The 382740-nt window shown below is 41.7% G+C and carries 391 protein-coding genes, 14 tRNA genes, 1 pseudogene, 4 riboswitches and 3 other annotated features; of the genes and pseudogenes, 309 read left to right on the top strand and 97 right to left on the bottom strand.

The window, feature by feature from the left end; genetic code table 11:
- Positions 1–510: 510 nt before the first annotated feature.
- From CSV60_RS02605 to dnaA, 7 genes are all read right to left on the bottom strand, one after another.
- Positions 511–1632: an HD-GYP domain-containing protein gene (locus tag CSV60_RS02605; RefSeq protein ID WP_099635890.1), complete on the bottom strand. Its 1122-nt coding sequence runs from the start codon at positions 1630–1632 to the stop codon at positions 511–513.
- A gap of 131 nt (positions 1633–1763) precedes the next feature.
- Complete coding sequence (gyrA, locus tag CSV60_RS02600; RefSeq protein WP_099635889.1) at positions 1764–4280, bottom strand: DNA gyrase subunit A; 2517 nt, start codon at positions 4278–4280, stop codon at positions 1764–1766.
- 69 nt (positions 4281–4349) lie between these two features.
- Complete coding sequence (gene gyrB, locus CSV60_RS02595) at positions 4350–6272, bottom strand: DNA topoisomerase (ATP-hydrolyzing) subunit B (RefSeq protein ID WP_233189518.1); 1923 nt, start codon at positions 6270–6272, stop codon at positions 4350–4352.
- Between the two features lie 48 nt (positions 6273–6320).
- On the bottom strand, positions 6321–7439 hold the full coding sequence (recF, locus tag CSV60_RS02590) for a DNA replication/repair protein RecF (RefSeq protein WP_099635887.1): 1119 nt from the start codon (positions 7437–7439) through the stop codon (positions 6321–6323).
- Positions 7429–7668: a S4 domain-containing protein YaaA gene (gene yaaA / locus CSV60_RS02585; RefSeq protein WP_099632556.1), complete on the bottom strand. Its 240-nt coding sequence runs from the start codon at positions 7666–7668 to the stop codon at positions 7429–7431. Before yaaA ends, recF begins: the two co-directional genes overlap by 11 nt.
- Positions 7669–7788: 120 nt before the next feature.
- Entirely contained in the window at positions 7789–8925 is a 1137-nt protein-coding gene (gene dnaN, locus CSV60_RS02580; protein ID WP_099632557.1) for a DNA polymerase III subunit beta, read from the bottom strand.
- Positions 8926–9096: 171 nt separating this feature from the next.
- Positions 9097–10446, bottom strand: a complete 1350-nt coding sequence (dnaA, locus tag CSV60_RS02575) for a chromosomal replication initiator protein DnaA (protein WP_099635886.1) — start codon at positions 10444–10446, stop codon at positions 9097–9099.
- A 505-nt stretch (positions 10447–10951) separates the two neighbouring features.
- Here dnaA and rpmH point away from each other — a divergent pair.
- The 11 genes from rpmH to CSV60_RS02520 all read left to right on the top strand — a co-directional run bounded on the left by rpmH (position 10952) and on the right by CSV60_RS02520 (position 21227).
- Positions 10952–11086 carry a 50S ribosomal protein L34 gene (rpmH, locus tag CSV60_RS02570; RefSeq protein ID WP_029054388.1) on the top strand — a complete coding sequence of 45 codons (135 nt, stop codon included), beginning with the start codon at positions 10952–10954 and terminating at the stop codon, positions 11084–11086.
- 120 nt (positions 11087–11206) lie between these two features.
- On the top strand, positions 11207–11545 hold the full coding sequence (gene rnpA, locus CSV60_RS02565) for a ribonuclease P protein component (RefSeq protein WP_099632559.1): 339 nt from the start codon (positions 11207–11209) through the stop codon (positions 11543–11545).
- 97 nt (positions 11546–11642) lie between these two features.
- Positions 11643–12416, top strand: a complete 774-nt coding sequence (gene yidC, locus CSV60_RS02560) for a membrane protein insertase YidC (RefSeq protein WP_099635885.1) — start codon at positions 11643–11645, stop codon at positions 12414–12416.
- The gene (jag, locus tag CSV60_RS02555) at positions 12413–13237 is read left to right on the top strand and encodes an RNA-binding cell elongation regulator Jag/EloR (RefSeq protein WP_099635884.1); all 825 of its coding nucleotides are present in this window, start codon (positions 12413–12415) and stop codon (positions 13235–13237) included. The genes yidC (CSV60_RS02560) and jag overlap by 4 nt, the downstream gene beginning before the upstream one ends.
- Positions 13238–13641: 404 nt before the next feature.
- Positions 13642–15027 carry a tRNA uridine-5-carboxymethylaminomethyl(34) synthesis GTPase MnmE gene (gene mnmE / locus CSV60_RS02550; protein WP_099632562.1) on the top strand — a complete coding sequence of 462 codons (1386 nt, stop codon included), beginning with the start codon at positions 13642–13644 and terminating at the stop codon, positions 15025–15027.
- Positions 15028–15057: 30 nt separating this feature from the next.
- Positions 15058–16947 carry a tRNA uridine-5-carboxymethylaminomethyl(34) synthesis enzyme MnmG gene (gene mnmG / locus CSV60_RS02545; protein WP_099632563.1) on the top strand — a complete coding sequence of 630 codons (1890 nt, stop codon included), beginning with the start codon at positions 15058–15060 and terminating at the stop codon, positions 16945–16947.
- Positions 16948–16998: 51 nt separating this feature from the next.
- Positions 16999–17721 carry a 16S rRNA (guanine(527)-N(7))-methyltransferase RsmG gene (gene rsmG, locus CSV60_RS02540; protein ID WP_099635883.1) on the top strand — a complete coding sequence of 241 codons (723 nt, stop codon included), beginning with the start codon at positions 16999–17001 and terminating at the stop codon, positions 17719–17721.
- A gap of 75 nt (positions 17722–17796) precedes the next feature.
- Positions 17797–18669: a nucleoid occlusion protein gene (noc, locus tag CSV60_RS02535; RefSeq protein WP_099635882.1), complete on the top strand. Its 873-nt coding sequence runs from the start codon at positions 17797–17799 to the stop codon at positions 18667–18669.
- A 194-nt stretch (positions 18670–18863) separates the two neighbouring features.
- Positions 18864–19625: a ParA family protein gene (locus CSV60_RS02530; RefSeq protein ID WP_099632566.1), complete on the top strand. Its 762-nt coding sequence runs from the start codon at positions 18864–18866 to the stop codon at positions 19623–19625.
- Positions 19618–20451 carry a ParB/RepB/Spo0J family partition protein gene (locus CSV60_RS02525; protein ID WP_099632567.1) on the top strand — a complete coding sequence of 278 codons (834 nt, stop codon included), beginning with the start codon at positions 19618–19620 and terminating at the stop codon, positions 20449–20451. The genes CSV60_RS02530 and CSV60_RS02525 overlap by 8 nt, the downstream gene beginning before the upstream one ends.
- A gap of 71 nt (positions 20452–20522) precedes the next feature.
- A complete protein-coding gene (locus CSV60_RS02520) occupies positions 20523–21227 on the top strand; it encodes a DUF554 domain-containing protein (RefSeq protein ID WP_099632568.1) in 705 nt (234 codons plus the stop codon).
- Here CSV60_RS02520 and yyaC read toward each other — a convergent pair.
- On the bottom strand, positions 21138–21779 hold the full coding sequence (yyaC, locus tag CSV60_RS02515) for a spore protease YyaC (RefSeq protein ID WP_099632569.1): 642 nt from the start codon (positions 21777–21779) through the stop codon (positions 21138–21140). The genes CSV60_RS02520 and yyaC overlap by 90 nt on opposite strands.
- Before the next feature lie 113 nt (positions 21780–21892).
- Between yyaC and CSV60_RS02510 the strand changes: the two genes are divergently transcribed.
- The 3 genes from CSV60_RS02510 to ychF all read left to right on the top strand — a co-directional run bounded on the left by CSV60_RS02510 (position 21893) and on the right by ychF (position 24204).
- Positions 21893–22831: a mechanosensitive ion channel family protein gene (locus CSV60_RS02510; RefSeq protein ID WP_233189516.1), complete on the top strand. Its 939-nt coding sequence runs from the start codon at positions 21893–21895 to the stop codon at positions 22829–22831.
- Positions 22812–23009, top strand: a complete 198-nt coding sequence (locus CSV60_RS02505) for a DUF951 domain-containing protein (protein WP_099632570.1) — start codon at positions 22812–22814, stop codon at positions 23007–23009. Before CSV60_RS02510 ends, CSV60_RS02505 begins: the two co-directional genes overlap by 20 nt.
- 94 nt (positions 23010–23103) lie before the next feature.
- Entirely contained in the window at positions 23104–24204 is a 1101-nt protein-coding gene (gene ychF, locus CSV60_RS02500) for a redox-regulated ATPase YchF (protein ID WP_099632571.1), read from the top strand.
- A 133-nt stretch (positions 24205–24337) separates the two neighbouring features.
- Here ychF and CSV60_RS02495 read toward each other — a convergent pair whose 3' ends face one another.
- Positions 24338–24880 carry a DUF3267 domain-containing protein gene (locus CSV60_RS02495; protein ID WP_099635881.1) on the bottom strand — a complete coding sequence of 181 codons (543 nt, stop codon included), beginning with the start codon at positions 24878–24880 and terminating at the stop codon, positions 24338–24340.
- 156 nt (positions 24881–25036) lie between these two features.
- On the opposite strand from CSV60_RS02495, the gene rpsF reads away from it, so the two are divergent.
- From rpsF to CSV60_RS02420, 15 genes and pseudogenes are all read left to right on the top strand, one after another.
- On the top strand, positions 25037–25324 hold the full coding sequence (gene rpsF, locus CSV60_RS02490; protein ID WP_085132250.1) for a 30S ribosomal protein S6: 288 nt from the start codon (positions 25037–25039) through the stop codon (positions 25322–25324).
- A 47-nt stretch (positions 25325–25371) separates the two neighbouring features.
- A complete protein-coding gene (ssb, locus tag CSV60_RS02485) occupies positions 25372–25893 on the top strand; it encodes a single-stranded DNA-binding protein (protein WP_099630353.1) in 522 nt (173 codons plus the stop codon).
- Positions 25894–25938: 45 nt separating this feature from the next.
- Positions 25939–26175, top strand: coding sequence for a 30S ribosomal protein S18 (rpsR, locus tag CSV60_RS02480; RefSeq protein WP_099635880.1), 237 nt, complete (start codon positions 25939–25941; stop codon positions 26173–26175).
- A 234-nt stretch (positions 26176–26409) separates the two neighbouring features.
- Entirely contained in the window at positions 26410–27366 is a 957-nt protein-coding gene (locus tag CSV60_RS02475; RefSeq protein ID WP_158232883.1) for a DUF2232 domain-containing protein, read from the top strand.
- Positions 27367–27377: 11 nt separating this feature from the next.
- Positions 27378–29351: a DHH family phosphoesterase gene (locus CSV60_RS02470; protein ID WP_099630356.1), complete on the top strand. Its 1974-nt coding sequence runs from the start codon at positions 27378–27380 to the stop codon at positions 29349–29351.
- On the top strand, positions 29351–29797 hold the full coding sequence (rplI, locus tag CSV60_RS02465) for a 50S ribosomal protein L9 (RefSeq protein WP_099630357.1): 447 nt from the start codon (positions 29351–29353) through the stop codon (positions 29795–29797). The genes CSV60_RS02470 and rplI overlap by 1 nt, the downstream gene beginning before the upstream one ends.
- Before the next feature lie 24 nt (positions 29798–29821).
- Positions 29822–31171, top strand: coding sequence for a replicative DNA helicase (gene dnaB / locus CSV60_RS02460; protein ID WP_369803139.1), 1350 nt, complete (start codon positions 29822–29824; stop codon positions 31169–31171).
- Positions 31172–31449: 278 nt separating this feature from the next.
- Complete coding sequence (gene yycF / locus CSV60_RS02455; protein WP_099630359.1) at positions 31450–32160, top strand: response regulator YycF; 711 nt, start codon at positions 31450–31452, stop codon at positions 32158–32160.
- Positions 32161–32166: 6 nt separating this feature from the next.
- Positions 32167–33990 (top strand): cell wall metabolism sensor histidine kinase WalK, encoded by a 1824-nt coding sequence (gene walK / locus CSV60_RS02450; RefSeq protein WP_099635878.1) that lies wholly within the window; start codon positions 32167–32169, stop codon positions 33988–33990.
- On the top strand, positions 33981–35309 hold the full coding sequence (locus CSV60_RS02445) for a YycH family regulatory protein (RefSeq protein WP_099630361.1): 1329 nt from the start codon (positions 33981–33983) through the stop codon (positions 35307–35309). Before walK ends, CSV60_RS02445 begins: the two co-directional genes overlap by 10 nt.
- A complete protein-coding gene (locus tag CSV60_RS02440) occupies positions 35296–36108 on the top strand; it encodes a two-component system regulatory protein YycI (protein WP_099630362.1) in 813 nt (270 codons plus the stop codon). Before CSV60_RS02445 ends, CSV60_RS02440 begins: the two co-directional genes overlap by 14 nt.
- 11 nt (positions 36109–36119) lie before the next feature.
- Positions 36120–36908, top strand: coding sequence for an MBL fold metallo-hydrolase (locus tag CSV60_RS02435; RefSeq protein ID WP_099635877.1), 789 nt, complete (start codon positions 36120–36122; stop codon positions 36906–36908).
- Positions 36909–37014: 106 nt separating this feature from the next.
- Complete coding sequence (locus CSV60_RS02430; protein WP_099630363.1) at positions 37015–38244, top strand: S1C family serine protease; 1230 nt, start codon at positions 37015–37017, stop codon at positions 38242–38244.
- Between the two features lie 423 nt (positions 38245–38667).
- Positions 38668–39147 (top strand): 23S rRNA (pseudouridine(1915)-N(3))-methyltransferase RlmH, encoded by a 480-nt coding sequence (rlmH, locus tag CSV60_RS02425; RefSeq protein WP_099635876.1) that lies wholly within the window; start codon positions 38668–38670, stop codon positions 39145–39147.
- Positions 39148–39249: 102 nt separating this feature from the next.
- A pseudogene (locus CSV60_RS02420) lies at positions 39250–39951 on the top strand (3-ketoacyl-ACP reductase).
- Positions 39952–40093: 142 nt separating this feature from the next.
- Here CSV60_RS02420 and gshAB read toward each other — a convergent pair.
- From gshAB to CSV60_RS02405, 3 genes are all read right to left on the bottom strand, one after another.
- Positions 40094–42352: a bifunctional glutamate--cysteine ligase GshA/glutathione synthetase GshB gene (gene gshAB / locus CSV60_RS02415; RefSeq protein WP_099635875.1), complete on the bottom strand. Its 2259-nt coding sequence runs from the start codon at positions 42350–42352 to the stop codon at positions 40094–40096.
- 221 nt (positions 42353–42573) lie between these two features.
- Positions 42574–43407, bottom strand: coding sequence for an S-formylglutathione hydrolase (gene fghA / locus CSV60_RS02410; RefSeq protein WP_099635874.1), 834 nt, complete (start codon positions 43405–43407; stop codon positions 42574–42576).
- Between the two features lie 4 nt (positions 43408–43411).
- Positions 43412–44530: an S-(hydroxymethyl)glutathione dehydrogenase/class III alcohol dehydrogenase gene (locus CSV60_RS02405; RefSeq protein ID WP_099635873.1), complete on the bottom strand. Its 1119-nt coding sequence runs from the start codon at positions 44528–44530 to the stop codon at positions 43412–43414.
- 125 nt (positions 44531–44655) lie between these two features.
- Between CSV60_RS02405 and CSV60_RS02400 the strand changes: the two genes are divergently transcribed.
- From CSV60_RS02400 to CSV60_RS02390, 3 genes are all read left to right on the top strand, one after another.
- Positions 44656–45018, top strand: coding sequence for a winged helix-turn-helix transcriptional regulator (locus tag CSV60_RS02400; RefSeq protein ID WP_099630368.1), 363 nt, complete (start codon positions 44656–44658; stop codon positions 45016–45018).
- A gap of 74 nt (positions 45019–45092) precedes the next feature.
- Complete coding sequence (locus CSV60_RS02395; protein WP_099630369.1) at positions 45093–45605, top strand: YehS family protein; 513 nt, start codon at positions 45093–45095, stop codon at positions 45603–45605.
- A 58-nt stretch (positions 45606–45663) separates the two neighbouring features.
- Positions 45664–46347 (top strand): peptidylprolyl isomerase, encoded by a 684-nt coding sequence (locus CSV60_RS02390; RefSeq protein ID WP_099630370.1) that lies wholly within the window; start codon positions 45664–45666, stop codon positions 46345–46347.
- A gap of 131 nt (positions 46348–46478) precedes the next feature.
- Here CSV60_RS02390 and CSV60_RS02385 read toward each other — a convergent pair whose 3' ends face one another.
- The gene (locus tag CSV60_RS02385; protein WP_099635908.1) at positions 46479–47237 is read right to left on the bottom strand and encodes a DUF817 domain-containing protein; all 759 of its coding nucleotides are present in this window, start codon (positions 47235–47237) and stop codon (positions 46479–46481) included.
- Positions 47238–47388: 151 nt separating this feature from the next.
- On the opposite strand from CSV60_RS02385, the gene CSV60_RS02380 reads away from it, so the two are divergent.
- The gene (locus tag CSV60_RS02380; RefSeq protein ID WP_233189515.1) at positions 47389–48165 is read left to right on the top strand and encodes a TatD family hydrolase; all 777 of its coding nucleotides are present in this window, start codon (positions 47389–47391) and stop codon (positions 48163–48165) included.
- A gap of 51 nt (positions 48166–48216) precedes the next feature.
- On the opposite strand, the gene CSV60_RS02375 is transcribed toward CSV60_RS02380, so the two are convergent.
- Entirely contained in the window at positions 48217–48726 is a 510-nt protein-coding gene (locus CSV60_RS02375; protein WP_233189514.1) for a hypothetical protein, read from the bottom strand.
- A gap of 315 nt (positions 48727–49041) precedes the next feature.
- Between CSV60_RS02375 and isdC the strand changes: the two genes are divergently transcribed.
- The 9 genes from isdC to CSV60_RS02330 all read left to right on the top strand — a co-directional run bounded on the left by isdC (position 49042) and on the right by CSV60_RS02330 (position 57372).
- Entirely contained in the window at positions 49042–49692 is a 651-nt protein-coding gene (gene isdC, locus CSV60_RS02370) for a heme uptake protein IsdC (protein WP_233189513.1), read from the top strand.
- A gap of 2 nt (positions 49693–49694) precedes the next feature.
- Positions 49695–51104 (top strand): NEAT domain-containing protein, encoded by a 1410-nt coding sequence (locus CSV60_RS02365; protein WP_099635872.1) that lies wholly within the window; start codon positions 49695–49697, stop codon positions 51102–51104.
- Positions 51105–51194: 90 nt separating this feature from the next.
- Positions 51195–52385, top strand: coding sequence for an NEAT domain-containing protein (locus CSV60_RS02360; RefSeq protein ID WP_099630374.1), 1191 nt, complete (start codon positions 51195–51197; stop codon positions 52383–52385).
- 48 nt (positions 52386–52433) lie between these two features.
- Entirely contained in the window at positions 52434–53312 is an 879-nt protein-coding gene (gene isdE, locus CSV60_RS02355; RefSeq protein WP_143560684.1) for a heme ABC transporter substrate-binding protein IsdE, read from the top strand.
- Between the two features lie 33 nt (positions 53313–53345).
- Complete coding sequence (locus tag CSV60_RS02350) at positions 53346–54311, top strand: FecCD family ABC transporter permease (RefSeq protein ID WP_099635871.1); 966 nt, start codon at positions 53346–53348, stop codon at positions 54309–54311.
- Positions 54312–54317: 6 nt separating this feature from the next.
- A complete protein-coding gene (locus tag CSV60_RS02345) occupies positions 54318–55088 on the top strand; it encodes an ABC transporter ATP-binding protein (protein WP_099635870.1) in 771 nt (256 codons plus the stop codon).
- A gap of 11 nt (positions 55089–55099) precedes the next feature.
- On the top strand, positions 55100–55873 hold the full coding sequence (gene srtB, locus CSV60_RS02340; protein WP_099630378.1) for a class B sortase: 774 nt from the start codon (positions 55100–55102) through the stop codon (positions 55871–55873).
- 109 nt (positions 55874–55982) lie between these two features.
- A complete protein-coding gene (locus CSV60_RS02335; protein ID WP_099630379.1) occupies positions 55983–56603 on the top strand; it encodes an NUDIX hydrolase in 621 nt (206 codons plus the stop codon).
- Positions 56604–56622: 19 nt separating this feature from the next.
- Positions 56623–57372, top strand: a complete 750-nt coding sequence (locus CSV60_RS02330; RefSeq protein ID WP_099635869.1) for an alpha/beta hydrolase — start codon at positions 56623–56625, stop codon at positions 57370–57372.
- A gap of 90 nt (positions 57373–57462) precedes the next feature.
- On the opposite strand, the gene CSV60_RS02325 is transcribed toward CSV60_RS02330, so the two are convergent.
- Positions 57463–57885 (bottom strand): organic hydroperoxide resistance protein, encoded by a 423-nt coding sequence (locus CSV60_RS02325; RefSeq protein WP_099635868.1) that lies wholly within the window; start codon positions 57883–57885, stop codon positions 57463–57465.
- A 161-nt stretch (positions 57886–58046) separates the two neighbouring features.
- Here CSV60_RS02325 and CSV60_RS02320 point away from each other — a divergent pair, with 161 nt between their 5' ends.
- Together CSV60_RS02320 and CSV60_RS02315 are read left to right on the top strand one after the other, a co-directional pair.
- Positions 58047–59240 (top strand): DUF4317 domain-containing protein, encoded by a 1194-nt coding sequence (locus CSV60_RS02320; protein WP_099630382.1) that lies wholly within the window; start codon positions 58047–58049, stop codon positions 59238–59240.
- Between the two features lie 246 nt (positions 59241–59486).
- Positions 59487–60998: a malate:quinone oxidoreductase gene (locus tag CSV60_RS02315; RefSeq protein ID WP_099635867.1), complete on the top strand. Its 1512-nt coding sequence runs from the start codon at positions 59487–59489 to the stop codon at positions 60996–60998.
- 65 nt (positions 60999–61063) lie between these two features.
- Here the strand turns inward: CSV60_RS02315 and CSV60_RS02310 are convergent, their stop codons facing one another.
- The 4 genes from CSV60_RS02310 to CSV60_RS02295 form a co-directional block, all read right to left on the bottom strand.
- Complete coding sequence (locus CSV60_RS02310) at positions 61064–62281, bottom strand: NAD(P)/FAD-dependent oxidoreductase (RefSeq protein ID WP_099635866.1); 1218 nt, start codon at positions 62279–62281, stop codon at positions 61064–61066.
- The gene (locus CSV60_RS02305) at positions 62271–62612 is read right to left on the bottom strand and encodes a (2Fe-2S)-binding protein (RefSeq protein WP_099635865.1); all 342 of its coding nucleotides are present in this window, start codon (positions 62610–62612) and stop codon (positions 62271–62273) included. Before CSV60_RS02305 ends, CSV60_RS02310 begins: the two co-directional genes overlap by 11 nt.
- Positions 62609–62878, bottom strand: a complete 270-nt coding sequence (locus CSV60_RS02300; RefSeq protein ID WP_099635864.1) for a (2Fe-2S)-binding protein — start codon at positions 62876–62878, stop codon at positions 62609–62611. Before CSV60_RS02300 ends, CSV60_RS02305 begins: the two co-directional genes overlap by 4 nt.
- Before the next feature lie 67 nt (positions 62879–62945).
- On the bottom strand, positions 62946–64667 hold the full coding sequence (locus tag CSV60_RS02295; RefSeq protein WP_233189511.1) for a sigma-54 interaction domain-containing protein: 1722 nt from the start codon (positions 64665–64667) through the stop codon (positions 62946–62948).
- Positions 64668–64964: 297 nt separating this feature from the next.
- On the opposite strand from CSV60_RS02295, the gene CSV60_RS02290 reads away from it, so the two are divergent.
- Genes CSV60_RS02290 through CSV60_RS02265 form a run of 6 tightly spaced genes read left to right on the top strand, consistent with a single transcriptional unit; the run spans position 64965 to position 71943 of the window.
- Positions 64965–66101, top strand: coding sequence for an NAD(P)/FAD-dependent oxidoreductase (locus tag CSV60_RS02290; RefSeq protein ID WP_369823565.1), 1137 nt, complete (start codon positions 64965–64967; stop codon positions 66099–66101).
- Positions 66098–67117 carry a proline racemase family protein gene (locus tag CSV60_RS02285; RefSeq protein ID WP_099635863.1) on the top strand — a complete coding sequence of 340 codons (1020 nt, stop codon included), beginning with the start codon at positions 66098–66100 and terminating at the stop codon, positions 67115–67117. Before CSV60_RS02290 ends, CSV60_RS02285 begins: the two co-directional genes overlap by 4 nt.
- A gap of 15 nt (positions 67118–67132) precedes the next feature.
- On the top strand, positions 67133–68038 hold the full coding sequence (locus CSV60_RS02280) for a proline racemase family protein (RefSeq protein ID WP_099635862.1): 906 nt from the start codon (positions 67133–67135) through the stop codon (positions 68036–68038).
- A gap of 35 nt (positions 68039–68073) precedes the next feature.
- Positions 68074–69519 (top strand): Na+/H+ antiporter NhaC, encoded by a 1446-nt coding sequence (gene nhaC / locus CSV60_RS02275; RefSeq protein WP_099635861.1) that lies wholly within the window; start codon positions 68074–68076, stop codon positions 69517–69519.
- A gap of 23 nt (positions 69520–69542) precedes the next feature.
- Positions 69543–70472, top strand: a complete 930-nt coding sequence (gene dapA, locus CSV60_RS02270; protein WP_099635860.1) for a 4-hydroxy-tetrahydrodipicolinate synthase — start codon at positions 69543–69545, stop codon at positions 70470–70472.
- Positions 70453–71943, top strand: coding sequence for an aldehyde dehydrogenase family protein (locus CSV60_RS02265; RefSeq protein WP_099635859.1), 1491 nt, complete (start codon positions 70453–70455; stop codon positions 71941–71943). Before dapA ends, CSV60_RS02265 begins: the two co-directional genes overlap by 20 nt.
- 176 nt (positions 71944–72119) lie before the next feature.
- Here the strand turns inward: CSV60_RS02265 and CSV60_RS02260 are convergent, their stop codons facing one another.
- Both CSV60_RS02260 and CSV60_RS02255 read right to left on the bottom strand, forming a co-directional pair.
- Positions 72120–72656, bottom strand: a complete 537-nt coding sequence (locus tag CSV60_RS02260; RefSeq protein ID WP_099635858.1) for an ECF transporter S component — start codon at positions 72654–72656, stop codon at positions 72120–72122.
- A gap of 497 nt (positions 72657–73153) precedes the next feature.
- On the bottom strand, positions 73154–73987 hold the full coding sequence (locus tag CSV60_RS02255; protein ID WP_099635905.1) for a TspO/MBR family protein: 834 nt from the start codon (positions 73985–73987) through the stop codon (positions 73154–73156).
- 155 nt (positions 73988–74142) lie between these two features.
- On the opposite strand from CSV60_RS02255, the gene mutT reads away from it, so the two are divergent.
- The gene (gene mutT / locus CSV60_RS02250; RefSeq protein WP_099635857.1) at positions 74143–74535 is read left to right on the top strand and encodes an 8-oxo-dGTP diphosphatase MutT; all 393 of its coding nucleotides are present in this window, start codon (positions 74143–74145) and stop codon (positions 74533–74535) included.
- A gap of 24 nt (positions 74536–74559) precedes the next feature.
- A complete protein-coding gene (locus CSV60_RS02245; RefSeq protein WP_099635856.1) occupies positions 74560–77463 on the top strand; it encodes a DEAD/DEAH box helicase in 2904 nt (967 codons plus the stop codon).
- 42 nt (positions 77464–77505) lie between these two features.
- Here CSV60_RS02245 and CSV60_RS02240 read toward each other — a convergent pair whose 3' ends face one another.
- Complete coding sequence (locus tag CSV60_RS02240) at positions 77506–79293, bottom strand: multicopper oxidase family protein (protein WP_099635855.1); 1788 nt, start codon at positions 79291–79293, stop codon at positions 77506–77508.
- Positions 79294–79451: 158 nt separating this feature from the next.
- Between CSV60_RS02240 and CSV60_RS02235 the strand changes: the two genes are divergently transcribed.
- Together CSV60_RS02235 and CSV60_RS02230 are read left to right on the top strand one after the other, a co-directional pair.
- Entirely contained in the window at positions 79452–80309 is an 858-nt protein-coding gene (locus CSV60_RS02235; protein ID WP_099635854.1) for a YitT family protein, read from the top strand.
- A gap of 269 nt (positions 80310–80578) precedes the next feature.
- Complete coding sequence (locus CSV60_RS02230) at positions 80579–82033, top strand: protein adenylyltransferase SelO (protein ID WP_099635853.1); 1455 nt, start codon at positions 80579–80581, stop codon at positions 82031–82033.
- A 117-nt stretch (positions 82034–82150) separates the two neighbouring features.
- Here the strand turns inward: CSV60_RS02230 and CSV60_RS02225 are convergent, their stop codons facing one another.
- The 3 genes from CSV60_RS02225 to CSV60_RS02215 are packed head-to-tail and all read right to left on the bottom strand — an operon-like array spanning position 82151 to position 84056.
- A complete protein-coding gene (locus CSV60_RS02225) occupies positions 82151–82822 on the bottom strand; it encodes an ABC-2 transporter permease (RefSeq protein ID WP_099635852.1) in 672 nt (223 codons plus the stop codon).
- A complete protein-coding gene (locus CSV60_RS02220) occupies positions 82819–83679 on the bottom strand; it encodes an ABC transporter ATP-binding protein (RefSeq protein WP_099635851.1) in 861 nt (286 codons plus the stop codon). Before CSV60_RS02220 ends, CSV60_RS02225 begins: the two co-directional genes overlap by 4 nt.
- Before the next feature lie 5 nt (positions 83680–83684).
- The gene (locus tag CSV60_RS02215) at positions 83685–84056 is read right to left on the bottom strand and encodes a GntR family transcriptional regulator (RefSeq protein ID WP_099630583.1); all 372 of its coding nucleotides are present in this window, start codon (positions 84054–84056) and stop codon (positions 83685–83687) included.
- Between the two features lie 287 nt (positions 84057–84343).
- Here CSV60_RS02215 and CSV60_RS02210 point away from each other — a divergent pair, with 287 nt between their 5' ends.
- The gene (locus CSV60_RS02210) at positions 84344–84571 is read left to right on the top strand and encodes a group-specific protein (RefSeq protein ID WP_099630393.1); all 228 of its coding nucleotides are present in this window, start codon (positions 84344–84346) and stop codon (positions 84569–84571) included.
- A gap of 34 nt (positions 84572–84605) precedes the next feature.
- Here CSV60_RS02210 and CSV60_RS15815 read toward each other — a convergent pair whose 3' ends face one another.
- A complete protein-coding gene (locus CSV60_RS15815) occupies positions 84606–84761 on the bottom strand; it encodes a hypothetical protein (RefSeq protein ID WP_155979523.1) in 156 nt (51 codons plus the stop codon).
- 75 nt (positions 84762–84836) lie between these two features.
- Positions 84837–85754: a patatin-like phospholipase family protein gene (locus CSV60_RS02205; RefSeq protein ID WP_099635850.1), complete on the bottom strand. Its 918-nt coding sequence runs from the start codon at positions 85752–85754 to the stop codon at positions 84837–84839.
- 170 nt (positions 85755–85924) lie between these two features.
- Between CSV60_RS02205 and CSV60_RS02200 the strand changes: the two genes are divergently transcribed.
- From CSV60_RS02200 to CSV60_RS02190, 3 genes are all read left to right on the top strand, one after another.
- Entirely contained in the window at positions 85925–86272 is a 348-nt protein-coding gene (locus CSV60_RS02200) for a DUF378 domain-containing protein (RefSeq protein WP_099635849.1), read from the top strand.
- A 326-nt stretch (positions 86273–86598) separates the two neighbouring features.
- Positions 86599–87123 (top strand): RNA polymerase sigma factor, encoded by a 525-nt coding sequence (locus CSV60_RS02195; RefSeq protein ID WP_233189510.1) that lies wholly within the window; start codon positions 86599–86601, stop codon positions 87121–87123.
- Positions 87116–88432, top strand: a complete 1317-nt coding sequence (locus CSV60_RS02190; protein ID WP_099635848.1) for a DUF4179 domain-containing protein — start codon at positions 87116–87118, stop codon at positions 88430–88432. Before CSV60_RS02195 ends, CSV60_RS02190 begins: the two co-directional genes overlap by 8 nt.
- A gap of 23 nt (positions 88433–88455) precedes the next feature.
- Here the strand turns inward: CSV60_RS02190 and pgeF are convergent, their stop codons facing one another.
- Positions 88456–89229: a peptidoglycan editing factor PgeF gene (gene pgeF, locus CSV60_RS02185; RefSeq protein WP_099630397.1), complete on the bottom strand. Its 774-nt coding sequence runs from the start codon at positions 89227–89229 to the stop codon at positions 88456–88458.
- On the bottom strand, positions 89226–90359 hold the full coding sequence (locus tag CSV60_RS02180; protein ID WP_099635847.1) for an amidohydrolase: 1134 nt from the start codon (positions 90357–90359) through the stop codon (positions 89226–89228). Before CSV60_RS02180 ends, pgeF begins: the two co-directional genes overlap by 4 nt.
- A 258-nt stretch (positions 90360–90617) precedes the next feature.
- On the opposite strand from CSV60_RS02180, the gene CSV60_RS02175 reads away from it, so the two are divergent.
- Positions 90618–92174, top strand: a complete 1557-nt coding sequence (locus tag CSV60_RS02175) for an ABC-F family ATP-binding cassette domain-containing protein (RefSeq protein WP_099630399.1) — start codon at positions 90618–90620, stop codon at positions 92172–92174.
- A 120-nt stretch (positions 92175–92294) separates the two neighbouring features.
- Here CSV60_RS02175 and CSV60_RS02170 read toward each other — a convergent pair whose 3' ends face one another.
- Positions 92295–93161 (bottom strand): LysR family transcriptional regulator, encoded by an 867-nt coding sequence (locus tag CSV60_RS02170; protein ID WP_099630585.1) that lies wholly within the window; start codon positions 93159–93161, stop codon positions 92295–92297.
- 115 nt (positions 93162–93276) lie between these two features.
- Here CSV60_RS02170 and CSV60_RS02165 point away from each other — a divergent pair, with 115 nt between their 5' ends.
- From CSV60_RS02165 to CSV60_RS02155, 3 genes are all read left to right on the top strand, one after another.
- Entirely contained in the window at positions 93277–93972 is a 696-nt protein-coding gene (locus CSV60_RS02165; protein WP_099630400.1) for a CoA transferase subunit A, read from the top strand.
- Positions 93973–93986: 14 nt separating this feature from the next.
- Positions 93987–94637, top strand: a complete 651-nt coding sequence (locus tag CSV60_RS02160) for a 3-oxoacid CoA-transferase subunit B (protein WP_099635846.1) — start codon at positions 93987–93989, stop codon at positions 94635–94637.
- A gap of 61 nt (positions 94638–94698) precedes the next feature.
- A complete protein-coding gene (locus CSV60_RS02155; protein WP_099635845.1) occupies positions 94699–95631 on the top strand; it encodes a 3-hydroxyacyl-CoA dehydrogenase family protein in 933 nt (310 codons plus the stop codon).
- A 42-nt stretch (positions 95632–95673) separates the two neighbouring features.
- Here the strand turns inward: CSV60_RS02155 and CSV60_RS02150 are convergent, their stop codons facing one another.
- The 4 genes from CSV60_RS02150 to CSV60_RS02135 all read right to left on the bottom strand — a co-directional run bounded on the left by CSV60_RS02150 (position 95674) and on the right by CSV60_RS02135 (position 99487).
- Positions 95674–96681, bottom strand: coding sequence for a FecCD family ABC transporter permease (locus tag CSV60_RS02150; RefSeq protein ID WP_099635844.1), 1008 nt, complete (start codon positions 96679–96681; stop codon positions 95674–95676).
- Positions 96678–97685, bottom strand: coding sequence for a FecCD family ABC transporter permease (locus tag CSV60_RS02145; RefSeq protein ID WP_099630404.1), 1008 nt, complete (start codon positions 97683–97685; stop codon positions 96678–96680). Before CSV60_RS02145 ends, CSV60_RS02150 begins: the two co-directional genes overlap by 4 nt.
- Positions 97686–97756: 71 nt before the next feature.
- Positions 97757–98689: an iron-hydroxamate ABC transporter substrate-binding protein gene (locus tag CSV60_RS02140; protein WP_099630405.1), complete on the bottom strand. Its 933-nt coding sequence runs from the start codon at positions 98687–98689 to the stop codon at positions 97757–97759.
- 3 nt (positions 98690–98692) lie between these two features.
- Positions 98693–99487: an ABC transporter ATP-binding protein gene (locus CSV60_RS02135; protein ID WP_099630406.1), complete on the bottom strand. Its 795-nt coding sequence runs from the start codon at positions 99485–99487 to the stop codon at positions 98693–98695.
- 122 nt (positions 99488–99609) lie between these two features.
- Here CSV60_RS02135 and CSV60_RS02130 point away from each other — a divergent pair, with 122 nt between their 5' ends.
- On the top strand, positions 99610–100656 hold the full coding sequence (locus CSV60_RS02130) for an NAD(P)/FAD-dependent oxidoreductase (protein ID WP_099635843.1): 1047 nt from the start codon (positions 99610–99612) through the stop codon (positions 100654–100656).
- Positions 100657–100705: 49 nt separating this feature from the next.
- Here the strand turns inward: CSV60_RS02130 and CSV60_RS02125 are convergent, their stop codons facing one another.
- Both CSV60_RS02125 and CSV60_RS02120 read right to left on the bottom strand, forming a co-directional pair.
- Complete coding sequence (locus CSV60_RS02125; RefSeq protein ID WP_099635903.1) at positions 100706–101326, bottom strand: MOSC domain-containing protein; 621 nt, start codon at positions 101324–101326, stop codon at positions 100706–100708.
- 119 nt (positions 101327–101445) lie between these two features.
- Positions 101446–101778 carry a DUF5658 family protein gene (locus CSV60_RS02120; protein ID WP_099630408.1) on the bottom strand — a complete coding sequence of 111 codons (333 nt, stop codon included), beginning with the start codon at positions 101776–101778 and terminating at the stop codon, positions 101446–101448.
- Positions 101779–101958: 180 nt separating this feature from the next.
- Here CSV60_RS02120 and CSV60_RS02115 point away from each other — a divergent pair, with 180 nt between their 5' ends.
- The 4 genes from CSV60_RS02115 to CSV60_RS02100 are packed head-to-tail and all read left to right on the top strand — an operon-like array spanning position 101959 to position 104663.
- Complete coding sequence (locus tag CSV60_RS02115) at positions 101959–102321, top strand: GntR family transcriptional regulator (protein WP_233189522.1); 363 nt, start codon at positions 101959–101961, stop codon at positions 102319–102321.
- On the top strand, positions 102321–103229 hold the full coding sequence (locus CSV60_RS02110) for an ATP-binding cassette domain-containing protein (protein WP_233189508.1): 909 nt from the start codon (positions 102321–102323) through the stop codon (positions 103227–103229). The genes CSV60_RS02115 and CSV60_RS02110 overlap by 1 nt, the downstream gene beginning before the upstream one ends.
- The gene (locus CSV60_RS02105; protein ID WP_099635842.1) at positions 103201–103950 is read left to right on the top strand and encodes a hypothetical protein; all 750 of its coding nucleotides are present in this window, start codon (positions 103201–103203) and stop codon (positions 103948–103950) included. Before CSV60_RS02110 ends, CSV60_RS02105 begins: the two co-directional genes overlap by 29 nt.
- Positions 103947–104663 carry a hypothetical protein gene (locus CSV60_RS02100; protein WP_099635841.1) on the top strand — a complete coding sequence of 239 codons (717 nt, stop codon included), beginning with the start codon at positions 103947–103949 and terminating at the stop codon, positions 104661–104663. The genes CSV60_RS02105 and CSV60_RS02100 overlap by 4 nt, the downstream gene beginning before the upstream one ends.
- 54 nt (positions 104664–104717) lie before the next feature.
- Here the strand turns inward: CSV60_RS02100 and CSV60_RS02095 are convergent, their stop codons facing one another.
- Entirely contained in the window at positions 104718–105569 is an 852-nt protein-coding gene (locus CSV60_RS02095; RefSeq protein ID WP_233189507.1) for a dimethylarginine dimethylaminohydrolase family protein, read from the bottom strand.
- A 352-nt stretch (positions 105570–105921) separates the two neighbouring features.
- Here CSV60_RS02095 and nhaC (CSV60_RS02090) point away from each other — a divergent pair, with 352 nt between their 5' ends.
- Positions 105922–107307: a Na+/H+ antiporter NhaC gene (gene nhaC, locus CSV60_RS02090; RefSeq protein ID WP_369823563.1), complete on the top strand. Its 1386-nt coding sequence runs from the start codon at positions 105922–105924 to the stop codon at positions 107305–107307.
- A gap of 41 nt (positions 107308–107348) precedes the next feature.
- On the opposite strand, the gene CSV60_RS02085 is transcribed toward nhaC (CSV60_RS02090), so the two are convergent.
- Positions 107349–108596 (bottom strand): HTH domain-containing protein, encoded by a 1248-nt coding sequence (locus tag CSV60_RS02085; RefSeq protein ID WP_099630414.1) that lies wholly within the window; start codon positions 108594–108596, stop codon positions 107349–107351.
- A gap of 88 nt (positions 108597–108684) precedes the next feature.
- Here CSV60_RS02085 and CSV60_RS02080 point away from each other — a divergent pair, with 88 nt between their 5' ends.
- From CSV60_RS02080 to CSV60_RS02050, 7 genes are all read left to right on the top strand, one after another.
- Positions 108685–109797 (top strand): mandelate racemase/muconate lactonizing enzyme family protein, encoded by a 1113-nt coding sequence (locus tag CSV60_RS02080; RefSeq protein ID WP_099630415.1) that lies wholly within the window; start codon positions 108685–108687, stop codon positions 109795–109797.
- Positions 109794–110450: a GNAT family N-acetyltransferase gene (locus CSV60_RS02075; RefSeq protein ID WP_099635839.1), complete on the top strand. Its 657-nt coding sequence runs from the start codon at positions 109794–109796 to the stop codon at positions 110448–110450. The genes CSV60_RS02080 and CSV60_RS02075 overlap by 4 nt, the downstream gene beginning before the upstream one ends.
- A 141-nt stretch (positions 110451–110591) precedes the next feature.
- Positions 110592–111638, top strand: coding sequence for a selenide, water dikinase SelD (gene selD / locus CSV60_RS02070; protein WP_099630417.1), 1047 nt, complete (start codon positions 110592–110594; stop codon positions 111636–111638).
- A gap of 21 nt (positions 111639–111659) precedes the next feature.
- Positions 111660–112694: a tRNA 2-selenouridine(34) synthase MnmH gene (mnmH, locus tag CSV60_RS02065; protein WP_099635838.1), complete on the top strand. Its 1035-nt coding sequence runs from the start codon at positions 111660–111662 to the stop codon at positions 112692–112694.
- Positions 112695–112934: 240 nt separating this feature from the next.
- The gene (locus CSV60_RS02060; RefSeq protein ID WP_099630419.1) at positions 112935–114227 is read left to right on the top strand and encodes an MFS transporter; all 1293 of its coding nucleotides are present in this window, start codon (positions 112935–112937) and stop codon (positions 114225–114227) included.
- A 126-nt stretch (positions 114228–114353) separates the two neighbouring features.
- On the top strand, positions 114354–114596 hold the full coding sequence (locus CSV60_RS02055; protein WP_199171348.1) for a PepSY domain-containing protein: 243 nt from the start codon (positions 114354–114356) through the stop codon (positions 114594–114596).
- Between the two features lie 93 nt (positions 114597–114689).
- Positions 114690–115169: a GAF domain-containing protein gene (locus CSV60_RS02050; protein WP_099630420.1), complete on the top strand. Its 480-nt coding sequence runs from the start codon at positions 114690–114692 to the stop codon at positions 115167–115169.
- A gap of 256 nt (positions 115170–115425) precedes the next feature.
- Here CSV60_RS02050 and CSV60_RS02045 read toward each other — a convergent pair whose 3' ends face one another.
- Positions 115426–116748: a sodium-dependent transporter gene (locus tag CSV60_RS02045; RefSeq protein ID WP_099635837.1), complete on the bottom strand. Its 1323-nt coding sequence runs from the start codon at positions 116746–116748 to the stop codon at positions 115426–115428.
- Between the two features lie 172 nt (positions 116749–116920).
- Between CSV60_RS02045 and CSV60_RS02040 the strand changes: the two genes are divergently transcribed.
- From CSV60_RS02040 to CSV60_RS02025, 4 genes are all read left to right on the top strand, one after another.
- Positions 116921–117373 (top strand): helix-turn-helix transcriptional regulator, encoded by a 453-nt coding sequence (locus CSV60_RS02040; protein ID WP_099635836.1) that lies wholly within the window; start codon positions 116921–116923, stop codon positions 117371–117373.
- Positions 117374–117389: 16 nt separating this feature from the next.
- Entirely contained in the window at positions 117390–118547 is a 1158-nt protein-coding gene (locus tag CSV60_RS02035) for a PstS family phosphate ABC transporter substrate-binding protein (protein WP_099635835.1), read from the top strand.
- A gap of 40 nt (positions 118548–118587) precedes the next feature.
- Positions 118588–118911, top strand: a complete 324-nt coding sequence (locus CSV60_RS02030) for a hypothetical protein (RefSeq protein WP_099630424.1) — start codon at positions 118588–118590, stop codon at positions 118909–118911.
- Positions 118912–118977: 66 nt separating this feature from the next.
- Positions 118978–119343 (top strand): hypothetical protein, encoded by a 366-nt coding sequence (locus CSV60_RS02025; RefSeq protein WP_099635834.1) that lies wholly within the window; start codon positions 118978–118980, stop codon positions 119341–119343.
- Between the two features lie 41 nt (positions 119344–119384).
- Here the strand turns inward: CSV60_RS02025 and CSV60_RS02020 are convergent, their stop codons facing one another.
- Together CSV60_RS02020 and CSV60_RS02015 are read right to left on the bottom strand one after the other, a co-directional pair.
- Entirely contained in the window at positions 119385–120740 is a 1356-nt protein-coding gene (locus tag CSV60_RS02020) for an S-layer homology domain-containing protein (protein ID WP_099635833.1), read from the bottom strand.
- Positions 120741–120858: 118 nt separating this feature from the next.
- Positions 120859–121248, bottom strand: a complete 390-nt coding sequence (locus tag CSV60_RS02015) for an OsmC family protein (RefSeq protein WP_099635832.1) — start codon at positions 121246–121248, stop codon at positions 120859–120861.
- A gap of 132 nt (positions 121249–121380) precedes the next feature.
- On the opposite strand from CSV60_RS02015, the gene CSV60_RS02010 reads away from it, so the two are divergent.
- From CSV60_RS02010 to CSV60_RS01905, 23 genes are all read left to right on the top strand, one after another.
- Positions 121381–121515, top strand: a complete 135-nt coding sequence (locus CSV60_RS02010; protein WP_099635831.1) for a YfhE family protein — start codon at positions 121381–121383, stop codon at positions 121513–121515.
- A 199-nt stretch (positions 121516–121714) separates the two neighbouring features.
- On the top strand, positions 121715–122701 hold the full coding sequence (locus tag CSV60_RS02005) for an alpha/beta hydrolase (RefSeq protein ID WP_199175226.1): 987 nt from the start codon (positions 121715–121717) through the stop codon (positions 122699–122701).
- A 63-nt stretch (positions 122702–122764) separates the two neighbouring features.
- Positions 122765–124195 carry a sensor histidine kinase gene (locus CSV60_RS02000; RefSeq protein WP_099635829.1) on the top strand — a complete coding sequence of 477 codons (1431 nt, stop codon included), beginning with the start codon at positions 122765–122767 and terminating at the stop codon, positions 124193–124195.
- On the top strand, positions 124188–124757 hold the full coding sequence (locus CSV60_RS01995) for an ANTAR domain-containing response regulator (RefSeq protein ID WP_099635828.1): 570 nt from the start codon (positions 124188–124190) through the stop codon (positions 124755–124757). The genes CSV60_RS02000 and CSV60_RS01995 overlap by 8 nt, the downstream gene beginning before the upstream one ends.
- A 155-nt stretch (positions 124758–124912) precedes the next feature.
- Positions 124913–126175, top strand: coding sequence for an ethanolamine utilization protein EutH (gene eutH, locus CSV60_RS01990; RefSeq protein ID WP_099635827.1), 1263 nt, complete (start codon positions 124913–124915; stop codon positions 126173–126175).
- A gap of 24 nt (positions 126176–126199) precedes the next feature.
- Complete coding sequence (eutS, locus tag CSV60_RS01985; RefSeq protein WP_099630432.1) at positions 126200–126541, top strand: ethanolamine utilization microcompartment protein EutS; 342 nt, start codon at positions 126200–126202, stop codon at positions 126539–126541.
- Between the two features lie 12 nt (positions 126542–126553).
- The gene (locus CSV60_RS01980) at positions 126554–127051 is read left to right on the top strand and encodes a EutP/PduV family microcompartment system protein (RefSeq protein WP_099630433.1); all 498 of its coding nucleotides are present in this window, start codon (positions 126554–126556) and stop codon (positions 127049–127051) included.
- Positions 127052–127337: 286 nt separating this feature from the next.
- Positions 127338–128783 (top strand): ethanolamine ammonia-lyase reactivating factor EutA, encoded by a 1446-nt coding sequence (locus CSV60_RS01975; RefSeq protein ID WP_099635826.1) that lies wholly within the window; start codon positions 127338–127340, stop codon positions 128781–128783.
- Positions 128784–128797: 14 nt separating this feature from the next.
- Positions 128798–130162: an ethanolamine ammonia-lyase subunit EutB gene (locus CSV60_RS01970; protein WP_099630435.1), complete on the top strand. Its 1365-nt coding sequence runs from the start codon at positions 128798–128800 to the stop codon at positions 130160–130162.
- A 7-nt stretch (positions 130163–130169) separates the two neighbouring features.
- Positions 130170–131168 (top strand): ethanolamine ammonia-lyase subunit EutC, encoded by a 999-nt coding sequence (eutC, locus tag CSV60_RS01965; RefSeq protein ID WP_369823560.1) that lies wholly within the window; start codon positions 130170–130172, stop codon positions 131166–131168.
- Entirely contained in the window at positions 131128–131829 is a 702-nt protein-coding gene (gene eutL / locus CSV60_RS01960) for an ethanolamine utilization microcompartment protein EutL (protein ID WP_099630436.1), read from the top strand. The genes eutC and eutL overlap by 41 nt, the downstream gene beginning before the upstream one ends.
- A 43-nt stretch (positions 131830–131872) precedes the next feature.
- A complete protein-coding gene (locus tag CSV60_RS01955; protein ID WP_199173131.1) occupies positions 131873–133372 on the top strand; it encodes an aldehyde dehydrogenase family protein in 1500 nt (499 codons plus the stop codon).
- Positions 133373–133395: 23 nt separating this feature from the next.
- The gene (locus CSV60_RS01950) at positions 133396–133680 is read left to right on the top strand and encodes a BMC domain-containing protein (RefSeq protein ID WP_029053414.1); all 285 of its coding nucleotides are present in this window, start codon (positions 133396–133398) and stop codon (positions 133678–133680) included.
- 33 nt (positions 133681–133713) lie between these two features.
- Positions 133714–134583: a phosphate propanoyltransferase gene (pduL, locus tag CSV60_RS01945; protein ID WP_099630438.1), complete on the top strand. Its 870-nt coding sequence runs from the start codon at positions 133714–133716 to the stop codon at positions 134581–134583.
- A gap of 16 nt (positions 134584–134599) precedes the next feature.
- Complete coding sequence (locus CSV60_RS01940; protein ID WP_099630439.1) at positions 134600–134905, top strand: EutN/CcmL family microcompartment protein; 306 nt, start codon at positions 134600–134602, stop codon at positions 134903–134905.
- On the top strand, positions 134880–135221 hold the full coding sequence (locus CSV60_RS01935; protein ID WP_099630440.1) for a BMC domain-containing protein: 342 nt from the start codon (positions 134880–134882) through the stop codon (positions 135219–135221). The genes CSV60_RS01940 and CSV60_RS01935 overlap by 26 nt, the downstream gene beginning before the upstream one ends.
- A gap of 60 nt (positions 135222–135281) precedes the next feature.
- Positions 135282–136232 (top strand): malate dehydrogenase, encoded by a 951-nt coding sequence (gene mdh, locus CSV60_RS01930; RefSeq protein WP_099630441.1) that lies wholly within the window; start codon positions 135282–135284, stop codon positions 136230–136232.
- Positions 136233–136608: 376 nt separating this feature from the next.
- Positions 136609–136779 carry a hypothetical protein gene (locus tag CSV60_RS15810; RefSeq protein WP_157111241.1) on the top strand — a complete coding sequence of 57 codons (171 nt, stop codon included), beginning with the start codon at positions 136609–136611 and terminating at the stop codon, positions 136777–136779.
- Positions 136780–136949: 170 nt separating this feature from the next.
- Positions 136950–137126: riboswitch (cobalamin riboswitch) on the top strand.
- Between the two features lie 173 nt (positions 137127–137299).
- Positions 137300–138562 (top strand): hypothetical protein, encoded by a 1263-nt coding sequence (locus tag CSV60_RS01925; protein WP_099630442.1) that lies wholly within the window; start codon positions 137300–137302, stop codon positions 138560–138562.
- 25 nt (positions 138563–138587) lie between these two features.
- A complete protein-coding gene (locus CSV60_RS01920) occupies positions 138588–138920 on the top strand; it encodes a hypothetical protein (RefSeq protein ID WP_099630443.1) in 333 nt (110 codons plus the stop codon).
- A gap of 26 nt (positions 138921–138946) precedes the next feature.
- Positions 138947–140068, top strand: coding sequence for a YibE/F family protein (locus CSV60_RS01915; protein WP_369803141.1), 1122 nt, complete (start codon positions 138947–138949; stop codon positions 140066–140068).
- Positions 140065–140853, top strand: coding sequence for a YibE/F family protein (locus tag CSV60_RS01910; protein WP_099630445.1), 789 nt, complete (start codon positions 140065–140067; stop codon positions 140851–140853). Before CSV60_RS01915 ends, CSV60_RS01910 begins: the two co-directional genes overlap by 4 nt.
- 149 nt (positions 140854–141002) lie before the next feature.
- Positions 141003–141953: a bile acid:sodium symporter family protein gene (locus CSV60_RS01905; RefSeq protein ID WP_099630446.1), complete on the top strand. Its 951-nt coding sequence runs from the start codon at positions 141003–141005 to the stop codon at positions 141951–141953.
- Between the two features lie 61 nt (positions 141954–142014).
- On the opposite strand, the gene ahpF is transcribed toward CSV60_RS01905, so the two are convergent.
- Both ahpF and ahpC read right to left on the bottom strand, forming a co-directional pair.
- Positions 142015–143553 (bottom strand): alkyl hydroperoxide reductase subunit F, encoded by a 1539-nt coding sequence (gene ahpF, locus CSV60_RS01900; protein WP_099630447.1) that lies wholly within the window; start codon positions 143551–143553, stop codon positions 142015–142017.
- Between the two features lie 13 nt (positions 143554–143566).
- Positions 143567–144136, bottom strand: a complete 570-nt coding sequence (ahpC, locus tag CSV60_RS01895) for an alkyl hydroperoxide reductase subunit C (RefSeq protein WP_099630448.1) — start codon at positions 144134–144136, stop codon at positions 143567–143569.
- Positions 144137–144767: 631 nt separating this feature from the next.
- On the opposite strand from ahpC, the gene CSV60_RS01890 reads away from it, so the two are divergent.
- Positions 144768–144983: a hypothetical protein gene (locus CSV60_RS01890; RefSeq protein ID WP_099635824.1), complete on the top strand. Its 216-nt coding sequence runs from the start codon at positions 144768–144770 to the stop codon at positions 144981–144983.
- 251 nt (positions 144984–145234) lie between these two features.
- Here the strand turns inward: CSV60_RS01890 and CSV60_RS01880 are convergent, their stop codons facing one another.
- From CSV60_RS01880 to CSV60_RS01855, 6 genes are all read right to left on the bottom strand, one after another.
- A complete protein-coding gene (locus CSV60_RS01880) occupies positions 145235–145999 on the bottom strand; it encodes an ABC transporter permease (RefSeq protein WP_099630450.1) in 765 nt (254 codons plus the stop codon).
- Positions 145996–146898 (bottom strand): ABC transporter ATP-binding protein, encoded by a 903-nt coding sequence (locus CSV60_RS01875; protein WP_233189506.1) that lies wholly within the window; start codon positions 146896–146898, stop codon positions 145996–145998. Before CSV60_RS01875 ends, CSV60_RS01880 begins: the two co-directional genes overlap by 4 nt.
- Entirely contained in the window at positions 146876–147103 is a 228-nt protein-coding gene (locus CSV60_RS01870) for a PLD nuclease N-terminal domain-containing protein (RefSeq protein ID WP_099630451.1), read from the bottom strand. The genes CSV60_RS01875 and CSV60_RS01870 overlap by 23 nt, the downstream gene beginning before the upstream one ends.
- Positions 147100–148200, bottom strand: a complete 1101-nt coding sequence (locus CSV60_RS01865) for a helix-turn-helix domain-containing protein (protein WP_099635822.1) — start codon at positions 148198–148200, stop codon at positions 147100–147102. The genes CSV60_RS01870 and CSV60_RS01865 overlap by 4 nt, the downstream gene beginning before the upstream one ends.
- A gap of 149 nt (positions 148201–148349) precedes the next feature.
- The gene (locus CSV60_RS01860; protein WP_099630453.1) at positions 148350–148946 is read right to left on the bottom strand and encodes an N-acetyltransferase; all 597 of its coding nucleotides are present in this window, start codon (positions 148944–148946) and stop codon (positions 148350–148352) included.
- A gap of 407 nt (positions 148947–149353) precedes the next feature.
- Entirely contained in the window at positions 149354–149968 is a 615-nt protein-coding gene (locus tag CSV60_RS01855; protein ID WP_233189505.1) for a DUF421 domain-containing protein, read from the bottom strand.
- A 118-nt stretch (positions 149969–150086) separates the two neighbouring features.
- Between CSV60_RS01855 and CSV60_RS01850 the strand changes: the two genes are divergently transcribed.
- Positions 150087–151037, top strand: coding sequence for a hypothetical protein (locus CSV60_RS01850; RefSeq protein ID WP_099635821.1), 951 nt, complete (start codon positions 150087–150089; stop codon positions 151035–151037).
- A gap of 6 nt (positions 151038–151043) precedes the next feature.
- On the opposite strand, the gene nhaC (CSV60_RS01845) is transcribed toward CSV60_RS01850, so the two are convergent.
- Positions 151044–152423, bottom strand: a complete 1380-nt coding sequence (nhaC, locus tag CSV60_RS01845) for a Na+/H+ antiporter NhaC (RefSeq protein ID WP_233189504.1) — start codon at positions 152421–152423, stop codon at positions 151044–151046.
- Positions 152424–152688: 265 nt separating this feature from the next.
- On the opposite strand from nhaC (CSV60_RS01845), the gene CSV60_RS01840 reads away from it, so the two are divergent.
- Both CSV60_RS01840 and CSV60_RS01835 read left to right on the top strand, forming a co-directional pair.
- Positions 152689–153951, top strand: coding sequence for a cytochrome P450 (locus CSV60_RS01840; RefSeq protein WP_099635819.1), 1263 nt, complete (start codon positions 152689–152691; stop codon positions 153949–153951).
- 153 nt (positions 153952–154104) lie between these two features.
- The gene (locus CSV60_RS01835) at positions 154105–155601 is read left to right on the top strand and encodes a DASS family sodium-coupled anion symporter (protein WP_199175225.1); all 1497 of its coding nucleotides are present in this window, start codon (positions 154105–154107) and stop codon (positions 155599–155601) included.
- A 187-nt stretch (positions 155602–155788) separates the two neighbouring features.
- On the opposite strand, the gene CSV60_RS01830 is transcribed toward CSV60_RS01835, so the two are convergent.
- On the bottom strand, positions 155789–157300 hold the full coding sequence (locus CSV60_RS01830; RefSeq protein ID WP_099630459.1) for an APC family permease: 1512 nt from the start codon (positions 157298–157300) through the stop codon (positions 155789–155791).
- A 235-nt stretch (positions 157301–157535) separates the two neighbouring features.
- Here CSV60_RS01830 and CSV60_RS01825 point away from each other — a divergent pair, with 235 nt between their 5' ends.
- Genes CSV60_RS01825 through CSV60_RS01815 form a run of 3 tightly spaced genes read left to right on the top strand, consistent with a single transcriptional unit; the run spans position 157536 to position 159797 of the window.
- Positions 157536–158357: an amino acid ABC transporter substrate-binding protein gene (locus CSV60_RS01825; protein ID WP_099635818.1), complete on the top strand. Its 822-nt coding sequence runs from the start codon at positions 157536–157538 to the stop codon at positions 158355–158357.
- Positions 158347–159063, top strand: a complete 717-nt coding sequence (locus CSV60_RS01820) for an amino acid ABC transporter permease (protein WP_099630461.1) — start codon at positions 158347–158349, stop codon at positions 159061–159063. The genes CSV60_RS01825 and CSV60_RS01820 overlap by 11 nt, the downstream gene beginning before the upstream one ends.
- Positions 159060–159797: an amino acid ABC transporter ATP-binding protein gene (locus CSV60_RS01815; RefSeq protein WP_099630462.1), complete on the top strand. Its 738-nt coding sequence runs from the start codon at positions 159060–159062 to the stop codon at positions 159795–159797. Before CSV60_RS01820 ends, CSV60_RS01815 begins: the two co-directional genes overlap by 4 nt.
- Positions 159798–160014: 217 nt before the next feature.
- Here the strand turns inward: CSV60_RS01815 and CSV60_RS01810 are convergent, their stop codons facing one another.
- Positions 160015–160329, bottom strand: coding sequence for an MGMT family protein (locus CSV60_RS01810; protein WP_099630463.1), 315 nt, complete (start codon positions 160327–160329; stop codon positions 160015–160017).
- A 124-nt stretch (positions 160330–160453) separates the two neighbouring features.
- Between CSV60_RS01810 and kynU the strand changes: the two genes are divergently transcribed.
- The 5 genes from kynU (at position 160454) to CSV60_RS01785 (ending at position 166393) form a co-directional block, all read left to right on the top strand.
- Entirely contained in the window at positions 160454–161725 is a 1272-nt protein-coding gene (kynU, locus tag CSV60_RS01805; RefSeq protein WP_099635817.1) for a kynureninase, read from the top strand.
- A complete protein-coding gene (kynB, locus tag CSV60_RS01800) occupies positions 161722–162354 on the top strand; it encodes an arylformamidase (RefSeq protein WP_099635816.1) in 633 nt (210 codons plus the stop codon). Before kynU ends, kynB begins: the two co-directional genes overlap by 4 nt.
- Complete coding sequence (kynA, locus tag CSV60_RS01795) at positions 162351–163169, top strand: tryptophan 2,3-dioxygenase (protein ID WP_099630466.1); 819 nt, start codon at positions 162351–162353, stop codon at positions 163167–163169. The genes kynB and kynA overlap by 4 nt, the downstream gene beginning before the upstream one ends.
- A gap of 67 nt (positions 163170–163236) precedes the next feature.
- The gene (locus tag CSV60_RS01790; protein ID WP_099635815.1) at positions 163237–164868 is read left to right on the top strand and encodes an S-layer homology domain-containing protein; all 1632 of its coding nucleotides are present in this window, start codon (positions 163237–163239) and stop codon (positions 164866–164868) included.
- Between the two features lie 340 nt (positions 164869–165208).
- Positions 165209–166393 (top strand): MFS transporter, encoded by a 1185-nt coding sequence (locus CSV60_RS01785; RefSeq protein ID WP_099635814.1) that lies wholly within the window; start codon positions 165209–165211, stop codon positions 166391–166393.
- 156 nt (positions 166394–166549) lie between these two features.
- On the opposite strand, the gene CSV60_RS01780 is transcribed toward CSV60_RS01785, so the two are convergent.
- Entirely contained in the window at positions 166550–167740 is a 1191-nt protein-coding gene (locus CSV60_RS01780; RefSeq protein WP_099630469.1) for a coenzyme F420-0:L-glutamate ligase, read from the bottom strand.
- Between the two features lie 112 nt (positions 167741–167852).
- Between CSV60_RS01780 and CSV60_RS01775 the strand changes: the two genes are divergently transcribed.
- Positions 167853–168737, top strand: coding sequence for a LysR family transcriptional regulator (locus CSV60_RS01775; protein ID WP_099630470.1), 885 nt, complete (start codon positions 167853–167855; stop codon positions 168735–168737).
- A gap of 92 nt (positions 168738–168829) precedes the next feature.
- Here CSV60_RS01775 and CSV60_RS01770 read toward each other — a convergent pair whose 3' ends face one another.
- From CSV60_RS01770 to CSV60_RS01750, 5 genes are all read right to left on the bottom strand, one after another.
- Entirely contained in the window at positions 168830–170887 is a 2058-nt protein-coding gene (locus CSV60_RS01770; protein WP_099630471.1) for a catalase, read from the bottom strand.
- Between the two features lie 71 nt (positions 170888–170958).
- The gene (locus CSV60_RS01765; RefSeq protein WP_233189521.1) at positions 170959–172635 is read right to left on the bottom strand and encodes an ABC1 kinase family protein; all 1677 of its coding nucleotides are present in this window, start codon (positions 172633–172635) and stop codon (positions 170959–170961) included.
- 106 nt (positions 172636–172741) lie between these two features.
- Positions 172742–173311 (bottom strand): manganese catalase family protein, encoded by a 570-nt coding sequence (locus CSV60_RS01760; protein WP_099630473.1) that lies wholly within the window; start codon positions 173309–173311, stop codon positions 172742–172744.
- Between the two features lie 36 nt (positions 173312–173347).
- The gene (locus tag CSV60_RS01755; RefSeq protein ID WP_099635812.1) at positions 173348–173611 is read right to left on the bottom strand and encodes a spore coat protein CotJB; all 264 of its coding nucleotides are present in this window, start codon (positions 173609–173611) and stop codon (positions 173348–173350) included.
- Positions 173611–173826 (bottom strand): spore coat associated protein CotJA, encoded by a 216-nt coding sequence (locus CSV60_RS01750; RefSeq protein WP_099635811.1) that lies wholly within the window; start codon positions 173824–173826, stop codon positions 173611–173613. Before CSV60_RS01750 ends, CSV60_RS01755 begins: the two co-directional genes overlap by 1 nt.
- Positions 173827–174104: 278 nt before the next feature.
- Between CSV60_RS01750 and CSV60_RS01745 the strand changes: the two genes are divergently transcribed.
- The 7 genes from CSV60_RS01745 (at position 174105) to CSV60_RS01715 (ending at position 182732) form a co-directional block, all read left to right on the top strand.
- Positions 174105–175352: an EAL and HDOD domain-containing protein gene (locus CSV60_RS01745; RefSeq protein WP_099635810.1), complete on the top strand. Its 1248-nt coding sequence runs from the start codon at positions 174105–174107 to the stop codon at positions 175350–175352.
- Between the two features lie 185 nt (positions 175353–175537).
- Positions 175538–177223: a BCCT family transporter gene (locus tag CSV60_RS01740; protein ID WP_099635809.1), complete on the top strand. Its 1686-nt coding sequence runs from the start codon at positions 175538–175540 to the stop codon at positions 177221–177223.
- Positions 177224–177284: 61 nt separating this feature from the next.
- Positions 177285–178061, top strand: a complete 777-nt coding sequence (locus CSV60_RS01735; RefSeq protein WP_099630478.1) for an ABC transporter ATP-binding protein — start codon at positions 177285–177287, stop codon at positions 178059–178061.
- A 120-nt stretch (positions 178062–178181) separates the two neighbouring features.
- Positions 178182–179630 carry a phospholipase D family protein gene (locus CSV60_RS01730; protein WP_233189503.1) on the top strand — a complete coding sequence of 483 codons (1449 nt, stop codon included), beginning with the start codon at positions 178182–178184 and terminating at the stop codon, positions 179628–179630.
- A 112-nt stretch (positions 179631–179742) separates the two neighbouring features.
- On the top strand, positions 179743–180360 hold the full coding sequence (locus tag CSV60_RS01725) for an NAD(P)-dependent oxidoreductase (RefSeq protein WP_099630479.1): 618 nt from the start codon (positions 179743–179745) through the stop codon (positions 180358–180360).
- 139 nt (positions 180361–180499) lie between these two features.
- Positions 180500–182071, top strand: a complete 1572-nt coding sequence (locus CSV60_RS01720) for a sensor domain-containing diguanylate cyclase (protein ID WP_099635808.1) — start codon at positions 180500–180502, stop codon at positions 182069–182071.
- A 49-nt stretch (positions 182072–182120) separates the two neighbouring features.
- A complete protein-coding gene (locus CSV60_RS01715; protein WP_099635807.1) occupies positions 182121–182732 on the top strand; it encodes an SAM-dependent methyltransferase in 612 nt (203 codons plus the stop codon).
- 26 nt (positions 182733–182758) lie between these two features.
- Here CSV60_RS01715 and CSV60_RS01710 read toward each other — a convergent pair whose 3' ends face one another.
- The 3 genes from CSV60_RS01710 to CSV60_RS01700 all read right to left on the bottom strand — a co-directional run bounded on the left by CSV60_RS01710 (position 182759) and on the right by CSV60_RS01700 (position 187613).
- Positions 182759–184060, bottom strand: coding sequence for a uracil/xanthine transporter (locus CSV60_RS01710; RefSeq protein WP_233189502.1), 1302 nt, complete (start codon positions 184058–184060; stop codon positions 182759–182761).
- 176 nt (positions 184061–184236) lie between these two features.
- Positions 184237–186654 (bottom strand): sensor domain-containing protein, encoded by a 2418-nt coding sequence (locus CSV60_RS01705; RefSeq protein ID WP_099635806.1) that lies wholly within the window; start codon positions 186652–186654, stop codon positions 184237–184239.
- Positions 186655–186908: 254 nt separating this feature from the next.
- Positions 186909–187613, bottom strand: a complete 705-nt coding sequence (locus CSV60_RS01700; RefSeq protein ID WP_099635805.1) for a pseudouridine synthase — start codon at positions 187611–187613, stop codon at positions 186909–186911.
- A gap of 174 nt (positions 187614–187787) precedes the next feature.
- Positions 187788–188007 (top strand) — a binding site (T-box leader).
- Between the two features lie 88 nt (positions 188008–188095).
- Between CSV60_RS01700 and CSV60_RS01695 the strand changes: the two genes are divergently transcribed.
- The 10 genes from CSV60_RS01695 (at position 188096) to CSV60_RS01650 (ending at position 197692) form a co-directional block, all read left to right on the top strand.
- Positions 188096–189478, top strand: a complete 1383-nt coding sequence (locus tag CSV60_RS01695; RefSeq protein WP_233189501.1) for an anthranilate synthase component I family protein — start codon at positions 188096–188098, stop codon at positions 189476–189478.
- A gap of 65 nt (positions 189479–189543) precedes the next feature.
- Positions 189544–190575, top strand: coding sequence for an anthranilate phosphoribosyltransferase (gene trpD / locus CSV60_RS01690; RefSeq protein ID WP_369823559.1), 1032 nt, complete (start codon positions 189544–189546; stop codon positions 190573–190575).
- Positions 190572–191360, top strand: coding sequence for an indole-3-glycerol phosphate synthase TrpC (trpC, locus tag CSV60_RS01685; RefSeq protein ID WP_099630486.1), 789 nt, complete (start codon positions 190572–190574; stop codon positions 191358–191360). The genes trpD and trpC overlap by 4 nt, the downstream gene beginning before the upstream one ends.
- Complete coding sequence (locus tag CSV60_RS01680; protein ID WP_099635802.1) at positions 191357–191989, top strand: phosphoribosylanthranilate isomerase; 633 nt, start codon at positions 191357–191359, stop codon at positions 191987–191989. Before trpC ends, CSV60_RS01680 begins: the two co-directional genes overlap by 4 nt.
- Positions 191973–193163: a tryptophan synthase subunit beta gene (gene trpB / locus CSV60_RS01675; protein ID WP_099630488.1), complete on the top strand. Its 1191-nt coding sequence runs from the start codon at positions 191973–191975 to the stop codon at positions 193161–193163. The genes CSV60_RS01680 and trpB overlap by 17 nt, the downstream gene beginning before the upstream one ends.
- Positions 193160–193951 carry a tryptophan synthase subunit alpha gene (gene trpA, locus CSV60_RS01670; RefSeq protein ID WP_099635801.1) on the top strand — a complete coding sequence of 264 codons (792 nt, stop codon included), beginning with the start codon at positions 193160–193162 and terminating at the stop codon, positions 193949–193951. Before trpB ends, trpA begins: the two co-directional genes overlap by 4 nt.
- Before the next feature lie 254 nt (positions 193952–194205).
- Positions 194206–195135 (top strand): S66 peptidase family protein, encoded by a 930-nt coding sequence (locus tag CSV60_RS01665; protein WP_099635800.1) that lies wholly within the window; start codon positions 194206–194208, stop codon positions 195133–195135.
- On the top strand, positions 195136–196245 hold the full coding sequence (locus tag CSV60_RS01660) for a mandelate racemase/muconate lactonizing enzyme family protein (protein WP_099635799.1): 1110 nt from the start codon (positions 195136–195138) through the stop codon (positions 196243–196245).
- Positions 196238–197122: a C40 family peptidase gene (locus tag CSV60_RS01655; protein ID WP_158233144.1), complete on the top strand. Its 885-nt coding sequence runs from the start codon at positions 196238–196240 to the stop codon at positions 197120–197122. The genes CSV60_RS01660 and CSV60_RS01655 overlap by 8 nt, the downstream gene beginning before the upstream one ends.
- Before the next feature lie 90 nt (positions 197123–197212).
- Positions 197213–197692: an acyl-CoA thioesterase gene (locus CSV60_RS01650; RefSeq protein ID WP_099630492.1), complete on the top strand. Its 480-nt coding sequence runs from the start codon at positions 197213–197215 to the stop codon at positions 197690–197692.
- Positions 197693–198098: 406 nt separating this feature from the next.
- On the opposite strand, the gene mscL is transcribed toward CSV60_RS01650, so the two are convergent.
- Both mscL and CSV60_RS01640 read right to left on the bottom strand, forming a co-directional pair.
- Positions 198099–198485, bottom strand: a complete 387-nt coding sequence (gene mscL, locus CSV60_RS01645; RefSeq protein ID WP_099630493.1) for a large conductance mechanosensitive channel protein MscL — start codon at positions 198483–198485, stop codon at positions 198099–198101.
- Positions 198486–198539: 54 nt separating this feature from the next.
- Entirely contained in the window at positions 198540–199175 is a 636-nt protein-coding gene (locus CSV60_RS01640; protein ID WP_158233143.1) for a phosphatase PAP2 family protein, read from the bottom strand.
- A gap of 295 nt (positions 199176–199470) precedes the next feature.
- On the opposite strand from CSV60_RS01640, the gene desA reads away from it, so the two are divergent.
- From desA to CSV60_RS01620, 4 genes are all read left to right on the top strand, one after another.
- Positions 199471–200517, top strand: a complete 1047-nt coding sequence (gene desA, locus CSV60_RS01635) for a Delta(5) desaturase DesA (RefSeq protein WP_099630495.1) — start codon at positions 199471–199473, stop codon at positions 200515–200517.
- Positions 200518–200632: 115 nt separating this feature from the next.
- Entirely contained in the window at positions 200633–201760 is a 1128-nt protein-coding gene (locus tag CSV60_RS01630; protein WP_099630496.1) for a sensor histidine kinase, read from the top strand.
- Positions 201761–201763: 3 nt separating this feature from the next.
- Positions 201764–202375, top strand: coding sequence for a response regulator transcription factor (locus CSV60_RS01625; RefSeq protein WP_099635796.1), 612 nt, complete (start codon positions 201764–201766; stop codon positions 202373–202375).
- Between the two features lie 43 nt (positions 202376–202418).
- Positions 202419–203723: a D-serine ammonia-lyase gene (locus tag CSV60_RS01620; RefSeq protein WP_099635795.1), complete on the top strand. Its 1305-nt coding sequence runs from the start codon at positions 202419–202421 to the stop codon at positions 203721–203723.
- A 169-nt stretch (positions 203724–203892) separates the two neighbouring features.
- On the opposite strand, the gene thiW is transcribed toward CSV60_RS01620, so the two are convergent.
- From thiW to thiM, 4 genes are read right to left on the bottom strand one after another with little or no spacing between them, the layout of a single operon-like run.
- Positions 203893–204381, bottom strand: a complete 489-nt coding sequence (thiW, locus tag CSV60_RS01615; RefSeq protein WP_099630499.1) for an energy coupling factor transporter S component ThiW — start codon at positions 204379–204381, stop codon at positions 203893–203895.
- Between the two features lie 11 nt (positions 204382–204392).
- Positions 204393–205052: a thiamine phosphate synthase gene (gene thiE, locus CSV60_RS01610; protein WP_099630500.1), complete on the bottom strand. Its 660-nt coding sequence runs from the start codon at positions 205050–205052 to the stop codon at positions 204393–204395.
- A complete protein-coding gene (gene thiD, locus CSV60_RS01605) occupies positions 205052–205867 on the bottom strand; it encodes a bifunctional hydroxymethylpyrimidine kinase/phosphomethylpyrimidine kinase (protein ID WP_099630501.1) in 816 nt (271 codons plus the stop codon). Before thiD ends, thiE begins: the two co-directional genes overlap by 1 nt.
- 16 nt (positions 205868–205883) lie before the next feature.
- Positions 205884–206657, bottom strand: coding sequence for a hydroxyethylthiazole kinase (thiM, locus tag CSV60_RS01600; RefSeq protein WP_099635794.1), 774 nt, complete (start codon positions 206655–206657; stop codon positions 205884–205886).
- A 62-nt stretch (positions 206658–206719) separates the two neighbouring features.
- Positions 206720–206821: riboswitch (TPP riboswitch) on the bottom strand.
- A gap of 192 nt (positions 206822–207013) precedes the next feature.
- On the opposite strand from thiM, the gene CSV60_RS01595 reads away from it, so the two are divergent.
- From CSV60_RS01595 to CSV60_RS01585, 3 genes are all read left to right on the top strand, one after another.
- Complete coding sequence (locus CSV60_RS01595) at positions 207014–208210, top strand: DUF3238 domain-containing protein (RefSeq protein ID WP_099635793.1); 1197 nt, start codon at positions 207014–207016, stop codon at positions 208208–208210.
- A gap of 420 nt (positions 208211–208630) precedes the next feature.
- Positions 208631–210172 carry an aldehyde dehydrogenase gene (gene adh / locus CSV60_RS01590; protein ID WP_099635792.1) on the top strand — a complete coding sequence of 514 codons (1542 nt, stop codon included), beginning with the start codon at positions 208631–208633 and terminating at the stop codon, positions 210170–210172.
- Positions 210173–210214: 42 nt separating this feature from the next.
- Positions 210215–210571: a DUF779 domain-containing protein gene (locus tag CSV60_RS01585; RefSeq protein ID WP_099635900.1), complete on the top strand. Its 357-nt coding sequence runs from the start codon at positions 210215–210217 to the stop codon at positions 210569–210571.
- A 111-nt stretch (positions 210572–210682) separates the two neighbouring features.
- Here the strand turns inward: CSV60_RS01585 and CSV60_RS01580 are convergent, their stop codons facing one another.
- Positions 210683–211084: a thiol-disulfide oxidoreductase DCC family protein gene (locus tag CSV60_RS01580; RefSeq protein ID WP_099635791.1), complete on the bottom strand. Its 402-nt coding sequence runs from the start codon at positions 211082–211084 to the stop codon at positions 210683–210685.
- 175 nt (positions 211085–211259) lie between these two features.
- Between CSV60_RS01580 and CSV60_RS01575 the strand changes: the two genes are divergently transcribed.
- On the top strand, positions 211260–211460 hold the full coding sequence (locus tag CSV60_RS01575) for a hypothetical protein (RefSeq protein WP_099635790.1): 201 nt from the start codon (positions 211260–211262) through the stop codon (positions 211458–211460).
- Between the two features lie 137 nt (positions 211461–211597).
- A complete protein-coding gene (locus CSV60_RS15930; protein WP_199175224.1) occupies positions 211598–211951 on the top strand; it encodes a hypothetical protein in 354 nt (117 codons plus the stop codon).
- Positions 211952–212126: 175 nt separating this feature from the next.
- Here the strand turns inward: CSV60_RS15930 and metH are convergent, their stop codons facing one another.
- Both metH and CSV60_RS01560 read right to left on the bottom strand, forming a co-directional pair.
- Positions 212127–215564 (bottom strand): methionine synthase, encoded by a 3438-nt coding sequence (gene metH, locus CSV60_RS01565; RefSeq protein WP_099635789.1) that lies wholly within the window; start codon positions 215562–215564, stop codon positions 212127–212129.
- Positions 215545–217404 (bottom strand): bifunctional homocysteine S-methyltransferase/methylenetetrahydrofolate reductase, encoded by a 1860-nt coding sequence (locus tag CSV60_RS01560; RefSeq protein ID WP_099630508.1) that lies wholly within the window; start codon positions 217402–217404, stop codon positions 215545–215547. Before CSV60_RS01560 ends, metH begins: the two co-directional genes overlap by 20 nt.
- 84 nt (positions 217405–217488) lie before the next feature.
- A riboswitch (SAM riboswitch) is annotated at positions 217489–217600 on the bottom strand.
- Positions 217601–217764: 164 nt separating this feature from the next.
- Between CSV60_RS01560 and CSV60_RS01555 the strand changes: the two genes are divergently transcribed.
- The 77 genes from CSV60_RS01555 (at position 217765) to CSV60_RS01175 (ending at position 279306) form a co-directional block, all read left to right on the top strand.
- Entirely contained in the window at positions 217765–217962 is a 198-nt protein-coding gene (locus CSV60_RS01555; RefSeq protein WP_099630509.1) for a hypothetical protein, read from the top strand.
- 129 nt (positions 217963–218091) lie between these two features.
- The gene (locus CSV60_RS01550; RefSeq protein ID WP_099630510.1) at positions 218092–218691 is read left to right on the top strand and encodes a biotin transporter BioY; all 600 of its coding nucleotides are present in this window, start codon (positions 218092–218094) and stop codon (positions 218689–218691) included.
- Positions 218691–219692: a biotin synthase BioB gene (bioB, locus tag CSV60_RS01545; RefSeq protein WP_143565312.1), complete on the top strand. Its 1002-nt coding sequence runs from the start codon at positions 218691–218693 to the stop codon at positions 219690–219692. The genes CSV60_RS01550 and bioB overlap by 1 nt, the downstream gene beginning before the upstream one ends.
- Before the next feature lie 627 nt (positions 219693–220319).
- Entirely contained in the window at positions 220320–220790 is a 471-nt protein-coding gene (locus tag CSV60_RS01540; protein ID WP_099630512.1) for a CtsR family transcriptional regulator, read from the top strand.
- 11 nt (positions 220791–220801) lie between these two features.
- On the top strand, positions 220802–221353 hold the full coding sequence (locus CSV60_RS01535; RefSeq protein ID WP_099635787.1) for a UvrB/UvrC motif-containing protein: 552 nt from the start codon (positions 220802–220804) through the stop codon (positions 221351–221353).
- Positions 221343–222431, top strand: a complete 1089-nt coding sequence (mcsB, locus tag CSV60_RS01530; protein WP_099635786.1) for a protein-arginine kinase McsB — start codon at positions 221343–221345, stop codon at positions 222429–222431. The genes CSV60_RS01535 and mcsB overlap by 11 nt, the downstream gene beginning before the upstream one ends.
- A 185-nt stretch (positions 222432–222616) precedes the next feature.
- Complete coding sequence (locus CSV60_RS01525) at positions 222617–225064, top strand: ATP-dependent Clp protease ATP-binding subunit (protein WP_099635785.1); 2448 nt, start codon at positions 222617–222619, stop codon at positions 225062–225064.
- 89 nt (positions 225065–225153) lie between these two features.
- Positions 225154–226524: a DNA repair protein RadA gene (gene radA, locus CSV60_RS01520; protein ID WP_099630516.1), complete on the top strand. Its 1371-nt coding sequence runs from the start codon at positions 225154–225156 to the stop codon at positions 226522–226524.
- A 163-nt stretch (positions 226525–226687) separates the two neighbouring features.
- Positions 226688–227776 carry a PIN/TRAM domain-containing protein gene (locus tag CSV60_RS01515; RefSeq protein ID WP_099635784.1) on the top strand — a complete coding sequence of 363 codons (1089 nt, stop codon included), beginning with the start codon at positions 226688–226690 and terminating at the stop codon, positions 227774–227776.
- 26 nt (positions 227777–227802) lie between these two features.
- Positions 227803–228483 carry a 2-C-methyl-D-erythritol 4-phosphate cytidylyltransferase gene (gene ispD, locus CSV60_RS01510; RefSeq protein WP_099630518.1) on the top strand — a complete coding sequence of 227 codons (681 nt, stop codon included), beginning with the start codon at positions 227803–227805 and terminating at the stop codon, positions 228481–228483.
- Between the two features lie 13 nt (positions 228484–228496).
- Positions 228497–228976, top strand: a complete 480-nt coding sequence (gene ispF, locus CSV60_RS01505; protein WP_099630519.1) for a 2-C-methyl-D-erythritol 2,4-cyclodiphosphate synthase — start codon at positions 228497–228499, stop codon at positions 228974–228976.
- An 83-nt stretch (positions 228977–229059) separates the two neighbouring features.
- Complete coding sequence (gltX, locus tag CSV60_RS01500) at positions 229060–230520, top strand: glutamate--tRNA ligase (protein WP_099635783.1); 1461 nt, start codon at positions 229060–229062, stop codon at positions 230518–230520.
- A gap of 57 nt (positions 230521–230577) precedes the next feature.
- Positions 230578–230792 (top strand) — a binding site (T-box leader).
- Between the two features lie 90 nt (positions 230793–230882).
- Positions 230883–231557: a serine O-acetyltransferase gene (gene cysE, locus CSV60_RS01495; protein WP_099630521.1), complete on the top strand. Its 675-nt coding sequence runs from the start codon at positions 230883–230885 to the stop codon at positions 231555–231557.
- A complete protein-coding gene (gene cysS, locus CSV60_RS01490) occupies positions 231538–232938 on the top strand; it encodes a cysteine--tRNA ligase (protein WP_099635782.1) in 1401 nt (466 codons plus the stop codon). The genes cysE and cysS overlap by 20 nt, the downstream gene beginning before the upstream one ends.
- Positions 232939–232942: 4 nt before the next feature.
- The gene (locus CSV60_RS01485; protein ID WP_099635781.1) at positions 232943–233362 is read left to right on the top strand and encodes a Mini-ribonuclease 3; all 420 of its coding nucleotides are present in this window, start codon (positions 232943–232945) and stop codon (positions 233360–233362) included.
- Positions 233359–234117, top strand: a complete 759-nt coding sequence (gene rlmB / locus CSV60_RS01480; protein WP_099630524.1) for a 23S rRNA (guanosine(2251)-2'-O)-methyltransferase RlmB — start codon at positions 233359–233361, stop codon at positions 234115–234117. The genes CSV60_RS01485 and rlmB overlap by 4 nt, the downstream gene beginning before the upstream one ends.
- Positions 234114–234629, top strand: coding sequence for an NYN domain-containing protein (locus CSV60_RS01475; RefSeq protein ID WP_099630525.1), 516 nt, complete (start codon positions 234114–234116; stop codon positions 234627–234629). The genes rlmB and CSV60_RS01475 overlap by 4 nt, the downstream gene beginning before the upstream one ends.
- Positions 234630–234711: 82 nt before the next feature.
- Positions 234712–235350 (top strand): RNA polymerase sporulation sigma factor SigH, encoded by a 639-nt coding sequence (gene sigH / locus CSV60_RS01470; RefSeq protein WP_099630596.1) that lies wholly within the window; start codon positions 234712–234714, stop codon positions 235348–235350.
- An 81-nt stretch (positions 235351–235431) separates the two neighbouring features.
- Positions 235432–235581, top strand: coding sequence for a 50S ribosomal protein L33 (rpmG, locus tag CSV60_RS01465; RefSeq protein WP_099630526.1), 150 nt, complete (start codon positions 235432–235434; stop codon positions 235579–235581).
- Positions 235582–235637: 56 nt separating this feature from the next.
- The gene (gene secE, locus CSV60_RS01460) at positions 235638–235823 is read left to right on the top strand and encodes a preprotein translocase subunit SecE (RefSeq protein ID WP_099630527.1); all 186 of its coding nucleotides are present in this window, start codon (positions 235638–235640) and stop codon (positions 235821–235823) included.
- 107 nt (positions 235824–235930) lie between these two features.
- A complete protein-coding gene (nusG, locus tag CSV60_RS01455; protein ID WP_099630597.1) occupies positions 235931–236467 on the top strand; it encodes a transcription termination/antitermination protein NusG in 537 nt (178 codons plus the stop codon).
- Positions 236468–236637: 170 nt separating this feature from the next.
- On the top strand, positions 236638–237063 hold the full coding sequence (gene rplK / locus CSV60_RS01450; protein WP_029053289.1) for a 50S ribosomal protein L11: 426 nt from the start codon (positions 236638–236640) through the stop codon (positions 237061–237063).
- 121 nt (positions 237064–237184) lie between these two features.
- Positions 237185–237886, top strand: a complete 702-nt coding sequence (rplA, locus tag CSV60_RS01445; RefSeq protein ID WP_099630528.1) for a 50S ribosomal protein L1 — start codon at positions 237185–237187, stop codon at positions 237884–237886.
- Between the two features lie 40 nt (positions 237887–237926).
- Positions 237927–238065 (top strand) — a sequence feature (ribosomal protein L10 leader region).
- Positions 238066–238095: 30 nt separating this feature from the next.
- Positions 238096–238596, top strand: coding sequence for a 50S ribosomal protein L10 (gene rplJ / locus CSV60_RS01440; protein WP_099630529.1), 501 nt, complete (start codon positions 238096–238098; stop codon positions 238594–238596).
- 67 nt (positions 238597–238663) lie between these two features.
- Entirely contained in the window at positions 238664–239023 is a 360-nt protein-coding gene (gene rplL, locus CSV60_RS01435) for a 50S ribosomal protein L7/L12 (protein WP_099630530.1), read from the top strand.
- A gap of 89 nt (positions 239024–239112) precedes the next feature.
- Positions 239113–239715: a class I SAM-dependent methyltransferase gene (locus CSV60_RS01430; RefSeq protein WP_099630531.1), complete on the top strand. Its 603-nt coding sequence runs from the start codon at positions 239113–239115 to the stop codon at positions 239713–239715.
- A gap of 220 nt (positions 239716–239935) precedes the next feature.
- Positions 239936–243481 (top strand): DNA-directed RNA polymerase subunit beta, encoded by a 3546-nt coding sequence (gene rpoB / locus CSV60_RS01425; protein ID WP_199171344.1) that lies wholly within the window; start codon positions 239936–239938, stop codon positions 243479–243481.
- A 175-nt stretch (positions 243482–243656) separates the two neighbouring features.
- Positions 243657–247250 (top strand): DNA-directed RNA polymerase subunit beta', encoded by a 3594-nt coding sequence (gene rpoC, locus CSV60_RS01420; protein WP_099630533.1) that lies wholly within the window; start codon positions 243657–243659, stop codon positions 247248–247250.
- A 296-nt stretch (positions 247251–247546) separates the two neighbouring features.
- Complete coding sequence (gene rpsL / locus CSV60_RS01415) at positions 247547–247966, top strand: 30S ribosomal protein S12 (RefSeq protein ID WP_085132019.1); 420 nt, start codon at positions 247547–247549, stop codon at positions 247964–247966.
- A 35-nt stretch (positions 247967–248001) separates the two neighbouring features.
- Positions 248002–248472 carry a 30S ribosomal protein S7 gene (rpsG, locus tag CSV60_RS01410; RefSeq protein WP_099630534.1) on the top strand — a complete coding sequence of 157 codons (471 nt, stop codon included), beginning with the start codon at positions 248002–248004 and terminating at the stop codon, positions 248470–248472.
- Positions 248473–248519: 47 nt separating this feature from the next.
- Entirely contained in the window at positions 248520–250598 is a 2079-nt protein-coding gene (gene fusA / locus CSV60_RS01405; protein WP_099635779.1) for an elongation factor G, read from the top strand.
- Between the two features lie 115 nt (positions 250599–250713).
- Positions 250714–251901, top strand: a complete 1188-nt coding sequence (gene tuf, locus CSV60_RS01400) for an elongation factor Tu (protein WP_085132017.1) — start codon at positions 250714–250716, stop codon at positions 251899–251901.
- A gap of 366 nt (positions 251902–252267) precedes the next feature.
- On the top strand, positions 252268–252576 hold the full coding sequence (gene rpsJ / locus CSV60_RS01395) for a 30S ribosomal protein S10 (protein WP_085427465.1): 309 nt from the start codon (positions 252268–252270) through the stop codon (positions 252574–252576).
- A gap of 37 nt (positions 252577–252613) precedes the next feature.
- Entirely contained in the window at positions 252614–253243 is a 630-nt protein-coding gene (gene rplC / locus CSV60_RS01390; protein WP_099630537.1) for a 50S ribosomal protein L3, read from the top strand.
- Positions 253244–253268: 25 nt separating this feature from the next.
- Positions 253269–253892 carry a 50S ribosomal protein L4 gene (gene rplD, locus CSV60_RS01385; protein WP_099635778.1) on the top strand — a complete coding sequence of 208 codons (624 nt, stop codon included), beginning with the start codon at positions 253269–253271 and terminating at the stop codon, positions 253890–253892.
- Positions 253892–254179, top strand: coding sequence for a 50S ribosomal protein L23 (gene rplW, locus CSV60_RS01380; protein ID WP_085132013.1), 288 nt, complete (start codon positions 253892–253894; stop codon positions 254177–254179). Before rplD ends, rplW begins: the two co-directional genes overlap by 1 nt.
- Positions 254180–254212: 33 nt before the next feature.
- Positions 254213–255043, top strand: coding sequence for a 50S ribosomal protein L2 (gene rplB / locus CSV60_RS01375; protein WP_099630539.1), 831 nt, complete (start codon positions 254213–254215; stop codon positions 255041–255043).
- Positions 255044–255103: 60 nt separating this feature from the next.
- Positions 255104–255382: a 30S ribosomal protein S19 gene (gene rpsS / locus CSV60_RS01370; protein ID WP_099630540.1), complete on the top strand. Its 279-nt coding sequence runs from the start codon at positions 255104–255106 to the stop codon at positions 255380–255382.
- A 20-nt stretch (positions 255383–255402) separates the two neighbouring features.
- A complete protein-coding gene (rplV, locus tag CSV60_RS01365) occupies positions 255403–255747 on the top strand; it encodes a 50S ribosomal protein L22 (RefSeq protein ID WP_037561627.1) in 345 nt (114 codons plus the stop codon).
- 3 nt (positions 255748–255750) lie between these two features.
- On the top strand, positions 255751–256413 hold the full coding sequence (rpsC, locus tag CSV60_RS01360) for a 30S ribosomal protein S3 (protein ID WP_085132010.1): 663 nt from the start codon (positions 255751–255753) through the stop codon (positions 256411–256413).
- A gap of 1 nt (position 256414) precedes the next feature.
- Complete coding sequence (gene rplP, locus CSV60_RS01355; protein WP_029053270.1) at positions 256415–256849, top strand: 50S ribosomal protein L16; 435 nt, start codon at positions 256415–256417, stop codon at positions 256847–256849.
- Entirely contained in the window at positions 256839–257039 is a 201-nt protein-coding gene (gene rpmC, locus CSV60_RS01350; RefSeq protein ID WP_025783856.1) for a 50S ribosomal protein L29, read from the top strand. The genes rplP and rpmC overlap by 11 nt, the downstream gene beginning before the upstream one ends.
- Positions 257040–257056: 17 nt before the next feature.
- Complete coding sequence (gene rpsQ / locus CSV60_RS01345; protein WP_099630541.1) at positions 257057–257320, top strand: 30S ribosomal protein S17; 264 nt, start codon at positions 257057–257059, stop codon at positions 257318–257320.
- 38 nt (positions 257321–257358) lie between these two features.
- On the top strand, positions 257359–257727 hold the full coding sequence (rplN, locus tag CSV60_RS01340) for a 50S ribosomal protein L14 (protein WP_081243203.1): 369 nt from the start codon (positions 257359–257361) through the stop codon (positions 257725–257727).
- A gap of 35 nt (positions 257728–257762) precedes the next feature.
- Positions 257763–258074: a 50S ribosomal protein L24 gene (gene rplX / locus CSV60_RS01335; RefSeq protein ID WP_029053267.1), complete on the top strand. Its 312-nt coding sequence runs from the start codon at positions 257763–257765 to the stop codon at positions 258072–258074.
- A 26-nt stretch (positions 258075–258100) separates the two neighbouring features.
- Positions 258101–258640: a 50S ribosomal protein L5 gene (rplE, locus tag CSV60_RS01330; protein WP_085132008.1), complete on the top strand. Its 540-nt coding sequence runs from the start codon at positions 258101–258103 to the stop codon at positions 258638–258640.
- Positions 258641–258660: 20 nt separating this feature from the next.
- A complete protein-coding gene (locus CSV60_RS01325; RefSeq protein ID WP_008298870.1) occupies positions 258661–258846 on the top strand; it encodes a type Z 30S ribosomal protein S14 in 186 nt (61 codons plus the stop codon).
- A 30-nt stretch (positions 258847–258876) separates the two neighbouring features.
- Positions 258877–259275 carry a 30S ribosomal protein S8 gene (gene rpsH, locus CSV60_RS01320; RefSeq protein WP_029053265.1) on the top strand — a complete coding sequence of 133 codons (399 nt, stop codon included), beginning with the start codon at positions 258877–258879 and terminating at the stop codon, positions 259273–259275.
- Between the two features lie 30 nt (positions 259276–259305).
- Entirely contained in the window at positions 259306–259845 is a 540-nt protein-coding gene (rplF, locus tag CSV60_RS01315; protein WP_099630542.1) for a 50S ribosomal protein L6, read from the top strand.
- 33 nt (positions 259846–259878) lie between these two features.
- A complete protein-coding gene (gene rplR / locus CSV60_RS01310; RefSeq protein ID WP_029053263.1) occupies positions 259879–260241 on the top strand; it encodes a 50S ribosomal protein L18 in 363 nt (120 codons plus the stop codon).
- Positions 260242–260263: 22 nt separating this feature from the next.
- Positions 260264–260764 (top strand): 30S ribosomal protein S5, encoded by a 501-nt coding sequence (rpsE, locus tag CSV60_RS01305; RefSeq protein ID WP_083034251.1) that lies wholly within the window; start codon positions 260264–260266, stop codon positions 260762–260764.
- 13 nt (positions 260765–260777) lie between these two features.
- Positions 260778–260960 carry a 50S ribosomal protein L30 gene (gene rpmD / locus CSV60_RS01300; protein WP_099635777.1) on the top strand — a complete coding sequence of 61 codons (183 nt, stop codon included), beginning with the start codon at positions 260778–260780 and terminating at the stop codon, positions 260958–260960.
- A 32-nt stretch (positions 260961–260992) separates the two neighbouring features.
- Positions 260993–261433, top strand: coding sequence for a 50S ribosomal protein L15 (gene rplO, locus CSV60_RS01295; protein WP_029053260.1), 441 nt, complete (start codon positions 260993–260995; stop codon positions 261431–261433).
- Complete coding sequence (gene secY / locus CSV60_RS01290) at positions 261433–262725, top strand: preprotein translocase subunit SecY (protein WP_099630544.1); 1293 nt, start codon at positions 261433–261435, stop codon at positions 262723–262725. Before rplO ends, secY begins: the two co-directional genes overlap by 1 nt.
- Before the next feature lie 46 nt (positions 262726–262771).
- The gene (locus CSV60_RS01285; RefSeq protein ID WP_099630545.1) at positions 262772–263425 is read left to right on the top strand and encodes an adenylate kinase; all 654 of its coding nucleotides are present in this window, start codon (positions 262772–262774) and stop codon (positions 263423–263425) included.
- 345 nt (positions 263426–263770) lie between these two features.
- On the top strand, positions 263771–263989 hold the full coding sequence (gene infA, locus CSV60_RS01280; RefSeq protein WP_029053257.1) for a translation initiation factor IF-1: 219 nt from the start codon (positions 263771–263773) through the stop codon (positions 263987–263989).
- A 39-nt stretch (positions 263990–264028) separates the two neighbouring features.
- Positions 264029–264142: a 50S ribosomal protein L36 gene (gene rpmJ, locus CSV60_RS01275; RefSeq protein ID WP_076758849.1), complete on the top strand. Its 114-nt coding sequence runs from the start codon at positions 264029–264031 to the stop codon at positions 264140–264142.
- A 24-nt stretch (positions 264143–264166) separates the two neighbouring features.
- Positions 264167–264532, top strand: coding sequence for a 30S ribosomal protein S13 (gene rpsM / locus CSV60_RS01270; RefSeq protein ID WP_085132003.1), 366 nt, complete (start codon positions 264167–264169; stop codon positions 264530–264532).
- 25 nt (positions 264533–264557) lie between these two features.
- Positions 264558–264947 carry a 30S ribosomal protein S11 gene (gene rpsK, locus CSV60_RS01265; protein ID WP_009499031.1) on the top strand — a complete coding sequence of 130 codons (390 nt, stop codon included), beginning with the start codon at positions 264558–264560 and terminating at the stop codon, positions 264945–264947.
- 123 nt (positions 264948–265070) lie between these two features.
- Positions 265071–266015 carry a DNA-directed RNA polymerase subunit alpha gene (locus CSV60_RS01260; protein WP_029053255.1) on the top strand — a complete coding sequence of 315 codons (945 nt, stop codon included), beginning with the start codon at positions 265071–265073 and terminating at the stop codon, positions 266013–266015.
- A gap of 30 nt (positions 266016–266045) precedes the next feature.
- On the top strand, positions 266046–266426 hold the full coding sequence (gene rplQ / locus CSV60_RS01255; protein ID WP_099630546.1) for a 50S ribosomal protein L17: 381 nt from the start codon (positions 266046–266048) through the stop codon (positions 266424–266426).
- A gap of 276 nt (positions 266427–266702) precedes the next feature.
- A complete protein-coding gene (locus CSV60_RS01250; protein WP_099635776.1) occupies positions 266703–267560 on the top strand; it encodes an energy-coupling factor ABC transporter ATP-binding protein in 858 nt (285 codons plus the stop codon).
- Positions 267536–268411 carry an energy-coupling factor ABC transporter ATP-binding protein gene (locus tag CSV60_RS01245; RefSeq protein WP_099630548.1) on the top strand — a complete coding sequence of 292 codons (876 nt, stop codon included), beginning with the start codon at positions 267536–267538 and terminating at the stop codon, positions 268409–268411. The genes CSV60_RS01250 and CSV60_RS01245 overlap by 25 nt, the downstream gene beginning before the upstream one ends.
- Entirely contained in the window at positions 268405–269202 is a 798-nt protein-coding gene (locus tag CSV60_RS01240; RefSeq protein ID WP_099635775.1) for an energy-coupling factor transporter transmembrane component T family protein, read from the top strand. Before CSV60_RS01245 ends, CSV60_RS01240 begins: the two co-directional genes overlap by 7 nt.
- 5 nt (positions 269203–269207) lie before the next feature.
- The gene (gene truA / locus CSV60_RS01235) at positions 269208–269945 is read left to right on the top strand and encodes a tRNA pseudouridine(38-40) synthase TruA (protein WP_099630598.1); all 738 of its coding nucleotides are present in this window, start codon (positions 269208–269210) and stop codon (positions 269943–269945) included.
- Between the two features lie 174 nt (positions 269946–270119).
- Positions 270120–270557, top strand: a complete 438-nt coding sequence (gene rplM, locus CSV60_RS01230; protein ID WP_099630550.1) for a 50S ribosomal protein L13 — start codon at positions 270120–270122, stop codon at positions 270555–270557.
- A 19-nt stretch (positions 270558–270576) separates the two neighbouring features.
- Positions 270577–270969: a 30S ribosomal protein S9 gene (rpsI, locus tag CSV60_RS01225; RefSeq protein ID WP_029053248.1), complete on the top strand. Its 393-nt coding sequence runs from the start codon at positions 270577–270579 to the stop codon at positions 270967–270969.
- Positions 270970–271771: 802 nt separating this feature from the next.
- Positions 271772–272074 carry an urease subunit gamma gene (locus CSV60_RS01220; protein ID WP_099630551.1) on the top strand — a complete coding sequence of 101 codons (303 nt, stop codon included), beginning with the start codon at positions 271772–271774 and terminating at the stop codon, positions 272072–272074.
- A gap of 30 nt (positions 272075–272104) precedes the next feature.
- The gene (locus tag CSV60_RS01215) at positions 272105–272428 is read left to right on the top strand and encodes an urease subunit beta (RefSeq protein ID WP_099630552.1); all 324 of its coding nucleotides are present in this window, start codon (positions 272105–272107) and stop codon (positions 272426–272428) included.
- A complete protein-coding gene (gene ureC / locus CSV60_RS01210; RefSeq protein ID WP_099630553.1) occupies positions 272425–274143 on the top strand; it encodes an urease subunit alpha in 1719 nt (572 codons plus the stop codon). Before CSV60_RS01215 ends, ureC begins: the two co-directional genes overlap by 4 nt.
- 10 nt (positions 274144–274153) lie before the next feature.
- Complete coding sequence (ureE, locus tag CSV60_RS01205; RefSeq protein WP_099630554.1) at positions 274154–274609, top strand: urease accessory protein UreE; 456 nt, start codon at positions 274154–274156, stop codon at positions 274607–274609.
- On the top strand, positions 274602–275288 hold the full coding sequence (locus tag CSV60_RS01200) for an urease accessory protein UreF (RefSeq protein ID WP_099630599.1): 687 nt from the start codon (positions 274602–274604) through the stop codon (positions 275286–275288). Before ureE ends, CSV60_RS01200 begins: the two co-directional genes overlap by 8 nt.
- A gap of 37 nt (positions 275289–275325) precedes the next feature.
- Positions 275326–275946, top strand: a complete 621-nt coding sequence (gene ureG / locus CSV60_RS01195) for an urease accessory protein UreG (protein ID WP_099630555.1) — start codon at positions 275326–275328, stop codon at positions 275944–275946.
- Positions 275939–276763, top strand: a complete 825-nt coding sequence (locus CSV60_RS01190) for an urease accessory protein UreD (RefSeq protein ID WP_099635774.1) — start codon at positions 275939–275941, stop codon at positions 276761–276763. The genes ureG and CSV60_RS01190 overlap by 8 nt, the downstream gene beginning before the upstream one ends.
- A gap of 621 nt (positions 276764–277384) precedes the next feature.
- Positions 277385–277822 (top strand): YheE family protein, encoded by a 438-nt coding sequence (locus CSV60_RS01185; RefSeq protein WP_233189500.1) that lies wholly within the window; start codon positions 277385–277387, stop codon positions 277820–277822.
- A 164-nt stretch (positions 277823–277986) separates the two neighbouring features.
- A riboswitch (TPP riboswitch) is annotated at positions 277987–278088 on the top strand.
- Between the two features lie 90 nt (positions 278089–278178).
- A complete protein-coding gene (gene tenA / locus CSV60_RS01180; protein ID WP_099630558.1) occupies positions 278179–278874 on the top strand; it encodes a thiaminase II in 696 nt (231 codons plus the stop codon).
- Between the two features lie 48 nt (positions 278875–278922).
- The gene (locus CSV60_RS01175; protein WP_233189499.1) at positions 278923–279306 is read left to right on the top strand and encodes a DUF3889 domain-containing protein; all 384 of its coding nucleotides are present in this window, start codon (positions 278923–278925) and stop codon (positions 279304–279306) included.
- Between the two features lie 43 nt (positions 279307–279349).
- Here CSV60_RS01175 and CSV60_RS01170 read toward each other — a convergent pair whose 3' ends face one another.
- Together CSV60_RS01170 and hpaB are read right to left on the bottom strand one after the other, a co-directional pair.
- Positions 279350–280111 (bottom strand): nitric oxide synthase oxygenase, encoded by a 762-nt coding sequence (locus CSV60_RS01170; RefSeq protein ID WP_369823558.1) that lies wholly within the window; start codon positions 280109–280111, stop codon positions 279350–279352.
- A gap of 82 nt (positions 280112–280193) precedes the next feature.
- Positions 280194–281633, bottom strand: a complete 1440-nt coding sequence (hpaB, locus tag CSV60_RS01165) for a 4-hydroxyphenylacetate 3-monooxygenase, oxygenase component (protein WP_099635773.1) — start codon at positions 281631–281633, stop codon at positions 280194–280196.
- Positions 281634–281695: 62 nt separating this feature from the next.
- Here hpaB and CSV60_RS01160 point away from each other — a divergent pair, with 62 nt between their 5' ends.
- The 4 genes from CSV60_RS01160 (at position 281696) to CSV60_RS01145 (ending at position 285000) form a co-directional block, all read left to right on the top strand.
- Complete coding sequence (locus CSV60_RS01160) at positions 281696–282379, top strand: hypothetical protein (RefSeq protein ID WP_099635772.1); 684 nt, start codon at positions 281696–281698, stop codon at positions 282377–282379.
- A gap of 78 nt (positions 282380–282457) precedes the next feature.
- Positions 282458–282760: a rhodanese-like domain-containing protein gene (locus tag CSV60_RS01155; protein ID WP_099630562.1), complete on the top strand. Its 303-nt coding sequence runs from the start codon at positions 282458–282460 to the stop codon at positions 282758–282760.
- A gap of 391 nt (positions 282761–283151) precedes the next feature.
- Positions 283152–283865, top strand: a complete 714-nt coding sequence (locus CSV60_RS01150; protein ID WP_099630563.1) for an N-acetylmuramoyl-L-alanine amidase — start codon at positions 283152–283154, stop codon at positions 283863–283865.
- A gap of 76 nt (positions 283866–283941) precedes the next feature.
- Positions 283942–285000 carry an Mrp/NBP35 family ATP-binding protein gene (locus CSV60_RS01145; RefSeq protein WP_099630564.1) on the top strand — a complete coding sequence of 353 codons (1059 nt, stop codon included), beginning with the start codon at positions 283942–283944 and terminating at the stop codon, positions 284998–285000.
- Between the two features lie 22 nt (positions 285001–285022).
- Here CSV60_RS01145 and gerD read toward each other — a convergent pair whose 3' ends face one another.
- On the bottom strand, positions 285023–285610 hold the full coding sequence (gene gerD, locus CSV60_RS01140; protein WP_099630565.1) for a spore germination lipoprotein GerD: 588 nt from the start codon (positions 285608–285610) through the stop codon (positions 285023–285025).
- Between the two features lie 138 nt (positions 285611–285748).
- Here gerD and CSV60_RS01135 point away from each other — a divergent pair, with 138 nt between their 5' ends.
- Complete coding sequence (locus CSV60_RS01135) at positions 285749–286438, top strand: KinB-signaling pathway activation protein (protein WP_099630566.1); 690 nt, start codon at positions 285749–285751, stop codon at positions 286436–286438.
- Positions 286439–286463: 25 nt separating this feature from the next.
- Here the strand turns inward: CSV60_RS01135 and CSV60_RS01130 are convergent, their stop codons facing one another.
- Complete coding sequence (locus tag CSV60_RS01130) at positions 286464–287129, bottom strand: polysaccharide deacetylase family protein (RefSeq protein WP_099635771.1); 666 nt, start codon at positions 287127–287129, stop codon at positions 286464–286466.
- A 173-nt stretch (positions 287130–287302) separates the two neighbouring features.
- Between CSV60_RS01130 and CSV60_RS01125 the strand changes: the two genes are divergently transcribed.
- The 14 genes from CSV60_RS01125 (at position 287303) to CSV60_RS01060 (ending at position 297912) form a co-directional block, all read left to right on the top strand.
- Positions 287303–287377: transfer RNA gene (locus CSV60_RS01125), tRNA-Asn, on the top strand.
- A gap of 8 nt (positions 287378–287385) precedes the next feature.
- Positions 287386–287461, top strand: a tRNA-Thr gene (locus tag CSV60_RS01120).
- Between the two features lie 13 nt (positions 287462–287474).
- Positions 287475–287549, top strand: a tRNA-Glu gene (locus tag CSV60_RS01115).
- Between the two features lie 39 nt (positions 287550–287588).
- A tRNA-Tyr gene (locus CSV60_RS01110) sits at positions 287589–287673 on the top strand.
- A gap of 37 nt (positions 287674–287710) precedes the next feature.
- A tRNA-Gln gene (locus tag CSV60_RS01105) sits at positions 287711–287785 on the top strand.
- A 201-nt stretch (positions 287786–287986) separates the two neighbouring features.
- The gene (locus tag CSV60_RS01100; RefSeq protein ID WP_158233142.1) at positions 287987–290077 is read left to right on the top strand and encodes a sensor domain-containing protein; all 2091 of its coding nucleotides are present in this window, start codon (positions 287987–287989) and stop codon (positions 290075–290077) included.
- A gap of 45 nt (positions 290078–290122) precedes the next feature.
- The gene (rocF, locus tag CSV60_RS01095; protein WP_099630569.1) at positions 290123–291028 is read left to right on the top strand and encodes an arginase; all 906 of its coding nucleotides are present in this window, start codon (positions 290123–290125) and stop codon (positions 291026–291028) included.
- A gap of 181 nt (positions 291029–291209) precedes the next feature.
- Positions 291210–291773 carry an RNA polymerase sigma factor SigW gene (gene sigW, locus CSV60_RS01090; RefSeq protein ID WP_099630570.1) on the top strand — a complete coding sequence of 188 codons (564 nt, stop codon included), beginning with the start codon at positions 291210–291212 and terminating at the stop codon, positions 291771–291773.
- Between the two features lie 12 nt (positions 291774–291785).
- On the top strand, positions 291786–292421 hold the full coding sequence (locus tag CSV60_RS01085) for an anti-sigma factor family protein (protein WP_099630571.1): 636 nt from the start codon (positions 291786–291788) through the stop codon (positions 292419–292421).
- A 153-nt stretch (positions 292422–292574) separates the two neighbouring features.
- Positions 292575–293411 carry a diadenylate cyclase CdaA gene (gene cdaA / locus CSV60_RS01080; protein WP_099635769.1) on the top strand — a complete coding sequence of 279 codons (837 nt, stop codon included), beginning with the start codon at positions 292575–292577 and terminating at the stop codon, positions 293409–293411.
- On the top strand, positions 293404–294384 hold the full coding sequence (locus CSV60_RS01075; protein ID WP_099635768.1) for a CdaR family protein: 981 nt from the start codon (positions 293404–293406) through the stop codon (positions 294382–294384). Before cdaA ends, CSV60_RS01075 begins: the two co-directional genes overlap by 8 nt.
- 52 nt (positions 294385–294436) lie before the next feature.
- Positions 294437–295786: a phosphoglucosamine mutase gene (gene glmM / locus CSV60_RS01070; protein ID WP_099635767.1), complete on the top strand. Its 1350-nt coding sequence runs from the start codon at positions 294437–294439 to the stop codon at positions 295784–295786.
- A gap of 125 nt (positions 295787–295911) precedes the next feature.
- On the top strand, positions 295912–297531 hold the full coding sequence (locus tag CSV60_RS01065) for a diguanylate cyclase (RefSeq protein ID WP_099635766.1): 1620 nt from the start codon (positions 295912–295914) through the stop codon (positions 297529–297531).
- A gap of 15 nt (positions 297532–297546) precedes the next feature.
- Positions 297547–297912 carry a response regulator transcription factor gene (locus CSV60_RS01060; protein WP_099635765.1) on the top strand — a complete coding sequence of 122 codons (366 nt, stop codon included), beginning with the start codon at positions 297547–297549 and terminating at the stop codon, positions 297910–297912.
- A gap of 59 nt (positions 297913–297971) precedes the next feature.
- On the opposite strand, the gene CSV60_RS01055 is transcribed toward CSV60_RS01060, so the two are convergent.
- Together CSV60_RS01055 and CSV60_RS01050 are read right to left on the bottom strand one after the other, a co-directional pair.
- A complete protein-coding gene (locus CSV60_RS01055) occupies positions 297972–300803 on the bottom strand; it encodes an ATP-binding protein (protein ID WP_099635764.1) in 2832 nt (943 codons plus the stop codon).
- 236 nt (positions 300804–301039) lie between these two features.
- Entirely contained in the window at positions 301040–301480 is a 441-nt protein-coding gene (locus CSV60_RS01050) for a YtoQ family protein (RefSeq protein ID WP_099635763.1), read from the bottom strand.
- 125 nt (positions 301481–301605) lie between these two features.
- On the opposite strand from CSV60_RS01050, the gene CSV60_RS01045 reads away from it, so the two are divergent.
- Entirely contained in the window at positions 301606–301800 is a 195-nt protein-coding gene (locus CSV60_RS01045) for a YwbE family protein (RefSeq protein WP_099633838.1), read from the top strand.
- A 42-nt stretch (positions 301801–301842) separates the two neighbouring features.
- Here the strand turns inward: CSV60_RS01045 and CSV60_RS01040 are convergent, their stop codons facing one another.
- Positions 301843–302166 (bottom strand): YbjQ family protein, encoded by a 324-nt coding sequence (locus CSV60_RS01040; protein WP_099635762.1) that lies wholly within the window; start codon positions 302164–302166, stop codon positions 301843–301845.
- 227 nt (positions 302167–302393) lie between these two features.
- Between CSV60_RS01040 and putP the strand changes: the two genes are divergently transcribed.
- Entirely contained in the window at positions 302394–303875 is a 1482-nt protein-coding gene (putP, locus tag CSV60_RS01035) for a sodium/proline symporter PutP (protein WP_099635761.1), read from the top strand.
- A 60-nt stretch (positions 303876–303935) separates the two neighbouring features.
- Here putP and CSV60_RS01030 read toward each other — a convergent pair whose 3' ends face one another.
- Entirely contained in the window at positions 303936–306164 is a 2229-nt protein-coding gene (locus tag CSV60_RS01030; RefSeq protein WP_158233141.1) for an S-layer homology domain-containing protein, read from the bottom strand.
- Positions 306165–306310: 146 nt separating this feature from the next.
- On the opposite strand from CSV60_RS01030, the gene CSV60_RS01025 reads away from it, so the two are divergent.
- Complete coding sequence (locus tag CSV60_RS01025) at positions 306311–307495, top strand: MalY/PatB family protein (RefSeq protein ID WP_099635759.1); 1185 nt, start codon at positions 306311–306313, stop codon at positions 307493–307495.
- A gap of 56 nt (positions 307496–307551) precedes the next feature.
- Here CSV60_RS01025 and CSV60_RS01020 read toward each other — a convergent pair whose 3' ends face one another.
- Together CSV60_RS01020 and nfsA are read right to left on the bottom strand one after the other, a co-directional pair.
- Positions 307552–308748 carry a class I SAM-dependent methyltransferase gene (locus tag CSV60_RS01020; protein ID WP_099635758.1) on the bottom strand — a complete coding sequence of 399 codons (1197 nt, stop codon included), beginning with the start codon at positions 308746–308748 and terminating at the stop codon, positions 307552–307554.
- 22 nt (positions 308749–308770) lie between these two features.
- A complete protein-coding gene (gene nfsA / locus CSV60_RS01015) occupies positions 308771–309502 on the bottom strand; it encodes an oxygen-insensitive NADPH nitroreductase (protein WP_099635757.1) in 732 nt (243 codons plus the stop codon).
- A gap of 487 nt (positions 309503–309989) precedes the next feature.
- Here nfsA and hflX point away from each other — a divergent pair, with 487 nt between their 5' ends.
- The 11 genes from hflX to CSV60_RS00960 all read left to right on the top strand — a co-directional run bounded on the left by hflX (position 309990) and on the right by CSV60_RS00960 (position 322064).
- A complete protein-coding gene (hflX, locus tag CSV60_RS01010) occupies positions 309990–311258 on the top strand; it encodes a GTPase HflX (RefSeq protein ID WP_099635756.1) in 1269 nt (422 codons plus the stop codon).
- A 262-nt stretch (positions 311259–311520) separates the two neighbouring features.
- Entirely contained in the window at positions 311521–312384 is an 864-nt protein-coding gene (locus CSV60_RS01005; RefSeq protein ID WP_099635755.1) for a DUF6612 family protein, read from the top strand.
- 228 nt (positions 312385–312612) lie between these two features.
- Positions 312613–313563: an ABC transporter permease gene (locus CSV60_RS01000; RefSeq protein WP_099635754.1), complete on the top strand. Its 951-nt coding sequence runs from the start codon at positions 312613–312615 to the stop codon at positions 313561–313563.
- Positions 313556–314506: an iron chelate uptake ABC transporter family permease subunit gene (locus CSV60_RS00995; protein WP_099635753.1), complete on the top strand. Its 951-nt coding sequence runs from the start codon at positions 313556–313558 to the stop codon at positions 314504–314506. The genes CSV60_RS01000 and CSV60_RS00995 overlap by 8 nt, the downstream gene beginning before the upstream one ends.
- Entirely contained in the window at positions 314503–315264 is a 762-nt protein-coding gene (locus CSV60_RS00990) for an iron ABC transporter ATP-binding protein (protein WP_099635752.1), read from the top strand. The genes CSV60_RS00995 and CSV60_RS00990 overlap by 4 nt, the downstream gene beginning before the upstream one ends.
- Before the next feature lie 33 nt (positions 315265–315297).
- Positions 315298–316260, top strand: coding sequence for a siderophore ABC transporter substrate-binding protein (locus tag CSV60_RS00985; RefSeq protein ID WP_099635751.1), 963 nt, complete (start codon positions 315298–315300; stop codon positions 316258–316260).
- Between the two features lie 414 nt (positions 316261–316674).
- Positions 316675–317817 carry an MFS transporter gene (locus CSV60_RS00980; RefSeq protein WP_199175227.1) on the top strand — a complete coding sequence of 381 codons (1143 nt, stop codon included), beginning with the start codon at positions 316675–316677 and terminating at the stop codon, positions 317815–317817.
- 108 nt (positions 317818–317925) lie between these two features.
- Positions 317926–318588, top strand: coding sequence for a uracil-DNA glycosylase (locus CSV60_RS00975; RefSeq protein ID WP_099635749.1), 663 nt, complete (start codon positions 317926–317928; stop codon positions 318586–318588).
- A 20-nt stretch (positions 318589–318608) separates the two neighbouring features.
- Positions 318609–320345 carry an ABC transporter ATP-binding protein gene (locus tag CSV60_RS00970; RefSeq protein WP_099635748.1) on the top strand — a complete coding sequence of 579 codons (1737 nt, stop codon included), beginning with the start codon at positions 318609–318611 and terminating at the stop codon, positions 320343–320345.
- Between the two features lie 21 nt (positions 320346–320366).
- Positions 320367–320963 (top strand): DNA-3-methyladenine glycosylase, encoded by a 597-nt coding sequence (locus tag CSV60_RS00965; RefSeq protein ID WP_099635747.1) that lies wholly within the window; start codon positions 320367–320369, stop codon positions 320961–320963.
- Between the two features lie 51 nt (positions 320964–321014).
- Positions 321015–322064 (top strand): YkvI family membrane protein, encoded by a 1050-nt coding sequence (locus tag CSV60_RS00960; RefSeq protein ID WP_099635746.1) that lies wholly within the window; start codon positions 321015–321017, stop codon positions 322062–322064.
- 39 nt (positions 322065–322103) lie between these two features.
- On the opposite strand, the gene hmpA is transcribed toward CSV60_RS00960, so the two are convergent.
- Complete coding sequence (gene hmpA / locus CSV60_RS00955; RefSeq protein ID WP_099635745.1) at positions 322104–323291, bottom strand: NO-inducible flavohemoprotein; 1188 nt, start codon at positions 323289–323291, stop codon at positions 322104–322106.
- A gap of 214 nt (positions 323292–323505) precedes the next feature.
- Here hmpA and CSV60_RS00950 point away from each other — a divergent pair, with 214 nt between their 5' ends.
- Positions 323506–323952: an RrF2 family transcriptional regulator gene (locus CSV60_RS00950; RefSeq protein WP_099635744.1), complete on the top strand. Its 447-nt coding sequence runs from the start codon at positions 323506–323508 to the stop codon at positions 323950–323952.
- 52 nt (positions 323953–324004) lie between these two features.
- Entirely contained in the window at positions 324005–324931 is a 927-nt protein-coding gene (locus tag CSV60_RS00945) for a manganese-dependent inorganic pyrophosphatase (protein WP_099635743.1), read from the top strand.
- Between the two features lie 50 nt (positions 324932–324981).
- Here CSV60_RS00945 and CSV60_RS00940 read toward each other — a convergent pair whose 3' ends face one another.
- Complete coding sequence (locus CSV60_RS00940) at positions 324982–326361, bottom strand: FAD-dependent oxidoreductase (RefSeq protein WP_099635742.1); 1380 nt, start codon at positions 326359–326361, stop codon at positions 324982–324984.
- A 99-nt stretch (positions 326362–326460) separates the two neighbouring features.
- Here CSV60_RS00940 and CSV60_RS00935 point away from each other — a divergent pair, with 99 nt between their 5' ends.
- Complete coding sequence (locus CSV60_RS00935) at positions 326461–327171, top strand: DsbA family oxidoreductase (protein ID WP_099635741.1); 711 nt, start codon at positions 326461–326463, stop codon at positions 327169–327171.
- A 170-nt stretch (positions 327172–327341) separates the two neighbouring features.
- Here the strand turns inward: CSV60_RS00935 and CSV60_RS00930 are convergent, their stop codons facing one another.
- The gene (locus CSV60_RS00930) at positions 327342–327857 is read right to left on the bottom strand and encodes a YceI family protein (protein WP_233189498.1); all 516 of its coding nucleotides are present in this window, start codon (positions 327855–327857) and stop codon (positions 327342–327344) included.
- A 166-nt stretch (positions 327858–328023) separates the two neighbouring features.
- Between CSV60_RS00930 and murB the strand changes: the two genes are divergently transcribed.
- Positions 328024–328944: a UDP-N-acetylmuramate dehydrogenase gene (gene murB, locus CSV60_RS00925; RefSeq protein WP_099635739.1), complete on the top strand. Its 921-nt coding sequence runs from the start codon at positions 328024–328026 to the stop codon at positions 328942–328944.
- A gap of 257 nt (positions 328945–329201) precedes the next feature.
- Here murB and CSV60_RS00920 read toward each other — a convergent pair whose 3' ends face one another.
- Positions 329202–329876, bottom strand: coding sequence for an adenine nucleotide alpha hydrolase family protein (locus CSV60_RS00920; protein ID WP_099635738.1), 675 nt, complete (start codon positions 329874–329876; stop codon positions 329202–329204).
- A gap of 295 nt (positions 329877–330171) precedes the next feature.
- On the opposite strand from CSV60_RS00920, the gene CSV60_RS00915 reads away from it, so the two are divergent.
- From CSV60_RS00915 to CSV60_RS00875, 9 genes are all read left to right on the top strand, one after another.
- Positions 330172–332586 (top strand): Na+/H+ antiporter subunit A, encoded by a 2415-nt coding sequence (locus CSV60_RS00915; RefSeq protein ID WP_199175223.1) that lies wholly within the window; start codon positions 330172–330174, stop codon positions 332584–332586.
- Complete coding sequence (locus CSV60_RS00910; protein ID WP_099635737.1) at positions 332573–332998, top strand: Na(+)/H(+) antiporter subunit B; 426 nt, start codon at positions 332573–332575, stop codon at positions 332996–332998. Before CSV60_RS00915 ends, CSV60_RS00910 begins: the two co-directional genes overlap by 14 nt.
- The gene (locus CSV60_RS00905; RefSeq protein WP_099632448.1) at positions 332998–333324 is read left to right on the top strand and encodes a Na(+)/H(+) antiporter subunit C; all 327 of its coding nucleotides are present in this window, start codon (positions 332998–333000) and stop codon (positions 333322–333324) included. The genes CSV60_RS00910 and CSV60_RS00905 overlap by 1 nt, the downstream gene beginning before the upstream one ends.
- Entirely contained in the window at positions 333317–334801 is a 1485-nt protein-coding gene (locus tag CSV60_RS00900) for a Na+/H+ antiporter subunit D (protein ID WP_099635736.1), read from the top strand. Before CSV60_RS00905 ends, CSV60_RS00900 begins: the two co-directional genes overlap by 8 nt.
- Before the next feature lie 15 nt (positions 334802–334816).
- On the top strand, positions 334817–335299 hold the full coding sequence (locus tag CSV60_RS00895) for a Na+/H+ antiporter subunit E (protein WP_099635735.1): 483 nt from the start codon (positions 334817–334819) through the stop codon (positions 335297–335299).
- Positions 335296–335580, top strand: coding sequence for a Na(+)/H(+) antiporter subunit F1 (locus CSV60_RS00890; RefSeq protein ID WP_099632451.1), 285 nt, complete (start codon positions 335296–335298; stop codon positions 335578–335580). Before CSV60_RS00895 ends, CSV60_RS00890 begins: the two co-directional genes overlap by 4 nt.
- Positions 335558–335932: a Na+/H+ antiporter subunit G gene (locus CSV60_RS00885; RefSeq protein WP_099632452.1), complete on the top strand. Its 375-nt coding sequence runs from the start codon at positions 335558–335560 to the stop codon at positions 335930–335932. The genes CSV60_RS00890 and CSV60_RS00885 overlap by 23 nt, the downstream gene beginning before the upstream one ends.
- A 91-nt stretch (positions 335933–336023) precedes the next feature.
- Positions 336024–336386 (top strand): ArsR/SmtB family transcription factor, encoded by a 363-nt coding sequence (locus CSV60_RS00880; protein WP_099632453.1) that lies wholly within the window; start codon positions 336024–336026, stop codon positions 336384–336386.
- A 40-nt stretch (positions 336387–336426) separates the two neighbouring features.
- On the top strand, positions 336427–337524 hold the full coding sequence (locus CSV60_RS00875) for a GNAT family N-acetyltransferase (RefSeq protein WP_099632454.1): 1098 nt from the start codon (positions 336427–336429) through the stop codon (positions 337522–337524).
- 31 nt (positions 337525–337555) lie between these two features.
- On the opposite strand, the gene CSV60_RS15735 is transcribed toward CSV60_RS00875, so the two are convergent.
- Positions 337556–337711 carry a lmo0937 family membrane protein gene (locus tag CSV60_RS15735; protein WP_143560718.1) on the bottom strand — a complete coding sequence of 52 codons (156 nt, stop codon included), beginning with the start codon at positions 337709–337711 and terminating at the stop codon, positions 337556–337558.
- 119 nt (positions 337712–337830) lie between these two features.
- Here CSV60_RS15735 and mntR point away from each other — a divergent pair, with 119 nt between their 5' ends.
- From mntR to CSV60_RS00850, 5 genes are all read left to right on the top strand, one after another.
- Entirely contained in the window at positions 337831–338238 is a 408-nt protein-coding gene (mntR, locus tag CSV60_RS00870) for a transcriptional regulator MntR (protein ID WP_099632455.1), read from the top strand.
- Between the two features lie 15 nt (positions 338239–338253).
- Complete coding sequence (locus CSV60_RS00865; protein WP_099635734.1) at positions 338254–339105, top strand: CvfB family protein; 852 nt, start codon at positions 338254–338256, stop codon at positions 339103–339105.
- Positions 339106–339171: 66 nt separating this feature from the next.
- Positions 339172–340059 carry a DUF1002 domain-containing protein gene (locus tag CSV60_RS00860; protein ID WP_099635733.1) on the top strand — a complete coding sequence of 296 codons (888 nt, stop codon included), beginning with the start codon at positions 339172–339174 and terminating at the stop codon, positions 340057–340059.
- A 55-nt stretch (positions 340060–340114) separates the two neighbouring features.
- Entirely contained in the window at positions 340115–340432 is a 318-nt protein-coding gene (locus CSV60_RS00855) for a GNAT family N-acetyltransferase (RefSeq protein ID WP_233189497.1), read from the top strand.
- A gap of 113 nt (positions 340433–340545) precedes the next feature.
- Positions 340546–341019 (top strand): DUF4064 domain-containing protein, encoded by a 474-nt coding sequence (locus CSV60_RS00850; protein WP_099635732.1) that lies wholly within the window; start codon positions 340546–340548, stop codon positions 341017–341019.
- A 183-nt stretch (positions 341020–341202) separates the two neighbouring features.
- Here CSV60_RS00850 and CSV60_RS00845 read toward each other — a convergent pair whose 3' ends face one another.
- Entirely contained in the window at positions 341203–341700 is a 498-nt protein-coding gene (locus tag CSV60_RS00845) for a GNAT family N-acetyltransferase (protein WP_099632459.1), read from the bottom strand.
- A gap of 273 nt (positions 341701–341973) precedes the next feature.
- Between CSV60_RS00845 and CSV60_RS00840 the strand changes: the two genes are divergently transcribed.
- The 4 genes from CSV60_RS00840 (at position 341974) to CSV60_RS00825 (ending at position 344470) form a co-directional block, all read left to right on the top strand.
- A complete protein-coding gene (locus CSV60_RS00840; RefSeq protein ID WP_233189496.1) occupies positions 341974–342366 on the top strand; it encodes a hypothetical protein in 393 nt (130 codons plus the stop codon).
- Between the two features lie 169 nt (positions 342367–342535).
- On the top strand, positions 342536–343318 hold the full coding sequence (locus CSV60_RS00835) for a helix-turn-helix domain-containing protein (protein WP_158232962.1): 783 nt from the start codon (positions 342536–342538) through the stop codon (positions 343316–343318).
- 57 nt (positions 343319–343375) lie between these two features.
- Positions 343376–344158 carry a membrane protein insertase YidC gene (gene yidC / locus CSV60_RS00830; protein ID WP_099635730.1) on the top strand — a complete coding sequence of 261 codons (783 nt, stop codon included), beginning with the start codon at positions 343376–343378 and terminating at the stop codon, positions 344156–344158.
- A 63-nt stretch (positions 344159–344221) separates the two neighbouring features.
- Positions 344222–344470: a hypothetical protein gene (locus CSV60_RS00825; protein WP_099632463.1), complete on the top strand. Its 249-nt coding sequence runs from the start codon at positions 344222–344224 to the stop codon at positions 344468–344470.
- A 39-nt stretch (positions 344471–344509) separates the two neighbouring features.
- On the opposite strand, the gene CSV60_RS00820 is transcribed toward CSV60_RS00825, so the two are convergent.
- Positions 344510–345670 carry an MFS transporter gene (locus CSV60_RS00820; protein ID WP_099632464.1) on the bottom strand — a complete coding sequence of 387 codons (1161 nt, stop codon included), beginning with the start codon at positions 345668–345670 and terminating at the stop codon, positions 344510–344512.
- Between the two features lie 172 nt (positions 345671–345842).
- Between CSV60_RS00820 and CSV60_RS00815 the strand changes: the two genes are divergently transcribed.
- Positions 345843–346778, top strand: a complete 936-nt coding sequence (locus CSV60_RS00815; protein ID WP_099635729.1) for a M15 family metallopeptidase — start codon at positions 345843–345845, stop codon at positions 346776–346778.
- A gap of 43 nt (positions 346779–346821) precedes the next feature.
- Here CSV60_RS00815 and cls read toward each other — a convergent pair whose 3' ends face one another.
- The 5 genes from cls to CSV60_RS00790 form a co-directional block, all read right to left on the bottom strand.
- Positions 346822–348273 carry a cardiolipin synthase gene (cls, locus tag CSV60_RS00810; protein ID WP_099632466.1) on the bottom strand — a complete coding sequence of 484 codons (1452 nt, stop codon included), beginning with the start codon at positions 348271–348273 and terminating at the stop codon, positions 346822–346824.
- Between the two features lie 99 nt (positions 348274–348372).
- On the bottom strand, positions 348373–349548 hold the full coding sequence (locus CSV60_RS00805; RefSeq protein WP_099635728.1) for an MFS transporter: 1176 nt from the start codon (positions 349546–349548) through the stop codon (positions 348373–348375).
- A gap of 319 nt (positions 349549–349867) precedes the next feature.
- The gene (locus CSV60_RS00800; RefSeq protein ID WP_099635727.1) at positions 349868–352273 is read right to left on the bottom strand and encodes a heavy metal translocating P-type ATPase; all 2406 of its coding nucleotides are present in this window, start codon (positions 352271–352273) and stop codon (positions 349868–349870) included.
- A gap of 26 nt (positions 352274–352299) precedes the next feature.
- The gene (copZ, locus tag CSV60_RS00795) at positions 352300–352503 is read right to left on the bottom strand and encodes a copper chaperone CopZ (protein WP_099632469.1); all 204 of its coding nucleotides are present in this window, start codon (positions 352501–352503) and stop codon (positions 352300–352302) included.
- A 12-nt stretch (positions 352504–352515) separates the two neighbouring features.
- On the bottom strand, positions 352516–352845 hold the full coding sequence (locus CSV60_RS00790; protein WP_233189495.1) for a metal-sensitive transcriptional regulator: 330 nt from the start codon (positions 352843–352845) through the stop codon (positions 352516–352518).
- Positions 352846–353076: 231 nt separating this feature from the next.
- Between CSV60_RS00790 and CSV60_RS15805 the strand changes: the two genes are divergently transcribed.
- On the top strand, positions 353077–353226 hold the full coding sequence (locus CSV60_RS15805) for an Lmo0850 family protein (RefSeq protein WP_156890545.1): 150 nt from the start codon (positions 353077–353079) through the stop codon (positions 353224–353226).
- Between the two features lie 69 nt (positions 353227–353295).
- Here the strand turns inward: CSV60_RS15805 and CSV60_RS00785 are convergent, their stop codons facing one another.
- Positions 353296–353640, bottom strand: a complete 345-nt coding sequence (locus tag CSV60_RS00785) for a zinc ribbon domain-containing protein YjdM (RefSeq protein WP_099635726.1) — start codon at positions 353638–353640, stop codon at positions 353296–353298.
- Between the two features lie 73 nt (positions 353641–353713).
- Complete coding sequence (locus CSV60_RS00780) at positions 353714–354898, bottom strand: FtsW/RodA/SpoVE family cell cycle protein (RefSeq protein WP_099632471.1); 1185 nt, start codon at positions 354896–354898, stop codon at positions 353714–353716.
- A gap of 217 nt (positions 354899–355115) precedes the next feature.
- Between CSV60_RS00780 and CSV60_RS00775 the strand changes: the two genes are divergently transcribed.
- The 6 genes from CSV60_RS00775 to CSV60_RS00750 all read left to right on the top strand — a co-directional run bounded on the left by CSV60_RS00775 (position 355116) and on the right by CSV60_RS00750 (position 362338).
- Positions 355116–356177 carry a D-alanine--D-alanine ligase gene (locus tag CSV60_RS00775; protein WP_099635725.1) on the top strand — a complete coding sequence of 354 codons (1062 nt, stop codon included), beginning with the start codon at positions 355116–355118 and terminating at the stop codon, positions 356175–356177.
- 14 nt (positions 356178–356191) lie between these two features.
- Complete coding sequence (locus CSV60_RS00770) at positions 356192–357562, top strand: UDP-N-acetylmuramoyl-tripeptide--D-alanyl-D-alanine ligase (RefSeq protein WP_099632473.1); 1371 nt, start codon at positions 356192–356194, stop codon at positions 357560–357562.
- The gene (locus CSV60_RS00765; RefSeq protein ID WP_099635724.1) at positions 357559–358251 is read left to right on the top strand and encodes an alpha/beta hydrolase; all 693 of its coding nucleotides are present in this window, start codon (positions 357559–357561) and stop codon (positions 358249–358251) included. Before CSV60_RS00770 ends, CSV60_RS00765 begins: the two co-directional genes overlap by 4 nt.
- Positions 358252–358680: 429 nt before the next feature.
- A complete protein-coding gene (gene cshA, locus CSV60_RS00760; protein WP_099632475.1) occupies positions 358681–360195 on the top strand; it encodes a degradosome RNA helicase CshA in 1515 nt (504 codons plus the stop codon).
- Between the two features lie 138 nt (positions 360196–360333).
- A complete protein-coding gene (locus tag CSV60_RS00755) occupies positions 360334–360813 on the top strand; it encodes a PH domain-containing protein (RefSeq protein WP_099632476.1) in 480 nt (159 codons plus the stop codon).
- Positions 360803–362338 (top strand): PH domain-containing protein, encoded by a 1536-nt coding sequence (locus tag CSV60_RS00750; protein ID WP_099632477.1) that lies wholly within the window; start codon positions 360803–360805, stop codon positions 362336–362338. Before CSV60_RS00755 ends, CSV60_RS00750 begins: the two co-directional genes overlap by 11 nt.
- Before the next feature lie 144 nt (positions 362339–362482).
- Here the strand turns inward: CSV60_RS00750 and CSV60_RS00745 are convergent, their stop codons facing one another.
- Positions 362483–363088, bottom strand: coding sequence for a rhomboid family intramembrane serine protease (locus CSV60_RS00745; protein ID WP_099632478.1), 606 nt, complete (start codon positions 363086–363088; stop codon positions 362483–362485).
- Positions 363089–363156: 68 nt separating this feature from the next.
- Between CSV60_RS00745 and acpS the strand changes: the two genes are divergently transcribed.
- From acpS to CSV60_RS00625, 24 genes are all read left to right on the top strand, one after another.
- The gene (gene acpS / locus CSV60_RS00740; protein WP_099635723.1) at positions 363157–363513 is read left to right on the top strand and encodes a holo-ACP synthase; all 357 of its coding nucleotides are present in this window, start codon (positions 363157–363159) and stop codon (positions 363511–363513) included.
- A gap of 95 nt (positions 363514–363608) precedes the next feature.
- Positions 363609–364643, top strand: coding sequence for a LolA family protein (locus tag CSV60_RS00735; protein WP_099632480.1), 1035 nt, complete (start codon positions 363609–363611; stop codon positions 364641–364643).
- Positions 364644–364729: 86 nt separating this feature from the next.
- Positions 364730–365842: an alanine racemase gene (gene alr, locus CSV60_RS00730; protein WP_099635722.1), complete on the top strand. Its 1113-nt coding sequence runs from the start codon at positions 364730–364732 to the stop codon at positions 365840–365842.
- Positions 365843–365998: 156 nt separating this feature from the next.
- Positions 365999–366304 (top strand): transcriptional regulator, encoded by a 306-nt coding sequence (locus CSV60_RS16190; protein WP_099628036.1) that lies wholly within the window; start codon positions 365999–366001, stop codon positions 366302–366304.
- 4 nt (positions 366305–366308) lie between these two features.
- A complete protein-coding gene (locus tag CSV60_RS00720; protein WP_029054722.1) occupies positions 366309–366659 on the top strand; it encodes a type II toxin-antitoxin system PemK/MazF family toxin in 351 nt (116 codons plus the stop codon).
- A 186-nt stretch (positions 366660–366845) separates the two neighbouring features.
- On the top strand, positions 366846–367673 hold the full coding sequence (locus CSV60_RS00715) for an RsbT co-antagonist protein RsbRA (protein ID WP_099632482.1): 828 nt from the start codon (positions 366846–366848) through the stop codon (positions 367671–367673).
- A gap of 1 nt (position 367674) precedes the next feature.
- Positions 367675–368037: an STAS domain-containing protein gene (locus CSV60_RS00710; RefSeq protein ID WP_083034138.1), complete on the top strand. Its 363-nt coding sequence runs from the start codon at positions 367675–367677 to the stop codon at positions 368035–368037.
- Positions 368038–368039: 2 nt separating this feature from the next.
- On the top strand, positions 368040–368441 hold the full coding sequence (locus tag CSV60_RS00705; RefSeq protein ID WP_099632483.1) for an anti-sigma regulatory factor: 402 nt from the start codon (positions 368040–368042) through the stop codon (positions 368439–368441).
- Positions 368442–368454: 13 nt separating this feature from the next.
- Positions 368455–369459: a PP2C family protein-serine/threonine phosphatase gene (locus CSV60_RS00700; protein ID WP_199173199.1), complete on the top strand. Its 1005-nt coding sequence runs from the start codon at positions 368455–368457 to the stop codon at positions 369457–369459.
- A 101-nt stretch (positions 369460–369560) separates the two neighbouring features.
- Entirely contained in the window at positions 369561–369902 is a 342-nt protein-coding gene (locus CSV60_RS00695; RefSeq protein ID WP_099632484.1) for an STAS domain-containing protein, read from the top strand.
- The gene (gene rsbW / locus CSV60_RS00690; protein WP_099632485.1) at positions 369889–370362 is read left to right on the top strand and encodes an anti-sigma B factor RsbW; all 474 of its coding nucleotides are present in this window, start codon (positions 369889–369891) and stop codon (positions 370360–370362) included. The genes CSV60_RS00695 and rsbW overlap by 14 nt, the downstream gene beginning before the upstream one ends.
- Positions 370337–371122, top strand: a complete 786-nt coding sequence (sigB, locus tag CSV60_RS00685; RefSeq protein ID WP_099632486.1) for an RNA polymerase sigma factor SigB — start codon at positions 370337–370339, stop codon at positions 371120–371122. The genes rsbW and sigB overlap by 26 nt, the downstream gene beginning before the upstream one ends.
- A complete protein-coding gene (locus CSV60_RS00680) occupies positions 371122–371718 on the top strand; it encodes a PP2C family serine/threonine-protein phosphatase (protein ID WP_099635721.1) in 597 nt (198 codons plus the stop codon). Before sigB ends, CSV60_RS00680 begins: the two co-directional genes overlap by 1 nt.
- Before the next feature lie 112 nt (positions 371719–371830).
- Positions 371831–373972, top strand: a complete 2142-nt coding sequence (locus CSV60_RS00675; RefSeq protein ID WP_099635897.1) for a Tex family protein — start codon at positions 371831–371833, stop codon at positions 373970–373972.
- Positions 373973–373986: 14 nt separating this feature from the next.
- Positions 373987–374439 carry a SprT family protein gene (locus CSV60_RS00670; protein ID WP_099635720.1) on the top strand — a complete coding sequence of 151 codons (453 nt, stop codon included), beginning with the start codon at positions 373987–373989 and terminating at the stop codon, positions 374437–374439.
- A gap of 257 nt (positions 374440–374696) precedes the next feature.
- A tRNA-Glu gene (locus tag CSV60_RS00665) sits at positions 374697–374768 on the top strand.
- A gap of 52 nt (positions 374769–374820) precedes the next feature.
- Positions 374821–374895 (top strand) — tRNA-Gln (locus tag CSV60_RS00660).
- A gap of 72 nt (positions 374896–374967) precedes the next feature.
- Positions 374968–375043 (top strand) — tRNA-Lys (locus tag CSV60_RS00655).
- 87 nt (positions 375044–375130) lie between these two features.
- A tRNA-Leu gene (locus CSV60_RS00650) sits at positions 375131–375217 on the top strand.
- A 37-nt stretch (positions 375218–375254) separates the two neighbouring features.
- Positions 375255–375328: transfer RNA gene (locus CSV60_RS00645), tRNA-Gly, on the top strand.
- 5 nt (positions 375329–375333) lie between these two features.
- A tRNA-Ile gene (locus tag CSV60_RS00640) sits at positions 375334–375410 on the top strand.
- A 1-nt stretch (position 375411) separates the two neighbouring features.
- Positions 375412–375486 (top strand) — tRNA-Asn (locus tag CSV60_RS00635).
- A 7-nt stretch (positions 375487–375493) separates the two neighbouring features.
- Positions 375494–375584, top strand: a tRNA-Ser gene (locus CSV60_RS00630).
- A 7-nt stretch (positions 375585–375591) separates the two neighbouring features.
- A tRNA-Glu gene (locus CSV60_RS00625) sits at positions 375592–375663 on the top strand.
- A gap of 247 nt (positions 375664–375910) precedes the next feature.
- Here the strand turns inward: CSV60_RS00625 and CSV60_RS00620 are convergent.
- Positions 375911–376660 carry a TraR/DksA C4-type zinc finger protein gene (locus tag CSV60_RS00620; RefSeq protein ID WP_233189494.1) on the bottom strand — a complete coding sequence of 250 codons (750 nt, stop codon included), beginning with the start codon at positions 376658–376660 and terminating at the stop codon, positions 375911–375913.
- A 148-nt stretch (positions 376661–376808) separates the two neighbouring features.
- The gene (locus CSV60_RS00615) at positions 376809–377720 is read right to left on the bottom strand and encodes a 1,4-dihydroxy-2-naphthoate polyprenyltransferase (protein WP_099635718.1); all 912 of its coding nucleotides are present in this window, start codon (positions 377718–377720) and stop codon (positions 376809–376811) included.
- A 243-nt stretch (positions 377721–377963) separates the two neighbouring features.
- On the opposite strand from CSV60_RS00615, the gene CSV60_RS00610 reads away from it, so the two are divergent.
- The 4 genes from CSV60_RS00610 to menB are packed head-to-tail and all read left to right on the top strand — an operon-like array spanning position 377964 to position 382707.
- A complete protein-coding gene (locus CSV60_RS00610; protein ID WP_099635717.1) occupies positions 377964–379340 on the top strand; it encodes an isochorismate synthase in 1377 nt (458 codons plus the stop codon).
- A complete protein-coding gene (gene menD, locus CSV60_RS00605) occupies positions 379333–381054 on the top strand; it encodes a 2-succinyl-5-enolpyruvyl-6-hydroxy-3-cyclohexene-1-carboxylic-acid synthase (RefSeq protein ID WP_099635716.1) in 1722 nt (573 codons plus the stop codon). Before CSV60_RS00610 ends, menD begins: the two co-directional genes overlap by 8 nt.
- Positions 381044–381868, top strand: a complete 825-nt coding sequence (gene menH, locus CSV60_RS00600; RefSeq protein ID WP_233189493.1) for a 2-succinyl-6-hydroxy-2,4-cyclohexadiene-1-carboxylate synthase — start codon at positions 381044–381046, stop codon at positions 381866–381868. Before menD ends, menH begins: the two co-directional genes overlap by 11 nt.
- Positions 381869–381888: 20 nt before the next feature.
- A complete protein-coding gene (gene menB, locus CSV60_RS00595) occupies positions 381889–382707 on the top strand; it encodes a 1,4-dihydroxy-2-naphthoyl-CoA synthase (RefSeq protein WP_029055123.1) in 819 nt (272 codons plus the stop codon).
- The last annotated feature ends 33 nt before the right edge of the window (positions 382708–382740 follow it).

The raw sequence follows: 382740 nt of genomic DNA, 5'->3' as shown, positions 1-382740 counted from the left end.
CGGTCACGTACCTGAGTACGCTCCCTCCTTCTCTCCTTCATCTCCTAGTACTTCACTACATCTTGTCAGTCAGTAAAATGAAAATTCGATTAGCTCGAGTTTCATTTGCTGGCATCAATTAAGATACTCATTTTTTGTTTGTGTCACCGTTAGGTGCACAAACTGTATTTCGTTAACGTTTTGCTGTTCAGTTTTCAAGGTTCATTCGGTTGGCCTCTCGTAAGAGACAACTTTCTAATATTAACATCTCATCAATTTGTTGTCAACACTTTTACTTAAAAAGTTTTTCTTGTTAAGTTTGATGTTTTCGCGACTGCTTGATACGACGCTTATAAATATACCACCGCGTTTATAGGAATGCAAGCCTTTTTATTAATTCTTTTAAATAGATATTGAAAACCGCGTACCTACAACGATACGCGGATATGAAGTTACTGTATTACCGTAGTGTAATAGCCCCGTACCCGCTCGATCTTCTTCATTTCCCATATCATTTACTAAGTTATTATATTAAAAAGTCTTAACAATAGAGATTTTTCTATTAGATGATAGATCAACATGTGTGCCTGTATCTAGTATCTTAACAATGGGACGTAAGGGGAAATCACGGTGCAAATAAATGACCTCCGCTATTTCGTCAGTCGTCAGTTTTACTTTTGTTCCAATGGACAGCTTGTTGATCAATTCATGGAGTACTTCAATTACCTTCATATCAAACTTGCCAAACTCTTCTTCCCTCATTAACTCGATTACTTTAAATGAACTCTCCTTCTGTCTGTATGGCCGCTCGGATGCCATAGCGTGGTACACATCTGCCACTGACAGTATTTGAGAGATTTCTGTTATCTCCTGTCCTTTTAGTCCCCTCGGATAACCACTACCGTCAAAACGCTCATGATGCTGCAGGATTGCTACTTTCATTTCCTGACGTACCAATGGAGAGTCGTTGACCATTTGAAAACTGTGAATGACATGTTTTTTTACTTCACTTAACTCTTCACTTGTCAGGAAAGCCACTTTATCAATAATCTTCTCATCAATTTTCGCCATACCACTGTCTGCCAGTACGCCTGCTATACCAATTTGTAGCACTTGCCCTCTTGGATACCCCATTGCTTCACTTATCAAGGCCGCTAGAATGCCCACACTGATGGAGTGATGTGCACGATAGTTTTGCAATGTAGCAAACCCATTTAGTCTTCTGACATATTCCTTATTCTCCAAAAATGCTTGAATCAAAGGTAAAACAATTGTACGAACTGCCGCAACATCTAATTTTTTGCCAGATCTATAGCTGACAAATTCTTTTCTGTATGATTCTACCGCTTCATCGTATAGCGCTTCCAAAGATCTAAATTTTTTGGGGGCGCTTTGGCTCATCAACTTTTCTACCTCTGGAGTTAGTTTTACATCAGTCACTTGCTCTACCGATTCTTGTTCTATCTTACTGAGTGCCTTTGACTCGACCAGCACGCGTGTAATGTCAAATGAATGGAGAATTTCAAAATGCTCTAGCATTAACTTAGTGCCTTTCGCCATTATTGGATTTCTTGTATTAACGTAGAGATCCTCTTTTAGAAAACTACCCGGTCTTAATTCACTAACCTCTTTGTAAACATCCAATGTTTTCACCTATTTTCCTCTTCGCTCTATCTATTATCATATAATATTCTCAATTATATGGATAGATATCTGAGTAAATCTCCTACCAAAAGCAAAAAAGTTATTGAAGTGACGTATAACGCCCCTTCAATAACTTTTCTTTAGTCCTCTGTGTCTGTCTCTGGTTGTTGTTCTTCAGTTACTTCCAAGTGGTCTTCTAGTTCATCGTCCAACTCATCTTCAAGGTCATCATCCTTTTCTACCTTTGCGACCGTTGCTACACGTTCATCATCAGCCAATCGAATGAGTCGTACGCCTTGTGTAGATCGACCAAATATAGAGATATCGCCAATTGACATACGGATTAAGATTCCGTGAATCGTTATTAACATCAAGTCCTCTTCTCCGTTAACCGATTTCATCGCAACAATAGCACCATTTCGATCCGTCATATGCATTGTTTTCAATCCATAACCGCCACGTGATTGGGAGCGGTATTCACTTTCAGGTGTGCGCTTACCGTATCCTTTTTCCGTAACTACAAGAATATCGTCTCCTGCTTCTACGATATCCATGCCAATTACTTCATCCTCTTGACGCAATCTAATACCACGTACACCGGCGGCGGTTCTGCCGAGCGGACGGATACTTTCTTCATCAAAGCGAATCATCATGCCGTGTTTGGTACAGATCGCAATATCTGACGTGCCATCAGTTGATCTAACGGAGATCAGTTCGTCATCTTCACGCAATCCTAAAGCTATCAGGCCGTTTGCACGAATATTGGCATAATCCATTATCGACGTACGTTTAATAACACCTTGTCTTGTTGAGAAGAATAAATAATGATCTTCAGTAAACTCGTCAATCGGAATCATTGCTGTAACCTTTTCACCTTTTTGGAAGTCAAGTAGGTTAATGATCGGCAATCCCTTGGCAGTTCGGCTGTATTCAGGAACTTCATAGCCTTTTTTACGGAATACACGGCCTCTGCTCGTAAACAGTAAAATTGTGTCATGCGTGGAGGTATTTAGTAGATGCTCTACAAAGTCATCTTCATTCGTGCCCATGCCTTGGATTCCACGACCACCACGTCTCTGACTGCGATACGTATTGGCTGGTAGACGCTTAATATACCCTTGGTGAGTTAATGTCACAATGGAGTTTTCCACTGGAATCAAATCTTCATCTTCGAGCATTTCGGAACCGCCAAGCATAATCTCCGTTCGACGTTCGTCGGCAAAACGCTCTTTAATTTCATTCAATTCTTCACGGATTATCTCAATCAGTTTTAGCTCATCCGCTAAAATTGCACGTAATTCAGCAATAAGTGTCAGCAACTCTTGATATTCGGACTCAATTTTGTCTCGTTCTAGTCCAGTCAAACGTTGCAAACGCATATCAAGAATAGCTTGGGACTGGCGATCAGATAACTCGAATGTCTCCATTAAGTTCGCTTTCGCTTCAGCCGTTGTTTTGGATGCACGGATTAGTGCAATGATCTGATCGATATGATCAAGCGCTATACGTAATCCTTCCAAGATATGTGCACGGTCCTCCGCTTTGTTCAAATCAAATTGTGTACGACGGCGAATGACTACCTTCTGGTGTTCTAAGTAATGGTATAGAATTTCTTTCAATGACAATACTTTTGGTTGCTTGTCTACCAGTGCTAGCATATTGATCCCAAAACTAGTCTGCAAGGCAGTTTGTTTATACAGATTGTTCAACAATACGTTGGCATTGGCATCCCGCCGTACTTCAATAACAATACGCATACCTGTACGGTCTGATTCATCTGCTAAGTGTGTGATACCGTCAATCTTCTTATCACGCACAAGCTCTGCAATTTTTTCAATTAACTTAGCCTTATTCACTTGGAAAGGAATTTCATTGACAATAATTGTTTCACGACCATTTGCAGCCGTCTCTATTTCCGCCCTACCGCGGATGATCAGTGAACCACGACCTGTTTCATAAGCGCGACGAATGCCACTACGGCCGAGAATTATACCGCCAGTTGGGAAATCGGGGCCTGGAATGATTTCCATTAATTCTTCGGTTGTGATTGCGCTATTCTCTGCCAAAGCAAGTACAGCGTCAATCGTTTCACCAAGGTGATGAGGTGGGATGTTTGTTGCCATACCTACGGCAATTCCCGATGTACCATTTACCAACAAATTCGGATAACGACCTGGCAAGACAGCAGGTTCTTTTTCCTGCTCATCATAGTTTGCTTGGAAGTCGATCGTATTTTTATTGATATCACGCAACAATTCCATCGCGATACGCGACATACGTGACTCTGTATAACGCATTGCAGCTGCTCCGTCACCATCAACAGAACCAAAGTTACCGTGTCCATCTACTAGCATGTAGCGATAACTGAAATCTTGAGCCATCCGTACCATCGTGTCATATACCGCACTATCACCATGCGGGTGGTACTTACCAATAACGTCCCCTACGATACGTGCTGACTTTTTATGCGGTTTTTCCGCAGTGATACCCAAATCATGCATAGCATACAAAATGCGGCGATGTACGGGCTTTAAACCATCTCGAACATCTGGAAGGGCACGAGAAACGATTACGCTCATCGCATAGTTTAGAAATGAGGTCTTCATTTCTGTATTGATATTTATTTCCTGCACTCCGCCTTTTGGCAAATCTGCCATGTTGTCATGCTCCTTTCACCACTTACATCTATAAGTTCAGTCATTGCTTTATAAGCCGTTTACGATTCATCAAGTATCAATGTTTTGCACGTAAACTGCATTATCTTCAATGAACTTTCTGCGTGGCTCTACTTCATCGCCCATTAATTCTTCAAACGTTTCATTTGCTTCCACTGCATCATCCATACGGACCTGCAAGAATGTGCGTTTATCAGGATCCATTGTTGTTTCCCATAGTTGCTCGGGATTCATCTCACCTAAACCTTTGTATCGCGTGATATCTGGTTTCGGCGAGGCGGGCATACTGCTCAGGATCTCCTGCAATGCTTCTTCATCATAACAATACTCTTCTCTTTTTCCTGAGCGCACACGATAAAGTGGCGGCTGAGCAATATATACGTAACCTGCTTCAATTAGCGGACGCATGAAACGGAAGAAGAAGGTTAATAATAACGTACGAATATGGGCACCATCAACGTCGGCATCTGTCATGATGACAAGCTTATGGTAACGAGCTTTATCCAAGTTAAATTCGGGACCAATCCCTGTACCGAGTGCCGTAATGATCATACGAATCTCTGCGTTTCCAAGAATACGGTCCAAACGTGCTTTTTCGACATTGAGAATTTTTCCTCGTAATGGCAAGATCGCCTGAAAGTGACGATCACGACCATTCTTCGCCGATCCTCCGGCAGAATCACCCTCAACAATATACAACTCACTGATAGCTGGATCCCTTGAAGAGCAATCTGATAGTTTCCCTGGTAAACTCGAGATTTCCAACGCTGATTTTCGACGTGTCAATTCACGGGCGTTCTTCGCAGCCATACGTGCTCTTGCCGCCATCGTACTCTTGCCAACTACCTGACGCGCTACTACTGGATTTTCAATTAAGAAACGTTGCAGCGCTTCGGAAAACAATGAATTCGTAATGGTGCTGACTTCTGAGTTACCCAATTTCGTTTTTGTTTGGCCTTCAAATTGAGGATCAGGGTGCTTGATTGAGACGATAGCCGTCAGTCCTTCACGCACGTCGTCTCCCGTCAGATTGTCTTCTGACTCTTTCAATAAGCCATTTTTACGTGCATAGTCGTTAATCACGCGAGTTAATGCAGTTTTGAAGCCTTGCTCGTGTGTTCCACCTTCATACGTATGAATATTATTAGCAAATGACAATAAGTTTTCACCGTAGCCGCTGTTGTATTGCATAGCGACCTCAACGGTAATACCATCGCGTTCGCCTTCAATGTAAATGGGGTCTTCAAAAATCGGCTCTTTTTTTTCATTCAAATGCTGGACATAGGATTTAATCCCACCTTCATAGTGAAACACTTCGGATACAGGTTCTTCGCCACGTTCATCGGTAATGGTAATACGCAGACCACGGTTCAAGTAGGCAAGTTCACGCAAACGTGTTGCTAATATGTCGTACTCGTATACCGTTGTTTCGGTAAAGATCTCGGGATCCGCCTTGAAACGAATTGTAGTGCCGGTCTCATCCGATTCACCAATGACTTCAAGCTCCTTTGAGACAGGGCCTCTAGAAAACTCAATTGCATATAATTTTTTATCCACTTTAACGTAGACTTCTGTCTTCTCTGACAAAGCATTGACGACTGAAGATCCTACGCCGTGCAAACCGCCAGAAACTTTATATCCACCACCGCCGAACTTACCCCCTGCGTGGAGTACAGTCATGATGACTTCAACAGCTGGTCTACCCGTTGATTCCTGAATGCCTACTGGAATTCCACGACCATTATCGGATACCTTAATCCAGTTATCTTTCTCTATCGTTACTTCAATATGGTCACAATAACCTGCGAGAGCTTCGTCGATACTATTGTCTACAATTTCCCATACGAGATGATGAAGCCCTTTTGCACTCGTTGTCCCAATATACATACCAGGACGTTTACGGACAGCTTCAAGGCCTTCCAACACTTGTATCTGACTCGCATCATAAGCTGTCTGCATATCCTTTTCTTCCATTGCCAAGGTTTTCACCTTTCCTTTCCAAAACTATCAAACCACAACCAATTATTCTCTCTGCGAAACGTATCCGTCATGCACTTCAAAAATGGCTGCTTCCTGGATCGTATTATGATCTATTCCCGCGATATTGGTTGTCGTCACAAATGTTTGTACTTGTCCCTGCATAGTACTGAGCAAATGTGACTGTCGGTAATCATCCAATTCCGATAACACATCATCAAGCAATAAAATTGGAGTCTCGCCCACTTCTTGTTTTACTAACTCGATTTCCGCGAGTTTCAAAGAAAGGGCGGTCGTCCGTTGCTGCCCCTGCGAACCGAATGTCTGAATATCGTACCCATTGACAAAAAACTGCAAATCATCACGATGTGGACCTATCAATGTAAGTCCTCGTTCTAATTCGCGTCTTCGCACACTTTTTAACTGATCGGCAAAAATTGTCTCCATCTCTTCAGCAGTCTGCCCAGAATGTAGGTCTTTTAAAGTCCCATATGAAACTTCTAGTGTTTCAAGACCACGTGAAATTCCTTGATGGATCGGATTTGCCCACTTTTGTAGCAATTCCATAAAATAAAAACGCTTTCGAATAATTTGAACCGCCACTTGAATATACTGTTCCGTGTAAATATCGAACATAACATCTTGAAGATCCAATTTACCTCGATTTGCCTTTAACAAGGCATTCCGTTGCTTTAATATCTTTTGGAAATTGACCAAGTCGTGCAAATAGACTCTTGAGATCTGTCCAATTTCCATATCTAAAAAACGCCTGCGCAGCTGAGGGCTGCCCTTTACGATATTTAAATCTTCAGGCGCAAACATGACTACATTCATCTGGCCGACGTACATACTCAAACGGTTTTGTTCTAAATGATTGACTCTAGCCTTTTTTCCCTTTTTGGAAATCGTCAGCTCTAACGGCATATATCCAAATTTACGTTGGACATCCCCTTCTATTTTACCACACTCTTGTTCCCAACGTATAAGTTCACGATCATTAGATGTGCGATGAGATTTTGCCATCGCCAATACATAAATGGCCTCCATGACATTGGTTTTTCCCTGTGCGTTTTCACCGATCAATACATTCATCGTAGGCGAGAATTTTAATTCCAGGGACTCATAATTTCGATAGTTCGTTAGTTTAAGCCGATCAATATGCATCCGACTGTCCAGATTCATCCGCTGACAGTTTGAATTTTCCTGCACCCGGAATATTTACTACATCTCCGTCATATAATTTCTTACCTCGTCGTTGTTCTGGCTCACCGTTTACGTAAACAATGTTTTCACCTAAAAACCATTTAGCCATTCCGCCTGAGCTAATAACATTCGTCATTTTTAATAATTGGCCTAGCGTTATATATTCTGTATCAAACTGTACTGTCTCCATTTTTAATTCAATCCCTCATAAAATATTCTGTCCCTCTAGTTTACCTAACTTTTTGCAATAAGTAAAAAGGTAGCCAACATGTTGACTACCTTATTGCGAGATATTTTCTTTAGTTACGGATTAAAACGTTCTAACCGGTAAAATTAATTGTAGAATGGCTTCGCTATCAATTGACTTCAAGATGAACGGACGCATGCTGCCAGTGAAGTGAATCTTTAGATCTTGGCCATCAATTGCTTTCAAGGCATCCATCATATATTTCGCGCTGAAAGAGATTTTCAAAGGTTCACCTTCGATATGCACAGCTTCTACCAACTCTTCTACATTTCCGACGTCTGGCGAGTTAGAAGAGATTTGCACATGTGGACTACCGTCTGTTGAGAAGTGCACGATATTATTCCGATCTTCACGAGCTAATAAAGATGCACGATCAATCGCTTGCAATAAATTACGTCCATTTATCGTAATGGATGTTTTGTATTCAGTGGGAATTAGACGTGATGTGTCAGGGTAATTCCCCTCCAATAGTCTTGAATAGAACAAGACATTATGGAGCTTGAATAATACTTGTTGATTCGCAATAAAAATTTCTACTGTCGTAGCGTCGTCAGGCAATATTTTGCTTAGTTCCTGAAGACTTTTTCCTGGAATAACTGCATTAAATGGCGAGCTTGCTTGAATCTCGGGTGTCACGATCCTTCTGGCCAATCTATGACTATCCGTTGCGATACAGTAAAGCTCTTGCTCTTTCATAATCCATTGAACACCTGTCAGAACTGGACGGGTCTCTTGTTGGGATACTGCAAATACCGTCTCTCTAATAAGTGATTTCATCAAGTCAGCAGGCATTTCAAAACGCTCCGCATCTTTTACATCGGGCAATATAGGATATTCATCAGCACTTTGGGCAATAATATGAAATTCGGACTGTCCAGAACGAATATGTGTTTTCATTCCGTCACGTAACTCAACCATCACTTCATTCGTTGGTAGTTTGCGAATAATCTCGTTAAAGACCTTTGCTTGTAACACTAAAGTGCCTGGTTGGATCATTTGAATAATCTGTGTGCCGTCTTCTTCTGCTGGTATGAAAGTGGATATCGTAATATCTGAATCACTTCCAGTCATCGTCAATCCCTTTTCAGTAATTTCTAATTTGATACCTGTCAAAATAGGCGTTGTCACTTTTGAACTGATTGCTTTGACAACATCGCTTAATCCATCCAATAATCTATCTCTCATAATTTCAAACTGCATATCGATACCTCGCTTATATAATAAGAATTAAGTAATTAAATATAGTAGTAATAGTAGTAGGGCCTGTGGATATGTGGAAAAGCCTTTCAAATGTATGAGAGTCATAGTTTCCCACATGTGCATAACAAGTGGATGAGCTTGCACTACTTGTCCACAGTTATCCACAGTTCATTAGGCTCTTCCTAAAACCTTTTTAATATCCTGGACGTCTTGTAGCAATGCTTTGTCTTCGTCGAGCTGTTTGGAAATCTTCTCATGCGCATGAATAACAGTTGAATGATCACGACCGCCAAACTCTGAACCAATCTTCGGTAAAGAGGAGTCTGTCAGTTCTCTTGATAAATACATTGCAACTTGACGTGGGAATGCTATAGCTCGGGTCCTTTTTTTCGCTACAAAGTCTTCCAACCTAATGTTAAAGTGCTCTCCGACAGCCTTTTGGATGTCTAGAATGGATATAATACGCGGACGGGAATTTGGAATAATATCTTTTAATGCCTCGGCCGCCAAATCAGTAGTGACATCTGCATTTACTAGTGAAGAGTAAGCGACGACACGGATCAGCGCCCCTTCAAGTTCTCTAATATTGGTGTCAATTTGGTTAGCAATGTACAACATGACGTCGTTTGAAATGTCGATTAAACCATCTGCCTTCGCCTTTTTACGTAGTATTGCAATTCTCGTTTCAAGATCAGGCGGTGCAATGTCTGTAATCAGTCCCCATTCAAAGCGGGAACGTAAACGATCTTCCAGTGTAGGGATCTCTTTTGGTGGACGATCACTGGAAATGATAATTTGCTTTGATTCTTCATGCAAAGTATTAAATGTATGGAAGAACTCTTCCTGCGTTTGTTCTTTTCCAGCTATGAATTGAATATCGTCAATTAACAGGACGTCTACACTGCGGTAACGGTCTCTGAAATCCCCGGCTTTATTGTCTCGTATGGAGTTAATAAATTCATTCGTGAATTTTTCAGATGATAAATACACAACTTTCAATGCAGGATTTTGCTCCAGTACATAATGACCGATTGCATGCATTAAGTGTGTCTTTCCCAACCCGACTCCTCCATATATAAAGAGCGGATTATAGGCTTTGGCAGGTGCTTCAGCAACTGCTAATGAAGCTGCATGCGCAAAGCGATTACCGGACCCAATAACGAACGTGTCAAAGGTATACTTCGGATTTAGCATTCCAGCCGAGTTGGCCATTGGTGTTTTTTCTACTGGTTTTGGCTGTGTTTTTGGCAATTTAATATCGTTCTCTGCCACGTCTTGCGGAACAATAAACTCAACGATTCGATCTTCACCTGTCAGTTCGGATAAAATCCCCGTGATTAAATGGACGTAATGCGTTTCAAGCCAATCTTTGGCGAATGAGTTTGGAACAGAAATAGTTGCGTGTTCTGCTTCATACGTTAGCAATTTAGTCGACTTTAACCACGTTTCAAAACTAGGCTTCGAAACCCTAGCTTCAATATTCTTTAATACTTGCTCCCATAAACCTGATAGATTTTCCAATCGTGCGCCTCCTTTACAATGAAATATTAAAAAGCCCGGAATCCGCTTATGCACAGTATCCAGGGCTGTGGATAAAAATTATCGAAAAGTGTTGAAAAAACTATCCACACTGTATTCACATATGTGGATAAGATTTTAGTTATAAAATGTATACACAACAAAAGCTTTTTAATTGTAACAGGGAAACTGATTATTGACAAGGAGTCTGATGATTTATGCACAATCCCATTAACTGTGCATAAAGTGGTTATCCACAGGCCTGAATATGTGAAAAACTTGTCGACAATTGCCGGATTAAAAAATCCACAATTTTAGTCGTGAACAATTCATCCAGAATAAAACATTCTACTTCTGTGGATAAGTTTTTAGTGAAAGTGAAAGTTATTACAAGTGGATCCCAAACGAAGGAATAGAAAAGCTTTGACATTCTTTTACTGAATCGCTATACTATTCAAGACTGTCACAGTAGGAAAAGAGACAATCAAAGCAGGAGGTGTCTTACGAAATGAAACGTACATTCCAACCAAATAAACGTAAACGCGCTAAAGTCCACGGCTTCCGCCAAAGAATGAGTTCGAAAAACGGCCGTAGAATCTTAGCAGCTCGTCGTCGTAAAGGAAGAAAAGTTCTTTCAGCATAAGGCCACTGACATCAGTGGTCTTTTTTTTAGCTATTCGTGCGATTCGAAAAGAATAGTGGGTCTCTTCCATAATAGCTGATCAGTAGATTACGACGGTAGAAAATTAAAGCAGGTGTTATTGTGAAAAAAAGCCAGCGAATAAAAAAAAATAAAGAATTTCAAACGGTATTTAAAAAAGGAAAGTCCTTTGCTAACCGACAGTTTATTGTCTATACCTATAAGAAGGAAGACCAGCAAGAGTTCAGAATTGGCCTATCCGTCAGCAAAAAGGTCGGTAATGCTGTCACGCGTAACAGGATTAAGCGCTATATTCGACAGTCGTTTCTGGAAATGAATGATGAGATCAAGCCTGATCTAGATTATGTTATTATCGCAAGAAATCAAGCCGCCACGCTTGATTTCCATACGGCCAAAAAAAATCTGAGACATGTTCTAAAAATTGCAAAAGTCTTTAAGTGAAATCAAAGCTCTACCTAGATATAGAACGATTAAAGACATCATGTTACACTGAAAAAAACTTTTATAATGATCTTGCGACTGTTTGGGGGAAAAAACATTGAAAAAGAAATTAGTGTTCCTTTCACTACTTGTTGTAGTTGCCGTCTTTATGGCAGGTTGTTCGGAATTCCAAAAGCCAATTACGGCAGAGAGTACGGGAATTTGGAACGAATATATTGTTTGGCCACTTGTTACATTGATTATGAAATTCAAATCCTGGCTCGGAACTTATGGACTAGCCATTATCGTCGTTACAGCAATTATTCGTACTGCATTGCTTCCATTGATTATTCAACAAACGAAAAGTTCGAAGCGTATGCAGGAATTACAGCCAAAACTAAAAGCATTGAAAGAGAAATATAAATCAAAAGATGCTGTCACACAGAAAAAGTACCAAGAGGAAATGCAACAGATTATGATCAACGAAAAGATCAATCCCGTTGCAGGATGTCTACCAGTTATCATTCAGATGCCAATATTTATTGGTTTCTACCACGCCATCAGCCGGATGAATGCCACACCAACGATTGAGTTAGGTAACTTCCTAGGCGTTGCACTTGGTTCACCAAGTATTTTATTTGCTATCATCGCTGGATTGTTCCAATTAACGGTTCTACGTACAGGACCTGCAATGGATAACCCACAAATGAAGATGATGATGTACATCATGCCATTTATGATCATGGTATTCGGTTCATTCTTACCGGCAGCTCTTGCTTTATACTGGATCGTCGGAAATATCATTTCACTGCTCCAAAACATTTTCATTTACAAGCCGTTCGATAAACCAAAAAACGTCGAAGTAGTGAAAGCAGGAGGGAAAAAGAAATGAAACAACTTACACAAAGGGCAGCAACCGTTGAGCTAGCTATAGAATCAGCTTTACAGGACCTAGGTGTAACAAAAGATCAAGTAGAGGTACAGGTAGTGGAAAACGGCAGGAAAGGTTTTCTTGGTTTTGGCGTAAAACAAGCAGAAGTCCTGGTAACCGTCCTAGAGAAATCAGAGCCAGAGCCTAAACTTCATGTCACACGAGTAACTGAACCAGCACAGACGCTTACAGATGAAAGTGAAATATTAGCCTCCGTTACTGAAACACAGGAAGTGGTTCAGCAGCCTGAAACTAAAGCTGAGCAATCGGAACACGTCGTGGATACAAAGGAAATTACAAGAGTACAGGAAACCAACATCCACAATGAAAAAGATGCTATTGAAGAAACGAAGCAGTACATTGAGGACATGGCCAAAGAAATGGGCATTGAAGACTTGGTGATTACGTGCGAAACCAAAGGGAAGTACATCAACTTCCAGCTTGAAAGTAATAAAGCCGCATTCTTAATAGGTAAAAGAGGGCAAACGCTTAATGCAATCCAGCAATTAGCGCAACTCGTAGCCAATAAAGCAACAAAACAATTCAAAATTGTTAGAGTAAATGTTGCAGATTACCGTGAGCGCCGCGAGCAATCGCTCGAGCAACTGGCAGATCGGATGGCGGACCGTGCAGTACGTACAAAACGTCAGGTTGCGCTTGAACCTATGCCTTCCTACGAGAGAAAAGTCATCCATAATGCGTTGTTACTCAGACTCGATATTGAGACATTCTCGGAAGGAAAGGACCCATACCGACACATCGTCATTAAAGGAATCGAATAAGACTAATCCCGCAGAGGTTTTCTGCGGGTTTTTTTATTGTCATCGAAAATATGGAAAACTATTTAGTAAGTATAATGCGTTACGCGTCTAACTAAGGTACACCTTATGGTACTTCAAATTCCAACCTAAAATCACATCCATTTCCCGGATTATTTTCCCCATCCCACATTTTTCTTTAAGAAACTTTCTACACTAGAAAGCTTGAAACGACAGTGTTCTTTGTCGACTGCTAGCACATGATAAATTACCATGACGCTTAGTTCAAAATTCCTGAATTTATCCACACGTTTTAAATTCGCGTGCTAGGAGATTCCGACGATTTATGATAATATAGGTTGTTAGAAAGTAGTATTCGCTATAAAAGATATGCACATGTGCACAACAAAGCCAGGAAGGTGAAAAACTTGCATTTTGATACGATAGCCGCCATTTCCACTCCCATGGGAGAAGGAGCGATTGCCATCGTTCGTCTGAGCGGCGATGAAGCATGGAAGATTGCAGACCGTATATTTCAGTCACCGGCAGCCAAACCACTCTGCGAACAACCATCGCACACAATTCATTATGGACATTTGCACGATCCCGCCACTGAAGAGTTAGTGGAAGAAGTCATGGTGTCAATCATGAAAGCACCAAAGACTTTCACGCGCGAAGACATAGTGGAGATTAACTGTCACGGAGGCATCACTTCCGTCAATAGGGTTCTCCAATTAGTATTGACGGAGGGGGCTAGATTAGCAGAACCCGGCGAGTTCACTAAACGAGCATTTCTTAATGGTCGAATTGATTTATCCCAGGCTGAAGCCGTTATGGATTTGATCAGGGCCAAAACAGATAAGGCCATGAACGTTGCGCTCAATCAAATGGAGGGGAAACTATCTCATTTGATCGGTGAATTACGACAGGCGCTACTCGAGACACTTGCACAAGTGGAAGTTAATATAGATTACCCAGAGTATGATGATGTAGAAGAAGTGACGATTCCTTTGATGGTTGAAAAAGGAACGTGGGTAATGAATCAAATTGATGATTTATTGCGTACATCACAGCAAGGAAAGATCTTACGTGAAGGATTATCTACCGTAATTGTTGGACGTCCGAACGTTGGAAAGTCATCGTTACTCAACAGCTTAGTGCAAGAAAACAAAGCGATCGTTACTGATGTCGCGGGTACTACCCGTGATATTATAGAAGAGTATGTCAACGTTCGTGGAGTTCCTTTGCGTCTTGTCGATACTGCAGGAATCCGGGAGACGGAAGACATTGTCGAGCGGATTGGTGTGGAACGTTCAAGGAAGGTATTGAAAGAAGCGGATCTCATTCTATTGATGGTTAATAATTCTGAGGCGTTAACAGACGAAGATGAACGGTTATTTGAAGCCGTTGCCGGTATGGATATGCTTGTCATCGTCAATAAAACAGATTTACCAGCAAAGATTGATCTAGAGCGAGTCTATGAAGTCGCAGGAAGAGATCGCGTGATTACTACTTCTATATTGCAAGAGCAAGGTATTAATGAGTTGGAAGAAGCGATAGCTGCACTGTTCTTCGAAGGTTCATTGGAATCCAATGACCTGACGTATGTATCCAATGCCCGTCATATTTCGTTACTAAAACAAGCACGCAATACGATTGACGATGCGGTACAAGCAGCGCAGGTAGGTGTTCCTATTGACATGATTCAAATAGACGTAACACGTACATGGGAAATTCTCGGTGAAATCATCGGAGATACCGTTCAAGATAGTTTAATTAAAGAGTTGTTCTCGAAGTTCTGCCTCGGAAAATAATGATTTTATAAATGGGAAGGATGAACGAACATGCCACAATTTGAAGCAGGCACGTTCGATTGTATCGTCATTGGAGCTGGACACGCAGGCGCAGAAGCAGCCTACGCATCAGCCAAGATGGGCGCATCGACATTAGTTTTAACAATGAATTTAGACATGATTGCTTTCATGCCATGTAATCCTTCATTAGGAGGGCCTGCAAAAGGTATCGTAGTGCGTGAAATAGATGCACTTGGCGGCTTGATGGCAAAGGTCATAGATAAAACGCATATTCAAATGCGTTTATTGAACACAGGGAAAGGCCCGGCAGTGCGTGCTTTGCGTGCACAAGCGGATAAAGTACTATATCAACAAGAAATGAAGCGGATACTGGAAGAGGAACCGAATTTGACAATTCGTCAAGCGGTTGTCGAGCAGTTAATCGTCGAAGAAGATGAAATAAAAGGCGTAGTGACACAGATCGGTGCAATTTTCCGTGCAAAGACTGTCATTATTACAACAGGTACATTTTTACGCGGTGAGGTTATCATTGGAGATCTAAAATACTCTAGTGGGCCGAATAATCAAATGCCATCCATCAAACTGGCGGAACATCTGCAGGAACTTGGTCTACAGACGGTTCGATTTAAAACAGGAACCCCTCCACGTATCAACAGCAATACAATTGATTACAGCAAGACAGAGATTCAGCCGGGAGACGACGTGCCGCGTTCGTTCAGTTATGAAACAACGGAATACATTATGGATCAACTACCGTGTTGGTTAACGTATACCACTCCGGAAACACATGAAATCATCAATGAAAATCTTCATTTATCTCCGATGTATTCGGGTATGATTAAAGGAAAAGGACCAAGTTACTGTCCGTCTATTGAAGATAAAATTGTACGTTTTGCGGACAAGTCGCGTCACCAGATTTTTCTAGAGCCTGAAGGTCGTAATACAAGAGAAGTATATGTGCAGGGATTGTCGACAAGTCTTCCAGAGCATATACAGCATCGCCTAATTGCGAGCGTACCGGGACTTGAGAAGGCTGAAATGATGCGTGCTGGTTATGCAATTGAGTACGATTCTATAATTGCGACACAACTATGGCCAACGTTGGAAACGAAAAAAATTAAGAATTTGTACACGGCTGGCCAAATTAACGGAACTTCGGGATATGAAGAAGCCGCGGCACAAGGATTGATGGCCGGAATTAATGCAGCGTGCAACGTACTTGGCAAGGAAGAAGTCGTTCTTGGACGTAGTGATGCGTATATTGGCGTACTAATTGATGACTTGGTCACTAAAGGTACGAGTGAACCGTATCGTCTTCTGACGTCACGAGCGGAATATCGCCTCTTGCTTCGTCATGATAATGCCGATATGCGTCTGACGGAAATTGGTTACCAAAATGGAATGATTAGTGAAGAGCGCCACACGAAATTTTTGGCAAAGAAAGCACAAATCGAAGCGGAAATTAATCATTTACGCAAGGTAACTGTGAAACCAACCGAAGAAATCCAAGAAATTATTGCTGAAGTCAATGGAACGGCACTTCGTGAACCTATGAAAGCGGCTGATTTACTGAAGCGGCCGGAAATGAGGTATAGCGAATTGTGTAAAGTAGTCCCACCTCTTGAAAAAATTAACGAAGAAGTGGCGGAACAAGTGGAAATTTTCATTAAGTATGAAGGATACATCGAAAAGTCCATGCAGCAAGTAGCAAGGATGAAAAAGATGGAGAATAAACGGATTCCAGAGAACATTGATTATGATGCAATTTCAGGCATTGCGAAAGAAGCAAAGGCAAACCTTAAAGAGGTACAGCCATTGTCGATTGCGCAGGCATCACGTATTTCGGGTGTCAATCCAGCAGATATCTCCATCTTGCTTGTCTATATTGAACAAGGAAAAATTGCGAAAGTATCCGGTTGAGTCTTTGACTGGCGCTTTGTAGCGTCAGTCTTTTTGAAAAGGAATGAGAACATGACAGAAGAACAATTTTACGAGGCTCTGCAAGAGAAAGGCTTTCTGTTGTCGGATGCACAGAAGCAACAATTCAAACGCTATTTTGAAGTACTGGTTGAGTGGAATGAAAAAATGAACTTGACGGCAATTACGGATGCACCTTCCGTATATCTAAAGCATTTCTATGATTCCATTACAAGTGCATTTTACGTGGACTTCATAAAATATGAATCTGTTTGCGACGTAGGTGCCGGCGCGGGGTTTCCAAGTATCCCGTTGAAGATTATCTATCCACACTTACACGTGACGATTGTAGATTCATTGAATAAACGTATTACATTTTTAAATCACTTGGCGGGGGAGTTAAAGCTTGAAAATGTGGCATTCGTCCATGCAAGAGCAGAAGAATTTGGTCGTAACCCAAAGTACCGTGAACAGTTTGATGTGGTGACTGCACGCGCAGTAGCACGGTTATCGGTATTATCAGAACTTTGTATTCCGCTCGTCAAACAAGGAGGACTTTTTGTTTCTATGAAAGGTGCAGCCGCATCTGAAGAAATGAAAGATGCTACTCGAGCTGTAAAATTACTTGGGGCAGTTTTACAGAATGAACATGAATTTCTATTACCGGAAGAGGATAGTGAACGTCATATCTTTGTATTTGAAAAGAAAAAGCAGACACCTAAGAAATATCCTAGAAAACCAGGCGTGCCTAATAAAACACCGATTACAGCAAACTAACTGTGGGAAATGTTTCACGTGAAACAATTTTATAGAAGAGTAAAAGGGAATAGTTTCGAAAAGGTGGTGTAGAGGTTGAAAAGTACTTTTTCGCGTTTTTTTGGTGGGGGAGAAAAGATGACTACAATAGAAGAAGTAAAAGTTCATCATCTGGAGAAGGTAGCACAAATTGCAATTGATTTAATTACACCGAATCAATACCAGCCGCGGGCAATTTTTAATGAAGAAAAAATTGAAGAACTTGCTAGAACCATTCATACACATGGCGTTATTCAACCCATTGTTATTCGAACAAAAGAAGATGGATCATACGAAATCATCGCAGGGGAACGAAGATTTCGGGCAATGCGTAAGCTTGGTTGGACGGAAGTACCGGCAATTGTGCGTGACTTAGATGATAAAGAAACAGCCTCGATTGCATTAATTGAGAACTTGCAACGTGAAGAACTAACGGCAATTGAAGAAGCGCATGCCTATGAACGTTTGCTAGAGTTACATGAATTAACACAAGAAGCATTGGCGCAACGTCTTGGTAAAGGACAGTCTACAATTGCAAATAAGATGCGTTTGTTGAAGTTACCTGAACCTGTTCAAACAGCAATTTTACAAAAAAAGATATCTGAACGTCATGCACGTGCATTATTACCGTTAAAAGAACCCACTCTTCAGATGGAAGTGCTGGAAGAAATTAAAATAAATCAATATAATGTTAAGGATTTGGAAGCTAGGATTAAAGAAATATTATTTCCAACGGAATCGGTTGAGAAAGTGCAGCCTGCGAGAAGACGTGGGCCTCGACAAAAAGCTGTGAGTAGGGATATTCGTATTGCAGTGAACACCTTGCGAGAATCTCTTGCACTGATATCCAAGAGCGGGATTGAAGTAGCCGCCGAGGAAGTGGATTCTGAAGAATACTACACGATTACGGTGAAAATATGTAAAAAGTGACGAATGGAAACTCTTGCTGACTAACTAGCAAGAGTTTTCTTATATATCAATAGAGTTCATCCAGTGAAGATGATAAACTGAAATAGACCACATAGAACATATTCTTTGTCAGGAATTTCAAACATAGGTAACCACGAGTAAAACTTTGGTATACTAGTAAGACAAACGAAATAGGAAAGAAAGCAGGTGCAAGAGTGGGTAAGATTATTGCTATAGCAAATCAAAAAGGCGGAGTCGGAAAAACGACGACTTCTGTAAACTTAAGTGCATGCCTTGCCCATTTAGGCAAAAAAGTGCTCTTAATTGATTCCGATCCACAAGGAAATGCGACGAGCGGGGTCGGTGTGAATAAAGGTGATGTACAGGACTGTATTTATAATATGTTAATTGATGATGTGCCAGTACGTGAAGTTATTCTACCAACGGAAATTGAAAATCTTGAAATTGTACCTGCTACCATTTCACTTGCGGGAGCTGAAATTGAGCTAGTCTCTACGATATCACGTGAGGTTCGTATGAAACACGCAATTCAAGACATTAAAGATGACTACGACTATGTCATTATTGACTGTCCTCCATCTCTTGGCCTTTTAACGTTGAACGCATTGACGGCTTCGGATTCAATCATAATTCCTGTACAGTGTGAATACTATGCGCTCGAAGGACTTAGTCAACTGCTTAGTACGATCCGCCTGGTTCAAAAACATCTAAATGAAGCACTTTATATTGACGGGGTACTATTGACGATGTTTGATGCCCGGACCAATTTAGGCATACAAGTTATTGAGGAAGTAAAGAAATACTTCCAAGACAAAGTGTATACAACAATCATTCCCCGTAACGTTCGGTTAAGTGAAGCGCCAAGTCATGGTAAGCCGATTATATTATATGATCCACGATCCAAAGGTGCGGAAGTTTATTCAGAGCTGGCAAAGGAAGTGGTGGAGAATGAGTAAAGGTCTAGGTAAGGGTCTTAATGCATTATTTCCTCGTGAGACATTGGAAAAAGTAGAGCTTTTACGTCTAAAGAGCATTAAAGTCAATCCATATCAGCCACGTAAAGAATTCAATGAAGTGGCGTTGAATGAATTAAGTGAGTCAATTAAGGAACACGGTGTACTACAACCAATCATCGTGCGAAGTGTAGGGACGCAGTATGAAATTGTTGTAGGGGAAAGAAGATTCCGTGCTTCTGAACTGGCAGGAAAAAAAGAGATTCCGGCAGTCGTACGAGATCTAACAGATGAACAGTCTATGGAAATGGCCATTCTTGAAAACTTGCAGCGTGAAGACTTATCTCCAATTGAAGTAGCGGAAGCATACCAAAGTTTAATGGAAAGTCTGAAGCTAACACAAGAGCAACTAGCCTTTAGACTTGGCAAGAGTAGACCGCACATTGCCAACCACATTCGTTTACTCGCGTTACCAGAGAAAGTTTTGAAAGACATTTCCCACGGAATACTTTCAATGGGACATGGTCGTACACTTCTCGGGTTGCGTAAAAAGGAGCAAATCTTAGCTATTGCCGAAAAAACCAAGACGGAAGGGTTGAATGTCCGTCAATTGGAAAAATTGGTTCAACAATTAAATGAAGATGTTCCACGTGAAACTAAGAAAGAAAAGAAAAAAGATATATTTATTGAAGCACAGGAAAACACATTGCGTGAACAATTCGGTACAAATGTAACGATCAAGAAAACGAAGAAAAAAGGTAAAATTGAAATCGAGTTTCACTCGGATGAAGACTTTGAACGTATTCTTGAATTATTGAACGCCGAGTGATGACACACAAACCTATTTTGCTTTCATTGCAAAATAGGTTTTATTCTTGAAAAGAACTTGGACGTGACTATATGATATTGTTTGGTTCGCTATTTAATGTATTTACGATTATTATCGGTACATTAATCGGTAGGTTTTTATACGGAATACCGGAACGTATGAAAGAAACCATCATGTACGGAATAGGAATGGCCGTAGTGGCAATTGGTTTACAAATGTCATTTGAAACGACACAAATTGTCATTGTCATTCTTAGTATTGTGATCGGCGCAATCCTCGGTGAATGGATTGATCTCGATCAAAAAGTTAATCAATTGGGACGATGGATTGAAGGAAAGTTACCGGCTAAAAGGGAAGGACAGGGAATTGCACAAGGATTCGTTACGGCTACGTTGTTTTTTTGTGTAGGTTCCATGGCAATCATTGGAGCTATTGATAGTGGTCTCCGTAATGATCACAACGTTTTAATCATGAAAGGCATATTAGACGGATTCACTTCCATCATCTTTAGTTCTACATTAGGTATTGGTGTAGCGTTTGCTACCGTCCCTCTATTGATTTACCAAGGAAGTATAACCTTTCTTGCTACCATCCTCAGTCGATTTGTCCCAGATGAATTAATGCAGTTATTCATTTCTGAAATGACAGCTACAGGTGGCTTGATGATTGCAGCAATCGGATTAAATCTAATCGGCTTGACTAAAATCCGAGTAGCTAATTTTATCCCAGGTATTGCGGTAGTTGCGGTCATCGTAACGATTGTATATGCTTTTTGACGGCTGCCGATGATGTGCTAATTGTAAGGCTCGACCAATCATACGACTCATTTCAAATGGCAGATGAAGACGAGTACTTTGTAAAACGGCTTGCTCCATGAAACCACTAACATTGACAATTCCTTTAACTGACACATCACCCACTAAGGGAAGTTCTTTACCCACGGCTTTCCCTGGTGCAATAGGACCGCTATGAAACAATAGGTCTCCAACCGCGTCCTTCTTACTTAGGCAGGCATCGATCGCTACTACAAAAGCATCGGGGTATAATGACTTTGTGAGCTCAATGCGTTGTTGTAGATTAAGGGCGTGCAATGGCTCTTGTAACGTGCCAACTACTGTATATGGGAATAGGCTTAGCTCTGATAAGTAGGAGCCTGTCAAAGGACCGAGAGAGTCGCCAGTGGAACGATCAGTTCCGATACAATAAAAAATGATGGGTTGTTGTTTAAAAGGGATATGTTGCATGAAATAAGAACTTAATTTCCACACGACACCGGTTTCTTTACTAGAAAGACGGTAATGATAAGAAGAGGGTTCAGCTGTATACATAGGGCGACACCTATCCTTTGTGTTGTATTTACGCTGAAATGTATTCTGCGCAGGTATTGCTGTGCAGTATATCCTCAGGGGTAAGGGTTTATACGAAAGGAGGATTTCTTTCAATGGCATCAACTTCTACTACACAAGAAGAAGTGAAAGAAAACCTGGAAGTTTTAGACGAAGCAGTTCGACAGGTAAAAGGAACTTTATTTGACGCAGATTTCTGGCTCGGCACTGGATTCTTTGCTATTCGCATTTTTTTAATTATTGTCGTAGCAAGTATCGTGGTAAAAGTTGGACAAGTATTAATTCGTCGATTTTTCGCCATTAAGCTAAAAAGTCCTATGCGTAAGACAGAGCGACGTGAGAAAACTATGATTAAACTGTTGGAAAATGCATTGAAATACATTGTCTATTTTTCTGCTATATTGGCCGTTTTGACGGAATTTAAAATAGACGTAAAAGGCCTTCTTGCGGGTGCGGGTGTGCTAGGTCTTGCCGTCGGTTTTGGAGCCCAGAGTTTAGTAAAGGATGTCATATCTGGATTCTTCATCATTTTTGAAGATCAATTTGGAGTAGGAGATTATGTGCGTATTAATTCAGGTGAAGGAACCGTCATGGAAATCGGGCTTCGCACAACGAAGATTGCATTGTACGGCGGTGAATTATATACAGTACCTAACGGTCAAATAGGCGAAGTCATTAATTACTCTGTCACGAATTCAATGGTCTTACTTGATCTGGCGTTATCTTATGAAACGGATATTGATCATGCAGAAGAATTAATCAAAGAATTCCTTAAAAAGTTACCAAAAGAACGTTATTCAGAAGTTATCGGAGTACCAGAGGTGTTAGGCGTACAAAGTATGGAACCCTCAAGAATCTTGTTACGTATTGCCGCAGAAACAGAGCCAGTTGCTAATTTTGGAGTAGGTCGTAAACTTCGACAGGACTTAAAGAAATTTATGGATTTGAATGGAATTGAAATGCCTTATCCACGAATGGTGATACGTGAAGAACAGAGGGAAGGAGATTCACACAATGGCGACCAAAGAATTTAACTTACATGATGTGGTAGAGATGAAGAAACAGCACCCGTGTGGAACAAATGCTTGGAAAATCATCCGAATGGGCGCGGATATTCGCATTAAATGTGAAGGCTGTGGACACAGCGTTATGATTCCGCGTAATGAGTTTGCTAAGAAGATGAAAAAGATTCTACTGAAGAACGAGTCTTGAGAACACATGGACAATTTAGCGTATTGTCCTTATAATGAAGTGGTTGACTAACGAATAATGTAAGCTTTGGATAGATAAGAAAGGTGTGGGAATAATGGCGTTAACGGCTGGGATTGTAGGTCTTCCGAACGTGGGAAAATCAACTTTATTTAATGCAATAACAAAAGCAGGAGCAGAGGCGGCGAACTATCCGTTCTGTACGATTGACCCAAACGTAGGAATAGTTGAGGTGCCAGATGAGCGTTTGGACAAATTGACTGAGCTCGTCACACCGAAAAAGACAGTTCCAACTGCATTCGAATTTACTGATATTGCGGGAATTGTAGAAGGTGCAAGTAAAGGCGAAGGTCTTGGTAACAAGTTCCTTTCACATATTCGAGAAGTAGATGCGATTTGTCAGGTAGTCCGTTGTTTTGTAGATGAAAACATTACACACGTGTCAGGGAAAGTAAATCCAATTGATGATATCGAAGTCATTAACTTGGAATTGATCTTGGCAGATATGGAAAGTGTAGATAAGCGTTTAGCGCGTGTTTCCAAGATGGCGAAACAAAAAGACAAAGAGGCAATGGTCGAAGAGCCAATTTTACTGAAGTTACGTGATGCATTTGAAAATTCAATGGCAGCTCGTTCAGTTGATTTGACGGATGATGAGCTACAAGTCGTTAAAGGTATGCATCTATTAACGATTAAACCAATGTTATATGTAGCGAACGTTTCAGAAGATGAAATTGCAGATGCAGACAATAATCCCTACGTACAACAGGTTCGTGACTTTGCAGAGAAGGACAATGCGGAAGTAATCGTAGTTTGTGCGAAGATCGAAGAAGAGATGGCTGAGCTTGAAGATGATGAGAAGGAAATGTTCCTTGAAGAGCTAGGCATCAAAGAATCCGGTCTTGATCAGTTGATTAAAGCAACTTACAATTTACTTGGATTTGCTACGTACTTCACAGCGGGTGTGCAAGAAGTTCGTGCATGGACATTCCGCAAGGGCATGAAAGCACCACAATGTGCTGGAGTAATTCATACCGACTTCGAACGTGGATTTATCCGTGCAGAAACAGTAGCATACGACGACTTAGTCGAGCATGGTTCCATGACAGCAGCAAAAGAGGCTGGCAAGGTTCGTTTGGAAGGTAAAGAATATGTCGTTAAAGACGGAGACGTCATGTTGTTCCGTTTCAACGTATAATACAAAAGGCTGATTCTCCATGTGAGAATCAGCCTTTTTTGATTTGAAGTTGGTTGAGTTCAAGAACGACTTAGACCCTCAGTGGAAAGTTAAGTAGGGGATACGAGGAGATGGCAACTCCAGCCTCCTTATTTCATTCAACAGGGTACACATACAACTTTGGTAGCTCTGGATCATCCCTCACCATTGCATCATCTGGAAACTTCTTCAATTCCTTGTACATCGCGAAATCTCCAGCTGCTCCGCCAATTAGCATCGCGCCTAACAGCAACAGCACACCGTCATTGAAATACAATGCACTAATGGCAGGCAACACACCCGTCATCCAAAAGGGCAGTAACAACGCTTTGCGAATGCCTTTGTTGTCCATTAACTGATCTGCGGTAGCATACGCAACCCCCATCTTCAAATTGACGCCATACGCCATGTTCTTCCAAGGCACATTACAAAAAATGCGGAAACCGAGCAAATGAAAAAACTCATGTATAACGATCAATAAAATATATCCGGCCAAAGCATAGACAAAATACCACACTGAAAAAGACAGAGATAGTCCACCTTGTAACAGACCACGGATTATTAAAAGTGCTATGAGCGGTAGGAGAGTGAGCCAAAGACTTTGCTTCGCTATTTTCTGTAAATCAAGCTCGACAATGACAGGCTGTTGTTCTTCCATGCGAGATCACTCCTTATATTCATTTAGTATAGTATATTGGTGGTTGATATTCCAATTGCAATGTGGTAACATGTACTGATGTGAGTAATATTAAATTTACTTACTCCTTGCCCACTTGTAAAAGTAGGGCCCAAGTCCATAAGGAGGTGACTATTGATGAGAAAGTACGAAATTATGTACATTATGCGCCCAACTCTTGAAGAGGATGCGAAAAAAGCGTTGATTGAACGCTTTGATACTGTTCTAACTTCAAACGGAGCGGAAATCATCGAGTCGAAAGAGTGGGGCAAGCGTCGTCTTGCTTACGAAATCGACGACTTACGTGAAGGTTACTACCAATTAGTAACTGCTAACGCTGGTGCAGAAGCAATCGATGAATTTACACGTCTAGCGAACATCAACGAAGGTATCATTCGTCATATGACAATTCGTGTAGATGCGTAATCTGATATAAAGTTTAAAAATTTATGATGAGGGAGGTTTGATTCTGAATGATAAACCGTGTCGTTTTAGTTGGCCGATTAACAAAAGATCCTGAGCTGAAATACACACAGACTGGAATTGCTGTAACACGTTTTACATTGGCAGTGAACCGTGCGTTCGCTAATGCCCAAGGAGAACGGGAAGCAGATTTCATCACATGTGTAGCTTGGCGTAAACAGGCTGAGAATATCGCGAATTACTTACGAAAAGGAAGTCTAGCCGGAGTAGATGGTCGTATACAGACGGGCAGCTTCGAAGGTCAAGACGGTAAGCGTGTTTACACGACAGAAGTTGTTGCGGATAGTACTCAATTCCTGGAACCAAGAGGAGCCAATACAGAACGTCAGCAAACGCCATCTTATGGTGGGGGAGCGCCTTCTTATAACGCACCCTCTCAAGACCAGGGACAAGGATACAATAACCAGCAATCCTACCAACCGAATCAGCAAAATATGACACGTGTCGATAATGATCCATTCCAACCAGGCGGCGGTCCGATTGAAGTAACAGATGACGACTTGCCATTCTGATAGAACGGTTCACTTGATACGTAAATAGGAAGGAGGACAACAATTATGGCACCACGTCGTGGAGGTCGCAAACGCCGTAAGGTTTGCTATTTTACTTCTAACCACATTACGCACATCGACTATAAAGATGTAGATTTGTTGAAGAAGTTTATCTCTGAGCGCGGAAAGATGTTGCCTCGTCGAGTTACTGGTACAAGCGCTAAATACCAACGTAAATTGACGATTGCAATTAAACGTGCACGCATCATGGCACTACTTCCGTTTGTATCTGAAGAGCGGTAATATATAAACCGCCACTGACTGAGTTATTCAGTCAGTGGCGGTTTTTTATTTATCACGAAAGTCTTATATCCCAAAGTGCTTTATGCATCCATTTTACTGGAAACTGCAACTGCCTGTACTTTTGATTTCACATCGAATCATGATACAATTAGAAGGATGATTGTCACTTTATATGAATTTAGGAATGTAACACTTTGTCCTCTTATTATTGACAGGCGGCAAAAGAAGCAAAGAATGAATTGGGGCGTAGATATGCAAGATCAAGCAAGTAGAATTACGTACGGTGCGATGATGGTAGCACTCTTTGCCATATTACTGGCAATGACTTTATACGTACCATTACTCGGCTTATTGACAATATTGCTCGTTCCATTGCCCATTACGATTTATCGTTTACGTTATGGCCGGACATCTACACTGATGATGGCGATGTGTACATGGCTTATCACATTATTGATTGGCGGTTTGCTTTCCATTCCAGCAGCAGTTGTATTAAGTGCTGTTGGATTCGTTATCGGTGATACCGTGCGGACGGGCAAGACGAAACTTTACGTATATATGGCAACAGGTGTCACATTGCTCATTTCATTGAGCCTATTGTATCTTGGTACTGTGTGGTTCATGAAAATTAATCCGATTGAACAGCTGATGCAACAATTTTCAACTATTCAGCAAGAAGCGCTTGTGATCATGTCGGGAATGGGAAATTCAACTAGAGATATAGAAAGAACCGTGGCAGAGGCATTCACGTATTATCAAACTATTGTGCCCTCATTGTTCATCTTATCTGTTTTTGTAACAGCTTATCTGTTCGTTATGCCAATTTTGGCGGTTGCAACACGTTTGCGTTTTGAAGTTCCTAAATTTGCTTCTTTCCTTACTATGCGCCTTCCACTTGCAACGTTATTGGTTTATCTAGCACTGCTGTTGATTTCCGTTTTGTCGCAGCCGGAACAAGGAACGACATTTTATCTACTGGAGGCAAATGCCATTCTCATCTTTAGATTCTTATTCTTCTTACAAGGTTTGGCGTTAATTTACTATGCATTGCGCAAGATGAAGCTTCCAATGATCGTCAATGTGCTAGCTACATTATTCGCCATGTTCCTCAGTCCCTTCACCGTAATGTTGGGTGTTTTGGATATCGCCATTAACATTCGTACATGGATAGATAAAGACAAGAGAGCGTAGGAGATGAGATAGTGAATTTAATTTATAAAAAACGCGGGATACGAATTCCATTAGCATTCTTGTCTCTACTCGGTGCGGTAGGTTCCGTACTACTAATGCTATTGAATTTTTGGGTTGGACTATTTTTTGCCATCGCTTATGCACTCGCACTAGGCATCGCTTGGAAAGTAGAGAATGATAATTACCTGGAAACTGAGAAATATATTGAAACCTTGTCCTATCGAATGAAAAGGGTAGGAGAAGAAGCGTTGCTGGAATTACCAATCGGTATTATTTTGCTGAATGATAAGCAATTAATCGAATGGGTCAATCCATTTATTAACTCCATTTATCCTGACAAGACTTGGGTTGGGTCACAGCTTTACGAAATGAATGAAGCATTCCGTCAGGTGATCAGAGAAGACAGTGAGCAAGATGTCATTGTATTAAATGATCGCTCTTACCGTGTCTATTACAAACCAGAAGAGAAACTGATCTATCTATTTGACGTAACAGAACGTATGAAGATGCAATCCCTTTACTATGCTGATCGAACAACGATTGGGATTTTGTTGGTTGATAACTATGATGAATTGTCTCAGACGATGGACGACCAGACACGAAGCCAGATGAACTCCCTCGTTACTTCATTGGTCAATCAATGGGCAGATGAATATGGGATCTTCGTAAAACGAATTTCTTCTGAGCGCTTCTTGGCTGTTTTCAATGAAGGTACTTTAGAATTATTGGAGAAGACGAAGTTTTCATTGCTCGATACGATTCGTGAGAACACGTCTAAACACAGCGTATCTCTTACATTGAGTATTGGGGTAGGGACAGGTACTACGTCGCTTACAGAACTTGGTGAACTGGCACAGTCGAGTTTAGATTTAGTTCTCGGACGTGGCGGTGACCAAGTAGCTATTAAACACCATGATGGGAAACTTAAATTCTATGGCGGTAAGACAAACCCTGTTGAAAAGCGTACGCGGGTGCGTGCAAGAGTTATTTCACATGCACTACGTGATTTAATCCAAGATAGTGACCGCGTGTTCGTCATGGGTCACAAAATGCCTGACATGGATGCGATTGGTGCGTCGATTGGTGTACGCAAGATGGCAAAAATGAACGGTGTCGAAGGCTATGTCGTCGTTAATTTCGACCAGCTTGATGCTAGTGTCAGCCGTTTGATGGATGAAGTGCAGCAAGACGAAGAATTATATGATCACATGTTGATGCCTGAAGAGGCATTGGAATTGATGACGGAGCGTTCGTTGGTCGTTATCGTTGATACGCATAGGCCAAGTATGGTTATTGATGAGCGCGTACTGGACAAGGCACAGAAGGTTGTATTAATCGACCATCATCGACGTGGAGAAGAGTTTATCAATAACACTGTGCTCGTTTATATGGAACCATATGCATCTTCGACAGCGGAACTTGTAACGGAATTGCTGGAGTATCAGCCAAAGAACGAAAAGTTGACGATGTTGGAATCGACAGTGATGCTGGCGGGTATTGTTGTTGATACGAAAAGCTTTACACTTAGGACAGGTTCTCGGACATTTGAAGCCGCTTCCTACTTGCGGACGAATGGTGCCGATACCGTGCTAGTACAGCGTTTATTGAAAGAAGATATTGAGACATATATTGAACGATCAAAACTAATTGAGACTGTGGAATTTGTGGGCAATGGCGATATTGCGATTGCGCGAGGGCAAGAGGAAGTGGTGCACAGCTCTGTACTAATCGCACAGACAGCCGACATTTTGCTGACAATGCAGGGCATTTCTGCTTCATTCGTCGTCGCAAAGCGTGATGATGGAAAAATTGGTATTAGCGCCCGCTCATTGGGCGAATTGAATGTTCAAGTCATTATGGAAGAATTGGGTGGTGGCGGTCATTTAACGAATTCTGCTTGCCAATTAAGCGTAGATACGATGGATGAAGCAATCACTATGTTAAAGGACGTACTAGATCAATACGTTGAAAGGGGAAATGAATGATGAAAGTTATTTTTTTAAAAGACGTTAAAGGAAAAGGTAAAAAAGGTGAAGTGAAAGAGGTTTCAACTGGATATGCACAAAACTTTTTATTGAAAAATAATGTAGCAGTTGAGGCAACTCCAGGTAATTTAAGTAAGTTGCAAGGTCAGAAGGATCGCCAAATGAAAGATGCGGCTGCGGAATTGGCAGAAGCTAAAGAATTAAAAGAGCAAGTCGAAAAGTTGACTGTAGAGCTACAGGCGAAAACTGGTGAAGATGGGCGTCTATTTGGTTCTATCACATCAAAGCAAATCGCCCAAGCGTTAGAAAAGCAAAATAAAATTAAAGTAGACCGCCGCAAAATGGAATTACCTGAGCCAATTCGTGCACTAGGTTTTACAAATATTCCGATCAAATTACACCCTGATGTAACAGCGACACTTAAAGTGCATGTTACGGAAGAATGACAAGGAGATAATAGCTTGAACCAGATGATCGAGCGCACACCTCCGCATAACAACGAAGCAGAGCAGTCGGTCCTTGGGGCGATATTTTTAGAACCACAAGCACTGATTACCGCGTCTGAAATATTGTTGCCGGAAGATTTCTATCGAATCGCACATAAAAAGATTTTTGAAACCATGCTTATACTAAATGACCGTGGCCAACCAGTCGATTTGGTGACAATCGCCGAAGAGCTTAAAGTAAAAAATGAGCTTGAAGACGTTGGAGGTATTTCATATATCACAGAGCTTGCCAACGCGGTTCCGACTGCTGCAAATATTGTCTATTATGCTAATATCGTAGATGAAAAAGCATTACTACGCAGATTAATCCGCGTTGCAACGGACATTGTAGAAGACGGTTATACAAGGGAAGATGAAGTAGAAGCTTTACTTGGTGAAGCCGAGAAGAAAATGATGGAAGTGTCCAATCGGAAAAACGCCGGCGACTTCCGCCATATCAAAGATGTATTAGTGGAGACGTATGACAATATTGAGTTATTGCATACCCGTAAAGGGGACGTAACAGGTATTCCAACCGGTTTCCGTGATTTGGATAAGATTACGGCAGGCTTCCAACGCAATGATTTGATTATCGTGGCGGCTCGTCCGTCTGTCGGTAAGACTGCGTTTGCGTTGAACGTAGCACAAAACGTGGCAACGAAGACAGAAGAAAATGTCGCGATCTTCAGTCTCGAGATGGGTGCTGAACAGCTGGTCATGCGTATGTTATGTGCAGAAGGAAACATTGACGCGCAAGTACTGCGTACAGGTACCCTTGAAGCAGACGATTGGCGCAAGCTGACAATGGCTATGGGGTCATTATCAAATGCAGGTATCTTCATTGATGACACTCCAGGTCTGAGAGTCAATGAAATCCGTTCAAAATGTAGACGGCTACAACAAGAACACGGTCTCGGCATGGTGATGATTGACTATATGCAACTAATCATGGGAAGCGGTCGTGGTAGTGACAACCGTCAACAGGAAGTATCTGAGATCTCCCGCTCATTAAAAGGACTAGCACGTGAACTGAAAATTCCAGTCATTGCACTATCACAGCTTTCACGGGGTGTTGAACAACGCCAAGACAAGCGCCCTATGATGTCCGATCTTCGAGAGTCAGGGAGTATTGAGCAAGATGCCGACATCGTTTCCTTCCTTTACCGGGAAGATTACTATGACAAAGAAACTGAAATGCAAAACATGATCGAAATCATTATTGCCAAACAACGTAACGGCCCAACCGGTACTGTGACGCTGGCATTTGCAAAGGAATACAACAAATTCCTCAATATCGATTGGAGCCAGCATGAATCACCACCGTCTTACGAATAAAACAGCGCATCCTTCTTCTATGACCATAGAAAAGGATGCGCTGTTTTTCATCGTTTCAAGCAAGCTGTCCCTACCTGAAAAAGTGCGATTTTGCACAAATCGTGATAGAGTTAGAGGATATGGAATTATATATTTCAGCTGTAGAATAAGGTTGTAACCATAGAAAAAATAGATACGTGTTCGCTGTGCCACACAAGTGTATATCGTATAACTTTGTCGTGGAACAAAAACGTAGCAAAAAAATTTGATCGCCTAGTAGGGCGAGAAAGGAACAAATCATGCAAAATAAAACTATATTTATCGTAGACGATGAGAAACCCATCGCAGACATCATAGAATTTAACTTGAAAAAGGAGGGCTTCAACGTCTTTTGCGCATACGACGGTGAAGATGCGATCAACCGAGTAGAAGAAATTCAGCCGGACCTTATGCTTCTTGATATTATGCTTCCTAAACGTGATGGCATGGAAGTCTGTAGGGAAGTACGAAAAAAGCATGATTTCCCGATCATCATGCTGACAGCAAAAGACTCAGAAATTGATAAAGTCTTAGGGCTTGAACTAGGCGCAGATGATTATGTCACGAAGCCCTTTGGTACAAGGGAGTTAATTGCCCGGGTCAAAGCCAACTTGCGTCGTCATGCAAGAACTATAGCGGAAGATCAAGAAGAAGAAACGAACGATATTACGGTGGGTCAACTTGTCATCCAACCGGATGCGTACTACGTTCAAAAGCGTGGAGTGACAATTGAACTGACACATCGTGAATTTGAATTGTTGTATTACCTGGCAAAACATATCGGTCAGGTGATGACACGTGAGCATCTACTACAAACGGTATGGGGTTATGATTATTTCGGCGATGTACGAACAGTTGATGTAACGATTCGACGTCTTCGGGAAAAGATTGAAGATACACCGAGCCATCCAAATTGGATCGTCACAAGACGTGGGGTAGGTTATTACTTGCGTGACCCGGAACAGGAGTAAGCCATTATGCATAAAGTAGGTTTTTTCCGGTCCATTCAAGTCAAATTTGTCTTGATTTACGTCCTGCTTATACTTGTATCCATGCAGATTATCGGGCTGTATTTTGCTCGTGAATTGGAACAAACATTAAAGGATAACTTTACGAATTCAATTGTAGACCGGATGAATTTAGTCGAGTTCAGTGTGCGAGAGGAAATTACAAAAAAACGTAAAGACAATGATCCTACACTAGAACAAAGCTTAAAAAATGTCTTGGTCGAGTTCACATCAGATGACATTATTGAAATACGGGTTATAAATCCAAAGTATCGTATTCTAGCGACATCTTCATTCGAAAATCAGATGAGGGTAGGGCAACATTCGACCAATGATAATGTGCGAAAGTCCATAACGTCAGAGACCATGAAAGATGTTGTGACGATTGATCCGCAATCTCATAATCGCGTGCTTTCCTTAGCTAAACCAATCTTTAACGGCAATGAAATTGTTGGCTCGCTCTATGTAGAAGCCAATATTGAATCCGTTTTTCAACAAATTGAAGAAATCAATAGGATATTGGCGGGGGCAGCAGCCGTCTCCCTTACCATTACAATACTAGTTGGGATCTTCATTGCCAGGGCATTTACCCGGCCAATATCAGACATGCGAAGACAAGCGCAGGCGATGGCAAAAGGGAACTTCACCCGAAAGGTTAAAGTATATGGTTCGGATGAGATGGGTCAGCTAGCCATCGCATTCAATCACTTAACTAACCAGCTGCAAGAATCACAGTCGACTACTGAGAGCGAAAGGCGAAAGTTAGCCTCAGTTCTGGAAAATATGACGGACGGCGTCATTTCTACCGACCGTAAAGGACGAGTTAGCCTAATTAATGACTCCGCCCTGCAGATGCTTGGAGTAACGAACGATCTTGTCATAAATCGCCCCATCGCCAGTATTCTCGGTATAGACGATGAGTTTACGTTTGAAGAGCTAATTCAGATGAAAGAATCAATTCCACTGGATTTTAGTACAGAAGATCAGGCATATATTTTACGTGCGACAATTTCCGTTACCCAGCGTGAAACAGGATTTGTAAACGGCTTGATTGTCGTATTGCACGATAATACCGAGCAAGAAAAAATTGATATGGAACGTCGGGAGTTCGTGTCAAATGTTTCACATGAACTGCGAACTCCACTCACTACAATGCGCAGTTATCTAGATGCATTGGCAGAAGGGGCTTGGCGTAATGAGGAAATCGCTCCGAACTTCTTACATGTTACGCAAAATGAAACTGAGCGAATGATCCGTCTCGTGAATGACTTACTGAAACTTTCACGTATGGATAGTAAAGAATATGAATTGAATAAAGAATGGGTGGAATTTAACCGATTCTTTAATGCGGTTATCGAGCGTTTTGAATTTTCCAAGTCGCAAAATGTACGATTCACACGGAATTTGTATTCAAGCAGTCTATTTGTGGAGATCGATACCGATAAACTAACGCAAGTACTAGACAATATTATTTCAAATGCCTTGAAGTATTCGCCAGATGGTGGGGAAGTTCGCTTCGGTGTAACGATATCAGGTGATTATATTAAAGTGATGATTTCAGACGATGGAATGGGTATACCAAAGTCCAATGTCAATCGAATTTTCGATCGTTTCTATCGCGCAGATAGAGCTCGTTCCCGTGCACTTGGCGGAACCGGTCTGGGCCTCGCAATCGCTAAAGAAATGATCGTGGCGCATAAAGGAGATATTTGGGCACAGAGTGAGGAAGGAAAAGGAACGACAATTTTCTTCAAGCTACCATTTGAACAACAAGAGGATGGTGAGTGGGATTGAAATACATCGAAATAATTAAATCCATTGTATTGTTGTTGCTCGTCTCACTGAGTGTCCTGTTTACCTTTGAGGTTTGGAACTATTCACCGAATTATGAACCAATGGAACAACTACAGACTGTGGATATATCCATTTCTGAGAAGAAAACAATCGATGAAATCATCAAGCCATATAAAATAATTACCACTTTAAAAGATCAGGTACTAGGTTCTACAGATACCGAAAAAATCGACAGAATCCTGAGAGAAATGAATACATGGGAATTATCTAATCTACAGCTAGTTAGACAGGACATGAATAAGTTTAATATTGCACAAACCTTGCGGCAACCGAGTCAAATGGCGCTCTACTTCACTGGGGAAGTGCCCATGTTGGTCTATGACAATGTATTACCAGTCGACGACGTGAATATTCCCGAAGCTACCTTTAATCGTCTGGTCATTGACTGGAGTCAATCTACACAAGCGCCAGTTATTCATTTACTGAGTGAAGTGAGCGGCTTGCATTATCAGGTGCAGGTGACGCTGCCGAATAAAACAAGCTTTTTGCGTAACGTAGTGGATGTTGGTCAGTCATTCGATGAATATGCAGAAATTGATCGTGGCAATGCACCATTTCTTGCGGTGCCAAAAGATCCAATAACCATTATGCGTAATACGTATTACCAGGAAGAAATCAATCCATTACGTTTCCGTGATGCATTGTTCAGTGACCCTAACGCCGTACGACGTAATCAAGTGAATCCAACCAATGAAGAATACGGAGACGATCACGCGTTCATGAATGTCGATACCGAGATTAAAAGGTTGAGTTATGTCATGCCTGCAGTAGAGAGTCAGGAGTTCGCGCTACCTTCGGAGTTATTGCTGAATACTATCGATTTTATCAATGAACATGGTGGCTGGACGGATGAGTTCCGCTATGCCTATATGAATCCCTATTCCCGTTATGTCCGGTTCCAACTATATATTGATGGTTTGCCAGTCTTTAGTGATCAACCAGGCATAAGCGAAATCACGGAGACATGGGGAGATATGCGTGTATTCAAATATATACGTCCTTATTACACATTAGATGTGAACATCGAACCGGTACAAGAGAAACTACCTTCAGGAGTGGAAGTGGCGGAGTCTTTACGTGAATCGGAAGAGCTAAACTTTGATTTGATTGAGGAAATCACTCCCGGTTATTATATGATCCATGATATAGAACGCAAATTAATTATTTTACAACCTTGCTGGTATTACCTTATCAAGGATAACTGGTTTCGCCACGCTCCAGAAGAATTGCAAGGAGGTGGCGTAATTGGATTGGAATAGAACCAAAACCATCTTTATTATCGTCTTTTCCATTCTAAATGTCTTCTTGTATTGGCTCTATTTAGACAGACAAATGAGTGTCGGAAGTATGCAGAGTCTCGGGAAAACATCGATTGAAGAAACATTGGCGCTAGAGAATATTACGTATGAACCCATTCCTTTCACTAAAAAAGATGTTTCGTATTTATCAGCTCATATTGCCACCTTTTCCAATGAAAAGTTAAAAGGGTTAAGTAACCAATCATTTGTCTTGATTGAAAAATCACGATTACTGTCCCATATGAAAAAAGCAGTAAAAGTAACCGAAGGAAAAGGCGAATATTACTTTGACGAGTTCTTAAGGAAGTATGTGCTCCACGGCGAAGATTACGTGCTATGGGATGTAGACGAAGAGGAGCAGAGCGCTGTATTTTTCCAACGGGTAAAGAACGAAACTATCTTCTACAGTCCGAATGCCATGCTCATCATGCACTGGGGTAAAGATGGCGAAGTGACGCATTACGAACAAAGTATGCTCGACGAATTCTTAAGTTTTAATCATAAAAAGGATTTACTATCGCAAGACGATGCGGTCTCTTCGCTTGTTACACGTGGCTATTTAAAACCCGATTCCACTGTTATGCAAGTCAAGTCAGGTTATTCAACACTTGTTCAACTAACGGAAACTCAAGTATTTGCACCGACGTGGAATGTTCAGGTAAAATTGAAAGATGGGACGATAGAAAATTACTTCATCAATGCGATTGAAGGAAAGGTCATCGAGTTCCAATCGGATATAGTAGAAGAATCGACAGAATAGGAGTTTTCCACATGCGATTTAGCATTTTGGCGAGTGGCAGTACAGGCAACTCGATATATATAGAGACAGATGAGCATGCTTTTCTAGTAGATGCCGGCATGAGCGGTAAGAAAATTGAAGGTTTGCTCAGATCGATCAATCGCTCGATGAAACAAATTGACGGCATTTTCGTCACACATGAACACAGTGATCATATTAAAGGAATCGGCGTACTTGCCCGGAAGTATAAAACGCCAATCTATGCCAATGCCAAAACGTGGCAGGCGATGGACGGACTTGTAGGGGAGATTCCCGTTGATCAGCGTTTTCACTTCGACATGGAAACGGTGAAAACATTTGGCTCACTGGATATCCAGTCATTTGCGGTATCCCATGACGCAGCGGACCCAATGTTCTATACGTTCAATGAAGGTAATCGTAAACTTGCGATTATTACTGACACAGGCTATGTTAGTGATCGTATGAAAGGTCATATCCAAGGAGCTGACAGCTTTGTATTTGAAAGCAATCATGACGTCAGCATGCTACAGATGGGCCGTTATCCGTGGTCCATTAAACGTCGTATACTAAGTGACGTGGGCCACGTATCGAATGAGGATGCAGCTGTTGCAATGAGTGAAGTAGTAGCTCAAAAAGAAGCGCATATTTATTTAGCCCATCTTAGCTTAGATAATAATATGAAAGACTTGGCGCGCATGAGCGTAGCACAGACCCTTGAAGACTGCGGTATTCGTGCAGGGGAATTTGTCCACTTGCATGACACGGATGCATCAGAATCTACAGAGCTTGTGCTAGTCTGAAGTAAATGCGAAAAGCCTTGCTAAATTAGTGAGGCTTTTTGCATTTTCAAAGAGTTAATGGGGTACAGTACATGTAGGAATACTTTCTGACAAGGAGGAAATGTGAATGGATGATGAAAGAAGAGAAGAGATCGAACGGCAACAACCGTTTCCGCCGGTGGAGCCAAAACGCAACCCAAAACGCCGAGGTAGTTTTTGGCCAGGTTTACTTGGTGCATTATTGGGTGGGTTAATTGTATTTTTAACTATGATGTATGCGGGAGGATCGAGTCATGAAGATACAACAAGGATTGAAAAAAAAGAGAGTAAAACTGCATCCGAGCACGCACAAGTATCGATCGATATCTCATCGGAAGTGACAGACGTCGTAGATGATGTCGCAAACGCTGTCGTCGGTATTACGAATATCCAGACGGTCCAGGATTTTTGGTCTTCTACAACGTCTACTCAAGAAGCCGGTTCGGGTTCTGGTGTCTTGTATAAAAAAGAGGGCGACAAAGCATATATTGTTACCAACCACCATGTCGTAGAGAATTCCGAACAACTCGAAGTCAGTTTCGATGATGGTACTAAGGTTGAAGGAAAATTAATCGGCAGTGATCTATGGACAGACTTGGCTGTAGTAGAAATTGATGCGGAACACGTCGATACAGTGGTAGAATTCGGAGATTCAGACGCATTAAAACGTGGAGAAACAGTCATTGCTATCGGTAACCCATTGGGACTTGGCTTTGCAGGATCAGTTACAGTGGGTGTAATTTCAGGTAAAGACCGCTCCATTCCAATGGATTTAAACAAAGATGGACACATCGATTGGCAGGCAGACGTCTTGCAGACAGATGCAGCCATCAACCCCGGGAACTCCGGTGGTGCTCTAATCAACATGGCGGGTCAATTGATCGGAATCAACTCTATGAAGATTTCTGAAGCAACAGTAGAGGGGATTGGACTAGCTATTCCAATCAATATTGCATTACCAATTATTGAGCACTTGGAAGAAACGGGGCAAGTAAACCGTCCGACAATGGGTGTATCGTTACTTGATCTTCGACAAATTCCCATTCAGCAACAGCAACAGACGTTGAACTTGCCTAAAGAAGTAACGGATGGCGTTGTTGTAACAGATGTCATACCGAATTCATCCGCAGTAGAAGCAGGTGTGAAGAAGTATGATACAATTGTTCAGTTGGATGATGAGATAGTGACAGATATGGTCAGTCTACGTAAGTATTTGTATAATAAAAAAGAAATTGGCGATCCATTGAAAATTACAGTCTATCGTGATGGAAAGAAACTGGATTTGGAAATGGTGTTGAAAGACGGAAATACATTCTAAGAGATTGTACATTGTCCACAAAGTGAACAACTTCCCGTCCACATCAGGTATCTAGCGAAACTACGCTACGATGCCTGATTTTTTTATGAAGTTATCCAATTGTGGATAAAGTCTAAATAATGTGTACAACATTGTGTACAACATTGTGTAAAAGAAAGTGTTCGGAAAATAATAAATTAAATCAAAGCGACAAGCGTTAATCCCTTACAGGTCAATAGGTTGAGGTATTTTCATTTTTTATGGTAAAAAGATCAATCTATTCAAAATGAAAAAAGAATGAAAAGTTATCCACATTGATGTGATACAATAATCAGTAAGATTTACATGTAGTACGGAACAAATAATCGGACACAATATGTAGATAGGGCTGTGGATATGTGCATAAGTATTGTGTATAACATTTGGAGAGCGAGTGGATAAACTGTGAATATATCAATTGTGACCGTGGGTAAGTTAAAAGAGAAGTATTTGAAACAAGGAATAGAAGAGTATATTAAACGTCTGAATAGCTATGCAAAAATGCAATTAATCGAAGTGGCGGACGAAAAAGCACCTGAAACACTAAGCGAAGCCGACATGGAAATCGTGAAAAAGAAAGAAGCTGATCGAATTCTAGCGAAAATTGCACCAGACGCGCATGTCATTGCACTAGCAATCGACGGGAAAATGAAAACTTCTGAGGAATTCGCAGCTAGTATTGATTCGTTGATGACATACGGTAAAAGCAAGATTGTCTTTGTGATTGGCGGATCTCTTGGTTTACATAGTAGTGTATTGCAGCGTTCGAATGAGAAGTTATCCTTTTCCAAGATGACGTTTCCGCATCAGCTCATGAAGTTGGTGTTGGTGGAGCAGATTTACCGTGGGTTTCGGATTATTAAGGGAGAGCCTTATCATAAGTAAATATGGTTTAAAGATAATAAACTGTGTTTATTAAAAATGACTAAAGGAACGATGAATAGAACAGTAGTTAACTTTACAAAGTAGCTATACAAGCTTCCGTTCATGCCAAGGATCTTTTCAGCAGTTATACTAAAAGGGAAAGTGGCGACACTTCACTTAGCAAAAGAGGGAGTCCATATTGGATTGCTTGCAAGAACGGAGTCTGTTTTAAATGAAGTGGCTGCAGAAATTGAAAGTCATGGTGTGAAAGTCGCTTATGCAACAGCCGATGTTTCATCTAAAGAGCAAGTTGAAGAAGCTATTGTATCATTAACTACTGATTTAGGAACGGCCGATATTCTAATAAATAATGCGGGCATTGCAACATTTGGTACTGTCTTGGAGATGGACTCAGAGAAATGGAAGAACATAGTAGATGTAAATTTAATGGACACGTATTATGTTACACTTGCTATATTACCGCAATTAATTGAAAAAAATGCAGGCGACATCATTAATATTTCATCGACAAGTGGTTTAAATGGAGCATCTACTTCAAGTGCATACAGTGCATCCAAATTTGCGTTAATTGGCTTCACAGAATCAATAGCACAAGAGGTACGACGAAATAATATTCGTGTTTCGGCTTAAACGCCAAGTACTGTCGCAACGGATTTGGCACTAGATTTAAACTTCATTAAAGAAAACGATGATTCCAAATTGATTCAATCAGAAGACATGGCTGAAGTGAGTGTAAATCAATTGAAATTAAAACGACGTGTATATGTAAAAACAGCCAGTTTCATTGCTACGAATCTACTTTAATCTATTTATTCACTTGATAAAACATGAATGGGCCTATCCAGTTTATCTGGATAGGCCCATTTTAGTGGTTCAACTAAGGTTTTTATTATTCATACGTAGTTACTATGCGAACATTTTCATTCGACAAGTCAAAAATATTTTATTACAGTTCCGGGAATAAGTAATGTAAAATATCCGTCGTTACTCGACGTGATTTGCCTTTATAAGGGTAAATATGCATATACATCGAAGGGTTAAAGTTCGCTTCAATGATGCCATACGCGCCTGGATTCGCTGCTGGAACATCGAGGTCTTCAATAATCAAATCGATGCCGCTAATTTTTGCTCCAAGTGCGGCTACTGCATCTACTGCAATCTTCTTATAATCTTCGGAAACTTGATCGGTTACATCAATCGAGTCTCCACCAGTACTGACGTTGGAGTTCTCACGCAAGTAGACGATCTCGCTGTCTTCGGGAATGGAATCAATTTGATAACCTTGACCTTTCAGCATAAGAACTTCTAGTTCGCCCAGTTGAATAAGCTCTAGTGGTGTACGGTGGTCTGTACCCCTTAGTAGATCACGGTTCTTCTCTTCAACGAGTTCCTGAATTGTGTGTGTACCGTCACCCGTGACGTTTGCAGGCACGCGCAGCATGACGGCGAGTACTTTATCGTGTAGCACAAAGAAACGGTACTCTGTGCCAGCAAGGAACTCTTCTATTAAAACTGACGAGTCTTCATCGAATGCGAGAGTGATCGCTTTCTCATAGTCCTCATAACTGGCACCGTCTTTAAAGATGGAAATTCCAAGTCCGTAATTAGTAGTTTTCGGCTTCACGACAAATGGCGTCTTGGCAAACATCTTATAGGCATGCAAAGCCTCTTCCTTATTACTGAACTCATCGCCACCCGGGACATGATAGCCCGCTTGATGAAGAATTTTCTTCGTCACTGTTTTATTTTCCATAATCAACGTAGAGACATACGTATCTTTGCTCGTCATATTACCGTTTTTCACGTATTCAATATGATCTCGCAGTTTTAGCTTTAAGAATTGATCATGGCGGTCCAGAACCTCTACCTTGATGCCTTTCTGTATCGCATCATACATCATGATCTGCGTGGATAGCTCCATATCCGTAAAGCCTGTCAGTTCGTATGGCTTTTCCCATAGCTGACTATAGGTTTTTCTCGCAATTTCTGTTGCCACTTGACTTTGACTCGTCTTTTGACTCTCTGAGTAAAGTCTTCCCGCCAAGGTTTTAGAAGGATCAGCAAGCATCTCTCTCAGGTTCGCAAATAATGATTCAGAAACGGGGAAGTCCAGATCTTTTGACAACTGCTCCATTTCGTCAACAAGTTCATATGCTTCGGCTTCAAACTGTGTATGTGATAATGGGTGTTCAAGTGCGACAACATCATTGCGCGCATCACCTACATTACCCCATTCATCGCTCTCGGGATTTTCTTCTTTTTGTAGTAGATATAGCAGGAATATATGTAGGAATTCCGCTTGCTCATAGCTAATGCCATTTGTTTCAAATGGGTTCAAGTCGATATTCCGTAACTCCACATAACGCACACCGGTATGCTCGAATTCTGCCACTCGATCACTCCCACGTAAACGCATAGCCGTGTAGAACTCTTTTTCTTCTACTAGCAAACCTCGATTAACTACGGAAGATAAATCCGAAATATATTTTTGAATCGTGCTGAACGACACATTTACATCGTCATGATTCGTATAGCCGAATCGGCTACTACGAATACTTCTAACCGGTTCGTCTGGTTTATCGTCGCATCCGTAGAAGTTTTCTTCACTTGTAGGGGACGCACCGTAGAAATACGTGACGAGCCAGCGATAGTACAAATAGTTTCTAGTCAATTTCAAATAAATATCAGTTTTGAATTGCTGATAATTATCGATATCCGATTGTAGTTCAAATAACATGCGGAGCAGTTCGTCTCTGAATTCAAAGTTGAAATGAATTCCACAAATCATTTGCTTGCGACGGCCGTATGAATTGGCGAGTGAACGACGATACAGAACATTTTCAAAACTGTTCAGCTTCGCAATCATGATATCTTCCTCTTTTTTAGGAAGAGCAGGGGGCATACTTAACGGCCAGAGCATTTCATTCTTGCCCATCGAACGATAGGCAACGTCATGAATGCCTGATAGGTAATCAAATAGTTCGTCCAGTGTGTTCAGGACAGGCGTGATCAATTCCATTTGAGTTTCTGAGAAGTCGCGTTGAATATACGGATGCTCATCACCCATTCCGATATTTGCGGGGTGGTCGGTTGTTGCCAAGTGCCCATCGAGATCCACGCGTTGTCCTTCTTTTTCAATACCATACCGAGCTTTCAGAACATACGGCTTCACACGTTCATTGGCTAACAATTTCTTTAGATCCATCGTAAATATCCCTCCTATGTAATATATTTTTCACTTCGTTCTTCTATCTTAGTTCATATACCCTTAAAAACAAAAACATCCACACTGCGTGGCAATGTGAATGTTTTGGACTGTTAATGGGTGAGCGTAAGACACCTTTAATCTAGACTGCAAGACACACCCTCCCGAAGGCGTCACCCTTTGGAAGCAGTAGCTACTTCAACTATCAAAATGTATTCATGTTACCCTAAGTTCTTCATGTGAAAATCAAAGTGTTCTTCCAAGAAGGAAGAGATGAAGAAGTAGCTATGGTCATATCCGTCTACTTTGTTATATTCTACTGCTTGGTCATACTGCTTTGTATTTTCAAGGAACGGTTTTTCATTCAATTGCTCAGGATAAAATCCATCTGCAGTTCCTTGCGTAATAAGGATGGGTGGAATACCTGCTTCCTTCACTAGCTCAGCAGTGTCCCATTCTCTCCACGTCGCCTTATCTTCCCCTAGGTAAGTCGTAAACGCCTTAATTCCCCAAGGAACCTCGCTCGGACTTGAAATAGGAGAAAATGCAGAAATTGCTTTGAAACGATTTGTATTCTTCATTCCAATCATCAATGCACCATAACCACCCATTGAGTGACCCATGATACTTTCGTTACCAGAGAAATTAGGCACTAGAGTAGCGGCAATTTCACGTAGCTCCTCTGTTATATAGGAATACATTTGGTAATGTTTAGCCCATGGCTCTTCTGTTGCGTTTAGATAAAAGCTCGCACCTTGTCCAAGGTCAAATGCCTGGTCGTCCGCTATATCTTCTCCGCGTGGAGATGTATCCGGAATGATAACAGCTACTTGATGTTTTTCAGCCAAGCTTTGGAAACCACTTTTTTGACTGAAGTTATCATCCGTACATGTTAATCCCGACAAAAACCAAATAAGTGGTATTTCTTTTTGTTCTTTATTTGACGGTAAGAAGATACTAAATGTCATATCGCACTTGAGGACTTCTGAATAATGGTTGTATTTGTTTTGTTCCCCACCAAAAGAGCGTCTTTGCTCAACGCGTTCTAGACTCATGATCTCACTCTCCATATGTTAGTATTGATCGAATTGATTCACCTTTATGCAGTAAATCAAAGGCTTCATTAATATCCGTGAAGTTTAATTGGTGTGTAATGAACGAATCCAAATCAATTTCACCATCCATGTAGTCATCAATCATTCCCGGCAATTCCGTTCTACCTTTTACTCCGCCAAATGCGGAACCGCGCCATACGCGACCCGTAACTAGTTGGAATGGACGGGTATGAATTTCTTTACCAGCACCTGCGACACCAATGATGATGCTCTCACCCCAACCTTTATGGCAGCATTCAAGAGCAGCTTTCATCACTTCGACATTACCAATACACTCGAAGCTGTAATCAACACCGCCATCTGTCATGTCTACAATGACTTCCTGGATTGGTTTATCAAATGACGAAGGATTAACGAAGTCTGTTGCACCCATCTTCTTCGCCAATTCAAATTTATCTTCATTCAAGTCAATTGCAATGATGCGGCTTGCTTTTGCTTGCTTCAATCCTTGAATAACAGCCAAACCAATAGCTCCAAGACCGAAGACTGCCGTAACCGCACCTTCTTCTACCTTCGCTGTATTATGAACAGCTCCGATACCAGTAGTGACGCCACACCCGAATAGACAAACTTTATCAAGTGGTACGTTATGATCTTCCACTTTAACTAGAGAGATCTCAGACACGACAGTATACTCACTGAAAGTGCTCGTGCCCATGTAGTGATAAATCGGTTCGCCATTATAAGAGAAGCGAGTCGTACCGTCAGGCATTAATCCTTTACCTTGTGTTTCGCGAATTGCCCCACATAGGTTAGTTTTACCGGATAAACAGAATTTACATTTCCCACATTCAGGTGTATAAAGTGGAATAACGTGATCGCCAGGTTTAACGGAAGTGACTCCTTCACCTACTGAAACAACGACACCAGCGCCTTCATGACCTAAAACGGCAGGAAATACTCCTTCTGCGTCATCGCCTGATAATGTATATGCGTCTGTGTGACAGACAGAAGTGTAAAGAATTTTGACTAATACCTCATGAGCTTTTGGTTCTTCTACATCGATTTCTACAATTTTAAGTGGTTCTCCAGGTTTGAATGCTACAGCTGCTCTACTTTTCAAATGAAGCCCTTCTTTCTTTTACTGTATTGTGTTTACTTTTCTATCATTACATATTATAATTCACCATGCAATACTGACTCTTTTGTCACTATGAACATGAATGGTATAGAAAGAAGTGAAGCAATATGGTCATTCAGTATAAAGATAAGCAGTACTTTACAAGCAAGGATTTGGCTTTGTCTGTCATAGGAGGTCGTTGGAAAATTGCGATCATCTGGTGCTTACTGCACGAAACACCGTTAAGGTTGAGCGAAATACAGAAAAAACTTCCGGATGCCAATCAACGTATGTTGATCAGACAGTTACGAGAATTAGAAGAGGATAAAATCATTACGCGCTATGTCTATCCCGTCGTGCCGCCAAAAGTGGAGTACAAATTAAGTGAAGTGGGTTTATTATTGGAACCAGTCGTTACCTCGATTTGTAATTTTGGTGATCAGTTTATGCAAACAATTGAACAAGAGGCAGATTCAACGTTAGTTGACTGAATGAAGACAAATTGTAACGAATCAAGCTATACTAAGAATTACAGCAATATAGTAGAGAGGGTACAGGTGATTACATGAATAATAATGATATTTTAAGCAGGTTACGCTACGCGTTGGATCTAAAAGATTCCACAGTTGTAGAAATGTTTGCGTTAGGCGGACTGAAGACAAACAGAGCGGAAGTAAAAGAGATGCTGACAAAAACGAATGAAGATAGTGCGGATGAAATGCAGATGAATGAATATGCAAAGGAAATCGACAACATAACATTGGAGTCATTTCTAAATGGCTTAATCAGCTCAAAAAGAGGAGTACCGGAAAATACCGGTAATGCTCCACAACCATTTCTTATGTCAGAAGAAGGCCATCGTAATGTCAATAATATTTTGCTGAAGAAAGTGAAAATAGCATTATCTCTTACAAGTGAAGATATGCTGGAGATTTTAGAAAATGCAGGTGTTACGATATCTAAAAACGAATTAAGTGCTGTTCTTCGTAAAGAAGGTCATCGAAACTATAAACCGTGTGGTGATCGATACGCTCGAAACTTCCTAAAGGGATTAGCATTACGTTACCGTGATGAGTAAAAACATAACTGGGAGTAGGTCGTAGAAGATATAAAATAATAGGGAGTGTTAGACGGATATGTTTAAGCGTAATAAAGCATGGTATTTCATAATGAGTTTGATGGCGTTGACCGTTCTTTTAGTTGGGTGTGGGGGAGCAACTGAAGAAAAAACAGTGGAGACACCGAAAGAAGAAACCACAGAACAACCTAAAGGAGAAGCGGTTGACTACTCGAAAGATGTAAAAGAGAACCCTGTCGTGACGATCACGATGGAAAATGATGAGCAGATTGTAGTGGAACTAGAGCCGACTGTTGCACCAAATACGGTAGCGAATTTCATTTCTTTAATTGAAGATGGCTATTACGATGGCTTGATTTTCCACCGTGTGATTCCGGGCTTTATGATTCAAGGTGGAGATTCATCCGGTGACGGGTCAGGCGGACCGGGATATGCAATTGATGGAGAATTCTCTTCGAATGGTTTTGAAAATACTATGAAACATGAGCGCGGTGTGATTTCGACTGCACGTACGCAAGATCCGAACTCCGCAGGGTCACAATTCTTCATCATGACAGACGACAACTCTTCACTTGACGGCGAGTATGCGGCTTTCGGTAAAGTGAGGGAAGGCATGGAGATAGTGGATGCTATCGTAGCTAATGAAACAGACGCTATGGATAAGCCCATCAAAGAGCAGAAGATGAAGACAGTGGAAGTAGATACAAAAGGCTTCGATTACCCTGAACCAGTTACACACTAATCATCATAAAAACGCAGTAGGCTATTGAGCTTGCTGCGTTTTTAATATAGCAAGTTCATTTATTTCCCATGCAATGGAATTTTCCAAGGATAAACTGTATAGTAAATTATTACCCGTTACCTTATACTTAACTATTCCTTTTTAATATGTTTTAAGACCGCTACGATGAGGAAACTGACGATGACTAGTAGTAACCAAGAACTTAATTTGCCGATGCCAACGAGATGCCATGTCTCGCTTTGATTGGGATAGGTCCAAGCACCAAAGAAAGTAGCAATATTTTCAGCTACCCAAACGAAAAAGCCAATCAATACGAATGAAAGAGTTAATGGCATAACGTAGTGTGTCTCGCTTACCCGAAAACTAACCGATGCACGCCAAAAAACAACTAGTACTAATGCGGATAACCACCATCTTATATCAAACCAATAATGATGAGTGAAAAAGTTTCCATATATCGCCATGGCAAGCGGAATAACTGCCCAGAGCGGTGGCCATTCAATCAGGTTTACGTGCAATCTTCTCCAAGCCTGACACAAGTAGCTTGCTACACTCGCATACATGAAACCGCTGTACAAAGGGACGCCTAGAATTTTGAAATAGCCTTCTTCAGGATAAGACCAAGAACCCATATGTACTTTAAATATTTCCAAAGTAAGGCCAACTATATGAAATAACGTAATTACTTTAAGTTCATCACGTGTTTCGAGTCCTGATCGTACCATCCACCACTGAGTTCCGATAAAAATGATGAGTAGCCAGTCGTATCGTGGCAAGAAAGGGAGATATATGATTTGCGTAAGCGCGAGTGAACTGAAGATTATAACAGGAAAAGTGCAAGCTAAAGCTTGTTGCCATCCGAAAATAAAGAGTTGTCGTGTTGTATTCATTGTTTTCATACGTAATGCATGCATATTCATACGTCACCGCCTACTTTTTCATAATGGAAATTAGTATGACGCTCAGATAATAGTTTAGGTTCATTCACGCGGAAACGTTTCACGTGAAACATAGCGTATTCATGAAAGAGGGGGGTATTTTTTGAGCAGACGCGTAATCGATGCGCATATTCATTTAGATATGTATGAAGAAGAAGAACGACTTCAAATTTTGGGCGAGTTAGATGTGAATGATATAACCGCAATAGTGGCGGTTTCAAATGACTTCGCATCTTCCGTTAAGCAAATTGAACTTTCGAAAATGGATAGACGCATCAAACCAGCAATAGGTTATCACCCGGAACAAGCGTTACCAAGTGAAATGGAACTTTTGGCTATTCTACAATTGATCGATGAACATGCAAATTACCTCACTGCAATTGGAGAGGTGGGGTTACCTTATTACTTGCGACAACAGCAGTCTGATTTAGACCTAACACTATATAAGTATGTGTTGGAATGTTTTGTTCGGAAGGCAGCCGAATATAACTTGCCAATTGCCTTACATGCCGTTTATGAAGATGCAGCTATTGTTTGTGAGATGTTGGAACGTTATTCAATATCGAAAGCGCAATTTCACTGGTTTAAAGGCGACGACATTATATTGGAGCAAATTATCTCGAACGGTTATATGATTTCTGTGACACCAGAAGTTACGTATCGGGAAAAGATTCAACATCTAGTCAAACAAGTTCCGTTCACTCAGCTAATGGTAGAAACTGATGGACCGTGGCCTTTTGAATATTCTTTTAAAGATAAATTAACACATCCTTCTATGATGCATGAGAGTATTCACAGTATCGCTAAAATTAAAGGTGTAACGGTTGATGAGGCATATAGAGAAATCTATAAGACGACACAACGATTCTTTCGCATATAAAACAGAGACACGCTCATTGATGCGTGTCTCTACTTTATCTAAGTAAACTATTCATGAACAAATCACAATGATTTTATGTGGTGTTGTTTGAGGAGGGATACTCTTTGTAGTTGCACCATATATAACGATCAAATTTCGCTCTGCTATATTACCTGTGAAATACTGGCCATTTGTCGAAAGTATTTCAGTTTGCGGAGACAGATTAAGCTGAAGCGTTCCATCACTACTTTGCAGGCGACGATTGAAGTAGTCGACTTTGACGTTTTCACGTTTAGAATCTTTGGCCATAACCACCGCTCCAAATTGTGGAGGATAGATCATAGGTGTGGCAGCGTCGGCGTCATAAAATCCTGTAACGCGATCACCTACATGAATTTTCACATGATTGACGAAATAAGTTGTCGGCCCTACTACAAAGTTTACAACATTTCCTCTACCATTATCGACTGTCATCAACATGTAGCAACCAGCGTCATTATTTTGCCCCGTATAAAATTCATTTATAACCATTACGACACCACTGAAAGACTGAATATTCATCGCAGTACCCCTCTCATCCATAAATCGTATCGTTCTAGCCTATGCGAAGTTTTGGATTTAGTGACTAGTGGAGAATTTAACGAGTCAAATTGAAATAATTTTCCAGATAGCAATTGACATTACTGGCAAAACGGGCTATATTAAATGATAACCATTCTCATTTGTCGTTGTAAATGTCACATATTCGTCATAAGTCACTAGACGATAAAGTTGCAATGATTTATGTATGGGGTAATTTATGAGATAATTTAAAAGTGGAAATATACCCAGTGAATGGAAGTTGATCGGTGAATTTATGTAGCGTGAAAATGGACAATGAAAGGGGATGATGTCAAAGTGAGAAAAGCATTTTTATACTTTTTAGTTGTAAGTTTTTTCGTGTTGACGGTAGGTCTGCCGCAAGCATCTGCTAAAATAGCAGACGGTACCCAGCAATTAAATTATCAAGTGAATCAGCCAGACAGCACTAACGCATCTATTGCGAATGATTACTTCCAAAAACCGGCACTCGTCACTGTAACGAATGGGTCTGCTATTGTACAGCTAACGCTTAAAAACAGTTCATGGATTACGAAGTTCGAGCCAGCAGGCGGAGCGGAAGTAGTCAATGAAGATCTTAAGGCTGATACGCGTGTTGTAGAGTTTAGCGTAAGTGATATATCAAAACCAGTGAAGATCCCGATGAAAGTGGATGTAGAACATATTAATTACCACCACGAGTATACAGTTGATTTAGTGTTTGAGGACAAAAGCGCCGTGACACCACCGGCAGTAAAACAACCTGCAACTACTACCACCCCACCACCTAACACGAACATAAATACCAACACTAGTACCAGTACAGTGACAAAAAAACCAACTACCCAAGTACCAGTTAAGAATCCACAAACCAGTGATTCAACGCCGTACCTATTAATTATTGTATTAGCAGGTTCAGCATTTTTATTGTATAAAACTAGATTCCAAAGAAAACAGGGGGAACAATAATTATGAAGAAAAAAACATCATCTCGCGCAACGAAAGTAGTACTTGCTTCATTACTTGCAGCTTCCATCGCTATTCCAACAGCGGCATCCGCTAACCCGATCAGCACAAGCGATCAAGCAACGTCGGCTTTGAAACAAGCGGCAGCAGTGGATCAAGTGATTGATTTAAATATATATAAATCTGGAACCACGACACCTGAACCTGCAATTAGTGGTCATCTCCTGCCACAAGGAACATTGGTGGAAAAAGACGGAGTGTCTTATGCGAAGGTAACGGTTGCGGCTAGATCAGCTTCTATGATTGCTAACTTCCAAACAAAGCAAGGGGAAGAATATGTGGATGCAACGGCAGTGAAAAATGCTGATGGTACAACAACATATACCGTGCCGGTTGTAGCAGATAAAGTATACCCTGCCAAACTTCATGTAGTGGCACCTTCTTTCAACATGGACACATGGTATGAATTCGATATGAGTGCAACAGTCGCTAAAGCGGACAAGGAAACAATAAGCAACGTGAACGTAAAAGTATATAAAGATGGAACGAATGAAGAATCCATCATGAATGATTACATGTTGCCAGTTGCATCTGTAAAGAAAGTAACGAACGGTAATGAAGTAACCGTAACGTTCCCTAAAGGCGGTTATATTCAAGGATTCAAAATTGCCGGTAAGGACGTGCCTGTAGCAACAGATGATAAATCAACAGGCGTACGCACATATACATTCAACGTAGCGGATTTAACAAAGTTAGTGAATGCTGAAATTCACGTTATTGTCAATGAAGGTCCTATTAAATATGATTCTAACCACAAAGTACAAATTGCTCTTGACGGTGCTAAACCAACTGTGAACCCATTTAAGGACATTGATAAAGACGGCAACAAAGAAGCGATTCTTGCACTTCTTGACAAAGGTATTGTAAAAAGTGCGGACAAGTTCAATCCACGTAACAACATCACACGTTCACAGTTCGCATTGATGGTTGCACGTGCGTTGAAATTAGAAGAGGCTCCATCCGCTGGGTTCCAGGATTTAGGCAAAATCACAGACAAAGAGCGTATCAACGCAATTAATGCTCTCGCGAAAGCAGGTATTGTTCAATCGAATGCAAAGTTCAACCCGAACAACACACTGACTCGTCAGCAAGGGGCATTGATGCTATACCGTGCAATTCAATTTGCTGAAGGTAAGGAAATCAAAAAAGGTGATACAACACTTCCATTCTACGCGGATGGAAAAGCCATTACAGATCCTGAAGCGAAGCAAGCATTTGCATTGTTGTATGCAGAAAAAATCATGACAGGCGCAAAACAACCGAATGGTAAAGTTTTGATCAACTCTGGCGATTCATTACAACGCACACAAATGGCTAAAATCCTAAACGGTTCATTAAACTTCATGGAAAAATAAGAATCAACACAGATACTTCCTTTCGCTTTTTCAAAAGCGGAGGGAAGTTCCTGTCGTTTTACGTAAGGTGTAAAGGAGTGTACGTCTGAAATGAAAAAAATGGTTTTGTTGCCCCTACTTTTGCTACTCATCTCCGCGTGGCTTCCTTTTCATTCTGTACACGCAAATGATATATATCATGTTGAACTAAGTTTTCTATCAGATGAAGCCGAGGGTGCAAACTTTTTATTTACTAAGCAGGCCACGTTAACTGTTAAGGAAGATCGCTATACATTATCCATTTCGGCAAAGAAAGATCATATCCTTACACAAATCACTGCCATGCAGCAAGGAAACAAAACGAGCACGCGACTGGATCGGGCAGAAAACTTAGTTCAGTTTGATATACAGGATATGCATCAAAAGATTGAACTCACAGGTACATATCGTTTAGGAAAGGAAAATACACAGCAATCCTTTTCATATGAAGTATTGATCCGGGGGCAGTCATTACCGAAGATTGACCAAAATCAACCAGCTAAGTCCATTCAGTCAGGTGATGATACGGTACACTACCGATTGCTTTCAGACGGTAAACCTTCGGCAATGAATGAATACGTCAATCCAGTACTGCGCATTGTAACACGTGACAATCGATACTATGCACAGTTAGAGATTCTTCAACCGAGTAAGGTCAAAGGCTTCACAGTAGAGCAACATGGCGATTTAGTGGAACCAAAAGTGGTATCGCAAAACAAGACGCGTATTGTGCAGTTTGAAATTGAAGATTTCCACAAGTGGACTCGTGTCTGGATGAAAGTCGAGGACTCTGAGAACTTGCATGTAGGGGAAGCGTTTTTACAAATTGCTATCGATCCACAACAAACAGCGAAGTTTTTGAGCAAGGTACCTTCAAACAACAAAGCAGTTTCTTCATTAACTAAACGAACTGAGCAACCTAGAGAAACCACTACTCCACCTAAACAAACCATGACCGAAAAAGAAAAGAAGATAGAGAAGCCGTCCGAAGAAAAAGAACAAAAGCAAGACGAGTTACCACCTCTTCTTCCGGAAGCGCAATTGGAATTTGATCGCACGGGGGACGATGTGGAGGAAGAACCAGCCAAGGTCGTTGCACAGGTAGCAAATGAACCGGAAGAGCTGGCCATTCATGTACAGGATGAACAAACGATTCCCTTTGATACAATGAAGATCGGTGTATTGTTCACATTATGTATTCTGTCGGGCGTCTTATTAATACGTCGACTGACAAAGAAAAATAACGTTACGAGTAATGAATAACGAGTGGAGGATTACATCGTGCAAAAAAAGTGGAGATATGCATGGCTGATGTTAGCAGTCATGACAGTGACTATTATCGCAGGCTGCGGAAATGATAAAGAAGAGAAAGCTGCTTCGACAGATAAAGTCGAGAAAAGTGAAAAAGCTGATACAAGTGATCAACGTATTATTGCGGGTACTGTAGTCATCGCAGATATTCTAGATAAGTTAGATATAGATGCCATCGCTGTTCCTGAAACGGAAAAAAATATGGCGAGTCGGTTTGATGGGCTTCCAACCATCGGTAATGCGATGACACCCGATATGGAAATTGTGAAATCAATGAATCCAACAGATTTTTTATCCGTTTCTACATTGGAGTATGACCTAGAAGCGGGCTTTGAACAATTGAATATTCCGACGACGTTTTTAAACTTCCAAAGTGTTGATTCATTGATACAAGAAATCCAAGGTCTTGGAGAACGCTATGACCGTAAAGCGCAAGCAGATAAATTAGTAGGGGACTTACAGAAAAAGATTGAAGCCGTGGAAGTGGTAGCGGCCAATCGCAAAGGTCCGAGTGTACTAATATTATTGGGAATTCCAGGCAGTTACTTAGTCGCGACGGAAAACTCCTACGCGGGTGATCTCGTGAAACGTGCAGGTGGAACGAATGTAATGGAAGGTCAAGATCCTGAATACTTATCGTCTAATACAGAGTATCTTCATAATAGTAATCCAGATATTATCTTGCGTTTATCACATGGTATGCCAGACGAAGTCGTGGAAATGTTCAACGAAGAGTTCCAAACGAATGATGTATGGAAGCATTTTGATGCAGTGAAAAATGGCAAAGTCTATGATTTGGAAGAAGAGTTATTTGGCACAACGGCTTCATTACAAGTACCTGAAGCATTAAGTGAGCTAATGAAGATATTCTATCGATAACTCGATGAATTTCGTTTGAAAAGGAAGGCCATCATGAGAAAAAGAATTGCTAGTTATGTAATCGTATCCCTGCTGCTTGTTGTAACCATCGTATATTCGGCTACGACAGGCAGTATTAAAATGGGGTTTTTCGAGTTTTTTAGCGCGCTCTTTGAACAAGGCAACAGTCAAATGGAAGCCATTCGTGATTTGCGTTTTCCACGGATGACTGTGGCGATATTTGCAGGCGCGGCATTGTCGGTTTCGGGTGTCTTGCTGCAGTCCGTTATGCGTAACCCCCTTGCGGATGCAGGGATTATCGGGATATCTTCCGGTGCGGCATTCGTGCAGTTATTCATTATTTCGCTCTTTCCGACACTTTTCTTCATGACGCCTTTATTTGCATTCATGGGTGGGGCGTTCGCTTGTTTTCTCGTCTTTGCACTATCGTGGAAATCCGGTCTTAGCCCGTTGAAATTAATTCTTGTAGGAATTGCAATTAATGCGATGTTTACGGGTGTTACCGAAGCATTTATCAGCTTTGGCGGTTCGTTAAACGTCTCAGCCTCAAGTGTGATCGGTTCGAATTTAACGATGCGTACGTGGAGTGATGTTTCCACTATTGCAACATACGGAACCATCGGACTAATTCTAGCGTTTGCCCTGTATAGCTGGTGTAATTTATTAGTACTACAGGATAAGACAGCAAAGAGTATTGGCTTCCATGTCGCGCGTGCCCGTTTAATCATTGCGGCAGTAGCTGTTTTACTAGCAGCCATTTCGGTCGTAGTGGCGGGTGTGATATCATTCGTTGGATTACTTGTACCGCATATTGCCCGCAGATTAGTTGGCTATGACCATAAGGTGCTCATACCGTTTACTGCACTTTTAGGGGCATTGATTATCTTGTTAGCTGACACGCTCGGTAGAACGATCGTGGCACCGCTTGAAATACCTGCTTCGACGCTAATGGCGATCATCGGCGGACCTTTCTTAATATTCTTACTGCGAAAAGAGTGACCTATTGTGGAAATAAAACGCATTATTGTATCGCATGATAATATAACGAATCATTTGGATGATGTCTCGACGTCCATTTCTAAAGGGAAAGTTACGACGATCATTGGGCCAAATGGTTGTGGAAAATCGACATTACTAAGTGTACTTTCTCGAAGTACTATGCCAACTTCAGGAACAGCTTCACTGGAAAATCGTGATTTAGTGATGTTTAAGCCGAAAGAGTTTGCGAAGAAGTTAGCGATTGTTTATCAGCAGAATGAAGTGCCAAAGGATTTGACGATTGAAAAATTAATTGGCTTTGGTCGGTTGCCTCATAAAACGTTATTGCAGAGAAACCAAGAAGAGGATTGCAAGGCTATAGATTGGGCATTAACCGTAACGAACCTGACCTACAAACGCCATAAAGACTTAGAAGCATTGTCGGGTGGAGAGCGTCAGCGTGTATGGATTGCGATGGCGTTGGCACAGCAATCAGAAATACTTTGCTTGGATGAGCCAACAACATATTTGGATATTTATTATCAAATTGAATTATTGGAGCTCGTGAAATCACTGAATGAAGACTATGGATTGACGATTGTCATGGTATTGCATGATATCAATCAGGCAATTCGGTACAGTGATGAGATCATTATGATGAAGAATGGTCGCATCATTGCAGAAGGACGGCCACGTGACATCATTACAAAGGATGTCATTAAAGAAGTGTATGGAGTCAACGCCGTCTTTAAGGAAGATGACGAATTAGGTCTTTATATGATGTCTCTTGGTATTTAGGAGGTAAGCGGATGAAGAAACGCCTGTCGAAACTTATGCCTTTCATTTATCTGGCAATCTTTCTCTACTCGGGTTATTTACTCTTGCAGTATTTGTATACTTACGTGGAATCAGCCAGTTCGTTGAAGGAAACGCAACAGATGTATGAAGTGGCATTAGAAAACACGGCCCAGGTTGCTGTAACAGGAGACGCCAAAGAAGAACTCTTGGAAGAGGATTCGATACGTCCACAGTTTGAAGAGTTACATGAAGTAAATTCAGATATCGTGGGCTGGATTTCAGTAGAAGGTACCAATTTGCATAACCCCATCTTGCAGGCTGAAGATAACGACTTTTATTTGAATCGTAACTTCACCCGGGAAAATAGTCGCGCAGGCAGTGTTTTCATGGATTACAGGAATGACATTAAGGATATGAGCCGCAACACGGTCCTCTATGGCCATGCGATGAGAAATGATACGATGTTCGGTAGCTTGAAGAAGTTTGGGGAGCAAGACTATGCAGACAAACACCCCATTATTTTCGTCGATACATTGTATGAAGGGTACGATATTGAAGTGTTTGCAGCATACGAAACGACGATTGACTTTTATTATATCGAAACCGATTTTCAGACGGATGAACAATTCTCGGAGTTTCTCGAGGAAATCGAATCACGTTCTCTGATTAATATGCCTGTTGAAGTAGGACTGGATGATCGGATTGTTACGCTATCGACTTGCAATAACTCTGTGAATAGTAAAGATAAACGCTATGTAGTGCAGGGGAAATTAGTGAAGCGCTAATGTATATGGATGAAATGAGGAGTTGCTCTGACAGGGTAGCTCCTTTAATTTCTTTAACGATTCGTCTGGAAATGATACGATAGAGTAAAACGATGAGGTGGGGGACTTCATGGACTTGGAACAACTACAAAATAAATTGTATGAAAATAAATCTTTATTCATTGGGGAGGAGACTGCGTTCCGTTCCGCTGTTATTATTCCGTTAGTAGAAGTGAAAGGGGAATGGCATGTACTATTTGAGGTGCGTGCTTTCACGATGAGGAAACAGCCGGGCGACATCAGTTTTCCCGGTGGCAAAATTGATATAACGGATGCATCGCCTATGGAAGCAGCTTTACGGGAGACGCACGAAGAGCTCGGGATTGATCCGAAGACGGTACAGATGATAGAAGAGTTAAGCCCGTATATTGCATCGCCTTCATTCGTCGTCTATCCGTTCGTTGCGGTCATTGATTATCAAGAAATCATTCGAAGTTATAATATAGAAGAAGTGGAAGAGGTATTTACTATTCCGCTTAAATGGCTGATGGAACATGAACCGTATATGCATTTGGTATCGATTGAAATAGCTCCGCCGGATAATTTCCCATTTGAAAAGATTATGAACGGAGACCAGTATAAATTCAGAAGTCATTCGCTTGAAGAATGGTTTTATGAATATGGTAATTATACAGTCTGGGGGCTGACGGCTAGAGTGTTAAAACATTTCATCGATATCGTGAAGAAATAAACTGGAATGAGGATCAAGTATGAAACAAAAGAGGACATGGAAATTTAAGTTATTTATTGGGCTAGCTATTTTCCTGTTAATGATTGCGGTGGGTTTCTTCCTATTCGCTAGCTCTTATTATAAAGCGCAATCTTACGCTAAAGAAAATTTGCACTCAGATACAGATGTACTAGTTACGAATGGAAAAGAGCTAGTGTTTGAACCTATCTTAAATAAGAAAAACATAGGTTTTATTTTTTATCAGGGAGCAAAAGTAGAAGCTGAAGCATACGCGCCCATGGCTAAGGAGATTGCTAAACAAGGCTATACGGTAATCATTCCCCATTTGCCGCTCAAGATAGCGATCTTCTCACCTGACCGGGCAGATAAGGTGATACGTAATCACCCTGAAATAGACACATGGTTAATAGGAGGTCATTCCCTAGGCGGTGTGACGGCATCGGATTATGCATTCCGCCATGAAAGGATTTCTGCGCTTGTGTTACTAGCTTCTTATCCCGGAAGTCACACGGATTTGAGTGAAGCATCGGTGGATGTACTGTCAATTTGGGCCAGTCATGATGAGGTGGCGGACGCGAAAAAGATTAAGGCGGCTAAGTCTAGTATGCCGAATGATGCGAGGTTCATTGAGATAGTAGGGGGGAATCACGCAGGCTTTGGTGATTATGGCATGCAGAAGGGTGACGGTAAAGCAGCTATATCGAATGAAGAGCAGATTATGAAGACATCTGCTACGATTGTGAAATTAATTGAAGGCTTGGAAAAATAGAAAGTATCTTCTGCTGAATTAAAAGGCTGTGCTTGAGGTCGTGTCTTCACGATTTTCAGCACAGCCTATAGCGTTTTTTAGAATATAGAATTAAAGTACTGTTGGTGTCACTTCAATATTGCCCCTAGTGGCTTTGGAATACGGACAGACTTGGTGCGCTTTCTCTACTAGTTGTTCAAGCTGTGCCTTTTCAATGTCTGTACCTGTTACTTGTAATTCAACTTCTAGATGGAAACCGCCATCTGTTTCGTCTTTGCACAGGCTAACGTTTGCAGTGACTTCCGATGAAAATTGAACGCGTTCTTTGCTTGCGACAAGTTGAAGCGCACCGTCGAAACAAGCTGCGTAACCCGCAGCAAATAATTGCTCAGGGTTAGTAGAGTTCTCTAATTCTTTTGCTCTTTTCGTTCCAGGCATTGCTGTATCAAACTCTACTACTTTGTCGGAGGATACCACATGTCCTTCTCTCCCCCCACTAGCTGTTGCTGTGGATGTAAATAATTTTTCTGACATGAAATCACTACCCCTTGTCTGATTTTTAGTCTCACTCCATTGTGTACCCGAATATTGGATAATTATGTGTGAAAACTTTAATCTTTTATGCACGTGTATAGTGACGTCATCCAACGTAGTGAAAAAGTGTATGTAAATCAGTTAGGAAGTGGGAACACGAAATGAATAAAAATGATATTGCAGATATCCGTAAACGATTTAAATTAGATACCGATCTTTTGACGATCACTGACATTTACCATGTCTATATTAGGCAGGAAAGTAGTGAGATTTACCATGAAGAAAGTCAGGCATTTGCTTTGCTTGACCGCGAGCAACAGGAACTGTTCATGACCAATTTTAAAAAGGTGCTTGGCGGTAAACTAGGTGTGAAGTTGTTTGAAGTGAAGTTTGAACGTCAGGATGAAGAGAGTCATGAAGATCACGCACAAAAACTATTGTATGAAGGATTGCAGGCGGAAGAAGCTGAAGAATGGAAAGAAGAGATGCAACATCTAGCACTAAAGATGGTGAAAGATGTCCAATATGAAAAAGATCTGGTCGTGACGTTTATTCGTGGTAACTACTTTAAGAAGACCAAGCGTAACAGTGAAGAATCTGAAATTGATATGCGAGATGAAGTGTTTACCACACCGTTTATCTTGTGCAGTATGAATCATACAGACTTGCCGAAGCGCTCCATTATATTTGACTTTCAAGAGCGTGAATTCAAATCGAATACGATGCTCGATCCAATCATTAATCTTGCTTCACCAATAGGTGGCTTTTTATTCCCTTGCTTTACAGACAATTCAGCTGATGTCAATCATGTACTATATGCCGCGGGTAAAGCGAATAAACCCGATTATACGTTCATAGAGAATGTCCTGAATGGCGAAGAAGTGGTTACCGCTGCCGATGATAAAGCCGTTTTCGAGGAAATTGTAAAACAAGTAGTCGGTGGTGAAGTAGATACGGAAACACTAGGAAATGTATATGAAGCAATCTATCGATTAACTGTAGCGGATGAAGAAGAGGAAGAACCGGAAGAACCACCAGCAATTGATGCGAAGCAAGTAGAACGTGTGTTGAAAATGAGTGGTGTCGACTACGTCAATACAGAAGCAGTAGAAACGGCTTTTCAGACTGTAGTGGATGACACCTCTTATGAAATGAAAGCAACTCACATCGTACCAAGCTATACGTCGAAATCGATTAAAATCGAAACCAAAGTAGCAAACATTTCAATCAGTCCACAAGACTTGAAATATGTGAAACAAGTGAACTATGATGGCAAGCAATGTATTTTAATTGAGGTAGAAGAGGATACAATCATTGAAGGATTCAAAGTGATTTCGGAAGACTTATTGACATGAAACCAACCATTAATCTAATAAAAGTCATAAAATGGTTCAAAATTCCGACATATTCCTAGCTTTATCCTGACAAATAAACAAGTCCCTTTAAACCTCGTTATATTTGATGTATAATAGAACAGATAGTAGTAGATGTATGGTTAAACTGAGACAGAATAAATGCTCCTAGTACGCGCCATGTAGGCTGTGACGCCTTATTTAGGAACATTTACGTTTCTGTAAATTTCACATATAAGGAAGGTCAAAATGAGTAATAGACAAACTAAATCAGATGTTATATTAATTGGTGCCGGAATTATGAGTGCAACGCTAGGAACGATGCTAAAAGAATTAGCGCCTGACTGGAAAATCTCGGTATTTGAGAAATTAGATAAAGCAGGGGAAGAGAGCTCGCATGAGATGAATAATGCGGGAACAGGGCACGCAGCATTGTGTGAACTGAACTATACTTCCGAAAAGTCGGACGGGACTGTAGATATCACCAAAGCGGTTAAAGTAAATGAACAGTTTCAATTATCCATGCAGTTTTGGTCACATCTAGTAGAGAAAAATTTGATTAAAGACCCTGAGCAATTTATTATGCCACTGCCACACATGAGTCTTGTACAAGGTGAAGACAATGTGACGTATTTGAAGAAACGCTTTGAGGCTATGACAGCAAATCCACTATTCGAAGGAATGGAGTTTTCCGAAGATCCGGAAAAACTAAAAGAATGGATTCCGTTGATCATGAAAGACCGTGCTGTCGATGAAGCAATTGCTGCAACGAAAATTGACACAGGTACAGACGTAAACTTTGGTGCATTGACTCGTATGTTAATCGAGCATATGCAAAAAGTGGGCGTTGATGTAAACTACGGTCATCAAGTAGAAGATATCAAACGTACAAGTGATGGCGAATGGGAATTAAAAATAAAGAATAACAAAGATGGCAAGCTTGAATTCCATAAAACTAAATTTGTTTTCATTGGTGGCGGAGGCGGAAGTCTTCCATTGCTACAGAAAACAGGTATTCCTGAAAGTAAGCATATCGGTGGATTCCCGATCAGTGGTGTCTTCATGGTCTGTAAAAATCCAGACGTAATTGCAAAACATCACGCGAAAGTATACGGAAAAGCAAAAGTTGGTGCACCACCAATGTCTGTCCCACACTTGGATACTCGCTATATTGATGGAGAAAAGTCCTTACTATTCGGACCGTTCGCGGGCTTCTCACCGAAGTTCTTGAAAGAAGGATCCATGATGGACCTTATTGGTTCCGTGAAACCAAATAACCTTACGACAATGCTTGCATGTGGTGCAAAAAATCTGTCGTTGACTAAATACTTGGTAGAACAAGTAGTACAAACAAAAGAACAACGTATCAATGAACTGCGCGAGTTTATTCCTGACGCGAAAAGCGAAGATTGGGATCTATGGACTGCAGGTCAACGCGTGCAAGTCATCAAAGATACTCCAGATGGCAAAGGTACGCTTCAATTTGGTACAGAGCTTGTAACGGATCAGGATGGTTCCATTGCAGCATTGCTTGGAGCTTCTCCAGGAGCATCAACTGCAGTAGCAGTTATGCTGGATCTGATTAACAAGTGCTTCCCGGAACAAGTAAGCGATTGGGAGCCAAAGTTGAAAGAAATGATTCCTTCATACGGAAAAGCATTAGCAGAGCATCCTGAATTATTGAAGGACATGCATGCTTCTACTTCCAAGATATTGAAGCTAACAGAAAATGAGCTGGAGAAAGAAACCGTTCATAGTTAATAGTGAAGATAGTGAAAAGCTCTACTGCGATGTATTTCGCAGTAGAGCTTTTTCGTTTATAGAAATTATGTTGTTACTACAGCATGGTATTCATCCCAATACCTCTTCAGCTTATTCTTACCTTGACCGATTTCAGGATGAAATTGAATGTAAGCATTCTCTCTCGTATGCTCGGTATCCCGTATCGAGGAAATTAAGTCATTTTCCAGTATGCCGTTCTCCAAGTCGTTGGAAATAGAGAGACCAGCAGTTTGTCCTTGGCTCATAGCAACTTTAGCTCCTTCAATACCCGTGATGTTCCCGGCTACATAAAGCCCGGGAAGGGTGGATTCCATGCGTTCGTTATGCAACGGGACATATCCGCCAAGTTCTTCTATGTGATAGAAAGGACAGCCAGCGACTGCCGCCAATTCCGCTAATGGATACAATCCACCGGCAATGCACACGAAATCTGCTCTAATGACCTCTTCAGTTCCAGGGATTACTTCGCCAGCTACATTAATCGTAGAAATTTTCACGCCTTCGACCTGTCCGTCACCAATGATTTCTGTGACTGCTTTTCGTAACATGATCGGTATATCCCACATTTTTACACCGTTCTTTGGAAAGAATGTAATGCCAAGTTGTTTGAAGAAGTCATTTTTCATCAGCTTACTACCCATTTTAATAAATGCAGAAGGCGCCATATGTGAAACATGCAGAAGTGAGTTCATCACTTCCAATGGCTGACCGAATCTTTCATTAACGGTATTGGATTCGGGCAATGTAATACAAGCGATATCAATATCTGCCATTTTTAGTTCCATTGCAATTGCCGATGATAAAACATTCACTCCGATAATGACCCCACGTTCCCCGGGCTTGACACGATGAACATTCGCCATGACTTGTGCAGCACCGACCGACATGACGCCTGGAAGTGTCCAACCCTTGATGGGAAGTGGATTCTCTGCTGCGCCTGTCGCTAGCAGTAAATGAGTAGTTTCATGAATGTCTACATCTGTATGAACACTCCAAATTCCGTCCTGGAACTCGATGTTAGAGACGGGTGTGTGAAGATTGATATTTACACCCAGTTCCTTAGCTCGTTGATGCAGTTTATTGGATTCTACGATACCGTTCCACCAATTGCCGTTAGGTTCCTCGTATAGTTGGCCAAGTAATCGTCCACCGGGTTTCATGTATTCGTCGATAACCAATACACTGTGACCGCGTGACGCGATTGTGATGGCCGCAGTTAATCCGGCTGGTCCCGCGCCGATGATGATAGTTTTATTTTCCATGATTGGCCCTCCAATCACGCACATCAGTCAGTAGCTTACCACCGCTTGAAACTTTCATCCCTTGTGTAATAGGCGTTAGACAAGCTCGTTGGCCTTGTACGCCATCCACGGTTACTCGGCATTCAAAGCAGTGACCAATATTGCAGTAAATCCCTCTAGGGGAACCGCTTTCTTCGTGATGGCGCAACGTTCTAATCCCGTTGGCTAGCAGGGCAGCGGCAATAGATTCGTCTTGAAGCGCTTTGTATTCTATATCATTGAATGTAAATGTGATGCTTTGTGATTCGTCTAAAGTTCCGAGTACCGGGTGGTTGAGGATACGCTGACTCATTCAAACACCTCCCCTAATTTTCCAAAACTTACGGGTCTGATTGGTGGTTGATATTTTAAGGTGATTTGGGATTCATCCCGTTCTGTACTTTCTAGTGCTATGCTGTCTACGGCGTTGCGGCAAGTTCTTCCTCCGCAATAGCCCATGCCTGCGCGCGTGCGTAATTTAAGTTCTCTCGGTGTGCATTGAAATCTTTTTGCCGTTTCTTTTAAATCGGAGTAAGTAACTTCTTCGCATCTACAAATAATTATATCTTTTTCGGACATATATGTTCACTCCTTGCTAGTTTACTGCTTAACTAATATGCAAGAATCATGCCAATGAAAGAAGCTCTTAGAAAGGTATGTCTAATTTGTGCATTTTATTGTATAGAGTGGCACGGGTGATTTCTAGATTTTTTGCACACTGTAGTTTATTACCGTTTGCCTTTTCCAACTCCTGCACAATCAACTTGCGTTCAAAGTTCTGCATCTGTTCCGTAAGTGGTGCGCTTTCTGCTTGAACAGGTTTTGTCATATGGATTGAAGGTAGCGAGTTGGTATTTTCAATGACTTCAGAAGGGAGGTCATGAACATTGACGAGACCTTTGTCAGAGAATACGACTAGGCGCTCAATAGCATTGCGGAGTTCCCGAATATTTCCCGGCCAATTATGTTGTAAAAGAGCTTGCATGACTACTTGCGAAATACTATTGATCTGCCGGTTGTACTTAATGGAGAATTCATAAAGGAAGTAATGTGTCAATTCTATGATATCCTCTGCCCTTTCGCGTAATGCAGGGATTTTCACGTTGACAACATTCAGTCGATAATACAAGTCTTCCCTGAAAGAACCTTCGCTTACAAGCTCCCTTAAGTCACGATTGGTTGCGGCAACAATGCGGAAGTCTGCCTCAATCTCTTTTGTACCGCCCACTGAATAGTATCTCCGCTCTTGAAGGACCCGTAGGAATTTCACCTGCATATCGAGCGGCATTTCTCCTACTTCATCTAATAGAAGAGTACCGCCCCTGGCTAATTCGATCTTTCCCTTTTTCCCTCGCTGGTCAGCGCCTGAAAATGCTCCCTTTTCATAACCAAATATTTCACTTTCAAATAGGCTCTCGGGAATTGCCCCGCAGTTTATAGCGACGAATGGTGCGTTCTGCGATTCTCTTAGATTATGGATAGCTTTTGCGAACAGTTCCTTCCCCACACCGCTCTCTCCGTATAGCAATATGCTGGCATCCGTAGTAGCCGCCTTTTTGGTCATATCAATTGTCTGCTTTAGCTTATCGCTGTTTCCTTTTATATAATCGAAAGGACTGTGGCTGGATGCGCTTTTCCGCATCTCTTCCTCAAGCAGGAACAGTTTTTCGGAAGTCGCGTACAACTCTTCATTCATCCGAATCTGGCTCGTTATATCGGTTTCTGATACGACAGCACCGATGATACGATCCCTATGATAAATAGGGTTGGAGTTGATTAGCACTACGAGATCCTTGCGTGCATGATGCTGCGAATGACGCACTGAAGAACCATTTTGTAGTGTATGTAGTATCTCTAGGTGCTTCGTATCAAAAAAGTCTGTAATGGGTTTACCTATTACGTCTTGTTCTTTGAGAGAGAATAAAGACTCCGCTCCTTTGGTCCAGTACAATACATTGGCGTCTTGATCAATTACGGTACAAGATTCGTCGATAGTCTGAAGGACGGTCTGCAAATACGCCAACGTCTTTTCATGTTGTTCTATTAACTTATCAATAAATTGTTCAGCTTTTATATATCCTGTGATTTCACCGTACGTGTCACGACATACTAAGAATTCACCATGGGAAAGTTTCACGGATACTTCGCTGATTGGAATATCTATAGATAAGATTGGTGTGTTTGCGTAGCGGAGTTGATTTTTGTGCAAACGTACATGCCAGTAGTCTTGTGCTTGTTTAATAAACAGCTGTGTAGATGGAAAGCTTATCAAATGTTTTTCAATAGTTTCTTCATTTGTATGTCCGTTCATGATAAGAAAGTCTTTTTTCATAATGTCTGTAATAAAGTCCTGAATATATTTCAACATTTTGGTCACTCCAGTGTCAGTTTTTTTTACAGTGTATAAAATACTTTACGCGACTTGTCTGACAATTCAATAGTTACAGCGAACCGCCTTCTAAAAGTATAGTAGTTATAGAAGATTCCGTAAATAGAGAGCGCTACCATTCCATAAGGTTTCTATCGGTAATGAACTGTCACGTAATTGTTGAATTATAAATTTGGCATGGTTCTTGCATTATATAATAGTGAATAGGCAATCGAGAGGAGGAATCCTGTGAAGGGAATACAACATAGCGATATCGTTGTGATTGGTGGGGGAATTATGGGAGCCGCCATTGCGTACTACGGTTCTAAAGCGGGCTTAGAAATTACGGTGCTTGAAAAGAATGAACTGGCGAGTGGTACTTCCTCAAAATGTGATGGAAACATACTGGCGATTGATAAAGATCCCGGTTTCGACAGTCAAATGTCTTTAAAGAGTCAGGAACTGGTTCATCAATTAGATAAAGACTTGGAGCTTTCATTTGAATATCGAAATCCAGGAAGTATTTTAGTTTGTGAGAATGATGCAGAGATGGAAGCCGCAAATCAATGGGTATCAAAGCAAGTAGAAGCGGGCTTGAGCTTCAAGATGCTGGACCGTCAAGATTTACGAAATGAATCAAAGTATTTTGCAGATGACTTATACGGCGGATTGGAATGTAAGACGGATTCTACCGTTAATCCCTATATGATGACATTTTCCATGTTTCACAGTGCTGAAAAGCAAGGGGCAATCATTCATAAAAACACGGAAGTAACGAGTATGTCACGCAATGTTTCAGGTGAGTTTTTAATAGAGACGACTAGAGGGCAATTTACTGCCAAGCGTGTAGTGAATGCGGCGGGTGTCTGGGCACCGGTGATTGGTCATATGCTAGATTTGTCTATACCCATTGTACCTAGAAAAGGGCAACTAATTGTCGCATCTAGACAACAGCCTGTCGGATTACGAAAAGTCATGGAGTTCGGTTACTTAATCTCAAAGTTTGGTGGTGAACGTTCTGTAGATCCATTGACGGAAAAGTATGGCGTGGCATTGGTCTTTGAACCAACGGAAGCACAGAACTTTTTAATTGGTAGCAGTCGTGAATTTGTTGGATTCAATACAAAAGTAGATTATAAAGTGATTCGGCAAATCGCCAAACGTGCATTGCGCTTCTATCCTCAGATGGCCGATATGACTGTCATTCGCACGTATGCAGGCTTACGTCCGTGGACAGAAGATCATTTGCCGATTATCTCGAGAGTCGATCATATCCCTGGTTATTATATTGCGGCGGGTCATGAAGGTGATGGAATCAGCCTAGCAGCAGTTACAGGTAAGTTAATAGAAGAAATGTTGAACGATAAGGAAACTTGCATACCTATTGAACAGTTAAGTCTCGATCGTTTTCGACAGGGGGTTGTGCATGCATGAAGTATCAACGAGTATTTACGACACTAGATACGCACACCGGGGGTAATCCAACCCGTACGTTAATTAGTGGCATGCCTCCACTACAGGGCAATACGATGTCTGAAAAAATGCTTTACATGCAGAAAGAGTATGACTGGATACGAAGGTTCCTAATGAATGAACCGCGTGGACATGGTGTTATGTCGGGAGCAATTATGACGGATCCCTGTCATCCCGATGCAGATGTGGGTGTCATTTATATTGAAACGGGAGGCTATTTGCCGATGTGCGGGCATGACACGATTGGTTTTTGCACTGCACTGATTGAAACCGGCATGATAGAAGTGAGAGAGCCTTACACAATGATCAAAGTAGATACACCGGCTGGTTTAGTGGATGTTACGGTAAAAGTGGAAAAAGGTGTGGCGAAGGAAGTTACGTTCGTCAATGTCCCTTCTTTCTTATTGAAAACAGTAGAGTTGGATGTAGAGGATGTGGGTCATGTCGTTTGTGAAATTGCTTACGGCGGTAACTTCTATGGCATTGTTGATGCCCGGAAGCTAGATCTTCAGCTGACGGAAGAAAATGGAGCATCGCTCATTAGTAAAGGAATCAAGATTCGTAACGCAATCAATGCAACAGAGGAAATTATTCATCCCGAGTTTCCTTTCATTAATGGGTTGACACATATCGAATTTTATACTGATCCCACTCATCCAGAAGCGGATTTAAAAAATACGGTCATCGTACCACCTGGCGGCATCGACCGTTCACCATGCGGCACGGGAACGTCTGCAAAACTTGCGACATTGCATAGTAAAAATGAGTTAAAAGTTCATGAACGTTTTGTCTATGAAAGTATCGTCGGAACACTCTTTACAGCGCGTATTCTAGAAGAGGTAACGGTAGGTGGTGTTGCCGGAGTCATTCCTGAGGTAACCGGTTCTGCATGGATCATGGGCATGCACCGCTTTTACTACAACGAAAAAGATCCTTTGCGGGAAGGGTACCTTCTCATTCCGCCAATGGATCATTGAAGGTGGGAAAACAGAATGATTCTACAAAAGATGTTCCGTACGATGGACACACAGGTATTTGGAGAGGCGTACCGTATCATTGTGCATTCACCTTTTTACTTTGAAGGCCTGGATACGCAGAGTAATCAAAAGAAGTTAGAAAGTCACTTTAATGCCGAAAAGAATTTACTGTTAAATGAACCCCGCGGACACCGTGGAATGAACGGTTGTATCGTAGGTCCTTCAGCCAAAGCAGATTATCAGTTGTTGTTTCTTCATCATCAGAAAGCAATCGGTTTTAAATACGAATCACTTCTTGCCACTACGGCGGCACTGCTTGAAATAGGACATTTGCAACAGAAGGATGATGGACAATATACTGTGGAAACCGTTTATGGTGTATGGCATGTAAAAGTGGCGGTAGAGCAACAGGAAGTAATCGATGTGAAGATGGAAGTAGCAGAAGGAAAAATGCTGGTGAGTGATTCCGAAGCTTCTTGCGTGGAGCTATCAAGTGGTCACAGGTTCTATGTGTATCCGTTGCCCATTACTATTGAATCTCTTCAATTGGGACAACTGTCAGAGATTATGGAGTGGGGAGCAATACAGGTAAAAGAGCTGAAGTCACAACAGAAAGCTTTTGATGGCATTATCTTGCAGGAGCAACTTGGAGATTATGAGTATCGATCAGTTACGTTTGAACAGGACGGCTATATCCTACGCTCGCCAGGTATAGAAAGTACCATCGCTTTAGCAGTAAAAGAGCAGCGCACTATAAATACATTAAGCAATCAGAGTATTTTCGAAAGCAAAATTGAGATTCAATCTGTGCCAGGCGACAGGGAAATTTTCTCGGTGAAGGGCGTGCCTTACATAACAGGTTCGCATGAATTCATTCTTGACCCTGAAGACCCATTACCAAAAGGATTTATCTTAGCTTAAAAGCCACGTCTAGTAAAACCACAGGGGGTTTTAAAATGGAGAAGAGATTACCCAGCTTGGCCGAAGTATTGTTTGTGCTAATCGGATTTGGAGCAATTATGGTGACATTTATTGTCGTATTCGGCATTTCCATTCATCTGGCGCTCTTGACGACTTGGTTCCTGATTATAGGCTTAGGATTAAAGATTGGTTATAGCTATAAGCAAATGCAAGATGGTTTATTGAGTGGTGTCAATGACGGTCTGGAAGCTATCATCGTTCTGACTTCGGTGGGTGCGTTAATTGGTACCTGGATTGCGGGCGGTATTGTTCCTTCGATTATCTATTACGGATTGTCAGTCATTAACCCAAGTATTTTCTTATTGGCTGCTTTCATTATTTGTACGGTAACATCGATTGCTACAGGGACTTCATTCGGATCTGCAGGTACTGCCGGTATTGCCATGATGGCAATAGGTGCAAGTTTCGGATTCCCATTACCACTCGTTGCAGGTGCAGTTATTTCGGGTTGCTATGTAGGGGATAAAATGTCACCGCTTTCTGACACAACGGTTATGACCGCCTCACTGTCAAAGGTTGATCTCATCGATCATATTAAATCGATGTTCACAGTCGCACTGCCAGCGTGGATTCTTTCAGCTGTCTTGTTCCTAGTTGTTGGACTCTTCTACAAAGGGAGCGGAGATCTATCAGCGGCATTGAACACAATGGGTTCATTAGAAGAGTATTTCAATATTAGTTGGTATATGTTGATCCCGGCAGCAGTAGTCATTTTGTTGTTAATATTCAAAATGCCTTCAATTCCTGTCATTTTGTTTGGTGCATTTTTAGGAACGATCTGGGCATTTTTGTTCCAGGGTGCGACGTTCCTCGAGGCATTCAATATTATGTATGCAGGTAACACGATTGAATCAGGCGTACCATTTATCGATAATTTATTAAATCGTGGTGGGATTGTCTTTATGTTAGATGTAATTGCATTGATTATTTTTGCTTTAGGTGTAGGTGGATTGATGGAGCGAATTGGTGTATTGCGTGCAGTAGGAAATTATCTTGGTAAATGGGCAAACAATCCTGGTAAAGCAACGGTAACGACATTGTTGGCAGGTCTTCTTGGTAACGCATTCGGTGGAGCATATGTTTCTTTGATTACGGCTACTAAAATTACTGGAGATAACTATGATAAATTGCATATGGATCGCCGGGTGCTGTCGAGAAACTCAGAAGCCGGTGGAACAGTCACTACGGCTATGGTTCCCTGGTCGGATGGCGGTGTATTTATGGCCGCAGCACTCGGAGTATCCACAATGAGTTATCTGCCATTCTTATGGTTTAACTTTTTAGTCCTCATCATCTCGCTTATTTACGGGTTTACAGGTAAATTTATTTGGCGGACCCAGCCTGGCGAGCAAACGCAAGAGCTTGAAGGTGAAACAAGTAGCGTAAGCAGTATAAGTGAAATAGGAAATGTAACTAACTAAAACACTAATTGGAGGAATTTAAAATGACAGAAGTAAAAGGTATCTTTCCAGTATTGGTAACACCGATGTTAAATCAGAAAGAGATTGATTGGGACGGGTTCCGTAACAATATTGAGCATTTTATCGGAGAAGGCGTTAATGGAATTGCGATTAATGGAAGTACAGGAGAATTCGTAAGTTTAACGAAAGAAGAGCGTTTCAAAGCAGTAGAAGTAGCAGTGGAACAAGTCAATGGTCGCGTTCCGTTGATCGTGGGCACAGCAGCAGAAACAACGGCGGATGCAATTGAATACACACAACAGGCAGAAAAAGCAGGTGCACATACAGCACTATTAATTAACTCTTATTACGCTCATCCAAAAGAAGACGAAATCTACGAGCATTTCAAAGCGGTAGCTGAATCCGTTAAAATACCGGTTATGATTTATAACAACCCGTTCACGTCTGGCGTAGACATCAGCACAGAAACGATTCTGCGTGTGGGTCGCGACGTGGAAAATATTACACACATCAAAGAGTCTAGCGGTGGAATCGGTAAAGCGCGCGATATTGCGCGTCAAGGTGAAGGATTCCTAAAAGTATTCTGCGGTTCAGAAGACTTGGCGATTGAATCATTCTTGGTTGGCGCAACAGGATGGATTTCCGTTTCAGGAAACATCGTACCGGGTCATGTTATGAAATTGTACAATGCATTACAGGATGGAAAAATGGATGAAGCGTGGAAGTTATATGATGAATTACTGCCTCTGTGTGAGTTCCTTGAAGGTTCGGGTAAATATGTACAAATCACAAAACGTGCAATGGAGCTTAAAGGCTGTGCAGGAGGACCTTGCCGTCTGCCGCGTCTGCCATTAAACGAAGAAGAAGATCAAAAGCTAAAAGATTTGATGGATGGACTTGGCGTACTGAAGAAAGAATTGGAGGTAGCGACGAATGCTGAAAGTAAATTATGAACTAAAACCTAAAGTACAGGAATTTTTACACAATACAAAAGGTCTTTATATTAATGGAAAGTATGTAGAGGCGAAGAGCGGGAAAATATTTGACGTAATCGATCCTGCAACGGAAGAAATCATTGCCAAAGTAAGTGAAGCACAGCCAGAAGATGTCGATGTTGCGGTGGAAGCTGCTCGTAAAGCATTCGATGAAGGTGAATGGACAAAGATGGACGCGGCAACCCGTTCACACTTGATCTACAAGTTTGCAGATTTACTTGACGAGAACCGCGAAGAACTGGCACAGCTTGAAGCGTTAGACAACGGGAAACCATACGAAGTGGCATTGGCTGACGATATAGACGGTACTGTACAGCATTTCCGTTACTATGCAGGCTGGGCAACTAAGATCACTGGACAAACTGTTCAAGTATCTCCTGATTACCTCAACTATATCGTGCATGAGCCGGTTGGCGTGGTAGGGCAAGTAATTCCTTGGAACTTCCCTCTAGCGATGGCAGCGTGGAAGCTTGGATCTGCACTCTCAGTAGGTTGTACAGTAGTCATCAAACCGGCAAGTGAAACACCATTATCGTTACTTTATGCGGCTCGCCTGTTTAAAGAAGCCGGTTTCCCCGACGGTGTTGTTAACGTATTGCCAGGCGCTGGAAGTGTAGCAGGTAATGCTTTAATCACACATGAAAAGGTAGACAAGGTGGCATTTACAGGATCTACTGCAGTAGGGAAACAAGTAATGAAATCTGCTGCAGATCAGATGAAAGGTATTACCCTTGAGCTGGGTGGAAAATCACCTTCTATCGTATTGGAAGATGCGGATGTAGAAGAAGCTATCGAAGGCGTATTTGCAGGAACTATGTATAACCATGGTCAAAACTGTAGTGCGTGTACTCGTGCGTATATCCATCGTAGCCTGTATGATCAATTCGTTGAAGCATTAGCTGACAAAGCGAAAGCGTTGAAAGTTGGACCTGGAATGGACCTATCTACCGAAATGGGCCCGCTCGTATCTGCTAAGCAACAGAAAACGGTCTTAGAGTATATCCAAAAAGGGAAAGAAGAAGGCGCACGTCTAGTAGCTGGAGGCGGGAAAGCGCATGAAAGAGGTTTCTTCGTACAACCAACAGTGTTTGCGGATGTAGAAGATCATATGACAATCGCTCGTGAGGAGATCTTTGGGCCTGTTTTATCACTATTCGTCTTTGATACAATAGAAGAAGTAATCCAGCGTGCGAATGATAGTGAATATGGCTTGGCGGCAAGTGTTTGGACAGAGAATGTCAAAAAAGCACATTATATTGCAAGTAAGTTGCAGTCTGGTACTGTATGGATTAATGACTTCGGTCTTGAGTGGGAGACTATGCCATTCGGTGGTTATAAGCAATCGGGCATTGGCCGCGAAATGGGCGGAGAATATGGCTTAGCGAATTACACGGAAGTGAAAAGTGTATTTGTAAATATGAAGCAGTAATAGAAATAACCTGTCGGGGAGAAAAATCTCTCGGACAGGTTATTTTTTGTCATGAACTACTGTTTCCATACTCATGCATGTAAATAGTCTATGACACTAAACGATTAATCAAGTGGACTTTGGGGAATTTTGAATTAATGGCAGCGTGTGAGATACCATGGATTTCAACTGTATATTTACTTGAACATTGAAACCTTTTTTAACATGGCACAGACAGGAACGGCAATGGCGATTCCCACTGCACATTGGACCAAATCACCAGGAATGGAAGCAAGCGGGATGATCAAACTGTGATATAGAATACTCTCTCCGATATAATAGCCAGCAATAGTGAATGGTATGGAAGCTAGCATGGCGAGTAGATTGAACTTGAAGCTCGTTCCTTTACGACCGTTTGACCAAGCGATTTTACCTACGATATAACCTTGCAAGCCGCGTGTTAGGATAGTAATAGGTGCCCATAGAGCCCACCCGCTAACCAAGTCGAACAAGCCCATTCCGACAGCTCCAGCAATCATACCTTTCTTCGGTCCGAATAAAATGGAGACAATGAACAACATGGAGGTTCCAAGGTGAATTAGTCCGCCGTTTCCAAGAGGTAGTTTAATATTAAGTAAAAGAGTAGCGACGAATACGAGTGATGCAAGCATGGATGTCAGTATTAGATCAAACGTCTTCGTTCGTTGTGCCGGATAGCTATGTGTTTTTTGCATGGCCTAAACCTTCCTCACCTAAAAAGTAGTAAATTTAGAATAAAGGAAATCTGATACTTTAAAAAGAGTCAATTTATAATAAATTTAAGTGGTCAGGGCAAAGACTTTTCACATAATTTTAAAAAACACTGGCTCTTTAGTTGTGGAATTTTTTATTGGATATATCTTCTCGAACTATATGTTATTTGACAATAGAAGTGGGGAGATAAAGAAAATGATAAAAGTACACGTAATTGGTGCAGGCAGGACAAGGTTAGACAACACCAATTAACTCTGACGCGCAGAGGGTTTAATAGAGTTTTCTAAAGGGGATTTATGGTCGGAAGCATGGTTGATGTCATAACTTGAATCAATTGTTCCCTAGCAAAGTATATCGGTTGACGTGTGCAACGTTTTAATTATCCCCGATTGGACAGGCTGTTAAAAACATCACGATAAGTTTTTGTAGTAGTATGTAAGTATTGGGTATTGTATGATAACACGACCTGATGGCATGATTATTTGACGCAAAGGAAGAGGCAATTGCCTACTCCTTTGCGCTTTTTTATTTGCGTAGCTTTTTTTACTGCAACGAGTACAATAGTCAAAACTATGAGCGCCAAACAGATTAAGATAGATAAGATAATAGAAGGATACTCTCCATTAAATCCACTTTCTGAAGTGTGCTTAGAATATATCCCGTAATATGCCCAAATCAATACAAGTGCGTAGGCTATATCCTGGCGTCGAATCGTTGTAAGAATTCCGATAGCAGCTCCGAAGAATAAAATGATAATTGTCCATGTGGCGTCAGATAAACCCAATCCGTCCCACTCAATAGAAACGAGAAAAGCGGTAATGTTTGCAATCGTAGCGATAGTAATCCATCCGAAATAGATGCTGAACGGGAGCTTTATGAAGAACGCTTCTCTTCTAGTCAGTGAAGCATTAAATGTGAGGGTATTGATTCTTATTAATGTCAGCAACATGAGTAACATGACTATAACGGAAAGTAACAGATATTCATAATGCCATAAGAAAATCCACGATGCATTCAATACAGAAGAGATACAGAACCATATGCCTACTTGACTTAGAAGTTGTGTATTTTTTTTCTTTTGGAAATAGCCTAGTTGATAGATGACATGAAATAATAACAGTAAGTAGATCAGACTCCAAATAGAAAACGTAAATCCTGCTGGCGCAAATAGATTTCCGTATTTATCCGATAGCTCACCAGTCGTTTGTCCATTTAGAGGAAGGATATTGGCCAATGCGTTAGCTGTGATCATGATTGCGTAGGTGATAACAATAGCTATGCGTAACAGCGCAGAAGGTTTCTTTTGTTTCATTTCCACACCTCCACTTTGTTTCATTATAGTGTAGTCCATAGTTAAGTATTCCTGATTTAATGCAGAGTGAAACATGGGAAGCCTTCTTCAATTTATAATGGTTGATGGTATAATGGATCCCAAATGGGTGGGTAATAAACTGGAGGTCGGAACGCATGAAGAAAAATGTGCATGTAGTGGGAGCGGTGATTGAAAACGAGAAAGGTGAAGTATTAGCCGCACTTCGTAGTCCTACGATGACACTGTCGAATTATTGGGAGTTCCCTGGAGGCAAAATTGAAAAGGGGGAAACACATCAGCAAGCCTTGCGACGTGAAATTCAAGAGGAACTCGGTTGCACCATTACTGTAGGAGAAGCAGTAGAAGACACTACATATGAGTACGAAAAAGTCATTGTTCGATTAGAAACATTCATGTCGAAGATCGTAGAAGGAAAGCCTGTGGCGACAGAACATGCGGAATTACGTTGGATTGCAAAAGATCAGTTACATACGCTGGAGTGGGCACCTGCGGATATACCGGCGATTGAAAAATTGGAAAATCAATAGCATGAAGAGAGAGGTGTCTGTGGGATGGGAGATTTTATTCGGCAGCTGGAAGCGTCTTTGCACAAGGGGTTTGTGAATAAAGAACATAAGCAGAGTGACAGTTATAAACCGGAGCTATTGGTGAATAATTCAATAAAGAATACGACGGTGCTATCCTCGATTCGGGATGAACTTCGACACTGTGACCAATTCTTATTTTCAGTGGCATTTATCACGGAAAGCGGATTGGCTACACTTAAATCTTTATTTTACGATTTACATAAACGGGGCGTAAACGGCCGAATCATTACGTCTACTTACTTATATTTCAATCAGCCAAAAGTATTTCGTGAGCTTCTAAACATTCCGAATGTAGAAGTACGTCTTACTGAAAAGGAAGGCTTTCATTCAAAGGGTTATATTTTTCAACAAGGTGATCAATATTCATTAATCGTAGGTAGTTCAAACTTAACGGCCCATGCGCTACAAGTGAATTATGAGTGGAATGTGAAACTGACGTCACATCGTGATGGGGAGATCGTCTATCATTTTAAAGATCAGTTTGAGGATGTATGGTCAGATGCCAATGTATTAACTGTAGAGTGGATTGAACAATATGAAACGGTTTATCAAGAACATGCAGATCGGACAAGCGCGGCTCAAGTATTTGAGCATCCATCGGCCTATCAAACCAATGCAATTGAACAGGCGTTAGAGATTACGCCAAATAAAATGCAACAGGCGGCTCTGGCGAATATTGAAGCGGTGCGTGCGAACGGTCAGGATAAAGGGCTGGTCATTTCGGCAACGGGTACAGGAAAGACGTATCTATCCGCTTTTGATGTTCGTAAATTTGCACCGAAACGTATGCTGTTTATTGTGCATAGAGAGCAAATCTTGATGAAAGCTATGCAAGACTTTAAGCGAGTACTCGGGGGAATCGACGAAGATTTTGGATTGTATGTCGGAGCGAATCGGCAATCGGGTAAGAAGTATGTGTTTGCGAGTATCCAAACATTGTCTAAGCCTGAAAATCTTCGGGACTTTAATCCGGAAGACTTTGATTATATTTTGATTGATGAAGTACACAAAGCGGGTGCGACGAGCTATTTACGTGTGATCAACTACTTCACACCCAAGTTTCTAATGGGGATGACCGCGACACCTGAACGAACAGACGATTTCAACATATACGAGCTCTTCGATTATAATATTGCGTATGAAATCCGTCTTCAGGAAGCACTAGAAGAAGATATGTTGTGTCCGTTCCATTATTTCGGCGTAACAGATTTTGAAATAGACGGTGAGTTAATTGGTGACCACACGGTTCTATCTAAATTGGTAACGAATGAACGTGTAGAGCATGTCATTGAAAAAATTTCCTATTATAGTCATGCAGGTGATCAAGTGAGGGGCTTGATGTTTTGTAGCCGAAAAGAAGAGGCACTTGAATTATCAAGAGAACTAAATTTGCGTGGCTATAGAACCGTAGCATTAACGGGTGATGATTCGTATGATGAGCGCATGCGCAGAGTCGTTCAGCTAGAAAAAGGAGAACTCGATTATATACTGACTGTGGATATTTTCAATGAAGGTATCGATATCCCAAGTATCAATCAGGTGGTCATGCTTAGACAAACACAGTCCAGTATCATTTTTATTCAACAACTAGGGCGAGGACTGCGTAAAGATGAAGATAAGCCATTTGTTACGGTCATTGATTTTATCGGAAACTATGCGAATAACTATTTGATTCCAATTGCGTTGTCTGGTGACCGTTCGATGAATAAAGATAATGTTCGACGAAATATGAAAGATACTAGTTATATCAAGGGTGTCTCGACAATCAATTTTGAGGAAGTTGCACAGAAGCGTATTTTCAACGCAATCAATAGCAGTAATTTAACGTCTATGAAAATCTTGAAAGATGCGTATCAGGATCTGAGGAATAAAATTGGTAAAGTGCCTTATCTATATGATTTTATCGAACAGCACTCTATCGATCCAGTCGTTATTATAAGCAAACACAATAATTACTTTGATTTTCTAATGAAAGTTAAATCTACAGAAGATCCTATTCCAACGATCACACCATATGAAAGTCAGATATTAACGATGTTCTCTCTGGAATTGATCAATGGCAAACGGATTCATGAAGTAGTGCTAGCCGAGATGTTGCTCAATAAGGGCAAAGTTCGTTTGGACGAATTCATCTACGAGCTGAAGTCTACAGGCTGTCAAGTTGATGATGATACGATCGAATCCGTCACGCGAATCTATGACTTATCGTTTTTCACACTAAATGCCCAAAAGAAATACGGAAATCAAGCGATTATTACGATGGATCATAACCAAGTGTTCACATTTAACGAAAAAATCCAACAGAGTATTGAACAGGATTCGTACGTAGTATCTCTAATTGCAGACGTGTTGCGCAGTGCGAAGGAAAAGTCGAGAGTATACGATTGCGCTCACAAGTTAACGCTGCATGCCAAATACTCACGTAAAGATGTATGTAAATTATTGAATTGGCAGGCGGACGAAAGCTCGACGATGTATGGTTATAAAACGAAACATGGAACTTGTCCTATATTCGTAACGTATCATAAGCATGGAGAAGTAGAAGCAAGTGTGGATTACGGTGATGAATTCATCAATCCTGAGTTATTCAAATGGTATACACGCAGTAACCGAACGTTGCGATCGAATGAAGTACAAACTATTATTCAGGCTAAGGAAAAGGATATAGATATTCATCTATTCGTGAAGAAAGATGACGACGAGGGAACAGACTTCTATTATTTGGGTAAAGGCCTACCTGACCAGCAAAGTGTTGCGGAAGACTATATGATAGACGGTAAAGGAAAGCGTTTGCCAGTAGTCCATATGAACATGGTAATGGAACATCCAGTAGAAAATAAACTCTATGATTATTTGATAGAAGCCTAAAAATCCCCGCGAGATTAAAATATCTCGCGGGGCTCATTTTCATTATTCACATTCACAACGATACGTCTCAGAACAAGGAGGACACGTAGGACACTTTTTATGACGACGTTCTTCTTTCGATGGGTGATTTGATTTCTTTTTCCTGCAAGTACAGGTTTTTTTACATGTACACTTGCCGTGACATCTGCAATTCTTCTTGCACTCACATTTACGTTTTGGTTTATGTTCCTTGCATATGCAGTTATTTTTGCAACCACATTTGCGCTCCACTACTTCGAAAGAACGCATCATATCATGATCTTCGTGCTCTAAAATATGACAATGATACATATAGCGACCGGTGAATGGAGCAAAACGCATAATGACTCGTGTCACAAATCCAGGCGGAGATTGAACGACGTCTTTCCAGCCTCGTTCATTAACGTCAGGTTGTACAGGAGGACCCGTGAAACTAAGTAAGCCATTCGCCGTGAAGCCTTGGGCGTCAAAGGGAATACGGTCGAGAATCTGGAATTGAATCAAGTGGATGTGTATAGGATGCGTTGCGCCCGCCGTATTGATGATGCGCCAGATCTCTGTATCATTCAGTTTAGGCTTGAAATCGATTCGTTCCATGAAACCTTTATTATTAAACAAGAACTTTAAACGACCATATTCATCGATGTCTGCATCCAATGTAATGTCACGTGTTTGGGCGGCGTCACATTCCCGTAGTTTAGGTATGTTGCTGAGTATAGCGGGAACTTTGCTTGTATCTGGCCCTGTTAATTCAACCACTCTAAACTGCATAATCTGTCCATCGGTTTCAGGGTCAGGGAGAGTGCCTATTGGCGGTGGGAAATCAAATGGTGTGGCTGCAGTATTCTCTAATACGACCGTATCGTCGGGTGCCAGTTTAGAAAAATCAATAATTACATCCATCCGTTCAGCGGGTGCAATCGTTAACGCATCCATATATACAGGCGTTTCCAATAACCCACCATCTGAGCCGATTTGTATAATTTTTTGTCCGTTTGATAAGTTCATTTTGTAAAAGCGTTCATTTGAGGCGTTCAATATGCGGAATCGGTACTTTCTTGGCTCTACTTCTAGGTAGGGCCAGACCTTACCGTTAACTGTGATGTTTTCAAACGCTTCACCAGGTGTGACGGATGGATGCGGGAATGTCAATCCAGGCTGTACAGGTCCTGGTCTTACAGTAGTTGTGTCTGAATAGAAAAGGGAGCCGTCTTCGTTAAAGCCGCGATCAGCGATAATTAATGGAATTTCATACGCCCCGGAAGGAAGTTTTAGTTTGCGTTCTTCTTCATCGCGAATAATATACATGCCAACGAGACCCGCATAGACATTTAAACGGGTAATGCCGACTGCGTGATCATGGTACCAAAGTGTAGCGGCACGCTGATTATTATTATATTTATAAACGGTAGAGTCAAATACTGGACCCACTGTATGATAGTTATTCGTAAACCATGCTTCAGGATGTCCGTCACTTTCGGGCTCTACTTCCGCTCCGTGTAAATGCACCACTGTACGAACATCTGGCATATGTTCGCTTGAACCGTGGAGTGTTCTATCAATCGGTAGGAAATGTTTATCGGGTAGTTCGTTCTTCCACTTGATATGTGCACACTCGCCGCTGTTTACATTTACTAAAGGACCGGGGAATTGCCCCTCATATCCCCAAATCTTTGTTGGGGTCAGCTCTGAATGAAATTCGTGGAAGAACTCCTTCATCCCAATTTCATAGTACGAGAAGCATTTATGCCTCTCGAGTGGAGTTAGATATTGTGGAATAGGTAGTGGATCAATAAACGGTGTTAATTTCAATACATCGCTTCCTTCCAAGTGAATTTACTATCGAAACTAGTAGATGCATAGAAGGGATCACTTATGCCTATAAACTACGGATAGGCTATTCACCGCTTACAATATGATGTAAAATAGCAAAAGTGCTTTTAGCTCATCAAGATAGGGAGGTTTTATAAATGAAGACCCGTTCACCGAGAAAAAAGCTACTGATTGAATATGTTTGGATTATGATCGGATCCATGTTAGTCGGTTTGGCTTTCAATATATTTTTCTTACCAGCAAGACTCGCAGCAGGGGGGGTGTCTGGAATTAGTACCATTCTGTATGAGATGTATGGATTTGAACCCGCCTTTGTGCAGTGGCTTATTAATATCCCGATATTTTTTATAGGTCTTGTGCTTCTAGGTAAGGATTTTAGTCTAAAAACATTAGTGGGAACATTTTTTGTACCGCTAACCATTTGGCTGACTGCCGATATTCCTTCAACGATTGATAATCCTTTATTGTCAGCAATCTATGGGGGAATTATGTTAGGAGTAGGGCTTGGCATAGTCTACCGGGGAAATGGATCAACTGGAGGACTTGCGACAGTGGCTCAGGTTGTTAAGAAGTACACGGGTCTGTCTAGTGGGTATGCGCAATTATTCGTGGATGGATTGGTTGTGATTGCGTCCGCTATCGTATTCAATCTGGAGTTGGCATTATTTGCGATGATGGCGATTTTTGTGACGAGTAAGGTGATTGACTTTGTACAGTTACAAACATCTCAATCTAAACTAGTATTGATTATTACGGATCATGAAGAACATATCCAGACGATTATCAAGGAGAAGATTGATCGTGGATTGACTAAAGTTCGTTCGGTAGGTGGCTTTTCCAATCAGGAAAAGACCATGATCCTATGTGTGGTTGAGCAATCGGAAGCAATTTACTTGAAGAAGATCTTAAGAGAGGAAGAACCTCAGGCATTTGTCGTCTTTCTAAATGCTTCGGAAATTCTCGGTAGAGGATTTTCACTCTCAAAAGTATCATAAAAAAGCTATCCTCGACACCAAGTGATGTCTAGGATAGCTTTTTTATGATCATACTGGCAAGTAGTTTGCTCTGCCACACCTCCAAATAGGATGGTTGATCAATAGTACGGGCTGTTTGGAGGGATGTCAGTGATTCGATTGCTTTGGCTGACCTCTAACCGAAATGATACAATACATGCATCTGATATAGAAAGTAAATTAAGTAAAATAGTGAACGAAAATCAAAATTGATTCATACTAGAGTAGCATATGGAAAGGAAGAAGAACAGATGAAACGTAACCCGAACATCGGCTGGAATGTTGAATGCAGTTACCGTGAATTACCGGAAACATTTTACACAGTAGTGGAACCAAATACCGTCAGCTCACCGCAACTGGTTCTGACTAATGATGAACTGGCGTTATCGCTGGGACTCGATGAAAAACAATTGCATTCGGAAAAAGCGATCGCTGTTTTTTCTGGAAATGAAAAACTAGAAGGAATAGAACCAATTGCTCAGGCCTACGCGGGTCATCAATTTGGTAATTTCACCATGCTAGGTGACGGGCGTGCCATGCTGTTGGGCGAGCAGTTGACGCCAGAAGGACAACGGATGGATATTCAATTGAAGGGATCAGGAAGGACACCTTATTCGCGCGGTGGGGACGGACGTGCGGCCCTCGGACCCATGTTACGTGAGTATTTGATTAGCGAAGCGATGCATGGTCTGAATATCCCCACAACACGCAGTTTAGCCGTCACGGTAACGGGGGAGCCTGTTTTACGTGAAACGGCTTTGACAGGTGCCGTGTTGACAAGAGTTGCTTCGAGTCACTTACGTGTCGGTACATTCCAATATGCGGCAGCCAGACAAGTAGTCGAAGATTTACGTGCTCTTGCAGATTACACAATTCAACGCCATTATCCTGAAGTGGAATCAGAGCCACAACCATATGTAGCATTACTTGAAAACGTCATAAAGCGTCAGGCATCTTTGATCGCGAACTGGCAGCTTACCGGCTTTATTCATGGTGTGATGAATACGGACAATATGACAATTAGCGGCGAGACGATTGACTATGGACCGTGTGCGTTTATGGATAGCTATGACCCGCAAACCGTCTTTAGTTCAATTGACGTGCGAGGACGCTACTCTTATCGCAATCAACCCGGTATAGCAGAGTGGAATCTGACTCGTTTTGCCGAAACACTGTTGCCATTGCTTCACGAAGAACAAGCGGAAGCAGTGAAGCTGGCGGAGAATGAACTTTCCAATTTCGCCATGATTTACGGCTCGGCATGGTTAACGGGTATGAGGTCTAAATTAGGTTTGTTCAATAAAGAGGAAGCCGATGAAACATTGGTAAAAGATTTGCTGACTATCATGAAAGAATATCAAGCTGACTATACAAATACGTTCCGTTCGTTGACGCTTGGACAGCAAGAAGAATGGTTCGACGAGCCCGATTTTCTTGAGTGGAAAAAGCGTTGGGTTGATAGACTGCAACGTCAGTCAGAAGACGCGCAAGCAGTAGAGTTATTGATGAAGCAACATAATCCATCGGTCATTCCGAGGAACCATAGGGTAGAAGAGGCGTTACAGGCAGCTGAAACTGGAGATATGCATCCGTTTATGAAGCTACTTGAAGTTCTAGAAAACCCTTATGCATATACGGTCGAACAAGAAGAATACGTGAATCCGCCTGAAGACGGAACTACTTTTCAAACGTATTGCGGAACTTAAAAAGAGATGCCCTATTGAAAGTGACTACACTTCAATGGGGCATCTCTTTTGCATGGAAGTGAGGTCAAAATCCATTAAATGACGATTTTTAATTGCAAAGGCTATTTGATAAATAAATTACCCATGATCAAAATCTGTTTTACGCACGATTCGTATCGATAACAGAATAGATAACCATGTCAGTAGGGCGCTGACTAGTAGAACTGAGAGTGCGATTGTCCATTGATTGGTAGTTATAAGATCTGCGGTATGCAGAAAGAATTGTTGTTCTGCAACCATTCTGGGATTTTCCATGATATTTAATATGATTCTAAACGACATCATGCTCAATAACGGCAAGGCAATCGTTAAAGAAGTCGCCAGTACATGGCCCGCCTTAAATTGTAGCGGATAAAAGAGCGAAATGATGACGTAAAAACATCCAAGCGAGATGAGTACTTCAGGGATAGTCATCATCCGGGTAGGAAAAGGAGCGAACGTATCGAACAAGAAGATATAAAATAACACAGCGGCTGCTGACAAACCGAACCAGATGAAACCAGATGCATACTTCGCTAGTACGAATTGTTTTCTTGTAACCGGAAGGCTGTTTATTAAGACTGATTCTTTCTCAAATGCCTTATTACTTGTTGAAATAGCTATGAAATAAGCGACGAAGATTAGAAGTAAAACATGACGGACAGGCTGACCGTCTGTGAAAAAGTTTGTGAAAATAATGAACCATAATGCTGTAAGTAAGAGAGTACTCGCCTTTTGTGTGTATAAGTCTTTTCGGATCAAGGCATTCATTCGAATCCTCTCCTTCCGGTGTAGTACATAATATCTTCGAGTGTCGGTTTTTCAATAAGCAATGATGATAGGTACTTTAAAGGAATCTCCGCAGTATCTGCCAGACATTCAAAGCCCACGTCTGTAGTCCGTAGTCCAATCGTAGGTAATCCAGCGAGCAAAGTACGCTGATCGGTTGTACCTTTGACTAATACATAACGTTCGGTGAATTCGTCTTTCTCACCTTGAAAGATAATCTCTCCCTGATGAATGAAAACAATGAAATCCGCTATTTTCTCTAAGTCAGTCGTAATGTGCGTTGAAAAGAAGATAGCCTTTTCTTCGTCTTGTATGAGATCCTGCATCATGTCGAGCAGTTCACGTCGGACAATGGGATCCAGACCGGCCGTTGGTTCATCCATAATGATAAAGTCAGGATGGTGTGAAAGAGCCATTATAAGTGAAAATTTCATTCGCATCCCTTTTGATAAATGTTTTACTCGTTGTGCTGTATTCAACTGAAACTTTTTTAGATAGTAATAGAATAGTTCATCGTCCCACTCTGAATAAAAGGGGGCAAGAATGCGCTTGTTTTTCTCGATAGTCAGATCTTCGTAATAGAAGTCAGCATCGTAAACGAAACCGATGCGCTCCTTGATATCTACAGTGTGATTTTTATGTGACGTGCCAAACACACGTACTTCTCCTTGATCAGCACAAATTAAATCCATTAGACAGCGGATTGTTGTGGTTTTCCCAGCGCCATTTGCGCCGATAAATCCTGTAATGAATCCTTTTTTAATATCAAAGTTCAGGTTGTTCAGTGCAAATCCCTTAAACTGTTTCGTCAGATTTCGTACTTCCGCAATATTTTCCATTCTTTTCACTCCTCGTATAGCAATGTCAGCATATGGATTAACTCTTCCAATCCCACGTCAAATGCTCGCCCGTCTTGAATAACATTCAGCAGCTGGTCTTCAATTTTCTTTAACTGCTCTTCTTTCAATAGCTCGTGATTCTGCGCGGCAACAAATGATCCTTTTCCTGGGAATGTCTCAATAAGTCCATCCCGTTCCAGTTCTTCATAAGCTTTTTTCGTTGTGATGACACTGATCTGCAGATCTTTCGCCAATTTGCGTATGGAAGGTAGTGCTTCTTTCTCTTTCAGCGCCCCCAATAAAATCTGTTCTTTCAGTTGATTTTTAATTTGTACATAAATCGGTTGGTTCACCGAATTGGAGATGACAATATTCAATACATCACCACTTTTCATTTTAAATACTGTATATAAACAGTATATACAGTTGTGGTAATTAAGTCAACAATAAAAAACCTCCAGAGTAAATTCTGCAAGGTTTACGATATAGATTAGTTACTATCAACTAGTTGTAAAAGCAAGGACTATCTCAAATAATAGAGGAATAAATAGTACTTTTCTGTAACCATAATAAAAAGACTCGAAGCTCTTACGAAATGAGCGACAAGTCTTCGTTTTATACTCACAGAAAATTGTGATACAGTGTTACTAAGGGAGTGAATGAAATGAGTAATTGTGCAATTGATCATACGCAACAAGACGTTGTAGAAAAATTAGCAGAACAGAGAGCGTTCATGCCAGAAAAGTTGGTGAAAAGTTGTGAGTTGTTTTTAAGCAAATCATTGAGTCAAGAGACATTGAATGAGGTATTTCATTTGTTGAAAAAATATGACTTAGCAACAGAAACAGAGCGTGCAGAACGTGATAATAAGATGCAACAGTTATTTATATGAGCTGAACTATATGTCTACTCTATGTGATGAGTCATTACTGTACATCACTTTGTAAAAGAGAAATCGCAGACTCAAGTAACTGAATATCTTGTAGGATAAAAGTTTTGATATCGGCGGGCGCAGTATGATACTCATCGCTGAGTAGTTCGAGCTCTCGGATGAAGATAGAACTTTCGTTTTGGTTGGTCATGATTGCAACCCTCCTTATAAGACAATTTACCCGCCAGGATAGTGTTTTAAACGGAATTGAAATCAAATATTTCAATCACATGACATTTTGATTGCTGACTAACTTGGGTTTCGTCGGCGACCAAGTGAGCAAGAATTCCTTAGTACGACTACTTCCGATTGATAGCAAGTCCTCAATTTGCTCTTCGTTTAGATCAAATTGTGTTGCACTATAATTTTCCACAGGAATGAAAACTATGTTTTGTACATGTTGCTTTGAGATATATTTTTCATCATGCGCGTTTCTCATTGTGGAGAATAGCGCTTCGAATAATTGCAAGGCATTTCGAATGGTACGTCCGGGTACTTCATCTTGATTGCGACTTAGTTTGAGCCCGATTACAGGTCGTTTACATGGCGATGTATCTTCATCAAAAATCCACATCGGGAAATTACTTAATACACCGCCGTCTACTACTATAGTTTCTTTTGGTGCATCGAGACGTATGGGTTCAAAAAAGTAGGGAATACCACAACTCATACGCAGTGCTTTAGCAATTGAAAATCGGTCAGAATCATATCCGTATTTCTCCAAGTCATCAGGTAATACTATCATCTTGCCGTTTGTTAAGTCAGATGCCACTAATTTTAATGATCCTTTCGGAAGATCGCCAAATGCATAACAACCTTTACGTGCGAGTTTATCAAAAAACCACTCTTCCAGCGCCTTACCTTGATACAATCCCATTCTCCAATAAAGCGATATCCATTTCATAAAGGGAAATGGCAATAGTGTCTTTCTCGGATCCAGTAGTGCTTGGAAATCTTCTTCAGCCAACATGACTCCGATTTCATCCGCTGTATAGCCGGCCGCCAAAAAACTTGCAACAATAGCTCCTGCACTTGTACCAGCTACGTTTTCAAAACGATAACCTTGTTTCTCCAACTCCAGAACCGCTCCAACTAGCGCAAAACCTTTCAATCCTCCGCCTGAAAATACGCCATTGATCCGCACTGTATCCCTGCTTTCATTTTTATTGGTCTACTACTGTAAGGTCTCCGCAACAGAAATAGAACAATATTCATGTGGAAATGTATGAAAATTCCCTTTCGGTGAACTATAATAAAGAATCCATACAAACATGTACAGGATTCGATTATAGATTGTTGGAGGAGGTGTGCAACATGAGCATATTTATGCGAATTGCACTGACATTAGTCATTATTGGTGCACTAAACTGGGGATTGATCGGATTTTTCAATTTTGATTTGGTTGCCAGTGTATTTGGAGGACAAAACACGATTCTTGCCAAGATTGTCTATGCCATTGTGGGACTGAGCGGATTGGCAGCGATTGGACTTTTAGTTAAATCGAATGATGAGATTATTGAGGATGTGGATGAAAGGGTAGAGCCCCATAAGCATTTTGATCGAATTCGGAATGTGAATTACAACACCGAGTTTGGGGAAGACCTGGATATGATGGGGAAGAATAAAAAAGTGGATCGGTCACGTAAAGAACCAAAAGAATGATCAAAAGGGTGTTCTCGTATAAAAGCGAGAACGCCCTTTCTCGTGAGTTTATGATATTTGTTGCGTCTCAATGTAACAATGCAACGGTAGGAGACGTAGCTTACGTACAGAAGGGGGGGAATTTCATTATTGTTGTAGGGCTAAAGCGTATGATGATAGCTTAGTTGTCTATACAGAATATATTGATGGAACAGAATAAGTGAAGTAAGGTGCCTTGCGGGAGTAGGCATCTTTTTTGTGCGTAAAAATAAATAAAAATGGATGTAAACTTTTTAGCCAGTGTAGAGTCTAATGTATAAGAGGGCAGAGAATGGGGTGACCGTCCAATGGAGATAAAGGAAAAAGAGTTGCATGTGAAAGCAATAGCTGGGGATGATGAAGCATTTCTGGCCGTGATGCAATTGCATAAGCAATCGCTTCTGCGGACAGCCTTGGCGTTTTTGCGAAACGAGGAGGATGCGATTGAAGCACTTCAAGAAATAACGTATCGTGCCTATAAAAAAGTTCGGACAGTAAAAGAACCTAGCTATCTCAAAACCTGGCTCATCCGTATCATGATAAATTATTGCCAAGATCAGTTGAAACTACGTAAGCGATACACAGTAGACGATAGTGGTTTGGAAACAGTATCAGCAGAAGACATTTCGTATATTGAATTGAGAGATGCACTGGCAACTTTATCTGACCAGGAGCAACGTTTAATTTATTTGAAATACTTTCAGGAATCAAAAATTAAAGATATAGCACAATCTGAAAATATACCAGAAAGCACTGTGAAATCAAGGCTTTACAAAACGATGCGTACGTTGAGGTCATACTTTGAAGATAAAGGGGGCAGTGATCATGTATGAGACAGAAGAAGCACGATTAAAGCAGTTGAAAGAACATTTAGATCAACAGTCGCTGCCTTTGTCTGAAGCTGATCAGGCGATTCGTCAAGGCATGGAAAGGGTACGTCGGGAAAAAAAGCAAGCGAGAAAAAGACGTAAGAGAATCTTTGGAAGTGTAGCGGTTGTGGCATTGTTGCTACTGACATTCATTACGTCTATTCGCGTATCCCCTGTATTCGCCCAGGCGGTAGCTTCCATTCCGGGTCTAGAGAAGTTCGTGGAATTGATTGCGATGGATAAAGGACTCGATGCGGTAATTCAGAACGACTATTATCAAGAAATCGGAGTGACTCAAACGATTGACGATAAAACGTTGACAGTAGATGGTGTCATTTTGGATGAGACGGGGATTAATATTTTCTACACAATTGAATCGAAGCGTTCGTTGAAAGGCTTACAAGTGGACTATATCCATTTGAAAGCGGAAGGCATTCCAGAGGGTAGCTTTTCTTATGGGAATATAATGGATGAAGAAGAGATCCATACGTATAAAGACCGTATAGACTACCAGTTTGGAGAATTGTATACTTCACAAAATCAGTCGTTTGATTTGAGCGTAGCTATCAAGTTAAAAGATCAAGAGACTGTGTTTTCTGTACCATTTACTGTACTTGAACAAGTAAAGGCAAGTGAAGTCTATACAATAGACAAAAAAGTCGATATACAAGGGCAGCAGTTCACGATTGAAAAGGTTACGGTATCCCCATTACGGGTGGGTGTAAAAATTACTATTGACCCTACTAACACGATGAAGATATTGCAATTCGAGGATATGCGGTTAGAAGATGAAAAAGGCGAGTTGTGGGGATCTATTCGAAACGGTACGACCGCGTTCGGCGGGGAAGACGGTAAATATACTTTCTTCCTGCAGAGTAATTACTTCTCGCAACCTAAAAAACTTTATTTGCGAATCAACAAAGTGCAGGCGTTAAACGTAGAAGAGGCCTTTGCAGAAGTGAATACGGAAACGGGGGAATGGCTTAATCAGCCAAATGACCAAAAAATCCAGTTACTACAATCCAATAAACATCATGCCGAATTCATAATGAAAAATACGGATGAGGAGGAATTTCCATTTTACTTTCTTGGTTCCGCTATTGATGCAAAAGGGGAAGAAGTGGAAACCCCTACGACAGGAAAGTATGGAGATGAAGAAGCGACACATTGGGACTTGAACTTCGGTCGGACCGATTATGCAAATCCATTAAGGCTTGAATTATTCGCTTATCCGAATTACCTTGAAGGCAACATTAAAATAAAGATAAAATAAAAATGCAGTGAAGGATCTTTTCCTCACTGCATTTTTTGCGTTGTTCGTTTGATAAAGCTGACATGACGTCCTGCTTGCCGGTCTTGCCGATAAGAAAAGCCCTCTGGACTTAGAAATGTACAAGTACGGTCGATTGTAATATTTGCTTCGGGTATTCCTGCCAGCTCACATTGCTTCTTCACTGTCAGTTGATTATCAATATGGTACTTTTTTGTCATCGCGTTATAGAGGATGAATTCGTCAGCGTAGCCAAGGTTATGAAATTTCGTATAAACGTCTTCATCCACTTCAAACTTTTCTTGACTGAGTGCGGCACCGATTTGGACATGAATTCGGCTCAGATCACTATGTTCGTATTGCTGTAGGTGGTGGAATAGCTTCCTTGTGATTTCTTTCACAGTGCCTTGCCAACCGGAATGAATTGCCCCAATTAATGTACTGTCGTCGCTGTGAAATAATACAGGAACGCAGTCAGCTGTTAAACTGCACAGCACGATGCCTGGTTCAAATGTATACAGTGCATCCGTGTCGGCAATTGCCGTTTCTTGTCGCAATGCTCCTTTTCCACGGTCTCGTGCAGTCACTTTATGAAAGTTCGCGCTATGTGTTTGGTTGGCAAACACGAAATCTTCCAACTCGCATTGTAAAAAGTCCGCCAATTGTCGGCGATTGTTCGTCACATCAACTGCTGACACACATGCATGCAAAGCAGTATTATTGCACTCCGGTTCATTGCAATCTTTCATGGTCATACCCTTTAGAATATGGTTGTGGTCTTGATAGATCGTGGTTTTCATAATTCTTGATCTGCATTCAGTAATAGTTGTGTCAAAACTTGTGCACCGTAAATTAAGGCATCGGTATTAAAGGACATTTGTGGGTGATGCAACCCGGGCTTCAAATCACACCCTAATCCGATCATTGTCGCAGGAATAGAAGGTGTTTTCCACGTGTAGAAATGAAAATCTTCCGCGCCTTGAGAAATACATGGTACATCCACGTTTCCTTCCCCTAATACAGAGCCGATCGCCTGTTGTGCAAGTCGTATTGCTGTGGCATTTTCCGTAGCAGCAGGTGAATAACCTTCTTCATTGTATACAATTTCCGTCTCTGTCAAAGCGGCAGTGTGTTGGATCATGTGGGTGGCTTTTGCTAACAGAGCATCCATTGTTTCATTCGTTTCCGCACGAACATCCAATGTGAATCGTGCACTAGCTGGAATAGAGTTGCTCGTTTCGCCGCCATGTAATTCGGTGATTTTAATGGAGAATTTTTTATTGCCCGTCAAACGAATTTGACGCAGTGACTGGATTAAGAAACTTGCTGCTTCGATTGGGTTATTACCTTCTTCAGGTCTTGCTGCGTGCGCAGGTGTTCCCGTGATTGTACCCGTAATAGTCGCGGACGAGCCGTGTAAAATCGCTGGTGCAGATTTACCGAACGGAACTTCTGTATGCGGGCGTACGTGCAGACCACCTAGGAATAGAACATCTTCTAGCACGCCTTCTTTCATCATTTGTAACGCACCTTCCGCCAACTCTTCCGCAGGTTGGAAAATGAATCGAATGGTATGATGCAAATCCATTTCGCAGTTCTTTAAAGCAAGTGCCGTATATAGCGCCATCGTACTATGCGCGTCATGTCCACAAGAATGGTTTGCCATTACTTCACCATTGACTTCCTGTACCAATGCATCCATATCCGCGCGTAACGCAATGACACCCTGGTTTCGCCCTGCGATTTCTGCAATGAATCCGTGATGACCGGCATAGCCAGTTATACTCAATCCGGCAGCTGAAAGCTTCTCTTGTAAATACCGTGAAGTCTGCTGTTCTTGCCAGCTAGGCTCGGCAATAGCATGCAGTTCTTGATAGGTCTCTAGTATTTCCTTTTTATGACGTTCTATATAGTTTAGTGGGTCAGTCATTAAGGATTGCCTCCATTTCATGAAGTAGATGATCTTAAAAGTAAAACATATTGACTAGTAAACAGCAAAGATCGGGACGAATCATCATAAACTACTTTACCTTACAAAACCGTTACTCAACAATAGTAATGTAACTGCTTGAATCATTAATAGAAGTATCGATTGTTTTTTTCTTTTCCGAAGTAATTATAAGTGGAGGATGTTAAAATGACTTATATCAGTTTAATTGAAACAATTGAAAAGGAATAGGTGTACAACATGAGTTTATTGACAGTAAAAAATATTTGCCACGGTTTCGGTGACCGTGTAATTTTCGAAGACGTATCATTCCGTCTATTGGCGGGTGAACATATAGGATTAGTAGGTGCAAATGGGGAAGGAAAATCCACGTTTATGAATATCATTACACATAAGCTGGAGCCCGATGCAGGGACTGTCACTTGGTCAAAGCGTGTACGGATCGGATATTTAGATCAGCATGCAGCTTTGAAGCAGGGGATGTCTATCCGTGATGTGTTGCGCACTGCGTTTCAATATTTATATGATAGGGAAACTGAAATGAATAGTCTCTTTGCGAAGATGGGTGAAGTAGGGCCGGATGAACTGGAAGGTTTACTAGAAGAAACTGGACAAATCCAAGAATCCCTAGAGCAAAGTGATTTTTACATGATTGACGCAAAAGTAGAAGAAGTCGCAAACGGTCTAGGTCTTGATGAATTTGGATTGGATACTGACGTGAATGATTTAAGTGGTGGCCAGCGTACAAAAGTATTATTGGCCAAATTATTACTTGAAAAGCCCGATATTTTATTGCTTGATGAGCCGACGAACTACTTGGATGTCGAGCATATTGAATGGTTGCGTACGTATTTGCAAGAGTATCCAGGAGCATTCATTTTGATCTCGCATGATATCCCATTCTTGAACAGTGTCATTAACCTGATTTATCATATGGAAAACCAACAGGTCAATCGTTACCCTGGCGATTATAACGAGTTTTTGCGTGTGCATGAAATGAGACAGCAACAGGTCGAAGCAGCTTATAAAAAGCAACAGAAAGAGATTTCTCATTTGAAGGACTTTGTTGCGCGTAATAAAGCGAATGCAGCAACGAGTCGAATGGCAATGTCCCGACAGAAGAAACTAGATAAGATGGACATTATTGAGTTAGATTCTGAAAAACCGAAACCACATTTCGATTTCAAGACGGCAAGAACGCCTGGGAAGTATTTGTTTGAAACGACCGATCTAGTCATCGGATACGATGAACCCCTATCGAAGCCTTTGAATCTTTCAATGGAACGTGGACAGAAGATTGCTCTTGCAGGAGCAAACGGAATTGGAAAAACAACATTGTTAAAAAGTATTCTCGGGGAAATAACCGCTCTTTCAGGTAAAGTTGAGCAAGGTGAGCACCTATCAATCGGTTACTTCGAACAGGAAACGAAAACAGATACAGATCATACGTGCTTGGAAGAGATTTGGAGTGAGTTTCCGCACTTAGCGCAGTATGAAGTACGGGCGGCTCTAGCGCGTGTCGGATTAACGACGAAACATATTGAAAGTAAAGTAAAGGTATTAAGTGGAGGAGAGCGTGCGAAAGTCCGTCTATGTAAACTGGTAAATAGTGAAACAAATTTATTAGTATTAGATGAACCGACAAATCACTTGGATTATGATGCAAAAGAAGAACTAAAGCGTGCTTTGAAAGAGTATAAGGGAAGTATCTTACTTATTTCACATGAACCGGACTTTTATGAAGATGTAGTATCCACTATTTGGAACGGGGAAACGTGGACTACGAAGATGTTCTGAAAAATGATCCTGTTCCACGTGAAACAAAAAATCCAACCGGCGGCGGTTGGATTTTTTGTTCAAAAATTTATAATGCCTGCTCTGATTGACTATATTTTAAACAGCTTTATTACATCTGTCTCAAAACATCTGCATAAACTTTTTTAATGCAAATGAATGATAGCTGTTCTTCTTCGTAACAATACCGAGCTTCCAAAGTAAAGGCGGCCCTTCTATAGGAATCATCTTAATATTTTCGTTAGTAAACTTCGTCGATATGGATTGGGGAAGAAGCGTGATACCCAGTTTCGCAGCGACTAGTTCAATGATCAAATCCCACTGAGAGCTTTCATACGATATAGTCGGATTAAACCCGACCTCTTTACAGGCGCTTATGATATAGCGATGTAAGGCAAAACTTTTAGAAAATAGGATGAGTTGTTCTTCTTTTAGTTCAGTTAATGCAACGGCATCTTGTTTTGCAAATGGATGTTCATGATGGACGAACAGAAAGAATTTATCTGAGATGAAAGGCTGAACATGGAAAACGTCTTGATCTGTCGGCAACACAATAATGCCAACATCGATCTGGCCTTTATCGACAAGCTCTTCCACGACTTTGGCGCCCAACTCATGCAACTCGATTTTAATTTGGGGATAATTCCTCGATAGGTTTTTGGCGATCTGTGGAAAGAACAGTGTCCCAATCAAAGGTGGCATGCCGATTTTAATTTCTCCCGACACGCCCTCGGCCAGATCTTCAAGTAAGACGGGAAGTTCACCGAGTAATTGAAGGATTTGTTTTCCTTGCTCATACACAATGTCTCCTGCATCTGTCAATCGAAGGCTACGTGTAGAACGGTTGAAAAGTCTAACATTCAAATCATTTTCAAGTCTTTTCACGGATTTACTTAAAGAGGGCTGCGAAATAAAAGAATGTTCAGCGGCCTTTGTAAAACTTAAATGATTGGCTACTTGTATAAAGGCCTGAAAGTCTTTAAGTTCGATGATCATCCAACCTTTCATTTATTCCGATTTAGAATACACTTGATTCATAATATTCATTTTACATATAAGTCAGAAATCTGTACACTATTATTAAAGAGTTGGAGGAGGTTACAGTATGAGTAAAGTGATGGATTCATTTATGGAAGCGGTTTCAGACGTTCAAGATGGTGCTACGTTAATTGTAGGAGGCTTCGGGTTATGTGGTATTCCGGAAAAATCCATACAGGCGTTACAAGATAGTGGCGTGAAGGATTTAACGGTCGCTAGCAATAATTGTGGAATAGATGATGCAGGCCTTGGCAAGTTGCTTGTCAATAAACAGATTAAAAAGATGATCGCTTCTTATGTGGGGGAAAACAAAACGTTTGAAAAGCAGTTCCTAAATGGAGAGTTAGAAGTAGAACTGAGTCCGCAAGGGACGCTCGCAGAGAGAATCAGAGCGGGCGGTGCAGGGATTCCTGGATTCTACACAGCGACAGGGGTAGGTACACCAATCGCAGAAGGTAAAGAGACAAAAGAGTTTAACGGCAAGATGTATCTACTCGAAGAAGGGATCGTTGGGGACTTTGCACTTGTGAAAGCTTGGAAGGCGGATACACTTGGAAACCTAGTCTATCGCAAGACAGCCATGAACTTTAATCCATTAGCTGCAACAGCAGGCAAAATTACGATTGCGGAAGTTGAAGAAATCGTTGAAGCCGGAGAGCTCAGTCCGGAGGAAATTGATACACCAGGTATTTATGTACAGCGAGTACTACTCGGAACAGATTATGAAAAGCGCATTGAACGCTTAACGGTGAAAAAAGCGTAAAAGGAGAGATGACCATGACGGAAACACGAAATACAATCGTAAAACGTGCGGTAGAAGAAATTCAGGACGGTATGAACGTCAACCTCGGTATCGGCATGCCCACCCTTGTTGCTAACGATATTCCAGATGGTATGACAGTTTTATTGCAATCGGAAAATGGCCTGCTTGGCATAGGGCCTTATCCAGTAGAAGGGCAAGAGGATGCAGATTTGATCAATGCTGGAAAAGAAACGATTACGACAGTTCCAGGTTCATCTTTCTTTGACAGTGCGGAATCGTTTGCGATGATTCGCGGTGGACACATTGACTTGGCGATTCTTGGCGGTATGGAAGTTTCGGAAAGTGGAGACTTGGCCAACTGGATGATACCAGGAAAAGTGGTGAAAGGAATGGGCGGCGCGATGGACTTGGTTGTCGGTGCAAAACGTGTCGTAATCATCATGGATCATGTCAATAAACACGGCGAATCGAAAGTGAAAAAAACGTGTTCATTACCGTTGACGGGCCTGGGTGTCGTTGATCGACTCATCACGGATTTGGCTGTGTTTGATTTCACAGAGGACGGTATGAAGCTTGTGGAAACTGCTGCAGGTATCTCTGTGGACGAAGTAAAAGAAAAAACCGAAGCAATTTTTACAATATCTCCAAACTTTACGGCTAGATAATTCGATTGACGATACCCACTAACGAAGGTGTCGTCTTTTTAATTGGAATGGGGGCAGGTTCATGGAAAGAATAGCTATCATAGGGTGCGGTACAATGGGCCACTCCATTGCACTGAGTGCTGCGTGGGCGGGATACGATGTGACGATGCATGGCATAAACGTCGAAGAACTCGAGCGCGCACTGGTAAGCATTGCGAGTAAGTTACAAGTATTAACGGACAATGACTTGTTGGAGATTGAAGAAGTGGAGTCAGTAAAAGATAGGATTACTACAGTAACAACAATTGATGATGCTGTAAAGGATGCGACGTTCATTATCGAAGTAGTGCCTGAACGTCTGAAGTTGAAGCAACAAATCTTCAAACAACTGGATAAGCTTTGTGATCCTTCCGTGATTCTGGCAAGTAACACTTCGGCAATCAGTCCGACTGACATCGCTGCGAAAACTACACATCCTGAACGCACGGTCATCACACATTTTTGGCATCCGGCGCATTTGATTCCATTAGTTGAAGTAGTTCGCGGATCAAAAACAAATGACGAAACGGTTAAACGTTCGATGGCATTAATGAATGGTATGAATAAAAAGCCGATCGAAGTGAAAAAGGAAGTACGGGGTTTTGTAGGGAATCGTCTACAATTCGCCTTGTTGCGCGAAGCACAGCATATTTTACAAGAAGGAATCGCGACAAAGGAAGACATAGACGCTGCAGTTCTTTACAGTATCGGTAGAAGATTACCTGTCACGGGTCCTTTTTTATCGGCAGATATGGGTGGCCTAGATGTATATACGGACATATCGAATTATTTATATAAAGATTTATCGAATGCAAACCAATCCGCAGCTAGTTTGCAGGAATTAGTGGAAGCGGGAGAGCTCGGTAGTAAAACAGGCAAGGGATATTATGAATGGGATCCTTCATTTACTAAGGAGATACATTCTGCGCGGGAAAAAGAACTGATCCGCTATGTAAAGCAAGATAGAGGAGGATAAATAAAAATGCCAGAACACCCAAAGCGGGCAGTTCTGGCATTTTTATTTCTTCATGAGTAAATAGCAAAAGTACGGTGCACCTATCAATGAAACAATAATACCTGCTGGAATACCACTCGGTTCCAAGATATTTCGCCCAATTGTGTCCGCTAGCAATAGAAGGAAACTACCGAGCAAGATCGCAATAGGTAAATTCATTTGATGGCGTGGGCCGATTAGAGACTTGGCGATATGAGGCGCCATCAGACCGATGAACGCGATACCACCTGTAACCGACACAGCGGATGCAGCTAGGGCCACAGCAGTCAGCAATAACACTACACGCTCTCGTTCAATCGTGACACCGATACCCGTCGCCACAGCTTCATTCAAGCTGAGCATGTCGAGCCGGTGTGCTTTAAATAATGCGAAAGGAATTAATATGAGCAACCAAGGGGTCAGTGCCCAAATGTAAGGCCAATCCGTTCCCCAAATATTCCCTGCTATCCATCTTGAAATGAAATCGACTTTCTCTTGCTTAGCGGAAGAAGTCAATACGACCATCACACCTGAAAGAGCCATTGAAAAGCCAATACCCACCAATACAAGGCGCATAGGCTGCAGTCCACTTTTTCTACTGTAAGCAAATAGGTAAATTAAAACCGAAGTGATGAGAGCTCCAGCAAGCCCAACTAACGGTAATAAGTAAGTGAACGCACCGGACTCAATCGGCACAAACAAGAAAAATAGTGCAATAGCGACTCCAGCCCCAGAATTTATTCCGATGATGCCGGGATCCGCAAGGTCATTACGTGTGATCCCTTGTAAAATAGCACCTGATAAGGCAAGCGCAGCACCGGCCAACAACGTAATGATGATTCGCGGGAGGCGAATAGAAAACAGTACAAATTCTTCTTTGAAAGTGCCTTGACCGAGAAGAGTAGGGATTAGCCGGCTCCATTCAATAGAAGCAGATCCTAAACCAAGCGCAAGAATAGTTAGGAAGAGAATCAGTACAAGGAAGCATGCTCCAAGAATTCTTTGTTTTCTTCGTATATGTGGAAGTATCATGAGAATGCCTGACCTCCTTTGCGTACGATTAAAAGAAAGAACGGTAAGCCGATGATTGCAATCAATGCAGCAACAGGCGTTTCAAACGGTGCTTGTAGCATTCGTCCAACCGTATCTGCTAGCAGCATGAAAGTTGCACCTAAAATGGCGGAAGTCGGGATGATGAATCGGTAATCTGTACCGACGATCGACCGAACAATATGTGGGATCATTAACCCGACAAATGCTAGGTTACCCGCTAATGCCACAGCAGCTCCCGCTAATAAGATAATCACAATAAACAACAGAACTTTTATTTTCAATGTATTTTGTCCAAGTCCAATCGCTACTTCTTCATTTAGGCTCAATAATGTCAATTGACGTGAAAGTACAAGTGCGACGAAAATCCCTATAATGATGACTGGCGCAATGGTCTGCAACTGTCCCCATGAAGTGCCGATCAATCCGCCAGCTGTCCACATTGCCACATCCTTTGAAATCTTAAAATACAAACCAACGCCCTGTGCGATGGCGAATAAAAATGTAGAGACGGCTGCGCCTGCCAATACAAGCCGAATGGGTGCAAAGCCGCCTCGCTTCGCAGAGGCAATACCGAAGACGATCAGCGCACCGACAGCAGAGCCGATGAAGCAAGCTGTCATGATGCCGAAATAGTTGATAGTTGGAATGCATGCAAGCGCAATGGCTAATGCGGCATTCGCCCCGGCAGTCAGTCCAAGCAACCCAGGATCTGCCAATGGGTTTCGCGTCATGCCTTGCATAATCGCCCCGGAAACGGCCAAAGCCGCACCCACAAACACGGCACCTATTTCACGTGGAAAGCGTATTTCTCGCAGGATCAGAATGTTATCCTTTTGATTTGTCGTGAATGAAAGTAAAATATCTTGCCATGTAGTGTGAGCGGCACCAAGCTTCATGGCAAATAGGAAACTGATTAGTAACAGCATCGTGCTAGCAAATAATTTAAGACTAAATGGTATAGCTTTTCTAACGGGTTTGTCCATTTTATTCATCCGCTCCTTTCTTGTCATAAAAAAATGGGTTCTTCAATGAAGAAGAGCCCCATCTTGTTTGATTACTTAGTTCCTAAAAAGCTTTTGATGAAGAAATCAAGCTGATTTTCAAGTGTATAGGCATCATTGAAAGAGAATTCTGCTGTGTTTACCTGATAGACTTGATCATTTTTGACGGCAGGAATATTTTTGTACGTTTCTGTTTCTAGGAATGAATTATCTCCTGTATCACTTTTACTCAAGATGACATAGTCCCCGGCAAATTCAGGCAAAACTTCTGCAGATAGCGCATAATATCCGTCTTTCTTAGTCATTTCCTTTACCTTTTCAGGCATAGCCAGTTTCATTTCCTGATAGAGGATTTCCGTTCCTCTTCCCCAGTTATCGCCGAAGACGTAAATTTGTTTGTCAAACTCTTCGATGACGGAAACTGTCGTATCTTCTCCAATTTTGGCTTTAATGTCTTTTCCTGCCTGCTGCGCACGTGCCTTAAATGCATCTACCCACTCAGTTGCTTCTTTTTCTTTATTCAATAACTTTCCAATTTCGATTTGCTGTGTTAAATAATCTACTTTTCCATACGTATAGGTAACAGTAGGAGCAATTTCTTTCAGTTTATCAATATTTTTAATAGTGCTAAGTCCAATAATTAAATCGGGCTCCAGTTCAATGATTTTTTCAATATTTTCATCTGAAACTTCTTCTACATCTTTCAAAAATGAATCAAAGCTTGGATTATCTTTTGACCAAGATTCAGCTCCTACCAAATTCACGCCAAATTCATGTACAGTACCGGCAAAACTAGATAACACCACAACACGCTGCGGATCTGCGGGAACCTCCACTGGACCTTCTTCAGATTGATAAGTAATCGTGTCGCTTGCTCCTTGTTCCTTTGCAGGTATATCTTCTTTCGCGGGTTCTTCCTGTTTAGTGCCACACGCTGCTAACGCAAGTACGATAAGCAAAAGGGCAGGTAATAGAATTTTCTTCAACAGTTATTCGTCTCCTTTTAGTAGATCATATGTGATACATAACGGTTTGCCCGTTCTTGGATCCGTTCCAATTTCGGCGTCAATTCGAAATACTTCTCGCAGTATATCTGGCCGTATTACTTCCTCGCACATACCCGCGCGTACAATTTCCCCATCTTTCATCGCAATGATGAAATCGGCAAAACGTGCTGCTTGGTTCAAATCATGAAGTACCATGACGATGGTGCGTTGTTGCTCTTCGTTGAGCCTTTGCAATAGCTCTAGCACCTCTAATTGATGTGCCATATCCAAATAGGTAGTCGGCTCATCCAGGAAGATAATATCTGTTTCCTGGGCAAGTGCCATCGCAATCCAAACACGCTGGCGTTGACCACCGGATAATGCATCAACTTGGCGATATTTGAAAGCAGTCGTATTGGTGACTTCAAGCGCCCAATTGATAACATCCATATCATGCGCTGTCAAACGTCCCATTGCATTCTGGTAAGGAAATCTACCGTAGGATACCAATTCACCAACTGTTAAACCACTGGCAGCTTCCTGTGTCTGTGGAAGAATAGCCATCGTTTGCGCGAGCTGCTTCGTCCTTTGTTTAATAATATTTCTGCCATCTACTATCACTTCTCCTGATTGATGCGGAATTAAGCGCGTGACAGCTTTTAGAAATGTGGATTTGCCACACCCGTTTGCTCCGATAATAGCAGTCACTTTCTTGTCGGGTATTTGAACCGATAACCCATTAACGATCAGGTGATCATCATATGAAACTTGTAGATTTTCTGTATACAAGCGAACCATTTCGTGAAATCAAACCTTTCCTACTAAGTAATCATTGATAATGATTATCAATATCGGTACAATGAAAACTATAAATTGAAATGCAAGCGATGTCAATAATTATTTGTAAGGGAGAAGATGGAATGGAACAAGATCAGCTACTGGACGTAACGATTATCGGCGGAGGACCTGCGGGGTTATATGCTGCTTTTTATAGTGGATTGCGTGAAATGAAGACGAAAATCATTGAATACCAGCAGCAGCTTGGAGGAAAGATCCATGTCTATCCAGAAAAGATGATTTGGGATATTGGCGGCATGACACCTGCACCGGGAGCACAAGTGATTGAACGGCTTGTGACCCAAGGGTTAACCTTTGATCCGGAAGTCGTGCTCAATGAGAAAATTGCGAAGATTGAAAAGATAGCTGACAAGTACTTTGCATTACATGGCTCGTCAGGTATCGTTCATTACAGCAAAACCGTAATACTCGCAACAGGTACAGGTATTTTGAATCCACAGAAGATTGAAGTGGAAGGCGCAGAACGCTTTGAAGTGTCAAATTTAAACTATACGGTAAAATCTTTGGGACGTTTCAAAGGAAAGACTGTCCTGATTTCAGGCGGTGGCAACGCGGCAGTCGACTGGGCCAATGAACTGCAACCCATCGCTAAAAAAGTGTACCTAACTTATCGAAAAGAGAATTTAAACGGCCATGAAGCGCAAGTGCGACAACTCTTAGAGAGTGGTGTGGTCTGTCACTTTAATACAAATATATCTCGATTCATTGCATCTGAAGATCATAGCTCAATTGAGAGAGTGGAGCTACGACACAATGAAGAAGAAACAGTTACCACGATAGCTGTAGATGAAGTAATTATTAATCACGGTTACGAGCGTGATACTTCGTTAATTGGTGATCAGCAATTGGGTGTTGAACTAACGGAACATAAACAGATTGCCGGAACGTGCACAAGTGCTACGTCTATAGAAGGGATGTATGCGGCAGGGGATGTACTGAGCCACAAAGGCAAACTACATTTAATAGCAGGGGCATTTCAGGATGCAGCGAATGCTGTGAACTGCGCCAAAATCTATATCGACCCCGAAGCAAATGAAAATGGTATGGTATCTTCTCATAATGAACTCTTCAAGGAACGAAATCGTGAATTAGTGAAACAGCTCGTATAAAAAAGAACTGACCAACGATTTTTTATTATCGTAGCGTCAGTTCTTTTATTTAGATATTCCCTAGCTTCTCCAGCCGTTTCATCAGCATGCCCCGCCACTCTTCAGCCAGTGCATCGACTCCCAGAATTCGTTTCAATCCTTCCACGTCTTTAGGACGCTGAAAATACACTTCATTTGCATAAAGAATGGAAACTTGGTTTGGATCTTGTTGAAGCGAAGTAATTGTTGAATCTGAACGAACAATTCCTTCTTCCACCACACGGCATAAATAGCCTGTGAATCCAGTGTTGACCATTCCTATCATCAAATCGGGTAAGCCAGTTCGCTTACTAATTGTGCTGCAAGGGACTCGACCTTGTGTTACTTGAATAACTGCGTCTCCCACTGCAAACACATCTCCAATACATATATCTTTCTCAAGCATTCCATCCACTGTCAGATTTTCTCCGAAAGTAGAAGAGGGCAACGTGCAGGAAAATTTCTTTTCCCAGAAAGTATAGTGCTCACTCGGATAGACACAGACCGCTCGGTCAGGACCGCCATGATGTTTCGTATCCGCAATCCCGTCTCCTTGAAAACCATCTACAGAAAGAAATGCTTCTTCGACAGACTGTTTACAAATAGCACTGGAAAATTCTCCACCAGTAGTAGATTGCACTATACGCGGCATCCCAATAGATAGCGTCCGCAATGAAGGTTCACTGTTCAATAAAAATCCCTACTTTCCGCGTGTTTATACATGTAGTATACAATAAATGCGATTTATAGAAGGGATGATTATAGCGCATGTCAGATTGCGACCATGATTAACCAAAAGATATGCATGAATAATACTGCAATATAAATAAATAATGCAGTGGTCAAAGAAATACGGACGACGATTCCTGACGAACTAACCGTTACGATATATAAAAGCAGTAAAGGTAACCCTAGTTTTACTACGTAGAACAAAGGAATACTTTGTTCATATAAAAATGATACTAGCAAATTGGCTTCTTCTATAAGACCAAACCGCAAACCATAATCCGTGAAAATGGCATCTAATAAACATAAGCAAGCCAATAGAAAGCCTGCATTGATTAATCTGTTTTGCTGAATAGGAAAATCCTTAACTGTATTCATTTTATCGGCTCCTTACATACAGTGTAGTTACCTAGGGTGTGTAATTAGTGACGATTTTATTCATCGATTCACCATAATTTTTATATGATTAGTTATTTGCATTATGTTATGAAAATGCGTATAGTACATTACAACAGTAATGTGCTAGGTAACCTTGAGGTGGTGAAATTCTTGCTTGAGATGGATGGAGAAAAGCCGATTTATATACAAATTGCAGAATGGTTAGAGACAGAAATTATTGATGGTACGTTACAAGCGGACGATAAAGTGTACTCGCAGTATCAATTGGCAGATCTTTTCAATATCAATCCTGCGACTGCCGGGAAGGGACTGACGATTTTACTAGATGCGGAACTTATTTATAAAAAACGTGGCCTTGGCACATTTGTAACAGCTGACGCACGTGAGAAACTGCTGACGAAGCGTAAAGGCGGTAGGTTAAGTCGTCTGGTGCAGGAGCTGCTTAATGAAGCGGTATTACTTGGGCTGGAAGAAGATCAGCTAATTAAATTAATCCAGGCAGGGCGAAAGGAGAGGTCATAATGTCAGCAATTACGTTGAAAAACGTGTCAAAAAGTTATCGATCTATTACAATACTGGACCAGTTGAATTTAGAAATCCGTAAGAATGTCATTACGGGATTGGTAGGACGTAATGGTGTGGGAAAGACGACGTTGATGAAGATGATTGCGGGATTCATAAAAGAGTCGGATGGAGAACTTCGTGTGTTTGGTGAGCATCCCTTTAATAGTCTCAAGGTTTCCGCCAACATGATGTTCATTGACGATATGATGGGCTTCCCGGATGCACTAACATTGGATGATTTGCTAACAGAATGTGATCGCTTCTATGAAAATTGGAATCAAGATCTAGCTGTGCGTCTGCTTGAATACTTTAAATTACCGCTGTCGCTGAATCATCGCGTACTGTCAAAAGGGAAGCGTAGTACATTCAATGCAATTATTGGTATTGCCACACGTTGTCCACTCACGATGTTTGATGAGCCAATTACAGGAATGGATGCTGGGGCGCGTAGGGATTTTTACAGGGCGCTGCTGAAAGATTATATCGCTTATCCCCGCACTATTTTGTTGTCGAGTCATCACATGGAAGAAATGGAGGATTTGCTGGAGGATATTTTGGTGATTGACGGCAAGAGCATCTCGTTTCATGGACCGATAACTGAACTGCAGGAAAAATTCCTGTCACTTCAAGCGCGAGAGAGTGTGCTGAAATCCTATGCGATTCGCTATGCGGTTGTTCATCGTGCAAACGCGGGGCCAATGACGGAATGGATTGTTGACAATCAGTATACCGAAGCGGAAGTGGAAGAGTTGAAGCAGGCGGGCATCCGCGTATCGTCGGTTTCTGCAAGCCAAGCGTACTTGGCGATGACGGGCCAGGCGACGGGAGGTGTAGACGATGTTTTCAACGCAATGGAGCGTCAATGAACTGGCGAAGCGTCAGTATTTATTTAAATTGAGTACCAATGGCGCGGTATTTACTACGCTGATAGTGCTACAGATTATTGGGACTATATTTATAAGTGGAGCGGGGTCCTCATCCATGAACGAATGGGAAGAGATGATTTCTGTTAACTACACGTCCATATCAAATGATAGTCAGGTAGGCTTGACATTATTCTGGGCACTCATTGTTGGATTCTTGCTGACATCGGCTGCACAGCGTAATGAATCCTTTTCATTCGTGACGAATCGTCTGACCTTTCAGCTGGCAAACTTTTATTTCATTTGCACAGCGTCATTACTTGGGGGTGTAACGACCGTGTTGATCGGGTCGGTCATGAAGATTGTTGCGCTGTTTGGCGATAATGTCATTATAGAAACGACAGGCCTTCTGTCGTCGCCGCTTGATTTCTTCTCCCGGATTCTCGTAATGACCGCGTACACATTGCTGCTTATGATGATTGGGTATTTACTTGGAACTTTAATACAGTTTAGCAAGTTGTTCATTGCCTTGTTTGGATTAATCTGGTTTGTGTATTTCACGTTCGGTATCAGTTTGTCAGTTGGCGAAGGTGATGGCGTATTGTACTTTTACTACGGAGAGACATCTATTCTGGTATTTGTTTTGAAAGTAGTAGTATCGGTTGCTGTACTGTTTGGTATCAGCCTCTTTGTGACAAATCGTTTGGAGGTGAGAAATCCATGATGTTTTTTATGGTGTTGATACCGATAGTCCTACTTCTTGGTCTGGTTCCTATTGTGATATTTACGAAAAACATGAAACGTACACGATTGAAGAAATCATTTCATCGCCATATTATTGTAGGTTATCTTGTGTTATTGTTACTCGGCGTTGTCGTGGCGGAATTTATGGAGCGTAAGGTAGAATCTCATATTCCACCAAAAGTAACGGATAAAGATATTGAATTTGATTTGCAATCTGCGATTGTAGAAAGGGCCACGATTCCTGAACATCTCGTTCTAGCGAAGCGGTCACATGAGGTGAAAGATGAACTATCGATATCCCCCTTCACTGGTGCTTATATGTTGATTGAACGTACATCCGATAACAGTAATATGGTCGGGGAAACCGTCTACACCCCTGAGTTATTGGCAAATATCGGTGATGGTGATGGGGATGATGTGTATTATGACTTTACGGATCAGCTCGAAATTGCATTACCAATTTGGGAAAACAATTGGATGACTGTTCCTAAACAGCCTCGGAATAATATTCAGTATACATTTTATCATGATTCAAATATATTGAATCAGTTCACCGGTGAAAAAACGCATGGCTATTCCTCTGGCTCAGTGTCGGCAGCCATGATGATTCACTTGGTCATACCCGAATCGATTGAGTTGAATCTTCCTGAGATTGAAAGTGAACGTGGAACCTATATAGAAATTCTTGAATAGAAAAAGACCGAAGTATAAACGCTGCATTGTGCGTTTATGCTTCGGTCTTTTGTATTATCCGCGTTCTACGGGCATTGAGCAACATCTAAAAGAGCCGCCGGATTTGATAATTTCCGAGAAGTCGACTTCAATGACCTCAAACCCATGTGCGCGTAAGTTTTTATTCACTTGTTTATTTTGTGGAAGGCTGAATACTTTGTTGTTACCAATTGAAAGAACATTGGTACCAAGCGAAAACTGTTCATCTTCGGCCACTTCAATCAGTTCATACGAATCGGCCAGTTGATGCAGTGTTTCCTGATCAAATGCCGCTGGAAATACGAGCGCTTTTTCGGGTGAAAGAATATTAAAAACGCAGTCGAGATGTAAGTACTGCCCGTCAAATGGAATCCGCTTGAGTTGATAATCAGGAAGCTTTTCCTCCAGTTTATTTACAGCTTCCCTGGACGTACGACTACTGATGCCGATGTAGATGGTATCCCTGTCAACGATAATGTCGCCGCCTTCCATTCGATCGGTGGCGGACTGATAGGGGATGTCATGTGCAATCAGCCATTCTTTTAGTGTGATTTCTTCACCTTTTCGAATATTTGCAGCCAAGTCGGCTATGAATACGTCATTGCCGATTGTGAAGCCAATATCTCGTGTGAAAACTTGCTCGGGGTATTTTTCAGAAGGAGGAAGCGTGATGACTTCCACTCCGTTTTCCTTCAAGAGTTTTTCAAATTCTGCGTGCTGACTCATTGCACGTTGTATATCAATATTATCATCTTCATACTTTTTTTGTACTTCGTTAATGACTTCATCAATCGCCATAAATTCCGGCTGGCATAATATGACTCGGCGCAGTGTATCGTATTCTGTTACGCACTTTATCGTATCTATTCTTTGGTTAGTATTTGTCACTGGCAGTGTGCCCCCATTCATGAAAGTACTTTGTATTATTCCCGTTGCCTAGGTTTATAAACTACTTTGGCCATTGTTTCCACTACTTCGGAAAGATGTTAATTTGTAGTGGTTGGTAAATGTACATATTAACAAAACAGCTCTCTCATAGGGACAGACTAGTCAATAGGAAAAAACATAGTAAACGCTTACATATTTATATTGACAAATAATTTAGAAAATGTATAAAATAGATTAACCGACTATATAACGACATATCCTAATTGGCTGAATTTGAATGGAGGGTTGCGTAGTGGATCAGAGGAAAAAAAGAGAAATTGGGTTCTGGTGGTCTATTCTACCGTTAGTCTTAATGATACTGGTTATGATCATAACTGTAGTTAAGCTTAAAGAGGGACCGCACATGCCGCTAATTGTAGGGACTGCCATTGCGTCACTCGTAGCCTGGCGTCATGGTTTCTCGTGGAAAGAAATTGAGGAAATGATGTACAAAGGAATTCGTTTGGCCCTTCCAGCAGTCGTCATCATTATGCTTGTCGGTTTGGTTATTGGCTCGTGGATGGGCGGAGGGATAGTTGCCACAATGATCTTCTACGGATTGAAAATCATTACACCCTCTTGGTTCCTAGTAGCCATTGCGCTGATTTGTGCAATCGTTTCATTGGCAATAGGTAGCTCATGGTCGACAATGGCTACGATAGGTGTAGCTGGGATGGGTATTGGACTCAGTATGGGGATTCCAGCCGGAATGGTAGCAGGGGCTGTCATTTCTGGCGCATACTTTGGAGACAAGATGTCACCGTTATCCGATACAACCAATTTAGCCGCAGGACTTACTGGAACGGATTTATTTGATCATATTAAGCATATGTTGTATACGACGATTCCTGGATTAATAATTGCTCTTGGGGTATTCACATTCCTCGGAAGAAGATTCGGGTCAGGTGAATCTGAATTAACATCGATTGCCAACACATCCCAGGTTATGCAAGAGAGCTTCGTTATCTCACCCTGGTTATTGCTAGTTCCTTTGGCAGTCATTGTGATGGTTGCCATGAAGATTCCTGCAGTACCGGCATTGATTATCGGGATTATAATGGGTTTTTTATCACATGTAACGCTTCAGTCGGGGACATTTGCAGATGCGCTCGGTGCTCTGCAAAGTGGTTTTGCAATCGAGACGGGCAATCAGCTAGTAGATAAACTATTTAATGGCGGTGGTCTTGATAGTATGATGTATACCGTCTCTATGACTATTGTGGCCATGACTTTCGGTGGTATTCTTGAGTATTCAGGTATGTTGCGGGCCATTATGAAGCAATTGCTGAAAGTCGTGAAGTCTACATCTACATTAATTATTTCAACGATCGGTGCGTGTGTCATGACCAATGCAACTTGTTCTGAACAATACGTTTCGATTGTTGTACCTTCTAGAATGTTTAGTAAAACATATAAGGATATGGGTTTGAACTCGAAGAACCTGTCGCGTGCACTGGAAGACGGTGGAACACTGACATCCGTATTTATTCCTTGGAATACTTGTGGTGTGTTTATATTCGGTACGCTTGGTGTAAGTGTAGTAGAATACGGCCCGTACGCTATTCTAAATTTCGCTGTTCCTCTCATTTCGATTCTCTATGCTTTAACTGGTTTTTCTGTTGTCAAAATGACATCTGAGGAAATTGTGGAAATGAGTGGGCAAGAAGCGAAGTTGGAACTCGAAGCGCAACTTGAATAATTAAAAAGCAAAGCCGAGTTATTAACGGCTTTGCTTTTTTACTAGATGGTAAGCTTCATTTTGTACAATGCGCGTGGTCTGCCTTGGCTGTAGGTCATTTCTTCACCAACTGAAACGACAAATTGTTGATCCATTAGTTTTTTAATTGTTCGTTCAGCGGTTCTTCTAGAGACAGCTAAATATCCAGCTAAATCATTAGCAGTGAATGGTGTGGATTGTCTAAATTCATCAAACAGCGTTAGCTTAGAAATGACTGCAGGGCTCAATGTCGTCTTTTCACTGATCTTAAGCAAATTTGGGTCGTCCAACCTCATCGCAACTGCCGGTTTTATAGCAGGCATAGGACCATGAAGTTTCTTATATTCATCTAGCATAAAGACTCCTATGTCGTCCGCTTGTTTGCTGAGTTGCAGTGCGCTCATCGCATTGTCGCTGGCCTCCAGGGTTGTGAGTCCTAATCCAAAAGACAATGTGGATGCTGATTGAAGCGATTCACAGAACTGGACGAAGGCTTTTAAAGCGAAAACAAATTCTATAGTGCCTAGAGTAGTGTAGAAAAAGAAGTTGCCCTCTTTTTCTTTCCACTGCGCCTGCAAGTAGTTCGCTAACTTTTCAATAGTGTCCTGCGGAAGTTTCTCAGGTCGGTGAACTTGTAGTACTCCTACAGCGATTTTAGTTGCTTCACTTCTTGCAAAATCTGCTTGTTGGACTGCATGTTCCATTGCACGTAAAATATTGCTTGTGGGATCCAGCATCCGGAATGATGGGATGCCTGCCGCTTGTAATTGATCGTATACGGCATGCACACTAGTTACTGCTAATTTCGACTTCCCGCTTTTAACATGATCCATATGAAAATTCACAACCGCTTGTAAATCCGTATTGGCTTGTAATTCATGTATAGCGGGCTTCTGAACGGAAGAAAGAGGACCGAGATCCTGTAAAATCTGTTCAATATGTGTTAGCTCTTTTATATCTATAGAAATATCATGAATCGCCATATTTTTTTCTGAAGCAAGGTATAATAAAGTGACGGCGATTGTATGTTCATTTTGTTGGACATGGAATGCTGGAATTGAGATGGTCTGTAGAACTTGTTTGGACGCTTCATAAGGCAGGGAGCCAGAGAACAAAATGGCATGACAAGGCTTCATTGTCTTTAGTAGCCGAGGAGCATCGGACGGCCTGTCGTATTGATAGCAATCAATACGCATATTATGTGGTAATACAATACTCCTTGCTTGCCGACAAAATTCTTGTGAGCCGATCAATGCAATGGTAACCTTCATAATGGGATCCCCTCTTTTTATTAACGACTATTTAACGACAATCATACAACACAGATGAAAAGCTGCCAATAGGAAAGGAAGAAAAATAATGAAAATAACTGAAATAGAAATTTTTGCGATTCGATTACCGCTCTATGAACCCTTTGTAATTAGCTATGCATCTTATGCTGACATGCCATCTATTATTGTGAAATTAACAACAGATACAGGTTATGTAGGTTACGGTGAAGCGGTAGCGGATGACCATGTCACGGGGGAAAGCTGGGAAGGTACATTTGCCGTACTACGTCATACACTCGCTCCCGTTTTACTTGGTGAAAATCCAAGTTGCTTTGGGAAAATTCATGAACTGATGGATCAGGCGATTTACGGTGTGCCTACGGCGAAAGCGGCGCTAGACATTGCTTGCTTTGACGCAGTAGGGAAGGCATATGGTATCCCTGCCTACAATTTACTTGGTGGACGTTATCATGAGAGTTTTCCGATTACACATGTTCTAAGTATCGCTTCACCCGAACATATGGCACAAGAGGCTGCTGACCGTGTGGCAGCGGGTTATAGTTCATTAAAGATGAAAGTCGGTATCAACGCAGCGGAAGACGTCAAGCGAATTCAAGCTGTGCGCGAACGCGTGGGTAAAGAAATTGCAATTCGAGTAGACGTTAACCAAGGTTGGGTCAACAGTGCGACGACATTGCAGGCGATGAAACAATTGGAGTGCTGTGATCTGGATTGGCTCGAGCAGCCAGTAAAAGCAGATGACATCGATGCAATGGTAGAAATCAAATCGAAAATCGCAACACCTCTAATGGCAGATGAGGGATTGCGTGGAGTGCGCGAAATGCGTGAAATCATCGCAAAGCGTGCAGCGGATAAAGTGAATATCAAGCTCATGAAATGTGGAGGTATGTATCCTGCAATGAAGCTTGCACATATGGCTGAGATGGCCGGCATTGAATGCCAGGTTGGATCAATGGTGGAGTCGTCTATTGGATCTGCGGCAGGATTCCATGTAGCTTTCTCACAAAAAGCGATGACGAGTGTAGAACTAACTGGGCCGTTGAAATTCAGTAAAGACGTCGGTAATCTGCACTATGAAGTACCGTTTATTAAACTCAATGAAAAACCTGGACTGGGTATCGATGTAGATGAGCAAACGCTAGAAGAATTAACAGTGCGTAGAGAAAAGGTGACATTATGACATTGCAAGCATCCCTTTCATTGCTAACAGAAGACCAGCTACCGAAAGTTCTAGCGTTACAAGAGCGGATCATAGCGGTTCTCGAGCAGCCTGAATTTCTTCAACCGCTTACACATGAAGAGTTTGAGTATATTCTACGTGGCAACGGCATGATGGTGGGGGCTTTCGTAGACGATCGTCTCGTCGCGTTTCGTGCCATGTTGGATCCTGGTGAAGACGATGAGCATTTGGGAATCGATGTTGGGGTATTACAAAACGAATTATCCAGTGTGCTATACTCGGAGATTTCAGGTGTGGATCCAGACTATAGAGGGCATGGACTGCAAACGACATTAGGTAAATGGCTGATGGAACATGTAGAGAGAGACCGCTACCGCTATATTTGTACAACTGTTGCACCATTTAATATTCCGAGCTTGAAAGATAAATTTTCACTTGGTTTACGAATTAAAGGACTCAAAGTTAAATATGGCAATAAACTTCGTTATATTTTATTCATGGATTTGCAAAAGCCTTTTCCTAAAACCACTTCACAGCAAAAATTCGTTCTAATGGGGAACACTGAACAGCAACAAAAATTGCTGAAAGAAGGTTGGATTGGGGAATCTATCGAGAAAAAAGAGGGCCATTGGTATGTACTATACGTAAAATAATAGCTTTGTAACATGTAAGACTATGCCTAAAAGCGTAGTCTTTTTTTCATCCTTCAGTAAAATTTTAAGTGCCCAACAGATCTAGAATGCAAACTCTATGGTAAAATATAGGGACTACAAATTGAAAGGTTGATATCCACAATGCAAAAGTCTTCTGTAAAACTCACTTCATTATCTTCAAAAGGAGGCTGTGGTTGTAAAATTGGACCTGCTGATTTAGCTGAAGTTCTTCGCACATTGCCTCCCGGTCTCACTGATCCTAATTTGCTGGTAGGATTGGATACAGGCGACGACGCAGGTGTATATAAGATAAATGATACGACTGCCATCGTGCAGACACTAGATTTCTTCACACCCATTGTCAATGATCCATATGACTTTGGACAAGTGGCGGCGGCGAATGCAATCAGCGATGTCTATGCAATGGGCGGTAAACCCATTACAGCATTGAACATCGTCGCATTCCCGATACATACACTTGACCGCAGTATCTTGACGGAGATCTTGCGGGGAGCTGCTGACAAATTGAAAGAAGCTGGTGCCGTTCTTGTCGGTGGCCACTCCATTGATGATCAGGAACCAAAGTTTGGTATGCAAGTAACTGGAACGGTACATCCTGACAAGATCCGTACGAATGCAGGAGCAGAACCTGGCGATCGTTTGATACTGACAAAACCGATTGGCGTAGGTATCATGACCACTTCGTTAAAAAACGGATTATTGTCTAAAGAAGAAGAAATTGACGTGACAAAAGTGATGACCACACTCAATAAAACGGCGGCTGAAGTGATGGATGATTACAACATTCATGCTTCAACAGACGTAACAGGCTTCGGCTTGCTTGGACATGCCTCCGAAATGGCAACAGGTAGTGGCGTGTGCTTGCGAATTGATAACGACAAAGTTCCTGTTTTACCTCGTACACGAACACTTGCAGAAGCGGGTTCGGTTCCAGGCGGTACGAAAAATAACTTTGCACATATAGAGGATATGGTTGAATATCCGGAATCATTGGATCAAGTTGGCAGATGGATTTTATGTGACGCAGTAACTTCTGGCGGTTTGCTTGTAGCAGTTGCTGGAGATGAAGCGGATCGTTTGCAAGAGCATCTGCGTGAAGCGGGAGTCGATGCGCATATTATTGGAGAAGTAACTGATGAACATAATGGTCGAATTATCGTTCAGTAAATCAAGGAGATGGGAAATTACATGGTACGGGACATTACATTGACGGAAGCGCTCGAGTTACAGGAAAAGCATTCACATACATTAGTCGATGTACGCTCTCCGAAAGAGTTTAAGGAAGCAACTATTCCGGGCAGTATGAACATTCCGATTTTCACGAATGAAGAACGTGCGGAAGTGGGTATGCTATATAAGCAAGTAGGAAAACAAGCAGCAATGGATCATGGTCTAGTTATTTTCTCTAAAAAATTACCCGAATTCATTGCAGAGTTCAGGAAAATAGACACACCAATCACTGTGTTTTGTTGGCGTGGCGGCATGCGAAGTAAAACGGCAGCGACCGTACTGGAATTGATGGGAATCCGCTCAAGCCGAATCAGTGGCGGGATTCATACATATCGCCAGCGGGTTATTGCACGACTGCAAGAAACGATCAAACCTAAATTGCTTGTACTAAACGGGTATACAGGAAGTGGCAAGACGAAGATTCTTCATAAGCTGATGGAAGACGGCTATCCGGTCATTGATCTAGAAGGTATGGCGGGACATAGAGGTTCGATATTTGGACAAATCGGTGTCGAGCCGAACAACCAGAAGAAATTCGAATTGCTACTTGCAAATAAACTAGAGAGGTATGAAAATGAGCCATATATTTTCATAGAAGGCGAAAGCAAACGCATAGGACAAGTACATATGCCGGAACTACTGTTTGAGAAAAAAGGACAAAGCCCTCAATGGATTATTCAACTACCGTTCGAAGTACGTGTCAAAGAAATCCTTTCCGTGTACGAACCGGAAAAACAACCAGATCTGTTTCTAGAAGCTTTTACAAGAATTCGCAAACGCATCTATCAACCAATTGCAGTACAAATTCAGGAGGACCTGGAGAGCGGGCGGTTCACAGAAGCCGTAGAACAGTTGTTGACTCACTACTACGACCCACAATACGAACACTCTGTAGCCCGCTTTGCTACAATTGGCCAAGATATCATCCAGGCTGCAACTATACAAGAAGCGTATGAGGAATGCTTAAAGAGATATAAAGAGCTAATGAAATAAGTGAAGGTAGACTATCTTTTGGATAGTCTTTTCTTTTGCGTAAAAAAACACTAGTTGACTGATAGTATAAAACGCCATACTTTTAAGGAAACGAGCAGTCATGGAAATTCGGGATTGCTTGTTTTTGCGTATGGAAAAGGCCCCTCTTTCCATTTGTTAATATGTGATAAGATAAATAAAGTGTAAAAGTTCATTAACATATAGATCTATTGTACGGTAATAGAAAAGGTGGGGAATTTCATGTCAAAACGGCAAGATTATTCATTCTATACAAAATCAAAAGAAGCGCAGAAGCAATTGTATAAGCGCTCTTTACTTGTCGTGATCATTTCCCAAATATTTAGTGGTGCCGGACTTGCAGCTGGAATTACAGTAGGGGCGCTATTAATTCAAGATATGACAGGGAACGAAAGCTTAGCCGGTATGCCCATTGCGCTATCTACTTTTGGTTCAGCATTCTCAGCCTATCTTGTCGGTAGGTTGTCCCAACGTTATGGTCGTCGCCTCGGCCTTGGCGCAGGCTTTATTACCGGTGGTGTAGGTGCGTTCGGTGTGATTTTAGCCGTGATGACCGGAAGTCTTGCTGTGTTATTCCTTTTTCTGTTTATCTATGGAGCAGGTACATCCTCCAATCTACAAGCCCGCTATGCCGGAACAGATCTAGCGAATGAAAAGCAACGGGCTACTGCGGTTAGTGTCGCTCTTGTTTCAACCACAATTGGTGCGGTAGCCGGACCCAATCTCGTCTTGCCAATGGGATATGTAGCAGATTTCATCGGTATACCTTCGTTAACGGGTGTATTTCTACTAGCAGGGGTCGCCTACGTATTATCCGGGCTGACATTCTTACTGTTTTTACGACCGGATCCTTTACTCGTTGCACGTGAGATTGAATTGGCGGAACAAAAAGAACGTGGAGAGTCTGATGAAGGACGTGTTGCTCGTCAACATACGGTCAAGAGGATGGGAATTTGGGTGGGTAGCATTGTTCTTGTACTATCGCATGGCGTCATGGTTGCTATTATGACAATGACCCCTGTCCATATGCAGCATCACGGCGCTTCCATATCAGGAATTGGTTTAGTCATCGGTTTACATATCGCAGGTATGTATGTACCATCCATTTTTACTGGTGTATTAGTAGACCGTATTGGACGACCGATTATGGTAATTGCGTCCGGGATGACACTTGCGCTAGCAGGTATTCTTGCAGCCTATGTAGCGGGCGAATCGATATTCTGGATGTCCGTATCGCTCATATTGCTGGGGGTTGGCTGGAACTTTGGATTAATCAGCGGAACAGCTATTGTTATCGATTCAACTGACGTGTTAAGTCGTGCGAAGATCCAAGGAAGCATTGACGTGTTTGTCGCACTGGCGGGGACAGTAGGTGGACTTGCATCAGGAATTGTCATGGCATTTTTCGGTTTTTCCATGTTAAGTTTTCTTGGAACGTATATTTCGTTACTACTTATTCCGCTCATTATTTGGATGCGTTATAAAGAAAAGAAAGTTCCAGCACAAACTGCCTGACAAAAACGGATTATTTCCTTGGAAATAATCCGTTTTTCTTTCGTAAACGACATGCTTGGCTGTGTAGCATCTTTCCTCTCCTTCACATAGATTAACAGCGTAGAAGGAAATGGGAGGGGTCATATATTGAATCAGCAAAGTGAGTACTGGATGAATCACTGGCAACATCCGCAATATCGCAGGATTTCAATGGAGCAGGCAAATGAAATCGCACGACAAAGAGTACCGGGTGAAGTGGTGAAATCAGAACTGGAACTTGATGACGGCATGTTGATATATGAAGTGGATATTCGCACAGTAGAAGGACAGAAGTATGAAATCAAAATTGATGCCGTGACCGGTGAGGTGCTAAGGGTGAAATTAGATTGATTTAAAACAACGAATGGAGTTCGTTTACTTTTCCAATTCTATTATTCTGTGTATGATTAACATAAGAACTGTCACAGAAAGTAGGGAATTAGTATGTATACACCCATTGATTATTCCAATGACTTACAAGAGAAGTACGCACAACTAATCACACAGTTGGATGCACTCATGTCGGGAGAGCCGAACGTCTACGCAAACTTAAGCAACGCATCCGCGTTACTCAATCAATTCTTCGACCGCATCAATTGGGTAGGTTTTTACTTGATGGACGGCGATGAGCTCGTGCTCGGACCATTCCAGGGATTACCGGCATGTATCCGTATTCCGCTCGGCAGAGGTGTTTGCGGAACAGTTGCGAAGACGAAAGAAGGCTTAGTTGTACCAGACGTTAATGCGTTCCCAGGCCATATCGCATGCGACGTAGCATCCCGTTCCGAAGTTGTTGTACCGCTGATTAAAGATGGAGAAGTATTTGGTGTACTCGACATCGATAGCCCTGAATTAGATCGCTTTACAGAAGACGATTTGGCGGGATTGACGCAAGTAGTAAAAACGCTTATGAAACATATCTAGTGGAAAAGTAAGGTAACGGGAAGGCATAGTTGCTCGACGTTCCAGGCGGACGCTCTTCTTGTGGACCCGCGGTGAGCCAACTAGCATTTCTTTCTCGATTTGGAGATCTTCATGATACATTGAGAAATAGTAATGTACATTATGCAGTGGAACCTGGACTTACTAAGTAAGAAATCAGTACTTGTCATTTACAGATTCCAAACGCTTTCCCTATTAAAAATAAAAAGCACGCCGGAGAAAATCCCCGGCGTGCTTTTTACATGCCTAAAATCCAAGTAAAGAAAATGACAATGATTGCAATAGGTGCGAAATAGCGTACAATTACTTTCCACAAAGAGTGAAGAGCTGGGTGCATCCTTAACTCCTCTGCTGTATCTTCTTTCGTCAGTACAAAGCCGGCAAATAAAGACACAGCCAATGCTCCGAGTGGCATTGCAATTCTACTCGTCAGTATATCCGCAAAATCGAAAATAGAGTTGCCGAAAATACTAATGCCGGATAATAAACCGAATGATAATGCACTAGGAATTCCGACCAAAAAGATTAATCCGCCAAACACCCACGAAGCGCGCTTTCTTCTATCATGCTTTTTACGGATGCCTGTAGAAACAACGATTTCGAGCATCGCTATAGCAGAAGTCAATGTAGCAAATAGCATCAAGAAAAAGAAAATAATTAAAAATACGCTGCCAAATGGAATTTCATTGAAAATAGCTGGCAGGATAACGAAAATTAGTCCTGGCCCCGCTTCCGGTGAATGTCCTAACGCGAAAACTGCCGGGAAAATGACAAGTCCCGCTAGGATTGAAATCCCTATGTTCAGCATAGAGACATTAAACGCGGACTGTCCGAGCTTCTCTTCTTTCGAAAGGTAGGATGCGTAAGTCATCATCGCGGTCACACCGACACTTAGTGAGAAGAATGCCTGTCCTAACGCAACTAGAAAAGTAGTTCCGTTAAAATAACTCCAATCCGGTACGAATAGGAAACGCACACCTTCCATCGCGCCGTCTAGTGTCAGCGAACGAATGGCTAATACAATGAATGACAAGAATAATAAAGGCATGATCCAGCGGCTGGCCCGTTCAATCCCTCCGCGAATCCCGCTTTGAACGATAAAGATCGTTAACGCCATAAATAACGCTTGTGCCAATAATACTTCCCATGGATTCGCAATCGTCGTATTGAATAGCTCTCCATAATCCAGCCCACCTAGTGTAAACGTAAAGGCACGCGCTAAATACGATAAAATCCATCCGCCGACGACACTATAAAAAGATAAGATGATGAAAGAAGAGGCAAGTCCCATCCATCCAACCCATCCCCACTTGCGTCCCAATGATAATTTTTTCAAAGAAGTCACTGCATCTGCCTGTCCTCTACGGCCAATGACAAACTCAGCCAATAAAATTGGCAAACCAATCAATAATGTACAAATAATAAATAACAGCACAAACACGCTGCCACCGTTCGTTCCGGCCATATAAGGGAACTTCCAGATTGCACCTAGGCCGATGGCACTGCCAGCAGCTGCTAAAACAAAGCCAATCTTGGATGTCCATTGTTCACGCTGTTTCATAAGAATCCTCGTTTCTTTTTCTAAATCACAAAGTCAATAAATCGTATCATAATTTTGAGAAAGAATCGATAGTTGTATGGTTAACGGAAAGTTTTGAAAATGCCTTGATTACTTAATGACATTGGTGTAATATTACACCAATTAATATGAAATGTAACTATGAGGTGATCTAGTGAATCAACAACAATTAATAGAACTGATTTCATTGAAGTTACGGGTGATTCGATTAGAGAAAGAATATTCCCAACAAAAAATGGCGGATGTACTAGGACTTTCTAAAAAGACGTTGATTCAAATTGAAAAAGCAAGAGCCATGGCCAGTTGGACAGCCGTTATAGCTGTCTGTGCTTTATTTCGCGATAGTGACGTATTGCAAGCTACCGTCGGTGGTGATCCGTTAGAAGTACTGGAAACTATTGCGCATGACGGTATTGACCGCCGAAAGGATCAATCGATGGGTGGTAAAGTGTGGTGGCGCGAATTGGAGGCAAAAGGAATTTTTCGTTTACAGCAAAATGTAATTAGTCAGCATTTCCGTATTTTAGATGAGGAGCATTATCGTTGGTACAGTTCATTTGATGAAGACGAGGCACGTCACCGGTTGGAGGAATTGAGCGGAAAATGAAAAGGGAGGAACGCGTATGGTTGCACCCATAGCATTTGCGGTACTTTTATTAATAGCGTTACTATTTTTCACGGGAATTGGATTATTGTATTTATTGCTAATGGGATGGATCCACTATATACCATTAGCGCTAAGTGCAATGATCATTTTATATGTGTGGATCGTCATGATGATCTTTCATTTCTTTAACACGCAGCAACGAAAGCGATTGTTCGGCATTATTGCAGGGGTAGTTCTACTAGGGGCGGCAGTTTGGCCGATAATGCATATATACAAGGAAAGTATTGCAACAGTGGATGCCGAAGTGGAAGTGCGTGATTATGAACCGTTTACGATTGGACAGGAATCAAAGCTTGCCGTGCTTGACGAGGCGGCTACACTCGAACTGAAGGATGATTTACCGAGAATTGACGGCGCTACCGCGCTATATCCACTGTATGCAGCTTTTGTTCAAGCAGTCTATCCAAGTAAAGAATACAATCCGTATGATAGTGAAGTAATGGTCAATACAACACCTATCGCTTATGAAAATCTGTTTTCTGGCGAGGTAGATATAATTTTTGCAGCAGGACCTTCAGACGCCCAAATGAAAGTAGCGGAGCAACTAGGTCTTGAGTTGAAATTAACACCGATTGGTCGAGAAGCATTTGTCTTTTTTGTTAATCAAAAAAACCCTATTGATAATCTAGAATTAAAACAAATTCAAGATATCTATGCGGGGAAAATCACCAATTGGAAAGAGGTAGGAGGTAAAAACGAGTCGATTCGCGCATTCCAACGACCAGCGGACAGTGGTAGTCAGACAGGTTTGGAACGACTGATGGGGAATATTCCGATCATGGATGCTCCAAAAGAGAATGTGCCCGAAGGAATGGGTGGTATAATTTCAGAAGTCTCAAAGTATCGAAATTATAAAAATGCCATTGGCTATACATTCCGCTATTACTCAACGGAAATGGTAGGAAATGATGAGATTAAACTGCTCGCAATCGACGGCGTCAAGCCGACGAAAGAAACAATCCATAATGATGATTATCCAATTGCATCTGAGTTTTATGTCATCACAGCAGGGACAGAAAATCCGAATACTGAGAAATTCATTGAATGGATGGTTTCACCGCAAGGACAGGAATTGGTGGAGAAAGTAGGGTACGTAACAGTGAAGAAGCCGTGAATAAACGGTAATCTAGTAGAATGAAAAGAGGATACACGTTATGCAAGGAGAAAAGAAACAACTAGTATGTATACTGCTCGCTTTTGTATGCGCAGCGGGTGTATTTTTCCTAAGTGATTTATTTCAAAGTATGGCGTACTGGGGTAACGGATTGATCTGGTATTGGATAGGGGTTGTACTCACTTTCGTAACCGGAATAGTAGGAACCGCATTAATTCTTCTATCGTTAAAAGTTGAAGGGCCTACAGAAAAAAGTTGGCTTACCGTTTTACTTATTTCATTAAGGGCGGTCGCAGTTTTAGCTATTGGACTGGGCTTTTTGTGGACTACTTTTGTAGTCGTTGCTGGTATGTCAGGTATGTGAAGGTTTACTAATCATGTTGAATAAACAGTACAAGTTTTATCCTTAGCGAATTGGAGTGATGAAGCAATGGTAAGACGATATTTGAACATGGCATGGCTTGTCATGATTCTAATTCCAGCACCATTCTTATTTCACTTCTATGAATTCGCCCAGTATATGAAGCGAGAAGATGCAAAGTATTTATTGGTCGTGTCTGTTTTATATATTGTGATAACAGGTATTTTATCTTGCGCTATAAAAATTCGTTATATTTTACTTATGAATATACTTACCGGCATAGTGTCTCTAGTATTGGCTATGAATTTCATCTCAGATGATGGTGGATGGTTCAAGCCATTTGGTCGAGATATTGTCATTTTGCTAACAGCTATACCGTTTTTCATTGGACAATTAGTAATTCGAATGGTTGCTAAACTTGTTATAGACCGATAGAAAAAATGGCATGCCACTAGGTTAGAGGCATGCCATTTTTCTTATTTCTTAAGTGTATGTTTCTTACCTGCTTGATCCGTCACGATTAACTGTGTAGCGGTAACATCCATATCCCTCGCAAGAATAGTAGAAATTTTGCTGATCTTTTTATCTAACAGATTATATTTATACAAACCTGTTTTGTTGAAGTAATACATCGTAGAAAGGTCGAACGCTACGGATTTATTGTTTTGACTTACTTGATTGGTTTTCGAAGTAGCTTCTACTTCATCAAAAATGACACGGGCATCAAAGTTTAATAATGTTTTTTTGTTTTCGCCATCCATCGCTACTGAATACAGCGTCAATGGATCATCTATTGGAGTAGTAGGATCGAATGTGGAATCGAAAACTCGTTCCTTGTTTTTTTCAAGTGTATAGTAGATTCGATCGTTCCAAATGAACATATTACGGAACTTTTGATCGATTGGAATACTACCAATCGTGTAACTCCAGTCATTTACATTCAATTTCACCAGATTATATCCTACAGGCATTTTATTTCCTGCATTGATCAAGTTCCAATACGGAATGAAGAGATCATCATTGTATAGGACCATTTGATAACCGGACATGAGCAGTATTCGGTTGATTCCGTTATCCGGCATAGTCGCGCTATCTAAAAGTGTTGAACGTGTTCCAGCCTTTTTATTCTCTTTAAATAGCTTAGTGGAGTTTTTGTCTGTTGCGATCGTATAAGTAAAACCATTTTGTTCAATTGTCTTTCCTTTAACGCCTACATAGGAATGGTAATCTTTTAACTTCATAGAGTCGTCCAGTGCACGTACTAAAAATGCAGCGAACTGAGAACGTGTAACGGAATCTGCCGGCATATATTTACCTTCAGAACCACCCGTAATGCCCTTTTTCGCAATCCCATTAATATCGGGGAATGACCAATGTGTCGGGGATACATCTACAAACGTTGCCTGATGGTCGACAGGTATGTTAAATGAACGACGAATGATCGCAGCCATATGTGCACGTGAAGTATCCTCACCAGGACGCATGAAACCATTGTCTCCACGCATGATGCCTTTTTCGTTTACTGTTGCGAGTATTGGATAATAGGAAGACTTTTTCGAGACGTCCTTGAACTGTATTGTGGGATCCTTTACCAACGGAATTTTCAATGCTTTAATGAGCATAGAAGATGCCTGCGCCCGTGTAATGGGATCGTTTGGCTTAAAGGTACCGTCTGGGAAACCGCCGATAATATTACGGTCAGCTAAATACATAATTTCTTTCTTCGCCCAATGCTTGTCTACGTCAGAAAATTGTGTGGCTGCCTGTGCTTGAAATGGCGTTGCTGAAAAAATCAATAAAACTGCTAACAACCCGACTAGTTTATTCTTCATATAGGTAGACCTCCTTTAGGTATTCTATTCAGTATACAGGATTTTTAATGGAAAAATAAGGACCTGCAAACGTAAAAAACCGACAAATGGGAGAACTCTCATTGTCGGTCATTGAAACTTATTTTGTACTCATCTCATAGGTTTTCACAACATGTATACAACCCATGACGGATTGTAACATGGAACAATTCTTCTCTGTTAGTTCCATGACTCGTGGCATTTTTTCTACTGTAATATCTGAGCCAATGACTGTGAAGTGGAGGTGGATTTCCATCAGACGACTTGCATCATCCTGTGAACGTATCACTTCTTTCACTTCCACTGTGATATCATCTGCAGGCATACGCATTTTATCTAGAATCTTCCGCATGACGCCACCACCGCAAGCAGCAATTGACGCGACCATCAATTGAAAGGGGCGAAACCCTTTTTCTTCATTAGATGAAATGTGTAAGGTACCAAACTCAACTTCAGTGTCAAAACCGTGTTCTGTCATGTACAACTTCATAGTGAACAACCCCTTTTTCTGTTAGTATACGTGGTTTTGGAAAAAGAACCAAATAACGTTAACTGAATGGTTCATGTTTAATTTCATCTATGCGTGGAACACTGACAGCTAGACGGAAAGGAGTGTTTAGACTTGAGTGAAAACAAACAGCCACATAAAACATTGACTGATAAGAATAATGGTCTTTCATCGACACAGGAAGTATTGTACGACAAAGAGTTTAAACGAGCAGATCAGGCTACCGAGCAAGACAATAAGAAGAAGTAAGAAGTAAGAAGTAAGAAGTAAGAAGTAAGAAGTAAGAAGTAAGAAGTAAGAAGTAAGAAGTAAAAATAGTGAATGAAGTCCGCCCCAGTAGTCGTTATCCAACTACTGGGGTTTTTCTCATGAAATCCTCCTAACGAATTCTTCGTTTTCACTGTATAATAAAAGTAAATACTAAGACAAAGAGAACGAGGATATAGAAATGAAAAAAATAAGATGGAAAAAGGTTGTCGTTTTACTCGTTGCTATCTTTATTATTTTCCAGATAGCAGGAAGCTTTTTCTTCTATAACTTGGCCATCAAACGTGGTCCCAAAGACTTCCTGACAGGCAATGCTGACTTGAAAGTATCAGCTGAAACCATGGATGTGTTTTTAAATGGAGACTGGCTAGATTGGGTGGATAAACAGGAGTTTGAAGAAATGCACATGACGTCAAGGGATGGTATAGAGTTAATGGGGTATTACTTGCCTGCCAAACAGCCGACTAACAAATTAGTGATTCTGACACATGGTTATTTAGGACACGCAAAACAGATGGGCTTGTACGGTCAATTTTATTATGAAGGACTGGGATATAATCTCTTCATGCCAAACGCTAGAGGACATGGAAAAAGTGGTGGAGACTATTATGGTTTTGGATGGCCGGATCGTTTGGATTTGATTGATTGGACGAAGTTACTTAGCGAAAATATGGATCCTGCTACAGAAGTGGTCTACCATGGGTTGTCAATGGGGGCCGCTACAGTTTTGATGGCAAGTGGTGAGAAGCTTCCCGATCAAGTGAAGGCAGTCATTGCAGATAGTCCGTATCAATCCGTTTATCAGCTTTTTGCCTATCAATTAAATCGAATGTTTCATTTGCCGGCATTTCCGTTACTTGATAATATGAACTTATTGACGAACGCAAAAGCGGGATATTCATTGAAGGAAGCAGATGCGCTGAGTGCTGTACAGCGTGCAACTATACCAATCCTGTACATACACGGCAACGCCGATACATTTGTACCGACAGATATGACAAAGGAACTGTACGAAGTAACGGAGAGTGACGCGGAACTGTTTTTAGTAGATGATGCGAATCACGGGGAAGCATTCGTGATGGATCAGAAAGCGTATAAGAGAAAGGTGGAAGATTTCCTTAATGCCCATTTATCGACATCGAACTTGTCAATTGACCTCTTTCGCTAACCAATCTATACTAATTTTAAAGGGTAGGGGTAGCAGTACTCCTGATCGTAGGGTCGTGGCGTATTGGTAAAATCAACAGTAGAGAAACTTTGTAAATTACATACGGAATTGACTAATCAAGATGTGCAGATTTTGCAAGAGATGGCGTTTAGCTTACAAACCTATGCAGATCTGTCCAATTCGTATATGTTCATCGATTGTAAATTAAAACCGAGTAATCAAGCAATTGTCGTTGCAGAGGCTTTTCCAGTGGGGTGTACTCCACTGTATACTAATTCTGTCATTGGAAAGATTGTATTTGAGTCTTTTGAACCGGGCGTTTTTTATTCTTATCGTAACGGAAAGAAATCTATCATACAGCAGGCGATGACACAAGAAGGTATCGTGGTGCATCAAACCGTGGTACCCATTAAGAACACCTATCATCAAGTGATCGGTGTGTTGGTTTCTGAGAAACAAGTCACCTCACCGCTACCGGCTGACGATATAAAAAGGTTTTCGGTAGTTACAGAAACAGCGGAAGATCAACTGACGAATTCGGGTCTTGGAGTAGTCTCGGATTTATTGATGGAGATGCTTATTTTGACTGATGCTAGTAATCGATTAGTTTATGCAAATCCCTCGGGGTTAAAGCTTATTTCTGAAATGAGCGGACGGGATGACGTATTGTATCGAGATTTATTGGAAATGCTACCGTTTTTGCGGACAGTTTATGAGCAGGAAGAGGATGTATTTGTCTTTGAGTTGACGATTCAGGACAAAAACTTAATTGTAAAAAAAATAAAAATGCGTGAAAAAAATAAGTCTCAAGAAACGTTGTTGATCGTCCAAGATATTACTGAACTTCGGACAAAGGAAAAAGAATTGATGATGAAATCTGTCGTCATTAAAGAAATACATCATCGGGTTAAAAATAATTTGCAAACTGTCGCAAGCTTGATAAGATTGCAAATGCGTAATGGCATATCAGCTAATAACCGATCTGCTTTTGAGGAAACACTTAACCGGATATATAGCATTTCCTCCGTGTATGAAATTATCCTTACGAAGGAAGATGCAGACGACGATGATGTAAATATTATAGATTTGACAAGAAAAATTTGTTCCACGATGGTACTAAACGATTACAACTTAAAAGTAGACTTGATTATTGAGCCGAATGGCAATAAAATAATAACAACCTCTAAGAAAGCGGTTTCAATAGCATTGATTATTAATGAGCTCATACAAAACTCCCTTAAGCATGCATTTCGAGGCAAAGAAGAAGGAATTATTAATGTGGAATTTATTGTGGATCATGACTTTGTAGAACTTCACGTTTCCGACAACGGCGTTGGAATGAAGAATCCGCAAACGTCACTCGGCACGGAAATTATCCACAACTTAGTAACCAATGACTTAAATGGTGAGTTCCTATATGTGCCTAGGGAAATCGGGACACATGCAGTAATCAATTTTCCAGTGGGTGCGGAGGTGGAGATTTTTCATGAGTAAACGAATCTTGATAGCGGAAGACGAATCAATTATTCGTATGGATCTAAAAATGACTTTGCAAGACCATGGCTATGAAGTCGTTGGGGAAGCAGGCGATGGTGATCGAGCGATCGAGCTAGCCTTTTTGCATAAACCTGATTTGATTTTAATGGATATTAAAATGCCGAAGATGAATGGACTAAAAGCCAGTCGAATCATCGGAGAACAACTGGATATACCGATTTTAATCATTACCGCGTACAGTCAAAAGGAATTTGTGGAAAAGGCGCAGCAAGACAGTGTGGTCGGCTATTTAGTCAAGCCCATTTCTGAAGCCAATTTAATTCCTGCAATTGAAGTTGCACTGCATCAATCCAGTAAAGTGCACCGGCTAAAAGACGGTATTCAGCAGGCAAAACAGGAAGTGGAAAAGCGGAAAGTCATCGAACGGGCAAAAGGTATTCTGATGAATTCAGAGAACTTAACCGAGCAACAGGCATTTAAAAAAATGCGTGATACAAGTATGTCAAGGCAAATGACAATGGAGTCACTTGCAGTGGAGATTATAGATTCGCACAAGTAAATAGACCTAAGCAAAGACGCTTAAAGAGATACCTTCTTTAAGCGTCATTTTTGTCTTCTTTTTTCAGAATTTGTCATTAGATTTAAAGGTGGTGGCAAGTGTATTAATACAAGGTTGACGGTAACACTATAAGAAAGTAATAGGGGGAAACTCAAATGGAAATGATCGGTACGGTAATTGTCTACATTATCATGGCCTGTGCAGTTGCAGGGGCATTTGCTTCAATAAAAAATCCGGAAGTGGGATTAGGTAAGGAATTCATGTCTGGATTACACGCTGTTGGGCATATCTTCGTTCCTGCGGCAGGAATCATGGCGTCTATACCCTACTTGACCTGGTTTATCAGTAAATTCATTGGTCCTGTATTTAATTCAATCGGGGCAGATCCGGCACTTGCTGCAACTACTATTCTGGCTTCAGATATGGGTGGTTATCAGTTAGCGGAAGCGCTAAAGGTAACAAATGAAGGATGGATCATGGCGCTGATCGTTGGTTTCATGTCCGGAGCAACAATCGTCTTCTCTATTCCAATGGGACTTGCCATGCTAGATAAACGAGACCATAAGTACATGGCGCTTGGCATCATGTCAGGTGTATTGACGATTCCAATCGGTGCATTTATTGCATCGGTATTAGTTGTTTTGTTCAACACGGACGTGCGTGATGTAATCAGCACGACGGCTACATCCAATTATGAGTTTGCGATTAGTTATTTACAAATCTTCATAAATTTATTGCCATTATTATTATTTGTTGTATTGATTGCGGTCGGACTGAAGTTCGTTCCACGTATTATGATTAACGGATTTATGATGTTTGGCCGTGTGATGGACGCAGCCATTAAACTTGTATTAGTGTTCTCTATTGTAGAAGTATTTACGGGTATCTTTACTAAGATCTTTGGTGTTTGGGGCTTTGATCCAATCATGGCGGATAAAGCAGACCAGTTCCGTGCACTTGAAACAGCCGGATATATTGGTATTATGTTAGCGGGTGCATTCCCAATGATTTACTTGATTCGAAAGTACATGGGGACACCTTTGGAAGCCGCGGGAAAGAAAATTGGGCTTTCGCCTGAAGGTAGCGCGGGTCTACTTGCGACTGTCGCGAATATCTTGGCGATGTTCTCATTAGTTCGTTACATGAAACCAAAAGATAAAGTTATCAATATCGCATTCGCAGTGTGTGCTGCATTCTTGCTAGGTGATCATTTATCTTTCACAGCGAATTTCCAACCCAATATAATTTTACCGGTTATACTAGGTAAATTAAGTGCGGGTATCATCGCGGTTATCATTGCATACAAGCTGTCTGTACCAACAGCATTAAGGTTGGAAAAGCAAGACCGTGAAGCGGGAATTATTCGCGAAGGCGAGTATGAAGATGCTGAAACGAAAGCTCCCGCCGCTAAAGCATAAAAATATAAACGAGGAGTGTGTATAATGAGCGAAGACAAGAAACGATTTATACAGGAATTCGTTCCAGGAAAACAGATTACACTCAGTCATTTGATCGCTAATCCCGATCCAGACATGTTTCAGAAGTTAGGCATCCAGGAAGCTGGAGCTTTAGGTATTCTCACTTGTACACCGAGTGAGACGGTAATTATCGCGGGGGACTTAGCTACGAAAGCAGCAAATGTTCAAATTGGATTCCTCGATCGATTTACAGGAAGTCTTGTCATCGTAGGGAGCGTCTCCGAAGTAGAGATGGCTATGCTGGAGATTAATCGTTTTTTATCGGAGAAGTTAAAGTATACGCCAGCTGAAATCACAAAATCATAAGGAGTGAGGACGATGCGAAACAAGGCAATGCTGATCGGTGCGGTACGGGCGGGAAAGTCTACATTGACGAATGCTTTATTGGGCCGAAAAGTAGAAGCTTTCAAAACGCAAACGCTCAGTTATTATGATTGGATTGTCGATACGCCGGGCGAGTACACGGAAAATCCAATGTTCTACAAAAATATTATGGCCACCGCGCTTGAAGTAACGCACGTACTGTATTTGCAAGACGCAACGAGTGAAAAGCTTATTTTTCCACCAGGTTTCAGCATGGGAATCCCGAAACTACCCATCGGGGTCATAACCAAATGCGATCTTCCGGAAGCGGATATTGATCGCTCACTTGGCATGTTAAAGACTGTAATGAACGTTGGGCCCATTGTCATGATTTCTTCCAAAACGGGTATGGGGATCAAGCATATAAAGGAATTGACAAAGCTGAACGACATTCATGCGATGCGGCATTACGTAGAGTCAGAAGCCGACAAGCACTTGATCTTCCACGGCTGATTTTCTTTACAGCCAGATAGGAATTTGATATAGTAAATTTCATACAAGTGAATAAAAACGGCAATGGCGCCTTTACATCCCATGGGAAAATCCATGGGTTTGTAAAGGCGTCTTTTTTATATCAAAAGCGCAAGACGCCGTCTAGCTCCGACAGGCGTTTGTAATCTTCCCGACAAAGTGCATATTTTGTACGTTATTGGGAAGATTGAAATGACCCGGAAGCTGGTGTCTAAGCTAGATATAACTAAAAGTACAGGGCAGTAAGTAATCAGAAAGGAGTGTGGGCGTGAGCAATTTCAATAAGCACGAAACAATTATTAGTGCAGGAATTGATATTGGCACAAGCACGACAAAACTGATTATCAGTCGTTTTTCTCTACGTAATGTAGCGGGTGCAACACATGTGCCACGAATAGAAATTACAGATAAAGAAATACTCTACAAGAGCCCAGTATTTCGAACACCATTGCAAGACGCAGTGACGATTGATGTAGCGGGTGTCCAACAGATTATCCGCACGGAATACGAAAAGGCAGGAATCCAGCCTTCGCAGATAGAAACAGGCGCTGTCATTATTACAGGTGAAACCGCAACCAAACGAAACGCCAGTGAAATGTTGCATCAGTTGTCTGATGAAGCAGGCGATTTCCTCGTCGCAACGGCAGGCCCTGACTTAGAAGGAATTATCGCAGCAAAAGGGTCAGGCAGCTATGAATTATCTGGAAAAAATGGCCAGGTAATTGCCAATATAGACATTGGTGGTGGGACAGCAAATATTGCAGTATTCAAAGACAAGCAACTTCTTGGTACATGCACGATGCATATCGGGGGTCGCTTGATCGAATTTGAACACGGAAAAGTCCGTACCATTTCACCGTCAGTCGAACGGTTATTACAAGACCAAGGCTATACGTTACAAGTCGGTGACCCCAAAAATGCATCAGCTGTATCATTCGTAACGACTTATATGGCAGAAGCGATGGCGCGTATTTTGAAGAAGGAAGTTCAGGCACAAGATCGAGTGCTTTTGCTAGGTCATGAACCGAACTGGTTGCAACCAATCGATACCATCGTCTTTTCAGGTGGTATTTCCGAATGTATGTATCATCATACTTCCGGTGAAGTCCAAATAGCACGGTACGACGATATCGGCATGCAACTTGCGGAGGCACTGCTACAAAACACATCATTACAACACTTTACTTGGCAAGAGCCAGTAGAAACTGTACGGGCTACTGTATTGGGAGCTGGAACACAGACTACTGAAATTAGCGGGGCTACCATACAGATTGCGCCACATGAGTTGCCTTTAAAAAACATTCCGATTTACCAATATGATTTTGGAGAAAATCTCGAGATAGGATTATCCCGATTTGAAGACGCGGTTCAGCAGGCGGTTACTTTATACGACTCTGCGAAAGAAGGACAAAACTTCGCTCTCTATCTGTCCAATCTTCCCTATCTCGGATTTCGCGATGTGCAGAGATTGGCCAAGGCAATTGTTCAGATCATGAACGAGAGGCCGCGCCCTGAACAACCGATTATATTGGTCATTCAATCAGATCACGCTAAAGTGATTGGCCAAACATTGGCGGCATTACAAGTGAAACAAAGCATTATTTGTATAGATCAAATTAATGTGGAAACAGGCGATTACATCGATATCGGCAATGCGCTCACTTCAGGCGTCGTACCGGTCGTTGTGAAAACCTTAACATTCCATACAACGTAAAGGAGGTCTTGTACGTGAATTTATCCACTACATTAGGCGGCGAACGATATGTGTTCCATGACCTAAAAGAAGTGTTAGCAAAAGCGAATGAAGAGAAATCTGGAGATCGTCTCGCAGGAATTGCGGCGGAAACCGTGCAAGAACGAATCGCTGCCAAAACAGTCGTTAGTGAGTTGCTTATAAGTGACATTCGTAACAATCCACTGATCCCAATCGAAGATGATGAAGTCTCACTGATTATTGAAAATGATATTAACGAGAAGGTCTACAGTGGAATCCAGAACTGGAGTATCGCAGAACTGCGCGAATACATTTTGAGTAATGAAGTAGGGGACCGCGAATTAAAACGTCTCAGTCGCGGATTGACTTCAGAAGTCATTGCGGCTGTAACGAAGCTGATGTCCAATCTGGATTTAGTACACGCGGCGAATAAAATCGAAATCTTATCAACGTGTAATATTACAATCGGTCAAAAGGGTACTTTGTCTTCCCGCCTGCAACCGAATCACCCGACGGACAATATTGATGGGATCATCACTTCGTTAAAAGAAGGCTTGTCTTACGGTATCGGTGATGCGGTAATTGGGATCAATCCTGTAGATGATTCCGTAGAAAGCGTAAAGCGTGTGTTGAATGCGACGAAAGACTTTATTGATGAATGGGAAATCCCAACACAAAACTGTGTACTTGCACACGTTACGACACAGATGAAAGCAATCGAACAGGGAGCTCCTGCGGATATGATTTTCCAAAGTATCGCAGGAACGGAAAAAGCCCATCGTTCATTTGGTATTTCAGCAGAATTAATTGCGGAAGCTAAAGATCTATCGCTGAAAATGGGTACGGGTACTGGTCCTCAAACATTGTATTTTGAAACAGGACAAGGATCCGAACTGTCGGCTGAAGCGCACTATGGCGTAGATCAAGTAACCATGGAAGCGCGGAACTACGGTTTTGCACGACATTATGATCCATACATTGTCAACACAGTTGTCGGATTTATTGGTCCGGAATATTTATATAACAGTAAGCAAGTGATCCGAGCAGGCCTTGAAGATCACTTCATGGGCAAGCTACATGGACTGCCGATGGGTGTAGACATTTGCTATACGAACCATATTAAAGCAGACCAAAATGACATTGAAGATTTAAGTATCTTATTATCAGCGGCAGGTGTGAATTTCATCATCGCAGCCCCTATGGGTGATGACGTTATGCTGAATTACCAGTCCATGAGCTACCATGACGTGGCGACCGTTCTTCAGACGATGGGTAAAACACCAGCACCTGAATACTTGAAATGGCTTGAAAAGATGGGGATTTACGAAAATGGCATGTTGAGTAAACATGCTGGAGATCTCACACTCTTCAATCGATAGGAGGTGGATGGACTTGAATGAGGATTTAATTCAGCAAATCACAAAAATGGTTGTAGAAAAACTAGAGGCTGCGAGTAGCGGTCAAACCATACAACAACAGCCAACGAACGAACAGAAAGTAGAGTTGTTTTCACGGCGACCTATTGGGCAGTTGGAAGTGGAAACTGTGAAAAAATCGCCTAGCGGAGCGGTGGTGTTCCATAGTACGACAGAAGGGCCGAAGCGGAATATTTCCACCGTAAAACCAAAACCGACGACGGCGTATGGTAATTTGAAATCAAAACCACAAGAAGATCTTGAGGAAGACAAGATGGCAGAATATCGTAAGAAAACACCAGCTAGAATAGGGGTCGGGCGCGCAGGCTCACGTCCGAAAACGAAGACGTGGTTACAGTTCCGACTGGATCACGCTGCAGCAGTTGACGCAGTCTACGGTGAAGTACGAGATGACTTGCTCGAACAGCTAGGATTGTTCCAAGTGCAATCCAAAGTGTCAGATAAAGAAGAATACATTCGACGCCCGGATCTTGGTAGAAAGCTTTCAGACGAAGCAAGGGCTTTGATTCAAGAGCGTTGTAAAAAATCACCTGTCGTACAAATTGTAGCGTCAAATGGACTGAGTGCGAAAGCAATCGAAGAAAATTTGGAAGACGTCTACTTATCGTTACAACAATCACTTAACAACTTGAATATTGATATGGGAACAACGTTTTATGTTGATAAGGGGCGAGTTGCCGTGATGGACGATATCGGAGAGCTGTTGCAGCCTGACGTTGTCGTCATGCTGATCGGTGAACGTCCCGGTCTTGTGTCTGCAGAGTCGCTAAGTGCTTATATATGCTACAAGCCTAGACATGGCACGATTGAAGCGGATCGTATGGTCATCTCCAATATTCATAAAGGCGGAATCCCTCCTGTTGAAGCGGGTGCATTTCTTGGAACGGTTATTCAGAAAATCTTGAAGTATGAAGCGAGCGGTGTATCGCTTGTTCAAAAGGAAGGATAAGGAAGGAGGAGGGCAAGTGAAAATCTATGCAGACATATTGTCAATGCAAGTCATTTCGAATGTCAGTCCGGAACTTGCTGAGAAGTTCCGATTGAAGTCTCACCAGCGTAGTCTTGGGTTGATAACGACGACAATTGACGACGTCGGCTATACAGCAATTGATGCAGCAACGAAGCATAGCGATGTGGAAGTGGTCTATGCAAAAAGTTTTTACGCGGGCTCAGCTCATTCTTCTGGTCCGTTATCGGGAGAGTTTATAGGAGTCATAGCTGGCTCGTCGCCGGAAGAAGTAAAAAGTGGTCTTGATTCGATTCGTATAACGATAGAGCACGAAGCGTATTTTGAGGCGATTAACGGAAATCGTGATCATGCGTTATATGCGCATACCATTTCCAGTTGTGGGAGTTACTTAGCTGACATGGCTAACGTAGCCGATGGACAGTCATTGGCATACTTGATTGCACCGCCTGTTGAGGCCGTTGTCGGTTTGGATGCTGCACTAAAAGCTGCAGACGTTACACTTTGTGTACTCTATGCACCTCCTTCCGAAACCAACTTTGGCGGTGGTCTACTGACAGGCAGCCAGTCTTCTTGCAAGGCAGCAGCCGACGCATTCCGAGAAGCGATACAGAAGATGGCGAAAGATCCGTTAAGTTACTGATAGATAAGTATCTAGAAAGGAGTGTTTTAATTTGGTCCAATTAATGGATAAAGATTTATTGGCTTTACAACAAATGCGTACAGCCGTCCAAACTGCAAAAGAAGCACAAGAGAAATTCATGGGCTATACTCAGCAACAAGTTGACAAGATTGTCAAAGCCGTTGCTGATGCCGCTTTTGAACAATCCGGTCGCCTCGCACAACTTGCGGTAGATGAAACAGGTATGGGGGTAGCAGCTCATAAGAAAATTAAGAACGAAGTGGGCTCCCGTGATGTATACGAAAGTATTAAAGATATGAAAACGGTCGGTGTCATAAAAGAGGACCATATGAATAAGGTCGTGGAAATCGCTGCTCCGTTCGGTGTAGTTGCCGCAATCATCCCAACGACCAACCCAACATCGACGGCGTTCTTCAAAACGTTGATTTCATTGAAGACACGAAATTCCATTGTAGTTAGCCCTCACCCTTACGCAGTGGAATGTACACACGAAGCATTAAAAGTATGTGATGCAGCAGCGGTTGCAGCTGGAGCCCCTGAAGGTTTAATTCAATGTCTCACACTGGCTTCAATGGAAGCTACACAGCAATTAATGTCGCATAAAGACGTGAATCTTATCATTGCAACAGGCGGTAGTGCGCTCGTCAAAGCGGCATATAGCTCCGGTAAACCAGCTTACGGTGTAGGTCCTGGTAATGTACCAGTTTATATCGAACGTTCCGCAAAGATTGAAAAAGCGGTAAAAGATATCGTAGACAGCAAGTCATTCGATTACGGTACGATTTGTGCAACCGAGCAAGCCATCGTGGTTGATAAGCACGTCGTGGACCTGGTTACGCGTGAGCTGAAGAAAAATGGCGCGTATATTTTATCGGATGAAGAGAAAAAAGTTATGGAAGGTGTCATCTCGCCGGTACCCGGTAAGGTGAATCCGAAAGTGGTCGGTAAGAGCCCACAGTTCATCGCGAAAATGGCAGGCATTTCTTTACCAGAAGGTACGCGCCTGATTGTCGGGATGGAAACAAAAGTCGGTAAAGACGTACCGTTTTCATTGGAGAAACTATCACCTATTTTCGCTATGTATGTCGTCGACGGTGTGAAGCACTCGAAAGAAGTGTGCCTCGACTTACTGAACCTTGGCGGACGTGGACACAGCTTGGCACTACATACCGAAATCGATGCAGTAGCTCGTGAATTCGCTATGGAAATGCCAGTATCACGTATTTTGGTCAACACGATGTCCTCTGTTGGAGCAGTTGGTGGTACGACAGGCTTAATGCCATCATTCACATTAGGTTGCGGAACATTTGGCGGCAATATTACATCAGACAATGTCACAGCTACGCATTTGCTGAACATTAAGCGGATGGCATATGGCACGAAGGAAGTACAATTGCCGAAGCATTCAGAGTCGGTAGAAAGCTCAAATGATCAGCTCGTATCCAGTGTGATGAACAATGTATCAGCCGCAACAAACAACAACATTGATCCAGCATTAGTACAGAACTTAGTCAGTGAAATCGTTAAACAACTTACAAAATAAAACACTATTAGGAGGAAACAATTATGAACAGAGAAGGTACAGCATTAGGAATGGTAGAAACTAAAGGATTAATCGGTGCAATTGAGGCAGCAGACGCAATGGTGAAAGCAGCAAGCGTAAACTTAGTAGGTAAAGTACATGTTGGCGGTGGAATCGTAACAGTTATGGTACGCGGTGATGTAGGCGCAGTAAAAGCAGCAACAGATGCAGGTGCTGCTTCAGCACAACGTGTGGGCGAATTGCTTTCTGTTCACGTAATCCCAAGACCACATAACGAATTAGAATTGATGTTACCAAAAAGCGAATAATCACTGCTGACATAGTAGAAAGGCGTGAACTAGATGAATCAGCAATTGATTGAACAAATTGTCGGAGAAATTCTTGGACAACTGGGCAAAAGTCCCGTTCAATTGCCGGAACGAGCGGTTCCCATTGCGGTTTCCGCCCGTCACGTACATTTACAGCCTGAACATGTGGAAGTATTGTTTGGCGCAGGGTATGAGTTGACACAGCGGTCCGAGCTTTCCCAGCCGGGCCAATTCGCCGCCAATGAAACGGTGATGATTGCAGGACCTAAAAGTAGTATTGAACGTGTGCGTATTTTAGGCCCTGTCCGAAAAGCTACCCAAGTCGAGGTCAGCTTTACGGATGCCATGAAACTCGGCGTCAAGCCCCCACTTCGGGAATCCGGTAATATTGAGGGATCAGCACCGATTACATTAATCGGACCAAAAGGTAGTGTGCATATAGACCAAGGACTTATTATCGCGCAGGCACATATCCATATGGCACCTGCAGATGCTACGCGCTTTGGTGTGGAAGATGGAGAGTATGTCACGGTGGAAGCAGACGGAGTCCGAGCCATTTCATTCCGCAATGTCCGTATTCGGGTGAATGAGCGTTATCGTCTCGAAATGCATATTGATACCGATGAAGCAAATGCAGGTTTCATTACACAAGGATCAATTGGTCGTCTAGTGAAATCGGGTGACGCGAAAGAAGTGGCATCTGTACAAGCGACGACGGAAGCGGTTAAGGCTATTCCAGTAAATGTTCCAGAGGCATATGAATTCACAAAAAAACTTTTGTCGGCTGAAGACGTGTCCGAGATTTCAGAAAAGGAAATCGTTATTAATAAAGGCACAATTGTTACGGCACTAGCAAGAGATACAGCACGGGAACTCGGTAAAACGATATCGAGTAGAAAGTAGAAAAAGGTGATTACGCATGCGAATGGGTAGAGTGATTGGTAACGTATGGGCAACCCGTAAAGAGGATGGATTAGCAGGGCTTAAACTGTTAATCATCCAGCCGATTGATGCATACGGCAATAGTATACAGTCGCATATGGTCGCGGCAGATCGGATTGGAGCAGGGGTTGGTGACGAGGTACTCATTACGAGTGGCGGTTCTTCACGCTTTATTTTACCGAAAGAAAACCCGATCCCAATCGACGCGGTCATTATTGGTATTATCGATTCCACAGAAGTGAAAAGAGGTGATATACATGAGTCAAGCGATCGGAATGATTGAGACAAAAGGATTGATTGGATCAATTGAGGCAGCAGACGCAATGGTGAAAGCATCCAACGTGGAGTTGGTATCACAGGAGATGGTCGATGGTGGAATTGTTACGGTCATCGTTCAAGGTGATGTTGGAGCAGTTCAGGCAGCTGTTGACGCAGGTCGCGACGCAGCAGCGCGTGTAGGTGAATTACTAGGTGCGCATGTTATACCGCGTCCCGATGATTCAGTGTATGGCATGGTGAAACCCCTAGTGTCGACTACTCCAGAAATTCCGCAAGTTAAGAAACTGGCAGAAGCGAAGAAGGCACCGAAGAAAGACTGAGGAATAGGTGTGCTATAAGTGCATTCCTCATATTGAAGTCTATATAAAGGAGTGTTTTTCATGGCTTTCAAACGACATAAAATTGCAGTCATCGGAGCTGGTCACACGGGCTCTACGGCTGCATTGATGGCTGCACAGAAAGAATTAGGTGACATTGTCTTGGTTGATATCCCGGATCTTTCCAATCCGACTAAAGGGAAAGCACTGGATCTTCTTCAGACGAGTCCTGTACAACAATTTAATTCCCGTATTACAGGTACATCCAATTACGAGGATATTGAAGGCGCCGCAATGGTTATCATTACAGCAGGTGTTGCACGTAAACCAGGTATGAGTCGAGATGATTTAGTTGCAACCAATGCAAAGATTATGCGTTCTGTTTCCGAACAAGTGAAACGTTACGCGCCAGACAGTACCGTGCTGATTTTAAGTAATCCAGTTGATGCGATGACATATGTATGTTATAAAACAACTGGCTTTCCTAAAAACCGCGTAATTGGACAATCAGGCGTGCTTGATACTGCGCGTTTCACTACGTTCATCTCGGAAGAACTAAATATATCCGTAGAGGATATTTCGGGCTTTGTACTTGGTGGACACGGAGATGATATGGTTCCACTTGTACGTTATTCGTACGCCGGCGGCATTCCATTGGATAAGATTATCTCGAACGAACGCCTAGAAGCAATTGTGGAGCGCACTCGAAAAGGCGGTGGTGAGATCGTCTCACTACTAGGTAACGGTAGCGCTTATTACGCACCGGCAGCGGCTTTGGTTGAGATGGCTGAAGCAATTATTAAAGATAAGAAACGAATTATGCCGTCCATTGCTTATTTAGAGGGCGAGTATGGATATCAAAACATTTATTTAGGCGTACCCACTGTTCTGGGAGGCAATGGTATCGAGAGTGTGATTGAACTTCCGTTAACAAAGGAAGAACAAATAGCACTCGACAAGTCAGCTGACTCTGTCAGAGCAGTCATCGATATTTGCGAAAAGCAAATGTCCTAATCACTACGGATCTCTCTAAGTCGTACAGAGGACTTAGGGAGATTTTTTTGTGTAAAAAGTTATAAGGTCGTGTTTTAGTCATTAAATGATAGAGAAGTCATAGGTTTTTCTCGAAAATCTACAAATGTTAACAGGGAATTACAACTTTTATATTTACAATTATTTATTGGGGTGGTACAATAAACAGAATTCACTGAATTATAAAGTATGTCTGTAGTATATTTACTCGGGGATATATATAAAGAATTTCTTCCTTTTGACTTCGTAATGTAAGCGCTGTCAAATGGCCGATTATCATTAAATGCCGAAAAAACGTTCTTTTATTCCCCGGCAAGGCATATACTACGAAAAATACAAAATCCAGGAGGTAATTCTTATGAAAAACAACGACTATCAGAACAATTCATCACTACCCGAGCAGAACGAAACATTCTATTTGATCACAGGTTACTCGGAGAATGGTTTCATCCATGGAATCACATGGCAAGAGGCATATGTTCAAGGATTGGCGGATTGCGGTTGTCTATGCGAACAACAACTAATGTAAGTAATGAAGAACACTCTACACGACGGGGTGCCTAGCACAAAACGATTGTGGACGTACTCACAATGTTTTTTGCATAGGCACCCTATTTAGTTATCTCATGATTCTTCTGATGCATACAAACGCTACCACCCACTATGTTATCCATGATAAAATGATAGCAATAAAATAAATGAGTTTGCACGATGCGCTGGTACCTATCAAGGTATAAAAGGGAATCCGTCAACCGGAGCTGTCCCCGCAACTGTATACACGGACGACCGCTAGAATTAGCCACTATGGAGACATGGGAAGGCACTTGCGGAAGGATGAAGTGAAGCCAGGAGACCTGCCACGTATCGTAAAAGCGACACTTTCTTCGGGGGTTGAGGAGTGGAAGCAAAAAAGGTATCTACGTCTATGCATTTTGTGTGTAGTATATTAAAGCTGCCTGACTTTGTTTCCTCATTCACAACTATTGCAATCATTTTGCCGAAGAGGCGGAATGATTGTTTTTTTGTTGTTTACGAAAGGAGACCGGGACATGAGAGTAGTGGAAAAGATAACCGAACGGGCACTATTGCAGTTATTGTATAAACAAGTAGAAAAACAGCGTGGAAGGCCTGCGTATTCGGAATTTCATCAAGTAGTAAAGAAACTGTTACAGGATGGGTTATACGATCGATGGATCTATGATTATTCAGTAACCGAAATCAAATGGCTTGGCTTACAGGTTGTTGCTGAACGTGACAAATTGATCCCTTCTGCACTGTTGCAACCATATATGAATGAGTTTGTAACATCCAATTATTGTGATAAACAGATAGGTCTGCCTCAGGAGAGATTGATGCTCATAGCAATGGCCGCCATGCAACATGAAACTGTTCAGCGTCTGCGGAAAGTACAGGAAGCATATTGGATACTGAGCCATGGCTATGTGACGTTACCAGCTGAAGTGATGTCGTTCTTCGATAAAGCATTCTATCAGGGAAAGACAAGAGTCCAACAATATACTATGGATATTTCCGACAATGGAATCACATCATTTTTATCAAGCGAGATAAAAGAAAAGCATATATGTATACCCGATTATTTTATGGAACAAGTACAAGCGTGCGGCTCTTGGAGTATATTTGAAGCTGAACAAGTAGAACGCGTTTTTGGATGTTCGCTTAGCCACTTCAATAGGGAAAGATTTCTTCATGCCACTGACGGTCTTACTATTGACTATAAAGAAATCTCAGCTATCGGTTTGATGAAACAGCTGCTTGAAAGTGAAGGTATTATAGTGCATTTTTACAATAAAGAAAGACAAGAAAAAGCAGCATTATCCTCATATATTCAATTGCCGAATGTAATGCAGGCGACGGAGCTGGCACGTACATGTACCATACTTGTACCTTTGCTGAACGGCATTGAGAGTTTATGGGGACATGCATTACGGGTTGAAGTGGCGGGGTGGGAAATCGCTATAGCTAACCAGAAAATTGATTTGCATTCAGAGAAGGCTCTTCAGTTTATTGAAGAAGTAGCGAGAGAAATAAACCACTACTTGAACGTAGCATCCTGTGAAAGCGGAATGCAAACACCTTTGCGCAAAGCAGCCACAGTTATGCATCGATCGATCAACGAGGCGACAAAACACCAGCAAACCGCAATGATCGATCGGGTAATTGCAGAACAGCGCCATACCGATCAAGGAGGTTCTGTTACGTTGGAGAAATCTTCTACCATTGAAACAGCAGAACTGTTGCAGCTGCTCATGAAAGCATGGAGTGGTGGAATTCCTGAAGTCCGACTTACCTGAATCCCTTCTATAGGCTCAGCTAATTTTGCGCGTAGCGGAACTGTTTAACCAAGATTCCTTAAAACGAAAGCCACTGGATGAAAAAGTCCGTGTTGTAGAGTTTTTTGATTTTGACTGGCTGACGGGATCGAAAAAAGATAGAAGATTTATTGAAAGTGGGACACTCCTAGGAATTGATGTCACACTCTACCATCAAGTGGTGGTTTTGGAGATGCTGGATTTACTAGAACAGTTTTCTGTCAAGGAAATGGGTACATTCGCTTCTCTTCCTATAATGGAATCGGAGCTTTTCTTATTGGGAGTAATAGAGATATTTTTTTTAAATCTACGTCTTATTCATGGTAGGATTAATCTGTGACTCATCCTAGGAGTGTCAGGAGGATTATTTTGAATAGAATCAGAAACATCACAACATTGCAGTGGATCTTATTTTTTCTGTTAGCATTTTGCTGTACCATTTCCATTGCTTTTGTAAATCATAATTATTCATTTTATGATCGACCGATCGCCAAGGTAATCCATACAACAATAGAGGAAGAAACGGATGTAACAGACATGCATGGCAATGAAGATACGCTATTTGTCCAACACATCATAGCTAAGATCATGAATGGGGAAGAAAAAGGTCGGGAAATCCAGTTGGTAAATGAGTATTCATCCTCGGGGGCGTACGATCAACAGTACCATATAGGAAATGAAGTTTTCGTCTCCATTGATTCTAAGGTAGAAGAACTAGCGGGGAGTATAACAGACGTAAAACGTGATAAATACGTATTGATCGTTGCATGGATCTTCGTATTTACACTGCTAATTGTCGGGCATAAGCAAGGACTATTGGCAATAGTAGGCTTTGTGATTAACGTCATGGTACTATCATTCGCTTTAGATATTTATGTGAAATTCTATGAGGTCAGTTTACTTGTGGTTTGCGGGATATGTATCTTGTTATTCACAACCATTTCGCTCCTGCTAGTCAGTGGCCGAAATGAAAAAACATATGCCGCCATTGTGGCTACGTTAGTCGCAACGGCAGTGTCACTTTCCATTACGTCCCTTGTCATCTGGATCACTTCAGGGAATGGGCTGCGTTATGAGGAAATGCAGTTTTTGACGCGTCCTTATCACACGATCTTCATGGCGGGGTTGTTTATCGGATCGCTTGGAGCCATCATGGATGTGGCCATTACGATGTCGTCTTCGATGTTTGCATTATATGAAAGAGATCATACTATATCCGTTAAAGCGCTGAAGGCATCTGGCATAGATATCGGCAAAGACATTATGGGAACCATTACAAGCATTCTATTTTTTGCTTATATAAGTGGATCTATCCCCATGCTAATCCTTTATTTAAAGAACGCTTCACCCGTAGGATTTGCACTCTCGATGAATTTATCGTTGGAATTAGCACGTGCATTAGCCGGTGGGATTGGAATCGTCTTAACTATCCCTATAGGACTTTATACAGCGATCTTCTTTATTGAACGAAAGAGGGCGAGAATTTGAATGTACTAGTATGGCTAGCGGTTATTTTACTCGTATTGATGATCTGGGTTGGCGGGAGAAGTGGAGCTAGATCATTTATTTCGCTATTTTTTAACTTTGGCGTGGTCTTTTTTACGATGTTTTTTATGTTGGATTCAAATGCGAATCCTATTGTCATTACATTTATTGCCTGCATAGTTATTGGGTGCATCAGTCTGTTTTATATTAATGAGGTAAACAGTAAAACGGTACTAGCATTCATCTCAACGATGATTACCATTAGTATATTATTATTTTTCATAGTTTTAGTATCCAAAAAGCTTATGATCCAAGGATTTGGTGAAGAGGAAGAAGAAGCAATCGCAGGTATGTCTCTCTATATTGGTGTAGACTTTGTAAAAATAGGTGCTTCCGTCATTATTATGAGTACAATTGGAGCGATCATGGACGTCGCTATATCGATTGCTTCTACTATGCATGAAGTATTTAAGCATAGTAGAAACTTAAGTAAGAAGGAGTTATTTAAGTCTGGCGTGAGTATAGGACGAGATATTTTAGGAACCGATACGAATACATTGTTCTTCGCTTTCTTTGGAGGATATTTGGCATTGCTCATTTGGTTCAAGGATTTACACTACTCTATTGGAGATATTGTCAATTCAAAGATATTCAGTTCAGAAATGATTTTGATACTTTGTGCGGGGCTTGGTATAGCGCTAGTTATACCAATAGCATCTTGGATCAACGCATATTTCTTAGTTAGAACTAGAGAAAAGTTGAATAAAGTACAAAAAGAGGGGCAATGAACTCGGTCTCTGCTATATTGATGACGTATGATAATGCGCTCAAAGGTTCAAAGAAAGCGCTTATAGTAGCGGCTTGAGTGCTCTATTGAATGCGTTAACCGCTCATAACAAAAAACATAGACGGACTTCCTCGTAAGGAGGAGAACTACATGAAAACCATACAAACCATATCAAAAATCATTTCAAAGTACTTACCACTTTGGATCGTACTCTTATCCATCATTGCCTACGTTATTCCGGATGCGTTCATTTCAATCCGGCAACTGACGGGGTTTGGGTTAGGAACGATCTTCTTTCTGATGGGCTTATCGCTTTCGTCGGAGAAACTGCTCAACGTCATCAAAAACCCGAAATATGCTTTACTTGGCATCTTGCTGAAATGGACGATCATGGTCGGAGTATCAATAGGAATTGCCTATATATTTTTCGGCAATCAAGCAGAGATTGCGACCGGCATTATTTTGGCGGGGACGGTACCAAGCGGAACATCTGCAAATATTTATACGTTTATTGCGGGAGGAGAAGTTGCGCTCAGTATTACGATGGCAACGCTTGATACATTCATTTCTCCTGTGTTGACACCGGTGTTATTGCAGACATTTGCAGGACGTTTTATCCCTATTGCATTCTGGCCTTTATTTCTTAACATTATGTATATCGTGTTCTTTCCTTTGATTAGCGGTTTACTAATCCAGTGGAAGTTTCAACAACAAGTGGAGAAGTTTAAACCATATACCAGTGTCTTGTCCCAACTCGCGCTATTTCTGGTCATCCTATCGGTCATCTCCAATGCCCAGCAAGCACTATCTGAGAACTTGTCTGTGCTACCGCTTGTATTCGTAGCAGTCACATTACAAGTTAGCATCCCAATGGGCGCAGGCTACTTCATCTCCAGATGGCTAGGCCTACCCGAGCGCAACGCCCGCGCGATTTTATTCCATACAGGTATTTGCAACACCGCCCTCGCTGCAACACTTGCGATGGAGCACTTCGGATCACTCGCGGCCGTACCGGCTGTTGCCAATATGGTAATGAACTTAACGATTGGTGCCTTAATGGCAAGTCTATTTGAGAACAAATTCCGACTTGCAGTGGAATAGTAAGAGCAAAATGCAAAAAAAGATGCAGAAGGGCGTATAGCCTTCCTGCATCTTTTCATTATTAGACTTCCACTTTACTGCGTACAAGATAATCGAACGCGCTGAGGGAAGCGGTGGCGCCGGAGCCCATGGAGATGATGATCTGCTTGTATGGCTCGTCCGCGCAGTCGCCCGCCGCAAATACACCGGGTACGTTCGTCGCACCTTTTTTATCGATCACAATCTCGCCGAAGCGGTTGCGTTCGACCGAATCACCGAGCCAATCCGTGTTCGGCACGAGTCCGATTTGGATGAATACGCCATCCAGTTCGATGCGATGCTCCTCGCCGGAATCACGGTTTGTATACGTGACACCGTCGACTTTATCGGTGCCGGTGATTTCCTTCGTCTGGACATTCGTCAATACCGTCGCGTTCGGCAGGCTGTTCAGGCGTTCCTGCAAGACCGCGTCCGCTTTGAGTTCTGGTGCGAATTCGAGCACGGTGACATGATTTGCGATGCCTGCCAGGTCGATCGCCGCTTCGATACCGGAGTTTCCACCGCCAACTACTGCCACGTCCTTGCCTTCAAACAAAGGGCCGTCGCAGTGCGGGCAGTAGGCAACGCCTTTGTTGCGGAATTCCGCTTCGCCCGGCACACCAATGTTGCGCCAGCGTGCTCCCGTCGATAGGATAACGGTCTTGCTCTTAAGAACTGCACCATTTTCCAGTTCGATTTCAATGAGATCCTTTTTTTTCAGACGTTTTGCTGTCTGCAGGTTCATGATATCGATATCGTATTCTTTCACGTGTTCTTCAAGGCTCGCCGCAAGTTTCGGTCCTTCTGTGCGATTGACGCTGATGAAGTTCTCAATCGCTGCTGTATCCAGAATCTGGCCACCGAAACGATCAGCGATGATGCCTGTGCGGATCCCTTTGCGGGCAGCGTAGATCGCTGCGCTTGCGCCTGCAGGCCCGCCACCAACAACGAGCACGTCGAATGGGTCTTTGTCTTCAAAGTCGGATGCATCCGGGCCGCTTCCCATTTCCGCAAGGATTTCCTCGATTGTTTTGCGGCCGCTTGTGAATGGTTCCCCGTTTAAGTAAACGGTCGGAACCGCCATGATGTTTTTGTTTTCCACTTCATCCTTAAAGGCTGCACCGTCGATCATCGTGTGCGTAATACCAGGATTCAGTACGCTCATGATATTCAGCGCCTGTACGACTTCCGGACAGTTCTGACAGCTCAGGCTGATATAGGATTCAAAATGATGCGCACCTTCGATGTTCTTCACTTGCTCGATCACCCGTTCGTCGACTTTAGGCGCTCTGCCGCTCACATGCAGCAAAGCTAGGACGAGTGAGGTAAATTCATGGCCTAGCGGAATACCGGCAAACACGATGCCGGTATCTTCGCCAGGGCGGTTGACGCTGAAACTTGGGGTTCTTTCCAATTCTGCTTTCTCTACTTTGATGAGGGAAGACATGGAGGCTAGTTCATCCACTAGCTCCTGCATGTCCTGTGATACTTTGTCAGAGCCCACGCTGATCTTCAGCTGGACTTCCTTTTCCATCATCTCGAGATATTGGGCTAACTGCGCTTTAATATTCGCATCTAACATATGAACCGTCTCCTTAAATTTTCCCTACAAGATCCAGGCTTGGCTTCAGTGTTTCGCTGCCTTCCTGCCATTTAGCCGGACATACTTCACCCGGATTGTTGCGGACATATTGTGCTGCTTTGATTTTATTGACTAGAACGCTTGCGTCACGACCGATTCCGTCTGCGTTGATTTCCGCTGCCTGCACGACGCCATCCGGATCGATGATAAACGTACCGCGCTGTGCAAGACCTGCTTCTTCGTCCAGCACATCGAAAATGCGGGAGATTTTCTGTGATGGGTCACCGATCATGATGTATCGCAAACTGCTGATAGCATCTGAGTGATCGTGCCATGCTTTGTGCGTAAAGTGTGTGTCTGTTGAAACAGAATATACTTCTGTATCGAGGCCTTTCAATGTTTCGTATTGGTTCTGAAGGTCTTCAAGTTCAGTAGGGCAGACAAATGTAAAGTCAGCCGGGTAGAAGCAGACTACGCTCCATTTACCTCTGAAGTTTTCCTGGGTTACTTCGATGAATTCCCCATTACCACTGTTGTACGCATTTGCTGTAAACTCTTCGATTTGTTTTCCGATCATTGACATGAATGATTCCTCCTAAAGTGTTTTTGATGACTGATGCAGTCACATGCTTAAGTTATAGAATATAATAATTCTAATTACATAATCATTATTATATAACTGTGCAGAGATGTCAACATTATTGATTCTGTATAATATAATGTCTTTATATACTATACCAAAGCAAAATGAATACGAATCGTTTTCTCTTTTATTCTCAGTTAAATTGAAGGATTACCAGTTAGATCGAAAGTAGTGGAGGGAATTAAACTGAGCAATTTATAGATAATCCTAATCGGACAAGTCAAGTTGTGGGTGAAGAACTAATCTGTACAACTGGCAGGCTTGTTAATTTAAGAGACTTTCCGTGTGATCTGGACCGGACCGTCGTGGAAATATGTTATATTGTACGGTAATGTAGTGATTAAATTAAATGACTAATTGTTTTTAGGGTTCCGTAGCAAATCGAATGATTTTGATTATAGTGAGCAACTATTTATTGATGACGGCGGCACATGTGCTTCCAGCTGCAGCGCAGATCAAAGGATTTCAACCGCTATTCCGTTACAAAAACTATTTGGTATAAAGGATCTTCGCCTATGCATTCAGAGAAACAGGTTGTTCAGTTAAAATCTATTAGATAGGGGCACATGCAATGGATGTATGGTTTGTGATGAAAGAGCGTTATATGCTTCTTTCTATTTTTTTAATCATTATAGTGGCCAGCTTGTTTTTACTTATAGCTATTTGGAAAAATCGTTCTGATATGCCCAAGAGCCTAACCTTAATCATAACGATAATCTGTTCAGTCATCATTGCCTTATCAATATTGGCATGGGTATTTGCAGTTTCGTTTGGATATAATTCTTAAAAATACTTTAATGACCTCTACGTTAAGTATAAATATAGTACGACATAAAAACCGGTTAGAGACTAGTCTCTAACCGGTTGAACTTCATTAAAATACTCTATCACCATTGAAGAACGAGTTCTTTACAATCACGTAATCGACAGTGCGAATTGAACTGAGAGTCTTGCCCCTGTTCCGAAGCAGTTTTGATTTTCGTGATACAGACTTTTCCTGGTCATATACCAACTTTTGTAGCGACATTGTCAACGATTTCAAAGTAGCTTTCTTTTAAAATGTGTCATAGTTAGCAATACGACTAAAATTGCGGCAAACAAAGTGATAATATAAGGAATCCATAAGTCTGAAGGTGTTAGTTCACCGGTTAATAGCTGTGTCGTAGCCGTCAGTAATTCAAGGGGATTCCAAGAAGCGGACTTGGGAAATATAGCTGCAATAAAGAATGCAATGACGACCAATAATGTAACTAGAGTTCCTCCGTAAGGTGTAGCGAACAAGGTATTCCCCCATAACGTAACCGCCAGTAAAAGTATGCCGAATACATAAAGGCAACTGACTGCAAACAACAGATGTTGGAGTTGACTTTGATCCCAATAATAAGCCGTATAAGCGTAGGTGATGGTGAATGACAGTGCGATCGCCAGTGTCCAATAGCAAAGAGCCATAAAGAATTTAGCTGTGATTACGGTACTGCGATGTAATCCTTTCGTCAGTAAAATAACAAGCGTACCTTTTTCTAATTCCTTTGACATCATGGTACTGAATAATAGTATGAACACAATTAGCCCCATTTGCGGAACGTTTTTATAAAACTGTAGCCACGAATCGAGTGCGGTAGGTTCAGGTAGATTAACGAATGTACCTTCAGGCATGAATTGTTCGAATAGAGTCGGAGTGATTTTCGCTGTAAACGGGTTCAGTATGCCTAAAATTGAAAAAATGACGATAACGAGCAATAACTTATACGTCTTCACACTCTCAAACCATTCCTTCTTCAAAAAGCCAAACCATTGATTCATCCAAGCACCTCCAACACGAGCTGCTCAAGTAGACGAGTTTTGGGTTGCATCGACTGTATCAGGATTTTCTGGGTGGTGAGTTCTTGCATGAAAGCTAATTGCTTACTTTCATCAGGTAAACTTACAACTAATTGATCACTGTCGATCTTCATTTCGAATGGGGTATTTTGCAATCGATCACGAGCTTCTGCTACGGGTATCGTAAAAGTAAAAACAAATTCTCCTGTTATTCGCTGTTTTAGATTAGTCAGTTCATCCTGGAATATGATGGTTCCTTCATGCAACATCGCGACGTGATCGCAGATTTGTTCTGCATCCGATACGATATGTGTGGAAAAGAATACAGTTGTCTCTGCCTTTGCTTGCTGTAAAATGGAAAGAATCTGTGCACGACCGGCTGGATCCAAAGCAGAAGTAGGCTCGTCACAAATCAGCAATTTGGGACGATTTAGCAGTGCCTGAGCAATTCCTAAACGCTGTTTCATTCCCCTTGAATATGTGCTAATGAATGAGGTCGTGTCAGCTAATCCGACTAGTTCTAATAGTTCCTGGATCCGTCCCCGTCGTTCCGATTTCGTCATATTCGTAATAACGGCGCAGAGCTCCAAGTATTGTGTTGCGTTATAGAAGGGATAAAATTCAGGAACGTCAGGCAAGTACCCGACATACTGATTGGACTTTGTTTCGCCAAATGTTACGGATTCACCTGCAATGGTAATGGACCCTGCATTGAGTGGTAATAACCCTAGCATGCATTTCATCAATGTCGTTTTGCCAGAACCATTTGCACCGACAAATCCGAAAACTGTATGCTCGGGAATATGAAGATGTATATCTTTAAGCACTTCATGATCTCCGAAACGCTTCGTTACACCATTAATTTGCACGACTATTGTCATCACCTCTTCCAAAAACGAAATAGATTAATGGTCCGATAAATTGAATTAATAGAACTATCAACAGCCACATGACTTGATTGCCAAAGCGATAGTGAGGATGACGAATAACATGTATCGCCGAGAAAATAGCCAATCCTAGTTGCAAAATGATAAGAGGAAGTAAAAATGGTAGATACTCCATAAGTAAAGCCGTGTCGTTGTTCATGAACACCCCTCCAGCCCAAAGTGTAATCGTTGTCGTAACTCTTGCATTTCATCATCTTGCCTAAATGATTTAAAGAAATCAGCGTCCATTGATTCTATGATCGACCGCTTAATAATCTCGGTATTGCGCAATGCATTCGTTCCCAAATCTAATTGTTCTAACCAATCATCCAATAAATTGAAGTATTCGTCCCCGCGTAACGAAAAGGGGAGTAAATCATGAATACATACATCCACGTACTTATTAAGATACGGATAAAGTAGCTCACGATTAACTGAAAGAGCAGCACATTGCGCTACGCTGAAATAAAATTGCAGACACATATTCGGATGAAGTGTACGCAAGTCATATAGCTCAATCAATCTATTCATCCGATGAATGGTTTCATTAAAAATTTGTGGATTGGACGCGGTAAGCCGTAAATAGAGCGGACTGCTGCCGACTAGTTGAATGACGTTTTGATACATCATGACTTGAATGACGCGCATCGCTTCCTCTTGATCACCAAGTTGTTCGTGAGCAGTTGCCAGTAAGATTTCGTCACCAATACTTGGTTTGATTACACCGACTAATAACTCCAATGTAGTTTCAGGATGGGACTGCATGAGAGAAACAGTAGCCTGTAAGGAATTGGCTTGACGCAAGACCCATACATCTTCACTTACTTGCCGAATTCGCTGTAACCAGCGATTGGTTTTCTGTAAAACAGACGGACTATCACTACTTAACATATGATGATTGAGCAGTAATATACTCATCTGCAGCAGGAATGAAGGATCATGGAAGTACACTTTAACTTTTTCTTCTATATCAATAAATACCGACTCAAAAGATTCTTTACCGAAACGGGTTGCGAATTCATAATAGTGATGTTGGATGATTTCTTTAGAAAGTTGTCGTTCATAGCCAAGTAGTTCATCAACGGTCAATTCGAAATACGAAGCAATTTTTGGCAACAGCGTGATATCGGGATAGCTTAATCCCTTTTCCCATTTTGACACCGAAGCCTTCGATACTTGGCAATAAGAAGCTAAGGTATCCTGGGTAATTTGAAGTCGCCTTCGTTCCTGGAGAATCACGGTACCAATTTGCAACATAACCTCACACCTTTCTCTTTCATTTAGTGTAAGGTTAAATGCTTGTTGATTCAATCAACTATTAGGTGATTATTTAGATGAGGAGTCAACTAATGAGATATTATGTATCAAGATACAAAAAATCCGGTCTATGAAAGACCGGATTTTCATCACACGCTCACTGTTGTGAAGGGTTCTAAAATATTCTTTTTTGGTTTCGTTTGAAATTGCAGAACTTTGTCAGTGGAATCGTATGAATCTCCATAGAAATCTTGGTCTTTGTAGGTGTGAATTTCTTCGTAGGTTGTTTTCATCGCGTTGAATACATCTTGTTCATCCGCTTGTGATGATTGCGGGGGTGCCCAGTATAGAATTTCGAGGATGGTTTGTTCTCCAGTAGCTAATGAACGACGGTTATAGCCGATTTTCTGTGCGTGCGTGAATTTTTCACGTGCATAGAACTTCAGTCGCTTCGCAGTATCTGGTTCGGACTCGTCTACTGGTTCAACTTCCAGTAAGATCGGTTTTTTCTTGGTTTTCAACGAATCCAGTAGTTTTTTTCCTAATCCTTCACCACGTGCTACTGAAGATACGAAAAGATAGTCTACGAAAACGAAGTCCTCCGTTTCCACGTACATCAATACGTGTTTTGGTCCTTCTTCCTTATGGTAGACATTCCCCTTATCATTCAGTAATGTCTCCATATGTTCCTGTGACTTCATCTCTTCGATTGGAAAATACTCTTTCAATTTGTTGTACCAATGCATGTGTTAAATTCTCCTCCATAGGTAATGAATGTACCCGGAGCTTTTTGTTTGGGATCAAACAATTTGAGGAAAAAAGAGGTCAGAAAAAAATCCTCATACTTAGTATACTCTTTTTACAGAAAAAAACAATTCTAATTTTCAAAGTAAGTTTTACTTTTTCATTATAGTAAATCAAGACCAATGTCAGATGATGATATGACATTGGTCTTGTTTATGCTTTACCTACGCCCTTTGGCGCTTGAATAAGCTCCTTTTTTATTCTTTTGATTCATTACGGTTTTGACGACAGGATATAACACCATTCCCCATTTTACTAACTTTTTTATTACTCTTATCATATATACTTCTTCCTTTCGATTTTGGAGTTGTTATTAGTAACTTCCCCCTTTCCCTCGCAAGTTAAACTTTTATTCAAGCGGTTTAGAAACAGAAGTAGGGTTTTCTATTTCCGTGAAGAGGTTGGAATTCTCGATGTTAGGCGTAGTCGTAAATGTGGAAGGAACAGTAAGGTCCAGTTGTTTGCTCATATCTTCCAATGTCAGCTGAAGTCTTGCTATGTCTTCCTTAGTCGCATATTGCTTGCGATCAATCAAGACATAACCAAGCTGTCCACTCATTTCAATAGTCGCCCATTTTACATCGTCAATTCTTTCAATCCCACTTTGCCGCAAATGCATTTCCAATTCATCCACGGTTAAGCGGAGTTTTTTCATAGTAGATATTTTGAGGATGCCATTTTCAATCACTACTTTAGATCTTCCACGTAAAATCCCTTCAAAGAAATTCCACTTCAGCGCGAGTAGTTCAAATATAAAAAGTGTCAGCACTAAAATAAAGGATAGGAACAAGGTTTGCCATAAATTTTTGTTTGCTACAGGCTGAATCAATAATGTGCCGACCGCAATCATCAACACGGTTTGACCGACTGTCATTTGTGAAATGGACTTGCGGCCAGAAATATGTAAAAGAACAATGCCTGCCACAATAATGAGTACCGCTTTCCAAATTGAATCGAATTCCATTATGTTCACGTCATTTCATGCGTTTAGCATTAATATGGACTAAACATAAAATAGTATGCATGAAAATTTTGAATCCTTCCTTAATACTTCTTCGTACAGTAGGAAAGGAGTGGTCATCATGCGGCAAGATATTCAAAAACAACAAAATATTCTACAGGAAAAACGAGTGAATCAGCGTCGTTTGATGAAACGTTTAGAGCAGACGAACGAAAAACTACTCACTACGAAGCAAAAACGTGATCAACTTCACCGTCAGTTAACGAAAGAACAGCAGGACGTTGTGAAGCTTGGTAAGTTTTCATTTGCAAACAAAATTAGTGAATGGACGGGTAGATGGGACGAGAAGATGAAAAAGGAGATAGAAGAAGCGGCAGAAGTAGAATTGAAATATAATGAGGCAGAAAAAAACGTACTAGATCTGACTGTAGAATTGGAAGACTTACGTAATGAACTGGAGAAACCAGATTTCATGCATGTTGAAGAGGATTGGGAAGATTTTTTGGAGAAAAAAGAATCATGGATTCGCATGAATGATTCTGTTGCCAATCGGACGCTCCAGAAGATTTCGGATGATCGTGTACGTGTCTATTCTATGTTACGTGAAATAGGTGAAGCGTTTGAAGCGGGGGAAAAGGCGGAACGAGCTTTGGTGGATGCACTGAAAAAACTAGATTCAGCCGAAGGGATATCGATGTGGGATACATTTTTAGGGGGAGGGATTTTCGTTTCCGCATTAAAGTACTCCGAAATCAATAGTTCGGATGATTATGTCCATCAAGCACAACGGGCGCTACGGCATTACGAGACGGAATTGATGGATGTACAGGATGCCGCGACAGATTCCTACCAAGTAAATAAAAATGATATCTTTAAATTCACTGACGTGTTTTTCGACAATATATTTTCTGACTGGATGGTCCATACACGTATTACAGACGGCAAAAAGAAGCTACACGCAGTCATGCAAGATGTCCGTCGTATACAGGACCGACTTGCAAGAAAACGTGCAGCTTTAGAAGAAGAAATCCGGCGGCTTGATCAGCAACAAGATGATATGATCCTGTCGTAACTAAAATTAAATGCGTGTCAGCGTCTTCCCTAAATAACCAAATAGTACAGTCAAAATCGGGCTTAATAAACAGAAAAACGCAAAGGGTAAATAAGCGATCGTGGGAACATCCAGCACAGTAGTGATGAAAATTCCTGCTACACTCCACGGAACAAGAGGATTAATGACGGTTCCGGCATCTTCCATTACACGGCTCAAATTTTTATTTGCCAGTCCGACCTTTTCGTAGCTGGATTGGAAGGCCTGGCCTGTCAATAAGATAGACAAATATTGTTCGCCAATTAATACGTTAATGCCAATGGCGGTAAGTGCAGACGTCAAAATAACTGATGACACTTTACGTAACACACTTTCAATTTTTGCAAGTAAGCATTGCACAATACCTAATGTGAACAGCATACCGCCCATACTAAGTGCGAGCAAAACAAGTGAGATCGTGAACATCATGCCTTCCATTCCATCGCTGCGAGACAGCAATTCATCGACGACAGCGACACCTGTAGACCCCTCATAACCACTAAATAAAATACTCAATACTTCGGAAACTCCATAAAAGGTATGAATATATGCAATGACAATGGCAGACAATGCACTGACAGCCAGTGTGAGAATAGCCGGTACCTTAACGAATGTCAAAATGAATAGCACTACAACAGGGATCAGCGTATACCAATGTATCAAGTTCGTACCCATGAGTGCATCACTGTATTTCTCGATTGTCGTAAAATCACTAGATGTCACGTTTGGTGATAATACACCAAATAAGATAAGTGAAATAAAGAATGCGGGAAATGTTGTCCATCCCATATTTCGGATATGTTCGAATAGGTCTACACCAACAATTGAAGAGGCCAAGTTGGTCGTATCAGACAATGGTGACATCTTATCACCAAAGAATGCCCCCGAGACAATTGCACCTGCTGCAATTGGCAAAGAAAGTTCCAAAATATGTGCCATACTGATAAACGCCACGCCAATTGTGGCAACGGTTGTCAATGAACTACCGACAGATAAGCCGATAATGGCTGTGACGATGAACACGATGGCATAGAAAAAAGTGGGAGTAATGATTTGGAGTCCCGCATAGATCAAGGTAGGAATCGTCCCGCCCATCATCCAGCTACTCACAAGAACCCCGATGAAGAAAAACAAGAACACCGCGCTCATCCCGGAACTCGCACCTTCTACCAACCCACGTTCTAACTCTCTGTAAGAGATCTTCTTCCATAATCCATAGCCAAATAATAAAAGAATAGCAAATAAAATAGGTACATGTGGTACGGATTCGAATACTACGATACTGCTACTAATCATTACCACAATTAGCACTGTTAGTATGACCGACGCTTTAACGGTTGGCGTATGAATCGCCTTAATTGGAAACATGCTTATGACCTCCTGTAAATGTAGAAAAACTCCTGTCATCCCCTTAAAGGACGAAGGAGTACTCCGCTCTGTCTCTTTGCTGTTGCGAATGAAAATATGGATGATATTGATTCATTATAAAATAGATCACTCATTACATACATAGAAAGTTATCGTTTTGAATTTTATCACGTCAGAAAGATATGTCAATAGAGGAATAGACCGATTACATGCAAGCCGAACAGGGTAAAGCTATAGAAAGTATTTGAAAAGGAAGTGACTGCTCATGCAAGAGAACAGGACAATACCAAAAGTAGAAGGGAAAAGCCAGACGGCAAATATGATTCGTGAAGGGTACCAATTTTTTCGTAATCGTAGAAAAGGGTTGCAATCCAATATATTTGAAACGCATGTACTTGGTGAAAAAGTTATTTGCCTGTCAGGAGAAAAAGCTGCAGAGCTCTTTTATGATACAGAGAAGTTTATTCGAAAAGGTGCTATGCCGAAGCGCTTCCAAGAAACATTAACAGGTGAAGGCGGCGTACAATCACTTGACGGAGCCGCGCATCAGCATCGTAAGGAAGCATTTATGTCACTCATGTCTGCAGATAAAATCAATCAGTTGAAAGAAATGGCGAGGGGTCAATGGGAGCGGAAGCTAAGCGACTTTGAAAAGCAACAGGAAGTGAATGTCTATAAAGAGGCACAGGAATTACTTCTGCGCTTAGCCTGTCAGTGGGCAGGCGTTCCGTTAAAAGAAAAAGAAGTACAAGAGAAAAAGGAGGCAATTATTCAACTCTTTGAATCACCTGTCACGCTCGGCTATAAGCAGTGGAAAGCGAAGAAAGCACGGCAGGTATTGGAGACATGGCTTGGTGGTCTTATTAAATCCGTTCGAAAAGGTGATTTGATTCCTTTTGAAGGGACAGCTATGAAAGTCTTTGCCTTTCACCGAGATGAAAATAATGAGTTGCTGAAGGAAAGAATAGCTGCTGTAGAAGTATTGAACATCATTCGTCCGATTGTGGCAATCTCTATCTATATTGCATTTGAAGTACACGCAATCATTCAGCACCCACAAGAGCATAAGAGGTTGGCTTCAGGCGATGAAAAAGATTTGCAAGACTTCGTTCAGGAAGTACGCAGACTCTATCCCTTCTTCCCGTTCAATGCTGCACGTGTGAAAAAAGACTTTACGTGGGAAGGTTATGCATTTAAAAAAGGAACGCTAACGATGCTCGACTTTTATGGAACGAACCATGATCCATCTATATGGAATAATCCCGAAGTGTTCAATCCGATGCGATTTAAGGAAGAGCCGATCACCCCATATAATCTCATACCACAGGGTGGGGGAGAGTTCGTCCTTAACCACCGTTGCGCAGGAGAGTGGGCGACAATTGAAGTGATGAAAGTGAGTTTGGATTACTTTGCGAACCGTATGACATTTGATGTACCAAAGCAGGATTTGAGCTACAGTCTCGTCGACATACCGAGCATCCCGAAAAGTAAAATCATTTTAAAGAATGTAAAACGAAAGAATTACTAAGCAGTTAATTGTCTAAGAAGTGAACTGCTTCCTAAAGCCGCTTTATTACAATGTAGTTCAATATCGCTCTAACATATTTCGCGAATACAGTTAATTGTAAAACATTTTGGGTATGATGAAAAAATAACTACATCTAGAAAGGAATGAACACCTGTGACAACGACACAAGAAGATTCGCGTCGACCTGAGAAGCAAAAACGCAATCTTAATGGAGTGTGGATACTCTTAGCATTCGCTACACTCCTAACCATCGTTTTACTCCCTAACCCTGCAGATCTCCCTGTAGTCGGCCAAAGAGCACTTGCTATCTTAGCATTCGCAGTTATCCTATGGGTAACAGAAGCCGTACCGTACCCTGTCAGCGCAGCCATGATTCTTGGGTTAGCCGCAGTGCTCCTCGGCCTCTCACCAAATATGGAAAACCCTGAGGAACTGCTAGGAACACAAAATGCCTTAAGAATGGCGTTGGCCGGATTCTCGAGTCCCGCTGTAGCACTAGTAGCGGCAGCGTTGTTCCTCGCAACTGCTATGCAGACAACCAATTTGCATAAACGCTTAGCGCTGTACATCCTTTCGAAAGTAGGCGTCAAGACCGGAGCGATTATCTTTGGTTCCATCGTCGTATCCATCGTCTTAGCATTCTTCGTACCAAGTGCAACCGCGCGTGCCGGTGCGGTCGTACCGATTTTGCTTGGTATGGTCGCTGCATTCGGGTTACCAACAAACAGTCGATTGGGAGCTTTGCTCGTCATCACCGCTGTTCAATCCGTTTCAATCTGGAACGTCGGTATTAAGACGGGCGCTGCACAGAATATGGTCGCACTTGGCTTTATTGAGAAGGAGTTCGGTGTATCGGTTGCGTGGAGTTCATGGTTCTTGTATGCTGCTCCATGGTCTATTCTCATGTCAATCGCTTTATACTTCATCATGAAGTTGACTATTAAACCCGAAACGCAAGTAGTAGAAGGCGGTAAGGAATTGATTCAAGGCCAATTAAAAGAACTAGGCAAAATCAAAGCTTCCGAACTCCGCTTGATTGTCGTTGCAGTTGCTTTACTATTCTTGTGGGCAACAGAAGAAAAACTGCATCCATTTGATACAACGACTGTCACCATAGTTGCCATTGCGATTTTACTGACGCCAAAGATTGGTGTATTTGACTGGAAAACTGTTCAACAAATGATTCCGTGGGGAACGATCGTCGTCTTCGCTGTAGGTATCTCACTGGGCACACTATTATTAGATACAACAGGTGCACAGTGGCTGTCTGATAAAGTGTTCGGTGCAATGGGCTTAGACACTATGCCATTGCTCGCAACGATTGCTTTACTGTCGCTATTTAATATCTTGATTCACCTCGGATTTGCCAGTGCAACGAGTTTATCATCTGCACTGATTCCGATATTTATTGCTTTAGCAACGACTATTTCACTTGATGTCAATGAAGTTGGATTTGTTTTGATTCAGCAGTTCGTCATCAGTTTCGGGTTTTTGTTGCCTGTTAGTGCTCCGCAGAATATGTTGGCATATGGAACCGGTGCTTTCTCGGTGAAGGACTTCTTAAAGACGGGTGTTCCCCTTACTATTATCGGTTACTTACTAATCTTGTTATTTAGTGCGACATACTGGCAGTGGATTGGACTTCTATAAGACTGTACGTAGCGAAAGCAGTGAGCGTTAAGTTCCCTGCTTTTTACCGTGAGGAAAGGAAAGAGTAGGTGGAATAACACTGTTGATCTGAAGCTAATGATACGTGCATCCTTCACCTGCTATATAATCGTAAGAAAGGACCGCCACAAGCAGTGTAGATTTGTGGCGGTCCTATTATCTAGTATGTCTACGAACGAGTGGCTTGTGGAATTGCCAGATCTGAATTTTGTTTTGTAGGCGTTGTATCCATCACTTCTGATTCGATGGATTTACCTAATACGTAATACTCGGTTTCTTCTTGCGTTAGGCTGTTATAACGCTTGCGGATAGCCGTATAGAAGACTACTCCAACGATTGTCCAAGCGAGTAACAGTATGTATGAAGGAGTTGTGAGTGTTGCTGGAGAGTTTGGCACAAGTAATAATGCCAAGAACGACCCACTCGCCACCATACCTAGTAATGCCAAGAACTTTTTTAATGGTGCAATTTCGCGTCCCATTTCTTCTTTGCCAAAAGCAAGTACTTTAAATGCTGCGAGACAAGTGAAGAAGTAGGCTACGGATACGCCCGTTGAAGACATGTCAACGATCCATGTCAATGCTTGACGACCAAACCATGGTGTCGGCAATGTAATGAATGCTACGAACCAAATCCCCCATTTAGGCGTTTGGTTAGCTGTCATCCCACGAAAGAAGTTAGGTAATGCACGTGCGCGCGCCATAGAGAATAATAGACGACTAGAAGACATGAAGAATCCATTCAAACCAGTGAAGATTCCCATGACAATCGCCACTGCCATAACAGCTAATCCTCCAACCCCTAGTGCGGATTGAACCACATCACCTGTTATCCATAAATCACCGCTTCCGATACTTGCTGATGCAGGGTATGTCCAGCTAGTTAAGCCAATCATGATTGCATAGATTATGAATGAAGTGAAAAGAGAAGCTACAATTAGCATAGTTGCTTTACGGGGAGAGAAGTTAAATTCTTCCGCGGCTTGTGGCACATTATCAAATCCAACGTATGCCCATGGTGCAATCGCCAATACTACAAGTATAGAAGTAATAATGGACTGGTTACCTTTAAACAAAGGTTGCATATTCGCAAGTGGTTGTTCGGCCCCAGCGAATGTGAAGATACCAAGTACTAGGACACTAGCAACGAGTAAGACGCTGAAATAAAATTGAATCCGGCCTGAAATACTTGTTCCTGTCGTGTTAATAAACGCAAATGCTAAAATCAGTAAACTGGCAATGAGTATTTCGGGTATGTAGACGTCCCACCCCGCAACGTTATACAGAAACCCTTGTTTCATAAATCCAGGCGCTAAAAACTTCAGTAATAAAGTGAGTGCAGAAGCATTCAATGCGACGATCGATATATATCCGAGTGACAAGAACCAGCCGCAAATAAACGCCCATATTTTACCCGCCGCAACAAAAGCATATGTAAATCCGCCTCCAGAAACCGGAAACTTCTTGATCATTACGCCATAGCTGGAGGCGATGATCATCATCACGAGTGCTCCAATTCCTAATCCAATGACTGCGCCAAGTGGTCCGGAAGATTGAATCCAATCTCCTGGTAAGATGAACGCGCCCCAACCAACAGACGAGCCGAGTGCGATTGCGAAAACCCATGATGGCTTCAATGTTTTATTTAATTTCCTTCGTGTGTTCTCATATCCTTGATCCATGTGATCCAACCCCTAAGTTAGTAGTATAGCGATTGTATGCCCTTTCTTTAGATAATTAAAACGTGTAAGGGATCATATTATTATTTTACTATTTTAAGAAAGAAGTATTTAGTTTTGATGATGTATTCTGTATAGTGTAATAACATACATTACAAGATTTAGATGTTGACAGAGTCTACGCAATCTTTTATGATTCTAAACAACAAATACTTATAAGAATAGTGGGGTTTTATAAATGAAAAAAGTACTTATACCGTTTATGATCGTTTTATTGGCTGCTTTTTTGGTAGCATGTGGCGGCAAAGAAGATAGTAAACCTAACGACTCCGCTGAAAAACCAACAGAGCAAGACGGTCTGCTTGAAGATGTACTCGCAACCGGTGTGCTCAATGTAGGAACGGAAGGAACATACGCACCTTTCTCTTTTCATGATGAATCGGGAAAGCTCACAGGCTATGATGTAGAAGTTACACAAGAAGTGGCTAAACGTCTAGGGGTGGAAGCAAAGTTTTTTGAAACACAGTGGGATGCTGTTTTCGCGGGATTAGATGCAAAAAGGTTTGACATGATTGCCAACCAAGTCGGTATTAATGAAGAGCGCAAAGCAAAGTATGAATTCTCTCAAGCATATACGCACTCGAATTCTGTTTTAGTTGTTCGTGAAGACGCTGATATTGCGTTTGATGGAATGGAAGGAAAAAAAGCTGCGCAGACATTGACAAGTAACTACGGTGAACTAGCGAAAGCTAATGGTGCGGAAATTATAAAGATTGACGGTTTCAACCAAGGCGTCGACTTAGTCATTTCTAAACGAGTAGATGGTACGTACAATGACAAACTTTCTGCACTCGATTACTTGAAGCAAAAACCTGATGCGCCTATTAAAATTGTAGAGGAAGAAGAAATCTCCAAAGATAATCAATCGGAGAGCGCTTTTTTATTCAGACAAGGCAATGAGGACTTAATAGAGGAAATAAACAAAGCGTTGGATGCGATGCGTGAAGACGGTACATTGAAGACGATTTCCGAAAAATGGTTCGGCGAAGATGTATCTTAATACGATTGCGCTAAGTCCCGAACGGATACAGAGATTCCAGGAAATCGCATCAACATCCATCGGGCCTTTGATTGAAGGGGCTATTAAGTATACGATTCCCTTAGCAATCATCGCATTTAGTATTGGATTGATCATTGCAATATTTACTGCCTTGGCAAGAATTTCATCTAGTAAATTCTTGCGGGCAATAGCGCGAGTGTATGTATCAATCATCCGTGGAACGCCTTTGCTTGTACAATTATTTATTATATTCTACGGTTTGCCAACAATCGGTATTACCATTGATCCTTTCCCGTCCGCGATCATAGGATTTTCACTGAATGTTGGTGCCTATGCCTCCGAAATCATTCGAGCAGCAATACTGTCCATTCCTAAAGGACAGTGGGAAGCAGCATATTCTATTGGAATGAATTACTCGCAGGCATTGCGGAAGATTGTTTTACCACAAGCCGCCAGAGTGTCTGTGCCACCGCTTTCGAATTCCTTTATTGGATTGGTAAAAGATACATCGCTCGCAGCTACGATTTTAGTAGCTGAGACATTCAGGCGGGCGCAAGAAATTGCCTCCATGAACTATGAGTTTTTATTCGTCTATGTCATGGCAGCTCTTGTATATTGGGTGATTTGTTTCATCTTGTCGATTATTCAAGGAAGAATTGAAATACGCCTGGATCGTGTTGTCGGTAAGACGGGGGGATTATCATGATTTCTATACAAGGACTGAAAAAGTCTTTCGGATCACAAGAAGTGATAAAAAATGTAGATTTAGAAATCGAACAGGGAAAAGTGGTCGTGATAATCGGGCCTTCGGGTTCTGGTAAATCTACGTTGTTACGTTGTTTGAATGTGCTTGAAACACCGAATGGTGGGGTGCTGTCTATAGATGGGCAGAAGTTAGACTTTAATTCGGCGGTCTCTAAAAAATCTATCAGTGCATTCCGACGATTGACGGGAATGGTATTTCAAAGCTATAATCTGTTTCCACATCTAACAACGACAGGTAATGTAACAGAAGGACTTACTACAGTCAAAGGACTATCGCGTAAGGAAGCTGTGAAGAAGGCAGAACTGTTACTTGATAAAGTAGGGTTGGCTGAACATAAAGACAAGTATTCGTTCCAACTTTCGGGTGGTCAGCAACAGCGTGTTGCGATTGCACGAGCGCTTGCGATGGATCCGAAAGTCATGTTATTCGATGAACCGACATCCGCTCTGGATCCTGAACTTGTTGGCGAGGTACTTCGAGTTATGAAGGATCTAGCGCATGAAGGTATGACGATGGCTGTTGTAACGCATGAAATGAGGTTCGCAAAGGAAGTTGCCGATGAAGTAATCTTTATTGATCAGGGTGTCATTGTAGAACGCGGTGCGCCAGCTGAGATCTTCAACTATCCAAAACATGAGCGTACAAAGAAGTTTTTGAGTTTATTACAAGTATAAATACAAATAACGCTTGGCATATTAGATGCCAAGCGATTTTTTGTGTTGAAATTGAAGGAAAACAGCCTTTGCGCTCATTAATTAGATTGCGCGAGCATAGTTCATCTTCCACCGCCCTATGATACTTAACGGGCGCTCTATTAACTCCCGTGAACGCTCTATTAGCTTGCCTAAGTGATCATAACGATGTCCTAACCGCTCATTAACATACTTCCATTCAATCAGGGTGCCAGCGATACGTATCGAGAGAGACACGACCATTTTCGTTGAATTGAACACCTTCCGCGAGCAATCGTTCACGTTGCGTTTCACCTTTACTTTGTGCATTTTCCGGAGTAGAGATCCCGCCTTGTGCATTAATGACGCGATGCCAAGGCAATTCATATTTAGCACTCATCGAATGTAAAATACGTGAGATTTGTCTTGCGCCCCGAGGGTTGCCTGCTTCTGCGGCCACTTGTCCATAGGTCATCACACGACCTGGAGGAATAGCTTGAATGATTGCCACGGCCTGTTCTGTAAATGTTTCCATAGTGATGAAAGCCTCCTTTTCAATAAAGTCTAGCATAGAATGTTGCGGGAGTTCTTGCCATTATTCAAACGACATCGAATGCCATTATGGTATTATTTATGTACAGTTAGAAAGGAGAATATATATGAACTCCAATACGTTAGAGTACGCAAAAACATTAGATCAGCAAGATTTACTAGCATCTTACAGAGAAGAATTTTATTTACCGTTAGAGAAAATCTATATGGATGGTAATTCACTTGGATTATTATCAAAGCGTGCAGAGAAAAAGTTATTCAAACTGTTAGACGCTTGGAAGACACTTGCAATTGATGGCTGGACGGAGGGAACGCATCCGTGGTTTTACATGGCAGAACAAATAGGTGGAAGAATGGCACCGCTAGTGGGAGGTAAAAAATCCGAAGTGATTGCGACAGGTTCCACTACGACGAATCTACATCAAATGATTTCTACATTTTATCGACCTTCGAAGAAACGAATGAAAATACTAGCGGATGAATTAAATTTTCCGTCAGATATTTATGCGTTACAAAGTCAGATTCGTGTACAAGGCCTGGATCCGGAAGAGCATCTGATTCGTGTGAAAAGTGAAGATGGTCTGACGTTGGATGAAAACCAAATTATTAATGCCATGACGGAGGATGTCGCATTGATTGTACTGCCATCCGTTTTATATCGTAGTGGTCAAGTACTAGATATGAAAATGCTTACGCAAGCGGCAAGAGAAAGAGATATTCCAATTGGATTCGATTTATCGCATTCGGTTGGATCTGTAACGCATGCACTTCACGATTGGGACGTAGATTTCGCTTTTTGGTGTACATATAAACACTTGAATGGCGGACCTGGATCCGTTGGCGGTTTATTCGTCAACGAAAGACATTTTGGTATAGAAGCAGGACTTGCAGGATGGTTCGGCTCCGATAAGATGAAGCAATTTGATATGAATCATAGAATGACGCCTGCAACAGATGCAGGTGCATACCAAATAGGCACACCGCATATATTGAGCCTGGCTCCGCTACTCGGTTCACTCGAAATGTTCGAGGAGCTTGGAATGGAGGGAATCCGTGAAAAGTCATTGAAACTGACAAGCTTTATGTTGAGTTGTATAGAGGATGAACTAGGTGCGTATTCTTTTGGTATTGGGAATCCACTAGATGATACGCGTGGAGGCCACTTATTGCTACAGCACAAGGAAGCAGCAAGAATCTGTCAAGCATTGAAAGCACAAGGCGTCGTTCCAGACTTCCGTGCACCTGATGGTATTAGATTAGCACCAGTTGCATTGTATAATTCATTCGAAGACGTTTGGCAAACGGTACAAATCCTCAAAAAGATTATGCAAGAAGATCTATATAAACAGTTTCCGAATGAGCGCGGGGTGGTTGCATGACGAATCAGTGGATCGATATTACACAACCTTTGAATCAGCGTATTGCGGAGTGGCCTGGCGACACACCGTTTACCTATGAAGTAACCGTAACGAAAGAGCAATCCGGTTCCGTTAATATCGGCAAATTAACGATGAGTACGCATATCGGCACGCATACGGATGCACCTTTCCATTATGATGATGATGGCTTGAAAATTTTGGAGTTGCCAGTGGATTTGTATATAGGCAAAGCTTGTTTGGTAGATGTAACAGGAGTTAGTTGTGTGACAAAGGCAGACTTGGAGCCGTTTGATTTTGGCGGTGCAGAACGCTTATTATTGAAAACCGGAAGTCATCCAACACCAACGAAGTTTCCTGAGAACTTCACGGTTATCGGAGAGGATGTCGGACCGTTATTGAAAGAGCGGGGTATACGTCTAATTGGTGTGGATACGCCATCTGTTGATTCAGAGACTAGTAAAGATCTACCTGGTCACCATTCGTTATATCGCAATGATGTGATCATCATCGAGAATCTAGTATTGCATTCATTGGAAGAAGGATATTATGAATTAGTTGCATTGCCATTGGCACTAGAAGATGCGGATGGAAGTCCCGTCCGTGCAGTCGTCAGGAGGTTGCAGCCATGAAGGAGAAGGGAATTCACACCGATTTTCGTGAATCGATGACGTACGGTGAGTATTTACATTTAGATAAGGTGCTATCGAGCCAAGAGCGTTTGTCAGGACATCATGATGAAATGCTTTTCATCGTGATTCATCAAGTAAATGAATTGTGGATGAAGCTGATTTTACACGAGTTGGAATCAGCAATCGAATCAATTCAGCAAGATGAGTTACCGGAAGCGTTCAAAATGCTTGCTCGCGTCTCGAAAGTTCAGACTCAAATTATTCAGGCGTGGGATGTACTAGCTACGTTGACACCTGCCGAGTACATGGAATTTCGGGACAGTTTAGGTAAGGCCTCAGGGTTCCAATCCTATCAAAATCGTTTGATTGAGTTTGCTTTAGGTTATAAGCAACCACATATTATTAAAATCTATGAAAAGGATTCCGAGCTGTCAGCGAAATTAGCGAAAGCGTATCAAGCACCAGGAATTTACGATGTAGCTATTCAAGCGTTGGCACGTGCAGGTTTTGCTATCAATACGAACTTGCTAACACGTGATTTTTCAATTACTTACGAAGGAGATCCGAGTGTTGCGGCTGCATGGCTTGAAGTCTATCGCAATGTGGATCAATATTGGGATTTGTATCAATTGGCAGAAAAGCTAGTGGATATCGAAGACAGCCATCAGCAATGGCGCTTTAGGCATATGAAAACAGTGGAGCGCATTATTGGTTTTAAGAAAGGTACAGGCGGCTCTTCGGGTGTTCATTATCTAAAATCTGTCCTTGATCATCGCTTTTTTCCAGAACTGTGGGACGTTCGGACTGAGATTTGACAAACTGGCAAGCTAGCGACTATTATTAAAATTACAATAATCTGAAAACGGGAAGGTGGTATGTATAATGACCAAAAAGTCGTTTAGCTATATTGTGTTGGCATTTGCCTTAGTTTTGCAAATGGCTATCCTGCCGTTACAAGCGTCTGCTGCAGATCCTGAAAAAGCACCTACGTGGATTTCACCTATTAATTATTTAGCGCTTGGGGATTCATTAGCGGCGGGTGTCACACCGAATAACGAACTAGGTAAAGGCTATACAGACTTTTTAGCAGAGGAACTGGCTACAAGTGAAGTATTGCAAGCTAGCAATAAAGGGTTTTCGTACCCAGGCTATAAAACAGACGATGTCTTGAGGGATTTTGAGATGGATGTCACGAAGCCGATTGTAGGGATCGGACATTCTGATAAAACAGCTAGCCTTCATCAATCGGTGAAAGAAGCAGATCTCATTACGTTAACAATTGGCGCAAATGATGTGTTGCCAAAGTTTACGTTTGATGACAAAGGCACACCGCAATTCAACCCAGAGGAATTACAGGCAGCTATAATGAAAGTCGGGATGAATACGCAAAAGATCTTGGCTAAAATTTATCAACTGAACCCGGCTGCACAAGTATATGTGATGGGCTATTACAATCCATTCCCTTACTTGAGTCCACAAAATCAACCCGTAGTGAATCAGCTCGTCATAACGTTAAATGACGCGATTAAAAAAGGCATGACAGGCACTACAGCACAGTTTGTAGAGACATCAAAGAAAATTGCCGAGGATCCTTATACGTACCTGCCTAATCCTAAAAATATTCATTTAAGTCAAGCGGGCTACAAAGTAGTGATGGAGGCTTTCCATAAATCATTGATGGAGAACTATTCATGGTTTGCCAAAGATGCGCTTACTGTCACAGCCAAAAATGCGACAACAGTAGAGTTAAACTGGAAACCGGTTATTGATACGGGAATGGTCTCGACGTATCAAGTCTTTGCTGGTGATAAAATGGTAGGCGAAGTGATGTCTCCTGTATTGTCCTATGAAATTACAGATCTTGAGCCGAATAAGGAGTATCACTTCTCTGTTCAAGCCGTTAATCAGAACGGCACGAGGAGCATACAACACTTGAATACTAAATACACAGTAGATAAAGAGCCAACCATGGTGTTTACAGATATCACAAATCATTGGGCTAAAAAAGTAATCGAAATGGCAGCACAGAAAGGTATTGTTAGTGGCTATGCAGATCACACTTTCCGACCGGACGCATCACTGACTCGTGCACAAGCTATTTCAATCATTGTCCGTGCGCTAGATTTAAAACCTAAAAGCACAAAATGGGCATTTACTGATTTAGCAGACTACGCGGACAGCACCAAGATGGATATTCAAGCGGCTTATGATCATGATTTAGTAAATGGAGTCAATGGTCACTTCATGCCAAACAAGCCCATTACGCGTGCGCAGTTAGCATTGGTACTTAGCCGAACGTATGAAGTAGCAACTGGAAAGCCTTTCACTCCAACAGTGGCTGCACCGTTTACAGATATTCAGAAGTTCTCAAAAGACACACAGTGGGCAATAGCAGGTCTTTATCAAATGAATATCGCAACGGGGGACAATAGCAAATTCATGCCAAACCATCCCACAACGCGAGCACATGCTGCAAAAATGGTCGTTCATTCATTGGAAGCCATTGCACAATAATATACACGTCAAAAGGCAAACCTCACATCGGGGTTTGCCTTTTACTATTGTTCAGTTTAAGGATGTGGTACTACTCGAATGTCGATTAACGATATAGTTTATGTATGATTTCGGGTAAAATGACGTTAGCGGAAATTGCAGCACGTAGAAAAGTTGAAAATCGGAGTGTCATTAAAGTTGTCTAGCAAAACAAGGATGAACAACAATATCAAATAGTATGGTAGACTTGGAAGTGTTTTATGAGAATTTACTCGAAGATGCCACGAAGGAAGATTTAGAAGTGGGCATTCGTATATAAAAACGAGCGAATAAAAATCTTCATAAATGAGAGAGTGGTAAAATGGAAAATAGGGCCATTTGGACAAAAGACTTTATCGTTATATCTATCATCAACTTCTTCTTAATGCTAGTAATGTATTTACTTATAGTTACCATTGGGCCTTATTCAGTGAAGGAGTATGGCGTATCAACTAGTGTTGCAGGTCTCGTGTCAGGTATTTTCATCATTGGGACACTTTGTGCACGCCTTGCAGTAGGTGGGTTAATAGAAAAGGTCGGTAGCCGGAGGATTCTATTGATAGGTTTGTTAGTCTCTGTATTGGCATCCGTCCTTTATCTTGGTGTAGAAAACTTACCACTATTGATGGTAAACCGATTCTTTCATGGAGTTGGACTTGGTATATCTTCGACCGCCACTGGCACGATGGTAGCTCAAATGCTACCCCCTTCACGTCGAGGTGAAGGTATTGGGTATTTCAGTTTAAGCTCGGTCCTGGCTACAGCGGTTGGGCCGTTTTTCGGTATTTTCCTAAGTCAGCACTATCATTTCACCGTACTCTTTATGTTTTGTCTAGCACTCAGTGTTAGTTGTGCAGCCATGTTCTCTTTTGTTAAGAAAAACCCCATGGTCATGCCTAAAAAGAATGTACAAACACCAACAAAGAAATTTAGAGTTAACGGATTAGTAGAAGTGCGCGCATTACCGATCGCGTTCGTGACTTTGTTAGCTGCTATTGCTTATTCTGGTGTGCTGTCATTCATTTCGTTCTATGCAGCGGAACTCAACTTAGTCAGTGCAGCCAGCTTCTTCTTTTTAGTATACGCCATTGCTGTATTGCTCTCGAGACCATACACGGGAAAACTATTGGATGTAAAGGGGAGTAAGTTTGTCGTCTATCCTTCATTATCATTATTTGCTGGCGGCTTGTTATTCTTAAGCGAGACAAATGCAGGTTGGATGCTATTGCTTGCGGGTGGTGTTCTTGGACTCGGGTTTGGAAACTTTCAATCATGTGCGCAAGCGATTGCGTTGCAAGGCGTTAAACCTGAGCGCTTAGGTGTTGCTACATCCACGTTCTTCATCTTCTTAGACATGGGTTTTGGCTTTGGTCCGTATGTACTCGGATTGCTTGTACCGATCCTCGGCTACCAACAAATGTATTTGGTTCTCATGGTTGTAGTACTAATCGCGCTTGGCTTATTCATGCTATTCAGTCAGATGCGCCAACGTGCTATCGTGGAATGAAATGTTAAACTGTATGAAAAGACACTACATGATAGTAGTGTCTTTTCATATGAACTTCACGTAAATTACGTCCATTGTAGCATAGAAAAATCTGTTTATAATACATGGGCGATAAAATAAAGAAACACCTGTGAGGATGCTCACAGGTGTAATTTGTTAGTTTGTGAAGTTATCGAAATAGCCTTGAATAAAGACAATAGGTGTACCTTTGTCTCCGCTACCTGAAGTCAGGTCGGATAAGGATCCGATTAAATCCGTTAGCTTACGAGGAGTTGTTCCTTGTGACGCCATAGATCCCATTAAATTTGAATCTTTGTTCTCGATGAATTCGGACACAGCATTCTTTAATTCTTCTCCGCGTAATTCAGAGAAATCATTATCGGCTAAGTATTTTAGTTTCACTTCATTTGGAATACCGTCAAGCCCGTCTGTGTATGCAGGGGATACAACTGGATCAGCCAGTTCCCAAATCTTACCCACTGGATCTTTAAACGCGCCATCTCCGTAAATCATCACTTCAATATGCTTGCCTGTTTCTTTTTTTAACATGTTCTGAATGTTATCCACTATAGGCTGACAGCTATGAGGGAACAATTTGATACTGTCCTCTTGCGCTTTGTTTGCGCCAAGTAATCCGAACTCTTCATTGTAGCCACTGCCGTCAATAGAAGTTCTCAAGATATCATCCAAACCGTAAATCTTTTCGGCACCGTTTGCTTCCAAAATGCGCTTTGTTCTGAAGCGTGAGTGAATATCGCAAGTCAATACAGTTTTTGTATAATCTAAAATCGTTCGCGCGTTATTGGAGAATATAACTTCATGTTCAACACCGAACTCGTCCATCAATGATTTATAGTATTCAATATAGTCAACACCTGTGAATGGGTGTTTATTATCACCAAAATGTTCACGGAACTCAGCTTCAGTCAATACGTCAGTCCAAGGGTTAACTCCCTTTTCATCTAGGCGATCAAGCTCGACTAAGTGGTTACCCACCTCATCGGAAGGGTAGCTAAGCATCAAAACGATTTTCTTCGCACCTTTTGCAATACCGCGTAAGCAGTTTCCAAAGCGGTTACGACTAAGAATAGGGAAAATAACGCCAATAGTATCATTACCGAATTTCGCTTCAACATCTTTTGCGATATCATCGATTGTTGCATAATTTCCTTGTGCACGCGCTACGATCGATTCCGTGATGGATACGATATCTTTATCTTGAAACGTAATATTTTCTTTTTCAGAAGCTTCTAATACACTATCCACTACGATTTGATCAATATTGTCACCTTCATTAATAATTGGGCAACGCAATCCTCTAACAACCGTTCCAACAACTCTTCCCAAAACAATCGCTCCTTAGTGAAACTCAATTTGATCTCTCTTCTTTGTATTATACCGTCCATTCATGATATAAGTAAAATTAATATACTTAATAAGGGATATAAGGAGTGTTTATATGTCGATCAACTTGGAGTGGTATAAAGTCTTCCGTACAGTTGTGCATAATGAAAGCTTCTCAAAAGCCGCCCGAAGTTTATTTATGACACAACCTGCTGTCAGTCAAATCATATCGCAGCTAGAAGGGGCATTGGATACACGTCTATTCAATCGTACATCCAAAGGAGTGTCATTGACCGATGAAGGCTCCTTGCTCTACGAGTATGTCAATTCGGCACTGAATTTAATCGAGGCAGGCAATGAAAAGTTGCAGGAATTGAAGAATCTATCATTGGGCGAATTAAAAATAGGGGTAGGGGACACGATCTCGCGTTATTATCTGCTCCCTTATCTGGAAGCTTTTCATACGAGTTTTCCGGGTATCCGATTCAAAATCATTAATGGTACTACGTTAGAGCTAATCGCCGCGTTGAAATCTGGCGAAGTGGATATTGCAGTTTGTAATTTTCCAATAGAAGATGATTCGTTGGAGAAGCGTGTTTGTTTCGATGTGCAGGATACCTTCGTATATGGCGAACGGTTTAAAAAGTTGTTTTTGAAACCTGTACCTTTGCATGAGCTTTCGAGGTTGCCTTTGATATTACTAGAGTCGAAATCTAATTCGCGGCAGTATGTAGAGGAGTTTCTGTTGAAGGAAGGTGTAAAGATTGATCCTGAATTTGAACTGGGGTCGCATGAGTTGTTGCTAGAATTTGCTCAAATTAATTTGGGCATTGCGTGTGTGGTGAAAGAATTCTCGGAAGAATACTTAGAACGTGGCATGCTACAGGAAGTAGAATTTCTGAAAGCCATACCTAAGCGGAGTATCGGCGTATGCTACTTAAAGGCGGTATCTTTATCACCAGCAGCCTCGAAGTTTATTGGCATATTGGAGAAGAAGTAGACAAGTAACACGTTACTAATAATTAACTTAAAACTGTGCATAAAAAGGCTGCCGCAAAAAGTGGATCTTCTTGCGACAGCCTTAGTTTGTGATTATGCGTAAATATTACGATCCCAGAAACGGTGGTGTGCAACTGCCTCTACCCACTGCTTGCCTTCACCTGAAACCGTCAAGTTCGTCAGAATGCCAGGACCTGGTTTGACTTTTGTCTTCTCCATCAACCCTTTAGCCGCTGGAGCAGAGCCAATTGGTTTGAAATGCATATACGCTTCATTGACAAAATCAGCGACATCCGCCTCGAACTTCTGTTGTTGCTTCGCCTGTCCGCCGACGACATACAACGCATCGTATAGGACGGAGTGAACTGTCAACAACGTTTCGTCTACATCGACTGTAGCTCCGTTCTTACCCGTCAGCTTGCCAAACTTCTCGCTCACAATATCAATCGTCATACCAGCATCCAATGAAGCTTTCAAAAATGGCTCAAGTGCTTCATCGTCAAACTGGTCTGCGATCAATACCGCCACTGTACGAGTATCCGGCACCTTCACCATGTTTTCCTGACTAAGGGCAGGGGAAGACTTAGATTCAGTGGACTGCGCAACATCTGTTGGTGCCTCGACACCCACTGCATCTGCAACTTGGGTGGCCATATCCATATCGACATTAGCAAACATATCTACGGCTTGTTTTCTCACATTCATATCATTCACTTTTCCAATTTCAAAGCTGAATGCTGCGATGATATGCTCTTTTTCCGGGTCAGACATACTATTCCAAAATAAACGGGCTTGTGAAAAGTGGTCCTTAAACGAATCGCTTCGGGCTTGTACTTTGCGGCCCTCTACCTTCTCTTGGTAATGTACATATCCGCCGTCTTCGCCGGGAGTCGTATCGGGTTTATTGTTGGATAAAGAATTTTTATGATAGTGAGTTTGTCCTACGTTGATCGTCTGTCTACCATATCCGTCACGCTGGTTATTATGGAACGGACAGACTGGTCGGTTGATAGGCAACTCATGGAAATTAGGTCCGCCAAGACGTATTAACTGTGTATCTGTATAAGAGAATAATCTACCTTGTAGCAATGGATCGTTCGAGAAATCAATTCCCGGCACAACATTACCTGGATGGAATGCAACTTGCTCCATTTCTGCAAACACATTGTCTACATTGCGGTTTAACGTCATTTTCCCAATGATTTTTACCGGAATATCTTCTTCAGGCCATAGCTTGGTAGGATCTAAAATATCGAAATCAAATTTGAATTCATCTTTTTCTTCTAGTAATTGTACGCCAAGTTCAAACTCCACGAAATTTCCATTTTCAATCGATTCCCATAAATCACGGCGGTGGAAGTCCGGGTCTTTCCCGTTAATCTTCTGCGCTTCATCCCAAACTAATGAGTGGGCACCGAGCTTTGGCTTCCAATGAAATTTCACGAAATGAGCTTCACCTTGTTCGTTTACAAAGCGAAACGTGTGTACACCAAAACCTTCCATCATACGGAAGCTCCGTGGAATTGCACGATCGGACATTTGCCACATGACCATATGTGCGGATTCTTGATTATTCGCTACGTAATCCCAGAATGTATCATGTGCAGACGCAGCTTGCGGCATTTCATTATGTGGCTCAGGCTTCACGGCATGTATTAGGTCTGGAAATTTAATAGCGTCTTGAATAAAGAATACCGGTATATTATTTCCGACTAAATCATAGTTCCCTTCTTGCGTATAAAACTTCACAGCGAAACCTCGTGCGTCACGCACTGTTTCAGCAGAACCTTTACTTCCTGCTACACTAGAGAATCTGGTGAATACAGGAGTTTTGACACCTGGTTCTTGTAAGAATCCTGCTTTCGTATATTTCTTCATGGACTCATAGACTTCGAATTCACCATGTGCCGCAAAGCCTCGTGCATGAACTACCCGCTCAGGAATTCGTTCGTGGTCAAAATGCGTCATTTTCTCTCGGAAATGGAAATCCTCCATCAATGTTGGACCACGTGTCCCTACTTTTAGTGAATGCTCATCCTCTGAAATCTTTAAACCTTGATTTGTTGTCATAGAATGTTTGTCGTCATATGCACGGAATGTCTCCAATTGTTTGTTTTTACTCTCTTCGTTTACTTGATAATCTTTCTTCACATAAAATCCTCCCATCGAAAAATAGTAATCTGCTATTCTTATTCCCCAATTGCCGGGAGGTAAACAGAGAACTATATTCTTCCGGAACGAATGATAGAAAATAGCAGATAAATAAACATTAACGATGCAATGATCGCGCCGACTTCAATAAGTGGCAATTTTAAGAAGAGCGCAGTTTGCCCAGCGATAGCAGAACCGATAATCAGTCCAACCATAAGGATACTAAACGCCAATAACACAATACTTAATGAAAGGCGGTTCGCAATTTTATCGAGTCGGCGAAAAATGATATTCGTTTGCTTCAAGCCTACATCCAATTCTACTTTACCTTTTTGTATAGTTTTGATGGCTTTTTTCATATCGTTAGGCAATTCGGATAAAACTTCGGCATTCCTGATAAACGTGTGCCAACCATTGTCCAGTAGGTAGCGTGGGTCAAATTGTTTAAATACCATCTTTTTACCATACGGTTCAATAGCTTTCATAATGCTGAATGAAGGATCTAACTTTCCTATTACACCTTCAAGTGTAAGAATCACTTTGACAAGAATAGCGATTTCATTCGGTAAGCGTATTCGGTGTCGATAAGCGATTGAGAAAATTTCCATGAATACATTGCCTAACCTTAAATCCGTAAGTGAGGTCTCATAATACTTTCGCTGAATAATCTGCAAATCACGATATAATGCATCGGTGTTAGTGTTTTCATGCAAAATATTCATCGCTTCGAAGACATCGATTATTCTAGCAATATTACCTTTTTGCAATGCAATAAGTAAGGAAATGAAATGATAAGTCATTTCTTTACTTAGTTGGCCGACCATACCGAAATCTACATAATGAATAACGTTTCTAGGTGCAATGAAGATATTACCTGGATGAGGATCACCGTGGAAAAAGCCATTTTCCATTACTTGAGTAAGCATGGAATCCGCAATTCTTTCTGCAATAACTTGGCGATTATATCCTTCGCGGTCCAGTTGACCGATATTGCTCACTTTAATACCGGTGACCAATCCTGCCGTTAAAACCACACGTGTAGTGTATTCATCGTACACAACAGGAACTTGAATAGTAGGGTCTTTTGCAAATTGTTGCGAGATTCGTTCTGCGTTACGACCTTCTAGTTGATAGTCTAGTTCTTCCCGTAGAGAGTGAGAGAACTCATAAATTAAGTCTTTTATATGATACGCTTTCGCCCAGTCCATATTCTTCTCAAGGAATCCTGCCAAGTCGTGCAAGATTGCTAAGTCCGTATTGATCTGTTGTTGGATATTAGGCCGCTGTACTTTCACTGCTACTTGTTCACCGCTAGGCAAGCGAGCGGTATGCACTTGGCCTATGGAAGCCGAGGCAAGTGGTTTTTCATTGAATTCCAAGAAGAGTTCTTCAATTGTTCCACCTAATTGATGTTCAATTATTTCTTTTACGACTTCAAATGGGAAGGACTCTACATGGTCCTGTAGTTTTTCAAGTTCAGAAGCAATTTCCTCTGGCACTAAATCACGGCGGCCGCTGGCAATTTGTCCAAGCTTAACAAAAGTTGGTCCAAGTTGTTCCAATGCAGTTCTTAATTTTTTTCCAACGTGGTATAAATTTAGATCAACTTGTTCATCCGTAGAAGTAAACTTTCGATCGGTCAGTCCAAGTCGAAATAAGATATGACTGAATCCATTTCTCAAAAAGACATTAATAATTTCTTGTGAACGATGTGCGTTTTTCATTCTTCTTTTTAACAAAAAGAACACCTCCGTATCAACCCTCTCTACAAAAGATACCATTGAATCCCTGTTATTAAACACTAAAAAGGTCTCCTTCTCTCTATTGAAAAGAGAAAAAGGAGACCCTTTCATATTAGAAGATTTTTTTCCTGTCCCGTTCATCTTTCAAGATTTCGACCGCTTCGCGGAATCGCAGTGAATGCACGTTTTCTCTTTCTCTTAGAAATTTAAGAGAATCATTAATCCATGCATCGTCTGAGACATCGATGATCCATTGATACGTAGCGCGTGCTTTTTCTTCCGCTGCGATATCTTCATACAGATCAGCTATTGGATCTCCCTTTGCCTGGATGTACGTAGTCGTGAAGGGTACACCGCTTGCATTTTCATAAAACAACGCATGACCGTGATTGACATAATGTGGACCAAGTCCGGCTTCTTCAAGTTGTTCAGGGGTCGCATCCTTCGTTAATTTATAAATCATAGTGGCAAGCATCTCCAAATGGGAAAACTCTTCAGTTGCAATATCATTCAGTACACCGATGACCTTATCAGGAACGGTGTATCGCTGATTCATATAGCGTAAAGCAGCAGCCAGTTCGCCATCTGCACCGCCATATTGCTCTGCAATGTATCTCGCAAGTTTTGGGTTACACTCTTTGACTTCTACCGGATACAATAACTTTTTCTCATAGACCCACATTAACATTCCCTCCAGTAACATAGTGCATATTTGAGACTACATTTGCCATGGCCAAGGTGCTTGGTTCCAGCGCCAGCCCGTATCTATTGCTTGTTCCGATGGTATGGAATGTAAGGAAAGCGGTCCGAAACGCTTTTCGTACATTTTTCTCAGATTTGCTGCTTCTTTAATGGCAAGTCGCCATTGCGTAAGTGCTTCCTTATCGTCAGGATGTGTGTTGGTGTAGAGTGTCAGTTCGACTACCACAAAATCGGCTTGCTGCACATTCTTCAACATGTCTCTTCGTTCGGTTGCATCCATTAGGAGATCCCCTCCCTTTTTGAATAGCCGTCAACTAGCGCTGGCCACAACGACCCATGTTGCAGGGCTTCAGCAGGTGAAAATTGTGGAAGTGACGCGGGTTGAAAATTCATGAAAAGCTGGGGCGGCAAGGAAAATGTTTTAACTAGTACAGGTGGACACGGATCGCACGGAGAAATATACGGTTTATAACTTCCTCTGAACGTATCATCCATTCGTTATCAACTCCTCTTCGCAAGATATGTAATGATCTTATGGTATATGACTAAAGATAATCCCTCCGTGTAACAAATAAAGTGATCACGGTAATAGATGGCTCTTAGTATAGTTATATCTAATTAATATATTTATTAATAATGTATGTTCTAGTACAATAGAAGGAGTAATGAATTATCTGAATGAATTAATTGTGGGAATATGTAGCTTCAGTAATACCCTAAGATGAATATATATAATGAAGGGGACGTTCAAATGAAACACGGAGATGGAATAGATGGATGATTACTCCATATTTATCGGAAGACAGCCAATCTTAAATCGATCAGGAGAGATTTATGCATATGAACTATTGTATCGAAATAGCGAAGAAAACTTCTTTCCCGATATAAATCCTGAGCAGGCTACAATCGGTTTATTGATCAATACTTTTCTCTCCGTTGGAATAGATCAGGTGACGAGTGGTGTGCGTTCGTTCATAAATTTTTCAGGCGAACTACTTGCGCAGGATGTATTTATGAGTCTGAACCCTGATCAGGTAGTGATTGAGATTCTGGAAGACGTGGAAATAACGTCTGCTTTGTTACGTCGGCTACAGATGTTTAAGGAAGCAGGATTTACGCTGGCGCTGGATGATTTTATTTTACAAGAACAATATGTTACATATTCTCAGTTATTTGAACTCGTGGACATTATTAAAGTAGATTTCATGCAAACGAGTATAGCGGAGAAACATCACATCGTCGCATTTTTGAAAAACTATCCATCGATCACCTTATTAGCAGAAAAAGTTGAGACGGAGGCTGATTACCAGCTTGCATTGAAGAGTGGTTATGATTTGTTTCAAGGCTATTTTTTCGCAAAACCCGACATTATTAAAGGTGCGGAAATTCCATCTGATACATTAATCCATTTGCAAATTATTAAATATTTCCAAAATGATTCCCAGTCTATCAATCAGCTATCCGATTTAATCATGCGCGATGTATCGATTTCCTATAAATTATTACGCTTTATAAACTCATTAGCCTTCGATATACCGCGCCAAATCAGCTCCATTAAGCAAGCGATTATGATGATCGGGTTAAATGAGACAAAGAAATGGCTACAAGTTTTGATGTTGCATGAGTTAGGTCAAGGTCTACGAGATGGTCGTGTTAAAGCACTGATTGAATTATCACTTCGTCGCGCACGGGCATGTGAACTGCTAGCGAAGTATAAAAGAAAACCAAATAAAGACGAATATTTTCTTACAGGTATGTTTTCATTAATTGACGCAGTGATGCAGCGTAAATGGGAAGATGTTTTGCCACTACTTTCTTTATCTGATGTCATTATGGATACGTTAAATGGCAAGCCGACTGAAATGAGCCCTTACATGGAACTAATAGAAGCAGTAGAGCACTTCAATTGGGAATCAGTAGAGCGGATTTCACGTCACCTGGCAATCCCTAAGAAAGAATTAAGCGAAATTTTTCTACAAGCCTTGCACTGGTCGTACGGAATAGAGAATGAAGCACACTGAATACATATGGAAAAAGGCATTTTCTCTTGAAGATGTCTTTTTTGATGTGTAATATAGACTGTTATAATCTATTTGGTAATTTCTAATTCTGTTATTTATATAGGCAGAAGTACGTTATATCTCTGGAAATCGGGGTAAAGAGTGTAGTGAGAGAGTTACCAAATGAACACTAGGAGTCGATAAGTTTGGACAAAAAGTTCTGGAAAAATCCCGTGTTCTCTATTTCTGCCGTATTTATCCTTATGCTCGTCGTATTAGGAGCGACTATACCTGGACGGTTTGGTGTGGTTGCCGAAAGGCTTTTTCATTTCACGACAGATAACTTTGGATGGTTCTATTTACTTGCTGTATTTATTGTCATTATTTTTTTAGTTGGATTGACAATTAGTAAATTTGGAGCTATTCGTTTGGGTGGAGATTCAGAACGCCCAGAATATCCATTTTTCACGTGGATTGGCATGCTCTTTTCTGCCGGTTTCGGCGTAGGGCTAGTGTTCTGGGGTGTGGCGGAACCAATGAGTCACTATTTCAAGTCGCCTATTGCAGGTATTGAATCACATACGGAAGAGGCAGCACGCGTTGCGATGGGGTATTCTTTCTTCCACTGGGGCATTTCACAATGGGCCATCTTTGGTATAGTAGGACTGGTTATTGGGTTTCTCCAGTTCCGGAAAAAGAAGGACGGTTTGATTTCAACGGCGCTTGAGCCTTTGATCGGAAGTAATCGTCACGTGAAGACAGGTATCGATTCATTTGCGGTAATAGCAACTGTCATGGGTATTGCTACTTCGCTTGGCATGGGTGTTTTACAGATGAGTGGTGGACTGGAGTATGTCTTTAATATTAAGAGTACGTTTACGATTCAACTGCTGATCATTGCCGTAGTGTTCGCGGCATACATGACGTCCGCAGCTTCAGGCCTAAGTAAAGGTATTGCATATCTAGGTAACTTTAACTTGGGTATGGCGATTGCATTATTACTATTTTTCTTTTTGGTAGGACCGAAAGTATTTATATTGGAAACCTTTACGCTGGCGATTGGAGATTATATTAATAATTTCATTACGTACAGTTTGCGTCTTCAGCCTTATCAAGGCGGCACGTGGGTGAAAGATTGGACTATTTTCTACTGGGCTTGGACGATCGCTTGGTCTCCTTTCGTAGGTGCATTCGTTGCACGTGTATCGAAGGGACGAACAATTAGAGAATTCATCATGGGTGTGATGGTCATTCCACCAGCCTTTTCTTGTATGTGGATTGCGACACTCGGTGGAACTGCACTATACAGTGATTTGCGTAATGGTACACAAATCGCACAAGAAGTAGACAAGGATGTCACGTCAGCTATTTTCGCGACGCTTCAACACTTGCCGATGACGGGCCTCGTATCGTTCTTGGCGATTGTGTTAATTTTCACATTTTTGATTACGTCCGCTGACTCAGCAACGTATATTCTAGCAAGTATGACAACGCGTGGCAGTTTATTCCCTCCATTAATTGTAAAGTTCATCTGGGGATTCCTAATGACTGCAATTGCGGCTGCATTATTGTATGCAGGTGGGTTGGAAGCTTTGCAATCAGCATCACTTGTGTCTGCCTTGCCGTTTACCTTACTTCTTCTATTACTGATCTTCTCATTGGCAAAGCTACTAGCCAGGGAACCGATTACAGTCAGACCGACAGATATTCGCCAATTTGAACATGTAGAAGGCGAAGTCAAGAAAAAACGTAAACGGAAAGAAAGTGAAAAAGAAAAGAGAGCACGCAGAGAAGCAGAAAGGGCAAGAAGAATAAAAGAGAAAAACGATAGAAAATATCAAGAGCTAGAAAAGAAAAAGTATATTGAAGTAGAGAAAGAAAAGAACAAATAGAAAAGGCCGGTTCGTAGCGTTTAGCACGAACCGGTCTTTTATCACAGAGAGGAGAATATGTGTGGCGATTGTAAAAGTTAAAGACGTTCAATTTAATAGAGACGATAATCAAATCTTGCAAGGTATAACTTGGGAAATTGAGCAAGGGCAGCAGTGGGGGATGCTTGGCTTGAATGGCTCGGGTAAGACATCGTTATTATCCATTATTTCTACATATGAAATCCCTTCCAGTGGTGAAGTAGAGGTGCTAGGCAAACAGTTTGGAAGCGCATATTTACCTAAATTACGTAAAAAGATCGGCTTTGTCAGTAGTTCATTGGAAAAATTCTCTGATTACTTCTGGAATGAATCGATAGAGCGAATTATCATCAGTGGTAAATATGCGAGCTTCGGCATTTATGATGAAATTAAAGCAGAAGACTGGATACGTGCCGATTATTTAGTAAAGGATTTTCGTTTAAACCATGTGAAAGGAAAGAAATTCAGACTTCTTTCTGAAGGTGAAAAACGTCGTGTGCTGATCGCACGCGCTTTGATGGGTGATCCAGAACTATTGATTTTGGATGAGCCGTGTTCTGGGTTGGATGTTTTGGCAAGAGAGCAATTTCTTGATTCGCTTGAAATAGCTGCAAAACAGAATGTGCATCTCGTTTATGTCACACATCATATAGAAGAACTCGTGCCCGAAATTACCCATGTACTATTACTGAAAGAAGGAAAAGTTGTAGCCAATGGCCCTAAAAAAGAAGTTTTGACAGATGAATTGCTATCAGAAACGTTTCAAGTTCCTGTAACGATCGAGTGGCATGCTGAACGACCTTATATTTCAATGAATTAATGATAATCTATACAGTTTATTGCAAGATCGAGCGGGAATATTATAGTACATGTCATATCGCAATGCGAAACGTTTAGAAACATGTACATAAAAAGAGCTAGAGAAAGGGGGAGAAAGCTTGTGGCGACAGAGAAACGCAAAATGACCAAAAAGCGTATAGCTTCCTATGCATTACTTTTCGTTGCATTGCTCTACATGGGTGTTATGCTTTGGCACACGTATAAGCCATTGCCACCCGGTATTTCCTATAAAGGAGAACTTCATCAAGTAGAAAATGTGGAGTTCATTTATGATTTAACGTACTCCAAGACGAAGTCGAAAGATCACTATAAATCAGAATTACGTATTTTCGATGAAGTATTTCGAATGATTGAAGATGCGAAAGAGTTTATTGTACTCGACTTCTTTTTAATGGACGACTACTATGATGAAAAAGAAGACTTTCCTCAAATTGCAGACCAACTAACGGATGTACTCGTCAAGAAAAAGAAAGAATTTCCGGACATGCCGATTGTCTACATAACTGATCCAGTAAATACCGGCTATGAATCCTATGAGTCTGAATGGTTTAAAGCATTGGAAAAGGCGGGTGTACAAGTAGTATATACAGATTTGGAACCATTACGTGATTCAATGCCTCTATACTCAGGTGGATACCGTATCTTTCTTCAGTGGTTTGATTTTAACGGAAAAAATCGTTTTCCTAACTTCCTAGCAAGTGATGCGCCTGATGTGAAACTTTCATCTTATTTGAAGTTGTTGAACGTGAAAGCAAATCATCGGAAAACACTCGTGACAGATCAAGCGGCATTAGTTACATCCTCTAATCCTCACGCAGCTAGTGGGCGACACGGTAATGTGGCATTCAAAGTGCAAGGTCCAATTCAGAATGACATATTGGAATCGGAGGAAGCTGTGCTTCAATATTCATCGGGTGGAAAGTTGCCACGTATTCAAGCGGAAGAACAAAAAGGACCTTATCAAGTTCAGTACTTGACCGAAAGCAAGGTTATGGATGCCTTGGTGAGTGATATTGAAAAAGCAAAGAAAGACGATGTGATCCGTATGGGGATGTTTTATCTTTCAGAGCAGGAAGTGATCCGTCCGTTAGAGGAAGCAGCTAATCGTGGGGTCAATGTGGAGATTGTCTTAGATCCGAATGAAAACTCATTTGGTAGTAAAAAATCTGGTTTACCTAATCGCCCGGTCGTCCAAGAGATTAGGGAAAATACAGATGATAAAATTAACGTGCGTTGGTACAATACCGTAATTGGTCAATATCACACCAAGTTGGTAACGGTTCAGACCGCAGACAAAACGTATATTACGAACGGCTCCTCCAATATAACGGAGCGCACGTTGCGTGATTATAACCTGGAGGCGAATTTACGAATTATAGCACCTACAGACAGCGAGCTGACCGATGAAATCAATGCGTATTTTGATAGGATATGGAATAACGAAGATGCGTTATACACTCTGGATGTAGAAGAATACCAAAATAGCCTGACATTCTTCCAGCGTGGAGTTTACGCACTGCAACGTTGGGCCAAGCTTACAACATATTAAAGTAGTAAAAGCATCGTATACTATTCACGATGTATCAATCATATTTGACGTGATGCACGAACATGAAACATGAAGAGTTTCTAACATGAATAAACGATAGGAGATATAGTAGATGAAAATTGTACTATTTGGCGCAACAGGCCGAACAGGTAGTAAGATTGTTCGCCGTGCATTAACTGACGGACATGAGATCACGGCATTGGTTCGATCACCTGAGAAGTGCGAACCTCAAGAAAAACTGACGATCATTGCAGGAGACGTACGGAACCCCGATGCAGTAAAAAAAGCAATGGCGGGTGCCGATGCAGTCGTCAGTGCACTGGGCACTGACAAAACCACTACATTAACAGAAGCAATGCAAGCCATTATTGAAGGGATGAAAGAATATGGCATCGAAAGAATCGTCACAATTGGGACGGCAGGAATATTGAATAGTCGAACAGAACCGTCCAAGTTACGCTATCAATCGAATGAATCCCATCGTAAATTGACATTTGCGGCGGAGGAGCACCATAAAGTATTTACTATGTTGAAAGATTCCGGCTTAGATTGGACGATAGTATGCCCAACCTATTTACCAGATGGGGAAGCAAGCGGCAATTATCGGACGGAAAGAGAGTACTTACCGATTAACGGCACCCAGATCTCCACCGGTGATACTGCTGCGTTCGCTTATAATGAACTATCGAAACAAAATCATAAGGGATTCAGAGTAGGTATTTCCTATTAAGAAATGTCGATAAGAGGGGGGAATACATTTTAATTACTGGTATATATTGTATTAAAAATGAAGAAAATCTCATAACATCTCTTCGCTCTGTGGTATAATAGGAGGATAGCACCACAGGGAAAAGGAGTATGGGAAACAAATGAGATGGTCCTTGAAAACCTTGATTCAAGTCGTGGCAATACTGGCAATTGTGTTGACCTTTCTAACGAGTACTACGGTGGCATATCAAGTGCATAAAAAAAACTTAATAAAGTCAACTCTCGAAACGAACTACGCATATGTCCAAAAATTGACTTCTACTACAGATACGTATTTACGTGAAATATTAAACACATTAGAAGTTAATGCAGAAATCGTGGTTCCGCTACTTAAGGAACCTTCTTCACAAATGCAAATGAATGCGTTGACAGAGCGGATTAGATTGGAAACAAATACATTTGATTCCGTTGCGATTGTTTCTACAGAAGGGATCCTACTAAGTACGTCCACTCCGAGCCTTGAGTTGCTTGGGGAGAAGTTGACGTCAATTGGGGCAATACAAGCTCTGAAGGAAAAGCGAAAAATAATCTCTCAGCCTTACGTTGGAATTGAAGGAGAGCCGATTATATTCATCAGCGTCCCACTCTTTGAAGGTAGCGAGTATAAGGGGTTTTTAGGAGGAGCTATCTATCTAAATAAGCCCAATATATTAGAGAAACTTTTAGGAAGCCATTATTATGAAAATGGTTCATATGTTTATGTAGTAGATTATGCCGGGAAACTTATTTATCATCAAGAAAAAGAGCGCTTGAATGAGAATGTTACGAGCAATCCAGCGGTTCAGAAAGTAATTGCAGGAGAAAGTAATTATACACAGCTAATCAACACAAAAGGAATAGCCATGTTAGCCGGATATGCCTATATTCCTATTGCCGAATGGGGAATCGTCTCGCAAACACAACTGGACACTTCTATTGCTCCAGCGAGAGAAATGGTGCTAGAAATGGCATTGAAATCTCTGCCGTTACTACTTCTTTCGTTTTTCTTGGTTAGATATTTTTCAAGAAAGATTGCTTTACCTCTTCAAAAGTTGGCATACTATACAGAAAGCAGTACAGAGTCTGATCAAAAAGAAAAAATGGAGATGATCTCCGATTGGTACTATGAAGCAAGACAATTAAAAGGAGCTATGTTACATAGTTTGGATTACTTCAAAAACGAGATGAACTACTTCATTCACGAATCAACAACTGATCCTTTAACGAAGTTACCGAATCGCCGCATGATGGATAGCTATATGAGGCAATGGGTAGACGAAGGAACGCCATTCGCTCTAATTATTTTTGATATAGATAAGTTTAAACGTGTCAATGATCGCTACGGTCATGCGGTTGGTGATAAAGTACTGATTTACTTGGCGGACTTGATGCAACGAACAATTCGTGAGCAAGATATTTGTTGCCGCTACGGTGGAGAAGAATTCGTCATCTTATTACCGAAGTCGGATAAAGTTACGGCTTATCTGACCACGGAACGTCTTCGTGAAAAGTTGGAAGACACAGTCAGTCCTTGCGGTGAAGTCATTACAATTTCAGCCGGGGTAGCTTCTTATCCACTTCATGCAAACCATCCGGCCCGACTTATTGAGTTGGCTGATCAAAGTCTGTATGAAGCCAAACGTACAGGACGTAATAAGACCATCGTCGTTTCCGATGAACCTCGGCATGAGTAATATGTCGAGGTTTTCTTTACTATCAGATCACTAGGAAGGGGATAGAGCCATGCTGGAGCACTCTATGGATAAACGCTTACACATCCAAACACTTGGTATTAGAGAGTGGAATCATCAGTCTTCCCATTATAATCGTTATGAAGCAACACCTTATGAGGTGCTAGACTATTTATTTGCCGAACATGACCTCCTAAAAGAGGGAAGCTTGATCGACTATGGCTGTGGAAAAGGAAGAGTACCTTTTTACGTAAATCACCTCTTTTGTTTGGACACGATAGGTATTGAAATGAATAGTGTGTTACACCAAAATGCAATGAGCAACTTAATGGATTATCGGCAAGCCTTTCCTAAGAGACCGGGATCTATTTCATTTGAATGCTGTATAGCGGAGAGTTACATCATTCCGGCAGATGCCGTGACGTTCTACTTTTTTAATCCATTTTCTTTGGATATTTTTCGAACTGTAGTTCAGCGGATTGTAAAGTCAGTTGAAAAATCCCCTCGTACATTGGAAATCATTCTATATTATCCGACTGATGAATATGTTTATTTCTTGCATCGTCACCCATTATTCGAAAAAATAGCGGAGATTCCGATTTCACATTTGCAAATTCACGACAAAGCAGAGCGTTTCTTAGTCTATACATACAAACAGCCCTGATCATGTAAATCAGAACTGAATTTTATTCACGTAGAATGACTGAATCGCTGAGCAATCCAGAAAATTAATTCCATCAAGAGTGCAGCCAAGATGCCTACTAGCAACCCGCTTGATAATAGAGGTTGAATGAGCTCAGGAAGTGAAGAAAACACAGTGGCTGGCAGTGTCATGATGGATAACCCAAGAAGTGCAGGTAATGCGACCCGATAGATAGTTTTAGGTTCGAATGTTAATCCTTCCACGTTGCGCAAAGCAGACCGGAATAACTGTAAATATGCTACAAATAATACCGTGTTTCCGACGCTTTGAGGGATTGTCGAAAAAAATGCACTTAACGGTGGTACGAGTCCGAGTATGATAAACAGTATGGACCCGAGAAAGAATGGAGCTCTGTCCTTTATTCCGCTAGACTGCAGAAAGCCGATAGATGATGCATAAGGTGCATACGGAACGAGGCCTAACGCACCTGCTCCGATATTCATTCCACCTGTAATGAGAAATGAAGTTTTATACTGAGTTTTAGTAGTTTCTTTTTCATATATATCTTCCGCACCTTTTAGGGTAGCGATTGTATTCGTCGTATTCAATAAACCTGTAATGACCACTGTAATTACGATACCGATCTCAAGTGTCGGTTCACCCCAAGGAAACCATTGGATAAACGGTGTGGTTTTTATCGTTTCAGTAGCTACTTGCGGAAAAATCAGCACAGCACTAATCCAACCGACCGTCATACCGATAAGCAAATTTAAGCTACTGATGATTCCTTTTCCTTTCACATGAACCAGAATTGTCAGACCCGCTAGAGCGAATGAAAATATAGTTTTCGATAAACTGATGAATTCACCGTCATTGAGACCAATCATTCCTTTTAAGAAAATGGTAATCAACTGATTAGCCAACAATAGTAAAAACACGAACATGACAGTAGGTGTAAACCATTTCTTCAGAATATCACCCATGCCGAGCATGCCAAGTGTAGCTACCAGTGCACCGGAAATCATGGCACCTACTGCAATACTACCTCCAACTGTAGTTAAGCTTAAGCCCATTGCACTCGCAGTTCCGGCCAAGCTGAGTACTACGCCCCACCATAAACCTGACTGACCTTCCATCAATGCCAATCGATGTCCAAATGCTCCTTGCAGTAAACAAGCTATTCCCGTAAAAATAAATGAGCGCTGTATAGCAGAAACAATTTCTATTTGCTCAAGCTCAAAAGCAGTACCGACTGAAATAGGGATTACAACTGTATTGGCGAACATAAAGAACAACCATTGAAATCCGGCTAACGCAGTAATTGAATACCGCATTTGTGTAGAACGCATTCACATCTCTCCCTGTAGATATCTATGTATGTCAATAGAATTGAAATATAAAGAAAACTATAGCACAAAATTAATAGGAAGAATAATATTTCTAGTAGTACTGTGATGGAAATGTAATTTACTGACAATCATATATACTAGTAATAGCCAACAGACGTCTGTCTGCTGGCTACATTTTACGATTTTATATTAATAAGTAACTGTAAAAGTTCGTTAGGGGGTACGGGGCGGGAATACAAGAAACCTTGTGCTTCATCACATTCAAGTTTCTTGAGAAATTCGGCCTGTTCGCAAGTTTCGACTCCCTCAGCAATTACTCGTAAATGTAAGTTCTTAGCCAAATCAATAATAGCTTTGACAATAACCGAATTTGAATGCAGGTCTCTGACAAAAGATTGATCAATTTTAAGATGGGTCAGAGGAAACTTAGATAAATAACTTAATGAAGAATAGCCTGTTCCGAAATCATCGATACTAATTTTAATGCCGATAGCACGCAGCTCTTGTAAAATACTTTGGCAATAGTCCACGTCAGATGTCATACTCTCTGTAATTTCAATATTCAAATATTGTGGTTGCAGGCCCGTTTTATGAAGTGTGTCTTTAACATCTGCCACGAAACTAATACTTTTAAACTGACGTAACGAAACATTTACACTCATTAATAGTGAAGTGTAGCCTAAGTCTTGCCACTCTTTCGCCTGTCTACAAGCAGTCTCTAGCACCCACAAACCAATCGATAGAATCATGCCAGTTTCTTCTGCTATAGATATGAATTGTCCGGGAGGTATCATACCTCTAGAAGGATGTTGCCAACGTACCAATGCTTCTACACCAATTATATTTCCTGTGTTAAATTCATATTGTGGTTGGTAATGCAATGACAATTCTTTTTTATGGAGTACTTGACGTAATTCCATCTCAATTAACGTTCGTTCCATTAAGTCTTTATAAAGCTCTTCTGTGAAAAATTGATAGGTACTTTTACCCGATTGTTTGGCTAAATACATAGCAGAATCCGCATTACGAATAAGCGTATCGTATTCTGCCCCATCGTCTGGAAACATGCTGATTCCGATACTTGGTGCAATAAAGATTTCTAAGTAATCGATAAGGAAGGATTTTGATACTTCATCGACGATTCGCTGGGCGACCATTTGGGCACCTTGTTTCGTCATAGAAGAACACAATATAAGAAATTCGTCTCCACTAAGTCGACCGACCAAGTCATTTTGTCTAACGAGCGTTTGTAATCTTCTACCAACCGCTTTAAGTAGTTGATCACCTACATAATGGCCCATAGAATCATTGATATTCTTAAATCGATCCAAGTCCATATAAAGAAGAGCGAAAGGTTCCTGGTTATTTGCACGGGACTCAATCAAGTCTTCTACTGTCTGTTTCAGCAACCTTCTATTTGGTAATCCAGTTAGATGGTCGTGAAATGCCATATGTTCGACTAAACGTTCAGCTTCTTTCCGATCGGTAATATCACTGGCGGTACCGACAACTTCGACTACATTCTCACCTTCAAAAATAGGAGAGAGATAAACTAGAAAGGTTCTGGACTGATAGTCAATTTCAAACTGTCCAACCCGGCCAAGTAAAGCCCCAAGAAGCTGTCGCTTAAATGTAGACAAGTGAAAGGTATTATTGGAGATGAGCTGATTAAGTGTATTTGCGGTGACGCCAAGTTGTTCGGCTACTTTTCCTTCTAGTAATGTAATATTGATTTGATTATTTTCATCAAAAGAGTATTTAAATATAGCATTTTGAAGATTTTTTACGGTCATAGTAAAATCATTTTTTAATGCCAATTCCAATGACTTTTCCGCTTCCATCTGAGATGTCACATCTTGACGAATGGAAATGTATTGAAACGGCTTACCATCGGGACCAATGAACGGAACGATAGTAGTATGGACCCAATAAAACTTTCCAAACTTAGATTTATTACGGATCACGCCTCTCCATACTCGACCCGACCGAATCGTGTCCCACATATCCGCAAAGAAGCTTTTAGAATGTGTACCCGAGTTGACTACCCGATGTGTTTTGCCGATCAGTTCCTCATGTGAGTACTCCGAAAGAACACAGAAATGGTCATTGACATATGTAATGACTCCTTGCGGATTGGTAATAACCACTACTGCTGATTCATCCAGTGCATATTTAAAATTTTGTAAGTCTGCACGTGTTTTGACGTATTTGTTTGAGACCAGTTTTGATCCAGTTACATCAATATCAAGAGAGAGATAACCCGTTAAGTTTCCTGCATCATCATACATGGGTACAATCGTAATATCCAACCAGTGTACTGTACCCGACTTGGAGTAAATCTGTATAGATTCTTGATAGATGGCATTATGGATAAAGTGTTCTGTAAGCATGTGAAGAGTCTCTTTAATAGAAACCTCTCTATTTAACTTTCCCCACGTTCTACCTATTAACTCATCTTCCCTATAGCCTGTCAGCTCACAAAAGTTCTGATTTACATAGATGAGATGGCCACTTAAGTCGATGAGTGAGATGGAGAACTTTTCATCTAGTAGTGTGGATAAATGTGAAGAAATACTAGTAGTTTGTAACGACATATATGCACAACCTTTCTTTTAAAAAAGTTAGGTAAATAGAATAGTCCTTAATTTGAAAGTAGAAGTTTATGAAATTATTTAAAAATACCTAATAGGTAGAAATAGATATAGCAACTGTCTGATTATAGCACAAATGAGAGAGTTTTGGACTATTTTTTGGAGGGGGATATTCATAGGTTATTAGATCTGTTGTAAATAGTAGAGCGTTGCATAGAAAAAAGACCATGGAAGCTTTAGGGGGCCTCCATGATCTTTTATCTTTTTGGTTCGTAATGAAGTGTTTTGAACAACTTCTTTCGCTCTGCATCTGTTAATTCACGCCATTCACCAATTGGAAGATCACCCAATTCAATAGTAAGTATCCGCACACGTTGCAAGCGGCGTATATGATAGCCGAGCGCTGCGCACATTCTGCGGATTTGACGATTTAAACCTTGCGTTAATATAATAGAAAAAGTTTTAGGGCCGAGTTTTTTCACCGTACAAGGTTTCGTTACGGTATCGAGAATCTTCACTCCATTTTCCATTTGTGAAATAAATGAGGCAGTTAGTGGACTGTCCACAGTCACGATGTATTCCTTTTCATGACCATATTCTTCCCTTAGGATTTCATTGACGATATCGCCATCGTTCGTTAATAGTAATAAACCATCGGAATCTTTGTCTAAACGTCCGATGTGGAAAATACGTAATGGGTGGTTAACAAAGTCTACAACATTACCTTCAATATGACGTTCTGTTGTACTAGTGATACCTACTGGTTTATTAAGTGCAATATACACTAACTGCTCTTCTTGTTCGACTAGCTTGCCATCGACTTCTACTTGATCGCCTGCCTCGACTTTACTTCCGAGTTCCGCGAGTTGTCCGTTGATTTTCACACGACCGTCAGCAATCCACTGATCTGCACCTCGTCTGGATACAATACCTGCACCACTTAGAAATTTATTGATCCGCATATAGATTCTCCTCCCGCACTTGTTACACTAAGCTAATTATAGCATTTTTCCCGTAAGAAATTGTTGACATTAAAGATTCAGCATATTAAGATAAATATAATAACTAGATGGACAGAAGGTTTCGATAGCGGAATCGTCCCGGCAGATGAGATGAGTTAGCAGAGAAGAGAATAGCGAAAAGATAGGAATAAGAAGAGTAACGATTGCATGTGCTTCCTAGAGAATCAGTGGCTGGTGAAAACTGATACACATCGTTCGTGAATGGACTTATGGCAGCTGTTTTGATAAAAAACAGACGTTTGCCCGCGTTAAGGGCAGTGTGAAAACACATAAAGTGGGAGTGCTTTGGCGCTTCAATTTGAGGTGGCAACGCGGTTACATAATCGTCCTCTGCAACAGGCTAACTGGCTCTGTTTGCAGAGGGCTTTTTCTATTTAACCATACGAATTATACAACAGTCCATAGAGAAGAGGAGAATGATCATGATGACAGAGCAGAAGAACTTACGGGTAACGACGCGAAAGATTGAAGGAGATTCCTTAACCCCTATTTTGATATTTAGAAGATTGAAAGGAAATCATAAATTCCTGTTGGAGAGTTCTTCGCAAGCAGATGGGTCAGGGCGGTATTCATTCATTGGACTGAATCCCCAAAAAGCCTATCGTGGTCGGGATGGTGTAGTAGAAGAGATCGTCTACTCAACGAATAGAACATATACGCACGAAGGGGATCTCTATACTTTATTGAAGCGCCTCATGCCTCGTATTACGGAAGATGCAGGATTTCCGTTTACAGGCGGCGCGGTTGGTTATGTAGGATACGGCGCAGCTAGAAATGATGAACAGAGAACAGCTGATGATCTTCAGGTGCCGGATGTCTACTTTAATATTTATGACACCATCGTCATCTATGACCATCAATTGCACGAAGTGACGTTACTGCATACAGAAATCAATCCGGTATACGAAGCGCCTGACTTGGACGCTATCGAAGACATGATTGTGAATGGTTCCGTCGATAAAGAGGATAGTGTTTCTCTTTCTGATTATCGTTGTACCATCTCTAAAGAAGAGTTTGAGCGTCGTGTCCAAATTGTTATTGATGCGATTAAGGAAGGACAGGCGGAACAAGTCGTTTTGTCACGTCGCTTTGAAGCAGATATTACAGGTGACCCATTTGCGTTGTATCGTAAACTGCGCCGCCGCAATCCATCTCCATATATGTATTACATGGAGTTCGAAGATCATACGGTAATCGGAACGTCACCCGAAAGTCTTGTACGTGTTACTGGAGATAAAGTATTAACAAATCCGATTGCGGGCACACGCAGAAGAGGACGAGATCAAGCGGAAGACAAAGCACTCGAAATAGAATTACGCCATGATCCGAAAGAGCTGTCTGAACACGACATGTTAGTGGAAGTAAGCAAGAAAGAATTGCAAGAAGTCTGTCGTCCCGAAACGATTGAAGTCTCAAATTACTTGGAAACAGTTCGCTATGAACATGTTATGCACTTAGTTTCTGAGGTGACGGGTGACCTTGCACCAGGCTTACATGCGTTGGATGCACTGAAAGCGACAATGCCAGCAGGCACTGTAACAGGTTCCCCTAAATCGGTTGCTATGGATATGATTGATGAACTAGAAGACCAGCATCGCGGAATTTACGGTGGCGCCATCGGGTACATTGGTCTAAACGGGAATATCGACTTCGCATTGACGATTCGTACAATGCTTGTAAAAGAAGGCAAAGCGTATATTCAGGCAGGTGCCGGGATAGTAGAGGCTTCTGTACCTTCATTAGAATATAAAGAAACGTCCAATAAAGCCCGTTCTTTACTAGAAGCAACGGAAATGACAAAGTGATTGCCTAGGTTCAAGCCGTGCCGAACGATCAAGTGAACATCTAGACGAGAAGGGAAGAGATGAGTATGGAGAAGTTTTTAAGCATAGTAGAGAAGCAACGCCACCTGATGTATGAAGAGATGAAAGAAGCTGCCGAGCTGATGTTCAATGAAGCAACTGATGAAAATCTCATTGCACAGTTTTTGATCGCGTTATCGAAAAAAGGTGAAACTTCACATGAACTAGCGGCATTGGCGTTCGTTATGAAGTCATATGCAAATGACTTAACACCGAAAGAAGCACGTTATCTAGATAACTGCGGAACGGGTGGAGATGGAGTCAATACATTCAATATTAGTACGACGGCTGCATTTGTTTTGGCGGGTGCTGGGGTCCGGGTTGCGAAACATGGTAACCGTAAAATCTCCAGCGCATCGGGAAGTCAGGATGTCCTAGATGCACTTGGCATTCATTCCGACTTCCAGATATCGGAAATGCAAAACTTACTGGAACAACAAGGAATTGCATTCTTATTCGCGCCCGCTGTTCATCCGAAAATGAAACGGATTGGCACTATACGCAACAAAATTGGTAAGACAACGATCTTCAATTTGGTTGGACCTTTGACGAATCCTGTATCACTTGAAACTCAATTTACCGGTATTAATCGTCCGGATTTCATCATGGAATACGCATCAGTACTCCGGATGTTAGGGCGGGAGAGAGCGATTGTTGTAAGTGGGGCAGGCGGAATGGATGAGGCATCTCTTGCGGGCCAGAACGAATTCGTACTTCTCGATCATGGTGATTTAATTCCATTTTCATTGACTGCGGATGACGTAGGGCTAGAATATGCACCGTTGTCGGCAATTAAAGGTGGAGATGCAGTAGAAAATGCCGCAACTACCCGTTCAATCTTAAGTGGAGAACGTGGGCCAAAGTTCGATACAGTGGTGTTGAATGCGGGAATTGGTTTATTTGCAAATGGCCAAGTTTCCACAATTCAAGAAGGTGTGAAAGTAGCTACTGAAAGTATTCTATCAGGTAAGGCGCTAGAAAAACTAGATGCCATCGTCGCATTCAGCGAAAAGATTCGGCAAAAGGCGGTTATCCAATGACGATTTTAGATAAGATTATTGCACAGAAGAAAATAGAAGTGGATCATTTGCTAGCAAGTAACGTGACATTTCCAGAACGGGAGATTACACGTCCGTCACTCTATCAGACGTTGGTAAAAGCGAAAAAACTGCAAGTTATTTCTGAGATGAAACGTGCATCGCCTTCCAAAGGTTTGATTGCAGAAGGTGCAAATCCGGTTGAACAAGCGACAGCTTATTATGAAGCGGGTGCTGCGTGTATTTCAGTATTAACTGATAAGGAATTCTTCAAAGGATCATTTGAAGACTTGTCTGCAGTGGCGGATGCTGTACCCATCGCATTGTTATGTAAAGACTTTATCATCCATAAAATTCAGATTGACCAAGCGAAAAGCGCAGGTGCATCCGTTATTTTATTAATAGTGGCTGCACTCGATGACGAAACACTCGGAAGTCTGTATACGTATGCCAACGAAGAAGGTTTGGATGTGCTAGTGGAAGTGCATAACACGGACGAGTTGCAACGCGCATTGTCAATCGATGCGAGAATTATCGGTGTCAACAACCGTGATCTGCACACATTCGAGGTAGATTTAGCGCAGACGGAACGGATTGCGTCACACTTCCCGTTTGATGAAGAGCGTGTGTTCATCAGTGAAAGCGGGATCTGGGGACCTAAGGATGCAGAACGTGCGGCAAAAGCTGGAGCTAGTGCAGTACTTGTCGGAGAATCTTTGATGCGCAGTGATTCAGTAAAAGAAGCCCTGCAAGCATTACAAGTAGAAAAACACGTGAATCGCCCATGACAAAAGTAAAGATTTGCGGACTGATGAAACCGGAACATGTACAAGCGGCTGTAAATGCAGGCGCAGATGCTATAGGTTTTGTATTTGCACCAAGCCGCAGGGAAGTAACGCTAGAGCAAGCACAGAAATTGGCGAAACTCATTCCACCGTCCGTATTAAAGATCGGAGTCTTTGTTGATGAAACGAAAGAGCAGCTACTTAAGATATTTAATGAAGTGCCATTGGATTACATCCAGTACCATGGAGATGAGACTCCGGCTTTCATTAAACAAGTGGGGTTACCTTCTATAAAAGCACTTGCTATTACAAGTGAAGATGACGTAAAACTCGCTGCTACCTATGACGTGGATTATTATTTATTCGATACACCAGGTATTGAATACAAAGGCGGTAGTGGTAAGACGTTCGACTGGTCATTACTTGAAGATGTAGGGGTATCAAAAGAGCAAATTATTTTAGCCGGTGGACTGCATGCAGGCAATGTGCAGGAAGCGCTCGGGCAAGTGAATCCATATATGGTTGACGTGTCAAGTGGAGTGGAGATAGAGAAGCAAAAAGATTCAGAACGCATTCAGGCGTTCATTCATACAGCGAAGGGTAGGAGAGATCATCATGACAACAGAAACTAAAGGACGCTACGGTAAATTTGGAGGACAGTTCGTTCCGGAAACCATTATGACTGCATTGCAGGAGTTGGAAACTGCTTACGAAGAAGCACAGCTAGATCCTGCGTTTTCAAAGGAACTGGATTATTATTTGAAAGAGTTTGTAGGTCGTGAAACTCCCCTGTTTTTTGCAGAGCGGTTGACGAAGCATGCTGGTGGTGCAAAAATTTATTTGAAGCGTGAAGATTTGAATCATACAGGTGCACATAAGATTAATAACTCTCTTGGCCAGGCGTTACTAGCGTTGCGTATGGGCAAGAAAAAAGTTGTAGCAGAAACTGGAGCGGGTCAACACGGTGTGGCGACAGCTACAGCTTGCGCGCTACTCGGCCTTGAATGCGTTGTATTCATGGGTAAAGAAGATATCCGTCGTCAAGAACTAAACGTTTTCCGCATGGAACTACTCGGTACAAAAGTGGTTTCTGTTGACAAAGGTTCAGGTACATTGAAAGATGCGGTCAATGAAGCATTGCGCTACTGGGTTTCCAATGTAGAAGATACACATTATATACTTGGATCAGCATTGGGTCCGCATCCATTCCCACAAATCGTTCGTGATTTCCAGCGCGTTATTGGTGATGAAACACGTAGGCAAATTGTAGAACATGAAGGACGTCTACCTAATGCAGTCGTCGCTTGCATTGGTGGCGGCAGTAATGCGATTGGTATGTTCCATCCGTTCGTTGATGATCAAGATGTAAAGTTGTACGGAGTAGAAGCTGCTGGTAGCGGAATTTCAACAGGCAAACATGCAGCAGCCATTGCGGGTAAACAAGAAGGCGTTTTACACGGTGCCTACATGTACGTATTGCAGGACGATGACGGATTTATTCAAGAAGCGCACTCCATCTCCGCTGGTCTCGATTATCCTGCAGTAGGACCTGAGCACTGCCATTTGGCTGATATCCAGCGCGTACAGTACGATTCCGTTACAGATCAACAGGCACTTGAAGCGGTGCAATTACTTTCACGTGTAGAAGGAATTATTCCGGCTCTTGAAAGTGCACACGCTGTTTATTATGCAGTGCAGTTAGCGAAAGAAATGAAAGAAGATCAGCTAGTCGTTATCTGTTTATCAGGGCGCGGTGACAAAGATATGCAAACAGTACGTGATGCGCTAGGAGGTCAATCAATATGACAAAAAAACTAGTAACACAAGCGATTTTGCAGTGTAATGAACAGGGAAACAAGGCGTTTGTACCGTATATCATGGCAGGAGACGGCGGATTACAGACGTTGAAGAAGAACATATTATTCTTGCAAGAAGCCGGCGCAACTGCTATTGAAGTGGGTATACCTTTTTCCGACCCGGTAGCGGATGGTGATGTTATTCAGCAAGCTGGTGAGCGAGCGTTAGCTGAAGGCGTTACATTACGAAAGATTATGAAAGAACTTGCTTCATTCAAAGAAGAAGTCAAGATTCCCTTAGTAATCATGACGTATTTGAATCCTGTGCTTAGCTATGGTTTACAGTCTATAGCAGCAGATTGTGAAGCGAGTGGTGTCTACGGTTTAATTATTCCAGATCTCCCGCTTGAAGAAAGTGGCTTACTAAAAGATGCATTGATAGACACTGAGGTGGCATTGATTCAATTGGTTTCCCTAACTAGCCCTACCGAACGTATAGAAGTTATTGCGAAAGCGGCAGAAGGTTTCATTTACGCAGTGACAGTAAACGGCATCACAGGTGTGCGTTCATCATTTACAGAAGAACTAGAAGGTCACTTGGAGCGTCTAAAGGCAGCAAGTTCCGTTCCGGTTCTCGCTGGATTCGGTATCTCAACTCCAGAACACGTTCGCACCCTTGGTGGACTTGCTGACGGCGTTATCGTTGGAAGTGCCATTGTGACGGCCCTTCATGAAGGAGATTACGAGAAGGTTCAGACGTTAATTAACGCATCCAAAAATCAACTAACCAATAGCTAATAATGTGGCGGACAACTGATACATTTCAGTTGTCCGTTTTTTCATGTAAATAAAGCTATCCACAGCAGAGAGTTTGTGAATAACTTATTCTGTTATTTAAGTAACTTTATAGGTAATATGCACAAAAGTCGGGGATTATTTGTTCATAAAGGGGATAACTTAAAAATTACCCACAATCTATTTCCATTGTATTCGAAATCTCGTGATGACGATGGAGTTTCTTGAATATGATAAAGTAGGACGTAGAAAGGGTGATGAGTAGAATGATTCGTCCAGCACATTTAGTACAGGGTGATGTAATTGGGATCGTGGCACCTGCTAGTCCCGTAGAACGTGAAGTATTGGAGCGTTCATTTCAATTTTTGGAGCAATTGGGTCTGCGCTATAAGATAGGACAATCTGTGTATAAGAAAAATGGTTATTTGGCAGGGGCTGATGAGGAACGGCTCGCTGACTTGCACGAGATGTTTAAAGATCCTGAAGTGAAGGGAATTCTTTGCGCAGGTGGTGGTTACGGCTCGGCACGCTACGCAGAGCAACTGGATCTTGATTTAATCCACGACCATCCGAAAGTGTTTTGGGGGTTCAGTGATATTACGTATCTACATACCGCGATTCGTCAAGGAGCTGGACTCGTTACATTCCATGGACCGATGCTTGCATCATGTGTCGCACAAGATGAGTTTCATGAGATGTCGGGCAAAATGTTCGGGCAATTATTTACGCCAGTAGAAATTCATTATTCCGAAGCAATCTCGCCACTTGAAACACTTGTAGGTGGCGTTGCGGAAGGTGAAGTGGTCGGTGGTAATTTGACGCAACTAGTCAACAGTCTAGGTAGTGAGTTTGAGATTAAGACGAATAATCGATTGCTTGTAATTGAGGATATCGGTGAAGAGCCTTATAAAGTGGATCGTCTACTCAATCAATTACGTCTAGCAGGTAAGCTTCGAGAAGCAGCAGGTATCGTGATAGGTGATTTCGCTAAAGCGACACCGAGCAAGCCAAATGATTCACTCACAATGGATGAAGTGTTTGAACATTACTTCGGAAAATTTGATCAGCCTGTTGTAAAAGGATTCCGTATTGGTCATTGTGAACCGAATATCGCAATTCCATTTGGCGTGAAAGGACGTTTGGATGCAAATAGCAAGACGCTAACTATCTTACCGGGAGTGGAGTAATTGCAAATTCGCACGGTGGAAACACTCCTCGTGTCATCTCTATTACGTAAACCGTTTGTTACGGCATTGCGAACTGTTCATGCCGTGCAATCGGTCATCATCAAAATAACAACTGACGACGGCCTAATCGGCTGGGGGGAAGCGGTGCCAACGCATGTCATAACCGGTGATTCCATCGGCAGCATTCGTTATGTTATTGACGAGGTGTTTGCACCCCTATTGATTGGCCAAGATATCATACAGCGTGAAGTATTATATGAAAGAATACAACAAGCGATTATAGGGAATACGAGTGCAAAGGCTGCAGTTGACATGGCGGTACATGATTTATTCGGGCAGCTTTGCGGTTTACCTTTAGTACAAATGTTAGGTGGCTACCATCAAAGCCTAAAAACAGATTTCACGGTCAGTGTCGGAAAACCTACTGAGATGGCCAAGGAAGCAGCAGAACATGTTGCCAAGGGTTTCGATACGTTAAAAGTGAAAGTCGGTACAGGTAATTTCCAACAGGAAAGAGAAAGGATTCATGCTATTCGTCAAACCGTCGGCCAAGGTATCACGATTCGCCTCGATGCCAATCAAGGCTGGAAACCAAAAGAAGCTATACGCCTTATTCGCCAGTTGGAAGATGACGGAGTTGATTTGGAATTAATAGAACAGCCAGTTGCCGCATATGATGTAGAAGGCTTGAGAGACGTGACAAGACAGACAAGCACGCCAATCATGGCAGATGAATCATTATTTTCAGCAAAAGATGCAAAAAAGTTGCTGGGGATGCGCGCAGTGGATGTGCTGAATATCAAATTGATGAAGTCGGGGGGAATCCGAGAAGCCTTGAAAATCAATGCATTAGCTGAAGTAAATGGGATAGAGTGTATGGTCGGAAGTATGATGGAGACAGCAATTGGCGTGACGGCAGCTGCCCACATAGCAGCGAGTCAACCAAATATAACGCGAGTGGATTTAGACGCCCCGCTATTATTGGCAGGAGAATTTTCTGCGGGTGGCGTGCGCTATCACGGATCGCATATGGAATTTAGTAAGGAGTCAGGACTAGGTTTTGATTCGAAACGGATGATGCAATGGGTGAAGGAGCATGCATGTGAATGAGAAATGGATGTGCGCGGTAAGTGTTGCAACAGTATGGACCGATCCCGATTCTCCTCGTGTGGCCGATCTCCCTGCTTTAAATCACCCTGTGCAAATCGATAGATGGCTTTCCCAGTTATCTTATGAAGAACGTTTAGCGCTAAGTGACAATAATCAAATTCAAACGCAGTTATTATACGGTGAATCTGTGATTGTTGAAGAAGTGGTTGGTGACTGGGCGCGTATAATTGCTAGCTCCCAGCCGACCCGCAAAGATCCGCGAGGCTATCCTGGCTGGGTGCCGCTAGTTCAACTTTCCATGAAGAAACGAATACAGACGGAAGAGTTTGTCAGAGTGACTAACCCAAAGGCAGCTTTGTTTGATGAATCAGGTACATTCTTTTTACGTGTTTCTTTCAATACCATTTTTCCTATTGCAGAAAGACGTGGCAAGAAGATCCGCGTCTGGACCCCGCATGGATGGAAACTGTTAAATGCATCTGATGTCGAGCGTGTGGGGGAAGAATCTATTCACCGTCTGCTTACTATAGGAAGACGCTTCATTGGTTTACCCTATTTATGGGGGGGGTTATCCGCCTGGGGCTTTGATTGTTCAGGATTCATCCGTACTATATGGGAAGCATGTGGAATTTGTTTGCCGCGTGATGCAGTGGATCAGGCAGAAGAAGGCAGACCGATCTCGCTCGACACTGCAGATTGGCAGAAAGGTGATTTAATCTTTTTCAAGAATGAAGAGCAGCGTATTCATCATGTAGCGATGTATGTGGGCAACGGGAAAATACTACACGCACCTTCAACTGGAAAATTAATTGAACAAATCGAACTGAGAAAATCCGCATATGCTAAAAATGTGTGTAGTGTGCGTAGAATTATCTGATCGTCTATGCAATACATCAAGCAAGTATTGGCGTTCACTCCCTTCTTTTATGTATACTGAAAAGAGCGTACTAAAAAGGGAGATGTCGCAATGTCGGAACGAAAACCTATGAGCGAGTCAAGAACGATCCAAAGTAAGCTGGTCCTACCGCCGGACACGAACCATATTGAATCAATTTTTGGAGGGAAAGTCCTTTCCTATATAGACGAGATCGCAGCTATTTCAGCTATGAAACACGCGGGTACTAGAGCTGCCGTCACGGCCTCGATCGACTCGGTCGATTTCGTTTCGCCAGCCTTGCTTGGCGATGTCATTGAACTGGAAGCGGTGGTTACTTCCGTTGGTCGCACATCTATGGAAGTGTTTATTTCCGTTCATTCCAAAAACTTAGTTACAGGTGAAGTGAAGTTGACGACGGAGTCATTCTGTACGATGGTTGCGGTAGATGACACAAATTGTCCGATACCAGTGGCAGAAGTGTATCCTGAAACAGAGTTAGAAAAGCGCCTTTTTGATACAGCCCCTGCACGACGTGAACTTCGTAAACAGCGGAGATTGATGAAATATTAATAGTAGCGTGAGGTGAGACGGATTTCTCGTTTCTGCCTTGCGCTTTTTATTTAAGGTAATCAACTTGTTATTTTTTTCAAAGTGTACTAAACGATTTATACGCTGGAATAGAAAGAGTTGATTTTAGTGTATATAAAAACAGCAGTGGATGAAAAGGCCAGAGCCCACTCATTCACTGCTGTTATGTTGTATTAGTTATTACTGCTAAACGTACGGACTAGTCCAAGTACTGTTCCACCCAGAATAAATGCAAACAATGCATACATGATATAGACGAACCACATGAATATCCACTCCTTTGATCAGTATCCTGCCTATAATTGTAACACCTTGACAGACGCGTTGCAATGGACTTTGTAAGACAACTGTGGCGGCTGTACGACCAATTGAGCGAGTGTTCGCTATTTTATCGTTCGCTCTTTAATAAATCACGAATTTCAGTAAGTAATTCTTCTTTTATATCTAATGGTTTTTCTTCCGGTTCTTCTTCAACTATCTCTGCCGGCTTCATTTTCAACTTCATAAGTACTCGTAAGAAGACGAAAATGGAACCTGCTACAATCAAGAAGTCAATGATAGATTGAATAAATAGACCATATTTAATTTTAGCATCGCCAATTGTATAGCTCAATGAAGAAAAGTCCAGACCACCTAATAAAATCCCGATGAGTGGTGTCATAATATTTTCAACTAAAGAAGAAACGATTGTTCCGAAAGCTGCACCAATTACGACACCGATTGCCAAATCAAAAATATTTCCTTTAAATGCGAATGCCTTAAAATCCTTCCACATACACATAACCACTTTCTTTATTATGATAGCCCTGTATTACATCGTGATTTCACCCTATTTTTGACGTTGAAATCTCTGGTAGATTAAAATAACTCCAAATAAAAACACTGAACTGGCGAGCGCGCCGCCGACAATATCACTTGGGAAATGAACGCCTAAATAGATTCTACTGACTGCAATCATCATAATCATAAAAACCGCAAGAATCGTAATAGCAATTCGGCTTCCTGCAGTCTTTAGATTTCTCCATACGATATAAGCGAGTATTGTATAGAGGCTGAATGCCATCATCGTATGTCCACTAGGAAAGCTATACCCGCCAATGTCGATCAGACGATGAAAGTTAGGGCGTTCCCGTTTGAAGATGAATTTGAGTACTTGATTAAGAATGCCAGTCCCAGCTAGTGCTATAGCAAATAGTACTGCTTGGGCACGGTGTTTCTTCCATAAAAGAACGCTAAGTGTCAGTATGGCTAGTAGAGCAACCGATGTTGTGGAACCAATGGTAGTAAATAGTTTCATCAAAGATGTTAGTCCCTTGGATTCTGCACTTTGTACAAAGTCTATTATAGGTTCATCAAAACTCGAGATCGTTTGCAAATGAATCGATCGTGCAATATAAGCGAAAAATCCGGTAAATAGAATACAAATAATCCAAACGGATAATAAACGAAGTGATAATTCACGCACGGTATACATTCCTTTCTATTGTTGTATATTGTGAACGATTATAAAAAAAATGTACAGCGAAATGTAGAAATACGTGGGGATAAATGTCGGAAGGTCAAAAAAGCGGATACTATCTAACTTTAGCACCCAACACAAAGTTATATAATGATCTAACTCATGTATCGTGTATGGTTGGGCCTGTCTCAAAACATATGACATTTGTCATCTCAAAGTCATGACATCTAAGTCTACCTCTCCTGCTGTATACAAGTTATTCTTAATGTACTAGCAAACCCAATAGGAGGGAAATTCAAACATGAGTAAAGAACAAACGAAGCAACTGCACAAAGACGTCGCACCTTTTGCGAAGTCTGATTTGAAAAAGAGTATCGTTCAGATGATCAATACAATTCCACCAATATTTATATTATGGTTCCTGGCTTACCAAAGCTTAAGTGTATCTGTCACATTAACGATTGCGTTGGCAATCGTTGCAGCGTTCTTTGTAGTTCGCACATTCATCATCTTCCATGACTGCACGCACGGTTCATTCTTCCGCAATAAGAAAGCGAATAATGTTGTTGGAACAATCACTGGCGTCTTGACATTATTCCCATACGAAAAATGGAAAAGAGAGCACTCGATTCACCACGCATCTAGTTCAAACTTAGATAAACGGGGTGTTGGAGATATCTGGGTCATGACTGTTGAAGAGTACAAAAATGCTTCGAAGTTCGAGCGTTTCAGCTATCGTGTTTACCGTAACCCTATTGTCTTGTTTGGATTTGGACCTTTATATTTGGTGCTAATCTCAGGTCGTTTTAACCGTAAAGACGCGCGTAAGAAAGAGCGCTTGAATACGTATTTAATCAACATCATTTTAATTGCAGTATATACAGTATTAATCGTAGCGGTTGGCTGGAAAGCATTCTTGCTAATTCAAGGTACTATGATGTTCACAGCTGGTGCTCTTGGTATTTGGTTGTTTTACATTCAACATACATTTGAAGATTCTTATTTTGAAGAGGAATCTGACTGGGATTATGTGAAAGCAGCAGTTGAAGGAAGTTCATACTATCAATTGCCACGTGCTCTTCAGTGGGCAACAGGCAATATTGGATTCCACCACGTACACCACTTGGCACCACGTGTACCGAACTATAACTTGGAAATGGCGCACGAATTAACTCCGCCGTTGCAAAAAGCTACAACGATTACATTGAAAACAAGTTTGGAATCATTACGTTACCGCTTGTATGATCCAAATAATAAAAAATTTATCACATTTAAAGAAGCAAAACGGTATTCACTAAAAGATAAGTTGTCGATTGATTTAAAACCAAAACGTACACGCTTATCATAAAATGGCAGGAGAAGGAGCAATCCTTCTCCGCCTTTTTATTTTGTCCGCATATCTCTAAAGAGCTAGTGTAGTCAATGTTTGTTACAATGGAAGGAAAGGACGGTGATGAGAACAAATGTATAGTTGGTATAGTATTTTCCCAAAAAGCCCATGGCTCAGTATTTATGCTTGGGTTGTGTTTTGTATATTGCCTTTCTTTTTTATTTTACGAAGTGCATCTCCATTTAATTTAACAATAGGTATCATATTATTAGTGTTATTTTTCCTGTCATATTATTTTTCCGCTAAGTCAAAAAGTGGTCTTATGTATATGTGGATCAGTTTTGAAATTGTTATTACGGTCGTGATGACATTGTTATTTGGCTATGTTTATCTGTCACTGTTTATTGCTTTCTCTATTGGGCATATCAGAAGACCAGTCGGCTTTTTTGTTATTTACGGATTACATATTGCGATTTTAATCGCCGCAATCGTTGCGGGGTTCTTTCTTGAAATCGAATTATTTTTACCACAAATACACTTTGTTATTATCACGGTTATCGGAGTAGTATTACTGCCATTTAATTTGTACAATCGTCAAAAACGAGACTTACTTCAAGATCAGTTGGAAATTGCAAGGGAACGGATATCAGAACTGATGATCATTCAAGAGCGTGAGCGTATTGCACGGGATCTCCATGATACACTTGGACAAAAGTTATCTATGATTGGTTTAAAGAGTGACCTAGCTTCTCGATTGATGGATCGGGATATCGAGTCGGCAAAAGCAGAAATTCAAGATATACGTCAAATTTCTAGTACGGCATTAAAAGAAGTACGAGATCTTGTTAGTGGTATGCGACGTGTGAAGCTTAAAGATGAACTGGTGCGCGTCCAACAAATGCTGAAGGCGGCTGAAATCGAAGTGGATATAGAAGGTAATCCCAATTTCCCCGACGTGTCGCCTATTGTTGAAAACGTACTTGTAATGTGTCTCAAAGAAGCAATCAATAATGTAGTAAGACACAGCTATGCAAAACAATGTTGTATTATATTTAAACAGACAGAAAAGGCATTTGTAATTGGAATAAACGATAATGGGATTAGTATCGCGCAAAATGGCGTGAATTTACCAGGAAATGGGCTTGATGGCATGAAGGAACGATTGGAGTTCGTCAACGGTAAAATGTCGATTAAAGGTGACAAAGGGACTCAACTAACAATTATGGTACCTGCTGTCTTAAAGCAAATAAAGGAGGAGTAACGTATGATCCGCATTGTAATTGCAGAAGACCAAGGAATGCTGCTCGGTGCACTAGGGTCGTTGTTGAACCTGGAAGAAGATATGGAAGTAGTAGGCAAGGCTAAAAATGGTCAGGAGGCTGTAGACTTGGTGAAAAGTCTTCAGCCAGATATTTGTATAATGGATATTGAAATGCCGATTAAAACCGGCTTGGATGCTGCGGAAGAACTACAAGATATGGAATGCCAAATTATTATTCTCACGACGTTTGCTAGGGCAGGTTATTTCGAACGAGCGCGGAATGCAGGAGTTCGTGGATATTTGCTGAAAGATAATCCCATTGAAGAGTTGGTTAAATCGATTCATTCTATTATAGAAGGGCGCCGAATTTATGCGCCTGAATTAATTGATATGGCATTTGATATGAAAGAAGAAGAGAAGAATCCATTGACTGAGCGGGAAGTTCAAGTACTTAAGTTGGTATCGGAAGGGAAAACTACGAAACAGATTGCGGCTGAACTGTTTTTATCACCCGGAACTGTCCGTAATTATGTCTCCACCATACTGGATAAACTTGGAGTTCGTAATCGTATTGAAGCGATTACGTTATTCAATGAAAAAGGCTGGTTCGAGTGAAATCTACACGGACGTACATTCATAACGAGGGAGTGAGTGATAAGTGAATAAGATTACGCAAAGTGAATGGCTTGTAAAGCTACCCTTATTACGAAGCGTGATGGAGCAGAAGGAAGTGTTATGGAAAAATCCTTCTGTCGAATTGGTAGCAGCTGGCCTGTTGAAGACACGTTTATCAAAAGTTGATATAGTGGACGCCAGCGAACGTCTGGAGAGATTCGCTCCCTATTTGGCGAAAGTCTTTCCAGATACGGATAAAGGTATTATTGAATCCCCATTAACCCCAATTCCAAAGATGAAGCAAGAACTCGAAAAAGCGTATGCTATCCATATTCCGGGAAAGCTTTTATTAAAACAGGATAATGCGTTGCCGATCTCAGGTTCAATCAAGGCTCGTGGTGGTATTTATGAAGTTTTGAAGCATGCAGAGACGCTTGCGGTATATAGTCAATTGCTAGATTCTACAAAAGACTACAGCCAATTCGATACGCCGAGATTCCGAGAGTTGTTTGCGAAGCACAAAATTGCTGTAGGCTCGACAGGGAATTTGGGATTGAGTATTGGTATTATGAGTGCAAAGCTTGGCTTCAATGTCACGGTGCATATGTCAGCCGATGCCAAACAGTGGAAAAAGGATTTACTGCGCTCCAAAGGCGTTCAGGTGGTGGAGTATATCGATGATTACAGTAAAGCAGTAGAAGAAGGCCGGCGTCAGGCAGAGGCTGATCCGTCTTGTCATTTTGTGGATGATGAAAACTCTACGGATTTATTCATGGGATATGCAGTGGCAGGGGAACGTGTTGCGGCACAATTGAAAGAGCAGAATATTACTGTCGATGAAGCGCACCCTCTATTCGTCTATTTACCTTGCGGCGTAGGCGGGGGACCAGGCGGTGTGGCATTCGGATTAAAATTGGCTTTAGGTGATCATGTGCATTGCTTCTTTGCTGAACCGACACACTCACCGTGCATGATGATTGGTATGATGACAGGAATGCACGACCAAGTCTCGGTTGCAGATTTTGGCTTGGACAATAAAACTGCGGCTGATGGTTTAGCAGTCGGTACAGCTTCTGCATTTGTAGGAAAAACGATGGAACCATTCCTCACAGGATGCTATACGGTAGAAGATCAGACATTATTTACGCTTCTTAAAGAGCTGGCGGATAGTGAAGACATCTGGCTAGAACCTTCAGCACTTGCTGGTATGACAGGACCTGTACAAGTTATTAAGTCTACATTACCGTTAGCAGACTCCAAAAACGCAACGCACCTTGTATGGGGAACGGGCGGAAATATGGTGCCTGTGGACGAAATGAAGAGTTATTATCATTATACGAGGAAATAATACACCCTATTTCCCGGGAAATCGACAAAAGATCCGCAGGGACTATTCTCTGCGGATCTTACTTTTTAGAATAGATGATTTGGAAGCTAGGAGACATCGTTGATCAACGTTCCCGGACACAAGTTTGTCCTCATTACGCTTGCCCACCATTTTGTCCTACATCATGGTCTTACTGCAAATCTCTAAAAATCTTTAATTTCAAGAGTCTTGGAGCTAATAATAGACCGATAATTGTCCCACTCACCGTCGATACAAGAAAAGGGGGTAGGAAAAATAAAGCGGTTACGGTCGTGCCCATCAGGATTTTGGCATAAGGCACTGCAAACAATGGTGCTATCAAACCGGTACCGATAATCTCCCCGATGCCTGCACTCCAATTCTTTTTGAAACGCCGGTATAATACGCCAGCTAAAAACGCCCCGATCATCCCGCCAGGAAATGCGAGCAGCGAACCTGTCCCTGTCAGTATACGTACGAGTCCTGTCATAAACGCTACCACGACAGCGGCCCCCGGACCCATTACGATCGCCACTATAACATTTACAGTATGCTGTATGGGATACGCTCTGGCGATACCAGCAGGGAATGAAACGAATGCAGAGCCGGCAACTGCAATTGCGACAAACATTGTCATGAAAATCATTTTCCGTGTATTCATACGATCCCTATTCATGCCAACAAAGAGTGTATGGTGTTTGATAAATCGCTTGCTGCATACTGCGGATCTTTAGCCGAAGCGATAGCGGAGACCACAGCTATACCGTCTGCCCCGGCTTGAATAACAGAGCCTGTAGTAGCCAGTGTAATGCCGCCTATAGCGACGATCGGCATATCAGGGAACGCAGTATGGATTTCTTCTACTAGAGTGGTACCTACAACTGCCGAAGCATCGAGTTTGGTTGACGTCGGATAGATCGGACCCAGACCTACATAATTCGCCCCGATTGATTGTGCAATTTGTACCTCATGTGCATTGTGAGTTGAAACTCCAAGCCACTTATCCGGACCAATTCGCTGACGCACGCTGTCTGCCTGTTCATCATCTTGTCCTACATGAACCCCGTCTGCATTAATGGCCAATGCCAAATCCACATCGTCATTAATGATGAAAGGAACACGATACAATCTGCAAAGTGCCTGACACTTTCTAGCGAATCCGAGCAAAGCCTCGCCTTCAAGCGCATTAGATCCCTTTTCACGCAACTGAAAACATGTGACACCACCGCGAAGAGCCGCTTCTACTATTGCTAACGGATCCTGACTCTGAGCGTTTGGTGTACCCATTACAAAATATAAGCCTAATGCTTTCCTCACTTCCATGTTTGACATCAGTGCATCTCCTTTTTCAGTTCACTGTATGCCCAGTGATTGGTTGGTCCGTGCCCTGAACCAATCTTCAGGCCATTTTCAATCGCGGCCTGTATGAATTGCTTCGCTTCGGCAACTGCATCCGTCAAAGAATAGCCCTTAGCCAGAAAACTCGTCAAAGCCGCTGCGAATGTGCATCCGGTCCCGTGTGTATCTTTGGTTTGAATCCAAGGTGTTGTTACAGTGAATGACTGCCCTTCTTCGTCCGCGTAATAATCCTTTGCATCCAGTACATCATTGCGGTGACCGCCTTTCATAACGACGGCTCTTGCTCCCATTTTGATAAAAGCGGCTGCAGCTTGCCGAATGTCTTCGTCTGTTCGTATTTTCATTCCGGTTAGCACTTCCGCTTCAGGAATATTTGGAGTGACAATGGTAGCTAGCGGTAGTAAATGCTCTTTTAATGCTTCAATCGCCTGTTGCTGCAATAAAGCCTGTCCTCCCTTTGCAATCATGACAGGGTCAATGACTAAAGGAAACGGAGGGTATTCCTTTAATAGCGCAGCTACTTCAGTAATGATTTCCGCCGAAAACAGCATCCCAGTTTTACATGCTTTTACATCAAAATCATCAAGTACTGCACGAATTTGTGCTATTACTCCATCTGTCTGTATTGGATAAACACTGTGAACACCGTGTGTGTTCTGAGCAGTCACTGCAGTTATGGCAGAAGTGCCGTATACACCTAGCTCCTGAAACGTCTTTAAGTCGGCCTGAATTCCTGCGCCTCCTCCGCTATCTGAACCCGCAATGGTCAATGCTACTTGTACTGTCAATCGAAAAACCTCCTGTCTAGTATACTGAAATTGTTTTCCGTTCGTTATCCAATGTATATAAGGTATTTAAGAAGTTTACAGCAAAGTCGCCAGGACCACGTGAAACTTTTGCAGTTTGTTCACCAGCCCGTTTATAAAATGAAAGTGCATCTGCTACGGCTTCCAAGGGATGTTCCATTCCTACGGAGAGAAATGCACCCGTGACAGAACTGAGTAAACAACCCGTGCCGGTTATGGTGGTCATCATCGGGTGGCCGCCCGTAATGGATAATGTGGAATGGCCGTCCGTGACTAAATCGACTTCGCCTGAAACCGCCACGAGACAGTTGTACTTAAGGGCAGTCTTTTTCGCTATACTAACGATGTCGGCAGAACCTTCTCCTGCGTCAACACCCTTAGCGGCCCATGGAACATCTGCAATCGCAGCAAGTTCCCCTGTATTACAGCGGATCAGTGTGATATCTACCTCGTCCAGCACTTTTAGAACGCTAGCTTTACGAAAAGCCGTAGCACCTGCACCAACTGGATCTAGTACTACAGGTTTTCCTGCTGCGCGGGCACTTTTTCCCGCCAAAATCATTGCGTCTACTGTTTGTTGCTTCAATGTACCAATATTTAAAATACTGCAAGCGGCAATTTTTGCAATGTCTTCTGCCTCCTCCACTGCATCCGCCATAACGGGAGAAGCGCCTATTGCAAGTAACCCATTTGCCTGGAAATTCGCGACTACAAAGTTTGTCATGCAATGAACGAGCGGTTGCTTTTGACGAAGTTCTTGAATAAGCTGCATGTTTCTTTTCCTCCTTAAAAAGGTATATATACAAAAAGCCCATGCATAGGTGGGCGGTTGGGTATGAAAACTACCCACTTTCCTCCGCTAGTATGTACTAGATCAGGTTCAAAGGGTTTGCGTAATTGCATCTCAGCCAATAAAAGGCGCCCCTAGTGGTGGCTATGTATTAGACAGGCTGATTATATCATATACATGAAAAAGGTTAAAATAATACTGGCATTATAGGATCAAAGTAATTGGAAATGAGTGATTGTGCATAGATGAAAAGGTATAACGATATGCTGAATGTTACATAATTATCTGAAGGCGTATAACTGTTTCAGATGAAATAGATAAAAGGGAGCAGATCGCAAATGGAGAAATTATTCGAAATTCAACAGATGAATCATTCATTGGATGATATATCATTCACGTGGAGTGACACAGGTGGTTATTATCGTGTCTATAAAAATGACCGACAAGTATATGAAGGAACGGCTCCAAAGTTTACGGATGGGGAGCTAGATCCGTCATATCCTTTTCAATATACAGTGGAACGAGTGGAGGAAGGACGGGTTCGAGATGTAATTGTTATCCAGACATCACCTCTGACAGAAGTACAGGAAGATGAACATCCTTTACAACGCTTGGTGATCACAACGATTGCCGCCCCATCACAAATTGCTCTGTCATGGGAGTGGATTAAGGATGTAGAGAAGTTTGATGTTTTCCGGAATGGACAATACATCGAGACAATTACGGATAATCGTTTTATTGATCGCGAGACAAGTTCTTCTGAGGCGGTAGTATATAGTGTCGTGGCAACACGCCCATTAATTGATAGCAATCAGAAAATGAATGTCAGTAAATCAATCGCATCAAAAGTGTATGAAGTGATTATGCCTCCGGATCCTAATAATAAACCAACAGAAGAAGTCTATACATTTTCCGTGCGAGTAAAGCAACGGGATCGATTACTCATTCCAGTGGCTGACAGGAAAAAGTTAAATGAAGTGAAGCAATGGAAGTTCCGCTACACGACTTTTTTAAAGGAAGATATTATAAAAAATCCGAATCTTTTTTCGCCGATTCCATACTTTACAGGAGACGATCGGGACTTCAACCCTGAAGGAAAAAGCTTCCGCACGCGTGTAGATATAGAAGGAGAATTTATCGGAGGAGACAGCAATCTGCGGTTTACGAAAGCAACTGGGCCGTCAATTGGCTTAAATACTTTGAAGCGGTATAAGCGCCATGCCCATGCTTCTGTAGAGGGTATAGAAATCGATCGGTTGGAGGAGAAATCGAAAGAAGTTTATTTTACAATTACTCATGATGTAGGCAATCCATTAACCGCTTCACCCTCTATTCACTATGAAGTGAAAGCTCATTTGGATCAGCAAGGTAACTTAGATCTGGTAGGCTATCACAATGATGCACCTCATCATGAAATTTATTTATCGCTTGATGGCGAGAACTGGCGCCCTGTGCATCGTACTGAAAGTGAAGGATTGGCGTATTTGACGGGTGTGCTAGGGGATAATTATTGGCGCTATATGACGTGTAATTGACAATGAACCGCCGCAATCCATAGTGAGTTGTGGCGGTTCATTTAACTATGCTTTACTAGATGATCGTTTCTTGAAAACTCCTCCGTTCCGAATTAAGCTTTCTGACTCGGACGTTCAACTTTCCAATTAATTCTTCTATCAATTCAACTCTACCGTCTAGCTCATATTTTTCCACTTCTCTAATTTTTCACTTATTTCTTTTGTGTTTTACCTGTAGGCTTGGAAATTCAAAATCCTCTTCATTGTTTTATAATAGCATTTTGTTGAAAGCGCTTACTAAATAGTTTAAAATAATAGATAGCTTATAAAAGCGTACACATCAGGCATAATGTGAAACTATGTTTCGTATAATAGCTTTGTGTGCATAACGATTGCGCTGGGATACAAGCAAAATAATGAGAACAGGGAGTGTGACGCAGTATGGTACAAGCTTCAGAAAATCTAGTTTATGCAAATCCGAATACACAAGGTTCAAAGGTTCAGTTCAAAGAACGCTATGATAATTTCATCGGTGGCAAGTGGATAGCACCAGTAAAAGGCCAGTATTTTGATAATTCCACGCCAGTTACAGGTAAGGTATTTACCCAAGTAGCCAGATCTACAGAAGAAGACATTGAACTGGCTCTAGATGCAGCTCATGCAGCAAAAGATGCATGGGGAAAAACATCGGTCACTGAACGTTCGAATATTTTGCTGAAGATAGCAGATCGTATTGAAGAGAACTTGGAAATGCTAGCTGTAGCTGAAACGTGGGATAACGGAAAAGCTGTCCGTGAAACATTGAATGCTGATCTTCCGCTTGCAGTGGATCATTTTAGATACTTTGCTTCTGCAATTCGTGCGCAAGAAGGCGGGGTCAGTCAAATTGATAACGATACAGTAGCCTACCATTTCCATGAGCCGTTAGGTGTCGTGGGGCAAATTATTCCTTGGAACTTCCCGATTCTGATGGCGGTATGGAAACTTGCTCCGGCATTGGCTGCAGGAAACTGTATCGTGTTAAAACCGGCTGAGCAAACACCTGCGTCTATTTTAGTATTGGTTGAATTAATCGAGGACTTACTACCAGCAGGTGTTCTGAATGTAGTCAACGGTTTCGGGCTGGAAGCAGGAAAACCACTAGCATCCAATCCGCGCATCAATAAAGTTGCCTTTACGGGGGAGACGACAACAGGTCGTCTAATTATGCAGTACGCTTCTCAAAACTTGATTCCGGTTACATTGGAACTGGGCGGGAAATCTCCGAATATATTCTTTGAAGATGTCATGGCGCAAGACGATGCATTCCTTGATAAGGCGGTTGAAGGTTTTGTTATGTTTGCATTGAACCAAGGTGAGGTCTGTACATGTCCGTCCCGTGCGTTGATTCAGGAATCCATTTATGACAAGTTCATGGAACGCGCACTTGAGCGTGTTAAAGCGATCAAAATAGGAAATCCATTGGATCCGACGGTCATGATGGGTGCTCAGGCATCCACTGAACAACTAGAGAAAATTCTATCTTACTTGGATATTGGAAAACAAGAAGGCGCGGAATGTCTGACGGGCGGTGAGCAAAATAAACTCGAAGGTGATCTTGCAGAGGGTTATTATGTGCAGCCGACTGTATTTAAAGGACATAATAAAATGCGGATTTTCCAAGAAGAAATCTTTGGTCCTGTAGTAGCGGTTACGACATTCAAAGATAAAGAAGAAGCACTGGAAATTGCAAATGACACATTATATGGACTAGGTTCAGGTGTATGGACACGCGATATGAATACAGCGTATCGTTTCGGTCGTGGTATTCAGGCAGGACGTGTATGGACGAACTGCTATCATGCGTATCCGGCACACGCTGCATTTGGTGGCTACAAAGCATCGGGAATCGGACGTGAAAACCACTTGCAAATGCTGGCACATTATCAGCAGACGAAGAACATGCTAGTTAGCTACGATGAAAGTAAACTAGGATTCTTTTGATTGAATCTATCTGGAGGATCCGAAGTGAATGGAGGAATTCCTATGCCAGATCGAGTAGTCGCAACAGAAAAAGCGTTGGCTCTTATAGAATTGTTAAAAGATAAGCACGGCCCTTTGATGTTTCACCAGTCTGGCGGTTGCTGTGATGGATCTTCTCCGATGTGTTACGAAGATGGAGATTTGATTATAGGTAATCAAGATATCTTGCTTGGACATATTGGCGGCATGCCATTCTATATGATGAAAAGCCAGTTTGAGTACTGGAAGCACACACAACTGATTATTGACGTAGTCGACGGACGTGGAGGGATGTTTTCGCTTGAAGGAGTGGAAGGAAAACGTTTCTTAACCAGATCTCGTGCTTTCACCGACGAGGAGTATAAGGAATTAACTTCATAAGAAAGCCTTCCGAAGAATAGGAAGGCTAGGACTGAAAGCAACTCTCAAAACATGGGACCTTGCTTTCAGTTTTTTATTTACTGTATTCAGTTTTTATCAAGGGTAAAGTAATCATGCCATAAAACGTTGGCGATCCTCAGGCGAAGGCAACATGCAAGATAACTCCTTCTTACCGAACCATTTATATCGGTTTTTTGCAATATAATCATAGACGATGTCGCGGATTGCTGGCGGGATGACAACGAATAGAAATGCCAAGTGCCATAAACCATCCAGTTTTTTGGCGATACGTAAAGCTGCGCCTGACTTTGTATAGGCTTTACCGTTTTCAATCAATACTAAGCTATCTACGTCATCAGAAATTTGGTAGTCTTTACGAAGTTTTCTACCTACGTCGTCTTGTAACGAAGCGAATGAAAAGTGTTTGTACGGGTCACGTTTAATGATAAATTGGACACTTGCATCACAGAAGTTACATTCGCCATCAAATAGTATAATTCTATCTCGTTTCATATTTACTCGCTCCTTCAAAAATAGGTGATATCATAGTATACCCACATAGCTTTAACTTCACTCACGAATAATAGGCGGAATAGTGTGAATAGTTTAGATTTCAGTATATAATAGAAGATGATAAGGCTCGCTTTGTCTTGTGCATCATATCATATAAAAGAAGGAGTGAAAAAGTATGGAACGTCAATACATCCATCCAGCTGAGCTGGAGTTGCGTCGTGACTCTGACTTTTTACGTTCTGAGAATATGGTAGACGAAGGTGCTCCGGTCCATGGCGCATTAAATGAGTGTAAGTTTATTGTGAGGAAACTGGAATCAATAGAAAGTAGTCTAGGTTATGAGAAGCCTTCTACACCTAGAAGCTGTGAGTTATAAATAGCTTATTAACAAAATAGCAATGACCTTTATCTCTATTGATAAAGGTCATTGCTATTTATTTTTCACTATACTATGGCGGTAGCCCGTAACAAATTACTTAGCTCGCATGTAATAAGGTATAAGGAGGTGGAGAAATGAATCAAGGACATTGTGGAATGTCAGGCGGACATGGTCACCAGGGATGGGGACACCATCAACACCATCAGCATCATCAAGGAATGCATGGTCAGCAAGGTTTTCAACCTGTTTTTTGCCCGCCACAATATCGCTTTAACGATTGCTTCACTAAACAGGAAATGCCATTTATTCATCCGATCGTGAATGTGAATCGACACCACGTAGTCGGTGTGCCACAGCACTACTATACAGAAACTACTGAAAACGTTATGGGCTCTACTATCATGCCAGGAAGAGGGCCAGGATATGGACCAGGATCTGGAGGTATGTGGGGTGGCGAAGGTTGTCACCGCCGTAGAAGATGCCGCTGATCATTTTTTAATATGAAGAATCCGCCATCTCTAGTATTTCAGAGATGGCGGATTGTTTTATTTCCTCAAGCGCCAGACTCTCGGAATGTTTCGGAACTACCAAAAAGGCAAAGAGCGCCTTTATGGTATTTCCTCCAACGCCTGTCGAGTCTAAACGGCGCTTTCAGCATTAGGTTTATGCGTTAAAGTATCTTGCGTCGGGATGGGCGAAGACGATGGCTGATACGGATGCTTCTGGTTCCATCATGAATTCTTCGGTTAGCACGACGCCGTGGTCTTCCGGTTTGATGAGGCGGAAGAGTTTAGCTTGATCTTCTAGATTTGGACAAGCTGGGTAGCCGAATGAGAATCGTTGACCTTGGTATTTGGCTGCGAAACGTTCGAGCATTGTAAAGTCTGTTGGGTCAGGGAATCCCCATTGGTCACGAATTTCTTGGTGAATCCGTTCAGCGAAGCCTTCTGCTAATTCCAATGCAGTTGCTTGGAACGCATGGCTTTCAAGGAATTTCCCTTCTTCCTTCAGTTTGTTTGCATAATCACGGACCCCTTTACCAGCAGTCACTTGCATGAATGCAACATAGTCCATTTCACCACTTTGCACTGTTTTCAAGTAATCAGCCAAGCATAGGAAAGGATCTTTTTCTTGACGCGGGAACGTAAATCGTTCAATTTCAGTTTTTGAATCTTCCGGATCATAAATGATTACGTCATCCCCGTCTGCCTGGGCAGGGAAGAACTGGTAAATGCCGGAAGCTTTCATCTTGTCGGACTTTAAGAACTCCGTTACCATTTCATGAAGTTGTACTGCGCGTTCTTCTTTTCTTTCAAGCATTTTATCGACATTTCCTCGTAGACCTAAGTGGTGGCCAATAAGTGTACGCATATTTACGTAAGGATGTAAGTGAGCAACCGAGTAATCTTTTACGACCCGTCTACGTAAATCGGTTGGTGTGAATACAGGAACATCGGTGCGTACCGTTTTCACAGGACGTGGCTTCACTGCAACTGCTGACGTGCCTCGACTTGCTTTAATCGCATCATTGGTTTCGCGTTTTTCGATACTGTCTGCTAATTCTTCGAGTAACGCTCCTTTGTCATTACTTTGTAGACGGTTTGCTAAGTCAAGACCTTGCATCGCATCTTTTGCAAAAATAACCGGGCCATCATACTCAGGTGCGATTTTAGTTTCAGTAAAGCGCCTTGTTAATGCGGCTCCACCTACCATTACTGGCGTGTCGATTCCTGCCGCCTTAAAGTCCTGTGCTGTCAACACCATTTGCTGTGCAGACTTTACGAGAAGTCCAGATAGTCCTACGATGTCTGGTTTTTCTTTACGAATCACTTCAATTAATGCAGCTGGAGTAACTTTAATACCGATATCTATGACTTTAAATCCGTTATTACTTAAGATGATTTCCACGAGGTTTTTTCCGATATCATGTACGTCACCTTTTACTGTCGCCAGAATGATCTTGCCTTTACCGCTATCGTCTTCTTTCTTTTCCATAAACTGTTCAAGGTAGGAAACAGAAGCTTTCATGACTTCAGCACTTTGAAGAACTTCCGCTACGATCAGCTGGTTGTCATTGAATAGACGCCCAACTTCAGCCATTCCTTTCATCAAAGGACCATTGATGATATCAAGTGGTGCGTCGTATGTCTGTAAAGCCGTTTCCAGGTCAGGAATTAAGCCTTCTTTTGTACCTTCCACCACATAATACGCAAGACGATCAGGCACGGTTTTCGGAATATCGTCTTCTGATTTCTCTTTTTTCTTACCACGATAAAAGTCCGTAAACTCTGCTAATGTTTCATCTGTTGTGGTAAATAGTAAATCGTTCGCCAGTTTGATTTCTGCTTCTGGAATCGAAGCAAAGCGCTCAAGTTTTTCTGTATTTACAATCGCATAATCCAGACCTGCTTGTGTACAGTGATACAAGTACACAGCATTCAACACTTCACGGCCAACAGGGGGCAACCCGAAGGATACGTTGCTGACACCGAGAGTCGTTAAAGTGCGCGGAAGTTTTTCTTTGATTAATCGAATTCCTTCAATTGTTTCTACTGCCGATCCAATGTATTGTGCATCACCTGTACCAACAGGGAAGACGAGTGGATCAAAAATAATATCTTCCGGTGGGATCTCCCATTTATTAACGAGTAAATCATAAGAACGCAACGCAACTTCTAGCTTACGTTCTCTCGTTACCGCCATTCCGATTTCATCAATCGTTCCTACAACTACGGCTGCTCCATATTTTTTTACTAAAGGAAGTACGGCATCAAAGCGTTCTTCACCATCTTCTAAGTTAATAGAGTTGATGATTGCTTTGCCCTGCGAGAATTTCAAGGCCTCTGCAATGACGTTTTCATCAGTAGAGTCGATGACGAGAGGAACTTTGACTTTTTTTACGACTTCTTTCATGAAGCGAGTCATATCGTACAATTCATCACGGTCAGGGTTCGCAAGACAAATATCCAATACATGCGCACCACGTTTTACTTGTGCACGTGCGATTTCTGCAGCTTCCTCAAACTTTTCCTCTACAATTAGTTGTTTGAATTTACGTGAACCGATAACGTTTGTACGTTCCCCGATTAATAATGGACGTAATGTATCGTCGTAGAGCAAAGGCTCAATCCCTGAAATGGCATGACCATGGGGATTTTCTGGCATCTTGCGTGGAGCCTTATCTTTAACTACCTCACGAATTGCGCGAATGTGATCAGGCGTTGTACCGCAGCAACCGCCAACCATGTTCAACCAACCTTTTTCAGCGAAGCCTTCCAGTTTTTTCGATAATGATTCAGGAGATTCATGATAATGTCCTTCTTCATCCGGCAATCCGGCATTTGGATAACAGGTTACGTAGCTTGTCGCCAATTCGGACAATGAACGCAAATGGTCAGTCATGAATTCAGGGCCTGTCGCACAGTTTAAACCGACCGAAAGTGGATGGACGTGTTCAATAGAAATATAGAATGCTTCTATACTTTGTCCAGCAAGCGTCGTACCCATCGGTTCGATCGTACCTGAAATCATGATAGGAATTTCGCGTCCAAGCTCTTCAAACGCCTTCTTAATACCAATTGTTCCAGCTTTCACATTCAGCATATCCTGACTTGTTTCCATCAGTATCAAATCACTGCCTGCTTCTACAAGCGCTCTTGCCTGTACATAGAAATCATTAGATAGTTCATCGAACGTGATACCGCCCGTTACCGAAAGTGTCTTTGTCGTGGGCCCGATCGCCCCCGCGACAAAACGTGGCCATTCTGGTGTAGAAAACTTCGCTGCACTCTTTTTCGCGATTTCTACAGACTTCGCATTAATTTCATCTGCACGATGACCAAGTGAAAATTCATTCAATACAAGGGGAGTACCGCCAAATGTATTCGTACAAATGATATCAGCACCGGCTTCTAAATACTCATCGTGAATTTTCTCCAAAACGTCAGGGCGTAACACACTCATGTATTCATTACATCCATCGTATTCTTCTCCGCCGAAGTCTTCCGTTGAGAAATCTTCCGCTTGCAGCATCGTCCCCATCGCACCATCAATGATAAGGATTCTTTTATCTAGTTGTTCTTCAATAGGATGTCTCTGCATGTGTTAATTCCCTCTCCTTCTGCTGGTCTATTTTCTTAATATATTCATACAACTCTAATGTCATATCGTAACGCAGGAATGGTGTGATGAGATACAGTCCATTAAAATACTGAGCCGCTGTATCTATCAATTCTTTTGCAATTTCAAGCCCTGTTTCAGTTGATTTTTCACGGTCATCTCCGCATTCCCGCATTCTTTCTAACACATCTTCTGAAAGCTTGATACCCGGTACTTCATGATGCAGGAACTCTGCATTTCGTATATTCGTCAATGGCATGATCCCAATAAAGATCGGTGTATCCAGGTGTTTTGTTGCTTCATATACATCGATAATCTTTTCTTTCGTGTAAACTGGCTGAGTGATGAAATAGTCTGCACCCGCTTCAATCTTCTTCTCGAGCCGTTGTACAGCACGATCGATGACGCGGACGTTCGGATTGAAAGCTGCTGAAATAGAGAAGCTGGCTTTCTTGCGCAATGGCTTACCGGAGAATGAAATCCCTTCATTCAATTTCTTAATTAACTGCAATAACTCCATGCTAGATACATCGTAGACGCTTGTAGCACCGGGGAAGTCCCCAACCTTTGTCGGGTCGCCTGTCACGGCTAGGATATCGTGAATGCCTAATGCATCAAGCCCCATCAAATGTGATTGTAAGCCAATGAGATTGTGATCGCGACACGTTAAATGTACAAGCGGGCGGATATTATGTTGCATCTTGACGATCGAGCCCATCGCCATGTTGCTGATGCGTGGAGAAGCAAGTGAATTATCTGCCATTGTTATAGCGTCAACTCCCGCGTCATATAACAAATTTGCACCTTTGATATAATCTTCTGTTTCCAAGTGGCGCGGTGTATCTAGTTCTACAATTACCGTACGCTCTGTTTTCGCTTTTTCGTGAAGAGGTTGATGTTTTGCCGGATCCGCTTCATGAATCACGATAGGTTTCGCCGGTTGTACGACCTTTTCCGTGATAGGTGTCAGTCGCGCTAACTGTGTTTTCGCCGCTTTAATATGCTTAGGTGTTGTCCCGCAACATCCTCCAATCAATCGAACGCCTTGATCACGAAGTAATACAGCAGCGCGTCCAAAGTATTCTGCCTCTGATTCATAAACAATACGTCCATCTTCTACATCTAATAGACTGGCGTTTGGATATGCGGATAAAAATGCTTTCTCTGGTAATGTCACATTATCGAATGCTTGAATCGTGTGGTAAGGACCTAATCGACAGTTAACGCCTACGATATCTGCCCCAAGAGACTCGAGCTGATGAAGTGCATCGTTTAATGAAAGTCCGTTCTGTAATACACCGGGATCATGCATAGAAACTTGTGCAATCAATGGAACATCCGTAATTTTCTTTAATGTTGTAACTACCGATGATAACTCTTCAAAGTCATAATACGTCTCCAATAGGAGACCATCAGGATCACCTGTTAATAATGCATTGGCTTGTTCAAGTACGACTTTTTCAATTTCATCTAATGTCGCATCGCTTTTACGTATACCTCGCAAGCCACCTATTGTTCCAAGTACAAATTGCCCCCCAGGCGCCGCTGCGCGTTTGGCAATTTGAATGGCTGCTTTATTGAAATCCGTGACATGACTTTCTAAGCCGTAGCGAGCTAATTTGATTGCGTTCGCACTGTAAGTGTTAGTCTGGATTATATCTGCACCAGCTGAGATGTAGTCTTGGTGAATTTGCTCTATAATTTCAGGCTTTTCTATATTTAGTTCTTCATAACAGTAATCAATTCCGTAAGAATATAAAATCGTCCCCATTGCACCATCTGCCGTTAGGACATTTGTTTGTAGTTTCTCGAGCAATGACATAAATCCATCTCCCCTTTAGCCTTTTTTAATCAAAAAAAGCCTTCAAGTATATTAGAAGGCTTTGTAATCCCAATGACTAGTTCCCTCTCATCTTTTCAGAGTGTCAATTTGACAGACTGCTGGAAGTAGCACCTTGCCTAAATGGCTGGTTGCTGAAGCGTCGACGGGCCAGTCCCTCGGCTTCTCTTGATAAGATATGTTTCTTATTCAATTATTTAGATTATTCTAACCACATCATAGCGGCTTTGTTGGATATCGTCAAGTGAACGTTTGGTGAAGTTCAAAGCGCGGAGTTAGTGCATAGAGAAATTGCGGTATATATGCTAAAATTAATGAATTAACTCGAAAAGGTGAGAAATTATGCGATTCTTTAAATACTCATTTCCAATCGCTGTTCTTGTAGGTACACTTGCTTGGATTATGATAGGTAACAGTTACGAAGAAGTTGCTTATGATATGCGTGTGTACATTACAATTGGGGCTGCTATATTCAGTGGTTTAATCTCAAGTGTTTTGTTTCGCAAAGAAAAGGAAGAACAGATTGATGAGAAGAAGTAGGCTGTCAGCGGTATGCTGCAGTCTTTTTTTGTCTACTTTTATGAGTTAACCAAAAAATAAAATGTGTTGACACGAAATAGGTTAACCGATATTATTTATGGGGTAACCAGTTTAGAAAGAGGTGTCGTAATGGCAATAGCAACAGAGAGACGACCGGTAAGTAGATTCAGCGCACTAACTATTGTATATAGCGGGATGTTTGCTGCGTTAATGATGATTGGAGCGAATATTACATCCTTCGTGCCGTTTTTAGTAGTTGGTGGAGTACCCATCACATTACAAACTTTTTTCGCTATCTTATCAGGGCTATTACTTGGTAGTCGTCTAGGTGCGTTATCGATGACCGTCTATATGTTAATAGGACTAGCAGGGGCACCGGTCTTCGCTAAATTTTCAGGAGGCTTCGGTCAGATCTTAAGTCCAACGTTTGGTTTTATACTCACATTTATTCTGATTGCTTATGTAGCTGGAAAGATTGTTGAGCGAAAGCATACTTTGTCTGCTTTTATTATCGCAGCATTTGTCGCTACAGCAGTCAACTATATACTAGGTACAACTTGGATGTATTTTGCGTACAAGATGTGGGCTGCTGCACCCGACGTGTTTACCTACAAGATTGCTTGGCTGTGGATGATGCCGCCACTACCGAAAGATTTAATTCTAGCTGTACTGTCAGGCATATTCGCATTTAGAATATCAAAACACTTGAAAGTGAGGCGGACGTTATAATGAACTATCAGAGGCTGGCTACTCAAGTACTCGAAGGCCATGTACTAACTGATGAGGAATCACTCGCAATATTAAATAGCCCAGATGAAGATTTACTATTATTACTGCACGCGACATACTCGATTCGGTCACATTACTTCGGCAATAAAGTAAAGTTGAATATGATTATCAATACGAAATCGGGACTATGTCCGGAAAACTGTGGGTATTGCGCGCAATCCATCATTTCAAAAGCACCTGTTGAAAAGTATGCAATGATGAAATCGGAAGAAATACTAGAAGGTGCGGAACGTGCTGCCGCTAATAATGCGGGCACCTATTGCATCGTAGCAAGTGGACGAGGACCGCGTGACAGTGAGCTGGACATCGTGATTGATTCTGTTAAACAGATTAAAGAGAAGCACAAGGGCATGACGGTATGTGCTTGTTTAGGTATTTTGAAGCCAGGACAAGCAACACGTTTGAAAGAGGCAGGAGTAGATCGCTATAACCACAACTTGAACACATCTGCAGAGCATCACGAGAGTATAACAACATCGCATACATACGATGATCGTGTAAATACTGTAGGACTTGCCAAGGAAGCGGGCATCTCTCCATGTTCAGGCGTTATCGTCGGCATGCGTGAAACAAAACAAGATATCATCTCCATGGCGCGTAGCCTACGTGAACTGGACGCAGACTCGATACCTGTAAACTTCCTGCACGCAGTGGATGGAACCCCGTTGGAAGGAACATCAGAACTGGATCCCCGTTACTGCTTAAAGGTCTTGTGTCTATTCCGCTACATTAATCCTAGCAAGGAAATCCGCATCTCGGGTGGACGTGAAGTGAATCTTAGAAGCCTACAACCACTAGGCCTCTACGCTGCAAACTCCATCTTTATCGGTGACTACCTCACAACATCCGGTCAAGAAAACGATCAAGATCAAAAAATGCTGGAAGATATGGGCTTCGAAGTCGACTTAGAACCTTTGAATAAAGAACCCATCACTTTGTAAATAGAAGAGAAGAAAAATGTTTGTATACTCCGTGACTGAAGACAATCCACTATAAGGATCTGTTCTTCAGTCTTTTCTTATTTATATAAGTTGAATTAAAGATTTCAGGATACACTAAGTGATTTTCGTTACAGGCGGCGACTCCGGCGGGAACAGCACAAGCTGAAAGCCCCGCAGGTAGCGAAAACCGTAACGAAGAACGGTTTTTGCGAGTAAAAGCGAAGCGTTAGGAGCACGTCTTTGCCCGTAGCGGACGAGGAGATTGAGGCCGTGCCCGCGGAACGAGTCCGCCTGGAATGGAAATCAACGGTTCCCTTGTGCGGACTACTTCTTATGTTCAACTAATATAGTTAGAATTCCATTTAGAAAGATTACAGTAGTACACCGTAAGCGGAAAATACCCGTCTAGAACGTTAGTAAACGGTGCCAAACTATCCACTTTATTTTTTGTCTCATTACTAATTGAATAATCATTAGCCAGATGTGACAACCTAGCACTAGGTTTTCTTTCAACGTAATAAGGTATACATATAAACAAATGAATTGCATCCCACCCAATTACTGCGATACAATTAAGTCAAAGATAGTCAAAGTCAACTAGAAGGTTGAGTGAAGCGAGGTGACGAGATGCGTAATATTTCTGACATTATAGAAGGGTATTTGAAGTCGATTATAGAAGAGGAAGATAGTGCTTCTATTGAAATCAAAAGAAATGAGATTGCCGAGAAGTTCCAATGCGTACCATCACAAATCAACTACGTAATCAAAACCCGGTTTACGGTCGAAAGAGGCTATGCCGTGGAGTCTAAGCGAGGGGGCGGGGGCTACATCCGGATTTATAGGGTACGTACCAACTCCCGAAAGGACTTACTTGAACAAGCGTTGGAGATTTTGGAGAGTGAAGCGTCTTCTACTATGGCGGAAGATGTCATCATCCGTTTAATTGAAGAAGAAGTCATTACAGAACGTGAAGCTAAGTTGATGCTTGCTGCGGTGAGCCGCGGTACTCTGCGTTATATGTTGCCTGAGCGGGATGCGTTACGTTCACGTATTCTTCGCGCCATGTTAGTTACGTTAATTTATGAAGAGATAGAATGAGGTGAATCTCCATGCTTTGTGAAAACTGTAAAGAACGACCAGCTACTGTAGTGTTTAAACAGGAAACCTTAAATCATGCAACAGAGCGCCATTTATGTGATAAATGTGCATTTTACTCACAGACATTTTCTTTCAGTCCGGATCAGGAGCCATTATCCATTCAACAATTCTTAGCGCACTGGTTGGGCGGTTCAGAATTATTTTCAGAACAAAAAGCCGATGAAAGATTACCAGATGGTCCGAAATGTCCGAATTGCAATTTGACCTTTCACCGTTTCCTTGACATCGGAAAGTTTGGCTGTGCTGTATGTTACGAAGCATTTAGCGGGCAACTGCCAAGGTTGTTTGCCAAATTGCATAATGGACATACCCAACACCGTGGAAAGATTCCGGTTTCACTTAATGAACGCTTTGCCTTAAAGAGAAAACTTGAAGATATCCGTACGAAAATGCAGCAAGCCGTAGAAAATGAACATTTTGAAGAAGCGGCAACTTTGCGTGATGAGGCGAACCAGTTGAAACAGCAGCTGTCTGACGGGGGTGACGATCAACATGTCATTTGAAAAATTTCTCAAACAAGAACTGACAGGTTGGATGGTGGCGGAAGGTGAGCATGCTGACATTGTCTTATCCACAAGAATCAGGCTAGCCCGTAACTTGCAAGATTATCTATTTCCGATTAGTGCTTCACAGGAAGACGCAAACCGCGTGAGCGAAGCGTTACACCATGCAGTCAAGCCGATGCAGAATCACCATTTTACAGGCACAGCGATGAAAGATTTGTCACCACTTGAAAGACAAATCTTAGTCGAGAAACATTTGGTCAGTCCACAGTTGATCAACCCTGAAAAACATGGGTCGGTTTTGCTATCGGAAGACGAAACGATCAGCATTATGGTAAATGAAGAAGATCATATTCGCATTCAATGTATATATCCTGGTTTTCAAATAGACCAGGCATATGAACAGGCTGATCGAGTGGATAGCGAACTGGAAGCGAATCTGAACTATGCTTTCGATGAAACATTCGGCTATTTGACAAGTTGTCCCTCCAACACAGGTACAGGAATGCGCGCATCTGTCATGATGCATTTACCTGCATTGACGATCACTAAGCAAATCGAGCGAATTATTCCCGCGATATCTAGACTTGGAATGGTCGTACGTGGGAGTTATGGAGAGGGCAGTGAAGCGCTCGGCAATATTTATCAAGTTTCCAATCAAATCACACTCGGCAAATCAGAAGAAGAAATCCTCAAAGACTTGGAGAGTATTTCAAAGCGCTTGATAGCGCATGAAAAGAAATCACGTGAATTATTATTGGCTAAATCGGAAGTTCACTTAGAGAATAGGTTATTTAGGGCACTCGGTACCCTGACCTATTCGCGAATATTACCTTCAGCGGAAGCGGCAAAATGTTTGTCTGACGTCCGTTTGGGTATTGATTTAGGTATCATAGAAAATATTGATATGACCATTTTGAATGAATTGATGATTTTCATGCAACCAGGTTTTCTTCAGCAATACGCAGAGGCGGAATTAACATCTGATGAACGAGATATCCTTCGTGCACAATTATTCCGAGATCGGCTAGGTGTAGTGCGATCTGCTGCACAAAAAAAAGACAATGATTCGTTATGAGCAAAGTTTTTGCAAGAAAGTCTCATAGCATTTATAATTAATCAAAGATAGTCAAAGTCAATATGCGAATTAGGTTGTATCGCGAACTGACATGAATATATATAGTTATAGGAAACAAAGCAAGGATGCGTTATTTTGCATAACATAGAATATAGTCCACTGATGAAGGAAAGAGGGGAATGGATATGATGTTTAATCGATTTACACAACGTGCACAAAAAGTTTTACAACTGGCTCAAGAAGAGGCTATTCGTTTAAAACATGAATCTATTGGTACTGAGCATATTCTACTCGGATTGATTCGAGAAGGTGGCGGCATCGCAGCAAAAGCTCTTGAAGCAATTAGCGTGAATGCAGATACTATTGAACGAGAAGTAGAAATTCTGGTGGGTGTAGGCTCTAAAGATGTGGGTCCGATCGTTCATTATACTCCACGCGCAAAACGTGTCATCGAATTATCTGTTGATGAGTCTCGTAAATTAGGACATTCTTATATCGGTACTGAGCATATTTTATTGGCTTTGATTCGAGAAGGGGAAGGTGTGGCAGCGCGCGTTCTGAATAATGCGGGTGTTAGCTTGAATAAAGCTCGCCAGCAAGTACTTCAATTGCTTGGTAATGATGAAAGTTCTGTTGGGAACCCAGCGAATTCTGCATCAGCGGCAACACCAACATTAGATGGCTTAGCGCGTGATTTAACTGAGATCGCACGTGAAGGTACATTAGATCCAGTTATTGGACGAAGCAAAGAAATCACACGTGTTATTGAAGTATTGGCACGTCGTACGAAAAACAACCCTGTGCTGATTGGGGAACCGGGTGTAGGTAAAACAGCGATTGCGGAAGGTTTGGCGCAGCAAGTCGTAAGTAATGAAGTACCTGAAATCTTGCGTGACAAACGCGTGATGACACTGGATATGGGTACAGTCGTTGCGGGCACGAAATACCGCGGTGAGTTTGAAGATAGAATGAAGAAAGTAATGGAAGAAATTCGTCAAGCGGGTAACATTATATTATTCATCGATGAATTACACACGTTGATCGGTGCAGGTGGAGCAGAAGGTGCTATTGATGCATCCAACATCTTGAAGCCATCACTTGCACGTGGTGAACTACAATGTATCGGTGCTACAACACTTGACGAATACCGTAAATATATTGAAAAAGATGCAGCGCTTGAACGACGTTTCCAACCGATCCAAGTCGATGAGCCAACTGTAGACGAAACAATTCAGATCATTAAAGGCTTGCGTGACCGGTACGAAGCGCATCACCGAGTAAAGATTACCGATGAAGCAGTTGAAGCCGCGGCGAAGATGTCTGATCGTTATATCTCGGATCGTTTCTTACCAGATAAAGCGATTGACTTAATTGACGAAGCGGGATCGAAAGTACGCTTGCGTTCGTATACAACTCCTCCTAATTTAAAGGAGCTTGAGGTGAAGCTTGAAGCGATCCGTTCTGAGAAGAATGCAGCCGTTCAAAGCCAAGAGTTTGAGAAGGCCGCCTCTTATCGGGATAAGGAGCAGAAAATGAAGGAAGAATTGGAAACAACGAAATCCGCTTGGAAAGAGAAACAAGGGCAGACTGAGTCCGAAGTGACAGTAAATGATATCGCTTCTGTTGTGGCGATGTGGACAGGAATTCCCGTTGACAAGATTGCGGAAACAGAATCTGCTAAATTGCTTAACATGGAAGAAATTCTACATGAACGTGTCATCGGCCAAAATGAATCTGTCGTAGCGATTTCCAAAGCAATCCGCCGTGCGCGTGCGGGGTTAAAAGATCCTAAACGTCCAATTGGTTCATTCATTTTCCTTGGCCCTACTGGTGTAGGTAAAACTGAACTAGCTCGTGCGCTAGCAGAAGTAATGTTCGGTGATGAAGATGCGATGATTCGTATCGACATGTCAGAGTACATGGAGAAGCATGCAACATCTCGTTTAGTTGGATCACCTCCGGGATATGTTGGTTATGAAGAAGGAGGTCAGTTAACGGAGAAAGTTCGCCGTAAGCCTTATTCAGTAGTACTACTTGATGAAATTGAAAAAGCACACCCTGATGTATTCAATATCTTATTGCAAGTATTGGAAGACGGGCGTCTGACGGATTCTAAAGGACGTACAGTTGATTTCCGTAACACGGTAGTCATCATGACTTCTAACGTAGGGGCCACGGAATTGAAGAAAAACCGTTACGTTGGCTTTAATATTCAAGATGGCGAATCCGATTATGATGATATGAAAGAGAAAATGCTTGCTGAGTTGAAAAAAGCATTTAGACCAGAGTTCTTAAACCGTGTAGATGATATGATTGTCTTCCACTCGTTGGAGAAAGAGCACTTGCGTGAAATTGTTAGCTTGATGAGTGATGAGCTGGCAAAACGTTTGGCTGAACAGGACATCGAATTGATGTTAACTGAATCTGCTAAAGATAAGATTACGGATGAGGGATATGATCCTGAATACGGAGCTCGTCCACTACGCCGTGCATTACAGAAACATGTAGAAGATCGTTTATCTGAAGAATTACTCGAAGGTAAAGTTCTGATGGGTGAAAAAGTAATCATTGATGTAGAAAATGACCAGTTTGTCGTGCGTACGGAGAAACAAACAGTAGCAGCAGAAAAATAATAATAGGATAAACCGGATAGCTCGCTCGCTTAGTTTTTTAAAAGCGATGCGAGCTGTCCTTTTCGTATTTTAAAGTAAGGAGAGAGTATATGGCTAAGCGTAAATCTAAATTCATGTGCCGTTCTTGTGGATATGAATCCGCTAAGTGGATGGGGCGCTGTCCTGGTTGTGGAGAATGGAACACGATGGACGAAGAAGTAGAGATTGTGCAAAAAGGACCGCGTGCCGCATTTCAGCATGGGGAGAGAGTGAAGCAAAAGGCTTTGCCGATCAGTCAGGTGGAAACGGCTGAAGAGCCTCGTGTTAAAACGGAGTTAAAGGAATTAAACCGCGTGCTTGGAGGTGGAATTGTTCCTGGCTCGCTCATATTAATTGGTGGTGATCCGGGAATCGGAAAATCTACATTGTTGCTTCAAGTCTCGTCATTACTTGCGAATCAACAGCAACGCGTACTATATATATCGGGAGAGGAATCGATTAAGCAAACAAAGTTACGTGCAGAACGTTTAGGTGTGAAATCAGATGAGTTGTACATTTATGCTGAAACCGATCTTGCAATGATCAATGAAACGGTGGATGAAGTGAAGCCGAGATTTGTTATTGTGGACTCGATTCAGACTGTTCACCATCCTGAAGTATCATCGGCACCGGGGAGTGTATCACAAGTGCGTGAATGTACCGCAGAACTAATGCGTATAGCAAAGACGCAAAACATTGCCATATTCCTCGTAGGTCACGTAACAAAAGAAGGACAAATTGCAGGACCACGATTGCTTGAGCATATGGTGGATACGGTACTGTATTTTGAAGGAGAACGTCACCATACATATCGTATTTTGCGCAGTGTTAAAAACCGTTTTGGTTCCACCAATGAAATTGCCATTTTTGAAATGTTGCAAGCTGGATTAAAAGAAGTCTTAAATCCTTCTGAAATGTTTTTGCGTGAGCGTTCACAAGGTGGGGCAGGCTCTACCATTGTCGCTTCTATGGAAGGTACACGACCCATACTTGTTGAAATTCAGGCATTGATGACGGCATCAAGTTTTAATTATCCGAAGCGAATGGCGACTGGACTGGATCAAAACCGTGTGCAATTATTGATGGCTGTATTGGAAAAGCGTGCGGGAATGCTATTGCAAACACAAGATGCGTATATTAAAGTTGCAGGCGGCGTTAAGTTGGATGAGCCGGCCATTGATTTAGCGGTGTTACTGAGTATTGTTTCTAGTTATCGCGATACAGCTGTAGGGGCGCGGGATTGTTTTGTTGGTGAAGTAGGGTTAACAGGTGAGGTTAGAAGGGTATCTAGAATAGAACAACGCGTTACGGAGGCGGCGAAGCTAGGTTTTGATCGCATTATCATTCCATCGTCTAATCTGGGTGGTTGGGATGTTCCGAATGGGATTGAAGTAGTAGGAGTTGAAACTATAACGGAGGCATTAGGCGTGGCATTTAGATAATAAATTTTTATATAACGAGATGAATAGAAAGGTAAGAAACTTTCCTGCTATTTAATTAGTCCTAGTAGGGGGAGTGAGGAATTTTCAGAAATTCCTCACTTAACCTAAGCGACCAACCATAATTCGTTGTATACTATAAGGAAGGAAAAGGAGGTGGAAGAATATGTTGAAAAGAGTAGTCCAAGTTTCATTCTTATTAATCGGAGGAACTCTCGGTGTTTTATTTTTACCGTACTTATTCGCTATGTTTGAGTTTACATCTCGCCCCATTATAGAGAACCCTTATGTGGAGGCAATTATAGGAGCTATCATTCTATTTTTATTAAGCTTATTTTTAACTGAACCGATTGTGAATTTCATTAAATGGATTGAAGAAAGACTTCTGAAAGCACCGATTATGGATTTATTATTCGGTACAATTGGATTAGTCGTAGGATTAATCGTTGCATTTTTATTCAGTTTCGGTCTAAGTGCAATTGGCTTTCCGGTAGTATCTTCTGTTGTACCTGTATTATTGTCTATTCTTCTCGGCTATTTAGGTTTCCAGGTAGGTTTTAAAAAGTGGGAAGAGTTTATCAATGCATTTTCCAATTTACGCATGACAACGGCAAAAAAGAAAGAATCAACAGAACCGGTGGTCACTCCACCACAAAAAGATGTATATAAATTATTGGATACTAGCGTCATTATTGATGGGCGTATTGCGGATATCGTGGCAACGGGATTTTTACAAGGGATTTTAGTTGTACCTCAGTTTGTACTGACGGAACTTCAGCATATAGCAGATTCATCTGACACGTTGAAGCGAACGAAAGGTCGGCGTGGCCTAGACATTCTAAAACGTTTACAAAATGATGACGGACCACAAGTTCTTATTACGGAAGAAGATATTCCGAATGTAGCCGAAGTGGACTTGAAGTTAGTTAAACTGGCGAAGAAAATGGATGGTTTAGTTGTAACGAATGATTTCAACTTAAATAAAGTATCGGATTTGCATGGCGTTGCAGTTTTGAACATAAATGATCTTGCTAACGCAGTAAAACCGGTAGTCATTCCGGGTGAAGAAATGCATGTGGTCGTAATTAAGGACGGCAAAGAACACAATCAAGGCGTTGCATACTTGGATGATGGCACCATGATCGTAATTGAAGATGGTCGTTCTCATATCGGGGATGCCATTGACGTTGTAGTAACAAGTGTATTGCAAACATCTGCGGGACGCATGATTTTTGCGAAACCCAAAGGTCGATAACCAGCATAGAAAGCAGAGTGACAAACGTGAACTATACAGTGATGATTCCTGCTGCGGGAAGTGGCAAACGAATGGGTGCTGGACAAAATAAACTCCTCCTGAAAATTGGAGAGCATTCAATTTTGTATCATACAGTAAGTGTGTTTCAAGAAGACCCTAATTGTGAAGAAATCATTATGGCTGTGAAGCCGGAAGAGCAAGCCGTGATTGAAGAGATTCTTCAACCGCATCAACACGTCAAACCTATTACATTTGTAAAGGGTGGTGGTGAGCGTCAAAACAGTGTAGCGGCTTGTATCTCTGCTTATAAAGGGAAAAGTATCGTACTAGTACATGACGCAGCTAGACCTTTCCTAAATTCAGCAATCATTACGAAACTGGTGCATACTGCTAATGAAAAAGGAGCAGCTATAGCGGCAGTCAGGGCGAAGGATACAATCAAGTATGCGGATGGCGGAACTGTGAAAGAAACTTTGAATCGTGAAAAACTATGGCTTGTACAAACACCTCAAGCATTTCAATATGAATTGCTGAAAAAAGCATCTGACTTGGCTATTCAAGAAGGTTTCCTCGGCACGGATGAATCCGCGCTGGTGGAACGAATGGGTTACGAAGTCCAGGTGGTAGAAGGCTCGTATGACAATGTAAAGATGACGACCCAGGAAGATTTGGCTATAGGTGAAATCTTACTGGCAAGAAGAAAGTAGGGGGAATAATTACATGTTTCGAATTGGACAAGGTTTTGATGTACATGCATTTGAGGAAGGTAGGCCACTCATAATCGGAGGAATCACCATACCGCACACAAGGGGGTTAATCGGTCACTCCGATGCGGATGTGTTATTGCACACCGTAACAGACGCTGCACTTGGCGCAATTGGTAAAGTGGATATTGGCACACATTTCCCTGATACGGATGATGCGTTTAAAGACGCTGACTCTGCTGTTTTATTGGAAAAAGTATGGGCCATGGTAAGAGAAGAAGGTTACCGTTTAGGTAATATTGATTGTACGATTATTGCGCAGCGCCCGAAAATGGCACCATACATTGGGGACATTCGTCAACGTGTAGCGGAATTGCTTGAAGCGGATATATCGCAAGTGAATGTCAAAGCTACGACTACGGAACGTCTAGGTTTCCCTGGGCGTGAAGAAGGAATCGCAGCGATGGCCACGATTTTACTAATGAAAAACCAGTAACTTTCAAAACGGCTTATAGAGTGCTAAAATAGATAGGAAATTATATAAGAACGTAATCAATTCGAAACGGAGAGGTAAATATTATGACACAAGAAGTACGTGTGCGTTATGCACCGAGTCCAACAGGCCAACTACATATTGGTGGCGCGCGGACCGCGTTATTCAACTATTTGTTCGCTCGTCACTATGACGGGAAATTCATTGTTCGTATTGAAGATACGGATACAGCGCGAAATATTGAAAGTGGTGAACTGTCACAACTTGAAAACCTAACGTGGCTAGGTATCCATCATGACGAATCAATTGATATTGGTGGAGAATACGGACCGTACCGTCAAATGGATCGTCTGGATTTGTATAAAAAGTATGCAGATGAAATGCTCGAAAAAGGACATGCTTACAAATGTTTCTGTACAACTGAAGAGTTAGAAGCAAAGCGTGACGCACAAAAAGCATCGGGAATCGCAGCGCCTATGTATGATGGCGCTTGTCGTCATTTGACAGCGGAACAGGTGGCGGAAAATGAAGCAGCGGGGAAAACTTACACTATTCGTATGCGCGTTCCTGAAGATGTCACGTATACGATTGATGACCTTGTGCGTGGAGAGGTAACATTCGAATCAAAAGATATCGGTGACTGGGTTATGGTTAAAACGAATGGTATTCCTACGTATAACTTTGCTGTAGTCGTTGATGATCATTTGATGAAAATCTCTCATGTTTTCCGCGGGGAAGAGCATTTGACGAATACACCAAAGCAACTAATGGTATTTGATGTATTTGGTTGGGATCATCCGCGATTTGGTCATATGACATTGATCGTCAATGAAGAGCGTAAAAAGCTCTCAAAACGTGATGAATCAATTATTCAATTCATTACACAGTATAAAGATTTAGGTTATTTGCCAGAAGCTATGTTTAATTTCTTCTCTTTACTTGGTTGGTCGCCTGTCGGGGAAGAGGAGATTTTCTCTCATGACGAACTTGTGAAACAATTTGATGAATCTCGCTTGTCAAAATCACCCTCCATGTTCGACACGAATAAGCTGACGTGGATGAATAACCAATATATAAAAAAGCTGTCCTTGGAAGAAGTAATTGAATTAACATTGCCTCATCTACAAGCAGCAGGGTTGGTTTCGGAAAATATGTCTGCTGAAGAACAAACATGGGTTCACGATTTGATCGCGTTATACCATGGTCAATTAAGCTTTGGTGCTGAAATTGTGGAGTTATCTGCCCAGTTTTTCCATGACACACTGGAATATGATGAAGTAGCATCGGAAATTCTAGCTGGTGAACAAGTACCTGAGGTGATGACATCACTTAAAGGGCAGCTTGAAGCATTAGAAACTTTTAATGCTCCATCTATTAAAGCAGCGATTAAAGCGGTGCAAAAAGAAACGGGGCATAAAGGTAAGAACTTATTCATGCCTGTACGTGTCGTGGCGACTGGCCAGACGTCAGGACCAGAACTACCAGATGCAATCGCGCTGATCGGTAAAGAGAAAATCATTCAACGCATTGAAAGATTTGCAAAATGATCAATATTGACAATTCGGTGAATTTATGTAAAATGAACCTAATATGAAATTATCATATCAAAAGCGTTGAGAAGGAAAGTACATAGTGGATACTCTGTAGAGAGGGTCATCTAGGCTGGAAATGACCTGAGTCGTTCACTATCGAAATGCACCTTTGAGCGATGAGCTGAAACTGTTAGTAAGCCATACGTATAGTCTGCGTTAAAGACATTAAGCGGGGGACAATTAGGTTCCCAAGCGGAGTGGAACCACGCATTTAATGCGTCTCTGTCATCATAAGTGACGGGGGCGCTTTTTTTATCTCACGATTTTTTAAAAAGTGTTAACCGCCGTCATGTGAAAGAAAAAAAGGGGGAAGTTCATTGTTCAAACGTATGAAAGAAGATATTCGGTGTATTTTCGATCAAGATCCGGCAGCTCGTAGCACAATTGAAGTAATCTTAACGTATTCGGGGTTGCATGCAATTTGGATGCATCGTATTGCGCATGTGTTTTATAAGCGTAATCTCCGTTTCTTGGCTCGTGTAGTATCGCAAGTTAGCAGATTCTTTACGGGGATCGAAATTCATCCTGGAGCAGTAATAGGCAGACGTCTATTTATTGATCATGGGATGGGTGTAGTAATAGGGGAAACATGTGAAATTGGCGATGATGTGACACTTTATCAAGGAGTTACACTCGGGGGGACAGGTAAAGAAGGCGGTAAGCGACATCCGACGCTCTGTGATAATGTATTGGTTGCATCGGGTGCTAAAGTACTCGGTTCCATCACGATTGGTGAGAACAGCAAGGTAGGAGCGGGTTCGGTCATATTGAAGGAAGTGCCTCCCAACTCTACAGTAGTTGGGATACCAGGGAAAATCGTTATTTCCAATGGGGTACGTGTAAATAGTAAACTGGATCATTCCACGCAAGATCCGATTTCGGATGAAATCAAGCGATTGGAAAAGCAAATTCAGGAGTTAAAGCTACGTACCCAGCAGTTGGAAACCATGAATGAAAAAAAGGGAGATTTACATGAGCATTCAACTTTATAATACATTGACACGTAAGAAAGAAAAATTTATTCCGATAGAAGAGGGAAAAGTAAAAATGTATGTCTGTGGACCGACCGTTTATAACTATATTCATATCGGAAACGCTCGTCCCGTGATTGCTTTTGATACGATTCGTCGCTACTTGGAATATCGTGGATATGAAGTGAATTATGTCTCGAATTTCACGGACGTAGACGACAAAATCATTAAAGCAGCAAATGATTTAAATGAAGAGGTCGGAGAATTAACCGAGCGGTTCATTGCGGCATATCACGAAGATGTAAGTGCTCTCGGCTGTGAGGTAGCGACAGCACATCCTCGCGTAACTGAGCATATTCAGGACATTGTGGAATTCATTCAAGTTCTAATCGACAAAGGATTTGCCTACGAGTCCTATGGAGATGTCTATTTCCGTACACGTGAATTCGAAGGCTACGGGAAACTTTCACACCAATCTATTGATGAATTAAAAGTAGGTGCGCGGGTCGAAGAGAACGCAATCAAAACAGATCCTCTTGATTTTGCGCTTTGGAAATCAGCAAAAACGGGAGAGATCTCATGGGATAGTCCGTGGGGTACAGGTCGTCCAGGGTGGCATATCGAATGTTCGGTAATGGCTAAGCAACTTCTTGGGGACACTATCGATATTCACGCAGGTGGGCAAGACTTAACATTCCCGCATCATGAAAATGAGATTGCGCAGTCTGAAGCGGCTACAGGCAAAACTTTTGCCAACTATTGGATGCATAATGGCTATATCAATATTGATAACGAAAAAATGTCGAAGTCATTAGGTAATTTTATTTTGGTACATGATATTCGGAAGCAAATCGACCCGAAGGTGCTGCGTTTCTTCATGCTGTCTGTGCACTATCGTCATCCTGTCAACTTTGCACAGGAACTCGTAGAGAGCGCGGCGAATGGATTGGAACGGATCCAAACTTCGTACAGCAACTTGCAGCATCGTCTATCGATTTCGGCAGACCTGGCAGAAAATTCCGAGTCATGGTCAAATAAGATCCAAGAACAAATTAACGCATTTGAGAAAGCGATGGATGACGACTTTAATACTGCTAATGCGATTGCGTCAATTTTTGAACTATCCAAACAGGCGAACGTGTACTTGCTTGAGAAAAATACAGACCGCCACATACTTCAGCAATTCATCGATGCGTTGGATCTATTAATGGGTGTACTTGGTTTGCCTTTTGAAAGTACTGATGAATTGATGGATGGTGAAGTGGATAAATTGATCCAAGAACGTCTTGAAGCCCGGAAGAATCGTGATTTTGCACGGTCAGATGAAATTCGCGATGAATTAAAAGTGCGGGGAATCATTTTAGAAGATACAGCGCAAGGTACTCGCTGGAAAAGAGGGTAACAGTGTGGGGAATTTACGTGAAATAGACGTTAAACAACTCAATGCACTAGCACTTGCTTATATGGGAGATGCTGTATATGAAACAGCGGTTAGAGAGCATTTGCTACGCTGCGGCCGTGTAAAACCGCAAATTTTGCATAAGGAAGCTACACGCTTTGTCTCTGCAAAAGCACAGGCACGAATTATCCTGACGATGAGAGATCAACAATTTCTCACGGAAGAAGAATTGGCGGTAATGCGACGTGGTCGCAATGCGAAAGCGGGATCCGTCCCTAAAAACACTGACGTTACTACGTATAATTACAGCTCTGCATTCGAAGCAGTCCTCGGGTATGTACATTTATTGGATCGGCAAGAGCGTCTAGCTGAACTGATCGAGATGGCGATTCGACTAGTGGAGCATCCTGAGGAGGAGAAAGCATGACAGAGCTAGAAGTGGAATTGATTGGTGGAAGAAACCCTGTCGTAGAAGCGTTGCGTTCAGGTAGGCAGTTGAATAAAATCTGGGTGGCGGAAGGTGTAAATAAGAAAAGTATCGGCGAAATTATAAAGCTTGCTAAAGAAGCGGGGGTAGTTGTGCAGACGGCACCGAAGCAGAAATTAGATGGTATGACGGATCTGAGTCACCAAGGAATTCTCGCTTCGGTTGCCGCTTACGATTATGCCGAGCTGGAAGATTTATTTGCAATCGCTAAAGAAAGGCAAGAAGATCCGTTCTTTATCATTCTTGACGAGCTTGAAGATCCACATAATCTTGGATCTATCTTACGAACAGCAGACGCTTCAGGTGTACATGGCATCATCATTCCAAAAAGACGCGCTGTTGGATTGACAGGCGTAGTAGCAAAAGCATCAACAGGTGCGATTGAACACATACCAGTTGTGCGAGTGAATAATTTATCTCAAACTGTGGATGAGCTAAAGAAACAAGGGGTGTGGATTGCGGGGACAGATGCATCCAATTCCACTGATTACCGCTATATGGATGCTACGTTACCTTTAGCTGTCATTATAGGTAGCGAAGGAAAAGGCATGTCACGCATTTTACGAGAAAGATGCGATTTCCTTTATAGATTGCCGATGGTCGGAGAAGTTACATCTTTAAATGCTTCGGTAGCAGCGGCATTATTGATGTATGAAGTTCTACGAAAGCGTCAATCCGCTCAGGCTACATCATGAAAAAAGATGTGCTACTCGTTGATGGATACAACATCATCGGTGCGTGGCCTGAACTACAACAACTAAAACAAGAAAATTTTGCGCAAGCGCGTGATCGACTTATTGAGCGGATGGCGGAATTTCAGGCCAACAAGGGATGGCGTGTCATCGTGATATTCGATGCCCACTTAGCACCGGGTATCGAAAAACGAAAAAAACAATACCGCGTGGAAGTCGTCTTTACAAGAGAGAATGAAACGGCGGATGAGCGAATTGAAAAATTGGTTTCCGAATTATCCAATCGCTTGACGCAAATCCATGTAGCAACTTCAGATCTTGTAGAACAATGGGTAGTGTTTGCCCAGGGGGCACTTCGCATCTCGGCACGGGAGTTGGAAATTGCTATGAAAGAAGTGGATCGCGTAATTGCGCAAAAGTTAAAAGATTCAATAGAACAACGGCCTCTATCAAAGATTCCTCTGACGGATGAAGTGGCAGCGGAATTCGAAAAAATGAGACGTGGTGGAAAATGAGTAGTTGACGTGAAAAAACACCACGTCTATACTGACATATAAAACCAATTAGTACTCTGGGGTGGAGAGGTTGGTGTGGGTCATGGAAAATGTGAAGAGTAAAAACGAGTATTCTAAACTATCTGATGAAGAAATGGTGGAATTGATCCATTTAGGGAATTCGGATGTATTAGAATTTTTAATAACCAAATTTCAACCGATTGTCCGAATGAAAGCAAGAACGTATTTTATTATTGGCGGAGATCGTGAAGACATCATGCAAGAAGGAATGATCGGACTCTATAAAGCAATACGTGATTTCCGTCCTGATAGATTAAGCTCATTTAAAGTCTTCGCTGAATTGTGTGTGACGCGACAAATTATTACAGCTATTAAAACTGCCACGCGTCAAAAACATATTCCGCTTAATACATCTATTTCGTTGGACAAGCCGATGTTTGATGAAGATCATGAGCGAACGTTACTGGATATCATATCGGGCTCTACGTTAGATGACCCTGAAGATTTAATCATCCATAAAGAAAACTTCATATTCATGGAAAAAGAGATGAACAAAGTGTTGAGCGGATTGGAAAAAGAAGTATTAACATTGTACTTAGAAGGTCAATCCTATCGTGAAATTTCCGAAGTGCTAAATCGTCAAGTAAAATCAATAGACAATGCTTTGCAACGGATCAAGCGCAAACTGGAACACTCGATGGCAATGGATCTGGTACGTTAAACATATCGATAGTAAATTGACATATCGTTAGTTAAATGATACTCTTTAGCGAGACTATTGTCTTGAATTAGGTGAATCGAAATGTCGAAAAAAATAACTTTAAGCTGTGAGATATGTGGTTCGCGAAACTATTCTTTGCCCGCTGGCAACAACAGCCGTGAGGGAAGAATGAATATAAAGAAGTTTTGCAGTCATTGCAATGCGCATACATTGCATAAGCAAACCATTTGACCAGTTACATAGAGTTCGAGTGAGAACACTATGTCATTCGGAAGGGTTGGAGAAGAATGGGCAAGATTACCGATTTTTTGAAAAAAGTCGTTTCGGAAATGCGGAAAGTCAGCTGGCCGAAACGTAAAGAATTAACAAAGTATACTGTAGTTGTTATTTCGACGGTCATATTCATGGCTATCTATTTCTTCGTAGTAGATCTAGGCATCTCCGGAGTAATGAAATGGTATACAGGTCTGTAAAAATGAAAGTATGAATAGCGTGAGAATATCCCGTTTTGATGAATGAACGGGTTTTTTCAGCTTTATTTTAAGGGAGGGACGGACGCATAGTCCTCAATGTCATGGAAATGGATAAAAATTGGTATGTTGTGCATACGTACTCAGGTTATGAGAACAAAGTAAAGGCTAATCTTGAAAAGCGTGTCGAGACAATGGGCATGTCAGATAAGATATTTCGTGTCGTCATTCCGGAAGAGGAAGAGACGGATATTAAAGACGGTAAAAAGAAAACAGTTATGCGTAAAACGTTCCCGGGCTATGTTTTGGTTGAATTGATCATGACAGATGACTCTTGGTACGTTGTTCGCAATACACCAGGTGTTACTGGATTTATCGGTTCATCAGGTGGTGGGGCGAAGCCTACACCGTTGTTACCGGAAGAAGTAGAGTTCATCCTGAAGCAAATGGGTATGAAGGAACAGCGCGTAGATATAGATTTTGGTGTTGGAGAAAGTGTAACAGTGCTAGAAGGGCCGTTTGCACACTTTGAAGGTAAAGTGGAAGAGATTGAAATGGACAAAGGTAAAGTTGTCGTAAGTGTCGATATGTTCGGACGCGAAACGAAGATGGAGCTTTCGTTCGACCAAGTAGAAAAAATGGATTGATGGGTAATGGGAATTTCCCTCTTGCAAAATCTGTGTAATGGTGGTATCATTTCAAAGGTCAGACTTAGTCTGTACGGATTAACCAATTCTACCGACATCGTCGGCAGGCACATATTTGAGTGGGAGGGGCAACCCAATTACCACATCACGGACTTAAGGAGGTGTGTCTCGTGGCTAAAAAAGTTACTAAAGTAGTGAAATTGCAAATTCCAGCTGGTAAAGCAAATCCAGCACCACCAGTAGGGCCGGCATTAGGTCAAGCAGGTGTTAACATTATGGGATTCTGTAAAGAATTTAACGCTCGTACAGCAGATCAAGCTGGTCTAATTATTCCAGTTGAAATCTCGGTATTCGAGGACCGTTCATTTACATTCATCACAAAAACTCCGCCGGCAGCAGTATTGCTGAAGGTTGCAGCAAACGTTCAAAAGGGTTCAGGTGAGCCTAATAAAAACAAAGTTGCTACAGTTAAGCGTGATAAAGTTAGAGAAATCGCAGAACAAAAGATGCCGGACTTAAACGCGGCGTCAGTTGAAGCGGCGATGGCAATGGTCGAAGGTACTGCTCGCAGTATGGGATTCAAAATCGAAGACTGATTTTGGTTTTTCATAATACAGCAATTGTTTGAAGGTGAAGGCTGCGGTCGAATGAGATTCGCAGCCTTCATTAAGTGGGAGGTTTAATCCGTTAAAACCACAAATGAGGAGGAAAATTCTGATGGCTAAAAGAGGTAAAAAATTCGTAGATGCAGCGAAGCTTGTAGATCGTACAGCTACATACACTACGAAAGAAGCAATTGAACTTGCTAAAAAGACAACTACTACTAATTTTGATGCAACAGTTGAAGTAGCTTTCCGTCTTGGTATTGATACTCGTAAAAACGATCAGCAAATCCGTGGAGCTGTAGTGCTTCCAAACGGTACTGGTAAAACTCAACGCGTATTAGTATTCGCTAAAGGTGATAAAGTGAAAGAAGCAGAAGCTGCAGGCGCAGACTATGTAGGCGACGCAGAATTGATTGCTAAAATTCAACAAGGTTGGTTCGATTTCGACGTAATCGTTGCTACACCTGACATGATGGGCGAAGTTGGTAAGATTGGTCGCGTACTTGGACCAAAAGGTCTTATGCCGAACCCGAAAACAGGTACTGTAACATTCGACGTAACAAAGGCTGTTGAAGAAATCAAAGCAGGTAAAGTTGAATATCGTGCGGATAAAGCTGGAATCATCCATGCGCCAATCGGTAAAGTTTCTTTCGATAACGAGAAGTTAGAAGAAAACTTCTTGACGATCTTTGAAACGATTCAAAAAGCTAAACCTGCATCAGCAAAAGGAACATTCATGAAATCGGTAAACGTTACGACAACTATGGGTCCTGCTGTTAAAATAGATCCGTCAAGCGTTACTGTTAAAAAATAATTGACAAGCATATAGTGATCTGTTAAGATTACGCTTGTTATGATGATAACCATTTGTACCGAAGACAGCAGGTGTGGCTTGCCACTTAATGCTCCTGCCGAGGACAAGACGCTCTTTTTAAAAGATGACGACTTTTCTGCCCTCATGTCTTAGACATTGAGGGCTTTTTATATCGGTATAAGTGACCCTAATTACCAGGAGGTGTCAACATGAGCAAAATTTTAGAAGCTAAACAAGCGGTCGTGTCAGAAGTTGCTGACAAGCTGCAATCAGCAGCATCTGTAGTAGTTGTCGATTACCGTGGTCTTACGGTTTCACAAGTTACAGAACTGCGTAAACAACTTCGTGAAGCGGGCATCGAGTTCAAAGTTTATAAAAACTCAATGGTGCGTCGTGCGACGGTAGTTGCAGGACTAGAAGGTTTGAACGAAAACTTGACAGGTCCAAACGCTATCGCCTTCTCTACGGAAGACGTAGTAGCGCCAGCTAAAATCTTAAATGATTTCGCTAAAAAGAACGACAAGCTTGAAATTAAAGCGGGTGTGATCGAAGGAAACGTTGCATCAGCTGAAGATGTGAAAGCATTGGCTACTCTACCGTCTCGCGATGGTCTACTATCTATGCTACTCAGCGTTCTTCAAGCGCCAGTACGAAACTTTGCACTTGCTACGAAAGCAGTTGCAGAACAAAAAGAAGAGCAAGGTGCTTAATTTCGCATCTTGACAGTGACCGGAAAAAACTAGCCGGTTAAATACAACTTTCCAGGAGGAACTTAAAATGACTAATGCACAAATTTTAGACGCAATCAAAGAAATGACAGTTCTTGAACTAAACGACCTTGTTAAAGCAATCGAAGAAGAATTCGGCGTAACAGCAGCAGCACCTGTTGCAGCAGCTGGAGCAGTTGCGGAAGCAGCTGAAGAGCAAACTGAATTCGATGTAATCCTAGCATCAGCTGGAGATCAAAAAATCAAAGTTATCAAAGCAGTTCGTGAAATCACTGGCCTAGGCTTGAAAGAAGCTAAAGCTCTTGTAGACGAAGCTCCTAAAGCTGTTAAAGAAGCAGCAACTAAAGAAGAAGCAGAAGAAATGAAAGCTAAACTTGAAGAAGTTGGCGCATCTGTAGAATTTAAGTAATTTCTACTTCCTTGAGAAAAGCCCGTCTATCTGACGGGCTTTTTTCTTCATATACAGATAATGTAACTCTACGCAGGAGGTATATATATATGGGAGAGCATTATTACTCAAAAAACCCTCAAGTTTCAAGTGCCCCCAAGCAGTGGAAGGCTGAGATTCGTAACAAAGTTTTTTTATTCACGACAGATGCTGGTGTATTTAGTAAAGGTAGTGTAGATGAAGGATCAAAATTGCTCGCTGAGACGTTTAAAGTGCCGTCCGTCGGGGGAGACTTCTTGGAAATAGGGTGCGGTTATGGACCGATTGCGTTGTCCATTGCGTCAGATTTCCCTGAGCGGCTTGTCCACATGGTAGATGTTAATGAGCGGGCGTTAGCTCTTTCTGAAATAAATGCCCAACAAAACAAGATCGTCAATATAAAAATTTATGAGAGTAGTGGAGTTGATCAAGTACAATCTGATGGCTTTGCTGCGATTATAACAAATCCTCCTATTCGAGCAGGTAAGCAAACAGTCTTTTCATTTTACGACGGTGCTTATGAAAAATTGGCTTTGGGTGGCGAACTATGGGTTGTCATTCAAAAGAAACAAGGGGCGCCATCCACAATAGACTACTTGAAGAAGTTGTTTGGTAATGTGGACACAGTTGCTAAGAAAAAAGGCTACTTTATTTTGGTAGCGAAAAAAGTTTGACAGGATCGATATCTTATAGTAGCATTATTAAATGCATAAATATTTATATTGCAGCTGTATGCCCTTTTGTGTGATGTAGTAGAGGAAAAGGCATATTGATGTTTGGATAAAGATTGTGAAATCGAAAATGAGCTCTTGTCGGAACTCGTTTTCTTTTTGTTTTTTCGAAGTCACAGCGGAATTTCTGATTTTGCAAAAACTAATATTGTCTTAATGAGGGGTGAATGAGTTGACAGGTCATTTAGTTCAGTATGGTCAACATCGTCAGCGTAGAAGTTTCGCGCGAATCAAAGAAGTACTCGATTTGCCAAATTTGATTGAAATTCAAACGGCATCTTACGAGTGGTTCTTAGAAGAGGGGTTACGTGAAATGTTCCGGGATATTTCTCCTATCCAGGATTTCACAGGTAACTTGTCCTTGGAATTTATCGATTACAAACTGGGTGATCCCAAATATCCAGTAGACGAATCAAAAGAGCGCGATGTGACATATGCCGCACCACTTCGTGTAAAAGTACGTCTTCATAACCAGGAAACCGGCGATGTGAAGGAACAAGACGTTTTCATGGGAGATTTCCCGCTCATGACGGAAAATGGAACATTCATTATTAACGGAGCTGAGCGTGTTATTGTATCACAGCTCGTTCGTTCGCCAAGTGTTTACTACAATGATAAGACGGACAAAAATGGTAAGCGAGGATTTGGCGCTACTGTTATTCCGAACCGTGGAGCGTGGCTTGAGTATGAAACAGATGCAAAAGATGTAGTACATGTCCGTATCGACCGTACTCGTAAGTTGCCAATTACTGTTTTATTGCGTGCATTAGGCTTCTCTACTGATCAAGAAATTATCGACTTAATCGGCGATAATGAATATTTACGGAATTCATTAGAAAAAGATAATACCGAGACTTCAGAAAAAGCGATGCTTGAAATCTATGAGCGACTTCGTCCAGGTGAACCACCAACACTAGACAGCGCAAGAAGTCTTTTATATTCACGTTTCTTCGATCCAAAGCGCTATGATTTGGCGAATGTTGGGCGTTATAAAATGAATAAGAAGCTTCACTTGCAAAATCGACTGTTCAACCAAACGGCTGCTGAAACACTTGTCGACCCTGAAACAGGTGAGATTTTAGTGGAAAAGGATCAGCTGATCGACCGACGTACATTGGATAAATTACTACCATTTTTATCTCAAGGTATCAATACTGAGTCGATCGAACATGTAGGGTCTATATTGGAAGAGCCAATGGTTATTCAGACGCTAAAGATTTACGCACCGAAAAGTGAAGAAAAACAAGTAATTAATGTCATTTCTAACGCTGAAGTAGACGAGTCTATTAAACATATTACCCCTTCAGATATCGTTGCTTCTATTAGTTATTTCTTCAACCTCTTGCATGGTGTAGGAAACACAGATGATATTGACCATCTTGGTAATCGTCGTTTGCGTTCTGTTGGTGAATTACTCCAAAACCAATTCCGTATCGGTCTTTCCCGTATGGAGCGTGTGGTTAAAGAGAGAATGTCTATCAATGACACGCAATCTATAGTACCTCAACAATTGATCAATATTCGTCCTGTTATTGCATCAATTAAAGAGTTTTTCGGTAGCTCGCAGCTATCTCAGTTTATGGACCAAACAAATCCATTGGCTGAATTGACACATAAACGTCGTTTATCTGCACTAGGACCTGGTGGTTTGACTCGTGAGCGAGCAGGAATGGAAGTTCGTGACGTTCACTACTCTCATTATGGTCGTATGTGTCCGATTGAAACGCCAGAGGGGCCGAACATTGGACTGATTAACTCGTTGTCTACATTCGCGAAAGTGAATCAATTTGGTTTCATTGAGACTCCTTATCGTAAAGTAGATCCAGAAACGGGTCGCGTTACTTCACAGATTGATTATTTAACAGCGGATATTGAAGATAACTATGTAGTGGCTCAAGCAAACGCGTTGCTTGAGGAAGACGGATCATTTACGAATGAAGGCGTCGTAGGACGTTTCCAAGGGGATAACACTGTATTCCGTCGTGAACAAATGGATTATATGGATGTTTCGCCTAAGCAAGTTGTGTCAGCGGCTACTGCATGTATTCCTTTCCTAGAAAATGATGACTCTAACCGTGCGTTGATGGGTGCGAACATGCAACGTCAAGCAGTTCCTTTGTTAAATCCGGAAGCGCCATTTGTAGGTACAGGTATGGAGCATATTTCTGCACGTGATTCAGGAGCAGCTGTTGTTTCTAAATACCACGGTATTGTAGAACACGTAGAAGCTAAGGAGATTCGTATTCGCCGTATTGAAGAAGTGGGCGGTAAAGAAGTCAAGGGTGACCTTGTCGTTTGCCGTTTATCTAAATTCATTCGTTCGAACCAAGGAACTTGCTATAACCAACGTCCAATTGTAAAAGTTGGCGACCGTGTCAAACCGCTTGATATTCTTGCGGACGGACCATCAATGGAACAGGGAGAACTCGCGCTTGGACGTAACGTTCTAACTGCGTTCATGACATGGGATGGTTACAACTACGAAGATGCGATTATCATGAGTGAGCGTCTGGTGAAAGATGATGTATTCACGTCTGTTCATATTGAAGAATATGAATCGGAGGCACGTGATACGAAGCTTGGGCCAGAAGAAATCACGCGTGATATTCCAAACGTCGGAGAAGATGCATTACGCAACTTGGATGACAGAGGAATTATTCGTATCGGTGCAGAAGTACGAGATGGAGATATCTTGGTCGGTAAAGTAACGCCTAAGGGTGTTACGGAATTGACTGCGGAAGAACGTCTTCTACATGCAATCTTTGGGGAAAAAGCACGTGAAGTCCGCGATACTTCATTACGTGTCCCTCATGGAGCAGGCGGAATAGTTCTGGATGTCAAAGTCTTCAACCGTGAAGATGGCGATGAGCTATCTCCAGGAGTAAATCAGTTAGTACGAGTATATATCGTACAGAAGCGTAAAATCTCTGTTGGAGATAAGATGGCAGGACGTCACGGTAATAAGGGGGTTATTTCCCGAATCTTACCTGAGTCGGAAATGCCGTTCCTTCCAGATGGTACACCGATCGATGTTATGTTAAATCCACTAGGTGTTCCGTCACGTATGAATATCGGACAGGTTCTTGAAATGCATCTTGGTATGGCTGCGCGTAGTCTAGGTATTCACACTGCATCTCCTGTATTTGACGGTGCAAACGAAGAAGACGTTTGGGCTACAATGGAAGAAGCAGGAATGGACCGTGACGGTAAAACCATGCTATACGATGGTCGTTCAGGTGAACCATTTGATAACCGTGTATCAGTCGGCGTTATGTACTTGATCAAACTTGCCCACATGGTAGATGATAAGTTGCACGCACGATCTACTGGACCATACTCACTCGTTACACAGCAACCACTCGGCGGTAAAGCCCAGTTCGGTGGACAGCGTTTCGGGGAAATGGAAGTATGGGCGCTAGAAGCATATGGTGCCGCTTATACATTGCAAGAAATTTTAACAGTCAAATCCGATGACGTCGTAGGACGTGTGAAGACATACGAAGCGATTGTTAAAGGTGATAGCGTACCTCAACCAGGTGTACCGGAATCATTTAAAGTACTAATCAAAGAACTTCAAAGTTTAGGGTTAGATGTGAAGATGTTGACGGAAGACTTCGAAGAAATTGAGTTACGTGATTTAGACGACGAAGAAGACTTGCAACCAACTGACGCATTGAACTTGATTAAAGAAGATCAACCGATCGCCTAAAGCAGATAGTGCTGATATGAAATGTAAATAAAACAAACAAAAATGAATAGAAGAGGGCTTCGAGCACCCTCTTCTATTTTATTCAGTAAGAAGAATGTCTTACATGAATGTACTACTACAAGTTAAGTTGACTGATAAGCCGTTATGGCGATTAGACTAAAGGGAGGTTGGCTCCTTGATAGATGTTAATAATTTTGAGTATATGAAAATTGGCCTTGCTTCACCTGACAAGATTCGTTCTTGGTCGTATGGAGAAGTAAAAAAACCTGAAACGATCAATTACCGTACATTAAAGCCTGAGAAAGACGGATTATTCTGTGAGAGAATCTTCGGTCCGACGAAAGATTGGGAATGTCACTGTGGTAAATATAAGCGAGTCCGTTATAAGGGCGTTGTTTGTGATCGTTGTGGCGTAGAGGTAACGCGTCAAAAAGTCCGTCGCGAACGAATGGGACATATTGAGCTTGCGGCACCTGTCACACATATTTGGTACTTCAAAGGAATTCCGAGCCGTATGGGCTTGATTTTGGACATGACACCACGCGCATTGGAAGAGATTATCTACTTTGCATCTTACGTAGTTGTAGAACCGGCAGATACGCCACTTGAACGCAAGCAATTGCTTTCTGAGAAAGAGTATCGCTTGTACCGTGAAAAGTATGGTTCCAAATTCCAAGCTGCAATGGGAGCGGAAGCAATCGAGCAACTACTACGTGCAATCGACTTGGATAAGGAAACAGATTCGTTGAAAGAAGAGTTGAAAACAGTACAAGGTCAGCGTCGTACACGCGCAATCCGACGTCTAGAAGTCGTGGAATCCTTCCGTAACTCTGGAAACCGTCCGGAATGGATGGTACTCGAAGTACTTCCAGTCATCCCCCCTGAATTGCGTCCTATGGTACAGCTAGACGGAGGGCGTTTTGCAACATCTGACTTGAATGATCTTTATCGTAGAGTTATTAACCGGAATAACCGTCTAAAGCGTCTATTGGATTTAGGAGCACCCGGCATTATCGTCCAGAACGAGAAGCGTATGCTTCAAGAAGCGGTAGATGCACTTGTAGATAATGGTCGTCGTGGAAGACCTGTAACAGGTCCAGGAAACCGTCCATTGAAATCACTTTCTCATATGCTAAAAGGTAAGCAAGGGCGTTTCCGCCAGAACTTACTTGGTAAACGTGTAGACTATTCTGGTCGTTCGGTTATCGTAGTAGGTCCTAACTTAAAAATGTACCAATGCGGTCTGCCTAAGGAAATGGCGATCGAGCTATTTAAGCCGTTCGTTATGAAAGAATTAGTGGAACGTAACTTGGCGCATAACATCAAAAGTGCTAAACGTAAGATTGAACGTCTTCATTCCGAAGTATGGGATGTATTGGAAGACGTCATCAAAGAACATCCAGTGCTTCTTAACCGAGCACCGACACTTCACCGTCTGGGGATACAGGCGTTCGAACCGATACTGGTCGAGGGGCGTGCGATTACGTTACACCCGCTCGTATGTACAGCTTACAACGCTGACTTCGATGGTGACCAAATGGCTGTTCACGTACCACTATCCGCTGAAGCTCAAGCTGAAGCACGTCTATTGATGCTAGCTGCTCAAAACATTTTGAACCCGAAAGACGGAAAACCAGTTGTAACTCCTTCACAGGATATGGTTCTTGGAAACTATTACTTAACAGTCGAGCGAAAAAATGCTGCTGGAGAAGGTTCTGTGTTTAGTGATCCGAATGAAGCGTTAATCGCATATCAAACAGGACATGTTCACTTACATTCCCGCATCGCGGTACAGGCTGGCAGTATTAACAACCCAACGTTTACGGATAAACAAAATAGTCAGCTATTGTTAACGACTGTAGGTAAAATCATTTTCAATGAGATTTTACCGGAAACGTTTCCGTACATCAACGAACCGACGAATCATAACTTGCAGGTAGAAACACCTGACAAGTACTTCATCGACGGAACAGTAAATGTTAAGGAACACCTGCAAGAAGCAGAACTAATCACGCCGTTCAAAAAAGCAATCCTTGGGGAAATTATCGCGGAAATCTTCCGTCGCTTCCACATTACAGAAACTTCTAGAATGTTGGATAGAATGAAAAACCTAGGATTTAAATATTCTACTCGTGCTGGAATTACAATCGGTATTTCCGATATCGTGGTCTTGCCGAATAAAGCAGAAATTCTTCATGAAGCACAAGAAAAAGTTGATAAAGTCACGCAGCAGTTCCGACGTGGTTTAATTACCGAGGAAGAGCGTTATGATCGTGTCATCTCTTATTGGAGCCATGCGAAGGATATCATTCAGAATAAGCTAATGGATTCATTGGATATTGAAAACCCGATCTTCATGATGAGTGACTCCGGAGCCCGTGGTAACGCATCAAACTTTACACAACTTGCTGGTATGCGTGGACTAATGGCCAACCCGGCTGGACGGATTATCGAACTTCCGATCAAATCTTCCTTCCGTGAAGGTCTGACAGTACTCGAATACTTTATCTCTACACACGGTGCACGTAAAGGTCTTGCCGATACAGCACTGAAGACTGCCGATTCAGGTTACTTGACTCGTCGTCTCGTAGACGTAGCGCAAGATGTTATCGTTCGTGAAGAAGATTGCGGAACAGACCGTGGTCTTGCAATTACTGCATTAACCGAAGGAAATGAAATGATCGAAACATTGTTTGAGCGTATTGAAGGTCGTCACACGAAGAAGACTATCAAACATCCGGAAACGGGTGAAGTCATTCTTGCGAAAAACGGGTTGATTACTGCGGACATAGCGAACATAGTAATTCAAGCTGGTATCGAAGAAGTGACGATTCGTTCTGCATTTACATGTAATACGAAGCACGGCGTATGTAAAAAATGTTACGGTATCAACTTAGCCACTGGAGAAACGGTAGAAGTAGGGGAAGCTGTGGGAATCATTGCAGCGCAATCTATCGGAGAGCCAGGAACACAGTTAACGATGCGTACATTCCACACAGGTGGAGTTGCCGGAGATGATATTACGCAAGGTCTTCCACGTATTCAGGAAATTTTCGAATCTCGTAATCCGAAAGGTGTAGCGGTTATTTCTGAAATTGCAGGTACTGTTATTGAAATTGATGAAATCCGTGAAGGCTTGAAAGAAATTACTATTGAAGGTGAAGTGGAAACACGTAAATATCCTACGTTGTACAATGCGCGCTTGAAGGTAGAAGTAGGCGATGTGGTTGAGCGTGGGCAAACTATTACTGAAGGTTCTATTGACCCTAAACAATTGATCGTTGTAAAAGACGTTTCAACTGTGCAAGAGTATCTCTTGAAAGAAGTTCAAAAAGTCTACCGTATGCAAGGGGTAGAGATCGGTGATAAGCACGTTGAAGTAATGGTACGTCAAATGCTTCGAAAAGTTCGAGTAATTGAAGCGGGAGATACTGATCTTCTTCCGGGTTCATTATTGGACATTCACCAATTCTCTGAAGCGAACGAAAAGGTGTTGTTAGCAGGTAAAGTCCCAGCTACCTCACGTCCGGTAATTCTCGGAATTACGAAAGCTTCACTTGAAACAGAATCATTCTTGTCGGCCGCATCATTCCAGGAAACGACAAGAGTACTTACAGATGCAGCTATTAAAGGTAAAACAGATGAGTTGCTAGGTCTGAAAGAAAACGTTATTATCGGGAAATTGGTCCCTGCAGGTACTGGAATGCAGAGATACCGCCAAATAAAAATGCAACACGATCAAGTAGAAGAGACTATTCCAGCTGAATAAAAATAAACGGGACATCGCTCCCGTTTATTTTCTTAAATTCGTTGACAAGTTATTGTAGAGATGATAATATACAAAAGGTTGATAGTTGTTGACCGTTAACTTTTCAGGAAGAAAAAACTCTTTCGAATAAGTACAAGGCGATAAGCAATCATCATTATAAAATAACAGTAAGCAGAGATCTCTGGAGTTACTGTCACCCGTTTTTGTGTGTGCACGCACAAAAACTTTGTTTTTACTTAAAAATGAACCACCTGGGTGTGTGGTATTATAAAAAACTTGGAAGGAGGAACAACCTGATGCCTACAATTAATCAATTAGTCCGTAAACCTCGTAAATCGAAAACGGAAAATTCTAAGTCTCCGGCTCTAGGAAAAAGCTATAACAGCTTTAAAAAGTCTATGACAAACGTGAACTCACCACAAAAAAGAGGTGTTTGTACACGTGTTGGTACTATGACTCCTAAGAAGCCGAACTCGGCGCTACGTAAGTATGCTCGTGTTCGTTTAACTAATACATTGGAAGTAAACGCATATATTCCAGGTGAAGGCCACAACTTGCAAGAACACAGTGTGGTACTAATCCGCGGAGGACGCGTAAAAGACTTACCGGGTGTTCGTTACCATATCGTACGTGGGGCACTTGATACAGCTGGTGTTACTGGCCGTATGCAAAGCCGTTCAATGTATGGAGCTAAAAAGCCCAAAGTTAAGAAGTAATACAAAACTAACAATATTGAAAGGAGGAACTAATTATGCCTCGTAAAGGTCCAGTAACAAAACGTGATGTACTACCTGATCCGATTTATAATTCCAAGCTTGTAAGCCGCCTTATCAACAAAATGATGGTAGACGGTAAAAAAGGTACTTCTCAAAAGATTCTTTATGGAGCGTTCGAAATTATTAAAGAACGTTCTGGACAAGAGCCAATCGAAGTATTCGAAGCAGCTTTAAATAATGTAATGCCAGTTCTTGAAGTGCGTGCTCGCCGCGTAGGTGGAGCTAACTATCAAGTGCCGGTTGAAGTACGCCCTGAACGTCGTTCGACTCTAGGTCTTCGTTACCTTGTGAACTATTCACGTACACGTGGAGAAAAAACAATGGAAGAACGTCTAGCGAATGAAATTCTTGATGCATCAAACAACACAGGTGCTTCTGTTAAACGCCGTGAAGAAATGCATAAAATGGCTGAAGCCAACAGAGCATTTGCTCACTATCGCTGGTAAGGTCGGATAAACAACAGCAGTAATCCGAAACGGAAGGAGATTACAAAATGGCTAGAGAGTTCTCACTAGAGAATACTCGTAACATTGGTATCATGGCTCACATTGACGCTGGTAAGACAACGACAACTGAGCGGATCCTTTTTTACACAGGTAAAATCCACAAGATTGGTGAAACGCACGAAGGTGCATCACAAATGGACTGGATGGAGCAAGAGCAAGAACGTGGAATCACGATTACTTCAGCTGCAACAACTGCAGCATGGAAAGGTCACCGCGTAAACATCATCGATACACCAGGGCACGTAGACTTCACAGTTGAAGTTGAACGTTCACTTCGCGTATTGGATGGTGCTGTAGCGGTACTTGATGCACAATCAGGTGTTGAACCACAAACAGAGACAGTTTGGCGTCAAGCGACAAACTACAAAGTACCACGTCTCGTATTCGTAAACAAAATGGATAAGACGGGTGCTGACTTCCTATATTCAGTAGGAACACTACGTGACCGCCTGCAAGCGAATGCACACCCTATTCAATTGCCAATTGGTGCGGAAGATAACTTCTCAGGAATTATCGACTTAATCGAAATGAAGGCAACTATGTATCCCAATGATCTAGGAACAGATACGACAGTGGAAGAAATTCCTGCTGAACATCTTGAACTAGCTAAAAAATACCGTGAGAGCCTAATTGAAGCTGTTGTAGATTTCGATGAAGATCTTATGGAAAAGTATCTTGGCGGTGAAGAACTTACTATAGAAGAAATTACGACAGCTATTCGTAAAGCTACGTTGGCAGTTGAATTCTATCCTGTAGTTTGTGGAACTGCTTTCAAAAACAAAGGTGTACAACTAGTACTAGATGCGGTAGTAGACTACCTACCATCACCACTTGATGTACCTCCAATGATGGGCTTCAACCCTGAGACTGAAGAAGAAGAAGTGCGTGAATCATCTGATGAAGCACCATTCTCAGCATTGGCATTTAAAGTTATGACGGATCCTTATGTAGGTAAACTTACATTCTTCCGTATTTACTCTGGTATTCTTCAAGCTGGTTCTTACGTAGCAAACTCTACAAAAGGCAAGCGCGAGCGCGTAGGACGTATTCTACAAATGCACGCAAACAGCCGTGAAGAGATTTCTGAAGTGCACGCGGGTGAAATTGCTGCTGCTGTCGGTTTGAAAGACACAACTACTGGAGACACACTATGTGATGAGAAAGCATTGATCATTCTTGAATCAATGGTATTCCCAGAGCCAGTTATCTCTGTAGCGATTGAACCGAAAACAAAAGCGGACCAGGATAAAATGGGCCAAGCTCTTGCTAAGTTGCAAGAAGAAGATCCAACATTCCGTGCACACACAGATCAAGAAACAGGAGAAGTAATCATCGCGGGTATGGGTGAACTTCACTTGGATATTATCGTCGACCGTTTACGTCGTGAATTTAAAGTGGAAGCAAACGTGGGCGCGCCACAAGTTTCTTACCGCGAAACATTCCGTCAGTCAGCTGAAGTCGAAGGTAAATTCGTTCGTCAATCAGGTGGACGTGGACAGTTCGGTCACGTATGGATTGAATTCGGTCCAAACGAAGAAGGAAAAGGATTCGAGTTCGTTAATAATATTGTTGGTGGTTCTGTTCCTCGTGAATACATCCCAGCAGTTGAAGCAGGAATTCGTGATTCATTGGATAACGGTATTTTAGCTGGATATCCTTTAATTGATGTCAAAGCACGCCTATATGACGGATCTTACCATGACGTTGACTCCAACGAGATGGCATTTAAGATTGCTGCATCAATGGCTTTGAAAAATGCTGCATCAAAATGTAATCCTGTAATTCTTGAACCAACAATGAAGGTAGAAGTTATTATTCCGGAAGAATACATGGGCGACATTATGGGTGATATTACATCACGCCGTGGCCGTGTAGAAGGTATGGAAGCTCGTGGTAACGCACAAGTAGTTCGTGCAATGGTTCCACTTGCTGAAATGTTCGGTTATGCAACTTCTCTACGTTCAAACACGCAAGGACGCGGAGTATTCTCAATGGTGTTCGATCACTATGAAGAACTTCCAAAGTCTATCGCTGAAGAAGTAATCAAGAAAAACAAAGGTGAATAATACAGTTCATCCTTGTTTCTTTTAAGCAATACTTGTAAGATGTGGATAGTCGAAGGAATACTTTCGGCTTCCATATTAAAAAACTATTTTTTTAAATAAAGGGAGGATCTCTAAAATGGGTAAAGAAAAATTTGACCGCTCCAAGGAGCACGCAAACGTAGGAACAATTGGTCACGTTGACCATGGTAAAACAACTTTGACTGCTGCAATCGCAACAGTTCTTTCTAAAGCACAAGGTGGAGAAGCAAAGTCATACGCTGACGTTGATAACGCACCTGAAGAAAAAGAGCGTGGAATTACAATCAGTACTTCACACGTTGAGTACGAAACTGACAAGCGTCACTATGCACACGTTGACTGCCCAGGTCACGCTGACTACGTTAAAAACATGATCACTGGTGCTGCACAAATGGACGGCGGAATCCTAGTAGTTTCTGCTGCTGATGGCCCAATGCCACAAACTCGTGAGCACATTCTTCTTTCGCGTCAAGTAGGTGTTCCTTACCTAGTTGTCTTCATGAACAAATGTGACATGGTAGATGACGAGGAACTACTTGAATTAGTAGAAATGGAAATCCGTGAACTTCTTTCTGATTACGACTTCCCTGGCGATGATATTCCTGTAATCAAAGGATCAGCTCTTAAAGCTCTTGAAGGAGAGCCAGAGTGGGAAGAAAAAATTCTTGAACTTATGCAAGCAGTAGATGACTATATTCCAACACCAACTCGTGACACTGACAAGCCATTCATGATGCCTGTTGAGGACGTATTCTCAATTACAGGTCGCGGAACGGTAGCAACTGGCCGTGTTGAGCGTGGAGTAGTTAAAGTCGGAGATGTTGTTGACATCATCGGTCTTGCTGAAGAACCAAAAGCTACTACTGTAACTGGTGTAGAGATGTTCCGTAAACTTCTTGACTATGCAGAAGCAGGCGACAACATCGGTGCTCTTCTTCGTGGTGTCTCACGTGAAGATATCGAACGTGGACAAGTTCTTGCTAAGCCAGGCACAATCACTCCACACACTCAGTTCAAATCTGAAGTTTATGTTCTATCTAAAGAAGAGGGTGGACGTCACACTCCATTCTTCTCAAACTACCGTCCTCAGTTCTACTTCCGTACAACTGACGTAACTGGTATCATTCAACTTCCTGAAGGCGTAGAAATGGTTATGCCTGGAGATAACGTTGAAATGACAGTTGAACTTATTTCTCCTATCGCGATTGAAGAAGGTACTAAATTCTCAATCCGTGAAGGTGGACGTACAGTTGGAGCTGGCGTTGTAGCAACAATTACAAAATAATTTGTTTGGATCCCGCCATTAAGGCGGGATTTTTTTGTTTTCGTCTACATGAAAGGTTAGCGGCATATATCAAAAGTAGTGTTTTGAAACGCCCTTAGGATAATGCGGAAGTAAAGTCTAGCAGCGCACTTCAAATCACGTGCAAATCATGAGGAAAGCTGATAGTATAGTAAACGGATTAAAAGTTAAATTAATTTCTTCAAAAGGGTTGCGCAATCCTTTTATATTATGTATAATGTTGAATGTTGGTCTTTGACTGCGATGAAGCGAGAGGTTACCGATACACCCGGCCGCTTTGCCATGGCGCGTGTAAGGAAAATTTTCGTGGAGAATTGTCTAGAAAATAGGCGAAAGGGAGGGAAAATAATGGCAAAACAAAAGATTCGTATTAGATTGAAAGCTTACGATCACAGAATGATCGATCAGTCAGCTGAAAAGATTGTTGAGACGGCTAAACGTTCTGGAGCTAGTGTTTCAGGTCCAATTCCGTTGCCAACTGAAAGATCAGTTTACACGGTATTGCGTGCTGTTCACGTATATAAAGATTCACGTGAGCAATTTGAAATGCGTACGCACAAACGTTTAATCGATATCGTGAATCCAACGCCACAAACGGTGGATGCACTTATGAAGCTTGATTTACCATCAGGCGTCGACATCGAAATTAAACTATAAAATATAAAAACAAACAATATTACAGGAGGTGTGACTAATGACCAAAGGAATCTTAGGGAGAAAAGTCGGAATGACGCAAGTATTTGCTGAAAACGGCGATCTAATCCCAGTAACAGTGATTGAAGCTGCTCCAAACGTTGTGCTTCAAAAGAAGACAATAGAAACAGACGGCTACGAGTCAATTCAACTAGGATTTGATGACAAACGTGAAAAGCTTTCAAACAAGCCTGAACAAGGCCATGTAGCAAAAGCTAACACTGCACCTAAGCGCTTCATTCGCGAAGTTCGCGGAGCTGACGTTAGTGCATACGAAGTTGGTCAGGAAGTCAAAGTCGATACATTCGCAGAAGGCGATGTAGTTGACATTACAGGAGTTTCAAAAGGTAAAGGATTCCAAGGTGTTATTAAGCGCCACGGTTACTCACGTGGACCAATGACTCACGGATCACGTTTCCATCGCGCGCCAGGTTCACTTGGAGCAGTTGATGCACAACGCGTATTCAAAGGAAAAAAACTACCTGGACGTACTGGTGGCAAAACAGTAACGATCCAAAACGTTGAAATCGTTCGAGTTGACGCTGAGCGCAACTTGTTATTAGTAAAAGGTAACGTTCCTGGAGCTCGTAAATCACTTGTACAAGTGAAAAGTGCTATCAAAGGAAACTGAGTAAAAAAGAAAGGAGGAAACAGGAATGCCTAAAGTATCTGTAGTAAGTCAAACAGGTTCTGCTGTCGGCGACATCGAATTAAACGATGCGATTTTTGGAATCGAGCCGAATGAAGCAGTATTATTCGAAGCAATTGTTCAACAACAAGCTTCTTTACGCCAAGGTAACCACAAGGTTAAAACTCGCGCGGAAGTAGCAGGCGGCGGTCGTAAACCATGGCGTCAAAAAGGCACAGGTCGTGCTCGTCAGGGTTCTATCAGATCACCACAATGGCGTGGAGGCGGTATCGTATTCGGTCCTTCACCACGTAGTTACAGCTATAAAATGCCTAAGAAAGTTCGTCGTTTAGCACTTCTATCTGCTCTATCTACTAAAGTAGCGGCTGAAGAGCTAATCGTTCTAGATAACTTAGCATTTGACGCACCAAAAACAAAAGGCTTTGTAAAAGTGCTTGAAGATCTTTCAATCACGAAGAAAGCATTATTTGTTACAGCTGACCTAGAAGAATCAGTAGCATTGTCTGCTCGCAACATTCCAGGGATCAGCGTCGTTTCAGCGAACGGTATCAATGTTCTAGACCTAGTCGGACATGACCAGCTTGTAATGACAAAAGCAGCAATAGAAAAAGTCGAGGAGGTGCTTGGTTAATGGAAGCACGTGATATTCTGAAACGTCCGGTCATTACCGAGCGTTCTTCTGAACAAATGGAAGACTTAAGAAAATATACATTCGAAGTTGATACACGCGCGAGCAAAACTCACGTGAAACAAGCTATTGAAGAAATCTTCGGTGTTAAAGTTGAAAAAGTTAACGTTATGAACTACAAAGGTAAGTTCAAGCGTATGGGGAAACATGCTGGTTATACAAACAAGCGTCGTAAGGCAATTGTTACACTGACTACTGATTCCAAAGATATCGAACTTTTTGAAATGTAATTAACTCATAATAAATGAAGGAGGGAACACAAAATGGCGATTAAGAAGTACAAAGCTACCTCCAACGGACGTCGTAACATGACTTCTTCTGACTTTGCTGAGATTACTGCTAGCAAACCAGAAAAATCATTGCTTGAACCAGTCAAGCGTAAAGGCGGACGTAACAACCAAGGTAGAATGACAGTTCGTCACCAAGGTGGAGGACATAAGCGCCAATACCGTGTCATCGATTTCCAACGTCGGAAAGATGGCATTCCAGGACGCGTTGCTACGATCGAATACGATCCAAACCGTTCAGCAAACATCGCATTAATCAATTATGCAGATGGTGAAAAGAGATATATCCTTGCTCCTAAAGGATTGACAGTAGGTTCCACAATCATTTCAGGACCTGAAGCGGATATCCGCGTAGGAAATGCTCTACCACTAGAGAACATCCCTATGGGTTCCACAATTCACAACATTGAAATGAAGCCAGGTAAAGGCGGACAATTAGTTCGTTCTGCAGGAACTTCAGCTCAACTACTAGGACGCGAAGGCAAATACGTCATCATTCGTCTGCAATCAGGAGAAGTTCGTATGATCCTTGCTACTTGCCGTGCTACAATCGGTCAAGTTGGTAACGAGCAACACGAATTGATCAATATTGGTAAAGCAGGTCGTTCACGTTGGTTAGGCAAACGTCCAACTGTTCGTGGATCTGTAATGAACCCTAACGATCACCCACACGGTGGTGGTGAAGGCCGTACACCAATCGGTCGTCCGAGTCCTGTTACTCCATGGGGTAAACCAACTCTTGGATTCAAGACACGTACGAAGAACAATAAATCAGATAAACTTATCGTTCGCCGTCGTAAAAAATAATGTTATTGCACTGCGGTTCAGTAGATGGACCGTAGTACATACTCGGAAGGAGGTTCCAGAATGGGCCGCAGCTTGAAAAAAGGACCTTTTGCAGATGACCATTTACTAAAAAAGGTTGACGCACAAAAAGACGCAGAAAAGAAACAAGTTATTAAAACATGGTCACGCCGTTCAACAATCTTCCCGACTTTCATCGGATTGACGATTGCAGTATATGATGGACGTAAACATGTTCCTGTTTATGTAACAGAAGATATGGTAGGTCACAAACTAGGTGAATTCGTACCTACACGCACATACCGAGGCCATGGTGCCGACGATAAGAAAACAAAACGCTAATTTGAGAGGAGGTTATCCTGATGCAACAAGCTAAAGCATCTGTACGCACAGTCCGTATTGCTTCTCGCAAAGTTCGTTTGGTCGTTGATCTTATCCGCGGCAAGAATATAGGTGAAGCTATGGCTATTCTACGACTTACGCCTAAAGCGGCATCTCCAGTCGTGGAAAAATTATTGAAATCAGCAATTGCAAACGCTGAACATAACTACGAAATGGATACTGAGAACTTAATCGTCAGTGAAGTATTCGTAGATGAAGGACCAACAATGAAACGTTTCCGTCCACGTGCACAAGGTCGTGCAAGTGCGATCAACAAACGTACAAGCCACATCACATTAGTGGTATCTGAAAAGAAGGAGGGGTAATTAGTGGGCCAAAAAGTACATCCTAATGGACTACGTGTAGGCGTCATCCGTGACTGGGACTCAAAATGGTACGCGGAAAAAGATTATGCGTCCTTACTACATGAAGACTTAAAGATCCGTGAATACATCGAAAAACGTCTTGTAGAAGCATCAGTTTCAAAAGTTGAAATTGAGCGTGCTGCTAAGCGTGTTAATATTACAATCCACACTGCAAAGCCAGGTATGGTTATCGGTAAAGGTGGTTCCGAAGTAGAAACACTTCGTAAGCAACTTAACGAAATTACAGGCAAGCGTGTACACATCAACATCGTAGAAATCAAACGTGCTGATTTGGATGCAAGATTAGTTGCAGAATCAATCGCTCGTCAATTGGAAAGTCGTGTATCATTCCGTCGTGCTCAGAAACAAGCGATTCAACGTACGATTCGTTCTGGTGCAAAAGGAATTAAAACACAAGTATCTGGACGTCTCGGCGGAGCGGATATCGCTCGTGCGGAACACTACAGTGAAGGAACTGTCCCTCTTCATACATTACGTGCAGATATAGATTATGCACATGCTGAAGCTGATACTACTTATGGTAAGCTTGGCGTAAAGGTATGGATTTATCGTGGTGAAGTCCTTCCAGTAAAAGTTAAGAAGAACTCTGGGGAAGGAGGCAAATAATATGTTAATGCCTAAACGTGTAAAACATCGTCGTGTATTCCGTGGGAAAATGCGTGGTGAAACAAAAGGTGGCGCTACAGTTCAGTTTGGTGAGTATGGTCTTCAAGCTCTAGAAGCAAGTTGGATCACTAACCGTCAGATTGAATCTGCTCGTATTGCTATGACTCGTTACATGAAACGTGGCGGTAAAGTATGGATCAATATTTTCCCGCACAAACCATATACTAAAAAGCCTCTTGAAGTCCGGATGGGTTCCGGTAAAGGTGCTGTAGAAGGCTGGGTTGCAGTTGTGAAACCTGGTAGAGTAATGTTCGAAATTGCAGGTGTTTCAGAAGAGGTTGCTCGTGAGGCACTTAGACTTGCATCGCACAAACTTCCTGTAACAAGCAAGTTTGTAAAACGACAAGAAATTGGTGGTGAGTCTAATGAAAGCTAATGAAATTCGTGACTTAACAACTGCAGAGATCGAGCAAAAAGTGAAATCACTTAAAGAAGAGCTTTTCAACCTTCGCTTCCAGTTAGCGACAGGTCAATTAGAAAACACTGCACGCATCCGTGAAGTACGCAAATCGATTGCGCGCATGAAAACTGTAATACGACAAAGAGAAATCAGTGCAAATAACTGATGAAGGAGGTTGCAGCCATGACTGAGCGTAATCAGCGCAAAGTATACACAGGCCGTGTGGTTTCCGATAAAATGGATAAAACCGTTACGGTAATGGTAGAAACACACAAAAAACATTCTTTATACGGTAAGCGTGTAAAGTATTCTAAGAAACTTAAAGTTCATGATGAGCTAAACGAAGCGAAAATCGGCGATGTTGTTCGTATTATGGAAACACGTCCATTATCAGCAACTAAGCGTTTCCGTCTTCTAGAAGTCGTTGAAAAAGCGATCATCATCTAATAGGTTTTTAACTCAGATTTCGGAAGGAGGTAACCTCGATGATTCAACAGGAAAGTAGAATGAAAGTTGCTGACAACTCTGGCGCGCGCGAAGTACTTACAATTAAAGTACTAGGCGGATCAGGTCGTAAAGTAGCTAACATCGGTGACGTAGTTGTTGTTACGGTTAAGAAGGCAACACCAGGTGGCGTTGTTAAGAAGGGTGACGTTGTTAAAGCGGTCATCGTTCGTACGAAAAGTGGAGTTCGTCGTAAAGACGGTTCATACATTACATTTGATGAGAATGCTTGCGTTATTATCCGTGATGATAAAGGGCCACGTGGAACACGTATTTTCGGACCAGTTGCTCGCGAACTACGCGACAATAACTTCATGAAAATCATTTCACTTGCTCCAGAAGTTCTTTAATTCTAATGACAGAGCCAGTCAAGGAGGTGCGATAAATGCACGTTAAAAAAGGCGACAAAGTAATGGTGATCTCTGGGAAAGATAAAGGTAAAACAGGTGTGATCCTAACTGCTTATCCGAAAAAAGACCGTGTGCTAGTTGAAGGTATTAATATCGTCAAAAAACACACAAAGCCGAACCAAGAAAACCCACAAGGCGGAATTGTAAGCCAAGAGTCTACAATACACGTCTCCAACGTGATGGTAATCGATCCTAAAACAGGCGAGCCGACTCGTGTAGGTTACAAAATGGAAGACGGTAAAAAAGTACGTATTGCAAAAAAATCCGGTGAATCATTGGATAAGTAAGTATTGCATGAAAGGAGGTCCGACTGATGAGTCGTTTGAAAGAGAAGTTTTCTAAAGAAATCACACCTGCTCTAATGAGCAAGTTTGAATATACATCTGTTATGCAAGTTCCTAAAGTAGACAAAATCGTTATCAACATGGGTGTTGGTGATGCTGTCCAAAATACAAAAGCACTTGATGCAGCTGTTGAGGATCTTGCAACTATTTCAGGTCAAAAACCAGTCATTACTAAAGCGAAAAAATCTATCGCAGGATTCCGTTTACGTGAAGGAATGCCGATCGGAGCTAAAGTAACGCTTCGCGGTGAGCGCATGTATGAGTTCCTCGATAAATTAGTTACAATCTCATTACCACGTGTACGTGACTTCCGTGGCGTTTCTAAAAAAGCGTTCGACGGTCGCGGTAACTATACTCTTGGTGTGAAAGAGCAACTTATTTTCCCTGAAATTGACTTCGATAAAGTATCAAAAGTACGAGGGATGGATATCGTCATCGTGACGACAGCTAACACTGATGAAGAAGCACGTGAGTTGCTTGCACAGTGTGGCATGCCATTCCAAAAGTAAAATAATAGGGAGGCGAAAACGTGGCTAAGAAATCTATGATCGCTAAACAGAAACGTACGCCAAAGTATAAAGTACAAGAATATACACGCTGCGAACGTTGTGGCCGTCCACATTCAGTATATCGCAAATTTAAACTTTGCCGTATTTGTTTCCGCGAACTTGCATACAAGGGACAACTTCCTGGCGTCAAAAAAGCCAGCTGGTAAACCCCTAATTAGGGAAGGAGGTTAATTCAAATGACAATGAGTGATCCGATTGCAGATATGCTTACACGCATCCGTAATGCGAACATGGTTCGCCACGAGAAGCTTGAGGTACCTGCTTCAAACGTAAAGAAAGAAATCGCTGAGATCTTAAAACGAGAAGGTTTCGTCCGTGATGTGGAATACGTGGAAGATAACAAACAAGGCATCATCCGCATTTTCCTAAAATACGGTCAGGATAACGAACGCGTTATCAATGGCTTGAAACGTATTTCTAAACCAGGACTTCGTGTATATGCTAAATCAAATGAAGTTCCTAAAGTACTTAACGGCTTAGGTGTTGCACTTGTTTCTACATCAAACGGTGTATTAACAGACAAAGAAGCCCGCGCTAAACAAGTCGGCGGAGAAGTCGTCGCTTACGTTTGGTAATTAGCTACAATTGAATGGAGGTGCAATAGAATGTCCCGTATTGGTAATCGTCAGATCGAAGTCCCTGAAAACGTTACTGTAACAATTTCAGAGGAAAACTTCGCTACTGTTAAAGGTCCGAAAGGTGAACTTTCGAGACAATTAGATAAAGAAATCACGATCAATCACGAAGGCAACGTAATTACATTTACTCGTCCTTCTGAATCAAAAGCCCACCGTTCAATTCACGGTACTACACGCTCTGTACTTAATAACATGGTAGTGGGAGTATCTACAGGATTTGAACGCACACTTGAATTGGTTGGGGTTGGATATCGTGCTTCTATGCAAGGGAAAAAACTTGTATTGAACGTAGGTTACTCACACCCAGTTGAATTCACGCCAGAAGAAGGTGTAGAAGTTGAAGTTCCAGCGAACACGAAAATAATTGTTCGCGGATACAACAAAGAACACGTAGGTGCTCTTGCTTCTAACATCCGTCAAGTACGTCCACCAGAGCCGTATAAAGGTAAAGGTATCCGTTATGAAGGCGAAATTGTTCGTCGTAAAGAAGGTAAAACAGGTAAATAATACCGCCTGAGGTATTTGGAAGGAGTGACTCCGATGATCACGAAACAAGATAAAAACGCTGTCCGTAAAAAGCGTCACGCACGTGTGCGTACGAAAATCAGCGGAACTGCAGAGCGTCCACGTCTAAACGTTTACCGTTCAAACAAGCACATCTATGCACAATTGATTGATGACTTGAATGGTGTAACAATCGTTAGCGCTTCTACAAGAGATAACGATGTTGAGGCTGGTTCTACTGGCAACACTGAATCTGCAGCTAAAGTTGGCGAGCTTATTGCAAAGAAAGCTGTTGAAAAAGACGTTAAGGCGGTTGTTTTTGACCGCGGCGGATATCTTTTCCACGGCCGTGTAAAAGCATTAGCTGACGCTGCACGCGAAAATGGTCTGGAATTTTAATTAAGAGGGAGGGACATATTTCATGCGTCGTAATGATCAGAACAAAAGTGAGTTTGAAGAACGCGTAGTAACGATCAACCGCGTTGCGAAAGTTGTAAAAGGTGGACGTCGTTTCCGCTTCACTGCACTTGTCGTAGTTGGTGATAAAAACGGTCGTGTCGGTTTTGGTACTGGTAAAGCACAAGAAGTTCCAGATGCAATCCGTAAAGCAATTGAAGATGCGAAGAAAAACTTGATTGTAGTGCCAATGGTCAAAGGTACAACTCCACATGAAGTAATCGGACGCTTTGGTGCAGGACAAATCCTCATCAAACCAGCTGCTCCGGGTACTGGTGTTATCGCAGGTGGACCTGTCCGTGCGGTACTTGAACTTGCAGGCATCACGGATATTCTTTCTAAATCTCTTGGTTCAAGCACACCGATCAACATGGTACGTGCAACAATCGAAGGGTTGCAGAATTTGAAACGCGCAGAAGACATTGCCAAATTGCGTGGTAAATCCGTAGAAGAACTGTTAGGTTAAGGGGGGAAATACAATGACGAACAAACTTGAAGTCACCCTTACGAAAAGTGTTATTGGTTCAAAGCCAACACAGCGTAAAACAATTGAAGCACTAGGCCTTCGAAAGTTAAATCAAACAGTTGAGCATCAAAACAACGATGCCATCCGTGGTATGCTTACAAAAGTTAGCCACTTGGTAACCGTTAAAGAAATTTAAGTACTATTTTACAATAAGGAGGTGCCGATAAGATGAAATTACATGAGCTAAAACCAGCTGAAGGATCTCGTAAAAACCGCAAACGTGTTGGTCGTGGGATTGGATCTGGAACAGGTAAGACTTCTGGTAGAGGTCATGACGGTCAAAACGCTCGTTCAGGCGGCGGTGTACGTCTTGGTTTCGAAGGTGGACAAATTCCTCTTTTCCAACGACTTCCTAAGCGCGGGTTCACGAACATCAATCGTAAAGATTATGCCATCGTTAACCTCGATACATTAAATCGTTTCGAAGAAGGCACGGAAGTAACGCCGGAATTGCTAATTGAAACTGGTGTTGTAAGCAACGCTAAATCTGGTATCAAGATTCTGGGTAACGGAACACTTGATAAGAAGATTACAGTACGTGCTAACAAATTCTCCGCTTCTGCAAAAGAAGCAATTGAAAAAGCAGGCGGGCAAACAGAGGTGGTATAATGTTTCAGACAATCTCTAATTTCATGCGTGTGAAGGAGATCCGGTCTAAAATAATTTTCACCCTCCTAGTGCTCATCGTTTTTAGACTAGGGACATTTGTTCCGGTTCCAAACGTTGATGCAACTGCTTTACAACAATCAGATAACCAGTTTATCGGATTCTTGAACACATTCGGTGGAGGAGCATTATCCAACTTCTCGATCTTTGCAATGGGGATTATGCCGTATATCACGGCGTCCATCATTGTACAACTCTTGCAGATGGATGTTGTTCCGAAGTTTACTGAGTGGTCAAAACAAGGGGACGTCGGAAGACGAAAACTTGCACAATTCACAAGATATTTCACGATTGTTCTTGCCTTTATTCAAGCACTTGCCATGTCATTTGGTTTTAACCAAACATTTGGCGGTACACTGATTCAAGACAACAGCATATCCACTTATATCACAATTGCAATTGTATTGACTGCCGGTACAGCTTTCCTACTATGGCTTGGTGAACAAATTACTGCAAAAGGTGTTGGGAATGGTATTTCCATCATTATCTTTGCAGGGATTGTTGCCGGCATTCCAAATGCTGTTAACCAGTTGTATGTAACGCAAATTCAAGACGCTGGAGATGCACTATTTATTCGAATTGCAACGATGGTCTTATTATTGATCGTGATCGTAGCTATTGTAGTCGGGGTTATTTACTTCCAAGAAGCATTGCGGAAAATTCCGATTCAATATGCGAAGCGTGTCTCAGGACGTAATCAGTCTGTTGCAAGTCAACAAACACACTTACCTTTGAAATTGAATGCTGCAGGAGTTATCCCGGTAATCTTTGCGGTGGCATTCTTCATTACGCCACAACAAATTGCTCCGTTTTTCGGTGAAAACAGTGTAACTAAAACTATTATTCGGATCTTCGATTATACGAATCCGATCGGTATGATTTTGTATGTAACACTTATTATTGCGTTTACATATTTCTACGCATTCATTCAAGTGAATCCAGAAAATATGGCAGACAATCTGAAAAAGCAAGGTGCATATATTCCGGGAATACGCCCAGGAGCAAACACTCAAAAGTACTTAACAAGTACTCTGTATAGATTGACGTTCGTCGGCTCAATTTTCTTGGCCGTCGTAGCGGTTATGCCAATCTTCTTTATTAACTTGGCGAATTTACCTCAATCCGCTCAAATCGGTGGAACGAGCTTGCTCATCGTAGTAGGGGTCGCCCTCGAATCAATGAAGCAATTAGAATCACAATTAGTGAAGAGACATTACAGAGGCTTTATGAAATAAAGAGCAATAGCCTGACCTATTGTAAACAAATGGAGGGCAAGGACGTATGAATATCGTATTAATGGGTCTGCCTGGTGCTGGTAAAGGTACACAAGCAGACAAAATTGTCGAGAAGTACGGAATCCCTCATATTTCTACAGGCGATATGTTCCGTGCTGCCATCAAAGATGGCACGGAACTTGGAGTTAAAGCAAAATCGTTCATGGATCAAGGCGCATTAGTTCCTGATGAAGTTACCATTGGTATCGTGCGTGAGCGGTTAAGCAAAACGGATTGTGACAATGGATTCTTGCTAGATGGTTTCCCTAGAACAGTACCTCAAGCTGAAGCACTAGATGCTTTACTTAAGGACCTAGGAAAAAGCATTGAGTACGTATTGGATATCGAAGTCGATACGGAAGAATTAGTCGCAAGATTATCTGGTCGTCGGATTTGTAAAGTGTGTGGCACATCGTATCACTTGATCTTCAACCCACCAAAGGTAGAAGATGTGTGTGATAAAGATGGCGGCGAACTTTACCAGCGTGCAGATGACAATCCGGATACTGTCATGAATCGTCTGGAAGTAAATATGAATCAGACAGCTCCTTTACTCGACTTTTATGGCGAAAAAGGTGTACTGACTAAAATTAATGGCCAACAGGACATTAATCTTGTATTCAAGGACTTGGATGCAATTTTGCAACAACGTAATAAGTAATCAATCCTTTTCGGGCACATTTTCATCATGGTTCGGAAAGTAATGGATGAAAACGATCTGCAAAAGCTTTAAGTTCCTGTTATAAGATAAATGAGAGTTTATCATTAATTCCTTGGTAGTTCCGACATGCATTCTATTGTCAATGGCAGTATAATATATAATTGGCACTGCAACGAGGGCAATAAAGGATCTCATTCGCAATTTATGCGAAACAGCGAAATGTGGCAGACGTCTTTCGAACATCACTCATGCTAACTGGACATATGTTGAAGGAAGCCTTTTGAAGGCAACTGATGCCGCTCGATGGTGAAAGCCTTTATTGGATATAGAAGGGAGACAGGATTGATGGCGAAGGACGACGTAATTGAGGTAGAAGGAACTGTTCTTGAAACGTTGCCGAATGCGATGTTTAAAGTGGAGTTAGAAAACGGACATACTGTGCTTGCACACGTGTCAGGTAAAATTCGTATGCACTTTATTCGTATTCTGCCAGGCGACAAGGTGACATTGGAACTTTCACCTTACGATTTAACACGTGGTCGTATCACATACCGTTTCAAATAAACTTTTGCACTCCCGAAATATTGAAGGAGGTTGGGTAGGATGAAAGTAAGACCATCTGTAAAACCGATCTGCGAAAAATGTAAAGTTATTCGTAGACGCGGCCGAGTAATGGTAATCTGTGAAAATCCAAAGCACAAACAAAGACAAGGCTAAAACACAAGGAGGTGCACAACTTATATGGCACGTATTGCTGGTGTAGACGTTCCGCGCGATAAGCGCGTTGTCATTTCATTGACATATATATTCGGTATTGGTAAAACAACTGCACAATCAATTTTAACTGCAGCTGACGTTTCACAAGAGACTCGCGTTCGTGATTTAACTGACGCTGAGCTGGATAAGATTCGTGAACAAATTGACGGCTTGAAAGTAGAAGGAGATCTTCGTCGTGAAACTTCTCTAAATATCAAGCGTTTGATGGAAATCGGTAGTAACCGTGGAATCCGTCACCGTCGTGGATTGCCTGTTCGTGGACAAAACACGAAAAACAATGCACGTACGCGTAAGGGTCCTAAACGCACAATGGCTAACAAGAAAAAATAATAGGTAAAGGAGGGTTCTTTCCAACATGGCACGTAAACAACAAACTCGTAAACGTCGTGTAAAAAAGAATATTGAGACTGGTATTGCACATATCCGTTCAACGTTCAATAACACTATCGTAACTATCACGGATAGCCACGGTAATGCACTTTCATGGTCTAGCGCTGGTGCACTTGGCTTTAGAGGTTCCCGTAAATCTACTCCGTTTGCTGCACAAATGGCTGCTGAAACTGCAGCAAAAACAGCAATGGAACATGGTTTGAAATCATTGGAAGTAACAGTTAAAGGGCCAGGTGCTGGTCGTGAAGCGGCTATCCGTTCACTACAGGCTGCAGGTCTTGAAGTTACTGCAATCAGAGACGTAACTCCGGTTCCGCACAATGGTTGTCGCCCGCCAAAACGTCGTCGCGTATAATCGGTTTGAATCTATTGGATTAAGAAAGACATTTTTTGTTAATACTGTTGAAATAGACTATCTATTATCAGTGAATTCAATAAGGTTAAACCAATATAGAGACGTTTTTAGGAGGGTAAATAAATGATCGAGATTGAGAAACCAAAGATTGAAACAGTAACGATCGGTGAAGATTCACAGTTCGGTAAGTTTATTATCGAACCTTTAGAGCGTGGATATGGAAATACCCTAGGGAATTCCTTGCGCCGCATTCTCTTGTCTTCATTACCAGGAGCTGCTGTGACATCTATTCAAATCGATGGTGTACTTCATGAATTCGCTACAATTGAAGGTGTCGTCGAAGACGTATCTACAGTTATTTTGAATGTGAAGAAACTAGCACTCAAGATTTACTCAGATGATGAGAAAGTTATTGAGATCGATGTGAAAGGTGAAGGCGTCGTGACGGCTGCAGACATCACACATGATAGTGATGTCGAAGTATTAAATCCAGATCTCCCGATTGCTACTCTCGGTAAAAATGGACATTTACGTATGCGTATGTATGCTGTACGTGGACGCGGATATGTTCCTTCCGATCAAAACAAACGTGAGGATCTAGCGATTGGTGTGATTCCAATTGACTCGATTTACACTCCTGTATCACGCGTTAACTTCCAAGTTGAAAACACTCGCGTCGGACAAAGTACCAACTTTGATAAGTTGACACTCGACGTATGGACAGATGGAAGCATAGGTCCTAAAGAGGCGGTATCACTTGGAGCTAAAATTCTAACAGAGCATTTAAATATATTCGTTGGTATGACTGACGAAGCACAAACTGCAGAAATCATGGTAGAAAAAGAAGAAGACCAAAAAGAAAAGGTTCTGGAAATGACGATTGAAGAACTTGATCTTTCTGTCCGATCTTATAACTGCTTGAAGCGTGCAGGCATCAATACAGTTTTAGAACTTGCTAACAAGTCCGAAGACGAAATGATGAAAGTGCGTAACTTAGGCCGTAAATCACTTGAAGAAGTGAAGGCTAAATTGGATGAGCTAAACCTTGAGTTACGCTCTGAAGAATAACTGACATATATTGAAGGAGGGTAACTTCAAATGGGATACAGAAAACTTGGACGCACAAGTTCACAACGTAAAGCAATGCTTCGCGACTTAACGACAGATCTTATTATTCATGAGCGCATCCAAACAACTGAAACACGTGCGAAAGAATTACGTAAAGTAGTTGAAAAAATGATCACTCTTGGAAAACGTGGAGATCTTCACGCGCGTCGTCAAGCGGCTGAATATATTCGTCGTGAAAAGGTAGCTGTTGAAAACGCAGAAGGCGAAGAAGCAACAGTGTTTGCACTTCAAAAGCTTTTTGATACAGTAGCACCACGTTATGCAGATCGCCAAGGCGGTTATACACGTATAATGAAAATGGGACCTCGCCGTGGCGATGGCGCACCAGTAGTTATTATCGAACTGGTGTAATTCCAACACTTCGAGGGTGTGTCTGTCACGCACAGCACACCCTTTTATTACAAGTACGAGATTTATACGACATAAAAGCTGAGTGTTATGATCCGCGAGTAATCGACTGGTCTAGCTCTACGTACCTCATCTGAGATGTCGGCATGAGCACCCGGCATTTTCGTTTTCAAAGGCGCATTCCTTAGATGAGGTACGCGCTTTTTTTTTATACATAAGAATAATTCAATACATAAAAACTATATTGATTCATAACAACACCTAAAAGGGGGAGTCCAGATGAAGGAATTAGCGTCGATGCACCATGTTGACTTTTCTTACGACATGGAAGAAGAGGAATCTTTGCGTATGTCAACTAAAGCATTACATGATGTATCTTTCACTTTGTATGAAGGAGAATGGCTGGCAGTTGTAGGACATAACGGTTCTGGTAAGTCGACGCTAGCCAAGCTATTAATAGGCTTGATGTTTCCTTCATCAGGTGAAGTACATCTCTTTTCGGAACGACTATCTGAAGAGAATCTTTGGGAAACACGTTCGCGTATGGGGATAGTCTTTCAGAACCCTGATAATCAGTTTGTCGGTTCTACCGTGCAGGATGATGTGGCATTTGCACTCGAAAACAATGGCGTACCACACGACATGATGGTAAAACGTGTCCATGAGGCTCTGGAGCAGGTGAAGATGAAAGATTACATCAACCATGAACCACATCATCTTTCAGGGGGGCAGAAGCAGCGTGTGGCGATTGCAGGTGCATTAGCTTTGCATCCCGAACTTCTTATACTAGATGAAGCTACTTCCATGTTGGATCCCCGGGGACGTGAAGAAGTAATCGAGATCGTTAAGAGGTTACGCTCTGAAATCGGATTGACTGTGTTATCTATTACGCATGACTTGGAAGAGGTATTATTGGCAGATCGTATATTGGTAATGAATGAAGGACAAGTATTGATGGTAGGTTCACCGCAAGAAATCTTTCAACAAGGTACTGAACTTGAAAAGGTTGGGCTCGATCTGCCGTTTGCTTTACGTGTTTCTGAGTTATTGAGAATAGCTGGCGTAGAGTTGGTTGGCAATCATATGACAGAAGAAGAGTTGGTGAATGAATTGTGGACATATCACTTCAGCAAGTAGGCTACTTATACGCTAAAGATTCACCGTTTGAGAAACGTGCTCTGCAGGACGTGACAGCTACGATTCCTTCAGGTTCTTATACTTCCATCATTGGGCATACAGGGTCAGGGAAATCGACCTTATTACTTCATTTGAATGGATTGCTAAAGCCGTCTGAGGGTATTGTCAAAATAGGTGACACGGTAATTACTGCCCACACTAAAGGTAAGCAGATGAAGGAAGTTCGACAGCACGTAGGAATTGTGTTTCAGTTTCCTGAACATCAGTTATTTGAGGAAACAGTTGAAAAAGATATTATGTTCGGCCCTATTAATTTTGGAGTGCCGAAAGAGGTAGCGAGGGCTCGTGCACATGAACTAGTGAAGCTTTTAGGTCTTCCTGAAGACGTGTTGCAGAAGTCACCTTTTGAGCTATCAGGAGGGCAAATGCGGCGTGTTGCGATTGCAGGTATCCTCGCATTCAAACCATCTGTCTTGGTACTTGACGAGCCAACAGCGGGGTTGGATCCTAAAGGACGTAAAGAGATCATGGAGTTGTTCCATCATTTGCATAAGACAGAGAATCTAACGACTATCCTTGTCACCCATAGTATGGAAGACGCTGCACGCTACAGTGATCGGATTCTGGTGATGCATGAGGGAACAGCCGTAATGGAAGGTACGCCTGAAGAAATATATAGTCAAGAAGAGGAACTTCATTCATATCGACTCAGCGTCCCACGTTCCGTGCGTTTTCAGCGTGAGATAGAAAAGATGAGTGGACGACGTTTTGATCATATTGCACTTACGGAAGACGTATTGGCACAAGAATTAGCAAAAGCTATTGCAAGGAAAGAGGAGCGGCCATGTTAGAAAAAATGATTATCGGTCGTTTTATTCCAGGTGCTTCTATTGTGCACCGTATGGATCCGCGTTCCAAATTACTTTTTGTCTTTCTGTTTGTAATAGCGGTGTTCTTGGCCAACAACGTAGTATCTTATGTCATTTTGCTTGGTTTCACAGCGTTTGTCATTGCGCTTGCCAGAATCAGACCTTATTTTTTGATCAATGGATTAAAACCGGTCATCTTTTTGATTATTTTTACACTTCTATTACATATTTTCTTTACACGTGAAGGCCCCCTTCTATTTGAATGGAAGTTTATTAAAGTTTATGAAGAAGGATTGCGAATGGGTATATTCATATCCATCCGATTTTTGGTGCTTGTGTTGATTACGACAGTATTGACGCTAACCACTTCACCGATCTCGATTACGGATGGGTTGGAAACGCTACTTAATCCTTTTAAAAAGCTGAAATTACCCGTACACGAATTAGCACTCATGATGTCCATTTCTCTACGTTTCATTCCAACTTTAATGGACGAAACAGATAAAATATTAAAGGCACAACTAGCAAGAGGTTCTGATTTAAGTACCGGTTCCATCAAAGAACGGATACAGGCAGTCATTCCTTTGCTTGTCCCGCTATTTGTTAGTGCATTTAAGCGCGCGGAAGATTTGGCGATTGCAATGGAAGTGCGTGGCTACCGTGGCGGAGAAGGTCGCACAAGGTTCCGACAGCTGTCTTGGCAAATGAGGGATACTGTTGTCTTGATCGCTTTTGTGCTATTGGTAGGTGTATTGCTATGGGTGAGGAAGTGAATAGATTGAAACGAATGAAAGCGACTGTTTCGTATGATGGCACGGATTTTGCTGGCTATCAATCCCAGCCAGGCATGCGGACAGTTCAAGCAGAGATTGATAAGGCGCTTGTGAAATTGCATAAAGATTCGACATCACACGCGGTAGCAAGCGGACGAACTGATGCTGGCGTTCATGCGCTAGGTCAGGTGATCCATTTTGATACACCTCTGGATTTAGGTGATCGCTGGCTGATGGCATTGAATGTGCTACTACCTAAGGACGTACGCATAACTGCGATTGAACAGGTGTCTAAAGAATTTCATGCGCGTTACAGTGCAAAAGGTAAAACGTATCGATATAAATGGTCATATGGAGAATTGCAAAGTCCATTTGAGCGTAATTTTGCAGTCCATTTAGGTAGATGGAATCCGGACGTGGAACGAATGAATGCAGGTGCTGCCTATTTAATCGGTACACATGATTTCACAAGTTTCTGTTCAGCGAAGACCGCTACCTTGAATAAAGTCCGCACAATCCGAAAACTAACACTTGAGCGACATCAGGAGGAACTGATTCTTGAAGTGGAAGGTGATGGATTTCTATACAATATGGTTCGTACGATTGCCGGTGCTTTGCTGGCTGTTGGTATTGGTTGGGACGAGCCGGAAGATGTCCAGAAGATTCTTGAGGCGAAAGATCGTCAAAGGGCAGGGAAGACAGCGGCAGCACACGGTTTGTACTTAATGGAAGTGACCTATTGAGCTCATGGCAACTAATCCTGGCGTTTTCATAAAAACGCTTGACTTTATTGACAATAAAGTATAACATGATAAATGGTATTTCAATAACCCCACAAACAAGCCCCGGAAGTTTATTTGTGTTTAGGGATAGAGAAAACAAGGGAACAGATTCGATATTTTAGGAGGAAATACAATATGCGCACAACATTCATGGCTAAAGGTCACGAAGTCGAACGTAAATGGCTAGTTGTCGACGCTGAAGGACAAACGCTTGGTCGTCTTGCTTCAGAAGTTGCAACTCTTTTACGCGGTAAACACAAACCAACGTTTACACCACATGTTGATACAGGCGATCACGTCATCATCATCAACGCTGAAAAAATCCATTTGACAGGTAATAAATTGAAAGATAAATTATACCACCGTCACTCTGGTTATACAGGTAGTCTTAAGTCACGTACTGCACTTGAGATGCGTACTAACTACCCTGTAAAAATGCTTGAACTAGCGATTAAAGGAATGCTTCCAAACGGTCCTCTAGGTCGTCAAACAATCAAGAAATTACACGTATACGCTGGTCCAGAGCATCAGCATAGCGCACAAAAACCAGAAGCTTTCGAGCTTCGCGGTTAATTAAGAGGAGGAAACCCACTTGGCACAAGTACAATATATCGGCACTGGCCGTCGTAAAAGTTCAGTAGCTCGTGTACGTCTAATTCCTGGCGAAGGTAAAATTGTCGTCAATAATCGTGATGTAGAGGACTACGTACCATTCGAAACACTTCGTGAAATCATTAAACAACCACTAGTAACAACGGAAACACTTGGAAGCTACGATATCCACGTTAACGTTCACGGTGGAGGTTACACAGGTCAAGCAGGCGCAATCCGTCACGGCGTTGCTCGTGCATTGCTTACTGTAGATCCTGATTTCCGTGCAGCACTTAAATCAGCAGGATTCCTAACACGTGATCCACGTATGAAAGAGCGTAAAAAATACGGTCTTCGTGGCGCGCGTCGTGCACCACAATTCTCAAAACGATAATTTTTTTCAAAAGTCTTTCTCATTATTTAATGAGAAGGGCTTTTTTGCGTGTAGCATTTGCTATATTTTGGGGATGAACAGTTACTACTGGCTGGTCAGTAAATAGCGCTGACACTAGGAGTATCGTTTGCTAATTTACAAATGTTCGCATCACACATAATTTGCGATGTTTTGTATACCAGATGATTGTATGATGAGAGGTGATCCAAGCATTTTATCTGCAATAAAATAGCTTTAGCAGTACTTCTGTAAGTAGATATCTTACCAGCCCATTGTGTAAGCGTGAACACTTGATTCTTCGCCACAAAGCTGTACAATAAATTAGTAGCAGTAACTCCCAGCCGTTTCCACTGTTTTTAAATGAGGTAAATGGACACAATCCCCCCATTCCAGTTGTTTCGAATACCCAAGAGATTCACCGATCCTCCCCGGATGTATGAATCACAATCGGATCAACTTGCGATCAAACCATTATATAACACACTTTGTTACATTACACGTATAGTTCGAACTTGCATCCATGACTGCCCATTAGTCATTTACTAGCAAAAACTTTAGGCGTGGCAACGTTTATGCTAACTAACTTAAGGGGATACTGTCGGTATACCGACTTTTTCTTTGCCTTGTTTCTTCGAAAAGGGTCTTATTTAAAAGAGATGGCTTAAGTTTACCCCGAAAATTCATGTGAGCTACTAACAGCTCGTTAAATACTCGGAATATTTAAAGCCTTCTAATAAAGTGGATTATGAGAGAAGCGCACTAATGGAATATAATACATACTATTATTTTAGGAGGTTGAACAATGCGATTACTACCGCGTGAAATGGATAAACTAATGATTGTTGTTGCTGCAGATGTTGCTAGAAGACGAAGAGAACGAGGACTTAAATTGAACTACCCAGAAGCCATGGCACTCATTACGTATGAGGTGATGGAAGGTGCCAGAGACGGTAAAACTGTGGCAGAACTCATGTCTTATGGTGCAACGATTTTATCTCGTGAAGATGTAATGGATGGCATTCCAGAAATGATCGATGATATTCAAGTAGAGGCGACATTCCCGGATGGAACGAAGTTGGTCACAGTGCATAATCCAATAAGATAAATTGTTTATGGAAAGAAAGGGGACGTAACGATGATACCAGGCGAATATATTTTAAAAGATGAACCGATTACTTGTAATGAAGGCGCGGAAAGTATACATGTACAAGTAATTAATCATGGCGATAGACCTATCCAAATTGGCTCTCATTACCACTTTTATGAAGTGAATCTTGCATTGAAATTTGATCGGGAAGTAACGTACGGTAAACGTCTCAATATACCTGCAGGTGCTGCTGTTCGTTTTGAACCGGGCGATGAAAAAGAAGTGCAGCTAATTGACTATGCTGGAGAAAGAGAAGTTTACGGATTTCATAATAAAGTAGACGGACCATTGGAAGGCGGGAATACGAAATGAGTTTTAACATGGATAGAGAGCAATATGCTCAAATGTTCGGACCGACAACAGGAGACTCTGTTCGATTAGCAGATACAGATTTATTCATTCAAATTGAAAAAGATTTTACAAAGTATGGAGAAGAAGTTGTATTTGGTGGTGGAAAAGTCATTCGTGATGGAATGGGGCAACATCCGCTTATTACGCGTGAAGAAGATGAACGAGTACCTGATACAGTCATTACGAATGTCGTCGTTCTTGACTATACAGGGATATATAAAGCCGATCTAGCAATTCGTGACGGTAAAATTTCGGGTATCGGAAAAGCAGGTAATCCGCTTGTGCAAGACAAAGTAGACATTATTATTGGAGCTTCCACTGAAGTTATTTCAGGGGAAGGTAAAATCATTACGGCCGGCGCAATTGATACGCATGTGCATTTCATTAATCCGGCACAAGTCGATGTTGCACTTACAGCTGGGACAACCACACTAATCGGGGGTGGAGCTGGACCAGGAGATGGTTCTAGGGCTACGACAGCCACACCGGGTGCCTGGCATCTTCACTCCATGCTGAAGGCTTTAGATGGACAACCAATCAATATTGGTTTAACAGGTAAAGGACATGCGGCAGCGGGAGCTCCCTTGGCAGAACAAATAATTGCCGGGGCAATTGGTTTGAAAGTCCATGAAGATTGGGGCGCGACACCGTCCGTTCTTGATCATGCATTACGAATTGCTGATGAATATGATGTACAAGTCGCACTTCACGCGGATACGTTGAATGAATCAGGATTCTTTGAAGATACGATCAAGGCGATTAATGGTCGAGGTATTCATATGTATCATACGGAAGGCGCGGGAGGCGGACACGCACCGGATTTGATTAAATCGGCTGGTATGATGAATGTGTTGCCGGCTTCTACCAACCCTACATTGCCGTATACGATTAATACGATTGATGAGCATTTGGATATGGTGATGGTCGCTCATAACTTAAATCCTTCTGTGCCAGAAGATATCGCATTCGCAGATTCACGCATTCGTAACGAAACGATTGCAGCGGAAGATATTTTACAAGATTTAGGTGTCTTTAGTATGACGAGCTCCGATTCTCAGGCGATGGGCCGTATCGGTGAAGTTGCTCTTCGTACGTGGCAAGTAGCCCATAAAATGAAAAAGCAACTTGGCGTGATGGAAGGTGATAGTGAGTATTCGGATAATAATCGGGTAAAACGCTATGTCGCTAAATATACGATTAATCCTGCTATTGCTCACGGGGTATCTGAGTATATCGGTTCAATTGAAGTTGGTAAAATGGCCGATCTTGTCCTTTGGGATCCGAAGTTCTTCGGAGTCAAACCGGAGATGATTTTGAAAAGTGGAATGGCGGTATTTAGCTTAATGGGCGATGCAAATGCAACGATTCCTACACCGCAACCCATGATTTATCGTCCGATGTACGCAACACTCGGAAAGGCATTGCCGCAAAGTTCCATTACATTTGTTTCACAGATTGCATATGATCAAGGAATAAAAGAGAAGCTTGGACTTGAAAAAGTAGTACTGCCTGTCCGTAACATACGGAGTCTTACGAAAAAAGATATGAAATTAAATACAGCTACACCACATATTGATGTAGATCCACAAACGTACGAAGTGAAAATCGATGGAAAGCTTATAACATGTGACCCAGTTGACGAGGTGCCAATGGGGCAACGCTATTTCCTATTCTGAGGTGAAAAAAATGATTGTAGAAGAAATCGTAATGAATATCAGGGATTTAGATCCAAGTGAGTATGAAAGCCGTCATAAAGAGAAAGTGTACTTAGAAAGTGCACATTTAATGAAGAGAATACAACGCGTAGAAACCGATCACGGACGTGAAATTGGAATTCGATTAAAAACTCCGCGTGATTTGGAAGCGGGAGACATTCTGTTTATGGATGATAAGAATATTATTTTGGTTGATGTCCTTTCTGATGATTTAATTATTATTAGCCCGCGGACAATGCTTGAAATGGGAACGATTGCCCATCAACTTGGAAATCGTCATTTGCCTGCGCAATTTGAAGACGAGGATATGCTTGTGCAATATGATTATTTAGTTGAGGATTTGCTACAGGAAATGGATATTCCATTTAAGAGAGAAGAACGAAAAGTTGCAAAGGCTTTCCGTCATATTGGGCATAGTCATGACTAATCATGCGTTATCTTTGTTACAGCTATGCGATTCTAGTTTTCCCATCGGCTCTTTTAGTCAATCATTCGGGTTAGAAACCTATATTCAAAAAGACAAGGTCACCGATGCTAACACATTTTCTGAGTGGTTACATGTCTATGTGCATGAACAGCTTGCTTATGCAGACGGCTTGGCTGTAAGACTCTCATATGATGCACTGGATAACGATGACCTGGATAAGGTTTGGGAATTGGACCGCATATTGACTGTACAGAATCTTGCTCGCGAATCACGTGATGGTACACAGCGTATGGGTGATAGAATGTTAAACATTGCAGAAGCCATTTACAAAATACCTGTGTTAACTACTTACGCCCAAAAAATTCGTGATAAACAAGCTTTTGGCCATCCAGCCATTGTTTTTACGATGATCGGACATCATCTTCAAGTAGAAAAGAATACAACGGTTTTATATTACTTATACTCGACGGTTGTTAGTCTTGTGCAAAATGCTGTACGGGCAATCCCGCTTGGACAAACTGCTGGACAGAAAATCATTTACACTTTTCAACAACAACTTCAGCAAACGACAGACAAAATAATGGAATTAGACGAAGAAGAGTTTGGCGTTGTATCGCCAGGCCTTGAGCTTTCACAAATGCAACATGAACGTGTCGGGATACGTATTTTTAGTTCGTAATAAATGAAATGAAATTGATAATAAGGATGTGCTTAGAATGGGACCAATTAAAATAGGTGTCGGTGGACCAGTTGGTGCGGGAAAAACCATGCTTGTTGAAAAAATTACACGCGCGTTAGATGGCGAAGTGAGTATGGCGGTTATTACCAATGATATATATACGAAAGAAGATGCCAAATTTTTAGTTGCGAACGGTATTCTTCCGGAAGACCGTATTGTCGGCGTGGAAACAGGAGGCTGTCCACATACGGCAATTCGTGAAGATGCTTCGATGAATTTCGCTGCGATTAATGAATTGAAAGAAAAACATTCCGACCTCGAGTTGATTTTTGTAGAGAGTGGCGGTGATAACCTAGCGGCTACTTTCAGTCCAGAACTCGTAGACTTTTCCATATATATAATTGACGTAGCGCAAGGTGAAAAAATCCCGCGCAAAGGTGGACAAGGAATGATTAAATCTGATTTGTTTATTATTAATAAAACAGATTTGGCACCATACGTTGGGGCGAGACTTGAGGTAATGGAGTCCGACACAAAAGTATTTAGAGGAAATAAACCTTTCTTTTTCACCAATTTAAAAGATGATCAAGGACTAGATGAAGTGGTTGAATGGGTCAGAAAACACGCTTTGTTAAAAGGACTAGGACAAGATGCCTGAATGGACAGGTGTTCTTGACCTTGTCATGGAAAACCGACAAGGACGCTCCGTGGCGAAAAGCGTTTACTTTCAAGGTGCATTTAAAGTGATGCGTCCCGTCTATTTCAATAAAAATAGTTATCCATGCTATTATTTATTGAATCCTGGCGGTGGCTATTTAGATGGAGATCGGTATCAAATGAAAGTCACGCTTGGTGAACGAGCGATGCTGACGTTGACGACCCAGTCAGCGACGAAAGTATATAGAACACCGACCGAGCAAGTCTATCAAGAAACAGTCATTCGTATGAAGAAGGATAGTTATCTAGAGTACTTACCGGATGCACTTATTGCATACAAAGATGCCAGTTGCTATCAAAAAAATAGTATATACATGGAAAAAGGAGCAACTTTGCTGTATGCTGAAATTTTGACTCCGGGCTGGTCGCCGGAAGGAGAAAAATTCAGCTATGACATGCTCCGTTTGAAAACCGAGATTTATATGGAAGGTCAACTTGTTGTCTTTGACCATATAAAACTTCATCCAGCGTCACAAAATATGAATGAGTTAGGCTTTATGGAAGGATACACACATTTGGGTTCCTTAATTGTCGTTGGAGAAAAAACGAATGATGCTCTATTGGATCGATTATATGAAACTCTTCAACAAGAGGCTGGAGAATTTGCATTCGGATTGTCTAAGCTTGCCGTTCCCGGCTTCACTATACGCATTTTGGCAAACTATACACAAGTCGTAGAGCGAATTATTTCAGTCTGCCACCACGTAATTAGCGAAGAATGGGATCAAATGAAACCAAGTTTTTTAAGGAAGTACTAGAAAATGCCCGACAATTCAATGAGTTGTTGGGCATTTTCTGTCCGTTATGCTATTACTGCAGAAATTAATATGCATGGAAAGTAATAAAGAAGGCTAAATTATTCCGTATATATTCTGCAGTTTGTTCAAACAACTTTGTCACTGTTCAAATGATTGAAACACAAAAATTAGGGTATTATTATACATACGTGGTGTGTCATTCGTAGGATTAACCATGTCCGTCAAGTCAATAGAATGTATAGCAGTCTTTGCGTGTATTGGTTCAACATTCACGGTAATTATTAAAGGCTGCAATAAAGTTGTTACACATGTGTGAAGTTGATCTTCCGCCTGGTAGTGAGTGAAGATGTAATAGAGTGTACGGGAAGTAAGTTCGCTACGACTTACGGTGTTTGGACCATATATTCGAATGATATAAAGCATAGTAGAATATTAATGGATTTGACAACAACCTATTGCTAAGTTATATTAGAGTTTAAATTTTTTTAAAGGATTTTTACGTGAGCAGGAATGATGGGTAATTAAACTTCAGGCTAGAAGGCTTGAATTAGTAGTTATGGATAACGTAAGATGAGCCATTTTATAAAAAGAGGCTTTATACTATTTTTGGAGGTGTTCCCTGTGGTAGATGACTTTGAAGCAGAAAAAGTTTTTGAAGACAGGCAGTACGAGCGAATTCAGTTTAAGCTCATCTTAGAAGGTCGTAAGTATAAAGGTGACTATCATGACGGTAAAATCCAATGGCTTAATCCACATCCCAAACATGATGTTGGCGAAGAAGAAGTAATTGCCATAGAGGATAAAGTTTTGGAACTTCTATCAGAGCAAGGGATTCGAAGTGAAGCGGATGATATTGAGATCGAACAATCGAATAGCGGAAGTCAAACTCGACCACTTCAGTCATTTAAATTGAAGATTCAAGGCGAAGAATTTAAAGGTACATTCATTAATGGCAAAATTGAATGGTATCATCCTAAACCACGACGTAAACTAGAAGAAGAGCGCGTAAAAAAAATAGAAGAAGATGTTGAGAAAAAGCTAAAAGAACATCTAGAATAACAAATTGACACTTCGTGAAATCTGCCGAATAAACGTATTCGATTGAGTGAGACAAACATAAGGTCTTCTGCCAATCACTGTGTTGTATGTAGGCTACGTGCAATCTCAATTCGTTTGACCTTTCTGACAAGTTAAGACTACAATGAATATACAAATGAAATAGTTGTTACCGCTAGGGGTGCTCTGTGGAGCTGAGAGAAGCATATGCTTTAACCCTTTAACTTGATCCGGTTCATACCGGCGTAAGGAAGTGGTGTAGATGTTACTTAGCTTATTTCTGTGCTCTGTGATGTCTCTCCGCCACTTCTTGTCAAGAAGTGGCTTTTTCATTTATCACGAAAAAGGGGAGAGTATACATGAAGTTTACAGAACGTTTATTAGAGAAGACATTACCGATTTGGAGACAGAATCATAGTCACCCGTTTGTCCAAGAGATTGGAAATGGTCTGTTGGATCAGGAGAAGTTTCGTTTTTATATGGTGCAAGACTATTTGTATTTAATTGACTACGCGAAAGTGTTTGCTGTGGGCACGATGAAGGCTACGGATGTAGAGACGATGGGTAAATTTGCTGCATTGCTTAACGGTACACTACACACTGAAATGGAACTTCACCGTCAATATGCAGCACGCTTTGGCATTACCGAGGAAGAGCTCGAGAATGCTCAGCCGTCTCCAATTGTCCTAGCGTACACGCACTATATGCTACATGTAAGTCAAAACGGCTCTCTAGCGGAAGTTGTCGCTGCATTATTGCCGTGTGCGTGGAGCTACTGGGAGATCGGCAAAGAGCTTTCGGAATTGCCTGGTGCGCTGGAACATCCATTGTATGGTGACTGGATTCGCATGTATTCATCGGAAGACTTTGGCGAGTTGGCTACTTGGTGCTTAGAATTAATGGACGAAACTGCAGAAGGCAAGCCTGAATCAGAATTAGTGAGGTTAGAGGAGATCTTCCTTAATACGACTCGATATGAGTATATGTTCTGGGACATGGCCTACACGAAGCAAATGTGGCCTGGTATGCATGAAGGACAGATGATTACAAATTAATATAAAAGAAACGTCCGACTATTTAAGTTGGATGTATTTCATTTAGAATTGAATGGATATAAACAGCGCATGCTATTCCTAAAGGAGGTGTGCGCCATCTTTGCAAAAATAGGTTTGGCACTTGGAGTTTTATTGACAAGTGGGTCGGGTACTAGTGATGAGTCAGCTGCTGCACTTAGTAAAGTGGAAGTACCGGCATACGCCAAATGGTCAAGGCTTGCGATCAAACAAACGATGCTCAAATATCCTCATGCAGATATCAAGGATTATTTGCATATCGCAACCGACTCAAAAAAAGTTACGGGCGTGGAGAAATTTCAGCTTTGGTTAAAAGAGGAAGAGCGGGAATTCGGTGTAATAGTGACTGTCACCTATTCAGCTGAAACAGGTAAATTTATTCGCATCGATTTTCAAGAAATACCTGTTCAATAAGCCAATGCCCCTAGACCATATAACATGGTGTAGGGGCGTTGGTTTATTCGGGATCTCTTTGATAAAAGAAATTGGGAGTGATAATGTCATTGGCAAACCGTTTGTGATAGACATGGGTAGCGGCGGGTGATAGTGGTGGAATGAGCCATACCGAGTTACCTGTCACTTTTCTTCCTGCACTTTGCTCTTTCTTTTCGAACGATTTGAATTGTTTAGCTGCGGTATGATGATCAACAAGTGTGACGCCTTCTTGCTGGTAGGAATGTAGAACGGCTATATTCAACTCTACAAGTGCTTTGTCTATCCAAAGAGATCGATTGGATTTCGTGTTAAGGTCCATCCGTTTGGCGACAGACGGCAAAATATTATAACGGTCCGCATCTGCAAGATTACGCGCTCCAATTTCCGTACCCATATACCAGCCGTTAAATGGTGCCATGGGATGTTCAATTCCACCGATATCAAGACGCATATTGGAAATGATCGGAACAGCATACCATTTTGTATGCAACTCAGAAATTCCTTTGATTTCGGAATGACTGATAGGTACCTCTTTTACTAACGACTTTGGCAATTCAAAAAGCCGCGGAGATTTCCCATACTCTTGAATGACAAGCGGTAGTACATCAAAAGGTGTTTTGGCTCCTTGCCAACCAAGGCTTTCACATAACTTAGTCATTTCAATGGATGTAGAGTCACCAATGTTGATTTGTTCTTCTCGTGAAAGTCCTAGTTCATCATAACAACTGTGAATAAACTGGACTGCTTCTTGAAATAGCTCAATTCTATTTACAGATAGCACCATAATCGTCAACTCCATATACAAGGTGTAGCATCTGGCAAATACGATGAGCTGACATAATTTCGGCAAATTACTGACTTTTCATTTAATCTGAGAGTAAACGGCGTATCATTTCTTGTCCTGCGTCTTTTGGATAGGATCGGTATAGATGTCCTGATAAGCGAACTGGATCACCGAAGAAATACCGTTCATATTGCGTTTGTCTTGTGCCGAACGAACTCATCGTCAAATCCCAAGCCAACCGAAATAGTTGTACACGTTCTAACGCGGTTTTCGTAGCACCTTGTAGGTACTTTGTGAGATCAGGTTGAATAGCCGAATGAAAATCCTTATCGGTAGGTAGCGCAACCATCCCACTCGCTCCAATTAGCTGAATGATTTCACTAAAACGCGGATAGACTTTTGGGAAAATATTGCTAGCTATTTGAAGTGGTATCGCACTTGGACACATATAACCCCATTGATCGGGTAATGCATCGGCTTCGGATTTATCTCGCAAGGCTTTCATCGTTTCGAGCCCTATAATTATTTCAGACAATTTCTCTTGAATGTGGAGATATTCCGCTATATTAATCGTTTGGACGAGTTGCTCTGCCAAATTTAATATGAACTCCGTCTTGACGATCTGTCTCGTAATGACTTGATGGGTAGCAAATGGATGAAATGAACTCATTGAGAAAAATTCTGAAGCTACTTCCTTATTGTGATGAAAGAATACACGCTTCCACGGGACGAGAACATTATCGAAAACAACTATAGCATCCATCTCTTCAAACCGTGAACTCAGTGGGTAATTAAACGTAGAATTCCCGCCTACAAATGATTCCCTGCAAAGAAAACGTAAACCTTCTGTACTGGAAGGAATGGAAAAGGCGAAAGCTTCATCAGGATCCCCAAGAAATGAAGGCGTGCTGAACACCAACACTTCATCCGTCACGCCGCCCTGTGTGGCTAGTAGCCTTGCTCCTTTAATGATGAGCCCTTCAGATGTCTTGCCTACAATCTTCGCGGAGATCGGTTCATCTGACGTATTAAAGGCATTCTGTGATCGGTTGACCTGCGGTGTAATAAAGGTGTGAGTAAAAGATAGATCTTCTTCTCGCGCACGTTCATACAGCGCTTGAATATGTTCTGGAAAACAGTTTTCTTTGCCGAGCAAGTGAGGGGAAGAAGAGGCAAAGCTCATAATCACAGTATTGAGGTAATCTGGACTTCTACCAAGTAAGCCACAGGAAAGTCTTGCCCATTCTTCTGTCATAACTCTTCGTTTCTGCAAATCCATTTTAGTTTTCGGTTGTAAGTAAGAAAGTCCAATTGGCTCGTTTGTGACTGGTGAGGCGTATGTCATGAGAGCCTTATGTGCAGGTGATAATTGTAAATTATACAGAGAAGCCTTTGTTTCAATAAGCCCTCTAAAGGCTGGATGTTTAGAAATAGGTCCTTTTAATTGCTGTCCATCTAGCCAAATCTCCGCGTCCTGCTCATTTATTCTACGCACAAACTCGTTGCCATTTATAGCACCCATACCATTCCTCCTGAATTTTCTAGTTGGTATAGTATATTATGAAACCTTCAAGGATGATCAAAATGTTCTCAGGCAGAACAATAGGTAATAGTTTTGATATAATACAGAAAGAGTACATAGGGAATGTATCCAGATCAGCGAAAGGCGTGTGTATGTTGAATAAAGAAATGGTAATGAAGTATATTGTGGCGTGCACAAATCTATATGGGATTGTGCCTATTGAAAAAGTAATGGAGATTTACAATGATCAAAATGAAGAGAAGATTTCATTGGATGAAGTGGAAAGATTATTGCAAACTAAGCGAGTGAAAGAGAAACTAGAGGAGAGCTTCGTCTATATTCAATCAAACGAATTTGTAGCTGAAGCGACAAGCGAAGAAGCCGAGAAGGACAACCTAAGACAAAACGCAGCTAGAAAGCCGTATTATATACCTGGAAGAGAAGAATTATTGTGTTTCATTGACGAGGAGTATGTACAAGAAACGCCCGAGCAATTACTAGTGAAAAATATGTTAAAAGAGGATTTCGGTGATCAATTGGATGTAGACGCAGAAGTCTCAGAATTAGTATATAATTTGCAAGTAAGTGGCGGTGACTTCATGATGGAACTGTCCTCATTTATATCCCGTCTGGAGCTGACTATTAAAGAATCCGAGCGCTATATCCCTGCGATTGTCGCAGTAGCGGATACGACTAGATTATGGGAAAACCGTGGACATACTACGAAAGAATTACAGCAATACTAATTAGTTCATTTAAATAGACAATGCTCAACCTAGCAAGATAGAATAAGGGTACATTAAACACTTGGGAGGATATCATTCATGACTTTAAAAGAATTAACTGCAAAAGAAGTACAAGAGCAACTAGAAAGTGGTAAAGAATTGAATATCATCGATGTACGCGAGGATGACGAGGTAGCGGAAGGTATGATTCCAGGCGCAGAACACATCGCCCTCGGTAATCTGCCAGTCGAAATGCATGACTTGAATGCTGAAATACCTTACATTCTCGTATGCCGTTCAGGCGGCAGAAGCGGTCGTGCGCAAGAGCTTATGGCTGACGAAGGCTTTGATGTAACAAACATGGTAGGCGGCATGCTAGCGTGGGAAGGTCAAACAAAATAATATACGAATCCAAAGCTGTCGTAAGAAGTGAAAAACTTCTTACGACAGCTTTTTTGTGCGCACTTTCGTCTGTACGGAGTAGTGTTTGCTAACTCCATGGTATACACACGCTTATCGCTTTGCTTGTATTTCCAAAAAAACGTCATTCGCTAACAGATCTCACAGTTCTAATGTAGGGAAAGAAGTATAAGGAAAGTGGGTATCAGCTAGAGCGGATTGAAGTCCTGTGAATCTTCCTAAGCTTAGTGTAACGATGCCTTTGCCCTCGCAGATACCAATCTGTAGCTTAGCTTAATCCAATTAATTATCAACTCTAAACTTCCCGTCATGTACTAGATAGACATAACCTGAAAAGACCAAGCGTATAGTGAAAGAAAAAGGCGGTGTCTGTATGAAAAAGTGGCTTGTGGCAGTGATGCTAATCATTTTCTCATTAGGTGGAGTGTTATACGGCGTCAAAGCATCCGATCGTGGCTTTTTTCTGCCCTCAGAACTCGGTGGGGTAAGCATTCTCATTGATCCTGGACATGGTGGGGAAGACGGAGGTGCTTCGGCAGGTGAACTCATTGAAAAAGATATTACGTTAAACATTTCTCATGAAGTAAGTAAACTATTGAAGAAAAAAGGAGCAACTGTTGAAATGACTAGGGAGAAAAGCGGCGATGCAGTTGCAGAACATGCACCCTCCGAGACGTTCACTTCGTTGAGAAGCAGAAAGTTTGCAGACTTGAAACTACGTGAAAGCATGGCAGTAGAATCAAAGCCGGACATGTTTATCAGCGTACACGTTAACGCAATTCCAGAAGAACGTTGGAGAGGGGCGCAAGTATTTTATCATCCGGGCGGCCATCCTGATGGTAAGCAACTAGCGACTTCCATCCAATTTGAACTGCGTGATCAGTTGAAAAATACCGAACGGGAAGCGATGAAAATCACAGGAGTCTACTTGTTGAAAAAAGTACCGGTTCCAGCTGTATTAGTAGAAACAGGCTTCCTATCCAATCCGGAAGAAAGAAAATTGTTGGCAAATAAATCGTATCAGAAAAAAATAGCAGCGGCGATTGTAGATGGAATTGTAAAATATCAACTTGCTGAAGAGCAATAATGCATATGACGGTTGGGTGAATAGGGAATATGATATACTAAAAAGGAGTGAATGAATTCAGTAAGGAGTGTTACATGTGATTAATGAACAACAAGTCCGTGAACTGATTGGCGCATTGGAAGATCCGTTTTTACATAAAACATTGGCAGAAACGAATGGTATTGTGGGTGTAACCATTAAACCTGAGAAAGAACACGTCAGTGTTAAAGTCGCGATTGCGAAAGTGAATACCGGAGAGCAATTGACGCTACAATCAAAAATAGTTGAAGTGTTGAAAGATGCAGGAGCAGACTCTGTAGGCATACGATTTGAAGAGTTGCCTAAGGAAGTATTAGAGCAATTCCGTGGTACAGTTACGGAAGCGGAAGCACAAGATATCTTATCCCCTGTATCCAATATTGAATTTATTTCGATTGCATCTGGTAAAGGCGGCGTTGGGAAATCTACTGTCTCCGTCAACTTAGCAGTAGCCTTGGCCAGACGTGGCAAAAAAGTTGGTTTGATCGATGCAGATATTTATGGATTCAGTGTTCCGGATATGATGGGGATTACAGCTATGCCTGAAGTTCGAGAAGATCGTATCATGCCAGTGGAACGTTTTGGCGTAAAAGTGATTTCGATGGGTTTCTTTGTTGAAGATAACGCACCAGTTGTATGGCGTGGACCTATGCTTGGAAAAGTGTTGGATCAATTCTTCCGTGATGTGGACTGGGGCGAGTTGGATTACTTGTTGCTCGACTTACCACCAGGGACAGGTGACGTAGCGCTTGATATTCATCAAATGATTCCCGCATCCAAAGAAATTGTTGTGACTACTCCTCACCCAACTGCGGCATTCGTTGCAGCACGTGCGGGAGCGATGGCATTACAGACTGAACATGAACTACTCGGTGTGATTGAAAATATGTCTTGGTTCGCATCGGAAGCAACAGGCGAGAAAGAGTATGTCTTTGGTCAAGGTGGCGGTGTTCGTCTTTCTGAAGAACTTCGTACAGAATTATTAGGACAAATCCCTCTCGGTCAACCTGACTGGAATGAAACGGATTTTGCACCTTCTGTTTATGCGGAAGATCATCCGATAGGGAAAATCTATTTAGACGTTGCCGATACAGTAATCAAAAAAACGAAAAAGTAATAAGTAACAGACGAAGAAAGAATTATTTTCCTTCTTCGTCTGTTTTTTGTCCTTTACCACCATCCTTGGAAGATCCCTCCGCAGCACCTTTACCTGCCTTCATGATGAGTTCTTGCCACTTCGCTTGCATTAAAGGGCTATTAATTGTATCTTCTATGGCCTTCTCCATCTCTTTCTTCAACGTTGCGGAATTCACGATGTTCTCCATTTGTTTCATCATGTCAGGTTGACCAAAAAATTTTTCCAATTCCTTTTGAAAAGAAGCGTCTGCCATCAAATCTTTCATGATATCCGCTTGTTGTTTTTTCATGCTCTTTGCGATGGATTCAGTAAATTTAGGATCTTCAAAAGCTGTTTTCCAAAAACGTTCTCCTTCTTTAGAAAGCAATACATTCTCAATGCTCTGTTTGACTTCTGGTTGTTCAAGTACTAATAACTCCCTGAACTCTGGATCGGTCATCAATTTACGAAGTGCTTTTTTTCCGTCTTCCGTCTGGATTGCATCTGTCATCATCTTTTTCATCTCATCATAGCTTGGTGCTGATTGATGAGTTCCGCTGCAACCCGTTAGGAATAGAAGGAATAGAAAAAGAACTGCAAATTTTTTCATTCCACTCAACCTTCCACTTGTATTTTCATTTATTGTTCACAATATAAGAAGGAATATGCATGAATCGTTCAATGAAATAGATTTTTTTGTCGATCGTTGATACACTAGGTTAGACATGATAAAAAGGGGAACAGTGCTGTGACAATACGAAATTGGGTTAAATTTTTCTTACGCGCAATGGCAATTGGTGGGGCGATTACAGCGATTGTCGGTCTAATTGTACGTTGGGACTTTTTCTATGGATACTTACAGGCAGGCGAGATATGGCAATTTCTTGGTGCCTTTTTATGGATGATTTTCTTAGGGTTTACGATGAGTGTAGTGGCGCAAATGGGCTTCTTCGCCTATTTGACCGTTCATCAGTTTGGCGTGAATATGTTCCGTACCCTGACGTTATGGAACTGGGTTCAACTGTTGATCATAGTAGTCGTGCTGTTTGACTTAGTCTTTTTCCGTTTCCAATTAACGAAAGCAGATACGAGTCGTACGGTTCTGTATATTTTCTTACTGTTTACCTTGATTACAGTATCCGTAGTGACAGCGTACTTCAAAGCACAGTGGACGAAAAAACATGCGTTAATTTCTGCATTATTTTTCATGATTGTTATCACGACGCTTGAATGGTTGCCGGCACTTATGGTTACATCTGGTAACAAAGATGAATGGGTAACAATTCTTTTATTTCCGCTACTCGCAGTGAATGCGTATCAATTACTAGTATTGCCTAAATACAATAAACAATCCGATATTGATAAGGAAAAGCTAGATGAACGCAGAAATGAAAGAAAAAAGACGAAGAAACAAGCAAAGAAATCCCAAAAAAACTGATAGGAGAAAATCTCCTGTCAGTTTTTTATTGTGGAATTTTCTTTGTTTTTACAGTTGTCCGAAATAATAGATCCTCTACGGATTGAAAAGTACGACTGGCAAGTAGTCGTTTTACATCTGCCGTGGCGACGTGTTCATTACGAGTGTATGGAACGACAATGATTTCTCCCTTAGAAGCCTTCGGTAGTGTGCCGCCAGACCACTGGATAGTAGATCCCAGGGCGTTTATTTCCGCTTCACTCAATTCTTGCAGTAGTGCCAAGGGGAATTCTTCATCTGTCGTACGGAACCAAAGAGGGCGCGTGTTAAACAACTCTTCAAACGTTTGAAGCTGTTTGCTTAAAAGCCCGGGATTGCTTTCATACTGTTGACCCTCGGTACCAAGTAATGCGACAGGCAAAGATCGCTGTTTAATCTGTTCTGTAATGTGGGGGAAGCGTGAAGCCCAGTCACTATCAATAAACAATAAAGGATAGGGCTGCGATAAATTTTCAAGAAGTTCCTCCACTTCTTTTTCACCAAATGAAATATTAATGGTCAATGCTGAACCTTGTGTACCTTTCACTATTACTGCAGGTTGTTCAGTCAATCGGAAAACTGCCTTCAAAGTTGAAGAAGGCTTGGTCAATTGGGGAATAAAAGCTAGGAATATTGCAGTTAATACAAAAAGGAAGAGAAGTTTTTTTATCATGCCAATCTCCTTCATTATGTGAAATCTAAACTATTATATGAAAAACCCTTGACGTCTATGACTATGACCACTATAATTAAAAAAGCTTGAGTGATTCAAAAGTATTTGTTGCACAGAGTCAGCAATCATGCTATAATGGTTTTTGTCGTCAGGCGTACTAAACATATTATTATTCCGCAGTAGCTCAGTGGTAGAGCAATCGGCTGTTAACCGATCGGTCGTAAGTTCGAGTCTTACCTGCGGAGCCATTTTTTATGCTTCCATAGCTCAGCAGGTAGAGTGCTTCCATGGTAAGGAAGAAGTCGCCGGTTCGAGTCCGGCTGGAAGCTCCATGAACATTTTCATGGCCCCTTGGTCAAGCGGTTAAGACACCGCCCTTTCACGGCGGTATCACGGGTTCGAATCCCGTAGGGGTCACCATTTACTTATTTAAAGCAAAGCTTAGCAAAAATTTAACACGGTGGGGTAGCGAAGTGGCTAAACGCGGCGGACTGTAAATCCGCTCCCTCCGGGTTCGGCGGTTCGAATCCGTCCCCCACCACCATGTTTATACCTTAAGACAAATATAGTCAGCTATACATTGGGGTATAGCCAAGCGGTAAGGCAACGGACTTTGACTCCGTCACTCGTTGGTTCGAATCCAGCTACCCCAGCCATTGTACCCATGCACTTACAATTTAATAGTAAATATGTCGAATCCTTATTATTTTAAAATGATAAAGGGTTTTTTTTCGTCCAATTACTTAATCATATAGAATAATTGGAATTATCATGTATAATAAATGGTAACATGTATAGGTAATTTATCTTCTATAAGTAATGAAAAAATAACCAGATATAGGGATTGTGATATAGTAATGCAAGAATTTTTAAACGGTATGGATACATTTGTGGAGTCTAGCAGTGAAAAGGAATTACAAAAGGTTCTTAGTGATATTGCCTATACACTAGAACAGGCTGCCATTGTCGCAATTACTGACTCAAAAGGAACGATCCAATATGCAAATGAACACTTTGAAAAAATTTCAAAATACTCGAGAAGAGAATTAATTGGTGCTAATCAACGTATTGTAAACTCAGGTCACCATGATGCAGCATTTTTTAAAGACATGTGGTCAACGATTGGGGCGGGCAATACTTGGCGTGGCGATATATGTAATCGTGCGAAAGATGGATCAACGTATTGGGTAGACACAACGATCGTTGCATTTTTAAATGATAAAGGAAAACCTTACCAATACATTGCAATTCGTTATGATATTACCGAGAGAAAGAAAATGGAACTAGAAATACGAAAAAATGCAGATCTTTACGAAATTATTACAGACAATGCATCTGACTATATTGCGATAATTGATCGACAAGGGACGTTTTACTATGTTTCTCCTTCTTTTCAGAAACTTCTTGGACATTCGGTGGATGAACTATACTCCGATTCCTTCTTTTCCTATATCTGTAAGGAAAATCGCCAACAGGTAAAAAAGAAAATTATACAATTTGGGGGATATCAACGCCAAGCGTTAAATGTAGAGTACTCTTTTTTAGATAGTAAAAAGGGTCTGCATATTATGGAAGCGAAAATTGATAAAGTGAAAGAAACAGTTGAATATGAAGATAAACTGTTAGTCGTCATGCGAGATGTCACAGAACGTGTGAAATCAGACGAAAAAATCAAATATCTTGTCTACAATGATCAACTAACTTCCTTAATGAATCGAAATTCGTTTAGAGAACAGATGGCACTAGCATTTGAAAGAGCGCGTACACGCAAGCAAGTATTTGCTCTCGTACATATAAATATTGATCGTCTACGCCATGCAAATGATTTACTTGGGCATGAAGCGGGAGACTATTTATTGGCAATGGTTGGAGAACGATTGAAAAAGAGGACCGGTCCTGAAAGTCTATTAGCTCGTATTGCGGGTGATGAATTTGCATTCATTATATCCGGATTGAAAGACGAAGAGGAGTTCTATAAACGTGCGGAAGATATTCGTATCTTTTTGGAACAACCTATTCAAGTCGGAAAACAATTCTACACCTTGTCAATAAGTTGCGGTGTTTCTATCTATCCTGAACACGCCAATCAGCCTTCCGAATTGGTCACTAAAGCTACATTAGCATTAGGTAAGGTCAAGTTACACGGTGGCGGAGATACGGAAATGTACAAGCCGGGTACTTCAAAGATGTCATTAGAGCGAATTTTGTTGGAAAATGAATTACGTAAAAGCGTGCAACAACAACATTTTTATCTTGAGTACCAGCCAAAAGTACTACTGGATACCGGTGAGTTGACTGGCGTAGAAGCACTGGTTCGTTGGAAACATCCTGATTTAGGCGTGATTCCGCCTGATAAATTCATTCCACTCGCTGAGGAAACGAAAATCATCATACCACTTGGAGAATGGATTTTACGGGAAGTGTGTAAACGCGCACAAATAGAACTCGCAGCAGGTGTTAGATGCCGGTTTGCTGTGAATGTCTCAACAGTTCAAATGAGAGAAGAAGACTTTATTGACACCGTTTTGAATATTATTAAAGAATTTCGCGTACCGCCGGAGATGCTAGAGCTGGAATTGACAGAAAGCTCATTTATGGATACGGAAGGCATGAAAGAATCCATTCAAAGACTTCGAAGCAAAGGGATTACTGTTGCCATTGACGACTTCGGCACAGGTTATAGTACATTCAGTTATATTAAAGAACTCCCAGCTGATACGTTGAAAATTGATAGATCATTTGTACGAGATATATTAGAAAATGTAAACAGTCAGGCTATAGTGAAAGCGATTGTGACTCTTGCCGATACAGCAGGGTTGAATGTAGTGGCAGAAGGAATAGAATTGCAAGAGCAGGCCAAAATGCTCTACAACTTAGGATGCCGCGAAGGACAAGGCTATTACTTCGGCCGACCGATGTCACTAGAAGATGCGAAAAAAATAGGATAATACCGTTCTAGTCGAAAATATGAAGATTAGGTGGGAGGATTAGCCATGCGCAAATTAAACATTTCTTTAATCGGGGTACCCGTGGATTTAGGTCAGAATCGACGTGGAGTGGATATGGGACCGAGCGCGATTCGATATGCAGGAGCAGTAGATCGTCTCCAGGCATTGGGTCATCACGTAATGGACGAAGGAAATATTTCTGTTTCTCCTATTCATGATGTATCGTGTAATGAAGTAGGATTGAAGAACTTAACAGAAGTGACTGAAGCGGCTGAAAAGCTTGCCGCGACAGTTTCGGCTATTGTAAAAAACAAGAAGTTTCCATTGGTGCTTGGTGGAGATCATAGTATCGCAATAGGGACACTTGCAGGATTGGCAGAACACTATAAAAACCTTGGCGTTATTTGGTACGATGCGCATGCTGATATGAATACAAGCGAAACATCTCCGTCAGGAAATATCCACGGTATGCCGCTCGCGGTTAGTATGGGACTGGGGCATGAGCAATTGGTGAATGTGCATAGTGAGGGAGCAAAAATCAATCCCCGAAACGTGGTAATTATCGGAGCACGCTCAGTAGATCCTGGTGAAAGACAAATAATTAAAGAAAAAGGCGTAAAAGTATTTACGATGCATGAAATTGACCGTTATGGAATGTCAGCGGTGATACAACAAACACTTGAATATTTTGCTTCAAGACAAGTAGATGGTGTTCATTTGTCATTGGATTTGGACGGTTTGGATCCGTTATATACACCGGGGGTAGGAACGCCTGTGCCAGGAGGGATCACATACCGCGAAAGTCATTTAGCTATGGAATTACTGGAAGATGCAAATGTCATTACATCCGCGGAATTTGTTGAGGTAAATCCTGTGCTTGACGAGTACAATAAGACGGCTGATGTAGCAGTCGGATTGATGGGATCATTATTTGGTGAAAAACTACTATAATTTATTGAAGTGATTAAAGCCTGCAGGTTTTAATCACTTTTTCTATTGTGGAAATGACTATCACTGATGGCGAGATTAATGATAAAGTAGAGATGAGCATACTAAATGAAAAAAGTGAAACTAAATGTAGTTTCTAACGTATATAGAGGGACAGCCGCATAAGAGCGGAGAGTGAAGCCTATTGGACGAATTAATTAACAAACGGGTAAAAGAAGTTTTACACGGTAATCAGGAAGCTTTTGAGGAAATCGTCATTCATTTTCAGCACCGCCTATATCAAGTGTGCTACCGAATGTTAAACAACGCGGCAGAGGCAGAAGATATTGCGCAAGAAGCCTTTGTGCGCGCTTATGTAAACTTGGAAACCTATGACCAAAAGCGGAAATTTTCTACATGGTTGTACCGCATTGCGACCAATTTGTGTATTGATCGCATTCGTAAGAAAAAACCCGATTACTACTTGGATGCTACAATTCCAGGAACTGAAGGCTTGGATATGTATTCACAAATTGCAGCAGTGCAAAAATTACCGGAAGAAGAAGTAGAAAAGATGGAAATGAAAGATCGTATTCAATATGAAGTAAACAGGCTGCCCGATAAATACCGCACGATTATTATTTTACGATATATGGAAGACCTACAGTTGCAGGAAATTGCTGACATTTTGGAGATGCCACTTGGTACAGTGAAAACACGAGTACATCGAGGGCGAGAAGCACTTCGGCAACAAATGGGGAGTATGTAGGAGGTTAGATTCATGGGAAAATGTCCTAAACATGTTGTCCATTATATGCATGCGTTTCTAGATGGTGATATCACCATTGAGGATGAACAAGTTATGAACGAACATTTGAAAATATGTGAAGAGTGCAGAGAAACGTTTGAGGAACTAGGGCAAACTGTTACTTTATTTAAGGGTGTAGATACAGTGGAAGCGCCCCCTGGATTTGTCAATGGCGTGACTGCAAGATTGCCGAAACAGACAATTAAAAAAGGTCCAAGTAAGTGGCTTCGTCAACACCCGTTTATAGTGGCGGCCGCGATGTTTTTATTGCTGATGAGTACATCTTTCTTCTCGAGTTTTGAAAATGAGCAGCAGTTTTCATTTACGAAACAGCCTAATTTAGTAGTTGAAGGGGAAACGGTTGTGGTACCGGCAGGAAAAACGGTGGTTGGAGATCTTGTTGTGAAAAATGGAGACCTTCGAATTGAAGGAGAAGTCGATGGTAATGTCACAGTCATTAGGGGCTCTAAGTATATGGCTTCAACAGCCGTTATAACTGGATCAAGTGAAGAAATCAATGAGATCTTTGATTGGTTATGGTATAAGATGAAGTCTATGGCAAAAGAAATTATCCCGGCATCGAAGGATCAAAAGCTTGAAAATGAATGATAAAATAGATTTTCAAAGTGATGCGGCTTGAGAGCTTATGCATCACTTTTTTGGTTTTCATTCAGAGGTACGATACCTTTTAGTTGACCATGTTAGTTGGTAATTATGTTATACTAAATATATAAGAACTTTCTTAAAAGGTAGGGGAAGCACATGCCGGGTTTGGAGCAAGCAACAACGTTAGCACCAATAGAAATACTAAAAAATATTGTGGATGTGCTTCTTGTTTGGTTCGTACTCTATAAATTAATTACCATTATTAAGGGAACAAAAGCTGTCCAATTACTAAAAGGTATTTTTGTGATTTTAATTGGTCGCTATATTACGGAATGGCTCGGTTTGAAGACGCTTCAATGGATGATGGAAGAAGTACTTCGATTTGGTTTTTTGGCCGCGATCATTATATTCCAACCTGAACTTCGTCGAGCATTAGAGCAATTGGGACGAGGTAGACTCTTTGCGCGGACTGCTATGCAGGAAGAAGAAGAACGTGACCGTTTGATTGAAGCATTCGTCAAATCCGTTAGTTATATGGCAAAGCGACGTATTGGTGCGCTCATTACGATTGAGAAGGAAACAGGTCTTAGTGAATATATCGAAACAGGCATCCCGATGAATTCACATATTACTTCCGAACTTCTTATCAATATATTCATTCCAAACACCCCACTGCATGACGGTGCAGTCATTGTGACAAAAAACCGTATTGCTGCCGCGGGTTGTTATTTACCCTTGTCGGAAAGTCCGTTTATTTCCAAAGAGCTTGGTACACGACATCGTGCTGCGCTTGGAATCAGTGAGGTCACAGATTCGGTAACCATCATTGTATCAGAAGAAACGGGTGCCATAAGTCTGTCTGTAGATGGGGAAATCAATCGGAAATTGGATATCGAGGAATTCGAAAAATTATTACGTATTTCTTGGTTTGGTAACACCACAGGACAAACGGATACTTCTCTATGGAAGTGGGGGAAGAGAAAAAATGGATAAATTCATGGATAGTCCTTGGTTTCTGCGACTGACTGCCTTGTTTTTAGCGATTATGTTGTTTTTTTCAGTAAAAGCGGAGAATCAATCCAGTCGCAATACAATAGGTGATGTGTTTGATCTTATGCAAGATGTTCCCGTGGAAGTATATTACGATACGGAAAATTTAGTAGTAACCGGAGTACCTGACGTGGTCAATATGACAATTGAAGGACCCGCTCAAATTGTACAGACTACTAAATTGTTAAAGGATTTTACATTGAAATTAGATTTACAAAACTTGACACTTGGTGAACATAGCGTACGTATACAAGCAGAAAATTTATCAGATAAACTGGATGTTCGACTTGATCCTGCAACGGTTACTATAAATATTGAGGAAAAGGTAACTCAATCATTTCGTGTCGATCCAGAGATGAATACAAGATTGCTAGCGGAAGGTTATGAAGTGAAAAGCATGGGTGTCCGTCCCTCTTCGATTAATGTTACAGGTGCGAAGAGTGTTGTGGATGCGATTAGTTTCGTAAAAGCTTCTATTACCAATGACGGCAGTCTAGATAAGTCTTTTGAGCAAAAATCACGTGTTCGCGTATTGGATCGTGACTTGAATAAGCTATCCCTTGTGTTGGATCCCGAGGAAGTCACGGTCAAAGTAGATATTCAAGAATATAGTCGTGAAATTCCGTTGAAATTGCAACGAAAAGGACAATCCCCAAGTGGAATAATTATTGAAAGTACAACACCCGATGTTCAATTCATTCGCATATACGGTCCTAAAAATATAGTGGATGCAATTAAAGAAATTCCGGTAGAACTAGATATAGATAAAATAGATAAATCCGGAAAAGTGGAAGTAGATGTGAAAAGCCCTGAAGGAATTACGAAAGTGACACCTGCTAAATTGAAAATTCAGGTGAAGGTTTCAGGCGATACTTCCGATGTATCGAAAAAGACGGATGATAATAAAGGATCATAAGACTTGTAACAAACGTGATCTACTAAGATGAGATCGAAAGGAAGAATACAACATGACACAGTATTTTGGAACAGATGGCGTCAGAGGTGTAGCGAACGAAGAACTGACACCTGAATTAGCATTTAAATTAGGCAGAATCGGTGGATATTTATTTACTAAAGATGTAGAAGGAAAAGCAGAAGTACTAGTAGGAAGAGATACACGTATTTCAGGTTTAATGCTTGAAAATGCCTTAATAGCAGGTCTATTGTCTGTTGGTGTAGAAGTTATGAAATTAGGCGTAATTAGTACCCCGGGCGTAGCCTATTTAACACGTGTTATGAGCGCACAAGCAGGCGTTATGATTTCAGCATCGCATAATCCGGTTGAAGATAATGGAATTAAATTCTTTGGAGAAACCGGCTTTAAATTAACGGATGCACAGGAAGAGGAATTCGAACAGTTACTAAATGCAGAAGAAGATACATTACCTCGTCCAGTTGGTGGAAATGTAGGAACTATAACGGAATACTTTGAAGGTGGACAAAAGTATATTCAGTATCTGAAACAAATTGTCGACGAGGATTTTGAGAATATCCACGTGGCACTTGATTGCGCACATGGTGCGACTTCGGTCTTGGCAACCCATGTATTTGCGGATTTGGACGCAGACTTGACTACAATGGGTGCTTCTCCAAATGGTTTGAATATCAATGATGGCGTTGGATCTACACACCCTGGAGCACTTGCAGCACTTGTAGTAGAAAAAAGTGCAGATATCGGACTAGCATTCGATGGTGATGGTGATCGTCTTATTGCAGTGGATGAAAAAGGAAATATTGTCGACGGTGACCAAATTATGTTTATTGTAGCCCGATATTTACATAGCAAAGGCAGATTAAAATCAGATACTATCGTCTCTACTGTGATGAGCAACCTCGGTTTCTATAAAGCACTAGAGGAATTTGGCATGAAGAGTGTCCAAACCGCTGTAGGCGATCGGTATGTCGTAGAAGAGATGCGTAAAAATCATTATAATCTTGGCGGTGAGCAATCAGGCCACATTATCTTCATGGATTACAATACAACGGGTGATGGCTTACTGACAGCATTGCAACTTGTGAACATCATGCAGCAAACAGGTAAAAAACTTTCTGAATTAGCTAGCGAAATGAAAGTGTATCCACAGAAACTTGTTAATATCCGTGTAATGGATAAATATGCGGTAATGGATAATATGCGTATTGTCGGAGTTATTAACGAGGTGGAGAAAGAGATGAACGGACAGGGGAGAGTACTTGTACGTCCTTCGGGGACAGAGCCTCTCGTTCGCGTTATGGTCGAATCTGAAACAGAAGCACTGTGTGCAGAATATGCGGATCGGATATCACAAGTAGTAAAAGAAGAAATGGGTCTAGAGTAAATATACGTTCGGGCTGGTAATAGGAAATTCTATATTACCGGCTCTCTTTTTATAGAAGTAGAATACCGGGGAATCAGATGTACAGGACGAAATGGGAATGCTTCCGCTGAACGGAGAGGAAAACAGTGAGTCAAAAAAAATATCAGAAAATGCTTGCACAACGTACAGAGAATATCTTTGAAGAGTGGAAAGCGCGTGGTAGCTTAACGGAAAGGGAGTTATATTACTTTCTTCATAAACTGAAGGGAACATCCGGTACAATCGGATTGCAACAGTTGTCTCTCTTTTGTGCGTCACAATTGGAGATTCTGACGTCTTCCAACGATCAGAAAATACCTGTTACTTCATTAGAAAATTTGAAGAATCGTATTCGATCGCATTTTGATACTACTATCGCCGTGAAAAAAGAAGAATTTCAACTACCTGATCGCTACGTAAACCGTCTGGATCAAGAAACGTTTGTGTTAATTATTGATCAAGATTTAGAGTTCGTATCCAATTTAAAAGAGTTGCTTGAGAAGCTTGGGGCTCAAGTAATTATTTCATTGAATGGAAAGCGTGGCATTGAACAATTTTACTCTATGAGGCCTAGTATTGTAATCATAGATGCAAAGTTGCCTGACATGACAGGCTTTGAAGTATTGGATCAAATTGCAGAACCTGCAAGGCAAAAAAACACGACATTAGCCATATCGAGTGAAGAAGTAACGAAAGAAATTCTGATTGAAACGTATCGCAGAGGTGCTATGGATTTGATATCTAAACCTTTTGATATGGATATCTTTTTCCCTTATTTGTTCAATCGACAATTGCGTCAGCATGCGGTTAGTAGCAGTATGATTACCGATAGCTTGACAGGTGTTGGTAATCGACGCTACTTCGACGAGACTATCAATACGTTGGCTAAAAAAGCCGATCAATCTGAAGCGGCTTTCTCGCTGGTCATAATAGACTTGGATCACTTTAAGCAAGTAAATGATCTGTATGGGCATCCAGCGGGTGATGAAGTTCTACGGATGTTTGGCAAAATCATCAAAGAGGAAAAACGCGAGGGCGATTATGTATGCCGCTATGGCGGGGAAGAGTTCGCTTTATTATTTTGTAATAGTAAAGCAGAGGATACTGTGCACGCTGTTGAGCGGATTCGAGCCAAATTCAATAACACTATATTCACATCCGGTGATGAGACATTCCACGTAACTTTTTCAGCGGGCAGTGCGACGTATGAGGGAAATACTGCAAACATGATATCCGCTGCAGATCAAGCTCTTTATGAGGCGAAGCGTTCAGGGAGAAACCAAACGGTGATTTACGACCAGAGAAAACGGGTAGTAAAACGGAAATTGATCGTCATTATCGTTGATGATGATTCATTCATCAGGCAAATCCTTCAGCAAACCTTGCTGGAGTTAAAATCTCCGGATATCGATATTACCGTTAAGACATATGCTGATGGCCCTTCGTTTCTGGAGGATGACTGGTACAGCCCGGATGCATATTTCATCGTGTTACTGGATGGTGTCATGCCAAAAATGGACGGTCTAGAAGTGTTGAGCCGATTAAAGAGTGACCATTCCAAAACAAATGTCACGGTTTCTATGATGACAGCTAGAAAAAGTGCAAATGATATTAAAGCAGCGCTTTGGCTCGGAGCGGATGATTATATTATTAAACCATTTCAACCGTCGGAAGTGCTCGGAAGAATTGACAAATTAGCGAATCGTTTATTTGATAAAAGAGAATAGAAGAAGGTGCCCATTTTGACACATGTAGGAAAAAAAGTGTTAGTTGTAGACGATGAAGAGATATTACGTATGTTGCTAACGGACACTTTGGAATTTGAAGGATTTCAAGTAGAAGAAGCAGAAGACGGGCTAGAAGCTTTGGGGAAAATTCAAAGCACTCTATATGACGCCATTCTCTTGGATTATATGATGCCACGTATGACAGGTTTAGAATTATTAGAGCGTCTACAATCGCTAGAACTGACAACGCCTATTATAATGCTCACTGCAAAGGCGCAGCAAGCTGATCAGGACGTTGCTTTAGCAAAAGGGGCTTCTTACTTCGTACCCAAACCCTTTAGCCCAAATGAACTGGCTGATTTAATCAAATCATTATTTTAATTCCACTCCATCCATACAAAATAGAAGAACGTCTTCTCCGTAAAGGAAAAGACGTTTTTTTAGTCGTTCTCTGGGTACAAAATTAGACCATCAGATCGCTCCATAGTCTCCATGATAATGGAGGATAAATCGCTGAGAGGATAAGGCTTCGTCAAGTATTTACCGACGTGGAACTTTTCCATCAGCACAGACTCTTTTTCTAATGAAGAAGATATCACAATTGGGATGGATTTGGTTGTAGTGTGTTCTTTCATTTGGCTAATTAAATCCCAACCACTTTCACCTTCTTCTAATTTTAAATCGACGACGACTGCGGCTGGTTGCATGATTTCTATACATATAAATGCCTTGCTAATTTTGGAATGGTGAATGACTGAGAATCCATTGCTTGCTAGTTCTTCTCCCAATAACAATGAAATATTTACATCGTCTTCTACAATGACAACTAAAGGTTTGTCATAGTCAATTTTCTCTTTAGGTAACTGCTGTTTCAAGGGAAGGGAAAAGAAAATGGTTGTCCCTATATTTTCTTCAGAATGTACCCAAATCTGTCCATTATGATCTTGTATAATCTCCCTGCAAATAGATAGACCGAGACCTGTACCGCCAATTTTTCTGCTGTAACTATTATCAAATCTGTAAAATTTTTCAAAAAGATGTTCAATAGTATCTGATGGAATGCCAATGCCTTCATCCGCTATAGAAACGATAACGGCATCCTGTTGATTTAGCAGAGAAATATCCACATTTCCGCCGTCAGGTGAAAATTTAATGGCATTGCCAATTAAATTCATGAATACTTGTAGAATACGATCATAGTCCCCTCTGACCATTGATGAATAGGTGAGATCCTGCATCTTAATCGTATGGTGAGGTGATTGGATCTGTAAATAATCTACGGCCTTTTCAGCTACTTTGCCGATGGATAAGTCCTCCATCGTATAGGATTGTCGCCCTGATTCCATTCGCTGTAAATCTAAGAAGTCATTGATGAGCGCCGTTAATCGGTTTGCTTCGCTATGAATAGTTTCAAGATACCGTTTTTTGCGTTGTTCATCCATATCTTTATTGAGTAAAAGCTCAGAGAATCCAAGGATACTAGATAAAGGTGTTCGTAATTCATGACTAACAGTCGATACCAATTCTGTTTTCATTTTATTGACTTCATGTTCGTGTGTTATATCACGGTGCACGAAGATCGTACCAACTTTTTCATCTTGAATAACAATCGGGACACTGTAAACATTCATTACTCGAGCCCCTTGTGAGGGCAATGAAAGTATATATTCGTTAGTAACGAATTCCGTGGATGTAGACCTAATTGCATTATCAAGAAATGCTTTATATTGAACAGGGTTGTCAATTTGACTGAGGAAATACTCTGTCCATTCTTCTCGTGGCCAAGCTTTATGTTCTGTTTCTGGTTCCATCCCAAGTAAATTAAATAGGGCTGTATTGTACTTATCATTCTCACTTGTATTTGAAACAAAACGAATGCCCTCGTTAATGTTATCCAATATACTCTGATTCAACTGACGTTCATGACTAATGAGTTCATATTGCTCAATACGATCCACCGCGATCGCAATACGTTTAATCAAACCGTATAAATCTTCTTGGTCGTCTTCTGTAAACGGCTTACCAATACGTGAGAGGACGGATACAACGCTTAACTCGTTCACGACATTATAGATACCTGTAACAAAATCATAGACGTATGTAATATTGTCTGCTATCCCTTTTTCATAATCCGCTTCCCTTTTAATAATGAAATAGGGCTCTGTTTTAAGTCGGATTTTTATATACTCTAAACGTTCTTGTTTAATTTCACTGAAAAACTCTTCTGAAATCCCCTTTAACGTATGAATGTCGCTTTTAGGAAGCCAAAGAAAACTTAAGTCGGATTGATAGATGTGATTTAAATAGTGAGATGTTTGGTCACATACTTCTTGCTTATCTAACGAAAATGATAAGATATGACTCAAACCATTGTATCGTTCCAAACGGACACGGGAAAATCGAGCTTCTGATAAAGCGAATTCCATCTTAGTTTGGCGATTGAATAATTCATCTTGCTGTGTAATCAATTCTTCATTTTGTGAAAGAAGCTCCTGCTCATTCATTTGAATGCGTCCCATCATTTTATGAATGGATTGTGAGAGTGCGCCAATCTCATTCTCTGTCTGAATGGGTTGGAATAGGACAGTGCCTTCAGTTTCATACTGATCTGCTGCGCGCGTGATATCTTCTATCGGCTTAACCACTCGGTTGATAACGCTCCAAAACATAAAGATTGGAATAAGCAAGAAGATAAAGCCGAATACTGTGATGATCAAAAAGAATGTTTTGGTTTGTTGCATGGTATTACTATATGCATTTTCCAGCTTATCCTTAGAAGAATCTTCATATTCATTAGCATAGGTAATGAAACTATTAACGGCTAAGTTCGCACCATTCTTTGCTAGGGTTTGTAAGCCAGCATAATCGTCCTTCTTTACAAATTGAATAGCATTTGGAAGGGTAACATTTTCATATTCGATTAAGAAATTATCGATTTCGTCAATGATTCGCTGTTCTTCCGCTGTTAATTGAAGGGACTTAAATTCACGGGAGTGAGAATGGATGTCCTCAATTGCTTGATAAGCAAAATTTAGTTCCTCTTCTATTTGAAATGCATAGTAACCACGAATGCGAAAGAATAGCTCTTGAATTGAATCGGATATATCTTCAATTAATATTGACTTTTCTATTGAGGCTTGCTGTTTATCTTCTAGTTGATCCCAAGAGCTACTAGCATAGAAATACATGCTACCCATCCCGATAATCGCAACAACTATTGAGGCGATGAATACTTTTATGTATTGTTGACGAATCCCTTTTTTATGCGCCATCCGATTGCCCCTTCCCACTTCCTTATATACTCCTATTCTATCATCTGCCTCAGTTATTTACAGAAAGAATTTTCAGTTAAAAAGTAATCTTTTGGATACGTGGTGGTAGAATTGCCTGCGTGGAACTACTAGTCAAAATACGTTGTGTTTCAAATAAAGATGGAGACAAATTGGCAGAAAGAAGAGGACAGACCTATAATTTGATAGGTTTGTCCTCTGGCAAGTAATGTAGATGTTTACTCGAAAATATATTTTAATGCTAGAACTGCTTGATCTACTGATTCCACCGTGACATGTGCTTTACGGGATAGTTCTTTTAATGGATGGTGATGGTTTTCCTGACGGATCAGAATGAGTGGCTTCCCAAAAGCGACTGCTGCGCTGGCATCCATTGCAGTATTCCATTGTTTGTACTGTTCACCAAATAACGCAATGACGACATCTGATTTTTTCATTAAAATTTCCGTTCGTAAGTTGTTGAGGCTTGAAGCCGCGGCATCTTTAAAGATTTTATCCGGCTGTTGTCCTAGAATCTCTTCTCCGATGTTATCCGAGCGGTCATGGTCTTCCATAGGTCCGACAAAGTCTACAGGTAATTGTAGATCTTTTGCTTGTTGTTTGATTTCATCTCGCCAAGATGTATGAATTTCTCCAGCTAGGTATACTGTTAATCGCATGAATACACCTCCTAGTTTGATAGTCTTTATTGTACCATGTATCAAGTCTTCCTTCATCAGATGTACGTAAGCAGAAAGAGATCGTGAATATGGTACACTAAATAAAAAAGAGGAGAGATTAGTATATGAATGGACAGAATCGATCAGATGTAAAACCAGGTTTACGAGTAGCCGTTATTTTAAAGAAAGATCAACGAAGCGGTGTGAAAACAGAAGGTGTTGTTAAAGATTTATTGACCAATTCCAGTTTTCATCCACACGGTATTAAAGTACGACTTGAAGATGGACAGGTTGGACGCGTGGCAGAAATATTAGGATAATAAAAAAGGGGAGGGGTTCCCTCTCCTTTTTTGTGGATTTAATTACTCCCCGTCGCGATACGTAACAGCTGTACCGGTTGCGATACACATCATCATGCCTTCACGTACCATTTCGAAATCTAAGTCTATACCAATGACAGCGTTCGCTCCCATAGCACTCGCTTTCTGAGACATTTCATCCATTGCTGTTTGACGTGCTTCCGTTAGTTTGCTTTCATAGGCAGCACTGCGTCCACCTACAATATCGGTGACAGATGCAAAAATATCCCTGACGATATTTGCCCCCATAATGGTTTCCCCTGACACAATCCCGTGATACGTTTCAATCGTCCGGCCTTGCAACATATTAGTTGTCGTGTGCAACATTCAATCTCCCCCTTTTTTTATATACGTTACAATAGAAAGAATGGTTTCAATATATGCATGAACTATGCAAAGTACGTTACGTTAAGTTGCTGTGTCAAATGGTGTGATTTCCCGGGGAATACTGTCTAAAGATATAGTTCTATTCTACGAATCGCCAAAAAAATGTTCAAAGTGTACTATCCATAAGGTAGTATAGGTATATTGATAGTAAGAAAGGAGAGGATTATATGACGGAGCAAATGTACCAACTCGTTTCTATTGTTATCTATATGATAGCTATGTTGCTAATCGGTTGGTATGCATTCAAACGCACATCGAATCTAACGGACTATATGTTAGGTGGACGGTCGCTCGGACCAGCAGTCACCGCATTAAGTGCGGGAGCTTCTGATATGTCGGGTTGGCTATTGATGGGATTGCCGGGTGCTATTTATCTAAGTGGACTGGGCGAAGCCTGGATTGCAATTGGTTTGACAGTGGGTGCCTATTTAAACTGGTTATATGTCGCACCACGTTTACGTGCATATACGCAAGTCTCAAATAACTCCATCACGATCCCAAGTTTCTTGGATAACAGATTAAAAGATACATCTCGTTTCTTGAGAGTGGCTTCAGGCATTATTATTTTAGTGTTCTTCACATTCTATGTATCTTCAGGCATGGTAGCCGGAGGGAAGTTCTTCCAAAGTTCATTTGGGCTTGAGTATCATACGGGTCTGATTATTGTATCGGTGGTAGTTCTGGCTTATACATTGTTCGGTGGATTCTTGGCAGTTAGTTATACGGATTTCGTACAAGGCTTGATTATGTTTTTGGCACTGATTTTAGTTCCAGCGTTCGGAATTTTTATTACAGGTGGTTTCTCTGAAACGGTAGCGAGTATACGTGAAGTGGATCCCGCTCTGCTTAGCCTTGTGTCAGGTGTCAGTGTTGTCACAATAATCTCCTCGCTTGCATGGGGTCTGGGTTATTTTGGACAGCCGCATATCATCGTCCGTTTTATGGCGATCAAGTCAGTGAAAGAGACGAAAAGTGCAAGAAGGATTGGTATTGGTTGGATGATGCTAAGTTTGTTTGGTGCAATTGCTACTGCATTAATTGGTATCGCGTATTTTCAACAAAATAGCGCAGACTTGGCGGATCCAGAAACGGTCTTTATCGTCCTCGGACAAATTATTTTTCATCCGGTGATTGCAGGCATCATGTTAGCGGCGGTATTGGCGGCTATTATGAGTACGATATCTTCACAATTGATCGTGACATCGTCTGCTTTAATTGAAGACTTGTATAAAGCGGTTTTCAAAACAAATGCTACAGATAGTCACTATGTATTTTTAGGGCGTTTAGCTGTTCTGGTCGTGACAATTATCGCAATGGTACTCGCTTGGCCGAATAAGGAATCTGTATTGAAATTGGTTTCATTCGCTTGGGCAGGTTTCGGCGGGGCATTTGGTCCTATTATTCTCTTGTCATTATACTGGAGAAAGCTAACAGCTAAAGGGGCATTATTCGGTATGGTTATTGGTGCTGTAACGGTAGGTGTTTGGGGAAGTATCGATTTCTTGCATGACACATTGTATGAAATTGTTCCTGGATTTGTGCTTTGCCTTATTGTTGCGGTATTGGTCAGCAAGGCAACGTATAAACACGACCCTGTTATTGAAAAAGAATACGAAGACACATTGGAATTACTTGAAAATGAGATGTGAAAAGGAGCTATCCATTGCGTAATATGCAGTGGATAGCTCTCTTTTTTCTGTCTATATCATTTATAACGCGTCCGTCACTTCGTCGCCATCGGGCAGATACTCGTCTAATCCAATTTTCTTCAAGCCATTTTTAATCTTCGTCGTATAGCCGAGTTTTTCATTTGATAGGAAAGTGGCCTTAGAAATAATAAGTTGCTTCAGTGTAGGCAAGTAAATTGGATCGATTTGTTGCCAAAGTTGATAGGAGTCAATCAAGTCTTCCAGCGTTAAATGTTTATAATCATCACCCTCAAAATTGAATTCCGGAGAAATCTTGTACCAAATATCTCCGTTGTCGCGAATCCATTGATCTTTTTGATAGACAATGGCTCGCTGGACATTGCGGGCGGTATGAAGATATCGCCAATCTCCGAACTCCTGGTAAGACATAAGTAAAATATTCATACCACCAAGTGCATGATTCATGGATGTATGGGTAGTGACTTTCTGTTTAATTGGAAAGTAATCTGCAATGTAATAGGCATCACTAGCCACTCGAATAATATTGCCTTTTCGTTGCTGAGAAACGAGAAGGTCAGCGTAATCGCGCAGTGGTTCATTTGCAGAAGGAATTCCAAACTCATCGCCGCTATTATAATAGAATAAAGCAATTTGTTCATTAAAACGCGTATCAATAAATGGAGCGTGAATATCGTATAAGTTTTTAAGATACGTACTGGTTACTTCTGTTTCCCAGTAGTCTTTGTTTTCTTTAAAGTTTCTCAAGTTGACGAAGGCATTATAGACTAGATTCTTAAAGTAACGCCCTTTATTTTCGTGATAAAGCGTCAATGCACGATCTTCTTTTAGCATCAATAAATTACGACCGTAGTTTTGACCTGAAACGGGCATCGGTTCCGTTGAGTCAGCCAGTTTATTATAGGAGCCTTCAGCTGTGTACCATTTATTGCGCTTCTTGTGATTCTGACTTGTTTCTCTCATCCATTTGAATAGGTCATCTTTTGAATTAAACAACTGCTCATCGGAATCTATATACCAGTGATCCACTATTTCGCCCGCGTTAGCTTGTAGTGTATAGGATGATAAAAGCGTTTTACCGGCTAACGCATAGGAGAAATTCTCTCGCTCTCCAAGAAGTTCACGCGAAACACTTTCTTCATCATTATCATAGCGAAGTGCCAATTGTTTGGATTGGTAGGCCTGTCCAATCAACCGTTCCTCTACAGTGCCGTCCGTCTTGATAAAGCGCAGCAAGCCTGTTGGATAAGTTGTCATATCCGCATCCGTCAGATCTAGATTTTCACGCATGAGTGGATAACGATCATAGCGGAAAAGATCAAACCGTTCGATATCTTGTTCCTTTTGAAGTACTTCCACCGTTATAGATTTGTCAGTTGGATTCGTTAGTTCCGAGAATACAAATACGTCTTTGTTAGGCAATTCACGAACTGTCAATTTGATTTCAGCGCCTTCTTTTCCGACAGCATATGTATACGCACTATCGCGTGAAAACCCATAATTAGTTTGTGTAAAGTCTTTGTATTCAAATGTTTCCTCAGAGCGCAAATAAAGAGGGTGAGTATTGAACGGTACACTTCCTAAATAGGTCTCGGGGACGCTTTTTCTATAGTGACCGGACTCTTCTGGTGTGGAAAGTGTAAACCGCTTAGGTTGTTTAATACGATTAGTTTCCACTAGTATCCGATGCAATGCTTTTGAAAAGTAAGCTCTCGATACAATCGAGTCACCGTATTGAAGAAACTCCTCCACTTGAGGAAACGTATAAATGGGAATGTTTTGTAAGGTAGCCCGATCCGAACTAGAGGGCCAGCTGGAGGCTACTATTTTACTAAAGTCCTTTTCCATATCAAAAGCCGTCATGAATGAATTCCAGAGTTCCGTCTTCGTCAATGGTTCATCAAAGCCGAAAAAACCTCGTCTGCTTGGTTGAATCCAGCCGTTTTCAACGGCAGTCAAAGCAAACCGTCCTTTATCCGATCCCCAGGCAATATCTGAAAAACCATAGGATTTATCGATAAATTTTGATCCGAAGATTTTAGAAAAAGAAACAGCGGCCTGCCCCTTTGTCAGTGGTGTTTCAGGATGAAACTGCATATCAAAATTGCCTGTAATGATTTTCATGTCATCCAGCTGCATGATTTCATTTTTCGCCCAGTGATGATCCGGAACATCTATATATTTTACATCTGTCGTTTGTGCGCTGACAGACTGTATGGAACAAACGAAAAGTAGTGCTAGTAAAAGTGTTGCGGTATTCCATTTTCTCACCTTCATGACCTCCAACTAAATGTTGCTTCAATACTCTAGTATACCCCAAAATAATTCATAACAACAACGGAGGAAGCAAATGGAGACATATGATACAATCGGAATAGATTGACAGTTATGAAATTGATAAAAGTGGAGGTTTCTATATGAATAAAGAAGAGTTTTTGGAACGTTATGCAATTGATCGAAAGGGTACAAACTCGCTGAAGTGGGACAAGCTTGAGGAACGTTTTGGAGATGCAGATTTACTTGCGGCTTGGGTAGCGGATATGGAGTTTAAGGCTCCAGAGCAAGTGATAGAAGCGTTGAAAGAAAAAGTGGACTTTGGGGTGTTCGGCTATACATATGCACCTGAATCGTATTTTGAAGCGTTTATTAAGTGGGAGCGTGAGCATCATGGATATGAAGTGAAAGAGGAATGGATGCGTTTTTCAACGGGCGTCGTAACCGCGTTATACTGGTTTGTTAATGCCTTTACGAAACCTACAGAAGCCGTGATTATCCTGTCTCCGGTCTATTATCCTTTCGCCAACGCAGTGAAAGATACTGGCCGCACACTGATTAGCAGTGAGCTCATTAATACAGCCGGTATTTACACGATTGATTTTGAAGACTTTGAGAAGCAAATAGTGGAGAATGACGTAAAATTATTCATTCATTGTACACCGCATAATCCCGTTGGTCGTGTGTGGACGGCAGAGGAAGCGGAGAAGCTTTTGTCGATCTGTGAAAAGCATGACGTATTAGTAGTGTCGGATGAGATCCATCATGATATGACGTTTGGTAATCACACACATATCCCCTCTGCAATCGTTGCTGAAGGGAAGTACGCTGAGCGTGTCATTACCGTTACATCGGCTTCCAAAACATTCAACTTAGCGGGCTTGTTGACATCACAGATTATTATTGAAAATAAAGCGTTGCTAAAGCAGTTCGATACGTTTGTGAAATCTGTTAGTCAAACAGAAGTAAATATGCTAGGTATGACGGCTGCAGAGGCGGCTTATAATCATGGTTCAGACTGGCTTGAAGGATTACGAGAAGTCGTTAAATCAAATGAACGTTATGCGGTCGAACAGTTCGCAAAGCATGCGCCCAAGTTAATCGTTACACCGTTGGAAGGGACGTATTTATTGTGGATCGACTTGCGTGCACATATCCAACCAGACGGTGTAAAAGAATTTGTGCAAGATACATGTAAACTGGCAATCGACTACGGAGAGTGGTTTGGGAAAAACTCAAAAGGCTTCATTCGTTTAAATCTTGGCACGAAACCGCACTATATTAAGCAAGCGGTGGATAGCATTATTGAGTATTTACCGCAATCTTAAGATAGATAAAAAGATCGCCACATTGTCGTAATAGGACATTGCGGCGATCTTTTTCGTTATGATAGGGTCTGATTGTCATGTGCCGGTAGAAAACTTAGCAAATGCTTCAGTTCATTTTCCAAGAAAGGCTTAGCCTGCAACATATTCCTGAAGGCCGCGTAACGATCAATTTGCCCTGGAGTTGGCTTTTTATCATTTCGGTAGGCACGTATCAAGATGTTCTTCGGTGTATGCTCCATATCGATGAACTCCACAAGTTGGGATTCATAGCCAACTAATGTAAGCAATTCCGCACGGATAGAATCGGTTGCGAGTGCAGCAAAACGTTCTTTCACTAATCCATGTTGTAACATGATATCAAGTGCTGGGGCTTGAATTTGTGAAAACAGCTCATGCTGACAACAAGGAACAGATAGGATGACTGAAGCTCCCCAGCTGACTGCTTTAGCCAATGCCATATCCGTTGCCACGTCACATGCGTGAAGCGTGACGACCATATCGACTGCAGTATCCCCATCATATTCATTAATATCGCCTACTAGAAACTCTAGCTGATCGTATTGCAAATCACGTGCAATTTCCTGGCATTCTTCAATGACTTCCTTTTTTAGATCCAATCCCGTTACTCGAATATCGAGACCTTTTTCGATCCGCAAGTAATGATACAATGCGAACGTCAAATAAGATTTACCTGATCCGAAATCCAAAATACGGATCGGACGGTCTTTCGGCAAGTGAGAAAGCGTGTCATCAATCAGTTCAACAAAGCGATTAATCTGACGAAACTTATCATGTTTTTGATTTTTAACTTTACCTTCCGGTGTTTGAACGCCTAGACGAATGAGAAATGGGTAGGGGGTACCTTCATGTAAAGCGTAATTCTTCGTCCGATTATGCGCATAGTCGACTGTCTTTTCCGTATCGAGAAAAATTCGTTTGATCGACACTTTCATCTTCTTGGATAGTTGAATCTGCATCGTTTCATCTGATAAATCAACATGGAATTGCTTAAAGTTTTCCAAAGCGTCATACAATGGTTGCGCCACGTCTTCAAGTGCTACATTAACATGCTTGAGAATACGTTCATGCTGATATTCAAATTGAATATAAAATTGGCCTTTTAATTCAAGCGGCTTTAATTTAATTCGTTTTACATCATTGGATTTCATTCGTGGCCCGCTAATAGTAGCCCGGATGAATGTTCCATCTGTCATGCGTCGCTGGAGTAGTTCCAGCACGTCATCTACTGACATCGTTTGACACTCCTGTCTTTCTTCAGTTCAATAGGAATCCTTGTTTTTGTAAGAAAGCCTCGAGATCCGTTCTTCTTGGTGTCTCAAGGAAATCTGCCATTTCTTTCGTCCACATCGCATCACGCTGATTGGTATCACGGCTCGCATAGTATTCTTTCATTATTTCGTCATATGCTGGCAATAGATCCTTATACTGATCTTCGTTATACGTGTTTTCATGCAAGACGGCTTCTACAGGTAAACGCGGTTTGACCTCATTGGATTCATTTGGAATGCCGATGGACAATCCAAATAGAGGCACAACGCCTTTTGGCAATTCCAGTACTTCTGAAATTTCTTCCATTGCATTTCGTACACCACCGATATAGCAAATGCCGTAGCCTTTTGATTCGGCAGCAATAACGACATTTTGAGAGAATAAACCAACGTCGATTGCACCAACTAGCACATTCTCCGCTACTGTATAGTCAATTTCTTGACCATGTAAACGAGCGGCGTGAGATAATCGGTTATAGTCCATACAAAATACTAATACTGCGCCAGCTGTGTAGAATTGACGGCGATTCTTGGATAGTTCGGCCAACTGCCCACGTTTTTCCGTGTCCGTTACATACATTACGGTACATGCTTGCACAAAGTGAGAACTGGCTGCGTGTTGACCCGCTTTAATTAGTTCAATCACTGTCTCTCTTGAAATCGGTTCATCTTTATAACGTCGAACCGATGAGTGAGATTTTAATAAATCGATTACCATACAATCCCTCCGCATTCGTATTCATCAGGACATTTATCTTCCTGAAACTCTTCTTTTATCCTACACTATTCTGACCTTTCGGGAAACACTGAAGCTTATTTTGACTGTAGTTGATCTCATACTAAGAGAGGTAGAGAACTCGATTGATAGGACAGGTTTGATAGAATAGAAGAACATCATTTATTTGGGAGGGGTTGCTTACTATGAAACTCGACCACCTTGTTTATTTCGCGTAGGATAATCCACACAGCATGAAAGCTTTGGAACAGCGAATGCGTTATTGTATGCTGACAATGTACATATCGAATGACGAACCGTAGAAGACGAAGACAAAGCAAGAATAGCGGCACCGGATCAGCCGCTTACCGCACAATACTTTCATGATCAGCAAACTGGAGACGGTTGGCAGCGATACATTTCACAACGAACGATTAGTAAACAGAACGCCGGGTACACTATATATAAAGATGTCAGGGGGAGTGCTAGCATGGATGTGTTAATTGAAAAGGCCATAATAGTTGGCGTGCACGAACAGAAGGATTTGCACTTTGAATATGCGATGGAAGAATTAAAGAATTTGGCGGAAGCAATCGATGTGGAAGTCCTAGGTGAAGTGACACAGAATTTGGAAAGGAAAAATCCATCTACATATATTGGAAGAGGCAAGATTGATGAAATCCGTAGTGTATATGAGGATTCTGAAGCAAATTTACTAATTTTCAATGATGAATTATCACCTTCCCAATTGCGAAATCTGGAGAGAGATCTAGAATGTAAAATCATTGACCGTACTATGCTTATATTGGATATTTTTGCGAGACGGGCACGCAATCGCGAGGCGCAGATGCAAGTTGAATTGGCGCAACTGCAATATACATTGCCGAGACTTGTTGGACTTCGGGCTTCACTCAGTAGACAAGGTGGCGGAACAGGAGGCGGCTTACAAAATAAAGGAGCCGGTGAAACGAAGCTTGAGCTTGACCGACGGAAAATCGAAGATCAGATTGCGAAACTTCGCCGAGAACTCGAGCATGTGAGTGATCAACGTGAAACACAGCGAAAACAGCGTGTCAGAAGCGGCATACCTGTTGTGTCGATTGTGGGTTATACGAACGCTGGGAAATCCACGTTGATGAACCGATTGTTGCAATATACAGATGTAGATGAATCCAAAGAAGTCAGTGAAAAAGATATGCTGTTCGCAACGCTTGAAACTGCTGTAAGAAAAATCAAACTGCAAGATAAAAAAGAATTTATTTTAACGGATACCGTAGGGTTCGTTTCCAAACTCCCTCACCATCTTGTCCAAGCATTCCGTTCGACACTAGAAGAAGCCAAGAATGCGGACTTACTGCTGCATGTTGTGGATGTTTCCGACGAAGAACATGGTCATATGATGGATGTTACCAACGAAACATTAGGAGATATTGGTGTAAAAAGTATCCCTACCATCAATATATATAATAAATCGGACTTGACCGAAATCTCCTATCCGCGTGTAAAGGATCAGAGTATTTGGATGTCAGTTGCCGAAAATAAAGGTATTCCTGAATTGTTAACTTTGATCCAACAAAACTTATTTCGACAATATGTCACGTGTAAATTGATGATTCCATACGATCGTGGAGAAATCGTTGCCCATCTCAATGAAAATGCTTCGATTAAAGATACGGCATACGAAGAAGAAGGAACAGTGATGACTGTGGAAATGCCCGAAAGTGAATGTGAACGTCTTCAAGAATTTATTTTGAAGTGACCGTAAAAAAAGGCTGCATGCGCAATGCATACAGCCAAATCCTTTTATCTTTATAAGAAGAGAAAGGGGGTGGGATGCTTCTAGTTTGCCCGAATTACAAAAATCTAAACATCTTGAATAGAAATAATAAAATAGACTTACTATATCCTTCTTTTTTCACAGTACTTTATTTTTCATGCTTACTATACAAAGGTGGATCTGAAGGTTTTTTCTTGATTAATCATAAACCTTCGCAAGGAAAATATAAGGAGTGATGGACTGTATGAAAAAATGGACAAGAATTTGTGCAGCAGGAATCCTAGCATTTGTATTAAGTGCCTGCGGTCAAACTGCTGTACCTAAAGAAAATCCTATTACAGGGGAAAAAGAAGAAGTAGTCGTAAAGAGCGAACTGACAGCCGGTGAAGTAATGAAAAAAGCGAATGCAGCAGCAGAAACACAACAAAGTATGCATTCTGATATGGAAATCTTGCAAACGTTAGAAATGGGGGATGAGAAGCAAGAAATTACTTCAACGATTGATATGGATATGATTCTTGAACCACTCGCTATGCGTCAAACGATGAATATGCAAGTTGGCGGTGAAGAAATGGCAATAGAACAATATATGACAGAAGAAGGCTTCTTCATGAAAGATCCACAATCAGGCAGATGGGTTAAACTGCCGAATGACATGTATAAAGAAGTCACCGGTCAAATGGCTGGAGTGACCGAATCACCAGTGGACTTTTCTATGTATAAAGAATATGCAAAGGATTTTATATTTGAAGAAACCCATGATGAATACGTTCTGACATTGGAAGGATCCGGTGAAAAGTTCAGTGAACTAATGAAAGAAATGCTGGGGAAGAATATGCCGCTAGGAACAGATGAAGCGATGCCGGTAGAGGCGGATATGAAAGTGGAAAAGATCAATCTACAATTCAGCATTGATAAAAAGACCTTCTTCACAAAAGACTTTGACATGGATATGATCATGACTATGGACGAGCAAGGTCAAAAAATCAAAGTCACACAGAATGTTACAGGGACGATGACAAAGATTAATGAGGTCGATGAAATCAAAATACCGAAAGAAATAATAGATAATGCTCAAAAAATGGATTCAAGAACAAATCAGCAGTAAAGGATACACCGTTTTCCGTGTCATATGGGAAACGGTATTTTTATATGATTTTATATAGACACATAACAGTTTTACATCTCGTACTATCAACTTACCGACAATTATTGATAACGATTTTCATTTAGATATTGACATCATATGTTAAACGCGGTAAAGTTGTTCTTGAGCGAATGATAATCATTTTCATTTAAGTGAGAAATGCTCAAATATTCGATATCGGAGTTCTTCATGAAGAAACGTTACTTAATTACAGCAGTTATACTTTTATCATTTCTCTCGCTGTTTGTCGGTGCAAGCCGAATCACACCAGCGGACCTATTGGACTGGCGCTCAGAAGCAACGGAAATATTGTTGATTAGTCGAGTTCCTCGATTGGTTGCGATAGTACTTGCAGGCGCAGGGATGAGTATTGCAGGTTTGATTATGCAACAACTGAGCCGAAATAAATTTGTATCTCCAACCACAGCGGGAACGTTGGATGCAACTAAACTGGGAATCTTAGTGTCTATGTTGATATTTACCAATGCAACGCTATTAGAGAAAATGGCGGTATCGTTCACATTCGCCTTACTAGGCACTTTCTTGTTTATGCAAATTCTTGACCGTATTAAATTTAAAGATGCGATCTTCATTCCGCTCGTTGGATTGATGTTCGGGAATATCCTATCTTCCATCTCCACATTTTTTGCATTTAAAGCAAACGTGATCCAGAATATGTCTGCTTGGCTTCAAGGAGATTTTTCCATGATCATGAAAGGTCGTTATGAGCTTTTGTATATTAGTATACCTGTGTTGATCATTACATATTTATATGCGAATCGATTTACAGTGGCAGGTATGGGAGAGGACTTTTCCAAAAACTTAGGACTCGCTTATAAGAGTATCGTCAATATCGGATTGATCCTAGTCGCATTAATTACGACAACCGTTGTATTGACAGTGGGACTAATTCCATTCCTAGGATTAATCATTCCGAACATTGTCTCGATCTTTAAAGGAGACCATCTACAAAAGACGTTGCCGCATACTGCATTGCTAGGTGCAATCTTCCTTCTTATCTGTGACATTCTAGGCAGGGTTATTATCTTCCCTTATGAAATCTCGATCAGTTTAATGGTCGGTGTCATTGGAAGCGCAATCTTCCTGTTCTTGTTGTTTAGGGGGAAAGCCTATGCGTAATTCAACGAAGCTATTAATTTTATTAGCATTTTCATTAGTATTTTGTGGCTTGTATCTATTTCAAGACTTGAACGGCAGCTATGACTATGCACTTCCTAGAAGAGCGGTCAAAGTGGTGGCGATGATTTTAACAGGTGTGGCAGTAGCATATTCCACAGTTATTTTCCAGACGATCACGCATAACCGCATTTTAACACCAAGTATCATGGGTTTGGATTCACTCTATATCCTGCTACAAACCGTTCTGATTTTCTTTTTCGGATCGACTTCATTTGTACTGATCAACCAGCAGTTTAACTTCATGCTGTCTGTAGGTGCAATGATAGTGTTCGCCTTGCTGCTCTATCACTTCTTATTCGGTAGAGGGAACCGGCCAATTTATTTCTTATTGCTCGTCGGGATCATCGTCGGTACATTCTTCGGAAGTATTTCGACATTCCTGCAAGTGATGATTGATCCGAATGAATTCTTGCGTGTGCAAGATAAGATGTTTGCGAGTTTCAACAATATCAACGGAGATCTCGTTTGGTGGGCATTAGCAATATTAGTTATTACACTTATTATCGGTTGGCGCTATATCAATGAACTCGATGTACTATCATTGGGACGGGATACAGCAATCAATCTAGGTGTGCCCTATCAGTCGATCGTCAAGATCATGTTGATTTTATCATCAGTACTGATTGCGGTGTCCACTGCACTTGTAGGTCCGATTACATTCTTCGGATTGATCGTAGCTAATTTGTCTTACCAATTCTTCAACACGTTCAAGCATTCGGTGTTAATTGCCGGTGCTGCGTTGATGAGTGTCATTGCATTAGTTGGCGGTCAATGGATCGTTGAACGTCTATTTTCTTTCTCGACCACACTCAGTGTGATCATTAACTTTGTCGGTGGCATGTACTTTATCTACTTATTATTAAAGGAGAGTCGATCTTCATGATTCAAGTTCGTGAGTTAACGAAGTTTTATGGAAAAAAAGCAGTCGTCGAAAAGGTCAGTGTAAATATTCATCGTGGAAAAATCACGTCATTCATTGGACCAAACGGGGCTGGTAAATCTACTCTTCTATCGATGGTAAGTCGATTAATGGATGCTGACACGGGCGAAGTATTGCTCGATAAAGGTAAAGTGAAAGATATGAAATCTAACGACTTTGCTAAGCGCGTCGCGATTTTAAAGCAATCCAACTTTATGAATGTCAAACTTACCATCCGCGAACTTGTTTCGTTCGGTCGTTTCCCGCACTGTAAGGGCCGTCTTCAGGAAGAAGATGAGCGGATGGTGGATCAGGCATTGGAATATATGGGTCTGACAAACATGCAAGAAGCATATTTGGATGAATTATCCGGCGGTCAGCGTCAACGAGCTTTCATCGCCATGACGATTGCACAAGACACCGATTATATTTTACTCGATGAACCACTGAATAACTTGGATATGAAACACTCTGTGCAAATCATGAAAATCTTGCGTCAGCTCGTTGATGAACTTGGCAAAACTGTGATCATCGTCTTACATGACATCAACTTTGCCTCTGTCTACTCAGACCGCATCGTGGCGTTGAAGAACGGAAAAGTCGTCAGAGACGGTGTAACGAATGATATTATCACCTCTGAATCATTACGAGAAATTTACGATATGGAAATTCCGATACAACAAATGAAAGATTGCCGTATTTGTGTATACTTTAACTCTTAAAATCCATTATAAAAAGTGAGGAATTATACTAAAATGAAAAAACTTACCCTTTCTCTATTTGCATTAATCCTAATGCTTGCACTTGCCGCTTGTGGTGGTGCGAAAGACGAAGAAAAACCTGCAAACAATGCAACACCTGAAGATAAGCCAGCTGAAGAAAGCACAGAAATAACAGTTACACATGAACTTGGTGAAACAACACTTGAAAAAAATCCCGAAAAGGTAGTAGTTTTTGACTTTGGAACATTAGATACATTGGATGAATTAGGAATTGAAGTAGCAGGTCTTCCACAAACAAACGTACCTGGTTACTTATCCAAGTATGAAGATAAAAAGTATGAAAATCTTGGTAGTTTGAAAGAGCCTGACTTTGAAGCAATCAATGAAATGAAGCCTGATGTAATTCTTATCTCTGCTCGTCAAGCAGACTTGTATGACCAGTTGTCTGAAATCGCACCGACTATCTACTTGGGCGTTGATACATCTAACTATATGGAATCTTTCAAAGAGAACATGGATAAAATTGCTACAATCTTCGATAAAGAAGATGAAATGAATACTGAATTAGCAGATGTAGATGCAAGCATCGAAGAAATCAAAACTAAAACTGAAGAAATCGACAGCAAAGCATTGATTGTCTTGGCAACTGAAGGAAAAGTAAGTGCATACGGTCCTAGCTCACGTTTCGGACTAGTTCACGACGTATTCGGTTTTGAACCGGCTGATGAAAAAATTGAAGTTTCTACACATGGACAAAATATTACATTTGAATACATTTTAGAAACAAACCCAGATATTCTCTTCATAATCGACCGTGACGCAGCAATCGGTAATGGCGCAACAGCGAAAGATTCTGTTGAAAACGATCTTGTGAAGAAAACAAACGCATTCAAAAACGATAAAATGGTTTATTTGAACGGTGAATACTGGTACCTATCTGGTGGCGGACTTCAATCGATCAAAGAAATGATCAAAGAAGTAGAAGCTGGACTATAAGAATGAATGAAATCCCGGGAGACTCTGTCTTCTGGGATTTTTGTATTTACCTGGTTATTCTTTAGCTTTAATTTATGGATTGCGCTCAATACACTTTGAGGAGCGCTCTATGTATTACCTCACCCGCTCAATCGGTCGATCTGTTCGCTCAATCCACGTCCGCTAGCGCTCTATGTGGTAGTTGTCGCGCTCTATCACATTTGCTATCCGCTCAAAGCCGTCCCGCTCAATAACTATACACAGCAAACAATATCCAAAAACCACCACTAAACAAAACTAGTCAAATTCCATTAAAAAGTGCTATAATGACACCTGTAAAGACATATAAAGATTGCACAATAGAAAGGTAGAAGCCCAGTGAAAAAGAAAGAAATCTCACGAAATAAATTGCTAGGAATCGCAGGTACTGGCTGGATGTTCGATGCGATGGATGTTGGAATTCTGTCATTCGTCATTGCTGCACTGGCTGTTGATTGGAATCTGACTTCGGCGGAGATGGGCTGGATTGGTAGCATTAACTCCATCGGTATGGCGATAGGTGCATTCGGATTCGGTTTATTGGCAGACCGAATTGGACGTAAGCAAGTATTTATGCTGACATTGGTTTTATTTTCAGTTGCGAGCGGCTTATCCGCTTTGACGACGACGTTATGGGCGTTTTTAGCCTTACGCTTCTTAGTAGGAGCAGGGCTGGGTGGGGAGTTGCCTGTTGCCTCTACATTGGTTTCGGAAAGTGTATCCGCAAAAGAGCGGGGACGTGTAGTGGTGTTACTTGAAAGCTTCTGGGCGGCGGGCTGGCTCTTAGCGGCTTTAATAGCGTATTTCATTATCCCGGAATTCGGTTGGAGAGTAGCACTGATCATCACAGCGCTACCGGCATTTTATGCGATTTACTTACGACGTAATTTACCTGACTCTAAGAAGTTTGTAGAGCAAGAAAAAATATCACAAACGACAGGACAGAAACTAAAGCAATTACTGGCGCCGGCATTTAGAAAACGGACGCTTATGCTGTGGATCGTATGGTTTGCGGTGGTCTTCTCGTATTACGGCATGTTCCTTTGGCTACCAAGCGTCATGGTGATCAAAGGCTTCAGTTTAATCAAAAGCTTTGGCTATGTATTATTGATGACCATAGCACAGTTACCAGGTTATTTCAGTGCCGCTTGGCTAATTGAACGCATGGGACGAAAATTCGTCCTTGCTACCTATTTATTCGGAACGGCACTCAGTGCTCTAGCTTTCGGTAATGCGGAGACATTGACTACATTGATGGTCGCTGGTGCATTTTTATCCTTCTTTAACTTGGGTGCTTGGGGAGCGCTCTATGCGTATTCGCCGGAACAATATCCTACCGCTATTCGAGCGACAGGCTCTGGAGTTGCCGCTGCAGTTGGGCGTGTGGGAGGTATTTTTGGACCGCTTCTCGTTGGTTCACTGTTAACAGCTGGATACGGTTTCGGAGTCATTTTTGGTATTTTCTGTGCAGCCATCATGGTAGGTGTACTAGCCGTCATTTTCCTTGGAACAGAAACAAAACAAACAGAGTTAACATAGTATAAAACAAGTCGTTTCCATTTTATATAAATGGGAGCGACTTTTTTGATGGTTAACATTTTTTATTCGGTAGCAAAACCTTTATAATTACAGAAAGGAGTGAATACAATGTTTCGTGTACCAGATGAAATTGCGCGTATAGCTTTAGAACGTAGCGAAGGATTTCCAGTAGAAGGCTTTGTCCACGGAGAAGGGCCGCAATCACCAACACTTTTGCTGATTGGTGAAGCACCGGGGGAACATGAAGCGATACATGGTGTTCCGTTCATCGGTCGCGCAGGTGATGAATTAATGAAATCTCTTGCATCGATCGGCCTTACACGTGAAGATGTCTATATGACAAGTTCGTTCCGCAGTAGACCGTACAAATGGGGAACGAGGAAAGAACGGGATGGTAGTTTGACGGAACGAAAGTATAATCGTCCACCCACACAAAAAGAGCAATTGGCTCATGCACAGGTCCTCGATTTTGAAGTAGCCAACCTTCAACCGAAGCTTATCGTAACACTCGGCAATATTGGTCTGCAGCGCATGCTAGGTAAACATGCGAAGGTCACGGCTCTTCATGGACAAGTCCTAACGCAACCTGTGCAATATCTAGCGAAATTGGAAGATAAACAATATAGTCTAACAGATGAATCGTACACTATCATACCGACATTCCATCCAGCATCCGTGTTTTATCGCCCGTCCCATAGACCTGATCTAGAAGCCGATTGGCAGCGGATTGGTGAATATCTCCAAGGGGAATTGCGGTATCCGTTTGAATAAGGTAGAAATGAGGAAGCAGTATGAATGCTCAAGTAAAACCTAAAGGATCCGTTAAAAACTTTATAAATTTAGTCAAAACATTGCGTTGGCCGGTAGCCGTAACCATCATTGCCCTGGTGCTATCTTTTGTTGAAACGGTTGCCGGTCTTGCTGTACCATTAATCACTAAAGATTTGGTGGACTCATTCACAAGTGAACTATTGAACTGGAAGACGGGCATATTCCTGCTCGTTTTATTTGTGGTACAAGCAATTGCCGGTGGCTTTTCCTATTATATGCTTGCATTTATTGGTGAGACGGTAGTTGCGGACTTGCGCAATCAGTTATGGCAAAAAGTATTGCGTTTACCTGTGCCATATTTTGATCGGAATGAAACTGGAGAAACGATGAGTCGTGTTACGCAAGATACGACCGTATTAAAGTCACTTGTCTCAGAGCATCTAGTATCGTTCATCTCAGGGCTGATTTCGATTATTGGTGCAGTTATTATTTTATTGGTCCTCGATTGGAAAATGACGATCATTATGTTGATTAGTGTGCCGGTTAGTATGGCGATCTTGTATCCGCTTGGTCGCTTAATGCACAAAGTAGCAAAAGCCACACAGGCTGAAATGGCAAAGTTTTCGGGACATCTTGGCCGTGTGCTTGGCGATATCCGGTTAGTGAAAGCATACCGCGCAGAACCTACTGAAGGAGAGAAAGGTAAAGTTGCCATTCAATCTCTATTTCGATATGGGTTGAAAGAAGCAAAAATTCAAGCTGTTATTTCACCTATCATGATGTTGACAATGATGGGTATCTTAGTAGTGATTCTTGGGTATGGAGGAGCGCAAGTGGCAAGGGGAGTGTTATCAGCAGGAACATTGGTGGCAATTATTTTCTTGCTATTTCAGATCATTGTACCGGTCGCGCAAATGGCCCGATTTTTCACTTCGTTCCAAAAGGCAGTAGGGGCAACAGAAAGAATTCAAGAAATTCTACAAATGGATTCTGAACCTACTGGCGGTCAACTTTCATCGAAAATGGAAGGTGCCATCGCATTTTCAAATGTTCATTTTTCATATGAAGAGGGAAGAGATGTAGTGAACGGAATTTCATTCACTGCAGAGCGAGGAACTGTAACGGCATTCGTCGGACCAAGCGGCGGAGGAAAGACGACAATCTTTTCGTTGGTGGAGAGATTTTATCAACCAACTTCGGGAGAAATACGTTTTGGAGGAGATTCGATCCAAAAAATCCCGTTATCTGATTGGCGCCAACGTATAGGCTACGTTTCACAGGAAAGCCCATTATTAAGCGGAACGATTTTAGATAACATTGCGTACGGTCTAAAAGTGAGACCGCCTCTTGAACAAGTCATTGAAGCTGCAAGAGCTGCCAATGCGTATAAATTCATAAAAGATATGCCGGATCAATTCGATACCATGGTTGGGGAGCGCGGCATGAAGTTGTCCGGTGGTCAGCGCCAACGTATTGCCATCGCACGTGCTTTATTGCATGACCCGGAGATTCAATTACTGGATGAAGCTACGTCGAATTTGGATAGCGGTTCGGAAACGCATGTACAAGAAGCATTGCGCCGTTTGATGCTAGGCAGAACAACGCTAATTATTGCACATCGATTGGCAACCGTATTGCACGCGGATCAATTACTGTTCTTAGAAAATGGTCAGATCACTGGTAGAGGAAATCACACGGAATTATTGAAAACACATGATCTCTATCGTGAATTCGCAGAGGGACAGGGATTGGCATGAAAACTGAAGGGAGAAGGTAGTATGTATGAACCACTTAGTTCATCTTTCTATAATGTACCTGTACTAGAGCTTGCCCGTAATTTAGTCGGTCAATATATTGTCCATGAGCAACCCGAAGGACTATCAGTAGTTAGAATTGTGGAAACTGAAGCGTATCACGGGGCTGAAGATCGCGCAGCACATAGTTATGGTAATCGTAGAACGAAGCGAACAGAAATCATGTTTGGTAAGCCAGGATCTGTCTATACATATCAAATGCATACCCACACATTAATGAATGTCGTTTGTGCAAAAGAGGGCACACCGCATGCTGTGTTATTGCGGGCGGGTGAACCAATAGAAGGAATAAGTCATATGCAACAACGCCGTGGCATACACATTAAAAAAGAAACCGATCTTACAAACGGGCCTGGAAAGCTTTCTAAGGCTCTCGGGGTGACGATGTCATATTATGGTCATCATTGGACACAGAAGCCTCTCTACATAGCTGAAGGCTTTCCTCAGGCTGAAATAGAAGCGGGTCCACGGGTAGGGATTGGCAACACGGGCGAAGCTGTGCATTATCCTTGGCGTTTCTATGAAAAAGACAACCCGTTCGTCTCAAAATATAGAAAATAAATTAATGAATGTCTCGCATGTACTTGGTTATAGAGAAGAATAGGGGAAATTATGAAGAAGATACTGAAAATGGGTAGTGCGTTTATTGGAATTATCGTAGGGGCAGGATTTGCATCCGGTAATGAAATCATGACGTATTTTACGAGTTTCGGCTACTTAGGTATGATTAGTGCTGTAATTTGTACGGCGCTCTTCGCTTACTTAGGCATGACATTAACGCGTCTTGGAAGTCGATTGCGAACAACTTCACATAAAGACGTGATTTACAAAATCAGTGGACGCTTTTTAGGCATAATAGTGGATGGTGTTATCATCTTTACACTATTTGGTGTAGGTGTAGTTATGCTAGCGGGTGCGGGTGCCAACTTACATCAGCAATTTGGCTTGCCGACATTTGTAGGTAGTTTACTGATGATTGTGTTAGTGTTCTTGACGATATTATTAAACGTAGATAAAGTGGTTGCTGTAATCGGCAGTGTGACACCATTTTTAATTATGACAGTAGTTGTCGTCTCTGTTTACAGTATTGTCACGATGGATACAACTTTCGCAGTTCTTGATCCTGTTGCAAAAGCAGTGCCAACAACATTGCCTAATTGGTTCATATCAGCAATTAATTATGTGTCATTTAATATTGCGGTAGGTGCTTCGATGACTATTGTCATGGGAGGGGCGGAAAAAGATGAAAAGATTGCGGCGCAAGGTGGATTCGTAGGTGGTCTTGGATTAGGTATTTTAATTCTGTTAAGTCATTTGGCGCTTTTTTCGCAAGTGGAGAATGTGGCGGGAACAGATCTACCGATGCTTGCTATTATCAATAATATTTCCCCAATCTTTGCAATCTTCATGGCGGTTATTTTATACGGTATGATCTTCAATACAGCAGTCAGTATGTTCTATGCGTTTGGTGCACGATTCATCCAAAGTGGTACGATGAAGTTTAAGTTATTCGTAGCATTTTCATTAGTAATTGGCTATGCATTAAGCTTTCTAGGATTCACAAATTTGGTTAATACACTGTATCCGGTTGTCGGCTATTTAGGTTTGTTTTTAGTTGTGGCACTCCTTAGGGCTTCGATCCGTATGCCGAATAAAATATAAATATACCCCCGCGGGAAAATTTGCGGGGGTTGTTTGTGCTTAAACAGATTGTAATTGAAGGGCTACAGCTGGTCCGAAGAACTCGAAGTGAATTTTCTCTTCCGGAATACCCATGGCATGAAGCTGTTGAAGAACGAACTCCATGAAGCCAGTTGGTCCACATACATAGACATCACTGCCTGCAATCACGTTTTCTTCTAAGAACTTACGTGTGAACATGCCGTCTCCCTCTTCTGAATAAAGCGCTTTGTACGTAGAGTTTGGCAGTTTGGCATTTAATTGCTCTAGTTTATTCGCAAATGCTTGTTGGCTACGTGTACGTGCAGAGTGCAAGAATGCCACTTCACGTTCAGGAGACAAATCTGCGATAGTTGAATACATAGCTTTCATTGGTGTAATACCAACTCCACCGCTGATTAATGTGACAGGTGCTGTGCCAGTAGGATCTAGATAGAAGTCGCCTGCTGGTGCGCTCACTTCGACGATGTCGCCTACACTTGCATGTTCATGCAAGTAGCATGATACTACACCCTTTGGTGATAATGTATCTTCACGTTTAACCGAGATACGGAAAGTCTCGTCGTTTGATTTTTGAGACAAGCTGTACTGACGATTCACAATATTTTTCGCGCCTGGGATTTCCATGCGGATCGTAATGTATTGTCCTGGTAAGTAGTATGGCAATTTTTTACCGTCAACAGGTTTTAAGTAAAATGAAGTAATGACATCACTTTCTTCTACTTTGTCGACAATTTCGAAGTCTTTAAATAAGTGCCATCCACCATCAGCTTTTTTTGTATTCTCATACATATCTTTTTCTACACCGATGAAAGCGCCAGCGATTACGCCATAAGCGGCTTCCCATGCATCTATAATTTCAGGCGTTGCTGCATCGCCAAGTACTTCTTTGATTGCTTTTAACAAATACTCTCCGACAATTGGATAATGTTCTGGCAAGATTCCAAGAGATACGTGCTTGTGCGCGATTTGAACAACCACCGGTAGAATCGCTTCTAGGTTATCAATATGTTGCGCTGCCGCGTATACTGTGTTTGCAAGGGCTGTCTGTTGACGACCTTGAGATTGGTTAGCATGGTTGAATATATCTAGTAATTCGGGATGAGCCACAAACATGTTTTTATAGAAAGCCGTAGTAATAGCTGTTCCGTGTTCCTCTAGTACTGGTACTGTGGATTTGATAACATCGATAGTTTTTTGATCTAACATTGATGATACACAACCTCTCCGTATTTGATATCTCTATAATAAATCATTTAGAATTCAAAAGCTATATATAAAATACATGTTTAAAAATATATTGTGAAAGTTGTCACATTATATTCAATAATTAGTCATGCTATTACGTGTAACGACCAGTGCCAATCCATGATTTTTCAATTGAAAATGCTATAATAATGAAAGAATAGAAAGTGGTGAAATTATGCGTTTAACAATGTATACAGATTATTCGCTGCGTGTTCTGATTTTTTTAGCTTCCAAGCCATCGGATGAACTGTCTACAGTACAAGAAATCTCGGATGCATATCAAATCTCGAAAAATCACCTCACCAAGATAGTCCACGAATTAGGAAAACTGGAACTGATCGAAACCATTCGTGGCCGCGGTGGTGGAATCCGTCTCAGTGTGGATCCAGCTAGCATGAATGTAGGTAAACTAGTCCGGAAAATAGAAGACGATTTCCACTTAGTCGAATGCTTTGACCCCAGTAAGAATATGTGCGTGTTGTCTCAAGCTTGTCAGCTAAAGGGTGTATTATACGAAGCGCTTCAAGCTTACTTCGCCGTGCTAGATCGTTACACGATTGCCGATTTCCTTCATAATAAGGAAGAAATACAATCTTTACTATTTCCCACTAGTCAATCCTGAATAGTGTGTTAGAATATAGGTAGTAAACAGAGTGAATTAGGAGGAATTAAATATGTCAAAAGTGTTAGTCATTGGGCATAAAAACCCAGATACAGATTCTATCGCATCAGCGATTACGTATGCCTATCTTAAACAACAAATCGGAATGGATGCAGAAGCTGTTCGACTAGGGAATATTACGAAAGAAACAGCGTATGCACTTAAAACTTTCGGTTTTGAAGCACCCCGCTTAATTGAAAGAGCCGCACCTGAAACATCTCAAGTCATCTTAGTTGACCATAACGAGAGACAACAAAGTGTGGATGACTTGGATGATGTACAAGTATTGGAAGTAATCGACCACCACCGTATCGCGAACTTCCAGACAAACGATCCATTGTATTATCGTGCAGAGCCAGTAGGCTGTACGGCAACGATCTTGAACAAATTATTCAAAGAGCATGGTGTTGAAATTCCGAAAAACATTGCCGGTTTAATGCTTTCGGCAATCGTATCGGATTCATTATTATTCAAATCGCCAACATTCACAGATCAAGACCAAGTAGCTGCTGAAGAACTAGCTGCAATTGCGGAAGTAGATGCTGCAGCCTACGGTTTGGATATGTTGAAAGCTGGAGCAGACTTAAGCGCTGTACCTGTCAAGGATTTAGCTAGTCTAGATTCGAAAGAATTTATATTCGGCGATGTGAAAATGGAAATTGCACAAGTAAATGCAGTGGACTTGCAAGACATTCTTGGTCGACAAGATGAACTAGAAGCGGAGTTAAATGAAGTGATCGAGCAAAAAGGGCTAGATTTATTCCTGTTTGTTGTGACGGATATCATCAATAGCGATTCCGTAATCATTGCGCTAGGAAACGAAGCCGAACGTGCAGGATCTGCATTCAATGTAGCCTTCAATAATAATTCCGCTTTGTTAAAAGGTATTGTTTCACGTAAGAAGCAAATTGTGCCTGTATTGACTGAAGCACTTTCTTAATCAATAGACTGTCATGGAAATCGGTAACCCGATCTTCTATGACAGTTTTTTTATCCTAAATCTACTGGTTGTGTAGCGGGACCTTCCAACACGGTCCCGTCCGCACGAAAACGAGATCCATGACACGGACAGTCCCACGTTTGATCTCCTTTATTCCAACGGGTACGACAGCCCATATGCGTACAAATTGGGGAGTCGGTCCGGGCGATATGTCCACCAGCAAATTCCTTTACGGTACGTCCGGCCAATAGTAAAGCCCGGCTTGACAAGGAGCCGAAATCTGTTCTACTAGGAGAAAATAATTCGCTTGCGGCATGCGGTCTTCCGATAATCGCATCCGAAATAATTTCTGCGCAGGCTAAGGAATTAGATAGTCCCCATTTTCGATAGCCTGTACTAATGTAGACGTCTGGCGAAGAGTCTGAAATTGCGCCTGCATAAGGCACTAAGTCCGGTGTGGACGGGTCCTGAGCTGACCATTTGTAGACAACTTCAGGATGTCCCAATGTCGTTTTTATATCCTCCGTTAAGCTGTCGTAATGTAGCTGTGTTTCTTTTTCCGAACCAGCAGGATGAGATTGGGCAGCTAGTAACAAGTAAGATTGGTCGTCGATCGTCGCTGTCCGTATCGAACGTTTCGGCTCATCTACCGAGATATATTGATGGTCAAATAAAGTATCTGTTTTTGCCGCGGCGATATAGGAGCGCTCGACATCTAGTTTAAGAATTTGCATGCCTTCTAGTGCTTCAATGGGGTAATGTGAACAGATAACTAGTTGTCGATAATTGACTACCTTAGATGAAGAGAGTTTGACAAAATAACGATCAGTATCCAGGGCAGCAACTTGTGCATGTTCAAATATACGTGCGCCTTCTTTTACAGCGAGCTGTGCTAATCGCTGTCCAAAACGCACTGGATGTATTTGTGCTTCGTCTTCAATCAGTAAAGTATGAGCGGTTTCAAAAGGTAAGTAGGATGCATTCCCCGCAAGTATAAATGGTATCCCAATCGCCTCATATGCTTTTTTCTCCGCAAGTAATCGTTCCGTACCTTCAGTTGTTTGAGAATATAGCGCGGAGTGTGCGGTTTTCAGTTGATCTGCTTCCGCGATGGATCGTGCGAAATTAATGGCTTGTTCATTTGTATTGAAATATTGTTTTGCGCTTTCGACACCAAACTGTTCAATCATATCCGCATAGACTAGATCATGTTGTGCGGTTAATTTACCTGTAGAATTTCCTGTTGCTCCATGCAGTAAACTGTTTTTTTCGAGCAACACGACGTCCTTTCCTTGTTTAGACAAAAAATATGCATTTGCTATGCCGCTCAGACCGCCTCCGATGATTAGCACATCACAAGTTAAATCATCATCTACAGTTGGATAGGTAGACTGCGGATAAGCGGTGGCAAGCCATAAAGATTGATTCATTCCGACACCTCATTCTGTGAATTTATATAATCCAAGCATTAACATTGTTGCCAACTTTACTTGAATCTAAAATAGAGAATAGAAAGGTGGGGCAAAAAAATGTTAATTGAAGTATGGTCGGATTATGTTTGTCCGTTTTGCTATATTGGAAAGAGACGTTTGGAGCATGCGTTGAAACAATTAGGGCTTGAAGAGAAATCGGAAGTTGTATTCAAGGCATTTCAACTGGATCCAAATACGCCAGTAGCTTCAGATCAATCATTAGTAGACGGGTTAGCTAGTAAATTCAAAGTCACCAAACAAGAAGCAGAAAACATGCTGAATAATGTTAAAGAGCAAGCAAAAACCGTTGATCTTCACTATCAAGTGGATCGAATGAAAACGTCGAATACGCTCGATGCACACCGTCTAGCGAAATTCGCAGAGACGCGCAATGTAGAGAAAGGAGTGATAGAGCGTCTCATGCATGCTTACTTTGTGGAAGGGGAACGTATCGATACGGAGGAAGTACTCGTAAGGATTGCAACAGAAGCTGGATTAGATGCAAGGAAAACTAAAGATCTGCTTCATAGTGATGATTTCAAGGATGAAGTAAAAGAAGATATTGAAGAAGCGCGGGAAATTGGTGTCCAAGGTGTGCCATTCTTTGTCATTAATCGAAAATATGCTATAAGTGGAGCGCAGCCTACGGAAGCATTTGTTGATGCGCTTGAGAAGATTGCAGAAGAAGAGAAGGGGACAAAACCTAAGTTGCAAGTAGTTGGCACAGATGATGGCGGGCAGTGTGATGATGGAGCTTGTGATATCTGAAAAAAGTTAAATAGTTAAATTGTTTTTTGGGACTGAAGAAAACTCTGAAAAATTAAGCGGAGTTTTGTCTTCAGTCTTTTTTTGTGGGTTACTAGTCTGTTTGAAGCAGTGTATTAGTTAATTGTAAGTGGATTCGTCCCATCGGAATAGTAATCAACAGTGCTTTCACATTATCTTTCATCTTTGCAAATTGCTACTAACATCTTGATATCAATAATATCTCCAACCATTACACCACCAGCTTCGATTGCACGGTTCCACATTAATCCGAAATCTTTTCGTTTGATTTCACCCTCGACGAGATATGTAGCACCGAATACGGTAACTTCTTGAGGAGTGATGCAAAATATGGCTCTTTTGCTCGTGTTTTTAACAGTCAAGTCACCGGACATTTGATATCTACCTTCTGTATCGTTGTAAATTGTGCGGGAAGAGAATGTCATTTTGGGGAAAGTTTCGGCATCAAAAAAGTCCGCGGAGCATAGATGTAGATCACGGTCTCTATTCTTTGTATCAATTGAAGAAACGAGTACTTGAAAACTAATATTAGTTTTCGTCAAATCCGCTATGTTACCTTGTAATTCTCCTGAAAACTCTTCAAACGTTCCCGTGACAGTTGATACCATCATATGTGGAACGGAAAAGCCGACAGTGGACGCCGTGGGATCTACTTTCCATGTATTCACTTTCACTCCTCCTTATGGATAGTTAGTTAGCTAAACTGTAATTGAAAAAACAAAAAAAGTCAAAATGAAAAACCTTGTCAAAAGGACTGATTGCAAGCATACTAATAGGGGGATAAGATTGTTTCCGTAAAACTGGAGACACGTATACTGAAAGGACTTGATGTAGATGTCAAAACATCGATGGTTTGAAGATCTTCAAAAGAACATACAAAACGGTTGGTTATTACTTGATGAGCCATTAAACAAATATACGAAAACACGTCTGGGTGGTAAAGCGGATGTCTTCGCAGCGCCTGGCACAATAGAAGAAGTGCAAGCGATTGTTAGCTATGCTTATCAGCATAAAATTCCTATTTTGTTGCTCGGGAACGGTTCCAATATGGTCGTTCGTGACGGTGGCGTTCGTGGAATTGTAATGTATATGGCGAACCTAAATCATATCGAGATTGATGGTAATAGAATGATTGCGGAAGCTGGAGCAAATATTATCGATGCGTCTAAGGAAGCAGCGATAGCTTGTTTAACGGGTCTAGAGTTTGCTTGCGGGATACCAGGTTCAATTGGTGGTGCAATGGCAATGAACGCAGGAGCGTACGGTGGAGAAATTAAAGATATTATTCATCAAGCGACTGTAATGGATGACACAGGGAAAATTTTCAAGCTTTCAAAAGAGGAGTTGGAACTAGGATATCGTAAGAGCATCATTACTACAGAAGGCTATTATGTTCTATCCGCAGAATTTTGGCTCACGAAAGGTGAACAGTGTGAAATCGATGCGGCAGTTGCCGACTTAACATTCCAACGTGAGTCAAAACAACCGCTTGAATATCCGTCAGCTGGAAGTGTGTTCAAGCGTCCACCAGGTTACTTTGCTGGGAAGTTGATTCAAGATAGCGGCTTGCAAGGCAAAGGCTTTGGTGGAGCTGAAGTGTCTACTAAACACGCGGGATTCATCGTCAATAAAAGTGATGCCACAGCAGCAGATTACATCCAAACAATTGAGATGGTCAGAGCGGAAGTAAAAAAGAACTTCGGGATTGATCTGGAGATGGAAGTGAAGATTGTAGGGGAAGAACTTTCTGAATAATAGAAGCGACAGGAGCTGTCCGCGATGTCATAACGACCTCTCGGGACAGTTCTTTTCTGATATGAAAAATTGGGAAAATAGCTGGCTAATTGATGAGAGGGAATTGATGTTTCAGATGGGATTTTTCCTAGAGGACTTGTTAGCCGGGAAACGTTCCATCGTACTACCTACTTAACTCGCATTAAATAAATTCTTAGATCTGTGCCTTAAATCCATGCAAAAAAGAGGGGGCCCGTTTCTAGCCACCTCTCGTGATATTAATTTTGTATCTTGCATTGGATCTTGCTTGGGTCGAGTACTTGGTCATCTTCTATCTGCACCTGGCATATCTTACTGTTTTGCATGAACTTAAAAATTCCGTTGTTAAAATCGGTCCCAATCTCCTTAAAGAAGATTCCCTCATACTGCGCATGCTTCGAAAGCGTGAAGTTGATACGAAAGCCGTCGCCATCGGAAATCAAATATGCACGTACGCCTTTTTCAAACGATCCTTCGATCTCACTCTTTATCGCACGATCAACCGACACGACATGGAAATCAACAAATGGAATCTCTCTCAATAAGACGTTCATGAAAGAGCCTTTTGTGATTTCTTCCCAGCGACTTTGCGCGGTCTGTCCGATAATAATTTGTGTAATGCCGTATTGGTGAGCCACTTCTTTGATAACTTTTGCAGCTGGACGCTTCTCATCGTCGCGGATAATGAATGCTTCGACATCCAATTCTTCCGCAAGTTCTTGCCAACGGTCTATATACTCTGATTTCTCTACATCAAAATCATCTAGTGGTGCAGGGTCGACTGTCAGGATATAGAGCGGACAGTCCATGATTGTTGCAATTTTATATCCTCTATTAATGAGACGTTCACCATTTGGACCGTAATACACACAAACGAGAATTCCCTCGTCCATACGGCTTTTCATTTTGCCCATAATGACTCATCACCTCTTCAAATTCAATAAACTAATTATTACTGGTTCACACTTTAGGAGGATGCTTTCCGCTGCAATTCCGCCAGAGAACCTCATCCTATATAGGATTACGAACGTAGCCTTACTGTATACTAACCGCGCTTTTTATGCGGTTTTTACTAAAGTAGTGTATACTTTCGAGTAGGGAATGTACATTTTGCTTAGAGTCCCATTATGCATAACGTACAGTGTTCAGTCAAGAGTCTCTGAGTATTCTATTGACATTAATAATCAATTAATTCTAGGAGGTGTTGGATTGATAACCGTCTTACTGGCAATATTCATTCCATTTATCGCAGCTTGTTTGGTTCCATTTATACATAAATTTTTGACCGGTAGTCGGATTGGTTGGTTTGTCATCACCATTCCAATTTTCTTGTTTGTCTTACTGATTCGTCTTGTTCCTTCGCTTTCTGAAGGAGCTTCCTATTTATACACGTTGCCTTGGATACCTTCTGCAGACGTCTATTTTTCCACACATTTGGATGGACTAAGTATAATTTTTGCTTTATTGATTACAGGAATTGGTAGTCTGGTTGTATTGTATTCCATTTACTATCTTTCAGAACGGGAAGCGATCGGTCGCTTTTATACATATTTACTGTTGTTCATGGGAGCTATGCTAGGCGTCGTGTTATCCGATAATCTAATCGTCCTGTATGTGTTTTGGGAATTGACGAGCATTTCTTCCTTCTTACTCATTGCTTTTTGGTATCACCGAAAGCAGTCAAGATACGGAGCAAAGAAATCGATGCTGATTACCGTCACTGGCGGCATTTTCATGTTAGTCGGATTTTTAATGCTATACACCATTACAGGAACGTTCAATTTACAAGAGTTAATCGCTATGCGAGAAGTGATTGCGGCAGATTCATTGTTTGTACCTGCTATGTTGCTTGTGTTAATTGGCGCATTCACGAAGTCCGCACAGTTCCCTTTCCATATCTGGCTACCTGACGCAATGGAAGCCCCTACGCCTGTTAGTGCCTACCTACACTCCGCTACGATGGTTAAAGCGGGTATTTATTTAGTAGCGAGATTTACCCCGGTCTTCGCAGGTGATACGACGTGGTTTTATGTCGTATCTTGTGTAGGGTTATTGACGATGTTGTGGGGATCTGTCAACGCGGTAAAGCAAACAGATTTGAAAGCCTTGCTCGCGTTCTCAACAGTGAGTCAACTGGGTATGATTATGAGTTTGCTTGGTATCGGCTCATTGGCATTTGCTTCTTCTGAAAGCACGCACATCGCGTTATTCACCGCTGCTACATTCGCTGCATTATTTCATTTGATTAATCATTCCACCTTTAAAGGTTCTTTATTTATGGTCGTCGGAATTTTAGATCACGAGCTAGGTACACGTAATATTCAACGACTTGGTGGCTTGGCAACGATTATGCCCATTACATTTACTATTGCACTGATTGGCAGTTTTTCCATGGCAGGACTACCACCATTTAACGGCTTCTTAAGTAAGGAATTATTTTTTGAAGCGATGCTGTCATTAAAAGAAGCGAATCTATTATCAGTGGATTCATTGGTGTTGTTGTTCCCAATCATTGCATGGATCGGCAGTATATTCACGTTCATTTATTGTATGATCATAGTATTTCAGACGTTTTTCGGCAAAGTACATGCACCGCTTCCTGGACATAGACCTGCTCATGAAGCACCGATTCAGATGTTGATTTCACCTATGGTACTTGGCAGTCTGGTCGTACTTATTTTCATCTTCCCGAATCTGCTCGGTACGTATATTTTAGGACCAGCAATGAATGCGGTATATCCGCAATTTGTGGGGTTGCCTGGTCTAGTTCCAGAAATACGAGTGTGGCATGGCTTTGGGATGCCAATCTTCATGACAATCGGTGTAATTATCGCAGGGATTTTATTGTATGGTTTCTTGCGTTACTGGAAAGGGATTTACAGTTTGGGCTTTTTACAATGGACGCTTGATCGCTCCTATAATGCATTATTACAACGAATTGAACGACTGGCTTCTGTAGTGACGAAAACGTATATGACTGGTTCAGTGCGAGATTACGTTGCGTATATCATGCTGTTTTTCATTACTCTGGTCAGTATAGGTTTGCTTGATTTTCAGCAATTCGTTTTCGACTTTTCGAATGATGCGGAAATTGAGATGAATGAAAGTATCATTATTTTCGTTATGATGTGTTCAAGTGTAGCGATTTTATTTGCTAAATCCAGGATTACTGCCATTGTTCTTAACGGTGTGCTTGGCTATTCTATCGCCATTCTATTTGTTGTATTCCGGGCACCAGATCTGGCGTTGACGCAAATAATTGTCGAGACGGTTACAACCGTACTATTCTTATTGTGCTTCTATTATTTACCGGAATGGAAAAACGAGCATAAGTCGATTTCCATGCGAGTACGTAATGGGTTGATCGCGGTGGCTTCCGGCGTGGCTGTTACTGTTATCGCTTTGCTCGTGCAAGGCCATTCGTTGTATCCGTCTATTTCCGTCTATTATGAAACAGCATCACGGCTTGCAGGTGGTTTAAATGTAGTGAATACGATACTTGGTGACTTCCGTGCATTCGATACGATGCTTGAAGTATTGGTATTATTTATTGCAGGTCTCGGTGTCTTTTCATTAGTCAAGTTGCGTCGCAAGAAGGGAGTGGATCACCCTGAAGAAAAATGATGTGATCTTACAAACGGTGACGAAGATCGTATTCTTCATTATCTTAACGTTTGGCGTGGAGCTTTTTTTATCAGGACATAATAATCCAGGCGGTGGCTTTATTGGCGGACTGGTGCTCTCTTCTGCGTTTGTATTATTGTATTTAGTGTATGACATAGAAACAGTTCACCGAGGAACGCCTTTTGATTTTAAGCGAGTGGCGGCATTTGGTGTGTTTCTTGCGGTAGGTACAGGAATGCTGTCGTTGTTGTTCGGTGAGTCTTTCCTGTCACAAACCACTTGGCTTGTGGACTTACCGGTTTTTGGTGAGACAGAACTTGGAACGATGACAATTTTTGAAGCAGGAGTCGCACTGACTGTCCTCGGTGTTGTCGTGACGATTATTTTGGGAATCAGTGAGGATGTGGAGTAATGGAGACATTAATTACCCTTCTGGTAGGTGTGCTAGTGGCAGTAGGCGTTTATTTACTTTTATCAAAAGAAATGTTGCGAATTATTTTGGGAACAGCAATTCTGTCGCATGCCATTCATTTATTATTATTGACGATGGGCGGTTTAAAAAAGGGCGAGGTCCCTTTGCTAACAGAGACTGCAGCGGAATATACCGATGCATTGCCGCAAGCGTTGATTCTGACAGCGATTGTTATCAGTTTCGCGGTGACAGCATTTTTACTCGTATTATCGTACCGTGTATATCAAGAGTCTGGACTTGGATTGCGAGGGCAAGAAGATGAATAATATATTGGTATTGCCTATGATCTTGCCTGTTTTAGTAGGTGTGATGTTAGTATTCCTACGCCCTTATATTCGTGTTCAACGTATACTTAGTGTGCTGACGACGATAGCTTCTGCTGCTGTGGCAGCCTATTGTCTCCAACATATTCACCTGAACGGCATCATGCGTTTGGATTTTGGAGATTGGTTACCACCACATGGAATTTTGTTTGTGGGCGATTCCTTCGCGATGTTATTAGTATTAGTTGCGTGCGTCGTTTCCAGTATAATTTTGCTGTATGCATTCGCTACGACAGGGATTGAAACAGAAGTGATGTTTTTCTATCCCTTCTTCCTATTTTTAGTGGCAGGAGTCAATGGCTCATTTCTGACTGGCGATTTATTTAATCTATTTGTTTGTTTTGAAGTCATGTTACTAGCTTCCTATGTACTGCTGACTCTTGGAGGACGTAAAACACAGTTAAAAGAAGGTATGACGTATGTATTGATCAATGTGCTGGCTTCTTGGTTCTTCTTGTTGGGTATCGCATATGTATACGGTGTACTAGGCACGTTGAACATGGCACATATTGCTGTACGCGTAGCAGAAACGGGACAAGGACCTCTGTTGACGCTGATCGCGATTATTTTCTTGATCGTCTTTAGCTTAAAAGCGGGCTTGCTACTTTATTTCTGGCTGCCTGGTTCTTATTCCGCACCTCCTATTGCGGTAGCGGCACTGTTTGGCGCATTACTGACGAAGGTCGGTATTTATGCGTTGTACCGCATGTTCACATTAATATTTATACATGATCCAGTTATCTATAAAATCATTGGCGTGCTAGCCGGTGTCACAATGATCGCGGGTTGTCTCGGAGCGATTGCATATTCTGATATACGTCAGATCGTCTCCTATAACGTCATCATTTCCGTTGGTTTTGTGTTGACAGGTCTGGCGGTTGCTACGAATACTGCATTTCAAGGTGCGAGCTATTATTTGATTCATGACATGGTGAGTAAAGCGTTGCTATTTTTATTGGCGGGGACTGTCGTATATTTGACAGGACGTTCGAAGTTCAATGAAATCAGCGGCTTAATTCGAAATTATCCGTTAGTCGGTTGGTTATTTTTCTTAACGATGCTTGCGATTTCTGGAATCCCGCCATTCAGCGGATTTATTGGAAAAGTATACATAGGGTTAGGTGTAATTGAAACGGGCTCTTACGTGTTGCTTGCAGTGTCGTTTTTATCGAGTATCGGAGTATTGTATTCACTTCTTCGTATTTTCCTCAATAGTTTTTGGGGCGAAACCATAATTAGTGAGGATGATCATAAGCCTTTTCAAAAGACGATTGGTTTGCCGCTTGTATTACTTGCAATACTCGTAGTTGGATTAGGTATAGGTGCAGAACTGCTGTCGCCTTATATAGAAGATGCGGCCAATGCCTTAACAAATCCGGAACAGTATATACGTGCTGTGATGGGGGACAATTTAGAGTAGGGAGGGGGAGACGACATGCCGTTACAGCTTCTGCTAAATTTATTCATTGCATTTTTATGGATGACGCTGATGGATGAGGATGAACTGAGATTCACGACATTTTTCATGGGGTTTCTAGTCGGACTTGGCATTATCTTTGTCATGAGTCGGTTTTTCGATACGCATTTCTATTTACGCAGAGTATATGCTGCGTGCAAGCTCTTGTTAATCTTTATAAGTGAACTAACGCAGTCCAGTATAGTAGTCATCTCCCAAATCATGAGACCTACACTACGTATTAAGCCAGGTATTTTTAAATACAAGACGATTTTGACGAGTGATGTGGAAGTGACCATGCTGTCTATGCTTCTCACCTTAACACCAGGCTCGGTCGTGATGGAGGTATCTTCTGAGGGAAATGAGTTATATATTCATGCAATGGACGTGGAAGAGTCGCGGGATGGATTAATTAAGCAACTGAAGAACTTCGAGAAAGCGATTATGGAGGTGACACGATGATAGCAGGTATGCTGACAATATCGGTCATACTATTCGCGCTGACTATTTTGGTGGCAGTCATCCGAATTATCTTAGGTCCTTCCCTACCGGATCGTGTGGTAGCACTCGATGTAATCGGTGTGAATTTAATTGCTACAATTGCCGTCGTGTCGGTGATTTTAAATACAAAAGCATTTTTGGAAGCGATCTTGATCCTTGGAATTCTTTCCTTTATCGGAACGATCGCATTTTCAAAATTTATTGAGAGGGGGAAAATAGTTGAACGGGAGCGAGATCGGTGAATTTATAGGGGCTTTGTTGATTTTGACAGGGGCTGTTGCCAGTATGTTGAGTGTCTTTGGGTTGATCCGCTTACCGGACGTCTATACTCGGTCACACGCGGCAACGAAAAGTTCGACGTTGGCAGTGTTATTGACATTGTCCGGTTCATTCGTTTATTTTCTCTTCTCCGAAAACTTTATTAGCGTACGATTGCTTCTTGGGATCGGCTTTGTATTTTTAACAGCACCGGTAGCGGGGCATGTAATTATCCGTGCTGCTTATCGATCGAAAGTTAAGTTGGCGGATATTTCCACAGAAGATGAATTATATGAAAAAATCCATGGACAAAACACAGGAGATACAAAGCAATAGTTGATTCAAATGAACAGGAGAGTCAATTGATTTTTTACTGTCCTATCTATATAATTACCGTAATCTGTAGTCGACTGAATGGGGTGATAAAGTGTTAAATCAAGATGCTTGTGAAGTAACCGTTGTGCACGAAGATGTAGTTCGTAAAATTCGAAAAGAGCTTCCTGATGTAACGGAGATGGTACAAATCTTTAAAGCACTAGCTGATGAAACACGTTTGCGGATTGCTTATTCACTGACATTGGAATCAGAAATGTGCGTCTGTGATGTAGCGGCAGTGATTCAATCTTCATCCGCTACCGCTTCTCATCATTTACGTTATTTACGGGATCATTCAATGGCTAAATCGGAAAGACGTGGAAAAATGGTATACTACTCTTTGGCAGACGAGCATGTTGCGGACTTAGTGAAAATTGCATACGAACATGCAATTGAAGCCCAGCAAACGATATAATATCATGTGAGCCGCCTGTAGTCATGATGGGGGAATTTTAATGCGCTTACAAGAATGGACGATAGAAGAACAAGATTTACTTATTCAGTTTATGACGACAAACTCATGGCCTTACCATGATAGTAGTCAGCCAGGTCGCGAGTTGCTTGAAAAGTCGATTGAAGAAGGCGGCTATGCATCTGATGACGTAAAGACATTCTGGATTGAGAATAATGAAAACGAAAAAGTGGGAATCGTAAAAGTCTATGACTTACAAGAAGATGTACCATTATTCGACTTGCGGATTGCTGATCATTTTAGAGGTTATGGTTATGGTTCGCGAGCGCTGAAAAAACTTACGCAATACGTGTTCGAATTACCGGAGCATAAGATTCGTATAGAAGGACATACACGCCATGATAATGCGGCTATGCGTAAAGCGTTTGAGCGGGCCGGTTTTGTAAAGGAAGCACATTTGCGCCAAGCATGGTTCCTTCCGAAAGAGAATACGTATTATGATGCGGTAACATATGGAATGACGAGAGAAGATTATGAAGCTGGAACAACAACGCCTGTGCGTTGGGAAGACCGAGAACGTGATGTTAAGAGCATACCCGGTTTTAAAGAACAGCTACAATCTGAACGGCTACATATTCGAGCGCCTGAATTAAACGACGTGATGGATGTTTGGGGTGCGGTATCACATTCAATGCCTACGTTACGTAAGTGGACTGGATGGGCGCAGAAGGATATGACGATTGAAACGACGGAGGAATATGTACGCCATTCAGTTTCTGAATTCATCAGTAGAAAATCTTTGAACTTTCATCTGTTTTTAAAAGAAACGGGTGAATTCATTGGTTGCGCAGGTTTCCATCATATCGATTGGAGCATTCGTAAGTTTGAAGTAGAGTATTGGCTGGATACAAAGTTTGAAGGTGAAGGCTATATGACAGAAGCGATCAAAGAACTTGTGGAGTTTGCATTTACAGATTTATCGGCTGTGCGGATTGAATTGGTTTGTGATGAGAACCATAGTAAAGGTCGTGCAGTAGCAAAACGAACAAATTTTGAACTGGAAGGGATTTTACGCAAAAATGCCCCTTCTGCGAATGGGCAAGGCCTACGCAACACATGTGTGTATGCGATAGTTACCTGATCACAGAAGGAGCACTTTAAGCTAGTTTTCACTATATCGAACGTCTTCCAGTTATTAATTGAATGACAAAGATAATGCCAGCAATTACTAAAAGTGTGTGGATTAAGCCACCGCCAATATTTGCTACTAAACCAATTACCCATAATGCTATTAGAACTACGATAATAAGCCATAATAAACGACCCATGATGAATCAACTCCTTTTCATTGTTATTTGCTATGTAAGTATATTACCCACCCTTTCAAATCTTAAACTTTTAAGATTTGAAAGGGTGGATGTTGAGAGTCAAATGAGGAGGCGATAGTTTGGCTACACCGAGTATGGAAGACTATATAGAACAAATTTATTTACAATTAGAAACAAGAGGTGAAGCGCGTGTGTCCGACGTGGCAGAGGCGCTTTCGGTACTCCCTTCGTCTGTAACCAAAATGGCCCAGCGGCTGGATCGTGAAGGCTATGTACACTATGAGCGCTATCGGGGATTGGCATTGACAGAACGCGGTTTGCGCTTTGGTAAAAAACTTGTGCATCGCCATGAATTACTGGAACAATTCCTGCGTATCATAGGTGTGGAAGAAGAAAATATCTATGGAGACGTAGAAGGGATTGAACATCACTTAAGTTGGAATGCGATGGATCGTATTACTGACCTAGTAGAGACACTTGAGTCTGATCCTGAATTTATAAAAAAATTAAAAAGTAAAGCACTCTAGAGAGGATTGTCCTATATGACATTATTACAGCCAGGTACACTTGCAACGCTCAAAATACTTCGCAAAGAAGGATCACGCTTTGTATTGGACGCTGCCGGAGAAGAAATCTATATGAATGAATCCGAAGCACCCGATGCACAAGAGCATTCGACAATAGAAGTTTTTCTTTATATCAACAGAAGAGGCGAACTAACAGGTACTGCGCAAATTCCGTCCGTTACAGTTCATTCATTCGGATGGGCAAAAGTTATTCGTTTGGACAGAAATGAAGGGGCCTACGTAGATATTGGTGCATCTTTTGAAGTGCTAATCAATCGAGCGGACTTTCCACAAATCAAAGAACTATGGCCACAGCCAGGTGATGAATTATATATGACGCTACGTTCAGATCCAGGCGGCAACTTGTTCGGACGTCTAGTGACTGAAGAAAGAATCCAGGAGCACTATACAATAGCGGAAGCAGATATGTACAATCAGAATGTCAAAGCAAGAGCGTACCGCTTGCTGCCAATCGGTACGTTCCTATTGACAGAAGACATCCAACGTATTTTCGTTCACGAAACAGAGCGTAAAGCTGAGCCGAGGCTAGGTGAAGAAGTAGATGTTCGGATTATTGAAGTCCATGAAGACGGCACAATGAACGGCTCATTATTACCAAGGAAACAAGACCGTTTACAAACAGATGGCGAACAAATTTTAGCGTATTTGCACCAGTCGGGCGGTAAAATGCCATTTACCGATAAATCTACTCCTGAAGAAATAGATGAGATGTTCCAGATGAGTAAGGGTGCCTTCAAACGTGCACTTGGTACGTTGATGAGAGAACGAAGAATTACACAAACAGACGGTTGGACAACACTTATATAATCATAAACGCAACTTTCTTATGAGCCTCAACGTATCTATACATATAGAACAAGGAGGAATGACTGTATGAAAAAAAGATTAGCCTCTCTACTGACTTTCATGATGATGGTCGCAATCATAGCACCGGCTGTGGTATCAGCAGATAAAGTCATCAATGAAAAACTGGGAGTTCCGATTGTAGTATATGGTTCAAATTTATCGGATAGTGAAAAAGCGAGTGTTAAAGAAAGTTTAACAGTCGCTAATGAAGCTGAAGTGGAAGAATTATCAGTGGACGGCAATGATTTAATCAAGTATATTCCTGGCGGTGACCGAAATGCCCGAATGTATTCTTCTGCCAAGATCACTAGACAAGAAGAAGGCGAAGGCCTTGTCATCAATATTGTGACGCCAGACAATATTACGCAAGTAACGACAGACATGTATGCAACGGCTATGACGACAGCAGGTATTGAAGACGCCATAGTAGAAGTCGCGGCTCCCAAAAAGGTAACGGGTCATTCTGCTCTCGTTGGAATCTACAAGGCATATGAAGTGTCAGGAGAGGTTCTTGATACTGAACGTACAGATGTAGCAAATGATGAATTGAGTCTAGCAACGAAGCTTTCAGAAAAAGCAGGCGTTAATCAAGATGAAGTAGCTAAATTGCTAACGGAAATAAAAAAACAGATTTCGGAACAAAAGCCGGCAACGAAGGAAGACGTAGAACAAATTGTCCATGATCAATTGCAGAAATTTAATATAGAGTTGAACGAAGCAGATCGTCAATTGTTAATTGACTTAATGGATCGTATTTCTAAACTTGATATCGACTTCTCGAAGCTTAACGAACAACTCTCTGACATGACATCAAAAATTAAAGATAAATTAGGCAATATCGATCCAAGTTTCTGGGAAAAGGTAAAAGAGTTTTTCAGAAATATGGCGGATTCTCTTAAATCTTTGTTTAGTTAAGTTGTCATTGTGGTACGTTACAGAGTAGACGTATAACTACAAAGGAGGGATATGCATGAGTGAAAATAAAGATATTGAGCAGCGTGAAGGGATTGATTTTGAGCTCGTGAAGTTAGGCGGATCGAAGTACGCGTATCAATATAAAGTAGCGGACGATGTGAAAGCGGAAATCGAGTGGACTGAAGAAAATGGGATTATGACGATGACACATACCTATACAGACAATTCATTACGCGGCCAAGGTGTCGCCAAAAAATTGCTTGACCAAGCAGCCGATAATGCACGTGAAAAAGGATTAAAGATGAAAGCGGTTTGTTCGTATGTCGTGAATGCGTTCGACCGAAGTGATGAATACAACGACGTAAAAGCATAAGTGGTTTTACTGAATGGCTACGCGTTAAAAGTTCCCCATCACTTTATGAAACTTTTCTCATTTTTGTACGTATAGTTAATAGAGAAAAAACTAGCAGAAGAGGATGAAGTGGAATGATTAATCGTACGGCAGAGCGCGTACTCGGTATCATATCGGCTGTTTTATTGACACTGAGCGTTTTAGGTGCTGCGTTAGTAGCGTTCATTTGGAATATGGCAAGCACGGATCCAACATTCATGGATGAATTCCGTAAAGGCATTGTGAGTGAAGGAGTATTAAACACTGAAGAAGTGGATATGTTCATGTCGTTTATGGGCTCTTTTTCTACTATCATATGGGTTTTGGTAGTGGTAGCATTTATAGGTTTAGTATTGAATATTATCGGTCTAGTAAAGGTTTGGAACAATAAGAATCCAAAAACGGCTGGTATATTATTCATTATTGCAGGCCTGTTAGGTGGATTCCTATCCTTGCCATCCATCCTACTCTACATCGCGGCCATTCTTTGTTTCACAAAGAAATCCCCAATGGCTCCAGAACCTTCATCTGATGAATACGTCTCAACACAATCTAACTGGATGAACTAAATACTAACTGACATTAAAAGACCCTTTTCTTTAAGAAAAGGGTCTTAAGTATACGTTCTAGTAGTTACTCTGTAATTAAAGAAAACATGCTAGTTTATTTTAAGTGAAAGACGACCATACTCACTAGAAAGTGTCCGATTGAGTAGTAAACGGTGTCTTTCTAGTAACTCATCTACACTTTGGTCAAGTATGTGCAGGTTGTGTGATGGGCAATGAATAATGAAGAATGTTCACGGAAACACCTTCAAATAATTCAGGGAACGACTCAACAAAATTAAATCCTTGTTTTGCATAAAATTCTTGAAGTGCTATATCATTTTGATCGACATACACATCGACATTTACAGCTTCCTGTAACGTTACAAGTGCTTCTTTTAACAATGCTTCCTCGTATCCGCTATTCCAACACCCAGGAAGCATATGAAGCGCTGTTAATTCACTCTCACCATCTACATCAATCGGCGTATAGCTTAAATATCCGATAGAATTCCCTAGCTCGTCTATTGCGAGCAATACCATGGTCTTTTCCAATTGCTTCTTCAGCATTAAATCAGAATACGTACGCTCAATATATGCTTTGATCACTTCTGTAGGTATATGTTGTTGAAATGTATGTTGCCATGCCGTATGGGCAATCTGTTGAACATCTGGAATGTCTTCTACTGTCATTTTACGAATCATAGTGATCTCACCTCTAGTTCTCTTTCTACATAGTATAACAAATTGGGCTTTGCAAAACTACTATGCGGTGAAAACACTAACGACACCTGAAGTAATTCATAAACTATGATCTATTCGTAAAATAAGAAATGATCTTCAAAAGTCATTTGCATCCTAAGTTTAAAATTACAAAGCAACTAACCAAGCCGTAGACGTTTGAAAGTAAGACTGTGGGGTATATTAAGCAGTAGGTAGAAATTCGCTACAATTACATTACGATGGAGGATGGTAAATATGGCTAAAAAATCAAATGGGTTATTATTCGCAACACTTGCAGCAGGTGCTTACGCTTTCTTTAGTAAAAAGGAAAATCGTGATAAGGCAATGGAAACAGTAGGTGTGTTGAAAGAAAAAGTAGACACATTTGTTAATAACAATAAATTGGTTGACCAAGCGACTGAAAAAGTTGGACATTCAGATCCGACAGATTTGAGAGATAACAACATGGTATCTGAGGGAGCACAGACAAGTGTTCATTACTACAATCAAGAAGTACAAGATCCAGATAAAAATGCCGCAAAAAAAGATGGTCTTTACAAGAAAAACGAAGATACGAATGATAACAAACCGCTATATAACAAAGATGAATCAACTAAGGAAGCGGAAAAAAATAATAAATCCAACTAAACCTCATCATAGTAAAATACTAAAAGCGCCCCTTATAAAGGGGCGCTTTAATACATATATAGCGTTAACTACATAAGGGGTAGATAATTGTGGGGGATAAGGTAAAATAATGTATATATAGTAATAGATCTTGCGTAGTCATATATATAGAATGAGTGGGGTGATACTCATGACGAGCAAGAATATAGAAGCGTCTAATTTGGATTTGATCCGTGTTATTGAGAAAGAGGGAAACACAGAGCAAGCAAAGTTGTTTTTTTATCTAGAAAAAGAATTTCTTACGCAGATCTTCAATCTGGAGAAAGACGGTGCACGTTCTAGTCTTAAGGAAATAAGGGAGATTCTGTATGAATATAAACCTAGACATTCATATGAAATAGTAAAATATTATTTTATTATCCTTTCTTCCATTATCACAAGACGCTTACAAAAAGAATCTATTTTTACTGAAGAAAATGCCTTTATCTTTAATGTGGCTTGTATAGAAATGATCGAAACCAATCTGCATAGAGAAAACTTGGTGGAAATTGGAGACGAATTAGTCGAGTTTTACTGTTACATCTTGAAAGGAAAAATAAAACCTTCGCTGTCGCATGAAACGGTTAATGAAGTCATTCAGTACATAAATGAAAATGTTAAAAATCCATTAATCGTTGATGAAATTGCAAAACATTTCAATGTTAGTACAAGTCACCTCTCTCGCATTTTTCGAGAACATACATCTGTTACATTAGTAGAATATATTACAATCCGTAAAATCGAAGAGATACAGTTTTATTTACGTTTCTCTACTATAAAGATTGCAGAAATTGCAGAGAGATTTCATTTTTGTAATCAAAGTTATTTCACACGTGTCTTTAAGAAGTATACGGGATTAACGCCTAGACGCTTTCGGAAGGAACTAGATAGAAATTACTTTCAATTTACTTTAAAAAAAGGTGATTCACTGTAAATTTACCGCTGTTTGCTGTATACTTTTCTTTAGTTTGAGATAGCGTAGGTGAAATCATTGAAGAAAAGAATAGGACTCGTAAGTTTACTAGCAATTACTGCTGTGTTTTTAAGTGGTTGTTCAGGTGTAGAAAACAAAACAGGTATTTTTTACAGTACATTTGTTAGACCGATGGATTGGTTGCTTCATTATCTAGGGGAAGCGTTCAATGGGAATTATGGCTTTGCGATCGTACTGATTACCGTAGCGATTCGTGTAGTTTTGATGCCGTTGATGTTAAAGAACTATAAATCTCAACAAGAGATGAAGGTAAAGATGGATGGATTAAGACCAGAAATGGAAGATATCCAAAAGCGTATGAAAGCATCTAAGGAAGCTCAGGATAAGGAAGAGCAAATGAAACTTCAACAGGAAATGATGGGATTGTATTCTAAGCATGGTGTCAATCCGTTAAACATGGGTTGTTTACCGCTTGTAATTCAAATGCCAATCATCATGGGCCTATACTTTGCTATACTTTATGCACCACCTGAAGTGAAAAATCATGAATTCTTATGGTTTAAACTAGGTGAACCAGATATTATTATGATGTTAGTAGCCGGAGCTGTATACTTTGTCCAAGCACGCGTGTCATTGTGGACGATGCCTGAACAGCAACAGAAACAAATGAAGTTATTTATTTACATGTCACCTATTATGATTATGTTCATTTCGTATACTGTAATGGCTGCATTACCACTCTATTGGGCAGTCGGAGGATTACTGTTAATTTTCCAAACGTATCTTGGACGTAAATTTTACTTTAAACATGTTGAACCGCCAGTAGCGGAAGAAAAGTAAGGTACTCTGAAAGCTGGTGCATACCGGCTTTTTTTGTTGCCAACAATGGAGAGGAAGAGTTGCATGAAATTGAAATGGATCATGGGCTTGGCAATTACAGCTTCTGCCGCAGCAGCGCTGTACTTTATCATCAAGTTAAATTTAGAATTCGCCATTTTGTTCATGCTAATCATGTTTACCTTCACCAATGCCGCACGAACCATTATGTATAGAAACGAAGGTTTGATGCGTGAAGCGAAATGGATGCTTTGGATGGCACTAGGTTTCGGAGTAGGTTCACTAGGAGCATTAGCGTACATCTTACTGTTTTAAGCAAAGGAAAGGCCGCAAATAAAACAGCGGCCTTTCCTTTTATTCAATTTTACGAGAAATATGATGCCTTGTTCCAAAACTTACCGTCAATGCTCCTACGGAACAAAAAGCCATAACGAGGAATGCAAGGCGGGGTGACTGGTCATACAAGTATCCGGCAGGGAATGTCAAAATCGCGATACTGAGACTCAATGCCACGGCTGCATAGACACCTTGCGCAGGAGCGATGAGACGATGTGGCACGCTCTTTGATAGGTATTGAATGAATGCAAAATGTGCCATGCCGAATGATACCGAGTGAAGAACTTGTGTTGCAATAAATACACTAGTCATAGGGAAGAGAAAAATGGAAATCCAACGAATGGAAGAACCAATTGCGGCTATTAGGAAAATCGTCGACGTCTTAACACCGGTAAGCAAACGATCCGCCTGTGTGAAAAATATGATTTCAAACAGCACTGCGATATTGAGGATCAATCCGATATAAAAACCGTTGATTCCCATGTCATCCAAAAAGATAAACCCATAGTTATAATACGAAGCATGTGAGCCTTGCAGTAAAATCGCAATACATAAGACGATTACAAACGATTTATTGGCGAATAAAGCTCGCAGCTGACCCTTCTGTGCTACGGAATCTCCAACTGGATGGTATTGCAATACGACAGGAACGGATTGAAAGGAAAATATCAAGCCCATACCGAGTCCGATGATCATCATATACAAAATAGCTTGTTCACTCCAGATTGCCGTTACCGTACCGATCAAGAGCAGGGCGACAGTGTAGCCGATTGAACCGAATGAGCGGCTCTTGCCATAATGAATTTGTCCATGTTGCATCAATAAAGATGCACCACTTTCCACGCTCGGAAGGATGATAGGATAAATGGAGCTGAATAAAACCGTCAATCCAAATAGAATCGCAAAAGGACTTTCGGGAATATAAGCAAGCGCGAGAACGAAGGATAAAAAAATAGTCCAACGTATAACACGCAGGAGTGACATATTTCGTGTAGCGTACGGAAATAGGAAGAACGTGGAAAAAGACCTAACGATCATCCCTACACCCATCATGACGCTAGCCTGTGTTACCGAAAGACCTTTTGCTGAAGTCAGCCAACCTGTCCAATAAGGTAAAAAGATCCCCCATGTAAAGAAAAATATAAAAAAGCTCATCGAGAGCCAACGTTGATTATTCACATGCACTACCTCACAATAATGGCTGAATCTTAAGTTACGTAAATACTAGCATAGACAGACGAAAAAGAAAAATGGTGATACACTAGAATACGTAGTTTGAAACAGAGCATAATTTGGATCTAAAATAGACTGGTAGTGTAATAAGCGATTTAGAAAGAAAGCAGGGTATAGCATGAGAAATAAAAATGATGAATATTCCGCCAAGAAGCGTAGGCGGAAAAACAAATGGATAGATGGTGGGATTGTTCTTCTCTTAATTATCCTTTCGGGTAGTGTGTTATGGATAGGAACGAACGGCTGGAGCGTAGAAAATGCGGTTGATCGTATTCAAAATGGATCAAAACCAACTGTCGACTTTCTAGAAATAGAAGGGCCTTCGGATTCAGAGAGTACCGGTCCGACAAAGCGTAGCCAGGAAAATACATCCCCATCAGACATGCCGAGTGAAGCGCCACTTCGGAAGCCAGAAGATCCATTAATCAGAGAAGAAATACAAGAAGAAAATTCTATAGGGCCAGCAGTGCCACAAAAACCAATAAAACCTTCCAATCCCACTGGTTATATAAAAGGGCAGAAGTTACCTAAAGAACCGAAGCTCATTAAAGGTGTATTACTTGTCAATAAACAATATCCTTTACCGAAAGACTATGCCCCTGGAGAAAGCGCAGAAGCGAGAGAAGCATTCAATGAGTTAGCAGCAGAAGCCGTTATATCGGGCATTAATCTGCAGGCGTTCAGTACGTATCGTTCGTATGAATATCAATCCACCTTATACAACCGTTATGTGGATAGAGATGGGCGAGAGGCGGCCGATCGTTATAGTGCACGCCCTGGATATTCTGAGCATCAGACAGGGCTTGCATTTGATATAGGTGAAGTCAATCATGAAAAACATTGGGCGTCGAATTCGTTCGGTGATACGGAAGCGGCTAAGTGGCTTGCTGCCAATGCCCATCGATTCGGATTTATCCTTCGCTATCCCAAAGGGAAAGAAGAAATGACTGGTTACATGCATGAATCTTGGCACTATCGGTATATCGGAAAAGATACAGCTGAACAACTATTTAAACGTGGCATTACTCTAGAAGAATATTTGGGTGTACGGTAAAAACAGCCGATAGAAGATCAGGATCTTCTGTCGGCTGTTTGGTTTATAAGATGGGGGAAAGTAAGCGAGAGATGGATTCCTTCACTTTAATCAATCGTTCACGCTCCAAATAAGCATCTAATGTCAGCTCGGTTGAATTTTGAATATCTTCTTCAAAAATCTCTGCCAACTCATGTGATTTTTCTCGATCATAAATGAAAGCATTCACTTCGAAATTCAAGCGGAAACTACGGACGTCTATATTTGCAGTTCCTACTGACGAAACTTTATCATCCACTACGATTTGCTTAGCATGGATGAAACCATTTTCATAAATATATATTCTCGCTCCAGCTTTTAATAAAATACCAACATTCGAATAGGTCGCCCAGTAAACAAACATATGATCCGGCTTATTAGGAATCATAATTCGCACGTCTACACCCGATAGACACGCGATCCGGAGTGCATCAAGCATACTCGTATCAGGAATAAAATAAGGCGTCTGAATATAGATGTAGTCTTGTGCCAAAAATATCATTTTCAAATAGCCATCTTTAATATCTTCCCACTCCGAATCAGGTCCGCTAGACACAATCTGCAAGCCGACATCCCCTTTGCGAGGAATCGCTGGGAAAAATCGCTCATTGTATTGAATATTTGTTTTAGGAGAAGCTTGATTCCAATCGAGTATAAAGCGCGTTTGTAATGGATGAACTGCACTTCCCTCTATTCGAAGATGGGTATCGCGCCAGTAACCGAATTTCTTGCTGAGGCCCAAATATTCATCCCCAACGTTAAATCCACCGATGTAACCAATTCGTCCATCGACAATTACAATCTTCCGATGATTCCGGTAATTTAAACGTGGATTGATCAATGGTAGCAAGGCGGGGAAGAACGCTGCCACTTCACCTCCGCTATCGATCAATTCATGAAAATTTTTCACATGCAAACCACGTGAACCAATATCGTCAAACAGCATTCGGACTTTTACACCCGATTTCGCTTTACTGATTAGAATCTTTTCGATCTGCTTACCTATGCCATCCAGTCGGAAAATATAATACTGAATATGGATATGATCACGAGCATTTTCTAAGTCTTCCAGTAATGCATCGAATTTATCACGACCATCCGTATATACCTTCACATCATTATCTTGTGTTAATACGGAATGATTATTACGTAAATGTAAGTAAATCATATCGTCATATTCTTCCGTATCAGTCTTTAGAAACTCAAACGTCTCATTTTCAATAGCCTCGAGTTGATAATTAATCAGCTTTTCAATACCAATCTTACTCCTGCCTTCCCAGCGGAATAAGTGCTTTTCACGCAATTGGCGGCCGAGTAATAAATAGATAATGAAACCTAAAATCGGAACAAAGAACAGCACGAGGAGCCATGCCCAAGTACTTGTAGGATCCCGACGCTCTAAAAATATCAACGCAATGGCGAGAAATATATTAATAATCAACGTGCTTGTGATAATCAAACTAATAACTTGCGTCATATGCTTCCTCCCATAGGGTATATACTATTCCTTTAGTATAACGGAGTTGCGAATAAATAACCTATTTATAGTGTAATATGAAGCTTCTTAGGCTTCATATTAAACAATTGGGTCTGTTGTGTTTCGCAAAGAGCGTGTAGATTTCCGGAAAATAAATACGAGTCCTATGGATAGTAGAGCTATGATGGCGGAAACAAAGTACATATTTCCTGCCTGCATGGTGAATACCCACGTAAATAACAACGGTCCAATAATACGTCCCATATTATCCATCGAGTATGAGAGACCTGCCGCAGTACCATACATACCACCTGATTCTTTCGTTGTAAGAGATACGAGTACTGTCCGAACTAGTGCATTACCGGCGGTGAATACGCTCATCGCAAAACCTGCCCAAAGCAAGCTTGTGGAAAATGGAATGAGTATAAGTCCAATTGCCGTAACGACTTGCGCAACGATAATCCACGAAGTTTCCGTTCCGTTTTTGACACGTCGTACCACGCCGCCTTGAATGGCTGCATCTACTAAGCCACTAGCCATAAATAAATACCCAAGTTGCAATGGCGTGATTTGAATCTTATCTATTTGAAAGAGTTGGAATGTTGCTTCCACACCAGCAAGTAAAAAAGTAATAATGAATGAAGTGATAAATAGATAACGAATACGATACGTCCATAGAGTAGAGGCACCTTTGGGAATAATTGTCCGTTTATTTCCTTCACTATGACGTTTTGGCTCTTTCAAAACAATCATAGCGTACACTGCTAATAATAACGTTAAAGCACCAGAAGCGATGAATGGTAATTGCAAATGAACGTCACCAAGAATACCACCAATTGCTGGGCCGAAAATAAAGCCAAGACCAATTGACATACCGAGCAAACCCATATATTTATTATGATTCTCCTCAGTCGTGATATCAGCGACAAAACCCGTTACGGCCGTATACAGCGCACCTGAGAAAATACCCCCAACTACACGTGAAACATAGAGCAATACAATATGGTGCATGAATGCTGCGAATAAAAAGAAACTGACGCTAAAGCCAAGTAACCCAATCATAATCAGTTTCTTTCTACCAGTGCGGTCAGACAGCGCACCCCATAACGGTGCAGTGAAAAATGAAGACAAGGCATAAATTGTCAGCAAGCCACCGACATGCACTTTCGAAAAGCCTTCAGCGAGTATAACCTCGGGTAGAATAGGGATAATGATGCCGAAGCCAAGATAAACGAAGAACTGGACGGACATTAATAATAAGATCGTTTTCTTCATGTGTAACCTGCTTTCTGAATGAATAGTTTCTTTCTTATCGTACGATGAATAGGAGGATCATTCAAGTAGAAGTGAGGGGATAGAAGCTCCAGTTGGCGGTCGCTTTCCTATGTGCTCGCGGTGAGCCAACCAGGTCGCGAGCTCCCTATTGGTTGGCTCACCGCGGGCCCATAAGACACGCTTCCCCTTCGAAACACAAATCCCCAACCCAACAACCTTACCAGCCTATCTGTTTAGCTTATTTAATCCTTCACTTCAGAAAAGAAAAAGACTGCCCTTGGAAGTCATTTACGATTCCTCGGGCAGCCTTATATTTTTCTTAATGCAACTTCACACGCTGCAATCGTAACGCGTTCAATACAACTGACACTGAACTAAATGCCATTGCAGCACCTGCTAACCAAGGTGCTAACAAACCGGCCGCTGCAATTGGAATACCGATCGAGTTATACGCCAACGCCCAGAACAAGTTCTGCTTAATATTTCTGACCGTCAACTCACTCATATTCAGCGTATCCACTACACGCAACAAATCACCATGCATAAGTGTGACGTCAGCAGCTTCCATCGCGACCGCTGTTCCGGTACCCATTGCCATACCAATATCGGCTACCGCAAGAGCGGGTGCGTCGTTTATGCCGTCACCGACCATAGCTACGCGCTTTCCTTCAGCTTGTAAGGTGCGGATGACCTCTGCCTTACGGTCCGGCAATACGCCTGCAATGACATGGTCAATGCCTGCGGTGTTTGCAATCGCTTTAGCTGTCATATGTTGATCACCAGTCAACATGATGACATCGAGATTCATCGCACGAAGCTCAGCGATTGCTTGCTTCGATGTATCTTTAATGGTATCTGCGACGGCAATAATTGCTTCATGTATACCGTCTACCGCCATGAACATGACGGTCTTGCCGTCGCCTTCCATTTGTTCTACGGAAGCAATTGTAGAATCAAATTCCACGTCATGAAGAGAAAGTAGGTTTCTCGTTCCTAGTAAAATGTTTTGCCTGTCAATTATTGTTTGAATTCCGTAACCGGGAATTGCTTCAAATGACTCAACGGTAGGTAACGAAGAAAGATGCTGCAGCCCATGTGACGTAATGGCTTTTGCCACTGGATGCTCGGAGTCACTCTCAGCCGCGGCAGCAAGTGACAGTAATGACATACGCTGTTTTTCATTGCGAACGTGGAAATCTGTTAGTTCTGGAAGACCTTTTGTAATGGTTCCTGTTTTATCAAAAACTATCGTATCGATCGACCGAGTTTGTTCCATTGCGACGGCAGTTTTAAACAACACGCCTTCTTCGGCCGCCCGTCCTGAACCTGCCATGATGGAAGTAGGGGTGGCGAGACCAAGCGCGCATGGACAGGCAATGACTAAAACAGCAATCATACTTGTTAAGGAAGCTTCGAAATCACCAGGTGCAACTATGAAATACCATATGAGGAACGTGATGGCCGCAATCCCTACAACGATAGGTACAAACACGCTAGAGATCTTGTCAGCTAGTCTCTGGATTGGTGCTTTTGAACCTTGTGCTTCCTCTACTACGCGAATAATAGTGGAAATCATCGTGTCTTTACCGACATTCGATGCTTTTATCCGTAATGAACCATTGGCGTTCACGGTAGCAGCAAACACTTCATCGCCTTGTTGTTTATCGACAGGTAAACTTTCGCCCGTTAGCATCGATTCATCCACTGCGGAGGCTCCAGATACTACCAGTCCGTCAACGGGAATAGAAGCTCCCGGTCGAATGACGAGAATATCTCCGTGGGTTACTTCATGAATGGATATTTCCACAGCTTCTCCGTTGCTCTCCAGAATAGCCACTTGCGGTTGCAACTTCATAAGGTTTTTGATTGCATCGGAAGACCGGCCTTTTGCGCGTGCCTCGAATAATTTACCTAATAAAATCAATGTAATCAAAACTGCACTTGTTTCGAAATATAAGCCATGATCTAGTGCGTAACCAGTTAACGTAAGGTAGACCGAATAGAAGTACGCAGCAGATGTACCAAGAACAACCAATACGTCCATATTGGCGCTACCGTTACGTAGTGCTGCATACGCACCTTTATAAAATGTGGCCCCAATCCAAAACTGAACAGGCGTTGCTAGTATCCATTGGAAATAGGGATTCATAAAAATTTCGGGCACATACATCCAAGAAGTAAAGGAAAAATGTGCAAACATGGTCCACAAAAGTGGTAATGATAGAATAGATGAAAAAATTAGCTTGCGCATCTTTTCATCAATGTCTTTCTGTCGATAATCTGTTTCACTATCCGATTCTTCTATTCGGGGTGATGCTTCATAACCCACTTTTTTGATCTTCTGCAAAATATCTGCTAATTCTAAAGCGGCTGGATCATAGCTTATATGAGCGGTTTCAAGTGCCAAGTTGACGGTGGCGGATTGAATGCCTGGCATTCGTGACAATACTTTTTCAATTCGCGCGGAACAAGCGGCGCACGTCATACCGCGAATATTAAGATTCACTTCTTCTATCAGTACGTCATAACCTAGTTTTCGAATTCGCTCTTCCACTTCAGATAATCCTAGTTGGTTGGAATCAAATGTTACTACTGCTTTTTCCGTAGCGAAATTGACAGTAGCTGCCGATACGCCTTCCATTTGTTGCAATCCTTTTTCAATGCGGTTAGCACAAGCGACACACGTCATCCCTGTAATAGCAATTTCTTTTTTTTGCTCATTCATGATGCTGGTCACCTTTCTTGTTACGCTTAGACATCATATCCTTGATCTTCAATGGCTTCTGTCATTTTTTTAATGGTTACAACAGATTCGTCAAACTGCACGGCTACACTATTCGCTTTCAAATCAACCAAAGCACGTTCTACTCCTGGTAATTCCGTTAATGCACTTTCTACTGCTTGTACACAGTGATTGCATGTCATACCTTTGACATTCAAAGTAGTTGTAGTCATCTCTAATTCCTCCTATTTTCTAATTAATTTAGCTATAGTCTTAGCCAGTTCGTCTAAGACTTCTTCATCGCCTTCAGCTAATCGATTTTTGACACAGCCTTTTAAGTGTCCGTCCAACAAAACATTTGCCACACTGTTTAAAGCAGATTGTGTAGCAGATAGTTGAGTAATAATATCATCACAATACACATCGCGCTCTATCATACCCTTAATGCCTCGTATCTGACCTTCAATACGGTTTAGACGATGACTCAAGTTCGTCTTAATTTCTTCCGGATGATGACTTTTGCGACAAGAAGTTTCTACTGTATCCAGAGAAGGATCTTCAGGTAGTAACGCCACTCGATATCCACCACCTTTCGTGTATATTCAGTTTAATATACGTGTAGGGGGTATGTCAAAATATCCACTTTTACGTATTAGGGTTTAAAACTTGCAAAAAAGGTGAAAATGTAACAAAAAAGAAAGATTTAAAAGGTGGTTAGCGTGGTATAATAAGGACCATAATACATTTTAAAAATATAGAACTTCACGAGCAATCAAACGTCTATATAACTGACTAGGAAGGTTGAGGTGGAAGAAGTGGCTAAAGAAATGGATTTCAAGAAAATTATTTCCAACTTGGCGAAGCTTGGTGTTTCCGCAAAACTCACAAAATCCAGAAGTGATATGTTGCAAGCATTGACGCCTGCCGTACAAGCACCACCCGTTCAAGCTAATTAAATAAAAGACCATACGAAAAGCTCACCCCCGATTAAATTCAGGAGTGAGCTTTTCGCGTTAGTTTATGTTTTAAATTTTCTTCACAAACTCCGACTTTAATTGCATGGCGCCAAATCCATCGATCTTACAATCAATATTATGGTCACCGTCGACTAAGCGAATACTTTTCACTTTCGTCCCCATTTTTAATGGATTGGAACTTCCTTTTACTTTTAAATCTTTAATGACCGTTACAGAATCTCCATCTTGTAACACGTTGCCATTTGCGTCCTTGATCTCTGGCATACCTGTTTCATCGTGTTCTTCCGTCGATCCAGGCATCCATTCGTAGGCGCATTCTGGACAAATAAGAAGGTTTCCATCTTCATATACGTATTCAGATTGGCACTTCGGACAATTTGGTAAAGTTGACATAAAAAAACCTCCCTTTCCTATACATTCTACACAATTTGTGGTTGCTCGGAAAGGGAGTCAGATTCGTTTGATGTTAGTCATTGTCATCCGCGTCGAATAAATACGTTCGCTGATGGAACTTCATACTGAAGATCAAGCCGATTGCTAACATATTACTGAACAAGGAACTTCCTCCATAACTGATAAATGGAAGAGGGATACCTGTAATAGGTAACAGCTGTATATTCATACCGATGTTTTCAAATACGTGGAAAGCAATCATCGCAATGACACCCGTACAAACATACACACTGAACGGATCGTGCAAAGAAAGAGCAACTTTCGTTAAATGGTAAATTAAAATGAAATACAGTGTGATAACTAAACAAGCACCGATAAAACCGTATTCTTCTCCTATTACACTGAAGATAAAGTCCGTGTGGTTCTCGGGGATGTATACAACGCGCTCCAGAAAGCCTTTACCCGTCAGTTGTCCTGAGCCTATTGCGGTCATTGCCGTAATCAAGTTATACCCTTCATCTGTTGGATAAGAGTAGGGGTCGAGCCACGAATAGACACGTTTGAACTGATAAGGTGAAAACCCGAATTTATCGAGCAAATCTTGTGCGAATAGTGACATCCACAGTAACCCGCCTGCGGCTGCGGCTCCTAAGGTAAAGATAGGTACGAGTAATTTCCATGAGATACCGGACACGATGACGATAGCAGCGGTAATCGAAATGAAGACGAGTGAAGTTCCAAGGTCGGGCTGCTTCATGATAAGAAACAACGGAACGACAAGCATTAGCGCAATTTTACCGAGCAACTGTAGATCTGTCGTATACGTTCTGTTAAACGAGCGTTCGTTATGTGTGCTGACCAACTTGGCAAGTCCGATAATAAAGAATGTCTTAATGAACTCGGCAGGCTGGATTGTCCCAATGACGGGTAAATGCAACCAACGTTTTGCGCTATAGCGCATTTCTGCAATTTGCCCTGGACCGCCGGGTGCCAACATGAGAAAAATCAACAAGAAAATACCAAAGCCATAGAAATACCAAGCGAACTTTTTATATTGATCGGGTTCAAAATACATGACCATTGCTACGATGAAAGAACCGAGTATATACCATCTCACTTGTTTTAAAACGAAATTCTGTGTATATTGCTCGGAGGTTTGAGCGGATCCAATGACGAAAAAACTGACAATCGCGAAAAGTAAAATGATAAAGGCAAGTGTCCAGTCGAATCGTTCACCTAGCCTGTTTGATTGTTTCAATTATGAAATCACCTTTTCTTAAGCTAGTATTCTCTTATTATAATTACCTATTATATCGCAAAACTTTTTAAGAAGTACACCCATTAATAGACGAGTTGTGAAATGATTGGTTTCTACGAAAAGGAAAAGAAGTGGAGAACGTTGGTTTTTCATTCATGAATTGGCACTGTTCATGGTAAACTGTATGAATGAAAACTACGGAATGTGAGGAGATTACATGAAAAGACGGTTAGGTTTAGTATATGGCGGGAAATCCGCGGAGCATGAAGTGTCGCTTTCTACAGCGCGCGCAGTAACAGAGGCGGTTGATTTAAGTAAATATGAAGTATTACCAATCTATATTACGATGCAAGGTGAATGGCTGAAAGGGGAGCCATTGACTGGACCGGTCACGGAGATTGAGGCATTACGTCTGAAAAGTGAACAACCACAGCCCGATCATATTGAAAGTTTTTTGCAAGGAGATATGCCTGATGTTGTTTTGCCGCTTCTTCACGGAACGAACGGAGAAGACGGAACAGTACAAGGACTATTTGAAGTCTTAAATATTCCATACGCAGGGAACGGAGTGCTCGCTTCTTCAGCAGGTATGGATAAAGTCGTCATGAAACAATTATTCGCACAAGCAGGGTTAGCACAAGTTGCATATGTCCACTTCATTCGCAGTACGTGGAAAGAACACGCTGAGCAATTATTAGATCAAGCGGAACACGAACTTACTTATCCAATGTTCGTCAAACCGGCCAACCTTGGATCAAGTGTAGGTATCAGTAAAGCAGATGATCGCGAATCGCTCAAAAAAGCGATTGAGTTGGCATTGAAATTTGACCGCAAAATTATTGTAGAGCAAGGAATTGTGGCACGTGAAATTGAAATGGCGGTTTTGGGTAACGACCATCCTGAAGTATCGGTAGCAGGAGAAATCCGTCCAGTTGCTGACTTTTACGACTATGAAGCGAAATATAAAGACCAAAGCACGGAGTTATCTATTCCAGCAGAAATGCCCAATGCAGTTGCAGAGCATATGAAAGATATGGCAATCCGTGCATTTAAAGTTCTCGACTGTTCAGGACTCGTACGTGCAGACTTTTTCGTCACGACAGACAACGAAGTATTGATCAATGAAGTAAATACATTACCTGGCTTCACACCGACAAGTATGTTCCCATTACTGTGGCAAAAGTCTGGATTGACTTATCCAGAATTAATTGATCAGCTAATTGAACTGGCAGTAGAACGTCATACAGAAAAACAACAACTACAATATACAATGGACTGAGTGGAGGAAGAAACGTGAAACGAAATCTATCAACGATCCAGCAATGGCTTCAGGCAGAAGGACAGCATATCGCAGAGCAACAAGTGACAGGTGTCTGCATCGATTCACGGAATGTGAAAGCGGGGGACTTGTTCATCCCTTTTAGAGGTGAACAAGTAAATGGTCATCAATACGTCAAAGGGGCAATTGAGCAAGGTGCAATCGCGTCACTTTGGCTAAAAGATGAACCTAATCCACCGACAGGTCTACCTCTTCTATTCGTCGAGGATTCAGAGCTCGCATTACAGCAAATGGCCCGTAGCTACCGAAGTGAATTAAGGTGTACTGTCATCGGAGTCACAGGGTCGAATGGTAAAACGTCGACTAAGGATTTGGTTGCAGGGGTATTGTCACCTTATCGCAAGGTCAAGAAAACGGAAGGTAACTTCAATAATGAGCTTGGCTTGCCATTGACGTTATTATCTGTTGAAGATGACACAGAAGTCGCTATTCTTGAAATGGGGATGAGCGGCTTTGGAGAAATTTCATTTCTATCAACGCTTGCTCAACCACAGTTTACAGTCATAACCAATATTGGTGAGGCACATATGCAAGACCTAGGTTCACGCGAAGGGATTGCAAAGGCAAAATTTGAAATCATCGACGGTCTGGTGAGTGGCGGTATGTTGCTTTACGATGGTGATGAACCGTTATTAAAAGAATTAGTACATCAACAGTCAAGTTTGCGAAGTGTGTCATTCGGTTATGAACAGGCTGATTTGACTGCGCAACAAATTATATCTACCGATAAAGGTAGTGCATTCACTGTAACCGGTAAGCTTGAAGGGCAGTTTACCATTCCTGTTTACGGTTCTCATCAAGTGAAGAATGCACTGGCCGCGATTATAATTGCAAACGAGTTAGGTCTAACAGAAAAACAAATTGAAGAGTCATTGAGTGAAACAACATTAACGGATATGCGCATGCAACCTATAGCGGGGAAAAACGGTTCATTACTCATTAATGATGCATACAATGCTGCGCCCACTTCCATGCGTGCGGCGTTCCGTTTTATTGATGAAACGTCAGTCAAACAAAACAAGTGGCTTGTCCTTGGGGATATGCTAGAGCTTGGTACTGACGAACAGCGCTACCACGAAGAGCTCGCGGAGGAATTGATTACTATGAACGTAAGTGGGATTGCGCTATTTGGACCCCGTATGAAGTGGTTGTCAAACCAGTTGAAGGATTACCCTGGAGAAGTTATGTGGACAGCGAATGACACGGTATTGCTTGCGGATGCATTGCGCCCAAAACTAACAGATCAGACAGTGGTGTTGTTTAAAGGGTCTAGAGGAATGAAACTAGAACGGATCATAGAGATACTCGCAGAGGAAAAGTTGTGACAACAGGTGTTCTCATCATTCACGGATTCACGGGCGGTCCTTTTGAAATCGCACCGTTCAAAAGATTTCTAGAGAATCATACCAATTGGAAAATAGTCGTGCCTGTTTTACCGGGGCATGAAATGGATCTAGGCGTACAGAAAGGCTCCGCCAAGTCATGGATGATGGTGGCGGAATTAGCATTACGAAAACTACAGAAAGAAGTGGATGACGTCATAGTCGTCGGCTTCTCTATGGGGGGCTTGATCGCTATGTATTTGGCACTACGCTACCCAATAAAAAAGCTTATTTTACTAAGTGCTGCGGCGAAGTATATTAGTCCGCGTATTTTATTAGATGATGCCAGAATCATGATGAGGTCGTTTAGACGTAAGAACTATCCTACAGACTCGTTTTATCATCTGTATAACTATAAGCTGACAAATACACCTGTTCGTGTAGCAATAGAGTTTTTACGCGTCCTTCGCTTAGTGCGGCGGTATTATCATCAAGTCAAAACACCTGTTTTCATCGTGCAAGGAGAGCAAGATGGAATCGTTCCCGCATTTACAGCAGAGTTACTATACGAGCAACTCGGATCAAAAGAAAAACACTTGATTTATTCAAAAAATGGCAAACACCATATTTGTTATAGCGAAGATCGCCATGTGTGGTTCCCGAAAGTACTGAAGTTCATGGACGAAGACTGATTAATGGAACTTAAGCGGATTCGTTGCAGTCTTGTGTAAGCCATGGTAGAATGATGAAAGGAATTGGATACATTTACACGGCACTCTTCCGTTATATTATACGGAGAGTACTTTTTTTTGAATAAAACGGTGATTAGTAGGCAGACTAGCAATGATTTGCTGTTTTCACCGCTCGGCAAGGACCGAGCTTTCCTTGTATGTCACGGGTTTTACATTGTGCTGTATAAAAATCTGGACGCAATTACGATAAGTGTAATTGATATGACCCCTCTCAACCACAAGAATCCTTCTAGAAGATTCTTTTAACAAACCAGAGATGGATATATCGGAAACGCTCCCAACTTTCAAAGTACATGGCTCGAATTTGCCGCGCTTTCATTTGCAGATGTAACCAATTGTCAAATGGAGAAATAAAGGAGAATGAATATTTTGACTAAGTTTTCAGAATTAAATATTAGTGAAACAACACAAAACGCTTTGCTACGCATGGGGTTTGAAGAGGCAACGCCAATCCAAGAAGGTACAATCACTTTTGGTATGGAAGGCCGCGACGTAATCGGGCAAGCGCAAACAGGTACTGGTAAAACAGCAGCATTTGGTATTCCGATCATTGAAAAGTTGGATCCGAAGAGTACTGCGGTTCAAGCGCTGGTCATCGCACCAACTCGTGAATTGGCAATCCAAGTATCAGAAGAAATTTATAAAGTCGGCTACGGTAGCCGTGCGAAGGTTCTTTCTGTTTATGGCGGACAAGAAATCGGACGTCAAATTCGTGCACTTCGTAATAATCCAAACATCGTAGTCGGTACACCAGGACGTATTTTGGATCATATCAATCGTAAAACATTGAAGCTTGATCACGTTCAAACACTTGTTTTGGACGAAGCAGATGAAATGTTGAACATGGGATTCATCGAAGATATCAATACAATTCTTGCAAGCGTACCGGCCGAGCGTCAGACGTTGCTATTCTCAGCGACTATGCCTGCTCCAATCCGTAAAATTGCAGAAACTTTCATGAAAAACCCAGAAATGGTGAAAATCAAATCAAAAGAAATGACTGTTGAGAACATTGAGCAGTTCTTCGTAAAGTCTCATGAACGTGAGAAATTTGATGTGTTATCAAGATTGTTGAACGTTCAACAGCCTGAATTGGCTATCGTATTCGGACGTACAAAACGCCGGGTAGACGAGTTGGCTCATGCGCTAAGTATCCGCGGCTATATTGCTGAAGGAATTCATGGTGACTTGACACAAGCAAAGCGTATGTCAGTTTTGCGTCAGTTCAAAGACAATAAAATCGATGTACTTGTAGCGACAGATGTAGCTGCACGTGGATTGGATATCTCAGGCGTAACACACGTTTACAACTTTGACATTCCACAAGATCCAGAGAGCTATGTTCACCGTATCGGTCGTACAGGCCGTGCTGGTAAAAACGGAGTGGCTGTTACATTCGTAACACCACGTGAAATGGGTTACCTTCGTATCGTTGAGGAGACTACTAAGAAGCGTATGACTCCATTACGCCCACCGACTTCTGACGAGGCATTGCTTGAACAGAAGAAAAATGCAGTGGATTCCTTGGTGGAAGTAATTGAACAGAACAATTCAGAGGATTATGCTGGATTAGCAGCACAATTGCTTGAGAAACATGATGCGAAAGAAGTTGTGGCGGCAGCACTTAAGTCATTGACTAAGAGTGTTGATGAGACTCCTGTAACTATTTCAGAAGAGCGCCCACTACCTTCACGCAGACCATCTTCATCACGTTCTGGTGGCGGCTATAAAGGCGGCAATCGTAGCGGTGGCGGACGTTCTCAAGGAGGACGCGGCAGAAGTTCATCAGCTGGCGGATCAACTAGACGTAGTAGCGGACCTCGCGATGGCGCTAGAAGAGATGGCGGATCAAGACGCAGCAGTAGCACTCGTTCAGAACGCTAAGAATAATAAGTATAAAATCCGGGCCTGCATTATAGCAGTCCGGATTTTTTTGTCGTGAATATGATATGATCGATGAGAGTGAAACGTTTTTACAATTGTTACGTATATATCAGTAGAAATTCGAAAAGGGGTGGTCTTGTGAGACGACAACCTTCAAATCAACTATCCAAAAAAGGATTAACAGTTTGGAGACTATATGGAACGATTCAAAGTGTGATCATACTAGCAATCGCAGTTGGATTAGGTTTTTTATCATACCTTTTTGATTGGTCAAATTGGATTATGTTCGCCGTGGCAGTGGTTGTATTAGTAAATGCGTATTTATCAATTTATTTATTCCCGAAAATTCGTTGGCAACGTTGGCGCTATGAAGTGCGTGAAGCGGAAATTGAGCTTCAACATGGATTATTCATCGTCAATCGCACGCTCATTCCGATGGTGCGCGTTCAGCACGTGGATACAGCGGAAGGACCCATTTTACGTAAGTATGGTCTGGCCTCCATCACGATCTCTACTGCAGCGACTAATCATTCCATTCCTGCGCTTGTGACGGAAGAAGCAGATGAACTACGCAACCGTATTTCCACGTTTGCAAGGGTGGCGAAAGATGATGTCTGAACCACGTTATAAACTTCATTGGATATCAGCTGTTGTCGAGACGGCGAAAGCATTAAAAGAGTTGATTGGTCCGTTCGTCATCTTGGTTTTCGTGAATGGTTTCAAAGGAGAAAGTACAGCGCCATGGTATATCCAGTATTGGTCGTTGATTTTATTTGGCGTGCTTCTGGTATTTACATTAGTTTCGGGTATTGTGAAATGGCGCCGTTTTGATTACTGGTTTGAAGATCAGGAGTTGCGCATCGTATCGGGTTTGTTTGTACGGAAAAAACGTTACATTCCATTCGAACGTATTCAAAGTTTAGATTACACAGAAGGTATTTTTCATCGGCCATTTCAGTTGGTTAAGGTCAAAATTGAAACAGCAGGTTCTTCATCCGGTAAAGATGCAGAAGCTGAATTAACTGCAATCACGAAGGATGCGGCGCAACAAATTGAAAAAGAAATTAAGCAGTCGAAAAAAATGAAAGTTCTAGGTCCGGAACCGGCATTATTTGATCAAATAGAGTGGCAGTTGATACGAGAGCCGGAAGAAGTGCAGATAGTGCAGCAACCAGCACCAGTAATTTTCTCTATGACGACCAGTGACTTGCTTATGCTTGCGACAACTTCCGGTGGGATTGGAGTTATTTTATCCGGTGCGATCGTATTCCTATCGCAAATTGAGGAACTCATTCCGTATGACTGGTTGTTTGGAGAACTGAAATCTTTCATCCGCATCGGTATTTTCGTCGTTGCGATTTTAGTAGTACTTGGCTTCCTGATCGTTTGGTTGTTATCTGTCGCAATGACATTCCTTGCAAATTATGATTTCAAAGTCATACGTGAGAAAGATAATTTAGTCATCACGCGCGGGTTGCTCGAGAAGAAGCGAGTTACTGTGCCATTAAAACGTGTACAAAATATCACCATCACCGAAAATCCTATCCGTCAGCTATTCGGCTATGGCGCGGTCATCATCAATAGTGCGGGAGGAGTGGGAGAAGGTTCACGAATCAAACTTTTCCCGTTGGCAAAACGAAATAGCATGATTGAACCATTGCAGGAGCTATTTCCAAATATGGATTTCAGTGAACCGACAAAGAAAATTGGCGGAAGAGGAAAACGTTTCTATTATCGTTTTAAGTTACTTGTCACACTACTACCGATAGCGATTGTCTCGTACAACTTTTTCCCATATGGATTGCTTATGTTGCTACTGTTACCATTAGTAGGGTTGCACGGTATATGGCAATACAAAACAGCGGCCTATACCATCTTGACGAAACAATTGACGATGCGTTTTCGCACAATCAGCCGACAGACGGTGTTTACAGAGAAGAACAGGATTCAGTCAATGGAGTTAGATCAGAATTATTTCCATCGGAGAAAAAAGGTCGCGACCCTTATGGTAAACGTCAAATCTGGCATGACACTTGATGCCCCAGCCATTCGCCACATGCCGCAGGAGGATGCAGAAAAGTTCTTGTCTTGGTATGAGTTCCATCCAGAAAGCACAGAATCGCAAATAGAGCCAGACAACTAAACTTGTCTGGTTTTTGGTTCTCAATGAAAGTAGAAAGGCTGACAGGGGGTAGTGGAAATCCCCTCGTACTCACTAATTCACTCTCTACTTCATCGCAATTCAAAAAGTCAGACAAGGATACACCCTGTCTGACTTTGCATTACACTACTTTTTTCGCCAACTGACAATGTTCTTCGGATTGAAGTAGCTCAGCCCAATCAGGAAGCCTGTGAGCAGGCCTGCAATGTGGGCTGTCACGTTGATATTCGTTCCAACAAACGTCATCACAACACTAATGACGATAATCGGTAAAATAACTTGTCTCAACTGTGGAAACGCATGCTTCGTGTAATAGACAAGCGCACCAAACGCGCCGAACACGCCGAAGATCGCACCGCTTGCACCGACGTGCGTATAGGCAGCGGGTTGCACGAAGTATGTTGCGATATCACCGAATAAGCCCGCTAACATATATACTGTAATAAACCGTGCTTTCCCTGCGATTTTCTCAAGTTCCGGTCCGAAAACGAATAGCGAGAACATGTTAAATAGTAAATGCATGAAACCGCCATGCAAAAACATAGGGGTTATTAAGCGCCAATACTCTCCGTTCGCAATGAGCAAGTTGTCTCCCAAGCCGAATAAAAAGAGCTGATCGCCAATGCCGGGAATTAATGTATAGATAAATATCCCGATATTTAAGGCGAGCAAAAATGTCACGACAGGATAGGCGCGAACATATTGTGAAAAGTTTTCCGTTCTTATAAACATGGTTTCACCTCAATCTTCTGTACTGATTATACATATTATTTAACTTGAAGGGAAAGGAGTTGTTCATTTTGATTCAAGGAATTGGATTAGACATCGTGGAATTAGATCGGATAGCTCGCTTGGATGGCCGTGGTGCAAAATTCAGAGAGCGTATATTGTCTAAAAGAGAACTGCAGGTATATGAAACGTTGAGTGGTCACCGTAAAAATGAATACTTGGCGGGGCGGTTCGCGGCTAAAGAGGCATTCTCAAAAGCGCGTGGGACTGGAATCGGAACAGATTGCAGTTTTCTGGACATTGAAGTCATTTCAGAAGCAAGTGGCCGACCAGTATTGTACTTTCATAGTCAACTGGTTCAAGGGTTCATTAGCATTACGCATACCCAAAGTGTAGCGGCTGCACAAGTGGTCCTAATGGAATCGTGAAGGCGTCTAAATAGAATTTAAAACAAGCTCGCATAATCGATTCATCCCTCTCATAAGATAAGCTACCCGAATTGATTGGAGAAAGGATGAAAAGAATGCGGAAAAAAATTATCTTGTTAACAGTCGTCGCCGTTATGTTAGTACTAGGAGGATGTGGTAAACCTTCTAAAGAAGATGTTATGAAGAAACTTAGCAATAAGTGGAACGAAACAAAGGGGTATGAGTTAAATGCTTCAATGGAAATCAAAACAGGTTCAGAGCCTCGGATGTACAATGTGGAAGTATGGCATACTAAGCCAGAGTTTTACAAAGTGAATGTGACACAATCGGGGAATGAAGAGTCGCAAATGATCGTTCGTAATGAAGAAGGCGTGTTCGTTATTACGCCGTCACTCGGTAAAACATATAAATTCCAAAGTGACTGGCCGGCTCAAAACAGTCAAGGGTATCTGATCGGAACGCTTGCTGAAGATATTAAGGCGGACAAAGCAGCAGTCATGGAAGAAAAGGAAAAAGAGTATATCTTTGAAACAGCGACACGCAATAATCATAAGTCACTTTTACCAACTCAGAAAATTCATATCGATAAAAAGACTTTATTACCAAGCAAGGTGACGATTCATGATGAAGCGGGTGAAGAAAAGATTTCCATTAAGTTCGATAAAATTGCCTTAGGTGTAGAGCATAAAGTTGCAGAGTATAAGGTAGAAATGGATAAACCGAAGGCAGACGGTGATCAAGCCGATTCTGACGGAGAAGCAAAAGAAAGCGATGGGGAAGATCAGGCTAAGGTAGATCAACAAACTTACTATCCGGTTGCTAATTTACAAGGTACGACACTGTCGGAGGAGAAGAGCGTGGAAATTGAGAACGGTCAGCGTGTTATCATGACGTTCAGTGGAGATAAAGAATATGTTGTAATTCAGGAACCAGCTGAAAAGCCTTTGAATCAAATGCCTGTATCCATCGAGGGTGATCCAGTTGATCTAGGTTTCGCAGTAGCGGCATTGACGGATAAATCCATTCACTGGGAAGCGAATGGCATGGCGTTCTTTGTTGCATCCGACATGTTAAGTAAAGAAGAATTAATCACTGTAGCAAATGCGATGACAGCGACAGAATCCAAATAACAATGCCTAAATCAATTGACTAGACTATGCCTTAGGATAGATAATTATTTCATGCGACAGTCTATCCTGTAAAGAGGTGGAAGGAAATGTTTAACGAAACACAATATCGCCCAACACGAGCGGTTATTAATACAGCAGCTATTGAGCAAAATGCACAACACCTTATTTCTTATTTACCTAAAGAAACCAAGTTGATCGCGGTCGTCAAATCGGATGGATACGGTCATGGAGTAGCGCAGGCTGCTTCCGCTGCATTGCAAGCGGGAGCAGACATGTTTGCCGTTGCCACCCCTGATGAAGCGATGACGCTCAGGAAAACACAACCGACCACCGATATTCTTGTGCTGGGATTTTCACCGGTATCATTTGCGGCTGTAGCGGCAAAACATCGCATTATTTTGACGGTCACAAGTGAAAATTGGGTAAAACAAGTACGTGCACAACAGCCATTTGATAATAAATGTAGGATTCATGTAAAAATCGACAGTGGAATGGGTAGAATTGGAGTGCGGACTGAAGAGGAGCTAACGCGATTGGTGAAGTCTATTCAACAGTCCGATTTATCTATTGATGGTGTATTCACGCATTTTGCATGTGCAGATGAAGAAAATCGGGAACCAACACAGCGACAGTTTGAACGATTCATGCGCTTAGTGAGTTGTTTGCCTGAAAAACCGCGTCTCATTCATGCGTCAAATAGCGCGGGGATTTTGTTGTTTCCTGAATACGCACTTGACGCTGTCCGTTTTGGCATAAGCTTGTACGGTATTCCGCCGTCTCATAATGTCGCTAAGCAGTTGCCGTTTAAGCTGGAACGAGCGTTGACGATTGAAACCGAATTAACTTACGTGAAACAGATGGCGGCTGGCGAGGAGATTAGCTATGGTGGTACGTATAAAGCAGCTGAAGGTGAATGGATCGGTACATTACCAGTGGGCTATGCGGATGGGCTGAGGCGTTCGCTAAGAGGTCAGGAAGTACTGATCGATGGCAAGAGGGTACCAATTGTTGGCACCATTTGTATGGACCAATGCATGATCCGATTACCACGTGAATATCCCGAAGGTGAAAAGGTAATATTGATCGGCAAACAGGGAAACGAAGAAATAATGATAGAAGAATGGTCTAAACGCCTAAATACGATACCCTATGAAGTGGCTGTAACAATTTCTACACGAATACCTAGAGTCTATACGTAAAAAACGTCGAAACTATCTGGCGAAATATATGACGCGACGGCCCTTCAATTCGACATACTACTGACGAAACTAGTATTTCTTGTCAAAACACTTCAAACCTTGTCTTTTCATATTCCAATATAAATGGTAAGATAGAAATGATATAGAAATAGAGGGATGGGTTTGTCGGAGGTGCTCGATTTGCGTACGGATAAAAACGATAAAAGAATACTTAGTATAGCCTCAACCAGATTGCAACAGCAAAATGAAGACGCGATCTTTCAATGGGAGCAAGTGCAAGAAGATTTCGTTTATACGACAGATGTGAAACATATCAAACATGGTGAAGCTTCCTTATTACGTGAAGCCATGATTAGAGGTTATGTGGAAATGTCGCAAATCAACCTCAACATAGCGGCAGAATGTTTATATGCGGAATTTGAAGCTCAGCATACCGTAGAACGTTGCGTCAGCGGAGGATGAAAAGTTGGCAATTAAACGCGGAGACGTCTTTTTTGCAGATTTGTCACCTGTAGTCGGTTCTGAACAGGGTGGGACCAGACCGGTACTAATCATCCAAAATGATATCGGTAACCGATTCAGTCCTACAGTGATTGTGGCAGCCATTACTGCACAAATACAAAAAGCAAAATTGCCGACACATGTCGAAATTACAGCGGCACGGCATGGATTCGAGCGGGATTCAGTCATCCTGCTCGAGCAAGTCCGCACAATCGACAAGTCAAGGCTTACAGACAAAATAACACACTTAGACGATGCGTTAATGAAGCAAGTCGACGAAGCTTTACAAGTAAGCTTCGGACTTATTAAATTTTAGCATACATATACTACTAACTTTTATTGCAGATGGCGCCAGTAACTAATGGCCCCTGAAAACACTATAGCCAACCGGTTATAGTGTTTTTTTATAGTAATTTCGAAAAAAGATGGTTAAAAACATGTAGTTTGCAGTGGAATTCGATACAATAGAGATAATTGAAGATGTAGGGAGGAACAAATAACGATGAACGAAGTCATGAAAAAAGGTATAGCCGAGAATATTGATGTAATCACTACGCGCTGGGTAGAAGAAATGAAAGAGAATGCTGATGAGCGTTTTCTGGATTTAATGCCAGTAGCTGTAGTAGCTACAACTAGTAGAGAATTTGCAGAATTGATGACATCAAATCTTTCGTACCGCGAAACAGTGGACAAGGCACGATTGGATGAATTCACGGAGAAAGTCATTCATTTTGGATGGTCAATTAAGTTTATCAATCGGGCAATTGATACGTTTTCTACCGTCGTATATAATCTATTCTTTGAGAAGGGGATCTTACAAGACTCCAACTTGCGCGAAGGGATTACTATCTTCTCAAACTGGATCAGTCCGCTAAGGGAGAGCATCATTGAAGAATATGCTACGAAGTGGGAACGTACGGACAGCTTGCAGAAGATTGCATTGCAAGAACTATCGGCTTCTTTGATTCCGGTATTCGACAAGATATCTGTCATGCCGTTAGTCGGTACAATTGATACAGAGCGTGCGAAATTGATTATGGAAAATCTATTGGAAGGGGTTGTCAAGCAACGCGCTGAAGTCGTGTTACTTGATATTACAGGTGTTCCGGTAGTAGATACGATGGTTGCGCACCATATCATCCAAGCGGCAGACGCGGTTCGTCTAGTTGGTGCGAAATGTATGCTAGTTGGAATTCGTCCAGAAATCGCGCAGACTATTGTGACTCTAGGTATTAATCTTACAGACTTCTCAACGACAAGCACGTTACGCAGAGGGATGCAGAAGGCGCTTGAAATGACAGGACGGACAATTGTGGAGGAGGAAAAGTAGTATGAAGATGCGAATCCCAATTCTAAAGCTAAAAGACACGTTGATTGTATCTATTCAAGTAGAACTTGATGATCAGACCGCTTTACAATTCCAGGAAGATTTATTGAATCAATTGCATAAAACGTCTGCACGAGGCGTTGTAATTGATTTGACACCCATTGACTTTATTGATTCATTCATTGCAAAAGTGCTAGGTGATGTTATTCATATGACAAGTCTGATGGGTGCGAAAGTAGTTATCACAGGTATTCAACCATCTGTAGCCATCACGTTAATTGAATTAGGTATCCGTTTAGAGAACGTGACAACTGCATTAGATCTAGAGAATGGGCTAGAGAAATTGACTAGAGAATTGGAGGCCTGACCATGGAACACAGGTCTTCTATAGAGATCAAGACGGAGTGGGATATTGTTGCCGCTAGACAATTGGGTCGTAATGAGGCGAAAAGTACGGGCTTTGGGACAGTCGACCAAGCGAGAATAACGACTGCCATAAGTGAATTAGCAAGGAATATATATCTTTACGCAGGAAAAGGTCGAATTGAAATTGCGCCTATCACAGTAGGCAACCGGGTTGGTTTACTTATTACTGCTTCCGATGAAGGACCAGGAATTCCCGATTTGCAAAAAGTTATGACAGATGGCTATACAACTTCCGGAGGATTGGGTGCAGGAATGCCAGGAGTTAAACGATTGATGGATGATTTTCGTATAGAAACAGAAGTGGGCGTAGGTACCACTATTACAGCGACGAAATGGTTGCACTAGGAGTTGAAGGGTATTGCCACAAGAGGCGGGTAAGCAGTATAAGCAAATGCTGGAGAATTATCTGCACTCCAAAGGAGAAGAAGATCTCTATTTGGGACAGCAATTCAGCCGCAGCTTCATAGAAAAAAGTATTGCGCCGGAAGACGTCATAAGTATTCATAAAAATTCTATTGAAGAATTAATTAAAGATTTGCCGGCCGATGTCAGCGTGTCATTCGATTTTTTAATTGAAATGATGATTCATTATGGACTGGCGCTTAAAGAGCATCAGAGCTTGATCCGCAAACAAGAAGCCATTCAAACAGAGATGGATATTGCTGTTAGAGTACAAAACACTTTGTTGCAAACGACAACTCCTGTGTTGGAGGGTCTCGATATAGGTTGGATTTCCAGACCATCGAAGCAAATGAATGGAGATTATGTGTATTTTCTAAAGGAAACAGAACAAGAAGTTTGCTTGGCTGTAGCAGACATAATCGGAAAAGGCATGTCAGCAGCTATGCATATGTCTATGGTGAAGTTTGGTATGGATAGTCTGCGATATGAGAAAAGAAATCCTTTTGAAGTATTGAGCTTTATTAATAAAATGGTGGAACAAAGCATTGCTGATTCTATGTTTATTTCCATGTTTTATGGAAAATACGATACCAAAAATTCGGTATTTCGCTATTCTTCGGCTGGACATGAGCCGGCTCTATTTTATCGTGCGGCGGAAGATTCGTACAGTTTGCTTGAAAGTAAAGGTCTGTTACTCGGTGTTCAAGAAGAAGCGGTATATGAAGAACGAACAGTGCGTCTTGAAGATAATGATTTCATTGCAATTATGACGGATGGTGTAACGGAAACCAGAACTGATATAGGTTTCATTGAAATGGATATTATAGAAAACTTATTGCGGGAAGTACGTTTGGAAAGTGCACAAGCGATGGTTGACTATTTATTTAACGAGCTTTCTAAAATGCAGGATTATGAATTGCATGATGACTTTACGCTCGTAGTTTTGAAAAAAACGAAATAAAGGTTTAAGAAATTAAAGAATGGGTATAAAACAATGAGTGTGAAGTGGGTATGATTAAGTTGTACCTTCATAGAAAATAGAGAAATGATCGGGGTGTCGAAATGAATTTACAAGTTGAGCAAGTTGATAAAGATCTCGTACATAACTTTAAAGTTATCGGAGAGATCGATATATATACAGCGCCAAAGTTGAAAGAGCATTTGGCAACATTGGAGTTAGTAGAAGGAATTGAAGTGGAATTAGACCTATCCGAAGTGAATTATATGGACAGTACAGGCTTAGGCATATTTGTCGGATTCTATAAAGAAGTAAAAGCGTATAATGGAAAATTAGTGATTAAAGGACTAAACCAACGCCTTTACCGTTTGTTTGAAATCACGGGCCTCAATGAGATTATGGAGATAGAACAATCTAAAGGTGGCGAAGACAATGCAAGCGTTTGATTACATTGAAATAAAAGTTCCGGCAAAAGCCCAGTACGTAGGTGTAGCCCGTTTAGCTATATCAGGTCTTGCGAGTCGCATAGGGTTTACATATGATGAAATTGAAGACTTGAAGATCGCTGCAAGTGAAGCGGTGACGAATGCTGTGCAACACGCATACAATGGTGAAAAAACGGGTGAAGTAATCCTAGGGTGTGCCCTGTATAAAGATCGCCTAGAAATTGTTGTGACAGATCATGGTCAAAGCTTTGATTTTGAAGAAACAAAGAAAAAAGTTGGTCCTTATCAAGACTGGAATGAAGAATCGCCACTTAGAGAAGGTGGATTGGGACTGTACTTAATGGAAACTTTAATGGATGAAGTCAAAGTTGACCATGGGGAGGGTGTCATTGTTTTCATGACCAAATATTTGGGCAGAGAGCGGGGAGAGGACCATGTCAAATCAACAGTCTTCTCGTGACAATGAGACAAAAGAGCAAGTCATTAAATGGATACATGAATACCAGGAGAATAATGACGACTATGCGCAGACGCAACTAGTCCTACATTATGAGCGACTGGTACACTCAATCGCGCGCAAATACTCGCGTGGACAATCGCATCATGAAGACATTGTCCAGGCGGGAATGCTAGGACTATTAGGCGCAATACGAAGATATGATCCCGAACAAGGACGGAATTTCGAGGCGTTTGCTGTACCGACAATTATCGGGGAAATCAAACGTTTCCTTCGTGATAAAACATGGGCTGTTCATGTGCCGCGAAGAATCAAGGAGTTAGGGCCGAAAATCAAAGCGGCGGTTGAAACGTTAACGACTGAATTTCAGCGATCGCCAATGGTCTATGAAATAGCGGAATACCTAGGTACTGATGAGGAATTAGTGCTTGAGGCGATGGAGATGGGCAGAAGCTATCAAGCGCTATCAATTGACCATACATTAGACGCAGATTCAGAAGGTGGAACCATTACACTGCTTGATATTATTGGTGAGACGGATGACGGTTTTGAAAAAACAGATCAGCGTATGCTAGTCTTGAATGCACTGAACGTTTTAACTGAGCGTGAACGTCAGATTATCCAGTATACATATATCGATCAGATGAGTCAGAAAGAAGCCGGAGAATTACTTGATATTTCTCAAATGCATGTTTCGAGACTGCAACGGAAAGCAATTAAGAAGTTGCAAGAAGTAATCCTAACGAGTGGTGGTGCAAATTAGTGGAAACTTTTGAGAATGACTATGTAGAGGCATATATATTCCAACAGTCCAAAAAAGGTAATAAAGATTCTGGGGATGCATACTACATTCATTCAGAAGAAGATTATTTCATCTGTGCTATTGCAGACGGCTTAGGCAGTGGAACAGAAGCGAAAGAATCTGCTGAAATAATTCCACAAGTCTTAAAGTTGTATCACCATGAATCACCTGACGATTTGTTACTGCGTTGCAATAAACAGATGTTACATAAACGTGGCGCGGCAGTAGGGATTGTAAAAGTGTATTTTGAACAACAAACTTTGGAATATAGTTGTGTCGGTAACATTCGAATCTATATCCTACAATCAAATGGTCAGATGATTTATCCTTTGCCAGTAATGGGTTATCTATCCGGACAACCACAATCGCCCCGTACGCAAAGGTATCCTTATAACAAGAACGACCGGTTCTTCCTCCATTCTGATGGCGTAAACTTGCGAAGTCCTAAAAAGTACTTGCAAGAAAACACCACTTCTTATCAATTATATAAAAAGGTTGAACGTACAATTGAAGATAATGATGATGCGACATTCATCGCAGCAAGCCTGCTTCATTAAGTTGAAGCGGCTTTTTTGTGTTTGAAAATAAAATAGTTGCAGAAGGAAACTGCGTTAGAAACATGCTATTATATGGAAAGAAGAGAGGGTGGTTGAATTGTCAAAAGATCTTATGGAAGCAACAGCAAGCCGCGCAGGAATCAGTAAAAGCCAAACGGCAAGTGTCATCGCTCTGTTGGAAGAAGGCAACACTGTACCTTTTATTGCGCGTTATCGAAAAGAAGCAACAGGTTCACTTGATGAAGTGCAGATCAAGGAAATTGAAGACGCCTATCATTATATCAAGTCGCTTGAACAGCGAAAAGAAGAAGTTCTGCGTTTAATCGATGAACAAGGGAAGTTGGATGATACGTTAAAGGTAGATATTGAGCGTGCAACGGTATTGCAACGAATCGAAGACTTGTACCGCCCTTATAAACAAAAACGACGTACGAAAGCGATGATTGCGATTGAAAACGGCTTGGAACCTCTTGCTGACCAATTAATACAGCAGTCATCTGTGAATATTGAGACTACAGCACAAGCCTATATCAATCTTGAAAAAGAAATTCTTACAATAGAAGATGCGTTAGAAGGCGCTAAGTTCATCATTGCCGAAAGAGTATCGGAAGACGCGACAATGCGTGAAAAGATTCGTAAAATCACATGGGCATCTGGGAAACTGACTGCTACCCTGAAAAAGGATGCGGAAGATGAGCGGAAAATTTTTGAAAACTACTATGAATATGAAGAACCACTCAGTAAAATCGTGCCTCACCGCGTTTTAGCTATCAATCGAGGAGAAAAAGAGAATGTGCTACGTGTGGGGGTTGGATTCCCGGCTGATCGCATCATTGGGGATCTCGAGCGTACGTATCTAAAGCGACACCCTTCTTCATCTGCGGTATATATAAGAGAAGCGTTAGAGGATTCTTTCAAACGATTAATTGCCCCTTCAATAGAGAGAGAAGTACGAACGACGTTAACTGAAAAAGCAGAAACGCAGGCAATTCACGTGTTTTCGGAAAATCTTCGGAGCCTTCTATTACAGCCGCCGTTAAAAGGTAGAACGGTACTAGGCGTAGATCCGGCGTTCAGAACAGGATGTAAACTTGCGGTAGTAGACGACACGGGAAAGCTTCAGGATATCTCTGTCATATATCCTCACCCACCGAAGCCGCAGAAAGAAGCGTCAAAAAAAGTAATACTCGATTTATTGAAGAAATATCCGATATCTATTATTGCGATTGGTAACGGAACTGCATCACGCGAGACAGAAAAGTTCATCGCCGATCTAATTAAAGAAGTGGATGAGCCGGTTTCTTACGTAATTGTCAATGAAGCAGGAGCGAGTGTATATTCAGCATCTGCAAAAGCACGGGAAGAGTTCCCGGACCTGCAGGTAGAGCAAAGAAGTGCGGTATCCATTGCGCGAAGACTGCAAGATCCTTTGTCTGAACTTGTGAAAATTGATCCGGAATCTATTGGTGTGGGGCAATACCAGCATGACGTAGCAAAAAAGAATTTGACAGAATCACTTTCATTTGTCGTGGAAACAGCGGTGAACCGAGTAGGGGTGAATGTCAATACTGCTTCATCTTCGCTATTACAGTACGTTTCAGGTCTGTCAAAAGCTGTGGCGGAGAACATTGTCAAAGCTAGGGAAGATGCAGGTAAGTTCACAAAGCGTACAGAATTGAAAAAAGTACCGAGGCTCGGTGCGAAAACGTATGAACAGGCCATTGGCTTCTTACGCATACCGGAATCAAAAGAGCGCTTTGACTCGACAGGAATTCATCCAGAGAGTTATAAAGTAGCAGAAGCAGTATTGAAAAAGTTGCAACTCGACAAATCCCAGCTTGGTACAGAAGAAGCGACGACCGCTCTTGAACACGTGGATATCCCGACACTTGCTGCGCAGTTAGACGTGGGAGAGATCACATTGCAAGATATCATCCAAACATTACAGCGGCCAAATCGTGACCCGCGTGACGATTATCCGCAACCTTTATTGAAAGCGGATGTACTCGATATTAAAGATGTACATGAAGGAATGGAAATGCAGGGAACAGTGCGCAACGTAGTGGATTTCGGTGCATTTATAGACATAGGTGTTTCGGAAGATGGATTAGTTCACATATCCAAAATGAAAAATGGCTATGTCAAGCATCCTTTAGATGTAGTGGCATCTGGTGATATTGTTACAGTATGGATTGATTCTGTTGATCGTCAGAAAGGGCGTATTGCATTATCCATGCTTCCCCTTAAGAAATAAAGGAGAGAATCAGCATGTCAGAAGAATATTTACAGCAGCTGGTTGAGCAGATTTCATTGGAAATTTTCCATAAGCCGTTTGTCCATCAAGCGATTTTTAATAGTAGACTGCGGACGACGGGTGGTCGCTACAAGTTAAGTAATCATTATATAGAGATTAATCCGTTAGTGATTAAGCTTCATGATGAAGAAGAATTAATCGGGATCATTAAACATGAACTTTGCCATTATCACCTTCATATAGAAGGAAAGGGATATAAACACGGAGATTCGGATTTTAAAAAGCTGCTAAAAGAGACGAATTCACCCCGTCATTGCAAGCCACTTACGGAACGCCGAACGAAAAGTACAATAATCCATTTATATCGTTGTACAGCTTGCGGATTGGATTATCCTAGACGCAGAAGAATGAATTGTGCGAAGTATCGCTGTGGAAAATGTGCAGGGGAGATTTCAAAAGTGAAGTGAAGACATAAAAGGCATTCAATCTTAGCGATTGGATGCCTTTTATATAATGGGACAAACAGAAGTGAAAGAAGACTTTGTGGCTTGATATTTTTTAATTGAAAAGGTTGTCATATCAACGATTCAAAGCGCATTGAAAAGTTATTTAAAAAAGATTGCTTAAAAAGGTTGACGAACGGTAAGACCCTGTCTATAATAGTAAAAGTCGACTAAGACAAGCGCAACAAACGGTTTGCTTGCTGAAGCGTCAATATAACTTAGGCCCCTTGGTCAAGCGGTTAAGACACCGCCCTTTCACGGCGGTATCACGGGTTCGAATCCCGTAGGGGTCACTTTTAATAAAACAAACAAATCCCTGAAGATTTGATAGTAGGTTATCATTGATGGGGTATAGCCAAGCGGTAAGGCAACGGACTTTGACTCCGTCACTCGTTGGTTCGAATCCAGCTACCCCAGCCATTTTTACTGCGTATTACACGCGTTAAAGAGATCAAAGGTATTTGGAATGATTTGTTCCTTTCATTTTAATATGAGCCGTTAGCTCAGTCGGTAGAGCATCTGACTTTTAATCAGAGGGTCACAGGTTCGAATCCTGTACGGCTCACCATTCAATTTAAAAAGTTTAAAAAGTTTTTAAGAAAGCTCTTGACTTATTAAACTGAAGGTGTATACTAGTAATTGTCGCTAAAACAAAGCGGTAGTGGCGGAACGGCAGACGCGCTAGGTTGAGGGCCTAGTGGGGGTTAACCCCGTGGAGGTTCAAATCCTCTTTACCGCACCAAACATTCTCACCATTACAATTCAATTACAAATTATATGCGGGTATAGTTTAGTGGTAAAACCTCAGCCTTCCAAGCTGATGATGGGAGTTCGATTCTCCCTACCCGCTCCAATTAGGGGCCTATAGCTCAGCTGGTTAGAGCGCACGCCTGATAAGCGTGAGGTCGGTGGTTCGAGTCCACTTAGGCCCACCATTCCGCAGTAGCTCAGTGGTAGAGCAATCGGCTGTTAACCGATCGGTCGTAAGTTCGAGTCTTACCTGCGGAGCCATTTTTATGGGGAAGTACTCAAGTGGCTCAAGAGGCGCCCCTGCTAAGGGTGTAGATCGCGAAAGCGGTGCGAGGGTTCGAATCCCTCCTTCTCCGCCATAATTTTGGCCCCTTGGTCAAGCGGTTAAGACACCGCCCTTTCACGGCGGTATCACGGGTTCGAATCCCGTAGGGGTCATACATAAAAAAGGTATTGCACAATTGTGCAATACCTTTTTTCTATTTTCCAACATAAGTTATATAGAAGGCCGCTGAGAGTAATATAGGGGGCAATAGTGTAGAGTTGTGCCGTCAATCTATGCGATGCTATTTATCTCCAACTGACAATCGATACTATCTAAATTCTAGTGAACTTATGGAACGAAAGCGCGTGCAAAATGAGTAAGCCCTACAAGAAGCGCTTGTAGGACTTACTCATTTTTGAATTACTTATCTTTCTGCGAATCAATGTAGCTATCACGTTCATGATAAGGAATGTCACCTAAAGGTGATTCGATACCTTCTTCATCCAACTCCTCTTCATACTCTATTACTTCTTCATTTCGTACAAAGCCAGCAGGTTCACCTGTAATATCGGACACGGCAAACTCTTCATATGCTTCTACGCTGTCTTCATTTTCTTCATCGTACAGATCTCCGTAGTCACGATTTTTATTACCTGAGAAGTCTGAAGGTGTTTCAGATGTTCCGGATTGCGCAATTTCTTGAAAGCTATCTTCGTAATCAATTGCGTCTCCATCTCTTCGTGCCGCAAATGAATTAGGATCTGCCATGATTAATAGATCTTCCTCAACCGGACGATCGGTCGGAACATCTTTTCTCGCGTCATCAATACATACAGTAGTGTAAGGGATTGCTTCTAGGCGCTCCAATTGTATTTCCTTGCCACAGACCTCACAAATGCCATACGTGCCCTCCTTGATAGCTTGTAGCGCGTTCTGAACTTTCTCTAGTTCGCCTTCTGCGTGTGTGTGGAGTGCCATGTCCTTTTCGCGCTCATATAATTCCGTTCCCATGTCAGCGGGGTGATTATCGTACATGGATAATTCGCCTACATCTTCTTGTGCATTTTTTACAATTTCCGTCTCGTTTTCGGTTTCAGTCAAACGTTCTTCCATAGCTCGTAATTCTTTTTCCAGTTGTTGAATTTGTTTAGTTGTTAACAATATAGTCACGACCCTTTCTATGTGGCTTTCCGAGTTGAACAATGAAGTCTGAGAAAGCTGTCTTATTTCAGTCTTTCCCTTTTTACAAGCTGAAGTAAACCTTTACAACAAAAAACGTCCACCTTTTTTAAGTGTGGACGTTGTGGATACAGTTTATTCAGATGAAGTGAGCGATGAGAATGCCGATACCGAGAAGTAGGCCGAACAGCGTATTGGTAACGCCTGTATCCTTCATAGCTGGCATGACTTGAATGGGTTGTTCACACTTGCGAAAGGTTTTCGTAGCATGTAATGGTTTGGGAATACTTAGTAGGACGAGTAAGGCCCATGCAGACACATGGCCTGTCACGACGAGTGCAATAATCCAACCATATGACACGATGAAAAACATTGCCAATACCGTTATAGCATTATTTCGGCCTATAAGAATCGCCATGGTTTTTCTACCGCCCTTAGTATCCTGTACAATATCCCGAATGTTATTGGCTAACATAATGGCACCGACTAAAAGCATGCTTGGTACAGATAGCAATATTGCATTGCCAGTGACAGTCCCAGTTTGAATATAGAATGCAATCAAAATTAATAACAAGCCCATAATGAAACCAGAAACGAGCTCGCCGAATGGAGTATACGCAATAGGGTAAGGTCCGCCTGTATACAAATAGCCAATCAGCATGGCAACGGAACCCACGGCAGCTAGCCACCAGGAAGTTTCCATGCAAATGTAAATACCAAGAACAACCGATAAGCCATACAAAATGAGTGCTAAATTTAACACGATTTTAGGTTTTACGCCGTTCCGGACGATCGTCCCGCCAATACCGATCGAGTGTTCATCGTCGAGTCCTCTTTTAAAATCATAGTATTCATTGAACATATTGGTAGCCATCTGTAAAAACAAACTGGCTACAAGCATTGCTAAAAATAGTGGGAAATGAAGTGGACCGTATTGCAGCGCAATCATGGTCCCTAAAAAAACAGGTGCAAAAGCAGCAGTCAACGTGTGAGGGCGCGTCAGTTGCCACCAAACTCGCCAGCCAGTATCGGTTTCTATTGTGTGTTGCACGGGTAATCTCTCCTTATGTATGTAATCATCATCTGATAGTATACAACAAAAACAAGCAGTTAGGTAAGAAGTGACGACTACAAAAGATAATTGTCGAATGCTCTTCTATATGGCGACAGCGAGACATTATATATTAAGTAAAGCGTCCAATGTGCTAGAATAGAGGTACTTATCGTTCAGTGAAATGATATCTGAGCGTAAATTGTCGAAAAACATATTGCATGATGAGAAGGAGAGAGTGGGATGATTCGGAAATTGACCGATCGAGAGAAGACGGTTCCGGCAACAGGCGCTGAATCTCGTTTTTTTACGGAAACATTAGAAGTAGAAACGCTAAGTCCGCTTGCTTTTTTTGAAGCAGGCCTATCACATTATGGTGAGCATCGTTTCTTCTGGCAAAATGCAGACAAGACAGTAAAACTTGTCGGTTTGGGTCAGGCTACAGTTCTAACAGCGGAGAAGGATCGTTTTCAGTCGATATCTTCACAATGGGCAACATTATGTGAAGGTTTGATCAAGGAAGAAAAAGATGTTGATCCGGTGTTGTTTGGAGGGTTTTCTTTTGATCCCCACACACGACAGGATGACGAGTGGAGCGCTTTTCCAGCCGCTTATTTTACTGTGCCTTTATTCCAACTGAAAATTGAAAAAGGTAAAACGTATGTATCGATTAATTATATTACGGATGAACCGCAAACAGCAGCAGACTTTGAAGCATTGCGTCAAGAACGTGATCGCTTGATCCATATTGCACAGGTTGACGAATTCACGTTCCAAGGTCATCCGAGCGTGATCAAACAGACAGAATTGGCTACGGACCGCTATATGGATGCTGTTGAGCACGTGACATCGCATATTAAAGCGCAAGAGGCAGAGAAAGTAGTCATTGCACGTAAAATTAAATTAACGTTCGAAGAAGAATTCCAAAAGGCTGCTGCGCTGCATACGATTTCGAATGAACAGTCTGCTAGTTATCACTTTGGACTTCAAATTGGGAATGAAATGTTCTTCGGTGCAACGCCAGAGAGATTGGTTGAAATTTATAAGGGACATGTGTACTCGGCATGTGTAGCAGGTTCTATTGAGCGTGGAAAAACGTCTCAAGAGGATCAGCGACTTGGTGAAGTGCTATTACGTGATAAGAAGAATCGTGAAGAGCATCAGTACGTAGTCGATATGATTACACAAGTCTTTTCGGAATTTTGCACATCATTGCAAGTAAACAAAACACCAAAGCTTTTGAAAGTGCGAGATATTCAGCATTTATTCACACCGGTTGAAGGAGTACTTGCGGAGGACATGGATATTTTCCATCTAGTAGAAGCGCTTCATCCAACACCCGCTTTAGGTGGAGTTCCACGTCAGAAAGCGCTCGAAATCATTCGTGAAGAAGAGCAAATGGACCGTGGTTACTATGCAGGCCCGATTGGCTGGGTGGATTCTGCGGGTAATGGAGAGTTTGCGGTGGCGATCCGTTCTGGACTGTTAACTGGCAATGATGCATATTTGTATGCTGGCGGGGGGATTGTAGCTGATTCTACGGCAACGGAAGAATACGCGGAAACATGGGTTAAATTCCGTCCCGTACTACGCGCGCTCGGAGGCCGCTTACATGAATGATCACGAAATAGGATTAACGAGTTATGTGCTCCGCTTAACGGATGCTCTTATACGCCAAGGCGCGAAAAAGGCAGTAATTAGTCCAGGCTCCAGATCGACACCACTTGCGTATGCGCTAACGAACTCTGAGGATATGCAGACCTATGTGCATACCGATGAGCGTTCTGCAGCTTTTTATGCGCTTGGATTAGTGAAGGCGACTGGGCAACCGGTTGTTTTACTATGTACATCAGGAACAGCCGCATCGAACTATCATCCTGCAGTTACAGAAGCTTTTTATGCAAGATTGCCGTTGATCGTCATCACAGCGGACCGTCCGCATGAATTACGTGAAGTCGGCGCTCCACAGGCGATTGATCAAATTCGCATGTTTGGGGAGCACGTCAAAGATAGCGTCGATTTCCCTGTACCAGAAAATCGAGAAGACATTTTACGATACATGGAACAACGTGCTGTTAGACTTCTTTCTGTAGCGAAAACTGCACCACAAGGACCAGTGCACTTAAATGTCCCGTTTCGGGAGCCATTACTGATTGATTTACAAGCAACTGCGCAAGTCAGTCGATTCCAGCAACAGTTGGTAGGGGAATTGACTGTAACGGATGAAATGAAAACTGTACTCGAAACGGCCATTACGCAATCGAAAAAAGGCATACTCGTTATCGGAGAGCAAACGACTACTCTAGATAAAGAACGTTTCTGGCAGTTTGCTAAAGCACTTCAGTGGCCCGTACTTTGCGATCCACTGTCTAATCTGCGCTCACAAGTGCCTGCAGATTGTGACGATCTTTGTATTGATCAGTATGATGCCTTGCTGAAAAGTGAAGTGTTTACCGACAAGGTGCGACCTGATTGCGTCATACGCTTCGGTCCGCAACCCATCTCTAAACCATTACTGTTATTTTTGAAGAAGACGTGTCCAGAAACTTTTATTGTGATCGATGATTCACCGAATTATCGTGATCCGATTGGTCTAACTACGCATCATTTGCAAGTAAGTGCAGAGAGCATTTGGCAGCAAGTACATATACGAAACGAGCGAACAGAGTATATGGAACAGTGGTCTGAAGCCAATCGAATTTCCTCAGATGTACTGAATGAAGATCAACATTTTAAGCAAGATGAAGGTCATTTCGTTCGTCAATTCATCGCCAATTTACCAGATGGCTCAGATGTAGTCTGCAGTAGCAGTATGCCGATTCGTGACTTGGATACTCATTTCCAAAAGACGAAACGCGATATTTCATTGTTTTGCAATAGAGGGACGAATGGGATCGACGGCGTAGTCTCGACTGCCCTTGGTATTCAGGAAGGTCGTCAACGAAAGACGTACTTATTGATTGGGGATTTAGCGTTTTTGCATGATATCAACGGATTGATAATTTCCCGTTTACAGCAAACCGATTTGACAATTGTACTAATTAATAACAATGGTGGCGGGATATTTTCCTATTTACCGCAAGCGTCTATTGAACACCATTATGAGCAATTATTCGGGACCCCAACAAATTTAACGTTCCATCACATAGCGGCGATGTATGAAGCGCAATATGATGCGGTAGACACGATACAAGCATTTGAACAAGCAATGCAAACAGATAAAATGACTAATCTCCGAATTATTGAAGTGACAACAGTACGTGAAGACAATGTGGAAGCTCACCGCTCTGTGTGGCGGGAAATCGCGAAGAGGGTGGAACGCATTGACGACTGAACTATTGACAATTAGAGGTATAGATACGCATGTTGCACGCTACGGTAATAAACAGTTGCCGACAATCGTCATGTTGCATGGTTTCACAGGCTCGACAGCCACTTGGCAGCAAACCATTGAAGTACTTGCGGTGGATTATCATATCGTGGCAGTCGATTTAATCGGTCATGGCAAAACAGAAGCGCCTGAAACGAGTACTCGCTACAAGATGGAAGAGCAGGTAAAAGATTTATATGAAATCTTGCAGAAGCTTGAAATTAAGCAGCCCATCTTGCTTGGGTATTCGATGGGTGGGCGTGTTGCGCTAGGCTATACTGCAACGTATCCAGAAAAAGTAACGGGTCTTATACTTGAAAGCAGTTCGCCAGGTCTATGTACAACTGAACAACAAATCGCACGACGTACAGCTGATTCCAAGCTTGCGGATAGGATAGAACAACGAGGAATGATAGAATTCGTCGACTTCTGGCAAGAGATTCCGTTGTTTCACTCGCAAAAAAAACTGTCTGAATCACAACAACAAGCAGTGCGCAGTGAACGCCTCGATCAACGGCCAACCGGTCTAGCAAACAGTTTACGGGGGATTGGAACGGGCAGTCAGCCATCATACTGGCAGACGCTTGAGCAACTTTCATTACCTGTATTATTGATTACCGGTAGTGAAGACGAGAAATTCGAAACGATAGCGCAGGAAATGTTGAAAAGGCTGCCAAATGCCCGGCATGAAACGATAAAAGATGCAGGGCATGCAATTCACGTGGAAAAACCACAAGAATTTGCTACAATGATAAAGAGCTTTCTGAAAACAGTGTAAAACTCGAGGAGGAATTTATTATGACCCGTCAATGGGAAACGCTTCGTACATATGATGATATCAAGTACGAAATGTACAATGGTATCGCAAAAATCACGATCAATCGTCCGGAAGTGCGCAATGCATTCCGTCCGAAAACAGTAATGGAACTGATCGATGCATTTTCACGTGCAAGAGATGATCAACGAATTGGAGTGATCGTGTTAACTGGTGAAGGAGAGAAAGCTTTCTGTTCAGGAGGCGATCAATCGGTTCGTGGTCACGGTGGATATGTTGGAGACGACGAAATTCCACGCTTGAACGTTTTAGATCTTCAACGCTTAATTCGCGTTATTCCAAAGCCAGTTGTCGCAATGGTGGCGGGATACGCAATCGGTGGCGGTCACGTGTTACATGTAGTATGTGACTTGACGATTGCTGCAGACAATGCACGTTTCGGACAAACAGGACCTACTGTCGGCTCGTTCGACGCGGGATACGGTTCAGGATATCTTGCACGCATTGTTGGCCACAAAAAAGCACGTGAAATCTGGTACCTATGCCGTCAATATGACGCGCAAGAAGCACTCGATATGGGCTTAGTCAACACAGTGGTTCCTTATGAACAGCTAGAAGACGAAACAGTACAATGGTGTGAAGAAATGCTAGGCAAGAGTCCAACTGCACTTCGCTTCTTGAAAGCGGCAATGAATGCAGATACAGACGGCTTGGCTGGACTTCAGCAATTAGCTGGAGACGCTACATTGCTTTATTACACAACGGATGAAGCGAAAGAAGGACGCGATGCGTTTAAAGAAAAGCGTAAACCAGACTTCGATCAATTCCCACGTTTCCCTTAAATAAATGAAAGCTGCCTATATTGGGCAGCTTTT

Origin of the sequence: Sporosarcina sp. P7, from assembly GCF_002743425.1 — a bacterium.
GTDB lineage: Bacteria > Bacillota > Bacilli > Bacillales_A > Planococcaceae > Sporosarcina.
This window is presented reverse-complemented; position numbering and strand designations above follow the sequence as displayed.

Excerpts from the sequence above, each read along its gene's own strand:
- gyrA (WP_099635889.1), bottom strand. The coding sequence starts at position 4,280 with ATGGCAGATTTGCCAAAAGGCGGAGTGCAGGAAATAAATATCAATACA.
- gyrB (WP_233189518.1), bottom strand. The coding sequence starts at position 6,272 with ATGGAAGAAAAGGATATGCAGACAGCTTATGATGCGAGTCAGATACAA.
- recF (WP_099635887.1), bottom strand. The coding sequence starts at position 7,439 with ATGCATATTGATCGGCTTAAACTAACGAACTATCGAAATTATGAGTCC.
- yaaA (WP_099632556.1), bottom strand. The coding sequence starts at position 7,668 with ATGGAGACAGTACAGTTTGATACAGAATATATAACGCTAGGCCAATTA.
- dnaN (WP_099632557.1), bottom strand. The coding sequence starts at position 8,925 with ATGCAGTTTGAAATTATGAGAGATAGATTATTGGATGGATTAAGCGAT.
- rpmH (WP_029054388.1), top strand. The coding sequence starts at position 10,952 with ATGAAACGTACATTCCAACCAAATAAACGTAAACGCGCTAAAGTCCAC.
- jag (WP_099635884.1), top strand. The coding sequence starts at position 12,413 with ATGAAACAACTTACACAAAGGGCAGCAACCGTTGAGCTAGCTATAGAA.
- mnmG (WP_099632563.1), top strand. The coding sequence starts at position 15,058 with ATGCCACAATTTGAAGCAGGCACGTTCGATTGTATCGTCATTGGAGCT.
- rsmG (WP_099635883.1), top strand. The coding sequence starts at position 16,999 with ATGACAGAAGAACAATTTTACGAGGCTCTGCAAGAGAAAGGCTTTCTG.
- CSV60_RS02525 (WP_099632567.1), top strand. The coding sequence starts at position 19,618 with ATGAGTAAAGGTCTAGGTAAGGGTCTTAATGCATTATTTCCTCGTGAG.
- CSV60_RS02520 (WP_099632568.1), top strand. The coding sequence starts at position 20,523 with ATGATATTGTTTGGTTCGCTATTTAATGTATTTACGATTATTATCGGT.
- yyaC (WP_099632569.1), bottom strand. The coding sequence starts at position 21,779 with ATGTATACAGCTGAACCCTCTTCTTATCATTACCGTCTTTCTAGTAAA.
- CSV60_RS02510 (WP_233189516.1), top strand. The coding sequence starts at position 21,893 with ATGGCATCAACTTCTACTACACAAGAAGAAGTGAAAGAAAACCTGGAA.
- CSV60_RS02505 (WP_099632570.1), top strand. The coding sequence starts at position 22,812 with ATGGCGACCAAAGAATTTAACTTACATGATGTGGTAGAGATGAAGAAA.
- ychF (WP_099632571.1), top strand. The coding sequence starts at position 23,104 with ATGGCGTTAACGGCTGGGATTGTAGGTCTTCCGAACGTGGGAAAATCA.
- CSV60_RS02495 (WP_099635881.1), bottom strand. The coding sequence starts at position 24,880 with ATGGAAGAACAACAGCCTGTCATTGTCGAGCTTGATTTACAGAAAATA.
- rpsF (WP_085132250.1), top strand. The coding sequence starts at position 25,037 with ATGAGAAAGTACGAAATTATGTACATTATGCGCCCAACTCTTGAAGAG.
- ssb (WP_099630353.1), top strand. The coding sequence starts at position 25,372 with ATGATAAACCGTGTCGTTTTAGTTGGCCGATTAACAAAAGATCCTGAG.
- rpsR (WP_099635880.1), top strand. The coding sequence starts at position 25,939 with ATGGCACCACGTCGTGGAGGTCGCAAACGCCGTAAGGTTTGCTATTTT.
- CSV60_RS02475 (WP_158232883.1), top strand. The coding sequence starts at position 26,410 with ATGAATTGGGGCGTAGATATGCAAGATCAAGCAAGTAGAATTACGTAC.
- rplI (WP_099630357.1), top strand. The coding sequence starts at position 29,351 with ATGAAAGTTATTTTTTTAAAAGACGTTAAAGGAAAAGGTAAAAAAGGT.
- dnaB (WP_369803139.1), top strand. The coding sequence starts at position 29,822 with ATGATCGAGCGCACACCTCCGCATAACAACGAAGCAGAGCAGTCGGTC.
- yycF (WP_099630359.1), top strand. The coding sequence starts at position 31,450 with ATGCAAAATAAAACTATATTTATCGTAGACGATGAGAAACCCATCGCA.
- walK (WP_099635878.1), top strand. The coding sequence starts at position 32,167 with ATGCATAAAGTAGGTTTTTTCCGGTCCATTCAAGTCAAATTTGTCTTG.
- CSV60_RS02435 (WP_099635877.1), top strand. The coding sequence starts at position 36,120 with ATGCGATTTAGCATTTTGGCGAGTGGCAGTACAGGCAACTCGATATAT.
- CSV60_RS02430 (WP_099630363.1), top strand. The coding sequence starts at position 37,015 with ATGGATGATGAAAGAAGAGAAGAGATCGAACGGCAACAACCGTTTCCG.
- gshAB (WP_099635875.1), bottom strand. The coding sequence starts at position 42,352 with ATGGATCTAAAGAAATTGTTAGCCAATGAACGTGTGAAGCCGTATGTT.
- fghA (WP_099635874.1), bottom strand. The coding sequence starts at position 43,407 with ATGAGTCTAGAACGCGTTGAGCAAAGACGCTCTTTTGGTGGGGAACAA.
- CSV60_RS02400 (WP_099630368.1), top strand. The coding sequence starts at position 44,656 with ATGGTCATTCAGTATAAAGATAAGCAGTACTTTACAAGCAAGGATTTG.
- CSV60_RS02395 (WP_099630369.1), top strand. The coding sequence starts at position 45,093 with ATGAATAATAATGATATTTTAAGCAGGTTACGCTACGCGTTGGATCTA.
- CSV60_RS02390 (WP_099630370.1), top strand. The coding sequence starts at position 45,664 with ATGTTTAAGCGTAATAAAGCATGGTATTTCATAATGAGTTTGATGGCG.
- CSV60_RS02385 (WP_099635908.1), bottom strand. The coding sequence starts at position 47,237 with ATGAATACAACACGACAACTCTTTATTTTCGGATGGCAACAAGCTTTA.
- CSV60_RS02375 (WP_233189514.1), bottom strand. The coding sequence starts at position 48,726 with ATGGATGAGAGGGGTACTGCGATGAATATTCAGTCTTTCAGTGGTGTC.
- CSV60_RS02365 (WP_099635872.1), top strand. The coding sequence starts at position 49,695 with ATGAAGAAAAAAACATCATCTCGCGCAACGAAAGTAGTACTTGCTTCA.
- CSV60_RS02360 (WP_099630374.1), top strand. The coding sequence starts at position 51,195 with ATGAAAAAAATGGTTTTGTTGCCCCTACTTTTGCTACTCATCTCCGCG.
- isdE (WP_143560684.1), top strand. The coding sequence starts at position 52,434 with ATGTTAGCAGTCATGACAGTGACTATTATCGCAGGCTGCGGAAATGAT.
- CSV60_RS02350 (WP_099635871.1), top strand. The coding sequence starts at position 53,346 with ATGAGAAAAAGAATTGCTAGTTATGTAATCGTATCCCTGCTGCTTGTT.
- srtB (WP_099630378.1), top strand. The coding sequence starts at position 55,100 with ATGAAGAAACGCCTGTCGAAACTTATGCCTTTCATTTATCTGGCAATC.
- CSV60_RS02335 (WP_099630379.1), top strand. The coding sequence starts at position 55,983 with ATGGACTTGGAACAACTACAAAATAAATTGTATGAAAATAAATCTTTA.
- CSV60_RS02330 (WP_099635869.1), top strand. The coding sequence starts at position 56,623 with ATGAAACAAAAGAGGACATGGAAATTTAAGTTATTTATTGGGCTAGCT.
- CSV60_RS02325 (WP_099635868.1), bottom strand. The coding sequence starts at position 57,885 with ATGTCAGAAAAATTATTTACATCCACAGCAACAGCTAGTGGGGGGAGA.
- CSV60_RS02320 (WP_099630382.1), top strand. The coding sequence starts at position 58,047 with ATGAATAAAAATGATATTGCAGATATCCGTAAACGATTTAAATTAGAT.
- CSV60_RS02315 (WP_099635867.1), top strand. The coding sequence starts at position 59,487 with ATGAGTAATAGACAAACTAAATCAGATGTTATATTAATTGGTGCCGGA.
- CSV60_RS02310 (WP_099635866.1), bottom strand. The coding sequence starts at position 62,281 with ATGGAAAATAAAACTATCATCATCGGCGCGGGACCAGCCGGATTAACT.
- CSV60_RS02305 (WP_099635865.1), bottom strand. The coding sequence starts at position 62,612 with ATGAGTCAGCGTATCCTCAACCACCCGGTACTCGGAACTTTAGACGAA.
- CSV60_RS02300 (WP_099635864.1), bottom strand. The coding sequence starts at position 62,878 with ATGTCCGAAAAAGATATAATTATTTGTAGATGCGAAGAAGTTACTTAC.
- CSV60_RS02295 (WP_233189511.1), bottom strand. The coding sequence starts at position 64,667 with ATGTTGAAATATATTCAGGACTTTATTACAGACATTATGAAAAAAGAC.
- CSV60_RS02290 (WP_369823565.1), top strand. The coding sequence starts at position 64,965 with ATGGGAGCCGCCATTGCGTACTACGGTTCTAAAGCGGGCTTAGAAATT.
- CSV60_RS02285 (WP_099635863.1), top strand. The coding sequence starts at position 66,098 with ATGAAGTATCAACGAGTATTTACGACACTAGATACGCACACCGGGGGT.
- CSV60_RS02280 (WP_099635862.1), top strand. The coding sequence starts at position 67,133 with ATGATTCTACAAAAGATGTTCCGTACGATGGACACACAGGTATTTGGA.
- nhaC (WP_099635861.1), top strand. The coding sequence starts at position 68,074 with ATGGAGAAGAGATTACCCAGCTTGGCCGAAGTATTGTTTGTGCTAATC.
- dapA (WP_099635860.1), top strand. The coding sequence starts at position 69,543 with ATGACAGAAGTAAAAGGTATCTTTCCAGTATTGGTAACACCGATGTTA.
- CSV60_RS02265 (WP_099635859.1), top strand. The coding sequence starts at position 70,453 with ATGCTGAAAGTAAATTATGAACTAAAACCTAAAGTACAGGAATTTTTA.
- CSV60_RS02260 (WP_099635858.1), bottom strand. The coding sequence starts at position 72,656 with ATGCAAAAAACACATAGCTATCCGGCACAACGAACGAAGACGTTTGAT.
- CSV60_RS02255 (WP_099635905.1), bottom strand. The coding sequence starts at position 73,987 with ATGAAACAAAAGAAACCTTCTGCGCTGTTACGCATAGCTATTGTTATC.
- mutT (WP_099635857.1), top strand. The coding sequence starts at position 74,143 with ATGAAGAAAAATGTGCATGTAGTGGGAGCGGTGATTGAAAACGAGAAA.
- CSV60_RS02245 (WP_099635856.1), top strand. The coding sequence starts at position 74,560 with ATGGGAGATTTTATTCGGCAGCTGGAAGCGTCTTTGCACAAGGGGTTT.
- CSV60_RS02235 (WP_099635854.1), top strand. The coding sequence starts at position 79,452 with ATGAAGACCCGTTCACCGAGAAAAAAGCTACTGATTGAATATGTTTGG.
- CSV60_RS02230 (WP_099635853.1), top strand. The coding sequence starts at position 80,579 with ATGAAACGTAACCCGAACATCGGCTGGAATGTTGAATGCAGTTACCGT.
- CSV60_RS02225 (WP_099635852.1), bottom strand. The coding sequence starts at position 82,822 with ATGAATGCCTTGATCCGAAAAGACTTATACACACAAAAGGCGAGTACT.
- CSV60_RS02220 (WP_099635851.1), bottom strand. The coding sequence starts at position 83,679 with ATGGAAAATATTGCGGAAGTACGAAATCTGACGAAACAGTTTAAGGGA.
- CSV60_RS02210 (WP_099630393.1), top strand. The coding sequence starts at position 84,344 with ATGAGTAATTGTGCAATTGATCATACGCAACAAGACGTTGTAGAAAAA.
- CSV60_RS15815 (WP_155979523.1), bottom strand. The coding sequence starts at position 84,761 with ATGACCAACCAAAACGAAAGTTCTATCTTCATCCGAGAGCTCGAACTA.
- CSV60_RS02200 (WP_099635849.1), top strand. The coding sequence starts at position 85,925 with ATGAGCATATTTATGCGAATTGCACTGACATTAGTCATTATTGGTGCA.
- CSV60_RS02195 (WP_233189510.1), top strand. The coding sequence starts at position 86,599 with ATGGAGATAAAGGAAAAAGAGTTGCATGTGAAAGCAATAGCTGGGGAT.
- CSV60_RS02190 (WP_099635848.1), top strand. The coding sequence starts at position 87,116 with ATGTATGAGACAGAAGAAGCACGATTAAAGCAGTTGAAAGAACATTTA.
- pgeF (WP_099630397.1), bottom strand. The coding sequence starts at position 89,229 with ATGAAAACCACGATCTATCAAGACCACAACCATATTCTAAAGGGTATG.
- CSV60_RS02180 (WP_099635847.1), bottom strand. The coding sequence starts at position 90,359 with ATGACTGACCCACTAAACTATATAGAACGTCATAAAAAGGAAATACTA.
- CSV60_RS02175 (WP_099630399.1), top strand. The coding sequence starts at position 90,618 with ATGAGTTTATTGACAGTAAAAAATATTTGCCACGGTTTCGGTGACCGT.
- CSV60_RS02165 (WP_099630400.1), top strand. The coding sequence starts at position 93,277 with ATGAGTAAAGTGATGGATTCATTTATGGAAGCGGTTTCAGACGTTCAA.
- CSV60_RS02160 (WP_099635846.1), top strand. The coding sequence starts at position 93,987 with ATGACGGAAACACGAAATACAATCGTAAAACGTGCGGTAGAAGAAATT.
- CSV60_RS02155 (WP_099635845.1), top strand. The coding sequence starts at position 94,699 with ATGGAAAGAATAGCTATCATAGGGTGCGGTACAATGGGCCACTCCATT.
- CSV60_RS02150 (WP_099635844.1), bottom strand. The coding sequence starts at position 96,681 with ATGATACTTCCACATATACGAAGAAAACAAAGAATTCTTGGAGCATGC.
- CSV60_RS02145 (WP_099630404.1), bottom strand. The coding sequence starts at position 97,685 with ATGGACAAACCCGTTAGAAAAGCTATACCATTTAGTCTTAAATTATTT.
- CSV60_RS02135 (WP_099630406.1), bottom strand. The coding sequence starts at position 99,487 with ATGGTTCGCTTGTATACAGAAAATCTACAAGTTTCATATGATGATCAC.
- CSV60_RS02130 (WP_099635843.1), top strand. The coding sequence starts at position 99,610 with ATGGAACAAGATCAGCTACTGGACGTAACGATTATCGGCGGAGGACCT.
- CSV60_RS02125 (WP_099635903.1), bottom strand. The coding sequence starts at position 101,326 with ATGCCGCGTATAGTGCAATCTACTACTGGTGGAGAATTTTCCAGTGCT.
- CSV60_RS02120 (WP_099630408.1), bottom strand. The coding sequence starts at position 101,778 with ATGAATACAGTTAAGGATTTTCCTATTCAGCAAAACAGATTAATCAAT.
- CSV60_RS02115 (WP_233189522.1), top strand. The coding sequence starts at position 101,959 with ATGGATGGAGAAAAGCCGATTTATATACAAATTGCAGAATGGTTAGAG.
- CSV60_RS02110 (WP_233189508.1), top strand. The coding sequence starts at position 102,321 with ATGTCAGCAATTACGTTGAAAAACGTGTCAAAAAGTTATCGATCTATT.
- CSV60_RS02105 (WP_099635842.1), top strand. The coding sequence starts at position 103,201 with ATGTTTTCAACGCAATGGAGCGTCAATGAACTGGCGAAGCGTCAGTAT.
- CSV60_RS02100 (WP_099635841.1), top strand. The coding sequence starts at position 103,947 with ATGATGTTTTTTATGGTGTTGATACCGATAGTCCTACTTCTTGGTCTG.
- nhaC (WP_369823563.1), top strand. The coding sequence starts at position 105,922 with ATGATACTGGTTATGATCATAACTGTAGTTAAGCTTAAAGAGGGACCG.
- CSV60_RS02085 (WP_099630414.1), bottom strand. The coding sequence starts at position 108,596 with ATGAAGGTTACCATTGCATTGATCGGCTCACAAGAATTTTGTCGGCAA.
- CSV60_RS02080 (WP_099630415.1), top strand. The coding sequence starts at position 108,685 with ATGAAAATAACTGAAATAGAAATTTTTGCGATTCGATTACCGCTCTAT.
- CSV60_RS02075 (WP_099635839.1), top strand. The coding sequence starts at position 109,794 with ATGACATTGCAAGCATCCCTTTCATTGCTAACAGAAGACCAGCTACCG.
- selD (WP_099630417.1), top strand. The coding sequence starts at position 110,592 with ATGCAAAAGTCTTCTGTAAAACTCACTTCATTATCTTCAAAAGGAGGC.
- mnmH (WP_099635838.1), top strand. The coding sequence starts at position 111,660 with ATGGTACGGGACATTACATTGACGGAAGCGCTCGAGTTACAGGAAAAG.
- CSV60_RS02060 (WP_099630419.1), top strand. The coding sequence starts at position 112,935 with ATGTCAAAACGGCAAGATTATTCATTCTATACAAAATCAAAAGAAGCG.
- CSV60_RS02050 (WP_099630420.1), top strand. The coding sequence starts at position 114,690 with ATGTATACACCCATTGATTATTCCAATGACTTACAAGAGAAGTACGCA.
- CSV60_RS02045 (WP_099635837.1), bottom strand. The coding sequence starts at position 116,748 with ATGAAACAGCGTGAACAATGGACATCCAAGATTGGCTTTGTTTTAGCA.
- CSV60_RS02035 (WP_099635835.1), top strand. The coding sequence starts at position 117,390 with ATGGTTGCACCCATAGCATTTGCGGTACTTTTATTAATAGCGTTACTA.
- CSV60_RS02030 (WP_099630424.1), top strand. The coding sequence starts at position 118,588 with ATGCAAGGAGAAAAGAAACAACTAGTATGTATACTGCTCGCTTTTGTA.
- CSV60_RS02025 (WP_099635834.1), top strand. The coding sequence starts at position 118,978 with ATGGTAAGACGATATTTGAACATGGCATGGCTTGTCATGATTCTAATT.
- CSV60_RS02020 (WP_099635833.1), bottom strand. The coding sequence starts at position 120,740 with ATGAAGAATAAACTAGTCGGGTTGTTAGCAGTTTTATTGATTTTTTCA.
- CSV60_RS02015 (WP_099635832.1), bottom strand. The coding sequence starts at position 121,248 with ATGAAGTTGTACATGACAGAACACGGTTTTGACACTGAAGTTGAGTTT.
- CSV60_RS02005 (WP_199175226.1), top strand. The coding sequence starts at position 121,715 with ATGAAAAAAATAAGATGGAAAAAGGTTGTCGTTTTACTCGTTGCTATC.
- CSV60_RS01995 (WP_099635828.1), top strand. The coding sequence starts at position 124,188 with ATGAGTAAACGAATCTTGATAGCGGAAGACGAATCAATTATTCGTATG.
- eutH (WP_099635827.1), top strand. The coding sequence starts at position 124,913 with ATGGAAATGATCGGTACGGTAATTGTCTACATTATCATGGCCTGTGCA.
- eutS (WP_099630432.1), top strand. The coding sequence starts at position 126,200 with ATGAGCGAAGACAAGAAACGATTTATACAGGAATTCGTTCCAGGAAAA.
- CSV60_RS01980 (WP_099630433.1), top strand. The coding sequence starts at position 126,554 with ATGCGAAACAAGGCAATGCTGATCGGTGCGGTACGGGCGGGAAAGTCT.
- eutC (WP_369823560.1), top strand. The coding sequence starts at position 130,170 with ATGGACTTGAATGAGGATTTAATTCAGCAAATCACAAAAATGGTTGTA.
- eutL (WP_099630436.1), top strand. The coding sequence starts at position 131,128 with ATGAAGCGAGCGGTGTATCGCTTGTTCAAAAGGAAGGATAAGGAAGGA.
- CSV60_RS01955 (WP_199173131.1), top strand. The coding sequence starts at position 131,873 with ATGGATAAAGATTTATTGGCTTTACAACAAATGCGTACAGCCGTCCAA.
- CSV60_RS01950 (WP_029053414.1), top strand. The coding sequence starts at position 133,396 with ATGAACAGAGAAGGTACAGCATTAGGAATGGTAGAAACTAAAGGATTA.
- pduL (WP_099630438.1), top strand. The coding sequence starts at position 133,714 with ATGAATCAGCAATTGATTGAACAAATTGTCGGAGAAATTCTTGGACAA.
- CSV60_RS01940 (WP_099630439.1), top strand. The coding sequence starts at position 134,600 with ATGCGAATGGGTAGAGTGATTGGTAACGTATGGGCAACCCGTAAAGAG.
- CSV60_RS01935 (WP_099630440.1), top strand. The coding sequence starts at position 134,880 with ATGAGTCAAGCGATCGGAATGATTGAGACAAAAGGATTGATTGGATCA.
- mdh (WP_099630441.1), top strand. The coding sequence starts at position 135,282 with ATGGCTTTCAAACGACATAAAATTGCAGTCATCGGAGCTGGTCACACG.
- CSV60_RS15810 (WP_157111241.1), top strand. The coding sequence starts at position 136,609 with ATGAAAAACAACGACTATCAGAACAATTCATCACTACCCGAGCAGAAC.
- CSV60_RS01925 (WP_099630442.1), top strand. The coding sequence starts at position 137,300 with ATGAGAGTAGTGGAAAAGATAACCGAACGGGCACTATTGCAGTTATTG.
- CSV60_RS01905 (WP_099630446.1), top strand. The coding sequence starts at position 141,003 with ATGAAAACCATACAAACCATATCAAAAATCATTTCAAAGTACTTACCA.
- ahpF (WP_099630447.1), bottom strand. The coding sequence starts at position 143,553 with ATGTTAGATGCGAATATTAAAGCGCAGTTAGCCCAATATCTCGAGATG.
- ahpC (WP_099630448.1), bottom strand. The coding sequence starts at position 144,136 with ATGTCAATGATCGGAAAACAAATCGAAGAGTTTACAGCAAATGCGTAC.
- CSV60_RS01890 (WP_099635824.1), top strand. The coding sequence starts at position 144,768 with ATGGATGTATGGTTTGTGATGAAAGAGCGTTATATGCTTCTTTCTATT.
- CSV60_RS01880 (WP_099630450.1), bottom strand. The coding sequence starts at position 145,999 with ATGAATCAATGGTTTGGCTTTTTGAAGAAGGAATGGTTTGAGAGTGTG.
- CSV60_RS01875 (WP_233189506.1), bottom strand. The coding sequence starts at position 146,898 with ATGACAATAGTCGTGCAAATTAATGGTGTAACGAAGCGTTTCGGAGAT.
- CSV60_RS01870 (WP_099630451.1), bottom strand. The coding sequence starts at position 147,103 with ATGAACAACGACACGGCTTTACTTATGGAGTATCTACCATTTTTACTT.
- CSV60_RS01865 (WP_099635822.1), bottom strand. The coding sequence starts at position 148,200 with ATGTTGCAAATTGGTACCGTGATTCTCCAGGAACGAAGGCGACTTCAA.
- CSV60_RS01860 (WP_099630453.1), bottom strand. The coding sequence starts at position 148,946 with ATGCATTGGTACAACAAATTGAAAGAGTATTTTCCAATCGAAGAGATG.
- CSV60_RS01855 (WP_233189505.1), bottom strand. The coding sequence starts at position 149,968 with ATGGAATTCGATTCAATTTGGAAAGCGGTACTCATTATTGTGGCAGGC.
- CSV60_RS01850 (WP_099635821.1), top strand. The coding sequence starts at position 150,087 with ATGCGGCAAGATATTCAAAAACAACAAAATATTCTACAGGAAAAACGA.
- nhaC (WP_233189504.1), bottom strand. The coding sequence starts at position 152,423 with ATGTTTCCAATTAAGGCGATTCATACGCCAACCGTTAAAGCGTCGGTC.
- CSV60_RS01840 (WP_099635819.1), top strand. The coding sequence starts at position 152,689 with ATGCAAGAGAACAGGACAATACCAAAAGTAGAAGGGAAAAGCCAGACG.
- CSV60_RS01830 (WP_099630459.1), bottom strand. The coding sequence starts at position 157,300 with ATGGATCAAGGATATGAGAACACACGAAGGAAATTAAATAAAACATTG.
- CSV60_RS01825 (WP_099635818.1), top strand. The coding sequence starts at position 157,536 with ATGAAAAAAGTACTTATACCGTTTATGATCGTTTTATTGGCTGCTTTT.
- CSV60_RS01820 (WP_099630461.1), top strand. The coding sequence starts at position 158,347 with ATGTATCTTAATACGATTGCGCTAAGTCCCGAACGGATACAGAGATTC.
- CSV60_RS01815 (WP_099630462.1), top strand. The coding sequence starts at position 159,060 with ATGATTTCTATACAAGGACTGAAAAAGTCTTTCGGATCACAAGAAGTG.
- CSV60_RS01810 (WP_099630463.1), bottom strand. The coding sequence starts at position 160,329 with ATGGAAACATTTACAGAACAGGCCGTGGCAATCATTCAAGCTATTCCT.
- kynU (WP_099635817.1), top strand. The coding sequence starts at position 160,454 with ATGAACTCCAATACGTTAGAGTACGCAAAAACATTAGATCAGCAAGAT.
- kynB (WP_099635816.1), top strand. The coding sequence starts at position 161,722 with ATGACGAATCAGTGGATCGATATTACACAACCTTTGAATCAGCGTATT.
- kynA (WP_099630466.1), top strand. The coding sequence starts at position 162,351 with ATGAAGGAGAAGGGAATTCACACCGATTTTCGTGAATCGATGACGTAC.
- CSV60_RS01790 (WP_099635815.1), top strand. The coding sequence starts at position 163,237 with ATGACCAAAAAGTCGTTTAGCTATATTGTGTTGGCATTTGCCTTAGTT.
- CSV60_RS01785 (WP_099635814.1), top strand. The coding sequence starts at position 165,209 with ATGGAAAATAGGGCCATTTGGACAAAAGACTTTATCGTTATATCTATC.
- CSV60_RS01775 (WP_099630470.1), top strand. The coding sequence starts at position 167,853 with ATGTCGATCAACTTGGAGTGGTATAAAGTCTTCCGTACAGTTGTGCAT.
- CSV60_RS01760 (WP_099630473.1), bottom strand. The coding sequence starts at position 173,311 with ATGTGGGTCTATGAGAAAAAGTTATTGTATCCGGTAGAAGTCAAAGAG.
- CSV60_RS01755 (WP_099635812.1), bottom strand. The coding sequence starts at position 173,611 with ATGGATGCAACCGAACGAAGAGACATGTTGAAGAATGTGCAGCAAGCC.
- CSV60_RS01750 (WP_099635811.1), bottom strand. The coding sequence starts at position 173,826 with ATGGATGATACGTTCAGAGGAAGTTATAAACCGTATATTTCTCCGTGC.
- CSV60_RS01745 (WP_099635810.1), top strand. The coding sequence starts at position 174,105 with ATGGATGATTACTCCATATTTATCGGAAGACAGCCAATCTTAAATCGA.
- CSV60_RS01725 (WP_099630479.1), top strand. The coding sequence starts at position 179,743 with ATGAAAATTGTACTATTTGGCGCAACAGGCCGAACAGGTAGTAAGATT.
- CSV60_RS01720 (WP_099635808.1), top strand. The coding sequence starts at position 180,500 with ATGAGATGGTCCTTGAAAACCTTGATTCAAGTCGTGGCAATACTGGCA.
- CSV60_RS01715 (WP_099635807.1), top strand. The coding sequence starts at position 182,121 with ATGCTGGAGCACTCTATGGATAAACGCTTACACATCCAAACACTTGGT.
- CSV60_RS01710 (WP_233189502.1), bottom strand. The coding sequence starts at position 184,060 with ATGCGTTCTACACAAATGCGGTATTCAATTACTGCGTTAGCCGGATTT.
- CSV60_RS01705 (WP_099635806.1), bottom strand. The coding sequence starts at position 186,654 with ATGTCGTTACAAACTACTAGTATTTCTTCACATTTATCCACACTACTA.
- CSV60_RS01700 (WP_099635805.1), bottom strand. The coding sequence starts at position 187,613 with ATGCGGATCAATAAATTTCTAAGTGGTGCAGGTATTGTATCCAGACGA.
- CSV60_RS01695 (WP_233189501.1), top strand. The coding sequence starts at position 188,096 with ATGATGACAGAGCAGAAGAACTTACGGGTAACGACGCGAAAGATTGAA.
- trpD (WP_369823559.1), top strand. The coding sequence starts at position 189,544 with ATGGAGAAGTTTTTAAGCATAGTAGAGAAGCAACGCCACCTGATGTAT.
- trpC (WP_099630486.1), top strand. The coding sequence starts at position 190,572 with ATGACGATTTTAGATAAGATTATTGCACAGAAGAAAATAGAAGTGGAT.
- CSV60_RS01680 (WP_099635802.1), top strand. The coding sequence starts at position 191,357 with ATGACAAAAGTAAAGATTTGCGGACTGATGAAACCGGAACATGTACAA.
- trpB (WP_099630488.1), top strand. The coding sequence starts at position 191,973 with ATGACAACAGAAACTAAAGGACGCTACGGTAAATTTGGAGGACAGTTC.
- trpA (WP_099635801.1), top strand. The coding sequence starts at position 193,160 with ATGACAAAAAAACTAGTAACACAAGCGATTTTGCAGTGTAATGAACAG.
- CSV60_RS01665 (WP_099635800.1), top strand. The coding sequence starts at position 194,206 with ATGAGTAGAATGATTCGTCCAGCACATTTAGTACAGGGTGATGTAATT.
- CSV60_RS01650 (WP_099630492.1), top strand. The coding sequence starts at position 197,213 with ATGTCGGAACGAAAACCTATGAGCGAGTCAAGAACGATCCAAAGTAAG.
- mscL (WP_099630493.1), bottom strand. The coding sequence starts at position 198,485 with ATGTGGAAGGATTTTAAGGCATTCGCATTTAAAGGAAATATTTTTGAT.
- desA (WP_099630495.1), top strand. The coding sequence starts at position 199,471 with ATGAGTAAAGAACAAACGAAGCAACTGCACAAAGACGTCGCACCTTTT.
- CSV60_RS01630 (WP_099630496.1), top strand. The coding sequence starts at position 200,633 with ATGTATAGTTGGTATAGTATTTTCCCAAAAAGCCCATGGCTCAGTATT.
- CSV60_RS01625 (WP_099635796.1), top strand. The coding sequence starts at position 201,764 with ATGATCCGCATTGTAATTGCAGAAGACCAAGGAATGCTGCTCGGTGCA.
- thiW (WP_099630499.1), bottom strand. The coding sequence starts at position 204,381 with ATGAATACACGGAAAATGATTTTCATGACAATGTTTGTCGCAATTGCA.
- thiE (WP_099630500.1), bottom strand. The coding sequence starts at position 205,052 with ATGTCAAACATGGAAGTGAGGAAAGCATTAGGCTTATATTTTGTAATG.
- thiM (WP_099635794.1), bottom strand. The coding sequence starts at position 206,657 with ATGCAGCTTATTCAAGAACTTCGTCAAAAGCAACCGCTCGTTCATTGC.
- CSV60_RS01595 (WP_099635793.1), top strand. The coding sequence starts at position 207,014 with ATGGAGAAATTATTCGAAATTCAACAGATGAATCATTCATTGGATGAT.
- adh (WP_099635792.1), top strand. The coding sequence starts at position 208,631 with ATGGTACAAGCTTCAGAAAATCTAGTTTATGCAAATCCGAATACACAA.
- CSV60_RS01585 (WP_099635900.1), top strand. The coding sequence starts at position 210,215 with ATGCCAGATCGAGTAGTCGCAACAGAAAAAGCGTTGGCTCTTATAGAA.
- CSV60_RS01580 (WP_099635791.1), bottom strand. The coding sequence starts at position 211,084 with ATGAAACGAGATAGAATTATACTATTTGATGGCGAATGTAACTTCTGT.
- CSV60_RS01575 (WP_099635790.1), top strand. The coding sequence starts at position 211,260 with ATGGAACGTCAATACATCCATCCAGCTGAGCTGGAGTTGCGTCGTGAC.
- CSV60_RS15930 (WP_199175224.1), top strand. The coding sequence starts at position 211,598 with ATGAATCAAGGACATTGTGGAATGTCAGGCGGACATGGTCACCAGGGA.
- metH (WP_099635789.1), bottom strand. The coding sequence starts at position 215,564 with ATGCAGAGACATCCTATTGAAGAACAACTAGATAAAAGAATCCTTATC.
- CSV60_RS01560 (WP_099630508.1), bottom strand. The coding sequence starts at position 217,404 with ATGTCATTGCTCGAGAAACTACAAACAAATGTCCTAACGGCAGATGGT.
- CSV60_RS01555 (WP_099630509.1), top strand. The coding sequence starts at position 217,765 with ATGCGATTCTTTAAATACTCATTTCCAATCGCTGTTCTTGTAGGTACA.
- CSV60_RS01550 (WP_099630510.1), top strand. The coding sequence starts at position 218,092 with ATGGCAATAGCAACAGAGAGACGACCGGTAAGTAGATTCAGCGCACTA.
- bioB (WP_143565312.1), top strand. The coding sequence starts at position 218,691 with ATGAACTATCAGAGGCTGGCTACTCAAGTACTCGAAGGCCATGTACTA.
- CSV60_RS01540 (WP_099630512.1), top strand. The coding sequence starts at position 220,320 with ATGCGTAATATTTCTGACATTATAGAAGGGTATTTGAAGTCGATTATA.
- CSV60_RS01535 (WP_099635787.1), top strand. The coding sequence starts at position 220,802 with ATGCTTTGTGAAAACTGTAAAGAACGACCAGCTACTGTAGTGTTTAAA.
- mcsB (WP_099635786.1), top strand. The coding sequence starts at position 221,343 with ATGTCATTTGAAAAATTTCTCAAACAAGAACTGACAGGTTGGATGGTG.
- CSV60_RS01525 (WP_099635785.1), top strand. The coding sequence starts at position 222,617 with ATGATGTTTAATCGATTTACACAACGTGCACAAAAAGTTTTACAACTG.
- radA (WP_099630516.1), top strand. The coding sequence starts at position 225,154 with ATGGCTAAGCGTAAATCTAAATTCATGTGCCGTTCTTGTGGATATGAA.
- CSV60_RS01515 (WP_099635784.1), top strand. The coding sequence starts at position 226,688 with ATGTTGAAAAGAGTAGTCCAAGTTTCATTCTTATTAATCGGAGGAACT.
- ispF (WP_099630519.1), top strand. The coding sequence starts at position 228,497 with ATGTTTCGAATTGGACAAGGTTTTGATGTACATGCATTTGAGGAAGGT.
- gltX (WP_099635783.1), top strand. The coding sequence starts at position 229,060 with ATGACACAAGAAGTACGTGTGCGTTATGCACCGAGTCCAACAGGCCAA.
- cysS (WP_099635782.1), top strand. The coding sequence starts at position 231,538 with ATGAGCATTCAACTTTATAATACATTGACACGTAAGAAAGAAAAATTT.
- rlmB (WP_099630524.1), top strand. The coding sequence starts at position 233,359 with ATGACAGAGCTAGAAGTGGAATTGATTGGTGGAAGAAACCCTGTCGTA.
- CSV60_RS01475 (WP_099630525.1), top strand. The coding sequence starts at position 234,114 with ATGAAAAAAGATGTGCTACTCGTTGATGGATACAACATCATCGGTGCG.
- sigH (WP_099630596.1), top strand. The coding sequence starts at position 234,712 with ATGGAAAATGTGAAGAGTAAAAACGAGTATTCTAAACTATCTGATGAA.
- rpmG (WP_099630526.1), top strand. The coding sequence starts at position 235,432 with ATGTCGAAAAAAATAACTTTAAGCTGTGAGATATGTGGTTCGCGAAAC.
- secE (WP_099630527.1), top strand. The coding sequence starts at position 235,638 with ATGGGCAAGATTACCGATTTTTTGAAAAAAGTCGTTTCGGAAATGCGG.
- nusG (WP_099630597.1), top strand. The coding sequence starts at position 235,931 with ATGGATAAAAATTGGTATGTTGTGCATACGTACTCAGGTTATGAGAAC.
- rplA (WP_099630528.1), top strand. The coding sequence starts at position 237,185 with ATGGCTAAAAGAGGTAAAAAATTCGTAGATGCAGCGAAGCTTGTAGAT.
- rplJ (WP_099630529.1), top strand. The coding sequence starts at position 238,096 with ATGAGCAAAATTTTAGAAGCTAAACAAGCGGTCGTGTCAGAAGTTGCT.
- rplL (WP_099630530.1), top strand. The coding sequence starts at position 238,664 with ATGACTAATGCACAAATTTTAGACGCAATCAAAGAAATGACAGTTCTT.
- CSV60_RS01430 (WP_099630531.1), top strand. The coding sequence starts at position 239,113 with ATGGGAGAGCATTATTACTCAAAAAACCCTCAAGTTTCAAGTGCCCCC.
- rpsL (WP_085132019.1), top strand. The coding sequence starts at position 247,547 with ATGCCTACAATTAATCAATTAGTCCGTAAACCTCGTAAATCGAAAACG.
- rpsG (WP_099630534.1), top strand. The coding sequence starts at position 248,002 with ATGCCTCGTAAAGGTCCAGTAACAAAACGTGATGTACTACCTGATCCG.
- fusA (WP_099635779.1), top strand. The coding sequence starts at position 248,520 with ATGGCTAGAGAGTTCTCACTAGAGAATACTCGTAACATTGGTATCATG.
- tuf (WP_085132017.1), top strand. The coding sequence starts at position 250,714 with ATGGGTAAAGAAAAATTTGACCGCTCCAAGGAGCACGCAAACGTAGGA.
- rpsJ (WP_085427465.1), top strand. The coding sequence starts at position 252,268 with ATGGCAAAACAAAAGATTCGTATTAGATTGAAAGCTTACGATCACAGA.
- rplC (WP_099630537.1), top strand. The coding sequence starts at position 252,614 with ATGACCAAAGGAATCTTAGGGAGAAAAGTCGGAATGACGCAAGTATTT.
- rplD (WP_099635778.1), top strand. The coding sequence starts at position 253,269 with ATGCCTAAAGTATCTGTAGTAAGTCAAACAGGTTCTGCTGTCGGCGAC.
- rplW (WP_085132013.1), top strand. The coding sequence starts at position 253,892 with ATGGAAGCACGTGATATTCTGAAACGTCCGGTCATTACCGAGCGTTCT.
- rplB (WP_099630539.1), top strand. The coding sequence starts at position 254,213 with ATGGCGATTAAGAAGTACAAAGCTACCTCCAACGGACGTCGTAACATG.
- rpsS (WP_099630540.1), top strand. The coding sequence starts at position 255,104 with ATGGGCCGCAGCTTGAAAAAAGGACCTTTTGCAGATGACCATTTACTA.
- rplV (WP_037561627.1), top strand. The coding sequence starts at position 255,403 with ATGCAACAAGCTAAAGCATCTGTACGCACAGTCCGTATTGCTTCTCGC.
- rplP (WP_029053270.1), top strand. The coding sequence starts at position 256,415 with ATGTTAATGCCTAAACGTGTAAAACATCGTCGTGTATTCCGTGGGAAA.
- rpmC (WP_025783856.1), top strand. The coding sequence starts at position 256,839 with ATGAAAGCTAATGAAATTCGTGACTTAACAACTGCAGAGATCGAGCAA.
- rpsQ (WP_099630541.1), top strand. The coding sequence starts at position 257,057 with ATGACTGAGCGTAATCAGCGCAAAGTATACACAGGCCGTGTGGTTTCC.
- rplN (WP_081243203.1), top strand. The coding sequence starts at position 257,359 with ATGATTCAACAGGAAAGTAGAATGAAAGTTGCTGACAACTCTGGCGCG.
- rplX (WP_029053267.1), top strand. The coding sequence starts at position 257,763 with ATGCACGTTAAAAAAGGCGACAAAGTAATGGTGATCTCTGGGAAAGAT.
- rplE (WP_085132008.1), top strand. The coding sequence starts at position 258,101 with ATGAGTCGTTTGAAAGAGAAGTTTTCTAAAGAAATCACACCTGCTCTA.
- rpsH (WP_029053265.1), top strand. The coding sequence starts at position 258,877 with ATGACAATGAGTGATCCGATTGCAGATATGCTTACACGCATCCGTAAT.
- rplF (WP_099630542.1), top strand. The coding sequence starts at position 259,306 with ATGTCCCGTATTGGTAATCGTCAGATCGAAGTCCCTGAAAACGTTACT.
- rplR (WP_029053263.1), top strand. The coding sequence starts at position 259,879 with ATGATCACGAAACAAGATAAAAACGCTGTCCGTAAAAAGCGTCACGCA.
- rpsE (WP_083034251.1), top strand. The coding sequence starts at position 260,264 with ATGCGTCGTAATGATCAGAACAAAAGTGAGTTTGAAGAACGCGTAGTA.
- rpmD (WP_099635777.1), top strand. The coding sequence starts at position 260,778 with ATGACGAACAAACTTGAAGTCACCCTTACGAAAAGTGTTATTGGTTCA.
- rplO (WP_029053260.1), top strand. The coding sequence starts at position 260,993 with ATGAAATTACATGAGCTAAAACCAGCTGAAGGATCTCGTAAAAACCGC.
- secY (WP_099630544.1), top strand. The coding sequence starts at position 261,433 with ATGTTTCAGACAATCTCTAATTTCATGCGTGTGAAGGAGATCCGGTCT.
- CSV60_RS01285 (WP_099630545.1), top strand. The coding sequence starts at position 262,772 with ATGAATATCGTATTAATGGGTCTGCCTGGTGCTGGTAAAGGTACACAA.
- infA (WP_029053257.1), top strand. The coding sequence starts at position 263,771 with ATGGCGAAGGACGACGTAATTGAGGTAGAAGGAACTGTTCTTGAAACG.
- rpmJ (WP_076758849.1), top strand. The coding sequence starts at position 264,029 with ATGAAAGTAAGACCATCTGTAAAACCGATCTGCGAAAAATGTAAAGTT.
- rpsM (WP_085132003.1), top strand. The coding sequence starts at position 264,167 with ATGGCACGTATTGCTGGTGTAGACGTTCCGCGCGATAAGCGCGTTGTC.
- rpsK (WP_009499031.1), top strand. The coding sequence starts at position 264,558 with ATGGCACGTAAACAACAAACTCGTAAACGTCGTGTAAAAAAGAATATT.
- CSV60_RS01260 (WP_029053255.1), top strand. The coding sequence starts at position 265,071 with ATGATCGAGATTGAGAAACCAAAGATTGAAACAGTAACGATCGGTGAA.
- rplQ (WP_099630546.1), top strand. The coding sequence starts at position 266,046 with ATGGGATACAGAAAACTTGGACGCACAAGTTCACAACGTAAAGCAATG.
- CSV60_RS01250 (WP_099635776.1), top strand. The coding sequence starts at position 266,703 with ATGAAGGAATTAGCGTCGATGCACCATGTTGACTTTTCTTACGACATG.
- CSV60_RS01240 (WP_099635775.1), top strand. The coding sequence starts at position 268,405 with ATGTTAGAAAAAATGATTATCGGTCGTTTTATTCCAGGTGCTTCTATT.
- rplM (WP_099630550.1), top strand. The coding sequence starts at position 270,120 with ATGCGCACAACATTCATGGCTAAAGGTCACGAAGTCGAACGTAAATGG.
- CSV60_RS01220 (WP_099630551.1), top strand. The coding sequence starts at position 271,772 with ATGCGATTACTACCGCGTGAAATGGATAAACTAATGATTGTTGTTGCT.
- CSV60_RS01215 (WP_099630552.1), top strand. The coding sequence starts at position 272,105 with ATGATACCAGGCGAATATATTTTAAAAGATGAACCGATTACTTGTAAT.
- ureC (WP_099630553.1), top strand. The coding sequence starts at position 272,425 with ATGAGTTTTAACATGGATAGAGAGCAATATGCTCAAATGTTCGGACCG.
- ureE (WP_099630554.1), top strand. The coding sequence starts at position 274,154 with ATGATTGTAGAAGAAATCGTAATGAATATCAGGGATTTAGATCCAAGT.
- CSV60_RS01200 (WP_099630599.1), top strand. The coding sequence starts at position 274,602 with ATGACTAATCATGCGTTATCTTTGTTACAGCTATGCGATTCTAGTTTT.
- ureG (WP_099630555.1), top strand. The coding sequence starts at position 275,326 with ATGGGACCAATTAAAATAGGTGTCGGTGGACCAGTTGGTGCGGGAAAA.
- CSV60_RS01190 (WP_099635774.1), top strand. The coding sequence starts at position 275,939 with ATGCCTGAATGGACAGGTGTTCTTGACCTTGTCATGGAAAACCGACAA.
- tenA (WP_099630558.1), top strand. The coding sequence starts at position 278,179 with ATGAAGTTTACAGAACGTTTATTAGAGAAGACATTACCGATTTGGAGA.
- CSV60_RS01170 (WP_369823558.1), bottom strand. The coding sequence starts at position 280,111 with ATGGTGCTATCTGTAAATAGAATTGAGCTATTTCAAGAAGCAGTCCAG.
- hpaB (WP_099635773.1), bottom strand. The coding sequence starts at position 281,633 with ATGGGTGCTATAAATGGCAACGAGTTTGTGCGTAGAATAAATGAGCAG.
- CSV60_RS01160 (WP_099635772.1), top strand. The coding sequence starts at position 281,696 with ATGTTCTCAGGCAGAACAATAGGTAATAGTTTTGATATAATACAGAAA.
- CSV60_RS01155 (WP_099630562.1), top strand. The coding sequence starts at position 282,458 with ATGACTTTAAAAGAATTAACTGCAAAAGAAGTACAAGAGCAACTAGAA.
- CSV60_RS01150 (WP_099630563.1), top strand. The coding sequence starts at position 283,152 with ATGAAAAAGTGGCTTGTGGCAGTGATGCTAATCATTTTCTCATTAGGT.
- gerD (WP_099630565.1), bottom strand. The coding sequence starts at position 285,610 with ATGAAAAAATTTGCAGTTCTTTTTCTATTCCTTCTATTCCTAACGGGT.
- CSV60_RS01130 (WP_099635771.1), bottom strand. The coding sequence starts at position 287,129 with ATGATAAAAAAACTTCTCTTCCTTTTTGTATTAACTGCAATATTCCTA.
- CSV60_RS01100 (WP_158233142.1), top strand. The coding sequence starts at position 287,987 with ATGCAAGAATTTTTAAACGGTATGGATACATTTGTGGAGTCTAGCAGT.
- rocF (WP_099630569.1), top strand. The coding sequence starts at position 290,123 with ATGCGCAAATTAAACATTTCTTTAATCGGGGTACCCGTGGATTTAGGT.
- CSV60_RS01085 (WP_099630571.1), top strand. The coding sequence starts at position 291,786 with ATGGGAAAATGTCCTAAACATGTTGTCCATTATATGCATGCGTTTCTA.
- cdaA (WP_099635769.1), top strand. The coding sequence starts at position 292,575 with ATGCCGGGTTTGGAGCAAGCAACAACGTTAGCACCAATAGAAATACTA.
- CSV60_RS01075 (WP_099635768.1), top strand. The coding sequence starts at position 293,404 with ATGGATAAATTCATGGATAGTCCTTGGTTTCTGCGACTGACTGCCTTG.
- glmM (WP_099635767.1), top strand. The coding sequence starts at position 294,437 with ATGACACAGTATTTTGGAACAGATGGCGTCAGAGGTGTAGCGAACGAA.
- CSV60_RS01055 (WP_099635764.1), bottom strand. The coding sequence starts at position 300,803 with ATGGCGCATAAAAAAGGGATTCGTCAACAATACATAAAAGTATTCATC.
- CSV60_RS01050 (WP_099635763.1), bottom strand. The coding sequence starts at position 301,480 with ATGCGATTAACAGTATACCTAGCTGGAGAAATTCATACATCTTGGCGA.
- CSV60_RS01045 (WP_099633838.1), top strand. The coding sequence starts at position 301,606 with ATGAATGGACAGAATCGATCAGATGTAAAACCAGGTTTACGAGTAGCC.
- CSV60_RS01040 (WP_099635762.1), bottom strand. The coding sequence starts at position 302,166 with ATGTTGCACACGACAACTAATATGTTGCAAGGCCGGACGATTGAAACG.
- putP (WP_099635761.1), top strand. The coding sequence starts at position 302,394 with ATGACGGAGCAAATGTACCAACTCGTTTCTATTGTTATCTATATGATA.
- CSV60_RS01025 (WP_099635759.1), top strand. The coding sequence starts at position 306,311 with ATGAATAAAGAAGAGTTTTTGGAACGTTATGCAATTGATCGAAAGGGT.
- CSV60_RS01020 (WP_099635758.1), bottom strand. The coding sequence starts at position 308,748 with ATGTCAGTAGATGACGTGCTGGAACTACTCCAGCGACGCATGACAGAT.
- nfsA (WP_099635757.1), bottom strand. The coding sequence starts at position 309,502 with ATGGTAATCGATTTATTAAAATCTCACTCATCGGTTCGACGTTATAAA.
- hflX (WP_099635756.1), top strand. The coding sequence starts at position 309,990 with ATGGATGTGTTAATTGAAAAGGCCATAATAGTTGGCGTGCACGAACAG.
- CSV60_RS01005 (WP_099635755.1), top strand. The coding sequence starts at position 311,521 with ATGAAAAAATGGACAAGAATTTGTGCAGCAGGAATCCTAGCATTTGTA.
- CSV60_RS01000 (WP_099635754.1), top strand. The coding sequence starts at position 312,613 with ATGAAGAAACGTTACTTAATTACAGCAGTTATACTTTTATCATTTCTC.
- CSV60_RS00995 (WP_099635753.1), top strand. The coding sequence starts at position 313,556 with ATGCGTAATTCAACGAAGCTATTAATTTTATTAGCATTTTCATTAGTA.
- CSV60_RS00990 (WP_099635752.1), top strand. The coding sequence starts at position 314,503 with ATGATTCAAGTTCGTGAGTTAACGAAGTTTTATGGAAAAAAAGCAGTC.
- CSV60_RS00985 (WP_099635751.1), top strand. The coding sequence starts at position 315,298 with ATGAAAAAACTTACCCTTTCTCTATTTGCATTAATCCTAATGCTTGCA.
- CSV60_RS00980 (WP_199175227.1), top strand. The coding sequence starts at position 316,675 with ATGTTCGATGCGATGGATGTTGGAATTCTGTCATTCGTCATTGCTGCA.
- CSV60_RS00975 (WP_099635749.1), top strand. The coding sequence starts at position 317,926 with ATGTTTCGTGTACCAGATGAAATTGCGCGTATAGCTTTAGAACGTAGC.
- CSV60_RS00970 (WP_099635748.1), top strand. The coding sequence starts at position 318,609 with ATGAATGCTCAAGTAAAACCTAAAGGATCCGTTAAAAACTTTATAAAT.
- CSV60_RS00965 (WP_099635747.1), top strand. The coding sequence starts at position 320,367 with ATGTATGAACCACTTAGTTCATCTTTCTATAATGTACCTGTACTAGAG.
- CSV60_RS00960 (WP_099635746.1), top strand. The coding sequence starts at position 321,015 with ATGAAGAAGATACTGAAAATGGGTAGTGCGTTTATTGGAATTATCGTA.
- hmpA (WP_099635745.1), bottom strand. The coding sequence starts at position 323,291 with ATGTTAGATCAAAAAACTATCGATGTTATCAAATCCACAGTACCAGTA.
- CSV60_RS00950 (WP_099635744.1), top strand. The coding sequence starts at position 323,506 with ATGCGTTTAACAATGTATACAGATTATTCGCTGCGTGTTCTGATTTTT.
- CSV60_RS00945 (WP_099635743.1), top strand. The coding sequence starts at position 324,005 with ATGTCAAAAGTGTTAGTCATTGGGCATAAAAACCCAGATACAGATTCT.
- CSV60_RS00940 (WP_099635742.1), bottom strand. The coding sequence starts at position 326,361 with ATGAATCAATCTTTATGGCTTGCCACCGCTTATCCGCAGTCTACCTAT.
- CSV60_RS00935 (WP_099635741.1), top strand. The coding sequence starts at position 326,461 with ATGTTAATTGAAGTATGGTCGGATTATGTTTGTCCGTTTTGCTATATT.
- murB (WP_099635739.1), top strand. The coding sequence starts at position 328,024 with ATGTCAAAACATCGATGGTTTGAAGATCTTCAAAAGAACATACAAAAC.
- CSV60_RS00920 (WP_099635738.1), bottom strand. The coding sequence starts at position 329,876 with ATGGGCAAAATGAAAAGCCGTATGGACGAGGGAATTCTCGTTTGTGTG.
- CSV60_RS00905 (WP_099632448.1), top strand. The coding sequence starts at position 332,998 with ATGGAGACATTAATTACCCTTCTGGTAGGTGTGCTAGTGGCAGTAGGC.
- CSV60_RS00900 (WP_099635736.1), top strand. The coding sequence starts at position 333,317 with ATGAATAATATATTGGTATTGCCTATGATCTTGCCTGTTTTAGTAGGT.
- CSV60_RS00895 (WP_099635735.1), top strand. The coding sequence starts at position 334,817 with ATGCCGTTACAGCTTCTGCTAAATTTATTCATTGCATTTTTATGGATG.
- CSV60_RS00890 (WP_099632451.1), top strand. The coding sequence starts at position 335,296 with ATGATAGCAGGTATGCTGACAATATCGGTCATACTATTCGCGCTGACT.
- CSV60_RS00875 (WP_099632454.1), top strand. The coding sequence starts at position 336,427 with ATGCGCTTACAAGAATGGACGATAGAAGAACAAGATTTACTTATTCAG.
- CSV60_RS15735 (WP_143560718.1), bottom strand. The coding sequence starts at position 337,711 with ATGGGTCGTTTATTATGGCTTATTATCGTAGTTCTAATAGCATTATGG.
- CSV60_RS00865 (WP_099635734.1), top strand. The coding sequence starts at position 338,254 with ATGACATTATTACAGCCAGGTACACTTGCAACGCTCAAAATACTTCGC.
- CSV60_RS00860 (WP_099635733.1), top strand. The coding sequence starts at position 339,172 with ATGAAAAAAAGATTAGCCTCTCTACTGACTTTCATGATGATGGTCGCA.
- CSV60_RS00855 (WP_233189497.1), top strand. The coding sequence starts at position 340,115 with ATGAGTGAAAATAAAGATATTGAGCAGCGTGAAGGGATTGATTTTGAG.
- CSV60_RS00850 (WP_099635732.1), top strand. The coding sequence starts at position 340,546 with ATGATTAATCGTACGGCAGAGCGCGTACTCGGTATCATATCGGCTGTT.
- CSV60_RS00845 (WP_099632459.1), bottom strand. The coding sequence starts at position 341,700 with ATGATTCGTAAAATGACAGTAGAAGACATTCCAGATGTTCAACAGATT.
- CSV60_RS00840 (WP_233189496.1), top strand. The coding sequence starts at position 341,974 with ATGGCTAAAAAATCAAATGGGTTATTATTCGCAACACTTGCAGCAGGT.
- CSV60_RS00835 (WP_158232962.1), top strand. The coding sequence starts at position 342,536 with ATGACGAGCAAGAATATAGAAGCGTCTAATTTGGATTTGATCCGTGTT.
- CSV60_RS00825 (WP_099632463.1), top strand. The coding sequence starts at position 344,222 with ATGAAATTGAAATGGATCATGGGCTTGGCAATTACAGCTTCTGCCGCA.
- CSV60_RS00815 (WP_099635729.1), top strand. The coding sequence starts at position 345,843 with ATGAGAAATAAAAATGATGAATATTCCGCCAAGAAGCGTAGGCGGAAA.
- cls (WP_099632466.1), bottom strand. The coding sequence starts at position 348,273 with ATGACGCAAGTTATTAGTTTGATTATCACAAGCACGTTGATTATTAAT.
- CSV60_RS00805 (WP_099635728.1), bottom strand. The coding sequence starts at position 349,548 with ATGAAGAAAACGATCTTATTATTAATGTCCGTCCAGTTCTTCGTTTAT.
- CSV60_RS00800 (WP_099635727.1), bottom strand. The coding sequence starts at position 352,273 with ATGAATGAGCAAAAAAAAGAAATTGCTATTACAGGGATGACGTGTGTC.
- copZ (WP_099632469.1), bottom strand. The coding sequence starts at position 352,503 with ATGACTACAACTACTTTGAATGTCAAAGGTATGACATGCAATCACTGT.
- CSV60_RS00785 (WP_099635726.1), bottom strand. The coding sequence starts at position 353,640 with ATGTCAACTTTACCAAATTGTCCGAAGTGCCAATCTGAATACGTATAT.
- CSV60_RS00775 (WP_099635725.1), top strand. The coding sequence starts at position 355,116 with ATGAAAAGACGGTTAGGTTTAGTATATGGCGGGAAATCCGCGGAGCAT.
- CSV60_RS00750 (WP_099632477.1), top strand. The coding sequence starts at position 360,803 with ATGATGTCTGAACCACGTTATAAACTTCATTGGATATCAGCTGTTGTC.
- CSV60_RS00745 (WP_099632478.1), bottom strand. The coding sequence starts at position 363,088 with ATGTTTATAAGAACGGAAAACTTTTCACAATATGTTCGCGCCTATCCT.
- CSV60_RS00735 (WP_099632480.1), top strand. The coding sequence starts at position 363,609 with ATGCGGAAAAAAATTATCTTGTTAACAGTCGTCGCCGTTATGTTAGTA.
- alr (WP_099635722.1), top strand. The coding sequence starts at position 364,730 with ATGTTTAACGAAACACAATATCGCCCAACACGAGCGGTTATTAATACA.
- CSV60_RS16190 (WP_099628036.1), top strand. The coding sequence starts at position 365,999 with ATGGGTTTGTCGGAGGTGCTCGATTTGCGTACGGATAAAAACGATAAA.
- CSV60_RS00715 (WP_099632482.1), top strand. The coding sequence starts at position 366,846 with ATGAACGAAGTCATGAAAAAAGGTATAGCCGAGAATATTGATGTAATC.
- CSV60_RS00710 (WP_083034138.1), top strand. The coding sequence starts at position 367,675 with ATGAAGATGCGAATCCCAATTCTAAAGCTAAAAGACACGTTGATTGTA.
- CSV60_RS00705 (WP_099632483.1), top strand. The coding sequence starts at position 368,040 with ATGGAACACAGGTCTTCTATAGAGATCAAGACGGAGTGGGATATTGTT.
- CSV60_RS00695 (WP_099632484.1), top strand. The coding sequence starts at position 369,561 with ATGAATTTACAAGTTGAGCAAGTTGATAAAGATCTCGTACATAACTTT.
- rsbW (WP_099632485.1), top strand. The coding sequence starts at position 369,889 with ATGCAAGCGTTTGATTACATTGAAATAAAAGTTCCGGCAAAAGCCCAG.
- sigB (WP_099632486.1), top strand. The coding sequence starts at position 370,337 with ATGTCAAATCAACAGTCTTCTCGTGACAATGAGACAAAAGAGCAAGTC.
- CSV60_RS00675 (WP_099635897.1), top strand. The coding sequence starts at position 371,831 with ATGGAAGCAACAGCAAGCCGCGCAGGAATCAGTAAAAGCCAAACGGCA.
- CSV60_RS00670 (WP_099635720.1), top strand. The coding sequence starts at position 373,987 with ATGTCAGAAGAATATTTACAGCAGCTGGTTGAGCAGATTTCATTGGAA.
- CSV60_RS00610 (WP_099635717.1), top strand. The coding sequence starts at position 377,964 with ATGATTCGGAAATTGACCGATCGAGAGAAGACGGTTCCGGCAACAGGC.
- menD (WP_099635716.1), top strand. The coding sequence starts at position 379,333 with ATGAATGATCACGAAATAGGATTAACGAGTTATGTGCTCCGCTTAACG.
- menB (WP_029055123.1), top strand. The coding sequence starts at position 381,889 with ATGACCCGTCAATGGGAAACGCTTCGTACATATGATGATATCAAGTAC.